Source organism: Xanthomonas cannabis (genome assembly GCF_040616535.1).
Lineage (GTDB): Bacteria > Pseudomonadota > Gammaproteobacteria > Xanthomonadales > Xanthomonadaceae > Xanthomonas > Xanthomonas cannabis.
On sequence record NZ_CP136580.1, the window covers coordinates 57,672 to 519,044 of the forward strand.

A 461,373-nucleotide genomic window follows, 5' to 3' on the forward strand; every position below is an offset into this window, starting at 1 on the left:
CACGCCTTTCCACTGGTGGCAGGCTGGTCGCTGGCAGCAGGTGGTGGGGTGGGCACGGCCCACGCGCGTGCAGTTCGCCCAGCTCGCCCCACGCCTGGCCTCGCCTTGCGACGTGCCCGATCACGAGCTGTTGCCGCAGCGCTATCCCGGCGTGCAGACCGTGCAATTCCGTGCGGCGCTGGAAGTGGCGTTCCTGCAGCGCTGTCTGGCTGTTGTCGCATGGTTACGCCGCTGCGGCCTGCCGTTGCCGATGCAGCGCCTGGCCGAGGTGTTCGCGCACGCCGCGCGTTGGTTCGACCGCTTCGGCACCGACCTGGGCGGCATGCGCGTGGAGCTGCGCGGTACCGGACAGGCCACGGCCGCGCAGGGTGCTGCGCGGCCACTGCAGCTGCAATGGGACCTCACCGCGCCCATGCTGCATGGGCCGGAAATTCCGTGCTTCGCGGCGGTGTTGCTGGTTCGCAAACTTGCCGCTGGCCAGCCGCTGCCGATCGGCGCGCATGCCTGCATGGGGCTGCTGACGCTGGGCGACTTCGAGCAGGAGTTTGCTGCGTGGCAGATGGCCACCGAGGTGTCGGAGGCGGATGAGGGCATCTAGTGCAACACCGTATGTGGTGTCTGCCAGCGTCGGCACGTGATCGATCATGTGCATCATCAACCTGTGCGCGTGCGTTGGAGTGCCTGTGCTGCCAGCGCGGAGTGGGGGCGGGGCGGGGAAGCACCGCAGCTCCCACACCGCAATACGTCGACGGACGTGCTTGGATCGAGAATGTTGGCCACTGTAGACAAGCGAGATTGCGCACCCTCACCCCAACTCCTCTCCCGGTGGGAGAGGGGCTAAACGGCATCGCTGCATGCCGCGCATCAAACTTCCCGCACCGTCCGGAATGCATCCATGTCGGCAAACGTACAGAAATGGAAGTGCGGGACGGTGATCGGGCCGGCTGCCGCGAGTCGCTTGAGCCAGTCGCCCACTGCAGCACGGTAGTCCGCTTGCTCCGCGGCATCGAGCGTCTCGCACAGGTAGGCGAGCGAGATATGGAACTGGAAGTTGGTGTAGTCCGGGCGCTGCAGCCGGGTCAGGGTCATCAACGCCTGGCGCGCGGTCTCCAACCGTTGCGCGGTGTGCGCGTCCGCAGGGTGCAGCGGGATGAGCAGGTTATCGTTGGCGCCGGTCTTTGCCGTTGCCGGGTTGACCACAAAGCTGCACGCACCCAGCGGCGCGGCGGTGCGTTGCGCCAGCCGTGACAGAAACGCCGCATTGACCTCGCTCAGCGCCATGTCGCGACCCATATCACCCGGCCAGGGCCCGCGCGCGCGGTCGATCTCGTTGACGCCGCCCAGCAAGGTCACGTGATAACTGCTCGGCGGCAGCAACGCAAACTTGTTGGCGAAGCGGTGCGCGGGCAGCTCGCGGTAGATGTCCAGCACGCGGTTGAAGCTGTCATAGCCATCGCCCTGCTGCGCCAGATGCCCCAGGAAGGTATTGCCGGCAAACGGCATCGGCCGTCTGTTACGCAGGAATTTGCGGCCCACATCCGGCGGTGACGAAGTCTTGGCCAATGCGGGCACGGCGGTTGCCAATGCCGCGGTGCCGGCAGCGGCTGCCATCAGGCGACGGCGGCTGAGGCGGGTGTCCATGAGTGACGGCATGCGCAGTCCTGATTCTTGGGGCAAATCCACGGGTTATGCAAAAAGCGGTGTTGCGCGCGGTACGTCTGCCTGCGGGCGATGCTGTGTGGAGCGGCTTGCACAGCACCGCCACGGGATTGTCGTGCGCGCATCCTTCCGCACTGCAGGCGGCGGTCCGGCATTGCAGGTGGCGATCACGTGCACACGGCCGCTGTGCACACTCGACGTGCACGCCGCCAAGCGCACGCCGATCACAGCACATGGATATGACAACAGGGCGCCTATCGCACTGACAACGTGCTCGGCTTCGCGAGCGCGGCCATGTGTTCGGAGTGCACCGGTTGCAGCGGCACGACCCACCTGGATGCCGACCCCATCGTCTTCGATGCGGCCATGCAACGGCATGGCACAGCGCGCGGCACATTGCAGCTCGTGCGATAGAGCCCAGCGCGCCGTCGCGTGGACGCCTGCATCGAGCCCATCAACGACATCACTTCACGGTCCTGCGCCTCAACCACCCAGGCGTTGCATCGGCTCGATCACGGCACGCAGGCAGAGCGGTGCCTCATCGCGGTGTGGCATCGATGCCTACACCGCATCCATCAACGGAATCACCTCGCGGTCCTGCGCCTCGACCGCCACCAGGCGTTGCATCAGCAGCGAGAGCGTCACCACGTCCTGGTGGTTGTGGTCGGCCACGCGGCGCAGGTTGCGCGCGCTGCCGCCGCGCAGGTAGCTCAGCCAGGCGGCCGGGGCTTCGGAGCCGGGCAGGTCGTCCTCGCGCACCACGCGCAGCAGCTGCCGCTCGATGGTGGCCAGCTTGCAGTTCTCCCAGGTGCCGCGATAACGGCGGCGGGTGGGGAACAACAGGTCCACATGGTCCAACGCAGAAATCGGGTCGCCGCGCCGCGCCAGGCGGTAGCGTGTCTTCAGCAATGGTGCGTCATAGCAGCGGCCGTTGTAGCTGGACAGCACCGTGCGCGGTGTCAGCCAGGTGCGGAACAGGTCGAGCATGGCGCTTTCGGCGGCCATGGTGGACATCATCAGCTGGCGCACGCGCAGTCCGCTGCCTTGCATGGCATCGGTGCACCACTGCGCCACGCCGATCATGAAGGCGCGCGTGCCGGTGCCGCCGGCCAGGCCGGTGGTTTCGGTGTCGAAGAACAGCAGGTCCAGCGGGTCGACCGCATCGTCGCGTTTGGCGAACGCCAGCGAGAGCGCCTCGCACGGAATGGCCTGCGGCAGAAACGCTTCGATCAGATGCAGGCCGGGGGCGATCTCGGTTCCCGGCAGGTGGCGGTCGTTCGATGGCGCGCGCACGGGTGTCTGCGCCGACACCGCACGCTCGCGCAGGCCGATCATCTTGCGCAGGCCGGCAATGTCGGCGCGTCGCTGCGGCGGCAGTGCCGGCGCCATGGGTGTTGCCGGTGGTGTCGTTGCGCTACGCGCCATTGGCCAATGGCGTGCGACCTCCGTATCCACCGCGGTGATGGCATCGGCATCGGCAGCCGATGGCAACGCCGGCTTGTGGCGCACATCGTGCTCCACCCACGCAAACACCGATGCGTCACGCGCAGGCGGTGCGGTAGCGAGTGACTGCAAGGCGCGGCGCGTGGGCGCCGGTGCGGTGCGCACATCGTGCGGGACAGCCGCCGCGGCGTCATGAGATGTAGCGGCTGTATCGCGCGACGGCAAGCGTGCAGCGGGTGACGCGGTGCCGGACACCGCTGCCCGCTGCGCACGTGTCGGCATCACCGCATCGTCCTTGCGCGATGCAGGCGTCAGCCCGCCGACCTGGCGGCGCAGCAGGCGCAGACGTTCTGCGCTGATGGCCGGAGCATCACCGGGCGCAGGCGGCATGCCCTGCGTGGCCGCGCCGGAGGCTGGCTGCGTCACCTCAGCGACAAGTGCGGCCTCCACTTCCTTCGCATTTAATGCCACTGCAGCTTGCAGTGCATCGCCTTCAGCATCCGCCGCAGGCGCACGCACATCCGCATGCCCGGCCTGCCGGCGCAGCAACCGCAGCCGGTCCGCACTCACACTCATGCAAGCACGTCCAGCGCCAGGTCGTCGTCAATCTGCGTGGCATGCCGCAGCGGTGCATCGGGATCGAACAACAACGCCAACACCGTCAGTGCCAGCGACTTCGGCGATTCCCCCTTGCCTTCCTCGTGCGCGGCCAGCACCGGGCCCACGCAGGCCGGGCAACCGGCGCTGCAATCGCAACGCCGCACCAACTCGTCCGCGCGCTGCAGCAACTCGGCCTGGCGCAGCCACAGCGGCTCGCTCAGGCCAACGCCACCGGGGAAGTTGTCGTACAGGTACACCGTGGGCACGAACGCCTGCTGCAATTCCACCGTGGCCGCGTCGCCTTCTTCCACGCCGCGCAGCTGCCCGCGCCCGGTCTGGTCGGCCACCGCAAACCACGCGCCGTCTCCGTTGCCCACGGCCTTTTGCAGGTCGCGCGCATCGGCCATCACCGCCACCGTGGCCACCACGTGCAACGCGTAAGCCGCGCCCAAAAATCCATCCAGTGCATCCTGCTTGGACGCGAACGCCTTGCCTAAGGTCGCCTGCGGCAACTGCCACCACACTGCGGTGGTGTGCAATTCCTGGTCGGGCAGGTTCACCGGCCCGTAGCCGATGTTTTCGTGCGTGTAATAGCGGATCTTCTTGTAGCCGGACACGCGTCGCACCACATGCACTTCGCCATGGTGGGAATCGCCGCGCCCGGCCACGCCACCGTCGAAGCGGTCCAGCACCTTCAATTTGGTGTAGTCGATGCTGTCGGTGTAGTAGTCCACATGCGTGCGCGTCACGTAGGCCTTGCGGCCTTCCCAATCCAGCCGCTCCACCTGGTACGGCGTGCTCTGCACCATGTGGATGGCGCCTTCGTACAAGGTGAGCGCAGCGGCGGAATAATCCACCTCGGCGATGATCTGCTGCTTGCCGTCGGTCTTGTCCACTACCACGAAGTTGCCGTCGGCCACCGAGCGCAGGCTCACCGCGTTGGCCGGGTAGCTGTCGGCGATCCATTCCCAGCGGTCGCCTTCCTGGTGGATCACCTCGCTTTCGGCCAGTGCTTCCAGAAACACCAGCGGGTCGATCGGCCCGAACGGCTCGCTGGCAATGAACGGCAATTCGAACGCCGCGCAACGAATGTGGTCGAACAGGATCAGCGGCTGGTCCGGCGCAGTGCGCGCATGTTCGGGCGAGGCATCGGCGAAGAAATCCGGGTGCCGCACCACGTACTGGTCCAGCGGTTGCGAACTGGCCACCAGCACGCCCAGCGCCGGTTGCTGGCGACGCCCGGCGCGGCCGAAGCGCTGCCATGTCGCCGCCACGCTGCCGGGGTAGCCATTGAGGATCACTACGTCCAGTGCACCGATATCCACGCCCAGCTCCAGCGCAGAGGTGGAAATGATGCCGTCGATGGTGCCGGCGCGCATCGCACGCTCCACCTCGCGGCGTTCGGTGGGCAGGTAGCCACCGCGGTAGGCGCGGATGCGTGCCGGCTTGCGCGGGTCGTGGTCGAAGATGTCCTTCAGATACTTGGTCAGCACTTCCACCATCAAACGCGTCTGCGCGAACACCAGCGTCTTCAGCCCGCTCTTGATCGCGATGCGCGCAATGCGGTTGCTCTGCGAACGCGCCGACGCACGCAGGCCCAGGTCCGCATTGACCACCGGCGGGTTCCACAGCAACACATGCTTGTCACCGGTGGGCGCGCCGGATTCGGTGATGGCATGCACCTGCTCTTCGATCAAGGCCTGCGCGTGCGCATGCGGGTTGCCGATGGTGGCCGAGCACAGGATGAACTGCGGGCTGGCGCCATAGAACGCGCAGATGCGCTTGAGCCGGCGCAGCACGTTGGTGACATGGCTGCCGAACACGCCGCGGTAGGTGTGGATCTCGTCGATCACCACATAGCGCAGGTTCTCGAAGAACTGCGCCCACTTGGTGTGATGCGGCAGGATCGCCTGGTGCAGCATGTCCGGGTTGCTCACCACGATGTCGCCATGCAACCGGATCGCCTGCCGCGCGTCGCCGGGCGTGTCGCCGTCGAAGGTGAAGGCCTTCACCCCCAACTCGCCGGCGCGGTTCAACTCCAGCAGCTCGGCCACCTGGTCCTGCGCCAGCGCCTTGGTCGGGAACAGGTACAGCGCCTTGGCGCCGCTGGTCATCGCCGCGCTCACCACCGGCAGCGTGTAGCACAGCGACTTGCCCGAAGCGGTGGGCGTCACGATCGCCACATGCTCGCCGCGCTGGGTGGCCGCCCACGCATCGGCCTGGTGGCTGTAGAGCTGGCTGATGCCGCGCGCGTGCAGGGCATCGGCCAGCGCACTGGGCACATCGTCGGGGATGGGCGCGTAGCTTCCCTCGCGCCCGGGAATGGTGAAGCTGCCGGTGATGCGGTCGTGGTAGCGGCGCTCCAGGCGCTCGGTGAGCAGTGCGCCGTCGCGGCTGGGGCGGCCGTCGGTGGTGGCCAGCGCGCGTTCGGCGGTTTCGGTGCGGCGGGCCAGGACATGGGCCATTGCGGTCAGCATCCAAAGCATTGCAGGGAAACAGAACAGCGTCTCAGAAAGTGAGACGCCGGAGCAACGCCCGTCAGCCCGTGTAGCTGATCGCTTCATACGCGCAGCGCCTAGGTGCAACGGGCTGCGGAAATGGGCATTGCACCGATGGTGGCGCCGGGTGCGGCATCCCTACGCTGCGCATGTCCCTCGCGTGGCGGCGGACACCTCTTCCTCTTATGGAGTCAGCGCATGGTCAGTGACCAGTTCTTGCAGGACAACCGTTTCAGCAACAAGGCCTCGACGGCCCAGAATGTCTATATCAAGGATGTCACCAATCAATTGAAGGATGCCGAAGGTTTGCACGCGCATCTGAAGGTGACATTCACCAACGTGCAACGCACCGATTTTGAGATCCACGGCACCATCCGTAGTGCCGCCGACGCCGAGGCGCTCGGCCAGCGCAAGGGCGACGACGGCACCGTCGGGCGCGCGCTGTGGATCTATGCCGACGGCACGTTCCGCACCTCGGTCGACGCCGCGTTCTGGGAGGACGAGGCAGAAGTCACGCTGTCCCAACTCAAGTGCTGTGCGCGCGAACTCAAGGCGCAGGTGAGCGAGTGGGAAGGGCAATTGGAGCGCGAAGGCGCAGTGAGCCACCCCTCGGGTGCGGACAACAAGCGCGCCATCGACACGCTCTACGCTACCGGCAAGTGATCGTGGCGGCGGCAGGCCTGAGCGCCTGCCGCTTCAGCGCCCACAACGGGTGCTACGCGCGTGCCAGCCTGGCGCGGCCGCCTGCCAGGGGTGCGTAGCACGCAAGCATTCATGCGTGCACCGTCCGACAACGCTGACCTGATCGTCGCCGCCAACGCGTATCCTTGTGTTCCCCCCTCGCGCAGCGACGCCGTCCCTTACGCGTCGAAGATGCTCCGTGTCCGTACCTGCTCCCGCCCCGCCCCCACATTACAAGACCCCCGCCGCCCGCCGCGCCGATGTGATCGTGCATGCGGCCGGCCTGTTCCTGGCCATTGTTGGCGGCACCTGGATGGTGTGGCGTGCGCACGCCAGCCAGACCATGGTGGTGGCCACCTGCGTGTATGCGCTGGGCCTGCTGGTGATGTTTGCCTGCTCGGCGGCCTACAACTTCGCCCCGCCGCAGCGCCAGCCGATGCTGCGCAAGTTCGACCACGCCGGCATCTTCGTGATGATTGCCGGCTCGTACACACCATTCTTCCTGGTCGCGCTCGATGGCACCTGGCGCTGGACCATGATCTTGAGCGTCTGGTGCGTGGCCTTGTTCGGCGTGGTCGCCAAGCTGTGCCTGCCCGGTATCGCCAAGGGGTTCTGGGTGGCGATCTACCTGCTGCTGGGCTGGGCCGGCATCGTGGTGATCAACCAGATGATTGCCGGCCTGGACAGCGCCGTGCTCTGGCTCATCGTGGCGGGCGGCGCGTTCTACACCGTGGGCGTGGCGTTCTACGTGCGCAAGGCGATGGTCTACAACCGCGCCATCTGGCACGCCCACGTGCTGGGCGGCGCGCTGTCGCACTGGTATGCCATCTGGTTGTGCCTGCAGCCGCTGGGCGGGGTGTAGCGCGCTGTCGATGTCGTTACGCCGTCGCGTATGCCCCTAGCTCAGTAGCATCGACACGTCATGGATCTATTGATCGCCTGACGACGTCGGCTTCCAATCAGAGCGCGCAGGTACGAGGGCAAGGATCAGCACATCGTCGCCGTCGCGTGTGTATATCAAGAGATATCTGCCGTCCTGGCAGGTGTACAAACGCGTTCCCGGCAGTGGCCCAGAGTGATAGGTGGCGGCACTATCCAGCGCGTCGCCCTCGGTTTCGATCCGGTCGTCCTGTTCACATGCGGCGACATAAATCTGCGGGTCGGAGATCTCGATCGCGCGCGCCAATGCTGAGGCGAGCAATGCGGTGCGCGCATCCAGCGCGCTCTGCTTCCAGGCCACGCTCACGCACGCGTGCCCTTTGCAGCCAGGGCTGCCTCAAGCGCCGCACGTTGTTGCGTTTTAAGCGTCTCCATCTGCTGCCTGGCCTGCGCGCTGGAGAGCGCGGGGCGGGGGTCGGCCAGGGCATGCTCGGTCTGGGTGCGTAGCGACACCGCATAGCGTGCATCCAACTCCTTGACCTTCATCGCCTCGGAGCGGTCAGGCCGGCGCTTCGCATTGCCGCCCTCTGCGTCCCACTGCGCAGCGTCCACGTGAAGCACGTCCAAGGGCATGCCCATCTCGCGCAATACCTTCAACGCACTTTCGAAGCTGCCAAACCGGCGCGGCGCATTCGCCTTTGTGGCCAGCACACGGGTCTGGTTATGGGTCTGCAACCGCACGATCCAGGCACCGGCTTCCCCGATGACTGATGCCTGCCTGACCGCACTGGCGCCGACCAGGGCGCGTGCGGTTGCCAGCTTGACCAGATTCGTCACGGCACTATCCAATTAATGATTAGGTGGCAGCCACTTTACCATTGATCAGGGACGCCACTTAAGGGTTGTCAGTCAGGCTCACGCCCTACAACGTGGTCTTCAACACCGCCTCCGGCGCAATGCGGTCGGAGAGCACGATTACCGAATGCAGCGTGCCCCGGCCCTGTACGTTGTACTCGAAGCCCACCGGCGTGCCGCCGTGGCTGAACACCTCCCAGGCGCGGTGTGGCCGGTCGCCGTGCGGCGGTGTCCGGCTAGACGTTTTTCGTAGCCCGCAGCCGCGCGGCGTGCCGCGGCCGTACTCACCTCACCGCGTCGGCAGCCGCACGCGGATGCCGTCCGTGGCAAAGCACGCTGCCGCCGGTGCACGCTGCTGCACCCACATATTGCCCATCATCCGGTCCAGCCCGCGGTCCAGGCCGGTCACCAGCCCCGCACCGGGGGTAAAGGTCAGCTCGCCGAAATAGACCTGCCCGTGCTGGATGTACCAGTCCACCCGCACGTAATCGAAGTCGCTTGCCAGCTGCTTGCTCAGCTCCAGCGCCTGTTCCAGCAGCGCCGGCGTGCACGGGGGCGCGCGCCCGTCGTCGCGGATGCGGTGGAAGGCCTCGTGCAGGTTGCCGACAAAGAAGGTCATGCCCAGCTTCGGCGTATCGAAGCGCCCATAGATCACCTGCAACACGTACTGAAAACTGCCGTCCGCCTGCCGGAACATGTGGAACTTGTAGTCCACCGGCACCTGCTGCGCATCGCCGATGTATTGCTCCACCAGGATGCGCGGCGGAATATCGCGGTAATGGATCTCGCGCACCTTGTCGGAGAAGTCGGTGCGCAGCCATTGGTCGCAGCGTTCGATGATGCGGCGCTTGTGCTGCGCATCCGGCTCATCGCGCACCACCTCCACCATCGCCGCGCCGTGGTTGGCCTTGATCACGGTCTGCCGCCACTGCGGCAGGCGCAGCAGCTCCTGCGGGTCGGTGGTGTCCAGCAGCAGCGGGATCAGGTGCGCCTCGCCGATCCTGGCCGCCACATACGGGCGCACCGCAAACTTGTCTGCCAGCCGCCGGTACAGCGGGTAATCGCCATGCACGCACTTGCGGTAGAGCACCTTCTCGTTGAAGCAGGTGGGGTTGTACAGGTTGGGCAGCCGCCCGAAGGTATTCAGGAAATACAGCCGGTCCTGATGCCGCCACGGCAGTGTCCTGACCAAGCGGCGCGCGCCTTTGCGCAGCAGCCGTTTGAGGTTGGGGCTGTTTGGCTGCGGCACCGGTGCCGGCGGCAAACGTACCGGCCGGTTGTCGGTAAACGGGGTTTCCAACGCAGGCAACAGCGTGGCCCAGCCCCGGCCGGCACTGCCCGGCGCGCCCATCGGCTGCGCCTGCAGCCCCATTCTGTGATCGGTCATGACAGCTCCCTCTTCCGGTCCATAAGTGCGGTATGCGTCACATTAAAATGTGACGGAACGCACGGTATATCTAATAGGTGAGACGAGGGTGGCAAAACGTCCCAACCGGCCCGATTACGCAAAGAACCCGGCGCTTTACGCCTAATCGGGCCGGTTCGGGCCGGTGGTCGGCAGCAATGGCGGCGCAGCGCAGCACCCGGCACGCAAGGCGCGCGCCGCCCGGTGGCAGTGAATGCAGGGGCTGTCCGGCAAACCGGGCGCATCGGGCAGGGCCGCACGCACAGGCAGCGGCCGCTTGCATGCGCGGCAGCAGCAGGCGGGTGTTCAATAGAGGCAGCAGGCAGCCCCTGCCCGGCAACGCATAAACCAGGCACGGCCCGAACAAGGCGGCCCGTTCGCCAGAGGGGGCAGGCCGCGCCGGCCGGCAACGCAGGGGCCGGCCTCGCCCATGGCGCCGGCCCAGCGCAGGCGTACCCTACGGCCTCAGCCGCCGACCACAGGGAGCCTGCCCACCATGACGATCACCATCACCGCCTTCGAGCGCTCGCCCGATGGTGGCCAAGGCCTCGTGCGCGACACCCGCCTGCGCTGGGCGCTGGAAGAAGTGGGCCAACCGTACGAAGTACGCCTGCTGCCGTTCCGCGCGCTCAAGCAACCCGCGCACCTGGCCATCCACCCGTTCGGCCAGATCCCCACCTTCGAGCACGGCGAGCTGGCGCTGTTCGAAACCGGCGCCATCGTGCTGCATATCGCCCAGCGCTACCCCGGCCTGCTACCGCACGACGACAACGCCCGTGCGCGCGCCATCGCCTGGATGTTTGCCGCACTCAACACCGTCGAGCCGCCCATGCTGGAGCTGGGCAACGCCCTGCTGCTGGAAGCCGACAAACCCTGGATGGCAGAGCGCCTGCCGCTGCTGCACAAGCGCATCCAGCGCCGCCTGCAGCACCTGGGCGACTACCTGGGCAGCAACCCCTGGCTGGAAGGCGAGTTCAGTGCCGGCGACCTGCTCATGATCTCGGTGCTAATCCGCATCAAGCTCACCGGCCTGCTGGACGGCTATCCCAACCTGCAGGACTACGTCACCCGCGGCGAACAGCGCCCGGCCTACCAACGCGCATTTGCGGCGCAGTGGGCCATCAATGGCGCGGATGCATGAGACTTGCCGCCCAGGCCAGGAGCAGGCCGGGGAACGCGAAGGACGCGCGCTGCGGCACCACGCTGTTTTTCAGCAACCGCACATACGGCAAGGATCGCCGACAGCGGCGTTTGCCCAAGACGCCCGATTCGGTGGAATGGTTTCGCGTTGGGGCAGGGAAGGATCCCTACCTGCACCGGTTGAACAGGCACCATGAAAATCGTTGCGCCGCAGCCACTTCAGTGTGTACGTAGCGCGCGCTGACGATGAAACATCTCGCGCGACACACCTGCAGTGCCGATCGATCACCCAACCGTGTTGAGCTGCGGAATCTTCGCGAATTCTTCTGCAATGAAATCCATGAACACAATCGCCCGCTTGGGCACCAGCCGGTTGGCGGCGTAGACGATCTGCATCGGTGCCGGCGGTGGGGCGAAGTCGTCCAGCACGGTCTGCAGCTCGCCCGAGGCCAGGCCGTCTTCGTAGAGCCAGGTCGGGCCCTGGCCGATGCCAAGCCCGGCGGTAACCGCCGCGCGCGTGGCTTCGGGCGAGTTGACCCGGAACCTGCCCGACACCGGCACATCGGTGTCCTTGAAACGCCAGCTCGTCCCGGTGGCGAGCAAGGTGTACAGCACGCAGTCGTGGTGGCGCAGGTCGTCGGGCACGGTCGGCACTCCGCGCTTGCCCAGGTACGCACGGCTGGCCACCATCACCCGTTTAAACGCGCCGATCCGCCGTGCGCGCAATGCGCTGCTGTCCAGATGACCAATACGGATCGCCAGCTCCGCGCCTTCGTCGAGCAGATTGACGTAGCGGTCGCTGATCTGCAGATCCAGCTCCAGTGACGGAAACCGCTGCAAAAATGCCGGCACCAGCGGCAACACGAAGGTGTGCGACAGCGCCGTAGGGCAGGCCACCCGCAACAACCCGGAGGGCTGCACGTCATCGCGCAGCGACATTTCAGACTCGCCCACCGCATCCAGGATGCGGCGCACCTCCGCGTAATAACGCTCGCCCTCCGGGGTGAGCACCAGCTTGCGGGTGGAGCGGTTGAGCAGCCGCGTTTGAAGATGCTCTTCCAGCGCCGCCACGTGGCGGCTGACGTTGGGCTGCCCCAGCCCCAGGTCGCGCCCGGCTGCGGAAAAGCTGCCGGTTTCCACAGCGCGGGCAAAGCAGTTCATCAACAGAAAACGGTCCATGCCTGCCTTCGACTCATGCGTGGGAAGCATGAAAGTTATGCGGTCGCAGGATCTTATCGCAGATCAAGCATGGGGCAATGATGCGCTTACCGAAGGCCCGCCAATGTGGTCGGCCTCCCTCACCAGGAGCAACGCATGTCCCGTCTAGCAGGCAAACGCACCCTTATCACCGGCGGCACCAGTGGTATTGGTCTGGAAACCGCCAGGCAGTTCCTCGCCGAAGGCGCCCGCGTCATCGTCACCGGTGTCAACCCGGACTCCATCACCAAGGCCAAGAACGTTCTTGGTTCCGAAGTGCCGGTGCTGCGTGCCGATTCGGCCAGCGTCGCCGCCCAGCAGGAACTGGCGCGGGCCATCGCGGAACACTACGGCCAGCTCGATGTGGCCTTCCTCAATGCCGGCGTCTCGGTCTGGCTTCCGATCGAGGACTGGACCGAGCAGGCCTTCGACGCCTCCTTCGCCATCAACGTCAAAGGCCCGTACTTTCTGCTGCAGGCGCTGTTGCCGGTGTTAGCCAACCCGTCGTCGGTGGTGCTCAACACCTCGGTCAACGCCCACGCCGGCGTGGCCCGTTCGTCGGTGTACGGTGCCACCAAGTCGGCCTTGTTGAACATGGCCAAGACCTTGTCGAGCGAGTTGCTCGATCGCGGCATCCGCCTCAACGCGGTCAGCCCAGGCCCGGTGGAAACCCCGCTGTACGACAAGCTCGGCATCCCCGATGCCTACCGCGCGCAGGTCAACCAGGACATCGCGGCCACCATTCCGATGGGCCGCTTCGGCACCCCGGAAGAAGTCGCCAAGGCGGTGCTGTACCTGGCCTCGGACGAATCCCGCTGGACGGTGGGGTCGGAGATCGTGGTCGACGGCGGCCGCCTGCTCAACGGCTGACCATGGCCGCCGTCCTTGCGGCACCGGCAGTGAGGGCGCGCAGCGCCGCTCCTGCCGGCAATGCCAGCGTTGACCGCCCGCCTGCGCAACCGGCCGGTGCGCGGGCGCAGGCCCGGCGAAGCGCCCTGCGCGCTGGCACGCACGCAAGGCCCGGCGTCCATTCCGCTGCATGCACGGCGGTCTGCGCGCGCTGCGTAGCCCTGCGCGTCCTTCTGCCATGGATGACGTGCGAATCCATGGCCCTGCGCACGGCCGCCCCTGTAACACCCCTCTCAATGCGACCCAGATAACCCATGTCTACTTCCCTGACCCTGATCAGCCACCCGCTGTGTCCCTTCGTGCAACGCGCGGCGATCGTGCTGCTGGAAAACGCTGCGCCGTTCGAGCGCATCAACGTCGACCTGTCGGCCAAGCCGGACTGGTTCCTGGCGCTGTCGCCCACCGGCAAGGTGCCGCTGCTGCGCATCGGCCAGCCGGACGGTAGCGTGGCCACCGTGTTCGAAAGCGTGGTGATCTGCGACTACCTCAACGACATCAGCGGCAAACCCAGCCTGTATCCCAACGACCCGCTGCAACGCGCGCAGCAGCGTTCTTGGATCGAGTTCGCAACGCCCACCTTTGCCGATGGCTGGCAGTTCCTCAACGCTAGCGACCAGGCTACCGCCGACGCTGCGCGCGCCGCGTTCCGCAGCAAGCTGCAAAAGATCGAGGACGTGCTGGGCGAAGGTCCTTACTTCGCCGGCCCCACATTCGGCATGGTCGATGTGGTGTTCGCGCCGCTGCTGCGCTATTTCGACCTGCTGCAGGCGGACATCTCCGCGCCGATCTTCCACGACTTACCGCGTGTGCGCGCATGGCGTACGGCCTTGGCTGCACGGCAGAGCGTGATTTCGGCGGTGGGACCGGATTACGCCAGCCGCTTCCAGCAGCATTTGCAGCGATACGGTGCCCTTCTGGCGCAGTCGATGAGCGTGCCGGCATTGTCAACGGCCGACGCCAGCGCGTAGGGCTGAGTGCGTTAAGGGCCTCGGTCAGTTCCACACATTGTCTCTCCCCCGTACGTGCAGCAGCGACGGGGGACTCCATCCGGGTAGCGTTCTTCTCAGTGGTGTCGTTCATGTGCGCGACCGTGAGGTTATGCGCAAGATATCTCTGGCTACTCTCGATAAACCAAGGCGATCCCGTCAACGACGTCGATCATTCGCTGCACGCCGTCGAGGATGCCGGGCAACGTGCCCCGCTCCCCTTCACCACGTGCCCGCCGTGCATCACAAAATCCACCCGCTCCAGGCGCCGCACGTCCTCGAGCGGCGATGCTGACACGGCAATGATGTCGGCGGCCTTGCCCGCCTCCACCGTACCGATGCGGTTGGACTGGCCCAGCAGATCGGCAGCGGCGACAGTGGCGGTGCGGATGGCTTGTGCCGGACTCATGCCCACTTGCTCAACCAGCAGCGCAAACTCCTTGGCGTTGTCACCGTGTTTCGAAACCCCGCTGTCGGTGCCGAACGCAAACTTCACGCCAGCGCGAAACGCGCGGCGGTGGCTGTCGACCATCGCCGCAGCAACCGCTTCTGCCTTCGGGATGGCCGACGCCGGTAGCGCACCGGCACGCGCCTGCGCCACCACCGTAACGGACGCCATTTCGGTCGGCACCAGATAGGCGCCGGTGCGCTTGAACAGCGCAATCGCCTCCTCGTCCAGGAAGCTGCCGTGTTCGATGGAATCGGCCCCGGCGGCCAGCGCGCCCTTGGTGCCTTCCACAGCATGACTGTGCGCTGCCACCTTGCGACCAAGCCCATGCGCCGTGTCGACGATCGCCTTCATTTCGTCTGCGGTGAACGCGCGGCCCAGCCCACCGGAGACGTCTGATAGCACCCCACCGGTGGCGGCGAACTTGATGACCAGCGCGCCCAGCCCGACCTGCCGCCGTACCGCACGCGTGCAATCGGCGGGGCCGTCGCAAATATTCTCGGCAGTCTCGGCGATGGCGTGAGCATAGGGCTCGGCCAGCCCATTCCTGGGGTCGCCGTGGCCGCCGGTCGTGGAGATGGCGGCGCCGGCATTCACGATCGTCGGCCCGTCGACATCGCCGCGCTCGATCGCGTCGCGCAAGGCGCGGATGCCGTGTGGATCGTCATGCAGATCGCGCACCGTGGTGAACCCCGCCATCAACGTCGCGTGGGCATTGCCCGCCCCGTAGAGAACCTCGTCGGCTGGCTCGGCACTGAGCGCCTTCAGCCGCGAGCTCAACGGGTCGCCGCCGATGCCGAGCAGGTGCACGTGCGCGTCGATCAAGCCGGGCAGGACAAACCGGTCCTTCAGGTCGATCAGCGTCGCGCCGCCCTCCGGCGAGACAAAGCCATCGCGAACCTCGGCGATCTTGTCGTTGCGCACGATGATCGTCGACGCCCCGCGCGGCGCCTGTCCTGGAACCGCCAGCAAGCGCCCTGCGTGGATGTAGGTGGTCTTGGGCACAGCAGGCGGCTGGTTCTGAGCAGCGGCCGGCAAGGACATGGCAAACGCCAGCGCCACAGCGATCAACGTCTTCATACGATTCTCTGCCCTTTCTCGGGGGGGGGCGCTACACCGGCTCGTTGCTGGCGCTGGCGCACTGGATGATGGAATCCTTCAATCACAACACCGGCTGCGCTCGGCCATCGCCATCATTGACGGCGTGCCCGGCACAGCGCTGCCTGCCGACGAACTGCAACGTCGTGAAACGAAGAGCGCGCATCGTGCGCCGTTGGCTTCAGCAGCACCGCTACGCCTGAAGCGCTATCACTGGCTATATCGATGCAGCGCTTGAACCCCATGGTTTCCAGACATCTCCAGGCCATGGAGATGCCAATTCTGAGGTACCCATGAGCAGTAAGCGGTATGGTCGCAACCGCACCTGCTTGATGGAACGCCGTGCAAGGCCGCGGCCAACCTGCTCGATCGGCAGGGTGCGTGACTGAGCCAGACCCGGCCTGGCCGAGCGATTGCACTTTCACCTGCACGCATGAGGGCTGGACATACCTGGCTATGGTGATCGATCTTTTCCTAGGTAGGTTGTCGTGTGCGATAAAATTCAAGATATTTATCTGAAAAATCAGGAGGTCAATAATGGATATTAACAAAGCACTAGAAAAGTCTGTCGGACTAATACCAGTTGCGTTAAAGATAGCTTCTGTAGCTGGAAAATCTCTAACCGAATCAATTTCATATGATTTTCGTAAAGCACACAATGAGTATTGCTCTGCTTTAATAAAGAAATACTGTAGGGCTAGAACATTTTTCGTAAGAGATGAGCCGCAATACCTCGACGATTTTTACGTGCCTTCAACTATCAGTACGAGGCGCGATAAGTACTACCCAAGAGCTGATCTCGCGACGCTAGATGCGGTAACAGGAAAAAGAACAATAATAACCGGCACAGGGGGCTCCGGTAAAACAATTTTCATGAGGCACCTGCTTTTAAATTCAATAGAGACCGGGTGCGGGTATCCTGTATTTATTGAGTTAAGAAGCCTTGGTCAAGACGAATATAGCGACATAGAGGGAGTTGTTGTGAGGTTCATGGCAGAGCATGGGTTTCCTCTAGACAAAAAATTTGCAGCAAAGTCAATAGCCGACGGATTGCTCATAATTATACTTGATGGTTTCGACGAAGTGCCGTCTTTATACAGAAAAAAATTAGAAAAAAGCATTAAAAAGATGGCCTCTAATTGCAATTCCAGAATAATAATTTCGTCTCGACCTGATATGGTATTGGAAGGCTGGGACGATTTTACCACTGCCAAAATAGCACCGCTCAGCATGGATGATGCTTGCGAGCTGGTTGAGAAGATTAGGTATGAGGGTGAGGTGGAAGTAAAGCAGCGATTTATCTATAGCTTACGTAACGGGTTATTTGAGTCACACCAGTATTTTCTATCCAATCCCTTGCTGTTATCGATAATGCTGTTAACTTATGGGGATTCAGCTGACATACCAACTAAGTTTGCTTCATTTTACGAGCAGGCATTTACTGCTCTTTTTCAAAAGCACGACGCATTGAAATCCGGCTATAGGCGAGAACGTAAAAGTAGCCTCGATCTTTATGCCTTTGCCAGATTGTTTTCGGCTTTCTGCGCGGTAACTTATAAAAATAAAAATATTCGATTTTCTTCATTAGCCGCAGTGGATTTTGCTAACAAAGCGAAAATTATTGCGGGTATGCCGACCGTAAAATCTGATGAATTTATAGATGACGCGAAACAGGTTGTGTGCCTATTAATCGAGGATGGACTCGATCTCACATTTGTTCATCGTTCGTTCCAAGAATACTTTGTTGCGCGATTTGTGAATGATGCAAATGAAAATACGCGAAAGGCATACATTAAGTCGATGTCTGACGATGGCAGCGTTACTTCTGAAAATGTATTAACTTTGCTTTATGAAATTTCTCCTCACCATGTTGAAGAAGATTATTTAATACCTGGATTGAGTTCTTTGTTCGGCAATGAAAAAAACAGAAAGATTACAAAAAAAACTTGGAGATCAATTTATAAATTAATGTTCAAGGAGGTGCAATTTAGTGACGATGGCGTGCGGTCGTATGTGCTGAATAAAACGAGTGTGTTCGCTTTGGTCTTATTTATGAAAAAGTTATTCAAAGGTAATCCCATATTGGAGCGAGTCGGAGATGAAAAAAATTCGGCACTGGCCATAGATCTGGAATCAGTTGATGTCAGTAAACTTCCGCTGAGGTCTCCTGTCTGGAACATCATTGCTCAAGTGCCAGGCGAATTTGGTTTGGATCTATTTGAACTAATTCGTGGAGAGTTAATACTAATGGAAGCTAGAACTAAGGCTAGGCGAGACGCCATTAATGATGTACTGCGATTTTAGAATTATCTCTGCCGTAATCGCTGATTTGAGTAAGTGATCGGAAAATGGGGAAGTCAAGTCAACAAGAAAAAGCCTCAACAAGGGGGGGCAGAGACAAGTTGGGGTCAGGTCCAATCTGACCCTGGCAACGACTATGAAGATGAGCTCAATTTTGCAAATTATTTAGCTGTCAGCATGATTTGCGGCTCCAGAAGGGCAAATTCGACCGTCATCTTCCTTACAAGATCGATAACGGACCGCGCTGTTGCTGCTCCTGTGAGCGCTCATGCTCCAAGCGTTGATTGACCGTTTCCAGCTGCGCAAAGCTTTCTTGCGATGGGCGTTGCGCGGCCTTTACCGTCAGCATATGCGTTGTCAGCTCGCTCGGTCTTGCGGCTCGCCTTGCACTGCAAACAGTGTTTGTGCAGCAGTTACATCCTTAGCCCTTTCGTTAAGCAATAGGTGCCCGATCGAGGACACCCATTGTCGTTGGCCGGCGTCAGCAGACTAGCCGCCATCCGCTCATTGGTTGCATCGAACGTGCGTCCGACGGCTGCATTCAGCTGCTCCACGTTGCCACGAATCTGTCGATGCATTGCATGGTCCGGATGCCGCGCATCGGAAGAGGGGAGATCAGGAAGAAGGGGGGCTACAGGCATTTATCTCACTACGCTCCCTGGTACTGCCAGCGTCGCGCTCACTGCGGCAGCGCACCTGCGCGCATGCGCTTTGTGCTTTCACTGCGAGAGAGCCCAAAGCTTCTTGCTGGTACTGGGGGAAATAAGGGGCGCTGGACCCAGTTGACACGTTAGGAATCGCATAGCACTCTCAACCACAGGAGCCTAGAAACTCCTCACACAGCGGTACCCACCTCCGTCAAACCGGTGGGTTTTTTGTGCCTGCATTCTTCGCAGGTGCAACCGACGCAATGCCTGCGTCGGGAGGGCGGCTAATACAACACCCGCAAGGGGAATACGCCCGCCGGCTGTGTGCGGTTTCTAGCCTCCCGACATCCCGTTGCGTTGTGCAACGGGGCCTGTTCGTCAAGGAGGGCTTTGCCATGCGTCGATCCCCATCCCGTTCCACGCCTGCGCGCAAAAAGCGCGCCACCGCGTCGCCGCCCACCGAGATCGAGTGGCGCACCCTCGACCCTTCGATCCCGCCACGGGTGTACGCCGAGCGCACGCCCATCCCCGACCCGCGCCCCGACCCGGACGCACCAAGCCGTCCCGGCCATCCCCGTGCGCCACACCGCTGCACCGTCGGATACGGCTACTATCCTGCCAGCAACCAACGCATTCCCACGCTGCGCCTGCGCGGCCGCTGGCTGGAGCAGCTGGGGTTCACCATCGGCAGCAAGCTCGATATCCGCCTGCGCGATGGCGAGTTGGTCGTGAGCGTGGCCCCCGCCGATTGATCCTTATGCCGTACACGCGCGCACCAGCGTGGCGGCCTGCCGCAGGAAAATTCGCATGGTGACTGACAGCGGTGGAAGCCGCACCACTCAACCCCGGCCTTACCAGACCTGCGCACGCTCCTGATCGGTGCGCACCATCGCGTCGCCCGCCTTGCACGAAAACGCCTTGGCATACTGCGGCATGTTGGACGGCCCGGCATTGACGCGTACCACGCTGGGCGGATGCGGGTCGGAATTGAGCGCCTTCACCTGCGCCTCTTCCCGGCGGGCGTTGCGATACAGCCGGGCCCAGTTGACGAAGAAGCGCTGCTCTGGCGTATAGCCGTCAACGGCTGCCGCGCGCTCGGGATGTTTCTGTAGATCCAGTATCAGCGCGTCGTAGGCGATGTTGACACCGGTGAAGTCGGCAATGCTCTCGCCAAGGACCAGCTGACCGTTGACGTGCAGGTCCGGCTTGTTCTTGAGTGGTACGTAGCGACTGACCTGTTGCTTGATCTTGTCGGTACGTGCAGTGAATGCGGCAACATCTGCCGGGGCCCACCAATTGCGTGTGGCGCCAACGGCATCGAACTGCCTGCCCTGGTCATCGAAGGCATGGCTGATCTCGTGACCGATCATGCCCCCGATGCCGCCATAGTTGAGGCCATCGTCGGCGGTGGCGCTGAACAATGGCGGCTGCAGGATCACGGCGGGAAAGTAGATGCTGTTCTCACTGGGGTTGTAGAAGGCGTTGACCGTTTGCGGCGCCACCTCACCCCAGCTCATGCGGTCGACCGGCTTGCCGATCCTGGCCATGTCGGCGCGATGATTGAATGCAGCCGCACGCTCGATATTGCCAAGGTAGGCGCCCTCTTCCAGCTGCAAGCCCGACCAGTCCCGCCAGCTGTCCGGGTAGCCGATCTTCGGGACAATGTTGGCCAGCTTGTCCAAGGCCGTGGCCTTGGTCGCAGCGCTCAGCCAGTCGGCGTGTTCGATGCGTCGCTTCATTGCGGCGCGCAGGTTCTCCACCAGCTCGAGCGCGCCCTGCTTGGAGGCCGGCGAAAACTTCCTGGCCACATAGAGCTGGCCCATCGCCTCTGCGACCGACCCGTTCAAGGCATTGATCACCTGCTTCCAGCGCGGCATCTGCGCCTGCTGGCCATCCAGCGTCTTTGCATGGAAGGCGAAATGATTTTCGACGAAAGGCTTGCTCAGGGACGGCGCCGCATCATCGATGGTACGGAAACGCAGATACGCCTTCCATTGCGCCACCGGCGCGGTGTGCAGCTGCTGGTCGAACGCCTTGAAGAACGCGAGCTGGGACAGCGCAAGGCCTTTTTCGCCATTGACACCCTGCGCCGCCATGAAGCTGTTCCACGCAAAGTGCGGGGTCAATGCGTTGGCTTGCGCGGTAGTGAGCCATTGATACATTTTGTCCGGGTCGCGCTGCTCGGCAGGCGGCAGCAACGCGGCCGCCAGGCGGCTTTCCAGCTGAAGAACCTGCTTTGCCTGCGCGGCCGCCTGCTCGGCCGGGGTGCCAGCCAAGACAAACGACTGCGCGATATACGCAAGATACGCGGTGCGGATGCCGGCGTACTGCGCATCGGCGTAATAGTCTTTTGAAGGGAGCGTCATGCCTTCGACAAACGCATAGCCAACCATCTTTGACACCGTCTGCGCGTCGGGCTGGGCCATGAACTGGAACAGCACATTGGCGCCCTCGGCGTGGCGTTGGGTGATGAAGCGGGCAACGTCGCGCTCATCCTTCAAGGCATCGATGGCGGCCAGCCGTTGCTGGATCGGTGTTACGCCCAGGCGGTCGATGCTCGCGGTGTCCATGCCCGATGCATAAAAGGCCCTGACCAGCTGCTCGATCGAGCCGGGTGCCGGGTGCGACTGCAGCAAGGCCTCGGCAATGTCGTACTGATCGCGATAGCTGGCGTTGTAAACGTCATACGAGGTGCCGATACCGGTCTGGTCATCGGGGATGGCCTTCGCCAGCGCCTTGCCGTTGGCAAATGCATTCAGATCCTGGCAGGCGTCGGCCTTCATACCCAGCTCGCCGATATCCAGCGCCGGTGTCGCTGCCTTGGCCGTTGCGGCAGGTGCTGCTGGTGTGGCCGTAGGCGCCCGGTTGTCGCTCTGCTGACATCCAGCCAACGCAATGAAGGTCGCCAACACAAGGATCTTTTTGCTCAAAAGAGTCATGGCCGCCACGGGAGGGGGAGATGTCCTGCAGCTTAGTTGACCCGTTCGCACAGACCGGCGCCGGCTGAGCAAAGTTGAGGATTGCACCGGCCTGCCCAGGCGCGGATGTGCGGGAAAGCGAAGCGACGCGCGCAAAGGTAAACAATGGGTCAGCATCCACTGCTGCGCCGGGCTGCAATGTTGACGGCGTTGATACTCGATTTGAGCCAGTCTCACTACGACGGTCGGGTTGCCCGCAGTGACGCCATTGGCCGTGGTCAGCGACTTGACAGGCATGGCGGCGTGCCGCATCTGTGTGCTCCACCACTAGCGAAGCCACGCAGGATGTCTTTGCCCGACGGCGTCAAACAGCCGCTGCTCATGTTCGTGCTGGTACTGCTAGTGCTCTGCCTGGCAAGTTACTTCGGCGGCAAAGGCATGTTCGGCTATGTGCTCTCAGCGCTGGCTGCCTCGATCATCACCTTTCGGTGGTCAGATCGAGACGCAATGCCACGTTGGCTCTACTGGGCTCTTCTGCTACCCATTGTCGTTTTGATTGCGGCAGTTGCTTACTTTTTTTTGGCAGTTCGCGATGCCTGAAGACGTCTCCGGGCAAGCGGCTTGTTGGGAGGGCAACCGAGGCTCAGTGACCTGGCCGCCCCGACAGCGCTGCCACCCACCTGCCGTCCCGGCCCCCGCGCACCGCTGCACCGTTGGATACGGCTACTATCCTGCCAGCAACCAACGCATTCCCACGCTGCGCGTGCGCGGCCGCTGGCTGGCGCAGCTGGGGTTCACCATCGGCAGCAAGCTCGATATCCGCCTGCGCGATGGCGAGTTGGTCGTGAGCGTGGCCCCCGCCGATTGATCCTTACGCCGTGCATGCGCACACCGCCATGCCGGCCTGCCGCAGGAGAGTTCGCATGGTGAACGACAGCATGACCCTGGCCGTCAATACACACCGCGGGGCCTTTGCATGGGCCGCCGTGCCAGCCCGGCGGGTGTTGGGTGATGCGGCTTGGCCGCCTGGGCGTGCCGCCCCGTGGCCACCCGGGACTGCGCGCGTGGCACGCATGGGGCCCGCCGGCGGCACGCCGGTGCATGTCTACGCACTGGGCCGCCGCGCCGCGCGCTGGTGTGTGCGCGAGGAGCGTGCGCCGGCCAGGGAGCGATTCGATCGGGCGATTGCGGTGCTGCGTGGCGAGCTGCTCACCTACATGCGCCGCCGCGTGCGCGACGCGGACACCGCCGCCGACCTCACCCAGGACACCTTGCTGCGCCTGCTGGCCTACCGCGACGCCCCGGACATCCAGAACCTTGCGCTGCTGATGTACCGCATTGCGCACAACACGGTGCTGGAGCATTGGCGCACGCGCCATCGCCGGCATGCGCGCCAGCATGTGCCGCTGGAGGCGGTGGAGCCGCTGGCAGTGGGCGGCGCATCTGTAGAGCAGGCCGTGGCCGCGCACCGCGCCCTGCAGCAGCTGCACCGCTACACCCTGCCCGCGCTGCCGCCCAAGTGCCGGCAGGCCTTCATGCTCAACCGCTTCGACGGCCTCAGCTACCCCGAGGTGGCGGCGGTGATGGGCATCTCGGTCAAGATGGTGGAAAAACACATCAGCCGTGCGCTGTCCGCCTGCCGCGCGGCTGTGGGTGAGTGATGCCGGCACACTGCGCCGCCGACCATTGGGGCGCATTCCGCCGTGCGGTGGTACCACGCAGTGACGCCTGTCAGGCGTGAGGAAACAGACGCCAAGGCACCGCCGCTGACAGCGCCGGCGAGATGGAACCTGCGGCACTCTCCGCCAACGCATCGCGCAGTGGATCGGTGCTGCCGCCGGCGCTGCCGTTCGGCATGGCGTCTAGCCGCCGGCGCGCTATTGGGCGATGAGATCGAAGGTGTTGCCATCCGGGTCGGTGAGGGTCGCGTAGCGGATTTGCGGCAATGCAACGGTGTGCACCAGCGTTGCCCCAAGCGCAACCAGGCGCTCGGTTTCGCTGTCCAGATCAGGCGTCCTCAGATCGACATGGACGCGGTTGCGTTGGGTCGGCACGTGGTCGATCTTTTGAAACTGGAACAACGGCAGGTCCGGCGACGCGGCCAGCTGCACCACCGTGCCGTAGTCGTTGGCAACAGGGGTCTTCAGGGCGCGTGACCACCAGGCGGCCAGTGCCTGCGGGTGGGCGGTGTCGATGGTGACTGCGTGGATCTTCATGCAGGTGTCCTTGTCATGGGGTTCGGTCAGCGGGCGCTGTCGATGAGGGAGCCGCCGTCGGGCGTGAGGCTCGACCCGGTAATGAACTGGCTGTCGGCGCTGGCCAGAAACAGCACGACCGGGGCAATGTCTTCTTCCGGCGAGCCGTAGCGGCCCAGCGGATTGGTGGGCGCCGGGACGTTGGCCTCTGGCCCCCACGTTTGCGCAACCGGAAGGATGGTGTTCACCGTGATCTTGTCCGCGCCCCATTCGCGGGCGGCAGTGCGGGTGAGGGCGCGGATGGCTTCCTTGGCCATGTTGTAGGGGCCGTAGCCCGCCATCCCGACCACGCCGGCCATCGAGCCGAAATTGATGATGCGGCCGGCGCCGCTTGCCTTGAGGTAGGGGTAGGCCGCCTGCATCGCGCGCAGGTATGCCACAGGGCCAAGATCAAGGTTGCGCTGCAACTGCTCCACCGACAGTTCAAGGATCGAGGAGAACGGCACGCTCGGGTCGAAGGCGTTGTTGACCAGGATGTCGATGCCGCCGTAGGTGGCGGCCACCGTGTCGATGGCTGCGGTGAGCTGAGCGGCCTCGCCGATGTCGCAGACAATGCCAAGTGCCGTGCCGCCTGCAGCAGTGATGTCGGCAACGACTGCATCCACGTTTGCGGGGGTGCGCGAGAGCACGGCGACCTTTGCGCCTTCTGCGGCGAACAGCGTGGCGGTTGCCCGGCCAATACCGCGTCCTGCACCGGTGACGATGGCCACCTTACCGTTGAGTCGGGACATGATGTTCTCCTTCGGGGATCAGGGTGTGCTCAGGGATGCCGCGACGGCGGCGGCATACGGTGATGCGGGGTGGCGTGCGGCATTCTGGGTAGTGAACGAGGCCACCAGCACCACAAGCCCCAGTGCCGCCGGAATGGCGCCCTTGGGGGTGCGCGCGCCCAGCTGGGCCATGCCGGACAAGAGCAGGTGATAGAACATGCCGGCGTAGGCCAGCTCGCTCAGCACGAGGTTGACGCGCGACAGGATCACCAGTGGGCCGAGCAGTTTGATGGCGATCATGAAAGGCACCAGCAGCGGTGCCGAATACCCCAGCGCTGCCTGCGCCTTGCGCACGACATCGCCTTTTGCCAGATACACGGCGGCAGAGGTCAGATAGAGCGCCGACAGCAACGCGGTGCTGATCCAGTATGTGTAGAGGGTATTCATGCGGTTCTGCGGTGCGACAGGTGGTTGCCAGGTGCGCGCAGAATGTCGTCTAAGATGACGCTTGAAAAGTAGGATGAATATCAGGCGCTTAGTATGAAAAAGCAGACCAATGCAGCGGGCGCAATCAATATGCACGAAGAAATGCGCCGTGCCTTTGCACTGTTGTCGGGTAAATGGAAACTGGAAATCATGTGGCTGCTCAATCAGCGGGTGTATCGCTTTGGCGAGTTACGCAAGGCGATTCCCACCATTACCCAGCACATGCTCACCGCGCAATTGCGCGAGCTGGAAGCCGATGGCCTGGTGTTGCGCACCGTGTATGCCGAAGTGCCGCCGCGCGTTGAGTACGCAATCACGCCAAAGGCGCGTGGGCTCGGGCCGACGATGGAGGCGCTGGCGGCATGGTGGCAGGAACACGGCACCACCATTGCCAAGCGCCCGACCACACGCGGGCGCAAGCCGCGCGCGTAGGGTGTGCTGGACGGAGCGGCTGCTGTTTACCTGGCTGCTCGCTGTTGCCATGCAGCTGCACCCGCCCCTCATCCGGCCCTGCGGGCCACCTTCTCCCCCGTGGGGAGAAGGGAATTGCCCGACATGGATAGTGTGAAACACCAACGCCCCGACTTGATCGGGGCGTTGGTATGTCCTTATTGCGGTATCGCAGCTGCCATCTACCGCAGACGATTCCCGCTAAAAGGGCTTCCAGTCAGTGGCAGCCTCACCATGCGTTTGTTCAGCAGCAGTGCCGGACATGGGACCGTAGCAGTAACCGTTTGCACGCTTACAACAACGCGCTTAATTACACCACGCGTTCCTGCGGCGCAGCGCTTACTTGGAAGCGTCGCGCACCTTGTCGGCCACTTCGCCGGCCTTGGCCTGCACCTTGCCGACGTTCTTTTCGGCGGCGCCTTCCAGCTCGGTGCTCTTGTCGCCGGTAACGCGGCCGATGGCTTCCTTGACCGAGCCCTTGACCTGCTTGGCGGTACCTTCGATACGGTTCTTATCCATGGGATGTCTCTCGTAAGTTTGGGAACCGGTCCAGTCTGTGCGGGCCGGTGTGAGCATGGTGTGCGCTTGCGCCCGGAGGGCCAAGTTGCGAATGCACTAACCGCGTTAGTGCATTCGTGCCAGCCGCACGCAGTTACTTCTTGCGCGTGGCGGGTTTGGCGCTGCGGCCGGCAAAACCGCGTTCGCGGGCCCATACGATGGCTTCGCCGCGGCTGTGCACGTCGATCTTGGAATACAGCGCCGCCACGTGATTGCGCACCGTATTGGGCGAAACACCGAGTTCCTGTGCGATTTCCTTGTCGGCCAGGCCTTCGGCGATGAGCCCGAGCACGTCGCGCTCGCGGCCGGTGAGTTCGGCGATGCCGCAGCCGGTGGTCTGGCTGGGGCGGTTGGCGCGGCGCACGTTGGCGAGCTTTTCCAGCAGGGTCTGGCTGAACCACGAGGCATCCTGCATCACCGCTTCGATGGCGGTGACCAGTTCCATCTCGGTGCGTTTGCGGTCGGTGATGTCCATCAGCGACAGCAGGTAACACTGCACGCCGTGGATGCTTACGGTTTCTGCGGAAATCAGGCAGTCGAGCTGTTCGCCGTCCTTGCGCGCAATGGCGTATTCCACATTGAGCATGCTGCCGCTTTCCTGCAACGCGCGATAGAACTGCTGATACGCCTGGCGGCTGGGAAACAGGCCGATCTCATCGATGGGCCGGCCGACGATGTCTTCGGTGGCGTACTGGGTGATCTGCGACACCGCGTCGTTGATTTCCACAATCTGCAAGGTTTCGGCATTGCACATCAGCGTGGGCACCGGGGTGATGCGAAACGCCTTGGCGAAGCGCTCTTCGCTCTGGCGCAGCGCCACTTCGGCGCGCCGGCGTGGTTCCAGGTCCATGAAGGTAAACAGCATGCAGGCTTCTTCGCCGATTTCGATCGGCTGGCCTGCCACCACCACCAGTTTGGTGGTGCCGTCGGGCAGGCTGAGCTCGGCCTGCATCTGCGGAATGGTGGCGCCCTCATTGAGCCGCTCCAGCGCCAGCTCGCGGCGGTCGGCCATTTCCATCACATCCACTTCGAACACGCTCTTGCCCACCACCGCTTCGCGCGTGTAGCCGGTCATTTCCAAAAAGCCCTGGTTGGCCTTGATATAGCGCTTGTCCTCGAGCCGGCAGATGCAGGCCGGCGCGGGGTTGGCGTTGAAGGTGCGTTCGAAGCGCTGCTCGGCACTTGCCCAATCGCTGGCATCGGCCACGATCAGCACCAGGCAATCCGGTGCGCCTTGAGCGTCGGTGAGCACCAGGCTGCGCACGCGGTGCACCCATTGCGCGTCGGTGTCTGCGCGAAACACCTCCACCACCACGTCGTTGAAGACCTCGCCGGCGATGACGCGGTCGATGGGGTAGTTGCCGGCGCTCAGGCGATGGTTATTGCGATAACGCAGCTGGAAACGCGCGCGGTAGTCGCTCACCGTGGCGCCCAGATCCGCCACCTCGGTTGCACCATGCATCGCCAAGGCTGCTTCGTTGGCCCAGGTGATCGACTGGTCTGGCTCGATCAGGATCACCCCTTCGCTCAGGCCGGTGATGATCTGCTGCAACTGGCGGCGATTGGTGGAACTGGGCGGGCTGCTTGGCGGCACCGCTTCACTGGCTGACGACATGGGTTTACCTCAGGCAAACAACGGCGATGAAAACCAACAGTGGCGGCACACGGTAGCGGCTGCCTGACGCGAATGCACTAGCTGTACTGGTGCATTCGGCTCAGGCAGCGCGGGGGCGCGGCTTACACACTGGCCGCCCTTTCCAACCGCAGTGAGACATTCCATGGCACAGGTCGTCCGCCATTCCTCGCTGGCCCCCAGGATGTCCTGGGGCGCCGTGCTCGCCGGCTGCACGTTCGCGCTGGTGACCTATCTGACGCTGAGCGTGCTGGGCACTGCCATTGGCGCATCCAGCATCGACCCGCTGCGTGAGGCCAACCCGGTCAGCGGGCTGGGCACCGGCGCCGGCATCTGGCTGGCGTTGAGCACCTTGATCTCGATCGCGGTGGGCGCGTTTGTCGCCGGCCGCCTGGCCACCGTGCGTGGCGGCCTGCATGGCCTGCTCAGCTGGGCAGTGACCTCGCTGATCACCACCTGGCTGGTGGCCGCACTGGCCAGCAGCGCGGTGGGCGCGGTATCGGGCGTGGTCGGCAAGGGCCTGTCGCTGACCGGCCAAGGCATTGCCGCTGCCGCCCCGGCGCTGGGCAATGGCGTGCAGGAAGAACTGAAGCAGCAGGGTATCGAACTGGATTGGGGCGACCTGCGCGGCCAGCTGGACACGGTGCTGCGCCAGACCGGCAAGGCCGAGCTGGACCCCGAGCGCCTGAAGAACCAGGCCGAACACGTGAGCAACGACGGCAAGGCCACCGCCAGCGACGTGGCGCAGACCCCGCAGGCGGCGTCGGATGAACTGGCCGCCTGGTTCGACCGCGTGCGTGCCCAGGCCAGGCCGGCCATCGACGCCGCCGACCGCGATGCGTTGGTCAACCTGATCGTGGCGCGCACCGGTAAATCGCGCGCAGAGGCCGAGCAGATTGCCGACAACTATGCGCAGAGCTACCAGAAGGCGGTGGCGCAGTACGAAGCGCTCAAGCGCACTGCCGAGCGGAAGGCCCGCCAGGCCGGTGATGCGGCGGCCCGTGGTGTCTCGCGCGCTGCCTGGAGCACCCTGGTGTTGCTGCTGCTGGGCGCCGGCATTGCCTTCGCCGCCGGTCGTGCCGGCCGCCGCACCGACCCCGTGCTGGAGGTGTAAGCCATTGCGTGCGGCGACGGTGGGGACCGTCGCCGCTGCGCGGAGGTGATCGTCAACGCGTCACCGTGACATGCGCGGCGTTCGCAAGGAGTGGGACTGAGCAAGGCACTGGGGCAACCCTTCCCGGTGATGGATACCGGGACTCGCTCGGCACCGGGCCATTCTGGGGTGGCCCGGTGTTCTTTTATCCGGGAGTTATGCACTTGCAGGTGTGCAGTGCGTGCGCTTGCTTCGAGCAGCTTTTAGGACGTGCGCTAGCCATCGGCCACTCTGGATGCTAAACGCGCTGTGCCTTCACCTGCTCATCGTGTTGCTGCGTAACAGGTTGCTGGCCTTGCAAGGCCAGCGTGCGCTGTTCCATCAGCGCCAGCTCCCGAAACGAGGCGTCGACCGGCGTAGCGATCGCCTGCGCTGCGGGCATCTGCGCACGCAGGTGCGCGGGGTCGCTGAGTTCACCCTGGACGATGAAGACGTGCTGTGCCTGATTGGCGTGTTTGCCTTGCTCGCTCAGCATCACATGGTCGACGCGCTGCAGGCCATTGGCCACCGCCAGATTGGTCAGGCTTGCCGTCATGCAAGCGGTCTTCTCGTTGGACTCGGTTCCGACCTGATTGCCCAGCGCTGCGACGCCTGCCTGGCATTGTTGATGCAGCGCGTAACGGGGATGGCCAGGCTGGTCCGGCGTCGGCGCATTGTCTGTTGGGCCAGCCGCCCCGAAGAAGCCAGATGTACGCGGCGCCGCAGGCACAACCGCGGGTGTCTGCAGATATGGCTGGATGGCCTCTTTGGGTGACAGACCATGCTGTCCTACGTTTACCTGATCACTCCAGGCAAGCTTTCCCTCATGATCCATGAGGATCAACTTGCCTTCTTTCAGTGCGTCACCTACCAGCTGCGCAAGCTGCTCTTTGGACGCGCCGGGGTGGGCTGCGGCGATACCTCTACCGACCTGGTTGTTGTACAGATCCATCGCCTCGCGGTTTGCAGGATTACCCGGCATTCCTTCGTGCGCGGTGGCAAACGACTGCGCCCATTCGTTGCCGAATTCCTTGGCGAGTAGCGCATTCCAGTAGGTATGGCGAAAGGCATCGCGGTGCCCGTCATTGAATTGCCACTCTGTGGCGCGCTCCTTTGGAATATCGTCGGGCACCGGTTGGTCCGGGACATGCCGCTTGCTCTCGCGAAACGCAAGGTCTTGGGTTTCTTTGAGTTCTGACAGTCCCTGGAGGCCCCTGCTCCAGGTCATCTCGTCTATGAGCTTTCCTTCGGTCCTGGTGATCTTGATCGAAGGCGAAAACGGGATATCCACCATCCCCGCCAATCGGGGGTGATAGTGAATCACCTGGTCGTCTTGCACCTGGAACTGGCTACGAATCCGATCCAAATCAGGTTTGTCCGACATCCTTGTGCTCCTGGTTAACCTTGGACGGTGTGGCGGCTGATGACTTTCCCGTCCTGGTATTGAATATCGTACTCCTGTGTATCGCCTGCGAAGGGTGAGATGCCAAGGTAGTACGCATCCGTCGAGGTGGTTTCACCATTCTCGGTGTAGTCAGGCTGACCCAACAGCGCAATAACGTCTTCCCTGCGCATCCCCACATGGATGACCTGTTCTAGCGCTTCCGTCATGTAAATGCGCTTGTTCTCTTCAAGGCCGACGCCGCGTTGCGATTTCCACACGGTTGCATCGAAGTCTTGTGTCGTTTGCATGGTGCACGCCGTCAATGGTGTGAGGAATAAAAGGACCGCGAGCGCAATAACGCGCGCCGATTGGACATGCGTGTGCGGTGAGTGCATTTTCCATCCAAGATGTTTGGCAAATGCCAGCCCGTGGAGGTTGCCAGATGCATCGTCAGGATTCCATTCGCGCATTTCGATCGCTCACAGGCCGTGGGTCGCAGCAGAGTGGGAATGCGCAGGGCGGTTGGTCGATACGCAACTGAATCGGCAGATGCTGGCTGTTTCGGTAAAGCCGCTACAGCTGCATCGCAGCAACTCACTCCACGCTCGCAGCCACCAACCGTTGCCAGAGTGCGGCGTTGGCGTCGCTGTCCGGTTCCAGGGTGGCCAGGACGTCGAGGGCATGGTCTTCGTGCTCGGCGCCGTGGCGGGCGAGCATGGCCAGCGCGGCGGCGAGGCGGCCGTAACGCAGGGCGCGGCCCAACGGGCTGGCGAGCAGGGTGGTGTCGTGCTCGGGGCGTTGTTCGTCCAGGGCGGTGCCCAGCGCTGCCGGCAGGTCCCAGGTGGTGGCGATGGTCTTGGCCACCGCCGCGGTGTGGCGTTCGACCAGGGCGGCGGCGATCTCCAGGCTGTAGGGCAGGCCCGGGCGTTCGGCGTAGGTATCGCGCAGCACCCGCAGGATCACCACCGCGCCCAGGCCCTGCAGCAGGCCGGCCAGCTGTGCCGACAAGGTGTCCCCGCCCCGTTCGCGCACGTAGGCGGCCGCGGCGGCGGCGGTGCGCAGGGCGTAGTCCCACACCGCTGCGGGCAGGCGCGCGTGGAGGCCACCGTCCAGGCTCAGCACCGGCTGCATGACGGCCGCGGCAACGAGCTGGCGCACGCCTTCGGTGCCGATGTGCACCACTGCCCGCTCCAGGCTTTCCAGCGGGCCGCCCTGCGGGCGATACAGCGCGCTGTTGGCGATGCGCAGCAGGTTGGCGGCCAATGCCGGGTCTTGCGCGATGATGGCGGCAATGCCGCGGCCGGACGCGTCGGGGTCGTTGACCGCACGCATCAGCTGCGGCAACAGGTGTGGGCGACGCGGCAACAGCTGCGGACGCAGATCGACATGCGCCAGTGCGTTTCCGACGGCCTCCAGCACCGCCAGCTGGGCGGGGTCACCGGGCAGGCTGGCATCGGCCAGCGACGGGTTGGCCATCACTGCGGCATACATGCGCCGCAGCAGCGGCCGCATCGGTGGCGGGTCGGTTGGTGAGGAGTGCGCCACGCCGTGCGTTGGCTGCGGCAGGGGGGCGGGCTGGCTGTGGGAGGAAGCCACGGCGGGTGTGGCGGCCGCCGCTGTATTGGCCGGCCGCGTGGTGGGCGCGTCCGCGGCAGCCGGCGCGGGCGGGCGTTGGCGCATGTGCATCCACACCAGGGCACCGACGATCATCGCGACAGCGATCAGTCCGGCAGCAAGCAGCACCACGGTCACAAGCATCATAGGCAGTCGTCTGATCAGTGCTGCGACTATCCGCGATGGCGGGCATGGCGGCAATGCGCAGCGCGGCCACCGGGCGCGCTGCGCCACGGCGGCGCTTGCCAGCGGCGCTGGCGACGCACGGCCTGCCGCGCCGCTGGCGTACCGGTGCAGGCAGGCGCTGCATTGCACCGGGCATGGTGCATGCCGTTGCCGTGCGGCACTGACACAGCGCGTGGCGCCGACGATTGGTCACCCGCACCCGCACCCGCCCCGCACCCGCGGCGCGTGCGTTGTCTGGAGTGTCGGCATCGCCGGCGCATGCCCGCGTGGCCGAACAACAGCCCGTTGGCCGAGCGCGGCAGTGGTGAAGCGCATAACGGTCGACATGCCGCGCTGGCGTTTAGCGTGCGTGCATGCAGTCACCGCTGCCTGCACTGCCGCCTTGGCCGCCACAACTGCGCGCTGGTCAAGCGCTGCAAGGCACGCGTATTTTTGACCGCAGTGCAGCAATGAGCGAGGTGTCTTCAAGCTGACCGCGGCACTGCACGTGGCGCTAACGCACCGCCCCCCACCATGCGTCACCAGCTGTGCAGTTCTAGAGCATCTAGGCAGCTTAAAGGGTGCAGGCATCCGCAGTTGGACCACCTTCGACAGACACCGTGCAGCGTGCGGTGTCTGTTTTCATTTGTGCGGCCGTGCATGACGCGGCATGCCGCAGGAACCCATCGGCGCAGGCGCCGACCCACGCCACCGTGGTGCGCGGTGGTGACAACAGGAGTCTCCCACCGGCCGTACGACGCGCGATGGAAGATGCCCTGGGCCGAGCTGGCGTGTGACCCCTGGGGCAGAGGGTCGATGGAACGTCATACCCCGGCACGGGGTGGCGGACCACAATCGGCGCCAGACACCGTGCGCCTTGCTGCGGTCGCCGGGTTACAGGATGCCCTGCTTCCACAACCGCACGATGCTGGCCGGGGCGTGTTCTTCGGGAATCCGCAGCGGCTCGCTGGCGCCGTCCCAGACGATGCTGAAATAGCGGCGGTCGCCACCACCGGCCTGCGGGCGCGGCAAGGCGTGCTCCAGGCATTGGTCCAGCAGCGTGCGCAGCTGCTGCCGCTGGGCTTCGTCCATCTCATCCATCACCAACCGGCGCTCGCGGCGCATGGCCGGGAAGGCGACCACGCCGCCCTCGCGGGCAAGCCGCAGGGTGACGCCTGCGTCCACCGGTGGGCGTTGTGGGCTCATGCGCGCACGCCCATGGCGCGCCAGGCCTGTTGCACCGCACGCGCCTGGGGGCTGCCAGTGCTATCGGCAGTGGCCGCAGTACCTTCGTTGCGTATCAGCGTACCGGTCAGGGTGCTGCCTTGCCGGGCATCGGAGACCCACCGTTGCATCGCAGGGGTGGCCCAGCGCGTTGGCGCCGCTGCCGCGTCGGGTGGCGCCAGCAGCCCCGGCGCATGGTGCTGGCGCCGCGTTGCGGTGACCTGACGCGACAGCAGCGCACAGCGGCGGGCGTGCTGCCTGGGCCCCACGGTCGGGCAGGTAGGGCGGCAGGACGCCGGCACGGCGCGGCGAGACGAACGCGGACGTAAGCGACCTCCACAGTCAGCAGCGCCCGCGACTATGCGCGGGCCGGCTTTAGAAAATCGTTAGCCCGCCCCGCCTGGAACGCGCGCACCGGGTGGCGCCATGCCCGGCATTCAGTCCAGCTGCGACAGCGCCTGCTGGATCGGGGTCTGCCCGTCGATGAAGCCCACCGTCTTGCCGATGCTGGCCGGGGTGGCGAGTGCGGTGACGATCACCTGGGCCACGTTGGCGCGCGACGCACCGCCGTCGGCGTCGCTGCCGGGGTCGCGGGTGATGCGGCCGGAGGGTGGATCCTGGGTGAGCCGGCCGGGGCCCAGCACCGTCCAGTCCAATGCGGTGCTGCGCAGATGCGCATCGGCCGCGGCCTTGGCTTGCGCATAGGCGAAGAACCCGTCGTCCGGGCCGATGCCGTGTTCCAGCCCGGCCCCGAGATACGACACCATCACATAGCGCCGCACGCGTGCCTGCTCGGCCGCGTGCATCGAGCGGATCGCCGCATCGCGGTCCACGGCATAGGTGCGCGCTGCATCGCCGCCGCCGGCACCGGCCGACCACACCACCGCGTCATGCCCGGCCAGCTGCGCGGCGATGGCCGCGGTGTCCGCATGTTCGATGTCGAACACCACTGGCGTGGCGCCATCGGCGATGACATCGCCTTCGTGCTCGGGGTTGCGGAACACCGCAGTCACCTGATGCCCGCCGCGCACCAGCAGCGGCGTGAGCAAACGCGCGACCTTGCCATGACCGCCGATCACCAGAATACGGGACATATCACCTCCAACAGTGCGCGCCGCACCGGCGCGGAAGGGCGTCATCCTCGCCAACGCGGCGCTAAGGCGGTGTCAGTACAGGCGAAGGCGGAGGCGAGCAATGCGCGCCAGCCAGCGGGTTTTCGCTGGGTCGAAGAACACGCTGGCCACCTGAAGCGCTCTATCACCCAGCGATTGCCGCAGCAGAACCAGGTCTTGCCAAGGGATTGCGATGCCAACGCCTGAGATGCCATACGCCACACGATGCATGTGACTGATCGTGGTCGCGCAGGTGCAGTGACGGGCCTGACGCGTGGCGACACACAGGCTGCGCGTCTTTGAACGGTCAAACGCCTGTGCGGTTGCACACAATGCGTGCGCGTGTTCGGCAATTCAGCGCGAAAGGTCTATCGATCCCGTGTACGGCCAGGCATTGCCTGGCTGGCCTGGTGGTGGTCCCACAGCTGCATCACCTGCGCAATCGCCGCCTCCATTGCCTTGAAGCGCATGCCGTCCCGGGCGAGCGTCGAAAGTCCAAGCAGGAAGCTGTCGAAAACGCAGCTCAAGGCAGCTGCATCGACGTGAGATGCCAGTTCTCCACTGGCAATTGCGCGGTCCACGCAGGCGCGGATGCCTGCGCGCGACCGTGCGCGCGAGCGTGTCAGCGGGGCGCAGAGTGCTGCCAGCTCCGGTGATGGCGCGCTCATGACCCCCAACGCCACCATGCAGCCCTTCGGGTGCCCGCGCTCGCACTGCATCTTGGCCGAGCGCCGCAGGGCCAGCTCCAGCGCCTGCCTTGGCGCCAGCGCGTCATCCCACAGGCATTCGGTGACCTGCGCATAGGTCGCCAGATAGCGCTCCATGCATTCGGTGTAGAGCGCTTCCTTGGAGCCGAATGCCGCGTAGAAGCTGGGCGCGGTGATGCCGCCACCGATGGCAGCCTTGAGCTGGCTCAACGACGTCGATTCGTAGCCCTGTTCCCAGAACAGCTGAAGTGCTTCGTCGACCGCGACATCGCGGTCGAAGGTCCGTGGTCTGCCCATCTGTGGCATAACGCCCTCCGCTTGACATAAATACTATTTGATACATATGTCATTGACAACAGGATGTGCCCGGCCTAGATTTATATCGATCGGTACATATGTTGCGACCCGGCGCATTGAAGCACTCACTGCCCGGGCGTTGCGGAATTACCTGGATCAGTGGCTTATGACGAAGGACATCGTGTGAACTCTCAGAACTCCCCCGCGACCAGCGCGACAGCAGCTGCTCCCTTACCCATCGCCGCCCTGCTGGCATTGGCGATGACCGGCTTCATCTGCATCGTCACCGAGACATTGCCGGCGGGCCTGCTTCCGCAGATCTCCCAGGGCCTGGGCGTCACCCCCGCGCTGGCCGGGCAGACCGTGACCGCCTACGCAGTGGGCTCGCTGCTGGCGGCCATCCCGCTGACCATCGCCACCCAGCAGTGGCGGCGGCGCAACGTGCTGCTGCTGACCATCGTCGGGTTCCTGCTGTTCAACTCGGTCACGGCGCTGTCGACCAATTACGGGCTGACCCTGGTGGCGCGGTTCTTCGCCGGTGCGGCGGCCGGCCTGGCGTGGAGCCTGCTTGCCGGGTATGCCCGGCGCATGGTCCAACCGGAGCAGCAGGGCAAAGCGATGGCGATTGCGATGGTGGGCACGCCCATTGCGTTGTCGCTTGGCGTGCCGCTGGGCACCTGGATGGGCGGCGTGGTCGGCTGGCAGGCCGCGTTTGCCGCCATGTCGGCGCTGACCATCGCGCTGATCGTCTGGGTGCTGCTCAAGGTGCCCGACTACCCCGGGCAGGCGGCAACGCAGCGTGTGCCGTTACGCACCGTGCTTGCCACGCCGGGCGTACGCCCCGTGCTCGCCACGGTGATGGCGTGGATGCTGGCGCACAACATCCTTTACACCTATGTCGCGCCATTCGCCGCACGGGCAGGCCTGGGCGATCGCGTCGACGCGTTGCTGCTGATCTTCGGCATCGCTGCGCTGGCGGGTATTGGCGTGGCAGGCAAGCTGGTGGAACGGCATCTGCGCAGCACCGTGCTGGCGTCGTTGGCGATGTTCCTTGCGGTCTCGGTGGTGCTGGCGCTGCTGCAGACAGCCCAACCGGTCGTGTATGTCTGCGTCGCGGCATGGGGCCTGACCTTCGGCGGCGCCGCGACTTTGCTGCAAACCGCACTTGCCGATAGCGCAGGCGATGGTGCCGATGTGGCGCTCTCGCTCAATGTGGTGGCCTGGAACAGCGTCATCGCCGCGGGTGGCGTGGTGGGCGGTGTGTTGCTGGAGCACTGGGGCGCACAGAGCTTTCCGGCCGCCATGGCGGTGGTGCTGGCAGGTGGATTCTTGATCGCGTGGTCGGCCCGAACACACGGGTTTGCTGCAGGCGTGCGCTCGCCGGTGCCGGGGCATTAGCTGCCAGGCCGCAGACATCACGCGTGTCTGTGCGCGTGGACACAGGCGGATGATCGATGGCGCGCAGCGCCGGTGCAGTACAGATAAAAATCCATCGTCCGCGTCAGCACTGCAGCCTGCCGTGCAACAGCGCCAGATGTCGCAGACGCGTGGCACTCGAAGGCCCACATCTGGGACACTCATGCGCCAGAGTCTGCGAGCGTTTGTGATGCCTACGTCCACCGAGTTACGTCCACGCGTTGGCTGTGGCGCCTTCATCCAGCGTGCCGATGGCCGCCTGCTGCTGGTGTTGCGCGGGCGCGCGCCGGAGCAGGGGCACTGGGGGCTGCCCGGCGGCAAGGTGGACTGGATGGAGACCGTGGAAGCCACCGTGGTGCGCGAGGTGCTGGAAGAAACCGGCCTGCAGGTGCACCCGCAGCGGGTGCTGTGCGTGGTCAGCCACTTCGAGCCGGACATGGACCCGCCGCAGCACTGGGTGGCGCCGGTGTATCTGGCCAGCATCGATGGCAGCGAACAGGCGCAGTTGTGCGAGCCGCAGGTGCTGCTGGACATCGGCTGGTTTGCGCTCGATGCGCTGCCCACGCCGCTGACCCGCTCGGCGGTGCAGGCGGTGCGGCAGGTGCGGGCCGAGCAGGCTGCGCCGGTCGACTGAGTCGCGTTGCCACAGCGGGACGCTAGCCAGACTTGGCGCAAGGCTGGGGCGGAATCGGGAATCGGGAATCGGGAATCGGGAATCGGGAATCGAAGAGAGGCTTGCGACTCAGGCATTGTGATGCGTGCGCGGCTGGCGGGTGTTGGCATCACCCACGACAGGCACACTGGCGCCAGTGTGCCGCATTGGCCCTGCGTGTCAGCGGCCTACAGCGCGCGGCATATCCACGCGGCGACGCTGTGTGGCAGCCGGCGTGATGCGTTCGAACAGCGCCGTTACTGGCACGTGCGGCGCTGTTGCACGGTGTGGCGACACGTTCTTCTCGCTGGCTTCGCTAGGCTCCGGGCTTGTTTTTGCAGTGAGTGGCCCATGCCTTCTTCCGACCTTCGCGCCTTTGCCGTCCGTGTGATCATCGTGCTGGCCCTGGTGGCGTGCGCGTGGATGCTGTGGACGTTGTCGGACCTGTTGCTGATGGTCTTCGGCGCGATCGTGGTGGCGGTGTTGCTGCGGGCGTTGGCCAGCTGGGTGACGCGCCACACGCGCGTGCCGGACGGGTGGGCGCTGGCCCTGGTGGTGGTGGTGCTGACGGTGGGATTTATCGCACTGCTGTGGCTGTTCGGCTCGCAGCTGGCCTCGGAAGTGGGAGCCTTGCAACGCACGTTGCCGCAGGCGTGGACGCGCTTCCACGATTGGGTGGCGGCCGGGCCCCTGGGGCCGACACTGGAAGAACTCACCCGCCAGGCGCCGGCACGCGTGTCCAACCTGGCCCCACGCGCCGGTGCGTTTGCGCTCAGCATCACCGGCGGTGTGGCCAACCTGTTCCTGGTGCTGGCCGGCGCGGTGTATCTGGCCGCGCAGCCGCAGCTGTACCGGCGCGGGGTCTTGCTGCTGCTGCCGGCGCACGCGCGCGCCACCACCGACGAAGCACTGCAGGCCAGCGGCACCGCGCTGCGGCTGTGGTTGCGCGGCCAGCTGATGGCGATGGCGGTGGTGGGCGTGCTCACCGGGCTGGGGCTGTGGGCATTGGGCATCCCCGGTGCGTTGGCGCTGGGCATCGTTGCCGGCCTGCTGGATTTCGTGCCGATCGTCGGGCCGATCGTGGCGGCGATTCCGGCCATCCTGCTCGGGTTTACGGTCAGCCCGCAGATGGCGCTGGCCACCGCGGGCCTGTTCGTGGTGGTGCAGCAGATCGAAGGCAACCTGCTGCTGCCGCTGATTCAGCAACGCACGGTGGATCTGCCGCCGGTGCTGCTGCTGTTTTCGCTGTTCGGCATCGGCATCCTGCTGGGGCCGGCCGGCGTGTTGCTGGCCGCGCCGCTGACGGTGGTGGCGTTTGTGCTGGTCAAGCGCCTGTATGTGCAGGAGGCGCTCGGCACGCCCACCTCCATTCCCGGGCAAACACCGCACTGAACGGCGCACGCCGGCCGCAGGGTGCACGCCCAACGCAGGCCGCTGAGCGAGCGGCCTGACGGCATCGCTGGACACCGCGTGTGGCTCGCCGGGCAAACGCGCTGCGAGGCCATCCCGTCTGCCGGGCGCGTATGGGCGTGCAGCCACCACCGCAGCGGACCGCCGTGGCAACGCCGACAGATCCGGCACAGTGCCGCCCCATGCCCCACCGGTATGCTCGACGGCTGATCACGCCTGGGAGGGCATTGCATGACACGACCGTGCTGGACGACACGTGGGTTGATGGCGCTGATCGGCGCCGCCTGTGCACTGAGTGCCACCGCCGCAGAACGCGCGGCGACGTCGGCGGCCCCGGCGGCGGAGGGTACGCGCCAGGTGGCGCCCTTCGCCTTGCCGGTGTCCGAGTACCTCAGCCCTGCCGCGCGTGCGCATGTACAGGCCGAGGTGGCGCGTGCGGACCCCCTGGCCAAGGCCGACAACGCCACCTTGCTGCAGCAGCTGCCGCGCATTCGCGCCGATACCGAGCGCTGGGCCGAAGGCGTGGTTGCGCAGCTGCGCACGCGCTATGCGGTGGAGGTGACGCGCGAGCGCTGGAACGAGGTGCCGGTGTTGCGGGTGGAGCCACGCACACGCACGCCCGAACAGGCCCGGCGCCTGCTGATCGAGCTGCATGGCGGCGGATTCATCATGGGCAGTGCGCAATCGTTCGGGTTGATGGAGGCCATCCCGGTGGCAGCGATGACCGGCATGACGGTCATCGCAGTGGATTACCGGATGGGCCCGGAGCACCGCTTCCCGGCGGCCAGCGAAGATGTGGCCGCGGTGTATCGCGCCGCGCTCCAGCGCTATGCGCCCGAGCGTATCGGCCTGTTCGGCTGCTCGGCCGGCGGTGTGCTCACCGGTGAGTCGCTGGCGTGGTTTGCCAAGGAGCGCCTGCCGATGCCGGCGGCAGCGGGCATGTTCTGCGCGGCCGGCGATGCGCGCTACCGGGGCGATTCGCGCTATGTGGCCGCTGCGGTCAACGATGCCTTGCTGCCCGACGCGGCGGGCAGTTGCCGATCATGGAAGACCTGTATTACGGCGAGGGCGTGGACTTCCACGACCCATTGGTGTCGCCGGTGTTCTCCGATGCGGTGTTGCGGCAGTTCCCGCCCACCTTGCTGATCACCGCCACACGCGCGGCAGAGCTGAGCACGGCCGCGTACACGCACTCGCGCTTGATCGACCTGGGGCGCGAATCGGACCTGCATGTCTGGGACGGCCTGGGCCACGGGTTCCATTTCACCGAGACCTTGCCGGAAAGCCAGCAGGCCCTGCGCGTGATGGCGCGCTTTTTCAGCCGCCATCTGGGATTGCCGCCGCCGCCATTGGCAGCGCCACTAACGCCGCGCTGACGCTGGCTAGGCACCTTGCTTACATCTGCTGACCTAGGTTGAGGCCGACTGGGTGCGGCACACGCCGCACCGATCATCGAAACAGGAGAAATCGGATGAGTCTGCAAATTCCTCAGGGTGCCTTGGTCGTGGTAGCCGACGGCGGCGAAGCGCGTTGGTTCACCAATACCGGCAACGAAGCCAAGGTCGTGCTGCGCCAGCACGCGCGCACCGACGTGCAGAACGTCGACGACGATGGCCCGGCCGGCAAGGCACCGCAGGATCTCACCGAGGCGGACCTGGACGAGATGACGTTTGCCAAGCAGCTGTCCAAGGCCTTGAACGATGGGGCATTGAAGCAGGAGTACACGCACCTGGTGCTGGTGGCCGACCCGACCACGCTGGGCCGCGTGCGCCCCCTGCTGCACAAGGAAACCCAGCAGCGGCTGGTTGGCGACCTGGCCAAGGACCTGACCAACCTGCCGCTGGAAGACATCCAGCGCGCGCTGTCGTAAGCGGCAGGCGCAGCGCCTGCCGCCGGCGCCCGGCACCTGATGTACGCCGCGTACACTCCGGTACCCGGGCGCCGGTACGTCACAGGTGCGCCTGCGCGTAATGATGTGTTCTCACTCAGCGTCACGGAGACAGTGCAGATGGGGTTTGTTCGCGACTACGCCACGCAGGCACCGGAGCGCAGCGACATCGATGCGCATCGCGGTGTGCAGGTGCTGGAATTCGGTACCGATTGGTGCGGGCATTGCATTGCCGCACAACCGCTGCTGCAGAAACTGCTGGGTGGCTATGAGGCGATCGAGTACCGCAAGGTCGAAGATGGAAAAGGGCGCCCGCTGGGCCGCTCGTTCCGCGTCAAGCTCTGGCCCACCGTGATCCTGTTGCGCGATGGCGAAGAAGTCGCCCGCGCGGTCCGCCCGCAAACGCGCGAGGACCTGCAGCCGCTGTTGTCGGCACTCGACCTCGGCTGATTGCTGGCCTCGGCTAATTGCCATAGGGGCGCACCGGGGCGCGAAGGGCATCACCGATACCGCCGTCGCGGCCGGGTGCGCTCCTACATGCGCGTGCGTAGCGGTGTGCGTGTGGACCGTCTGCAAAACCCCGCAAAAACGCCCCAAATCCAGCGCCATATGCAGTCGCGTCTGCAGCGATCTGCACGCTGGTGTAACATGGCGCACTGATCAAGCCCTTGGGCATACGCCCATCTCGTTGGTCATCTGTCCCGCAGCGCCGCTGAGTTGACGCGGCCGTCCGGGAATGCCTCCGGCCACTCCAGTGCATGTGCCTGTGCCGTGTATGCGTGATGTGCCGTGTCCTGTGCAGGTGCCGGGACGTGCGGGCAGCGGTGGCCGCAAGCCAGTCTGGAGACCAAGCTCATGCACGACACGCGCGCGATCCGTTCGCATTTCGGTTGGTTCAAACGCCGCCGCCAGCTGCACCTCGACGAGGTCACCGTGGTGGACCGCAGCATGCTGCGCAGGGCGGTCGGCGCCGCCGCGCTGGGCAATGCGATGGAGTGGTTCGACTTCGGCGTGTACGGCTACCTGGCGGTGACGTTGGGCCAGGTGTTCTTTCCGGCGAGCAATCCCACGGCGCAGCTGATCGCCACCTTTGCCACCTTCACCGTCGCGTTTCTGGTGCGGCCGATCGGGGGCATGGTGTTCGGCCCGCTGGGCGACCGCTACGGGCGGCAGAAGGTGCTGGCGGCCACGATGATCCTGATGGCGCTGGGTACCTTCAGCATCGGCCTGATTCCGTCCTACGACCGCATCGGCCTGTGGGCACCGGCCCTGCTGTTGCTGGCGCGCTTGCTGCAGGGGTTTTCCACCGGCGGCGAATACGGCGGCGCGGCGACCTTCATTGCCGAATACGCCACCGACCGTAACCGCGGCCTGATGGGCAGCTGGCTGGAATTCGGCACCCTGGGCGGCTATATCGCCGGCGCCGCCACCGTGACCGCGTTGCACATGAGCGTGACCCCGGCGCAAATGCTGGACTGGGGCTGGCGCGTGCCGTTCCTGATCGCCGGGCCGCTGGGTCTGCTGGGCCTGTACATGCGCATGAAACTGGAAGAAACCCCGGCCTTTCGCGCCTACACCGAGCAATCGGAACAGCGCGAGCGCGAAACTGCCGGCCAGGGCCTGATGACCTTGCTGCGCCTGCACTGGCCGCAGCTGCTCAAGTGCGTGGGGCTGGTGCTGGTGTTCAACGTCACCGACTACATGCTGCTGACCTACATGCCCAGCTACCTCAGCGTCACGATGGGTTACGCCGAGAGCAAGGGCCTGCTGCTGATCATCCTGGTGATGCTGGTGATGATGCCGCTCAATATCGTCGGCGGCCTGTTCAGCGACAAGCTGGGCCGGCGCCCGATGATCATCGGCGCCTGCATTGCGTTGTTTGCGCTGGCCATCCCGTGCCTGTTGCTGATCGGCAGCGGCCACGATGGATTGATCTTCGCCGGGCTGATGCTGCTGGGCCTGGCGCTGGTGTGCTTCACCAGTTCGATGCCGTCCACGCTGCCGGCGCTGTTCTACACCCCAGTGCGCTACAGCGCGTTGTCGATCGCCTTCAACGTCTCGGTGTCGTTGTTCGGCGGGACCACGCCGCTGGTGACCGCCTGGCTGGTGGAACGCACCGGCGACCCGCTGGTGCCGGCGTATTACCTGATGGGTGCAGCGGCGATCGGCCTGGTGACCATGCTGTTCGTGCGCGAGACCGCCGGCCTGCCGCTGCGGGGTTCGCCGCCGGCGGTGGCCAGCGATGCCGAAGCGCGCGCGTTGCTGCAGTCCGACAGCCCGGTGACGGTGGATGCGCAGTTGCCGGTGCCCGCGGCACCGTCACTGGGCCAGCCGCGCACGGCCTAGCGGCACGGCGCGCGACTAGCGCGCGGGGCTGCGGGGGGCGGGCACGTCCGGATAGGGCGTGCCTTCCCCGGTTTCGACGTAGCGCTTGAGGCTGCTGCCCAGGAAATACTGCCAGCCCTGCGAGCAGGCGTCGAAGCACGGCGACTCGCGGTACCCTGACTGCACGAACTCCACCCGCGTGCCCTGGCTGGTGGAGATCAGATCGAAGCGCATCACCGTGCCTTCCCAGGCCAGGGTGTCGAGCATGTTGGAGCGCTCGCAGTGCCAGCACACCAGCCGGTGGTCGGCGCCGTCGTCGATGCGCAGCTCCACCTGCCAGCCGTGCCCGCTCCAGTCCAGGCACACGCGGCCGTCCACCAGCCGCACCTCACGGGTCCACCAGCGGGCCAGCTGGGTGGGCTCGGACAGCGCGGCGGACACCACTTCCGGCGCGGCGGCAATCACGATGCTGTGGCGGATCTCACGGTTCATCTGGTGGGCATTGCCTGCGTGGACGCCGATGATCGCGCATTTTGCCGGCATCTGCAGCGGTAACCGAGTTTGCGCACGCCGCTCGTCCGACGCTCACGCGGGGCTGGGTACCATCGGCCCAGGCCCCCTACGAGCGAGAGCAGGCATGACGACGCTTCCGATACCGGTGATGGACGCTGCCGCGCAGCGCGACCTGGCCACCGCCCACGCCTTGCTGGAAAACCCCGGTGTGGCGGCCCAACTGGCCAACGCCCTGGGCGCGCCGATCGAGAGCCTGATCACCAAGCGGCTGCCCAGGATGGTGACACGCAGCATCGACGGGGTGACCCGCCGCGCGCTGCAGGTGGCGATGAAGTCGGCGCTCCTGAGCCTGCGTGGCAAGACCAAGCCCCTGCAGCCGGCGTCCACCACGCGCCACACCATGGCGGTGGCGGTGGCCGGCGGCGCTGGCGGGTTTTTCGGCCTGCCGGGGTTGATGGTGGAGCTGCCGCTGACCACCACCGTGATGCTGCGCTCCATTGCCGACATCGCGCATGCCGAAGGCGAATCGCTGCAGGACCCGGAGACCGCGCTGGCCTGCCTGGAAGTGCTGGCGCACGGCGGCCGCAGCGTGGTGGATGACGGCGCCGAGTCGGGCTATTTCGCGGTGCGTGCAGCGATGGCGCAGCAGCTCAGCGCCGCCGCCCGCCACGTGGCCGCGCACGGTTTTGCCAGCAAGGGCGCACCGGCGCTGGTGTCGCTGGTCGCGCGCGTGGCTGCCAAGTTCTCGGTCAACGTGGGCGAAAAACTCGCCGTGCAGGCGGTGCCCCTGGTCGGCGCGGTCAGCGGTGCCACGCTCAACACGGTGTTCATGCGCCACTTCCAGGCGATGGCGCGCGGCCATTTCATCGTGCGCCGGCTGGAACGGCAGTTCGGCGAAGAGGCAGTGCGGCGCGCCTACGAGGCGTTGCCTGCGGCGCGGTGAGGTGTGGCGCGGTGAGGTGTGGCGCGGTGATCGACCAGGCTGGGCGTGCCTGGTCGATCCTCTGCCCATGGACACAATCTGTCGCAGGCTTGAGTCAGATTGGTTGCGGCGTGCAGAGTGCCCGTGCGGTGGCAGAGCCGACAAATTGGTTGTTCGCATTACTCACCATGACCGTGGCGTTGATGAAGGCACTGGTGCGTGGGCAGTAGAAAGAACAATCGGAACTGTTGGTGCAGTTTCTGGGAAAGATGGCGCCTGCAGTGTTGCTGAAACTCCAGGCGTATTTGAACGGCTGGGGGGACCCCGGGCTGTCTACTCCCGCCCAACAGTAATCGCTGCCTGTGCAATCAAGCAGTACCGTTGACGCTTGCGCGTGAGCGCTGGGCGCGGAGGCTAGGCTAGCAACAGCCAATAAAATACTTGCGGTGCAAAAAGTAACGGCCTTGTTCATGCAGATGTCCTCGTGAGTAGATCCCCCTCGCCGATAGTGGCGCGATGGGTAGCCAAGAGATGGGATGGATGTCCACATTTCGTCTACGGGGCAGGGAAGAAAGCCTGATCGTCAAGCTGGTCACTTGACCTCGCATCTCGCCACATAATTGGGACTTCAAAGGTCTTAAGCACGATGAATAAACCGTTCTCCCCCGCCTCCGCGCGCAACCGCGATCCGATTCTCCAGGTGCTGCAGCAGCACTTCGCCGACCGCCGGCACGTGCTGGAAATCGGTGCAGGCACCGGCCAGCACGCCGTGCACTTTGCCGCGGCGATGCCGTGGTTGCAGTGGCAGGCCAGCGACCATGCCGATCATTTGCCAGGCATGCAGCAGTGGCTGGAGGAGGCAGGGTTACCAAACACGCCGGCGCCGATTGCGCTGCAGGCCGTGCCGAGCCCGTCGCCCGGGCTCGCGCCATCCCCGCCATTGCCGGTGCTGCCGGATGGCGGGCATGGCTACGATGCGGTCTACAGCGCCAACACGCTGCACATCATGGGCTGGCCGCAGGTGCAGGCACTGTTCGCGGGCCTGCCGGCCGTGATGGCGCCGGATGCGGTGCTGGCGATCTATGGCCCGTTCAACCGCGATGGGCGATTCACCAGCGACAGCAATCGCGCCTTCGATGCGATGCTGCGCGAACGCGACCCAGCCTCGGGCATTCGCGATGCCGACGCGGTGGATGCGTTGGCAACGGCGGCCGGGTTGCAGTTGATCGACGACGTGGCATTGCCGGCGAACAATCATTGCCGGGTGTGGCGACGCGGGTAGCCTCCGCCGCGTCGGGAGGAGCGATGCAAAGCCCGGTCGATCTCCGAGCAAAGGCCATGCATCGGCGCCACGAACGCGTCATCGACACGCCAGGAAAGCCCCAGCCCCTCGCGGTGTCGTGCAGGCCTCGAGGTGCTCGAACACACGACGCTGTCGACCACATGCTCCCTTCTCCCTCCGGGAGAAGGTGCTCGAAGGGCGGATGAGGGTTCGGGCGAAGCCTGCAGTGCGTGCCAACCAGGCTTCGCCCGTACCTTCACCCCAATTCCCGCTCCGCGCCCGGCCCGCGCTGGCAGCGCAGGCGCTCCAACGCACACGCGCCAATGCCGCGCAAGCGATGCTCGCCCCAAGTGACGGCCGTGAACGCCTCGCACTGCACCCCTTCCTGCCGGCGATGTGCGGCGCACGCAGCAAACGGCATCGGTGCTGAGCTGTGCATTGAACCGACCCAGGCCCGCAGCGACACAGCGACCGCGCGCGCCCAGGCGCGCGGGAAGCCGGCGCGCACCGGCTACGCGCGCGGTGACGCCTACCCCTGCCTGCCCGCAGGCATCGGGCGATCCGCACGCCACCGCTCCAGCCACCACAGCAGCGCGGCGGCCACTACAAACCCCAGCCACCACGGCCAGCGGGGGCCGGGCTGCGGTGCGGGCTGCGCCTGGCGGGTGGCATTGCTGGGGGTGACCAGCGCCAGGGTGGCGTCGCGTTGCGTGTTGGCAGACAGCGCGGGGGCGTCGGCGGGGGCACGGATGTAAAGGGCACCACCGCGTTGCGCGTCCTGCCAGCGATACCAGCCGGTGTGCTCTGGCCAGAGGCCGGCGCAGGCGGCCGGTCCGGTGGCCGGGTCCGGTGGCAACGGGGCAGTGGTGCCGTCGGGCGCCTGCAACTGCGCTGCGCTGCCCAGGTTGCACACGCCGATGCGCTGGTTGCGCCAGCCGGTGCGGGTGGCCAGGCGTGGTGCGGGGTGGGCGCGGGCCAGGGGCGAGAGCGTCTGGCTCCACAGCGCGGCGTGCAGTGCGGGCTGGCCCTGCAGCACCAGGCGGTAGCTGTCGGTGAGGGTGATCAGGCCGATCCGTCCGCGCCCATGCGCACGCCACCACGCCGATGGCGCGCCGTTGGCGGTGCGCAGCACGGCGATGGCGTCGTCTGCATCGGGGACCAGGGTGCGACGTTCCAGCACGGGTAATGCCGGCACTGCGCTACCGTCGGTCCCTGTAGCGGGTTGCTGCGCCATCGCCGCGGCAGGCTGCGGCCCAAGGGCAGCCGCCATCTGCACCGGCGCGCTGGCGTCATCGCCACGCAGCGGCAGACCAAGCTCGGCAATGGCGCTGCGTTGTACGGCATCCAGTGGGCCGGTCAGGCGCAGCAGCAGGCCGAGGCCGCGCTCGACCGCGGCGCGCAGCGTCATGCGTTGCGCGCGCGACAGCGCGGCCAGGGCACGTTCGTCGATGACCAGCAGGTCGGTGCGGTCCAGCGTGGCGGCGTCCAGCACCCGTGGGGCGTCGCCCAACTGCGCGCCGCCGCCGGTGGCGATCTGGGTGTGCAGCTGCAGGCCGGCGTCGTGTGCCCAGCGGCGCAGGTACTTGAGCTCCGGCTGCGGCGCGCCGGCAAGGATCCACAGGGCGGCGGCAGGCGTATCGACGGCCGACACCGGCACATCGGCCCGGTCGCGCGGGCGCCCGTCCGGGCCGAGCACGCGCACCACGAAGACGCTGTCGCCGGCGGCGCGTACGCTGCCGGTGAGCCGGAAGCGTCCGGCGCTGTCGGGGGCGACCAGGTCCACGCGGCGGCCGGCCGGGTCCAGCAGTTCAACGGTGGCTGCAGGCAGGCCGGTGATCCGGCCGGCGATGGCCACGTCGTCACCCGGCGCCGCCAGCGGCGGGGTGACCAGCTCGGTCAGGCCCGGGGTGGGGGGCGGCGCGCTGTAGTGCAGCGGCCAGCCACGTGCCGCGTCGCGATCGCGCGCGGGCAGGCCGGCGCCAACGATGCGCAGCCCGGTGGTGCCGGGATGGCGGCGCAATGCGGTGGCCAGATCGGGCATGCGCTCGGCGTTGCGCAGGCCGGGCGGTGCTTCGGGCAGCGCGATGAGACGGTCGCCGGGCGCCAGCGCGAGCGAGGCCATGCCGGCGCCGGCGGTGGCCACCACCAGGGGGCCGCTGCGGCCGGGAAGCGGCGGCGGGAGCAGCGTGCAGTACAGCAGCGCGGCACACAGCGGTTGCAGGGCGAGCAGGGCGGCCTTGCGCCAGCCGGCGATGCGCGCAGCGCGCAGGCGCCACCACGCCAGCAGCGTGATCAGGGCCAGCAGGACCATGACGGGCCAGGCGGGCATCAGCGGCGCTCCTGTGCGTGCAAGGCATCCAGATATCGCTGGCCGCCGGCATCGGGGGCCGCGCGCGGCTGCACGGCGGCCGGTGGGCGCACCAGCACCGGCCAGAGCAGCGCGCGGAGGTGCTGCCGGCAACGGGCGCAGTCGGGCGTGGCACGCAGGGTCTCGACGGCGGCGGCCAGATCCAGCGGCGCATCGAGCTGGCGCTCGTGGGCGGCCAGCCAGCGCGCGAAGGCATCCAGCGCGGCGGCATCGTGCATGGGTGCGGCCTCGCCCAAGGCCTGCCAAAGCGCCATCGGTTGCGGGTCGGGGCGGGTGCGCGCATCCAGCGCATCGGGGCCGGGGCCGATGCCATCGCGCTTGCCGCTCATGCGCCGGCTGGGGTCGATCGGCGGCAGCTGCGTGCCGACCCGCGCCAGGTAGATGCGCTCGGCCTGCTGCACCTGCTTGATGAAGCCCAGCGCCTTGTTGGCGAAGGGCAGGGCACGCTCGGGGTGGCCCTGGCGTAGCTCGCCTTCGGACTGCCACATCTGGTCCAGCGCAGCGCGCAGCAGGGCGCGGGTCTGCGGGTCGAGCAGGGTGGCGGCCTCGGCGTGATCGTGGGTATGGCCGTACTCGGCCAGCACGTTCTCCGCCTGGCCGAAGCTGCTGCGTTCGGGCCGGCCGTTGCCGCCGCCGTGGTCGTGGTCGTGGTCGTCCAGCGCGGCGGCGCCGGGTTCGGCGGTGCTGGCCTTGTCGTGATCGTCGTGGTCATGCCCGGCGTGCGCATGGGTGTCTGCAGCAGCGGCGGGCGCGCTTGGCGCGTCGGCGGTGGGCATGTCGGCAGTGGGCAGATCGTCGGCGGGGGCGTCGCTGGTGGGTGGCGCGTCGGCGGTCGGCGGACCTTGCGGCGCGCCTTCGCTCTCTTCGCCCAGGAACTGGCCGTAGCGCAGCCGCAGCAGGCGCTGGTCCACGCCGATGGCGTCGGAGCGCTTGAGGAACGTGGCCGCGTCCAGGCGCGGCTGTTCCTTCAGCAGGGCCTCGGCGTCGATGATGATCTGGCGCTGGCTGCGGAAGTAGGCCGGCAGGGTCTGCTTGACGCTGGCCTCCAGGCTGGTGGCCATGGTCTGCTCCGGCGGCGGCCAGCGCAGGATCACGCTGGCGCTGCGGCCTTCCTGCGGGCCGGGCTGGCGGGTGTCGTGGACGATGAGTTGCGCGATCAGGTCGTCGCCAGCCGCCATGCCCAGGGCCTGCGGCTGCAGCGTGGTGGCGAAGCTGCGGCGGGTGGCCGGGCCGCTGCCGGTGAGCGTGCGGCGCTGGGTGGTGAAGGTGATGTTTTCGCCGCTGCCCTGGGCCAGGGTGAGCCGCAGCTCGGCGCTGGCGGCCACGGCGTAATCGTCGCTGGCTTCGAAGCGCAACGCCCAGCTGCCATTGGCTGGCGTCCACAGCACCAGGCTCTGCTCGGGCGCGAGCACACGCACCTGCGGTGGGCGATCGGGCAGCACGTCCAGCCGATGCAGCTGGCGGTCGGCCGGGGCGTTGTCGATCAGGATGCGATACAGGCTGGGGCGTTCGGCGATCCAGTGGCCTTGCCAGTGGTCGCTGCCGCCTTGCCGGGCAAGCGGGATCAGGCGGCCGTCGCTGAGCCGCAGCGCCACGCTGCGTGGCGCCGGGCTGACCTGCAGTTGCCAGTCAAGCCGGGTGCCGGCGGGCACCCGCGCATCCAGCCCAGGCAGGCGTGCCGCCGGCAGACCGGTGTACGCGGGCGGGCTGCTGCGCAGCAGCGCCTGACGCAACGCCGGGGCGCCGCGATCGGCACGCGCCGCGGCCACGCGGTCGCTGCCTGCGGCAGGCGGATGCGGGCGCGGCGGCCACAGCAGGAGCGTGCCGCAGGCGATCAGCCCCAGCAGGCTCCATGGCCAGGCGCGCCGCCACGGCCAGGCCGGGCGCAGGTCGCGCGGGGAGCTGCGCAGGCGTTGCTCCAGCCGCTGGCGCTGCAGCGCCTGCAGCGGGTTCAGCTGCGCGGCGGGCGCGAACAGCAGGTCGCTGCTGTCGTCCAGATCCGGCTCGCGGTCCAGCCGGCGGATCAGCCAGGCCTGGTCGAGCCGACGCACCTCCAGCGCTGCCACGCCGAGCACTGCCAGCAGGCCCAGGAGCAGCAGCGGAATCACCGCTGCCGGCGCACCGGCCCGCCACGCCAGTACCGCCGGCACCGCCGCCAGCGGCAGCCCGAACAGCAGCACACCTGCGGCCTGGCGCCGCCGTGCCGCCCGCCACGCCTGCTGCAGTGCCGGCGTGCTCATGCGGCGTTGGCCCGGCGCGGCGAGGTGGCGAGCCAGCGTTCGAGCGCGAACAGCAGCAGCACCAGGCCGATCAGCCACGGCGCCAGCGGCCATGGCGGTGTGGTCAGCCGGATGGCGGCGCCGCGCTGCGGCTGCTGGGTCTGTGCGGGCGCGCGCTGCGGCAGTAGTGGCGGCTGCAGCGCGGCGCGCAGGCGACTGGGGAAGTCGGCCTCCAGTACGGCGGGCAGCTGCTGCGGCTGCAGCGGCGCCACCCAGCGCAGCACGCGGCCACGGCCGAGTGTTGCGCCCTCGATCAGCGGCGGCCCCTGTGCATCGGGCAACGGCTGCAGCGGGGCGGCCAGTGCAGGCGGGGCCGGGCTGCGCGCCTCCAGCAGCAGGTGCCCGCCGTCCGCGACCCAGGCCATCACCGCCGCCGGCGGCGTGCTGTGCGACAGCCACGCCACCACCATGCCGGGCGCCCAGCGGGCCGGAGCCGCCGCCGCGGGCGTCGCGACCGGCAATGCGCCCGGCAACGCCCAGGCCGCATGCACGGCGCGCAGGTAACGCAGGGCTGGTGCATCCTCGTCGTCGGCCACCACCTGCAGGCGCAGCGGCGCACCTGTGGCAGGGCCGGCAGTCGGCGACTGACCGGGCAACACCCGCCACTGCAGCACCCGCGACACCTGCACCCGCTGCGCATCCAGCGCGCCCCACAGCGTGGGCACGATCACGTACAGCGGCGCCTCGGCCGGCAGGCTGGCATCGAACTCGCGCAGCAGGCTGGCGACCGGTTGCGGCGTGCCGCTGCCGGATGCGCCGGCAGCGGCGGCAACCGGCGGAAAGTCCGGCGCCAGCCAGTGCCAATGCGCATCGTTGGGAAGCGGCAGGGCGCGCGCGGCGGCCAGGTCAACGCCCGGGCTCACCACGATGCGCGGGCGGACATCCGGTGGCGCGCGCCGTGCCGGTTCGGCCAGCAGCACGGCCAGGACGGCCAGCAGCAGCAAGCGCACCAGCAGCAACGGCAGCTCGTCCAGGCGCACGCGATGACGCGGGCGCGGCAGTGCGCGCAACCAGCGCAGCGCGGCAAAGTCGGTGGGCCGGTGCTCGCTCCGCCGCGCCAGATGGATCAGCAGCGGCATCAGCAGGGCCGCCAATGCGGCCAGCCCGGCGGGGAAGAGCAGCAGCAGGTTCACCGCCACGCTCCGGCGTTGCCGCAACACGGCCGTGCCGCGGCTGCGCTGCAAGAGCGTGGACGGTGCCGCTGCGCGGCGGGGGTGCCGGCCGCTGACCGGCTGGCCGCCAACCACGCCCGCCGCACGGCGCGCTGCGCCCGCACGCTCATCGCGTCATGCCCCGGGCAAACACCTGGCGCAGGGTGGCGTCGGGCGGTGCATCCAGATAGTGCACGGCATGCGCGATGCCGGCGGCCTGCCAGCGTGCCTGACGCGCGCGCTGGGCGGCCGCAAAGCGCTGCAGGTAGTCGGCGCGCATCGCCGCGCCATCGCCGAGCAGCTCCTCGCCGGTTTCCGGGTCGCGGAAGCGGTGGCCGCCATCGAACGGGAAATCGCGCTCATCGCAGGTCAGCACCTGCAGCTGCACCACGTCGCGGCGGGCGGCGGCGAATTTTTCCAGTGCGCTGGCCAGTTCTTCATCGAAGCCGTCGCCGATGGACAGCAGCAGGTCGTGTGCGGCGATGCGTTCCCATAACGGACGCACCGCATCCAGCCCCGGCCAGCGGCCACCGGCGCGCAGGCCGTGCAAGGCCAGCCACAGCCGGTCGCGCTGGCGGCTGCCGACACCGGCCGGCACCGCCACCAGGCCGCCGCCATGCAAGGCATACAGCCCGACGCGATCGCCCTGCTGCAGCGCCACCTCTGCCGCACAGGCGGCCAGCGTGGCCATCGTGTGCAGGCGGGTGTCGTCCGGGCGCGCGCTGTCGGCCTGCCCGGCCGATGCGGTGGCATCGAGCAGCAGCCACACGGTGAGCGGGCTTTCGCGCTCGGCTTCGCGCACGAAAAAGCGGTCAGAGCGTGCGTACAGCTTCCAATCGATCTGGCGCAGCGCATCACCCGGTTCGTAAGCGCGGTATTGGGCGAATTCCAGACCGGCGCCGCGGCTGCGGCTGGCGTGCTGGCCGATGCCGTGGCCGCCCTGGGCCTGACGCGCCCGCAGCTGCAGGCCGCGCAGGCGGCTGCGCACGTCGGCTGGAATCAGCGCCGGCAACGGGGCGTGCATGTCGTTGCGCTCAGCCCGGGTACGGCACGGCATGCAGCAGCGCGGCGACCACATCGTCGGCGCTGCGCTGTTCGGCCTCGGCGGCAAACGACAGCAGCAGGCGATGGCGCATCACCGGTGCTGCCAGCGCCAGCACATCCTCGCGGGTGGCAGCCAGGCGCCCGTGCAGCAGGGCACGGGCCTTGGACGCCAGCACCAGCGATTGCCCGGCGCGCGGGCCGGCGCCCCACTTGACCCACTGCCGCACCGCGTCGCCGGCCTGCGGGCCGGGCCGGCTGGCACGCACCAGGCGGTTGATCCAGGTCAGCAGCTCCGCGCCCACATGCACATCGCGCACCTGTCGCTGCAGCGCCTGCACACTGGCCGCGTCCATCACCTTGGGCACCTGCGCGCTGGCGCTGCCGGTGGTCTGGCTGAGGATGTCGCGCTCTTCCTGCTCGCTGGGGTAATCCACCCGCACGTGCAGCAAAAAACGATCCAGCTGCGCTTCCGGCAACGGGTAGGTGCCGGCCTGTTCGATCGGGTTCTGCGTGGCCAGCACGAAGAACGGCGACGGCAACGCATAGGTGGTGCCGGCATAACTGACGGTGCGCTCGCTCATCGCCTCCAGCAGCGCGGCCTGGGTCTTGGGCGGAGTGCGATTGAGCTCGTCGGCCAGCAGCAGGTTGGTGAAGATCGGGCCCTGCTGGAAACGGAAATGCCGATGTCCGGTGCCATGGTCTTCTTCCAGCAACTCGGTGCCCAGGATGTCGCTGGGCATCAGGTCGGGGGTGAATTGCACGCGGCGGAATTGCAGTTCCAATGCCTGGCCCAGCGAGCGCACCAGCAGCGTCTTGCCCAGGCCTGGCGCGCCTTCCAGCAGGCAATGGCCGCCGGCCAGCAGGCCGATCAACAGTTGCTCCACCACCGCGTCCTGCCCGACCACGGCCTGGGCCAGCGCGGCACGCAGTGCGCCAAGTTGCGAGAGCTGGGCGCTGAGGGTGTCTTCGTTGGGGGAAGTCATGGGAAACGTCTCGTTATGTGGCTGCTGGTGTAGGAGCGCGATGGCGCGCGATGCGGCGTTATCGATACGGCATCGCGCGCAAGCGCGCTCCTGCAAAGGCGTACGCGGCTGGCGTATGCGACGGCGGATGGCTGGCGGTGGATGTCATGCCTCAAAAATCTCCCTCGATTCCTGTAGGAGCGCGCTTGCGCGCGATGCGGCGTTACCGATAAAGCCTCATCGCGCGCAAGCGCGCTCCTACGGATCGATGTCAGTTGGTCAACGCATACATCACGATGTTGACGCCGAAGCGGGTGTTGTCTTCGGCCAGGAAACGCTTGTTGCGCCAGTCGTAATCCCATTCGCAGCCGTAATCCTTGTTGCTGTACAGCACTCCCAGCCGGCCGTCGATGCTGATGCCCTTGAGGTAATCGTGCACCAGGTCATCGCCCCAGCCATTGAGCTCGAAGCTGGTGGCCGGCGGGCCATCGGGGAACTTGAAGAACGCGCTGTAGAGGCGATGCGACTTGGGCAACTTCTGCAGTGCGGTCTTACCGAAGATGGAGGCCATCTGCGCTTCGAACGAGGTGGCGAACAGGCCATCGATATCGTGATTGCAGTCGTCCACGAACACGAAGCCGCCATTGCGCACGTAGTGCTCGAAATTGCGCCGCTCGGCCGGATTGAACTCCACCAGCTTGTGCCCGGACAGATAGCAGAACGGCGCCTGCAGCATGCGCGGGTCGGCAAGATCCAGCACATGTTCCTCCGGGTCCACGCGCAATTGCGTGTAATCGATCAATGAGGTGATCAGGTTGGACGGCATGCGCGCATCCACGTCCCAATCGCCGGAGTCGTAGCGCAGCCGGGTGAACCAGAAATCGTAACTACCGGCCGCACGCGCGCGCTGCGGCAGCGCCAACGTGGCGACGCTACCGAGCAGCAGACCGAGAAAGTGGCGGCGCGGTGTCGGCGACGGCAGGGGACCGGGAACCGGAAGCGCTGGTGAACACTCAGGTTGAGCGGAGCAGCTCTTGCTCTCCCATTCCCGATTCCCCACTCCCAATTCCCGGCTCTTACTCACACCGCGTCCGACAGCGAGGTAAACGTAAAATCGCGCAGCCGCATCGGCGGAATCATCATCACGAAGCTGGATTCGTCGCCAGCCACGCGCACCGGCTTGCCGAGTTCGTCGATGTTGTTGAGCATGATCACCGGCGATTCGTTGAAGCGGAAATTCTTCACCGGATACTTGATCTGTCCGTTCTCGATGTAGAACGTGCCATCGCGAGTGAGCCCGGTGAGCAGCACGGTCTGCGGGTCGACCATGCGGATGTACCAGGTACGTGTGACCAGGATGCCTTTCTCGGTACCGCGCACCAGCTCGGCGATGTTCTTGTCGCCACCGGCCATCAACAGGTTGCCCGGCTCGCCGACCGCACGCTTGCCGTTCTTCTGCGCCCAGAAACGCGAATACTGCAGGTTGGCAATCTTGCCGTTTTCCACGATGGCCATCTTCTCGCGCGGCAGGCCTTCTTCATCCCACGGCAGCACCGCCGCGCGCGCATCCCACGGGTCGGCGGTGATGTTCACACGCGGGTCGTAGACCTGCTCGCCGAGCTTGTTGCCGCCGCCCTTCTTGGACAGGAAGCTGCGGCCTTCATCGGCGCGGCGTGCGTCGAAGAAATTCATCATGAAGGAGATCAGCCCGGCCGCCGCGGCCGGCTCCAGGATCACTGTGTACTTGCCCGGTTCCAGTGCCTTGGCCTCGGACGAATCGCTGGCCTTGCGCATCGCAATGCGGATGTCCTGCTCGGCCTTGAAGTCGGCGGCATCCTTCAGGTTGCGGCCCACCCAACCCGAGCCGCGGCCATCCTCGGTGCGCACCGTGCAGGTGTAGTCGAAGCGTGCGCCGCGCTGGTAACCGAAGTTGCCCTTGCTGTTGGCGAACGCGGTGAAGCTCTGGCCATCTTCGAGAAAGCCGGCGGCGATCAAGCCTTTGCCTTTGCACGGTGCGATCGAATCGGCGGCCACCTGCGCGCGGAACGCCGGGTCCACCGCTGCCGTGGACTCGCTGAAGGTGGGGCTGGGTTTGTAGGTCTGCTTGTCGACCGCCGGCATGAACTCCGGGTTTTCCGGTGCCAGCCGCGCCAGGTCTTCGGCACGGCGCACCACACGTTCCAGCGAGGCGTCGTCGAACTCGTTGATGGTGGCGATGCCCACGCGCTTGCCAAACGCCACCTGCACCTGCAGGTCGGTGTTGTCGACGATGCCGCTGGTGGACACGTTGTTGAGCGCAAAACGGATGTTGCCGTCGATCGAGCCGGTGAGCGTTGCGGTGCACTCGTCGGCCTTGGACAGCTTGATGACCTTGTCCAGAATGGCCTTGGCCTGCGCTTCGGTAAGGATGCTCATGTGGGTTTCTCCTGTCAGCCGAGCGAGCGGGCGGTGTTGATGACGTTGATGCCGTCGAAACGGGCGGTGGACGACCCATGCGAGACGGCCGAGGACTGGCTCGGCTGGCCCTTGCCGTCAAAGAAGGAACCACCCAGGCGGTAGTCGCGTTGATCGGCCACGGCGCTGCAGGCGTTCCAGAATTCCGGGGTACGGATCTGGTAGGCCACGTCTTCGAGCATGCGGGTGATCGCGCCGTTCTTGATTTCGTAGAACAGCTGGCCACCGAACTGCGCGTTGTAGCGCTGCTGGTCGATGGAGAACGAGCCATCGCCGATGATGTAGATGCCGTTTTCCACGTTCTTGATCAAGTCGCTCACGCTCAGCGGCGTCTTGCCGGCGGCCAGCGAGACATTGGCCATGCGCTGGAACTGCACGCTCGACCACGAGTCGGCATAGCAGCAGCCATCGGAGGCGGTCTTGCCCAGGATATGCGCCTGATCGCGGATGGCCTGGTAGTCCACCAGCTTGCCGTCGCGGATCAGATCCCACTGCTTGGTCTTGACGCCTTCATCGTCGTACCCGACCGCGCCCAGGCTGCCGGGCTGGGTCTTGTCGGCGAGAATGTGCACCTTGTCGCTGCCGTACTGGAAACCGGCCTTGAGTTTGTCCAGCGTGGCAAAACTGGTGCCGGCGAAGTTGGCTTCGTAGCCGAGCACACGGTCCAGCTCCAGCGGGTGGCCGACCGATTCGTGGATGGTGAGCCAGGTGTGCGAGGGGTCCAGCACCAGGTCGTACTTGCCCGGCTTCACCGACGGTGCCTTGAGCTTTTCCTGCGCCTGTTTGGCGGCAGCAATCGCATCTTCCTTCATGTCGTAGGACAGGCCGTAATTCACCACGCCGTTGGGCGAGACGAACTTGCCGGACGCGGCGCCATCGAGATATTCGTAGCCCAGGCCCATCGGCGCAGACAGCCCGTCGCGGGTGCGGAACTTGCCGCTGGCCTTGTCGATGGCGGTCACGCTCATCGGCGCCCAGATACGGTGCACGTCCTGGTCGATGTAGGAGCCGTCGGTGCTGGCGAAATACTTCTGTTCGTTGACCACGAACAGCATCGAATTGACGAAGTTGGCGCCGGCGGCAGTGGCGGCGGCGTTGACGCCGAGCAGCAGGTCCACCTTGTCCTTGATCGGCACTTCCATCGCGTTCTTCTTGATCGGCGTCTTCCAGCTGACTTCGCCAACGCCCGGCGTCGGCGCCAGCTGCACCGGCGTGCCTTGCACCTTGGCGTTGGCCTTGGCAATCGCCGCCGCCTGCGCGGCGGCCTTGGCCACGCCCTGCTCGGTGAGCTCGTTGGTGGCGGCAAAGCCCCATGCACCGCCGACGATCACGCGGACGCCGGCCCCGATGGACTCGGTGTTGACCACGTTCTGCACCTTGTCTTCGCGGGTGATCACGAACTGGCGCAGATAGCGGCCAATGCGCACGTCGCAATAGCTCGCTCCGGCCTGACGCGCAGCGTTCAAGCCGGCGTCGGCCAGGCGCTTCTTGCGGCCCACATCGAAGGGTGTCAACAACTGCTCGGCGGCGATCGCCTTGCCGAAATAGGCCGGCACGATCAGCCCGCCCATGGTCAGCCCGGTGAGGGCCAGGAAATCACGTCGCTGCACGGGCAACTCCCCAATAGTCCCGCGCGGCGCGCAGGTGGTGTGGTGATGCGTGGAGCGCTCCACGCGGCATCGCCGATTCTTGCCGGGCGATGATTGCTGCGTCAAATGACTTTCGGCAGGGGTCAGTGATCAGGTGGAATACCGGCATGCATCGCGTGGTGCGGCTTGGCCGCCTGCGAACGTGGCGAGCGCCGCTGGAGGAACGTAGACCGCGCGATCGTTTTGCCACGCAGGTCAGTCGACTCTTCGCAGGCCGGATCAACCGCCACGTTGCTGCAAGGACCGCTCACGATGCTCTTGCGCAGCGCCTCAAAAAGAAACCAGCAACATGGCATTTTCGATTTTCAACAAAACCACCAACCAACTGTCTGGCGTGGTGTCCTCGCCTCGACAAGGCTTCAATAGAAAAAAAGATCGCGATACGCACGATGCAGTCGTTGCCATCTGATTGCTCAATACTGACAGATCAGGCGGAGAGCGGATCATCTGCGTCTTTGCTGCAGGGCCCTTGCCCGCCCACCATCGCAGGACACGCCGCAAGTACATCCCTGTAGGCTCCGTGGCGGCATCCATGCCGCCAAGGGTCCCGCGACGGTGAGCGGGCAAGGACCAGTGGAGTTGGTCGGTACGCAACGTTTTCAACAAGCACCCGGTAGCGGTCTGGCGCGGTGCCATCTGTTCTTCAATAAACCACCAGCCAACTGTCTGGTGCGGTGTCCTTACCGATTGCGGGACCGTGTGGCGGCATGGATGCCGCCACCGAGCCTCCATGGACGGATTCACGGCGTGTCCCGCGAGCGGTGAGGGCACCGCGCCCTCGATCAGGCTTGAAGCTTGAAGATCACCAAGCGCTCGCGATAAGCACGATGCAGGCGTTGCTATCTGATTGCTTGATCCGGGCAGCAACGGCGCAGAGCGTATGGTCTGCGGATTTGCTGCAGGGCCCTTGCCCGCCCACCATCGCAGGACACGCTGCAAGTACGTCCCTGTAAGCTCCGTGGCGGCATCCATGCCGCCAAGGGTCCCGCGACGGTGGGCGGGCAAGGACCAGTGGAGATGGTCGGCGCGCACAGGTTTCAACAAGCAGTCTGCAAGCTGTCGACGCGACATTTTTTTCAACAAAACCACAGCCAACACTCGTTGATGGTAGCGCTCTACCTACTTCCACGTAACACAGCTTTACCAAAGACACTGCCAACCGCTTGCTCGCAGCCCTCACCCCAACGAGCGCGCGGTGTTGATCACGTTGATGCCGTCAAAGCGTGCGGTGGATGACCCATGCGAGACCGCAGAGACCTGGCTCGGTTGGCCCTTGCCATCGAAGAACGAGCCGCCCAGGCGGAAATCGCGTTGGTCGCATACCGCGCTGCAGGCATTCCAGAACTCCGGCGTTCGAATCTGGTAGGCACCGTCTTCCACCAACCGCGTGACCTGGCCATTTTCGATTTCGTAGAACAGTTGCCCGCCGAACTGCGCGTTGTAGCGCTGCTGATCGATCGAGTACGAACCGCGCCCGTGAATGTACAAGCCGCGCTCGACGTTCTTGATCATCTCGGCAACGCCAAGCGGTTGCTTGCCTGCCGCCAGCGAGACATTGGGCATGCGCTGGAATTGCACGTTGGACCACGAGTCGGCGTAACTGCAGCCATCGGAGGCCGTCTTGCCGAGCAGGTGCGCCTGATCGCGCGTGCACTGGTAGTCGACCAGGATACCGTCGCGCACCAGATCCCACTGTTTGGTCTTGACGCCTTCATCGTCGTACCCCACCGCGCCCAGGCTACCCGGCTGGGTGCGGTCGGCGACGAAGGTCACCGCATCGCTGCCCCAACGGAACTTGGCATCGCGCTTGTCCAGCGTAGCGAAGCTGGTACCGGCGTAATTGGCCTCGTAACCCAGCACGCGGTCGAGCTCCAGTGGGTGGCCCACCGATTCGTGGATGGTGAGGAACAGATTGCTCGGGTCGATCACCAGATCGTACTTGCCGGCCTTCACCGACGGCGCGGTGAGTTTGGCGCGCGCCTGCTTTGCCGCGGCAATCGCATCTTCGCGCGCGTCGTAGCTGTGGCCGTAGCCGATCAGCCCGCCTGGCAGTTGATGCTTCTGGCTGGCATCGCCATCAAGGTATTCGTAGCCCATGCCCATCGGCGAAGACAGCCCGTCGCGGGTGCGGAACTTGCCGCTGGCCTTGTCCACTGCGGTAACAGTGAAAGGGAGCCACAAACGATGCACGTCCTGGTCGATGTAGGAGCCATCGCTGCTGGCGAAATATTTTTGCTCATTGATGGCGAACAGGCGCGAGGCCACAAAGGTGGCACCAGCGTTGAGCGCCGCGGCGTTGACGTCCATCAACAGCGCCACCTTGTCCTGCAGCGGAACCTCCATGGCGTTCTTCCTGATCGGTGTCTTCCAGCTGACCTGCCCTGCCGGCGTCACCGGCGCCAGTTGCACCGGCGTGCCGCCCAAGCGCGCATTCGCCTTGGCAATGGCCACCGCCTGCCGCGTAGCCGTGGCCACGCTGTCGCTGGTCAACGTGTTGGTGGCCGCAAAGCCCCAGGCGCCATCGGCCAGCACGCGCACCCCCACGCCACTGGATTCGGCGTTGACCACGTTCTCTACCTGCGTCTCGCGGGTGATCACGAACTGGCGCAGATAGCGCCCCACGCGCACATCGCAGTAGCTGGCACCGGCGGCCTTGGCGGTGGTGAGCGCGGTGTCGGACAAGCGCCGGTTGCGGGCCGCATCGTTTGGCGCCAGCAGCTGCTCGGCAGCGATCAGGCGCGTATGCGGCAGCAGCAGCCCGGCAGCACCGATGCCGGACAGGGTGAGGAAGGTACGACGGTCCACGGGTGGTCTCTCCGATCGATGCCTGTGGGGGAAATTCCACACGCCACTGCCCGAGACTTACCGCGCACGCCGGATTGGTCAAGTGCCGACTACCGCACGTTTCGTGTCGCGTGCGCGCCTGCGGCAGAACATCGGTCGCCAAAACCGAACCCGAGTGCTGGTGGCAACAGCGCAGCATCGCTAGTCTGCGCGGCTGCAATCGATACGTCGATGCGGCCCTCGCCGCGGCGACCCACCGCGCCGCCGCCACTCACTCACCCAGCTCCAGGGACCCATCCGATGATCACCACCTCCCGCCTTGCCGTCGTGGCAATGGCACTTGCAGTGTGCATGCCTACTTCGCTGGCGCTCGCGGCCGATTGGTATGTCTCGCCTACCGGCTCGGACAGCAATGCCGGCACGCGGGCCGCGCCCTTTGCCAGCGTGATGGCGGCGCAGGCCGCTGCGGCCAGCGGCGACACCGTGTACCTGCGCGGCGGCACCTATCGCCCCACCAACGCGAATGTCAGCGTGAGCGAGCGCACCTACGCCATCGTCAATGACATTACCAAGGACGGCATCGGCTACGTCAATGCCGCCAACGAGCGCCCGGTGTTCGACTTTTCCGCAGTGACGCCGGCAGATCGCCGAGTGGCGGCATTCCGCGTCCGCGCCAGCAACTGCGTGTTTCGCGGCTTCGAGGTGATCGGCGTGCGCATCACCATCGCCGACCGCCTGACCCAGTCTGAAGCCTTTCGCGTGCAGGGCGGCAACGGCAATCGCTTCGAGCGGCTGGCCATCCACGATGGGCAGGCGATCGGCTGGTATCTGGTGGCGGGCAGCAACAACCAGGTGCGCAACGTCGATGCGTACAACAACAAGGGGCTCAACACGTTCTCCTACGGCAACATCGATGGCTTCGGTGTGCATCCCGGCGCCGCCGGCAGCGTGGGCAACCGCATCGAGGGCAGCCGTGCCTGGAACAATAGCGACGACGGGTTCGATCTGATCAATGCCTGGGAAGCGGTCACGCTGGAGCACAACTGGGCGTTCCGCAACGGCCTGGATACCGATGGCACGCCGCTGGGCGACGGCAACGGTTTCAAGGCCGGCGGTTTTGGACGCAACGGCAGTGTCTACCCGCAACCGGTGCCGCGCCACCGCATTGCGTTCAATCTGGCGGTCGGCAACCGCACCAATGGCTTTTATGCCAATCACCAGATCGGTGGGCAGGACTGGATCAGCAACACCGCCATCGGCAATGGGCGCGCCAACTTCGACATGCTATCCACCCTGGCGGACAATCGCACCGACGTGGCTGGCTACGATCACACCCTGGCCAACAACCTGGGCTACGGCACGCGCACCGAGATCGCCAACCTGGGCGCCGCCACGGCCAACGAGATCGGGCGCAACTCCTTCAGCATTCCGCTGGTGGCGATTGCGCGTGACTTCATCAGCCTGGATGAGCGCCAACTCACCCGTCCGCGCCAGGCCAACGGCGATCTTCCGGTGACCACCTTTGCCACGCTTGCGCCCGGCAGCGCGTTGATCGATGCCGGTGCCGACAGCGGTGCGGCATTCAACGGGCGTGCGCCGGACCTGGGAGCCTTCGAATCGCTGTAGCGATGGCGCAGGCGATTTCGCGGCGACGATTCGGGTCTTCCGGCGCGTCGACGCAACGGAGGGACGGGCCAGCCCGGGCCCTGTCTGCCTGGCAGGCAGGGCCCGGGCGGCGGTGCTAGGGCTTTACCTGCTTGGGTGCATGCCCGAAATACGCCTTGAATGCGCGGCTGAAACCGGCTTCGGACTGATAGCCCACCCGGCGCGCGGCATCGCCCACGCCGACATTGCCGGAGCGGATCAGATCGTCGGCCACGCTCAACCGCCACAGTGCGATGTAGCGCATCGGCGGCTCGCCGGTGACCTGCACGAACTGTTGCGCCAGCAGCGAACGCGACAGGCCGGCATGCCGGGCCAGCTGCTCCACGCTCCAGCGGCGATACGGATCGGCATGGATGGCGTGCAAGGCCAGACCGACGCGCTCGCCGGCCGCGCTGGTGAGCCAGCGCGATTGCTGTGGATGCAATTCGGCCCAGCTGCGCAGTGCGCGGATCACCAGCAGATCGATGATGCGCGAGACCATCAGCTGCGCACCTGGCCGCACCTCGTGCGCTTCGGCCATCAAGAAATGCGAGAGCAGGCGCAACCATTCGGGCACGCGTCCGGCATCGCCCGGGATATGGATCAGCGTCGGCAGTGCCCGCATGATCGGCGGCAACGGCAGGCGCTCGTAGCGAAAGATGCCGCCGATGACGCTGGCCATCGCCGCGCCCTCGCCGTGACGGATCTTCAGGCGCGCCGGGTCGAACCGGTCGGCTGCGAAAAAATCCTCGGCACTGCGTGCCGGGCGGTGCGCTTGCGACAGCGTGTGGCCACGGCCATGTGGCAGCACGACCAGATCGCCGGTCTGCAGCTGCAGTGATGCACCGTCATCTGCAGTGATCCATAGCGAGCCCGCCTCGACAAAATGCAGATGCGATGGCCCGGCCGGCACCCGTGCGTGCACGCCCGCCGCCAGCTCGGCGCTGTACACGCCATCACCCTGCAGGCGGATCAAGGTGAGCAGTTGCGACAGGATGTCGGCGCGCACGGGCTGGGCATCGCCCGCCGCCTGCGGCGCTGGAGGATCGGTCATGGAAGGCGGTGTCCGGGTCATGGTGTCGCGCGGTGTGCAAGCGGAACCTTAGTGCATTCCGACAGAGCTGAGGTGCCCCATGAAACGTACGACCTGCATTCCCATCGCCGCGCTGCTGTTGTGCGCGCTGTGCTCCGCCACCGTGCAGGCGCTGCCGGCGCCGCGCCCCACCATCGTGCTGGTGCACGGCGCCTGGGAAACCGCTGCGATCTGGCGCCCGGTCGCCGGCCAGCTGCGTGCGCACGGCTACCGCGTCATCGCGGTGAATCTGCCCGGCCGCCCTGGCGCCTCGCAGGCAGCGGAAGCAATCAGCCTGGCGGCGTATCGCGATACGGTACTGGCCGCGATCAAGGACGAGACGGCACCGGTGGTGCTGGTCGGGCATAGCTTTGGCGGCGTGACCGTGACCAATGTGGCCGAAGCCGCGCCGGCCAGGATCAAGACACTGGTGTACCTGGCCGCGTTCGTGCCGCAGGACGGCCGCACGCTGCTGGCGCTTGCACAGGCCGACACCGGCAGCCAGTTGCCGCCGCATCTCGCGTTGGACAAGAGCAGGGGCGTCATGTCGGTGGAAACGTCGGCACGCGCGGAGGTGTTCGCCAACGATGCCACGGCCGCGCAACGCGCCGAGGTGCCGGCCATGCTGGTGGACGAGCCCGTGCAGCCGATGATGACGCCGGTGCAGCTGACTTCGGCGCGCTCCGGCAGCGTGGATCGGGTGTATATCCGCACCCTGCAGGACAAGGCGCTCAGCCCTGGTTTTCAGTCGCAGATGATTGCCGCCGCACCGATGCGGATGACCATCGATCTGGACACCGGACACTCGCCCTTTCTCACTGCACCGGCGGCGCTGGTGGCGGCGATCGAACAGGTGGCGCAATGAGCCCGCAGATCGAATGAAGAGCGGCTAACAAAACGTAGCGAGCGGTCGTCAGGTGGGTGCGGTCGGCGCGCAGGAACCGGAGTGTACGAGTGGTACATGAGGATTCCGAGCACCGACCGCGCCCGCCTGGCGGCCGCGCAGTAGGTTTGTTAGCTGCTCGAAGTGTGGTGGTGGCTACCGCAGTGCTATGCCTGTGCCTTCCGCTGGTGTTTTCCGCACTGTATGCGCGCCAGGTCGGTGCCAAGGCGTTGATCGGCAATCGCGAGGGCATTGCCGAACCGGACGGGGCCGCGGGGCGTGCGCAGCGTGCGCATCGCAATCTGCTGGAAAACTTCCTGCCGTTTGCCGCAGTCGCGCTCGCTGCCATGCAGCTGCAGGTGTCCGGAACCATCACAGTCATCGCATCGTTGGTGTTTTTGGGCGCGCGCATCGTGCATGCCGTTTGCTATCTTTTCGGCATTCCCGGTTTGCGCACACTCGCCTATCACCTGGGCCTGTGGGCGACGCTGGCCTACGCATCGCAGTTGTTCTTGTGAGGTTCCCGATGCACGCCAGACACACCGCAGACACGTCGTCGGCAATGTCCCCGCCGGTACGCACCACGGTAGTGACACCCGCTGCAACCGAGCCTGCCGGTGCGCGCAAGGCCGCCGGGCGCGTGCTTGCGCTGTCGCTACTGGTCGGGGCGCTGGCGCATGTGCAGGCCGTTTCCGCTGCCGGGCGCGACAGCTTCAGCGTGACCATCAAACCGTTGACCGGGCAGGACGGGACCGTCACGGGGCTGGCGGTCACCGAGCAGATCACGCGTGCAGACGCGCGCAGGCCGCTGAGTTTGATGCTGCCCTCGGCCTTGCCGGCCGTGCCGCATAACGCAGACGCCATCAGCGAGCTGCATGTCAGCGACGCCGGTGGCGAGGTCGCGCTGTCGATCGCCGAAGGCGCAGCGGTGGATGGCTTCGACATGCGCCGCTGGAGTACCGAGCGGCCGGTCGGTCCGCAGGTGACGGTGCGCTACCGCGCCGCCTTGGTGCCTGCAAATAGCGGTGGTCCGCCCTTTGGCATGAAGGCGGCCGGGCTGGGTGTGGCAGGCAGCTCCAAGAGTTTCGTGCTGCTGCCCGAACAGCTGGACAGCGACGCCAGCACGCTGATGTGGGATCTGTCGGAACTGGCGCCCGGCTCCATCGGTGTCGCCAGCGGCGGCGTCGGCACGGTGCGGGTGCTGGGCCCGGCAACGGTCATGGGCGATCTGTGGCTGCTGGCCGGGCCGGCCGTGGTGGCCCAGGCGCAGGACGATGCCGTGTTCAACGCCTACACGATCGGCCAACCGCCCTTCGATGCCGCAGCCACCATGGCGTGGGCACGGCGCGCGTACGACGTGCTGGCAACCGGGTTTGGCTACATCGACGCGCCGCCGCGCTACGACCTGTTGATCCGCGCGTTGCCGGTGGCATCGTACGAAACCGGCACCGCACGCCTGGCAGGCGGTAGCAGCCTGATCACGGTGGGCAACGTGTTTTCGCCAGGCCAGGATCTGCACAGCGTGCAGAGCACCATCTTTCACGAGATGGGGCACCAATGGGTGGGCCAGCTCACCAATGCCGTGGAGCCCTGGTATGCGGAAGGGGTCAACGTGTTCGTGCAGGCGACCTTGCCATGCGCGGCCGGCCTGCTTCCACACGCGGCCTGCGCCAACACCATCAACGAATGGGCGCAGCAGTACTACGCCAGGCCGGCGCGGCACTGGTCGCTGCAACGCATCGATGCGGCCGGCTTTGCGCAGGAATCCATCCGGCGTATCCCGTATGCGCGCGGCATGTTGTACTTCGCCAGTGTCGATGCCGCCTTGCGTGCACGCTCGGCCGGCAAACGCGGCTTGCTGGACGCACTGCGACCGCTCTACGTCGCACGGCACGCCGGCAAAGCGTTCGAACGCAGCGATATCGAAGCGCTGCTGCGCCGCGAACTGGGCGATGCCGAAGTCACCCGCTTCCGCCAGGTCGTGATCGACGGCACCCAACTGATCGTGCCGCCTTCCAATGCCTTTGGCCCCTGCCTGCAGCGCCAACCACGCCGCCAGATCAGCGAAGGGAAAACAGTGGAAGGCTATGTGTGGGAGCCGGTATCCAGCGGCGCACGCACAGCCGCGTGCCAATGATGCAGATCGCAAGTCAGGCATCCAACTACTGATCAATCGCGCTCCTTCTGCGCCGAGCACATTCTCCTGCGTGCTCGGCGCGGTAGCGCAGCGACTCAGGTCACCCCATCACTTCTTGGAATCGGTGGGACGCTCCAGCTGATAGACCGCCTCACCCAAATCTTCCAGCTTGCCGGCAATGATGGCTTGCGCATCATGGACACCGCGGTTGTAGAAATACGCGCCGACTTCCCCGGCAAAAAAATCGAGCAGGAACTCGGCATCGAACCGCCCGATCTCCTGCCTGAGTTCTTCGGTGAAATACAGCTGGATCTTGCGGGTGATCGCGGCACGTTCGGCGTCGGTGAATTTGATGTCGGTCATGGGTCTATCACTGTGTGAGCGGCCAGCGAGACGGCCGATCTGTCTGTAACGTATGTCGGGAGTGCAGCCTCAAAGCGAATCAGCCTGGCGCTTTGCGGCCGGTGACCAAGCGTAGCAAAGCAGACCGCTATCGCATGTCGGGGCGAATTCCAATGCGATTCGTCGATAGGGCGTCCTGTGGGTTGGCGCGTCTTCTATCGCTCTTGCGCCTAGAATCGTCCTCCGCGTGCTGCGGTTACCTGATAGCCGTCACTTGTCTGATGCGCTGATAAATGCAGCTTGCAAGCGCCGCCCAAAGTGCCGGGCAAGCGACAAATGAGGCCAATGAGGCTAAAGAGTCGAATGGCCTTGAAGAATCGTGCATCAGGCGCATGAGTAGACAGAGGCTTGCCACAATTGCTGCTCCAGCGACTGCCGCAACATAGGGATGTGCATGCTTCAGGCCAGGAACAAAGTGCAGCGTTGGGACGCCCAAAATAAGAAAGAAAGGTGAGCCAATGCCGAATGCGAAAAAACAGTAGTAAAGAAAAAATGTAGGTGCCGCTTCACCGCTGCCCGACATTGCCACAATAAGAGCAATGAGGACGCCGCTCAGAATCGTTGCGGCGACGCATGAAAATAGCACCGAACCCAAAATGACCACGCTCACTTTTATTAAGCGTGCGGTTGCGAGCAGTGCGTCTCTCACGCGGGTTTCCTCGAAGAAAAAATGATGTGCGCGCTCAGCAAGCGGGTTCTCCGATGAGGAGGCGATCGGCAGGAGGCAGGCGGAAGGTCAGCGCTTGCTTGATGCACAGCTGTTCGCCGGCCCTGCGAACCGGGAGATCGCCATGCGTCGCTCCACATCGCGCGCGTGCACCAGGTCCCTGGGGTCTTCGGTTACTTCAGCCGGCATCCCCGCCGATGCAGTCTTGGCGTGCCCGGTAAAAAGACACCCGCAATACGCGGGCGTCTTTGGGTGACACATGACTGCTGGTTTTTCAGGGTAGGCTCGTCGTCTTACGCCTTATCCGCCTCCAGGTGATATCGCGTCGCCTCAGCCACCTCATTCTTCGAGCCCAAAAATACCGGCACGCGCTGATGCAACTGTGTCGGTTGAATATCGAGAATGCGCTCGCGGCCGGTGGTCGCGGCACCGCCGGCCTGTTCCACCAGCATGCTCATCGGGTTGGCTTCGTACATCAGGCGCAACTTGCCGGGCTTGGACGCGTCCTTCTTGTCCCACGGATAGATGAAGATGCCGCCGCGGGTGAGGATGCGGTGCACGTCGGCCACCATGCTGGCGATCCAGCGCATGTTGAAGTCCTTGCCGCGCGCGCCGTCCTTGCCGGCCAGCAGGTCGCCCGCATAGGCCTGCATCGCCGGTTCCCAGTGGCGCTGGTTGGACATGTTGATGGCGTATTCGGCGGTGTCGTCGGGCACGCGCATGTTGGCCTGGGTCAGCAGGAAGCTGCCTTCCTCGCGCTCCAGGGTGAAGGCGTGGGTGCCGTGGCCGAGCGTTAGCACCAGCATGGTGCTGGGGCCATAGATGCAGTAGCCGGCGGCGACCTGTTGGGTGCCGGGCTGCAGGAAGTGTTCGTCGCCGGGCTTTTCGGTGCCCTTGGGCGCGCGCAGTACCGAGAAGATGGTGCCGACCGAGACGTTGACGTCGATGTTGGAGCTGCCATCGAGCGGGTCGAACAGCAGCAGGAAATCGCCGCTGGGATACTGGTCGGGCACCGGCTGGCTGTGGTCCATTTCTTCGGACGCACACGCGGCCAGATGGCCGCCCCAGGCATTGGCTTCGAGCAGGATGTCGTTGCTCAGCACATCGAGCTTTTTCTGTGCCTCGCCCTGCACGTTGCCGGTACCGGCATCGCCGAGCACGCCGCCCAGGGCGCCCTTGCTCACGGCAATGGAGATGCGCTTGCAGGCGCGCGAGACGATGGTGATCAGCTGGCGCAGTTCCGCATCGATACGGCCGGCGTGTTGTTCTTCGATCAGGAAGCGGGTCAGCGAGGGACGCGACATGGAGCGGGCAGCCTGTTGTAGGAAGTGGGCCGCCATTGTCGCCATTGCGCCGTTAGATTTCGATCACTTGCTGCGCGGTTTGTAGCGTGGTTGATCGAATCTGTGCGAATGGCGCCGGTGATGGCGATGCTTGCCCCCATCCGCCCTTCGGGCACCTTCCCCCGCGGGCGGGGGAAGGGAGCGGCGTCTGCGGGCACAAGAAAACCGGGAGGCTGGCGCGCTCCCGGTCTGCAGTACGTCGATGCGGCTGCGCGCCGCGTCGGGGCCGCTTACACCCGGCTGACGGTCGCCACGGCCTGGGCCACGTAGTCCAGGTTGCGCTGGCTCAGGGCGGCCACGCAGATGCGGCCAGTGCCCACGGCGTAGATCGCAAACTCGTCGCGCAGGCGGTCCACCTGGGTCTTGGTCAGGCCCGAGTACGAGAACATGCCGGCCTGGCGCTGGATGAAGTCGAACTCCGGCGCGCCCAGCGTGGCCAGTTTGTCTACCAGCCCTGCGCGCAGGGCGTGGATACGCTCGCGCATTTCGGTCAATTCCTGCTCCCACAGATCGCGCAGCTCCGGGCTGGTCAGCACGCCGGCAACGAGTGCGGCGCCGTGCGTGGACGGGCTGGAGTAGATCGTGCGGATGATGCGCTTGACCTGCGACTGCACGGCCTTGGCTTCGGCGGCGGTGGCCGAGACCACCGACAGCGCGCCCACGCGCTCGCCATACAGCGAGAACGACTTCGAATATGAGCTGGCGACCACGTAGCTGTCGATGCCTTCGGCGGCCAGCTGGCGCACCGCATAGGCGTCGGCCTCGATGCCCTTGTCGAAGCCCTGGTAGGCAATGTCGACGAACGGGAACAGGTTACGTTCCTTCAATAGCCCGGCCACCTGCTTCCACTGCTCGCGGGTCAGGTCGGCACCGGTGGGGTTATGGCAGCACGCGTGCAGCAGCACCACCGTGCCCGGCTCCAGCTTGGCCAGGTCGGCGAGCATGCCGTCGAAGTTCAGGCCATGGCTGGCGGCATCGAAATAGGTGTAATCCACTACCTCGAAGCCGGCCGCGCCGAACACCGCGCGGTGGTTTTCCCAGCTGGGGTTGCTGATGGCGATGGTGGCCGTGGGCAGCAGCTTCTTGAGCAGGTCTGCGCCAACGCGCAATGCGCCGCTGCCGCCGACGGTCTGCGAGGTCGCCACGCGCCCGGACGCCACCAGCGCCGACTCGGCGCCGAACAGCAGTGCCTGGGTGGCCTTGTCATACGCGGCCAGGCCGTCGATGGGCAGGTAGCCGCGCGGTTTGGCCTCCTGCGCAAGCTGCTGCTCGATCTTGTGCACGGCGCGCAACAGCGGGATGCGCCCGTTTTCGTCGTAATAGATGCCCACGCCCAGGTTGACCTTGTTGGGGCGGCTGTCGGCGTTGTAGGCCTCGGTCAGGCCCAGGATGGGGTCGCCTGGAACCTGTTCCACGTTTGCAAAGAAGGACACGGCATGACTCGCTGAAGGACGAAAAAGTGGGGTACTTCCGGGGTGCTCGGCCGCGGCTGGGCCAAACCACTTCATCGTAGCAGCCCATGGCCGGCGTAGCATGCTTCGTTCCGTACGCAACGATGCGGCCACAGTACGGATAAGGGACACTATCCCCATGCCCAGACTCACCTTGTTGGCCGCCGCGTGCGGCCTGTTCGCCACGAGCGCCGCGCCGCTCGTCCTGGCCGCCGATCCGGCGCCTTTGCAGGTCCTTCCCGCCGTGCAGGTGGACGCCGCCCGTGTGCACGGGGTGGACGACTTCGACCTGCCGGCCTCGTTCACCGTGGTGTCGGCCGACGACGACAATCGCCGCGGCGTGCAGGTATCCGAGCTGCTGGACGGCATCCCCGGGCTGGTGGCACGCGACCGCCAGAACTACGCGCAGGACACCCAGCTGTCGATCCGCGGCTTCGGCGCGCGCTCAACCTTCGGCGTGCGCGGCGTGCGGCTGCTGGTGGATGGCATCCCGGCCAGCATGCCCGACGGCCAGGGCCAGCTCTCGCATTTCAACGTGCTGGGCGCGCAGCGGGTGGAAGTGCTGCGCGGGCCGTTTTCGGCGTTGTATGGCAATTCCTCCGGCGGCGTGCTGCAGCTGTGGAGCGCCGATGGTGCCCCCAACGACCCGTGGCGGCTGCGCGCCACCTATGGCAGCAATGCCACCGTCAATGTGGGCGCGCAATTGCTCGGCCAGCAGGGCGCGGTGCACTACAACCTGGCGGCCAATCATTTCGACACCGATGGCTTCCGCGACCATAGCCGCGCCAGGCGCGAATCGGTCAATGCCAAGCTCGGGTTCGATCTGGCCGAGGGCAGCCGGCTGGACCTGGTGCTCAATTATCTGGACGCACCGGATGCGCAGGACCCGCTCGGCCTGACCCGCGCCCAGTTCAACGCCGACCCGGCGCAGGCCACGTCGGTGGCCACCCAGTTCAACACCCGCAAATCGGTGCGTCAGTCGCAGGCCGGGGCGATCTTCACCCAGCAATTCGACAACCAGACGCTGCGCCTGATGGGCTATGGCGGCCAGCGCAGTGTGGAGCAGTTTCTGGCGATCCCGGTGGCGGTGCAGCGCAACCCGCTGCATTCGGGCGGCGTGATCGATCTGGACAGCAATTACGAAGGCGCCGATGCGCGCTGGGCCTGGCAGGGCGAAGCGCTCGGCCGGCCATTGCAGCTGACTGTCGGCGCCAATGTCGATCGCCAGCGGCAGCACCGCACCGGTTACGAAAACTTCGTCGGCGACACGCTGGGCGTCAAGGGCGCATTGCGCCGCAACCAGCGCGATCAGGTGGAAAACGTCGACCAGTTCGCGCAGCTGTGGTGGCAGTGGAGCGAGCGCTGGTCCGCGCTGCTGGGCGTGCGCCATAGCCAGGTGCGCTTCGATTCGGACGACCACTACATCGTCGGGCGCAATCCCGACGACAGTGGCCAACGCGATTACTCGGCCACCACGCCAGTGGCCGGCATCGTGTTCCGTGCCGACGAAGATCTGCGTTTTTATGCTTCAGTCGGGCGCGGCTTCGAAACGCCCACCTTCAACGAGCTGGGCTACCGCAACGATGGCGGCGCCGGCCTGGCGCTGGACCTGGGCGCGGCGACCAGCCGCAACTACGAGGTGGGCAGCAAGTGGCGCACGCAAAGCGGCGCGGCGTTGCAAGTGGCACTGTTCCGTGCCGACACCGACGACGAACTGGCGGTGGCCAGCAACACCAACGGCCGCAGCACCTTCCGCAACATCGGCGCCACCCGTCGCCAGGGTGCGGAGCTGAGTTGGCAGCAGCCAATTGGCGACACCCAGCAGCTGCAGCTGGCCTACACCTTTGTCGACGCCACCGTGCGCGATGGTTACCTCACCTGTGCCAGCAGCGGCTGCGCGGTGCCCACCGCGCCGGTGGCCAGCGGGTCGCGCCTGCCAGGCGTGCCGCGTCAGCAGCTATTTGCGCGCTGGCAATGGCAGTCCATGCAATGGCAGTTCGCCGCCGAAACGGTGGCCTCCGGCGCCACCGTGGTCAACGACCTGGCCACCGAGCGCGCACCCGGCTATGCCTTGGTCAACCTGGAAGCCTCGCGCCGCTGGACTACCACGTATGGCGCCGTGCGCACCTTCGCGCGCATCGACAACGCGCTGGACCGCCAATACGTCGGCTCGGTGATCGTCAACGACGGCAATGGGCGCTACTACGAACCCGGCCCGGACCGCACCTACACGGTGGGGCTGCAGTGGGATTTTGGTGGGTGAGCAGGCAACCGACGCCCCGCACAACAACGCGCACCCTGGCGTTACAGGAGCGCCCCCGGGCGCGATGAAGCCTTCCCGATAGCACATACCACCCTGCCATACCGCACCACCATGATCGTCATCGACCACGCCCCTGCCGACTGGTTCCTCTTATCCGAAGGCGACCGCTATTGGCTGGATATCAACTGCTCGATCTCAGCCACCGGTTTTTCGATCCTGCTGTTGTTGAACGCAACCGAGCGTGCCGCCGTGTTGGCAGACACGCAGGCTGCGTGCGCAACGTTGGCCGCCCAGGTCCAGGCCCGGCCACATGACTACGTCGCACGCAATGACAGCGCGGCAGACGGCAAGCGTGTGCTTGCCGCAGTGCAGGCCTGGCGTGCGGAAGGAAGCATGGCGGCCGCAGGTCGCGCTGTAGCGCCGCGCGAAGGGTAATCGCCGTCGGTGGGCTGCCGGCTTGGTCGCCGTGTGCGCGTTCGCGTCGATCTGCGCGCTGCCGGGCAGCATCCTGATCGAGTCCGCACAGGTCGGCTGAGGCCGGAAACTGCCGAAGTGGCATGCTAACTTCTGACACTCATTCACGGCATGGAGTGCGGCGATGAGGATCTGGAAACGAAAGATGATGGCTTCGGCGATATCGGCCGGCCTGCTGGTCTGCAGCGCAGCGTGGGCAGACCATGTGGATATGCGCATCGTGCGCGACTATCCAGCCGGCTCCCCCGCCATCGCAAAAATACACGCCTGGCTGCAGCAGCAATCCAGACTGAGTACGCAGCCCAGGCAAACACCGCCGCCGGCCGATGCCGCCGCGTTAGGCCCCGTGCGCATCAGCACTGCTCTGTTCGATCGTCCGTTGAGCACGCGTGCCGATACCGCGACTAACACGGCCCCGCTGCCGGTGCGTGGCCAGCCGCGCGACGAGATCAGCATCGACGCCTGCAATGCCGGCCAACGCTATCGCTGGGTCTACGCCTGGGCGCAGGCCGGTGCCAGCGCTGCATGGCAGCTGCGCTCGTACCGGCAGCAAACGGTAGCCGACTGCCAGGTGCCAGCGGAGGAGCCCGTGTCCATCGAAACAGCCGCAAGGCACGACGCTGTTGGGGGGGGCTGACAAGCCGTAGCGCGTCAGGGGCAGACCAGCCTGACCATGAGCAGGTAATAACACCTAGCGAGCAGTCGTCAGGCGGTGTGGACGGCGCACAGGAACCGAAGCGTATGCGTGGTACACGCCGATTCCGCGCACCGGACGCGCGCCTGTGCCGTCGTTTACCCGCTGCTGTAAAGCAAATGAGCTGCGAGGCAGGAGTTGTCCGTGCCGATGACAGGCACTGGCTGTGCATGCTCGCCGTGCAGCCGTGCAGCCGTGCAGCCGTGCAGCCGTTTTTGTCGCCGCGCTCGAATGCGTCAACGCCGCCTGCCGGCGTAGACGCTTTGCTGCACAGGAGAAATAAGCGACGACACTAAGGGGCGCGGCGTAAGGCAACTTCACTCGACTGCCATCCGAATCAGATCAATGACGCGCTGCAACGTTTTTCAGCGCCATGATTCATGTAACTCCTGGTTTTAGGATGACGCGGCGCAACAACACAGCACATGACATTGCGCTAGCAAGTTGACGGGTATACACGTTCGCATCTGACCGCTCTTTCCAGGAGACCACGATGAACGCGCAACCCGCCACCAAGCCGCTCAGCACCGACCCGCAATCGATCTTCAAGCCGCGTTACGACAACTTCATCGGTGGCAAGTGGGTGGCGCCGAACAACGGCCAGTACTTCGACAACGCCACGCCGATCACTGGCAAGGTGTTTACCTCCATTGCGCGTTCCACCGCGCCGGACATCGAGGCCGCACTCGATGCCGCGCATGCCGCGAAAGATGCCTGGGGCAAGACTTCCACCACCGAGCGCGCCAACGTGCTGCTCAAGATCGCCGACCGCATCGAGCAGAATCTGGAACTGCTCGCCTACGCCGAGACCTGGGACAACGGCAAGCCGGTGCGCGAAACGCTCAATGCCGACGTGCCGCTGTGCGTGGACCACTTCCGTTATTTTGCCGGCGCCATCCGCGCGCAGGAAGGCGGCATTTCCGAGATCGACAGCGACACCATCGCCTATCACTTCCACGAGCCGCTGGGCGTGGTGGGGCAGATCATTCCGTGGAACTTCCCGCTGTTGATGGCCTGCTGGAAACTCGCACCGGCGCTGGCCGCCGGCAACTGCGTGGTGATGAAACCGGCCGAGCAGACACCCGCCTCGATCCTGGTGTTGATGGAAGTCATCGGCGACCTGCTGCCGCCCGGCGTGCTCAACGTGGTCAACGGTTTTGGACTGGAAGCCGGCAAGCCGCTGGCCAGCAACCCGCGCATCGCCAAGATCGCCTTCACCGGCGAAACCACCACCGGCCGGCTGATCATGCAATACGCCAGCCAGAACCTGATTCCGGTGACGCTGGAGCTGGGCGGCAAGTCGCCCAACATCTTCTTTGCCGATGTCATGGCCGAAGACGACGATTTTCTCGACAAGGCGGTGGAAGGCTTTGTCATGTTCGCCTTCAACCAGGGCGAAGTGTGCACCTGCCCGTCGCGCGCGCTGATCCAGGAATCCATCTACGACAAGTTCATGGACAAGGCGCTCAAGCGAGTGGCGGCGATCAAGCAGGGCAACCCGCTCGACCCCAACACCATGGTGGGTGCGCAGGCCTCCAGCGAGCAGCTGGAAAAGATCCTGTCCTACATCGACATCGGCAAGCAGGAAGGTGCCGACGTGTTGATCGGTGGCGAACGCAATACGCTCGATGGCGAGCTGGCCGAGGGCTTCTACGTGAAGCCGACCGTGTTCAAAGGCCACAACGCGATGCGCGTTTTCCAGGAAGAGATCTTCGGCCCGGTGGTGTCGGTGACCACCTTCAAGGATGAAGCCGAAGCGCTGGCGATCGCCAACGACACGCTGTACGGCCTGGGCGCCGGCGTGTGGAGCCGCGACGCCTCGCGGCTGTACCGCATGGGCCGCGCAATCCAGGCCGGCCGCGTGTGGACCAACTGCTATCACGCCTATCCGGCGCACGCTGCGTTCGGCGGCTACAAGCAGTCGGGCATCGGGCGCGAGAATCACAAGATGATGCTCGACCATTACCAGCAGACCAAGAACCTGCTGGTGAGTTATTCGCCAAAGGCGCTGGGGTTCTTCTGATCGCATCCCGCCGCGTCGTCCGGCAAGGGCCGGTGCGGTAGCGGCGGTCCGTGCACATTGCCTGCGTGGGGGGCGCTTACGCCCTCGATGGAGGGCGTGCGGGTCGGGCCATTTGACTTCGATCAAGGCCACGCCTGGGCAAGGCGCCTAAGGTGGCTGCAATCTCGGTGCGGAGCGTGGCGATGGACATGACAATGCAGGCGGCAGTGGTGCGGCAGTTCGGGGCGCCGTTGGTGATCGAGGAGGTGGCGGTGCCGCGGCCGCAGGCCGGCGATCTGCTGGTGAAGATCCAGGCCTGCGGGGTCTGCCATACCGATCTGCATGCCGCGCAGGGCGACTGGCCGGTGAAGCCGAACCCGCCGTTCATCCCCGGACACGAGGGGGTGGGGTACGTGGCTGCGGTGGGCGCGGGCGTGCGCCACATCAAGGAGGGCGACCGGGTCGGCATTCCGTGGCTGTATTCGGCGTGCGGGCATTGCACGCATTGCCTGGGCGGCTGGGAGACGCTGTGCGAGGCGCAGCAGAACAGCGGCTATTCGGTCAACGGCGGCTTTGCCGGCTACGCCCTGGCCAATGCCGAGTATGTCGGGCACCTGCCCGCCGAGCTGGGCTTTGTCGAGGTTGCGCCGATCCTGTGTGCGGGAGTCACCGTGTACAAGGGACTGAAGATGACCGATACCAAGCCGGGGCAGTGGGTGGTGATTTCCGGCATTGGCGGACTGGGCCACCTGGCGGTGCAGTACGCCTGTGCGATGGGCCTGCAGGTGGCCGCGGTGGATGTGGACGATGCCAAGCTGGCGCTGGCACGGCGTCTTGGCGCGACGGTGACGGTCAATGCACGCACCACCGACCCGGTGGCGTTCGTGAAACAGCACATCGGCGGCGCCCATGGCGCGCTGGTCACCGCAGTCTCGCCGAAGGCGTTCGAGCAGGCCATCGGCATGGTGCGGCGCGGCGGTACGGTCGCGCTCAATGGCTTGCCGCCGGGCGACTTTCCGCTGGATATCTTCGGCATGGTGCTCAATGGCATCACCGTGCGGGGTTCCATCGTCGGCACGCGCCTGGACCTGCAGGAATCGCTGGAGTTTGCGGCGCACGGCAAGGTGGCGGCCACGGTGTCGACCGACCGGCTGGAGAACATCAACGCTGTCTTCGCGCGCATGCACGCCGGGACGATCGAGGGGCGTATCGTGCTCGACATGGCGGCCTGAGGTGGCCGTAGGAGACAGCCGATGCACCACACCACTCCGCGCGTCGAGGTGCCGCCACAGGTGATGGCCACCCTGGCGGCGTCGCAGTTGATCGACACGCTGCGCGCGCGGCACGGCGATGTGCTGTTCCATCAGTCCGGCGGCTGCTGCGATGGGTCTTCGCCGATGTGCTTTGCGGTGGGCGAGTTCATCGTGGGCGACCGCGATGTCCTGCTGGGCGAAATTGCCGGCGCACCGTTCTATATCAGCGCGCCGCAATTCGCCTACTGGAAGCACACCCAGCTGATCATCGATGTGGTGCCAGGGCGCGGCGGCATGTTTTCGCTGGAGAACAGCGAGGGAGTGCGCTTCCTGGTGCGGTCGCGTCTGTTCAGCGATGAGGAAATGGCGCAGCTGCAGGCGGCCGGGCGCGTGTGAGGATGGGCGTGTGGATCGTCACCACGGTATTGGTGTGACGATTAGGCGGTCGTTTCCGCCGATGTTTCGACCAGCGCCTGTTGCCTCACCTCTCCGATGAGAGAAAGCCGGCACTACTGGTCGCGTTGCGCTGCCCACGGACAGGTGTCACGTCACCTCCGGGTACGCCAGCTCCAGGTTGCGCCACGTCACGCGCGCCCTGCGCCTTGATGCCCTGCGCCACGGCCGGTGCTGCGCGTGCCGGGCGCACACACCCGGCCATGACGGCGAGCCGTTACGGCGCAGTGCCGGGCTTCTTGGCCGGGGTGGCGTCGTCGGCCGGAATCAGCGTCTCGGGTGCGTCGCCGGCACCGCGGTCTTCATGATGCTCGGCATCGCGCTTGCCGTGCTGTTCGCCCGGGTGAGCGGGTTGGTCGCGCAAGGGGTCACGGGACATGCGGGGTCCTGGTTTCGATGAGGGGCGCCAGTTCACCGCGCGCGCAGTGAAGGTCACGCAAATCGCAGACCATGCGGATTTCTCACGCATGGATCACGTCAGCGGCGTTACTGATGTGACCCCCCAATGCCGCACCGTGGAGCAGACCATGCGCCCCCTGGACCGTCGTCCCGATCGTCGCCTGTTCAGTACGTCTGCCGACCCCACGTTGCCCAAGCGAACGCATCGCGCGTCGGCTGTGGTGGACGCCGATGGCGTGGCGCAGGACTTCCGGTGTTACAGCCGTGCCGACTATCACCGCCGCCGCCGACGCGGCGGGCCGACCTGGGACGATCTCGCGCCGGCCTACGCGTTTGCGCGCGTCACCCACGCCGCAGACTGGCCGCGTGGCGCCGATGCGCAGTGCGAGCAGGCATTGGCTGCGCACTGGGACAGCATGCGCGGCGGCTCGCGTCTGGATTGGCCGCACGTGCGCGCCATCGTCGAAGACGCGTGGCTGGCGCTGGACCACATTCCCGATGCTGCCGTCCATGGAGTGGCGCACTGATGGCTCGACCAATCTGGACCGGAACATTATCGTTTGGCCTGCTCAATGTGCCGGTGTCGCTGATGTCGGGCGAGCGCAAGGTGGACCTGCACTTTCGCATGCTGGATTCGCGCGACAAGAAGCCGATCCGCTTCGAGCGCGTCAATGCCGACACCGGCGATGAAGTGCCATGGAAGGAGATCGTCAAGGCATTCGAATACGACAAGGGCAGCTACGTCATTGTCGAAGAGCAGGACATCCGTTCGGCCGCACCGGAAAGCCACGAGACCGTGGAGGTGGAAACCTTCGTCGACGCGTCCGATATCGACCCACGCTATTTCGAAAAGCCCTACATCCTGGTGCCGGGCAAGAAGGCGGAAAAGGGCTATGTGCTGCTGCGGGAAACCTTGCGCGACACCGGCAAGGTCGGCATCGCCAAGGTGGTCATCCGCACCCGTGAATATCTGGCTGCCGTCATGCCGCAGGGCGATGCATTGATCCTGTTGCTGCTGCGCTACCAGCAGGAGGTGGTGGACCCGCAGGACTTCAAGCTGCCGGCCGGCGCGGTGGGCGAGTACCGCATCACCCCCAAGGAGCAGGAGATGGCCAGGCAGCTGATCGAGTCGATGTCCGGCACCTGGCAGCCGGAGGACTATCACGACGAGTTCCGCGGCAAGCTGGAGCAGATCCTGCGCAAACGCATCAAGGAAAAGGCCGGCACCACGCAGGTGGACATCGAGCCCACCCAGCACGAAGACGCCACCACCAACGTGGTGGACTTCATGTCCTTGCTGCAGAAGAGCCTGCAGGCCAACACGCGCACGCCGGCAAAGAAGACCGGCACGGGAGCGGCGGAACAGGCGCCGGCCAAGAAGGCCGCCACCAAGAAGGTGGCCAAGAAGGCCGCCAAGAAAACCGCGACAAAGGCCACCAAGAAGACCGCCGCCAAGGCTGCGCCGCGGCGCAAGGCCGGCTAAGCGATGGGCCTGCGCGATTACACGGCCAAGCGCCGCTTCGACCAGACTCCGGAGCCGGCGGCAGATGCGCCGGTGCCTGCCAGCGCCCAGCCGATCTTTGTGGTGCAGCTCCACCACGCCAGTGCACGCCACTACGATTTCCGTCTGGAGGCCGATGGCGTGCTCAAGAGCTGGGCGGTGCCCAAGGGGCCGTCGCTGCGGGCCGGAGAAAAGCGCCTGGCCGTGCAGGTGGAAGATCACCCGCTGTCCTACGCCGGCTTCGAAGGCGACATCCCGCAAGGCCAGTACGGCGGCGGGCATGTGCAGATCTTCGACCATGGCCACTGGCACTGCGATGGCGACGTGCTTGCTGCACTGGATGCGGGCAAGCTGGAATTCACCTTGCAGGGCGAGCACCTGCAGGGCGGGTTTGCGCTGGTGCGCACGCGCATGCGCGGCGGCAAGCCGCAGTGGCTGCTGTTCAAGCGCACCGATGCGTTTGCGGCGGATCTGGATGCCGATGCCATCGTGGAACGGGCCGGCGACAGCGCTGCCGTCGCACCTGGCAGGCGCGCCAAGGCCAGCCGTGCACAGCGGCACCCGGCCAGGGCGGTGGCACAGCAAGCGCCCCGGCCCGCACGCAAGCAGGCACCCTCGCCGCGCGCTGGCGCGGCGGCCGATGCCGCATGGCGCCGCCGCGCGCTGGCGCTGGATGGCGCACGCGACGGCGCATGCCCCACCGGCCTGGTCGCGCAGCTGACCTTGCTGCGCGACCAGGCGCCGGATGGCGAGGCGTGGCTGCACGAGATCAAATGGGACGGCTATCGATTGCTTGCCGATCTGGTCGACGGCAGCGTGCAGCTGCGCTCGCGCAACGACCAGGCGTGGACGGAGCGCTTTCCCGAGGTAGTCACCGCGTTGCAGGCGCTGCCGGTGCGCGATGCGCGGCTGGATGGCGAACTGGTGGTGCTGGACGCGCACGGGCGCAGCGATTTCTCTGCACTGCAGCGGGCCATCGATGGCAGTGCCCGCCAACCGCTGCGCTATCTTGCGTTCGACCTGCTCGGCGTGGCCGAGGTGGACCTGCGCGACACGCCGCTGCTGCAACGCAAGCAGCTGCTGCGCGCGCTGCTCGGTGAGAAGCCGGGCACCTTGGCCTACAGCGAGCATGTCATCGGGCGCGGCCCCGAAGTGTTTACGGCCAGCGCGGGCAAGGGCTGGGAGGGCATCGTGAGCAAGCGTGCCGACGCTGTGTACCGCGGCGGGCGCAGTGCCGACTGGGTCAAGACCAAGCACGAAGACAGCGACGACTTTGTGGTGGTGGGGTACACCGACCCCAAGGGCGCACGCAGCGGCTTTGGCGCCTTGCTGCTGGCACAGCCGGACGGCGACACGTTGCGCTACGTCGGCCGGGTGGGCACCGGTTTCGACGGCGCGCTACTCGGGCAAATCGCCGCGCAGCTGCAGGCCTTGCAGAGCGACACCGCCACGCTGGAGCTGCCTGCGCACATCCCCGGCCGCCCGCGCGATGTGCATTGGGTGCGCCCGCAGCTGATCGCCGAGATCGCATTCCGCGGCTGGGCCAAGCAGGGCTTGCTGCGGCAGGCCGCCTTCAAGCGTCTGCGCGAGGACAAACCGATGACCGATCTGGGCGGCGACCGCGCAGCGCCGGGCACGCCTGCGGCCGGCAAGCGCGCGACCCCGGCAAAAACACGCACCGCCACCCGAAAGACCGTGACCAAGACGGTTGCAAAGACGGTGAGCAAGGTGGCCACCAGGACCGCGCAAAAACGCGCGGGCAAGCGCGCCCCGGCAGCTGGCGCGAGGTCTTCCAGCGTGGCTGCGTCGGCGGTGTCCACCTCATCGGCCACCCTGTCCGTGGACGCGGTGAGCATCACCCATCCCGAGCGCGTGGTCTTTCCCGCATCGGGCATCAGCAAGGGCGATGTGGCGGCGTACTACCGTGCGGTGGCGTCGCTGGTGGTGCCGGAGGTGGCGCGTCGGCCGCTGTCGTTGTTGCGCTGCCCGGACGGCGTGGGCGGCGACTGCTTCTTCCAGAAGCACCAGGGCCGCCAGTTGGGCGCGCACATCAAGGCGATTCCGCTCGAACAGAAGAGCGGCACCGAGGACTATCTGTATATCGAAGACGCCGCCGGACTGCTCGAGCTGGTGCAGATGAATACCCTCGAGCTACACCCCTGGGGCGCACGGGTCGACGACCCGGAGCGCCCGGACCGCCTGGTGTTCGACCTGGATCCGGGCGATGCCGTCGCCTGGCCGGAGGTGGTGGCCGCCGCTCGCGAGATCCGCGCCAAGCTGCGCGCCGTGGGGCTGGAAAGCGCGGTGCGCCTGTCCGGCGGCAAGGGGCTGCATGTGGTGGTGCCCATCGTGCCCGACGCGAGCTGGGACCGGGCGCGCGACTTCTGCGAGGCGTTCGCGCAGGTCCTGGCCACGCAGGCACCGGAACGCTACGTGGCCACCATGAGCAAGGCCAAGCGCCACGGCGTGATCTTTGTGGATTGGTTGCGCAACGGGCGCGGCAATACCAGCGTGTGTTCGTGGTCACTGCGTGCGCGCGAAAAGGCCACCGTCGCGGTACCGCTGCGCTGGGAAGAACTCGGCAAGATCAGCGGCCCGGACGCCTTCCCGATGGACAAGGCCATACAGCGCGCCAAGCGTCAACGCGCAGATCCTTGGCAATCGGTGCTGGCGTTGCAGCAATACTTGCCCACCGCCGACGACAACCACTAAGAGCCGTCGACGGGACGACTGCGCAGCCACCGGGTGGGCAAGGGTCCTGCAGCAAGGCCGCAGATCGTCCGCTCTGCTACCAACGAATCCCGAATCCCGAATCCCGAATCCCGTCAAGGCGAGACCGCGTTCTCCCGCGTCACCCGGCTCAACGCATCGCCGCTGATCTCGGCAATCGAATGGGTGCCGGTCAGGGTCATCGCCACGCGCATTTCCTTTTCGATCAAGCTCAGCAGGTTCTCCACGCCAGCCTGGCCACCGGCCGCCAGCGCATAGACGAACGCGCGGCCCAGCAACACCGCATCGGCACCGAGCGCGAGCATGCGCACCACGTCCAGCCCGCTGCGGATGCCCGAGTCGGCCAGGATCTTGAGCTGCCCCTTCACTGCATCGGCAATCGCTGGCAACGCGCGCGCGCTAGACAGCACACCGTCCAGCTGGCGCCCGCCATGGTTGGAGACCACGATGCCATCGGCGCCGAAGCGCACTGCGTCGCGTGCGTCGTCCGGGTCCAGGATGCCCTTGATCACCATCGGCCCGGTCCAGAACTCGCGGATCCATTCCAGGTCCTTCCACGAGATGGAGGGGTCGAAATTGGCCGCCAGCCAGCCGATGTAGTCCTGCAGGCCGGTCGGGCTGCCGCGGTAGGCGGAAATATTGCCTAAATCATGCGGTTTGCCGAGCAGGCCCACATCCCACGCCCAGCGCGGGTGCGTCACCGCCTGCAGCATGCGCCGCAGCGACGCATTGGGCCCGCTCATGCCCGAGTGCGCATCGCGGTAGCGCGCGCCGGGCGTGGGCATGTCCACGGTGAACACCAGCGTGGTCACCCCGGCGGCCTTGGCGCGCTCCAGCGCGTTGCGCATGAAGCCGCGGTCCTTGAGCACGTACAGCTGGAACCACATCGGCCGGCTGATGGCCGGCGCCACTTCTTCGATCGGGCACACCGACACCGTGGACAAGGTGAACGGAATCCCGCGCGCCGCCGCGGCGCGCGCGGCCTGCACTTCGCCGCGCCGCGCGTACATGCCGGTCAGCCCCACCGGTGCCAGCGCCACCGGCATGGCCAGGGTTTCGCCGAACAGCTCGGTGCTCAGGCTCAGGTCCGACATATTGCGCAGCACCCGCTGGCGCAGCGCGATATCGGCCAGGTCGGAAACATTGCGTCGCAGCGTGTGCTCGGCGTACGCCCCACCATCGATGTAATGGAACAGGAAGGGCGGCAAACGCGCCTGCGCGGCGGCACGGTAGTCGGAAGCGGCGGAAATGATCATCGAAGACGGACAGCGGCGGCGGGGGAGCCCCGGAGTGTAAGGCGATCGGTGCGGCGCAGGGACGGGGCTGCAGTAGTGGCCGGCGCAAGTGCGAGGGTTGCGAGCCGTCTGGCAAGCAGCATGTGATCGCTGCACGCCAGCGTTCCGCTCACCACACCAGCGGCAGCAACCGCCGGCTCTGCGCCGCATACGCCGGGTAGGCCACCGGAAACGCGCGCTGCAACGCGGCTTCTTCGACGCGGATGCGGTGCAGGAAGACCAGGGTCACCGGCACCACGATCGCCGCCACCGACAACGCGTTGCCCATGCCCAGGGCCAGCCCGTAAAAGGCCAGCAGTGCGCCGGTGTAGGACGGATGCCGTAGCCAGCGATACGGGCCGCGGCGCACCAGCTGGTGATCCGGCTGGATGGTCACATCCACCGTGAACCAGCGTGCCAGCACCTGGATGGCCCACACGCGCAACGCCAGCCCGCTGCCGATCAAGGCGCAGCCGGCCCATTGCAGCGATGCATCCCAGCCCTGCGGCCAATGCGCCAGGCCGCTGTAGGCCAGCACCACTGCAACCGCCACCGCCGCAGACAGCACCCGCCATAGGTGCTTCAAGGTGCCCTGGTCGTGCGCGCCACCATCGCTGGCGCGGCGGCGACGGCTGAGCAGCAGCTCATAGCCGCCCCAGGCCAGGTTGAGGACGAGAAACAGACTGGAAGCAGACATGGCGTAACTCCGTGGCGATGGGGTGGGTTGGTGATGCCAGTGTGCGCACGCGCTGCATCGACCACAGGGGCCGCAGGTCATCGATCCCACCTGCCGGAAGTCACTTTCTGCAGGCACAGCATTGCCGAGCGGCCGCAGGGCGGTCAGCATCGCCGCATGCATTCGTCCTTCTCCCATCTATTGCACCCCCTGCGTTTGGCCGGTGGGTTCACCATTGCCGCAGTGGCGCTGTCGTTCATGCCCGACGCCTCGCCCCACGGCGTCTGGCGTTGGGGCCTGCTGGCCGGCTTTACCGCGTTGTTTGTATTGCATACCGTGCTGCCGCAGGCGCTTGCGTTACGGACTGTGGCAACGCTGTTGCAGGCGGTCCTGGCATTGTTGCTGGTCTGGATGGAGCCGCGTGCCGGCACGGCTCCGGTATTGCTGGTGATGCTGGTGGCGCAGGCAGGGATGACCTGGCCGCCGTCGCGCGTGCTGCTGTTGGCACTGGTGTTGAACGCGGGCATGTACGCGTTGTTGGTGCAGGCCGGGTTCGAGCGGGCGTTGTTGATCGTCAGCATCTACGCCGGCTTCCAGGCCTTTGCCGCGCTCACTGCGCACTATGCGCGCAGTGCCGAGCGCGCACGCGACGCGCTGGCCTACGTCAATGCCGACCTGCTGGCCACCCGCGCGCTGCTGGCCGACAGCGCCCGCGATGCCGAGCGCCTGCGCCTGGCGCGCGAGCTGCACGACGTGGCCGGGCACAAGCTCACCGCCATGCGCATCAACCTGCGCCTGCTCGGTGCCGACCCGGCCTTGGGGCAGCGCGACGACATCCGGGTGCTGGAACAGCTCTCGGCGGAACTGCTGGCGGACATCCGCAACGTGGTGCAGTCCATGCGCGACGACCAGGGCCTGGACCTGCAGACCGCGCTGCGCGCGCTGGCCGCCCCGTTCCCGCGCCCGGCGCTGCGGCTGCAGATCGATGCCGACGTGCGCGTCACCGACGCGCGCGTGGCCGAGCTGCTGCTGCGGCTGGTGCAGGAGGCGCTGACCAACGCCGTGCGGCATGCCGATGCCGACGAGGTGGCCGTGCATCTGCACTATCGGGATGCCCAGCTGCACGTGGACATCTGCGACGACGGCCGCCGCGCCGAGCGCATCCGCGAAGGCAATGGCATCACCGGCATGCGCGAGCGGCTGGCCGCCCTGCACGGCCATCTCGACCTTGGCCGCACCCCCAATGGCGGCATGCACCTGACTGCGAGACTTCCGCAATGAGTTCACTTCGAATCGCCCTGGCCGACGACCAGATCCTGGTCCGCGCCGGCCTGCGCGCGCTGTTGCAACAGCAGGGCGTGGCCGTGGTCTGCGAGGCCGACGACGGGCAGGGCCTGCTGGATGCGCTGGCCACCCACACGGTGGACGTGGTGCTCAGCGACATCCGCATGCCTGGCATCGATGGCATCCAGGCGCTGGAGCAGCTGCGCGCCCGCGGCGACCGCACCCCCGTGCTGCTGTTCACCACCTTCGACGACAGCGACCTGCTGCTGCGCGCCAGCGACGCCGGCGCACAGGGTTTCCTGCTCAAGGACGCCGCCCCGGAAGACCTGCGCGACGCCATCGCCCGCGTCGCCGCCGGCGACACCCTGCTGCAGCCGGTCAGCACCGACCCGGTGCGCGCCCGCTACCAGTTCCGCGACCAGCAGGCCCCACGCGAGACCTTCAGCGAACGCGAGGTGGCCATCCTGCGCCTGCTGGCCGGCGGCTACTCCAACAAGGAGATCGCCCGCACCCTGTTCCTGGCCGAAGGCACGGTGAAGAACTACGTCTCCACCATCCTGGAAAAACTCGGCACCCGCGACCGTACGCGCGCAGTGTTGAAGGCGATTACGTTGCGGGTGATCTGATTGCCGGGATTCGGGATTCGGGATTCGGGAATTGGGAATTGGGAATTGGGAATCGTAAGCCCCTCTCCCGGCGGGGCGAGAAGGCACCGCTTGCGCGCCACTGGCGCGCGTGCCTTGGAGCGCCCGCGCCGCAAGCGCGGGCCGGGGCGCGGAGCGGGGGTTGGGGTGAGGGTACGGGGGCGAAGCCACTCGTGGTTTAGCAAGCAAACGAAGCTCGCTCTGTGTATCAAGTCTATGTACCTGTTCTATAGAGGATTTTGCTCGTCCGTCAGACATGGACAGCAACCGTAAGGTTGCCGTCAGGTCAGCCGCGACGCCGTGCACGAGTGTCGCCCGGCGGCTCGAAAGCCGCCCGGAAACGCGCCGCGCTCCGGTCTGCTGCGGAGTCCGTCATGCGCCACCCCCTCCCTATTGTCCTGCGCGCCGTTCTGCTCGCCCTGGTGGCCTGGGCGGGCCCCACCCAGGCCGAATTGCCTGCACCCTGGGTCCAGGCCGCTTTGCTGACCGAGCCGTCGGCCGTTGACCCTGTGCTGAGGATGGTTGTCGGGCCAGGCGCGCCGCAGCTGCAACGCGCCTCTGCCCGTATATGCGATAGGCATCCATGCGTTTGGCCCGGCCCCGGCGCGCCTGCGGACTGGCTGTGACCGTCCCGCTCGGGCGAGCACCTATCCGCACACAAGCAGTGGCGCCAGCACTGCCGGGGACGCCTTGAGCGATGCCCCAAAAACCTAGCGAGCAGTCGTCAGGTGGGTGCGGCCGGCGCACAGGCATCGCAATGGACGCGTGGTGCATGCTGCGCCGAGCGCCGGCCGCGCCCGCCTGATGGTGAGCGCAGTCGTCTTGTTATCTGCCCTTATTGATTGGCGGTACTTCCTGCGGGTTGATCTTCGGGTCGTTGCCGACCTGGGGATCGCAACTGAACCAGACTTTGTTGCCCTTCTTGTCCGTGCGGGTTGGGTCTTCGACGATGATGGTCAGAAAGATCAACGTGGGGACGCTGTTGGCGTTGACGACTTCGACGCTGCGGCCGTCAGGGGCGATGACGGGGTCACCGATTTGTTTGAATGCATCGGTCGTCAGCAGGCTCTTGATGATGAAATGCTTCGGAACAACGTCTTCGTCGAAGTGATACGTCAACGTCGAGACACCGTCGTCCTTGTCGACAATCAGCAGGTCCGGAGCAAAGCTGTAGAAATATTCGCCAGCGCCTGTATTTCCTCCAAATCCCACCCGCGCCACCGTGAGCTTGATACTGAAATCCGTCATGACTTGTCCTGTTCCTTGAGAGGCGGGCCGTAGAAGGAGACAAACCCCGGGTGGCGGTAGCCCGCCTGGTACAGCCACCCGAGCTGTTGCGTAACGGCAGAGCGCTGGCCCAGATGCACGTGGGCGCGAATCCAGGGGTCGAGCAGGTTCTTGTCGCGGCTGTTGCCGCCATCCTCGCCGAGCAGCGTCACCACGCGCCGCCATGCTGCACGCGCGCCCTCGTGATTGCCGGTTGCCGCGCGGTGTTCGCCCTGCCAGACCAGTGCCAGGGCCAACGTCGAGATGGCCGACAGATCGTCGGGTTTGGCGCGATGCACCGCATCCACGCGCGCAACGATTCGATCGAGATCGCCTGCGTTGGCAGTGTGGATGCGGTGCAGGCGCATCTCGATGATGGCATCCAGCAACTGCCAGTCGGGCAGCGGCTGCGACTGTTGCAGCAGGCGGGTCATGGTGTGATGCGCCTGGCCAAGCTGCTGCCTGGCTTGATCGGAATGCCCATCCAACGCAGCGATCCAGCCGGCCTGCGCGTAGGCATGCCCCAGATCGCTGCGCCAGGTCTGGTTGTCCGGCTGCAGTGCGACCAACGGCTGCAGCATGCGCACGCTGTCCTGTGCGTCGCGTTGCGCCTGTAGCAGGTGGCCTTGCACCAACGCCAGATTGGAGACGCGGATCAGCGACACCGCCAGACGCCGTTGCCAGGCATGGGCATCCGGATCTGTCTCCACCAGCACGCGTAGCATCGCGATCTGGTCGCGGTAGCCCTGCTCGGCAGGCGCCAACAAGCCCTGGTTCTCCTGCGCCAGGCTCAGCCCCGACAAGCTGTCGATCAACTCGTAGCGCAGCGATGCGTTGTCCGGACTCCGTGCGATCAGTACACGCTTGAGCGCAATGTCGCGCGCAAAAAAACCGATTGCCGTCCAGGCATCGCCCTGCGCCATGGCCAGCATGCCGAGATTGTTGAGTGCGTACGACAGCTCCAGCTGCCAGCGAGGGTTATCCGGGGCGGTGCGCACCAGCCATTCACTGGTGGCCAGGTAGTGCGACCAATGCGTCCTCGCCAACGGAAACTGTTTGGCGCGATAGGCCATGCTCCCCAGCCAGAACGCCGCCTGCCCCATTTCCGCACGTGCCTCCAGCACGTCGGGCGCACGCAGACGCGCCTGTTCGGCGGTGGCGGCGGCACGCGTGAAAGCGGCCTGCGCCTCTTTCAGCTTGCCCTGATTCATCAACACCTCGCCGATGGTGCGCAGGGCGCGGGCGTGGTTGATCAGGTCGCCGGTGTGCATGCTCGCGCTAGGCAGATCTTCCAGATACCGCAGCGAACGGCTGCCCACGCTATCGAGCAATGTCAGGTTGCCCACGGTGCGCAACCGCTCGGCCAAGTCGCCCAGCATGTAGCCCACCAGCTGCTGCGCCTGGTCGCGGCGCTGTTCGGCCACCTGCTGGGCCTGGCGTGCCTGCCAGCCGAGCAGCAGCGAGGCGCTGGCCAGCACCACCAGCAATGCGGCGGCGGCGGCGTACAGGCCGCGGCGCTGGTGTTGCGCGCGTTCGCAGGCGCGCAGAAACGCCAGCTCCGACGCATCCAGGTCCTGCGGCATGCGCCGCGCCGCTTCGCGCGCTTCGCTCAGCGGGCGGCCGCTGTTGAGCAGGTGGTCGGTGCGGCGGCCTTCGGCGGCCCAGCGTTGCGCGGCCAGGTGCAGGCGTTTGCGTGCCTGCAGCAGGCGGCGGTTTTCATGGATCCACTCGGCCGCGCGCGGCCATTGCCGCAACACCGCTTCGTGCGTGACCGCAAAGCCCGGCTCGCCGGCCACCAGTTCGCTGACGAACAGCCGCGCATGCACGAACGCATCGACCAACACGCGTGCGCCGCTGCCGTGAGGCAATGCGGCCCACAGCGCACGCCGCGCGGTCACCGCATCGCTGTCGGGGTGGATCACGCTCAGCAACGTCAGCACCTCGCCGAGCGCGGCCTGCGCATCGGCCGGCAGTGCGCCGAAGGTGTGCTCGGCATGATGCGCCAGCGCGCCTTCCAGCCCGCCCAGGGCGCGGTACGCCGCAAAGGTCAGCAGGCCATCGGCGCTGCGTTGCGCGTGCAAGGCCTGCAGCAGGTGTTGCAGCAGCGGCAAGGCATCGGGCTGGCGCGCGGTGGCATCGCGCAGCACATCGTCCAGGTGGCTGGCACTATCGTGGTCTTCTTCGAAGCGCAGCCCCGCCATCGCGGCCGGCACGCGGATGATCTGGCCGATCTCGCCATCGAGTGGCGGCAACAGATCCACATGCCCGTCGCCGCGTTTGAGCTCGATGATGGCCGGCAATGCATCGATCAGGCGCGGATAGAAATCGCTGCGGGTGCCCATCAGCACGGCCACGTGCGCGCTGGCGCACAGTGCCTGCAAGGCCGTGGCCAGCGCAGCGCGATCGGCGTCGGTGATGCCGGGTGTGGCCACCATCGCTTCGGCGTGGTCGATCACCAGCAGCAGATGCCGCTGGCTCGGCACGCTGTCGCGCGCCGGGGCGCAGCGGCGCATGGCTTCCTCGATGGCCGCATGCAGCGGGGCGGGCTGCTGCAGCCACCCGGGCAGGTGTGCCGCCTGTGCCGGCGAGAACACCGCACGGTCGCCCGGCGCCCATTCGCCCAGTGCGCGCGCGAGCGTGTCCAGCACGTCGCCGCCGCGGCACTGCGCCAGGTTGCAATACGCCACCGCCACCGCTTCCAGCCCATCCAGCCCGCCGGGCTGGCACAGCAACGGCACCACGCCTGCCCGCAGCAACGAGGTCTTGCCGCAGCCGCTGGCGCCGCTCACCAGCACCAGCCCGCGCCGGCTGTGCAACTGCGCACGCACTGCGGCCGCCACCTGCGCAATGGCATGGCTACGCCCGAAAAACACCTGCGCATGTGCCGGGTCGAAGGCCTGCAGCCCCACGTACGGGCTGCCGTGGGCCCAGTGCTGGCTGCCCAGCACCGCGCCGCGATAATCCTGCGGAAACACCACCGTGGGCAGCAGGCGATAGCCGCGTTTGCGGATGGTTTCGATAAAATGCGGCTGGCGGCTGTCGTCGCCCAACTTGCGGCGCAGCTGGGCGATGGTCTTGTGCACCGGGTTGTCGCCGTAGAAGCTGCCGTGCCACACCTCGATCAGCAACTGCTCGGCACTGACCACTTCGCCGGCGCGCTCGGCCAGGGCGATCAGCACTTCCATCATGCGCGGTTCCAGCGTGATGGTCCGCCCGTCGTCGATCAGCGCCAGGCGCTCGGGTTCGACCAGCAACGGGCCCAGGCGGAACCGCGGAACGGAGCCCAGCTGCGTGACGCGCTCGCTACGAAGGGACATGCACTCGGACACCGGTCGCACAACTGGAAGGGGCCTTGACGATCGCCAACAGGCGCGGCCAGGCACGGCACGGCAGGGCCGAAAATACCACAGCCGTGACGGCCGCAATTGCCCAACGTCGCGCTTTATGCACTCTGCGTGCACGCAGCGCGCCGCCGGTGTGGCGCGGTCGGTGAAAGCGGCCAGAAGCCCCTGGCACCGCCGCCACGCGCGTCTCCATACAGCAGCGTGTGTTGTGCATCAGGCTGTTTCGCGCGCGTCACACGCACTAAGATGCCGCCAGCATCTTGCTGACCAGGAGTCCACGTTGATCATCCATCCCAAAGTGCGCGGTTTCATCTGCACCACCACGCATCCGCTTGGCTGCGAGCGCAATGTGCTCGAGCAGATCGCCGCCACGCGCGCGCGCGGCGTGCGTCACGACGGCCCAAAGAAGGTGCTGGTGATCGGCGCGTCCAGCGGTTACGGCCTGGCCTCGCGCATCACCGCCGCATTCGGCTTCGGCGCGGACACGCTGGGCGTGTTCTTCGAAAAGCCCGGCACCGCCACCAAGGCCGGTACCGCCGGCTGGTACAACTCGGCCGCGTTCGACAAGCATGCCAAGGCCGCCGGGCTGTATAGCAAGTCGATCAATGGCGATGCGTTCTCGGATGCGGCGCGCGAGAAGGTGATCGAGCTGATCAAGACCGAAATGGGCGGGCAGGTCGACCTGGTGGTGTATTCGCTGGCCTCGCCGGTGCGCAAGCTGCCGGGCAGCGGTGAAGTCAAGCGCTCGGCGCTCAAGCCGATCGGCAACACCTACACCGCCACCGCCATCGACACCAACAAGGACAGCATCATCCAGGCCTCGATCGAGCCGGCCAGCGCGCAGGAGATCGAGGACACCATCACCGTGATGGGCGGGCAGGATTGGGAACTGTGGATCGACGCGCTGGACGGCGCCGGCGTGCTCGCCGACGGCGCACGCAGCGTGGCCTTCAGCTACATCGGCACCGAGATCACCTGGCCGATCTACTGGCATGGCGCACTGGGCAAGGCCAAGGTGGATCTGGACCACACCGCGCAGCGCTTGAACGCGCGCCTGGCCCAGCGTGGCGGCGGCGCCAATGTGGCGGTGCTCAAGTCGGTGGTCACCCAGGCCAGCGCGGCCATCCCGGTGATGCCGCTGTACATCTCCATGGTCTACAAGATCATGAAGGAAAAGGGCCTGCACGAAGGCACCATCGAACAGCTCGACCGCCTGTTCCGCGAGCGCCTGTACCGCGAAGACGGCCAGCCGGCCGAGGTGGACGACGAGAACCGCCTGCGCCTGGACGACTGGGAACTGCGCGACGACGTGCAGGACGCCTGCAAGGCGCTGTGGCCGCAGGTCACCACCGAGAACCTGTTCCAGCTCACCGACTACGCCGGTTACAAGCACGAATTCCTCAAGCTGTTCGGCTTCGAACGCGACGATGTGGACTACGACGCCGATGTGGCGACGGATGTGACGTTCGATTGCATCGAGTTGGGGTGAGGAATCGGGAATCGGGAATGGGGAATCGCAAGAGCGTGGTTCCCTGATTCTTTGGCTTTCCGGGCGCATAGCGCGATAAAGAACGGCCGGCAGTGATGTCGGCTGTTTTTTTATTGGGGCCGGCAGTGGTGGTTGGCTCCGCGGCGCGATGTGGTATCGACGCGCGCTGATATGAGGCGCTGCTGCAGTGTTTGCGTCGCGGCGTCCGGTGAGTTGGTCGACGAACCTGTAACGCCGTCATTGGGTCAACGCGGCAGATGGCGCAACGTCGAGCGGCCGTACCCTCATCCGCCCTTCGGGCAGCTTCTCCCCCATAAAGGGGGACAATGTCCCGAGGGGAGAAGGATCGGTCCAGGTGCTCTGCGCAATCTCAAGCGCGGCACGCCGGCAGTGTGGGCGCGCACCACAACGCCGCCGCTCCAATCCTAACGATCACTCCCCAATCCCTGCACCCAATGGACAAACTCATCGCCCATCTCGTCCTGGCCTTTCTCGTCAGCATTGTCTGCGCAGCGCTGTTGCGCTTTGTGCGGCTGCATGGTGCTTTAAAGGCACTCGCCAATCTCGCAATCACCACGGCCGTGGTGTGCGCCGTGGTGATGCAGGACGGCTCGGCACCGCCGTGGCAGAACGCGCTGTTGATCGCCGCGTGTTTCAGCGTGCCGGCATCGCTCTGTGTGGTGCTGGTGAGTGCCGCAACGGCATGGGTCATCAACAAACGCCCCGAACGCCGTTAAGCGCTTTGCGGCGATTTGAAGGGGCAGCGGCGTACACCCCAGCGTGGCCTGACCGCCAAGCTGCAGCTTGATGAGCCGTTTCCAGCCGGATCACCCTGCGGAGCGATCAGTCTGTCCTACATCTCAACAAAGTCCGGGCCGGAGCGGTACTGCAAGGCGACGAGCAAACCGAAAGCCAGCGCCCTCACGCTCTTCCGATTCCCGATTCCCGATTCCCGATTCTCCACTCCCGATTCACCGCCGCACATCAAACCGCGCATCCCCCACGCACGCCTGCACCTCGGCCACCGACAACGGATTGAAATCGCCGGGGATCGAATGCTTCAAACAGCCAGCGGCCAGGCCGAAGCGCACCGTGTCCTCCAGCGGCCAGCCCTCGATCAAACCGTGCAGCACGCCGGCCGCAAACGCGTCGCCACCGCCGATGCGGTCGATGATGGGGGTCAGTTCCTCGCTGGGCGCGCGCGCCACCGCGCCTTCGCGCGGCACCAGCATCGCGCCCAGGCTGTGGTGGTCCACGTTGTGCGCCACGCGCTGGGTGCAGGCCATCAACTGCAGCTGCGGGAAGGCCGCAAACGCCTGCTGCGCGGCTGCCTCCACGCGCGCCTCCAGGGTGTCCTGCGGGAACTCGCCGCCCAGCACCACACCGATGTCGCGGTAATCGGCAAACACCACATCCGCACATTCGAAGAGCTGGTGCAGGATGCCGCGCGCATCGCCCTGCCAGCGCTGCCACAACTTGGGCCGGTAGTTGCCGTCGAACGACACCTTGACGCCGGCCGCACGTGCGGCGCGTGCCGCCGCCAGCGTGGCCTGTGCCACGTCCGCGCCCAGCGCCGGGCTCACCCCGGACAGATGCAGCCACTGCACGCCCTCCAGCAGCGCAGGCCAGTCGTAGGCATCGGCCGGTGCCAGCGCAAACGCCGAGTCGGCGCGGTCGTAGACCACCTCGCTGGGGCGGTGGATCGCACCGGTGGTCAAGAAGTACAGGCCCATGCGGCCGTCCACCCGCCGCACGTGGCGCGTGTCCACGTCGTGGCGGCGCAGCTCGCCCAGCACCGCCGCGCCCAGCGGGTTGTCCGCCACCGTGCTGACCATGGCCACCTCATGGCCGAAATGCGCCAGCGAGACGCCGACATTGGCCTCCGCACCACCGCAGTGCACGTCCAGCCGAGGCTGCTGCAACAGCAGCGCGTGGCCAGGCGCCCCCAGGCGCAGCAACAACTCTCCAAAACACAGGATGCGGGTTCGACTCATGCGGCAATACCTCGGCTGTGTGGTGCGTCACGGGGTGGGGGACCCGCAGCGCGTTACGATGACCATCGGTGTCATTCTAGCCCTCCCGGAACACGGCGGGTGAGACCCACTATGCGACACGGCGTGACGGCTTGCGCCCCATTTAGGCGAAATCCGGACGCATTTCTGCTGCGCTGCAAGATGTTGAACGACGATTCAGCTGGTAACGTCGTTTTGACCAGCGGTGTCATTGCCGCTCACACCCCCGCATTTCACATTGTTCATGGACCCTTGGGAGGGGAGGACATGCAATTTCGGACCACCAGCCGGAAGACACCGGTTACCTTGCTGGCACTGTCGATCGGCCTGGCGCTGAGCGGCCACGCCGCCGCACAAGACGCCGCCGCCCCACCTGCCGAGCCCGCCGTGGACCTGGACACCGTCACGGTGACCGGCTACCGCGCCAGCGTGGAAAAGGCCCTGGACATCAAGCGTGGCGAAGCCGGCGTGGTCGATGCCATCGTCGCCGAGGACATCGGCAAGTTTCCCGACCTCAACCTGGCCGAATCGCTGCAGCGCATCCCCGGCGTGGTGATCACCCGTGAGGCCGGCGAAGGCCGCGCCATTTCGGTGCGTGGCCTGGGCCCGGAGTTCACCCGCGTGCGCATCAACGGCATGGAAGCGCTCACCACCGTGGGCGCCGGCGACCAGAGCGGCGGCACCAACCGCGGCCGCGGCTTCGACTTCAACGTGTTCGCCTCGGACCTGTTCTCGCAGCTGATCGCGCGCAAGACCGCCTCGGCCGACGTGGAAGAAGGCTCGCTGGGCGCCACCGTCGACCTGCGCACCGCGCGTCCGTTCGACTACAACGGCTTCACCTTCGCCGCCAGCAGCCAGGCGGCCTATAACGCCATGGCCGAGAAGGCCAACCCGCGCGTGGCCGGGTTGATCGCCAACACCTGGGCCGACAACACCTTCGGCGCCTTGCTGTCGGTGGCCTACACCGAGCGCGAGGTGCTGGAAGAAGGCGCCAACACCGGCCGCTGGGCCAATGGCCCCAGCAATGGCGGGTTCAGCGCCACCTCGCCGTTCGCCGCCGCGCGCTCGGCCGATGTCTACCACCCGCGCTTCCCGCGCTACACCCAGCAGATCCACGACCAGCAGCGTCTGGGCGTCACCGGCTCGCTGCAGTGGAAGCCGTCCGATCGCACCACGCTGTCGCTGGATGCGCTGTATTCCAAGATCGACGCCAAGCGCGACGAGCACTACATCGAGGCGATCTCCTTCAGCCGCGGCGGCAATGCGCGCCCCGTGCTCGTCGGCAAGCCGGCCACCGTCGTGCGCAACGGCGAGATCCGCAACAACGCGCTGGTCTATGGCGAATTCGACAACGTCGACATCCGCTCGGAAAACCGCCACGACGAGTGGAACACCGAGTTCAAGCAGATCAGCTTCGATGTGGAGCACCGCTTCAACGATGCCTTCAGCGTCAATGCCCGCGTTGGTACCTCGCGCTCTGCGCACGAGAACCCGGTGCAGACCACCATCATCATGGACAAGTACGACGTCGACGGGTACAGCTACGACTACCGTGGCAACAGCCGCGCGCCGGTGCTGAACTACGGCATCGACCCGACCAACCCCAATGGTTGGGAGCTGGCCGAAATCCGCCTGCGTCCGCAGTCGGTGGACAACGACTTCGACACCGGCCAGATCGACTTCAACTGGAACATCAGCCCCGGCTTCCGCCTCAAGGGCGGCGTGCTGGCCAAGAACTACAGCTTCAGCACCGTCGAACTGCGCCGCGCCAACGAACTGGCCGTGCCCACCTTCGCCAATGGCACGCGCATCGTGCCGGCCGACCTCAACGAACAGGCCGGGCTCAAGGGCATCAACGGCAGCCCGGCGGCGTGGGTGGTGCCCAACCTGGATGCGGTGGCCAACCAGTTCGGCATCTACAGCAACAGCGGCACCTTCGCCGTGGCCCCGCGCGTCAACAACAGCCGCAGCGTGGAAGAAAAAGACCGCGGCGTGTGGTTGATGGGCGAGTTCTCCACCGACCTGGGCTCCATTCCGCTGTCGGGTAACTTCGGCGTGCGCTACGTGGAGACCGAGCAGGAATCCACCGGCTTTGCGCTGATCAACAACGCACCGGCGCTGACCACGGTGGGCCGCAAGTACAGCAACACGCTGCCCTCGTTCAACCTGGTGGCCGAGCTGGCTCCGGACCTGTTGCTGCGTCTTGGCGCCGCCAAGGTGATGTCGCGTCCCGGCCTGGGCAGCCTTACCCCCGGCGTAACCGTGGCAGTGGCCGGCGGTGCGCGCACCGTGGCCGGCGGCAACCCGGACCTGGACCCGATCGAAGCCACCAACGTCGACCTCGGCCTGGAGTGGTACTTCAACGAAGGCGCCATGCTCGGCGTCGGCGTGTTCTACAAGGACATCGAGAGCTTCATCCAGACCGCGCGCGAAGTGCGTCCGTATTCCAGCAGCGGCCTGCCGGCCGAATTGCTGGAAGGCACCGGCGCCACCGTCAACGACGACTTCGCCTTCAGCATCCCGCTCAACACCCCGGGCGGCGAACTGAAGGGCGTGGAAGCCAACTACACCCAGCCCTTCACCTTCCTGCCGGGCAAGTGGGCCAACCTGGGCGTGCAGCTCAACTACACCTGGGTCGATTCGCAGATCCAGTACCTGGCCAGCAGCGGCGCGCCGGTGATGAAGAACGACCTGCTCGGCCTGTCGCGCTCGTCGTGGAACGCCACGCTGTTCTACGAAGGCGACATGTTCGCCGGCCGCGTCTCGGCCACCAACCGCGACGACTACCTCACCCAGGCACCGGGTGCGGAAGCCGGCTTCAACGTCGACGGCGTGCACGGCATGACCGGCACCACCATGCTCGACGCCTCGCTGCGCTACAAGATCAGCAAGCAGCTGGAGCTGAGCCTGGAAGGCATCAACCTCACCAACGAAGCCTCCGACGAGTGGGTGTCGTCGCCGCGCACCGGCCAGTTGCCGCTGCAATACGCCGAAACCGGCCGGCAGTACCTGCTGGGCCTGCGCTACAAGTTCTGAGTGTCGCCCGCCCGCTGCGCACATGCGCAGCGGGCCTCTTTCAACGCCTGATCGCGCTTGCGTCTGCGCCCACCCGAGGTGGGCGTCTGCAACGCGGTGGGCGTGCTCTTTCTAGCCGCTGCCGCACCACGCGCACGCTATCGCATGAGGCCTGCCGTGTCGCCGGCGGCGCACCTCGATTCGACGCCGCGGGCCTGTGGGGAGGCTGCATGCGTCTTTGCAGCAGTGCCACCGGAGTGAGTGCATCATGCAAGTCCGTTCGCGTCGTTCCGCCGCATTGGCGGCCGCCCGCCTGCCCACCGCGCGTCTGTCGGTGGCCATTGTCCTGGCACTGCACGCAGCCGCAGCCGTGGCGCAGACCGCCCCCGCGCCGACCACCGATGCGGTGGATCTGGACCGCGTGCAGGTCAAGGCCACCTACCGCGAAAGCCTGCAGCAATCGCTGGATGCCAAGCGCTACAGCGTGGAGCAGGTGGATGCCATCTACGCCGAAGACATCGGCAAGTTTCCGGATCTGAACCTGGCCGAATCGATGCAGCGCATCGCCGGTGTCTCCATCGACCGCGAAGGCGGCGAGGGCAAGCAGATCTCCGTGCGTGGCCTGGGTTCGGACTTCACCCGCGTGCGCATCAACGGCCTGGAAGCCTTAGCCACCGCCGGCAGCGGCAGCGATGGCGTCAACCGCAGCCGCGGCTTCGACTTCAATACCTTTGCCTCCGAACTCTTCAGCCGCGTCACCATCAGCAAGACCCAGTCGGCGCAGATGGACGAAGGCTCATTGGGCGCCACGGTCGACCTGCGCGGCTCGCGCCCGTTCGATTTCGACGGCTTCGAAGCGGCCGCATCAACGCAGTACGGCTACAACGATCTCTCGCGGGAAAAAGATCCGCGTTTCTCCGGTTTGATCAGCAATATCTGGGCCGATGGCCGCGTCGGCGCGTTGATGTCGGTGTCGTATAGCGAGCGCCACCTGCGCGAAGAAGGCTACAACCCGGTGCGCTGGGAGCACGGCAACTACCGCAACTCCAACCAGAGCACCGCCACCAACAACGGCACTTACGGCTTCTGTTCGCCGGTGGGCTACAACCCGCAGACCCCGCGCAACCCGCTGGCCAATGAAACGCGCGCTGGCGTCGGTTCGCAGGCCAACCAGGACCGCAACAACGGCTGGGGCAGCTACGGCATCAGCGCCACCAATTGCGGCACCGGCATCCCGCGCCCGGCCAACACGCCGGAGAACATCCAGGCCTACGAAACCGCCACCAACGCCTGGATTCCGCGCTACCCGCGCTACATCCGCACCGATCATGAAATCAAGCGGCTGGGCGTCACCGGCGCACTGCAATTCAAGGTCAGCGACGACACGCTGCTGAACTTCGACATGCTGTATTCCAAGCTGGACAAGGACCAGCGCGAAGATTCGGTCGGCGCCAACCTGCACCGCACCGCCAACTTCGGCGGCAAGACCCAGATCGCCGTGCGCGAGGCGCAGGTGGACGACCAGAACCGCCTCACCTACGGCGTGTTCGACAACGTCGATTTCCGCACCGAGTCCAGCAACATCGAAGAATCCACCGAGTTCAAGCAATTCAGCCTGGACCTGCAGCACCGCTTCAACGACCAGGTGCGCGTCAACGCATTGGTCGGCCACTCGACCTCGGACTACGAACGCCCCGAGTTTTCGATGGTGAGTTTCGACAACACCAATCTGGACGGCTTCGTGCTCGACCGCCGCAATGGGGGCGACTACCCCAGCATGAGCTTCCCGTTCGACGCGGGTAACCCCAACAACTGGCAGTGGCTGGGCTATGGCGCGGTACCGGTCAACAGCAACGGCACCGCGCGCGGCACCAACATCAGCGAAGTGCGGCTCAACCCGCAGACGGTGGGCAACACCTTCGACACCGCCAAGGTGGATCTGGAATTCAACATCAGCCCCACCTTCACCTTTCGCACCGGCCTGGCCTACAAGAACTACGACATGGACACGTCGGAGTCGCGCAACATCTCTTACGGGCGACTGGCGCAAGCGTTGCCGGCCGGCGTGGGCGTGGGTGACCTGAGTACCAATCTGGACGGCTTCGGCCGCAGCTTGAACGGCAGCTTCCCCACCACCTGGGTGATCCCGGATTTCCAGAAGGTCGCCGACCTGCTCAACATCAATTGCAACTGCGATACCGGCGTGCCCGGTGGCGACTACCGCCTGGCCGATGTCGGCCACTTCGGCTCGTCCAACAACAATTTCGCGGTCAACGAAAAGAGCCTGGGCACCTACCTGCAGCTGGACTTCAACACCGACCTGTGGGGCCGCGCGCTGCGCGGCAACCTAGGCGTGCGCTATGTGCAGACGCAGATTGCCGCCAGTGGCTATGCGCCGTGCACGGCGACTGCTGCCGGCGCCATCTCGCCCAACTGCGAATCGTTCTTCGGCGTGGCCAGCGCCACTGCCGCAGCCGGCGAGCGCCTGCTGGTGCCCACCACCGTCAACCATAACTACCGCGATGTGCTGCCGTCGTTGAACCTGTCGTGGGATGTCAGCGACGAAGTGGTGCTGCGCTTCGGCGCGGCCAAGACCATGGCGCGCCCCACGCTGGCGTACCTGTCGCCCAGCGTCAGCGGCGGCCCCACCCAGTTCTTCGACGACGGGCGCTTCTTCTCGATCAACCTGGGCAACCCCAAGCTCGACCCGTTCCGCTCCACCAACTACGACCTCAGCGCCGAATGGTATTTCCGCGAAGGCTCGCTGTTGTCGGCGGCGGTGTTCTACAAGGACATCGACAGCTACGTGCAGCGCACCCGCGTGCTCAGCACCTGGGAAGCGATGGGCTATTCGCTGGATCTGCTGCCTGCAGGCTTTACGCCGGACACCATCTTCAATGTGCAGAGCTACTTCAACACCCCCGGCGGCCCGCTCAAGGGCTTCGAGCTGACCTACCAGCAGGCCTTCGACTTCCTGCCCGGCTTCTGGCGCAACTTCGGCATCCAGCTCAACTACACCCAGGTCGATTCCAAGATCAATTACCTGTTCAGTACCGCCGGCAACAGCAACAGCAACACCAGCATCACCACCACCGCCACCGAGCGCGACCTGCTCAACCTCTCGCCGCAGTCCTACAACGCCACCGTCTATTACGACGACGGCCGCTTCAGTGCGCGCGTGTCCACCAGCTACCGCGATGGCTACATCAACAACATCCTGGCTCAGGAAGACGTCTACGACCTGGACGGACGTCGCCTGGCCACCGCCGATGTCACCGGCAAATACAGCGTTGAAAACGTCGACTTCAACATGTCCTACAAGCTCAACGACCACATCTCGCTGACCTTCGAGGCGATCAACCTGCTCGACACCCCCGACCGCCGCTACGTCGATTCCACGCTGGAACTGCCCGACAAGTACACCGTGACCGGGCGTCAGTACTACATCGGCGCGCGCTACAAGTTCTGACAGGAGCAACGCATGCAACCGCATCGCAGGAACGTGTTACGCACCTTCGTCGCCACCGCCGTGCTGGCCGGGATGTCGCTGGGCAGCAGCGTCGCCTTTGCCGCCGACCCGGTCTACACCGTGGCCAAGCAGGGCAGCGCCGGCTACCGCACCGTGCAGGCCGCCATCGACGCCGCCGTGCAGGGCGGCAAGCGCGCGCAGATCAACATCGGCGCCGGTACCTACCAGGAACTGATCGTGGTGCCGTCCAACGCACCGGCGCTCAAGCTCACCGGCGCCGGCGCCACCCAGACCGTCATCACCTACGACAACTACGCTTCGCGCATCAATCCGGCCACCGGTGCCGAATACGGCACCTCCGGATCGTCCAGCGTCATCATCGCCGGCAACGACTTCACTGCAGAAAAACTGAGCTTCGGCAATCACGCCGGCCCGGTTGGCCAGGCGGTGGCGGTGCGCGTGGATGGCGACCGCGCCGCGTTCCGCAACGTGCGCTTTCTCGGCTACCAAGACACGCTCTATCTGCGTGGCGCCAAGCTGTCGTATTTCCTCGACTGCTATGTCGAAGGCACCGTGGATTTTGTCTTTGGCGCCGGCACCGCCCTGTTCGAGAATGTGCAGCTGCATTCGCTGGGCGATGGCTATCTCACCGCCGCCTCCACCCCGCAGGAGGCCGCGCGCGGCTTCGTGTTCCGCAATGCCCGCGTCACCGCCGCCAGCGGCGTCAGCCGCGTGCACCTGGGCCGCCCGTGGCGCCCGTATGCCAGCGTCAGCTTCATCAGCAGCCAGCTCGGCGCGCACATCCTGCCCGAAGGCTGGAACAACTGGGGCAACGCCGCCAACGAGGCCACCGCCCGCTACAGCGAATACCAGAGCAGCGGCGCCGGCGCCAACCCCTCGCGCCGCGTGAAATGGTCGCGCCAGCTCACCGCTGCCCAGGCCGCCGCGCAAGACCGCACCGCCATCCTCGGCACCTGGAGGCCGTTCTGATGATCAAGTTCTCAACCTTCGCGTTGACCGGCGCGCTGCTGCTGGCCCCGCTCTCGGCCATGGCCGACACCATCGCCGACAACATGCTGCTGCTGCAGACCGCCTCCGGTGGCTGGTCCAAGCAGTACAAGGGTGTGGCGGTGGATTACACGCGTACCTTCACCGCCGCAGAAATTGCCGAACTGCAGCAGCCCGGCCGCAAGGACGATGCCACCATCGACAACAAGGCCACCACCTACGAAATCACGTACCTGTCCACCGCCTTCAAGAACGAAAAGAACGCCAAGTACATCGCCGCCGCCCGCCGCGGCGTGGACTACCTGCTCAAGGCGCAATACGCCAATGGCGGCTGGCCGCAGTTCTACCCGGACCTGTCGTCCTACCACCACCAGATCACCTACAACGACGACGCCATGGTGCGCGTGCTCAACCTGTTGCAGGACATCGGCGAGGGCAAGGGCGACACCGGCGCGCAGCTGCGTGGCAGCCATGGCGCCAAATCCACCCAGGCCGTGGCCAAGGGCCTGGAATGCGTGCTCGCCACCCAGGTCAAGATCGGCGGTACGCTCACCATCTGGGGCGCGCAATACGATGAAGTCACTCTCAAGCCGGCCAAGGCGCGCGCGTATGAGCTGGCCTCGCTGGCCTCCAGCGAGTCGGTGAGCATCGTGCGTTTCCTGATGCGCCAGCCCAACCCGTCCGCGCAGATCAAGACCTCGGTCGAGGCCGCTGCGCGCTGGTTCGACACCCACCGCATGCGCGACCTGGCCACCAAGAAGATCGACGACCCCACCCAGGAAACCGGCAAGGACGTGATCCTCGTCGCGCAACCGGGCGCCTCCTTGTGGGCGCGCTTCTACGACCTGCAGAATCAACGCCCGCTGTATGCCAACCGCGATGGCGTTGCATTGACCGACTACATGAAAGTGCCCAACGAACGCCGCGTCGGCTACGCCTGGCACGGCACCTGGCCGGACAAGCTGCTGAAGGAAGACATCCCCAAGTGGCGTATTGCCAACGGTCTGTAACAGTGAGAGCGGCCAACAGAACACCTGCGCAGCCGCCAAGCGTGTGCGGCCGGTGCTCGGAATCGGCATGTACCACTCGTACACTCCGGTTCTGAGCGCGCCGTCCGCACCCACCTGACGACTGCTCGCTACGTTCTGTTAGCCGCTCTCCCCCGCCGCACGGCACCCCCGCGCGGCGACGTCTTTTGAAGTGAGGTAAGCGTGCTGAAGCTTTTGATGGGTGTGGTGTGTCTGATCGCGTTGCCGGCAAACGCGGCATCTGTTGGGGCACCGGAACTGCTGTTCCGCGTGTCCGCCGATCGCAGCCTGGATGCGGATGTCGCCCGCGGCGACGGCGTGCCCAACTTCCGCGACAAGATCGCCCTGGTGCCCACCGGCAAACGCGGCAACGCCATCGAATGGGCCGACGACGGCGTGCTGTCGTGGAATGCCCCCGGCAACCTCTACACCCAGCGCGGCACGCTCGGCTTCTTCTGGCGTTCGCGCTACCCGGTGGGCGAAGCACCGTTCGTGATCTTCCGCGTCGGCTACGCCGACCACACCAGCTGGGACATGGCCTGGCTGCGCATCGACTGGAACGGCCACGGCTTCGATGCCTTCGTCACCGACGCCAACCTCGCGCGCACCCGCGTCTCGTTCAAGCTCGACAAACTTCCCAGCGCCAGCGACTGGACCCACATTGCGTTTGCCTGGGATGAAACACAGGGCGTGCGCCTGTATGTGGACGGCAAGGAAGCCGCACGCGTGGACTGCGGTGCGCCTTGCGCCAACGGCGGCGCGCTCGATTACGACGCCGCGCTGGATCAGTTCGGCCTGGCTGGCCGCGTGATGTCGCCGCACCAGGTGCAGAGCCGCTACAACTTCCTGCGCGGCAGCGACTTCGACGAGATCCGCATCTACGACCGCATGCTCGACGGCGCAGGCGCCAGCGCGCTCGCACGTCTGCAGGAACCCACCACCGCCGTCCCCGCCACCAGCGACGCGCAGCACACCGCCTTCCTGCACCGCTACGGTTGGGACAACGGCCACACACCGCCCCCGCTCACCGCACCGGTCACCCGCATCCGCAAGGTGGAATTCACCGACGCGCGCGACCTCAAGCAATGGATGTGGAAGGCCACCGACGGCATTGCCGAAACCACCTGGCCCGGCGTCTACAACCGCTCGCGCCTCCCGGGCCGCAACGACTACTTCCAGCTGCCCGACTGGAACACCTATGTCGAAGGCGGCAAGGCGCTGGACCTCACCCTGCCGGACGAGCCGGTCAACCGCATCGAACTGCGCGGCGCCGCCTACGGCCAGGCCAGCTACACCGCGCCCGCTGCCGCCGGTGCCACCACCGCGCAGGCGCAACCGCTGTTCGCACGCGCACAAGGCGTGGTGCGCAGCGTGGACCAGTTCCCCGAGCGCCGCGGCGGCACGCTGCGCTTTGCCAACACCGCGCAGGAAACCCCCATCCAGGAAATCTGGGCCTACAACGTGCAACCGGGCGATGTGCCCAAGGGCAGCGCGCAACTCAGCTACACCGTGCGCAGCGACATCCAGCCCGACTACGACAACCTCGCCGAACTGCGCGGCGTCATTGCCGGCCGCTACCCGCCGGGCGAGCGCCAGACCGTTATCGCGCTGCCCACCAAGGCGCCAGCGCGCAAGCGCCCCAGCGACAAGGCCGCGGCAAGCGCGCAGCCCATCGTGCACATCCTGGTGCCGTCCAGCCTTGGCGATCCGCCGCCGGACCAGGCGCTGATGCGCAGCTGGTCCTACGGCTGGGAGAACATGCACGACGGCCTGGACGGCATCGCCATCACCTTGCCGGCGCTCAACCTGCCGGCCACCCACAACGGCAGCATCCCGCTCAACATCCGCATCAAAGACCCCATCTGGCCGGCACGCGACATGATCGATGTCTCGGTGGCCGTCGCCCCCGGCCAGGCGCGCACGCTGTGGCTGGACCTGCGCGACAGAATCCTCAGCAACGACAGCCTGATGCTCAGCATCGCCGCCGCCGCACCCGGCTTTAACGCCAACGCGCTCGACGGCACCCAACTGCAACTGGTGTTCAAACCACGCGCCGAGGCCATCAAAGAGCACGTCGCCGACCGCTTCAACCAGGTCAAGGACAACTGGGGCTTTCTGGTGGAAGAACACACCACCTCCAAGCGCCAGCTGCTCTACAAGCGCCTGGACGCCGACATCACCGACCTGCTGCGCGTCGACCCGGACCACGCGCTTGGCCGCGAATACTGGAACGACATCAGCTACGCCAACCAGGGCGAGTTGCCTGTCGAGATGCCCAGCGTGCCCAAGGGCGTGCCGGCCTGGGCGTTCTGGCAGCTGCAAGACCTCAGCGCCACCCGCCGCTATATCCGCTGGTGGATCGAGCAGCGACAGGTAGCCTACGGCGATTTCGGCGGCGGCATCTCGGATGATTCGGACCTGGTGCAGCAATGGCCCGGCGTCGCGTTGATGGGCGTGGACCCAGACATGCTCAACGCCTCCATGCTGGCGCTGTCCGATGCCAACTACCGCAACGGCATGTTCACCAACGGCCTGTCCACCATCGAAACCGACGAGCTGCATGCGTATGAGGAGGGCATCAACCTCAACAGCGCCCTGCTGTACCTCAACTGGGGCGACCCGCGCACCGTCGAGCGCCTGATGGAGACCGTCAAAGCCTTCGATAATGTCATCCAGGTCAACCCACAAGGCCACCTGCTGTTTGCCAGCAACTGGTTCGGCGGCCGCAAGGTCTACCGCGAGCCCAACTGGCAATGGCAAAAACCGTACTCCTTCCCCATCGTGCACCCGGCCATCCTGCTAGGCGGCTATAACGCCGACCCCAACAGCCGCCGCATCGTCACCGGCCTGGCAGACGGCTATCTCGCCCACGCCTACACCAACGCCAAGGGCAACTGGGCGCTGCCCAACGAGATCAACTGGCAAACCGGCAAAACCCGCGGCGGCGAACTGTTCGAAGGCAGCGGCGGCGCCGACACCTTGCACACCTTCTGGGCCGCCTACCGCTTCACCGGCGATGCGCGTTATCTCAAGCCAATCGACTACCGCGTCGCCAACAGCGGCCCGAATGGTTTATCGCTGCTCAACGAAAACTTCCTCGACGTCATGGGCAAGCGCAGCGACTGGAGCGGCAAGCTCATCGATGCCGCAAACAAAGACGACGGCAGCGCCCCGGACTTCCCGCACCATGTGGCCTGGGAGCAAACCGGCAATCTCGAGTATCTCGCCGCCATTTACCGCAGCGAGGCACGCGAGAAACTGCAGAACTTCTACATGAACACCGAAGGCCACTGGTGGAGCGACCGCGTGGAATCCCCCACGGTCAACCTGCAACGCGCCCGCCTGGGCGGCGTGGCGCTCAAGCGCAACCAGACCTACCCCGGGCACACCGTGAGCTGGCGCTTCGCCGATCCAGAGGCCGCAACCCAGGTCGCCATCGCCATCCCTGCACCGCAGCAAGACCGCTTCACCGTCATTGCCTACAACACTTCCAGCAAGACTCAGCGCGCCAGCATGACCGGCTGGAACGTCGCCCCAGGCCAATGGCGCATCATCCAGGGCGTGAGTAAAGGCAATGACGGCAAGCTCGACAGCAACGCCAAGACGCAAGAGGTCGCTTTCGAAAAAAGCGCGGCCATCGACATCGACTTCCCCGCCGGCCGCACCACCGTCCTGCAGCTCGAACGCATCGCCGCCACCACCCCGGTCGAACTGCGCCCGGACTTGGGCATTGGCCACGGCGATGTGCGCGTGACTGCAGACGCCATCGAAGTGACCGTGCATAGCATCGGCCATGCCGATGCACCGGCCGGGTTTGTGGTGTTGGAGGATGCGCGTGGGAAGGAGCTGGCGCGGGCGCAGTTTTCGGCACTTGCAGCGCCACGCAATCTGCAGCCAATCACAACGCAGGTACGCGTGCCACTAACCAACGCGGCAAATCTAAAAACCGCGCACCTGCGTGTGGTGACCGAAGGCAACGTCCCAGAGATTACCGACCTCAACAATAATCTTGCTCTACCCACCCCTGCCAAGCCGGCAACCACAAAAAACAGCCAATAACCCAACACACCAATCCCTTCTCCCGCACGCGGGAGAAGGTGCCCGCAGGGCGGATGAGGGCAAAGCCGATAAAGCCAACGATCAATCGCCCAAGCGCATTGACGCAACCCAAAAACTCGGCGAGGATCAGAGCGCGCGGCATGTAATGCAGCCGCAAAGCCACACATTTCTTCAGGGGGAAGAAACAATGTTGAGCAAGGCATGGAGCATCGCGGCACTGACTATGGCCGCACTGGGGATGGGGCATAACACCTGGCGTCAGAGAGGGACATAGCTGAAAAGCGGTGAGCTTCCGACGCTCGTAGCAATTGACCACGGTAAGCGAGTCGACGGGGATCGTGTTACGCCGCGCTTAGGCGGCCGAATGGTAGTTAGGCCCGCTATGGCAGACGATTATCTCGCTGGAGCAACGTACTTGATGCAGGCGGGGGCGTTTCGCTCCTGCATCAGCACACTCATCGAGGAGATGGACAAAACGCCCGATGGCATGCCTGCTAAATTTGCTTGCCTTCCTGCGTACTTTTTGGCCTCTCACGACATGGAATTGCTGCTCAAGGCGGCCTTGCTCAAGCGTGGCACTCCCTTGAAGCAACTCAAGGTGCCTGACGTAAGGCACAACTTGGAAAAGCTTGCTGAGCTGCTTTCCGGCCACGTCAATATAAGTGATACAACTTTGCGCCTCATCAGCGCACTTTCCCCGCAGCACAAGCAACATTTCCTTCGTTACGGCGGACCAGCCACGCTACCGCATCCACGATGGCTGCTCGAAGGTCTAGACGAGATCTTGCAGTTATGCCCGGTCTCTGGCGGCGGGCCTAGCAATTCATTCAAGCCGAAGCCGCTTTGCGGATCGGTTTAATTCAGGCATTAAGGCGCACTACATGACATCAACGCAGTCCATGGATGAAGTACACGCCAACTACGTGACTTTGATAGGCGACGAGCTTGGTACGGCTTTCGCTACGCTTCATCGCAAGCTGATTGAACTACATATGGTGTGGAAACAGTACCAGCAGCTATTCGGTTCGGATCAAGAGACAGTGGAGCTTTTGAACCGCACCGCCGCACTATTTTTCAAAATCATTCAAGACGAAATGTGGGATAGCGTTTTGCTCGGCATATCTAGGATGACTGATCCGCCTGAGACCCGCGGCAAGAAGAATTTAACCATTCACTCATTGCCCGCTTTGATTGAGGATCCCTCGCTAAAGCTTGAACTGGAGACTCTGTGCGAGGCAGCTCTTGAGCAGGCGGCTTTCGCAAGAGAGCACCGAAACAAACGCATCGCTCATCAAGATCACGGGTACGCCACCAATCGATCAGCACACGCTCTCAGCGGTATCAGCCGAGAGCGCGTAAAGTCCATGCTTGCAGCTATTGGCAAGGTAATGAATCGCCTGAATCTGCACTTCAAAGACAGCACTACCCTCTACGAGGAATTCCTTGATGACAGCGGCGCCAGAGTGCTTGTCTCAAAGCTGCGCAAGTTTGAGCGTCTTAAAGCTACGCCGGGTGCGCCATAAAAATTCATTCAAGCAGAACCCGCTTCGCGGCTCGGCTTAATTCAAGCGCTAGACATTCACCCACTTCAACGGAGATTTCAACTTGGCTGCGATAAATCTCAAAGACACAGAACAGCTGACATACGATAACGTTGCCAAACTTATCGGCTCCGTCACAGATGACAGACACTGGCAGTTGCGTGTGACCAAAGATGGAGTTGCATACCTCTCCGAGATTGTTGGTGCCGACGATATTGGCGACCTGACTTTTCGCATGGAGACCTGGTGTGCCGGAAACGGCTATGTCGGTCCTCAGGCTGCTCTGGATGAGACCTGGGTGAACAGAGTTCTCAAAGACCTCCAACAGAACTGGCCGAGGCCAGAGAGCAGCTACATCGACTTCTAGGCCTAAAAGTTCATTCAAGCCGAACCTGCTTCGCGGGCCGGCTTAATTGAGGCGTTAGGCCTCGCGACAGGAGTCATCTAGTGCCACAGATATCGCTGACAGATTTTGTTGATGTTGTTTCGAAAGCCGGACGCCCAAAGGCCACTAAGGTGCGACAGGTTAAAGAGCGCCCCGAGTACGAGCCAGCCTTCGACTTCTATAAGGCTCTTCGAGAACATGTCGTTGAGAATCACCGCAAGAACGGCGGCAAAGCGGCAGTCTCGGATGTTATGAAGTCGTTGACAGACCCAAAAAAGATCAAGAGCTATCCTGAAATTCTGAACGCATACAAGAAATGGTGGGGGCGCAAAGACCTGATGTGGTTCAATCCCCCGCGTGATGTCTATTCAGCTGGTGGATTCGACATCATATTGAATCCCGAACTTGGTCTGGTCGTAAATGGCGAACGACACATCATTAAGATGTACTTAAAAAGCGATGCTTTGACCACATTTAAAACAGAACTGATCATTGATTTGCTCGAACACCAACTTCGGTCGAAGGTAGCGCCGACTGACAACTTTTCCGTACTTGATGTCCGTCGCTCAAAGTTGTTCTCAAATGGACCGCACGCTCCAGCTTCTCTGCCAATCGTTAACGCCGAGATTGCTTACATATCAAGCATATGGCAGCAGTGAGGCCTAAAATTTCATTCAAGCCGACGCAGCTTCGGGACCCGACTCATGAGATGTTAGGCCTCTCATGCTTGATCCAAGCAACTGCCAAGAGGTCTGGAGTGGATGGCCCACATGGGCAATAAAAGCCACATGGGCAATAAAAGAAGAGGACTAGGTGCAATTAATAAGTCAACCTGACTCCTTTTCCCCAAGCAGGACTGCCGTTGGAGTCCGTCGTTGGCAGGAGTATGTCTGCTCTAACCCGTACGGCCGCCCTTGACGTCAGAAATTCCGTGAAGGCCCCCCACTTTAACATAGGTTTTCAGGCCCTTCGAGGTGCGCCGGCTGCCCCGACAGTGTGCACAGACCAATTGCGCACCCGGGGATATACCATTGTGTCAATTTGTTCAGCTTCAACAATCCAAGTTCAAGGTTGACTAATGAGCGTAGTGGACTCGCGTTACGATAAGTTGCGTCCTCAGAGGGAGATTCTTCAAGACGAAGTGGTCCTAGCACAGGCGTGGAAGAAGACACATACATTCATCCGTCGGTACAACTGGTACGCCGACGTTCTGGAACTGGATGCCTCCGCGATTTGCCTCTCGAGCAACTTGGCGACTTGGTCACAAGACCTTGCATCAGGTGAATACAAGACTTCCCCAGCCTGGCTCGTTCCCGCTCCAAAAAACGGCCTTTGGTGTTTCAAAAGTGAGGGCGATGGGGGATGGCAGCCGCGGGTCGCACCAGATGAAGCGCCGCCAGTTTTGCGCCCTCTTGCTCATATCGGTGTACGCGAGCAGACCGTTTCCACGGCCGTCATGTTGTGCCTTGCCGATTGCATAGAGACGGCGCAAGGCGACACCTCGCTTTCGGCAGAACGTGCCGTCGAGAACAAGGTGTTTAGTTACGGAAACAGGCTGTTTTGCAATTGGTCGAAGAACAACACCCTGGCTTCGTTTCCTTGGGGTAACTCCAACACTTATAGCCGGTACTTCCAGGATTATCAGAAGTACGTCGAGCGCCCTCTCACATCCGCAAAAGCGGTGGATGTTGACGAAAATGAGTCGGTATTCGTCGCCACTCTCGACCTCAGCGCATTCTTCGACAAGATCAACATAAAGCTCCTCATTGATAAACTGAGAGATGAGTATCAGAAGTTCTATGAAGAGACTTACGATGACGTTAAGCCCGCAGATGATGAGTTCTGGGAAACGGCGGAGAGAGCCCTAAGTTTTGAGTGGCGTGAAAAAGATCAGCAACTAGGCGGGCTCTTCCGCGATAACAAACTTCCGAGCGGCCTACCACAAGGCTTGGTTTCGAGCGGATTCTTTGCCAATGCCTACTTGCTGAGCTTTGATCGCGCAGTAGGCGGCTTCGTTGACAAGCGTCCAGCGAGGAGAAGCTTTCGTGTCCATGACTACTGCAGATATGTTGACGACATAAAGCTGGTCGTTTCGGTAGACAAAGACGGAGACACGCCGCACGACCTTGCAGAGCTTGGCCAGGAAATTTGCAACTGGGTCCAGTCTCTTTTGAGTAAGCACACCACGCCAGATGGTAAACCTGACGGTTACTTACGTCTGAACGCAAAGAAGACTCAGCTCGAAACGGTCACGGAGTTGGGCACCGAATCTGGCACAGGTGCACGGATGAAAACGCTGCAGCACCAGCTCAGTGGTCCGTTCGATCTGGATTCGCTTCGCACTGCTGAAGCCGGCCTCAATGGTCTGCTTGCGCTCGCCGAGTTGGGATTGCAGGAAGAAACGACTTCAACGAAGGGAAATCTGAGGCTGGCAACTGTGGCATCGCTGAAGCGTGAGGTGCGCGATGACACCCTTACTCGGTTCTCGGCATACCGGTTGATGCGGTCTCTTCGACAGCGGCGAAGTATGACGGACCTGACTGAAGTGAAGGATGGAGAAAGCGCGACGGACGCCCTGCTTCATGACTATCAAGCGGCAGCGCGCCGTTTGACCTCAGCGTGGGCTATGAACCCGTCACTTGTTCAGGTTCTTCGATACGCTCTTGACCTTTGGCCAAGCACCGAGCTACTCACGCCAATCGAGGAAGCGTTGCTTAGCAAAGTAGCTCAGAAGGGGGATGGAGCAGCCCGGGGACGTAGGGTCGCGTTCTATGTTCTTGCAGACCTATTCAAAGCTGGAGCCACTGAGACAGGAAGAGAAGCCGAGAAGGATTCTGCCTTCCAAGTCGCCGATGTAGCCAGCTACCGAGCCCAATTGGCAACACTCGCAACTAAAGTGATGAAGATGGCTGGGGTTCCCTGGTACGTTCTTCAGCAAGCAAGCCTGCTGCTTGCTTCCTTGAACAAGTCTGCCCCGTTGCCCGAGACGGGTGAAGAGCTGAAGTATCACAGGGCACTACAGGCGTTTGGCAAAGGCAGACTTTCGGATGAATCCATTGCCTTTGAAGAAGAGGTCGTCATATCTCTGGTGGGGTACCAGCTCACCAAAGATAAAGCTCAGTATGTGCGTTGGTTTATTCGGCTTGGTGAGGCGCGGCATAAGCAGATTTCCAAAGCTTGGCCAATCGTGGCCGAGACGGCGCCGGAACTCGCTGACCACTTGCTTACGTCTAGCAGACCTGCGATGGCAGACCTGGTTGCGAAAGCACCTCGATACTTAACCCACTTCGCCGCGAACCGCTGGTCGGACGGCGACGCACCACTCATCACAGGAAAGTGGCTCCGACTCCTGACTGTCATCACTCACCCCTCAGCACTGTTCAGTCAAGAGAACGCTCTGCTCAAGCTGGCTCAGGCGCTGAGCAAGTCATCGGACGTTCGCAACTTTGCCCCGGAGCTGCTGACGCCGTTAAATGTGCAAGTGAAGTCAGCGGACTGGACTCAACTAAACAATCCGAGTCTTGCTGACCTTGAGGCTCGCGCGGTCGAAACGCTGAAAACCACAAACGGAACATACGACACCCCGCTCTGGTGCGATGAGGACGACGCTTGGATGTACGCGTTCGGCCGTTTGTTGCGGGCTGCGGCCACGGGAGAGCCGGACTTCACTGCGCGGCACTGGCTCACAAGTGAAGATGCAGGGCGTTACAGCGGCCTGAAGAGCACCTGGCACAAGCGCCGCCTTGGCATGCTTCATACGGCTGAGGGTCTTAGGGGCACAACGGCAGCCATAACACCCTGGTTTTCCGATTTGCTACTGCACCTCCTTCGGTGGCCTGGAGTCACTGAACGGAAAGGTGTGCAAGTGGCATCCATTCAAACACGGAAGGACTTCAGCGACGTAATAGAAGAGCGCTTGGAATTCCAGAAATCGCTGTATGGGGCGAGCAGCCGTCTCCCCATCTATCGATATCCAGTCGAATGGCCACTCGACCGTGAGCGTGGCCTGAGGGTGGCCATGGTGCAAGGATTAATGCCGTTGCACGCCGACTTCAGTAACGGACTGGAGGGTTTGAACGAGGTCGGCTTCCGCGAGAAGCATCGCAATCACACAGCTGCGCTTCTGCACCTGGCCAACAAACATCTAGTGGCTCGGGACTACGTGCTGGGGACAAGCGACAAACCCCATTTCGACTTGGTGGTGTTCCCAGAGCTTTGCATCCATGTGGATGACCAAGATTTGATGCGGGCATTCTCGGACGCCACTGGCGCAATGTTGTTCTACGGCCTTCTCGGAGCAAAAGAACCCGCAACTGGTGACCCTATCAACACTGCACGGTGGCTCGTCCCGCAACGCCGAGCCGGCCGACGCGCGTGGGTTCAAGTAGACCAGGGCAAGCTAAACTTGGTTCCCGAAGAAGCAACGCTCGGCATTAAGTCGTGGCGGCCTTACCAAGTTGTCGTGGAACTTGTCGACCCCAGTGACTCAGAAAAGAAGCCTTACCGACTAACTGGTTCTATCTGCTACGACGCCACCGATATTTCCTTAGCCGCGGACCTGCGGGACGAAAGTCACATGTATGTGGTCGCGGCGATGAACAAGGATGTTAAAACGTTCGACGGAATGGTGGCTGCTCTACGATACCACATGTACCAGCATATCCTCATTGCAAACATCGGAGAGTTTGGAGGCTCTACCGCGCAAGCTCCATATGACAAGGAATATCAGCGCCTGATTTCCCACTCCCATGGCGGCAATCAGTTAGCGGTTTCCGTATTCGACATACGTATGGAGGACTTCGGCCCACCGCTGGAAGCAGCGAAGCCAGGAATCAAAAAGATAAAAGAGGTCTCCGAACGTATAGGTAAAGCACCTCCAGCTGGGCTCGCGCGGGAGTAAACCCAAATTTTGCCGGCCGGGGCGCTTCAAATGCCTCGCTGGTTCACGCGCTTCGACGGTGCCTGCGTGCTTTAGCGCTGCTCGCTGTAGCGGTCCACTAGGTATAGCGTGCTGTCGCGGGTCATCCAAGTGAACTTTGAGGTCGCCCTTGAAAAACCGGAGTGCGTAGCCTGATCTTCAAGCGGCGGATATGTGCTGCGCCGCCAACCAGGGTTGTTCGAACTGCATCTGACTAAGGTATCCCAGGGTAATAAGGGGTCAGAGTGACTTTCTTGCCTCATCTGAAATGGCGAGGACTCTGTGGCTTTTGATCAGCGCTTTGCCACCCCAAGCAGTTGACATCCCAACAAACCCGCAGCAATCTCTACCACAAGGAGCGTAGAAACTCCTCACAGAGCGGTACCCACCTCCGTCAAACCGGTGGGTTTTTTGTGCCTGCAGATTCTTGCGGGGGCAACCGACGCGATGCCTGCGTCGGGAGGGCGGCTAATACAACACCCTTCGGGGAAATACGCCCGCCGGCTCTGTGCGGTTTCTAACCTCCCGACATCCCGTCGCCATCCGGCGGCGGGGCCCGTTCGTCAAGGAGGGCTTTGCCATGCGTCGATCAACGTCCCATCCCACATCAGCACGCAAGCGCACCAAGGTGCCGCCGCCTACCGAGATCGTCTGGCGCACCCTCGACCCCACGCTCAAGCCACCGCCGTACCTTGAGCGCACGCCAATCCCCGAGCCCCGCACCGAACGCCGCCCCCCACGCCCAGGCCATCCACGTGCCCCCCAACACTGCACCGTGGGCTACGGCTACTACCCCGCCACCCACCAACGCATCCCCACGCTACGCCTACGCGGCCGCTGGCTGGAACAACTCGGCTTCACCATCGGCAGCAAACTCAACATAACCATGCGCAACGGCGAGCTGGTCGTCAGCATGGCACCTACGGACTAACGCGCGGTACCGCCTTCGCATTTCTTGGGTTGTGGGCTAAGACGCAAGTGGTGGTTGGGGCTGCGACTTCATACCATGCGATGAGGCGCAGTAATGACGGTCCTGTTGCTGCTCTCGCTTCACGATTGCTGCTGTTGCTGCGGCGGTTCTCCAATGCGCCTGCAGCTGACTCAGTGACTGCTCCACAGGTCACGCGAGGGCGTCGCCTGTTTTCATGTGCGCTATCAAGTTGGCGGGGCTGTCCAGCGCTCCTTGAATAATAATTACGTCTTGCCCTGCCGCACACGACGTTTCTCCGCACTCAGCACGATGTGATCGATGCTTGGCAGCCCGTTCTCTGTGGCTAGATACACGCTACTGGCTGCCAGTCGGGCACTTCGGCGCCGTCACGTATCGCTGCGTTGCGGGGCAAGCTAGGTGTTGTGAGCTGTGGCACACTCAGTGCAAGCGGCAGTGCTGGGAGCATAGTTGTAACACCCATTTTTGCGGCGACCCACTTCCTAACAAGTCATTCGAGCCAAATCTTCACTCTGCAATTTGGCTTAATTCATACGTCCGGTGTTATGAAACTTATTGAGATCTTACCCTTGGCTGGTGTCGGCCTTGTAAAGCTCGGCATGTCCCGAGCCGAAGTTCATGCTGTCATGGGGGCGCCTCCAACTAGCTTCAGAAAAGTTCCTACGTCTGCCTATCCCACAGACGCATGGCACCGTGGGTTCCACGTTTTCTATGGGGGCATCGAGCCGAGCGTGGAGTTCATAGAGCTGTCCGCGAATTCCGGATTTGAGGTTCTGTGCCTCGGCCAACATGTATTTAGCACGCCAGCATCGAGGCTCGTCGAGAAATTCCTTGCAGTTACTCCTTTCGATCCTTTTGATGAAGAGTTGGGGTACAGCTACGTGTTTCCGGCACTTGAGCTTGCGGTGTGGCGTCCGGATATGGAAGAGCCGCAGGGAAAATATTTTTCCACGGTGGGCATCGGGTGCGTTGGCTATTTTTCACGGAGAATTCCCAATAACCGGTCAGGTACACTTAAAAAGTCAACCTGACCCTGAGGTTTCCCCAGGTTTCTTCCTGCGAGATCAAGCACTTGGCGCGCCGGGATGTGGAAGAAGTTGCGCGCATGGGGCACGCTTCAAGGTGACTAAGCCAGTGAAGAGTGCCGACCATGCGCGCCAGCGAAGTATTGCAGAAGTGCCTGTCTAACTCACTCTCCGGGATGCATGCATTACGCCAGCGCGCCTTGCTGCGCGCCGTTGAAGCGCTAGTGCACGGAGGCCGGCTGACGTTGATCGACATTGCACGTGCGTGGCCTGGCGCGACGCGGGTACGTGCGCCTCTCAAGGCATGCGATCGTCTGCTGTGCAATCGCACGTTGTACGCCGAGCGATCCATGATCGAGCGAGACATGGCGCATTGGCTGCTGCGCGGGGCGCAGCCGGTGATCGTGATCGATTGGAGCGATCTGAAGCCGGACAAGTCGTGGTGCCTGCTGCGCGCCGCCGTGCCGGTCGGTGGGCGCACGCTCACGTTGCTGGACATGGTGGTTGCTGGGAAACAGCAAGGCTCGCCTGGTGCGGAGAAGCATTTTTTGCAACAACTCCGCGCACTGATTCCAGACGCTGTGCGTCCGATCCTGGTCACTGACGCCGGATTTCGCACGCCATGGTTTCGCGCGGTGTCGGCGATGGGCTGGGATTGGGTCGGGCGCCTGCGCGGTCGCACGCAGGTCAAACCGCAAGACGTTCCCGATGATGCAACGCAATGGATCGATAGCCGACGCCTGCATGCGCTAGCGTCCAACTGTGCACACGAATTGCCACCGATGCAGGCCAATCGCAGCGATCCGCTCGATTGCCGCCTGGTGCTCTACGCCAAGACACCGCAGGGACGGCAGCAACACAATCGACGCTCACCCGCCAAGGTCTCGCGCGCATCATCGAGTTTGAAAGCAGCAGCGCGTGAGCGCGAGCCATGGCTGATTGTTGCCTCCCCGCAGTTACAAGCACCCAGCGCGAAGCAATTGGTCAACCTGTATGCACGACGGATGCAGATCGAGCTGGCATTCCGGGACCTGAAGTCACATCGCTACGGCCAAGCCATGGAAGACAGCTTGACCCGACGCGGTGAGCGGCTGCAGATCCGTTGTTGCTCAATACGCTAGCCACCTTCGCCAGTTGGCTGGCAGGACTGGGCTGCGAAGCCACCGGTATTGCCCAGTGGATATCGCCACGCAACAGCACACGCAAGCTCTACTCAACACTGCGCGTCGGCCGCGAGGCGTTGGTCAGACGCTGGCCGATGGAACCTGTCTCACGCTGGCTAGAACGCTTGCGCTCACTGCCCGACGCAGTGCGTGAGCAGATGACGCTGGTGCTGTAAAAACGTGGGGATACCTAAGAACCCGACCCCGTTCCCAGTTCACTACGCTGTTGCATGCACGCACAGAGATCGGGCGCTGGCGACGCGAATAAAACGATGAGCGACCCAAAAGAGCAATTGGCGACATGACGCCCTCAGCGCATGCGCACCGGCTGACCAACACCCATGTCATCAATCCCGGACTCTCAACCCGCCTTCTACTCAGGGTGGGGGACGTCGTCAGTACGGCATCTCTCGCTCGAAGCTGTACGAGCTCTTTCCGGCGCGGCTTCCGGGAAGACGATAAGTGGTCGCAAGCGAACGCTAGAACAACAAGCTAGTGCAAAAGTTGTGACCGAGCTTGCCAGCGACTAATCTCCATCTTAATCGGCGGGGTGCTACTCGCTAAAGGGAGAACTGATTTGCAACCTCGTGTCTTTATATCCTACAGCTGGTCGTCACTTGGTCACCAAGAGCGAGTTCGGCAATGGGCCGAGCAGTTGGTCGGAGATGGGGTAGACGTAGTGCTTGACCTCTGGAGCTTCAAAGAGGGTGACGACAAGTTTGTTTTTATGGAGTCGATGGTTGTTGATCAGACGATAACCAACGTTCTAATATTTTCTGACGAAAGATACTCTGAGAAGGCTGACGCAAGAGAGGCAGGGGTTGGCGCGGAATCGCAAATTATTTCTCGCAGGGTCTACGACGCGGTTACACATTCCAAGTTTATTCCCATCGTTTGCGAGATGGATGATAACGGCGAGCCATATCTTCCTGAGTTTCTAAAATCACGAAAGTGGATAAATTTCTCAAGTTTGGAGCATGCAAATAGTAACTGGGAGCAGCTAATACGCTGTCTATATGGCCAGCCGATGCATGAGAAACCGCCAATAGGAAAGCCGCCAGCTTATCTTTTTATGAGTGCAGCGAGTCCGGCGGTACCGCCTCTATCTAAATTTTCTTCGCTGAAGAATGCCATGCAGCAGCAACGGCCAGGCATTAAGGGTTATAGGCAGTCATTTCTTGAGTCAATTTATGACTATGTCGATGGGATAAGGACAAAGGAAGTTATTGCTGATGACGATGTGGCGCAGCGTGTTCTTGCTGATTGCCGGAACCTCAAGTTTGCGCGCGATCAATTGCTAGATTGGGTAATGCTTGAGTCCGAGTATACCTCTGGTGATGTTTTCGAAGAAAATATAATGTCGATGCTGGAGATGTTGCTAGAGCTTAAGTCTCCTCCTGTAGGGTTAAGTTCTTATAATGACTCGTGGTTTGAGGCTCATTCCGTATTCACATATGAAACGTTCCTCTATGTTGTCGCTGCGTTGCTAAAAGCTGGTGCATACGACCAAGTGAGAAGTGTTTTGACCAATAGTTATTTGGTGCCTCAGTCGTTATATAACGATTCGGGTCGAATGCGTGGATTTGATGCTTTTTATGCATCTTCTACGCATCTCCAGGTATTAGCGGGCGAGGGTCGCCGTCTAAGAGCTCCTGCGGCAGAGCTTATTAAGCAACAGGCCGATCGCCAAGACATAAAGTTCGCAGACGTCATTGAGGCTGACTTAATTTTGCTCCTGATGTCATTTCTGAACGAAAACTCCCGATGGTACCCGCAGACAGCGTTATACCTGCAGCGTTACCACCCACCAACTTTCTTTATTCGCGCATCTCAGCACCGTAATTTTTTAAAGCTTGCGAAAGTGACTGGAGTTAATTCTGCTGATGAATTGAGGGCGAAAGTAAAGGCCGGGCATGTACGTACCGGTATCAAGGAGTGGAGGGATTTCTCTATGATGCATGATCCGGCGTTCTGGGATGCCATGAATATGGATGCCCTGGATACGATGGCATAGTTTATTGGGACAAAAATGACGGGGTCAAGTTAATTTAAAAAAAAGCAAGTCTCATCGCTGCAATTGCGAAGCGCAGAATAATTCTGTCGTCAACCAACGAGACCCTAGAGGGAGTAAGACATGTGAGCCGATCGATAATCGCCTTTTTTGCCTTCAGTTTCCTGCTTGCCACGTGGCCATTGCATGGTCAGAACATCACAGAAAAAGCCAAGCAGACAGTAGTTGCCAGCGTCGCGTTACCCCAAGAACTTGATCGAGTACTTCGCGACTATGAGCGCGCATGGCGTGAGAGCGACGCAAGCGCGCTTGCTGCACTATTTGCGGAAGATGGTTTTTTGCTGCAGAGCGATTGTCCTCCGATCCAGGGCAGGGCAGCTATTCAAGTGGCTTATGAAGGTAGCAGCGGAGGTCCGCTACGTTTGCGCTCACTCGGGTTTTCCGCCGAAGGTAATGTCGCCTACATCATAGGTGCGTACGGCTACGGAGACGCACCCGGCGACATAGGAAAGTTCACCCTCACGCTGCATCGGGATTCCGGCAAGCGCTGGTTGATCTTCTCGGACATGGATAATCTCAATGCTTCGTCCAAGCGGTAGTCCGCTGCATGGTGTGAAGCGAGCAAGAACAGGGGCGATCTGCAGGTTCTTCGTAGTGGCCGCACTCAAAAATCATCGTCACTTCGTAGCTCGAAGCAGTTGACATCCCAACGAACCCACAGCAATCTCTACCACAAGGAGCGTAGAAACTCCTAAGACAGCGGTACCCACCTCCGAAATCCCGGTGGGTTTTTTGTGCCTGCAGCTTCCTGCTGGCGCAGCCGACGCGTTGCCTGCGTCGGGAGGGCGGCTAATACAACACCCTTCGGGGAAATACGCCCGCCGTCTGTCTTCGGTTTCTAACCTCCCGACATCCCGTCGCCAGCCGGCGGCGGGGCCTGTTCGTCAAGGAGGGCTTTGCCATGCGTCGATCCACGTCCCGTCCCACATCAGCACGCAAGCGCACCAAGGTGCCGCCGCCCACCGAGGTCGTCTGGCGCACCCTCGACCCCACACTCAAGCCACCGCCGTACCTTGAGCGCACGCCCATCCCCGAGCCCCGCACCGAACGCCGCCCCCCACGCCCAGGCCACCCGCGTGCCCCGCAACACTGCACCGTGGGCTACGGCTACTACCCCGCCAGCCACCAACGCATCCCTACGCTACGCCTACGCGGCCGCTGGCTTGAACAACTCGGCTTCACCATCGGCAGCAAATTCAACATAACCATGCGCAACGGCGAGCTAGTCGTCAGCGTGGTACCCACGGACTAACCAGGCACCGCGCACACGACTCACGCACCCGCACGTCCCGCATCAAGCGCAACGCGCCGATTGCCACATCGTGCGCGTTCACCGCTGCCCGCGTAGAGGAGCACGAAGATGTAGCACCCCGCCGTTGTCTTGCATCTCACGCTGGACCAACTCGACCGTCTGCTACGCAGCCTCATCGCGCACGGCGACGTCATCGCCATGAGCGCAGCGGATCGCCTGCATGCGCAGACCCTCCCAACGCTGGGCCAAGCCGTCTTCGATGCCGCCAATGCCCTGCGCGAGATGCTTGAGCAGCCGACGGAGGAAAAGCAGGGCAGGCGTATCTGCAGGCCGAAGAAGGCGGCTAGGTTGGTTTGAAACTGGTGAGAGTCCCCGTTTGCCTTCGAGTGTTGGTATTTCTCAGCTTTCAGTTGCTTACATCGCAACGCCACATGTCTTTTGGTGTAACGGACGGTCGCTGCGAATATGTGGCCACAACACATGGCGATGGGCGACTGGACTGCTACAAAGGCGGGATTTTTCAGAGATTTGCAGCTAGTGACGGCCGTTAGCACCTCGGTGAGGAGTGTGGCGTGCCGCGCTTAGGCGGTTCAAACTGCTTAGGCACTATTTTAGATGCCGCCAGGCCTTCATCCTCAACCGCATCTACGGCCTCGCCTACTCGCAAGCGGCCGCAGCCATGGGCAGCTCGATCAAGATGGTGGAAAAGCAAATCAGCCGCGCCTTGGCGGCGTGCCGTGCTGCTGCGTGCTTGAAGCCGGTCAACAAGGCTTGACGAAGACAATTTCCCCGGGAGATGATAACGACGACTTTTTAGCTGCGGCATCTTGATGCCGTCTGCAGCATCGCCAGCTGCCAAAATTTGAAGGAATAGGACATGGAAGTTCTGAAGCCCCTGCGGCTGCGTCGTTACGCTTGCGCGTTGTTGCTGACCACTGTCTGCGGAGTCTACGCACAGGAGATCAAGCAAGAGTGGACACTTGCTGCCAAGCATCCAGAAATTCCAACGACAACTATTGGCGCTTTCGACAATCAACATCGTGCAATTGAGGCCATGGCGCAGATCGCTGGTCCCAGCGATGCAGAGTATGCGTATCGTTTAGCTACGCACGTGAAAGAAACAAAAACAAACGAAGACCAGACAGTCACACTTACATACTGGCTTGGTAATGATCAGCCCTCCGATCCCGAATGGACGTTCTCTGCAGTAGATGGCTCTTACGCAACTGAAGCTGAGATGGTTGCACGTCTTCAGTCCTTCTATGGTGAATTGAATGAATGTGGCAAGGTTTCGCTGAAACCTGCAAGCGAATGGACGCCGTATTCGGCTGAGTTCGAGGGCCGTTACGAGTCAAGAAACTTTGACATCACATCGAATGTAATTCTTTACGACGGAACGTGTTTCCCCATAGAGCACGCTGGGATCGGTAATCGCACCCGCAGGCTATTATGTCCCGTGTATACAAACTGGAATGATGATTATCAGGCCTGTGTAAATCTGGAGATATTTGCCTATTTGACCGGGCCCTCCTTGGAGGACACGTGTTCGGTTGGTAACCCTTGCGACGTAAAGACTGGGGAAAAGTCGCAGCCTGAACAGGACTTCGATCTTGGATGGATACGTCTCGTTCGAACGTTTCGGTCCTCGCAGGTTGGAAGGCGATCCAACCTTGGGGCTGGTTGGTTCAACTCACATGAGATCAGCGTTTCTGTGAGCGGTTCTTACGCAACACTTGCTGAAGGAAACGGGCTCCAACGTAATTTCAAATCGGTCGGAAATTCTTTTATTGCTTCTGATGGCTCTGGGGATCGGCTTGAGAAAATAGCCAACGGGTGGAGGATTTTTAGGTCGGCTGCGGTTTCAGACTTCGATGCCGCAGGCGCGTTGAATTTAGTGTCGAACGAGGACGGAACTTACCTTCGATACGCGTACGATAGATCCTCGAGATTGGAGTCGATTACGCATTCGACTGGTCGCAAGTTGGTGTTTCATTACTTTGACTCGTCTCGTTATGCCCAGCTGGTTCGAGTCAGCCTGGACGGCGTGCCATTAGCTACATATTCGTATTCCACTACATTTCCAGACTCTGCATTGCTGGAGAGCGTGACCTATGCGGACGGCCGGGTCAGGTCGTATCTGTATGAAGACGCCAATTTTTACCGTTACCTGACTGGCGTAGTTGCGGAAGATGGAGTGCGTTACAGCACATTCGCCTACAACGCTACGGGGCGTGTTGTGTCGAGCCAGCATCACGACGGCGCAGACGGTGTGACGCTTGATTACACCGATGGCGCCACCGTGGTGACCGATGCGTTGGGAAAACAGACGACATATACGCTGAGCCAGCGTTCCGCAGGTCCTAGAAAAATAGATGACGTCACCGACAGTGCAGGCACCCTCAGCAGCGACTATTTGGACGCAAGTGTTGATTTTCGTCGGCGCCTGAGAGCTTCTACCGATCGTGCCGGAGTTGTCACGCAGCACGCCTATGCCGAACTTACGGATGCTGGCGTGCCAGTCAATGTGCATACGGTCACCGAGGCGGCTGGTTTACCCAGTCAGCGAATCACAAGTACGCGCACCGCTGTCGACAGCAATCGATTGATTTCAGTTCAATCAAGTGACAAGCAAGTAGGCTATGTCCGAAATGCGCGACTGCAGCCGCAGCAAGTCATCACGACCGACGTCGCAAGTGGTCAGACCAGAGTTCTCAGTATGAACTACTGCGAGGCAGCCGACGTGGCTGCCGGTAGCGACTGTTCGCTGATCGGTTTGCTGAAGTCAGTGGATGGCCCGCGCACGGATATCGACGACCGTACGACCTACAACTACTACCCCATCGATGCCGCTGGGTGCCAGACCGGCACCGGACCGTGCCTGTACCGTAAGGGCGACCTCAAGCAGACCATCAACGCCCGCGGCCAGATCCGGGAGAATCTGAGCTATGACGCAGCGGGCCGCGTTCTTTCTGCCGTTGACGAAAACGGGGTGCTGACTGATTACAGCTACCATCCGCGTGGTTGGTTGGCATCGACCACGGTGCATGGCGCTGCTTCTGCGCAGAATCGCGTCACCACGTTCGAGTATTGGCCCACCGGCTTGGTCAAGCGCATCACCCAACCCGATGGCAGCTACGCCACGTTTGTCTACGACCAGGCCCAACGCCTCACCGATGTCACCGATACGCTGGGCAACACTCTCCATTACGTGCTCGATAAGGCTGGCAATCGTCTGGAAGAGCAGACCAAGGACGCGCAGGGTGCGCTCAAGCGCAGCTTGAGCCGTATTTACAATCAATTGGGCCAACTGGAAACGCAGGCGGACGCGGCCGCAAATCCCACCGACTATGCGTACGATGCAAACGGCAACCTGCGCTTGATCACCGACGCATTTGGCCGTAGCACCCTGCAGGAGCACGATCCGCTCGGTCGGCTTGCGCGCACGTTGCAGGATGTCGATGGCATCAAGGCCGAAACCAACGTGGGTTATGACACGCAGGATCGCCCGTTGCAGGTCAAGGACCCCAAACGTCTGGACACGCGCTACACGTACAACGGCTTTGGCGACACCCTGAAACTGACCAGCCCGGACACTGGCGTCACCAGCTATACCTACGACAGCGCCGGCAACCGCGCCACCCAGACCGATGCACGCGGTGTCACGGCCACCTACGCCTACGATGCGCTCAACCGTGTCCTGAGCATCAGCTACCCAACCGCCGCCTTCAATGTCAGCTATACCTATGACGTCACGCAGAGCGTGTGCGCCAGCGGTGAGACGTTCACCGTCGGGCGCCTGGCCAGGCTCCAGGATGGCAGCGGTACCACCCAGTACTGCTACAACCGCTTCGGCGAGGTGATGCGCAAGGTGCAGACGGTCAATGGCAAGGTGTTGGTGTTGCGCTACGACTACACACCTGGCGGCCGCCTGCGGTCGATGGTCTACCCGGACGGCACCACGGTCGATTATGTCCGCAACGCGCAAGGCCAGACGACCGAGGTTGGGGTGACTGCACAGGGCGGCAGCCGCCAACGTCTGCTGAGCGGAGCGACCTACAACCCGTTTGGGCCATCCTCCGGCTGGACCTATGGCAACGGCCGCAAGCTGGCGCGCATGTACGATCTTGACTACCGCCCCCGCAGCATCCAAGACACCCGCGCAGGCGGCTTGGAAATCGGCTTCGGGTTCGATGCCGTTGGCGACCTCACCGCTCTGACCCCGGCCGGCAACCCGACACCGGACTTGCGACTGGACTACGACGCCTTGGGCCGGCTCACCGCGCTCAAGGATGGCGCCGCCAATACCGCGATCGATGGCTACGGCTACGATGCCACCGGCAATCGCCTGAGTGCCAAGGTCGGCGGCGCCACCCAGGCCTACACCTATCCGACGACCAACCACCGCCTGAGCGCAGTCGCAGGCGTGGCACGCACCTACGACAAGATGGGCAACACCCTCACCATCGGCGGCAAGGCACGCGAGTACCTGTACGACACCACGGGCCGCATGACCCAGGCCAAGCGCGCAGGCGTCGCGGTCATGAACTACCGCTACAACGGCCGCGGAGAGCAGGTACGCCGTTATCTGGGCACCACCAACACCTATACGCTCTACGACGAGGCCGGCCACTGGCTCGGCGACTACGACACCAACGGTGCACCCAAGCAACAAGCAATCTGGCTGGACGACCTGCCGGTGGGCCTGCTGGCCAACGGTGGTCAATTGCACTACATCGAACCCGACCACCTAGGCAGCCCGCGTGTGGTCGTGGATGCCGCCCGCGACGTCGCCGTATGGAGCTGGAGCCTGAAAGGCGAAGCCTTCGGCAACACCGCACCCAACCAGGATCCGGATGGAGACGGCGCCGCGATGGTGTTCGACATGCGGTTCCCAGGGCAGCGGTTTGATACCGCGAGCGGATTCAATCAGAACTACTTCCGCGATTACGATGCGGCCACTGGTCGGTACGGGCAGAGTGATCCGATCGGCTTAAGAGCAGGAGTTGGTACATACGTTTATGTTGAAGGAAGCCCAGTTAGCCACCTAGATCCTTCTGGTCTTTGTGAAGATAAACCAAAGGAAGACTGTCTTGATGCTGCTCTAAGTACTTACTCTATGGAAGAGTCAGTTAATTCGATTGTGGGATTTGGCGCCGGTTCCGCAATCTTTGGTGGGTCGGCGCAAGTGGTCAATAAGTCAGCAATTAAGCCGCGTGGTGGGGTGGCAGGTGGAGGTCCCAGCGGGCGTTACACGAGTTACTCCAGACGCTACCTGGGAAATGGGGTCGGGAGAACTATTGGCAGACTCGGAATAGGAACAGTAGTTAAGAGGGCAGGTATTATTGGAGCAGGGATTGGTGCAATAACAGAGCACGTTGAAGCATTGAATGCTTTTGTAAAATGTCGAGGTGCTCAGTGATCGACTATTCTGCTAGAAATATCGGAGTTGAGTTGCTGCGGAAGCTTGAAAAAAACCGACTTTCCTCAAGTGAATTTGAGGGAAATTGGCCGAAAAAAACTGAGGATAATGCGGTTAGGTCGATCGGATACTGGATATGGACTTTATTTGACGACGAACATGAGTGTATTATTGAAATAAAAGAAAATTCAGAAGAAAAATCCATTCTGAAAAACTCAATTGAGTTTTTAAGTTCAGATCGAATTTTTCATCCCAAGGTGCTTGGCAAATATGAAAAAATGAAAAAAATTATTTTTGAGGGTACAGAATGGTTGGGATGCGAATTACCTTGGCATAAGAAGTGGCCTTTTCCTGAGTAGATAATCCATTCAGAACTGTGGAGGGGCCTACTGTGGAGGGGCCTTGGGAAGATGAATTGGCATCGATCCAATCGATACCTCACTACTCTGACGCCGGCCGGCAACCCAACACCAGAACTTCTTCTGGACTACGACGCGCTGGGCCGGCTCACCGCGCTCAAGGATGGCGCTACCGAGGCGGTGATCGAAGGCTATAGCTACGATGGCACCGGCAATCGCCTGAGTGCAAAGGTCGGCGGCGCCACCCAGGCTTACACCTATCCGACGACCAACCACCACCTGAGCGCAGTCGCGGGAGTGGCGCGCACCTACGACAAGATGGGCAACACCCTCACCATCGGCGGCAAGGCACGCGAGTACCTGTACGACACCACGGGCCGCATGACCCGGGCCAAGCGCGCAGGCGTCTCAGTCATGAACTACCGCTACAACGGCCGCGGCGAGCAGGTACGCCGTTATTTGAGCACCACCAACAGCTATACGCTTTACGACGAGGCGGGCCATTGCCTCGGCGACTACGACACCAACGGCGCGCTCAAGCAACAAGCGATCTGGCTGGACGACCTGCCGGTGGGCCTGCTGGTTAACGGTGGTCAATTGCACTACATCAAGCCCGACCACCACGGTAGCCCCCGTGTGGTAGTCGATGCCGCCCGCGACGTTGCCGTGTGGAACTGGAGCCTGAAATGCGAAGCCTTCGGCAACACAATGCCCAACCAGGATCCGGATGGATTGCACTGCTTTGCAAAACGAGGTTCATAATGGGTGTCTGGGGCAATGATTGCTAACAATTTAAGGCTTGCAATTATTCTTATGGTCTCCTTATCTGCTTGTGCTGCTCCTGGCCAAGGCATGAAAGCTAAGAGGACGAAGGAGGTCGGCGACGCTATAGTCCATTCAATCGAAGCTTATCGCCTCGAGAAGGCTGCTTATCCCAAATCGATTGATGAGCTTGACAATTATAAACAAGTCATGATCGATGTTAGTTCCGAAGATATAAAGTTATTCTTTTCCTCAAATTCATCTGACCATTACGAGTTGATAATCAAGTATTTCGGTCCAGGAAGTAACTTATGTGTCCATCGATCTGCAGACGCCGAAAACGTCTGGGATTGTACCGGTAGCTACTGATGGCAAGCATCGGGATCATCTTGCGAGCGGGAACAGGGTTAGGTTCACTTAAGCTACCTCACTTGTTCCCTGCGGTCTCCCAACGACTAACCCACGAACGACTGCCGGTGGTCGCGAATAAAGTCATCGAACGTATGCGGTGGCATTCCGGTGAGCCGCTCGATCTCGAAGGTGGGGTCGATATCGTGATGGCCTGCCACCACGTCCGCGAACTGCACCGTGAGCCCCTTGGCCATCCAGGGCGAGTTGCCCGTAGCACGCATCAGCACGCGGAACGCCGGTGAGGGCAGGTTGAGATAACGCACCTTGCGGCCAATGCCCTGCGATAGGCGCGCTGTTGCCGCCTGCATATCCAGTGTCTCCGGCCCGGTGAGGAAATAGGTTGCGCCTGCGTGGCCTTCTTCTGTCAGCACCCTCGCGGCCACGCGCGCGATGTCGCGTGTGTCGATCCAGGACACGCTGCCGCGGCCGGCCGCCATCGGGAACACGCCCTTGGCAATCGGATCCTTGAACCACAGAAAGTTCTGCATGTACGCGGTGGGCTTGAGGATGGTCCACGTGATGCCTGACGCACGCAGGTGGTGGTCGATGAGCGCATGCGATTTCGCCCACGGCACCGGTGAGCGCACGTTGCAATCCGATGCCGAGACTTTCACGATCCGGCCGATGTCGGCGCGCTTGGCCGCGTCAATCGCGGCCGTCTCCTGCGCCACCTGCCCGGGTGTGGGCGGGGTAATGAGAAACAGCGTGTCGCACCCCTGCATCGCGCGTTGCAGCGTGTCGGGTGTGTCGAAGTCGCCCAGCACGGCGTCGATGCCCTTGCGTTGCAGGTCATCCACCTGCTGTTGCTTGCGGCACATTGCGCGGAACGGTGTGCCTGCTTCTTTTAAAAGCCTGCACAGCTCGCCGCCGATACCACCCGTGGCACCTGACACCAGAATCAGGCTGCGTTACTCCTGCGGTTTGACGGTGGAACTGGAAGCGCTGGACGCATCGCCCAGCCACTCGGAGATGACAGTGCTCATCTCCTCAAGCGTGCGGATGGCATCGCAGATGCGCTCGAGGCCGATCCTGTCGGCAATCGCCTGGTCGACGGGCGCAACCGCGTTCTCGGCACCGGCCACGGCTTTACTGCCTGCCCGGGTGAGCGCTACGAGCTTGGCGCGAAGGTGAAGTGGATTCGGCTGGAACTCCACCAGCCCCTGCTCGGCAAGCACATCGACGATGCGTTGCACCGCCTGCCGGGAGAGGCCCATGTTGCGCGCGATCGAGGCGGCGGGAAGCGGGGCAGGTGCGTACCGCAGCGCGGCCAGCACCTGCCACCACGCACTGGTGAGCCCGAGATGGGCAACCAATTCGTTGCCCGCGCTCACCAAGCGGCCGTTGGCCGCGAACACGGCTAGCGCTAGCGCGCGTACGTGTGCTTTGTCTGTCTGCATGCCATCGCTGCCATTCAAGTTGACAGCATGTTGTCAACCAAATGGTGAGCGGTATGTGATGCAGTTTTGCAGCAGCGTGTAAGGCGCCGCGGGATCGCAATAAGTGAACGTAGCGCCGGGGAGCCGGCGATGGTTGAAGTGTCACCGCACAGAGGGGCTGCCTGTCATTGGCCCTGGCCTGACTCAAGCCAATTGGAAGACGCCCGCTTCTCCGGTTCCTGGGTCGTACGCCACCAATGCTTCTTCAAGCGCGTTGGCGCTGCACACGCGTTCTCCGTCACTGCTCCAGATAGCAGACTGGCCCGCACCGATGAAGGTGTCGGCGGCGCCCACACAGTTGGCCATCACCACGGCCATGGAATGTTTCTTCGCAATCATCGGGTAATGCCCATAGGCCGATGCGACGCCCCGCTCAGACTTCGCCACGCTTGCCAGATAGACGTGAGCGCCTAATGCAGCTGCATGTTCGGCATGGCTGGCCTGCAGTGATTCATAGCAAATGGCGGGCGCCAGGACATGATCTGCCTGCGTGAGCACAAGCTGCTCGGCGCCTGGGGTGAAAAAAGGCAATTCGTCGAGGTGGAGATGCTGCTTCGAATAGGTACTGCGTTTTAGCCCCGGCTGGAAACAGACCATGCTGATTTCCGTGCCGTTCGCTCCCCTGGTGGGCGCGCCCACGGCGATGAGCATGCCGTACCGGTCACTGGACACCTGAAACGCGTTAAAGCGCTTGTCCGCCGGGTCCACCGCCAGCGCCTCTGCCAGCCCCGGCTCGTAACCGGTAAGGGAAAGCTCGGGGAACAGCAGCACGTCGGCCCCTTTGCTCGCAGCGAAGCGAATGACATCCAGGTGTCTGCCAATGTTCCTTTCGACCTCACCCGGTGCCGAACGAATTTGTGCAGCGATGAGCTTCATTGCTGGTCTCGCGCCCATGGATTGAGCACCAAGCTTAGTCCTGCTTGCCTGGGCACAGCCGCGCTTGTTTGATTTTCGTCAATTCGGCCGACACATGAAATTCGCAGGGGGGGTGCTTGACTGCATGGGTCAAGAATCGTTGCGGAGTTGCGCATGAGTGCAGTCACGGTAGGCAGGGTCGACCAGGCGTTGAGCGGGCGGGCATCAGTGCAGCAGGCGGCGGCGCAGCATGCGTCACTGCTGCTCGCATCGGTCCGAGCCGGTGGAGGGCCGGCGCGTTGGCAGCGAGCGCTTGCAGCGACATGGAGCGGCGGGTGCCGCGTGACGTCCACCCTGACGGTGCGTTCGCGCGCCGTTGCTTGCTGAGGGGCGGTCATGCGGATCTGTGTACTCAACGAAACGACCCCGAGCGCCACCGGGCTGGAGCAGCGCTGCGTAGCGGCGCGTGAGGCCGGGTGCGACTACGTGGTGATGGCTGCGCCGTTCGAGCGTGACGCGGATGGCCGGCTGGTCGAGCCGGCTAGTGCTGCCGATGCGCAGCACGGCCCGTTGCGTGATGCGGCGCAGGCCGCGCATCGCGCCGGGGTGAAGCTGCTGATCGATCTGCGGCTGGATGAAGTGGGCGGGGCCAGCGCGGTGGTGCGCGATAACCCGCAGTGGTTCCGCGCACGCAGTACGGCGGTGCCGGACCCGCGCCAGCCGCGCGCCACGCCGGAAGTGGCCGAGGCGCGCTTCAGCTATGCGCAAGAGGGCGCTGCGCTGGTGGAGTGGTGGAGCGCACGCTTGCTGGAGTGGGCCGGGCAGGGTGTAGCCGGGTTTCGTCTATTGCAGCCGCAGCAGGTGCCGGCGCAGCGTTGGCGCGAGCTGATCGCCCGCGTGCATGCGCAGGCTCCGGAAGTGGTGTTTGCGGCGTGGACGCCCGGGTTGGGGCTGGAGGCGCTGCAGCAGCTGTCCGGTGCCGGGTTCGATGCGGCGTTCTCGTCGCTGGCATGGTGGGATGGTCGCGGCAGTTGGTTCTTCGATGAAGACACCGCGCTGCGTGCATTGGCGTCGCAGGTGATTGCCGTGCTGGATGCACCCGATGGCAAGCGTGCCGCCGCGCCCGAGCAGCACTGGCAGCTGGCGCTGGCTCTGGGTAGCGCCTGGTTGCTGGACGATGCGCATCTGGACGCGTTGCCGCTGTCGATCCGTGCCACCGATGGTTTGCCCACCAGCAATGCGGGCATGCGGTTGCGGCCGCTGCTGCGCGAATCCACCGGCTTGACCGCGGTGGCAGTGGAGCCGCTGGGCGGCTTGCCCTCCTTGTTATTGATCAATGGCGATACGCGGCATGTGGTGCCGGTGCCGGCCTCGGATCTGTTGCGCTTGCTTGGCGACGCGGAAGCGCTGGTGGCCGAAGACGGCCGCACCTTGTCCGGCGCGACGCTCGATGCGCTGGAGCCGGGCGAGGTGCGCGTGTATCGCAGCGTGCCGGCGCGCCATGTGCTGGCGGTGCCCCGCATGCGCCCGCGTGCGCAGACCGCCGCCACCTGGCCGCGGGTGTGCATCGAGTCGGTGACGCCGTCGGTGGACAACGGCCGTTTCCCGGTCAAGCGCACGGTGGGCGACCGCATCTGTGTGGAAGTCGATGCGTTCTGCGACGGGCACGACCGCATCGCCGTGGCGGTGCTGTGGCGCCCGGCCGATGCCAAGACCTGGTCCAGTGCACCAATGCGTGCACTGGGTAACGACCGCTGGCGTGCGGAGTTCCCGCTGGAGCGCATCGGCACCTATGAGTTCCGTGTGGAAGGCTGGCGCGATGTGTTCGCCACCCTGCATGCGGATCTGGAAAAGAAGCGCGCGGCCAATACGGTGCTGCCGGTGGACGTGCAGGAAGCCGTCGCCGTGGTGCAGGCCGCGCATGCGCGTAGCAATGGCGCGCTGGCCGAGCGCCTGCAGGCGGTGCTTACCCGTATCGGCGCGCAGAGCGAGCCGTTGCAGCAGCTGGCCATCGTGCTGGAGCCGGATACCGCACAGGCGATGGCGCTGGCCGACGACAAGCCGTTTCGCTCCGAGACGCCGGTGACCTACCGGGTGGAATCGGAGCGCCGCGCGGCGCACTTTGCCAGCTGGTACGAATTGTTTCCGCGTTCGCAAAGCGGCGACCCGCAGCGGCACGGCACCTTCGACGATGTGATCAAGCGGCTGGCACACATCCGCGCGATGAACTTCGATGTGCTGTACATGCCGCCGATCCATCCGATCGGCTTGAACAACCGCAAGGGCCGCAACAACTCGGTTACCGCGGTCGAGGGCGAACCAGGAAGCCCGTATGCGATTGGTGCCAGCGATGGCGGGCACACCGAGGTGCATGCCGAACTCGGTGGGCTGGAGGGCTTCCGTCGCCTGATCCAGGCCGCGCGTGCACATGGACTGGAGGTGGCGCTGGATTTCGCGATCCAGTGCGCGCCCGACCACCCGTGGTTGAAGGAGCACAAGGACTGGTTCACCTGGCGCGCGGATGGGTCGATCCCGTATGCGGAGAACCCGCCGAAGAAATACCAGGACATCGTCAACGTCGACTTCTACGCCAGCGGCGCGGTGCCGGACCTGTGGAATACGCTGCGCGATGCGGTGCTGTTCTGGGTCAACGAAGGCGTCACCCTGTTCCGCGTGGACAACCCGCACACCAAGCCGTTCCCGTTCTGGGAGTGGTTGATTGCCGATGTGCGCGGGCGTCGCCCGGACGTGGTGTTCCTGTCGGAGGCCTTCACCCGGCCGAAGATGATGTACCGACTGGCCAAGTGCGGCTTTTCGCAGTCCTACACCTACTTTACCTGGCGCAACCACAAGCACGAGCTGCAGGAGTACGTGGAAGAGTTGAACGAAGGCGTGCCGCGCGAATGCTTCCGCCCGCATTTCTTCGTCAACACGCCGGACATCAACCCCACGTTCCTGCAAAACAGCGGGCGCAACGGGCATCTGATCCGCGCCGCGCTGGCGACCACCTTGTCGGGGCTGTGGGGCATGTACCAGGGCTTCGAATTGTGCGAGGCCACGCCGCTGGCGCCGGGCAAGGAAGAGTATCTGGATTCGGAAAAATTCCAGCTACGCGCCTGGCCCGAGCGTGCGCCCGGCGACATCGTCGATGAGATCACCCGCTTCAACCAGCTGCGCCGCATGCATCCGGAGCTGCAGTCGCACCTGGGCACGCGCTTCTATCAGGCGCACAACGATCAGGTGCTGTACTACGGCAAGTTCCTGGATGCCGGCTACCTGTCGCGCAGCCGCAGCATGGTGCTGGTGGCGGTCAACCTGGACCCGCATGCCGGGCAGGATGCGGATATCGAAATCCCGCTGTGGGAGCTGGGCTTGCCCGATCACGCTACCGTGGCCGTAGAAGATCTGTGGGACGGGCATCGGTTTGAGTGGCACGGCAAGTACCAACACATCCGTCTAGAGGCAACGCGACCGTTCGCGTTATGGCGCATCCGCGCAGGAGAGGTCGCATGAATGCAGTTGCAGCGTTACAAGCCGATGCCGAGCAGTCGTCGGTGGTTGCCGATCAGCTTTGGTACAAGGACGCCATCATTTACCAGGTGCACGTCAAGTCGTTCTTCGACTCCAACGACGATGGCATCGGCGATTTTCCGGGGCTGATTTCCAAGCTGGACTACATTGCCGAACTCGGCGTGGACACCATCTGGCTGCTGCCGTTCTACCCCAGCCCGCGCCGCGATGACGGCTACGACATTGCCGAATACATGGCGGTGCATCCGGACTACGGCAGCATCGAAGATTTCGAGCAGCTGGTGGCGCAGGCACATGCACGCGGCATCCGCATCGTCACCGAGCTGGTGATCAACCACACCTCCGACCAGCACCCGTGGTTCCAGCGTGCACGCAATGCGCCGGCCGGCTCGCCGGAGCGCGACTTCTATGTGTGGTCGGACACCGACCAGGAATACGAAGGCACGCGCATCATCTTCTGCGACACCGAAAAGTCCAACTGGACCTGGGACCCGGTGGCCGGGCAGTACTTCTGGCACCGCTTCTATTCGCATCAGCCGGACCTGAACTTCGACAACCCCGCAGTGCTGGAAGCGGTGCTGGAAGTGATGCGCTTCTGGCTGGACCGCGGTGTGGATGGCCTGCGTCTGGATGCAGTGCCGTACCTGATCGAGCGCTCCGGTACCTCCAACGAGAACCTGCCGGAAACCCACGCGATCCTGCGCAAGATCCGCGCCACGCTGGATGCCGAATACCCCGACCGCATGCTGCTGGCCGAGGCCAACATGTGGCCGGAAGACACCCAGCAGTATTTCGGCCAAAACGCCGACGAATGCCATATGGCGTTCCACTTCCCGCTGATGCCGCGCATGTACATGGCGATCGCGCGCGAAGACCGCTTCCCGATTACCGACATCATGCGCCAGACCCCGGAGATTCCGGAGAGCTGCCAGTGGGCGATCTTCCTGCGTAACCACGACGAGCTGACGCTGGAAATGGTCACCGATTCGGAGCGCGACTATCTGTGGCAGACCTATGCCGCCGACCGCCGCGCGCGTATCAACCTGGGCATCCGCCGCCGCCTGGCGCCGCTGCTGGAGCGCGACCGACGTCGCATCGAGCTGATGACTTCGTTGCTGCTGACCATGCCCGGCACGCCGGTGCTGTATTACGGCGACGAGATCGGCATGGGCGACAACATCCATCTGGGCGACCGCGATGGCGTGCGCACGCCGATGCAGTGGTCGATCGACCGCAACGGTGGTTTCTCGCGCGCCGATCCCGCGCAGCTGGTGCTGCCGCCGGTGATGGACCCGCTGTACGGCTTCCAGGCGGTGAATGTGGAGGCGCAGATCCGCGACCAGCATTCGCTGCTCACCTGGACCCGCCGCGTGCTCAGCGTGCGCAAGCGCTACCAGGCCTTCGGGCGTGGCAGCCTGCGCTTCCTGTACCCGGGCAACCGCCGCATGCTGGCCTACTTGCGCTGCTATCAGGACGAGACCGTGCTGTGCGTGGCCAACCTCTCGCACACGCTGCAGGCGGTGGAGCTGGACCTGTCCGAATTCGAGGGCCGCGTGCCGGTGGACATCATCGGCGGCGGCAGCTTCCCGCCGATCGGCCGGCTGACCTACCTGCTCACCGTGCCGCCGTTCGGTTTCTACGCGTTCCAGTTGGTCAGTGAAGGCACTTTGCCGGACTGGCATGTGCCCAGCCCGGTGCCGTTGCCGGATTACCGCACGCTGGTGCTGCGGAGCGACACCGATGAGAGCAACGCCTTGCTGCCGCATCTGCCCACGCTGGAAGGCGAGATCCTGCCGGCCTGGTTGTCGGCGCGGCGCTGGTTCTCGGCCAAGGATCAGGCATTGAAGAATGTGCGCATCTCGCGCCGCACACCGTTGCCGGGCGATGAGCCGATGAGCCTGCTGGAACTCGACGCAGAGCTGGAAGATGGCCGCCACGAGCGCTACATGCTGCCGATCGGCATCGTGTGGGAGCGCGACCACCCCAGCACGCTCGCCGAGCAGCTGGCACTGGCGCGCGTGCGCCAGGGCCGCGAGGTGGGCTATCTCACCGATGCGTTCGCACTCAAGCCGATGGTGCGCGGCGTGATCGATGCGCTGCGCAGCAATGCGGTGCTGGACGTACGCGATGGCGACGATGCCGCGCAGCAGGGCCAGGTGCGCTTCGAAGCGACGCCGGCCCTGGCCAAGCTGGAGATCCCTGCCGACCCGGACATCCGCTGGTTGTCGGCCGAACAGAGCAACAGCTCGCTGGTGGTGGCCGACAAGGCGGTGTTCAAGCTGCTGCGGCATGTGGCCGACGGGGCGAACCCGGAGATCGAGATCGGCCGTCGCCTGACCGAGATGGGCTACGCCAATGCTGCGCCGTTGCTGGGCAGCGTCAGCCGGATCGACGCGCAGGGCACCGTCACCACCATCGCCTTGTTGCAGGGCTTCATCCGCAACCAGGGCGATGCCTGGCGCTGGACGCTGGATCATCTGGCGCGCAGCTTCGACGAGTACGCCACCGCGCAGACCGACGAAGCACGCGCCGAGGCCATTGCCGGTTACGACGCCTTCGCCGCGGTGGTCGGCAAGCGCCTGGCCGAGCTGCACGAAGCCTTGTCGCGTGCCAGCGACGATGCCGACTTCGCCCCGCAGCGCATCGACCTGCCCGCCGCCAACGATGTGGTGGCCGGCGTGGCGCGGCAGGTCGAAGAGATGTGGGACACGGTCAATGCACGTCTGGCAGGCACCGACGACGCCATCGAGTGCGAGGCGCTGGAAGCGGTGCTCGCCGAGCGCCCGCAACTGGACAGCTTGTTGGCCAAGGCGCCCGGCGTGCTGGCCGATTCGTTGCTGACCCGTGTGCATGGCGACTTCCACCTGGGCCAGATCCTGGTGGCCTTCGACGATGTGGTGTTGATCGATTTCGAAGGCGAGCCGGCCAAGCCGTTGGCCGAACGTCGTGCCAAGGCCAGCCCGCTACGCGATGTGGCCGGCTTCCTGCGCTCGCTCGACTACGCCAGCGAAGTCTCGGCACGTGGCGAAGAAGGCACGGCCGCGCGCGCAGGTGTCGGTGTGGACACGCATCTGGACGAATTCCTGGTGCAATTCCGCCGCCGCTCCACACAAGCCTTCCTGGACGCTTACCATGCCGTGCTCGACGCCAGCGCCCACCCGTGGATCGCGCCGGCGGCGTTCAACGCGGCCACCTTGCTGTTCCTGGTGGAGAAGGCCTGCTACGAGGTGCGTTACGAAGCGGCCAATCGCCCGGGTTGGTTGATGGTGCCGATCGAAGGCTTGCGACGCATCCTGCAACGTGCACGCGCCGGTGCAGGAGACACATGATGAATGGAGTAATGACAGCAGTGACCAATCGATGGGACCCCGGCGTGGTACGCGCGCTGGCCGAATCACGCCACGGCGACGCCTTTGCCGTGTTGGGCGCGCATCCGACCGACACCGGGCGCGTGTTGCGCACCTATCTGCCGGGCGCCAACCAGGTGAGCGCCGTGCTCGACGACGGCCAGACGATCGCCCTGGAGCCCGGCCCGGAACCGGGCCTGTTTGCCGGCGACCTGCCGGCGCAGGGCAGTTACCGGCTGCGCATCGGCTGGCCCGGTGGCGAGCAGGAAACGGCCGATCCTTACGCATTCGGCCCGCAGCTCAGCGACTTCGACCTGCACCTGATCAGCGAAGGCCACCATCTGCAGCTGGCCGACGCATTGGGCGCCAACGTGGTCGAGGTGGATGGCGTACGCGGCACGCGCTTTGCGGTGTGGGCACCCAATGCCTCGCGCGTGGCGGTGGTGGGCGACTTCAATAGCTGGGATGCGCGCCGTCACCCGATGCGGCTGCGGCATCAGTCTGGCGTGTGGGAGCTGTTCGTGCCCGACGTTGGCCCCGGTGCGCACTACAAGTACCAGCTGCGTGGCCCGCATGGGCACGAATTGCCGGCCAAGGCCGACCCGGTGGCGCGGCGTGCGGAACTGGCGCCCGGCACCGCCTCGATCGTGGCCGACCCGGCGCCGTTCCAGTGGAGCGACGACGGCTGGATGGCCACGCGTGCGCGCCGCCAGGCGCATGACGCACCGATGAGCATCTACGAGATCCATGCCGGTTCCTGGCTGCGCGAAGAAGGCGTGGACCTGGACTGGGATGGCCTGGCCGACCGCTTGATTCCGTACGTGGCCGACATGGGCTTCACCCATGTCGAGTTGATGCCGGTGACCGAGCATCCATTCGGTGGCTCGTGGGGCTATCAACCGCTGGGCCTGTTTGCACCGACTGCGCGTTTCGGCTCGCCGGACGGCTTTGCCCGCTTCGTCGACCGCTGCCACCGCGAAGGCATCGGCGTGCTGGTGGACTGGGTGCCGGCGCACTTTCCCACCGACGCGCATGGCCTGGCGCATTTCGACGGCACCGCGCTGTACGAACACGCCGACCCGCGCGAAGGCTTCCACCGCGACTGGAATACGCTGATCTACAACCACGGTCGCCGCGAGGTGTCCGGGTTCCTGATCGCCAGTGCGCTGGAGTTCTTGCAGCGTTACCACGTGGACGGGCTGCGCGTGGATGCGGTGGCCTCGATGCTGTACCGCGACTACAGCCGCAATGCCGGCGAGTGGGTGCCCAACATCCATGGCGGGCGCGAGAACTACGAAACCATCGCCTTCCTGCGCCGGCTCAACGAAGTGGTGCGCGAGCACACCCCGGGCGCGGTGATGATTGCCGAAGAATCCACCGCATTCCCCGGTGTCACCGCCGATGTGGCGCACGGTGGCCTGGGTTTCCACTACAAGTGGAACATGGGCTGGATGCACGACACCTTGCATTACGCCGGCCTGGACCCGATCTATCGCCGCTACCACCATGGCGAGCTGACCTTCAGCATGGTCTATGCGTATTCGGAGCGCTTCGTGCTGCCGATCTCGCACGATGAAGTGGTGCACGGCAAGGGCTCGTTGCTGGGCCGTATGCCGGGCGACGAGTGGCAGCGCTTTGCCAACCTGCGTGCGTATCTGGGCTATATGTTCACGCACCCGGGGCGCAAGTTGCTGTTCATGGGCTGCGAGTTCGGCCAACCCACCGAGTGGAACCACGACGCCAGCATTCCGTGGCACCTGCTCGACGACCCGCGCCACCGCGGGGTGCAGACCCTGGTGCGCGATCTCAACCGGTTGTACGCGGAATATCCCGCACTGCATGCGCACGACGACGACCCGGCCGGGTTCGCCTGGGTGGTGGGCGACGATGCCGCCAACAGCGTGCTGGCATTCCTGCGCAAGGGCAAACGCGGCGATGCGCCGGTCCTGGTGGTCATCAACTTCACCCCGGTGGTGCAGCACGGCTACCGCATCGGCGTGCCACAAGGCGGCCAGTGGCGTGAGGTGTTCAATAGCGACGCCGGCATCTACGGTGGTGCGAACCTGGGCAATGGCGGCATCGTGACGGCAGAGCAGCAGTCCATGCACGGCCATGCGCAGTCGCTGCCGTTGCTGTTGCCGCCGCTTGGCGCCATCGTGCTGACGCCGCACGGCTGATGCGTCACGCACACCGCCGGACAGCTGGTCCGGCGGTGTGCCACCTGTTAGATTGCGCGCCGTAGAGTGGCTGACACCCTGCCGCGCATGCCCACCGGGCCGCGCTGCAGGATTGCCAGCTTTCTCAGGCAGCCCGGGAAGGGCTGCCGGGCACAGCCGCCGCCATGCCTTCCGTCGATCCTCTTGCGGGAGTGGTGTGCGTGGGCGTTTTGATCGCTGTAGTGAGTTTTCCGCGGGTTGCGGCCGTTCGCTTCGTTGTAAGCGGGCATGGCCATGCGCAGACAGGTGTGCGGACGGCGGTGTCGCCGCAAGCGAGGGCGCAACCTCGCCGCACGCATCGTGCCCAGCGTGGTGTGCTGCCTTCGTCCACCTCGATGCAGGCTGGCGCATGAGCGCGCTGATGACCGCACTCTATCTGCTTGCCGCTGTCGCCTCGGCGTTGGCGTTTTATCTGGCAACCACGCATCAACGTCTGCTGCTGCAGCGACGCCCCTCGGCGCGCGTGTTGCGCGTCGGTGGCTGCGTGTTGCTGGCATTGTCACTGGCCTGCGCCATCCATGCGCTGGGCGTGTGGGCCGGCATCTTCGCTGCCGTAACGGCGCTGATGCTGGCGGCAGTGGCGCTGCCGGTGCTGGATGTCGGGCGGCCGGTGCGCGCACAACGCAGGCAGGCACGCCATGTGGGCTAAATGGCTGAGCGCGGTGGTCTTGGGCTTGCCGCTTGCGGTGGGCGTGGTCGGCCTGTGCGCCTTGCTGCTGCCGGGGCCGCAACAGCGCTACACCCTGGTGTGGCTGCTGCTGATGTTTCCGGTCTGGATCGGCGCGATGGCGTCGCCGTTCGTGTTCCGGCGGGCATTGCATGCCTGGATCGTGCTCGGCGGGCTGACGCTGCTGTGCTACCTCGCACTCGCCGCGATCAAGGCACTGGGCTGGACGGAGCTGAGCGCATGAAAGCATCGACCTTGCGCGCATTCCTGTCCGTACACAGCTGGATGGGGTTGCTGGCCGGCATGGCCTTGTTCATTGCCTTCTATGCCGGTGCCATCACCGTGTTCACGCATCAGCTCAGCGAGTGGCAGAGTGCACCAGCGGTCACCGAAACGGCGCCTGCCGATCCGGTGACTGCGGCGCAGTCCTTGCTGGACACGGTCATCGCCACGCACCCGCAGGTGGCCGATTCGTTCTTGCTGCTGTTGCCGGGCGAACACGGGCCGATTGCGCGGCTGTATTGGTATGGCGCGCAGGCAGATGCCAGCGGCGGTATGCGCCAGTATCAGGCGGGGCCCGATGGCGGCTTGCTGGAGTTGCCGCAGCGCGTAGGCTTTGCGGATTTTCTCTACGACCTGCACTTCACCGCCGGCCTGCCGCGTGTGCTCGGCACCTATCTGTTCGGGGTGGTGAGCGTGTTGTACGGGCTGGCGCTGGTCAGCGGCGTGGTGCTGTACGCGCCGGTGTTCTTCAAGGACCTGTTCGCGCTGCGCGTGGGCGCCAACGTCAAGCGGCTGTGGCAGGACGCGCACAATCTGGTGGGCATGCTGTCGTTGCCATTCCATGTGATCTTTGCCTGGTCCGGCGCGGTGCTGTGCCTGGGCGTGCTGCTGCTGGCGCCATTCCAGTTCCTGGTGTTCGACGGCAAGCTGATGCAGATCCTGGAGCCGGATTTCGAACTGGCACCGCATGTGGCGCCGGCCAAGCGTGCAGCGCCGTTGCTGCCGGTGGCGGTGCTGCTGGACAAGGCGGTGACAGCCAGCCCCGGCTTCGTGCCGGAAAGCCTGGCGTACCACGATGCCGGCGATGCCCATGCGCGGGTGGAGGTCTACGGCCATCACGACCAGCGCCGGCTCAACACCTTGGGTGGCGTGGCACTGGATGCCAGCACCGGGCAGGTGTTGCGCGTGCTGGAGCCGGCCACGATGTCGCCCGGCACCGCCGCGTTGCGCGGGTTGCAGGCGCTGCACTTCGGCAACTTCGGGCATGTGGCGGTGCAGTGGCTTTACTTCCTGCTCGGCCTCGGCGGCGCGTTCCTGTTCTACAGCGGCAACCTGTTGTGGATCGAAACACGGCGCAAGCGCCGCGCCATTGCGCAGCCGCGTCGCACACATGCGATGGCACGGCTCACCGTCGGTGTCTGCCTGGGCAGTGTGGCCGGCATCTCGGCGCTGTTTATCGCTGCGCGGTACCTGCCGCAGGGCCAGGAGCGCTATGTCTATTACACAGTATTCACCGCAACGCTGCTGTGGGCCCTGGTCCGCCCCACCGCACGCGGTGCATATGAGCTCTTGCTGGCCTGCGCCAGGTTGACGGCGCTGATTCCGCTGGCCAGCTGCATTGGCGCACACGGCGCGACCGCGCCGTGGCAGAGCGCGACCGTGCTCGGTATCGATCTGGTTGCGCTGCTGATGGCCTGGGCCTATTGGCGCATGGCGCTTGCGAGCAAACGCCGTGGCATGCAGGGCGATCCCAATAGCGTATGGGCATGGCCGGCGCGCGGGGTCGCTTAGGAGCGGCGAACAGATGACTGCGTGCATCGCCAGGCGGGCGCGGTCTCTGCCCGATGTGGCGTATACGGCGTGTGCGCGGTGGTCCAAGCGTGGTGACCGTACCCATCTGACGACCGCTCGCTACGCTTTTTGGCCACGCTACGCCGCGGGTGATTGCCGGCGCAGGCATGGAGTAGTGAATGTGTATACCTGCACGGCGTTGAGCTGCGGCGTGCGACCTCTGCACGCGCTGGCCTCACGTCCGGCGCACTTGCAGTGCGTAGCATGTGCCGCTTCTGTCTGCGCAAGAGGACGCCATGCCCGCCCGCACACGCATCGGCCTGATCTCCGACACCCATGGATTGTTGCGACCCGAAGCAGTGGCCGCGCTCGTGGGAAGCGATGCGATCATCCATGCCGGCGACGTCGGCAAGCCGGAGATTCTCGCCGCGTTGCAAGCGCTGGCGCCGCTGCATGTCATTGCCGGCAATATCGACAACAAGCCCTGGGCAGCGGGCTTGCCGCAGAGGCTGGATGTGCTGATCGCTGGCGTACGCATCCATGTGCTGCACGATCTGAAAACGTTGGCGCCGGGCGTTGCAGCAGACGTCATCGTCAGCGGGCATTCGCACAAGCCGGCGATCCAGACGCGCGACGGCGTGTTGTACGTCAATCCAGGCAGCGCCGGGCCACGTCGCTTCAGTCTGCCGATCAGCGTGGCCACGTTGTGGCTGGGCGATGGGGCGCCACGCGCACAGGTGCATGAGTTGGCAGTGGGCTGAGTTCGCTGACCTGGCATGCACATGCGCGGGGCCATCCTCGTGGGCCACGTTGTTGCAAGGAATCCCGATGAATACACGTCGCCAATTTCTTTCCGCTGCTGCTGCGGGCACTGCGGCATTGGCCGCTGCACCGCTGCTGGCACAGGCTTCTGCGCCTGGCAGTGTGATGCCGACGCGCGGCAAAACCGCTGCGAACGCATTGCCGACCAATCCCGTCGTCAAGGGCGCACGCTACCGGCCGCGCAGTCGCCTGGGCTTTGGCGGTGTGGCGATCGGTAATGGCTTTGCGCCCACCAGCGACGCTCAAAGCGAGCAGACGCTGGCCGCGGTGTGGGAGTCGGGGGTGCGTTATTTCGATACCTCGCCTTGGTATGGGCTGGGCCTGTCGGAGCGACGCACCGGCCATCACCTGCACAATCACGCGGCCGATGATTATGTGGTGTCGACTAAGGTCGGGCGCTTGCTCACTGCCACCGACAAACCGCCCAAGACGATGTGGGTGCAGCCCTCGCCATTCGACTATCGCTACGACTACAGCGCGGCAGGTGTGCGGCGTTCGATCGAAGACAGTCTGCAGCGTTTGGGCGTGTCCCAGATCGACATCGCCTATATCCACGACCTGTCGCCGGAGAACGAAAAAGACCTAGGCATGCCGTGGGAGCAGCGTTTTGCCGAAGCAGTGAAGGGCGCGATGCCGGAGCTGACCAGGATGCGCAAGGAGGGTCTGATCAAGGCCTGGGGGTTTGGCGTCAATCGCCCGGAGCCTGCGTTGCGCGCAATCGAAGAGGCCGACCCGGATATCTTCCTGCTGGCCTGCCAGTACTCGCTGCTCGATCATGCGCAGGCCTTGCATGACACCTTCCCGAAGATCGCCAAACACGGCGCCTCGGTGGTGGTCGGTGCGCCATTGCTGGCCGGGTATCTGGCCGGCCGTGAGCGTTATCTGTACGACGGCACGGTGCCGGAATGGGCGCCGGCCAAGCGACAGAAAGCGCTGGCCGTTTGCGAGCGGCATGGCGTGGATCTGCGTACCGTGGCGTTGCAATTTGCCGCGGCGCCGCAGGTGGTGTCGTCGGTGATTCCTGGCGCGCGCACGGCCGAGCAGGCAATCGCCAATGCGGCATCGATGCGCGTGGCGATTCCGGCGGCGGTGTGGGAAGAACTCAAGCGCGAAGGCGTGATCGAGGCGGATGCGCCGGTGCCTGTTGTGCGTTGAAGGACGACGCTTGGAGCATCTAATCAAACATTGCGTAGCCGCTGGGCCGGCGCGGTCGGTGCTGTGCGATGCGTCCAACAAAACGCAGCCACGCTGCGTTTCCTTCTCCCACCGGGACATTGTCCTCCTTCATGGAGGAGAAGGTGCCCCGGAGGGGGCGGATGAGGGTACGGAACAAGCGACCACGTCCCCGATAGCAGTCGATTGCACCAACCCCGCCCTGCACGCTGGGAACGACTTCAGCGTCATTGCGCGCAGCGAACTCCCGGCCGTGCCAAGCGCAGTGCCGTCAACGCATCACGGAATCAACAGCGGCCGCAAGGCCGGCACTTGCCTTGCCAATTCGTCGGCGACGATCGCCGCAAAGACATCTGCGCCCTCGGGGCCAAGATGCGTGTAGTCGAACGCAAGTTTGGCCTGGCCCATCGGTTCCGCACTGGCATTGTCCTGTGCAGTGGCAGCCGCGCTGGCCGCAGTCACGCTGGCGCCCTCAGGCACTTTCGATGATGACGATGACGATGACGATGACGACGGCAGCGTCTGCGCCGGTGTCTTGCCGATGGTGGTGCCCGCTTGCGCAGCGATCACTTGCTCCGGGTCGGCCGGCCGCTGCGCAAGCCGCATTGCCAGCACCGGGCCCATGCCCTGCACCAATGTGCGGCTGCGTGCGTGCAGGTCGACTACCGGCACCTGCAACTCGCGCGCAACCGCACGTGTGGCCTGCGCCCATGGCGCCAGGTCGTCCAGCAGTTGGCCGCGCTCGAACTGCCGCCGCGTCAACGGCGTCACCAGCACCGGAACCGCACCCGCGGCACGCGCCTCGGCCACATAGCGGCGCAGGTTGGCCGGGAATTCTGTCGCCAGGTCGGTGGAGCGCCCCGGCTTACCGGGCTGGTCGTTATGACCAAACTGGATCAGCACCACCACCTGCCGGTAGCCACCGCTGCGCAACTCCTTGAGTGCGATGTCCCACGACCCTTCCGCACGATAGTTGGAGGTACTGCGGCCGCCGCGCGCCAGATTGAGGCAGCTCAAAAACGAGGTCACATGCTGCGCGCAGAAACTCGGCCCCCAACCACCCTGCACGGCGGTGGTGGAATCGCCCACCAGCACGATCTTGCTGGCGGCAAACGAAACTGTCGCGGCAGGTGCGTTGTTTTTTGAGGGATCGGTGGTGGATGCCGGGGACGCCAGCGGCGTGTCGACCAACGCGGCAGCGGCGGCATCGGCGAACGGAAGGCAGGCAGCTGCCAGTGCAGCCAGCAGCAGCGATAAAGCAACAGACTCATGACGCATGCATCACCTCAAGATCGAATCAACACTGCTGCAGGGTCGAATAAGCGCGGCTGCGCAGCGCAGCTGGGGCGCAGCCGCTGCCTGAACTGGCATGTATCAGGGGCTGCTTGTGTTTCCACGCAGAACGCCTTCATGCGAGTGGCGACCATCCGGCACGTCCGTTGTTGTTCCAAAACAGAATGGTCAGAACGTACCGCGCTGGATGAAGGGGGCCTGCTGGTATAGCCGCCGTTCGCCGCCGCGCGGGTCGTTGGCCAGCCGGCTCGGCACGTCGAACAGCAGCGTCTCGCGCCGTTGCAGCGAATACGGCTTCCAGTGCGGTGCGCCGCGGTGGTTCGGGTCGCCATGCCGCGCGAACGCGATCAGCGCATCGCTCATCTGATCGGCCATGCGTTGCGCATCAATGCTGTTGCCGGTGCGCGAGCCGGGTTGGGCGATTGTGTCGAACACCAGCGGAATATCCAGCGTGTGGAAGGCGCCGAACTTGCCGCCCTCCAGCGGCGAGCCCCAATCCAGTTGATAGACCCAGGTGGGCGCGCCCTGACGCGCACGCGCTTCGGCTTCTTCGATCGCGCCACGCCACGAGCGGCCGGCGGTAGTCGCGGCAAAGAACACCTGCGAAGGCGAGTACTGCGGATACAGCCGCCTGTATTCGGCAATCACCACCTGCGGCAATAGGTCCACGTACTGCTGCGCTTCCAGCTTGGCCGGCAACTCATCCCAGCTCAGCGCAAAGTTTTTTGCATCGTTGCCGAGAAAGCCGCGCGTCTCATCGCGGGTATTGCCGATCACCATCGGAATGCGCGCCGATTGCAGCGGCGCGGTCGGCCAGAACGGATGCACCGGCACGTTGCGCGCATCCAGGACCGGGCCGAAATACAGCGCGCTGTTTTCCACCCGCGACGGGTCGCGCACCTGTGCGGCGGCCAGCAGGTCCGCCACCGGCACAGTGCGCAGCCGCGCCAGATCGCCTGGCGCAATCTTCAATGCGTCCAGCAGCAGCTGCGCGCGCTGGGTGGCCGCGCGCGGGCCTGCCACGGTGACCTGCTGCCCGCTCATGGTCCAGGCGCGATGGAACAGCCCGCGCGCGGCCGGCATTGCCATCAGCGTGGCGATCTTGGCGCCGCCGCCAGATTGGCCGAATACGGTGACATTGCCGGCATCGCCACCGAATTCGGCCGCATGCTGGCGCACCCAGTGCAGCGCCTGGATCAGGTCCAGCTGCCCGGCATTGCCCGAATCGGCGAAGCTCGCATCGCCCAGCTGCGCCAGCGACAGGTAGCCGAACAGGTTGAGCCGGTGATTGACCGTGACCACCACCACATCGCCGCGCGTGCACAGGCGCACGCCGTCGTAGAGCGGGTCGCTGCCGGAACCGGTGGTGTAGCCGCCGCCGTGGAGATAGACCAGCACCGGCCGCTTGCCGCCATCGCGCAGGCCGGGCGTCCACACGTTGAGGAACAGGCAGTCCTCGCTGGTGGGCTCGCTGGCCTTGGGTTGTGGCGCCGCAGCGCCGAAGCCGGTGGCATCGCGCACGTCCTGCCACGGCGTTTCCTGCAACGGCGCCTGGAAGCGCCGCGCCGCGGTATCGCCGCCATACGCGATGCCCTTGAATACACAGATGCCCTGGTCGCGATAGCCGCGCACCGCACCGCCACGCACGCGTGCGAGCGGGGCGCTGTCATCGCGTGGCGGCGGCGCCGCGGCACCGGCGAAACCCGGCAGCGCGACGGCGGCACTGGCGAGCAATCCACTGCGCAACAGCGTGCGTCGGCGCACGTCGGGCATGGACGGCGCTGTCATCGCGCCGCGTCCTTTGCAGATGCATCTGCTGGTACCGAGCCCGGTGCCTGTGCCGCTGCAGCTGTCTGCGCCTTGGTCACATGCGCAATCCATGCCTGCGCCAGCTGCGGCCATGCGGCCAGCGTCAGCCCGCTGATACGGCCGCTGCCGAAGCCATGGCCGCCCTGCGGGAAGACATGCAGCTCGCTCGGCACGCCGGCGCGCAGCAGCGCGTCGTACATCAGCAGGCTGTTGCGTACCGACACCACGGTGTCGTCCTGCGCATGCAGCAAAAATGTCGGCGGGGTGCGCGCATCCACGTGCAACTGCGGGGAATACGCGCTGACCTGCGCCGCGCTGGGCGCCTTGCCGAGCAGGCGTTCGCGCGAGCCCATGTGCGCGTTGGCGCTGTCCATGTCGATGACCGGGTAGACCAGCAGCTGGAAATCCGGCCGCGCGTTCAGCGCATCGGCCGCATCCACCGGTGGATATACCTGCGCGGCGTAGCGCGTGCCCAGGCTGGCGGCAACGTGGCCGCCGGCCGAAAAGCCCATCACCCCCACGCGCTGCGTATCGATGCCGTAGCGCGCCGCGTTGGCGCGGATCAGCCGCAGCGCACGTTGCGCATCGGCCAGCGGCACGTCGGCACCGTTGGGGTGGCCTTCGCCCGGCAAGCGGTAGCGCAGCACGAACAAGGTGATGCCGGCCTGGTCGACGAAGCTGGGCACCAGCGCGCTGCCTTCGTTGTCCAGCACGATGCGTTGATAGCCGCCGCCGGGGGTGACCAGTAGCGCGGTGCCGTTGGGCCGCCTGGGGCGGTAGACCACCAGGTATGGGTCGCTGATGTTCTGGATGTAACGGTCGGGCAGGGCGGCATCGCTGCTGCGGTCGACAATGCGCTGCGGCTGCGGCAACGCGGTGTCTCCCGGTGCCAGTGCGCGCGGCCACAGGCCGATGCGGCTGGCTTGTTCGGCTGCGGTGTCGGCGCTGGCCACCTCCGCCGACCACGCCGGGGTAGCAACCAGGGCGAGCGCGCCCAGGGCCACCGTCATTGTTCGGCGCAACGCGTGCAAAAGCCCGCTGCCCCTGCGTTTGCGACATGTCTGTTGCATCCACCCCTCCCAGGGCCAGTTCGTTATCGCGGTCACAATGCCGCACTGCACATTGCCAATGACACCGGTTTACCATATACAGCACACCGTGCCGCTGTCGATTGGCAGTGCAATAAAACACCTATCAGGGAGACACCCTTGAGCAACGACGCCGCCACCCCGCCAACGTCCACATCCGCGTTGTCCGACATCGCCCAACGCTTTGTGGAGGCCCGCCGCGCCGGGGCTTCACTGCCCGACTTTCCCGGGCAAATCCCGGACGATCTGGTCACTGCGTACCAGGTGCAGGACATCGCCATCAGCCAGTGGCATGACCAGGTGGTGGGCTGGAAGGTGGGCTACATCGCCGCAGAGCGCCGCGATGCCTCCGGCGACGAACGGCTGCTGGGCCCGATCTTCTCTCAGAAGCTCTGGAATGCTACCGGTGGAACAACCGAGTTCCCGATCTATGTCGGCGGCTTCGGCGCGGTGGAAGCCGAGTACGTGCTGCGGCTGGAGGCCGATGCTCCCAGCGGCAAGACGCACTACACCGCCGACGAGGCCGCCGCATTGCCGGCGCGGCTGTTCATCGGCGTGGAAATCGCCAGCAGCCCGCTGGCGACCATCAACAAGCTGGGCCCGCGGGTGGTGATCTCCGACTTCGGCAACAACAACGGCCTGATCCTGGGGCCGGAAGTGACCGATTGGCTGGACCGCGAAGAGACTGCGCTGACTGCCGAAACCCTGATCGACGACCAGGTGGTCGGCACCGGCGGTGCCACCACGCTTCCCGGCGGGTTGCGTGCGGCGTACGCATTTGCGCTCAGCCGTTCGGCCCAGCGCGGGCGCCCGCTCAAGCGCGGTGATCTCATTGCCACTGGCAATGCCACCGGTATCCACGACATCGAAGTGGGACAGCATGCCCTGATTCGCTTCGCCGGCATCGGCGACATTTCCTGTACGGCTGTGTCCGCCAACTAGGTGCGGGCCCCGTGACCAGACGCTTGGGAGGGCGCCAATGATCACACGCAGACATTTTCTCGGTGCCGGGCTCGGCGCCGCCGCCGCTGCCCCGTGGCTGGGCGCCGGCGCCACCACGCCAATTCCCGGTGGGCAGCTGCTCACCGCCACCGATGTGCACGTGGGCGATTACCCCACCGTGGAAGCGGTGCGCTGGTTCGGCAAGCAGCTCGAGGCACGCACCAACGGCCGGCTCAAGCTGCGCCAGTACCACTCCGGCCAGCTGGGCCGCGAGTCCGAGGCGATCGACATGGCGCGCTTCGGTGCCATCGACATCACCCGCGTGTATTCGGGCGCGTTGAACAACACCTTTCCGCTCACCCAGGCGCTGTGCCTGCCGTACGTATTCGACTCGGTGCCGCATCTGCGCCGTGCCATCGACGGCCATGTCGGCGACAGCGTGTTGCGCAGCTTCGAGCAGCGCGATCTGGTGGGTCTCGCCATCTACGATTCGGGCGCGCGCTGCTTCTACAACACCAAGCATCCGCTGCACCGCCCGGAAGATCTCAAGGGCCTGAAGCTGCGTGTGGCTTCGTCGGATATCTTTCTCAAGCTGATGCGCATGCTGGGCGCCAACCCCACGCCGATGTCGCTGGGCGAGACGTTTTCGGCGATGGAAACGCACATGATCGACGGTGCGGAAAACAACATGCGCAGCTTCCAGTCCAGCCGGCATTTCGAAGCCGCGCATTACTGGTCGCAAAGCGAGCATTCCTACGCGCCGGACATCCTGGTGATGTCGCGCGCCAGCTTCGAATCGCTGAGCCCGGCCGACCGCGGCCTGGTGGTGGAACTGGCGCGCGCCTCGGTGCCGGTGATGCGCAACTTGTGGGATGCGTCGGAAACGGTGGCGCGCAAGCAGGTGATCGACTACGGCGTAAAGCTCAACCAGGTCGACATGCCGGCCTTCCGCGCCGCCTCCGCCCCGCTGCTGGCCGAATACCGCAAGCAGCCGGAGATCGAAGCGCTGTACCGCCGCATCCGCGATTTTGCATAGAGGTGACCCGATGACCGAACCCGAGACTCTCGCCGTCCCGGTCGCGCCGTTGCAGCGCGCGCTGGACCGCGTTTCCGATATCGCCGTTGGCGTGGCGTCGCTGGCGCTGCTGGGCCTGGTGGTCGTGCAGGGCTGGCAGGTGTTTACCCGCTACGTGCTCAACGACTCGCCCAGCTGGACCGAGCCGGTGACCTTGCTGTTGCTGAGCACCGCACTGAGCCTGGGCGCTGCCGCCGGCGTGCACACAAACCGCCATTTCGGCTTCTACCTGCTGGGCGAACACGTGCCGCCGCTGGTGCGCAAACTGTTCGAAGTGATCCGCCCGCTGATGATCATGTCCATCGGCGCGGTGCTGGCGTGGTGGAGCGCGGCGCTGCTGCTCGATGGCCTGGATATCAAGATGGCCGGCGCGCAGATGCCGCAGAGCATCAACTACCTGCCGCTGTCGATCGGCGGTGCGCTGATGGTGCTGTTCGCGTTGTTCAAGTTGTGGCGTGTGCTGCGCCCGGTCCATGTTGGAGGAGTGCGCTGATGGGCATCGCCATGTTGTTGGGAACCTTTGTGGTGCTGCTGCTGATCGGCGTGCCGGTGGCGTATGCGCTGGGTGCGGCCGCGCTGGCCACGCTGCTGTATCTGGACCTGCCCACGGTGGTGCTGGTGCAGCAGATTTCCGCCGGCAGCGGCTCGGCGTCGTTGATTGCCATTCCGCTGTTTATCTTCGCCGGCGAGCTGATGTTGCGCGGTGGCATTTCCGAACGCCTGATCGCGTTGGCGTCGTCGTTGGTGGGGCGCGTGCGTGGCGGCCTGGGCCAGGTCAGCGTGCTGTCGTCGTTGTTCTTCGGCGGCGTGTCCGGTTCTGCCATCGCCGACGTCTCGGCCGTTGGCGGCACCATGATTCCGCAGATGATCAAGCGCGGTTACGACCGCGATTACGCGGTGAACGTCAGCATGACCGCCGCACTGGTGGCCTTGCTGGTGCCGCCCTCGCATAACCTGATCCTGTTTTCGGCCGCGGCCGGCGGCGGCCTGTCGATTGCCGATCTGTTCGCGGCCGGCATCTTCCCCGCGTTGTTGATGACTGCAGCGATGATGGTCACCGGCTATGCGGTGGCGCGCCATCGCGGCTACGGCACCGAGCCGTTCCCGGGCTGGCGTGCGGTGGCATTGCGCCTGTTCGGTGCATTGCCGGGCCTGGGCCTGGTGGCGCTGATCTTCATCGGTATTCGCGCCGGCATCTTTACCGCGGTGGAGAGTGCGGCGATCGCGGTGGTGTACGCGCTGATCGTCACCGCGCTGCTGTATCGGCAGCTGCGCTGGGCCGAGTTCTTCGCGGCTGTCACGCATGCCGCGCGCACCACCGGCGTGATCCTGTTCGTGATCGCCACCGCGGCGGTGTTCGGTTGGTTGCTGGCCTATCTGCAGGTACCTGCCGCCGCGGTGAAGTTCCTGCAGGCCATCGCCGACAGCAAGAACATGGTGCTGTTGATGATCGTGGTGATGCTGTTGCTGCTGGGCATGTTCATGGACCTGGCGCCGAAGATCCTGATCTGCACGCCGATCTTCCTGCCGGTGGTCAAGGCCTATGGCATCGACCCGATCCACTTCGGTCTGGTAATGGTGCTGGCCGGCGGTATCGGCCTGATCACCCCGCCGATCGGCTCGGTGCTGTTCATCGGCACTTCCATCGGCCAGATCACCATCGCGCAAAGCATGCGCACCATCTGGCCGTTCTGGCTGGCGGCGCTGTGCGTGCTGTTGATCGTGGCGTTTTTCCCCGAATTGTCGCTGTGGTTGCCACGCGCCTTGCGCGCATGAGGACCTGAGCGACGGTGTGCCTGGCAGGCGCGGATCGGTACGGCAATCGGGCCGTATACCCGCCTGCCAGGCACGCGCGATGCCTTGCGTGGGTTGGGCATCGCTGCTGGCGGGAGGGTTCCGCCTCATCCGGTTAACCGGTGGCATTGCCCGCCGGCAACCGTATCGCCCCGCACTGCGGGGACCAGGAGAAAGCATGCGTATGCGTATCACCTCACCCCGTCTGCGTTGGCTGCTGGCTGGCGGACTGTTGCTGTGCACCGGGCTGAGCGCCGCGGCCGACTGGAAGCGCGGCATCGAGCATCAGCGCATTGCCGACCAGGGCAACGGCACCTTCCTCAACCCGGTGCTGGCCGGCGACCATCCTGACCCGTCCGTGCTCAAGGACGGCGACGATTACTACCTCACGCTGTCCTCGTTCGATGCCTACCCGGGCCTGCCGATCTGGCATTCGCGCGATCTGGTCAACTGGCAGCCGCTGGGCCATGCCATTACCCAGAATGTCGGTGCGATCTGGGCACCGGATCTGATCAAGCACGGCAAGCGCTATTACATCTACTTCCCGGCCCGGCGTGGCGACCAGGGCGAGCGCAGCAACTTCGTGGTGTGGGCCGACGACATCAAGGGCCCGTGGAGCGCGCCGATCGATATCGGCCTGGGCAGGTACATCGACCCCGGCCATGCAGTGGGCGAAGACGGCAAGCGCTATCTGTTCCTGAGCGGCGGCGATTATGTGCAGCTCTCCGACGACGGCCTCAAGGTGGTCGGCACGCCCAAGCACGTGTACGACGGCTGGAAATACCCGGAAAGCTGGGACGTGGAAGGCTACGCCCAGGAAGGCCCCAAGATCACCCGCCACAACGGCTGGTACTACATGACCACCGCCGTGGGCGGCACCGCCGGCCCGCCGACCGGGCATATGGTGATCACCGCGCGCTCGCGCTCCATCCACGGGCCCTGGCAGAACGCGCCCAACAACCCGATCACCCGCACCAAGAGCGCCGACGAGCCGTGGTGGTCGCGTGGCCACGCCACCCTGGTGGAAGGCACCGACAAGCGCTGGTGGATGCTTTACCACGGCTACGAACACGGCTTCTGGACGCTGGGCCGGCAGGCGCTGCTGGACCCGATCGAATGGACCCCGGACGGCTGGTTCGTCGCCAAGGGCGGCGACCTGGGCACCCCGCTGAAAAAACCCAGCGGCCAGGCGCTGCAACACGGCCTGGCGCTGTCGGACGACTTCCGTGCCGCCACGCTCGGCCCGCAGTGGGCGTTTTTCAACCCGGCCGCCGATGAGGCCAAGCGCCTGCAGGTGGGCGATGGCGTGCTGCGCCTGCAGGGCAAGGGCAACGCCCCGCGCAATGCCTCGCCGCTGACGGTGATCGCCACCGACCCCGCCTACCAGTTCGAGGTGCAGATGACGGTGGCGCCGGGCGGGCAGGGCGGGGCGCTGCTGTTCTACAGCGACAAGCTCTACGCCGGCGTGGGCAGCAATGGCGAAAACTTCGTCATGCACCGCTACGGCGAAGAACGCCCCGGCACGCTGGCGCCCAGTGCTACCGGTGGCACCTTGTGGCTACGGGTCACCAACAACCGCCACATCGTCACCATCCACAGCAGCACCGACGGCAAGGCGTGGACCAAGTACCCGGTGCAGATGGAGGTGTCCGGCTACCACCACAACGTGGCCGGCAAGTTCCTGGCCTTGAAGCCGGCGCTGTATGCCGCAGGCCCCGGCCAGGTGGAGTTCCGCAACTTCCGCTACCGCGCCCTGGACTGACCGTTCTGCATCGTCGGGCATGCCGCGGCGAGGCCTGCCGCGACAGGCCCTGCATGGCGGGCCTGCGCTCTCGGCAGGCTGCGCTCAGGTCTGCCGGCCCTGTGGCCGGTAGAATCCAATCAACTTCAACGGTTGACCGCTATGCCCGCCCGCAAGATGCCTGAAGAGGGAATGCCCGGCCTGCCGAAGGGCAAGGTAGCCACGATCAACGACATCGCCCGCATGTCGGGCGTGTCCAAGAAGACCGTGTCGCGGATCATCAACAACTCGCCGCTGGTGCGGCAGGACACCCGCGAGAAGGTCGAGGCGCTGATGCGTGAGGTGGGCTACGCGCCCGACCCGCTGGCGCGCGGGCTGGCGTTCCGGCGCTCGTTTCTGATCGGCATGGTCTACGATAACCCCACCGCCCAGTACATCGTGGACATGCAGTACGGCGCGCTGGACGCGCTGCGCGGCTCCAGCTTCGAGCTGGTGGTGCACCCCTGCGACAGCCGCAGCCCCGGCTACATCGAGGGCGTGCGTCGCTTTGCGCAGGCGCAGAAGCTGCACGGGGTGATCCTGGTGCCACGCGCCTCCGAAGACCAGGCGCTGGCCGACATGCTGGCCGAAATCGGCTGCCGCTACACCCGCATCGCCTCGATCGCGCTGGACGCCACCTCGCAGACGGTGATCACCCACGACCGCGACGGTGCGGCCGAAGCGGCCGATTACCTGCTCTCGCTCGGCCACCGCGACATCGCCCTGGTCACCGGCCCCAGCGCCTACCGCTCCTCGATCGAACGCACCTCGGGCTTTGCCGACGCACTGACCCGGCGCGGCATCGAACTGCCGCCCGAGCGCATCGTGGAAGCCGGCTACACCTTCGAATCCGGCGTGGCCGCGGCCGAAAAGCTGCTGCTGGGCAAGAAGCGCCCCACCGCCATCTTCACCGGTAACGACGAAATGGCCGCCGGTATCTACAAGGTCGCCCTGCGCGCCGGCATCAGCATCCCGCGCCAGCTCTCGGTGATCGGCTACGACGACAGCTCGCTGGCCTCGCGCCTGTGGCCACCGCTCACCTCGGTGCGCCGCCACACCCGCGACACCGGCCGCACCGCCGCCGCCATGCTGATCCAGCCGGACAACGCCCCGCAACTGCCCACCGCCAGCGTGCGCCCGCACCTGATCGTGCGCGACTCCTGCCAACCGCCGGAAGATTGAGCGCCCCGAGCCGCGACCCCACGCGGTACGGGCCTTCCGCTCCTTGCGGGACGGCGCGCCCGTCAAGGTGACAACTGCAGCCCCGCACGGCGGCCCCCATCCGCCCTTCGGGCACCTTCCCCCGCAGGCGGGGGAAGGCAGTCCACCGATCGCTGCGACAAAGCCCCTCTCCCTGCAGGAGAAGCGCTCTAAGCCCCTCTCCCGCCGGCGGGAGAGGGGTTGGGGTGAGGGCAAGGCGGCAGACAGCCATCCAAAAAAGCCAAGCCGCGAGCCTTGGTAGCAGGTCCACATACGCCTCTACCCGACCACCAGGCTGCGCACCCAACACCATCCGCAGCCTCGCACCCTCATCCGGCGCTACGCGCCACCTTCTCCCGACGGGAGAAGGGGTTCCCATTCCGCCACAGCTCCATCTTGCACTGCGCAATGACACCGGTTAACCAGAGCCGGTAGACTACCCCGGTGCAAGCCCTCTTTCCCCCCGCTTGCCCCGGAGATCGCGCATGTCCCTGTACTGCAAGACCCACTACGCCACGCACCCGGACGCCATCAAAGGCGCCAGCAACGACGACCTGCGCGAGCTGTATCTGCTCGACGGCCTGTTCGTCGACGGTGCGGTGACCCTCAAATACACCCACTACGAGCGCTTCGTGCTCGGTGGCGCCGCACCGCTGGGCACCGCAGTGGAGCTGCCCAAGCAGACCGAGCCGGCATCGGCCGCCGGTCACGCATTTCTGGAGCGCCGCGAGCTGGGCGTGATCAACGTCGGCGCGGGCGCCGGCACCGTGACCGTGGACGGCACCGCCTACACGCTGGGGCCGAAGGACGGCCTGTACGTGGCGATGGGCAGTACCGATGTCAGCTTCGCCTCGGACGATGCCGCCAACCCGGCCAAGTTCTACCTGGCCTCGACACCGGCGCATGCGCGCTTCGAGACCAAGCAGCTGTCGATCAAGGATGCGGTGGCACTGGACCGGGGCGCGCTGGAAACCAGCAACGAGCGCACCATCTACCAGTACATCGTGCCGGCCACCTGCCAGTCCTCGCAGTTGCTGCTGGGGCTGACCGTGCTCAAGCCGGGCAGCGTCTGGAACACTATGCCGCCGCATCTGCACGACCGCCGCAGCGAGGTGTATTTCTATTTCGACCTCGGCGCCAACGACCGCGTCTACCACTTCATGGGCGAGCCCGACGCGCAGCGCCACATCGTGATCCAGAACAACGAAGCGGTGGTGTCGCCGCCGTGGTCCATCCACATGGGCGCCGGCACCAGCAATTACGCCTTCATCTGGGCGATGGGCGGCGAAAACCTGGATTACACCGACATGCACGTGCTGGACATCTGCCAGCTCAAGTAAGCCCGCGTTTCAGCAAGGCCGGCACCACAGCGTCGCCTCGATCGCGCTAGGCGCCGGCAGCGTCAGCGCCCTCCATCCGGCGCTGGCACTGCACCCGTTTGAACAATGCAATCGGCCGCGCATCGCGCGGTTCACTCATCACATCACGGCACATCCAGCAGGAGCGACAAGGTAATGAGCAATCCGTTCAGTCTCGAAGGCAAGGTCGCACTGGTCACCGGTGCCAATACGGGCTTGGGCCAGGGCATCGCGCTGGCACTGGCGCAGGCCGGCGCCGACATCGCTGCCGCCGGCATCCAGGCGCCCACCGAGACCGAACAGAAGGTCAAGGCGCTGGGCCGTCGCTTCCTCGCCATCGAAGCCAACCTGATCAGCATCGAACCGGTGCAACGCATCGTCGACGAGACCATCGCCGGGCTGGGCGGGCTGGACATCCTGGTCAACAACGCTGGCCTGATCCGCCGCACCGACGCGGTCGATTTCAGCGAGCAGGATTGGGACGACGTGCTCAACGTCAACCTGAAGTCGGCGTTCTTCATGGCGCAGGCCGCCGGCCGCCACTTCATCGCCCAGGGCCGCGGCAAGATCATCAACATCGCCTCGATGCTGTCGTTCCAGGGCGGTATCCGTGTCCCGTCCTACACCGCCAGCAAGTCCGGCATTGCCGGCATCACCCGCCTGCTCGCCAACGAATGGGCCAGCAAGGGCGTGACCACCAATGCCATTGCGCCGGGCTACATGGCCACCGACAACACCGCGCAGCTGCGTGCCGACCAGGATCGCAACAAGGCCATCCTCGATCGCATCCCGGCCGCGCGCTGGGGCGAGCCGTCCGACCTTGGCGGCACCGCGGTGTTCCTGGCCAGCAGCGCCTCGGATTACGTCAACGGCGCCATCATCCCGGTCGACGGCGGCTGGCTGGCACGCTGATCCAGATCGCACGGCGGCGGCGCGCACCGTCCAGCGCGCGCCGCCGCCGCCCCTGGTGTTGCCGCGATGTGGTGTCCTTCTCCCGCCTGCGGGAGAAGGTGCCCGAAGGGCGGATGAGGGCAGCCCTCGCCCGCAACCGCGATCAACGGCGCGCAACGTATTGGTCACGTCTTGGTTATCTCTAGCGCCAACGCCCCGGACGGGCAGCGCAACCGAAAACACCTCGCGGCGGCACCATCGCCTTCATCTTTTTTCGAACCACTCTTTCCCAACCAATCGGAGCATTCCCATGAAAATCGCACTCATGAATGAGTTTAGCCAGGCCGCCAAGAACCCGGTGATCCTGCAGCAGCTCAACGACGTCGCCAGCGAGCAGGGCCACAGCGTGTTCAACGTCGGCATGGACGGCGACAACGATCACCGCCTGACCTACATCCACCTGGGCATCGTCGCCAGCCTGCTGTTGAACTCCAAGGCCGTGGACTTCGTGGTCGCCGGCTGCGGCACCGGCCAGGGCGCCATGATGTCGCTCAACGCGCACCCGGGCGTGTTCTGCGGCTACTGCATCGAGCCGACCGATGCCTACCTGTTCGCCCAGGTCAACAACGGCAACGCGCTGTCGCTGGCATTCGCCAAGGGCTACGGCTGGGGCGCGGAAATCAACGTGCGCTACATCTTCGAAAAGGCCTTCAGCGGCGAGCGCGGCCTGGGCTACCCGGCCGAACGTCGCGAATCGCAGGCCGCCAATGCCGGCATCCTGACCCAGGTCAAGCAGGCCACCGCCAAGTCGTACCTCGACGGCCTGCGCACCATCGACCCGGAGCTGATCAAGCAGGCCATCGGCGGCGAGCGTTTCCAGCAGTGCCTCTTCGACAACGCCCAGGATGCGGAAATCCGCAACTTCGTCGCCGGTGTACTGGGCAAGCCCGAAGCCGCAGCTGCCGCCGCGTAACTAGCAAACGCGCTTGAGCCCCTCTCCCGCCGGGGCGAGAAGGTACCGCTTGCGCGCCGTTGGCGCGCGTACCTTGGAGCGTCCGCGCTGCTAGCGCGGGCAGGGGCGCGGAGCGGGGGTTGGGGTGAGGGTATGGCGGAAGACGGTTGCCTCAAACGGATAAAGACTTGAGACGACAGTAAGGCGGTCCAGCATTTTCAGTAGGCCCGCACCCTCATCCGCCCTCCGGGCACCTTCTCCCAAAGGGAGAAGGAACAGCGTCGTGTACTTGGCATTTCCCCGGAGCCCACCATGCGTCTGCTGCTGTTCGCATCGCTGCTGCTCTTTGCAAGCATTGCCCACACCGCACCCCACCACATCTTCATCGCCGGCGATTCCACCGCCGCCGATTACGGCCCGGAGCGCGCGCCGCAAGCCGGCTGGGGCCAACTGCTGCAGGAGTGGTTCGACCCGGCGCAGTGGCAGGTGCACAACCACGCCAAGGGCGGCCGCAGCACGCGCAGTTTTATCGCCGAAGGCCGCCTGGATGCCATCGCAAAAGAATTGCAACGCGGCGACATCCTGCTGATCCAGTTCGGCCACAACGACGCCAAGCGCGAAGATCCCACGCGCTACACCGATCCCACCACCGACTACGTGCAGTTCCTGCGCCGCTATATCGCCACCGCACGCGACACCGGCGCCACCCCGATCCTGATCACCCCGGCCGCACGTCTGCTCTACGACTTCGGCGCGCTGCTCGACACGCACGGCCGCTACACCCTGGCGATGCAGCAACTGGCCGCCGAAGAACGCGTGGCCCTGATCGATCTCAACGCCAGTTCCAGCGACTGGATCCGCGCACTCGGCGAACAGGCCGCCAAACCGTATTTCCTGTTCGTGCCCGAACAACACAAGGCAGACGGCACCCACTTCAGCCGCGCCGGTGCCACCGCCATCGCCTGCCTGGTCGTGCACGGCTGGGTGCAACTGCAGCCCGAGCTCAAGACGCAACTACGCCGCGATGCCGACTGCGGCGCAGCACCCGACACCGCCGCCCAACGCGCCACACAGGTGTATCCCTCGCTGGTGCTGCACGAACGCGATCTCGCCCGCGAACAACCCGGCCCCCACGGCGGCGCCGGCCCCACCACGGCCTACCCGTTCTTCGCAGACGCGCCGGAGCTGAAGTTCGTGCTGCGCAAGCGCGTGCTGCACAAGGGCGCCGGCATCGGCCTGCACCTGCACGACAAGGACGAGATCTATTACATCGTCAGCGGCCGCGGCTTGTACGCGCTGGATGGCAAGCAGTACGACGTCAGCGCCGGCGACGCGCTACTGACGCGGCCTGGCAGCACGCATGCCTTGCAGCAGATCGGTGAGGAACCGCTGGTGCTGCTGTTGGCCTACACGCAGATACCGAAAAAATAACCGGCGTAAAGCCGACCAGGTGACGTCATCGGTCGACGACTCCACGCGCGCGTTGAGCGGTGTGTTGAACCAGCCAGGCGTACCACGGCGATCGGCAAGCTGCAGGTCCACAGCCGGCGATGCAGTACCTGCATGCAGTAGGCAGCACGGGCAAAGCCCTCAGGCCTTGTCCACGCCGTAATGCGTCAGGCCCAGGCGCGCCAGGTCGCCGAGGCGGCGGTAATACACCTCTTCCCACCCCTGCACGCGCTGGCGGTCGGCCTCGTTCATGGCGTCGAGGATGTCTTCGATGCTCAGCAGGTCCGGGTCTTCCTCCAGCCGTTCGAACACCGCGCCCAGCCCTTCGATGGCCTGCCGCGTCTGCGCTGCGCCCATGGCCGCAAGGCCGCGCAGTGCGTCGCTGCGGGTGGCCGCATCCCAGCGGTCGAAATAGCGCGCATAGCCGCTTTCGCTCATGTCCGCATCCAGCCGGGCCAGTGCGATCAGCTCACGTTCGCCCGGCGTCAGCGCGTCCAGGCGTCCACGCAGCGTGGCCAGTTTTGCCTGCGCGCGTGCAGCACGCCGGCGCCACAGCAGCTCGGGCATGTGGAGCAGGCCTTCGGGCGTGGGTGGTGCGATCGCCGGCCAGTTCACCCCGAAGCCGTCGTCGGTGAGTTGCCATTGCGCACGCTGCGGCGGTGTCGCCTTGAGCAACAGGCGATGGGCCTGGATGGGCTCATCGATGCGGATGCCGTTGGCCAGGGTGAACAGCAGGCGGGTGTCGTCCAGCTCCAAGCGCCGGATACGCAGATGCGTCAGGTCCATTGAGCGAAGGCGGTGTGGGGAGGCTTGACCTTAGTCCGCGGTGGCAGCGGTGTCGAGTCGGTGTGCTTCACATCGCAGCGTCACCAGCATGCATCGCCTCACGCCGCCGCAGTGGGCAGCACATGATTTCAGCCGGTGCCTCACACGTCGCCGTCGCGGCTCCAGCCCTCGCCGGTGCCGCGCTGGAACGCCAGATCGCTTGCCAGCACGTCGCCGGCCGGCACCTGCGCCTGCTGGGCGAGATCGGCGTAGATCGGGGTGAAGTCGGGCGCGGTGGCGTCCATCAGCTGCGCAAAGCTGTCGATGACGAAATAGGTCTTCTGGAAGCTGTCGATGCGGTAGCGGGTGCGCATGATGCGCTGCAGATCAAAGCCAATACGGTTGGGTGCAGCCGACTCCAGCGAGTACAGCGACTCGCCCTTGGACGAGACGATGCCGGCGCCGTAGATCCGCAGCCCCTGCGCAGTCTTGATCAGGCCGAACTCCACCGTGTACCAGTACAGCCGCGTCAGGTTCTGCAGCGCGTCCGCGCCGATGCCATGCGCCTTGACCCCGCCACGGCCATAGGCCTGCATGAAGTCGGCAAACAGCGGGTTCATCAGCAGCGGCACGTGCCCGAACAGGTCATGGAAGAGATCCGGTTCGGCGATGTAGTCGATCTGGTCGGGCCGGCGGATCCACCACGTCACCGGGAAGCGCTTGTTGGCCAGGTGATCGAAGAAATCCAGCTCCGGCAGTAGGCCTTCCACCCCCACCAGCGTCCAGCCCGTCGCCGCCTGCAGCACGGCATTGAGCGCATCGAAGCGTGGAATCTGCCGATCGTCCATGCCCATCGCGTCCTGCGCCTGCAGGAACTCATCGCAGGCGCGGCCCACCAGCAACTCGCGCTGGCGGCGATAAAGCGTGCCCCAGGTGGCATGGTCGTCGCTGCTGTACCCGTCCCACGGCTGATTGACCACTGCGGTTGTGTAGACCGGCACGTAGCCCTTGTCGGTGAGCTGGTTTTCGACGCGGCGCGGGGCAGTGTTCATGCGGTAGAAATCCCATGGCGGCAGCGGTTCACCTTATCCGGATCGCGACGCAAGAGGCTTGCGAACCTTGCGTGCCGCGACCGGTTGCGCGCAAGATTCGTGCGTCTGAATCTGCTGCTGCGCAACATATGGATCAGCCAATCGCCCTGGACCGCACCGATCTGCGGTTGCTTGCCCTATTGCAGACGCAGGGGCGTACCAGCAATGCCGAGCTCGCCATGCAGGTGAACCTGTCGGCCTCGGCCTGCCTACGCCGCACGCAGCGACTGGAGGCCGCCGGCATCATCGCCGGCTACGGTGCGCGGCTGGATGCCCGCGCGCTGGGGCTGGGCCTGCAGGCCTTCGTGCGGGTGCAGCTGGAACAGCATGGCCAGGCCGATATCGACCGGTTCGCCGATGGGGTGCGCGGTTGGGACGAGGTGGTGGCGTGCTGGGCCCTGACCGGCGACATGGATTATCTGCTGCAGGTGCAGGTACGCGACCTGGAGCATTTTTCGCGGTTCCTGCTGGATCGCCTGCTCAATGCCACCGGCGTGTCGGACGTCAACTCCAGTTTCGTGCTGCGCACGGTCAAGGCGCCGGAAGGGCTGCCGCTGTCGCATCTGGGCTGAGCGGGCGCGCTGCATGGGCAGGTGGCTGGCGGGCCCTCCACGTTGTTCCCAAAGTGCTGCGCGCCGCGCTGGCCACGTTCGCGCGCGTGCGTGGCTGCGATGGGGAGCCGTCCTTCGTCGTCATCCATACCACCGGTGTCGCCCATGGCGGCATCTTCCGGCAGCGTGAGCGTGTTACCAGCACGCGCGCTGCCACCGACACGCGCGCAGCCACCGACGGCGCCCGTGACCTGGCCGGTGCGTCGCCGTCTTCACCACGCCGCGGCGTGTCGTGTTGATGCACGACGCGCGTTGCCGAGCCATCGACGTGACGGCTCGCCACGACCAAGCGACCCCAACCGCGCCACACTTGTCGCACAAACGATAACGATTTACATTTGCGTAACGTCTGGCCGGTCCGGCCATGTCCTCTCGTCGATCCGCCAGCCTTTGCCAGGCCAGCCAGCCATCGCCTGAGCAGGACGCTGACACATGACTGCCTCCCTGCTGCCACGCCACGGCGTGCGCCCACGATCGATGAGAGACCGATGCCTGCATTGCCCCATTCCCTGACCACGCTGTCTGTCGCCCTGCTGTGCGCGCTGAGCTTGCCGGCCCCGGTGCACGCGGCCGACCTGGCCGATGCCAAGACGCTCGACCAGGTCAACGTCAACGGCACGGTGAGCCGCGCGCAACCGGCCACCACCACGCGCCTGCCGCTCACGCTGCAGGAAACCCCGCAGTCGGTGAGCGTGATCGGGTTGCAGCGGCTGGAAGACGAATCGCTGTTCAGCATCGACGATGTGATGCGTAACGTTACGGGCGTCAACGTGTCGTTCTACGACACCCAGCGCCCGCTGTACTTTGCGCGCGGCTTCCAGATCACCGATTTTCAGGTCGACGGCCTGCCGACCTATAGCGGGGCGACCAATCAGGAATACGACACGGTCTTCTACGACCGCATCGAAGTGATCCGCGGCGCCAATGGCCTGCTCACCGGCGCGGGCATTCCTTCGGCCACGGTGAACCTGCTGCGCAAGCGCCCGGGCAAGGACTTCGATGCGTCGTTTGCGGTGAGCGCGGGCACCTGGGATTTCCGCCGCATGCAGGCCGACGTCAATGCACCGCTGACCGAAGACGGGCGTTTTCGCAGCCGTGTGGTGGCCGCCTGGCAGGACCGCGATTACTACTACGACCGCTACCACGACAACAAGATGTCGGGCATGGCGGTGCTGGAGGGCGACCTGACCGACAGCACCACGCTCACCGTGGGCTACCAGCGCCAGGACAACAGCCCGGTCGGCTCGACCTGGGGCACGGTGCCATTCTTCGCCGCCGACGGATCGTTGGCCAATCTGCCGCGCTCCACCAACATGGCACCGGAGTGGACGCGCTGGCAGCGCGAAACCAGCACCGCCTTCGCCAACCTGGAACAGCGCTTTGGCGAGGACTGGCTGCTGCGCGTCAACTACGCCCATACCAAGGGGCAGGTGCAGAACATGCGCGTCTACGGCACCGGCTATCCGGCGGCCGATGGCAGCGGCATTTTCCTGCGCACAGCGGCCGGCGAAACCGAGGATGTCCGCGACAGCGTGGACGTGTACCTGTCGGGCGGGTTTTCGCTGTTTGGCCGCCAGCACGATGTGGTCGTCGGCGGCAGCTGGCAGGATCTGCAGTCCACCGCATATCCCACCGTGCAGACCTATCCGGATGACTGGGCCACCTGCATCAGCCCGACCGGGGCGCGCGAGCGCTGCTATTTCATTCCGGACATTCGCAACTGGAACGGCGACATTTCCGAGGTGACCTACGCGCGCAACGGCCGGCGCAATGAAGCACGCACCACGCAACGTGGCGTGTACGCCTCCACCCGCTTCCGTCTGGCCGAGCCGCTGTCGCTGATCGCCGGCGCACGCCTGAGCACCTGGCAGACCCGCACCCAGGCCTTCAGCGCCAGTGGCAGCTATACCGGCACCAGCGGCCGCTACAAGGTGAGCGACGAAGTCACCCCGTATGTGGGGCTGGTCTACGACATCGTGCCCGACGTCTCGGTCTACGCCAGCTACACCGAGATCTTCAATCCGCAGAACTACCGCGACAAGGACAACAACCTGCTCGCGCCGGTGGAAGGCTCCAATCTGGAAGCCGGCATCAAGGCGCAATTGCTCGACGGCCGCGCGATGGCCACCGCCGCCGTGTTCGAAGCCAAGCAGGACAATTTCGCGGTGCGCGACATGACCCAACCGGAAGGCGCATTGCCCGATGGCACCTCTGCCTTCATCGGCGTGGACGGCACCAAGAGCCGTGGCTGGGAAGTGGATTTCAACGGTGAGATTCTGCCGGGCTGGACGGTCAACGGCGGCTACACGCACGTCAAGGTCACGCGGGCGCCGACCGATGCGATCTACGCCAATCTGCCGGAGGATTATCTGCAGCTGTCCACCCAGGTGCGCCTGCCCGGCGCCTGGGACCGCCTGAGCATCGGCGGTGGCATCAGCTGGCAGAGCGCGGTGCGCGGCTTCAATATCGAACGCCCCATCGGCGACGGCAGCGGCGCCACCACGCCGGTCACCGTGGTGCAGAACCCCTACGCGCTGGTGCATTTCAACGCCAACTACCGCATCAGCGATCAATGGACCGCCACGCTGGCGGTGCGCAACGCCTTCGACAAGACCTACTGGGCGAATCTGGATTATCAGAACTACGGCGAGCCGCGGTTCGTCAGCGTGTCATTGCGTTGGCGGTATTGAGGTCGATGGCGATGCATGAGCCTGAGTGAGATACGGGGGCCGGGTGGCGCGCACGCCGTGCGATGCGCGCGTCGCGGTCATCGGGACGGCAGCGCGACCAGGCCCGCTCCTACCAAAGCAGTGCAGTGACCAGGCCGTTGTAGGAGCGGCCCCGGCCGCGATGCCGTCCCGATAACGCCTGGCCCTCGAGCGCCCACGACATCACTCAGGCCCCCGGTCCGCCTCAAGCACGCAATCTGCGCGGAGGAGCGCGTTCACGCGCGGCGGGACATCACCAGTCACGTTCCCTCGACTGGCAGCACCGGTGATGTTCCCTGGCGCGCAAGCGCGCCGTAACCGCGAGGCCTGCGCATACGCCGTTGTAGGAGCGGCCCAGGCCGCGATGCCGTCCCGATAACGCCTGGCCCTCGAGCGCCCACGACATCACTCAGGCCCGCGGTCCGCCTCAAGCACGCTAATCTGCACGGAGGAGCGCGTTTACGCGCGGCGGGAATCACCAGTCACGTTCCCTCGACTGGGCACCACCAGTGACGTTCCCTGGCGCGCAAGCGCGCCGTAACCACGAGGCCTGCGTATACGCCGTTGTAGGAGCGGCCCAGGCCGCGATGCCGTCCCGATGACGCCTGGCCCCCGAGCGCCCAAGACATCCAGCAGCCCCACACTCCGCAGCTACACGCGACTCTCAGCGCGCGACGGGCATCACCGGCAACTCCTCGCGCACTCGCGTGCCCTGGCAACAGCCGCTTCCGGCAGCCGATCCCATCCAGCTCAGCGCGGCCGCGTCACGGTGCCACGCAGGCCTCGTCCTTGCCGCGTAGTTTTTCCCAGCGCGAGCGTTGTTCCAGGCAGCGCTCGTAGGCCTGCTGCCTTGCTGCCCTGGCCTGATCGGCCGCCGTGCGCGTGGCACTGCTGCGCGCGGCCTGCAGCTGCGCAATCTTGGCGCGAATCTGCGGCATCACCGCCATGGCGGCGCGTTCGCCTTCCAGGATCGCAGCGCTGCGCTGGTTGAAATTGGCCGAGCCGATATCGTTGACCTTGGGGCGCACCACCACGTCCGCGCGCTTGAGTTCGGCCTCGCCCAGGCGCTGGCCCATGATCGAGATGGACTGGTTCACCGTGCCCAGCAGGTCGCCCGGATTCTTGCCGCTGGCCTTGCTGGAGATATCCACCGCCACCACGAACTCCGCGCCGAGCTGGCGTGCGGCATCCACCGGCACCGGGCTCACCACGCCGCCATCGACAAAGTGGGACTGCCCGATGGTCACCGGCTCGAACACGCCGGGAATACTGCTGGACGCCCGCACCGCCTGGCCGGCATTGCCGCGCACGAACACGGTGCGCTCGCCATCTTCCAGGCGCGTGGCGACGGCGGCAAACGGCTTGCGTAACTTTTCGATCGGCTTGCCGCCCAACTGGTCGTTGACGTAGTCCTGCAGCTTCTGGCCCTGTACCAGGCCGCCGGAAAACAGCCGCACGTCGCGGATGCTGGTCTGGTCCAGCGCCACCGCCTTTTCCTGCATGTCGAAGGCCGTCATGCCGCTGGCATACAGCGCGCCGACCACGCTGCCGGCACTGGTGCCGGACACCACCACCGGGGCAAACCCGTTGGCTTCGAGCATCTTGATCACGCCGATATGCGCAAAGCCCTTGACGGCGCCACCGCCAAGCGCGATCCCGATCTTGACCGGCTTGGCTGCCGTCGCCGACGGCGGCTGCACCACCGGCGCGGGCAGGGCCGGGCGTGGCTCGCCACCGCAGGCCGAGAGCAGACCGAGCAGGGACAACAGGGCAAGCGAGCGGGGGCGGCGAAGCGCAGTCATGGCGAAAACGTCGATGGGAAAGGCGAGGGAGAATACACGCGCGCTGCCACTGCTGCTGCAGTGATTGGCGAGGGTGGAGCTAATTCAAAACGGCATCATCTGCAGGCCTTGCATTCCCTTCTCCCACCGGGAGAAGGTGCCCCGTAGGGGCGGATGAGGGTACGCGCGAAGTGTCATGCATCCATTCCGAAGAGTGGCTTCGCCCCGTACCCTCACCCCAACCCCTCTCCCGCAGGAGAGGGGCTTTGATTCCCTTCTCCCGCCGGGACATTGTCCCCCGTCATGGGGGAGAAGGTGCCCCGCGGGGGCGGATGAGGGTGCGCCTCAGGCACCTGCCAGGGCCTGGAGTGACAAACGCGTCGCCACGCGCCTTGAGAAGTGACACGACGATTGCTTCGCCCCGCACCCTCACTCGCTAAATCACCACCACGCCAACCCGCCGCAGCACCCACTCAGAACCGGTTATCCCCATCCAGCAGCCGGCCCAATCCGCCCAGCACCGAGCCTTCGCCGCGTTGCTGGCCGCCGGCTTGCGGAGCGGCCTGCAGCATGCGGCCAGCCATGCGCGAGAACGGCAGCGATTGCAGCCAGACCTTGCCCGGGCCGGTGAGGGTGGCCAGGAACACGCCTTCGCCACCGAAGAACATGCTCTTCAACCCGGCCACGCGGCGCACGTCCATGTCCACGCCGGCGTGATAGGCCACCACGCAGCCGGTGTCCACGTCGATACGCTCGCCAGGGCCAAGCTCACGTTCGACAACCGTGCCGCCGGCATGCACGAACACCCAGCCGTCGCCTTCGAGCTTTTGCATGATAAAACCCTCGCCGCCGAACAGGCCGGTGAGGATCTTGCGCTGGAAGGCGATGCCCAGCGACACGCCGCGCGCGCCGGCCAGGAAGCTGTCTTTCTGGCAGATCAGCTGGCCGCCATGCTCGGACAAGCGCAGCGCCAGTACCGTGCCCGGGTAGGGCGCGGCGAATGCGACCTTGGCCTTGCCGCTGCCGGCGTGGGTGAACACGGTGGTGAACATGCTCTCGCCGGTGACCACGCGCTTGCCGGCCGACAGCAGCTTGCCCATCAGCCCGCCACCGCCGCTCTGGCCGGCATGCGAGCCGTCGCCGAACACGGTGTCCATCTGCACTGCCGAGTCCTTGTACATCAGCGCACCGGCCTCGGCGATGGCGCTCTCGCCCGGGTCCAGTTCCACTTCGACGAACTGCATGTCGTTGCCGACGATGCGGTAGTCGATCTCATCGGCGCGGCCGGCCGCGCCGGTCAGCGGTGGCGGCGCACTGCCGCCGCCCTGCAGTTCGGCCAGCTGACGGGCCGGAGTCCAGCCATCGAGCCCATCGCGCCAGGCCAGTGCGTCGGGTTGGCGCTGCGCGTATACGCGGGCATTGGCAGCGTCGAGCGGGCCGATGCGTTCGGCCTGTCCGGGAACATGGAAATACCACTGGGCCATCGGGACGACTCCTGTCTGTAGGTGCGGCGAGTCTAAGCGCAACCGCAGCGGCGGCGTCCCGTGTCCAAGGTCATGCGCTGGGTGCAGGTGGGCACGGTGGCGGGGCGTCCCACGCGCAGCACCGTGCATCGCAGGGCATGCAGCACATCCGCGCCACACACACGCGCATCGGCGTGCGACGGTGCGATGCGAGCCAAGGACCAGCGCGCGCCAGCACGGACCGACATCGCAGCAAGACACGTTCACGCGCTTGCAACCTGGCAAGCCACCGTAGCCATCGGAAAAAGCGCGGATTGCAGCCGCGTCGGCTATCCACGCCGCACATGCGTGGCTACGCACACACCGCAGATCCGCATCGGTGCCCGATTGCGTCTGACAGGCAGGCGCGCAGGATCACCCTGCAGCTCTCACTCCCCAACGCTCGCCCAATAGCGCTCGCCATCGCGATGCACGCGTACCGGGCCATCGAATACCGCCGACAGGCTGGCATCGGTCAGCACGGCATCGCGCGCGCCGTCGGCCACCACCTTGCCCGCGCGCAACAGGATCACCCGCGCGATCTCCGGCACGATCTCTTCGATGTGGTGGGTCACCAGCACCAGGGTGATGCCCTGGCGGGCGAGATGACGCATCGTGTCCAGCAGGTGCTGGCGCGCCACCAGATCCAGGCCGGTGGAGGGCTCGTCCAGCAACAGGGCGCGCGGGCGGTTGACCAGGGCGCGTGCGATCAGCACCCGGCGGGTTTCGCCGGCCGACAGCTCGGCAAACGGGCGGTCCAGCAACGGCAACGCCTGCGCCAACGCCAGTGCTTCGCGGGCACGGGCGCGCATGCCGTCGTCGATCTCCCGATGCGGTGGCACCACATAGCTGGCGAAGAATCCGGACAGCACCGCGCTCTCCACATCCAGCCCCGGCATGTCGGCCAGGTTGACGCTCAGATCGCTGGTGACGATGCCCAGCTGCGAGCGCAACCGGTCCACCTGCCAGCGCGTCTGCCCCAGCACCTTGACCGAGGCCTGTCCGTCGCCGCGTGCCAGCGGATACAGCTCGCGGGTGATGAGTTTGATGAAGGACGATTTGCCGCAGCCGTTGGGTCCCAGGATGGCGGTGTGCTGGCCCAGCGCGATGCGCAATTGCAATGCATGCAACACGCGAACCTGGCCGCGCATCACACTCGCCTGGTCGAGTTCGATCAACGCCGGCGCGTCGGCGGGTGCAGCGGCAACATCGGTAACAACAGTCATACGGAAGGCATCAGGCAGTAGGGAAGACAGACGTGTGAACCGCTTTAGGAATGTAGGGGTGACCCTACGCTTGCGAAGGGTGAAGTTTGCCGCGATCGCCCCCATCATGTCTGCATCGACCAACGAGATGCGCCGCCGTGGACCTGCCGATGTTGTCCGACCCGATCATCGACTTCCTGACCGCCGGCGTGGCCGGGCTGGGCGTGTGGGGCATGCTCGCAGTGCTGCTGGTGTTCACCCAGCTCACCATCTTCTCGGTGACCTTGTACCTGCATCGCAGCCAGGCCCACCGCGGCGTGGATTTCCATCCGGTGGTGGCGCATTTCTTCCGCTTCTGGACCTGGCTCACCACCTCGATGATCACCCGCGAGTGGGTGGCGATCCATCGCAAGCATCACGCCAAGGTGGAGACCGAAGAAGACCCGCACAGCCCGCAGACCAAGGGCATCTCGCAGGTGTTCTGGCGCGGCGTGGAGCTATACCGCGAGGCGCGCGCGCAGCGTGCCGACATCGAGCAGTACGGCAAGGGCGCACCCACCGACTGGATCGAGCGGCACCTGTACACCCCGCATGCCAATGCCGGCCCGGTCGCCTTGCTGGTGCTCAACACGGTGCTGTTCGGTCTGCCGGGCATCGCGCTGTGGGCGATCCAGATGGCGTGGATTCCGTTCTGGGCCGCCGGGGTGGTCAACGGCCTGGGCCATTGGTGGGGCTATCGCAATTTCGAATCCGCCGACACCTCCACCAACCTCACCCCGTGGGCGTTGTGGATCGGTGGCGAAGAACTGCACAACAACCACCATGCCTTCCCGAGTTCGGCGCGCTTTTCGATGCGGCGTTGGGAACTGGATATCGGCTGGATCGCCATCCGTGGATTGCAGGCCGTGGGGCTGGCCAAGGTGTTGCGCGTGGCGCCGTCGCTGGATATCCGCCCCAATATCGCCGTGCCCGATGCCGATACGCTCAAGGCGCTGTTGTCGCATCGCTTCCAGGCCATGACCGACTACCAGCGCAATGTGCTCAAGCCGGCGTTGCGCGAGGAGGCCGCCGCCACCGGCGCCAAGCTGCGCGAGCTGTTGCCGCGACGCTTGCGCAAGGGCCTGGTCGATGACGGGCGCTGGCTCAAGCCGGACGCGCGCGCGCAATTGCAGGCCTGGGTGGCACAACGCCCGCGCATGCGCACCCTGGTCGAGTACCGCGCACGGCTCAGTGCGGTGCTGGAGGCCCGCAGCCACGATGCATCCGAGCGCCTGAAGCAGTTGCAGCAGTGGTGCCACGAGGCCGAAGCCAGTGGCAATGCAGCGCTGCAAGCCTATGCGGCGCGGCTCAAGGGTTATGCGCTGAGTGGGCCGTAAGCCCGGCGTCACGCGTATTGCCGTGAGTGCGCGTGCGTTGCATCGTCTGGCGCCGCCTGCGCTGCCGATGGCCTGCGTTGTACTGGCCTGCCTTGTACTGGCGTGGGTGCCCGCAGCGCATGCCCAGGTGCAGGACAGCCAGGAATATCTCAAGCGCATGGACAGCGATGGCGATGGCCGGGTCAGCCGCGATGAATATGTAGCCTGGATGAGTTACGCCTTCGATCAGCGCGATGCCGATCACGACGGCGTGCTGCAGGGCGAAGAGTTGCCCGGCCGCCGCGGCAAGCCGATTACCCGCACGGCGCACCGCGCCAGCCTGATCGAGCGATTTGCGCGGCAGGATGCCAATGGCGACGGCTATCTGAGCGCACGCGAGCTGCTGGCGCCGCCCCGCTGATGCCTACCTTCGCGCCCGGCTGACGTCGGCTTGGGCAAGCTCGAGCGCATGTTCACTCTCGATCAGGTCAGCCGGCATTACGGCCAGTCCATTGCGCTCGACAACGTCACGCTGACTGTTGCACGCGGTGCGACCACGGCGTTGATCGGGCCGAGCGGCGCCGGCAAGTCCACCGTCCTGCGCATGCTGGTCGGGCTGGAATGGCCCGACAGCGGCAGCGTCACCTTCGATGGAACGCCGCTGGCGCGTGCCGGCCTGCAGGCGCAGCGCCAGCGTATCGGTTATGTCATCCAGGAAGGTGGCCTGTTTCCGCACATGGACGCGCGCAGCAATGTGGTGTTGCTGGCACGGACCCTGGGCTGGCCGCGCGAGCGCATCCAGGCGCGGCTGGAGAGTCTGTGCACGCTCTGCCAGCTGCCGCCGGCATTGCTGGCACGCTACCCGGCCGAACTCTCCGGTGGTCAGCGGCAACGCGTTGGCCTGATCCGTGCCCTGATGCTGGACCCGCCGGCGCTGCTGCTGGACGAGCCGCTGGGCGCCCTGGACCCCATCGTGCGGTACGACCTGCAGGCGCAGATGCGCGAACTATTCGCCCAGCTTGGCAAGACCGTGGTGCTGGTCACCCACGACGTCGCCGAAGCCGCGTATCTGGCAGACACGTTGGTGCTGATGCGCGCCGGCCGCGTGGTGCAGCAGGGCAGTGCGCAGGCCTTGCTCGCGCAGCCGGCCGAGCCGTTCGTGCAGCGCTTTCTCAGCGCGCAGCGCAGCATCGGCGACGCGGCATGATCGCGCGCGTGCTTGCCATGGTGATGTTGCTGATCTGCAGCAGCGGCGCGTCGGCCGCCGGGGTGACGGTGGGCTCGAAGAATTTCACCGAGGCGGTGATCCTGGGCGAGATCGCCACCGCTGCCGGCAAGCGCGCTGGCGTGGACGTGCAGCACCGCGCCCAGCTCGGTGGCACCCGCATCCTGTGGCGCGCGCTGGAAACCGGGCAGATCGACGTCTACGCCGAATACACCGGCACCCTGGCGCAGGAACTGCTGCAGCTGCCCACCGCCAGCCAGGCCGAACTGCGTGCGGCGCTGGATGCACGTGGCCTGGCGATGACGCAATCGCTGGGTTTCGAGAACAACTATGCATTCGGCATGCAGCGCGAGCGGGCACGCGCGCTGGGCATCGCCACCTTGTCCGATCTGGCCCGTCATCCAGCCCTGAAGATCGGCCTGAGCAACGAATTCATGCAGCGCGCCGACGGCTGGCCCGGCGTGCGTGCGGCGTACGCCTTGCCGCAGACCGCCACCGGGCTGGATCACGATCTGGCTTATCGCGCACTGCAGAGCGCAGCGATCGAGGTCACCGATCTGTACAGCACCGATGCGGAGATTCCGTATTACCGGCTGCAGGTGCTGCGCGACGACCGCCATTACTTCCCGGAGTACCAGGCGGTCTTTCTGTATCGCAAGGATCTGGCACAGCGCGCACCGGCAATGCTCAAGGCGCTGCAGGGCCTGCAGGGGCGTATCGACGAAGCCACCATGCAGCGGCTCAACGCACAGGTGAAGCTGGAGCGCCAAGGCGAGGCGGCGGTTGCGGCGCAGTGGCTGGGCGTGGCGCCGGCCACGCAAGCCGATTCGCGTTTCAGTCGATTGTTGCGTCACACGCGCGACCATCTGGCATTGGTCGGCGTTTCGCTGGGCTTGGCGCTGCTGATCGCCTTGCCGCTGGGCGTGCTGGCCGCACGGCGGCCGCGTCTGGGCCAGTGGGTGCTGTCGTTGACCGGCGTGCTGCAGACGCTGCCGTCATTGGCCGTGTTCGTGTTCATGATCCCGCTGTTCGGCATCGGCGCGAAACCGGCGATTGCGGCGTTGTTTCTGTATAGCCTGCTGCCGATCGTGCGCAACACCTACGCCGGGCTGACCTCGATCCCACGCGAGCTGCGCCAGACCGCCGAAGCGATCGGCGTGCCTGCGTGGACGCGCCTGTGGCGGGTGGAGTTGCCGCTGGCGCGCCGCACGATCGTGGCCGGCATCCAGACCGCCGCGGTGATCAACGTGGGCACCGCCACGCTGGGTGCCTTGATCGGTGCCGGTGGCTATGGCCAGCCGATCCTCACCGGCATCCGTCTGGACGACATCGGCCTGATTCTGGAAGGCGCGATCCCTGCGGCGGTGCTTGCGCTGATCGTGCAGGCGCTGTTCGAGGGGCTGGAACGCTGGGTCACCCCGCGTGGTTTGCGCATCAGCCGTGCCTGAACGTGTAGGAGCGGACCCGGCCGCGACGGGGCGTTACCGATACACGGCTTTATCCCGTTAATGCCTGACAACGCTCGGTAACGCCCGTCGCGGCCGGGTCCGCTCCTACAGGCGCGGCTTCATGCCTCTGGCAGCGCTGCGATGAGACCTGACAGCGCCTCACCGGTGACGCTCAGGTGCGGTGCGATACGCAGGCGTCCGTGCCGCTGCGTGCAGATCGCCCCGCGTTCGCCAACGGTCGTTGCCACGGCCTCCAGCCGGTGTGCCGGCGGCTGCAGGGCGGTCAGGTGCGGCGCATGCGCGGGCGTGGACCAGCTGCCCAGACCGCGTGCCTGCAGGGCCGCGTCCCACTGCGCGGTGAGCGCGCCAAGCGCCGCGGCGATTCGCGCAGGTTGCCAGGCAAGCACTTGCTGCAAGGCGGCGGTGGCCATCGCGATCCTCAACGGGTCGGCCACCCCGCCGGCATCGAAGCGACGTGCTCCCTCGCGGTAGTGCGGTGCCTGCGCGATGGGGAATTCCCAACTGCTGCCGGCATCGCGGCCGATCCAGTGCTCCTCGATCGGCACCCCATCGACGCGCCACGGCGCTGCCACCCACAGCCACGCCAGACCCATCGGCCCCAGCAGCCACTTGTGGCCGACGCTGACCACGAACGCCGGCCGCCAGCGCGGCAGATCGGTCGGCAACACGCCCAGGCTCTGGCTGACGTCCAGCACCAGCGCCGCACCGCGTGCATGCACCGCCGCGCTGATGCGGTCCAGGTCCAGTTGCCGTCCGTCCAGCCAGTACGCATGCGGCAGGCTCGCGATGCGCAGCGCCGGTGTGCGCTCGATGGTCTGCAGCACCGCCTCGCTCAGGTCGGCGCCGCTGTTGGTCGGCACCGCCACGAGGTGCGCACCGACCTCGCTGCACCGCCGCTGCCAGATCAGCAGGTTGGACGGAAACTGCCCGTCCAGCACCAGCACCGCTTCACCGCGCTGCAACGGCAGATTGCGTGCGGCCGTTGCCAGCCCATGCGCGGCCGATGGCAGCATCGCCACCGCGTCGGCATCGCCATCGAACACTTGCGCAGCCAACCCACGCAGCTGCTCGATGTCCCGCACCCACGTATCAAACGGCAACCGCCACGGCGTGGCCATCGCCTCGACGGCCTCATGGGCAATGCCCTGCACCGCACGCAGCAGTGGCCCGCGAGAGGCAGCGTCCAGATAGATGACCTCATCGGGCAGCGCAAACGCCTGTTGGCGGTGCGCCCAATCGAAGGGGGCGGGGAACGAACTGGACAGCGAAGACGTCGGCATGCCAACAGCTTACCGCTGGCTGCCATGCCGCCGACACGGCGCGTTCACGGGCGCTGACCAAGCATACGGCGATGTCTGCAACCTCACCCCTGCTGGTCGATCGCCAGCAACAGCAGTTGTCCCTGCTGGAACGCTATGCGCAGACTCGCGCGTTGAGCGATCGCCTTGCCGCACCGTTGAGCGCCGAAGATGCGATGGTGCAGAGCATGCCCGATGCCAGCCCCAGCAAATGGCATCTGGCCCATACCACCTGGTTCTTCGAACGCTTCGTGCTGCAGGCCGACCCGGCGTATCGCGTGTTCGACCCGGCATGGGATTTCCTGTTCAACAGCTACTACCAGAGCGTTGGCCCGATGCACGTGCGCGCGCGTCGCGGCGTGTTGTCACGCCCGTCGCTGCAGCAGGTGCGCGACTACCGTGCGGCCGTCGACGGGCACATGCAGCAACGCCTGCAGGAGGGACGGCTGGACGCGCAGGCCTGCACCATCGTGCAGTTGGGCATCCAGCACGAGCAGCAGCATCAGGAATTGCTGCTGACCGACATCAAGCACGCGCTCTGGAGCAACCCGCTGCAGCCGGCCTACCGCAATGCGCCGGCACCGCCTGCCGCCATTGCCAGTGCGCTGCGCTGGCACGCGCGCGACGAGCAGATCATCGAGATCGGCGCTGCCGCATGGCCGCACTGCGACAGCTTTGCCTACGACAACGAATCGCCGCGTCACCGCGTGCTGGTGGGCGCGCATGCGCTGGCGCATCGGGTCGTGACCAACGCCGAATTCCAGGAATTCATCGACGCCGGTGGCTACCGCAGTGCCGGCGCATGGCTCAGCGATGGCTGGGCCATGGTGCAGGCGCAAGGCTGGCAGCACCCGCTGTACTGGGACGCGGACGGGCGCGAGTTCACCCTGGATGGCTGGCGCGTGCGCGATCCGCATGCGCCGGTCTGTCATCTGAGCCTGTTCGAAGCCGATGCCTTCGCGCGCTGGGCCGGCGCGCGCCTTCCCACCGAAGCCGAATGGGAACAGGCCGCGACCGGCGTGCCGGTGCAGGGCAATTTTGTCGACGGTGATGCGCTGCACCCACGGGGCGCCGAAGCCGTGGATACCGGGTTGCAGCAACTGTTCGGCGATGTCTGGGAATGGACCGGCAGCGCGTATCTGCCGTATCCGGGCTTTGCGCCGTGGCCTGGTTCGCTGGGCGAATACAACGGCAAGTTCATGAACGCCCAATGGGTGTTGCGCGGCGGCAGTTGTGCCACGCCGGCAAGCCATATGCGCGCCAGTTACCGCAACTTCTTCCCCTCCGATGCGCGCTGGCAATTTGCCGGCGTGCGCCTTGCCAAGGATCTGCCTTGAACGCCGCCGCCCATGCCATGCAACGCGCCCATGCCGCGCTGACCGATCTGCGCCCGCAGCCGGACGACATCACTGCCGATGCCCTGGCCGGTCTGTCGCAGACGCCCAAGACGCTGCCGTCGAAGTATTTTTACGACGCCCGCGGGTCGGAGCTGTTCGAAGCCATCACCCGGCAGCCGGAGTATTACCTCACCAGCACCGAGCTGGGCCTGCTGGAGGCCAGCATGGCCTCGATCGCGCAGGCAATCGGCCCCGGTGTGCATGTGGTGGAATACGGCAGTGGTAGCGGGCGCAAGACCGAGCTGCTGCTGCAGGGCCTGCGCGATGTGGTGGCCTACACGCCGCTGGAAATCTCGCGCACCGCGCTGCTGGACAGCACCGCGCGGCTGGCCCAGCAGTTTCCACAGATCCAGATGCTGCCGGTCTGCACCGACTTCACCAAGCCGCTGCGTCTGCCTGACGCACAGCGCCCGGCGCGTCGCCACGTGGTGTTCTTCCCCGGCTCGACGCTGGGCAATTTCACCGACACTGCGGCGGTTGCGTTGATGGATGCCATGCGCCAGACCATGGGCAGCGACGGCTGCGCACTGATCGGCATCGACCTGGACAAGGACGCCAGCCTGATCGAAGCCGCCTACAACGATGCGGCCGGGGTCACCGCCGAATTCACCTTGAACCTGCTGGCGCGCCTCAACCGCGAGATCGGCAGCGACTTCGATCTGGGCGGCTTTCGCCACCATGCGGTGTATGCGCGCGAGCGCGGCCGCATCGAAACCTTCCTGATCAGCCAACGCGCGCAACGCGTGCAGGTCGGCGGCCAGGACATCGCGTTTGCCGAGGGCGAGGCGATGCAGGTCGAATACAGCTACAAATACACCGACGCGCGCTTTGCCGAGCTGGCCGCCGCGGCGGGGCTCAAGGTCACGCACGGCTGGAACGACGCCAAGGACTGGTTCGGCCTGCGCCTGCTGCGTCCCCTGTAATGACGCGGTGCAGGCGTGCAACCGCCCGATGACGCACAGATTGCCGCGCTGATTCGGCACTTGCTCACGCAACGGCAGCCCGAGCAATCGATCTGCCCATCAGAGGTTGCGCGCGCACTGAGCGATGATGCGTCTGTGTGGCGCACCCTGATGCCGCAGGTGCGCGCGGTAGCGGCGGCGGCCGCAGAGGCCGGCGTCGTCCGTGTCACCCAGCAAGGCAGAACCGTGCAGCTGCCCGGCGTACGCGGGCCGATCCGCTTGATGCGCGGGCTGCAATTTGAATGAGGTCCCATTGATTGGATGCGCCAGCTGCCGTGTGTAACGGTATTAAACCAATTAGTCCTGCTGCAACAGCTTGCGCATACGGCTGCATGCGTTGGCGATTTCCTCCACCAGAGCATCCAGGATCGGGTGCGTGACGTCTTCTCGCGCAAGCGAGGCAAGGAGTTCTTGCGCTCGATCGGGCATGTCGCTAACGGCCCCGCGCATCCATGCAAGGCAATCAGATGCATCCAGGCGCAATGTGCTGGCGACCTGTATCCAGTCGCTTGGACGGATGTCCCACCAGCGATAATGGCTGCCCATCTTCATTGCCAGTTTGATCCGACGTCGCTGCAGCTGGGGATACGGCAGAGCGCTGGAAATGTCGTATAGCGGCGCCAGGCGAACCTGCCTACCCTCGCCGAGCAGCAGTGAATAGTTTTTCGCATGCGCATCGGTGCCGCCGATCAGGTAATTGAAGACCAGGGCCTGGAACAAGGTTTCGACGTCTTGCCGCGGTTGCGATGAGTGCGTCCACAATAGCTGCGACATCGCCTCCACTCCAGGGCCGCCCTGGTTCTGATACTTGATGTGCGGCATCACTCCCAGCGCCTGGCAGATATCTTCCTGGTGGATGCGCAGCAGTGTTCCTTCGATATGGAGACGGTCGTAGCGCTCGACGCAAATGGCGGTCTCCTCGCCGAAGCGCAGCGCCTGGCAGGCCGCAGTCGGTAGCCCGATGCTGCGCGCCAAGCGTAGGCAGAACAGTTCGTTCTCGACGAACCCGTCGTATTCGCCGCTAGGCGGTTTGAGGATGTGTGTGGTCGGGATGCGTCCGGCCGGGATGGCCCACTGCCGACCATCGTGCAGCAAGGCAATCTTCGCCTGCGCGCCGGCCAGGCTGAACTGACCGACGTCATCGACCTGACGTGCTGCGCCAACGTCGCGACGCAGTCTGCGCAGGCGCGTTTCCAGTTCGGCATCCGTCAGAACTTCGATGCTATCGCTGGCGCCGGACAGCACGTCCTCGAGCCGGTCTTCGGTTATGAATTGCACCGCGCCGGCACAGTCCTCACCGACGTGCGACAACAGGGCGAGTGGGTTGCGCGGCGAAACCTGAAATCTGGATGCCCAGCTTTGCAATGTAGTTTCGTTGTCAGGCAGCAAGCCCCACAACACCGCACCAACGGCCGCAGTTGGGTGATCTTCCCGGCTGAGGGGAAGATTCAATGAAAGCGGTAGCGCGTTCTTCGATTGTTGCCAATCGCGTGTGTAGGCAAATAGCGGGCGGCCATGCGCGTCGGAGCTCAGATGACCGATCACTTGGTCTCCAATCAACGTCAATAGCCTCATTGATCGTCCTTCTTCTTCGAGGCGGACGTGATGGCGGATTTTTTTGCCGTATTACCGACCTTCGGTTCATCGAGCACCGAAAACTGCTTTTTCAAGACCCCGTGTGCAGGATGCCGCTTCTGGAATGTATCGATAGTCGAGTACGAGGTTTTGAATGCTTGTTGCGACAGGGCTGAGAACGACCTGGGAGTGGCGCTGTTCGATGGATGAGAAATGCCGGTGCCTGACGGCAGGTTGCCGCGGTTACGTTCAAGGATTGCATCAAGATTGATCGATGCGGCGGGGATGGGATTGAGCATCTCGCGCTCCTGCGCCTGAACGGAGTCCGGGCTCAGCGCTAGCTGCAATCCCAGAACGCGCAGCGCCCTTAGGATCAATTGCAGCTCGGCGCGCGGCTTGCCCTTCTCGATGTCGACGATCCACTGTCGGCTCACACCGATCTCCCTGGCAAGGCGAGCCTGATCCCAGCCAAGGTACTTGCGCCTTGCGCGAACGACGTTGCCTATATCGGAAGGGGTGCGCACGGTCTCCATGAAGACAAATGTAAGCGATCGACGACACTGACGCAATGTCGGCGATCGCTTACATTTAAGCTGAAATCAGACGGCGCCTGCTTGGAGTCACCGAACGGTGACATAGGAGAAATGTCATCGTTCGGTGATATCAAGCCGCCTGCACCACATGTAACACCTTAGGATTACGCCACTGCGCCAGCAGCGCGGCTTCACGCGCCTTGGCTTCCTGCAGGTGCGCATGCTTGACGTGGCCATAGCCGCGAATGTGTTCTGGAATGCTGGCGATCTGCGCTGCAAGACCGACGTTATCGGCATCCAGCCGCTCCAGCAGCATGTCGATGGTTGCGCTGTAATCGGCAATCAGCCGACGCTCGCCACGTCGTTCTTCGCTGTAGCCGAACACGTCGAACTTGCCGCCACGCAGGAACTTCAATCGTGCCAGCAGCTTGAAGGCGGTGAACATCCATGGCCCGTATTCGCGCTTGAGCAGGTTTCCGTTGGCATCCTTCTTGGCCAGCAACGGCGGCGCCAGGTGAAAGCGCAGCGTGTAGTCGCCTTCGAACTGCTGTTGCAGCCGGCGCTGGAAATCGCCGCGCGTGTACAGTCGCGCCACTTCGTACTCGTCCTTGTAGGCCATCAGCTTGAATGCGTAGCGCGCCACCGCTTCGGTCAAGGCGCTGCTGCCCGGCGCACGTTGGGTTTCGTGCGTGCGCACGCGCTCCACCAACGTGCGATAGCGCTGTGCATAGGCAGCGTCCTGATAGTCGGTGAGGAATGCGACGCGGCGCGCGATGGCCTCGTCCAGCGATTGCGCCAGCTGCTCGTCATCGAGCGGATGTGCCGGTGCATCGGCACCGCCATGCAGCGTGCTGCCATCGGTCTGCGCCAGTGCACGCGGTGCGCTGGCACCGCTGAGATCGTGTTCTTCCCAACTGCCCGGTGCGCGTGCGGCCGGCGTGTCGCCGTGCAGGTGCGCAGGTGCGTCCGTGGTGCCCAGGCCTGCTGCACGACGCACGGCCGGCAGATCCACCGCCGCCAGCCGGCCCCACGCAAAGGCCTGCTGGTTCATCGCAACGGCCGCGCCATTGAGTTCGATCGCGCGCATCAGCGCCGCATGCGACAACGGCACCAGCCCGTGTTGCCACGCGTAGCCCAGCACGAACAGGTTGCTGGCGATCGCATCGCCCAGCAGCGCAGTGGCCAGTTGCGTGGCATCCAGCAACAACGGCTCCTGCCCGCCAAGCGCAGTGCGCACGCCGGCGATGATCTCGGCGGCCGGAAATTGCAGATCCGGCTGCGTGGTGAAGCTGCCCGGCATCGCTTCGTAGGTGTTGAGCACCACCTGGGTGCGCCCATCGCGCACCTTGGACAGCGCCCAATAATCGTTGACCACCACCATGTCGCAGCCCAGCACCAGGTCGGCTTCGCCCGCAGCGATACGCACGGCATGGATGTCGGCGGGGGTGCGTGCAATGCGGATATGCGTGGTGACCGCGCCGCCCTTTTGCGCCAGGCCGGTCTGGTCCAGCACGGTGGCGCCCTTGCCTTCCAGATGCCCGGCCATGCCCAGCAGTGCGCCGATGGTGACCACCCCGGTGCCACCGACGCCGGTGATCAGGATGTTCCAGGGCCGCTCCAGCGTGGTGCGTTGTGGTGGCGAGGGCAGGCTGTCCAGCAGCGCGCTGGCATCGCGCTGTTTGCCCTTGCGCGGCGCACCGCCATGCACGGTGACAAAGCTCGGGCAAAAGCCCGACACGCAGGAATAGTCCTTGTTGCAGTTGGACTGGTCGATCTCGCGCTTGCGCCCGAATTCGGTGTCCTTCGGCAGCACCGACACGCAAAAACTCTTCTCGCCACAATCGCCGCAGCCTTCGCACACCAGCGAATTGATCATGACGCGCTTGGGCGGGTCGATCAGCTTGCCGCGCTTGCGGCGGCGGCGTTTTTCGGTGGCGCAGGTCTGGTCGAAGATCAGGATCGACACACCCTTGACCGTGCGCAGATGCTGCTGCACCGCATCCAGTTCGCCACGATCGTGAAACGCGACCTCGGCAGGAAACAGATCGCGCCGCCGCGTCCACTTGCCGATATCGTCGCTGACGATGGCGATCTCGTGGATGCCTTCGGCGCGCAGCTGATGCGCGATGTCCGGCACGGTGAGCGTGCCGTCCACCGGCTGGCCACCGGTCATGGCCACCGCGTCGTTGTAGAGGATCTTGTAGGTGATGTTGACGCCGGTGGCCACCGACTGCCTGATCGCCAGCGAGCCGCTGTGGAAATACGTGCCATCGCCCAGGTTCTGGAACACGTGCGGCGTGTCGGTGAACGGCGCCTGCCCCGACCAGGTCACGCCTTCGCCGCCCATGTGGGTGAAGGTGTCGGTGGCACGATTCATCCACGTCACCATGTAATGGCAACCGATGCCGCCGAGCGCGCGCGAGCCTTCCGGCACCACCGTGGAGGTGTTGTGCGGGCAGCCGGAGCAGTAATGCGGCACGCGCGGGAACTGCGCGCGCGGCAAGGCCATCTCCGCTTCCTTGGTCTCCATCCAGCGCAGCCGCTGTTCGATCGCGTCGGCGAATGTGCTCGACGGCAAGCCGAACCGCTGGATACGTCTGCCGATCACCGCGGCAATCGTGGCCGGGGTCAACTCGCCGGTGGACGGCAGGATCCACGCGCCCTGCTCGTCGTACTTGCCGACGATGCTCGGCCGCGCCCCTGCACTGGCCGGCCAGTTGTAGAACAGCTCCTTCATCTGGCGCTCGATGAAGGCCTTTTTCTCTTCCACCACCACGATGTCTTCGAGCCCGCGCGCAAACGCGCTGATGCCCACCGGCTCCAGCGGCCAGGTCATGCCGACCTTGTACACGCGGATGCCGATCTGCGCGCAGGCCTGCGCATCCAGGCCCAGGTATTCCAGCGCCTGCAGCACGTCCAGGTAGCTCTTGCCGGTGGTGACGATACCCAGCCGCGCGCGTGGCGAATCCAGCACGATGCGGTCGATCCGGTTGGCCCGCGCAAAGGCCTGCGCCGCGGCCACCGCATAGCGGTGCAGGCGCATTTCCTGATCCACCGGCGGGTCCGGCCAGCGGATGCTCAACCCGCCCGGCGGCAGCGCAAAGTCCTCCGGCAGCACGATCGTGCGTGCGAATGGGGCCACGTCCACCGAGGCGGACGATTCCACCGTTTCGGCAATCGTCTTGAAGCCGATCCAGCGCCCGGTGTAGCGGCTCATCGCCCAGCCCAGCAGACCCATGTCCAGGATGTCCTGCACCCCGGCCGGGTTGAGGATGGGCATCATCGCGCTGACGAACTCGTCTTCCGAGCCATGCGGCAGGGTCGAGCTGCGGCAGGCGTGGTCGTCGGCGGCCAGCGCCAGCACGCCGCCAAAGGGCGAGGTGCCGGCGGCATTGCCGTGCTTGAACACGTCGCCGCTGCGGTCCACGCCCGGGCCCTTGCCGTACCACATGCCGTAGACGCCCTGCACCTTGGCGCCGGGGAACAGGTTGGTCTGCTGGGTGCCCCACACCATGGTGGCGGCCAGGTCCTCGTTCAGGCCGGGGGTGAAGGTCACCCGGGCCGCGTCCAGATGCTTGCGCGCGCGCCACAGCTCCAGGTCCAGCCCGCCCAAGGGGCTGCCGCGGTAGCCGCTGATGAAGCCGGCGGTGTCCAGGCCGGCAGCCTCGTCGCGCAGGCGCTGCAGCAACGGCAGCCGCACCAGCGCCTGCACGCCGGACAGATAGATGCGCCCGTCGGTGCGCGTGTATTTGTGGTCCAGCGTGTAGTCCGCATCCACCCGGCCGAGCTCCGGCGTATTGGCAGAGTCGGGAGAAGAAAGTGCAGCGGTACTGGTCATGGCGTGCCCGGAAAGGGTGGCTGGGACCCGGTGCAGGTCATCTGAAACCAGATGATCCGCCCGACGGATTCCAAAACGGCGGCGCAAAGTGTAACAGTCAGCTTTCACGCGCCCGTCCGCATGCGGATGCGCAGCCGTCGCGCTGCGGTTAGGATGGGGACGGGAAGGGGTCGTTTGCTGTCAGGGGAAAACACAGTGAAAAGGAAATACGCATGGGCCGCCTTGGCCCTGCTCGGGGGCGTGTGGTCGTTGGCGCAGGCACAGAGCCTGCCCAAGCCCAAGGAGTTCTATTTCGACGAAGACCGCAGCACCACCAAGGCGGTGGTCGCGGTGCAGGGGCAGGGCGATGCCGTGGTCGACCGCCTGGCCGCAATGGTGCAACGTGACGCACGCGCGGCCGAACCGCGCGCCCAGCTGGCCTCGCTGGCCTATGCGGGCGGGCGCACGCAACTGGGTGATGAGCTATACCAGGGCGCGCTGGCACTGGTGTCCAACGGCAGCCAGCAATACCGCGCGATTACCTGGAATTACGGCTGGGACCTGCTGCGCGCCGACAAGCCCGACAAGGCGCTGCAGCAGTGGGCCAACCTGGCCAATGGCCGCCCGGCCACGCCGGAGTGGCTGCCCGTGACGGCCGCGCTGGCCCTGTGGCGCGCCGGGCGCAAGCAGGAGGCTACCGAGTGGTATGCCGCCGCCGTGCGCACCTGGCCCGATCGCTGGAGCAGTACCGCCAGCTACGCCAGCCTGCTGCCGGACTGGCGCGAGGCAGAGCGCGCCACCCTGGCCGAGGTCTTCGCGGCCTGGCAGGCCAACCCGCCCGCGTTCCCGTAAGCGCTTCGCGCCGCTGCGGGAGTGCCGCGCAGCGGGCCGTGCACCGGGCCGATTTGCTGCAGGGCCCTTGCCCGCGCACCATCGCGGGACACGCTGCAAGTACGTCCATGTGAGCTCTGGCGCGGCATCCATGCCGCTCAAGGTCCCGCGACGGTGGGCGGGCAAGGGCCAGTCGAGATGGTCGGTCTGCAAGGATCTCAATAGCGACTGGAAAGTTGGCGATGCGGTGTCTTTGCTCTTCAACAAAACCACCAGCCAACTGTCTGGCGTGGTGTCCTCGCCGATTGCGGGACCGTGTGGCGGCATGGATGCCGCCACCGAGACTACAGGGACGTACTTGCGGCGTGTCCCGCGAGCGGTGAGGGCACCGCGCCCTCGACGCTGCGGCATTGCTGCACTTCCCTTGCCCGCCCGCCTCGCGGGACACGCCGCAAGTACGTCACGTCAGGGCTCATGCGGGATGCCGACTTCGGGATAGACCAGATGACCGAATTGCGTGCCGCGCCTCGCGTCAGCGCGCCCCACGCCAGCGTTCTGCCGACGCCCGCGCTGCGTCATGCGATCCTGTGCCTCTGTTTCCATTGGACCTGACCCTGCATGGCGGTGGATGCCTTTGCGTTGATCCTGGCGATGCTGGGCCTTGGCTTGCTGTTCGCCCGTCTGCGGGTGCTGCCCGACAACAGCGCCGACGTGCTCAATCGCGTTGTGTTGTACATCTGCCTGCCCGCCTCGGTGCTGACCTACGTGCCGCGCCTGCACCTGGACGCCTCGCTGGGCGGGGTGATCGCCACGCCGTGGCTGCTCACCGCGATCATCGTGCCGCTGCTGTGGGCTTGCAGCCGCCTGCTGCGACTGGGCCGTGCCGACTACGCCGCGTTGCTGATGTGCGTGGTGTTCACCAATTCCAGTTTCATCGGGTTTCCGATGGTGCGCGCATTGCTTGGCGATCAGGCCTTGCCGTATGCGGTGGTCTACGACCAGTTCGGCACCTTCGTGCTGCTGTCCACCTTCGGGCTGTACGTGCTGGCGCGCTACAGCGGCGACACCCCGCCGACCGCCAGGACCATCCTGACCCGGGTGCTGAAGTTCCCGCCGCTGTGGGCGCTGCTGTTCGCGCTGACGTTGATGCCCGAGCAGCCGCCGGCCTGGATCGGCTCCGGGCTCAAGAGCCTGGCCGATGCCATGCTGCCGCTGGTCATGCTGGCGGTCGGCTTCTCGCTGCAGTTGCGTCTGCCTGCCGACGAACTCAAGCCACTGGCGGTCGGCCTGGTGTTCAAGCTGGCGGTGATGCCGGTCCTGGCGCTGCCGTTGTCCTGGGCGCTGGGCCTGCGCGGCCTGCTGCTGCAGACCAATGTGCTCGAATCGGCCATGCCCACCATGATCACCGCCGCCGCGTTGGCCATCTCGCATCGCCTGGCCCCCAGGCTGGCGGCGGCGATGGTGGGCTACAGCATCCTGCTGTCGTTGCTTACGCTGCCCGCGTGGGCCTGGTTGCTGGCGCAGCTGGTGGCTTGATGCGGTTCAACCCTTATGAAATGCTGATCTCAACAACGTGCACCATCACATGGACGGGAGCAACACATGTACGGATATCGCGTGATCGGCAGTACGCTGCTTTGGATTGGTAGCGTCTGCATGGCACATGCCGCCTCGGTGCCGTCCTCCAATTTACCGGCTCCGGCAAATGACCCCGTCGTGGATCACTGGGCGCAGCAGGTCGGCCAGACCATGCAGGCACGCCTGCGCAGCATGGCGGCCAGCGGTGATCCCAGGCAGCTGTATCTGGCCGGTCTGTTGTGGGCCGATTCCGAGCACGACGACACCGCGCCCGCCGCGGAGGGAGGCTACGCGCCCATCCAGCGCGTCTGGCTGCAGCGCGCCCTGGACGCGCGGCCGCGCGACCCGATGGTGGCGCGGATGGAAGCAGTCGGTTGCGCGCCCGGATTGCGCTGCGATCCAGACGCAGCGCTTGCCTTCCTGGAGCAGGCCGATGCCGGCAATGCGGATGTACACCTGCGGGCCTACGCCGCTGCAATGCGTCGTGGCGATCAGCCGGGTGCCGAACGCGCCTGGCAGGCCGCGGTGCAGGCGGATCATTTCGACAGCGGCGCGCTGGAACTTGGCAAGGCCCTGCATCCCACCTACGACGGCGTGCAATGGCCATCGCTGACCTCGGTCAGCTTGCGCTCGCAACTCGACGCGCAAGGCCTGCCTTCCACCGGCGCGGGCATGGCCGCGATGTTCGTGATGGGCGCCTGGTCTGCACATGCACTTCCCGTGTTAGGCGATGTGGTGCGCCGCTGCACTTCCAATGTCGCGACGCCCGCATTGCGCGACGAATGCATGGCAGTGTTCAACAGCGTGGCCAATGACGAGTCCACCATGCTGACGGCCATGGTCGGCGCCAGGCGCATGGCCGCATTGAGCAGCGGTGCCGACGCCACGCGCTGGCAGGCGCGGCTGCGAGAGCTGGAGTGGCTGCAGCAGCAATACCAACGCCGCGCGCCCACGGCCACCGACCAAGCCATCGATCTGGACGCCCTCCTGTCGCAAGGCGAGGTGCCTGCATTGCGCGCGCTGGTGCAGCGTCAAGGCCTTGCAACGCAGCCGCCTGCGCAGTGGCAGCCGAGCGCAGCGGTCCAGTAGTCCAGATAACCTGCTGGCCGCCGTATGCCTGCGTCGGCTACCTTGCCGGCGAGCGATGCTGCGTTGCGACACCTCCCGCCGTTCGACGTTTAACGCCTTTCGACTACTTCCTCACCCAGCTGCGGTGTACGCTGCCGGCTTGCTCCCGGAAGCGAGGCGTGCATGAAGACAGTCCTGGTGGCCGCCTCCAAAGGCGGCGTCGGCAAGACCACGATCGCCACCAATCTGGCCGCACACGCGGCGTTGCAGGGCCAGCGTACCGTGCTGGCAGATGCCGATCCGCAAGGTTCGTCCACCCGCTGGGCGCAGCGTCGCGCCAGTCTCGAAAGTGCGGTGCTGCCGATCGATGCCACCAAGCGCCGTAACTGGCAGGCCGCGGTGCCCGATGGCACCGACCAGCTGATCATCGATGCCCCGGCCGGCGCCATGGCCGACGACCTGAGCGGTTTCCTGGACCATGTCGACGCCATCGTGGTGCCGGTGCTGTCCTCGGCGCTGGACATCGAAGCGGTTGTGGGCTTTCTCAATACGCTCGCCAAGGTGCCGCGCGTGCATCAGCGCAAGCTGCCGGTGGGCCTGGTGCTCAACCGTGCACGTCCCTGGACCCAGACCTCGCAGCAGGCCGCCGAGATGATCGGCACCTGGCCCTATCCGCTGGTGACCCAATTGCGCGACACCCAGGCCTATGTGGTCATGGCCGGGCTGGGGCGCAGCTTGTTCGATTACCGCTCGGCGCAGGTGCGCGACCATCAACAGGACTGGGAGCCGCTGTTGAAGTGGCTCAAGAAGTCCTAACCGGAAAGTTCCCATGCGCGAATTGATCTTGTTGCGACACGCCCACGCCGAACCGGCCGACACCGGCCAGGCCGATTTCGACCGCCCGTTGTCGCCGCACGGCATCGCCGAGGCCGAATCGGCCGGGCGCTGGCTGCGCGAGCAGCGGTTGGTGCCCGACCGGGTGCTGTGTTCGCCGGCGCGGCGTGCCCGCGAGACCCTGGAAGCGGTCCTCGAGCTCACCGGCTATATCGAACAACGGCTGGACGAACGCATCTACGAGGCCACGCCCGGCACCCTGGCCAGCCTGGTGGACGAACATCGCGAGGCCGAGCGGCTGCTGCTGGTGGGCCACAACCCGGGCCTGGAGCGGTTGGCCGCGTTGATGCACAGTGGGCAGACCGGCGATTACCGCGGCATGCCGACCGCCTCGATCGCCCTGCTGGCCCTGCCGCTGGATGCCACCATCGAGCCGGGCATCGCCCGCCTGACCGCCTTCTGGTGGCCTTGATCCGTGACATCGTCGCTGCGCTGGTTCGCCTGGCTCGCGCTCTGGGTCGCGCTGCCCTGCCTTGCACAGCAGAAGGTGCACACCATCGACCCGGCGCAGTCGCGCTTCGGGTTCGAGATCAAGACCCGCTTCGGGATGAAGATCGAGGGCTTTTTCCCACGGTTTCGCGGTGAACTGGTGGAGTTGCCGGACCGGCGACTGCAGGTGCGCTTCCGCCTGGACGCCACCCAGGTGGAGATTCCCGGCAAGGACCGCTACACCAGCTGGATGCGCGGCGAGGATTTCTTCAACGTGGCGCGTTACCCGGTGGTGGAATTCGAGTCGCTCCCCTATGCCGAAGAGGTGGTCAACCAGGGCGGCGACATCACCGGCAACCTGACCATCCGCGGAATCACCCACATCGAGACCCTGCATGTGGCGCCAGCTGAATGCGCACGGCCGGGCTATGATTGCGACGTGATCAGCCGAGGTACGGTCCTGCGTGGACGTTACGGAATGAATGCGTGGCAGATGGCCCTGGGCGACAGGGTGACGTTCATTCTGCGTGGGCGGCTGCAGGAGGCGCGGCGCCCGTGAGGTTCCTGTTGAGGGTCTTGGTGCTGGCAACCCTGTTGCTCGGCACCGGATGCGCCGGCCTGTCGCAAACCGAACGCAACCGCGCGGCCGGTGTTGCCGCTGGCGCGCGCAGCACGGTGGTGGATTGCACCCAGGCCAACCGTTGCGCCCAGCCTTCGCCCTTGCGCGCGCTGGGCGGGCAGGCCATCACCGCCTCCACGCCGGCCGCGCCACGGCATTACGCCACCATCCTCGACCATGGCGAGGAATCGCTGGTGGCGCGGCTTAACCTGATCCGCAGCGCCACCCGCAGCATCGACCTGCAGACCTATATCTTCGACAAGGACGACAGCGCGCGCATGGTGCTGGACGCGCTGACCGACGCCGCCCGCCGCGGCGTCAAGGTGCGCATCCTGATCGACCAGCTGTCGGCGATCGCCGATTTGCAGATCCTGGGCGCACTCGCCAGCAGCCACGACAACCTGCAACTGCGCATCTACAACCCCACCTTCGGCAAGGTCAAGCTCAACTACTTCGACTATGCCGGCAGCGTGCTGTGCTGTTTCCGTCGCTTCAACCAGCGCATGCACAACAAGCTGCTGGTGGTGGACGACGTGCTCGGCGTGGTCGGCGGGCGCAATTACCAGGACGACTATTACGACTGGGACAGCGAGTACAACTTCCGCGACCGCGACGTGATTCTCGCCGGGCCGGAAGTGCGCGCGATGGCGGCCAATTTCGATGCGTTCTGGCGCGCGCGGCGCAGCATTCCGGCCGAGCGCCTGAACGATGTCGGCCGGCTGTTGCTGGAGCAGGGCGCCCCGCAGATGCCGCCGGCACAGTTCCGGCGCCCGGAGCGGGTGGCGCGGGTCGATCGCGAGGCAGGCGACGCGCAGTTCATACGCGACGCCTTCGTGACCCCGGCCATGCCGGTGCAGCGCGTGCTGTACGTGGCCGACCTTCCGCAAAAGCACCGCAAGGAACATGGCGCAAAGGCGGTGTCCACCGCGCCGGAGCTCGATGGCCTGATCGCCAATGCGCAGCAGGAAGTACTGCTGCAGACGCCGTACCTGGTGTTGTCCGACGAGGCCCAGGCCATCTTCCGCGATCTGCGCAAACGCCCGCAGCCGCCGCGCGTCGTGGTGTCGAGCAATAGCCTGGCCGCCACCGACAACCCCATCGTGTACGCGCTCTCGTACAAGTTCAAACGGCGCAACCTGCGCGAGCTGGGCTTCAACGTGTACGAGTTCAAGCCATTCCCGCTGGATGCGCCGGTGGACTACGCCAACCTGGTGCCGGATCCGCTCAACCCCACCTCCGAGATCAACGAGGACAGCCGCGACAACCGCGACAACCGGTTGATCGGCGGCAGCGCGGCCGGCAATGCGATGCGGGGCAGCAGCGGCGGGGACGGGCGCACAGGTGCCGGAAGCGTGATTCGCGGCAGCAGTGGGGGTGGCCGTGCACCCGGCGGCAGCGAAGTCGATCGCCGCGTGTTGCGCACCGAAACGCGGCCTTCGTTCCTGGGCACCCGCGCGGTCAACAAACCGCTGCCGGTGACCCGCGCCGGTGCGCGCATGGGGCTGCACGCCAAATCGCTGGTGGTGGACCGCCGCATCGGGGTGATCGGCACGCACAACTTCGATCCGCGCAGCGAGAACTACAACACCGAGGCCGCGGTCGTCATCGACGATGTGCGCTTTGCGCAGGCGCTGGCGGCCAGCATCGAGCGCGACATGAGCCCGGAGAATGCCTGGACGGTGGCTCCGCGCGAAAAACCGCCGCTGTTCAGCGGATTGAACTACAGCGTGGGCAAGGTGTCGGAAGCCTTGCCGGTGCTGGATTTCTGGCCCTGGCGTTATGCGACCAACTACGAGTTCCAGCCCGGCCCGGGCTGCCCGTTCCCGCTCAAGCGACAGGACCCGCAGTTCCGGCAGTGCTATGTGGCGGTGGGCGATTTCCCCGAGGTCAACGTCGGGCCGAAATGGCTGCTGGTACGCATGCTGACCGCGTTCGGTGCGGGCCTGGTGCCGATTCTCTGATCGCTGCAGCGTGCTGGCCTGGGCCGGCGTGCAGACGGCGCGTGGTGGGGGCATCGTGCCGTGGCGCGCCGCTGCAATGGCACGTTGCGCGGAAATAGGCCGCGCCGCCAACCCGCCGAAAGTCGCTGGCGCAATTCGGCCCGCAGATAGCCGAAAGGCAGTTGCATCAGACCCCAGCGCCGCCGATGCTGTCCCGATTCCCGATTCCCGATTCCCGATTCCCGATTCCCTGCCCATGACCTTCCGCGCTCCCGTCGACCTCGTTGCCCTCAACGCCTCCAGCAAAGACACCCTGATCGACCATCTGGGCATCGTGTTCACCGAAGCCGGTGACGATTGGTTGCGCGCCACCATGCCGGTGGACACGCGCACCAGGCAGCCGTACGGCCTGCTGCACGGCGGCGCATCGGTGGTGCTGGCCGAAACCCTGGGCAGCAGCGCCGGCAATCTGTGCGTGGATATGACCACGCAGATGTGCGTGGGGCTGGAAATCAACGCCAACCATCTGCGCGCGGCCACCGACGGCCTGGTCACCGGCACCGCGCGCGCAGTGCATGTGGGGCGCAGCACCCAGGTCTGGGACATCGTCATCGAGAACCCGGCCGGCAAACGGGTCTGCGTGTCGCGCCTGACGCTGGCCGTGGTGGCACGCAGCAATGGCTGAGTACGTCCGGCAACGGCATGGGTGGAACAGCGCCATCCGCTGCCGGCGCTGCGCCGCGCCCAGGCTGCTGTCACAATCGTCGTGCTCCCTTTCCCTGTCACCGGTCCCGTTGGTCGAATGAGCGAGTCATCCCTGGACGCCACGCGCGAGGCTGGCGGCGCGTCGCGTTGGTTCCGGTACCTGTATCGGGTGCCGTTGCTGCTGCTGCACCTGTGCATCGGCCTGCCGATCACCATGCTGTGCGTGGTGGCCCCGCCGCTGGCGCGCATCCGCACCGGCCCTGCAGACACCCTGGACGAGCGGATGATCCGCTGGTGGCAGGGCAACCTGATGCGCATCTTCGGCTTCCGGCTGCGCCGCTTCGGCACGCCGCTGTCCGGCGCGACCCTGTTCGTGGCCAACCACGTCAGCTGGGTCGACATCTCGATGCTGCACAGCCAGCGCGTGATGGGCTTTGTAGCCAAGCGCGAAATCGCCGGCTGGCCGCTGGTGGGCTGGCTGGCGACCAAGGGCCAGACCATCTTCCATCAGCGCGGCAATACCGAATCGCTGGGCGGGGTGCTGCTGGAAATGCTGCAGCGCCTGCGCAGCGGCAAGCCGGTGGGCGTGTTCCCGGAAGGGCGCACCCGCGGCGGCACCGAAGTCGGCCCGTTCCATGCGCGCATCTTTCAGGCAGCGGTGGAGGCCGGCGTGCCGGTGCAGCCGGTGGCGCTGCGCTACGGCGTGCGCGGCAGTGCGCAGGCGGTGGTGGCCTTCGGTGAGCGCGAGAGTTTCTTCGCCAATATCGTGCGCCTGCTCGGCGAGCCGTCGCGGCTGGCCGAGGTGCATTTCCTTGAGCCAATCGCCGCATTCGATCTCGAAGGACGTCGTCGCTTGGCCGATACCTCGCGGCAACGCATCATCGCCGCGATGGAGTCCTGAGCCGACCATGCACGCACGCATCTTCCTTGCGGCCAGCGTCCTGCTGCCGGGCCCGATGCGCGCATGAACGCCTCCGACTTCCAGCCGCCGCGCTGGCTGCGTAACCCGCACGTGCAGTCGGTGCTGGGCAGCAGCGCCTTGCGTCGCCTGCGCAGCCGCCAGTTGCTCAGCGCCAGCGGCGCAGTCACCCGCGAACATATTCTCGATGGCGGCGACGGCGTGCGCCTGCAGGGCTGGATGAGCGTGCCGCCCGGCGATGCGCCGGTGCGCGGCACCGTGCTGCTGCTGCACGGCTGGGAGGGCAGCGCCGATTCCAATTACATGCGGCTGACCGCCGCGCGTTTGCTCGGCCTGGGCTACCAGGTGTTCCGGCTGAATTTCCGCGACCACGGCGGCACCCATCACCTCAACGTGGACCTGTTCCACTCCGATCGCATCGACGAGGTGGTCAACGCCGCGGGCGATCTGTGGCGGCGCTTTCCTGCGCCGCAGCTGCTGGCGGCCGGGTATTCGCTGGGCGGCAACTTCGCGCTGCGGCTGGCGTTGCGCGCACCGGCCGCCGGCCTGCCGCTGGCACGCGTGGCGGCGGTGTGCCCGTTGCTGGACCCGGCGGCCACCATGACCCAGCTGGAAAAGGGCCCGCAGTTCTACGACTGGTATTTCCGCCGCAAATGGCGCGAATCGCTGCTGCGCAAGCGCAAGCTGTTTCCGGACCAGCACGGGTACGACGATGCCACCCTGGCATTGGACATGCGCGAGCTGATGGCCTGGCTGGCCGTGCAGCACACCGGCCACGGGTCGCTGGAAGCGTATTTCAACAGCTATTCGATTGCCGGCGCGCGCCTGGCCGGCCTGCAGGTGCCCTCGGACATCCTGATGGCCGAAGACGACCCGGTGATTCCGTTCGAGGATTTCGCCGCCTGGCAGTTGCCCGAGCATGCGCACCTGGAAATCGCGCGCTGGGGCGGGCATTGCGGGTTTCTGGAAAATGCCCGTGGCGACGGCTTCGCCGAACGCTGGGTGGCCGAGCGGCTGGCCGCTGCCAGGTAGGTCGGCGGCGCAGCGCGCATCGTTACAATAGCGGTTTGTCCTGGACACCCCGCCGCCATGCAAGACGCCATTCTTCAAGCCCTGCGCCGCAATGCGGCCGACGATGCGGTGGCGCTGGCCCGCGAGTGGGCGATCAGCGCGCCCGACAGCGCCGCCGCACACCGCTGGCTCGGGCTGGCCCTGCAGCAGCAGGGCCAGCCGGCACTGGCGCTGACCAGCATCGACACCGCGTTGGCCCTCACACCGGAAGACGCCGACCTGCACCTGCTGCGCGCCGGCCTGCTGCTGGCTGCACGCGACCTGTCCGCCGCAGACGCCGCCTTGTCGCGCAGCACCGCGCTGGACCCGAACCAGTTCAACGCTTACGTGATGCAGGCGCACCTGGCCGTGGCACGCGACGATCTGGACGAGGCCGAGCGGCTCAGCCGCACTGCCGCGCGATTGGCGCCGGAGCATCCGCAGCTGCTCGCGGTCGATGGCGTGGTGGAGATGCGCCGCGGCCAGAGCGACCGCGCGCTGGCGCTGCTGACCCGCGCCGCCGAGCAACTGCCGGACGACCCGCGGGTGATGTTCGCGCTGGGCTTTGCATATCTGCAGAAGGAGCATTTTGCATTTGCCGAGCGCGCCTTCGAGCGCGTGGTCGAACTCAATCCGCCGGGCACCGCGCTGCGCGCCTTCATCGCCCAGCTGGCCCAGCGCCAGGGTCGTCTGGACGATGCGCTGACCGCGATGCAGGCCGTGCTGGCGCAACCCGATGGCGACCTGCCGGCCATGCGCCGACTGGCGGGCGAGATGGAATTGCAGGCCGGCCGCCCCGACCAGGCCGTTGCGCACCTGCGCCTGGCGCTGGCCCACTGGCCGGCCGACCGCCGCACCTTGCACGCGCTGCTCACCGCCTGGGAACGGCTGGGCGCGACGGACGATGCGCGCGACACGCTGGACGCGGCACTGGCCACCTCGGCCACGGCGCACGACCTGTGGCTGGCGCGCCTGGCGGTGGAGCCGGTCGGCGGGCCGCAGGCGCAGGCCGTGATCGAACGCTGGCTGCTGGCCATGCCCGAGCACCTGCCGGCACTGGAAGCACTGATGCGCGTGCACGACATGCAGGGTCATGCCGACGAAGCGGAAATGGTGGCGCGTCAGATCGTGGCGGTGGAACCGGGCCGCATCAGCGGCGAGCAGCGCATCGTCGAGGCCTTGCTGGAACGCGACCCGCCGGCGGCGATCGCCTGCGTCGAATCGCTGATCGAGTCGTTGCCGCCGCCACAGCAGACCGTGCTGCGGCCGTGGCTGGGCAATGTGCAGGACCGCGCCGGTCAGCCCGACGCCGCGCTGGCCACCTGGATGCAGTTCCATCGCGAACAGGCCCAGCACCGGCTGCCGTTGCCGCCGCAGGCCGCCAGGCAGCCGATGCAATGGCCTGCGCTGGGCAGCATTCCGGACAGCGTCACCGCGCGCCCGCTGTTCGTGTGGGGCACGCCCGGCTCGCATGTCGAACGCCTGATCGCGGTGATGGACGCCGCCACTCCGCTGGTGCGCGGCGATCGCTACGGCACCACCCCGCCGTCCGATGCGCTGCAGAGCTACCGCACGGTCGAGCAACTGGCGTCCGGCGAGCTGGCGCCGATGGCGCTGGTGGAAGGCTGGAAAGCGCAGCTGTCGCGTCGCGGCATCGACGACGGCAACGTCATCGACTGGCTGCTGTGGTGGGACAACACCCTGCTCACCGCGCTGCGCCCGCACCTGCCCGAAGGCCGGCTGGCGATCGCGCTGCGCGACCCGCGCGACATGCTGCTGGACTGGCTCTCGACTGGCGCGCCGGCACCGCTGGCGCTGCAGTCGCCGCAGCAGGCCACCGACTGGTTGCTGGCCGCGCTGGAACAACTGGCGGTGTTGCACGAGCGCGATCTCTACCCGCACCGGATCATCCGGCTCGACGGCATCGAAAGCGACCCGCAGGGAATTTCCGACGCGCTGGAGCAGGCCTTCGGGCTGCGCTTCCCGCTGGTCGAACCACGCGGCCCCGCCCGCCTGGCCTCCGGCCGCTGGCGCAACTACCGCAGCGTGCTCGGCGCCCAGTTCGACCTGCTGACGTTGATCGCCGTACGCTTCGGATATCCGCAGGACTGACGCGCGGCCTGCCGCATATCCCGCAAGCGCGACGCCGTCGTAGGAGCGGACCCGGCCGCGACAAGGCGTTACCGATACCGGTGAAGCCCGTCGCGGCCAGGTCCGCTCCTACGGAGATCCAGAGACCCGGACGGCGCGGCGCGCATGGACGCCGATGGCGTTCACGCGTGCCTGCAATCCATGCCCGGAGATGCCCGATGCGCAAGGCTGTTGTAGGAGCGGACCCGGCCGCGACAAGGCGTTATCGATACCGGTGACGCCCGTCGCGGCCAGGTCCGCTCCTACGGAGATCCAGAGACCCGGACGACGCGGCGCGCGTGGACGCCGATGGCGTTCACGCGTGCCTGCAATCCATGCCCGGAGATCCCGATGCGCAAGGCTGTTGTAGGAGCGGACCCGGCCGCGACAAGGCGTTACCGGTACCGGTGAAGCCCGTCGCGGCCAAGTCCGCTCCTACGGAGATCCAGAGACCCGGACGGCGCGGAGCGTGGACGCCGATGACGTTCACGCGTGCCTGCGATCCGTGCCCGGGGATAGTGCAGCTTGCTGTTTGGCATGTTGCTCGCCTTGGTTGGCGCATCGCGCGCTCCACTCTCGCTGCGCTCTGCCGCACGCTGAATTGGCTGACAACACGCGCACACCAAACGCGCCTGCTGTGCCACACAAGGTTCCACTGCGACGGCTTCCGTTGCGGTGCCAATCCAGGCAGGCTGGGTGCTTGGATCCACGGAGACTTTGCATGCGTCTGACCAGCACCAGCATCGAAAACGGCAAGCCTATCGCAGTGGAATTCGCCGCCGGTACCCCGGACGGCTTCGCGCCCAACCGCAACCCGCATCTGGCCTGGAGCGATGTCCCGCAAGGCACGCAATCGTTCGCGCTGCTGTGCCTGGATCCGGATGTGCCCACCGTGCCGGAGACCGTCGGCCGCGACGATATCCAAATCCCGGTGGACCAGCCACGCACCGATTTCGTGCATTGGGCCATGGCCGATATCCCCGCCGACGTGCATGAAATTGCGGCAGGCAGTTGCAGCGACGGTTTCGTGGCCAAGGGCAAGCAGCAGCCGGCCGGCCCGGCCGGTGCGCGCCAGGGCCTGAATTCGTACACGCAGTGGTTTGCCGGCAATCCCGACATGGCCGGCAATTATCTGGGCTACGACGGACCGTACCCGCCGTTCAACGACCTGCGCGTGCACCGCTATTTCTTCCGCGTGTTCGCGCTGGACGTGGCCAAGCTCAGCCTGCCCGAGCCCTTCACGACCGCCGATGTGCTGTCGGCCATCCAGGGCCACGTACTCGCCGAAGCCGCGCTGCATGGCACCTACACACTGAATCCTGCCCTGCGCTGAGAGACCGGTTCACGCGCCCCGCACGACCAAGCGCGCGGGGTACGCGCAACGGCTGGCTGGATCGGTCACCGCGACCGACCGGCGCACCGACACGCCGCACGCTCAATCCTGCATGGCATTCGCAATCAGGCGGCCATCGCGGCCGCGTTGGTTCCGGTTCGTTTCTGCTTGCCTGGTCAGTCAGCCGAAGCGAACGACCATTGATCCCGGCTGCAGTCTCCCGCTTGTGCCGGATCGGCATCGCCTGCGCAGGCCGCCGACCGCATTGCCGGTCACATAACGCTTGGCAATGAATTCGAGAGTGGCGGCCCAACCATAGATTCCCCGACTCCCGATCCCGATCCCCATTCCCCATTCCCCATTCCCCATTCCCCATTCCCGATTCCCAATTCCCAATTCCCGATTCCCGATTCCCAATTCCCAATTCCCAATTCCCAATTCCCGAACCTACCCACTGGCCTCGATCATCTGATCCAGCACATACACCGGGGCACCATCCGTGCCGGGATACCGGGTGACGCGCAGCAAGGTGCGGATGCCCGCTTCGTGGTCGAAGCCCTCGATCCGGCCATCGAAGGGGCGCCAGGGTTCGGTCGCGGGCTGGCCGTCGGCCGTCTGCTCGCGCAGCTGCAGACATGCGCGCGACGGGTCGGCGGGGCACGGCACGGTTTCGGCGGCCACCTCGAGCAACAGTGTCTGTCCGGGCCCGCCGTAGCGGGTGGCGGCCGTGGGCGTGCTGCCGAACAGCAGGCGGGTGCCATCGCTGCGGGTCAGGGCCAGCTGCGGCGTGGCCTGCGCACTGTCCATCGTCACCGCAAAACGGCCGGACAACAGGTCGCTGGCAGCACGTTCCTGCGCCATCTTGCGCGGTTGCGCGCACAGGCGTTTGCTCGAAACCACCCGGCCGATCTGCAGCTGCGTCCCGGCCACGCTGTAGCTGGCGCCCAGGGCGTTGCAGGTCTGGCTGACGTGGATGCGCTGGTCGCTGAAGTCCAGTTGCAGCGGTGCGCTACCGGCAACGAACAAGCTGCGTAACGCGGTGCCATGGGCGTCGCTGGCCTGCACCAGTTGCCAGTGCCTGGCCTGCAATGCCGCGCGCAAGGGGGCGTTATCGGCCAACGGCGCAGCGGCGGCGGTCGCGCCGGGCCCGGCACCGCCAGGATCCTGCGCATCGGGCAGCGCACCCGAACCGCAGGCCGTCACGCCCGCCGCCAGCAGGGCTGGGGCGAAGAACACGGCACGCATGGGCGGCTCCCGGTGGGCAAGGCCTCAGTGATACCGCCGGCGTGGCGCCAGGGCAATGACGGGCGTCACTGCCCGTGCAGTTGCCCTGCCTCGCTGCTCAAGCAGCGGGAGGCAGGGAGTTGCCCTGCCTCGCTGCTCAAGCAGCGGCAGGCAGGGTCACGGCCGTGGCGGGTCAGGCCGCGACCGGCAACCACAGCAGCAGGGCGGCGCCGAGCACGATGCGGTACACCGCAAACACCGTGAAGCGGTGCTTCTTGATGTAGCCCAGCAGCCACTTCACCACCACAAAGCCGGTGAGGGTGGCCGCCACGAAGGCCACTGCCACATCGGTCCAGTTTTCGCTGCCGACGCCGCCTTCCTTGTACATCTCCAGCAGTGCATAACCGCTGGCCGCGAACATGGTCGGGATGCCCACCATGAACACGAAATCCGCCGCCGCCGAGCGCTTGCTCAGGCCCAGCAACATCGCCAGGAAGATCGCCGAGGCCGAGCGCGAGGTACCGGGAAACACGCCGGCCACCACCTGTGCCAGGCCGACGGCAATCGCCACCTTCCAGGTCACCACGTCGCGCTCGGGCAACTTGCCGGCAAAGTGCTCGGCCACCAGCATCCAGACACCGCCGATCAACAACGCCCAGGCCACCGGGTGCACGGTTTCCGGCAGCTGCCAGCCGGCCTTGCGCACGATCAGCCCCACCACCGCCGTGACCAGGAAGGCCACGCCGATCTTGAGCACATAGTCGCGGTTGGCGCGCTCGCCCAGGCCGGTGGCCAGGGTCCACAGCTTCTGTCGCAGCGCCAGGCAGATGGCCAGGATGGCGCCGGCCTGGATGACGATATTGAAGAAGTCAGAACGGCGTCCGAGCCATTGTTCGGCGATCAACAGGTGGCCGGTGCTGGAGATCGGCAGGAATTCGGTGAGGCCTTCGAGAATGCCCAACAGCAGGGCGGAAATCAGATCGGACATCGGACTGGAGGGGAGGGTTGGGGGAGGCGTCAGGATAGTGCATTGCGGCATGCACCATATTGGTGCAGAGTGGATCCGGTTAGCACCTTTCCGGTGCTAAAGCCAACGTGGCGGTCTCAAGTGATGCAAGCAAAATCAACGACTTGTGAAAATCCGCGATTTGGCACGGTCCCTGCTGTATTCCCGTCCACGAGCCACTTCACTCCAATCCGAGGTTTCTTCCGATGTCCGTGGAAAACGTTGAAAAGCTGATCAAGGACAACAAGGTCGAGTTTGTCGACCTGCGCTTCGTCGATATGCGTGGTGTACAGCAGCACATCACCTTTCCGGCCAACATCATCGAGCCGGCGCTGTTTGAAGAAGGCAAGATGTTCGACGGCAGTTCGATCGCGGGTTGGAAGGGCATCAACGAGTCAGACATGGTGTTGCTGCCCGACGCCGGCACCGCGTATCTGGATCCGTTCTTCGCCGATCCGACCATCGTGCTGACCTGCGACATCCTCGACCCGGCCACCATGCAGAGCTATGAGCGCGACCCGCGCGGCATCGCCAAGCGCGCCGAGGCCTACCTCAAGTCCTCCGGCACCGCCGACCAGGCGTTCTTCGGCCCGGAACCGGAATTCTTCATCTTCGATTCGGTGCGCTTTGCCAACGACATGGGCCACACCTTCTTCCAGGTGGGCTCGGAAGAGGCCGCCTGGAACACCGGCGCCAAGTACGACGGCGGCAACAGCGGCTACCGCCCGGGCGTGAAGGGCGGCTACTTCCCGGTGCCGCCGACCGACACCCTGCACGACCTGCGCGCGGAAATGATCAAGACGCTGGAACAGGTCGGCATCGAGACCGAAGTGCACCACCACGAGGTGGCGACTGCCGGCCAGTGCGAGATCGGCACCAAGTTCAGCTCGCTGGTGCAGAAGGCCGACGAACTGCTGACCATGAAGTACATCATCAAGAACGTCGCCTACCGCAACGGCAAGACCGCGACCTTCATGCCCAAGCCGATCGTCGGCGACAACGGCTCGGGCATGCACGTGCACCAGTCGTTGACCAAGGGCGGCACCAACCTGTTCGCCGGCGACGGCTACGGCGGCCTGTCGCAGATGGCGCTGTGGTACATCGGCGGCATCTTCAAGCACGCCCGCGCCATCAATGCGTTCTCCAACTCCGGCACCAACAGCTACAAGCGCCTGGTACCTGGCTTCGAAGCACCGGTGATGCTGGCCTATTCGGCGCGTAACCGTTCGGCCTCGTGCCGCATTCCGTGGGTCACCAACCCCAAGGCGCGCCGCATCGAAATGCGCTTCCCCGATCCGTTGCAGTCCGGCTACCTGACCTTCACCGCGCTGATGATGGCCGGCCTGGACGGCATCAAGAACCAGATCGACCCGGGTGCACCGAGCGACAAGGACCTGTATGACCTGCCGCCGGAAGAAGAGAAGCTGATCCCGCAGGTGTGCTCCAGCCTGGATCAGGCCCTGGAAGCGCTGGACAAGGACCGCGATTTCCTCAAGGCCGGCGGCGTGATGAGCGACGACTTCATCGACGGCTACATCGCGCTGAAGATGCAGGAAGTGACCAAGTTCCGTGCGGCAACGCATCCGCTGGAATACCAGCTGTACTACGGCAACTGAGTTCCACCGCGGTGATGGCGGAGGCCCCCCCTCCCACCTCCGCCATCGCCGCACATGTTTGACGCTCCACGGCACCGGCCGTGGAGTGAGGGGAACGAGAGAGCACACAGTTCGCGGCGCGCGGGCCTGACCTCTCCCACGCGGCAGATGCATCGCATCGGCCGAGGTCTGCGCGATCTGCGAACGATTGGATGCCGGGGTTGGCATCCAGGTGACTGACACCGCCGGGCGGCGCAATGCCGGCCGGTTCCTTCCACCTTTCGGGGTATGCGCATGAAATTGATCACCGCCATCATCCGGCCGTTCAAGCTCGACGAGGTCCGCGAGGCCCTGTCTGCCGCTGGCGTGTCGGGTATCACCGTCACCGAGGTCAAGGGCTTCGGGCGCCAGAAAGGCCACACCGAGCTGTATCGCGGCGCCGAGTATGTCGTGGACTTCCTGCCCAAGATCAAGATCGAGACGGTGGTGACCGACGACCGGCTCGATGCCGTGGTCGAAGCGATCCAGAACGCGGCCGGCACCGGCAAGATCGGCGACGGCAAGATCTTCGTCACCGCGATCGAGCAAGTGGTGCGTATCCGCACCGGCGAAATCGGCGCCGATGCCCTCTGAGTCCACCACCTCCGGAGTTCGTATGAAGACAGCTCTTTTTGCCGGGTGGAAAGCCCGGTTCTACAGCGTGTGCATGCTGATGCTGTTCAGCGCGCTGGTGGTGGGCGGCATGGGCAGCGCGCAGGCGCAGTCCACCCCGCAGGTCACCCCGCTCCCGACCGAGCCGGTCACCACAGAACCGCTGCCGTCCGCGCAGCCGGCCGCCGCGCCGGTGGCTGCGGCCGAGGCCGCACCGGTGGTGGACAAGGGCGACGTCGCCTGGATGCTGACCTCCACGCTGCTGGTGCTGCTGATGGTGGTGCCGGGCCTGGCGCTGTTCTACGGCGGCATGGTGCGCGCCAAGAACGTGCTCTCGGTGCTGATCCAGGTGGCCACGGTGTTCTCGCTGCTGACCATCCTGTGGGTGATCTACGGCTACAGCCTGGCGTTCTCCGGTGAAGGCGCGTGGATCGGCAACCTGGACAAGGCGCTGCTCAAGGGCGTCACCATCGAGACCCTGTCGGCCACCTTCACCAAGGGCGTGAGCCTGCCGGAATACGTGTTCGTGGCCTTCCAGGCCACCTTCGCCGGCATCACCGGTGCGCTGATCGTCGGCGCCTTTGCCGAACGCGCCAAGTTCGCCGCGGTGCTGCTGTTCTCGGTGATCTGGTTCACCTTCGGCTACCTGCCGCTGGCGCACATGGTCTGGGCCACCGGTGGCTACCTGTTTGGCCTGGGCGCGCTGGATTTTGCCGGCGGCACCGTGGTGCACATCAATGCCGGTATCGCCGGCCTGGTGGGCGCCTACTTCGTCGGCAAGCGTGCCGGGCTGGGGCGTGAGGCGATCAAGCCGCACAACGTGACCCTGACCTTCGTCGGTGCCTCGCTGCTGTGGGTGGGCTGGTTCGGCTTCAATGCCGGCTCCAACCTGGAGGCCAATGCCGGTGCGGCGCTGGCCTTCCTCAACACCTTGCTGGCCACTGCCGCGGCCATCCTGGGCTGGTCGTTGACCGAGAAGATCATCAAGGGCAAGTCCTCCGCCCTGGGCGTGGCGTCGGGCATGGTCGCCGGCCTGGTCGGGATCACCCCGGCCTGCGGCACCGTGGGTCCGTTCGGCGCCATCGTGATTGGCCTGGCGGCCGGCGTGCTGTGCGTGTGGGGCGTCACCGGTCTGAAGCGCCTGCTGGGCGCCGACGACAGCCTGGACGTGTTCGGCGTGCATGGCCTGGGCGGCATCATCGGCGCGATCCTGACCGGCGTGTTCTCGGCGGCCTCGCTGGGCGGCCAGAAGGGTGGCGATTACGACATCGTGCACCAGGTCGGCATCCAGGCCCTGGGCGTGGGCATCACCGTGGTGTGGATCGGCGTGGTGTCGGTGGTGGGCTTTGTGGTCGCCAAGCTGGTGTTCGGCCTGCGCGTCACCGAAGAAGCCGAGCGCGAGGGGTTGGACATCACCTCGCACGGCGAAGCCGCCTACGAGTCCTGAGCATGGCCACCCGCGGCTCCCTGGCCGCGGGTGGCGTAACGACCCGGCCGGCGCTGCCGTGCCGGGGACGGTTTCTCCCGCGGCCCGTGCTGGCGCGGATCCACTACCGAGGTGCCTGCATGACCAGCCCCCCGCCCGTCACTGTCGGCGCGGATGCGCGTCGGGTCGGTGCACGCCACCACCGTCGGACCCCGGATGTCCTGATGCACGCTTCGTTCGGCGCGCCACACGCGCACGCCGGCGCTGCTTGCACTAAATTGGTGCAATGCTGATGACGACCCCCACACCGTCGCTCGACAGCCTGGGCACGCCGGTGGCCTGGGCCGACCGCGAGGGCCGCGTGCTGGGTGTCAACCCGGCCTTTGCGCGCTGGCTCGGCGTCAGCGCCCGGCGCCTGGTCGACCAGCCGCTGGCCGCGCTGGAAGTGCAGGGCGATGCGCTCGCGCGCTTCCTGCTCAACGACGAGCGCGACGTGCTGCGCCTGCATCGCCTGGCCCTGGGCCTGCCCAACGACGCGCCACGCTTTGCCGAAGGCTGGCTGTCGCGGCTGGACGACGGCGGCTGGCTGCTGGAAACCCACCCGGTCGACGAATTCCCCGCGCTGGACCCCACGCATGCCTTGCCCAACGCCTTGAGCGCCGCGCTCAAGGGGCTGGCGCACGAACTGCGCAACCCGCTGGCGGGCCTGAAGGGCGCAGCGCAGCTGCTGGCCCGCCGCTCGGCCGGCCGCGACGAGGACGAGCGCGAGCTGATCGAGTTGATCGGCACCGAGATCGAACGCCTCAACACCTTGCTCGAGCGCCTGCTCTCACCCTCGCCGCTGCGCCCGCACGAGGGCCTCAACATCCATGTGGTGCTCGAACGCGTGCTACGCCTTGCCGAGGCCGAAGGCGGCTGGTCGGTGCAGGTGCAGCGCGACTACGACCCCAGCATTCCGGACATCCTCGGCGATGTGGACCGCCTGACCCAGGCGGTGTGGAACCTGGTACGCAATGCCTTCCAGGCCGGCGCCACCCGGGTGACCCTGCGCACCCGCGTCGAACACGGCCAGCGCATCCGCGACCGCGTGCATGCGATGTCGCTACGGCTGGAAATCATCGACGACGGCGGCGGAGTGCCCGAAGAGCTGGCCGAGCACCTGTTCCTGCCGCTGGTCAGCGGTCGTGCCGAAGGCAGCGGGCTGGGCCTGGCGCTGGCCCAGCAGGTCTCGCGCGAACACCACGGCACGCTGACCTACCGCTCGCGTCCGGGCCATACCGTTTTCACCCTGCTGCTGCCCGAGCTGGCCGGCGATCACGACAAGGAGCACCTGCATGGCTGAGGCCGCCGCCGCATCCCACCATATCTGGGTGGTCGACGACGACCGTTCGGTCCGATTCGTGCTGTCCACCGCGCTGCGCGATGCCGGCTATGCCGTCGATGGTTTCGACAGCGCTGCCGCTGCATTGCAGGCGCTGGCGATGCGGCCCACCCCGGACCTGTTGTTCACCGACGTGCGCATGCCCGGCGAAGACGGCCTGACCCTGCTGGACAAGCTCAAGGCCAAGCACCCGCAGCTGCCGGTGATCGTGATGTCGGCGTACACCGATGTCGCCAGCACTGCCGGTGCCTTCCGCGGCGGGGCGCATGAATTCCTGTCCAAGCCGTTCGACCTGGACGACGCCGTCGCGCTGGCCGCACGCGCCTTGCCCGACGCCGATGCCGGTGTCGACGAGATCATCGGCGCGCCGCTGGCCGAGGGCTCGGCCGCATTGATCGGCGACACCCCGGCCATGCGCGCGCTGTTCCGCGCCATCGGCCGGCTGGCGCAAGCTCCGTTGTCGGTGCTGATCAACGGCGAAACCGGCACCGGCAAGGAGTTGGTCGCACGCGCGCTGCACAACGAATCGCCGCGCGCGCGCAAACCGTTCGTGGCGCTCAATACCGCCGCCATTCCCGCCGAACTGCTGGAAAGCGAGTTGTTCGGCCACGAAACCGGCGCCTTTACCGGCGCCACCAAGCGCCACATCGGCCGCTTCGAACAAGCCGATGGCGGCACCTTGTTCCTGGACGAAATCGGCGACATGCCGCTGCCGCTGCAGACGCGCCTGCTGCGCGTACTGGCAGAGAACGAGTTCTTCCGCGTCGGCGGGCGCGAGTTGATCCGCGTGGACGTGCGCGTGATCGCCGCCACCCACCAGGATCTGGAGGCGCTGGTCGAACAGGGCCGTTTCCGTGCCGACCTGCTGCACCGTCTGGACGTGGTGCGCCTGCAGCTGCCGCCGCTGCGCGAGCGTCGCGGCGACATCGCGCAACTGGCGGAAAACTTCCTGGCCATGGCCGGACGCAAGCTCGACATGCTGCCCAAGCGGTTGTCGTCGGCCGCGCTGGAGGACCTGCGCCAGTATGACTGGCCCGGCAACGTACGCGAACTGGAAAACGTGTGCTGGCGCCTGGCTGCCCTGGCCACCGCCGACATCATCGATGTGGTCGACGTGGACGCCGCCCTGTCGCGCGGCCGTCAGCGGGCCGGCCGCAGCGATGGCCAATGGGACGACATGCTGTCCAGTTGGGCCGCGCAACGCCTGAGCGAAGGCGCCCAGGGCCTGCATGCCGAAGCCCGCGAACGCCTGGACAAGACCTTGCTGGAAGCCGCCCTGCAACTCACCCAGGGCCGTCGCGCCGAAGCCGCCGCCCGCCTGGGTCTGGGCCGCAACACCGTAACCCGCAAGCTCGGGCCGGGGCGCAAGCGCCGCTGATCAGCCCGCACGCGGCGTTGAGCCCCTCTCCCGCCTGCGGGAGAGGGGTTGGGGTGAGGGGCGCTTTTTGCGCATATCCCGGCTCGCGACACCAGCCCCGTAAACTCCCGGGCTGCCCCAGCGCATTTCATGACACGTGAACATGCGCCCGCATAGGTTTCCAGCCTGATCAGGAGAACAGCTCGATGCGTTACCGGTCGCCCACGATCGTTGCCCTCACCGCGCTGGCGCTTGCCGCCTGCAGCAGCACGCCACCGCCGCCAAAGACACCTCCACCGCCGGTGGCGAGGGTAGTGCCCACCCGTCCGGTGCAACAGGCCGAAGCGGTGCTGGCATCGGCCTCGGGCAGCCTGGTCAGCGGTCGCGTTGTGCTGGTGCCTGCATTGCAGGGCATTCGCGTGACCGGAACCGTCGGTGGCCTGCGCCCCGGCGGCGTGGCCGGCTTCCATGTGCACGAGCGTGGCGATTGCAGCGCCGCCGATGCCAGCAGCGCGGGCGCGCATTTCAATCCGGCGGGTGCGCCACACGGGCGCGCTGGCAGCAATCCCCACCACGCCGGCGACATGGACAACCTGCGCGCCGATGCCGAAGGCGTTGCGCACCTGGACATGATCGTTTCGGGCATCACCCTGGGCGATGCCGCGCCCAGCGATGTGGTCGGCAAGTCGCTCATCGTGCATGCCGATCCCGACGACTATCGCAGCCAGCCCAGCGGCAACGCCGGCGCACGCCTGGCCTGCGGCGTCATTCGCGTCACCCAGTGGCGCACACCCCCTTCGCAGCCCTGAGTTGGGGCATCCATGGCCGCCTGCGCGGCCCCTACAGGAGTTTTCCATGCGCATTCTTCCCACCACGCTGTTTCTGGCAACCGCCCTGGCATTGACCGCATGCAAGCGCGAGGAGCCCGCGCCGGCCGATCCCGCCCCCGCACCGCAGGCCGGCACGCCGGCTGAAGCGGCGCATGGTGGCGAGCATGCCGCCTCCATGGTCACCGAAGCGGCGGCCACCACCACGGCCACCGCCGAGCTCAAGCCGACCAAGGGCAATGACGTCAAAGGCACGGTGACCTTCAAGACGGTCGACGGCGCGCTGCGCGTTACCGGCCAGCTGAGCGGCCTCAAGCCCAACACCGAGCACGGCTTCCACATCCACGAAAAGGGCGACTGCAGCGCCCCGGACGGCAGCAGCGCAGGCGGCCATTTCAACCCGGCCCAGTCCGACCACGGCAACGTCAGTGCCGACCCGCACCACGGCGGCGACATGCCCAACATCAAAGCCGACGCGCAGGGTAATGCCAGTATCGACGGCCCGGTCTCGAGCAACGTCAATCTCGGCAAGGCCGACCAGTTCGACATCGCCGGACACGCCGTGATCGTGCATGCCGATGCCGACGACTACAAAACCCAGCCCACCGGCAATGCCGGCGGCCGCTTGGCCTGCGGCGTGATCACCACCGACAACGCACAGGCGGCGACTAAATAAATGGCGGTATGGCGCACCAGTGGCCACACATCCTCATCGATGGACGCGGCTGCGTAATGCAGCTACGTCCCTTGAGGATGGAGCCCGAGTGAGATGGCTGAGGCGTCGGTGGGCGTCGCCATGCTGTCATCCTCTGTGCAGCGAGTGGCGATGGACGTGCATATGCGAGCGCATGCGAGCGGCAGCCGCCTAACTGCTGGTTCGCCACAGCAACGATCAGTAATTGGTCCAGAGCCCCGGAGTGGCTAGTTCCAGCAGGTGCGCATCGGGATCGCGGAAGTAGATGCTCTGTCCGCCTCCGGGCCATTGCATGCGGCCTTCGATCGGCACCGCGCACTCACATAGATGTTCTTCCCAGCCGGCCAGCGCGTCGGTGGCGATCGCAAAGGCGTAATGCGTACGCCCGCTACCGTCGTGCGGCGGAATGGTGCCACCAGGCAGGCTGACCGTGGTTGCCGTGCTGCCCTGCAGGAACAGCAGCAACACCTGTGCTGGTGCGATTGCATAGGCAGCCATGCGCGTATCGCGATGCATGGGCTGCAGCCCCAGCACACGGGCATAGAACGCACACGCGCGCTCCAGGTCGGCCACATACACGCCGGTTTCCAGCACACCCTGCAACGCGGGCGGCGACGAAACCTGCGCCTGCGTCACGCCGCCAGTGCCTGGTGCGGATCCTGGCCCGGCTCGACATGCACGTACAGCACCGGCAACCCATGCGCTTCCAGCACGGCCGCCATTTGCCGCTGGCGCGAGAGGAATTGCTCGTAGACGCCGCGCAGGCGTTCGCAATGCTCGCGGTCGTGTGCGTAGTAATCGCACCAGCCGGCTGGGTCGAACAGCGCGATGCGCACCTCGCCGCCGACATAGCGCAGCACCGGCTCCGGCGCCTGCTCCAGCCATTCTTCGCTGGTTGGCGCGAGCAGGGCAACTTCGATCAGCGGCCACAGCGGCGCCAGGCCCTGGTTGTCGTACTGCATCGAAATCATCGCCGCCAGGTCGTGCGCGGTGAGGTAGCGCGCGTGTTCGATGCGCGCACCGAAGCTCTCCTGCGCCAGCAGCGCAGTGTCGGCCTGCGCCATGCCCTGAGCCAGCAGCACTTCTTCCATCGCCTCGGCGACGCTGGCCACGGTGTGCGCATCGCCGGTCAGCAGGAAGGGCAGCACGCGCAGGCCGCCACCGGTGAGCTGGGCATCGGCCTGGAACGGCAACGGAATCTCGCCCTGCGCATCGGCGCCGAAGGCCAGCACGCGCGGGCCCTGGTCGCGTCCGGGCGCACGCGCCTGCAGTTCTTCCAGGCGGCGATGCAACGGCCAGCCGGGCCGCAGGACCTCGGCCGGGTCGAAATGCGCCATCGCCACGCTCAGTTCCAGATCGCGGATCTCCGGGATCCATTGCGCCAGGTCGCGGCCGATGCGCTCGGCCAGCATGCCAGCCTGTTCGGGCGGCAGGGCGCCGCGCTCGGGGGCGCTTCCGCCGGTCAATTCCAGCGCCAGCACACCCATGGCGGTCACGCCGTGTTCGGTCTTGCTCATGATTCGCGGTTGGCCCATCACGGGGTCGAAGCTACACTGCGGCCATTATGCCTGCCGGCCCTGTGCAGGCCATGTCCCCGAGTCCTCCATGCCAGGTCAACCGATGCCCGCAGCCCGTCCCGTCGCCATCCTGGGCGGCGTTCGTATCCCGTTCTGTCGTCAGAACACCGCTTATGCGGACGTGGGCAACCTGGGCATGTCGGTGCGCACCCTGGGCGCGCTGGTCGAGCGCTTCGGGCTGCACGGGCAGCAATTGGGCGAAGTGGCGATGGGGGCGGTGATCAAGCACTCCTCGGACTGGAACCTGGCCCGCGAGGCCGCGCTGTCGTCGGGCCTGTCGCCGCTGACGCCGGGCATCACCCTGCAGCGCGCCTGCGGCACCAGCCTGGACTCGGTGATCACCATCGCCAACAAGATTGCGCTGGGGCAGATCGATTCGGGCATCGGTGGCGGTTCGGACACGACCTCTGAAGTGCCGATCGTCTACGGCAAGAAGCTGCGCGCGCGGCTGCTTGCCGCCAACCGCGCCAAGGCCACCGGCGACAAGCTCAAGGCGCTGCTGCGCGGATTCAAGCTGGGCGAGCTCAAGCCAGAATTCCCCGGCGTGGCCGAGCCGCGCACCGGCAAGAGCATGGGCGACCACTGCGAAGACATGGCCAAGGAATGGAACATCTCGCGCGATTCGCAGGACGAGTGGGCGGTGGCCTCGCACCACAAGCTGGCCGCAGCGTATGAGCGCGGTTTCTTCGATTCGCTGATCGCTCCGTTCCGCGGCGTCTCGCGCGACAACATCCTGCGCGCCGACACCTCGCTGGAAAAACTCGCCACCCTGCGCCCGGCCTTCGACAAGACCTCCGGCCGCGGCACGCTCACCGCCGCCAATTCCACTCCGCTCACCGATGGCGCCGCCGCCGTGCTGCTGTCCAGCGAAGCCTGGGCGCTGGCGCACGGCCACACCCCGATGGCCTACCTGCGCGACGCGCAGGTGTCGGCGGTGGATTTCGTGCATGGCGAAGGCCTGCTGATGGCGCCCACCATCGCGGTGCCGCAGATGCTGGCGCGCCAGGGCCTGACCCTGCAGGACTTCGATATCTACGAAATCCACGAAGCCTTCGCCGCGCAGGTGCTGTGCACGTTGCGCGCCTGGGAGAGCGAGGATTACTGCCGCAACCGGCTGGGCCTGGATGCGCCGCTGGGCCGCATCGACCCGGACAAGATCAATCCGCTGGGCTCGTCGCTGGCCACCGGCCACCCGTTCGCCGCCACTGGCGCCCGGGTGGTGGCCACCGCCGCCAAGCAACTGGAAGAACGCGGCGGTGGACGCGCGCTGATCTCGATCTGCACTGCCGGCGGCATGGGCGTGGTGGCGATCGTCGAGCGCTAGGCTGCTGCGCAGCGCGGAATTGGGCATTCGGGATTCGGGATTGGGGATTCGCAAAGGCGAAACCCGCTCTTGCGAATCCCCAATCCCTAATCCCGAATCCCGAATCCCCAACCTGCAAGGACGCATGGATGTCGAACGATGCAAAGCACCCGTCACCCAGCCTGTACCTGCCGCCGGTGGACGGCGATGTCTGGCGCGAGGGCGATGTGCTGGTCTGCACGCCGGGCGCGACGCTGCCGCCGCGGTGCGTCAAGTGCAATGCGCCGGCCGATATACCGCCGCGCCGCTACATCTTTCACTGGCATCACCCGGTGATCTACGCCGCGCTGTTGCTCGGCGTGCTGCCGTATCTGATCCTGGCGATCGCGCTGCGCAAGCGCAGCGCCCATGTGCTCATCCTGTGCGAGCAACACGAGCGTCGCCGCGTCCGCTATGTCGCGGTGGCGGTGGCCTCGGTGCTGGCGCTGCTGGTGTGTGGGCTATCGCTGGATGGCCCGTCCCGCTGGCTGATCGGCGCCGGCGTGATGGCCGTGATGTTGCTTGTCGCTCGCCTGGGGTCGCGCGTGTTGTCGCCGACGCGGGTCGGTCACACGCAGGCGCGCTATCTCGGCGCCTGCGATGCATTCCTGGACGATCTGCCACCGCCGCCGTGGGTGTCGCGCGGACGCTGACACTGCGCAGCGCTGTCTATCTGCCGCGACGGCCCAGCGCCGTCATATCCACGGCCTGAGCCCGTGTCACAGAATCCGGTCGTCCGGTGGGGGCGCAAACGGGTCGGCCGCAGGCGTTGGCCCCACCGACACGATCGGACCGCGCAACGACTGCTGCGGCATGCCTTGCTGCACCGGCTCGCCGCGTGCGGCGCGCAAGGCATTGGCGTAGCAATGCTGGGCGGAGAGCAGGTCGCCGGCAGCCGCAAAGCCATGCCCGAGCTCCTCCCACGCATCGGCGCCGGCGCCGGTGGCGATGGCACGGTGCAGGAACTCTTCGGCCTGCGACCACTGCTGCTGATGGCGTGCCAGGCGTGCCAGCGTCAACAGTAAGCCCGGGTTGTCCGGGTACTGGGTGAGCCAGCGCTGTGCACTGGCCCGGCGCGAATCGTACTTTTCCAGCGGCAGTACGCCGTACAGGCGCACCAGCGACTCGTCCCACTGCGCATCCAGTGCCTGTTCCAGACTGTGCACGGCGGCGTCATCCCAGTGCAGCACCGCTGCCCGTTGCGCATACGCCCCGACCACGGCGGGATAGGTGCGCAGCGGCTTGGGCAAGGCTTCCCAGCGCTCGGCCAGCGCATTGGCATCGCCGGCCTGCAACAGGGTCTGTTCGGCCAGCGTGGCTTCCAGCGCGCCGTAGGCCTCCGGTGCCAGCACCGCCTGCTGACGCAGGGCGCCGAGCTGGCCGTAGGCCTCATCGGCACGGCCGATCTGGGTCAGCGCATGCGTGCGCAGCAACAGCCCGCGCGCCGGCAGCGGCTGCGCATTGGCGGCATCGAGTGCATTGATCGCTTCCACCGGGCGTTGCCGCGCCAGATGCCGTTCGCCCTGCAACAGCGCATGCGCGGTGGGGTCGCGCTCGGCCAACTGCTGCGCAAGCGCATTGGCCGAGGCCTCGTCACCGCGTGCATCGGCCACACGTACTGCGCTCGCCAGCGCAATCCCGCTGACTTCATCGTCTTCGCTGGCAGTGACCAGCAAACGTTCGGCGCGTTGCCACTGGCCGTGGTCGGCGGCGCGCAGGCCTTCGATCAGGCGTGCGCGGCCTTTCTTGCGGCGGTACTTGCCCCACACCCGGAACGGCAGGCTGATCAACGTCCACAACAGCCACAGCACCAGCAGCGCGATGATCAGGATCAGCACCGCCTGCGGCATCGCGGCGCGGTAGTCGTTGCCACCGACGCTGACCACGACATTGCCCAGGTCGTAACTGTTTTGGTGCGACAGCCACTGCGCACCGAGCACGCCCAGTGCCACGGCCACCAGCAGGATCAAGACGGTACGCAACACTTTCATTGGGTGGATCTCCCTTCACGCATGGCCTGCAGTTGCAGCAGGGTGGTGCCCAGTTCCGGCAGGCGCGGACGCAGTGGCGCTTGTTGCAACGTGCGCAGGCGCGCGAGCACCCGCGCACGTTGTGGCGACTCCGGCCACAGCCGGGTGGTCCAGGTGTCCACGCGGCGCAGCGCGTGTGCAAAGCCGTCCGCATCGCCGCGTTCTGCGGCCGCACGGGCCAGGCTGAGTTCGATCTGCAGCGCATCGCCGGCGGCATGGCGGTCGCTGCGGGTCAGCGGGGCATCGCCGCGGCTGGGCCGGATATCCACCAGCGGGGCGAGCACCTTCTGCCACCATGGTCTGGCCGCGTCGCCGGCCTGTGCGGACTGCTCGGGCAGGCGCTGCAGATCGGCGGCGATGCGGTCCAGCGTCTGTCCCACCTGCGCCTGCGGGCCGGCGCCGAGGCGGTCCAGGGCATCGCGCTCCTGCACCAGGGCCTGGCGCAGGTTGAGATAGCCCGGATCGTCGATGCCATTGAGCGCGCCATTGGCCAGCGCGTAGGCGCGCCGTGCGCCGTCGGCATCGCCGGCGATGCTGAGCCGTTGCTGGCCGAGCCGCAGCAGCAGCTCCACTTCATCCAGCCGCAATGCCTGCGCGCCGTGACGATTGGGGTCGGCCAGCTTCTGCACGGTGTCTTCGAGCAAGGCGCTACGCTGGCTCAGGCCCAGCATTTCGTCGCGCAGCACGCGGTTGGTCGCTGCCGCATCCTGCAGCCGCTCGTTGGCCAGACGTTGATCACGTCGCAGCGTTTCCAGCAACTGCTGCGTGCCATCCCAGCGCTGCTGCTGTGCCTGCGCCGCCTGCAGCTGCGCTGTTTGATAGCTCTGCCATGCGCGCCAGCCCAGAAACAGCGCCACGCCCACGGCGACCACCGCCACTGCAAGCAGCAGCCAGGCCAGCGGAAAGCGTCGCGGGGAAGCGGAGACTTCGGTCATTCGGACATCCTCGGGCGGTCACAACAGGCGCAGGCGCCGCAGTCATCCCACACAGCATGGCGTGCGCCGGCAGACGCCCGCAAGCTGTGCTTGAGTTCGCAGTTCAGCAAGGTCGCGACGATGTCACGACGGCAGCTGCCGCAGCGGCCAACTGCACCGGCAGTGGGCCCTCGGCACGCGCCACGCGGGTGAAACCGGCGGCCTGCGCTGACGCCAGCATGCGATCGCTGGACGCCACCACCGGCTGCTGCCGCCATGCCTGGGCCAACGCATTCGGAAGTTGCTGCAGCACCAATGCCAGCGCCTCGGCACTGCTCAGGGCCAGGACGCTGCGCGGCATTGCGGCGGCCAGTGCCTTTACCTGCCCGGTGCGCAAGGGCAGCGCGAGGCGTTGGTAGACATCGGCGCGCAGGATGCGCGCGCCGCAGTGTTCCAGCGCGGGGGCAAGCATGCCGCGCCCGCCCGGTGCGGTGACCAGCCCCACCGATGACAGGGGCGGCTGGAACAGCGGCAGGGCGAGCAGGCCTTCGCTGTCCATGCGGGACGGGCGCACCACCTCGTCGATACCGCAGGCATGCAGGGCGCGCGCGGTGCCGTCGCCCACGCTGACCCACTGTGCCTGCGGCGGTCGCTGCAAGGGCGCAAGCCGCTGTGCTGCCTGGACTGCGGCCGGGCTGGTAAACACCACGATCGGTGCCCGCAGCGCCTGGTGCAGGGCAGTGCGTGCCTGGTCGGTGTCATTCGGCGTCAGCCGCCACGGCGACAGGGCAAGGACGCGGGCGCCATGGCGCGCGGCGGCACGTCGCAGCGGGCCGTGTTCACCGCTGGGCCGCAGCGAGATCAAGGTCCAGGCAGCAGTGGCAGGGGCAGGGCGGGTCATGGGGCGATTATGCGAGAGCTGCCTGGCCGCCGTGCGGGTGCAGCGCGACGGCGATGTCGCGCTCGGCGATTCGTCGCCCTGCCTGTCACTCCAGGACGTACCCGGGCCCAGCTTGGCCCGGATCATTTCCGAGACTTGACGCGCATTTCCACCCCTCTTGCAAATGCGCCCGATCGCGCCACGATCCGCCACGACAATCGAGCTGGAGCGGCGCGTGATCAAGTCCTACCTCATCAACATGCAGCGCAGCGGCGACCGTCTGCAGGCGATGTCGGCGCAGTTCCAGGCGCTGGGCCTGCCGTTCGAGCGTCTTCCGGCCGTCGATGGCGCCACCTTGAGCCCGGAGCAGATCGCCGATTTCGTGCGCGAGCGCCCGCTCGAGGGATCCGGCGATGCGTACAGCGCCGGCCCCCGGAGATGGACCGCCTCCAATATCGGCTGCTTTTTGAGCCACCACGCCGCGTGGCGTATTGCGGCCGAGTCCGACGATGCCTACACCGCCATCTTCGAAGACGACATGCATCTGTCCGATGCGCTGCCGGCGCTGTTGCGCAGCACCGACTGGCTCCCGCCAGGCAACAGCATCGTGCGGCTGGAGCCGTCCTACAACCGGATCAAGCTCGATGCCAAGGTCGCCGACGTCGCCGGGCGCCAGCTGCGCCTGGTGCGTCCATCGCCCCACCAGCATTGCTGGCCGGTGTGCGCCGGTGCGTTGATCATCAGCCGCGATGCGGCGCGCCTGCTGCTGGCGGCGCAGGCGCGCTGGCACACCATGGCCGACATCTTCCTGTTCGGCTGGAACGAATCGCCGGTGGCGCAGCAGCTATCCACCTACCAGCTGTCGCCGGCGGCCTGCATCCAGGACAAGTTCTTCCACGCAGCGCCGGAGCAGATCGTGTTCACCAGCACCATCGACGCACCGCTGACCCAGGCGCAGAAGCAACGCAGCGCGCACTGGAAGGCCAAGGCGACGGCCCTGTTGCGCGTGGCGCAGGGCTATCGCAAGGTGGGGTTCGCACCCTGAAACACCGCTGCAGCACGCGTGCGCATTGCCGATAGCGGAGCCGTCGCGCATGCGCACGGAGCGCGCGTGCGGGGCACACGTGCGTGTGCAGTGCGTGGTGTCCGCCGGCGATTGGCGCGGGCAAGCGCTCCTATTCGATGCGGCATCGGCGACACGACGCGCACCGCAATGCTGCACGCGTTCACCATGCGGTACCGCATGTCATCGAACAGCACAAGACGCTTGCCGGACATTGCGGCATGATGCCGCCCTTCGCCGTCTTCCTGCCTTTCCGATGACTCCTTCGTGCACGCTCGTTTCCGCCCTGCAGTCGCTGCAGCAGCAGTTCATCGCCATGCCGCCGGTGCTGTCGATGGGCATTGCCGTCGACGGGCTGCACGACGGCGCGCTGCGCCTGCGCGCGCCGCTGCAGGCCAACGTCAACGACAAGGCCAATGCGTTCGGCGGCAGCCTGGCCTCGTTGATGACCCTGGCCAGCTGGGGGTGGCTGACGCTGCAACTGCAACTGGCCGGGCACGAAGCCGACGTGTATGTCGCCGACAGCCAGCTGCGCTACGTCGCGCCGGTCTACGAGGACCTGGTGGCCAATGCCGAGCCGGCCGAGCTGGGCGGCTGGGATGCGTTTCTGTCCACCTTCCGGCAGCGCGGCAAGGCGCGTATCGGCATGCGCGCGCAGATCGCGCTGGGGTCCGGTGCGGCAGCGGCCACGCTGAGCGGGCGCTTCGTGGCGTTTCCAAAACGGTAGGATGCGGGCTGGATGGAAGGGGGATTACGCATGCGTGCAGTCATTGGAGCACTCGTCCTGCTGGGGCTGGCGACACTGAGCGGGGTGGCCAGCGCGGGCAGCCGCGCCCAGGCGCGCGCGCTGGAAACCACCCAGGCCGCCTACACGGCGGCAGTGCGCTGGAGCGATTTCGATGCTGCGCAGGGTTTTGTCGAACCAACCTATGCCCAGGCGCATCCGCTCAGCGACCTGGAACGTTCGCGCTACGAGCAGGTGCAGATTTCCGGTTACCGCGAGCTGCGCGTGGGCGAAGACGCCAATGGCGACCTGCGCCGCGAGGTCGAACTGCGCGTGATCAACCGCAATACCCAGGCCGAGCGGTTGGTGCGCAGCATCGAGCTGTGGCGCTGGGACGCCGAGCACAAACGCTGGTGGCTGGCCAGCGGCCTGCCCGACCTGTGGAAGGGCCAATAGCCCGGCCCTGCCTGCGCTGGCCGTCGCGTGCGCCAGCTGTGCGACAATTCCCGCCCGCTTGACTGACCCTGACCCCGTGAATTTTGAAGAGCTGCAGGCCTTTGTCGGCCGCAACCCCATGTTGTCGCTGGCCCTGGTGGGCCTGACCATCGCCCTGATCGTCACCGAGGTCGCGCGCCTGTTCCGTGGGTACCGCGCACTCAAGCCGGCCGAGCTGACCCGCCTGATCAACAGCGAAGACGCGCTGGTGATCGACCTGTCGCCTACCGCCGATTTCGAAAAAGGCCATATCGCCGGCAGCCGCAACGTGGCGCTGGCCAAGTTCGACCCGGCCAGCAAGCTGCTGGCCAATGCCAAGGCGTCTCCCGTGGTGGTGGTCTGCCGCAGCGGCAACACCTCTGCAGGTGCGGCCAAGACGCTGAAGAAAGCCGGCTTCGAGAAGGTGTACTGGCTCGAAGGTGGCATTGCTGCCTGGCAGATGGCCGAGCTGCCACTGATCAAGGGCCGCTGACCCGCCTTGTGCGGTCCCCCGCAAGCCCCCATTGCTGGCATGAGAGACTTGCACTTTCACGTCTGCATCACTCAACGCTGCATCCACCGAACCGTTTCTGGAGTTAGGAATGTCCGACGAAATCCTCAACGGCGCCGCTGCGCCGGCCGACGCCGCTGCTGGCCCTGCCTTCACCATCGAAAAGATTTACGTCAAGGACGTGTCCTTCGAATCGCCGAATGCACCGGCTGTCTTCAATGACGCCAACCAGCCCGAGCTGCAGCTGAACCTCAATCAGAAGGTGCAGCGCCTCAACGACAACGCCTTCGAAGTCGTGCTGGCCGTGACCCTGACCTGCACCGCCGGTGGCAAGACCGCCTACGTGGCCGAAGTGCAGCAGGCCGGCGTGTTCGGTCTGGTCGGCCTGGAGCCGCAGGCGATCGACGTGCTGCTCGGCACGCAGTGCCCGAACATCCTGTTCCCGTACGTGCGCACCCTGGTCAGCGACCTGATCCAGGCCGGCGGCTTCCCGCCTTTCTACCTGCAGCCGATCAACTTCGAAGCGCTGTACGCAGAAACCCTGCGTCAGCGTCAGGGCGAAGGCACCTCGCTGGCCGATTCCGAGCCGGCTGGCAACGCCTAAGCACTGTCTGCGCCGATGAGCGAGTCGACCCGGAAAATCGCCGTGCTCGGCGCCGGCTCCTGGGGCACGGCGTTGGCTGCGCTGCTCGCCAGGCACGGTCATCCGACCGTGCTGTGGGGACGCGATGCGGCGATGGTGGACACCATCAACCGCACCCACGAGAACGCGCGTTACCTGCCGGGCATTCCACTGCCCGGCAGCCTGCGTGCCACCACCGACCTGCAGGCAGCGATTGCCGATGCCGCCTGGATCCTGGTGGTGGTGCCTTCGCATGCCTTCACCGAAACCATCCGGCTGATTGCACCGCTGCGTCCGGCCAACGCCGGCGTGGCGTGGGCAACCAAGGGCTTCGAGCCCGGGTCCGGGCGGTTTCTGCATGAAGTGGCGCGCGATCTGCTCGGCCCGGCCGTTCCGCTGGCCGTGGTGACCGGGCCGTCCTTCGCCAAGGAAGTCACGCTCGGCCTGCCGACCGCCATCACCGTGCACGGCGACGATGCCGCGTTTGCACAGGTCGTGGCCGATGCCATGCATGGCCCCACCTTCCGCGCCTATACCGGCGATGACATGGTGGGCGCCGAGCTCGGCGGCGCAATGAAGAACGTGCTGGCCGTGGCGACCGGTGTGGCCGATGGCATGCAGCTTGGCCTCAATGCGCGTGCCGGCCTGATCACCCGTGGCTTGAACGAGATGTTGCGGTTGGCTGCGGCGATCGGCGCGCGTCCGGAGACCTTGATGGGCTTGGCTGGCCTGGGCGATCTGGTGCTCACCTGCACCGGCGATCTATCGCGCAACCGGCGGCTCGGATTGGCGTTGGGGCGTGGGCAGAGCTTGACCGATGCAATCCGCGAGATCGGCCAGGTGGTCGAGTCGGTGCAGACCGCCGACGAGGTGATGCGGCAAGCCGAGCAGCATGGCATCGAACTGCCGATCTCCAATGCGGTGCGCGCCGTCCTGCACGGCGAAATCACGCCGGAGGCCGGCTTGAAAGGCCTGCTGGCACGCGAGCGCAAGCCCGAGTACCCGCACACCTTGTTTACCTGAGTGACCCAGCGCGCCGCGTGCGCTGCGCAGAATGCAAAAGCCCGGCACTGCCGGGCTTTTTGCTGTAACCGACCATGGCGATGGCGATGGCGATGGCGATGGCGATGGCGCTGCGATCGCGATATGCACGCGGTGCGTTGCCCGAACGCCACGCCGAATGCGGCGTCTGACGCCAACCGCTCCTGGCTTCACCGATCGCACAAAAGAAAGAAGCCCGGTCGGGGGACCGGGCTTCCGATGCAGCGCGGGAGAGAGTCGCGCTGCAGTCAAACGTGCGGCTTACCAGCTGAAGCGCGGGCCGACCGACCATTCCTTGTTGCCGTCGCCATCCATACGGATGTCGCCGTTGATGCCCCAGTTCTGGTTCAACTTCACCTGGGCGCCGAGGCGGCCGTAGAAGTTGTCGCCGATGTCGATGCCGCGCTTCTTGGAGAAGTCTTCGTAGCCAGCCAGGGCATAGACTTCGAGGTGCTCGCCAAAGGCGTTACGCAGGCCGGCTTCCACGCTGTAGCCGTCGAAGCTGATGTTCGGGGTGTCCAGGTCCAGCTTGCGGTAGGCAACGCGCGCAACGAAGTCGGTGCTGGTGGCGATCTCGTGGTTGTAGCCCACGCCCACGCCCCACTGCTGGAAGTCGGAGTTGGAGCTTTCGAACACGTTGTCGTTGTCGTCAGCGTTCTGCTTGCTGTAGTCGCCGAACACGTGGAAGTTCGGAGCAACGGCGTAAGAGGCCTTCAGGCCCCAACCGTCGGCGTCGCGACCTTCGGTCGGCGTGCGCACGTAGTCGCCTTCGACGAAGTTGTAGGAGAGATTTTCAGCAGCGGAGGCCGCAAACGGCAGGGCTGCGAGGAGGCCGAGGGCCAGCAGTGAGTTCTTCATGATCGATACCTGTACTTATGGTTTGGGCCGGCGCTGAGGCGGATGCCGTTCGCTGCCGAGATGTAAATTCTCCGTTATTCGATGGAACGCGACATGAATTCTGGACTGACCAGTGAATGAATCATCGCGCCAGATTCAGCTGCGCTTTCTTGTGGCGCTCAGGCGATGCGCGTAGCGCACGCGTGAAGCGTGACGGCATGACGGTTATGCGGCGCAAATGTGAGATGCGTGTGCAGAAATGCAAAATCCCCCGCAATTCCCGCTGCTTTCGCATGTCAGCACATTGTACTGACATCGCCGCTGGGAGCATTGCACGCTCCTGGATGAGTGCGGAGCTACATCGTGGCGAAGAAGAAGACGTTGGCGCGGTTTCTGGCCGAGACACTGCAGAGCGCGGGGGTGGAGCGGATCTGGGGTGTGACCGGCGACAGCCTCAACGGCCTGACCGACGCGCTGCGCGAGATGCAGACCATCGAGTGGATGCACGTGCGCCATGAAGAAGTCGCCGCATTTGCCGCAGGCGCCGAAGCGGCGGTCACCGGCGAATTGGCGGTGTGCGCGGGAAGCTGCGGGCCGGGCAATCTGCACTTAATCAATGGCTTGTTCGATTGTCACCGCAGCCGCCAGCCGGTGCTGGCGATCGCTGCGCACATTCCGTCCTCGGAGATCGGCCTGAACTATTTTCAGGAAACCCATCCGCAGGAGCTGTTTCGCGAGTGCAGCCACTTCGTGGAGTTGGTGACCAACCCGGCGCAGTTGCCGGAGGTGCTGCACCGGGCGATGCGCTCGGCCATCCTGCAGCAGGGCGTGGCCGTGGTGGTGATTCCCGGCGATATCGCCTTGCTGGAAGTGGACAAGAATCTGTCCAGCGCATGGCCGGCGCTGCGTGCGCCACGTGTGCTGCCCGCCGCGCAAGACGTGCAACAGCTGGCCGAGTTGCTGCAGCAGAGCAAGGCGGTCACCTTGTTGTGCGGCAGCGGCTGTGCCGGCGCGCACGATGCGGTGGTGGCACTGGCCGATACGCTGGGCGCGCCCATCGTGCACGCGCTGCGCGGCAAGGAATACGTGGAATGGGACAACCCGTTCGATGTGGGCATGACCGGCTTGATCGGCTTCAGTTCCGGCTACCACGCAATGCTCAATTGCGACACCTTGCTCATGCTGGGCACGGACTTTCCGTACCGGCAGTTCTATCCGAAGGACGCCACCATCGTGCAGGTGGACCGCGACCCGAGCGCGCTCGGGCGGCGTACGCCGTTGCAGCTGGGCATTGCGGCGGATGTCGGCGAAACCATCGTCGCGTTGCTGCCGCAGCTGCAGCGCCGCGAAGAGCGCGGGTTCCTTGAAAAATCGCTTGCGCACTACCGCAAGGCGCGCGAAGGCCTGGACGATCTGGCAGTGCCGGCCGACCCAGGCGAGCCGCTGCACCCGCAGTTCGTAACCCGGCTGATCAGCCAGATTGCCGATCAGGATGCGGTGTTCACCTGCGATGTCGGCACGCCGACGGTGTGGGCGGCACGTTATCTGCGCATGAACGGCAAGCGGCGCCTGCTGGGTTCCTTCAACCACGGCTCGATGGCCAACGCGATGCCGCAGGCGCTGGGCGCACAGGCGGCATTCCCGGGGCGCCAGGTGATCTCACTGTCCGGCGATGGCGGCTTTGCGATGCTGATGGGCGATTTCATTTCATTGGCGCAGTTGAATCTGCCGGTGAAGATCGTCGTGTTCAACAACGCGTCGCTGGGATTTGTGGCGATGGAGATGAAGGCGGCTGGGTATCTGGATACCGGCACCGAGCTGCGTAATCCGGACTTTGCCGCGATGAGCAACGCGATGGGCATCCTAGGCATTCGTGTCGATGAATCGGCGCAGCTGGAACGTGCATTGCGACAGGCCTTTGCGCATGCTGGTCCGGCGCTGGTGGATGTGCGCATCGCCACCCAGGAACTGGCGGTGCCGCCGGCAATCAAGCTCGAACAGGCCAAGGGCATGGGGCTGTACCTGCTCAAGGCGGTGATGAGCGGGCGTGGCGATGAGGTGATCGAACTGGTCAAGACCAACCTGCGTTAATTCAGTTGCACTCGCGCACACTGGCCGCCCTCTTCAGGTCGCTTCGTCCATGCCCCGTTCGCTGCTACGGCAACTGTTGCTGATCTGGGTGGTGATCGTGGCCGCGTGTCTGGGCGTGGCCACGATGCTGTACGGCTTGTATCGGCAGACCGAAGGAGTGCGGCTGGAGGAAGCGCGGCAGCAATTGAGCGGGCAATGCGCGCGCATCGTGCAGCGCTATGTCGGGGCGAGCGAGGCGGCGCGTACCGGCGACGATGGCGTGGGCCTGGCTGCGGTGGTGGTGCATCTGGTGCTGGCCGATGCGCCAGGTGTGGAAGGTGGCGTCTGGGACCTGCACAAGGGCTTCGTTGCCTACGCGTACCCCACCTACGACGGAAGCGACCACAAGACCGACATTCCTGCTGCGGAATGGACCACCATCGTCAACACCGCGCGGCAGAGCGTGAGCGAGGACAAGCCGGTGCACTACCGCCGCGACGGCAGCCGCGAGGTCCTGTTGATCAGCGCCTGTCCGTTGGCATCGAACAGTGCGGCATGGACGATGATGCGGGTGCCGGCCAGCAAGGCCGATGCGTGGCGGCCGCTGGTCGTCGGCATGCTGTTGATCTTCGCGATGGTGGCGGTGTCGGCCATTGCGCTGGGCGTGGTGGTGCGGCGCTGGCGCCAGCGCCTGCAGCGCATCGAGCACGCGCTGGCTGCCGACACCGAGACGCCGCAGATCCCGCCAACCGGTACGCCGGAACTGGATCGGCTGGGCGCGGCGGTCAATGACTATGCGCAACGCACGGCACAGGCGCTGGTGCAGACGCGCAGGTTGGCCGACGAACTGTCGCGGCACGAGCGCCTGGCCGCGCTGGGCCGGATGACCGCCACGGTGGCGCACGAGATTCGCAACCCCATCGCCACGATGCGGCTGGCGGTGGAGAACGAGATCGCCCAGCGCGAGGCCACCCCCGACTCGGCGGCCCATGCCGAGGTGATGCTGGCGCAGATCCGGCGCCTGGACGGGGTGGTCGAGAGCCTGCTCGGCATGGTGCAGCCGATCCGCCTGCACCTGGAGACGGTGGTGGTGCAGGACTGGCTGGCCACGCTGCTGGAGCCGAGTCCGTTGCCGCCGGGCACGCCGCCGCCCCGCTTGCTGCTGCCGGCTGCGCCGCTGCACTGGACCCTGGACCCGCAGCAACTGGGGCGCGCGGTGCACAACCTGCTGCGCAATGCCGGGCAGCACGCCGATCCGGGCAGTGCGATCACGCTGCAGGCAGCAGCGGTGGAAGGGACGCTGCAGCTGCAGGTCTCCAACCACGGTGCTGCAATCGCCGAACCGATCGCCACGCAGTTGTTCGAACCATTCGTCAGTGGCCGTAGCGACGGCAATGGCCTGGGGCTGGCGCTGGTGCGCGAGATCGCGCGCGCGCATGGCGGGCAGGTGCGCTACGCGCATGCCGACGGGCTGACCCATTTCATCCTGGAGCTGTCATGGCGCGCATCCTGATCATCGACGACGATGCCGCGTTTCGCATGACCCTGCAGGCCACCTTGCGCTCGCTCGGGCACGCGGTGGTCAGCGCCGAGAACGGGCCGGACGGGCTGGCCCGGCTGAGCGAGGGCGGGATCGACATGGCGTTCGTGGATTTCCGCATGCCGGGCATGGACGGCATCGCGGTGCTGCGTGCGCGCCAGGACGATGCGCAGGCGCGTCAGGTGCCGCTGGTGATGCTCACTGCCCATGTGTCCAGCGGCAACACCATCGAGGCGATGACGCTGGGCGCCTTCGATCACCTGGTCAAGCCGGTGGGCCGCGCCGACATTGTCGAGGTGGTGCAACGTGCGCTGCTCAGTCGCGCCGATGCGCAGGCTGCGGCAACTGAAACGCCACGTGCGTCAGACGAGGACGACGACGCGCTGGTGGGACACAGCCCGGCGATGCGCACGGTGCACAAGCGCATCGGGCTGGCGGCGGCGTCCGAGTTGTCGGTGTTGATCACCGGGGAAACCGGTACCGGCAAGGAGCTGGCCGCACGCGCCCTGCATCGCGCCAGCCCACGTGCCAACGCGCCGTTCGTTGCGGTCAACTGCGCGGCCATTCCGCTGGAGCTGATGGAGAGCGAGTTGTTTGGCCATCGCAAGGGTGCGTTTTCCGGCGCCGGCAGTGACCGTCTGGGGCTGATTCGCGAGGCCGACGGCGGCACGCTGTTCCTGGACGAGATTGGCGACATGCCACTGCCGATGCAGGCCAAGCTGCTGCGGTTTCTGCAGGAAGGCGAGGTGACGCCGTTGGGTGGCAGCGGCCCGCAGAACGTGGATGTGCGCGTGCTGGCCGCCACCCATCGCGACCTGGCGGCCTGCGTGGCCGATGGACGCTTTCGCAGCGATCTGCGGTACCGGCTCAACGTGGTGCCGATCGAACTGCCGCCGTTGCGCGAGCGTGGCCAGGACATCCTGCTGCTGGCCAGGCACTTCCTCGGCGCCAGCGCAGCGCGCGCGCAGCGCCTGTCGCCTGCCGCGCAAGAGCGCCTGCTCGCGCACAGCTGGCCCGGCAACGTGCGCGAACTGCGCAACGTCATGCAACGCAGCCAGGTGCTGGTGCGCGGAGCCAGCATCGATGCGGCCGATCTGGACGAGGCACTGGCCGAGATCAGCGAGCCGCCGCCCGCCATCGTGCCGGAGCCGACCGGAACCCTGCCGGAGGCCGTCGCACGGCTGGAGAAACAGATGATCCAGTCCGCCCTGGCGCAGAGCCGGGGCAACCGTGCCGAGGCCGCGCGGCGGCTCGGAATCCACCGGCAACTGCTCTATCGCAAGCTGGAGGAATACGGCCTGTGACGCGCGCGCGGAGTGATCGCAGACAGCCGGCAGGTGTCCCCGAAGCGGACATGGTGGATGAAATGCAGACGTCTCCGCAGCGCAATCTGACTGCACAATTCCATTAAAAAACAATGACTTAAAAGTTGGCATGATTGCTGCTCTGCTTGTCGGCACGCGGCTCCTTTCCGCCGCGCTGGAGACATCCCCATGATGCGTCAGACCGTTCTTGCAATTGCCCTGGCCTGCACCATCGGCGCCGCCGCCGCCCAGGTTGCCGCCCCGCCACCGCCGCCGGCCCCCAATGGCCCGGTCGGCAGCCCGCCGGTCCCGCCGACCCCCGTCGCCGCCACGCCGGTCAGCGTGAGCGGTACCGTCGAGCGCTTCCTGCTCAACCCCAATGGCGAAGTCGACGGACTGTGGCTGCGCGACGGCACCCAGGTCGGGTTTCCACCGCATCTGTCCACCGAGGTGAAGGCGGCTGTGCGTAGCGGCGACAACGTGGTCGTGCAGGGCTTCCGCCTGGGAAACCTGCCCGTGCTGCGGGTCAGCTCGATCCGCTCCGGCCGGAGCGGCCGCGAGGTGGTCGACCGCCCACCCGCCTTCGGTGCGCCGCCACCGCCGCCGCCGACCCCGGGCCAGCTCACCCCGCTGCAGTCCGACGGCACGATCCAGCGCCTGGTGTATGGGCCGGCCGGCGAGGTCCATGGGGCGCTGGTCAGCGATGGCACGGTAGTGCGGATGCCGCCGCATCTGGCGCTGCAGTTCACCGACCTGCTGCGCGTGGGCGCACCACTGAGCGCCAACGGATTCGGCGTGGCCACTCCGGACGGTCGTGCGATCGAGGCCACCCAGGTGGGGCGCGACCGCGCCTCGCTGCGTGCGTTGTTCAGCGCGCCGCGTCCGGATGGCCCGCTGCCGCCACCGCCGCCGGGCGCTCCGGTTCCGCCGGCCGGCCGTTGAGCCGGACTGCACATTTCGTGTGCGTTGTTCCCTCCGTTGGCCGCGCCGAGCGCGTGGCCAACGGCTTGACCGGCGTTGCCGGTTTCTTCTTCGGAGTATTCCATGCATTGGGTCGACCCTGATTTCCTGCCCGCCACCCACGGCACCCTGGCGCGTTTCCTGCTCAATCCCAAGGCCGATATCGACGGCCTGCTGCTCACCGACGGCACCGAGGTGCACACGCCGCCGCATCTGTCGGCTGCGCTGCTGAAGGCGCTCAAGCCGGGCAGCACGCTCACCGTGCGTGGCCTCAAGCCGCGCGACGTGGACATGCTGGTGGCGCTGGCGATCGATCCGGATGGCGGCAAACGCATCCTCGACGAAGGCCCGCATGGGCCGCATGCCAAACCCAAGCCCAAGCCGCCCGGCAAGCCGCCCAAGCCGGAGGTCACCCGGCACAGCGGCACCATCACCCGGCTGCTGCACGGCCCGCACGGGCAGGTGCACGGCGTGCTGCTAGACGATGCGGTCACGGTGCGGTTTCCACCGCATGCCGGTGGCGACTTCGCCAGACAGCTGGTGGTCGGCAAGCCGCTGGTGGCCGAAGGCGAGACCAAGGCCACGCCGCATGGTGTGCTGATCCATGCCCATGCCTTGGGTGGCAAGGCGGCGACGCTGAAGCAGATTGCGCATCCGCCGCACGGCCCTGCGCACAAACCCAAGCCCAAGCCCAAACACTAGGAGCCGGACATGCAGCCACCGCGTGCGGTTGAGATGCGTGTCCTGCGGTGTGCCCTGCGTGTCTGTGCATGCGCTGGCAGTGCATCCGGCAGCGGAGCACTGCCATGCCGATGACCAGGGCCAGGCCGCGCGGCACACGTGCGCTGGAAGCACTGCACTTCAGCGTGGCCGATGTGCAGGACGGGCTGGGACCCTTCCTCAGCGTGTTCCTGCAATCCAAGGGCTGGTCGGTGGCGGCGATCGGCACGGTGATGAGCATGGGCGGCATGGCCGGCATGCTCGCCACCACGCCGGCCGGCGCGCTGGTCGATGCGACCCGGCGCAAGCGCGCCGTGGTGGTCATCGGCTGTCTGGCGATCCTGCTTGCCACCGCGCTCATCTGGCTGCGCCCGACCTCGACGGGCGTGGCTGCCGCGCAGATCGCCTCGGCCTTGGCGGCGGCCGGCATCGGCCCGGCGCTGACCGGCATCACGCTGGGCCTGGTACATGCGCGCGGCTTCGACCATCAGCTGGCGCGCAATCAGGTGGCCAACCACGCCGGCAACATGCTGGCGGCGGTATTGGCCGGCTGGTTGGGCTGGCGCTACGGTTTTGCTGCGGTGTTCCTGCTGACTGCGGTCTTCGGCGTTCTGGCACTGGTAGCGGTGCTGGCGATTCCAGCCGCAGCGATCGACCACCGCGCAGCACGCGGTCTGGCATCCAGCGATGGCGGCGATGCGCTCAGTGGCTGGCGCGTGTTGCTGACCTGCCGCCCGCTGGCGCTGCTGGCGGTCACGCTGGGGCTGTTCCATCTGGGCAATGCGGCGATGCTGCCGTTGTACGGCATGGCGATCGTGGCGGCGCATGCCGGCGACCCGAGTGCGCTGACCGCCACCACCATCGTGGTGGCTCAGGCCACGATGATTGTCGTTGCACTGTTGGCGATGCGCTGGATTCGGGTACATGGGCACTGGTGGGTGCTGCTGGTGGCCTTCATGGCGTTGCCATTGCGCGCGCTGGTGGCGGCCTCGGTGATCCATGGCTGGGGCGTATTCCCGGTGCAGATCCTCGATGGGCTGGGCGCCGGCCTGCAAAGCGTGGTGGTACCGGCGCTGGTGGCGCGGTTGTTGCAAGGCACCGGGCGCGTGAATGTCGGCCAGGGTGCGGTGATGACGGTGCAGGGCGTGGGCGCGGCGCTGAGCCCGGCGTTCGGGGGTTGGCTGGCGCATGCCTTCGGCTACCGCATCGCGTTTCTGGCATTGGGCGCGATCGCGTTGCTGGCCGTGGCGTTGTGGGCCGGTTGCCGCGGCATGTTGCAGACGGCGACGTCGGTACAGGCGCAGACAGTGTTGTGATCGGCGCGGCGTGCGCGCAAGGACGCGCCGATTGACCGACAGCCATTGCAGCTTGTGCTTTGGTTACTGCACTGCGCTGGCGAGGATGGCCAGGTGTGGTTTGACCGGAACCGCGTCTTGTCGTCTCAGGACGCGCCGCGGGCGTGCAGATGATGTGGCATGCCTCATCGTTCCCGCCAGGGCCGGTCGATGGGTGCCTCTCGCCGTCGACCGGGCAGCCAGCACGGTTGGCGAGTCTTCGTTTGGATATCCATGCGCGTCATTGAAGATCCCACCGTGCACGTGGCCCGGCGCATGGGCCGCGGGTGCGTCGGCGCGGATGGTTGCGCGCAATCTGCGGCTACTGGCCGCCAGCGAAATTCCACTGCCGCCAGGCTTCGAACACCATCACCGCAACGGTGTTGGACAGATTGAGGCTGCGGTTGTCCGGGCGCATCGGCAGGCGTAGCCGGTGCTGCGGCGGGATCGACTCCAGCACCTCGGCCGGCAGGCCGCGCGTTTCCGGGCCGAACAGAAAAGCATCGCCATCGGCGAACTGCGGAGTGTCATAGCGCACCGTGCTGCGGGTACTCAGCGCGAAGACACGCTTGGGACCGATGGCCGCCAATGCGGCCGGCAGATCGGCATGCACCTGCAACGGTGCGTATTCGTGATAGTCCAGGCCGGCGCGCTTGAGCTGCTTGTCGCTGAGGTCGAAGCCCAGCGGCTCGATCAGGTGCAGGCGCGCGCCGGTGTTGGCGCACAAGCGAATCACATTGCCCGTGTTGGGCGGAATTTCCGGTTGAAACAGGATGACATCAAGGACGGGTGCTGGCATGCGCGCAAGTGTAGCTGCGCGCGTGCTCAAAGGCCGACGGTGGCGCTGACCAGCGCTTCCAGTTCGGCGGGCGAGGGCTGCAGCTGCGGCACCGGCAGGTTGACGATGACCTGGCCCATCAGCGCACCGACGACTGCAGCCGCCTGGCCAACGCCGGTCTGGGTGGTGGCGGTGGCGCTGCGGACCACCAGTTCCGCGCGCTGGTCGGCCGAGGGGCGGACCTGCACCGCAGCCAGGGTGACGATGCGCGGGCCAGCCTGTTCGGCGGCCAATTCAGCCAGCTGTTCGGCGGAGGGGCGCACCTGCACGGCGGCCAGGGTGCGGATGTCGCTGCTGCGTTCCAGGGCCTGCTGGGCAATCTGGTCGGCGGCCGGGCGGACCTGGACGGTGTCCAGGGTGGTCAGCTTGGCCGCCTGGGCGGCACCGGCCAGGCTGGCGCCGGCAAACAGGGCGGCGGAAAGGGCGATGCGCAGGGTCTGGGTCTTCATGGCGAGGTCTCTTAGTGTGGTTAATCAGTGGTGTGGTAGTAAGGTAGTACACCGTTTCAGTGCGTGCAAGGACTTTTTCGTCGTTCGACTAAGTGTTCAGCTAAAAGTCAGCTTCAAGATTAGGCATCTGGGCGTGTATGTAGCTGAGCAAGCCGCATGCCACCCGGGAGTCATTGTTTTTCATGGTGTTTTTTGCAGTCACAGGTGTCCGTGTCCGGACACCCGGACGCAACGGTGGGCAGCGGACGGCGCTGCGTCTGCGGGAACGCGGTCGTCTCGCCACGGTCGGGTGCGCTGAATGGGGGCGTGTGCTGGGCGCGCAGCGCGCACGAAGCCGCCGGCCAAGTGCGGCACAATCCGGCTTTGCCCACAGGTTGATGACGTATGCGCGTGCTGATGTTGTCTGTTCTGGTTGCCACCACCACGGCGGCGTGCACCTGGGTACCGATCGAACAAAGCGGCAAGAGCGTGCAGGTCCTGCCCGCAGGCCCTGTGCCCGCTGGCTGTCAGCAGCAGGGCGAGGTGGTGGTGACGGTCAAGAGCAAGGTCGGCTTCTACAACCGCAACCCGTTGCGGGTGCAGGAGGAACTGGAAACCCTGGCGCGCAACGAGGCACCGGGCGCCAACGCCAACGCGGTGCAGGCGCAAGGCCAGCCGGCCGAGGGAAGCCAGCGTTTCAGCGCCTTCCGCTGCCCGCCGCGCTGAACCGTTGGGCTGGGGCGCCGTCCATTCAAATGTAAAGATGCGGTAAAACCAGCCAGCAGCTAGACTAACGCCCCCTCGCCTGACGCCATGGCGCTACTTCGATGCTCTTCCAGAATGTCTCCATCGCGGGACTGGCGCATATTGATGCGCCGCATACGCTGACTTCCAAGGAAATCAACGAGCGCCTGCAACCGACCTACGACCGCCTCGGGATCAAGACCGACGTGTTGGGCGACGTTGCCGGTATCCATGCACGGCGCTTGTGGGACCAGGATGTGCAGGCCTCCGACGCCGCCACCCAGGCCGCGCGCAAGGCGCTGGTCGATGCCGGCATCGGCATCGAGAAGATCGGCCTGCTGGTCAACACCTCGGTGAGCCGCGACTACCTGGAGCCGTCCACCGCCTCCATCGTGTCCGGCAACCTGGGCGTGGGCGACCACTGCGTCACCTTCGACGTGGCCAATGCCTGTCTTGCCTTCATCAACGGCATGGACATCGCCGCGCGCATGCTCGAGCGCGGCGAGATCGACTACGCGCTGGTCGTCGATGGCGAAACCGCCAACCTGGTCTATGAAAAGACCCTGGAGCGGATGACCTCGCCGGATGTCACCGAAGAGGAGTTCCGCAACGAACTGGCCGCCCTGACCCTGGGCTGCGGTGCCGCTGCCATGGTGATGGCGCGCAGCGAGCTGGTACCGGATGCCCCGCGCTACAAGGGCGGCGTGACCCGCTCGGCCACCGAATGGAACAAGCTGTGCCGGGGCAACCTGGACCGGATGGTCACCGATACCCGCCTGTTGCTGATCGAAGGCATCAAGCTGGCACAGAAGACCTTCCTGGCTGCCAAGCAGGTGCTGGGTTGGGCGGTGGACGAAGTGGACCAGTTCGTCATCCACCAGGTCAGCCGCCCGCACACCGCCTCGTTCGTGAAGTCGTTCGGTATCGATCCGGCCAAGGTCATGACCATCTTCGGCGAGCACGGCAACATCGGTCCGGCCTCGGTGCCGATCGTGCTGAGCAAGCTCAAGGAGCTCGGCCGCCTCAAGAAGGGCGACCGCATCGCGCTGATGGGTATTGGCTCCGGGCTGAACTGCTCGATGGCGGAAGTGGTCTGGTGACTACCCTGGTGGGGACGCGTTAAAAAAAATGGATTTTTAGAACGCGTCCCTGCATCATGTTCGTTCTCGCGACATGAGCCCGTGACATGGACGACACGCCAGCCTTCGACCCGACCAAGCCGCACAACGCGCTTGCGCCGCTGCCGCCGGCGGGAGATATCGAAACACGGAGCCTGCTCAAGGCGTGCATCGTTGCCCGCACCGCCCTGGCCGAGTTGAAGCAGGCCACCGCGCTATTGCCCAACCCGGCTGTGTTGATCAATACGATTCCGATCCTGGAGGCGCAGGCCAGCTCGGAGATCGAAAACATCGTCACGACCACTGACGATTTATTTCGTTACGCAGACGATCAGGAGCGTGCCCAGAATCCCGCGACCAAAGAAGCGCTGCGTTACCGCAGTGCGTTGTACGAGGGATTTCAATCGCTCCAGCAGCGGCCGCTGTGTACCGATACTGCCGTCGTGGTGTGCAGCCGCATCAAAGCGGCGCAGATGCAGATCCGTCGGGTGCCGGGTACCGCGTTGGCCAACGACCAGATTCAGCAGATCATCTACACCCCGCCGGTGGGCGAAACGCTGCTGCGCGACAAACTCGCGAACTGGGAGCGTTTCATCCACGAACACACCGATGTCGATCCGTTGATTCGGATGGCGGTTGCGCATTACCAGTTCGAAGCGATCCACCCGTTTACCGATGGCAACGGTCGCACCGGGCGGGTGCTGAATCTGCTGATGTTGATCGAACAGGGATTGCTCGATGTGCCGGTGCTGTACCTGTCGCGCTACATCATTCGCCATCGCAGCGATTATTACCGCCTGCTGCTGGACGTGACCCGGCATGGGCACTGGGCCGAATGGATTCATTACATGCTTGCTGCCGTTGCAGAGACTGCTGCGTGGACAACCGAAAAAATCCAGGCGATCCGCGGCCTGGAGGCGCAGGCGCGCGATCATGTCCGCAGCCTCGCACCCAAGGCGTACAGCCGCGAGCTCGTCGATGTGATCTTCAATCAGCCGTATTGCCGCATTCAAAATGTCGTGGACATGGTGGGGGTCACGCGCCAGACCGCCGCGCGTCATCTAAAGGAGCTGGTGGCGATTGGTGTGCTCAAGGAACAGCGCTTGGGCAAGGAAAAGCTGTTCCTGCATCCGGCATTCCTGCAATTGCTCTCCGCTGACGGTCATCAACTGCCACCTTACCGGACAGGTCCGCGGGCAATGTCATGACATCCATGACTTCTGCAATTGCATGCATCGGTGCTGCCGCCTGATATGGCCCAGCATGTCATCACTGCTGGAGTCTGTTCTGCATCGCCCAGGCGTAGGCCTGCCCCTTTCGCGCTTCTCGAAACACACCGGATCCCTTCGGCATGAACTACCCAGGCTATTCCTTCACTCCCAAGCGCCTTGAGGTGCGTCCCGGCGTTGCGATGTCGTACCTGGACGAAGGTCCGCGCGATGGCGAGGTCGTGATCATGCTGCACGGCAACCCGTCGTGGAGTTATCTCTGGCGCAACCTGGTGAGTGGCTTGTCCGATCGCTACCGCTGCATCGTGCCCGACCACATCGGCATGGGGCTGTCCGACAAGCCCGATGATGCGCCCGACGCGCAGCCGCGTTACGCGTACACGCTGCAATCGCGCGTGGACGATCTGGACACGCTGTTGCGGCATCTGGGCATCACCGGTCCGGTCACGTTGGCGGTGCATGATTGGGGCGGCATGATCGGCTTCGGCTGGGCGCTGTCGCACCACGCGCAAGTCAAACGGCTGGTGATCACCAACACCGCAGCGTTCCCGTTGCCGCCGGAAAAGCAGATGCCCTGGCAGATTGCGATGGGGCGCCATTGGCGGCCGGGCGAATGGTTCATCCGCACCTTCAATGCGTTTTCGTCCGGCGCATCCTGGTTTGGGGTGTCGCGCCGCATGCCGGCCGCCGTGCGGCGTGCCTATGTCGCGCCGTACAACAACTGGCGCAACCGCATCTCCACCATCCGCTTCATGCAGGACATCCCGCTGTCGCCCGCCGACAAGGGCTGGTCGTTGCTGGAGCGCTCGGCGCAGGCGTTGCCCTCGTTCGCCGATCGCCCGGCCTTCATCGCCTGGGGCTTGCGCGACATCTGCTTCGACAAGCATTTCCTGGCCGGCTTTCGCAAGGCGTTGCCGAACGCCGAGGTGACTGCATTCGAGGATGCCAACCACTACGTGCTGGAAGACAAGCACGAGGTGCTGGTACCGGCGATCCGCGCATTTTTGGAGCGCAATCCGCTGTAACGCCTTGCCGCCGGCATTGGATCGCACGTGCTCGATAGCTGCGAGCGATACCAAGCAAATGCGAGGCGACACAGCGGACCGGTGGTGCAGGCGATGCGTCGGCCGTCTTCAGGGATGCACTGCGTGCGTGTTTCGCTGCGCGTTACAGCGTCGGCAACGGGTTGCGTTGCGCATCGTCCACGCCAGCCCAGTCGGCCTCGGTCAACGCATGCAGGCCATGCGCCAGGCGCGATTTATCGCACTGCGCACTGCGCTGCCCGAATTCCAGCGAGGCCGGGACGGCGGCGCAGGACGACGGGCGCCGGTCGTGGATACTGCAACGGCTGTACCGGCCGATGTCGGCGTCCAGGGCGATGCAGCGCGGTTGCGATTGCGAGGTGCCGCGCATCACCCGCTCGTGCGTGCGCAATGCGTCGGTCAGTTCGATCGGCACCCTGCCGCCCAACGCGGGATCGGCTTCGCTCCAGTGGAAACTGACGCGGAAAAAGGCGCAGCAGGCGCCGCAGGTAAGGCAGGGGTGTGCCATGGAAGCCGGGCCTGGCGCGGCGAAATCACGTGGAGAGCGCGGCATTCTGACCGAACCACGCCGCGATACAAGTGGCACGGCCGCGCGCCGGTTAGCGATTCATCTGCTTAGCTCGAACTGGCACGTGTGTGCGCAACGCGGAGCGGCTCGCGCGAACACTGCGCGGCATCGCTGCGCCCCAGGTGACGCGCAGTCACCTCACCAGCCGCAGCCGCGCTGCGGGCACGCCCCAGCGCAGCGACGTGCGCGATCAACGGCCGGCACCGTCGGCGCATGGGTGATAATGCGGCAATGACTACTCTTTGCAATATCGCCGCTACCCTGCCGCTGCTGGCGCGCGAGCGCCCCGACCAGATCGCCATCCGTTGCCCGGGCCGCCGTGCCGCCAACGGATTTGCCGCCTACGATGTGACCTTGAGCTATGCCGAGCTGGACACGCGCAGCGATGCGATCGCCGCTGGCCTGGCCTTGCACGGCATCGGCCGTGGCGTGCGTGCGGTAGTGATGGTGCGGCCGTCGCCAGAATTCTTCCTGCTGATGTTTGCCTTGTTCAAGGCCGGCGCGGTGCCGGTGCTGGTGGATCCGGGCATCGACAAGCGTGCGCTCAAGCAATGCCTGGACGAAGCGCAGCCGCAGGCATTCATCGGCATTCCGCTTGCGCAGCTGGCGCGTCGTCTGTTGCGGTGGGCGCGCTCGGCGAAACGGATCGTCAGCGTCGGCGGCCGTTACGGTTGGGGTGGGGTGACATTGGCGCGCGTGGAGCGCGATGGCGCCGGCGCTGGAAGTCAGCTGGCCGACACTGCGCCGGACGATGTGGCCGCGATCCTGTTCACCAGCGGCTCGACCGGCGTGCCCAAGGGCGTGGTGTACCGGCACCGGCATTTTGTCGGGCAGATCGAATTGCTGCGCAACGCGTTCGGCATGCAGCCCGGCGGTGTGGATCTGCCGACGTTTCCGCCGTTCGCCCTGTTCGACCCGGCCCTGGGGCTGACCTCGGTGATCCCGGACATGGACCCGACCCGCCCGGCCACCGCCGACCCGCGCAAGCTGCACGATGCCATTGCGCGCTTCGGTGTCACCCAGTTGTTCGGTTCGCCTGCGCTGATGCGGGTGTTGGCCGACCATGGCCAGCCGCTGCCCAACGTACGCCTGGCCACCTCGGCCGGTGCGCCGGTGCCGCCGGATGTGGTGGCCACGATCCGTGCGCTGCTACCAGCCGATGCGCAGTTCTGGACCCCGTACGGCGCCACCGAATGCCTGCCGGTGGCCGCGATCGAGGGACGTACGCTGGATGCCACGCGCGCGGCCACCGAGGCCGGCGCCGGTACCTGCGTGGGCCAGGTGGTCGCACCCAACGAGGTGCGCATCATCGCCATCGACGATGCGGCCATTGCCGAGTGGAGTGGTGCGCGCGTGCTGGCCACGGGCGAGGTCGGCGAAATCACTGTCGCCGGCCCCACCACCACCGACACCTATTTCAATCGCGATGCGGCCACACGCATCGCCAAGATCCGCGAGCGCCGCAGCGATGGCAGCGAGCGCATCGTGCACCGCATGGGCGATGTCGGCTATTTCGATGCCGACGGCCGCTTGTGGTTCTGCGGGCGCAAGACCCACCGCGTGGAAACGGCCACCGGCCCGCTGTACACCGAACAGGTGGAGCCGGTCTTCAACGTGCATCCGCAGGTGCGTCGCACTGCGCTGGTGGGCGTGGGCGCACCCGGGCAACAACAGCCCGTGCTGTGCGTGGAATTGCAGCCGGGCGTACCGGCGTCGGCATTTGCGCAGGTACAAACCGACTTGCGCGCGCTGGGCGCGGCGCACCCGCATACCGCGGGCATCGCGCGTTTCCTGCGCCATTCCGGCTTTCCGGTGGACATCCGCCACAACGCCAAGATCGGCCGCGAAACGTTGGCAGTCTGGGCGGCGCAGCAGCGTGCGTAATCGGCTGCTGCGTGACACCGCTGCGTCGGCGTGTAGCGCCACGCGCGCGGGTAGTCGTTCTTCTTTACGTTCTTGCAATGGAGGTGGTGCGTGCGGATTCTGGTGACCGGTGGTGGCGGTTTTCTCGGTCAGGCCTTGTGCCGCGGGTTGCGTGCGCGTGGGCACGAAGTGGTGAGCTTCCAGCGCGGCGATTACCCCGTGCTGCAGACACTGGGCGTGGGCCAGATCCGCGGCGACCTGGCCGACCCGCAGGCGGTGCGGCATGCCTTCGCCGGCATCGATGCGGTGTTTCATAACGCCGCCAAGGCCGGTGCGTGGGGCAGTTACGACAGCTATCACCAGGCCAACGTGGTGGGCACGCAGAACGTGATCGATGCCTGCCGCGCCAACGGCGTGCCACGGTTGATCTACACCTCCACGCCCAGCGTGACCCATCGCGCCACCAATCCGGTGGAAGGCCTGGGCGCCGACGAAGTGCCGTATGGCGAAGACCTGCGCGCTGCGTATGCGGCAACCAAGGCGATTGCCGAGCGTGCGGTGCTGGCAGCCAACGATGCGCAACTGGCAACCGTCGCCTTGCGTCCGCGGCTGATCTGGGGGCCGGGCGACAATCACTTGCTGCCGCGCCTGGCAGCGCGCGCACGCGCCGGCCGCCTGCGCATGGTGGGCGATGGCAGCAATCTGGTGGACAGCACGTACATCGACAATGCTGCGCAGGCGCATTTCGATGCGTTCGATCACCTCGCGCCGGACGCTGCCTGCGCAGGCAAGGCGTACTTCATTTCCAACGGCGAACCCTTGCCGATGCGCGAGTTGCTCAATCGCCTGCTGGCGGCGGTGGATGCACCGGCAGTGACGCGCTCGCTGTCGTTCAAGACCGCGTACCGGATCGGCGCGGTGTGTGAAACGCTATGGCCACTGTTGCGCCTGCCAGGCGAGGTGCCGTTGACGCGCTTTCTGGTGGAGCAGCTGTGCACGCCGCACTGGTACAGCATGGAGCCGGCGCGCCGCGATTTCGGCTATGTGCCGCGCATCAGCATCGAAGAAGGGCTCAATCGGCTGCGATCCTCATCTTCCAACGACATCGCCATCACCCGATAAAGACCGGCACATCCACAAGATACGCCTGCGCCGATTCGGCACGACAACTTTTGGAACCATTGCCATGCTGCATTACGCCATCATCTTCTTCGTCATCGCCATCATCGCTGCTGTCCTGGGCTTCAGTGGTATCGCCGGTGCGGCGACCAACATCGCCTGGATCCTGTTCGTGGTGTTCCTGATCCTGGCAGTGATCTCGATGTTCCGTCGCGGCAAGGTATAACGCCTAAACGCGATACGTCACGGCAGCGGCGCTGCCGATCGGCGCTCACATGGCCCGCTTCCGCAAGGAGGCGGGCCATGTGCGTTTTGGGCTGCGCGATGCAGTGCGCTGCGTTACAGCCGCTTTTCCAGGTAGCGCACCTGTTTGCCGCTGGCCAGTACCGCCTCGCCGATCGGCACGAACCCCAGCTGCTCATGCAGTGCCAGCGAGGCCGGATTGGGCGGTTCGATATTCACCTCGCACACCAATCGCAGGTGCGCTGCGGCGCGCGCCTTGCGGATGAGGTCGCCATACAGCTGCATGGCAAGGCCGCGCCGCCGCGCATGTGCGGCGATCACGATGCGGTCGACATAGACGAAGCGCGCAAAGCGCTCGGCCAGCCACGCGAAGTTGGCGTTGGCATAGGCGGCATCCTGATCCAGCGCAATCAACAGGCCGTCGGCCGGCGCAACGACGCGCGCATGCCAGGCTCTGCGCAACAGCGCAGTCAGCCCGTCGGCATCGAGCAACGACAACTCGGTGGCATGTGCATTGTTGAGCGCAAGCAAGGCCGGTGCGTCGCACGGTTGCAGCGCGCGCAGGGGAGCGGCGGTCATGGGTGCGTGGGTAGCGCGCTGCGCAGCAACTGGTCGTCGGCATGCCGCTGCAATGCCAGGTCGATCAATTGCGTGATCAGGCTTGTGTAGTCCAGTCCACTTGCCTGCCAGAGTTTGGGATACATGCTGATGCGGGTGAATCCGGGCAGCGTGTTGACCTCGTTGATCACGATGCGCCCGTCCGCGTCCAGAAAGACATCCACCCGTGCCATGCCGGCACAGTCCAGTGCCTGATAGGCCTGCACGGCGACCTGCTGGATGCGCTGTTGCGTCTGTGCGTCGATCGCGGCGGGGATCACGATGTCGGCGCCATGGGCGCTGATGTATTTGGTCTGGTACGAATAGAACGCGTCGTGCACCACCACCTCGCCGCAGACACTGGCTTGCGGGGTGGCATTGCCGAGCACGGCGCATTCGATTTCGCGTCCGGCAATGGCCGCTTCCACCAGCACCTTGTGGTCGTATGCCAACGCCAGGGCAAGCGCATCGGCGAAGTCCGCTGCGCTGCGCACCCGGCTGACGCCGACCGAAGAACCCTGGTTGGCCGGTTTGACGAACAACGGCAGCCCGAACCGCGCGATCAGCGCATCCACATCGGCGTGCGCGGCTGTGTGGCGGTTGAAGCACACGAACGGCGCCACTTCCAGGCCGGCATCGCGCAGCACGCGCTTGGCCATGTCCTTGTCCATTGCCAGCGCCGAGCCCAGCACGCCGGAGCCGACGAAGGGCAGGTTGGCCATGCGCAACAATCCCTGCAGCGAGCCGTCCTCGCCCAGGGTGCCGTGCACGATCGGAAACACCACATCGATCTGCGCCAGCGCCTGCTCCGACTCCACCGGGCGCAGCTGCGCCTGCTTGGCGCCGGGCAGCACCGCCACTGCGTGACCGCTGCGGTGCAAGGCGATCCGGCTCGGGTCGTCTGCATCGCGCAGAAAGCCGTCCTGCGCGCTCAGATGCCATTGGCCCTGCTTGTCGATGCCGATCAGCACCGGCTCGAAGCGCTGCGGGTCCAGCGCCTCCAGGACGTTGCGTGCCGACTGCAGCGAGACCTCGTGCTCGGCCGATTTGCCGCCGAAGATGAGACCGACCCGGATCTTGCGCATTGCCTGCTCCTGCCAACTGTTCGAGAAGGGCGCCAGCATGCCCGTGACCGGCCGGCCGAAGGAAGTCGGCAGATCGCGTGCGGCCGGCAATCCGCACGGACGCTGCACTGCTCGCCGCAGGGCGCGATGGTCGCGATGGGCCTCCCGCCCAGCGCAGCGAGTGCAGCCTACCCACGCGCCGCCGCGCAGCGCCGGCAGGCCAGGCCCTCCAGGCAGCGACCGCTGCATCGATCGCTCCACCGCCAAGCAAGCGCGTGCCATGGCCAGCGCGGCGGCTTCGGTGCGCAGCGCCCCGCCATCGTCAGCCAGCTGCGACATGCAGGGACGGTAGAATGCGGGCATGCCCGGATCACTCTTCAATTCCCTCAAGCCGCTCGCCGGCCAGGCCCTGCAGGCCGCGCTCAATCGCGCGCTGGCGCTGGACCCGGATACCCGCGACGCCCTGTTGCCGCTGGAAGGCCAGCGCATTGCGCTGACCCTGGACGCGCCCGCGCTGGCCCTGCAGATCCGCGTGCACGAGCGCCGGTTGCTGGTCGGCCCGGTCGACCCGGCGCAGGAGCCGGATCTGGCGGTGCGCAGCAGCCTGGCCGGCTTGCTCGGGCAATTGCCGCTGCTGGCCAATGCACGGCGCAGCGGCCCGCCGGCCGGCCGGCTCAAGGTCTCCGGCGACGCCGAGCTGGCGCGCCAGCTGCAGCAGCTGGCCGGGCGCTTCGACCCGGACTGGCAACTGCCCTTCGTGGCGGTGTTCGGGCAGATCCTGGGCGTGCAGATCGCCGGCGCAGTACGTGCAGCGCTGCAGCAGGCGCGCCGCAGCGCATCGGACCTGGCCCATAGCGCGGCCGAATTCGTCACCGAGGAATCGCGCGACGTGGTGCCGCGTGCCGAGCTCGATGCCTTCTACGACGACGTGGACGAGCTGCGCGACGGCGTCGAACGGCTGGCCGCACGCGTGGCACGGCTGCGCGCGGCCGGAGGTGCCGCATGAAGGCGCTGTTGCGGGCGAGCCGCATCGGCCGGGTGATCCTGCGCTACCGCCTGGACGACCTGCTGCAGGGCAGCGCCGCCGAGCGCTGGCTGCGCCTGGCCAAGCCGTTCGTGCCGCGTGCCAGCGCCGAGATCGCCGCGCAGTCGCGCGGTGCGCGGCTGCGGCTGGCGTTGCAGGAACTGGGCCCGATCTTCGTCAAGTTCGGGCAGATCCTGTCGACCCGGCGCGATCTGATTCCGGCCGATGTGGCCGAAGAACTCACCCTGCTGCAGGACCGGGTCAAGCCGTTCGACGGCGAGGCCGCACGCCTGATCGTGGAAGGCGCGCTCGGCCTGCCGGTCAGTGTGGCGTTCGCCTCCTTCGACACCGTGCCGCTGGCTTCGGCCTCGATTGCGCAGGTGCATGCGGCCACCTTGCCGCCGGATGCCAACGGCGTGCGCCGCGCCGTGGTGGTCAAGGTGCTGCGCCCGGACATCGAGCGCCAGATCGATGCCGACATCGCGCTGCTGCATTCGCTGGCTACGCTGGTCGAACGCACCCACCCGCGCGCCGACAAGATCCGTCCGCGCGAGGTGGTGGCCGAGATCGAAGGCACCTTGTCGGCCGAACTCGACCTGCAGCGCGAAGGCGCCAATGCCAGCGTGCTGCGCCGGTTCTGGGAGGGCTCGGACGATCTGTACGTGCCGGAAGTGATCTGGTCGCATACCGCCGAACGCGCGCTCACGCTGGAGCGGGTGTACGGCATTCCCTCCGATGACATCGTCAAGCTCGATGCCGCCGGCATCGACCGCAAGGCGCTCGCGGCTAAGGGCGTGCGCGTGTTCTACACGCAGGTGTTCCGCGACAACTTCTTCCACGCCGATGCGCACGCCGGCAACATCTGGGTCGATTCGGACCCGGAGCGCCGCCTCAACCCACGCTTCATCGCGCTGGATTTCGGCATCATGGGTCAGCTCTCGCAGGAAGATCAGTACTACCTGGCCGAGAACTTCATGGCGATCTTCCACAAGGATTACCGCCGTATGGCCGAGCTGCACGTGGAGGCGGGCTGGATGCCGTCGAACGTGCGCATCGACGAGTTGGAGGCGGCCGCGCGCTCGGTGTGCGAGCCGTACTTCACCCGGCCGTTGTCGGAAATCTCGCTGGCGCAGGTGCTGATCAAACTGTTCCGCGTGGCGCAGCGCTACGAGCTGACCCTGCAGCCGCAATTGATCCTGCTGCAAAAGACGCTGCTCAATATCGAAGGCGTGGGCCGGCAACTCGATCCCAAGCTGGACATCTGGGCAGTGGCGCGGCCGGTGCTGGAGCGCATCCTGCGCGAGCGCTACAGCCCGCGCCGGGTGCTGGGTGAGTTGAGCAAGCGCCTGCCGGAAATCATGACGCACGCACCGGACATGCCGCGCCTGGTGCATAGCTGGTTGAAGCAGCAGGTGGAAGGGCGGCATCAACTGGAGATCCGCTCGGCCGAGCTGCGCGCGCTGGATGCGAGCCTGCGCAAGTTGCAGACCCGCGTGGTCACCGCCATCACCGGCAGCGGGCTGCTGGTGGTCGCCGCGGTGCTGTACGGCCTGCACCCGGATGGCTGGTACCTGGGCACGGTGCCGGTGTGGAGCTGGATCAGCGGCGGCGCCGGCTCGGCCGCCCTGCTGGTGGCGTGGCTGCGCCGTTAGGCAAGGGGCTGCGCCAGGGCGCTCATCCGTCGGATGTCGGCGGTGCGGTGGTGGTGTGCCAGGTGTGCGGCGGTCTTGCCGCCACACCGGCAGCGGGCAAGGAGTAAGGGCGTGGCGAGCGATCTGCAGGCATTGAAGGACGAGCTGGCGCGCTTTGGCAGCGCCAACGACGCGCGCGAGTCCGCGCGCGACCGGCGCATGCTCAACATCACTCCGGACACCGGTGCCTTGCTGGCCGTGCTGGTGCGTGCCACCGGCGCGCGCCGCGTTCTCGAAATCGGCACCTCCAACGGCTATTCGATGGTGTGGCTGGCCGAGGCGGCTGCGGCGATCGGTGGGCATGTCACCACCGTGGAGCTTGCCGCCGACAAGGTGGCCCTGGCGCAGGCCACACTCGCACGCAGTGGCTTGGCGGCGTCGGTGGATGTGGTGCACGGCGACGGCGGCGCGTGGCTGACGCAGGCAGCCAGCGCCAGCGTCGATCTGGTCTTCCTGGATTCGGCGCGCGACACGTATGTGCGCTGGTGGCCGGCACTGCGCCGCGTGCTGCGCCATGGTGGCCTGCTGGTGGTCGACAATGCGCTGTCGCACGCCGACGAACTGGCGCCGTTCACCGCGCTGCTGGCTGCCGATCCGGCGATCACCTGCAGCGTGGTGCCGGTGGGCAACGGCGAATTGCTGGCGGTGTGCGGCGCGGCCTGAGTGTGCACCGCTGGCCTGCCACGGCCTCACGCCCAGGGCGCGCGCTGGAGGGAGCCACACGCTCTGCCGGTGCCGCCAGTGTGTGTTCAACGGCGGAGCGGCGCTGCGACGCGATGGCATGCCGCGGCCACGGCGCGGATAATCCGCCGGTGAGCACATCCCCCAAGCATCTGCAGATTCTCTACCAGGACGCTGTCCTGGCCGTCGTCGACAAACCCGCGGGCCTGATGGTCCACGACAGCAAGCTTGCGCGCGGGGAGGACGACTTCCTGGCTGACCGCCTGCGCGAGCAGTTGGGCAAGCCGATCTTTCTGGTGCACCGGCTCGATCGCGCCACCAGCGGCTGCCTGCTGCTGGCGTTCGACCGCGACAGCGCCAGCGCGCTGGGCAAGGCCCTGATGGCGGGCGAGGTAGATAAAAATTATCTGACCGTCTGCCGCGGCTGGCCGGCCGAGGAGCGCTTCATCGTCGATCACGATCTGGATGGCGGCCCCGGCAAACCGGTCAAGAAGCCGGCGGTGACGCATTTCCAGCGTCTGGCCACCGGCGAGCTGGAGATCCCGTCCACCGGCTTTGCCACCTCACGCTATGCGTTGTTGCGCTGTCAGCCGCAGACCGGCCGCTTCCGGCAGATCCGCCGGCACATGAAGCACCTGTCGCATCACATGATCGGCGACACCAGCCATGGCGATGGCCGCCACAACCGCAGCTTCCGCATGCTCGGCATCCACCGCATGTTGCTGCACGCCGAACAGCTTGAATTCCCGCATCCGGCCGACGGCAGGCGCATCAGCATCACCGCGCCGCTGGATGCGGAATTCACCAAGGCGTGTGCGTTGTTCGGCTGGGACGTGGCGCAATTGCAGGCGATGCCACTCGCACAGTGATGCGGGGGTGCCCAGCGGTCTGTCGATGCCGCAGTGGCGATCGGCAACGCGTCCGGCGAACCGTACCCTCACCCCAATCCCGCACCGCGCCCCGGCCCGCGCTAGCAGCGCGGGCGCTCCAAGGCACGCGCGCCGATGGCGCACAAGCGCTGCCTTCTCGCCCCCGTAGGAGATGGGCTTATATGCGCGAGCCGTTGTCGTCCACAGCGCAGGCGCGGCCGCGCGAGCCAGCGCTTCCCTTCTCCCCGCCGGGAGAAGGTGCCCCGCAGGGGCGGATGAGGGTACGGGCGAAGCCTCGCGCAGTTGAACAACCCGAGGGCTTCGCCCCGTACCCTCACCCCAACCCCCGCTGCGCGCCCCGGCCCGCGCAAGCAGCACGGGCGCTCCAAGGCACGCGCGCCGATGGCGCGCAAGCGCTGCCTTCTCGCCCCCGTAGGGAGAGGGGCTAGAGCTGCGCTCTTACGAATCCCCAATCCCCACTCCCGAATCCCCGCCTCTCAGCGCCTCTTCGCCGGCGCCGGCTCGTTGACGATCTTCTCCAGATCCTTCTGCAGATCGGCAAACAGCGGCAGCATCTTCTGCTGGATGGCGCCCATCAGGTTCTGGGTCAGGGCCGGGGTCTTGTCGAGCAGGCTCTGGCCGGCCGAGCTCTCGTAGAACTCGGCCATGGCCAGCACGTCCTCGCGCGAGAACGAGCGCTTGTAGATGTCCACATACATCGGGCGCAGCTCCGACCACGACAGGGCTTTGCGCACGGTCTGGCGGGTGCGCTCCTGGATGCGTTGCAGCTGCGCCTGCTGGTCGCCGCTGAGCTGGCGCTGCGCGGTGAGCTGGGCGAACTGCTGCTGCTGCATCGCTTCGATCTGCGGCAGCATGGTGTCCAGCATGGTCTGCGCGCGCGAGGCGGCCAGCAGACGGTTGACGTCGGCATCGCTGGGCGCCTGCGCCAGCGCGGCAGGGGCCGCCACGGCCAGCACGCCGAGCAGCAGCACCCGGCGGGCAAGGCCGCGTGCGGCAGCAAGCGAAAAGAAAGGTGTCATCGAAGCATCCTGCAAGCGGGGAACCGGCGGCAGCATACGGGAAGCCGGCGTTCGCGCGCGCGTCCACGCTGCTGCCGATACAATCGGCGCGTATGGCCAGCGACCCGATCCAGATCACCCCCAGCCTGACGATTCCGCCCAGCGAGCTCGTCGAACGCTTCGTGCGCGCCAGCGGCGCGGGCGGGCAGAACGTCAACAAGGTGTCCACTGCGGTGGAGCTGCGGTTCGACGTGGCCGGGTCGCCGTCGCTGCCCGAGCCGTTGCGGGCGCGGCTGCTGTCGCGGCGCGACCGCCGCATGACCGCCGAGGGCGTGCTGGTGATCGATGCGCAGCGCTTCCGCACCCAGGACCGCAACCGCGACGATGCGCGCGAGCGGCTGGCCGAGATCATCAGCGCGTGCCTGTCGGTGCCCAAGCGCCGGGTCGCCACCAAACCGAGTCATGGTGCCAAGCTGCGGCGGCTGGATGCCAAGCGTGAGCGCAGTCAGATCAAGCGTGGACGCTCTGCGTCCCACTGGGAGTAAGCGTGAGTCAACCCGACCCGTCGTTGCCACCGGTAACACAGGCCAACATCCTGCTGCAGCCATCCCCGCCCAGAATGCCGCGTGCGCACGGCCGTTTCGGCCGCTGGCTGGGCCGTACCGCCCTGCGCCTGACCGGCTGGCGCCTGCTCGGGCGGCTGCCCGACGAGCCCAAGCTGGTGATGATCGTGGCGCCGCACTCGTCCAACTGGGACGGCTTCCTGGGCTTTGCCGCCAAGTTCGCGCTCGGCTTCGAGGTGCGCGTGCTGGGCAAGGCGCAGCTGTTCTGGTGGCCGCTGGGCCCGCTGCTGCGCAAGCTCGGCGGCATCCCGCTGGACCGCAGCTCGCCGCAGGGCACCATCGGCCAGGCGGTGCGGCTGATCCGAAACTCCGAACAGATGTGGTACGTGATCACCCCCGAAGGCACGCGCAAGCGCGTCGAACACTGGAAGGCCGGTTTCTGGAAGATCGCCTCCGATGCCAAGGTGCCGATCCTGCCGGTGTACTTCGATTACCCCAGCAAGACCGTGGGCATCGGCGAGCCGTTCTGGACCGGTAACGACATGGCCGCCGACATCGCCGCGATTCGCACCTGGTACCGGCCGTGGCGCGGCAAGCATCGCGATACGTTGTAGCTAGCGTGGTGTGCATGTGCCGATGTGCCTTGCCCAGAGGTGCTGGACCAGACATAAGAGCAGCGGACAAGTGAGGGCTCTTGTATGAGGCCGCTTCTTCCTTCGTGACTCAATGGCGCTACCTACCCAGACAAAAGGCCGAGGGTTCAAACGCGTAATGGGGGACAGATTGTTCGAAGTTCTGGAATCCGTGCGGGATGAGGCATCGTTCGTGCGCTTTGCTGAGCTCCTGGCGGCCGATCGTCGTTCGGCAGATTCTCTTGCAGTGACTGTCGATGGGTTTCGGGGAGAATGGGCTAATCAGTCAATTGCCGACTTTCTGGAGGCAGCGTCCGCGTGGGCGACCAGCTCATCTTTCGGCGAGCTGCCTGGACCCAAGCCAAGCAATCCTTGGCACGCGTTTGCCCTATTTCTATGGGCTGGGCGCGGTTATGAGTAACGCAGCTAATGCTTCATTCAAGCCGACAGCGTTTCGTGTTGCTGCCTTACCCAGGGCGTATTCGATAGGGCAGGGAAGCGTGCATGAGACGAGACTGGCTTGCTCATGGCACCTTGCGCAGTGCCAGTGTCGCCATTCACTGCCATGAAGGTTTGAGGAAACATCATGATCGCTTCGTCCACCCGCGCGTTATTGCTGTCCTTGCTGCTGTGTACCGGCCCGACGCTCGCAGCCACGCCGATGCTGGTCATCCACGGCGGCGCGGGCGTGGAGAAATCCAGCCTCTCGCCTGACGAACAAACCCAGGCACGTGAGGCGATGCAGCGCGCGCTGCGCGCCGGGCATGAGGTGTTGAATGGTGGCGGCAGCGCGGTGGATGCGGTGGCCGCCACCATCACCGTGCTGGAGGATGCACCGCAGTTCAACGCCGGTCGCGGTGCGGTGTTCACCCACGACGGCAAGAACGAACTGGATGCGGCGATCATGGACGGTGCCAGCGGCAAGGCCGGTGCGATCGCCGGCGTGCACACGGTCAAGAATCCGATCCAGCTGGCGCGCAGCGTCATGGACCGCTCCAGGCACGTGATGCTGGTCGGCGAGGGCGCCGAACAGTTCGCGCGCGAGCAGGGCATCACCCTGGTGGACCCGAGCTACTTCCGCACCGACAAGCGCTGGCAGCAACTGCAGAAAGCGCTCAAGGCCGAAGCCGGCGACCGCCAGGCCCAGGCCGCGCTGGAGCTGGAAACGGCCAAGCACTTCGGCACCGTCGGCGCGCTGGCGCTGGATCGCGAGGGCCATCTGGCTGCCGGCACCTCCACCGGCGGGATGACCAACAAACGCTATGGCCGCGTGGGCGATGCGCCCATCATCGGCGCCGGCACCTATGCCAACAGCCAATGCGCGGTGTCGGGTACCGGCTGGGGCGAGTTCTACATCCGCGCCGTGGCCGCCTACGACATCTGCGCACGCATGAAATACGCCGGCCAGTCGTTGCAACAGGCGGCCCAGACGGTGATCGATCAGCAGATCCCCGCCGCCGGTGGCGACGGCGGCGCCATTGCGCTGGACGCGCAGGGCAACGTGGCGTTTCCGTTCAATACCGAAGGCATGTACCGCGGCTGGATCGGCGCCGACGGCAGCCCGCATGTGGCGATCTTCAAGGACGAGACGCTTTGAGGGAGCACCGCGCGCCGGCACGGTGCGTTGGCTGTCCCGCAGCGCTACCACCGTCGGAACGGTACCGATGGCCAGCTTTCGCTCCTGTCGCCGCATACCACCGCCACTTGCCTGGCTCGCCGCCTCGTCCTTCTCCCGCACGCGGGAGAAGGTGCCCGAAGGGCGGATGAGGGCCACGCACCCTCGGCCGCCTCTGTCCGCACATCGCCATTCATTAATTCCCCAGCCAACGGCACATGCCGGCGCCGCCCAAACCCGCTAGCGTGGCCGGCTGCACTACCACTCAGGAATCACACGCCATGTCGCGTACCGTCGTTCTGGCCGCTGCCATCACCCTGGCGCTGGCCGCTTGTTCTGGAAAAGAGCCATCCGGTAAGGAGTCCACCACCGTGCCCGAGAAGACCGCCACCGCCCCGGCTGCGGACGCTGCATCGAACCCGTTGCTGACCGCCAGCACGCTGCCGTTCCAGGCGCCGCCATTCGACAAGATCAAGGACAGCGATTATCTGCCGGCCTTCGAAGAAGGCATGCGCCTGCATCTGGCCGAGGTGCGCAAGATTGCCGACAACAGCGAGCCGCCCACCTTCGACAACACCATCGAAGCACTGGAGCGCAGCGGCGAGACGCTGACGCGCGTGTCGCGCATCTTCTTTGGCCTGGTGCAGGCCGATACCAGCGATGCGCGCCAGAAGATCCAGGAAGAGATCGCGCCCAAGCTAGCCGCGCACGAAGACGAGATCAACCTCGATCCCAAGCTGTTTGCGCGCGTCAAGACCATCTACGACCAACGCGACACGCTGGGCCTGGATCCGGAACAAAAGCGCCTGGTCGAGCGCGACTACGAAAACCTGGTACGCGCCGGTGCGCAGCTCTCGGATGCCGACAAGGACAGCCTGCGCAAGCTCAACGTGGAAGAAACCACGCTCTCCACGCAATTCCATACCCGCCTGGTGGCCGCCTCGGCTGCCGCTGCGGTGGTGGTGGACGACAAGGCCAAGCTCGATGGCCTGAGCGAAGGCGACATTGCCGCCGCCGCCGAAGCGGCCAAGGCGCGCAAGCTCGATGGCAAGTATCTGCTCACCCTGCAGAACACCACCCAGCAACCGGTGCTGGCGTCGCTGAAGAATCGCGAGCTGCGCGCCGAAGTGTTGAAGGCGTCCGAAACGCGTGCGGAAAAGGGCGATGCCAACGACACCCGCCAGACCATCCAGCGCCTGGCGCAGTTGCGCGCGCAAAAGGCCAAGCTGCTCGGGTTCGACAGCTATGCGGCCTACAGTCTTGGCGACCAGATGGCCAAGACCCCGGCCGCCGCGCTGAAATTGCTGACCGACACCGTGCCGGCTGCCACCGCCAAGGCGCGCCGCGAAGTGGGCGAGATGCAGAAGGTGATCGATTCTCAGAAGGGCGGCTTCAAGCTCGCCGCCTCCGATTGGGACTTCTACGCCGAGCAGGTGCGCAAGGCCAAGTACGACCTGGACGAGTCGCAGATCAAGCCGTACTTCGAGCTGGACAACGTGCTGCAGAACGGCGTGTTTTATGCCGCCACGCAGTTGTACGGCATCACCTTCAAGCAGCGCACCGATATCCCGACCTACCACGCCGACATGAAGGTGTATGAAGTCTTCGATGCCGATGGCACCTCGATGGCGCTGTTCTACACCGACTACTTCAAGCGCGACAGCAAGTCCGGTGGCGCATGGATGGACGTGCTGGTCGAACAGGACGGCCTCACCGGCGCCAAGCCGGTGGTCTACAACGTGTGCAACTTCACCAAGCCCGCAGCCGGCCAGCCGGCGTTGCTGAGCTTCGACGACGTCACCACGCTGTTCCACGAGTTCGGCCACGCGCTGCATGGCATGTTCTCCAAGGTGAAGTACCCCTCGATCGCCGGCACCAGCACCTCGCGCGATTTTGTGGAATTTCCCTCGCAGTTCAACGAACACTGGGCCTCGGACCCGGCCGTCTTCGCCAACTACGCCAAGCACTACCAGACCGGTGCGGCGATGCCGGCCGAGCTGGTGGAGAAGATCAAGAAAGCCAAGACCTTCAACAGCGGCTATGCCACCACCGAGTACCTGTCGGCTGCGCTGCTGGATCTGGCCTGGCATACCCAGCCGGCCGATGCCCCACTGCAGGACGTGAGCAAGTTCGAAGCCGATGCGCTCAAGCGCTTCAAGGTGGACCTGGCCGAAGTGCCGCCGCGTTACCGCAGCACGTACTTCGACCACATCTGGGGCGGCGGTTATTCCGCCGGTTACTACGCCTACTTCTGGTCGGAAGTGCTCGATGACGATGCGTTCGAATGGTTCAAGGAAAACGGTGGCCTGACCCGCAAGAACGGCGACACCTTCCGCGCCAAGATTCTTTCGCGCGGCAACACCGTCGATCTGGCCACGCTATACCGCGATTTCCGCGGCAAGGACCCCAGCGTCAAGGCGCTGCTGGAAAACCGTGGCTTGACCGAGTGAGTGATCGAAACAGGTGGTTGCACGGGTGATGTGCAGCCAGCATCGAAGCGGGATGGCCATGTGCCATCCCGTTTTCGTTTGCGCGGGCCGCAACACATCGCAGTTGCTGCTGCTGAGCAAGCAGATCAACGGAGCCATGCCTTTCGTCACTTCCGTGCGCCCGCCACCCACGCGCATTGTCGGGGAGAGCCAACGCGGCTCCCCCTGATCGGACAGGTCTGCCATGAACCCATCACATCCCGCACGCTCCCGTGTGCAGCGCGCCGCACAGTGGTCGCGCAAGGAACTGTTGCCACTGCTCGTCATGCTGGTGCTGTTGACCGCCGCGCGCTCCTCGTTCGCCAATCACTACCAGGTGCCCACCGGCTCGATGCAGCCCACCTTGCAGCCGGGCGACCGGGTGGTGGTGGACATGCACGCCTATGGCTGGCGCGTGCCGCTGAGCAACCGCATCGTTGTCAATGGCGAGCAACCGCAGCGCGGCGAGGTGGTGGTGTTCGATTCGCCGCGCGATGGCACGCGCCTGATCAAGCGCGTGGTGGCGGTGGCCGGCGACCGTGTCGACCTACGCGATGGCCATCTGTCGATCAACGGACAGCCGTTGCAGAGCGATGGCGACGGTGCGCACGAACGCTTTGGTGCGCGTGTGGCGCAGCTCGAACTGGATGCCGGTGGCGGCCCGGACCTGCACGCGGTACAGGTGCCGGCCGGCAAGCTGCTGGTGATGGGCGACCATCGCGGCAACAGCCTGGATGGGCGCTATTTCGGCTTTGTCGATGCCGCGGCGGTGTATGGCAAGGCGGTGGCGGTGTATTACCGGCGCGGTGACGGGCTGGAGTGGATCCGGCTGTAAGCCGCGCCCGATTGCTTCCCCGTCGCTGCATGCAAGCAGGCACGCGTACCGAAGGCGCAGACCACGGCTCGGCCTGGGCTCAGAACGCCACACCCGCCAGCGTGCAGGAGGTCTCCCACAGGCGCGCAGCCACGTGGCGGTCGTGGGCCTGGCGGGCGATCCTTGCCGGGGCAGGGTCGCCTTTGAGCTCGAACAGGCCGTCCGGGCCGTAATACCCGCCGCCCTGTGCCTGTGGCGCGGTGGCGGCATATAACGTGGGCAGTGCGCCGGCCGCGGCCGAGTGGCTGAGATAAGGCCCCAGCAAGGCGGTTGCCGTGCCAAGCGCCGTACGGCGGCCACCGGCGGCCGGCCCGTTGGCGATCAATGCGGTCCGTGCAACGCCGGGATGTGCGGCGATTGCGCGCAGCCCCCAGCCCTGCGCATCGCTGCGCCGCTGCAGCTCCATGCTGAGCATCAGCATCGCCAGTTTGGACTGGCCATAAGCCTTCCAGGGGCGATAAGGGCGCTCGGTCTGCAGGTCGTCGAAATCGATGCGGGCCTGACGGTGGGCCAGACTCGACAGGTTGACCACACGCGGCGCTGCGGCCGCACGCAACAGCGGCAGCAGCTGCGCGGTGAGCGCGAAGTGCCCGAGATAATTGCTGCCGAACTGCAGCTCCATGCCGTCGGCGGTGGTCTGCCGCTGCGGCGGGGCCATCACCCCGGCGTTGTTGATCAACAGATCCACCCGCTGCTGGTGCGCGGCAAGCCGATCGGCAAACGCGCGCACCGATGCCAGTTGTGCAAGGTCCAGGGTTTCAACGCGCACCGCGGCGTCGGGATGCGCGGCCAGCAGTGCCTGCCGGGCGGCCTCGCCCTTGGCGGCATTGCGCGCGGTCAGCACCAGGCTGGCGCCGGCACCGGCCAGGGCCAGTGCGGTTTCATGGCCCAGCCCACCTGGGCTGGCACCGGTAATCACGGCCACCCGTGCCCGCTGCGGTGGCAGGTTGGCCAGCGTCCAACGGCTCACCGCGCCACCGCCAGGCTGTCGGGCAGCGCGCGCCACCAGCGTTCGCCGGTGGCCGGGCGGCGCAGGTCCACGCGCTCGCCCATGTGGGGGGTGGCCAGCGGTACCTGCGCGTCCGCGGCCAGGGCGACGATGCGCTCGAACGGCTCGGTCCACACGTGCAGGGCCAGATCGAAGGTGCCGTTGTGGATCGGCAACAAGGTGCGGCCGCCTACGTCCAGAAACGCCTGCAGGCTCTGCTCCGGTTGCATGTGCACGTCTGGCCACATGTGGTCGTAGGCGCCGTTTTCGATCAGCGCCACATCGAACGGCCCCAGCCGCTGGCCGATTGCCTTGAAGTGCGGGCCGTAGCCGCCGTCGCCGCTGAAGAACACGCGCAGGTCGTCCTGCTGGATTGCCCACGAGCACCACAGCGTGCGATCGCGGTCGAACAGGCCGCGCCCGGAAAAGTGCCGCGACGGCGTGGCAGTGAGCGTAACGCCGTCGATCTGCACCGACTGCCACCAGTCCAGCTGGCGCACCTTGGCCGGATCCACGCCCCAGCGCACCAGCAGGTCGCCCACGCCCAGCGGCGCCACGAACACGCCGACGCGGTCGGCCAGCGCGGCAATGGTGGCCCGGTCCAGATGGTCGTAATGGTTGTGCGACAGGATCACGCCGGCCAGGGGCGGCAGGTCGTCCAGGGCAATCGGCGGGGCATGGAAGCGCTTTGGGCCGGCAAACGCAAATGGCGAGGCGCGCCGGGAGAACACCGGGTCGGTCAGCCACAGGCCGCTCCCCAGCTTCATCAACACCGTGGAGTGACCGAGCCGGAACAGGCTGCGGTCCGGCGCGTTGTGCAGGTCCGTGGCGGTCAACGGCACAATCGGCAATGCCTGCGACGGCACCGTGCGCGCCGGCTTGTTGAACAGCACCTGCCACAGTAGCCGCAGGCCTCCCAACACGCCGGGAGTGCTCAAGGTGGTGGGTAGCGCGTTGCGGAACCGCCCATGACGAAACTGCGGCGAGGAGGCGTATGGCAGTGGCAGGGATTGGGTGGGCACGACGGTATCCGGCGTTGGGGTGGTGTATCGGGATATTGGAAACACAAATTACACTACACAGTGTAGTTTTATTTTGGGGAATGTAAACCGCCCGGTGTAACATTGCGCCATGTCCAGTTCATCCGATTCGGCGCCAGCGCCGCAGCGGCTCACCGACCGCAAGCGTCACGCCATCCTGGAAGCGGCCAGTGTCGAGTTCCGCCAGCATGGCTTCGAAGCCACCAGCATGGACCGCGTGGCCGCTTCCGCAGGCGTGTCCAAGCGCACCGTCTATAACCACTTCCCCAGCAAGGACGTCTTGTTTGGCGAGATCCTGCGCGGCTTGTGGCAGCGCAGCGCCGAGGCGGTAAGCCTGGCCTATCGCCCCGACCAAGCATTGCGCACGCAGTTGACGCAATTGCTGCAGCAGAAATTACGCCTGCTCGATGACGCGGCATTTATCGATCTGTCGCGCGTGGCGATTGCCGAAGGTATCCACTCGCCCGAGCGCGCACGCGCGCTGCTGGCCCAACTGGGCAGCAAGGAAGAGGGCACCACCACCTGGCTGCGCGCCGCACTGGCCGATGGCCGCCTGGCGCCGGTGGACCCGGACTTCGCCTCGCAGCAATTGCAGGCGCTGGTCAAGGGATTTGCGTTCTGGCCGCAGCTTGCGCTGGGGCAGCCGCCGCTGACGCCGGCCCAGCAGGTGCAGGTCGTCGAATCGTCGGTGGAGATGTTTCTGGGGCTTTACGGGCGCGGATGAGCGGCCGGGGGCGAACCGGCACCGGCGATCGACGGACATTGGGCCGGCAACGCTGCAGCGCAGGTTGCCGGCGTAGGGTGGCCGGATGCAGAAGCTTTCACCGCACCACGTGGCTTGGGCCGGAGCATGCCCGGCAGGCCAGTCACGCCTCGGCCAGCTCCTGCGTCCACACCGCCAGCGCGTACCCGTCAGGGTCGGTGAAGTGGAAACGCCGCCCGCCCGGGAATGCGAACACCGGGCGGGTGATGGTGCCGCCAGCGGCTTCGATGCGTGCCTGCGACGCCGCCAGATCGTCGGAGGCCAGAACCACCAGTGCGCCACCCGGCTGCGGAGTTCCGTGGAAGAAGCCGCCGCTCAGGCGGCCATCGCGGAATTCGCAATAGTCCGGTCCGTAGTCCTGAAACGTCCAGTCGAACGCTGCAGCGTAGAAGGCCTTGGCGGTGGCGATGGAGGCCACGGCAAATTCCAGATAGTCGATACGGTGATGCTGTGCGCTGTGTTGCATGGCGATGTCCTCGCGGTCGGTGGCTGCACAGCGTGCCCTGCGCAGCGACCCGGCGGCTTGGCGAAAACGGCCATCACCGTGCGTGTTGCTGCACCAGCTCACGCGGACTCAGCTGGGCAAGCAGGCGCGCATCGCGCACCAGATGCGGTGCATCGCCATACCCGGCCTCCAGCGCGGCGGCGGTCAGCGTGGGCTGGCTGGCTGCCAGCCGCAGGAAACGCTGCAGCCGCAAGATCCGCTCCAGCGTCTTGGGGCCATAGCCGAATGCTGCGTGACAGCGCCGCCGCAGCTGCCGCTCGCTGATCTCCAGGCTTGCACACAACGCCGGCAGGCGCGGCGCTGCAGGCCCGGCCAGCTGGGCGAAGGTGAAGGCCATCTGTTGGTCCACGGCCACCGCGCGGTGACGACACAGCGCATGCAAGGTCTGCAGCACATCGCTGCCATCGCACAGCTTCTGTTGCCAGTCGCCTGCATCGCGGCCCCACAGCGCATCCAGTGCCACGCGCTGGTCGGCAATATGGTGCAGCGGAATGCCCAGCACACCGGCAGCCGCGCCTGCAGTCAATCGCACGCCGGTGAGCACGGTGCCGGCGGCTACGCAGGCCATGGTCGCGACATGGTCGGGGCCGGCGACGAACAGTGCAGCGCCATCCCAGATCAGGTCGACGCAGCCGTCCGGTAACACCCGCACCGGCGCATTGGCCGCACCTTGCCGGTGGCGCCAGCTGCAACGCAGCTGGGTACGCAACTCGGGCGGAGGTGGGAGCTGCGTATAGCGGAACCGGATTTTTGAGGACATGGCGGAAGTCTGTGGACAACCCGTCAACGCGCCTGGCGGAAGAACTGTGCTGTGAAGCGGATGCCGCCGATGCGGCAATCGCGCAGCGCAATCCTCCTTGCCACCCGCGTTACCGGTGGTGGCAAGGGTGTTTCACGTCCTGCCGGTGCGATCGCGTGCGAGCAGCGCGGTGTCGACGCACAGCTCGCATGACTGCCTGTGCGCGCTGATGCAACGTCGGCAAGTGCAGCGGCAGACAACACGTCAGTGACCCGAACGGTTCGCTTGCATGCCGTCGGCCGAGGCCGCATGGCGCCGGCCATGAAACCAGGCCACCATCGGCGAGGTCATCACCGTGGTCACCAGCGTCATGCCGAACAACAGCGTGAACAGGTCCGGGCCGATCACGCCGCTGTCCAGGCCGATCTTGATCACCACCAGTTCCATCAGGCCACGTGCATTCATCAGCGAGCCGACGGTGAGACTATCGCGCCAATCGTGCCCGCTCAGCCGCGCGCCCAGCGTGCAGCCGGCCAGTTTGCCGGTCACCGCCACGCCGATCACCAGCACGAAACCGGCAATGCCGGCGCCGGCAAACGCACTGGGGCTGGTGGCCTGGCCGGCGACGGCAAACAGCACCGGCATCAGCAAGGTGATCGCCAGCGGTTCGATGCGTCCGGCCAGATGCTCCAGCAAACGGTCGTCGCGCGGCAGGCAGATGCCGAACACGAATGCACCGAAGATCGCATGCAAACCGATCCATTCGGCCACCGCCGCGCAGCCCAGCAGGCCGATCAACACCCACACCAGCGCAGTGGGGGCATAGCGGCCATCGCTCGCCCGCGGCCGCAGCAGTCGCGCATACGCTGGCTTGAGCACACCGAACACCAGCGCGATCAAGACCAGCGCACCGGCCGCAGTAAATGCCACGCCACCGTGCGCAGTGTTGCCGGTGAGCGTGAGCACGATCGCCAGGAAGATCCATACCGTGGCGTCGTCGATGACCGCCGCGCCCAGTGCCAGACGGCCGGCCGGCGTGCGGGTCATGTTGCGATCCTTGAGGATGCGCGCCAGCACCGGAAATGCAGTGACCGACATGGCTGCCGCAATGAACAGCGCAAACGGCCAGAAGCCGACGCCGTGCGGCGCAAAGCGCGGAAACAGCCACGGCGCAGCGGCCAGGCCCAGTGCCAGCGGCAACACGATGCCCGACACACCAACCAGCACCGACGCGCGCACCTGTGCCTTGGTGCCTTCCGGCGCACGCAGCTCCACGCCGACGACGAACATGAAAAGCACCACCCCCAGATTGGCCAGCCCCGACAACGGTGGCAGGCTCTTGGCGGCGAACAGCGCGCCATGCAGCTCCGGCAGCCACGCGCCGAAGGCGATCGGGCCCAGCAGCAGGCCGGCCGCCATCTCGCCAATGACCGGCGGCTGCCCGACCCGTTGCAATAGCGCACCACACAGGCGCGCCGCCCCCAGAATCACTGCCAACTGCACCAGCAACAACGTGGTCGGATTCATTGCGTCAACGTTCCATTGGTTGAGTCGGCTCGATGTGCGGGTCGAGCGCGCTGTATGCGGTCCGTCGTCCCCTGGACAGACCACGCGCTCGTGCGCTGCATGCTGCAGCGCAGTCGCCGAGTGTATGCGGACGTCGTTGCGTCGTGCATCGCGCGATCACGCATCGCGCGCAATGTCGCCTGGAACGGCGTGCAGGAGCCACACACCGTGCATCGCCGTCCTGTCGCGTTTGCTGGATTTGTTGCACAGCACACGGCGCCTGCGCAATCGACACAGGGCACGTGGCAACCTCGACCGCGACGCACACTCACGTAGCGGGGCGCGCCAGCAAATTCAGGTGATCGCGTGGCATCGATCACCTGACGGCTCAGCGCTCCGAGTCGCCGCTCTCGTCATAGCCGCGCGGCGTAAACAGATCCGGCTGGATCAGTTCGATGAAGGCGCGTGCCTGCGGCGACAGATACTTGCCCTTGCGCACCACCACGCCGTAGCTGCGGGTAGGGAAAAAATCCTTGAGCGAGCGCGTGGCCAGTTTGTCGCGATCGGCATCGGTGACGCAGATGGCGGTCACGATGGAAATGCCCATGCCCATCGCCACGTACTGCTTGATCACCTCCCAGCCGCCCACTTCCAGCGCCACGGTATAGGGCACCCGGGCCTGTTGAAAGATCAGGTCGACCAGGCGGTAGGTCACCTGCCGCCGCGGCGGCAGGATCAACGGATACGGCGACAGATCCTGCAACGACACCGTGGGCTTGTGCGCCAGGGGATGGTCGGGCGGGGTGATCAACAGCTGCTCGAAGCGGTACACCGGTGCGTAGTTGAGGTCGGCCGGCACGTCCAGCATCGAACCGACCGCCAGATCCACCGCATCCTCGCGCAGCAGGTCGGTGCCGTCGGCGCTGATCGCGTTGTGCAGGGTCAGCCGCACATCCGGATGACGCGCACGGAAGTTTTCCACGATGCGCGGCAGCAAGTACAGGATGGTGGAACTGTTGGCGGCGATGGTCAGCTCGCCCGCATCCAGCCCGCGCACCTTCTCGCGGAAGCTCGCCTCCAGCCCGTCCAGGCTTTCCACCAGCGGCAGCGCCATGTCGTACAGCAGTTGTCCCTCGCGGCTGGGCGCCAGCCGCCGCCCGGAGCGCTCGAACAAGGGCACCCCTAGGTCGCGTTCCAGTGCCTGCAGTTGCAGGGTCACCGCCGGCTGACTGACGTACAGCGCCTCAGCAGCCCGTGAGACCGAGCCCAGTCGCACGGTCTGGCAGAACGCCCGCAGCGGCTTGAGCCGATCGGATTTGTAGGAAAATCGCGGGGTTGGCGCCATATCGATGAGCGATCATCGCTAGATATAAGTCAAGCTTATTTACAGCATTGATAAAACTGCTTTGTCAAATAGTCCGTTGGCGCGCACGGTGCAGGTCCTGACGCACAAGGACCTCCCCATGTCTGCCACCGCTTTCGCTCCACGTTCTACCGACCGCGCCACGCCAGGTCTGTCGCTGACCACCCAGGTCGCCGGGCAGGCAGAACTGCTGCCGCCAGCGGCGCTGGCGCTGCTGGTCTCGCTGCACCGCGCGATCGAGCCCGGCCGTCAGCAGCGTCTGGCCCAGCGGCGCGCCCGCCAGGCCGCCTTCGACGCCGGCCAGCTGCCGGATTTCCGCGCCGACACCCGGGCCATCCGCGAGAGTGACTGGCGCGTTGCGCCGTTGCCGGCGGCATTGCAGGACCGCCGCGTCGAAATCACCGGCCCCACCGACCCGAAGATGGTCATCAACGCGCTCAACTCCGGCGCCAAGGTGTTCATGGCCGACTTCGAGGACTCCACCGCACCGACCTGGCGCAACCTGCTCGCCGGCCAGCGCACCCTAGCGGCCGCCGTGCGCGGCGATCTCAGCTTCCAGGCCCCCAGCGGCAAGCACTACGCACTGCGCCCGGAAGCCGAACGAGCGGTGCTGATCGTGCGCCCGCGCGGCTGGCACCTGGACGAAAAGCATGTCCACATCGACGGGCAGCCGCTGGCCGGCGGCCTGTTCGATGCGGCCCTGTTCGCCTTCCACAACGGCCGCGCGCTGCTGGCCAGGGACCGCGGCCCGTATCTGTATCTGCCCAAGCTGCAGGGCATGGAAGAAGCCGCACTGTGGGAAACGGCGCTGTCGCATATCGAAGCGATGCTGGGCCTGCCGCATGGGCAGATCAAGGTGACCGTGCTGATCGAAACGCTGCCGGCGGTGTTCGAGATGGACGAGATTCTGCACGCACTGCGCGAGCGCATCGTGGGCCTGAATTGCGGGCGCTGGGATTACATTTTTTCGTATCTGAAAACCTTCCGCGCGCACCGCGACCGCGTCCTGCCCGAACGCGGCCAGGTCACCATGACCCAGCCATTCTTGAAGGCGTATTCGGAGCTGTTGATCAAGACCTGCCATCGCCGCGGCGCGCATGCAATGGGCGGCATGGCCGCGCAGATCCCGATCAATCACGACGAAGCCGCCAACGAACAGGCCATGGCGCGTGTGCGTGCCGACAAGCTGCGCGAAGTCAGCGCCGGCCACGACGGCACCTGGGTGGCGCATCCGGCGCTGATCCCGGTGGCGATGAAACTGTTCGACGAGCACATGCCCACCGCGCATCAGCAGCATGTGCTGCGTAACGACGTGCAGGTGACGCGCGACATGCTGATCGCCCCGTCCCCGGGCACCATCACCCGCGCCGGTTTCGAAGGCAATGTCGAAGTCTGCGTGCGTTATCTGGCTGCGTGGCTGGACGGCAATGGCTGTGTGCCGATCCACAACCTGATGGAAGATGCCGCCACCGCCGAAATCAGCCGCGCGCAACTGTGGCAGTGGCTGCATCACGGCCAGCATCTGGATGATGGCACCGCCATCGATCAGCACCTGCTGCAGGCCACCTTGCGTGCGCTGCCGGCCCGGTTGGGCGCTACCACCACGTTGCCTGGCGCCGCCCGCATCGATGAGGCGATCGCCTTGCTGCAGGAGCTGAGCGTTGCCGATGCACTGGCCGACTTCCTCACCGTGCCGGCGTACCGCCTGATCGATTGATCGCTGCCGCGGCACCGCACCGCGTATCGCCGCAGCTCCTGCCTCACCGCAGCACACCGCCCGTTGCGCGCCACCGCGCAACGACGGCCTTGCCTTGCCGCGTGCGCCGTCGGGCACGCCTCTTCCCTGTTCCATCCGTCGTCCCCCTCAGGAGAACGCAAGATGAGCACCACACTGCAAAGCGCCGAACAACTGCAGCAGGACTGGGCCAGCAATCCGCGCTGGACAGGCATCACCCGCAACTACACCGCCGCCGACGTGGTGCGCCTGCGCGGCACCGTGCATGTCGAGCACTCGCTGGCGCGGCTGGGCGCTGAAAAACTATGGACGTCCCTGCATGCCACCCCGTTCGTCAACGCGCTGGGCGCCTTGACCGGCAATCAGGCAATGCAGCAGGTCAAGGCGGGCCTGAAGGCGATCTACCTGAGCGGTTGGCAGGTGGCGGCCGATGCCAACCTGGCCGGGCAGATGTATCCGGATCAGTCGCTGTACCCGGCCGATTCGGTGCCGGCGGTGGTCAAGCGCATCAACAACACCTTGCTGCGTGCAGATCAGCTGCATCACGCCGAAGGCAACGATGACATCGACTTCCTGCAGCCGATCGTGGCCGATGCCGAAGCCGGTTTCGGCGGCGTGCTCAATGCCTTCGAACTGATGAAGGCGATGATCGAAGCCGGCGCCGCTGGCGTGCACTTCGAAGACCAGCTGGCCTCGGTCAAGAAGTGCGGCCACATGGGCGGCAAGGTGCTGGTGCCCACGCGTGAGGCGATCGAAAAGTTGAACGCCGCGCGCCTGGCCGCCGACGTGCTGGGCGTGCCGACGCTGCTGATCGCGCGCACCGATGCCGAAGCAGCCGACCTGCTCACCAGCGACGTGGACGCCAACGATCAGCCGTTCACCACCGGGCAGCGCACGGTCGAAGGTTTCTTCAAGACCCGCAACGGCCTGGACCAGGCGATCAGCCGCGGCCTGGCCTACGCGCCCTATGCCGATTTGATCTGGTGCGAAACCGGCAAGCCGGACCTGGCGTTTGCGCGCGCCTTCGCGCAAGCCATCCATGCCAAGTACCCGGGCAAGTTGCTGGCCTACAACTGCTCGCCCAGTTTCAATTGGAAGAAGCACCTGGACGATGCCACCATCGCCAGATTCCAGACCGAGCTGGCCAGCTACGGCTACAAGTTCCAGTTCATCACCCTGGCCGGGTTCCATGCGTTGAACCACAGCATGTTCCAGCTGGCGCACGGTTACGCCCGCAGGCAGATGAGTGCGTTTGTCGACTTGCAGCAGGCCGAATTCGAAGCGGCCGACCGGGGCTTCACCGCGGTCAAGCATCAGCGCGAAGTCGGCACGGGTTATTTCGACGCAGTGACGCAGGCGATTCAGCAGGGCCAGTCGTCCACCACCGCGCTGCGCGGCTCTACTGAAGAAGAACAGTTTCACGGCGACAAGGCCGCCTAGCCTGCAGCGGGCGGCCAGACATTCGCCACCCCGGGAGGGGGAGGGGCCCGGAAAACCGGGCCCCTTTTTTGACTGCAATACCCGTCATTTCGTCTCTTCGCCTGTGAGAAAGAGTGTGACCTGGTACTGAACAAAGGGGTCCTGTAGGATTTGTCCATGGGCTAACGTTGTAGGCCGGCCTAAGGAAACTGGATGACTTGCCACAACTCCACAGGCGCAGTCGAGCCGACGGGAAGCGTTGCCAAAACGCTTTCGGACGGGCTGCACGCGTCGATGACTGCCGAGGAACTTGCATTTTTCGCGCGTTTTGGCCGGCTGCGCGACCTTGCCGCGGGCCAGGCGCTGTTCGAGCGCGGCGCGATCGGCACGCAGATGTTCATCGTGGTCAGTGGCCAGATCGACTTGGATTTCGGCGAAGACCTGATGCTGAAGCATCTGGGCCCGGGCGAGTTTTTTGGCGAGCTCGGCCTGCTGATAGGCGACCATGCGCGTAGCGCGGGCGCCAGTGCGTCGATGGACAGCCGCCTGATCGAACTGGCACACGACGATTTCCAGCGCCTGGTCGACCACGACCCGTCGATGGTGGCGCACTTTCTGCGCCGTTCCATCGTGCGTGTGGTCAATAACGAGCAATTGCTGATCCGCCAGCTGCGCCGCCGCAACCATGACCTGGAAGCGGCGCTGGACAACCTCTACGTCACCTCGCACCAGCTCAACCATACTGAAGAGCTCAGCCGCACCGACGAGCTGACCGGGTTGCACAATCGCCGCGGCCTGGCGCTGTATCTGCAGGAGTGCCGCCGCGCCGGCAACGTGCCCGGCGTTGGCCTGATCCTGATCGATTGCGACCGCTTCAAGCGCATCAACGACGAATTCGGTCATCTGGCCGGCGACCGCGTGTTGCAGAACGTGGCGCACGCATTGCGGTCGGTCATCGCCGAAGGCGATCTGGCCTGCCGGCTCGGCGGCGACGAATTCTGCGTGCTGGTGGCGCAAGGCACGCGCGAGCTGGTGCACCACATCGGCGAATGCATCGTGCGCGCGGTGGAAGCGCGGCTGTGCAACGGACCGAGCGAACAAGGCTGCTCGGTCAGCGTCGGCTTGTGCATGATCGATGCGGATGCGGCCTGGAACGATTGGTACACCCTTGCCGACAGCGCCCTGTACGAAGCCAAACGGCAGGGCGGCAACGTGCTGGCCATGCACGATGCGATCGCATCGGCGATCTCGCCGCCGCCCGGTACCACGCCCGATTCGGGCCATCGTTAAGTCATGAGCGCCCGCAACGCACGCAAGGACGCGTCGTCGGAGGCTATCCAGGCACCACGTCTGCGCACCTTGCTGTTGACCGATCTCTGCGACTCGACCGCGCTGGTCGAACGCATCGGCGACAACGCCGCCGCCGCCCTGTTCCGCGAACACGACCGCCTGGTGGTCAAGCTGCAGCAGCACTGGCGCGGCCGCCTGATCGATCGTTCCGACGGGCTGTTGTTGTTGTTCGATCGCCCTATCGACGGCCTGGGCTTCGCGCTGGATTACGCGCGCGGGCTCAAGGCCATGAGCGATGCCCATGCCCAGCCGCTGTGCGCGCGGCAAGGGTTGCACGTGGGCGAGGTGCTGACCTGGCGCAACAGCGACGAGGCGGTGAGCATCGGCGCCAAACCGCTGGAGGTCGAAGGCCTGGCCAAACCGACTGCCGCACGCCTGATGTCGATGGCACGCCCGGGACAGATCCTGATCTCGGCAGTCGCCGAATCGCTCACCCACCGCGCTGCGCGCGAACTGGGTGACCGCGTCGAACGCATCCTGTGGAAATCCCACGGCCGCTGGCGCTTCAAAGGCGTCCCCACGCCGATGGAAATCTACGAAGTCGGCGAAATCGGCCTGACCCCGTTACGCGCCCCGAAGAACTCCACCAAAGCCTGGCGCGATGTCCCGCTATGGCGGCGGCCGGCGGCGTTGGTGGCAGAAGTCGGCGTTGTGCTGGCAGTAGGAATTGCGGTGTGGTTTTTCGTTCGCCCACAACCGGCCATTGCGTTTGCGAAACGCGACTGGGTGGTGGTAGGTGATTTGACCAATCTGACCGGTGACGGGCTGATGGATGGCTCGTTGGATCAAGCGTTTCGCATCAGTCTTGAGCAATCCCGTTACGTGAACGTGCTTGGCGACGATCGTGTGCTGAAAGCTCTGGAAATGATGCGTAAAGATCCAACGATAAATCGCCTGGATCGTGCAACCGCATCGGAAGTTGCAGTTCGTCTGGGAGTCAAAGCGGTATTGCTGCCATCTATCGCGTCGGTCGGGGGGCGGACACGCTTTGCGGTCGAGGTTGTAGAGCCACAGAGCCAGCAGACGTTGGCAGTCAGCACGGCCTTCGGCTCGGGATCGAGCGTACTGGCTGCCGTCGATCAGGTAGCTCAGGACTTGCGTGATCGCTTGGGCGAAGATGCGAAAAGCATCCAGCAACAAAGCCACCCGCTTCCTGAAGTGACAACGTCCAGCCTGGATGCGCTGCGCGCCTATGCTCTCGGGCAAAGACGATATGCTCGAGGGGATTATGAAAATGCGTTAGGTTTTTATCGCAAGGCAACCGATATCGATCCACAATTTGCGTTGGCTTGGCTTGGTCAGACCCGGGCGTACTTCGCCAAAGTTGACTACGCTAATGCATTGGCGGTCTTGGCCCGTGCGAAGGTATTGATTGCCAGACTTCCGGCCAGAGAAGCGATGTATGTGGAAAATTGGGACACTCAGATAGTCAATCCGCCTGCAGCTACCGATGGGTGGATCAGGATGGCAGAGCTGTACCCTGACTACGCTCCGGCTTCGCACAATGCGGCGATAGGGCTTTACGCGGCCAATCGCTTCAGTGACGCCTTGCCGTACGCCAAGCGAGTTGCAGACAGCAAGGTGGATCTTACGAGTATCGGTCTGGATCAGTATGGCCGGATCTTGTTGGCGCTTGGAGATTTTGAAACCGCCGACTACGTGCTCGGTAGGGCAGTCAAATCCGGATGGAGCGGTGCATTGCGACGCCAAGCATCGGTTGCTGCTGCAAAGAAAGACTTTGCCAAGGCATGGCAACTACTCGCTCGCGTGCCGGAGAGTAACTATCACGCGGACATCGAGCGCACGTCGGTCGCCCTCGATTCCAATGATGTCTTCACTGCCGTTGTGCGGTCAGAGTCAGGTCTAAGGAACGGCCCCGCTCAATCGGGTGCAGACCAACGGATCTACTATGTACCGGCTGCAACAGCAAAACTGATGAGTGGAAACGCGGCTGCCGCAATCTCTTACGCACGCCAGGGCGCTAAAGGGGCCCTGGACGCGTTAGACCATGAGAGCGCTGCCGATGCGATTGACGATATGGCGATTGCACTTGCAGCCGCCTTGGTCGCGCAGCAGGCAGGGGATCAAACGGTGGCGACAATGACGCTGAAGCGTTTGGAGACAGGTGGCCCAGCCAAGGACAATCGTCTCATCAGCGAACTGGAGGCGATCGTGCGCGCAGAAAGGCGACGCGTGACTGGCAAACCCCTAGAGGCTTTGTTGCTGCTTGAACCCTTTCTCGATACACAATCGCGCATTCAGACCCGTGCCGCTGCGATGCGAGCTGCAGCGGACGCTGGAAATCAATCAATGTCGCGCGAGCACGCATCGTGGCTACGCGCTCGCCGCGGGATGGCTTATGCGGAAGCTGAGTGCGGCTATTGTCTACAGCCACTGAACGTGGTCGCTGTCGATGCGGCTACGGATCAGTTTGATGGGTCATGATAGACACACGGCAACGATCAACGCATGCCCGAACATGTGAGGCGCGCGGTGACTTGGGTGGTGTTGTGAGGGCGATGAGACCTAGATATAACCTGCCGGAGCAATGCTGCTGCGCTTGCGAGCGCCCGACGTCCACGATGCAGCATCCGTGCCGCGACTCGCTTAGAGTTGACCACGCGAGGGCCGGCCTTGGCACTACACTGTTTCAGTCCGTGCTTGGATAGTAGCGCTTATTGCCTGTGTACCGATTCCATTGCCAAACAGGTGCTGGATAAAATTACCTGAGTGTCCTGGTGCCACCGAAACCGGCTTCGAGCATCGGAACAGTTTGACTTGTGCCACTGGTCAGCATTGCGTTGATTTCGTCGCGTGCAGCGGCAATGGTCCGCTTGTCTGCTAGTTCAACTGCACCGCAATCATTGACGAAATTCTTCAGGTCATCGGGATCTTCTGCGATATGCCCCGCCCGCGCCAGGGCTGCAATAGGGTTCTTTACAAATAGTTCTCTGAACGCATCGTCCTGAGACAGCAGCTGGACCAGGGCGTTGGCGACAGCTGGATCTAATTTCAACATTGGCATGACGCTTGAAGATCCGAAGAATGAAATCGGCTATCGGCCGAGCTCGCGCGGGCTTTAGCGCCAATGATGAAAAAACTTAAGTTGTACCTAAAACCGACGATAGTGTCTTGCGTACAGACACGCGCGAGGTATACGTGAGCAGGAGGAAGGGCGGATGCAGGTAAGGCGCTGTAGCGTGGTGATGCTGGAGCCTCGCGAGACTGTGGAATTCGAATTGCGAGCGCTTCTCACAGGTGGCAATGGATTGCGTCGCCAGATGGTGTGGTTCGCCTTAGCCCCTCATTTGGAAGAGGCGCTGAAGGTTACACCGTGTGAATTGAAATTGCTGGGCGTGCTTAGCCCAACCGAATGGGTCGACAGCGCATCGCTCGATGTGCACGTTTCAGTCATCCAAAGCCTGTTGAAGGCGGGTTTGGCGTTGGAGCGTGCCGACGAAACGAGTCCATCTGCTCTGCGTGATGCACGCTTACGTGCCGCGCACTGGCATCCACTTGGTGCCACTCTGCATGCCTTCACCCGCTGGGATGGCGTGGATGCTGTAAAAAATATGCGCGATTCCGGAACGGAAACAGCACTGCAGATGCGGGAGGTGCTCGGTATACCCCCGCCGGAGTTCACGGCTTTGGCCGAGGATGTGCAGCTTTTTGAGCTGCCACACTCCAGCGCTACGGAGTTTGACGTTTTGCTGAGCCGTCGCGTGACGTGTCGAAACTTTGATACTGCCCAGGCCCTGACCCTGGAGCAGTTTTCACATGTGATGCAGCGCGTGTTCGCAACCCAGGCCCAAATGCGCGTCGGCGCTGATCTGGTTTTTCTCAAGAAAAGTGTGCCTTCAGGCGGAGGCCTGCATCCAATTGATGCCTACGTTATCGTTCAGGATGTGGAGGGCGTCGATCCCGGGCTCTATCACTATCGATCAGACACACACGCGTTGGCCGCTGTTCCTGATGCAAAAAAGCTCACACGGGACTTCGTGATGGAATGTGTTGGTCAGCAACATTGGTTTGCCGACGCACATGTACTGATCGCCCTCGTCCCCCGTTTCGATCGCACCTTCTGGAAGTACCGTCAGCATGCAAAGGGATACCGGGTGGTAGCAATGGAGGCTGGGCATCTCTCTCAGACGCTCTATCTTGCCGCAACAGATCTCGGCTTGGGCGCTTTCATCACTGGTGCTATCAACGAGAAGCATTTGGAACGGGCTTTTTCGCTGGATCCTACCGTACAAGGCGTAATGGCCATTTGTGGTTTTGGCCTGCGTGGAAAGCGGATGGAAACCGCCGAGCTGGATCCGGAAGGCGTGATATGGCGACTTCCGGAGGTGGGAGCTCAACACTACCAAGACAATTGACGAAGATGTGGCGGCTTCGGTCGGCTTTTCCATCGAAGAAGATAGTCTCCGGGAGCCATCCTCTGCTCGGTGACTACGGGTGCGCTACTGACTTTTCAAGTGATGCAGCGATAGTCTTGCACGATGACGTCTGATGCCAATGCGTTACAAGGCTGCAAGAGCGACGTTTTAAAGACACATACGGCATCTTCTAATTGGTAAGTGTTACGAAGAAGGCCGGCGTAATCCTTGCCGGCCTCTTTCGGATCGGATGTCAGTGCAGCTTAGGTTTGCTGCACTCCTATAGCGTTGCGCCCTACTGCCGAATCGCCTGCGTATGTGTCTTCAACGCATCGGGCAGGCCGTTGATCTTGTCTGCTCCCTCCGGGACGGTGATGCTGGAGCCGTCGAAGTCTGCGCCGATCGGTTGCGCGCGGCCGCCCAGGCACTGGCTCAGGAAACCTTCGGTAACCGCGCTGAATGCCTTGATATTTTCTGGACGCTGGAAGCCGTGGCCTTCGTCGGGGAACAACACGTAGGTCACCGGAATGTTCTTGGCCTTCATCGCGTTGACGATCTGGTCGCTCTCGGCCTGCTTGACGCGCGGGTCGTTGGCGCCCTGGCCGATCAACAACGGCTTGCTGATCTTGTCGACATGCGTGAGCGGTGAGCGCTCGGTCAGCCATTGCTTGCCTGCGGTGGTAGCCGGGTCGCCCATGCGCTTGGTGAACTGCTTGTACTGGCCTGCCCAATACGGCGGTATGGTGCCGAGCAGCGTGTTGAGGTTGACGGGACCGACCAGATCCACACCGCATTTGAAGACATCGGGGGTGAAGGTCAGGCCAACCAGCGTGGCGTAGCCACCATAGCTGACCCCAAGGATGGCGACTTGGTCGGGCGTAGTCACACCCTGCTTGACCGCCCATTGCACGCCATCCAAAAGATCGTCGTGCATCTTAGCTGCCCATTCGCCATTACCGGCATTGATGAAGGCCTTGCCGAAGCCGGTGGAGCCGCGGAAATTGACCGAAAGCACTGCGTAGCCGCGATTGGCCATCCATTGCTGGAACCTGCCATAGCCGTAGCTGTCGCGTGCCCACGGGCCACCATGCACGAACAGCACCAGCGGTACCGGCTTGTCGGCCTTTCCGTCGTGATTGGCGTCGGCTTCAGCGGGCAGGGTGAGGTAGCTGACCAACTTGAGGCCGTCGCGTGCAGTCAGTTCCTGCGGCCACATCGGTACCAGCGGCTTGCCCTCCAGCGCAGGCCGTGCGGAGAACAGCTTGGTCAGCTTGCCGCCATCGGCGCGATCGTAGCGGTAGTAAGTCAGTGGCGTTTCTGCTGCCGAATAGCCGACGATCCAGATGCGGTCGTCGAGCGTACGTGCGGCAACGCTGGCATCGCCTGCGCCCAGGGATTTGAGTTTCTGCAGGTCTGCCGCAATGCCGGTATCCAACGCCTTCCACTCTTCGCGCAGGTAGTCGGTCGATACCGCCTGCACCACGCCGGTCCTGGGGTCGTTCAAGGTGGCACCGACGTCGGCGCGCGGGCTTTCGAACAACAGTGTGCGTGCGTTGCTGGCGGTGTCGATGGCGTACAGGGCGGCGGTATCGCGATTGCGCGAATCCTGCATGTAGAGCGTCTTGCCGTCGTCGGTCAGCCCGTCGGGCAAGGTGTTGGTGACATCTTCGAATGGAATGCGGTCCACAGGCTTCCAGCCCTTGCCATCGGGCACCAGCAGTTCCCGGCCGGCGTCGTCGGTGGCACGCGTGGCGTAACGCAGCTGGAAGTTTCCATCCAGCAGATAGGAGTCCAGGCTGTCGGTGTTCTTCTGCACCAGGGTGCGCTTGCCCGAGGCCAGCTCCACCCGGTACAGGTCGTGCCACTTGGCGTCGCGGTCGTTCATGCCGACCATGATGGTGTCCGGATGCTGCGCGCTGACGCGGTACACCTCGGCATTGGTCTTCTTGAACGGGGTCAGGTCCTTGCTGCTGCCATCGGTCAGGTTGACCGAGAACAGATGGAAGTCTTCATCGCCGCCGGTGTCGCGCAGATACAGCAGCGTGTTGGATTGGTAGGTCCAGAAATAGGAGCGGATGCCGCGCGCAGTGTCCTTGGTGATGGCGCGCGCCTGGTCCGGTGCATCCACTGGCGCCACCCAGACATTGAGTACGCCATCCAGCGGTGCGACCCAACTGAGATACTTGCCGTCCGGGCTGATGCTGACATTGGCGCGCTCGGGATTGCCGAACAGCGCCTCGCGGGTGATCAGTTCAGGGGGCGCCGTGGGCGCTGCCGCTGCGGCGGATGCTGGCGGCGTGGCCTTGTCGGGTGCGGGAGCGGTCTTGTCGCTGCAGGCAGACAGCGCCAGCAGCATGCTGGAAGCAAGGAGCAAACGTTGCATGAAGCCTCCGGTGGGTAGACGGCCAGTGCGGCCGAGTGCCCACGCTAGGGGCAGCGCCTGCGCCAGCGGACGTGCCGTTGGTCACGCGCCCATGCGGCACTACGCAGATGCGGACACAAATTCCACCAGGGCGACACCGTCGGCCACCAGATCGCCCTCGGCCACCAGGTAGGCCTTGACCATGCCGTCGCCGGGCGCGTGCAGGGTGTGCTCCATCTTCATCGCTTCCAGCACCACCAGCGCCTGCCCGCGGGTGACCGGCTGGCCCACCGCCGCCGCCAGCGACACGATGCGCCCGGGCATCGGTGCCGTCAGGCCGCCGGCCTCGTGCGCGGGCTGGTCCGCATTCTCCAGCGCATCGTGGTGGCGGAACATCGCGCGCTGCGTGGAGCCGATCACGGTCACCGTATTGCCGTCGCGCAGAAGCTGCGCACGCCACTGCCGGCCATCCATGTCCACGCGTACGTCATGGTCGTGGGAGTGGTGGCGCAGGCGATGCGTCTGGCCGGCATGAGTGACCTGCCAGCCATCGGTGAGCCGACGCACGCCCAGCGTGCGATGTTCGCCCGCTGCCTCCAGCTGCACGCTGCGCGCCGCATGTGCGCCGATTCGCCAGCCGTCGGCGGTCTGCCACGGCGAGAACGGATCGGCAGGATCCGGCGCAGGCTGCAGCGCTGCCTCGGCGATCGTGACCGCAGCCAGGCACCACCAGGCATTCTCGGGGACGGTGGCGTCGGCAAACAGCGCAGCGTGTTCGCGCTCGATCAGCCCGGTATCCAGATCGGCCGATGCGAACGCGTGGGTGCGGATCAGGCGTGCCAGAAATGCGCTATTGGTGGTGACGCCTACCGCATGAACCTGTGCCAGCGCAGCCTGCATGCGTGCCAGTGCCGCAGGGCGGTCGACATCCCAGACGATGAGCTTGGCGATCATCGGGTCGTAGTAGGGGCTGATGCTGTCGCCTTGCTCCACGCCCGCATCGATGCGCACGTGCGCGCTGGTGGCAGGCAACTGCAGCTGGCGCAAGGTGCCCGTGGAGGGCAGGAAGCCGCGCTCGGCATCTTCGGCATACAGGCGCGCTTCCAGCGCATGCCCGTGGATGCGCAACTCGTGCTGGCGGCGCGGCAGCGGTGCGCCTGCGGCAACCTGCAATTGCCACTCGACCAGATCGGTGCAGGTGATCAATTCCGTCACCGGGTGCTCCACCTGCAGCCGGGTGTTCATTTCCATGAAATAGAAATCGCCCTCCGGCCCGGCGATGAATTCCACCGTTCCCGCGCCCACGTAACCCACGGCGCGTGCGGCATCGACCGCTGCCTTGCCCATCGCTGCGCGGCGCTCCTCGGTCATGCCGGGCGCGGGCGCTTCTTCCAATACCTTCTGATGGCGGCGCTGTACCGAGCAGTCGCGCTCGAACAGGTACACCACCTCGCCATGGGTATCGCCGAAGACCTGGATCTCGATATGGCGCGGGCGCTCGACATATTTTTCCACCAGCACATGGGCATTGCCGAACGCCGACTGCGCTTCGCGCTGGCAGCTGGCCAATGCATCCTCGAATGCGGCGCTGGCATCGACCCGGCGCATGCCCTTGCCACCACCACCGGCGCTGGCCTTGATCAGCACCGGGTAGCCAATCGCATCGGCCTGCGCACGCAGGAACGCCGGTGCCTGTTCGTCGCCGTGGTAGCCCGGCGTCAGCGGCACGCCGGCGCGTTGCATCAATGCCTTGGCCGCGCTCTTGTCGCCCATCGCGCGGATCGCTGCAGCCGGGGGCCCGATGAACACGATGCCGGCCTGCGCGCAGGCGTCGGCAAAGACCGCGTTTTCCGAGAGGAATCCGTAGCCCGGGTGGATCGCCTGCGCACTGGTGAGGCGCGCTGCCTCCAGGATCGCCTCGCCACGCAGATAACTCTGCTGCGCAGGCGCCGGACCCAGATGCACCGCTTCATCGGCCAGGCGCACATGCCGCGCATCACGATCGGCATCCGAATACACGGCCACCGTGGCGATGCCGAGCGTGCGACAGGTGGCGATCACCCGGCAGGCGATCTCGCCGCGATTGGCGATCAGGATCTTGTCGAAGGGGCGTTGCGCTGCGGTGGCGACGGGGTCGTGCTGTGTCATCGGGTCGGTCTCTGCACATCGCCATCGTGGCGGTGGTCGCGCGCATGAGCGCAGGTGGATGTCGTGCTGCGCTCAGCCATTGCGATGTCTGTGTTCCAAGCTGCCGGCAGGGGTTGCGCTGTGTTTGACCGCAGCGCACGTAGACGCACACGATGGCACATGCAACGCTGGCCAACGGTCGTGCTCACATGCGGAACACGCCAAAGCGCGTGGGTTCGATCGGCGCGTTCAGGGCTGCCGACAAGCCCAGGCCCAGTACGCGCCGGGTATCGGCCGGGTCGATGATGCCGTCGTCCCACAGGCGTGCGCTGGCGTAGTAGGGGTGGCCTTGCTGTTCGAACTGCGCGCGGATCGGCGCCTTGAACGCGTCTTCTTCTTCGCCCGACCATGTCCCGCCCTTGGCCTCGATGCCGTCGCGGCGCACCGTCGCCAACACGCTGGCGGCCTGCTCGCCGCCCATGACGCCAATGCGCGCGTTCGGCCACATCCACAGAAAGTTCGGCGAATACGCGCGGCCGCACATGCCGTAGTTTCCGGCACCGAACGAGCCGCCGATCACCACGGTGAACTTGGGTACCTTGGCGCAGGCCACCGCCATCACCAGCTTGGCGCCGTCCTTGGCGATGCCACCGTGTTCGTACTTGCGCCCGACCATGAAGCCGGTGATGTTCTGCAGGAACACCAGCGGAATGCCGCGTTGTGTGCACAGCTCGATGAAGTGCGCGCCCTTGAGCGCGGACTCGGAAAACAGGATGCCGTTGTTGGCGATGATGCCCACCGGGTAGCCATGCAGATGCGCAAAGCCGGTCACCAGGGTGCTGCCATAGCGCGGCTTGAATTCGTCCAGGCGTGAGTCGTCGACGATGCGTGCGATCACGTCGCGCACGTCGAACGGCTTGCGCGTGTCGGCAGGAATCACGCCATACAGCTCGTCGGCGGCATACCGCGGCGGCACCGGCGTTTGCAGTGCCAGGGAAGCAGGCGGTTTGCGCCAGTTGAGCTGCGCGATGATGGCGCGGACGCGTGCCAGTGCCTGCAGATCGTTGTCGGCAAAATGATCGGCCACCCCGGAGATGCGCGTATGCACATCGGCACCACCAAGCGCTTCGGCAGTGACTTCTTCGCCGGTGGCCGCTTTCACCAACGGCGGGCCGCCGAGAAAGATGGTGCCCTGCTCGCGCACGATCACCGTCTCATCGCTCATTGCCGGCACGTACGCACCGCCGGCCGTACAGGAGCCCATCACGCAGGCGATCTGCGGAATGCCGTGGGCCGACAGGTTGGCCTGGTTGTAGAAGATGCGCCCGAAGTGGTCGCGATCGGGGAATACTTCATCCTGCAGCGGCAAGAACGCGCCGCCGGAATCGACCAGATAGATGCATGGCAAGCGGTTCTGCTGCGCGATGTCCTGCGCGCGCAGATGCTTCTTCACCGTCATCGGGTAGTAGGTGCCGCCCTTGACGGTGGCATCGTTGGCCACGATCACGCATTCAACGCCAGACACGCGGCCGATACCGGCCACCACGCCGGCACACGGCACCTGGTCGTCGTACATGCCGTGCGCGGCGAGCGGTGCGATCTCCAGCAGGGCGCTGCCCGGATCCAGCAGCGCATCGATCCGGTCGCGTACCAGCAGCTTGCCCCGTGCGGTGTGCTTTGCCCGCGCCGCCTCGTTGCCGCCAAGCGCGGTCTGCGCCAGGGTGCGGCGCAAATCATCGACCACCACGCGCGTTGCCGCCGCGTTGGCCTGGAAACTCTCGCCACTGATCTGCAGCTGGCTGGTGATCACGCTCATGAGGGCTCCGTCAGGCGGTGCGTTCGAACAGTTCGCGGCCGATCAGCATGCGCCGGATCTCCGAGGTCCCCGCGCCAATCTCGTACAACTTGGCGTCGCGCCACAAGCGTCCGGTGGGGTAGTCGTTGATGTAGCCATTGCCGCCCAGCACCTGGATCGCCTGGCCGGTCAGCCAGGTGGCCTTCTCGGCGGCATACAGGATGGCGCCGGCCGCGTCCTGGCGCGTGGTGCGCCCGGCATCGCAAGCACGTGCCACCGCATAGACATACGCGCGGCAGGCATTGAGCCCGACGTACATGTCGGCCAGCTTGGCCCGCATCAACTGGAAGGTGCCGATCGGCTCGCCAAACTGCTTACGCTCATGCACGTAGGGCAGCACCACGTCCATCGCCGCCGCCATGAGGCCCAGTGGGCCACCGGCCAACACAACGCGTTCGAAATCCAGCCCGGACATCAGCACGCGTACGCCACCGTTGAGGGTGCCGAGCACGTTCTCGGCCGGCACTTCGCAATCGGTGAACACCAGCTCGCAGGTGTTGGAGCCGCGCATGCCCAGCTTGTCGAGCTTCTGCGCGGTGGAAAAGCCCGGCATGCCCTTTTCGACGATGAAGGCGGTGATGCCGCGCGCGCCGGCGTCCGGGTCGGTCTTGGCGTAGACCACCAGCACGTCGGCGTCGGGACCGTTGGTGATCCACATCTTGCTGCCGTTGAGCACGTAGCGGTCGCCGCGCGCGTCCGCTCGCAGCTTCATCGACACCACGTCCGAGCCGGAGCCGGCCTCGCTCATCGCCAGCGCGCCCACATGCTCGCCCGTGCACAGCTTGGGCAGATAACGCTGCTTCTGCCCGGGCGTTGCGTTCTTGCGCAGCTGGTTGAGGCACAGGTTGGAATGCGCGCCGTACGACAGGCCGATGGCCCCCCCGGCCCGCGAGATCTCTTCCATCGCCACCACATGCGCCAGGTAGCCCATGCCGCTGCCGCCGTATTCTTCTTCCACAGTCAGCCCCAGCAGGCCTTGCTCACCGAACAGGCGCCACAGTTGCGACGGAAAGACATTGTCGTGATCGGCCGCCGCGGCGAGCGGGGCGATATGGTGGCTGGCGAACGCCGCAACGCTTTCGCGCAGCAGATCGATCTCTTCGCCAAGCTCGAAATTCAAGGACGGCACATGCATGGAGCAACTCCACAGGGATCGGGACGTGCCGGGTGGGGGCGGGCGGGCCGCGCGGCGTAAGCAGGCAGCCTAGCGGTCCCCGGCAAAAAAGTGAACTAAAATTCAACTATTGAACCCAGAATCACACCATGGCTTATCGACGCTCCGCCCTGATGGAAGAACGCCTGGCCGGCAACCGCGAACGCATCCTGCACGCGGCCCGCGCGCTGATCGCCGAGGGCGGCTACCGCAACGCCCCGATCACCGCGGTGGCGGCAGCCGCTGGCGTATCAACCGGGCAGATTTATCGGCATTTCCCGTCCAAGGCCGAGCTTTTCGTTGAAGTTTTAAATGCGGCGGTGCAGCGTGAGATGACCATCCTGCGCGCCATTGCCGCCACCGATGCCAGTGCGGCCGAGCGCCTGCGCACCGCCATCGCCACTTTCGTGCGACGCGCGCTGGCCGGTCCGGCGCTGGCATACGCGTTCATCGCCGAGCCGGTGGAAGGCGAAGTGGATGCCGAGCGCATCCGCGGCCGTCGCCTGTTCGGCGAGGTGTTCCGGCAGTTGTTGGCCGAAGGCGTGGCCGCCGGAGAATTTCCCGAACAGTCACTGGATGCCGCAGCAGCCTGCATCGTGGGCGCCTTCACCGAGGCCCTGGTCGGGCCGATCGCGCCCAGTCGCGGCGACCCGCAGCAAGGCGAACAGCTGGTGGAAGCGATCAGCGGCTTCTGCCTGCGTGCGGTAGGGGCGACCAGGAAGGTCTGACACCGCGCTGACCGTGCATCCCGTCGTGCTGGATGGATGCTGATTGCTGTGCATATACTGTGCACGTCACCTGCCCGAGCACACCCATGGTCGCCGTCCTCAATCCCCTCTCCCTGACCGAGCGGTTGCGCGCGCCCGACCGCACCATTCTTTCGCCGGCAGCCATGGCCGGCCTGCTGGAACTGTCGCAGCAGGAGCTGGCCGAGCTGGCCGGCGTGCATCGCAACAGCCTGCGCGTGCATCCGGAAAGCCCGCGCGTGCAGGAGGTGTTGCGCAATCTCTCGCGGCTGCTGGTGGCGATGGCGCAGATCCAGCCGGACGAACACCAGGTGGTGTTCCATCTGAAAAACACCCCGATCCCCGTCTTCGAGTTCGCCACCCTGCTGGAGGTGGTCAAGCAGGGACGCACCGACGATGCGTTGACCTATCTGCGTACCGTCGCCTCGGGGGCCGCCGGTTGAAGCTGAGCGCTCCGGCGCACTGCACGCTGTATCGCGCCTTCACTCCGCGCTGGGCCGCCGAACCGCTGAGTGGTGCCGGTGCGGCGCGCTCGGGCGGGCGCTTCAATCGTTTCGGTCAGCCGGCGCTGTACCTGTCGCTGCAACTGGACACGGCGGCGGCCGAATACGCACAGGCCGCCCCGTTCCTGCCGCCGTTCACGCTGGTCAGCTACGCGGCCGAGTTGCCGGCGCTGGCCGATTTGCGCCTGCTCGATGCCAGCTGGGACGCGCTCTGGGCCGACTGGACCGACGACTGGCGCAAGGCCCTGGTCACCAAGGTCGAGCCGGTGAGCTGGGTGCTTGGCGACCTGCTGCGTGAGGCGCAGATTCCCGGGGTGATCTTTCCCAGCCTGGCAGCGCCGGACGGGATCAACGTGGTGCTGTTCCTGGACATGCTGCAGCCCGAGCAGGTGCTGCGGGTGCTCGACGATGGCCGGCTGCCACGCGATGGCCGCAGCTGGGGCGATCCTCCGCCATGATCCGCCGCGGTCTCAGCCCATCAGCAGGTGCGCGGCGCCAGCCAGCACCGGCACGGCGATGGCGGCCGGCAGCACCGCGCCACGCCGATAGGGCAGCAGCCACAGTGCCAGCACCGCCGCGGTGGCAGTCAGCGTTCCCAGCCACAGCACCGGGCCGATGCCCCACCCCTGCGCGCGGACCGCCAGGCCAAAGGCGAGCAGCAGCAACAGCCAGCCGATGCTGCGCAACTGCCGCGTGCGCGCAGTGCCCAGGCTGCGGCCACGCAGCTCGTGCTGGTGTTTTTCCATCGCCAGGCACAGCGCCGCGAAGCCGGAAAAATTCAACGCCAGCAACAGCATCACGCTCATGCACTTTCCTGCAGCGGTACGCTGTTTTGCGCCGGGGCGGCGACCGTGGCACGCGCACGTCGGGCAGCCGCGGATTGCGGCGCTTTCCAGTGCTGCAAGCGCCAGCCGGCAATGCCCAGGCAGATACCCAGGCCCAGGCAGACCAGATCGACGCCGGCCAGCATCCATTGGCCGGACGGCAGCGTCACGCCCAGATGCACATCGGTGGTGATTGCGTTGAGCAGCGGCACCAGCGCAAACAGGGCGCCGCCCAGGTACAGCTGCCAGCTCCACATTGCGCGGCGCGGCCAGACGAACGCAGCCAACAACGCGCTGGCCCAGGCGGCAAAGAACAGGTTCGCTTCCATCGCTGCGCGCGCTTCCAGCGCCACCGGCAACAACCGGTTTGCCCAGAAGAAGCTGGCAAAGGCGATCGGCAGCCCGGCCACGGTGCCGATGTTGAGCGCGTCCACCAGGCGCAATCCAAACCCGATGCGTCCAGCCTTCAGGTGCTTGGGGCGTTCCTTCACCGCCCACATCACCACGCCGCTGGCCACCATCAGGCAGCCAAGCAGGCCGGAAGCAAAAAACAGCACCCGCAGCCACGGACTGGCAAAGTGCGCGATGTGCAGCCCCACCATCACCCCGCGCGTTTCGCTCGCGCCGCCGGGCACGCCGCTGCGCTGCAGGCGCGTGCCGGTGAGGCCGTCGTACAGGATGGAGGGCGCGGTGCTGGACAGCTGCGCGGCCAGTTGGCTGACGCCGACTGCCGCATGCGCATCGTTGGGCAGCGACACCGCCACGTTGCCGATCTCGCCCCCGCGCAGGTCGCTGCGGGCGCGCACCACAAACTGTTCCAGCGGCAGCATGTGCGCCGGCGTGCCGGCCGCCTGCCGGGTGTCGGCCACGCGGTTGGCCGACTCGTCGTAAAAGCGCATCTCGTCGCTGGCGTAGCGTGCCTTGATGCCCCACGGCAGGTACATGAACATCAAGGTCACGATGCCGGTATAGGTGATCATCGCGTGGTATGGCAGCGCGGTCACTGCGCTGACGTTATGGAAGTCCAGCCACGAGCGCAGGCCCTTGCCCGGGCGGAACGTGAAAAAGTCCTTGAAGATCTTCTTGTGCGTGATCACGCCGCTGATGATGGCCACCAGCATGAACATCGCGCAGAACCCGACGATGTAGCGTGCCCACATCACCGGCAGGTAATGCAGGTCGAAGTGCAGCCGGTAGAAGAAGTCGCCGCCCAGCGTGTCGCGCGCGGCGATCTCCTTGCCGGTGGCCGGGTCGATGATGGCGTTGCCGTACATCTCGCGGCGGCTGGCCGGTTTGCCGTCGGCCGGCGCCGGGTTCTGCCAGTACATGCTGACCACCGGCGTCCGCGCGTCCGGCAAGGTGATGTTCCAGCTCACTGCGTCTGCTGCATGTGTCTGCAGATACTGCTCGGCGCTGCGGACGGCGGCCTCGCTGCTCACCGTGGTGGTGGGCAGTTCCGGGCGCATCCAGCGGCTGATTTCATCGCGGTAGTAACTGGCGGTGCCGCCCATGAAGATCAGTAGCAGCACCCAGCCGACCAGCAGGCCGGTCCAGGTATGCAGCCATGCCATCGACTGGCGAAACCCCTGCTTCATGCCGCTCCCCGCTGCAGCCAGGCCGCCAGCGCGAACATCAGCGCCGCCGGGACCGCGATTCCCGCCCAGGCCCGCCACACGCTGGCGGTGGCAAATGCCCACAGCGGCGCGCAGGCGCATACCACGATGCCGACCAGCATGCTGGTCAACACCGCTTCACTGCGCGGCATCGGCAGGACCAGGGCCAGCAACAGGTTGGTGGCGCTGGCCAGCGCATAACCGCCAACAATCGCGGCCAACGTGCGCGCCAGCACGCCCAGCCACGGGCGCCTGAACCAGGGAAGCGACAGGTGTGGGGCGCTGGACATCAGGCAAGCGTTGGAGGTGGCCGGTTCATTCGGCGACGAAGGTCAGCGTGCTGATGTGGTGCACCAGCGTCACCTGCTTGCCGGCGATCTCGCGCTTGACCGGCTCCTTGTTGTTCACTACCAGGATGTGGCGACCGGGGCGCAGCTTGGGCAGGGTGACCTGGCCCTTGGCGTCGGAGGTCAGCGTCTTCTGCCACTTCTGCGGGTCGATCACGGTGACCTCGGCCTTGGGCAGCGGCTTGTTGCGATACAGCACCGTGAGCGTGCTGCCGTTGGCGGTGGTGGGCACCAGTTCCAGATCCAGCTTGGCCGACGGGGTCGCGCGGCCGGCACGGGCGTAATAGCTCACGGTCTCGAAGCCGCCGGCTTCACCCTTCCACGGCTCGAACACGCCGTCGTCGCTCAACCAGGCATCGCCCGCGCCAGACAGAGGTGCAGTCAGGAACTCGCTGCCGCGTTGCAGTGCACCGGCCTTGCCGGCAGTACCGAACACGGTCGGCTTGACCACGCGCTTGATCTCGTCCTGGCCGTGATCGAGCGTTTCCTGCGCCGGCTCGCCGAAGAAGATGCGCACCGGGCCGCTGCCATCGCGTTCGATCCAGATTTCGTGGGCCTGGGCGGACAGACTGAGGCTGGCCAAGGCCAGGCAGGACAGCAGGAAGGATTTCATCGGGGCGACTCCTGGTAACGGGACCGGGCGAGGCGGCAGGCGCGTCCCCGTGGATTGATGGGAATGATACGCAATTCCGTCGGACCAGACCAACGCGCCATGCGGCATTGCGGCAATTTGCTGGCAGGCGCGAGCGTGCCCGTGCGCAGGAACCATCTCCGGGTGGGGCAGGCTGCACATTGGCTGCAATCACTGTCACGCACGCTGGTCAGACTGGCAGGAACTGTGCTCTATACTCCGGCGCTAGCAGAGGTCTTCGACCAACAGCCAGGGGTGAGCGCGTGCGGAATTACGACCTCGAGTTCCTGAAAAAATTCTCGATGGTGATCGGATTACTGGTAGTGATCACCCTGGGCCTGATCGCCCTGGCAGCGTATTTGCAACGGGCCATTCCCGACGAGGTCTCGCCGACTGCCGCCAAACGCGTGCAGCAGCGCATCGCGCCGGCCGGCGCGGTCTATGCCGGTACCACCGGTGCGGCAGCGCAGGCAGCCGCCCAGGCGGCAGCGCTGGCCAAGGCCTCATCGCAGTCGGCCTACGGTGGTACCACCGACGGCAAGACCATCTTCGACAACCTGTGCACCGCCTGCCACACCACCGGCGTAGGCAAGGCGCCGACGCTGGACCACTCGCACTGGGATGCTCGTATTGCCCAAGGCAAGGACACCTTGTACAAGCACGCGATCGAGGGCTACACCGGCCCGGATGGCGGCATCATGCCGCCCAAGGGCGGCAACCCGGCGCTGACCGAAGAACAGGTGCGTGCAACGGTGGACTGGATGCTGGGCAATCTGAAGTAAGGTCGCTGTGGGGCATCGCGGGGCGTGGTGTGCCGTTGTCGGCCCTGCACCGCCAATCGCCAGCGTTGTCCCTTGCTTGATCGGATGCGTCGCCTGCAGACCCTGGTGCGGGCAAGCGCAGCGGAGTGTCGATGCAGCACACTGGTCGCATCGCGTGTCCCGTAAAGAACACGCCTGGCGGCACTTCACTGCGGTTTGTTAGCCTGTTCCCGCGCTTCACCCCTCGCGCCGCCTTCCGGGCGGCGTTTGCGTTTGATCCATCCCATCTGGAGTCGTTCGATGTCGCATCGCCCGCTGCTTGTGCTCGGTCTGGCCGGTCTATTGGCGCCACTGCTTTGCAGCGCTGCAGACGGTGCCGCGCAGCGGCTCTCGATTGCCGACGTGCAGGGCGAGGACACCCGCAGCCCGTACGATGGCCGGGCGGTCGAGGTGGAAGGCATCGTCACGGCTGACACGCGGGCGGGCCTGGCCGGCCTGTTCGTGCAGCAGCCGGGCGTCGAGCCGCGGCGCTCGCATGGGCTGTTCGTCACCGGTGCGGGCAATGCCGAGGTCGCGGTGGGCGACCGCGTGCGCATCGTCGGCACGGTGCGCGAGGTCTCGGCAGGTGGCGAAGCGAGTCTGACCACGCTGGAGGCCAGCAGTATCGAGCGGCTTGCCAGCGGCCAGCCGGTGCCGGTGCGCATGCTCAGCGGGCCACCGGCCAACTGGGAAGCGCTGGAAGGCGAGCACGTGCGCATCGCCGCGCTGACGCTCAACGGCAGCGATCGCCTGGACGCCGACGGCGAGCTGGTCGCCGCGTTCGGTGGGCGGCTGTGGCAGCCGAGCGAAGTGGCGGCGGCCGGCACCCCGGCCTTCGCCCAGGTGGAGGCCGATAACGCGCGTCGCCGCGTGTTGCTGGACGATGTCCGCAACGGGCGCAGCCCCAAGCAGGTGTCCTACCTGCCGGCCGATGCGGCGTTGCGCAGCGGCAGCCTGCTCAAATCGGTCGATGGCATCGTCGATCAACGCTACGACGGCCGGTACCGCATCCAGGTGCTCACGCCGCTGGCCGTGCCGGCCATGCCCACCGCGGCGGCGCCGCAGGTAGGTGGCGACCTGCGCATCGCCTCGTTCAACCTGGAGAATTTCTTCAACGGCAATGGCCGCGGTGGCGGCTTTCCGACCAAGCGCGGCGCACGCACGCACGAACAGTTCCAGGCGCAGCTGGCCAAGCTGGTCGCCACCATCGTGCCCTTGCGCGCCGACGTGGCCGCGCTGATGGAGCTGGAAAACGACGGCAGCGGCGCCGATACGGCCGTGGCGCAACTGGTGGCTGCGCTCAACGCCGCCGGCAAGGACAAGGACTGGCAGTTCGTCGATACCGGCAGCGGTCCGGGCGATGACGCGATCCGGGTCGGCATCGTGTATCGCAGCTCGCAGGTGACCCCGGTGGGCAAGCCGGCCACGCTGACCGGCGGGCCGTTCGAGAACCACAGCCGCGTGCCGCTGGCGCAGGCGTTCCGCAGCACGCGCGGGGCGACCTTCGTGGTGGTCGCCAATCACTTCAAATCCAAGGGCTGCGGCTCCGCCAGCGGCGCCGATGCCGACCAGCAGGACGGCCAGGCCTGCTGGAACGCCACCCGCACCGAATCGGCCAAACGCCTGCATCAATGGCTGCAGACCGACCCCACCGGCGCGCAGACCAGGCTGGCCGTGCTGCTGGGCGACTTCAACGCCTACGCGATGGAAACGCCGATGCGCAGCCTGCGCGCCAGCGGTTGGCAGGACGCGTTTGCGGTAGCCGGGGTGAAACAGCCTTACAGCTACGTCTACGACGGCATGAGCGGACGCCTGGACCACGCGTTGCTCAGCCCGGCCATGGCCAAGCAGCTGCGCGGCGCGGTTGAATGGCACATCAATGCCGATGCGATGGACGAGGCCGGCTATGCCAAGCGCAATCTGCCCGGCCCATGGCGCAGCTCCGATCACGACCCGGTATTGCTGGGCTTCTCGCTGTAGCGCAGGGCGGGGATCGATGTGGCGCGGTGATCGCTCCTGCCGCTAGCGCGCGCAGTTTCCGTGTCGGCGCCGCAGCCGCAGATTCACCAGGTGGGTGCTTGCCAGCAGCAGGCTGCCGACGACGGTGATCGGTGTTTCCCAGGCGCCGCCGGCCAGGCCGCTCGCGCCGAGCACCAGCCCGGTCAGCCCGCAGATCGCCAACACCCACACCAGTGGCGGCAGCGCGTGCCGGCGGTGGGTGCTCCACAACGCGTAGCCGCTGAGCGGTACCGCCGCCGTGGCAAACACCACATGCACCCATTCGGCCCGGCTCCAGGCTCCCAGCAGTGGCAGCGCGGCGGCCAACAGCGGCAGGGCAAGGCAATGCAGCAGGCACAGCCCGGACAAGGCGATGGCCGAGCTGTCCAGCAGGGAAGCGGTGGCGCGCATCTACGGTGTCCTGTCGGCAAAGTGTTATATAGTAACACTTCATCTCAGCCAGGCCGTCAGGATGTCCCTGTCCCCCAAGCGTGATTCGCGTCTGCCCGTCACCGTGCTGTCCGGCTTCCTGGGCGCCGGCAAGACCACCTTGCTCAATCGCATCCTGCATAACCGCGAGGGCCTGCGTGTGGCGGTGATCGTCAACGACATGAGCGAGATCAACATCGATGCGCAGCTGGTACGCGACGGCGGCGCGGCCCTGCGGCGCACCGAAGAGACGCTGGTGGAATTCAGCAATGGCTGCATCTGCTGCACCCTGCGCGACGATCTGCTGCAGGAAGTGCGGCGGTTGGCCGAACACGGCGGCTACGACTACCTGCTGATCGAATCGACCGGCATCGCCGAGCCCATGCCGGTGGCGGCCACCTTTGCGGTACGCGACGCCGACGGCTTCAGCCTGTCGGATATCGCCCGTCTGGACACCATGGTGACCGTGGTGGATGGCAGCCGTTTTCTGCAGGACTTCGGCTCGGCCGCCACCCTGGCCGAACTGGGGCAGCAGGCCGGCCCGGACGACACGCGCGGGCTGGTGCAATTGCTCGGCGAGCAGGTGGAGTTCGCCGACGTGCTGGTGATCAGCAAGTGCGACCGCATCGACCCGGCGCAGTTGCAGCGCCTGCGTGCGGTGCTGCGTGCGCTCAATCGCGAGGCGGCGATCGTGGATGCGGCCCATGGCAATGTGCCCTTGCAGCAGCTGCTCGATACCCGGCGCTTCGACTTCACCCGCGCGCAGCTGGCACCGGGCTGGATGCAGGAACTGCGCGGCCAGCACACGCCGGAAACCGAGCAGTACGGCATCAGCAGTTTCGTGTATCGCGCACGTCGGCCGTTCCACCCGCAGCGCTTTGCGCGCATGGTCGGCAGCGGTCTGCCGCAGGTGATTCGCAGCAAGGGATTCTTCTGGCTGGCCAGCCGTATGGACTGGGTGGGCGAATTGTCCAGCGTCGGTGGCGCCACCCAGACCACTGCGGCGGGCTTCTGGTTTGCCGCACGCCATCGCGTGGATGCGCAGGCGATCGGCCAGCCACAGCAAACCAGCATCACCCCGCTGCCCTACACCGATATCGGCTGGCAGCGGCAACAGACGCACTGCTGGAGCGCGCCGCTGCCGCAACTGCACGAAGTGGGGGACCCCAACGAATATGCCGCCATGCAGCGGCTCTGGCACCCGCTGTGGGGCGATCGCCGCCAGGAGCTGGCGGTGATCGGCGTGGACATGGATGCACCGCGCACACGCGCGGCGCTGGATGCCTGCCTGCTCAGCGACCAGGAGCTGCGCCAGGGTCCGGCACACTGGCAGCTGCTGGATGACCCGTTTCCGCACTGGGAGCGCTAAGCCCGGCGTGCTGACGCATGACGCGCACGGCCGTCGTGCACGTCATAAGGCCACGACGCGCTGCGTCAGCGTGATCCCCACGCGATCAGTGCGATCGCCACCACCGCCAATGCCAGGCCCACGCGGGTCCAGCGTGTGGTGCGTTCGCCAAAGGCCAGCATGCCGACCAGCGCGCCGAGCACCACCACACCGATGTTCATTGCCGCAAACACCGTGGCAGGGCTATGCGCCAGGTGTTGATGCGCACGCACGTAGAACAGGATGTTGCCGAAGTTGAGCACGCCCAGCAGCAAGCCGGCGGCGATGCTGGGCAGGTGCAGGCGATGACCACGTCGCACGCGCAACACCTGCGCGCACAGCAGCAGCGCAAAGGCGAGGGCAAAGCACAGCGTCAATGCAGTGAGCGAGGGCGTGCCCGACAGCGCGATGGTCTTGAGCAACACATCGATCAGCGCAAAACCGGCCCAGACGCCCAGTAGCCACGGCCACGCGCGTGCCTGCACCAGCGGTTCCGACACAGGCTCGACCGCAGGCGCTGCGCGCGGGCGCTGCACGATGCCGACGATGGCCAACACGCCGATGCCCAGGCCTGCCAGTTTCCAGACCCCGGCGTGCTCGCCGAATACCGTGAATGCGGCTGCAAGCGACAGCAGCAACGACAGCCGCTGGGCCACATCGGTACGCACGATTCCGGCCACCCGCACCGAGCGCGCCAACACCAGGAAAATGCCTGGCAACGCGACTGCCAGCCCTAGCAGCGCGAGCCACGGCGTGCCGGGTGCATGCAGGCTGGCAAACGACGGTTCGAGCAGTCCCACGGCCAGCACGCTGGCGGTGGCGTAGTTCCAGGTGATGGCCTGAAAGACGTCGATGTCGCGACGCGGTGCGAGCTTCAACAACACCGACACCAGGACACTGCAAATGACGGCAAACAACAGAAAATGCATGGGCAACGCAACGAAGTGTGCAGGCAGGGCGATGAACGCGGCCAGCGGGGCGGCTATTATGAGGCCATGTCCAATCCCCCATTCCCCACCGAATCCGCAGCGCTGACGCTGGGCGGGCCTGTCGGTCCGCTCGATGTCGCGGTGGATCTGCCCGACGCGGACGTGGCCATGCAACCGGTCACCGCCATCGTCTGCCACCCGCTCTCCACCGAGGGCGGCAGCATGCACAACAAGGTCGTCACCATGGCCGCACGCGCGCTGCGCGAGCTCGGCATCACCGTGGTGCGTTTCAATTTCCGCAGCGTCGGTACTTCAGCCGGTGTGTTCGATCATGGCGATGGCGAGCAGGACGACCTGCGCGCAGTGGCCGAGTGGGTACGCGCGCAGCGGCCGGACGACACGCTGTGGCTGGCCGGTTTCAGCTTCGGCGCGTATGTGTCGTTGCGCGCCGCCGGAGCGCTGGCGCCGCAGGCGTTGATCTCGATCGCACCGCCGGCGGGGCGCTGGGATTTCAGTGACATGCAGCCGCCGGCGCAGTGGCTGGTGATCCAGGGCGATGCCGACGAAATCGTCGACCCGCAGGCGGTGTACGACTGGCTGGACACGCTGGAGCAGCAGCCCGAGCTGGTGCGCATGCCCGACACCAGCCACTTCTTCCACCGCAAATTGATCGACCTGCGCGGTGCGATCCAGCATGGTGTCCGGCGCTGGCTGCCGGCCGCCGTCTGACCGCGGCATGGACCACGCGTATCGCCTGGCGATGCGCCGTTGAGCGGGCAGGGCAGCAGCCGGTCCGCGGAGAACGCAATGAGTGAGATGACCCCGTCGCAGCGCTACGCCGCCGGCGTACAACGTGGCGACTGGCGCGCCGACCCTGCCCAGCAGGCGGCCCTGGCGGAACTGGACCGTATCCACGAGGCGCTGGTGGACAGCGCGCAGGATGGTTGGCTGGACCGGCTTTCGGCCTTCTGGAAGAAACCCGAGCCGGTGCGCGGCCTGTATTTCTGGGGCGGAGTCGGCCGCGGCAAGACGTTTCTGGTCGATCTGTTCTACGACGGCCTGCCGATCAAGCAGAAGTACCGTACCCATTTCCACCGCTTCATGCGCGGCGTGCACGAGCAGCTACGCGAGCACGCCGGGCAAAGCGATCCACTGGCCAAGATTGCCCAGCAATGGCGCGAAAACCTGCGCGTGCTGGTGCTGGACGAATTCTTCGTCACCGACATCGGCGATGCGATGTTGCTGGCGCGCCTGCTCGAGCGCCTGTTCGCCGAAGGCGTGACGCTGGTGACTACCTCCAACACCGCGCCGGAAAATCTCTATGCCAATGGATTGCAGCGCGACAGCTTCATGCCGGCGATCGGGTTGCTGCAGAAGTTCTGCGTAGAGCTCTATGCAGAAGGCACCGAGGATTACCGCATGCGCGCACTGACGCGCTCGCCGGTGTACCGCGCGCCGCTGGACGCGCAGGCCGACGACTGGCTTGCGCAACGTTGGGGCGAGTTGAGCGGCAATGCCGAGGCGCGCGCGGGCAATATCGAAATCGAATCGCGCAAAATCCCGGTGCGCGCGCGTGGCAAGAGCATCGCCTGGTTCGACTTTGCCGCACTGTGCGAAGGCCCGCGCGGACCCAGCGACTACATCGAGATCGCGCGCGAATTCACCACCGTGTTGCTTGGCGGCATCCCGCACTTCGACCGCATCAATGAAGACGCCGCGCGTCGCTTCGTCAACCTGATCGACGAGTTGTACGACCGCCACGTCAATCTGGTCTGCACCGCGCAGGACGCGCCGCCAGACCTGTACAGCGGCCAGCGCCTGGCCGGCGCATTCGAGCGCACCGCTTCGCGCCTGATCGAGATGCAGAGCGCGGACTACCTGGCAACGGCGCATCGGGCGTGAGTTGATGGCGTGACAAGCGCAGGCCACAGGAGCGTTGCGCCGGTTGCGTCGCTGCCAGGCTCTTGCCGCTGCCGGCGTCACAGCCGGCAGGTCTTACACCAGGGACGATGCCTCCCTTCGAGTGAAGCGCTCTGAGGGCAGCGGTAAGGTCGCGCAGCCGATGGCCGGCGATGCGCTCTCGATTATTTATCGCTCGGAGGGGTTGTCGCCGCGGGACTGGGCAAATCGTGGTTGTGGTGACCGCCTGCATAAAATCGCTTGCTATTGAGTAGCGCGCTATGTAAAGTGCAGCCCATGGACACCGCCACCGCCCAGACAGACGCACTGCTGCAGCTCGACAACCAGCTGTGCTTTGCGCTGTATTCGGCCAATCTGGCGATGCACAAGCTCTACCGCGGGCTGCTGAAGGGGCTGGACCTGACCTATCCGCAGTACCTGGTGATGCTGGTGCTGTGGCAGACAGACAGCCGCAGCGTGTCGGAGATCGGCGAGCGCCTGCACCTGGATTCGGCCACGCTGACGCCGCTGCTCAAGCGGCTGCAGGCCGCCGGTCTGGTGACGCGCACGCGCGCTGCCGTCGACGAGCGCCAAGTCATCATTGCGCTGACCGATGCCGGCCGCGCGCTGCGCAGCAAGGCCGGTGGCGTGCCAGAGCAGGTACTGTGTGCGTCGTCCTGCTCGTTGGATGAACTGGTCCAGCTCAAGCAGGATCTGGAAAAGCTACGCGCCAGCCTGGGCGTGGGATAAGGCGGGTCGTCGCGCCCTGCTACCGTCTGATACATCGCACCCTATTAAATAGTTACCGATTCACTCACCGCGCATTGCGCTCATCAGGAGAACCACCATGGCCTCACCCGAAAAGATCCTCTACACCGCCCACGCCACCGCAACCGGCGGTCGCGAAGGCCGTGCGGTGTCCTCGGACAGCGCGCTCGACGCCAAGCTGTCCACCCCGCGTGAGCTCGGCGGCGCCGGCGGCGACGGTACCAACCCGGAACAGCTGTTCGCCGCCGGCTACGCCGCCTGCTTCATCGGCGCGATGAAGGCCGTGGCCGCGCAGGACAAGCTCAAGCTGCCGGGTGAAGTGAGCATCGACAGCAGCGTCGGCATCGGCCAGATCCCGGGCGGCTTCGGTATCGCCGTCGAACTGCGCGTGGCCGTGCCGGGCATGGACAAGGCCGAGCTGCAGACGCTGGTCGACAAGGCCCATCAGGTCTGCCCTTACTCCAACGCCACCCGCGGCAACATCGACGTCACCCTGACCCTGGCCTGAGATCGGCCGACGCCGTGCGGCAGACGCATGGCGATGTCAGCAGCGGCCCGGCGCATGCGTCGGGCCGCTGCATTGACGGGGCCGGGTGTTGCCAGGGCTTGGCACACGGCACACTGCAGCAATGACACTGCATCTCCCCCCGGCTTCGGCCGGCAGCGTCGGCGCATGAGCGTCGATCGCCCCACACTGTTGCTGCTGCCAGGTCTGCTCAACGATGCCGAGCTGTGGCATGCGCAACGCGAGGCGCTGGCCGACGTCGCCGATTGCGTGGTCGGCGATCTCACCGGCGCCGACAGCATGCGCGCGCTGGCACTGCAATTGCTCGCGCAGTTGCCGCCGCGTTGCGCGGTGGCGGGTTTTTCGCTGGGTGGCTACGTGGCGCAGGAATTGCTGCGCGTGGCGCCCGAGCGGGTGGAGCGCCTGGCCTTGCTGGATACCTCCGCACGCGCCGACACGCCCGAACGCCTTGCGCAGCGACGCGCGCAGGAAGCCAACGTGCTTGGCGGCAAGAGCTTTCATGGCTTTGGCGAGCGTTTGCTGCGCCACTACGTGCATCCCTCGCGCTGGCACGACCAGGCGCTGCTCGCGCGCGTGCGCGGCATGACCGGGCGGTTGGGCGTGGATGTGTTCGTGCGACAGAACCGCCTGGAGCGGCAGGACGGACGCGACCTGTTGCGCGCCTACCCTGGGCCGGTGCTGGTGATGTGCGGGGAAGACGATGCGATCACCCCGCCAGCCCTGCACGAAGAGATGGCCGCACTCGCTCCACAGGCACAGCTGGTGCGGCTGCCCACGTGCGGGCATCTGTCGCCACTGGAACAACCGCAGGCGGTGTCGCAGGCGCTGCGGAACTGGCTGGCGCGCTAGCTGCTGCGTGCAGCGCGCTTCAATCGCTCAGCCGGTACCTGCGGACTGTGGCCTGCGCAAACCTCATGTGACATGGGCGCTGCGGCACCCCGGCAGCAATATGATCGGCGCTCGGAACACCGCCTCTTGCCGACCTCACACTTCAGCGAACGACGGTTGCCACCACGCTGCCGGATACGGCGGCGTCTTCGTCCTGCGGAGGGGTGTTGAGCTCGAGCATCTGCAGGCGTTGCCCGTCGATGCGGTACTCAAGCGCCTGCTGGATGGCGTATAGCGCCTGTGCCTGCACACAGACCGCTTGCGCCTGTGCCTCCAATGCCTGACTGCGCTGCTGCATGGTCCGCTCCAGCTGCGCATCCAGCGCCGCGCCACGGCGTTCCAGCTGTCCTGCGCGGCCGGTCATCACCGTCCACAGCACGCCGCGGGTGAGGCTGCTGGCCAGATCTTCGGCCGCAGCGTCGACGCTGGCCTGGAAGCGCGCATCGAACAGCTGCTGCTCCCAACGCCCACGTCCCAGGCTGCCATCGACCTGGGCCAGCGCGCCGGTGCGCAGCTGCTCGACCTTGCGCTGCTGGCGCGCGCTACCGGACAGCACATGCACCACACCGCCCAGCGCATCGAAGGTGATGTCGACCACCGAATGGGCAATGCCCGTCACCGCCGGCATCAGCGCGCGGGTGCGTTGTTCGAGTTCGCGCAAGCGCTGCGCATCCGCTGCACTGACCGGCGCCGGCTGGCGGTCCACGTTGAGCTCGCCACCGTGGAAGAAGATTTCGCGCGGGGCGCCCTGTTTGCGGCGCAGCCAGATCCCGCCGCCATCGGCCAGCACGTCGTAGGAGGTGCCGACCTCGCATTGCCGCGAGGACAGAGCCGGCCTGGCCGTCTCGGCCCGCACAGCGCAGCTCGCCAGCAGCAGGATGGGCAGGAGGGCAAGGCGCATGAGGATGGCCGCTGTAGGGGACTGCAGCATCAAGCAGCGCCACGCAGGCTGCATGGGCAGGAAGTCAGGGTGCCGGTACGCCGGCTGGTGGTCGCCGGAAAGCGTGAACCGGGTCGAGCATCGGCGCGCTGACGGTTTTCCAACGGCGGGATCACTTGATTCTCACGGCGGATGGTGTGAATTATGTTGCACAGCAGCATCGGAGCTCCGCAATGCTCGACTCACGTATCGAAAAGGTTGACCTGGCGTTGACCGAGATCGCCCAGGACCCATCGGAAAAGGTGGCGCTGTGGCAATGGGCGTGCCGGGAGATGCTGCACGAGACGCTGATCGGCATGCACCAGCTGTCGCACCTGGCCGGCATCGCCCGCCATGTCGCCAACGACTGGCGCGCTCCGGTGGACGTGATTGCGCCGGCAAAGCCCTACCTGGCGGCGTCGGCCTTGGCTGACCGCCGGCTGCCGCAGGTACTGGACGGCCTGGGCAGCACCCAGGACGATGACGACCGGGCCAACCTGTGGCGGCTGCGCTACGCCAGCCTGATCGCCTCGACACTGCAAGGCATGCAGGCATTGGCCGAGAAGCACCGGATCGATCGTCAGGCCATGGCAATGGGCCAGTTGAACTAGGCAACGGCCACGCCACTGTCCATGGTCGACAAAGGGCGCGGATGTGCGCACCCAAATATCAGCCTCGAGCAAAGACCTCGCCTGCCGCCTGCCTCGTAGGCGCGCCCCGAGCGTCAGGGCATTACCGACCGATTCCCATCCAATCGCGCAGCACCGCAACGCCGTTGTAGGAGCGCGCCAGATGGCGACGGGCAGGATCGCGTGACAGCGCAATCGCGCGCAAGCGCGCTCCTACGATTTCGGTCATCTCTGGTGCCTCATGCCAGCATGTTGCAGGTGCCGCCAGGCATCGCGCACGATCCAGCGCGCCTGATCCCACGGTACGGATAGCGTCGATCGGGAGCAGCAGTCCGCATCCTGCAACGCGCGACACAACTGCGCTTCGGATACCTGCGGATAGGCCAGATAGATGGCGTCGCCCCGCGTCGGTACGCGGGCATCGTCGTCAAACGCGTAACCACCCAGATACCCGTTGGCATGGAGATCGCGCCAGTACGCGATCTCCGCGTCACGTCGGCAGGAGTGCGGGTCAGAACGGATGCGGCAGGCATGGGCAGGGCTCGGTCAGCGAGACTGCTCCCCCTGTCGCCGAACCGTAGCAGTGCGTCGCAAGCCCACCAGCGCGCGACGACGAGCGAACGTCGCGCGCTGCACCCGCACCGCATCAGCCAAGGCGGATACGCACTGCCGGATCAGTCCCAGTCCGGCGCAATGGCGTGCGGGTTGGCCAAGCGCTGGCCACGGTCGAGTGCGGCAATCTCGCCCATGTCCTGCTCGCTCAAACGCAGCGCCTGCGCCTTGAGATTGCTCTCCAGGTTCGCCCGCTTGGTCGACGAGGGAATCACCGAGTATCCCTGTTGCAATGCCCAGGCCAGGGTTACCTGTGCCGGGGTGGCGCCGTGGCGGGCGGCAATTGCCTGGATCACCGGATCCTTCAGTACCTCGCCCACGGCCAGCGTCATGTAGGAGGTGACGTGGATGCCCTGTTCGCGCAGGAAGGTGGTCAGCGCGCGATTCTGCAGGTACGGGTGTACCTCGATCTGGTTGGTGGCGATCGCCTCGGCGCCCAGGATCTCGATTGCCTGCTTGACCAGCGCGATGGTGAAGTTGGAGACGCCGATCGCCCGCGTCAGACCCTGCGCCTTGGCCTGCGCCAATGCTTCCAGGTACTCGCGCATCGGCACCTGGTCCTTGGGCGAGGGCCAGTGGATCAGGGTAAGGTCGACATGGTCGGTGCCCAGCTTGCGCAGGCTTTCCTGCAGGCTTGGCACCAGTGCGTCGCGGTCGAATTTGTCGACCCAGATCTTGGTGGTCAGATACAGCTGATCGCGCGCGATGCCGGATGCGGCGATCGCCTCGCCCACCTGTGCTTCGTTGTCGTAGATCTGTGCGGTATCGACCGCGCGGTATCCCAACTCAAGCGCATTGCGCACCGAGTCGATGACAACCTGGTCCTTGAGACGGAAGGTGCCGAGGCCGAATGCGGGGACAGTCATTGTGTTCCTTTGGGGATGGGGAATGGGGAATCGCAAAAGCGTGAGTCCTGCGCGGCTCTGCGAGTTGGTTAGTCGAGGGCGACGACGGCTTTTCCGAAATTCTTGCCGCGCAAGACGTCGATCAGGCCTTGCGGAGCGCTGTCCAGGCCGTGCAGGACGTGCTCGCGGTACTGGATGCGGTCTTCGCGCAGCCACTGGCCCATTTCGCGCAGGAAAGCCGGCATCAGGCGGATGAAGTCGTGCTGGATGAAGCCGCGCACCGTGAGGCGCTTGCGCAGCACCTGGCCCATGAACTCGGGCAGGCGATCCGGGCCAGGCAGCGCTTGCCCACGGTTGTTGTAGGTGGCAATCACGCCGCAGACCGGGACGCGCGCAAAGTCGTTGAGCTGCGGCAGCACCGCGTCGAAGACCTTGCCGCCGACGTTCTCGAAATAGATGTCGATGCCGTCCGGTGTGGCGGCACGCAATTGCTCTGCAAAGTCGTCGGCGCGATGGTCCAGCGCCACATCCACCTTCAGCGACTCGTGCAGGTAACGCACCTTGTCTTCGCCGCCGGCAATGGCCACCACACGTAGCCCCTGCAGGCGCGCCAGCTGCGCCACCGTGGCGCCGACCGGGCCACTGGCCGCTGCCACCACCAGGGTCTCGCCGGCCTGCGGCTTGCCGATTTCATGCAGGCCGGCGTAGGCGGTAAAGCCGGGCATGCCGTAGACACCGAGTGCGGTGCTCAGCGGCAGGCTGTCGTCCTTGGGCAGCTTGCGCAAGGGCGTGGTCGGGGTGAGCAGGCTATGGGTCTGCCAGCCGCCGCCGAGCACGAGCAGGTCGCCGGGGTGATAGTCGGCATGGTGCGACTCGATGACTTCGCCGATGGTGCCGCCTTCCATCACCGCATCGATCGCAACGGGTGCGGCGTACGAGGGGCCTTCATCCATGCGGCCGCGCATGTAAGGGTCCAGCGACAGGAAGCGGTTGCGCACCAGGATCTGGTCGTGCCCGGTGGGCGGCAGACTGGCCTCTTCGATGCGGAAGTTGTCGGCCGTGGGTTCGCCGTGCGGGCGCGAGGCCAGCACGATGCGGCGGTTGGTGATCGATGTCATGCGGGAGATCCTCGCAGCGGGGCCGCAGGTGCGCGGCCAAAGGAGCACAGCCGCACGGGCGGCTGCGCGAGGGAATGAGCAGGCGTGCGCTGGTGCGCGGGGTCAGGACACAGCCGGTTCCGGCGCGCTTGCACTGTCCAGCTGCGCAATCTGGTCGGCATTCAACGACAGCTGTGCTGCGGCCAGTACATCGTGCAGCTGGGTCACGCTGGTGGCGCTGACGATTGGCGCGGTCAAGCCCGGGCGCGCAATCAACCAGGCCAGCGCGATCTGCGCCGGGGTGGCATTGTGGGTGACTGCCAGGTCGTCCAGGGCCTGCAGGATGCGCAGCCCGCGTGGATTGACGTACTGCTTGACCACCGAGGCGCCGCGCGCGCTGCTCTTGCCGGCGTCCTCGGTGCTGCGGTACTTGCCGGTGAGAAAGCCGCTGGCCAGCGAGTAGTAACTGATCACGCCCAGCTCGCGTTCGCGCGCCAGCGGCTCCAGTTCGGCTTCATAGCCGGCGCGGTCGTAGAGGTTGTATTCGGGTTGCAGGCTTTCATAGCGCGGCAGCGTGTATTGCTCGGAGATATCCAGCGCATCGCGCAGACGCGCGGCGGTGTAATTGGACGCGCCGATCGCGCGTACCTTGCCTTGTTCGATCAAGCGGCCGAACGCGGCCAGCGTGGCTTCCAGCGGAATCGATTCGTCGTCTTCGTGGGCCTGGTACAGATCGATCACATCGGTCTGCAGGCGCGTGAGCGAGTCTTCCACGGCGGCGGCGATGTTGTCCGGCGACAGGCCGGGATGCTCGCTCCACTTGGCCACCTTGGTGGCGATCAGCACTTTGTCACGCTTGCCACTGCGTGCAAGCCAGCGCCCGATGATGGTTTCCGATTCGCCGCCACAATTGCCCGGCACCCAGCCCGAGTACGCATCGGCGGTATCGATCAGATTGAAACCGGCATCGACAAAGGCGTCCAGCAACGCAAACGAAGTCGCCTCATCGGCGCTCCAGCCAAAGACGTTGCCGCCGAAGACGATGGGTTGAACCTGCAGGCCGGAGCGGCCCAGTGCGCGGGGGTGAGTCATCGTGGAGGCTCCTGATTCGAACTCCCCACAGGATAGTCATGCGCACCGATCGTGCGTGTGACACCAACGTGGATTCAGCGTTCCGTCGATCGTGTCCATCGACTCACAGGATGTGAACAAGTCGCTCACGGCCTGCGCTGCGAACCGTTGCTGCGCGTGGCGAGGCGGGCTGATGGCAGGCTCCGGGCCGCATGCTAGGCTCGCGCTACTTTTTACCCGGAAGAGGGCGCTGCGATGATCCGCAACAAGCTGGCCTGTGCATGTGTGATGAGTGTCCTGGTGGCGATGAGCGCGCCGCTGGCGCTGGCGATGAAGCCGGCCGACAGCGCGAGCCTGCCTGCGCCCGATGCCGCGTTGCAGGCGGCCATCAATGGCAACTGGCGCGACCGCGTCTATGTGCAGCGCGATCAATACCGCCATCCGGGCCAGACCCTGGCGTTCTTCGGCATCAAGTCCACCCAGACCGTCATCGAGATCACCCCCGGTGGCGGCTGGTATTCGGAGATCCTGGCGCCCTACCTGCGCGAAAAGGGCAAGTACGTGGCAGCGGTGGTCGACCCGGCCTCTGCTGCGGAAGGCCGCGCACGTGACTACGCCCAGCGTGCGCGCGACGAGCTGGAAAAGAAGTTCCAGGCCAAGCCCGACCTGTACGGCAAGCCGTCGTTCGTGTCGTATGTGCCGAAGTCGCCTTCGTTCGGCGTGGACAACTCGGCCGATCTGGTACTGACCTTCCGCAACGTGCATAACTGGCGCATGGCCGGCAATGCCGAGGCGATGTTTGCCGGCTTCTACAAGGTGCTCAAGCCCGGTGGCGTGCTCGGCGTGGTCGAGCATCGCGCCAAGACCGACGTGCCGGCCGACGACAAGAGCGGCTACGTGGGACAGGCGCAGGTGATCGCGATGGCCGAAGCGGCCGGCTTCAAGCTGGCCGGCAAGAGCGAGCTCAACGCCAATCCGCGCGACACCAAGGATTATCCGGGCGGCGTGTGGACGCTGCCGCCAAGCAACAACCACGACGCGGCCGACGACGCCAAGTACAAGGCGATCGGCGAGAGCGACCGCATGACGCTGAAGTTCGTCAAGCAGTAGCGCGTGTCTGCATGCCGGCGCCAGGTGCGGCCGGCATGCAGCGTTTGAAGCGTCTGCCGCGGTGACGTGCCCGGCGTTTCGGCGTGCATGTCGTCTTCTGCACGCAGGCAATGCCTCTGACGCCAGCGTTCAAGACCGGCGGCGAGCGCTGGCCAAGCGACGCCGCCGACCGTTGCATGCGCGTTACGCTCGATGGAATTTCCTGCTTTTTGTGCTGCAGTCCAGCGATCGCGATGGCGGCGCCCAGCCCGATCACGCACCATGGCCGTGCCCGGCGATGGCCGTGTGCAGCGTTCCTTCCGCAACAGGTCTGTCCATGTTGGTGCTGTTGAACAAACCCTATGGCGTGTTGTCGCAATTCAGCGACCGTTCGCAGCCACCCAAGCGCACGCTGGCCGAGTTCGGATTGCCGGCAGACGTGTATGCGGCAGGTCGACTGGATCACGACAGCGAAGGACTGTTGCTGCTCACCGACGATGGCGCGCTGGCGCATCGGCTCACCGACCCGCGCCACAAACAGCCCAAGACCTATTGGGTGCAGGTGGAAGGCGAGCCGCAGCAGGCGCAATTGCAGGCACTGCGCGAAGGGGTGCTGCTCAACGATGGCCCGACCCGGCCAGCGCAGGTTCGCCGGCTCGACCCCGCACCTGTCCTTTGGCCGCGCGATCCGCCGGTACGCGTGCGCAAGACGGTGCCCGATGCATGGTTGGAGCTGCAGATCAGCGAAGGCCGCAACCGTCAGGTGCGCCGCATGACCGCAGCGGTCGGGTTGCCGACCCTGCGTCTGGTGCGGGCGGCGATCGGGCAGTGGACCCTGGACACACTGGCGCCCGGGCAATGGTGGGTGGAAGACGCGTCACCGGCACGGCCGCGTCGCAACGCGCGCTGATGGCATTGCGTCGGGTCAGACAAGGGCACGGCCGTGACGGCAGGCATCGGTCCCATCGGCTACCCCGTTTGCCATCGCGATCGTGAAGCGCATCGATGCGGTGGATGAGGCAGCGGGAACGCCCAGATCCCGCAGCGAGCCAGCGCGGGAACACGCCACAAATGACGACGCCACGGCGGCAAGCCGTGGCGTCGGGCACTGCATGGGTCATCGCCGGATCGGCGAGACGATGGCTTATTCGATGCCGTCGCTCGGGGTCACGGCAGCGCGGCGCTGGTAAGCAGCGCGGCGTGCATTGGCGTTGCTGGCATGTTCGCGATCGAGGCGATGCACGTTGCCACCCAGCACCTGCTGGTCGCGCTGGCGCTTGCGGTACACCGCATAGCCGATCAGGCCCAGGCCGGCGACGGCAGCCGCTACGGTGACGGCGGGGTTGCGCTTGACCAGCTTGGTGGCGACCTTGCCACCGGTGCGCACGGCGCCCAGTGCCGCGCCGGTCTTCAGCCATTCGCTGGCGCCCGGGCCGAAATGACGCAGGCTGCTGCCGGCATGGCGGGCCTGGTCGCCGGCATTGGAGGCGGCGTGACGCAGGTGGTCGCCCGCGTTGCCTGCCAGTTCCAGGGCACGCTCCAGGGCGCGTTCGGTGATCACGGTCAGCTTGCTCATTGGAGGCGTTTCCTTTCTGAGTACGTGGCCGCAGTGTGTGGGCTGGTCCGTATAGACAGCGTTAGCGGGATCGGGCGTCGTTTGGCTTGCGGTTAGGAAGGACGCGACACGCCGCTGCGACCGATGCTTATCCCGGAAGCGACGAAGGTCTGAACTTGACCGGTGTCGACGATGGACGTCCCTTCTCCCCTCGGGACACTGTCTTCCTCGATGGGGAGAAGGTGCGCCGAAGGGGGCTAAGGGTACGGGCGAAGCCTGGGGGTTTGGATGAGTGAGGGGCGTCGCCCCGTACCCTCACCCCAACCCTTCTCCCGACGGGAGAGGGGCTCAGGTGCCACGTGGTTTTGCTCTGTGTGTTGCAGCGGCGGTCCAGGGGTCGTCCGGCCAAGGATGCCGCGGATACCGCCCTTTCATCTCTTTCTTGACGTCCGGGTAGGTGTTGGCCCAGAAGCTCTTCAGGTCCTGGGTCACCTGCAGTGGGCGGCCGCCGGGCGAGAGCAGGTGCAGGGTCAGCGGGATACGGCCGTCGGCGATGCGCGGGGTTTCGGCCAGGCCGAACAGTTCCTGCAGCTTGACCGCCAGCACCGGCGGCAATGGCTGCTGGGCGTGGTCGAGGGTGTAGCTGATCTGCCGCTCCATGCCCGATGGCACGCTGATGCGGGTAGGGGCGTGACGGTCGATACCCTGGCGGCGCTCCCACGGCAGTGCGGCCTTGAGTGCTTCGCCCAGGCTGGCCTCGTCCAGCGCGTCGAGCCTGGTTTTCCCCACAAACGCCGGGCGTAGCCAGGTGTCCAGCGTGTCCAGCAACGTGGTGTCAGAGAGATCGGGCAAGGCGAGCTCCGGCATCCAGACGCGCAGCGACTGCACGCGTGCGCGCCACTGCTGCAGGTTGTCAGTCCATGGCAATGCGTCCAGACCGAGTTGACGTACCGCGGCGGTGAGCGCGCCGGCCGCCTGTGCCGGGTCGACGCGGCCGGCCGGGCGGCTGTCGAGCACGATACGGTCGAAACTGGATTGGCGGCGCGCGACCAAGGCGCGTTTGTCGGCGTCCCACTGCACCACGTCCTGCTGCACGAAGCGCTCGGGCAGGCTGCGGCGCAGATAGCCTTCGTCCACCGGCGCGGCACGCAGCAACAGGGCGTCCTTGGCTTCGTAGCGCAGCTCGCTGGCGACCAGCCACGGTTCGCCGCGCAGATCGCTGTGGTCGAACAGGCGCGCGCTGCGGCCGTTGGCCAGCAGGTAGCGCAGCGGGTCGGCGGGGTGGCGCGCGGCGATGCGGTCCGGGAAGGCATGGGAGAGCAGATCGCCGAGTGCGTGCGCCTCCACGCTGGATGGCGGGGCGCTGTCGCAGCGCAGCCGGCGTCGCCATTGTTTGGCGGCGCTGTCGATGGCAGCCAGGCCACCGCGATTGGCGTCGGACCCGGTACGGCCCTGACGAAACGCGGCCAGGGCACGCCAGCGCGCTGCCAATCCATCGCCGCCCTGACGCAGCGGGTCGCGCGCCTCCAGCAGCGCGGCCAGATCGCAGGCCAGGGCCAGGCGGGGCGCATCATCGGCCTGCGCCAGCATCGCTGCCAGCCGCGGATGCGTGCCCAGCGCGAGCATGCGCCGGCCCAGGGCGGTCACGCCGCCGGAGGCGCCGAGCGCACCCAGCCGTTGCAGCAGTTCGCGCGCGGCGGCCAGCGCGCCGGTGGGTGGGGCATCGACAAAGCGCAGCGCATCGCTGCCCCAGGCGGCCAGCTCCAGCGCCAGGCCGGCCAGCTCCACCTGGGTGATCTCGGCGCGGCGCTGCGGTTCCAGCCGCTGCGACTGCGGCCACAGCCGGTAGGCCCAGCCGCTAGCCACGCGTCCGGCACGCCCGGCGCGCTGGTCGGCCGAGGCCTGCGAAATGGTGGCCACGTCCAGCCGTGAGAACCCGCTGTTGGGGTCGTAGTGCGGCTCGCGCGCCTGGCCGCTGTCGATCACCACGCGCACGCCCGGCAGCGTCACCGATGACTCGGCCACGTTGGTGGCCAGCACCACGCGCCGGCGCCCCTGCGGGTCGGGTTGCAGGACCTGCGTCTGCGCCTCCACCGACAATTCGCCGTGCAACGGCAACACCTGCACGGCCGGGTCCAGCGCTTCCTGCAAGGCGCCGTGCACACGCGTGATTTCGCGCTGGCCGGGCAGGAACACCAGCACATCGCCGGGATGGGTGGCCAGTGCATGCTCCACCGCGCGCCGGGTCTGCGGTACCAGCGCTTCGTCGCGTCGCGCAGGGAAATGCGCAATGTCCACCGGAAAACTGCGCCCGGCGCTGCTCAGCCGCGGGGCCTCCAGAAAGCCGGCCAGCCGCTCGCCATCCAGCGTGGCCGACATCGCCACGATGCGCAGGTCGTCGCGCAGCTGCGCCTGGACATCCAGTGCCAGCGCCAGACCCAGGTCGCCGGCCAGATGGCGCTCGTGGAACTCGTCGAACAGCAGTGCGCCCACGTGTTCCAGCATGGGGTCGTCCTGGATCATCCGGGTCAGGATGCCCTCGGTGACCACTTCAATACGGGTACGCGCGGAGGTCTTGTTCTCGAAGCGGATGCGGTAGCCCACGGTCTCGCCGACCGGCTCGCCGAGCTGGCGCGCCATGAATTGCGCCGCGCTGCGCGCCGCCACGCGGCGCGGTTCCAGCATCACGATGGTACGCCCGGCTAGCCATGGCGCGTCCAGCAGCGCCAGCGGTACCTGGGTGGTCTTGCCGGCGCCGGGCGGCGCTTCCAGGACCAGCCGTGGATGGGCGGCGAGGCTGTCGCGAATCTGCGGCAACAACGGAGAGATCGGAAAGGCGGGGTCGGTCATGCGCGGGAAGGATACGGGGCCGCCACAGATGCCGCGATGGTCGGGCGGACGGGTGAAGCCTGTCGGGGAATCCGGAAGTGCTCACCTCTTTGGGCATTCAAGGCAGATTCTGGTGCCGGGCGCTGCTTCAGACCGGTCGTACACCTGTCGATAACCGGAGCAATCCCCACTCTGGATGTCGCATGTCTGTTGCCACCCCGAAATTCGTCAGCCTGCAAAGCAAGCTGCTCGGCGCGCTCGCGCGGGGTCTGTTGATCATCCTGTTGTGTGCCCTCGGTGGTTTGGGCACGGCGTGGCTGAGCCTGTCGGGCAAGGTGCCGCCCGAGGTGGCGCAGGCCTCCACCAGCGAGGAGATCACCCGTGATTTCCGCCTGCAGGTGCAGGAGTGGAAGAATGTCCTGATCCGCGGGCGCGACCCGGCGCAGCTGGACAAGCACCTGGATGCCTTCCGCGAGCAGGGCAGGAAAGTGCAGGCAGGCACCGAGGCGCTGGCCAAGGCAACCTTGGACCCGCAGGTGCGTACGCTGGCGCAGGACTTTGCCCAGGCGCATCTGGGCCTGCAGCGCCACTACGAAGCAGCGCTGGGCAGGTTTGCCGAAGCCGGCTACGACACCCAGGTAGGCGACCAGTTGGTCAAGGGCCAGGACCGCGCGCCCAGCCAGACGCTCGAAGCGCTGGTCAATCGCAGCAAGACCCTGGCTGACGCCGCGGTGCTGGCCAGCTCGCAATCGGCACAGCACAAGCTGGTCTATTCGGCAGTCGCCACGGTGGGCGCCGCGCTGTGTCTGGTGGCGGTATTGGGCTGGTGGATACGGCGCTCGATCGTTCGCCCGATCGAAACGGTTGCGCACGCGGCACGCCTGGTGGCGGCCGGCGACCTGTCGGCACGCGCGGCGGTCGGCAATCGTGACGAGATCGGGTTGCTGGGACAGGCAATGGGGCAGGTGGTCACCACGCTCATCGATGTCTCAAGCGCACAGGCGGACATGGCCCAGCGTCATGAAGCCGGGCAGATGAGTTACCGCATGGACGCGCAGGCATTTCCTGGCGCGTATGGCCGCATGGTGGACGACACCAACGGACTGATCGGCGCGCAGGTGGGGTTGATCGGCACCATGCTGCAGGTGATGCAGCATTACGCGGTGGGTGACATGTCGGTGGACATGCCGCGCCTGCCGGGCGAAAAGGCGCAGATCACCGAGGCGATGGACACCACCAAACGCAATCTGGCCGCGATCAACGGCGAAATCCGTGGCCTGGTCAGTGCGGCGGCGGCCGGCGACTTTGCCACCCGTGGTAACACCGACGCCTATCAATTCGAGTTCCGCGGCATGGTCGAGGGCCTCAATGGCCTGATGCACAACGTGGACCAGAATCTGGCCGAGCTGTCGCAGCTGCTCAAGGCAATTGCCGATGGCGACCTGACTGCGCGCATGCACGGCAACCAGCAAGGCGTCTTTGAGCGCATGCGTGACGATGCCAACGCCACCGTGCAGCGCCTGACCGATATCGTCGGGGATATCACGCTGGCCGCACAGACCATTCGCACCGCGTCCGCCGAAATCGCCGCCGGCAACAACGATCTGGCGCAGCGTACCGAACAGCAGGCGGCCAATCTGGAAGAAACCGCTGCATCGATGGAAGAGCTCACCTCCACCGTGCGGCAGAATGCCGACACGGCGCAGCAGGCCAGCCGCGGTGCGCAGGCGGCTGCCGAGATTGCCAGCCGCGGCGGAGACATGGTGGCCAGCGTGGTCGGCACCATGGGCGAAATCGAAGGGTCGTCCAGGAAGATTGCCGACATCATCAGTGTCATCGACGGCATCGCCTTCCAGACCAATATTCTGGCCTTGAACGCTGCGGTGGAAGCGGCGCGTGCCGGCGAGCAGGGGCGCGGCTTTGCGGTGGTTGCATCCGAGGTGCGCGCGCTGGCACAGCGTTCAGCCGGCGCCGCCAAGGAGGTCAAGCAGCTGATCGATGCATCGGTGGACAGCGTCGAGCGTGGCAGCGCACGCGTAAGTCAGGCCGGGCGAACGATGCAGGACATCGTGCAATCGGTGCAGCAGGTCACCACGCTCATTGCCGAGATCTCCGCCGCATCGCGCGAACAGTCCGCCGGCATCGAACAGGTGGCGCGCACCGTCAATGACATGGACGAAACCACCCAGCGCAATGCCGCACTGGTGGAAGAAGCTTCGGCCGCCGCGCGGGCGATGGAAGAGCAGGCGGTGGAGCTGAGCGAAGCGGTCTCGGTGTTCCGTCTGGATGCCCACAAGCCGCGTCTGGCGGCGGCTGCATAGCAGCCGACTCGGAATCGTAGCCCGTGCATGCTGGCCGGCTCGCACGGGTGCTTGCCGCGCCGGGGGTGCCGGGCGCATCCGCACCTTCCGGCCTGGCGCCTGCTGAAGCACGTGTGCGGCGGTTGATCGCGCTCGCGTCGAGTGCAGGCATCTCCAGGGCGTCTGTCTGGAGCGCGCCACCCTATCTGCTTCGAACCGAAGGCCCGGACTGACCTCGCCAAGCAGGCCCTGCACAGATTCCCCAAGTGCGGCACAGGCCGATGTGGTGTCTGCGCAGTCGGCGGACACCGGCGGGTCATTGCCATCGTGAGCGCACGCCTGCGGCATGGAACGTTTCAGCGGACGCCTCGCGCGCGAGCGCGCTCCTACGAGGAGCGGCGCTTTGGGGCGGTGGTGACGTTCAACCGGCTTCGCGGACCCGGGCGGTCAGGCCCTTGAGGAAGGCGCGCAGCAGTTGGTCGCCACAGGGGCGGAAATTCTTGTGGCCGGGCTGGCGGAACAGTGCGGAGAGTTCCGGCTTGGACAGCGGGAAGCCGGCGCTGGCGAAGATGGCGTGCATGTCGACGTCCTTCAGTTCGAAGGCCACGCGCAGCTTCTTCAACACCAGGTTGTTGCCGACGCGGGCTTCCAGCGGGCGTGCCGGTTGGGTCTCGTCGCGGCCGCGGAAGCGCAGCACCAGGCCGTCGAGAAAGCGCGCCAGCATCGCATCGGTGCAGGGCTCGAAACCGGGCTCGTCTTCCTTCTTCAGCCAGGCCTGTACCTGCGGCTTGTCGAGCGCGAACCCGGGGTCGGCCAGGTGGGTGATCTCCACCACCTTGTCGTCGCTGAGGTCGAGCATGTAGCGGATGCTGCGCAGTACATCGTTGTGGATCATGACCGTTCCGGTGCCCCGGCCTGTCGCCGGAAAGGCATCATTCTACGGGGCCATGGCGGAACGGGGCGTGTGTCGTGCCGAACGGTTGCGACGCCGGTGCCGCCTAGGCTGCCAAGATGTTGCAGGCAGGTGTCAGGGCGGCTGCATAGATCGCGCAGTGGCAGTCGAATGCTCTGTAGTGATCCACGGTGCCTGAGGCAGCGTGCGCGTACCAGGCAGGCTGCGGCGCGGGGCGGCCTGTCGTTTTCCGCCGGGATGAGGCCGTCGCCGGGACCGGTGAGCCTGGGTCGCTGTGGCAGTCGCCCCAGCTCTCGCGCCAGCGGCTTTCAGCTGCCGCGGTAAGTGGAATATCCGTACGGCGAGAGCAGCAGCGGCACGTGGTAGTGGCCGTCGTCGGCAATGCCGAAGGCGATGGGTACCTGCTCCAGGAACGGCGGGTCGGTCAGGGCAACGCCGGCCGCACGCCAGTATATGGCGACCTCGAATTCCAGCCGATAGCGGCCGGGCGGCAGCGTGAGGGCGGCCAGTTCCGGGCAGCGCCCGTCCTGGTTGGTGACACCGTCGAAGTGCAACGTATCGCCTGCGAACAGGCGCAGCGGCACGCCGTAAGCGGGGCGGCCGCTGGCGGTGTCCAGCACATGCGTGGACAGCGTGCTCATGCCACCGCCTGGGTGGGCTGCGGCCATTGGCCGACGAACTCGGGTTGGTCATAGGCCAGATAGGTCTCGACGATGGCCTGGCGGTCGTCCAGAAACAGCTGGTCGGCCACCGCGCGGGCCAGCCGCGGCAGGGCGACCTTGAGCCCGGACAATGCCGCGGCCGAGGGGCCGTGGTTGATCAGCGCCGAATAGTTGAAGGCGAACAGCCCATGCAGCAGCGCGGCGTCGTCGGGCGTGCGTGGCAGCAGTTCGAAGCCCGGCCCCAGGTAGGGGTGCGCGTCCAGCACTGGGTTGGCCTGGCCCGGCGGTGGTTGGTAGCGATCGCCCCAGCAGGCGATACGCCCGGACAGCGCGGCCAGCTCGGGGCGCAGCTGCGGGTCGGTGACCAGGCCGGTGGCCACCGCCAGAAAATCGAAGCGGTGTTCGCCCTGCGGCGTGCGCACGACGATCTCGCCATCGCGCTCGGCCACCTCCAGCCACGGCGCACCCAGATGCAGTGCGAAGCCGGCGTGTGCGCAGGCGCGTTGGAAGGTGTCGTTGGTCGGCGGTTGGTTGTGCGCGAAAAAGCTGGCCATCATGCGGTACTTGTCCGCGTCGGGGAGGATGAGAAAGCGCGGGATGATGCCGGCCTGTTCCATGTGGCGGAACGGATTGATGCGCGGCAATTCGCTGCGGCGCACGAATACCTCGGCGCTGGCGACGCCTTGATCCAGCGCAAAGCACGCATTGTCGAAGGCCGAGGCGCCGCCACCCAGGATGCCCACGCGCTTGCCGGCCAGCGCGGCAAAGTCGATGTGGCCGGAGGTGTGCGCGTAGCGGTGCGCGGGCAGGGCGCGGCTGATCCAGTCCGGCACCATCCACTGGCCGCCGCCCTGGATGCCGGTGGCCAGGATCAGCTTGCGCGTCAGCAGTGGCGCGCCCATCGCCAGATGCAGGCGATGGATGCCGGGGGCGACGTCCGGTTCGACACGCGCCAGTTGCGTGGCATTGCGCACCGGCAGGCGTAGCACCGCGCGGTACCAGCGCAGGTAGTCCATCCAGCGGCCGCGTGGAATCTTGTCCAGGGTGTCCCATGCGGCGCTGCCGTGCTGCGCCTCCCACCAGGCGCGGAAGATGAGCGACGGCACGCCCAGGTCGATCGAGGTGATGTGCTTGGGCGTGCGCAGGGTTTGCATGCGCGCATAGGTCACCCACGGGCCTTCCTGCCCCGCCGGGTTTTCGTCGATCACCAGCACGTTGTGCACGCGCTCGCGTTGCAGCGCGAACGCCGCGCCCAGGCCGCTCTGGCCGGCGCCGACGATCACCACATCAAAGACATGCCCGGCTGGATGCACGCGCGGTGCCACCCAGGCGTCGCCGCCGTGGGCAAGGCGCTGCAGGTCGCGGGCGAGTTCGCGTTCGAGTTGGGCCAGGCTCATGGCAATGCCTCCAGGCGCAGGTGCACGATCTTGCCGATCTCGGCAATGGCGGTGGCGATCTCTGTGTTGCGCGGCGCATCCAGGCGCCGCTCCAGCGCGGCCAGGATGCCGGCCTTGTCGTGCAGCCGCACGCAGATCACGAAAGGGAAACCGAAGCGGTGGCGATAGGCCTGATTGAGCGCGTGGAAGCGCTTGAACTCGTCTTCGCTGAGACGGTCCAGCCCGGCCGCGGCCTGCTCTGCGGCCGATGCGGCAGTGAGCGTGCGGTCGATCGCCGCCTTGCCGGCCAGTTCGGGGTGCGCGCGAATCAGCGCCAGCTGGTCGTCCGGCGACGCGTCCAGCACCACCTGCATCAGCCCGCGATACACATTGGCGAACGGACGCCGCCGTGCGGCGCGTTCGACCACCCACGGCGAATGCTCGAACAACTCGCGGTAGCGCGCCACGAAGGTGGCATCGTCCAGCACGCCGTCGTCCACCACGCTCATGCGTGCGTGCCCTGCAGCGAGACATGCGCGACCACCACCTTCCAGCCATCGGCAAAGCGCACCCAGCCCTGGCTTTGCCGCCCGCGTGCACTGCTGCCCTCACGGATGAATTCTGCATGCGTGGTAGCGAAGTCATGGCCGAAGCCGTGTACCTGCACATGCACGAGCTGACGCTGCGGCGAGCCACCACGGCCGATGCGGAACGCGCGGATCGCCTCGATGCCGTACAACACCTCGCCCACGCCGTAGCGCACCGTGCTGGGCGCTGCATGGAACAGCGCATCCATCGCCGTGATGTCGTCGCGCATCAGGGCGTCCTCGTAGGCGTGAAAGGCCGCGGTCACTTGCGCGATCACCTCGGGCAGATCGATCTCGGACACGGCAATGCTCATGCCGGGTGCACCTGCAACCAGTGGCGCGCGATATCGATGCGGCGCGCCACCCAGGCGTCGCCACTGGCCAGCACGTGATCGACAAAGCGCGCCAGGGCTGCCGCGCGCGCCGGCTTGCCGACGATACGGCCGTGCAAGCCGACCGAGAGCATGCGCCCGCCCTCGCTGTGCAATTGTTCGAAGCCGTCGCGCAGATAGCGGAAGAACGGCTCGCCATCGGCAAAGCCGTTATAGGCGACGAATTTCATGTCGTTTGCATCCAGCGTGTACGGCACGATCAATTGCGTGCGGCCATGGCGTGCGTCGTAGTAGGGCACATCGTCCGCGTAGCTGTCGGCGTCATAGACAAAGCCACCTTCTTCGGCGATCAGGCGCGCGGTATTGGGGCTGGTGCGGCCCTGGTACCAGCCCAGCGGGCGGCTGCCGGTCACCTGTGTGTGCAGTGCGATGGCCTGCGCGATATGCGCGCGCTCGGTGGCTTCATCGACATGCTGGTAGTCGATCCAGCGCAACCCGTGGCTGGCGATTTCCCAGTCTGCGGCCTGCATCGCGGCCACCGCCTCGGGGTTGCTGGCCAACGCGTTGGCCACGCCAAATACCGTGACCGGTACGCCGCGCGCGGTGAACAGCCGGTGCAGCCGCCAGAAGCCGGCGCGGCTGCCGTATTCGTACAGGCTTTCCATGGCCATGGCGCGTGCGCCCGGCTGCGACTGCGCGCCCACCATTTCCGACAAAAACGCCTCGGAGCCGGTATCGCCGTTGAGCACGCAGTTTTCTGCGCCCTCTTCGTAATTGATGACGAACTGCACGGCGACGCGTGCGCCACCGGGCCACTGCGCCGCCGGCGGTGTGGCGCCATAGCCGACCAGCGCGCGAGCGGCGTTCACGCCGCCGGCTCCGCATGCCAGGCCGCCAATGCGGCGTCCACGGCCAGGCCGGGGGTGCAGGCGTAGCCTTCGGCGCGCAGCACCGCTTCCAATGCGGCCAGGGTGATCAGCACCTTGTGCTTCATCGCGTTGTAGCCCATCGCGCCGATGCGCCAGATCTTGCCTTGCAACGGGCCGAACGCGGTGCCGATTTCGATCTCGAAATCCTCGCGCATGCGCCGGCGCACCGCGTCGTTGTCGATGCCGGGCGGGATCACCACGCCGGTGACGTTGGTCATGCGGTGCGCATCGTCGCCGAAGACCGCAAGGCCCATCGCGCGCACGCCGGCGCTCACCGCGCGGCCGGCGGCGGCGTGGCGGGCAAAGCGTGCGGGCAGGCCTTCCTGCAATGCCACGCGTGCGCATTCGCGTGCGCCGTAGAGCATGGTGGTGGCTTCGGTGTGGTGGTTGAGGCGCTTGTCCGACCAGTAATCCATGATCATGGCCAGGTCGAAATAATTGGAGGCGATGCGCGGCCCATTGCCGTTGACGATGTCATCGCGCGCGATGCCGCGCTCCACATGGCGGCGCGCAAAGATGGCCTCCGCGGCGCGCTCGGACACGGTGATCGGCGCCGAGCCCGAGGGCCCGCCCAGGCATTTCTGCAGGCCGCCGGTGACCACGTCCACGCCCCAGCGGTCGCTGGCGATGTCCATGCCGCCGAGGGTGGCCGTGGCATCCACGTAACTCAGTGTGCCGGCCGCCCGGCACAATGCGCCCAGGCCGTCGAGCGGCTGCGCCATGGTGGTGGAGGTGTCGCCGTGCACGGTGGCCACCAGCTTGGGTGCTACCCGTGCGATTGCCTCGGCAATGGCGTCCAGCGGCACCACCTCGCCCCAGGGCGCATCCACGCTGTGCACGTCGGCACCGAGGCGCTGCAGGATTTCGGTCAGCAGCAAACCGAAGCGGCCGAAGTTGATCACCAGCACGCGGTCGCCCGCACTGACCAGCGACACCAGCGCCGCCTCGATACCGGCACGCGCGGTGCCATCGACCAAGAAGGTCCAGCGATTCCCGGTGCCGAACAATGGCCGGTACAGCGCCATCACTTCGTTCATGTAGGTGGTCATTTCCGGGTCGAACTGGCCCAGCAGATCGGCCGCCATCGCGCGCAGCACGCGCGGATGCGCATTGACCGGGCCCGGGCCCATCAGCAGCCGCTGCGGGGGATCGAGTTCGCCGAAGGTGTGCAGATGGCGCAGATCAGGTGACAAAGGGATCTCCCAGGTGTTCGATGAAATGGCGCATCGTCGCCAGCGCGAGCTCGGCATCGGCCGGGTCGACGTGTTCGTCCGGATGATGGCTGATGCCGCCGGCGCAGCGCACGAACAGCATCGCGGTGGGGCACAGCGCGGCCATCGTCATCGCATCGTGGCCGGCGCCGGAGACCAGTTGCCGCGGTGCGATGCCCTGCGCGGCAACCGCATGTTCGAGGCGCGTGATCAGTGCCGGGGCGCATGGGCTGGCGGCCAGTGTCTGTAGCGGCTCGATAGCGATGGCGATGCCGCGCTGCGTGCCGATCTGCGCGAGCGCGTGTTCGATTTCGCGCACGGCCGCGTCGCGGGTGGCATCGCTGCCGGCGCGCACGTCCAGCGTGCAGTCCACCCGGCCCGGCACCACATTGATGGCGCCGGGTGCGACCTGCAGTTTGCCGACGGTGGCGACCAGATCGCTGCTGCCGGCGCGCACGATGCGCTCGATCGCCAGCAAGGCGTCGGCCGCCGCGCTCAAGGCATCGCGACGCAAGGTCATGGTGGTGGTGCCGGCATGCCCGGCGCGGCCATCGAAGCGCAGCGCGAAGCGGCGCTGTGCGGCGATGGCGGTGACGATGCCTACCGGCAGCGCTTCTGCTTCCAGCACCGGGCCCTGTTCGATGTGGGTTTCCAGATACGCCAGCACGCTGCCCGGCGTACGGGCGGCATGACGGATCTGCGCGATATCCAGGCCCCAGTCGGCCAGCGCGGCGGCCACGTCGATGCCGCTGGCATCGCTGACCGCCAGCGCGGCGGGGTCCAGCGTGCCGGCCACCGCGCGGCTGCAGAACATGGAGGCGGGAAAGCGCGAGCCTTCTTCGTCGCCGAACGCGATCACCTCGATGGCGAACGGCAGGCGGCGCGCCTGTGCGTGCAGGGCGGCGACGCATTCGATGCCGAGCAGGATGCCCAGCGGGCCGTCGTAGCGGCCGGCATCGCGCACGCTGTCCAGATGGCTGCCGATCAGCAGGGCAGGTGCCTCGGGATGCGCGGCCTCGTAACGTCCGACCAGGTTGGCCGCCGCGTCCAAGCGCACCTGCATGCCCGCTTCGCGCATCCACGTGCTGACCTGGGTGACGGCGGCGCGGTGCGCCGGGCTGAGCCAGGCACGGAACAGGCCATCGGGCGTATCGCTGTAGGGCGCACCACCCAGCTGGTCGCAACGCGCAACCGCACGCGCGCCGCCGGGGCGGGCAGGGTCGGTGGCGGGCGGGGCGGTGGGAACGGCAGCAAGCATCGACAGGACCGAGGGGGGGCTGCGGGACGCGCGCGGCGATCCGGAAGCGGGCAGGGGGTGACGCTTCGACTATAGGGAGCCGTTGCTGTCGCCATCAAAGAGTTTTTTCGCTGGTTCGCGCTGCAAAAAATGCAACACGCGGCGATGCTGTCGCCAGCCAGCCAGCCAGCCAGCCAGCCAGCCAGCCAGCCAGCCAGCCAGCCTGGATGCGGTCGGTAGGCAGTCGGCCCCATCGCGCGCAGTGGCCGGCAGTGGCCGGCGCGGCCGCGGTGGCTCGAAGGCGGGGCCAATGCGCGCGCTGCATGACGCCATGGGTCACACGCATTTCCCGGCATCGTCACGACGGCCGTCGACCGCGCAACGGTACCGCCGAAGGCGGCGATGCGGATGTGTGCCGGCACCCCGAGAAGTGGACGGCGCCACCCGCGTTGCGCGTGCGGCGCCCCTCGAGCAGCGGCGAGACCTGCTGCAGGCGCGCCTGGCTGGGTGCGCGGCACTCAGGGCGATAGCACCGTCCGGGTGCACGCTTCCCTGGCAAGAAAGCCAACTACTGACGCGGCGCTTGCAGTCACCACGCCCAACGCGACGTCTTACGCGTGTGCCAAAACGGCCATTACGCCGCCCGCACCCGGCTGCGATGCCGCGTGCTCGGCCAGTGTCAGAACGTCAGGTTCCAGGCCGCATACACGCCACGCCCGTCGGCCGGGGTAAAGCCGGAGATGCCGCTGTCGAAAAAGCCATACACGTACAGCTTGTCGGTGACGTTCTTGATCTGTAGCGACAGCTCGTTGCGCGGGTTGACCTGCCAGGTGGCGCTGACATTGCCGATCACATAGCCGCCGTAACGCCCCAGCGTGTTGGCGCGGTCGATGTAGTAATCGCCCTGCCCGTTGCCCCACAGGCTGAACTTGAGGCGGTCGCTGGCCTGGTAGTCCACGCCGCCGGTGAGCAGCCAGTTGGGGACGTTTTCCACTTCCTTGCCACGCGTGTCCGGCGCGCTGGGGTCGGCCACCACGATCTGCGCCTTCTGCCGCGAGTAGGCCAGCCATGCGCGCCAGCGCTCGCTCGGCTGCAGGTTGAGTTGCGCGTCCCAGCCGCGGCGCAGGGTGCGGCCGACATTGCTGACCTCATCCACCGCCACCGCACCATTGACGCCGATCACGCGCGCCACCTCGCCGGACGCGCGCTGCTCCCAGTACGCCAGGCGTGCGTCGGCCCAGGACCAGGGCTGGAACTTCAGGCCGCTCTCCCAGCCGTCGTTGATCGAGGGGCGCAGGTTGCGGGCCTGGGTGCGGTAGGCGCCGTTGCCGCCACCGATCTGCCAGGTGCGGCCCCAGTTGGCGTACGCGGTGGCGCGATCGCTCAGGCGATAGGCGGCGCTGAACTTGGGCTGCAGGATGCTGCCGAAATCGTAGGTCGAAAACCGCGCGCCGCTGAGCGCATCCAGAAAGCTGCCGCGCACCTGGTCGATGCGGTAGGCCGGCACCAGCTTCAGCCGCTCGGTCGGGCGCATCACCACTTGCAGATAGGCGCCGCGGGTATCCAGGCTGTAATCCCAATCGCGCAATGGGCGCACCCGCTCGCGCTCCACGGTGCGATAGCGTTGCGACACGTTGTCCTGCCACTGCGCGTCCACGCCGGCTTCCAGCGCAAATTCGCTGAAGCCCGCCAGCTCCGGCCGCCAGGTGGTGCCGGCAATGACGCCGTGGTGGGTCTCGTTGGTCACCCGCTCCTGTTGCGGATTGCGTTCGACAAAGCGCACGAAGCGCTCGTTCTGGTAGCGGTTGACGTAGGTCTTGGCGGTCCAGCTCCAGTCCTCGCCTAGCGTGCCGTCGGCATGCAGCACGGTCTGGATCAGCTGACGCTCGCTCTGGTCGGTATTGGAAAATGCCGGCGAGCTGCGCGGCGCCTGCTGCGCCTGCTGGAAGGTGAGAAAGCCCGCTTCCTGCGCAGTGGCGTGATAGAAGCGCGTGCTCAGGCCGGCGCGCCAGCGGGCGTCCGGGTCGGTGTACAACCATTTGGCGGCGAAGTTGCGCTTGATCGCCAGCGCATGGTCGCGATAGCCCTCCGAACTGCGCCAGCCGACAAAATAATTCTGGCTCCAGCCGCCCTGCTCGAACCCCTTGGCGGCCTGCACGTCGTAGGTGCCGAAGCTGCCGGTGGCGAGGCTGAGCGTGCCGTCGTTGCCGCCGCTGCGGGTGACCACGTTGACGTCGCCGGCGATGGCGTTGAGCCCGTAGCGCGGGTCATTGGTGCCGCGCACGATCTCGATCGCCTCGATGTCCAGCGGCGAGATCATGTCCATGTACGGCATGCCGCCGAGGTTGTCGTTGCCGGGCACGCCGTCGATCAGCAGCTTGACCGCGTTGACGCGGCCTTCGGCATTGAAGCCGCGGAACGAGAACCGCCCGGCTTCGGTGCCGACCTTGAACTGGGTGACCTGCACGCCGGGTGCGCGCGCGAACAGCTCCCAGCTGAAATCCACCTTCTGGTTTTGCAGCAGGTCGGCGCCCAGCACGTCCACCGACGAAAACACGCTGTGCGCGGCGAGCGTGCCGTTGGAGACGGCCGTTGCCTGCACCTTGCCCAGGGTCAGCACCGAGTCGTCCTGCGGCGCGTCGGCGGCATGGGCGCCCTGCGCGCAGGTCAGACCCATCGCCAGTGCGGCGGTGAGGCGATGAAGCGTGGTGGACATCGAAAAACTCCGTGCGGCCTTGCGCAGGCCGTTGCAGCGAATGAGAAGGCGCAGACAGCACCGGCAGCGGCCGGGCCGTGCGTGAGGCATGGCGGCGCGATCGATACGACGAGCGCGCGGCGAGAGGAGGCGTCAGCCGATCGCCGGTAGCGGCGGTCCGCGCACCGGGTGCGCAGCGCGCATGCGTGTCATGGGCCAGGCTGGGTGCGGCGGCCAGGCAAGCACGCGGCGGTGCACGGTCGGCAGCAGGCATAGCAGCGCCGTCGCCAGCAGGAGCAACGCGCGCGCTGCCAGCTGGCATGCCTCGCACGTGGAGGTGTCTTCCGTACCGGTCTGGTCGGACCGCTCGCCGCTGCGGGCCGGCGTCGATACGTCCGCCTCGCCATCGGCATCGGCCACGCGGGTGACGTGGTGTGGGCTGCCAGTGCCGGAGACGTGCGTGGGCAACGCCCGCGCGTCTACCGGCCATGGCCCGGGCGTCGCCGAGGCCGCCTGCGTCAGCCGTGGATGACCCAGCACCGGCAACACCACCAGCAGCAACGTCGCCAGAACGGCGAGGCTGCGGAACAGGCGCGATAGCGGGGTGGATGACATCGTTACACTATAACAAGTGTGATGGCCGTGCGCTGCAGGTACGTGTGCGCGTCCTCAGGCAGGGCCCTCCCAGGCAGAGCCGCTGCATCGCGGATGGGCCAGGACGCCATGCGCCGCGATGGTGGTCGCGATCAGCGCCCCGGCATGCAGCCAAGCACCGGGCGGCATGCTGCCAGGCCGATCCCTTGATCGGCGCCACCCGCAACTGGTGCCCGCCTGTTGCTGGGCCGTCGCTGGTGGCCGCTGCGGGCGACCGTCTTCAGGCCTGACCGTGCGGGCGCGTCATCAGGCATCGTTCGGAGGTGCCAGCTCCTGCCGCAACGCGTCCACGCAGTCGTCCACGAAGCTTCGCACCTTCGATGAGCCACGGCGTCCTTCGAGGTAGACCACATGCACCGGCTCCGGCGCGACTTCGAAGGCGTCGAGCACGCTGACCAATTGGCCGCTGCGCAGATGATCGCGGACCTGGTACGACGGCACCTGCGTGAGTCCCCAGCCCTGCACGGCGGCCTCGATGGCGCCATTGCAGCCGTTGACGCTGAGTCGCGAGTCGGCATCGACCAGGTGGGCGTGCCCGTCCACGCAAAACGGCCACGGTGCCGGGCGCTCGGCCGCGGAGATCGAGATGGTTGCATGCTGCGGCAACGCGTCCGGATGCTGCGGGATGCCATGCGCATCGAGGTACTGCGGTGATGCGCAGACCATGCGGCGTACGCCGCCGACCGGGATGGCGGTCAACGACGAATCGGGCAGCGCACCAATGCGCACCGCCACGTCGATGCCTTCGTCCAGCATCGGCACAACACGGTCGAGCAGGATGGCGCGCACGTGTATCAGCGGGTACCGGGCCAGATAGCGCGTTACCACCGGCATCACATGCATGGCACCAAACAGGTGCGGCGCCGTGATCGTGAGCAGGCCGCTGGGATGCGTGTGCAGGCCGGCAGCACGGCGCTCCACCTCATCGAGCTCGGTCAGCAGGCGCCGGCAATCGTTGGCGTATTGATGTCCGGCATCGGTGAGACGCATGTTGCGGGTGCTGCGCACCACCAGCAGCACGCCAAGGCGCTGCTCCAGCTGCGCGATGCTACGTGTCACCGTGGCGGTGGAAATCCCCAGGCGCCGCGCGACCGCGGCAAAGCTCGCCTGCTCGGCGAGGGCTGCAAACAGCGTCATTTCCTGGATGCGATCCACCGCGGACTCGGCAATTGGCGTTCACCACAGCGTAGCAGCGTCCTGGTGCCGTCGCGGTCCACCTGCAGCACCAGGGCGCCGCGTGTTGTCATCGATGCAGCATTACGAGCGCCGCAATGGTCAATTGCGCTGCCTGGGTGTTCTGCTGCTGCGCGCCGATGCCTAGCATGGCTCTCACTTCATCCGCGTTTGATTGTGTCATCGCTCGATCAGAGCCATCAGCCGCGTCCCTTGCCGACAACGCCCCGGCAGTGCCCGCGTCCACCGGGCTGCTGGTCGCATGGGCCGTGACCGCTGCCTCGGTGGGCGCTGGCATTCCAAACGTGGCAACGGCCAGACAACCACAGACAGTGAAAGGAGACATCATGTTTCATGACCACACGCGTGTGAGCTACAAGACCCAGCAGGTCGGGGACGTCGAGGTGTTCTACCGCGAGGCGGGGCGCAAGGATGCGCCGGTGTTGCTGCTGTTGCACGGGTTTCCCAGTGCCAGCCACGTGTTCCGCGACCTGATGCCGCTGCTCGCACAGCACTATCGCCTGATCGCGCCGGATTTGCCTGGCTTCGGCAATACCAAGGCGCCACCGCGCGGGCAGTTCGATTACACGTTCGAGAACCTCTACAACGTCATCGAAGGGTTCACTGAAGCCTTGGCACTCGCCAGCTACAGCGTGTACGTGTTCGATTACGGCGCGCCGGTCGGCTTTCGCCTGGCTGCTGCAAACCCGCACAAGGTGAGCGCCATCATCAGCCAGAACGGCAATGCCTATGTGGAGGGCATCAGCGATCAATGGGGTGCGTGGCAGGCGTACTGGCGCGAGCCGAGCGCCGCCAATCGTCAGGCATGCCGTGCCTCCTTATCGCCGCAGGCCATTCGCGACTGGCTGTACGGCACCGGCGCCGATCCGGGCAAACTCTCTCCCGATGGCTACACGCTGGATATCGGATACATGGCACGAGAGGGTGCCGAAGAGATCCAGCTCGATCTGATCCTGGACTACCGCAGCAACGTGGCGGCCTATCCTGCCTTCCACGCGTATTTCCGTCAGCATCAGCCAGCCTTTCTGGCAGTGTGGGGCAAGCACGATCCTGCCTTCATTCCGGCCGGTGCACAGGCCTATCGCAAAGACCTGCCGAACGCCGAAATCCATCTGCTGGACGCAGGCCACTTCGCGCTGGAAACGCATGCGCCGGAGATTGCGCAGTACCTCCACGATTTCCTGTCACGCACGCTCACGGCATCGTCGTAACGCGGGCAGCTGAGTGGGCACTGCGGGCGTGGCGACAGCGCTGGTGCTGGCCAGCCTTGTGCGGATCTGCCGATGCAGTGCGGCATGTGCAACGGCACTGACATCAACGCGGGTGGGAGTGATCTTTGCCGGCAGATGCTGCCCGGCCCGGCGCGCTCCGGCCCCGCGTGGTGCGTGATGCGCTTGCGGCCCTATTTCCGCAAGCGCATCACGCAAACATGCCACGCACCACGTCGGCGTTGCTTTGCCCATCGGGGTTGCCCACCGTGCTGTCGGAGGCGAGGTTCCAGCAACTCAGATGCGCCAGCGCGTTGACCAGCGGATAGGACAGATGCAGCTGGGTGACCGTGCCATAGAGGGGGAAATCGTCCACGCTTTGCAGATCCAGCTCGATCTGGGTTTCATCCGGCAATTGTTTCCACCATGCACGCACCAGATCGTTGTACACCCACAGTATCTCGACCGACTGCTGCGCAGGCACGTTGAACCAGTCGTTCTCCAGCACGCGCAAGCGCTGCCGCACCAGTAACGCGCCGCCGGATTTTTTGGCTGCCAGCAAGCCCTGCTTCAATGCATCGAATGCGGTGGTATCGAACACCTGGTTGTGCCGGAACATGCCGTTGGCGCCCTCGCACAATTGCTCGTTGGCATACGCCGGGTAGCTGCGGGTTTTCTCGCAGAACGGCTGCAGCCCGAACAGCGGCGGCAGGTCGTCGGCAACCACGGTTTCGCCCGATTCCGGATCGATGTTCACCCCTTGGTCCGAGTTGACGAACACCAGCAGGCGCGTGAAGCCACGTGCGAGCAGCGGCATGATGCCCAGGTTTTCCAGGTTGCCGCCGTCGGCGAAGCGGTAACTCTCCGTCGATTGATCACGATCACCGACGGGCCAGTACCGGTAACGCGGCACCAGCCCATTGATCTCGGGAAACCTCTCTTCGAAGTCTTCGGCCGGCGCCATGCTGCTGCACCCGGCGATGTCGTTGAGGCTGAAGGCACGCTGGGGCACGCGGGCGGTGACCATGCCGGCACCGTGGTCGGCGGTGTAGTCGCTGCCCATCGCAAACGACTCGATGAGACCACCACCAATGACACCGAGTTGGTCAGGCTGGTCGAAGAACCCGCGGATACCGAGAAACCAGTTGGCTTCGAACGGCAGCAGATCCGCGCTCACGCCATCGTTGATGAAGACGGCGGTGTTGAAGATCGGTAGCGGCCGCCCGTCTCGCAAGGTGTAGAAGTCGTCTGCGGTCAACTGGGGATTGCGCTGCAGCGGGCCTTGCGCCAGGTACGTCGCCGTGCCGGTGAAATAATGCGGATCGATGCCGGTGGCATCGGGCTTCCACAAACCGTAGTCCTTCAGCACCAGCTTGCCGATGACCGCTTGCCACATATCCGATGGGACGTAGCGTTTGCTCAGCCGGTACTCGGCCAGTTCATTGAGGATCGGCAGCGTGCCAAGCCGATACGGCACCTGGCCGAGATTGTTTGGCGCCATCTGCGCCAGCACGTCCAAGCCCAGTTGCGAAGGATCCAGCACCACCGGGCCCAGGAATTCATCGTCGCTGATGGCCTTCGGCAGGTAGCTGTACAACACATTGGCCCAGGTCCCGCCGGAGACCGATGAAATCGCGCTGACCTTGTCGAGCAGCCCCAGGTAGCGCAGCCCCCGCAGCTGCCCCAGCGCACACGACAGGGCACGGCTGCCGCCACCGGAAAGGCAGATGCCGACGCCACTTGCCGATGCCGGGGCCGGTGGCGTGTCCAGTACATCGATTGCCACGGTGAATGTCGCCACGGTGTCCCTTCCCCTTCGCACGTCGCCGTTGACGGCGCAGTCGCAAGCCTAGCGCTCAAGGTTCCGTTGCCACGCGACGTTGCGCACAAATTGCGGCGATTTTGCTCGCTCACAAAGATCAGCACTGCGTCAGGGGATGCGCGGGAATGGTCATCGCGCGTCGCACTTCACGCTGTCGGTCGGACTCAACCAGACGCCATGCCTGCGACGCCAGGCATGACGGCAGGCCGCAACGCCGCACCGGCCATCGTAGTGACGATGACTTCGGCGCATGGACGCACCCTGGACGGGGCGCTGCGACGGCGCAACCCGGCGATCCTGCAAGCCCAGGACGAGCGATGCATCATGGCATCAGCGTCAGCCAGCGCTAATCCGCAGAAAGCGATCCCAGGGTGAAGCCGGACACAGCGTTGACCTTGCCACGCCAGAGCACGCCACGGTTGCTCGGCAGCGGCTGGCCGGCGGGTGAAAAGCAGCGCGCATCGATCAGGTGGATGAACTGCGGCGGTGCGCTGCTTTGCTGCGCATCGTCCTCGCTGTCGTAGATGCTGGCGTGGCTGGCAAACGCGCGGCGGATCTCCTCCCTTTCTTCGGCATCGCCGGGGTAGGCGGCAGAAAATTCCTGCGCAAATGCCTCGAAATACTGCTTCCCGCTGACCAGCTGGCCGGACACGATGATGCCATCGACAAACAGCGTAATGCCGAACTGCGCATCCGAGGAGTTGGCAATACCGACCAGCTTCTGCAGATACCAGTCCACGCTCTGGCCGTCGAACGCCAGCTTGACGTCTTCCAGGCTGGGTTGATGTTGCTCTTGGTCTGTCATACAGCTCTCCTTGGTAAAAGATGTAACCGGTGTGTACACATTAAGTGCGGCGAAGAGCCTGCTCATCGCTGCGCATGCCCAAGAAAGCCAGTGCGTCCTGTCCAGTGATGGGCATGGTTGAGTCCGCCACCGTCGCCTTGGCGAGCATGCGCAGAGTCTATGACAAGTTCACCTGGCCGGGCTGCCTTGGCACTTACTATTGTTCCAGGGCGCTAGCTAGTACTGCTGGGTAAGTTCTCTCTTGCGCGCGCAAGCGGCATGCGCATTGCAATTTCAGAAGCAGCAGGTCGTCTTTGATTATTCCGAAGCAATCTTGATCAGTGGTCGCAGCTGAATTCGCCAGTGATGGTCTTGCCTGCGGTCCACATGGAAGTCTTTTTGCCAACTCCCTTGAGAGTAAAGGATGGCAGCAGCTGTGGATTACCGGGGTTGCGATAAATTAGGTTGATTGTCCTGGTCTTTTCCTCGAACTCAATGACGTGGTAGGAACCGCTCGGCAAGCTTTTCGCGCCATCCGATCCGGGTGGGTGAACCAGAATTTGCTGGATTTTTCCGTAGCCAAGAAACTCAAGGTCATTGGCTGGATTTTCGCTTTGGCTAGTGAACGTGCACATGGTGCTGCTGGCAGTAGCAGGCGCCGCGATCAAAACGAACAGGATTGAAATTGCACAGGTAGCTCTCATGAGTCTTGTGTCTTGATCAGTTAGCCGAATGAAGTGTTGTGGGTTAGATGAGGTCAATATCGTCTCGAGGGCCGGTGCAATGCTTTACGGAAAGCGCGCTCATACTCTCGAGTAGGACGGCATAAAGACGCCTAAAATCGAAGTCCTTGGGTTTTCGCTTGGCAAGCGCGATGCCTGAGACAGCATCCAGGAGTGTCCGTTTGAAAAGTTCCAATTGCAACGCGGCGGTCAGATGTTTGAAGTCATTCCAGTCCAGTTGGCCGACAGTGATGAATGACTTGCGCTTGGTCTGTAACTCATGTAACCCTTGGTTGCTTCAAAATTTAATCCTTCCGCAACATCCGTTAGCTCAAAGCCAAAATAGAACGTATCGACAGACAAGCCAAAACTCTCTTCTGCCAGAGAATCTTTGATGTGGGATTCAATATTGTCGAGTTGCAGCCACCAAGCGCCCTTGGACATATCGAAAGTCCATCTAGAATCATCGGCACACTTGACCGTCCAGCTTGTCGAAATGAGCAGGCTGAATTTCACAGCAGCCTGGAAGCCGCGTCGCAATAGGCCACAATGTGATGGGTGGCCATCCCCTTTGTGTACAGGGGTCTCTGCTGTTTAGTGTCTATGCCCAATGGTGCGTCCGTCGGCGAAACGTGGGTCTCATGGTGTAGCGCTTCCCTGACTAACTAGCGTGACGCTAGCATGAAGTTGCTGCAGGAAGTTTATTCAAAGTACCCAACTATCACCAGCCAGCCACCGCACCATCCGAGCGCGGATCACTTGCCCCACTGAGTACGCCATCGACCTCGCGCACCAGCGCGCCGGCATGTCCCATGACCGAGGTATAGGCGGGCAACAGCTCCACCGCATGCCCGGCGTCGCGGAGTGCTTGCACCACTGCCGGATCGAAGCGGTCTTCCAGCTTCAGCGAAGTGCTGGCTTCGCCCCAGGTGCGGCCGAGCAGCCAGCGCGGTGCGGTGATGGCCTGTTGCAGCGGCATGCCGTAGCGGGCGTAGCGCGAGAACACGGCGGCCTGTGTTTGTGGCTGGCCTTCGCCGCCCATGGTGCCGTAGGCCATGATGCGGCCATCGTCGAAAGTGGCCAACGCCGGATTGAGGGTGTGGAAGGGTTTGCGGCCGGGGGCCAGGGCGTTCCAGCCGTCCGGTGCCAGACGGAAGCTGCAGCCGCGGTTTTGCCAGGTGATGCCGGTGCGCGGCAGCACCAGGCCGGAGCCGAATTCGAAATAGGTGGACTGGATGCAGCTGACCGCGCGGCCGTCTGCGTCGATGGCGCCGAACCACACGGTGTCGCCGGCTTGCGAGAGGTGCGGCCAGGGCAATGCAGTGGTCATGTCGATGCGCGCGGCGAGCGCATCGAGGGCGGCGGTATCGTCCAGCAGCGCCTGTGGGTCGAGCGACATCCAGGCGGGGTCGCCGACATGCGCGTCGCGGATCAGGAAGGCCTGTTTGCTGGCTTCGATCAGGCCGTGCAGGTGCGCGTAGCTGTCGGGGTGTTCGACATGCAGGCGGTCGAACAAGGCAAGGATCAGCAGCGAGGCCAGGCCTTGCGTGGGCGGTGCGTGGTTGTAGAGGCGCGCGCCGTGGATGGCGACCGAGAGCGGCACGCTGGCGTCGGCCTGATGCTGTGCCAGGTCGTGCGCGCGTAGCGGGCTGCCGAGCGCCTGCAGGTCGGCAGCGATGTCGTCGGCGAGTGCGCCGCGATAGAAACTCTCCAGGCCGTGGTCGGCCAACCGCTGCAGGGTGTGTGCGAGCTGCGGTTGCTGCAGCAGCGCGCCTTCGCGCAGGGGCGCGCCGTGCGGTTCGAAGATGCTGGCGTAGGCACCGGGTTGCACACGCAGTTCGGCGCTCTTGCCGGCAGCGATCTGGGCACCGCCCAAGGTCACCGGTACGCCGTCGCTGGCGTGGTGGATGGCCTCCTGCAACAGGCGTTGCAGCGGCAAGCTGCCGCCCGCGTGGTGCAGGGCCAGCGCCCAGCCGGAGACGGTGCCGGCCACGGTATTGGCTGCGCCGGGGCCGCGCCACGGGATGCTGCTGTGGCCCCGATAGAAATCCAGCGTGGCCGCCTGTGCCGCGCGGCCGCAGGCGTCGATGGCGTGCACGCGGCCATCGGGTTCGTGGATGAGCCAGAAGCCATCGCCGCCGATGCCGGTCATGTGTGGGTACACCACCGCCAGACAGGCGGCGGTGGCCACGGCGGCTTCGATGGCATTGCCGCCGTCGCGCAACACATCGCGCCCGGCCTGCGCCGCGAGGTGGTGCGGGGCCACCACCATGCCGCGGCGCGCGCGCAGGGTATGCAGCATCAGCGTGTCTCCGGCGGCGGACTGAAGGCGAGCAGGCCATCGCGTTCAAGCTGCGCGGCGAGCGCGAACAGGCGGTCTTCGCGGCCGGGCGCGGCAATCAGCTGCACGCCCAGCGGCAGCCGCCCGGGCCGCGGCAACGGTGCGGCCAGCACCGGGCAGGCGGCCAGCCCCAGCGGTTGGGTGAAGATGCCCAGATTGGCGCGTGCCGATACCGGCAGGCCGTCGATCTGGATGGTGTCCTGGTCGATACGCGGTGCCACGCACGGCGTAGTCGGCGCGATGAGCACATCCACATCGTCCCATAGCGCATGCATGGCGCCGGCAAACCAGCGGGCGAAGCGGTGCGCGTCGGCCACGGCGCTGGCGGGCAGCTGCAGGCCGGCCAGCAGGCGATCGCGCGTGGCGGGGTCGAACTGCGCGGCGTGCGTGGCCAGTGCGTTGCGGTGCCGGTGTCCGCCTTCGGCAGCGGTGAGGACGAAGGCGGCTGCGCGTGCGCGCTCGGCCTCCGGCAGTTCGATCGAGGCACTGCTGTTGCAGGCGGCCAGCACTGCCGCCAGCGCGGAATCGAGGTCTGGATCCAGATTGCGCTGAAACCAGCCGCCCAGGCGTGCGATGCGCAGCTTGCCGGTAGTGGCCGCGGGCAGCGCATGCCCGCGCATCACCTCATAAACAAGACGCAGATCGGCCACCGAGGTTGCGAACGGGCCGACCACATCCAATGCATCCACAAACGGAAACACGCCATCCAGCGGCAGCGCGCCATGCGTCGGGCGCAGGCCGTAGACACCGCAGAGCGCGGCGGGCACGCGGATGGAGCCATTGGTGTCCGAGCCGAGCGCGAACGGCACCAGCCCGGCGGCCACTGCCGCGGCCGAGCCGCCCGACGAGCCGCCGGCCAGATGCTGGTGGTCATGCGGGTTGGCAGTGGTGCCGTAGTGCGCGTTGACGGTGGCAAAGCCGTAAGCGAATTCGTCCATGTTGGCCGTACCGATCAGCACCGCGCCGGCATCGCTGAGCCGCTGCACCACGGCCGCATCGCGGGCAGCGGGCGGGTAGTGCGCGCGAACCGCAGCACCGGCGGTGGTGACCTGCCCGGCGACATCGAACAGATCCTTGACCACGAACGGCATGCCAGCCAATGCGCCGCCGTCGCTGCCCCCGGCCAGTGCAGCCTGCACGCGCGCGGCATCGGCGGCGGCGCGCGCCGGCAGCAGGCGGGTGATCGCGCACAGGTTGTCGTTGACCTGGTTGATGCGCGTCAGCGTCTGCGTTGCCAGCCGCGCGGCCAGCGTGGGCTGGCTGCGTGTGCTGCTGACGATGGCCGCGATCTGGCCGCGTGGGCCGCTTCCATCACGCGCGGCAGTAGTGGGCGCGTTGAAGGTGGCCAGCAGCTGCGCATGGCTGCGCAGCACTTCGGTATTGCGATCGACGCCGGCCTGCCACTGCGCTGGGAGTTGCATGGGTCACCTTGGGTTGCTGGAGTGGTGCGGGTGCTGGTCTGGCCCCACTCCCGCCGGGGCGAGAAGGCGCGACCTGCGCGCCACTGGCGCGCGTGCATTGGAGCGCCCGCGTCGCAAACGCGGGCTGGGGCGCGGAGCGGGGATTGCGGTGAGGGTGCCCCGGGAGGTGGAGGTGTGTCGGCTGCTCATTGAGCCGGCTCGTTTTCGTCCTCAAGTGGCCTCCCGTTTACCGGCTGGCGTGCCCTCATCCGCCCTTCGGGCACCTTCTCCCGGTGGGAGAAGGGGGAGCGGCAATCCGACTGCTGGCGGCTGCGGCGCAGTGAGGCGGTCGACCAACAACTGCTCGAATGCCTGCACATCCACCGCATGCACCACGCGTTGCGCCTGCTCGCCCAGGCCCGGCTGGTAGCCCGGTGCCCACGACAGGATGTCGCCATACCCGGCATCGAAGGCGGTATTGGTGTCGACATACAGCGTCTCCACCTGCGTGGCCAGCTCCGGCTGCAGCCACACCGCCGTGGCCAGTTCATCCCACATCGGAAAGCCAGGCTCGCGCCGGCGCAACGCATGCCCAATGGTGGTGTCGGCCGCGCTCATGCGCGCCAGCAACTCAGGCGTCAGTTCGGTGGCGGTGGAGGGGTCGACCGGCACCATGGTGATCTGGCGCCACGGTGCGCGCATGACGATGCTGGCGGCCTCCGGGTCCCAGCGGATATTGAATTCACGGCGGGGCGAGTTGACGAATTCGCGCGCGAATTGCCGAGCGCTCACGCTGTCGCGCTGCTGCCGCGGATTGAGGCTGCCGCCCATGTACACCAGCTCGCGCGCGAGCGTGGCAAACGCCGGGTCCAGCGATTGGGCCAGGGCCAGATTGGTCAACGGGCCGGTGGCAATGATGCTCACTTCGCCCGGGTACTGGCGCACCATGCGCAGCATGAACAACGCGGCCGGCTCGTCGCTGGGGCGCACCACGCCGGGATTGCCCAGCGGCAGGTCCGGCACCACGTCGTGCGCGTGATAGCGCGGTGCACTTTGCACGGTGTCGCCCTCCACCCAGTGCTTGGTCCACGCACCTTTCCACAGCAGCTTGCCGTACAGCGCTTCCCAGCGTTCGGTGGCCGCTTCGCTGTTGAGCAGCGGATGCACCGGGCCGGGCAGCACCGGAATCTGCGGATGGCCGGCCAGTTCCAGCAGCCGGCAGGTGTGCGCCAGCACTTCATCGCGCCAGATGTTGCCGCTGACCGCGCTGATGCCCAGCACCTCGACCTCGGGCGATTGCAACAGCAGCAGCTGCGCAGGCGTGAAGCCGTCGATATCGTCTTCGAGAATGACGCGGCGTTTGGATGGGGCGGTGTGTGGGGAAGTCATTGCGCGTTGGTCGTGTGGGTTGAGTGCATTGCAGCGGAGAGGGAGCAGGAAGTCGCCTGTGTAGGAGCGCGCTTGCGCGCGGATGGCGTTGCCGGTAACGCTTCATCGCGCGCGAGCGCGCTCCTACCTGTCATGCGCCAGCGTGTTGTTGCCCCAACAGCATGCGTTCGTACTGCGCCAGGTCGGCGTCCAGCTGCCATTGCAGCCGTGCCTTCTCGCTGCCCTGGCGAAATGCCTGGCACGCGGCGTCGTCGGTTTCGCTCTGCAAGGCAGTGGCGCAGGCCGGGGCAGCTGCACCATCCGCATTCCACAGGCTGGCGCCGGGCAGGAAGCTGTAGGTCAGGCCATTGCGTGCCAGCTGCTTGAGCGTTGGGTAGTCGATGCCTTGCTCCTGCATGGCGCGTTGATATTCATGGGTCATGTCTGCGCGCGAGACGCCGGCATCGTCGGTGGACAGCACCACCGGGACGCCGGCGTGCAGATACATCGACAACGGGTGCGCGGCGCCCTTGATGCCAAGAATCACATCGTTGCTGGTGAGGTTGATCTCCACCGCCACCTGCTTGCTGCGCATCTGTTGCAGCAGCGCCTGGGCATCGTCTTCGTAGGGCAGGTCCACGCCGTGCCCGATCCGGCGCGCGCCAACCTCCACCGCCTGGCGGATGTGCGTGCGCAAGTGCGCAGGCGGCACCAGCCCCAGCGTCAGCTCGCCGGCATGCAGGGACAGCGGCACGCCCGGGTAGTGCGCGGCAAAGAAGCGGAACATCGCCATATGCCGGGTGTAATCGGCCACTGCCACCGGGTTGTCTTCGGGCGCGACGATGTTCACTGCAACCGCGCGACTGCCACCGGCGGCGATCAGCGCATGGGCCAGTGCCATCTGCCCGAACACCATCGGCTGCGGCAGCACGCGCAACACATACGGCACGTAGCGGTAGGCGACCCTGCAGCCGGGACGGGCATCGGCCTGGTCGCAGCGCAGCACGCGGCGGACCTGCGTGTCGGTGGCGGCCAGCTCGCGTTGCGCGGCCTGCACCAGTGCCGGCAAAGCATCCTGCAGGGCGCGTAGGTTCGCAGCATCGTCATCGCCGTTCCACGGCAGCGCCTGCATGCGCTTGGCGGCCTGGTCCATCTGCGGCGGGTTGGCGATGATCTCCACGTACGGCACACGGTCGCGGGCGGCCTGGTCGAGCACCGCGGCCACGGTGTCGGCCACGTGCGCGCGTACCACCGCGTCGAACTTGCCGAAGGTGCCGAAGAACTGGCCATGCCCGGTGGGTTGCGCGGGGCTGGGGACGAACTTGCGCATCGACAGCGCATCGACCACCCGCCCGTACAACGCCGCATCGCGTGTGGCCAGGCCGCTGGCCGGCTGCTGCCCCTTGCCGCACGGCGGGGCCCGCAGGCTCAGGTCGTCCAGCTGCACGCAGGCACCATCGTCACTGGCCCATTGCAGATAGTCCTCGGCATAGACAGAGCCGGACAAATGATTGTGCAGGTCGCCGCCCTTGGGCATGGCCTGCAACAACGCGCGCAGCTGCGCAGGTTGCGAGGCAGCGGCCTGGAACAGCTGCGCCACCTGCGTCTGGCGTTGTTGCGCCGGTGTTTGCGCGGGGCGTGCGAGCGCTACGCTCGGCAGCACCACGCATAACGACAGGAGTAGATAACGAAGAAGACGGGGCATGCGGTGGGCTCTGAGAAAAAGGGGGCGGCGCCGTGGCGCTGCAGTGCGTGATGCAAGGTGCCGCGTCTTGCGTGGCCAGAAAAATGGCGGTACACGCGGCGCGGCAGCGGCCTCATTCCAGCGCATGGCGCAGTACGAACAGGCCGGCGATGGCCCAGGTGGCCGGATGCACGGCGCGCCAGCGGCCGCTGCCGAGCTTGAGCACCGCATAGGTGATGAACCCAAGGGCCAGGCCGGTGGCGATGGAGTAGGTGAGCGGCATGGCGAGCATGCAGATGGCCGCCGGCAAGGCTTCGCTGACATCGTCCCACGGGATCTGCGTGCATTCGCGCAGCATCACCGAGGCCAGATAGATCAGCGCCGGTGCGGTGGCGTAGGCCGGCACCATGGCGGCCAGCGGCGAGAACAGCAACGCGAGCAGAAACAATGCCGCAACCACCAGTGCGGTCAGGCCGGTGCGCCCGCCCAGCTGCACGCCGGCCGCGCTTTCCACGTAGGCGGTGGTGCTGGAGGTGCCGAGGAGCGAGCCGGCCAGGATGGCAGTGCTGTCGGCCAGCAGGGCGCGGTCGAACTGGCGGCGTTGGGCCCCGGTACGCAGCAGGCCGGCGCGCTGCGCCACGCCCATCAAGGTGCCGGTGGCATCGAACATTTCCACCAGCACGAACACCAGCACCACATGCAGCACGGCGGTGAGCGCGCCGCTGCCACCGTGGCCGTGCAGCGCACCGGCGATATCCAGCTGCAGCAAGGTCGGCGCCAGGCTGGGCGGCAGCGACAGCACGCCCTGGTAGTGCACCAGGCCCAGGGCCAGTGCCGCGGCGGTGACCGCCAGGATGCCGAGCAGCATCGCGCCCCGCATACGGCGGACGTCCAGCACCCCGATCAGCAGCAGCCCTGCCAGCGCCAGCAGCGGCTCGGGCCGGTGCAGGTCGCCCAAGGTCACCAGCGTCTGCGGATGCGCCACCACCAGCCCGGCCTTCTGCAGGCCGATCAATGCCAGAAACAGGCCGATGCCGGCAGCGATCGCGCTGCGCAAGGTCGGCGGGATGCCATCCACCAGCCAGCGCCGCGCGCCAGTGACGGTGAGCAGCAGGAACACGCAGCCTGAAACAAACACCAGCCCCAGCGTCTGTTGCCAGCTGTAGCCCAGCGTGCCCACCACGGTGAAGGCAAAGAACGCATTCAAGCCCATGCCCGGCGCCATGCCGATGGGGTAATTGGCCAGCACGCCCATCAGCAGCGAGCCCAGTGCGGCGGCCAGGCAGGTCGCCACGAACACCGCGCCGTGGTCCATGCCGGTGGTGGCCAGGATGTCGGGGTTGACGAAGACGATGTAGGCCATCGTCAGGAACGTGGTGGCACCGGCCAGCACTTCCGTGCGCGGGGTGCTGGCATTGGCAGCAAGGGCGAATCCGGGCCAGCGCATCAGCGTGCGCCCTCGGCAGGCCACAGGGTGACGAACGAACAGGCAACCATCAGCAGACTCTCTTCGATGCAGGGACAACCCGTGCAGGCACCTCGCGCGGGCCGCTCATCTTGCACTGCGCGTGCCGGTTTGCCACCTTGCGTGGTCGGCAGCGTAGCCGGACCTGCCCATGTCGGCAGACATCTGCGGCAGCCACTCGCGCTTGCGCTGCCGGTCGACGTGCAGGGTGGCCCTGGCCCGCAGGCCGGTCACGCACTCACAGATCCAGCACCAGGCGCGGCGAGCGGCTGCGCGAGCAGCACAGGGTGATCTGCGCATTGCTGGCGCGTTCGCTGTCGCTGAGCACGCTGTCGCGGTGATACGGTGTGCCGGCGACCACGCCGGTCAGGCAGGCGCCGCACATGCCCTGCTCGCACGACAACGGCACCTCGATGCCGGCATTCAGCAGCGCGCTGGCAATGCTGCAATCGGCCGGCACCTGTACCACACGGCCGCTGGCAGCCAGCTCCACTTCGAAGGCGTGATCGGCATCGTGTGCAAGCCCCGGGTCGGCGGCGGCAAAGTGCTCGCGGTGCACCTGCGCCGCGCGCCAGCCATGGGTCTTGGCAAGCTGCGTGAAGTGGTCCATGAACGCCGCCGGCCCGCACAGATACAGTTGGTCGTGCGCGCGCGCCTGTCCGAGTTCCTCGGGCACATGCACGCGCGGGCTTTGCCCGCCATCGCTCAGGTGCATCTGCACCTGGCCGTGCAGAAAGCCTTGCTGCAGGCGCTGCGAAAACGCCACATCGGTATGCCGGCGCACGTAGTAATGCAGCACGAAGGGCTCGCCGCGCGCTTCCAGCGCTTCGGCCATCGACAGCAGCGGGGTGATGCCGATGCCGGCGGCCAGCAGCACGTGCCGCTCGCCCGCATGCAGCGGGAACAGGTTGCGCGGGCTGGAAATCTGCAGGCGGTCGCCGGTGCTGAGCTGCTCGCACAGGTGCCGTGAGCCGCCGCGCGAGGCGTCGGCCAACTTGACGCACAACAGATAGTGATCGCGCACATGCGGTGCGCTGGCGATCGAATACTGGCGGATCATGCCGTCCGGCAGATGCAGGTCTACATGCGCGCCGGCCTCGAAGGCGGGCAGTTCGGCGTCGATCGGCTCCAATCGGATCGCGCGCTGGCGATGGCCCTGGTCGATGACCGCGGCAACGCGCACTTCATGCAGACTCATGGCGTGCTCCTTGGCGGTCAACGCAGGAAGAAGTCGCTGTAGCCCTGGCCGCGCAGGCCACGGCGATAGGCGATGGAACTGCGGTCGGCCGGGATGTGCACTTCCAGCAGCGGGTCCAGCGGCAGGTATTCCGGCCGCTGCGCTTCCACCATGGCGCGGTCTTCTTCGAATACGCGCAGGTTGAAGGCATGCACGTCTTCCACCGGCAGATGGGTGTCGAAGTTGCGCGCGATCGGGACCAGCAGGCGGGTCTTGTGCTTTGACACCGGGCTGGCCGCGTTCATGATCACCAGCCGCTTGCCCGGCACCGGAAAATGGATGGTGAGCGTGGCGGTAAACGGCAGATGCACTTCGAAGTGCCGCAGCCATTGGAAGTCGGGGTCCACGTCCGGCAGCGGCATGTCCACCGAATAATTGGCCACGCTGCTGAGGTAATCGGCGTTGAAGCCGGTTGGTGTTTCGGTGGTGGTGTAGGCCGGTACTTCGCGCTTGTCCGGCTGGGCGAAGGTGGCGGTGTGCACGAAGGCGAAATGCGCCACGTCGATGAAGCCTTCCAGCTGGCGTGCGGCGCTGCCGCCGATGTCGAAGGCCGGGCACACGATCTGCTGGAAGCCGTCTTCGTCCCAGCCCGGCATCGGCGGAATCTGTATTTCCGCATCGCTCACTCCGGCCGGTTTGGACAGGCACACCCAGATCAGCCCGTAGCGCTCGGCCACCGCGTAGGTGTGCAGGCGCATCTTGGCCGGGATGTTCTGGCTGGGGCTGGCCGGGATGTGGTTGCAGCGCCCACCGCTGCCGAAGCGCAGCCCGTGATAGGCGCACACCACGCCGCCGCCATCGGCCGTGCCCATGCTCAGCGGCACGCCGCGGTGCGGGCAGACATCGCGCGCGGCCACCAGTTCTTCGCCCAGCCGGTACAGCACCAGCGGCTCGTCCAGCAGGGTGGCCTTGAACGGTGCTTCGCACACCTCGCTGCTCAGCGCCACCGCATGCCAGTGCTGGGCCAGGCGCTGCCAGTCGGCGGCCTCGAAGGTGCAATGCAGCGGCAGGGCGGGGACGGCGACATCCATGGGGCGGTCTCTGGCATGAGGCGGGAGCGGTGCCGGATTGACTCTAGGAAGCCGGGGGTGTGTGATCAAACATCGTTTTTCCGCCAAGCCATTGCAAAAAATGCAACGCCAACCGAGCCATGCCGCATGCTGACCTTCTCCCGCTTCACCCGTTACTTCATCGAAGTGGCCCGCTGCGGCAGCATCCGCAAGGCCTCCGAGGTGCTGCACGTGTCGGCCTCGGCGATCGACCGGCAGATTCTCAAGGCCGAGGAAGAGCTGGGCGCGCAGTTGTTCGAGCGCCTGCCCGGCCGGCTGCGGCTCACGGCTGCCGGCGAGCTGTTGCTGGTGGACGTGCGCGGCTGGGAGAAGGCTTATGCCCGTACCCTGGAGCGCTTCGACGAGCTCAAGGGGCTGCGCCGCGGGCATGTGGAGATCGCCATGATCGACGCGCTCAGCGAAGGCGTGGTGCCGGCGGCAGTGGCCGCGCTGGTGCAGGAGTACCCGGGCATCACCTTCAACCTGTCCACCGCGCGCAACCAGCGGGTGATGGAAATGGTGACCTCGGCAGATGTGGATATCGGCCTGCTGCTGGACCCGGTGAGCAGCGTGGACCTGGAAGTGCGCGCGTTTGCCGATATCCCGCTCGGCATTGCGATGCCGGTAGGCCACCCGCTCAGCACCCGCACCGAGCTGCAGCTGAGCGAGACGCTGGAGCATCGCCTGCTGCTGCCGGCCGCGCCGTTGATCGTCGGCGAGCATGCCAAGGTGCTCTACCAGCGCCAGCACATCGACGTGAAGCGGCTCACCCATTGCAACGATGTGCGCACCCTGCGCGGCCTGGTGCGCGCCGGTGCCGGCGTGGGCCTGATGTCGTGGCTGGATGCCGCCCCGGATGTGGCCGACGGACGCCTGGCCTTCGTGCCGTTCCGCCAGCACCTGACCAAACCGATGACGCTGGCGCTGTGCGTGGCCCCGCAACGGCAGCTCTCGCGCTCGGCGCAGCTGGCGATCCAGGCGCTGGCGGCAAAGATCGATGCGATGGCGGTGCCTGCGATGGGGTGAGTGCGTTGCGCAAGCGGCCCTCACCCCTGCCCCTCTCCCGCAGGCGGGAGAGGGGAGAGGCGTGCGTTCGTGCGGCCTAGGCGGTGCCTGTGATGGGGTGAGTGTGTTGCGCACGCGGCTCTCATCCCTGGCCCTCTCCCGCAGGCGGGCGAGGGAAAGGCCGTGCGTTCGTGCGGCGAGGCGGTGGCTGTGGCGGGTGAGTGTGTTGCGCAAGCGGCTCTCACTCCTGCCCCTCTCCCGCAGGCGGGAGAGGGGAAAGGCCGTGCGTTCGTGCGGCCGAGGCGGTGCCTGTGATGGGGTGAGTGTGTTGCGCACGCGGCCCTCACCCCTGGCCCTCTCCCGCAGGCGGGAGAGGGGAAAGGCTGTGCGTTCGTGCGGCCGAGGTGGCGCCGGTGGTGGGGTGAGTGCGTTGCGCACGCGGCCCTCACCGATGCCCCTCTCCCGCAGGCGGGAGAGGGGAAAGGCCGTGCGTTCGTGCAGGCCGATGGCATGCAGGTACCACTGGCCGCATGCCGATCCCATTGCGGACCTCCCTTCTCCCGCCTGCGGGAGAAGGTGCCCGCAGGGCGGATGAGGGCAATGCGCACCCAGTGAGGGCAACGTCCACCCAGTACAATCACACCTGCTCTTTCAGGCGACACCGCAGCATGCAGTTGATCGATATCGGCGCCAACCTCACCCACGACTCCTTCGACCGCGACCGCGATGCCGTACTGCAACGCGCGCGCGATGCCGGTGTGACGCAGTTGGTGATCACCGGTGCCAGCCGCGAGCATTCGCCATTGGCCCTGCAACTGGCGCAACAACACCCCGGATTCCTCTACGCCACCGCCGGCGTGCACCCGCATCACGCAGTGGAATTCACCGCCGAATGCGAAGTGGAAATGTGCACCCTGCAGGCACATCCGCAGGTGGTGGCGGTGGGCGAGTGCGGGCTGGATTACTTCCGCGATTTCGCACCGCGCCCGGCCCAGCACAAGGCCTTCGAACGCCAGCTGCAACTGGCCGCCGACAACGGCAAGCCGCTGTTCCTGCATCAGCGCGATGCGCATGACGACTTCCTGTCGATCATGCGCAGCTTCGACGGCAAGCTGGGTGCGGCGGTGGTGCATTGCTTCACCGGCACGCGCGAGGAACTCTTTGCCTATCTGGACCGCGACTACTACATCGGCATCACCGGTTGGCTATGCGATGAGCGCCGTGGCGCGCACTTGCGCGAGCTGGTGCGCAACATCCCGGCCAACCGGTTGATGATCGAAACCGACGCGCCCTACCTGCTGCCGCGCACGCTCAAGCCCCTGCCCAAGGACCGTCGCAACGAGCCGATGTATCTGGCGCATATCGTGGAAGAACTGGCGCGCGACCGCGGCGAAGCAGTGGCCGTGACCGCCGCCAACAGCACTGCGGCGGCACGCGCGTTTTTCCGGTTGCCGGCGCCGGCCAGCGCTGCATGAGTGGGGCAGCGCGGCGGCTCACGCCGCCAGCAATTCCCATCCTTGCGCATCGCGCAGGCGCAGACCCGGTTGCGGCGTGTCCACGCTGATGCGCAGGCCGTCGGCCCAGGGCAGCTGCCGTTGTTGCGGAAACCACCGCCGGCGCTGGTCGACCACGATCAACAAGCCGTGGTCATCGCCCAATGCGGCAAAGCCCTCCACGGGTGGAGCGAATGGCTGCAGGCCAAAGTGATGCGCAACGCTGCGCGTCACCACCTCGACATTGTCGCTGGGTAACCCGATTTCGCTCAGGCACAGCAGCTCTTCGCCGTGGAACTGGCCGGTGCCGGCCGGAGCATCCTGCAAGGCATCGCGTGCGATCAACTCCAGCACCGCGCCATCGGGGCCGGCGAAATACACCGACTGCGATTGCCACGGGCCGTCCAGAGCGAAATGCCGGCGACCTTGCGAATCGCCCAGCAGGCTGGCGCGCGCGCCGATCCAGTGCGCAGCGGCCTCGAAGCGCGATGGGGCCACGTTGAAGGCCAGGTGCACGCTGCCCACCGGTTGCTGGGCCTGCACGCATTCCAGCGTGCTCCACCCGATACGCACGGTATTGCCGTGCGACGGTTGCTGCAGCACATCGCGGTAAAACCGCAGGGTGAGGTCGGGATCCAGGCAGGGCAACACAAGGTGACGGAGATGCATGGCACTCAAGATCGGTGAGGGGCCTGCATTGGACAACCTCAATCGCAGTTGAGGTCAAGCCATGCTGCGCCGGTCGGCAGCCAGGTGCGGCACCGATGCGGTCGTCCAGCGCGACGCGTGCGTCCGATGCGCTGCATCGCCAGAGCCGACGACGCCTCAGATCAGCTCCGCCAGCGCCCATAAATGGCGCACCAGTGGCGCGCTGTCCAACGCGCCGGGTGCCACCGCCAACGCCAGCCGCGCCAGCGGCATGCGGCCTTCGATATCCAGGTAGCGCACGCCGGGGCGCTGCAGCTGTGCGGTGGAGGCGGGCACCACCGACACGCCCAGTTCGGCGGCGACCAGATTGATGATCGACGACATCTGCGGCGCTTCCTGGGTGATGCGCAAGGTCACCCCGGATTCGCGGCAGGCGGCCAGGATTTCGTCGTACAGGCTGGATCCGAAGCTGCGCGGAAACAGGATGAACGGCTCGCCGGCCAGCGCCGCCAACGGGGCGCTGGCGCGCGCGGCCAACGGATGCGCCGCCGGCACCGCGATCTTCATCGGCTCGTCGGCAAAGCGCAGCAACTGCAGGTCGGGCGGGGTGCTCAGCCCGTAGCGCACGAACGCCGCATCCAGGCGGCCATCGGCCAGGCCCACCAGCAGGCTGGCGGTGTTGGTTTCTTCCAGCAGCAGCTCGACCTGCGGCCATTGCCGGCGGAAATCGCGGATCAGCCGCGGCACCACCGGGCTGAACGCGGCCGAGGCGGTAAACCCCATGCGCAGCCGGCCGGACTCTCCGCGCGCCACGCGCCGGGCGGTGTCGGCGGCGCGCTCCACGTCGGCCAGCACGCGGCGCACTTCGCCCAGGAAGGCCTCGCCGGCCGGGGTCAGCTCTGCGCCGCTGTGGGTGCGGCGGAACAGCGGCGTGCCCAGCTCACGTTCCAGCGTCTGGATCTGCTGGCTCAGCGGCGGCTGGCCGATGCCTACCCGTGCCGCAGCGCGGGTGAAGTTCCCTTCCTCGGCAACCGCCAGGAAATAACGCAGGTGACGCAGTTCCATGGGCATCTTTTTTATATATGGAAGCTGCCAGAATCATATATTGGACAGGGGGTGGTGGCAGGCGAATACTCGCCGTCCCTGGTCTCCAGTGCGCTCCCGTGTCTTCCTCCGATCGCAGTTCCGGCACGTCCGGCCCATCGCCCGGCGCCGACGCCGGCCCGCCCGCAACGCTGCGCATCCGCCTGGCGCTGTTCCTGGCCGGCTTTGCCACCTTCTCGCTGCTCTACAGCGTGCAGCCGGTGCTGCCCGAATTCGCACGCGCCTTCGGCGTGGATGCGGCGGTGGCCTCGCTGCCGCTGTCGCTGGCCACCGGCGGGCTGGCGGTGGCGATCTTCTGCGCTGGCGCGGTGTCGGAAAACCTGGGCCGGCGCGGGCTGATGTTCGCCTCCATCGCGCTGGCAGCCGTGCTCAACCTGGTGGCCGCGTTCCTGCCGCACTGGGGCGCGCTGGTGGTGGTACGCACCTTGTCGGGTATTGCGTTGGGCGGTGTGCCGGCGGTGGCGATGGTGTACCTGGGCGAAGAACTTCCGGCCAACAAGCTGGGGGCGGCCACCGGCCTGTATGTGGCCGGCAATGCCTTCGGTGGCATGACCGGGCGCATCGCGATGAGCGTGCTGACCGACCACACCGACTGGCGCACCGCATTGGCGCTGCTGAGCGTGGTCGACCTGCTGTGCGCTGTCGCGTTCGTGTGGCTGCTGCCGCCCTCCCGCCACTTCGTGCGCCGGCATGGCGTCAACCTGCAGTTTCATCTGCGCGCCTGGGCCGGGCATCTGCGCGACCGCAACCTGCCGTGGCTGTTTGCGTTGCCGTTCCTGCTGATGGGTGTCTTTGTCAGCCTCTACAACTACGCCGGCTTTCGCCTGGGCGGGCCGGAATTCGGCCTGAGCCAGAGCCAGATCGGCATGATCTTCAGTGCGTACGTGTTCGGTATCGTCAGCTCGTCGGTGGCCGGTGCGGCGTCGGACTGGTTCGGGCGTGGCCCGGTGGTCAGCGCCGGCATCGTGCTATGCGTGCTGGGCGTGGCGCTGACCCTGGTGCATGTGCTGGCGCTGGTGGTGGCCGGCATCGTGTTGTTGACCATCGGCTTTTTCATTGCGCATTCGGCGGCCAGCGCGTGGGTGAGCCGGCTCGGTGGCGCGCATCGCAGCCATGCTGCGTCTCTGTATCTGCTGGCGTATTACGCCGGCTCCAGCGTGGTCGGCGCGCTGGGCGGCTGGTTCTGGCAGCACGGCGGCTGGTCTGGCCTGGTCGGCATGTGCCTGACGCTGCTCGCACTGGCCTTTGCCGCCGCACACGTCCTGCGCCAACGCGCGGACGACGCGCGACCCTACGGGCGCTTTGCGCCGCATCCTGCGCGAGGTGAGTGATGCAGGCCGAGCGACTCGATCATCTGCTATTGGCCGTGGACGCAGCTTGCGCGTTCTACGCACGCGTGCTCGGCATGCAGGTGATCAGCGTCGGCGAGAGACGCGTGCACCAGGGTCGGCCAACGCACATCATCCCGACGGCGGTGTGCGCTTGCGGTGCGTTCGTTGCGGCGTGGCCGGCGCTGACGGATCTTGCGACAGGGTGGCCAGCAAGCGCGCGCGTCGGCGTTCCAGGTCGGCCAGCTGGCGTTCGATCAGCTGCAGCCGTTGCCGATGCGCCGGCAGGGTTTCCGGGCACAGCGGCGCGCCTTCCACCAGCCGCATGCAATCGGGAAACCGGCGGATGTCGTCCAGGCTGAAGCCGGTGCCGATCAGGCGTTGAATCTGGCGTACCTGCGTCACGCAGCTGGCCGCAAACAGCCGATAGCCATTGGCGCTGCGCGACGACGTCAGCAGGCCCTGGGCATCGTAGTGGCGGAGCGAGCGCACACTGACGCCGGTGCGCTGCGCCAGCGCGCCGATGCGCATGTCAGCGGTGGAAGAGGTGCCCATCTGCCAAGCATACGTGGCACGCAGCGCTTGACCCTCACATTGGTGTGAGGCCCGACGATGCCGTCTTCCCTGTTCTGCAAGGCATCTCCATGTCCATTCGACCCGCTTCACCTGCCGGTGCCCGCTGGTGGCAGCGCACGCTGGCCAGCCTGCTGCTGTGTGTCTGCGCGATCGCGTCAGCAAGCCCATCTGCAACCGCCAACTCGAGCAGCTACCAGGTCACTGCTCCAGATGGCGTGGCCCTGGCCGTGCAGGAGCATGGCGCCGCCGACGGCCAGGCGATCGTGTTCGTGCACGGCCTGCTGGGCAGCCGCATCAACTGGGATGCACAGCTGGCCGACCCGCAACTGCAGGGCTACCGGCTGATCAGCTACGACCTGCGCGGCCACGGGTTGTCCGGCAAACCGACCGCGGCATCGGCGTATCGGGACGGCGCGCGCTGGGCCGACGATCTGGCAGCGGTGCTCAAGGCCACGGATGTCCGCAATGCGGTGCTGGTGGGGTGGTCGCTGGGTGGCGCGGTGATCAGCAACTATCTGAGCCGCTACGGCGACCGTGGCCTGGCGGGCGTGGTGTACGTCGATGGCGTGATCGAACTGCGCGCGCAGCAGCTGGGGGCGCATCCGGCAATCTATCGCGACCTGGTTTCCGACGACCTGCGCACGCATCTGCAGGCGGTCCAGGACTTCCTGCGGCTGTGCTTCGCCACCCAACCGCCTGCGCCGGTGTTCGACACCCTGCTGGCCAATGCAGCGCTGGCCTCGTGGGACATGCAGCGTGCGGTGCAGGGCATGTCCATCGACATCGCCGGCCTGCAGCGCACCCGCCTGCCCATGCTGCTGCTGTACGGTGGCCGCGATGCGCTGGTGCTCAGCGAACCGGCACTGGCACGTGCGCGCCAGTTGCAGCCGCGCGCACAGATCCACCTGTATCAGGACGCCGGCCACGCCCCGTTTCTGGAAGACAGCCCGCGCTTCAACCAGGATCTGCTGCAGTTCGTGCAGCAGGCGGGCGTTGCGCACTGAGTATTGCGCCCACCCGCGCCGTGAGCGTGCCGACGAGAGGATGCATGGTTGCGAAGGCTGTCCCAGCGGTCAGTAGCCGGCAGGGCGCTGCCTGACCACCGGCACCGCCCGCCGCGCCGGTCCGGCGGGCGCGTCTTCTCGTGATGGCGCAGCATGCGCTGCGCGCTCGCTTGGAATCGACCAGCGCAGCCCCAGATCTATGAGCGCGCGCACGCACCAGGCGCGGCCGTTGGCGTGCATCCGCCGCCGTCGGTGTTGCGTAGTACGTGCTGGGCCGCGCCGGGTGGCAACGCGCCATGCCACTGCATCTTTGCTGCCATCGAGCAGTGGGGCGGGGGCGGTCCGGTAGCGCCTGCAGGGCGGTCGTAACGTGATCCCATGGCTATTGGAGGTGTTCGATGACCGCTGTTCCCGCCCACGACAACGACGCGCTGCAGGCGTTCATCGAGCGCCACCAGCGCCTGTTCGTGCTCAGTGGTGCCGGCTGCAGCACCGATTCGGGCATCCCGGACTACCGCGATCTGCAAGGCGGCTGGAAGCGTCCGCAACCGGTGACCTTTCAGGCCTTCATGGGCGAGCTCTCCACGCGCCAGCGCTACTGGGCGCGCAGCCTGATCGGCTGGCCGCGCTTCGGGCAGGCCAGACCCAACGCCACCCATCACGCGCTGGCCGCACTGGAGGCGCGCGGGCAGCTGGAACTGTTGCTGACCCAGAACGTGGACCGCCTGCATCAGGCGGCTGGCAGCCAGGCGGTGATCGACCTGCATGGCCGGCTGGACGTGGTGCGTTGCATGGGCTGCGAACGCCGCATGCCGCGGACCGACTTCCAGGTCCTGCTGGAGCAGGCCAACCCCGGCTGGGCCACGTTGGAGGCCGCACAGGCACCCGATGGCGACGCGGATCTGGACGATGTGGCCTTCGACACCTTCGTGGTGCCGCCGTGCCTGGTCTGCGGCGGCGTGCTCAAGCCGGACGTGGTGTTCTTTGGCGAGAACGTGCCGCGCGAGCGGGTGGAGCGCGCCTTTGCGCATCTGCAGGCCGCCGATGCGGTGCTGGTGGTGGGCTCGTCGCTGATGGTGTATTCGGGCTTTCGCTTCGTGCAGGCCGCCGCGCGCAACGGCCTGCCGATCGCCGCGCTCAATTTCGGGCGCACCCGCGCCGACGATCTGCTCACCTTGAAAGTGGAGCAGTCGTGCGCGCAGGCGCTGGCCTTCCTGCATCAGCCGCCGGACCCGCTGCGCAGCGCGCAGGCCAGGTACGACAATGCGCGCTCTGCATGACGCTGTGATCCATTGCAGCGGTTGTGTCGCAGCGCCGGGCGCAGTGCAATGGGCGCCCCCACGCTGCGTCTGGATGCTGCCTTGAGCCAGTTGTTCACCCCCATCGCCTTCGGCCCGCTCGCGCTCGCCAACCGCATCGTCATCGCGCCGATGTGCCAGTACTCCGCGCAGGACGGCCGTGCCGGCGATTGGCATCGCATCCATCTGGGCACCTTGTCGCAATCCGGTGCCGGCCTGTTGATTCTGGAAGCGGCCGCGGTGCTGCCGGAAGGGCGGATCAGTTACGCCGATCTGGGCCTGTACGACGACGCCACCGAGCAGGCGCTGGACGCGGTGCTGCAGTCGGTGCGCCGCTGGTCGCCGATGCCGGTCGGCATCCAGCTGGCACATGCCGGCCGCAAGGCGTCCACCGATCTGCCCTGGAAGGGCGGCGAGGCCATCGCCCCCGATCACGCGCATGGCTGGCAGACGGTGTCTGCCTCGGCCGTGCCGTTCAAGGCCGGCCAACCGGCGCCGCAGGCATTGGACGAGGCCGGCATCGACGCGGTGGTTGCCGCCTTCGTGGACGCGGCCACACGCGCCGAACGCCTGGGCCTGGACCTGATCGAGTTGCATGCCGCACACGGCTACCTGATGCATCAGTTCCTGTCGCCGCTGAGCAACCAGCGCAGCGATGCCTATGGCGGATCGCTGGAAAACCGCATGCGGTTGACGCTGCGCATCTTCGACGCCGTGCGTGCGGCGGTGTCCGCGCGCATCGCCGTCGGTGTGCGCATTTCGGCCACCGATTGGGTGGACGGTGGCTGGGATCTGCAACAAAGCATCGCCTTGTCGAAGGCGCTGGATGCACGCGGTGCGCACTACATCCATGTCTCCAGCGGCGGCCTGGACCCGCGTCAGCAGATTCCGGTGCAGGCCGGCTATCAGATTCCGTTCGCGGAGCAGATCAAGGCGCAGGTCGCCACGCCGGTGATCGGCGTAGGCCTGATCACCGAACCGGCGCAGGCCGAAGCGATTGTGCGCGACGGCCAGGCCGATGCCATCGCGCTGGCGCGTGGCATCCTGTACGACCCGCGCTGGCCGTGGCATGCCGCCGCCGCGCTGGGTGCCTCGGTCACGCCTGCGCCGCAATACCTGCGCTGCGAACCGCGCGATGCGCGTGGCGTGTTCGGCAATTGATCCGCACCATCAACGCCATTCCGAACAAGGACAACGCATGCCGATAGGGTTTCTGGGGCTGGGCACGATGGGCCTGCCGATGGCGCACAACCTGCTGCGCGGCGGCTTTGCGTTGAGCGTGTGGAACCGCTCGCCGGAACGCGCGCAGTCGCTGCGCGAGGCCGGTGCCACCGTCGTGGACGCGCCGCTGGCTGCGGCGCATGGCCCGCTGCTGTTTTCGATGCTGGCCGACGATTATGCGGTGCGCCAGACCGTGCTGGACGGTGGCGTGCTGGATGCGCTGCCGGCCGGCAGCGTGCACGTCAACATGGCCACCATCTCGGTGGCGCTGGCACACGAGTTGACCGCCCTGCACGCCGAGCGCGGGGTGGCTTATGTGGCCGCGCCGGTACTCGGCCGTGTCGATGTCGCTGCAGCAGGCAAGCTCAACATCCTGGCTGCCGGCGATGATGCCGCGCTGGCCCGCGTGCAGCCGATGTTCGATGTGCTGGGGCAACAGACCTGGCACATCGGCAGCGCGCCCGAGCAGGCCAATGCCGTCAAACTGGCCGCCAACTTCTGCCTGGCCAGCGCCATCGGCGCCATGGCCGAAGCCAGTGCACTGGCACGCGGCCACGGCGTGGACGCCACCCAGTTCCTGGGCATGCTCACCAGCACCTTGTTCGCCGCGCCCGCGTATCAGGGCTACGGCAAGTTGATCATGCAACGCCAGTACACGCCGGCGGGCTTCACCGCCACGCTGGGTCGCAAGGATGTGGATCTGGCCATCCAGGCCGGTGCCGACAGGCAGGTGCCGATGCCGCTGGGCGAACTGCTGCGCGCCAACCTGGACGAGGCCATCGCCCATGGCGACGGCAACGCCGATTGGGCAGTGCTGGCGGAAGTTGCCGCACGTCGGGCGGGGCAGGCGTAGCGCGGGCGACAACGCACTGGCGGCGGCATGCGTACTGCTTGCGAGGTGAGTTGGTTCAAGAAACGTAGGGCGCTGCTGCAGGCGCACCTTCAATGCAACGAACATCATGGCCGGGCGCAATGACGCGTCTGCATCTGCACAGCATTGCGGCCAAGCAGCGGGCGCGGCAGACGTCAACGCCGCTGCACCGCACGTCAGAGCGCCGCCACACCGTCATGCCGCGCTCCGGGTGTTGGCTGGCTTGAGGCAATCTGCGCAAGCGGCTAAGGTGCCTGCTCGATTCGGCCAGGCACCGCGCTGCGGGATGCGCAACGCGGTCCGGCCACCACCAGCGCCTTCACGGAGAATGCGATGCGATACCTGCACAACAGGCCCGGTTCCACCGCGTGCCCTTCGCGCGCAGCAGCCTGTGCCGGTGACGCGCAATGACCACCCCGCCGGTCGTCAGCCAGGGCCAGGTCGGCCCGGACCATCCCGAGCATCCGGACCATTATCTGTTCGCGCAGATTCGTGAAGCGGTGGGTGTGCTCGATGCCGAATTGAACAAGCCCACCGACGCGGCCAGCGAGCGCATGGCCGCGCGCTTGTTGCCGCTGGCAAAACAGCATGGCTTCGACCAGGTGGACCACGTGGTGCTCAGCCGTCATCTGGGCGAGGTCGGCGAAAACGTGTTCCTGGTGCGCGGTGATCTGGGCGACCCGGCGCATCTGCGCGCGCACATCACCACCCAGGACGCGATGGACACCTCGGTAGAAGACTCGCTCGCGCAGCTGGATGAAATCAATCGTCGCCTGATGCTGCGCCTGCCGCCGCGCTGAGCGGCACGCGCGATCTCCAGCCCGGGCCGGGGCGATGGTGTGACCGCCACCTTGCCAATCGATAGGCTGCTGCTCGTGTCACGCCAGCGGCGCCGCGGCGACCAGCACCGTCGTTCGCGGTGCAGCGTCATCGGTGCTATCGCCTCGCTCGCACCATGCAACAGTTACCGACGCAAGCACTGCGCCAGCGGCGTCATGCATTGGCTATCATTGCGCCGATGCGCTCCGACTACATCCTTACCCTGTCCTGCCCCGATCGCACCGGTATCGTGTACCGCGTCACCGGGCTGCTGTTCGATCTGGCCTGCAATATTCTCGACGCCCAGCAATTTGGCGATGACGAGAGCGGCCGCTTCTTCCTGCGCGTGCATTTCGACAAGCCGCCGGGCACGGATATCGCCAGCCTCGAGCAACGGTTTGCCGTGTTGGCCAACGAATTTCAGATGACGTGGCAGTTGCACGATGCGCGTCGGCGCGCGCGGCTGCTGGTGCTGGTGAGCAAGCAGGGCCATTGCCTCAACGATCTGCTGTTCCGCATGCATAGCCGGCAATTACCAGTAGACATCGCGGCGGTCGTCTCCAACCACACCGACTTCGCGCCGCTGGCGGCGTCCTACGGCATCGCCTTTCATCATCTGCCGGTCAGCGCCGACACGCGTGCCGCACAGGAAGCGCAACTGCTCGCGTTGGTGGATGATCTGCACATCGATCTGGTGGTGCTGGCGCGCTACATGCAGATCCTCTCGCCCGGTCTGTGCCGCGCGCTGGCCGGGCGCGCCATCAACATCCATCACAGCTTCCTGCCCAGCTTCAAGGGCGCCCAGCCGTATCACCAGGCGCACGCGCGCGGGGTCAAGATCATCGGTGCCACTGCGCACTACGTCACCGAAGACCTGGACGAAGGCCCGATCATCGAACAGGACGTCGCCCGCGTCGACCATGCCATGACGCCACGCGACCTGGTGCGCCTGGGCAGCGATACCGAATCGCTGGTGCTCGCCCGCGCGGTGCGTCGCCATGTCGAGCATCGCATCGTGCTCAACGGACATCGCACGGTGGTGTTTCGCTAGCGGCCAGGCCGCATTCCCGTCACCACGGGCCGGTTGCGTCGACGCAATCGGTTCGCATCATGCGCGCTTGCGCATGCCGGCCGTGGCGTCACAGCGCTTCTGCCGCCGCACTATGCGCGCGCGCATAGTGCGAGGGTGCACTGCCGGTGTGACGAGTGAAGGCTACGCTGAAGCTGCTGGCCGAGCCGTAACCCACCCGCTGCGCCGCCTGCGCAACGCCAAGCCCGTGTTCTGACAGCAGTGTCTTTGCCAGCGCCATGCGCCATGCCAGCAGATATTCCATCGGCGCCATGCCCATCGCACGATTGAAGCGCGTGAAGAACGAGGATCGCGACAGCGCCGCTTCGCTGGCGAGCGCCTCGACCGTCCACGCATGCGCCGGTGCAGCGTGCAGTGCGCGCATCGCCGCTGCCAGGCGCACATCGGAGAGTGCGCGCACCAGCCCTGGCGTTGTGTCGCTCGCTGTCAGCGAGCGCAAGGCTTCGATCAACAGCACTTCCAGTAGCCGCGCAAGCACCTCCGCGCGTGCGGGTCGGGTTGCGCGTGCCTCTTCGCCCACCAGATTCACCAACGTGGCAAGGCGTGGCTCACCACGCACATGCACCAGCCGCGGCAGCAGCGACACCAGTAGCGCGGCATCGGGCGAGCCGAAGCTGCAATGGCCAATCACGACACGAAGATCTACCGGGCCGTCCTGCGCACCGATACGGAAACTGCCATCGCCCATATCGGTCGGCACCGTGTGGGCGTGCCCGGCCGACGCCAGCACGCTGGACAGCGTGATGGCGAGCATGGCAGGTGCCAAAACGAAGTCGCCCGCTTCAAGAACGCGTACCTCGCCATCCTCAAGCGCCAGCCGGCACGATCCGTCGATCACCGCGCAGTAAAACGGGCCTGGCGCATCGGAGCGGCATACCGACCACGCACCAGCACCAACCACAAGCTTGGAAAACCGTGCCGCCGGCCGGAGCAGCAGTACAACCTCGGCAAGCGGGTCAAGCATCGTTGGACTCTGGCAAATGGATCAAATACTTTCAGATATCGAAAGTATGGTTCTTGAAGCCTAACGTACATCTCTCGTCACGTCACCGAGGGTGCTTCATGCAAACCGTACTCATCACTGGCTGCTCGTCGGGCTTTGGCCTGGCAACCGCCACCTATTTCCTGGAGCGCGACTGGCGCGTGGTCGCCACCATGCGCACGCCACGCGATGACCTGTTTCCGGCGTCGCCCCGGTTGAAGGTATTGCAGCTCGATGTCACCGATACCGACAGCATCCAGGCCGCGGTTGCTGCGGCAGGCACGATCGACGTCCTCGTCAATAACGCAGGCTTCGGTGCGCCCATGCCGCTGGAACTTGCAAGCCTGCAGTCGGTACGCGAGCTGTTCGAAACCAACACCTTCGGTACGCTTGCAGTGACGCAGGCACTCTTGCCCCAGATGCGTGCGCGCCGTGCCGGGGTCATCGTCAATGTGTCGTCGAGCGCAACGCTCAAGCCGCTTCCGCTGATCGGTGCCTACCGCGCAGCCAAGGCCGCGGTGAACGCGCTGAGCGAATCGCTGGCCACCGAGCTGGAGGACTTCGGCATTCGCGTGCGGGTCGTCTCGCCAGGCTCGTGCGGAGAGACGGCATTCCGTGCCACCGCTCGCACCGGTCTGCGTGGTCTCGACAACGCGGTCTATGGACCGTTTATGCAGCAGACAATGGCACGCATGAGCGCGTCCACTGGCCCGGGAACCCAGTCGATCGATGTTGCCGAAGCGATCTGGCGCGCAGCCACCGACCTGGACGCGCCGATGTTCATCCCTGCAGGCGCAGATGCAGAACTATGGGCATCCGAAGCGGCTCGGATCAGCCAATAAGACTGCTCGAACGCTGCACCGCACGCTAGCGGCTAAGTGTGTCGAACATGCGGCGCCTCGCCGATGGTGAGGCACACCGTGGATCCGTCCGTGGAGTTGCGTTGGCGGCATCCGTGCCGCCAACGGTTCCGCAATGGTCAGCACATCGCAGCAGGCCGTTTGCTGGTGTCTTTATCGAGAGGCATGCATGCCGGCCATCTCGATTTCAGGCAGCGATTGTTCGTGGCCCGCTCTGTTTGTAGCAACGCACCGGCGCTCCCATGCATGCCGCAATGGCCGACACGCGCGCCGGCCATCTTCGTGCGTACCGCGAACACTGCACTACCTGGCCGCATTCGCATTCATCACCGCATTGCGGTTGGCATCCAGATACTGCGCCGGATCGCGCATACCGGTGGTGTGGCATTGGCCGGTGGTGTGGCCACGGTTGACGCCGCCGGGCAGCTGCGCATTGACCTGCTCCACGGTGCCGTCTTCCGGGTCATTCAACACCAGGTCCGAGGCCGCATTGCAGTAGTCGTTGGTATACCAGTTGGTCTTGGCAAACGAGGTGGTGTAGTAGTTGACCTTGGCGCGCGCATCGGCGGGAATGCCGGCCAGCCAGGCCTTGGCGCCGTCGTAGGTCATGTCCGCATTGGTGCCGCAGCCCACGCCGAACCACGACCCCACCGCGGCCAGGACGCCGGACAGATTGGTGCCCTGGTACGGCGTGCCCACCGACTGCATCACGCGGCCGCCGCTGGCGTTATCCAGTCCGCTCCAGTAGTAGGTGTACAGGTGCAGCGCGGCCATGCCGCCCTGGCTGTGCGCCACCGTGGAAAACGACGACCACTGGCTGGCGAACTGCGCAATGCGCTGTGCGAACTGGTCGTTGCTGCGGTTCTGCTTGGCGTCCAGGAACGTGGACGCATTGGTGAACTGCGCCTGTGGCCACACGCCGTTGGAGCAGTAGCCGTGCACCAGCACCAGCTGCGAGCCGGCCGCCTGCGGCTGCGCCATCGCGGCGGCACTGGCCAGCGCAGTCGGGCGCGGGCCCATGCGCATGCTTTCGTCGATGCCGCCGGTGGCCCGCGCGATGCTGGCGCGCCGCAATGCGGGCAGCTGCAACGGCAAAGTGCCGGCCTGCACCAACGGGATGTAATGGTCCGGGTCTTCGATGCGCAGCCCACGCAGCGAGAACGGTGCGCGCGCGCCCGCACGTGCGATCCAGCGCTCGTCCAGGCTCAGCGGCAGCTGCCCCTGCTGCGGCGTGAGCATGCCGCCGATCCACGCCACCGGCACGTCCTTGCCCTTGGCATCGGTGCCCCAGACCTGGCCGAACACGCGATAGTGCGACGGTGCATTGCCGCGTGCCGCCACCGGCAATGCCAGTGTCAGCCGGGTACCGTCGGTCGCGCGTGCGCTGAGCGCATTGCCCAGCAAGCGCAGCGAGGTATCCAGCACCGGCATCACGTGCTCGCTGGTCCGCACGAACGGCTGCCCGGCCTGATCGTGGCCGCGCACGATGACCTGCGCAATCCAGGTGCCCTCGCGGCCTGGCTGGAAGCTCCCGCCATACACGCCGTCGCCGGCAGCGCCATCGTTGTGTGCGCCGTCGTCGGCCATCGGCAGGACCCGCACCGCGCCTTGCGGATCGATCACCCGCAGGCTGGCGTCGTCGATCTGCCCCGCCTGGCCGGCGAGCAAGGTGGTGCCACGTGCATCGCTGCCGCTGAGCATCGCATTGAGCGTCAGCGACTTGCCCACCAGCTGCTGGCGGTCACGCGGGTACGATGCCAGCTGCGTGCGTGCATCGCCTTCCATCAGCACATACCCGCGCTGCGCCACCGGCGAGGCCGATTGCAGGGTCAGCGACCAGTTGCCGTTCTGTGCAGATTCCACCGCGTAGCGCATGCCGCTGGCGCCGCTCTCGGCGGTGCCCAGCAATGTGCGCTGTGCCTGCACCTGCGGCGCGGCAGCGGCGCGTGCGCCGGCAACACGTGGTGCCGCCACGGCGGCATCCCAGGCCTGCTCGCCGGCCAGCACCATGAAACGCAGGCGGCCGTTTTCCACCGGCAGCGTGCCCTGCCAGCGTGCGGCGTTACCGGCCGGCGCCAGCTCCACCGGCAACAGGGCGCTCTTGGACAGGATCGCCGACTCGGCCGGATCGGGCGCGCGCATCTGCGCGAATTCCTCCGGTGGGCCGGCAAGCAGTTTGGGTTGCAGCTCGGCCGCCGCCAGCGGCAGCGAGACCAGCGACAGGGTGCACATCACGGACAACAACGAGGGCTTGGGCATGGCGACATCTCTCCTTGGACGTTGCGGATGCAATGCCATCGCGCGCAGCAACGGCATCGGATGCAGCGCCCCCTCGCCGCGACTCGCCGATGGTTATACCCCGCGCGTATGACAAGCCTGCTGTGCGCTGCAACACCTCACGCGTGCAGCAGAAAAACACCAGAATCAAATAGTACGTTCTGTGATTCCGGTCGCGGACACGCCCACGTTCGCCCTGTTTTTGCCGATCGATCTGCCGCCCAGGGCGGCTGCTGAGCGCCGAACCGGCGAGCGTGCGCGGCACCGGTGGGCGGGCACCATCTGTTTAGGTCGTCGGCAGATCGGTGGCCGCGGCAAGCGCCGTGCAGGAGCGGTAGTGCTCGGCCCACGCGAGCGACCGTGCGATGCCGCCGAACGGAAACATGTGCAGGCGCACATCGCCGTGCGCTGGCGTCAGACCTGCCGCGAGGCGATCGACAAAGTGGTCCGGCCCTGCGGTCCCCAACAGCTTGCCGAGCGAGATGCCGTACTTGGACAGCATCGCTGCGCTCGCGCCCACACCGCAGCGTGCGGCATAGCGCGCAAGCACCGCAACGCCGGCAGGACCAGGCACGCCCACGCGTACCGGAGCTTCGATGCCATGCGCGCGCAGCGCGTTCAACCAGGTCAGCACCAGGTCGGCATCGAACGCGAACTGGGTGACGATCAGGGGCGCCATGCCGCGCTCGGCGATGCTGCGACACTTGCGTTGCAGCACCGCCCATCGATCGTCTGCATGCATGGCCGGATGTCCTTCCGGATGTCCCGCCACGGCAATGGTCTTGATGCCTGCGCGCTCGAATACGCCTGTCGTGATCAGCGCCAGGCTGTCCGGAAACGGCCCGAGCGGTAACGACGGATCGCCTGCAACCACCAGGCAGTGCGCAACGCCGGCGTCATCGACGGCGCGCCCGACAAAGGCCTGCAGCGCGTCCCGTGAGGCGATGCGACGCGCGGACAGGTGGGGCATGGGCGCAAAGCCAAGCCCGCGCACCCGCTGTGCGGCAGCCAACCGCGTCGCGTCGTCCTGGCCGGGCAGCGACGGGATGGCAATGAGGGTGCCAGGCACGATCCGCGGTGCCACCGCAGACAACGCGGCAATGTCGTGTGCGCCCACCTCCAGCGAATAGGCATCGGTCAGTGTGCTGGCGGGCCTGGGCGTGGCTGGATGCATCAACAGGCGTTCCGTTCTTTGATGGAGTGGCGCAGGCATGTCCGCACTGATGACCGAAGGCCGGGCATCGGCATGGCCTTCATCAACGCACCAGAGTGCGGCGCGCTGCAGCAACGCAGCACATCGCGGCGTAGCCGCCGGGCGACCCAGGTGGCGTGCACAGGCCAGTGGCGCGCATCAGGTGGCCGCCGGTGCGTCAGCGGTGGCATTGGCAGGCTGGCGCGCCAGTTCGATAAAGGCGCGCAGATAGTCGACGGTGATATCGGCCTCGCGTGCGCCCAGGTAGATCTGCTTGGGGATGCCGCGCGCACCCAGCCGCACCGGCACCACCTCCATCCTGGCCGCGTACTCCTCCACCAGCCAGCGCGGCATGGCGGCCACGCCGCGGCCGCTGGCCACCATCTGCATCATGATGTCGGTGGTTTCGATGGCCTTGTGGCGCCGTGGCGTGACACCGGCCGGCAGCAGGAACTGGCTGTAGATGTCCAGCCGCTCCAGGTCCACCGGGTAGCTGATGAGCACCTCGCGGGTCAGCTGCTGTGGCTTGACGTAGGCCGCCGATGCCAAGGCATGACCCTTGGCCACGACCAGCACCTGCTCGTAGTCGAACACCGGCTCGAACCGCAGCCCCGGTTTGAACAACGGGTCCGGCGTGACCAGCAGATCGATCTCGTAGCCGAACAGCGCGCCGATGCCGCCGAACTGGAACTTCTGCTTCACATCCACATCCACGTCCGGCCAGGTGGCCAGATACGGCGCCACCAGCTTGAGCAGCCACTGGTAGCACGGATGGCACTCCATGCCGATACGCAGCGCACCGCGTTCGCCCTGCGCAAACTGCCCCAGGCGCTCTTCGGCCAGATCCAGCTGCGGCAGCACCCGGTTCGCCACCGCCAGCAGGTACTGGCCGGCCTGGGTCAGGCGCAGGCTGCGCCCTTCGCGCAGCCAGATGTCGGTGCCCAACTGCTGCTCCAGCTTTTTCATGCTGTGGCTCAGCGCCGACTGGGTCAGGTTCAACACGCCCGCCGCAGCGGTCAACGACCCTTGCTGCTCGACCTGCTGGACGATGGTGAGATGGATGCGCTCAAGCATTCAGATGATCCGAATTCATGGATTGTTGAAATAACACCATTTTACTTCATTGAATGCGACCCCTAGCATCGGGATCGTCGTCGCTCGCCCGCTTCGGAACCCGCCCGCAGCCAGATGTCTGCACAGGCGGGCCCCCTCCGACGGCGCCACGCGCCTCCCACTGCTCAGGTCACCCCCCATGACTGCACACCCGCCACATCCGCTCCGCGTCGTTGCCGTCTCCGGTGGCCTGCAACGCCCCTCCAAGGCCGCTGCCCTGGCGCAACACCTGATGGCCCTGATCGGCGAAGCGGTGCCGTGCGAACAGCATCTGGTCGAACTCGGCGCCCTGGCACCGCACTTTGCCGGCGCGCTGTGGCGCTCGCAGTTGCATGACACGGTAGAGCAGGAACTTGCCGCCGTGGAGCAGGCCGACGTGCTGGTGGTGGCCACACCGGTGTATCGCGGCTCGTTTACCGGGCTGTTCAAGCATTTCTTCGATTTCATCCATCAGGATGCCCTGGTCGACACCCCGGTGCTGCTGGCGGCCACCGGCGGCAGCGAACGCCATGCGCTGGTGATCGACCACCAACTGCGGCCGCTTTTCAGTTTCTTCCAGGCACGCACGTTGCCGCTGGGCGTCTACGCCACCGACCGCGACTTTCTGGATTACCGCGTGCACAACGAGGCGCTGGCCGAGCGCGCCAGCCTGGCGGTGCAGCGCGCACTGCCACTGATCGCACTGACGCGGCCCGCAAGCCCCGGCGCCGCAACCACGGTGGCCGCCGCCTGAGCCTGAGCGGCATCCGCTCCACGGCGGTCATCTGCGGCAGGAGCCATTGGTGCCCGCCCGCACATCCGCAGGCCGGGAACGCATTCATCCGACACCCACCGCTGCGCCGCAGAGCGCGCGTCTCATCCAACGAATCAAGGCGTCAGTTGCAATGACTCAGCAATTCACCTTCACCATCAAGAGCCTCCGCTTCGACGAGGACTATCAACCCGCGGCCAACACGCGCAACACCACCAACTTCGCCAACCTGGCCAGAGGCGAGCGTCGTCGGGAGAACCTGCGCAACACATTGGCGATGATCAACAACCGCTTCAACGACCTGGCGCACTGGGACAACCCCACGCGTGACCGCTATGGCGTCGCGCTGGAGATCATCTCTGCCGAGATGCACATCGACAGCAACGCAGCGGGCGATGCGTTTCCGTTGATCGAAATCTTGAAGCCCACCATCGTCGACCAACACACCGGCGCGCATATCGACGGCATTGCGGGCAACAATTTTTCGTCCTACGTGCGCGACTACGATTTCAGCATCCTGCTGCCCGCACACAATCAGGACGCCACCGGCTTCGCCATCCCGGAGGACTTCGGCAGCCTGCACGGCACGCTGTTCAAGCAGTTCCTGCACTCGGATGCCTACACCGCGCGCTTCGACAAGCCACCGGTCATCTGCATCAGCGTCTCCAGCAGCAGGACCTACCACCGCACCGGAAACCAGCACCCCATCCTGGGTATTGAATACAGCCAGGACGAGGGCTCGTTGACGGACCGGTATTTCGCGAAAATGGGCCTGAAAGTGCGCTATTTCATGCCGCCCGGCAGCGTCGCGCCCTTGGCGTTCTATTTTGTCGGCGACCTGCTGAGCGACTACGGCAACCTGGAGCTGATCGGCACCATCAGCACCATGGAAACCTTCCAGAAGATCTACCGGCCGGAAATCTACAACGCCAATTCCGCGGCGGGGGCGATCTATCAGCCCAGCCTGAAACACCAGGATTATTCGTCCACCCAGATCGTCTACGACCGCGAAGAGCGCAGCCGCCTCGCCGTGACCCAGGGCAGGTTCACCCAAGAGCACTTCATCCGGCCCTACGGCAACCTGCTCGCGCAATGGGCCTCCCGCCACGCCTCCTGATCACCACGCCTACAAGACACCAACATCATGACGAAGCTGCTCCCCACCTCAACCGCCGGTAGCCTGCCCAAGCCGTCCTGGCTTGCGCAGCCGGAGACACTCTGGTCGCCCTGGAAACTGCAGGACGCCGCACTGATCGAAGGCAAGCAGGACGCCTTGCGCCTGTCGCTGCAGGAACAGCAACACGCCGGCATCGACATCGTGAGCGACGGCGAACAGACCCGCCAGCATTTCGTCACCACCTTCATCGAACACCTCAGCGGTGTCGATTTCGAAAAGCGCGAAACGGTCAGGATTCGCGACCGCTACGACGCGAGCGTACCGACCGTGGTTGGCGCGGTGAGCCGGCCCAAATCCGTGTTCGTGGACGATGCCAAATTCCTGCGCCAGCAAACCCGTCAGCCCATCAAGTGGGCGCTGCCGGGCCCCATGACCATGATCGACACGCTCTTTGACGCACACTACAAGAGCCGCGAAAAGCTCGCCTGGGAATTTGCCAAGATCCTCAACCAGGAGGCCAGGGAACTGGAAGCGGCCGGCGTGGACATCATCCAGTTCGACGAGCCGGCCTTCAACGTGTTCTTCGACGAGGTCAACGACTGGGGCGTCGCCACCCTGGAGCGTGCGGTGGAAGGGCTCACCTGCGAGACTGCCGTGCACATCTGTTACGGCTACGGCATCAAGGCCAATACCGACTGGAAGCAGACCCTGGGCTCGGAGTGGCGCCAGTACGAAGAGTCGTTCCCCAAGCTTCAGACATCCTCGCTCGACATCATTTCGCTGGAGTGCCACAACTCGCACGTGCCGATCGATCTGATCGAACTGGTGCGCGGCAAGAAGGTGATGGTCGGCGCCATCGACGTGGCAAGCACCACGATCGAGACGCCGCAGGAAGTGGCCGAGACCTTGCGCAAGGCGCTGCGGTTCGTCGATGCCGACAAGCTCTACCCGTCCACCAACTGCGGCATGGCGCCGCTCGCCCGGCATGTCGCACGCGGCAAACTCAGTGCGCTTAGCGCAGGCGCGCAGATCGTGCGCGGAGAGTTGTCGGCTTAAGGACCAGCGGCACAAGAAAGCCCCCCGCAAGCGGGGGCTTTTTCGTTTTCCATCGAGTTGCAGGGATCAATAATTGACCTGCAACTGCAGCCGCAGCAGATCGCCCTCCACCACCGGGTACGGCGCGGTGGTGACGTCGGTGCGCTTCATCTTCGAATAGGCAAACACCAGCTCCAGCGCGTCCATCGGCTGCCACTCGATACCGGCTTCCACTTCGTCCAGGCGCATGCGCGGGGCGTTGGTATCGAACTTGGAGCCGCCACGGTAGGTCTGCCATTTGAGGTAGGGCAGCAAGGTGCCGTAGTTGCCATCGTGCTTGTACATCGCCTGCACGTAGCCGCCGCTCAGCGAGCGGGTGCGGATGCGGCGCTGTTCCACATCCAGTTCCGGGCCGCGTCCCACCGTCCACTCGGCCTGCAGGCCGAACGGCTGCGGATAATAAATGATGTGTGCGGCCACGCGCTGGTCGGTGTAGCCGTTGGGGTCGGTGATGGCCGGAGTGAAGTTGCGCCCGCCGATGTTCACTGCCGCCGCGGTCGGCACAAAGCGCCCGCTGTACGCATCGGCGCCCACTTCCAGGTACTGCCCGTTGGCGAACTTGAACGGGTAGGTGGCATGCACCACCGCATGCATGCTGTCGTTACGCTCGGCGCGGTTGGCGCCCTGGCCGTTGTATACGCCCGCACCCAACACGCCATAGTCGCCCGAGCCCTTCAGACCGGATTTGACCAGGTCCTGGAAGCGGCCCTTGGCCACGGTGGGGCTGTAATAGAACACCGCACCGATATCGCGTTCGTCGCGCAGGCCGGAGTTGAGCGCATCGGCGCGGTCCAGGGTGAGGCGGTTCTGGCTGGACTGCAGGTTTTCCCAGCCGTACGGCATCTTCGACTGGCCCACACGCACGCGGTACTCGCGCTTCTTGTCGAAGAAGATGTCGGCGTAGGCATCGCGCAGCTGCGCGAAGTTGGTGGTGTTGGTGCCCGCCGGCGTGCTCGCAAAGTCCGGCTGGAAATACAGCGAAACATGCTCGTTGAGATCGCCGCTCAACACCAGGCGCGCGCGCCGGATGCCCAGGCTCTGGTCGTTGCCGATGAAGCGGTCGCCCGGCGCGCGCAGGTCCTGCGCATCGCCGCCAATGCCCTGGTTGTAGCGGATCTGGGTGTAGCCACGCAGGCTGAGCTTGTCGTACCACTTCTTGCCGGCATCGCTGGCCTTGGCCGGTGCGGGCGCCGGGACCGGGGCGGGGGCAGCCTGGGCAACGGCGGTATCGGCCGGTGTGGTGGCGCCCGGCGCGGGCGGCAGTGGCTGTGCGGGGGCGGCGGGCATCGCCGACGCCGGCAGCTTGCCGTTCTCGTCCACCTGCACGAACTTGCCCAGCTTGTCGCGGCCCGGCGCCGGCTCGGCGAAGATCTGCTTGGTCTTGCGGTCCACGTACAGCTCCAGCTCGGCGGCCAGCGTGCTGCCGCTGGCGGTGGCGCTGAGCGCGCACAGGACGGTGGCGAGATTGCGTTTTTTCATTGGTCCGGCTCGTGCAAGGGGAAACGGGTCGGCGGCTGCGTCGCGCCGGCGCTGCCCGAAAGGCGCTGCGCAGCATGGAAGCGCCTGCCAGGGCGCCGGTCGTCCTGACGTAGCGGCAAGGGCAGTAGTTATATTTAGATTTGATGTCAGTTTGGTGACATCGGCAGGCCGGCCCATCGCGGCCCTTGTGTCACCGTCGTGTCGGAGCGATGGCAGTTATGCGACCGGCGTGAGACGAGCCCAGCTGCGCGCGGGTTGCCGGGGCCGGGCCGGGCGGTGCACGCGAGCCCGCCGGAACGGCATGAGAGCGAGCGCGCATGGTCAGACGATGTCGTAGGCATGGCTACGCGGTGCCGCGTGCAGAACGCGCCGGGGCAGCTGGTGGGACGAGGGAGGGCGCCTGCGCCGTCATCGCGCAGCGGCGAGCAGGGCCAGCAGAGAAGCGCGACATCGGTACGGTGCTGCCGCCCTGCGCAACGCCACAATTGCAGCACGCCTGTTTTCCGGGCTGTGCATTCGCCCGCAACCTTCAGATAACCAGTGCCGCTTCGGCATGATCACAGCAAGATGTTGCCGGACAAGACGCGCACGGGCGTGCACTGGATGCCCGACGACCGGGGGAAGCCAGCTGCAGGTAGTGAAGACCACGCAGCTCGCCGTGATCGCGAACGATCACGGCGAATGCCATCGAAACAGAGCAAGCCACTGCGTGTCGAGACCGTCGGCAACGCAGTGGCCGCCAACGCGACTCAGCGTGCGGCCAGCGCCGCCGCCACTGCGTCGCGCAGCGGGGTGGTGGGGCGGCCGATCAGCCCGCTCAGGGTGCGGCTGTCGTCGAACAGGCTGCCACCGCGTGAGGACGCAGAGCACTGCGCCAGCACCTGGGCGAAGCCGGCCGGCAGGCCGATCTGCACCAGCGCCGCCGCGTAATCGGCTTCCGGCAGGTCGTGGTAGGCCACCGGCTTGCCCGACTGCTGCGCCACTTCGGCGGCGTACTCGGCCATGCTGAAGGCGGTATCGCCGGCCAGCTCGTACACCTGCCCGGCCTGCGGCGCCTCCGAGGCCAGCACCGCTGCCGCTGCCGCCGCATAGTCGGCACGCGTGGCGGCGCTGATCCTGCCCTCGCCGGAGCTGCCGATCACCGCGCCGTGCTCCACTTCAGCCGCGATCGAGCCGGTGTAGTTCTCGGTGTACCAGCCGTTGCGCAGCAGCACATGCGGCACGCCGCTCTCGCGCAGCAGCGCTTCGGTGGCCACGTGCTCGTCGGCCAGCGACAGCGTGCTGGTCTCGGCATGCAACACGCTGGTGTAGGCGAGCAGCTCCACCCCGGCGCGCTTGGCCGCCTCGATCACGTTGCGATGCTGCGGCACGCGCGCGCCCACCGCGTTGGACGACACCAGCAACACCCGGCCAACGCCGGCAAAGGCCGCATCCAGGCTCTGCGGGTCTGCATAGTCGGCCCGACGCACCGCGATGTCGCGTTTTGCGAACTCGGCAAGTGACGCGGTATCGCGGGCCGTTGCTACGATGCGGCTGGCGGGCACGCGTTCAAGCAGCGCTTCGACAACCAACGCACCCAGCTGCCCGCTGGCGCCGGTGACAAGAATCAGGGGGGATGCAGATGCCATGGTGTGCTCCGATAGGGTTGTATAAGAGATTTGGTCTACTATTTAGACCGTGTTGTCCGCCAGCATAGTGTCAGCGCCGCCCGGGCCTCCGCAAGGAGGCAGTTTTCCTCCTCCTGGTTACTGAGAGATACCCCCGTGAATGCGATTGCCTTGTTCCCGCCGCCGCCTTCTCTTGAAGGTCCCTTCGACGCTACCAAGTGCCCCGTGCGCGATGTGCTCGACCAGATCGGTGACAAGTGGACCTTGCTGATCCTGTTGACGCTGATCCCCGGGCCGTCGCGTTTCAGCGCCATCCAGCGCGCCGTGCCGGACATCTCCAAGCGCATGCTGACCCAGACCCTGCGCAACCTCGAGCGCAACGGCATGATCACCCGCAAGGTCTACGCCACCAAACCGCCCAGCGTGGAATATGCGCTGTCCAAGCTGGGCATCGCACTGCTCGGCCCGGTCTCGCAATTGCTCAACTGGGCCGGCGAACACCACGCCAGCATCCGCGCCGCCCGCGAGCGCTTCGACCGCGCGCAACAGGCGCTCGTGGCAATGGACCCCGAAGAAGCGATGGCATAGGCGCAGCCGTGTCTGGGGTGGAGCGCGCACGCAGGGACGCCTCAAGTGCACAGGTGCGCGCTACGCGCCCGGTCGATTGCCGCTCGCCGGGCTGACAGCGCGACAACCACTGGGCTGGTGCGCTGGATAGGCGGCCCGGCGACCGATGAGCTTGCGCTGGGCAGCCTCCGCTACATCTTGCAAGTTTCCGATGCCGCTTTCCCAGCCCGTTGATCAAAGCTGGTCAGCGCGTGAGGGCATCGTGTCACCAGCGATCACTCCGCTGTCCGATGCCCGTCGCCGCAAAACGTGAAGGCGCGCTCACAAATACCCGTTTTGGCTAAACGCAGTGCTGAGTGCAAATAGTGCCGGCAGCTCATAGAAGCCTTGTCCCGCAACAAAAACGTCTTTGGCTATCGCCGCCATCGTAAATTTCGATCGCAAGCCGCCTCAAGCGCAGCAGGTCGCATCCGATAAGGGCTCACCTTCTCTCGCGAACCCCGCGCCATGCCCTTGTTCGGCAGCATCTCTCCTGCATCGCGCCGCACCCTGGGCGCCGCCCTGCTTGCGCTGTGGTGTGGCTGGATCGTGGTGGCGTGGACAACGCCACGCGCGCACGCAGGTGATCTGGTCAGCGCCTGGGCGCAGGTCCAGGCCAGCCTGCCAGCGGCCCAGCCGGCGCCGATGCTGATCGGCGTCGCAGGTGCCTGCACCTGCGCGGATCTTGCAAGCGATCGCGCCTGGGCCATGCTCAGCAGCGCAGTGCGCGCCCGCGGCGGCCAGGTGCGCCTGCTCGACAGCCCCGCACTGCGCGGTAGCGGCTATTCGGTGTGGTTGCTCGGCGCTGACGGCCAACCGCGCTACGCCGGCCCGGCCGATGGCGGCGCCGTGTGCGGCACGGCCGGTGCGGCGGATTGGTCGCGCTGGCTTCCCAACGTACTGGCGCGCACCCCGAGTGCCGCGTTGGCTTTCCCTTGTCCATGTGCCGTGGAGTCGCTGTCATGATGGAACTGCCCGCATCGGCGCCGCCGAGCTCCAACTACGCCACGCGCCTGGCGATCAAGGCCGACCGTCTGTTTCTGTGGCTTGCCGCGCTGCAGAGCGCCGGCTCGCTGGCGCTGGCATGGAGCCAGGGCCAATGGACCACGTTCCTGGCAGTGACGCTGCCCAGCCTGGTGCTGATGGCCTGGCAAGTGCACGCCAACCCCGGCACGCGCCTGACCCGCATCACCAGTGCGCTGGTGCTGATGGCCCTGGTCGCGGCCACCATCCAGCAAGCGCATGGCCTGGTGGAAATGCACTTCGGCGTCTTCGTGATCCTGGCGCTGCTGCTCTATTACCGCGACTGGCTGCCAGTGGTGGTCGCCGCCTGCGCCATCGCCGTGCATCACCTGGCGTTCTATTGGCTGCAATCGCGCGGCATGCCGGTGCAGGCGTTCACCATGGGCAGCGGCTTCGGCATCGTGGTGTTGCACGCCGGCTATGTGATCGTGGAAACCGCCTTCGTCTGCGTCATGGCGGTCCAGTTGCGGCGCCAGGTCGATGCGCTTGATCACGAAGCCGAAGCGCTGGCCGAACTGGCCGACACGCTGGCAGCCGGCGCCACCTTGCCACCGGCGATCCTGCGGCAGACCTTCCGCAGCGGATCGCTGGCGCAGGCATTGGTGCGCATGAGCGTGCAGGTGGAAGAGCGCACCGCACAGCAACAGCACCTGCTGCTGGAAAACCGACGCATCCGTCTGGCGCTGGATGCATCGGCCATGGCCGTGGCCATCGTCGACGGGCAGGGCACCGCCATCTACCGCAATCAATCGTTCCAGCAACTGAGCACGCAAGTCGACAGCAACGTACTGCACACCGCGCTCGCCGATGCCGTGCAGTTGCGGCATGACGCCGGCACCAGCAGAACGCGCGCGCTGGCTGCGTTGCAGCTGCAGGAAAACATCACCCCCGTCCGCGATCACGACGGCGCCTCGCTGGGCGTGGTGGTGGAATGGCAAGACCGCACCCAGGAGCTGGCGCTGGAAGAACAGCTGGCCACCGTCATTGCACACGCCACGCGTGGCGAGCTCTGCGCCCGTCTGCAGGGGCACGCCAAGGGCGGCACGCTCGGCCAATTGGCCGATGGCGTCAATCAATTTCTCACCATCACCGACGACAGCCTGCGGGACATGCGCCAGATGCTGGCCGCGATGTCGCGCGGCGATCTCTCGCAACGCATCGATCGCCAGTGCGAAGGCGTGTTCGAACAGATGAAGCGCGATGCCAATGCCACCGCCGACGAACTCGCCCGCATCATTGCGCAGATCCGTAGCTCCAGTACCGCCATCAATCACGCCGCCGGCCACATCCTCACCCGCAACGATGCGCTGGAACAGCAAGTGCAGCGCCATTCGGCCACCTTGGGTCGCACTGCCACCCAGGTGCAGGCCGTGCTCGGCACCATGCAGCAGCACACCGCACAGGCCGCAGACGCCGACAAACTCACCGCCGCCGCATCCGAGGCCGCGCGCAGCGGTGGCGACACCATGCACCAGGCGATGGGCACCATGCAGCAGATGGAGCAGGCCTCGCTTCGCATCCAGGACATCGTCTCGGTCATCGACGGCATCGCCTTCCAGACCAATATCCTGGCTCTGAATGCCGCCGTCGAAGCCGCACGCGCTGGCGAAGAAGGCCGCGGCTTTGCGGTCGTTGCCAGCGAAGTGCGCGCGCTGGCGCTACGCTCGTCCACCGCGGCCAGCCAGATCAAGACACTCATCGGCGAATCGGTCACGCAGATGCAAGCCGGTGTACAACAAGTCCGCCACGCAGGCGAGGGCATGCAGCACATCGTCGCCACCATCGGCCAGGTCAGCAGCACGCTCAGCAAGATCGCGGCGGCCTCGCAACAGGAAGCCGGCAGCATCGCACAGGTGCATCACACCCTTACCGGCGTTGATACCGACATGCGCGACGGCGTCACCCGCATGCAGGACGCCAGCGCCGCCGCACGCGCCATGGGCGACCATGCCGCGCAGCTGCAAGATGCGGTGAGTGCGTTTGTGGCGGATGGCTTCGATGGCCGCGCTGCTGTCGTGCAGAGGCTACGCGTTGCCTGATCAACGCTGGCCTCTCGTTGGCGCGCGATAGTGCCGCGGCTGATCTTGCCCGATCGCCGGTGCTGACGCCGGCCTTTCCAGCACCGATCGATGCAACCAGCAATTTCGGCCGGCCGGTCCACAGAAGCGATCCAGTAGTAGCTGCCAGCGCCTACAGCAGGCGAGCCCGCAACGCAGATGCTGCAGCGCAGGCCTGATGCCGACGCCTGCCGATTACTTGCGCAACTCTCGCAGCTTGCCAGTGAACCAGGATTGGCTGGATACCGGCGCAGCGTTCCCGCAACGTACCTGATACGGCGTGCCCGACATGCTGCTCTTGGTGGCGGCAAGTTCGATGAATGACTCGGTGGAAGTCACCAGTCCCTTCTTCTGCAGGTACGCGTACTTGCGTTGCAAATGTTCGCTGGCTTTCGGCGCCGCGTACCACACCCCATTGCGCGAGAACTCGCAGTTCGATTGCGCCAGGACCTTGAAAAGCTGACTAACCTCACGCGTGGTGGCCGGTGAAATATCTTGCGCCGACGCAGAGGTACCAAGCAGCAGTGCAATCAGAAGGAATTTAGCGTTCATCGTTCGATCTTAGCGCGAAGCAAGCACCCCACAGTAGGCGTGCGGACCGGCTGAAGCGGCATGGCTCAGCCCACTGGCGCTAAACAGGCTCAGGGACGTAGCGCAACAGCGTTGAACCCTCAAAATAATTTCCGTAGTACTCATTCGGCCGCAGCCCCGGGTTCGCCTCAAAATCGATGTAAGGCTTGGAACAATGCGGGCAGCGAAACGGATTGAGGTAGGCGTAGCTGGACCCGTCCGGCGCCAAGGGCAGTGCCTGTTCCAGCGCAGCAAGCGCCTGGGCATCGGGCTCGGACAGCGCTGCGGGGCTGCCGGGCAACTGGCTGTCGACGGTGATGGTGTAGCTGCCGGACCCGGAATAGAAGTAACCCGCCTCGCTGAAGCCGGCATGGTAGGAGCGGATCAGGAACTAGCGCTTGCAGTGCTCGCACTCGCAGGAAAGCAGCACGTTGCTGCTGGTGACAAGTCCGCTGAAATGCAGCCCCCTCGCAAACAGCCCCTTGCCTGCAAGGGCAGCGTTGGAAATGGCCGCACCCGGCAGGAAGAACGGCTGAAACCGGATCCCCACTGCCTTGCCCGTGGCAAACGCATCGGGGTCGAGCTGCTCGGTCTGGGAAATGACGCAGTCCGCCTGGCAACCCAGGTTGGCGTGCACCCGAATGGAAAAGTGGAACCACCCAGATGCGGCACCGAGTTCATGTCGGTGCACGTCTCCTGTCGAATCGACAAACTCCAGGATGCTATCGGCTTCCAACCACACACACGGTTTGATCTCGCATGGAAGATCGCTTTGGCTGATCCGACACAGCTCGCGTCCATTGGCTTGAACACTCAATAATGCAGCGGCTTTCTTCTTGAAGATGGAGAACATGCTGTCCTTGGCGATATGGCGTGAGGGAAAGAGTGGTGGGCAAGATCCGGACAAACTGAAATGTCAGCGCGGCTCAGGTCGAATGACCATTCAATGCAGCCACCGCAGCCGGAATGTGCTGGGTTACACCACGCACCGTGAATGCTATCGATTTCTCAGGGCGTAGCGGCGAGTGTGCATGATGCGGGACATGTGCGACATGTGCGACAAACGCAACATCCTCGATGTGCTCAATGTGACGCTGTACGTCTGCGTTACGTGCACGGCACGCCTGGTTAATCCGTAGGTACCACACTGACCACCAGCTCGCCGTTGCGCAGGCGGATCTGCACCTTGCTGCCGATGGCAAAGCCCAGTTGTTCCAGCCAACGTCCGCGCAAGCGCAGGGTGGGGATGCGGTGGTTGCTGGCCGGGTAGTAGCCGTAGCCGATGGTGCAGTGGTGCGGGGCGCGTGGATGCCCTGGCCGCGGCGTGCGTGGCTCGCCGCGTGGCTCGGGGATCGGCGCGCGCTCGGCGTACACCCGTGGCGGGATCGAAGGATCGAGCGTGCGCCAGCCGATCTCGGTAGGCGGCGGCACCGTGGCGCGCTTGCGCCCCGACGTAGGACGGGGTGGGGATGGGGATCGACGCATGGCAAAGCCCTCCTTGACCAACAGGCCCCGCCGCCGGGTGGCGACGGGATGTCGGGAGGTTAGAAACCGCGAACAGTCGGCGGGCGTATTTCCCCGAGGGGTCTTGTATTAGCCGCCCTCCCGACGCAGAGCATCGCGTCGGCTGCCCCCGCAAGAATCTGCAGGCACAAAAAACCCACCGGTTTGACGGAGGTGGGTACCGCTGTTCGAGGAGTTTCTACGCTCCTTGAGGTAGAGATTGCTGCGGGTTTGTTGGGATGTCAACTGCCCGGCGGCCGGGCCTCGATAAACTTAGGCCTCACCAAGGGTTGTCCCGGTGTCGATTCCTCGCATTTCCGTACTAACTAAAACTAGAGGTCTGCGGTTGAAACCATCCAAAGCGACAGAGCCTCAGAGACAAGCCAGCGCTACTCGGTCATCAGGGCATCAGGTGCCTGGCCTGACAGGTCTACTCTCAGCTCTCGCCAAGTAATCTTCATGTGCGCCCTCACGCCTCAATAAGCCATTCCGCAAGGTGGGTCTGGCTTGAACGAATTATTAGCCTCCAGCGCGACGGACCAGTGCTGATGGATCACGCCGATGATGGAACACCGCAACGACAAGAAACTCATCACCGTGAACCCGATAAACCAGTGAGAACGGAAACCTGCGCAACAAAACCCGCCGACAGTTACCGGCAACAGCCTCGAACGTCTCTGGGCTTCTTACAGCTGCGGCCACAGCAGCATCCAAAGCCCGAGCAAATTCCAAGCCAAGTCCAGCAGCGCGAGACTCATACCAGGCCTGCGCCTCAAGAGCCTCAGTCCTGGCTTGAGGCCGAAATAAGACACGCATTAGTGATTGCGCTGGAAAAGCTCAGCGCGGACCTGATCCCAGGGCACCGCAGTCGCCGGATCCAGGTCATGCTCTTGCAACCGAGCCTGCACTGCCTGGAGCTGGGCAGGTGTCAACGTCGCAGACTCCGGACTCTCAGCAGCAATACTGTCCCAAATGTCTTCCGCAAGCTGGATACGCTCGGCTATGGAGAGCTTGAGGAAATCGGGTCTGGGCTTGCTCATAGGGGCAGTATAGACCGATGCACTTCTGGGAGCTAACGCATGAGTCAAGCCATGCCGCGAAGCGGCATCGGCTTGACTGAAATGTTAGGGCCCACTAGACGACGGGCTAGCAAGCCGAAAGTTAAGCCGCACGCCAAGGCCACGGGGAGAGGTTGAAGGAAGTCCCCGTAGAGCATCCAGGCGGGGAAGGCGCCATAGTAGCGCCATGGATTGGATATGCGAATAACGCAGATTGCCAACAGCTAGGCAGTGGGAATAAAAGCGCATGTGGCTGAATTTGGAATCTTGCGAATACTCAAGCCACCCAACGTGAGTATTGGCAGAAGACTTGTGAAGGATACACCTGAAAGGCCAATCCAAAGAATGGTGTCTGGAGTCGTTATGTTCCAGCGGGATGGCCAATAAGCAAAGTACGTGCCGAGCGACAGGGCCGCGGCTATGATCCAGGCGCCTCCCATGCAAAGTCCGAATCGCAGCATACGTTTCATGTAGGCCCTAACGCTTGAATTAAGCCGCGCCGCGAAGCGGCGTCAGTTTGAAGGAATTGTTAGATCGCACCCTTCGTGGATGCGATCTTTAGAAGCAATAGCACAACTATTACCACCGCAAATAAAATCGCATTAGTCTTTACGCGCTTTGCCGTTATCGCGGCCCGCTTGATCTTGTTTGCTTTCCCTTCGGTGATCCGTGCGAACTGAGCAAGTTCGGCGACGCTCTCTTGGGTATATGCATCAGAAACGATCTTGGCCACATCGGGTGGCAATGACGGGATGTACTTGTCAAGGAACTCTTCCTGAGGCCGATAGGCTGCTGCTAGGTCGCCACCCGCAGCCGCAGCATGGTTTATCGCCGCCCAGTGCTTTCTGGCAATCTCACGTACGAGCTCAGGGTCGTTTGGATCTATCACCATGTTCACGAGTAAGCCTCCGTGCAGTCTAACGCTTGAATTAAGCCGAGTTGCGAAGCAACTTCGGCTTGAATGAGTTGTTAGGCAGTGAGTGGCCGCAGAAGTTGGACGTTGCAACCCTGCTCCCCAGTACTGCCGCCTGCCCCGAGTGTGCCACAGCTTGCGGGATGGGGCTTGCCCAGCTACGCCGCGGTGCGTGATGCGACCGAAGCCAAGTGCAACGAGCGCAGCGCGGCAACAACGTACGAGGGCGAAGCACCGAACTTACCGCAACCAACAACGGTGATGACTGCTGTCCGGAGCCAACCGCATGCACGCCTGCGAACTCACCGAAGCGTCAACCAACAACGCATTTGCTCCACCAGGGCCTAACGCGTGAATTAAGCCGAGTTGCGAAGCAGCTTCGGCTTGAATGAGTTGTCAGGCAGTGAGTGGCCGCAAAAGTTAGATGTTGCAACTTTGCTCCCCAGCACTGCCGCCTGAGCCGAGTGTACCACAGGTTGTGAGATGGAGCTTACCCAGTGTGCAGCGACGCATAGTGCCACCGAAGCCAAGTGCAGTGAGCGCAGCGCGCCCCCAACGAAGGAACCGAAGCACCGGACTCACCGCACCCGTAACGGCGGTGACTGCCGCCCGCAGCCGACCGCATGCGTGCCAGTCGACTCACCGAAGCTGCAACCACCGACGCGTTTGCTCCATCACCGCCTAACGGCCGAGTTAAGCCGTGCCGCGAAGCGGTATCGGCTTGAACGAATTGTTAGGCGGCATGCGCGAGGTAGTGAAGGATGTATCCCGAATACACGAGTGAGCCAGCCGCCAGCTCTGCTTTGAAGCAATCGTTGAGAGCAGCCTCAGTACGGAAGCCGTACTCTGGAAGCTTTTGCCCAGCAAAGCTTGCCAGTCGCCAAAGGTCAAAGCCATGGGTCTCTCCGTGCTCACCGAAGTCGAAGTCTACCGCCCCACTGGGCAGTTTGACCGAACAGCCGTAGCCATGTTTGAAATACGGAACGTCGCCTGTGAGCGTGCCGCGTTGAGGAATGCCGTTAGCTGCCCAGTCTCTATTTGTGGCGGGTAGGTCTATACCCGAATTGCGCATGAGTTCAACTGATACGCCCAGGGTTTCCTAGACATCTCATGGCCATGGAAAATGGTCGATTCGGAGGTGTCTATGAGCAGCAAGCGGTATACGGATGAGTTCAAGATCGAGGCGGTCCGGCAAGTGACTGATCGTGGGTTCAAGGTGGCAGAAGTCGCCGAGCGGCTGGGTGTCACGACGCACAGCCTGTACGCCTGGTTGCGCAAGTTCGGCAAGCCCGGCGTGGTACAGCGCGCCGAGGTGGACCAGAGCGCCGAGGTTCGGCGCCTGAAGGCCGAGTTGCGTCGAGTGACCGAGGAGCGCGACATCCTAAAAAAGGCCGCCGCGTACTTTGCCAAGGGGTAAAGGCAAAGTACGCCTTCATGCAAGCCCACTGCGGGGAGTTCAGGGTGTGTGCGATGTGCCGGGTGTTGCGGGTGAACCGGGCTGGATACTACGCGTGGCTAAAGGCGCCCGACAGTGAGCGTGCCAAGGAAGATGATCGGTTGCTTGGACTAATCAAGCACCACTGGCTGGCCAGCGGCAGTGTGTATGGGCATCGCAAGATCGCCAAGGACCTACGCGATCTGGGTGAGCGTTGCAGTCGCCATCGTGTGCATCGATTGATGCGCGCCGCGGGATTGCGTGCCCAGGTAGGCTATGGTCGCAAACCGCGCTTCCATGGCGGAATGCCGTGCAAGGCGGCGGCCAACCTGCTGGACCGACAGTTCGACGTGACTGAGCCGGACATGGCCTGGGCGAGTGATTTCACCTTCATTCGCACGCACGAAGGCTGGATGTACCTGGCTGTGGTGATCGATCTGTTTTCCAGGCAGGTCGTCGGCTGGGCGATGCGCGATCGGGCCGACACCGAGTTGGTCGTGCAGGCCTTGTTGTCTGCGGTGTGGCGGCGCAAACCCAACGCTGGTTGCCTGGTTCACTCGGACCAAGGGTCTGTCTACACCAGCGATGACTGGCAGAGTTTCCTGGCGTCCCATGGCTTGGTGTGCAGCATGAGTCGGCGTGGCAACTGCCACGACAACGCACCCGTGGAGAGCTTCTTCGGCCTGCTCAAACGCGAGCGGATCAGGCGACGGATTTATCCCACTAAGGACGCCGCACGCGCCGAGGTATTCGACTACATCGAGATGTTCTACAACCCCAACCGCCGCCACGGTTCAACTGGTGACCTGTCCCCTGTAGAGTTTGAACGGCGCTATGCGCAACGAGGGTCTTGAGTGTCTACGGAACTCTGGGTGTATCACTTCATGATTCTCTCGCTCGTCGGGCGAGAGAGCTCATCGAGCTTGGCGGTGGTTAGTGGATAAAGTTCAGTAGCCATGTTGCTTGCTGTGGGCCCTAACAACTATTGGACCGCCGAAATGCGGTGTTGCACGGAGTATCTTCGATCGTTGGCGCTTTGTGAACGGGGGAAATCCTAGCCGGGGTCACGGGATAGCACGATAGCAAGCGGCCGCGACCATGCGGATGCTTTCAGTGTTATCCAGCAAGGACGCAGGCGTATGAGATACACCCCTAACAACAATGGCGTACCAGCACCTCCACCGCTTCGGCTACTCGATCAGGTGCGTGACAGTCTACGGGGTCGGCATTACAGCCTACGCACCGAGCAGGCGTATATCAGTTGGATACGGCGCTTCATTCTGGCCAGCGGCAAGCGCCATCCGGCCCAGATGGGGCAGGCGGAAGTCGAGGCGTTCCTGACGCGGCTGGCCACTGATGGCCGGGTGTCTGCGGGCACCCAGAACCAGGCGTTGGCGGCGCTGTTGTTTCTTTACCGCGAAGTGCTGCGCATCGAGCTGCCGTGGATGGAAAACCTGGTGCGCGCCAAGCGGCCCAGGCGCATTCCGGTAGTGCTTTCGTGCGAGGAGGTGGCACGTCTGCTGGCGGTGCTGGAGGGGCGGTGCTGGCTGATGGCCAGCCTGCTGTACGGCAGCGGGATGCGGTTGATGGAATGCCTGCGCCTGCGCATCAAGGACGTGGATGCCGCGCGTGGCGAGATCGTGGTGCGCGATGGCAAGGGCGGCAAGGACCGACGGGTGCCGTTTCCGCACAGCCTGCTGGAGGCGCTACAGCGGCAACGCGAACGCGCACTGTTGGTGCATGCGGCGGATCTGGCGGCCGGTGTCGGTCGGGTATTCTTGCCGCACGCGTTGGCGCGCAAGTATCTCCATGCCGACGCTGAGCCGGGGTGGCAATATCTGTTCCCGTCTGCGCGCCGGTCGCGGGATCCGCGCAGCGGCCGGCCTGGCCGGCACCATGTCTCTGAAGAAATTCTGCAGCGTGAGGTGCAGTCGGCACGGCAGCAGGCTGGCATCGTCAAGCCGGCGGCATGCCACACATTGCGGCATTCGTTCGCCACCCATCTGCTGGAGGCCGGCCACGATATCCGCACCGTGCAGGAACTGCTGGGGCACAAGGACGTGTGCACCACGCAGATCTACACGCATGTGCTGGGACGCGGTGCGTCGGCGGTTCGCAGTCCGTTGGATGGGCTCGGCAGTGGTGAGGCGTGAGCTGCCGCGTTACTGATGCAGCGGATGGCCGCTTGCTGCCAAGCAAGCCGCCATGATTGCGCCAGAGACACGCTTTTCAGACTCGATTGTGCGCGAGGACGGCAGCCAGTTGCTGCACTGGCCGAGCGCGACCCACCCCACGTTGCGCGCATTCGCAGACGGGCGCGAATGCATCCGTGAGGCACGACGTATCACTCCTGCACAACCGCGCTGTGCGGCCATCTGACGCCTGTTCGATCTATCGTAGCGGCCAGCCTCAACCGTCCAACAACGCCTTATCCCGCACCGCGCCCTTATCCGCACTGGTCGCCAGCAACGCATACGCCTTCAACGCTGTGGTGACCTTGCGTGGACGCACTTCCACCGGCTTCCAGCCCTTGGCATCCTGCTCGGCACGACGGCTGGCGAGTTCTTCGTCGGACACCAGCAGGTTGATCGAACGGTTAGGAATGTCGATCAGGATCTTGTCGCCATCACGCACCAGGCCGATGGCGCCGCCTGCGGCGGCTTCCGGCGAGGCGTGGCCGATCGACAGGCCCGAGGTGCCGCCGGAGAAGCGGCCATCGGTGAGCAGGGCGCATTGCTTGCCCAGGCCCTTGGATTTGAGATAGCTGGTGGGGTAGAGCATTTCCTGCATGCCGGGGCCGCCCTTGGGGCCTTCGTAGCGGATCACCACGATGTCGCCGGCTTTCACTTCGTCGGCAAGGATGGCCTTGACCGCCGAATCCTGGCTCTCAAAGACGCGGGCATTGCCTTCGAAGACGTGGATGGATTCATCCACGCCTGCGGTCTTCACCACGCAGCCGTCGCGGGCGATGTTGCCGTACAGCACGGCCAGGCCGCCCTCCTGCGAAAACGCATGCGCGACATCGCGAATGCAGCCGTCGCTGCGATCGGTATCCAACGTGTCCCAACGTGTGGCCTGGCTGAAGGCAATCTGCGTGGGAATACCGGCCGGGCCGGCCTTGTAGAACGTGTGCACCTTTTCATCGTCGGTCTGGGTGACGTCCCACTGCGCGATGGCATCGGCCAGCGTACGTGCGTGCACGGTGGCTGCGTTGGTATGCAGCAGCCCGCCACGCGCCAGCTCGCCGAGAATGGCCATGATGCCGCCGGCGCGATGCACGTCTTCGATGTGGTACTTGGGTGTATTCGGGGCGACCTTGCACAGCTGCGGCACGCGCTTGGACAAACGGTCGATATCCTGCATGCCGAATGCCACCTCGCCTTCCTGCGCGGCGGCGAGCAGATGCAGGATGGTGTTGGTCGAGCCGCCCATGGCGATATCCAGCGTCATCGCATTTTCGAAGGCCTCGAACGTGGCGATGCCGCGCGGCAGGGCGGTGGGGTCTTCGGCGCCGTACCAGCGGTGACACAACTCCACCGCCACGCGCCCGGCGCGCAGGAACAATTGTTCGCGGTCCGCGTGCGTGGCGACAACCGTGCCGTTGCCCGGCAGCGACAGGCCCAGCGCTTCGGTCAGGCAGTTCATCGAGTTGGCGGTGAACATGCCCGAGCAGGAGCCGCAGGTGGGGCAGGCGCTGCGTTCGAACTCGGCCACCTTTTCATCGGAGGCGCTGTCGTCGGCGGCGATCACCATCGCGTCGATCAAATCGAGCTTGTGCTCGGCCAGCTTGGTCTTGCCGGCTTCCATCGGGCCGCCGGAGACGAACACGGTGGGGATATTGAGCCGCAGCGCGGCCATCAACATGCCGGGGGTGATCTTGTCGCAGTTGGAAATGCACACCAGCGCGTCGGCGCAATGCGCGTTGACCATGTATTCCACCGAGTCGGCAATGATCTCGCGGCTGGGCAGCGAATACAGCATGCCGTCGTGGCCCATGGCGATGCCATCGTCCACGGCAATGGTGTCGAACTCCTTGGCCACGCCGCCGACGCGTTCGATCTCGCGCGCGACCAACTGGCCAAGATCCTTCAGGTGCACATGCCCGGGCACGAACTGGGTGAACGAGTTGGCGATGGCGATGATGGGCTTGTGGAAGTCGCCATCGCGCATGCCGGTGGCGCGCCACAGTGCGCGGGCGCCGGCCATGTTGCGGCCGTGGGTGGAGGTCTTGGAGCGGTACTCGGGCATGGCGAATTCGACGGCTAGTCAGCGAGCGATGGCTGGCAATTAGACCGCACGGCGACTGTTGCTGCTGCAACCGTCACCGCCAAGCGGGGGCGCAACAGGTCCAGGCGCAAGGCATTGCAGGCGCGTGGTTGCGTGCGCGAGCGGCACTCGCATGCACCGCACCGTTGGCGGGCGGTCGTTGTGTCTGCCTGCCTCCGCCTGCAACGCGGGCACGTAGCTGTCATGTAATGCGATGTAAACGTATGCGCCGTTTCATGCAGTGACAGCCTGCGAACCGGGTCGCAGACGCGACCGCGCCGCGTCCGCACCATGGCGCCAGGCCGGTGCGCATAGGGGAGCAGCACCGCCATGGATCCCACCACGGCACCGCAGGAGGCGCCCATGTCCGACCATCCACATCCCCGCCGTCGCTCCAGCGCGGCGTGCTCGCATCCTCCCGAACAGACGCTGGCAGCAGCCGGTGGCATCACCCGGCGCCGTGTTCTGCAAGGCGTCACCGGCGCCGCAGTGCTGGCATCGGTGGGGTGGGGCGGCAGCGCCGCTGCGCAGAGCGCCACCTTGCCCTTCGCCGGCCTGAACCTGTCCGGGCTGGCGTCCAACAGCTATGTGGACAATGCCGAGATCGGCACCCACTACCGCGCCATCACCGCACAGCACGTGGCCGCGGCCGGGGCCTGCCCGTTGTTCCGGTTGCCGACCACGGCGGCACGCTTCACGCGCGGGCAGGGCCTGTCGTTGAACGAAACCTACTGCGCGCAGGTGCAGGCGGCGCTCGACAACATCGCCGCGCGCGGCAAACGCGCGATTGTGGAATTGCACGACTACATGCGCTTGCCGCAGCGGGTGGCGGCCAAGGCGGGCTACCGGCGCGATGCCAGCGGTGCCATCATTGATGCGCGCGGCAACCGCATCGACGATCTGGTCGACCCCGCACTCTGGGCCGACACCTATCCGCTGCGCAGCTTTGGCTACCAGGGCTACTTCGATCGCCGCGACGGGCTGCTCAAGCTCTACGAGTACCGGGTGATCGGCACGCCGGGCTGCACGCTCTACAACGAGGCCGGCCTGCCCGACCTGTGGGCACGTATCGTCAATCGGTTCAGGCAGCATCCGGCCGTGTTCGGCTGGGGCGTGATGAACGAGCCTTACCAGGGCAAGGAACTCAATGCCGATGGCAGTGTGTTGTCGATGGCGGCGCACTGGCAGAAGACCGCCACTGCGTGCTGCAAGACCATCGTCGATCGCGACCGCGAGCACTTCGTGTTCGTGTGCGGCAATGGCTATGCCAGCGCGCGGCGCTGGCAGCAGGATTCGATGGGCCTGTTCGACATCCCCGACCCCTACGCGCGCATCGTCTACGAAGCGCACAACTACCTGGACAGCAACGGGGCGGGCGGCGGCAACTGGATCGGGCCTGGCGGGCGCGACGAGGTGATCCGGCCGGACACCGGCATCGAGATGGTGACGCCCTTCATCGACGCGTTGCGGCATGCCGGCAAGCGCGGCTACCTCGGCGAGCACGGCTACCCGGCCGGCAATCGCAGCGCGGAGGTCGCCACCACGCGCATGCTGGCCCATCTGCAGGCGAACAATATCCCCAGCACGCAATGGTGCTTCGGCCCCGGCTGGCCGGATGACGACGTGCTCGGCATGAGCCGCGACGTGGGCGCGGACATCCAGGCCAAGGGCAACCTGGCCGCGGTGCAGGCGTTCTTTGGCGTGCGCGTGTCCAGCTATATCCCGCCACGCTAGCCGCCGACGATGACCGGCCGCCGCCGGACCATGGGCGGCGGTTTACACTGCACCAATGCCCATGGACATTCCGTGCCGCGCCGGCTGCGCGGCGTGCTGTATTGCGCCGTCGATCAGTTCGGCGATCCCCGGCATGCCGCACGGCAAGCCGGCGGGCGTGCCGTGCGTGCAGCTGGACGGGCAGGGCCGATGCCGGCTGTTCGGGTTGCCGACGCGGCCGTTGGTGTGTGGCAGCCTGCGTCCTTCCGCGGAGATGTGTGGGAGCTCGCGCGCCCAGGCATTGGCCACCCTCACCGCGCTGGAGCACGCCACGCGGCCCTGAGCCGCGTTCTGCAGGCACAGGCACGTGAGGCACGCGCACGACGCCGCCTCGCATCGCGTCCAGGCCTCGGCCGGCAACAGGCATCCTTCGCCAGCGCGGTCTCTTGATCTACGCGCATGTGGGCCATCGTGCCGTGCGCGGATGCGATGCATGCGCTCGGAAGCCCAGGCATCGGCCGGCCGCTCGATTCACCCGCTCGCCTTGCGCGTGGGTAACTGCTGCGGCAATGCTCGGGCGCTCACGCGTTCGTGCCATCACCACGCGTGCGATGGCGTCTGACGACTGGTGCGGCGTGCTCAGTGGGCGGCGGGCGTGCCCAGATACTGATCCTTGAGCCGCACATAATGCTGGGCGGAGTAATGCAGGCTTTCGATCTCCTTGTCGCTGAGCGTGCGTGCCGGACGCGCAGGATTGCCCAACCACAATTCGGCTTCGCCGACGACTTTGCCCGGGCCGACCACCGCACCGGCACCGACAAAGCCATAGCGCTTGACGGTGGCGCCATCGAGCACGCACGCGCCCATGCCGATCAGGCACAGGTCTTCGATGGTGCAGGCATGCAGGATGGTGCCGTGGCCCACGGTGACGTCTTCGCCGATCACGGTCGGGTAGCCGGCCTTGTTGAAGGGGCTGTGGTGGCTGACGTGGATGATGGTGCCGTCCTGCACGTTGGTGCGCGCGCCGATCTGCACATGATTGACGTCGCCGCGGATCACCGTGCCCGGCCACACCGACACGTCATCGCCCAGGCTCACCTTGCCGATGATGGTGCAGGCCGGGTCGATGTAGACGCGCGCGCCCAGCTGAGGGGTGTGGTCCAGAAATGGGCGAATCGGGGTCACGGCACTCTCCGGCAGGTCAGTGTGCCACCGACTGCAGCACCGCAGCATGATACCTGCGCGGCGTTGCTGGCTGCCGCAGGCATGACCCGGGCGACAGCGGGCATGGGTGGATGAGCAGCCTGTTGTGTTGTGCAGGCAAGCGCGGACTGCGACCGTGAGGATAAGCGCCTCTGGATGTGGGATGTCGCACGCATCGGCCGGTGGCACTTGGCGCGCGGTTGACCGACAGGCCCGGTGGCCTTGGTCATCGCACCGCGACATCGAACGTGCGCGGTGATGTTGCCCGTGCTGCGATGAGTCGCACGACGCGTGTGCTGTTGCACGTCACCAGGTGACTGGTGGCCAAGACTGCCTGCAGCAGCCATCCCGGCGCATGCGCATGCGCATCGCACGACGGCGCGCATGAATCGCCGCGCCTTTGCCGCCGGCATCGACGCACCACGCGACAAGCCAGGGCGCTGCGGCCAGGGGCATCGATGTCGGCATGCAGGGTGCGGCATGCGTGCGCATGCCGTTGGCGCACCCGGTTCACCGGCCGAACGTGTGGCTGGGCAAGCGAAGCGGCGGCCCGCCGCGTCCGATTAGCGCACAGCCGTGCGCTGGCCCGGCTTGAACAGTGCGTGCGATGGGCCTAGCGTGCGTGCAGTCATCGCACTGCCGTGTTCGCCAGGCATTGCCTCGCCCGCGCGCACGGCAGTGTGCCCGTCCACGGCGATGCCATGCCGCGGTCGTGCACACGTGATCGGTACCGGCCCTTCCATGCACAGGACATGCCCATGCTCCAACGCACCCCAGACGCTGCGCCCTTCTTACTGGAGCGCATGACGCCCTTCCAGTGGCGGGCGGTGGCGGTGTGCGTGTTGTTGACCATGCTCGATGGCTTCGACGTGATGGCCATGGCCTTCACCGCGCCGCATGTCTCGGCCGACTGGCAGTTGTCGGGCAAGCTGCTGGGGGCGTTGTTCAGTGCCGGGCTGGTCGGCATGGCGGTGGGCTCGCTGCTGCTGGCGCCGCTGGCAGACCGCATCGGGCGCCGTGCGCTCACCCTGATCTGCCTGGCCATTCTCACGGTGGGCATGGGCGCGTCCGCCCTGGCCGGCAATGCCTGGCAACTGGGCGCATTGCGGGCGTTCACCGGGTTGGGCATTGGCGGCATGCTGGCCTGCGTGGCGGTGACCGCGGCCGAATACTCCACTGCACGCTGGCGTAGCACCGCCACCGTGCTGCAGGCGACCGGCTACCCGGTGGGCGCGACGCTGGGTGGGGCGATTGCGGCGCTGTTGCTGCAGCAGTGGTCGTGGCCGGCGGTGTTCTGGCTGGGCGCGCTCGGGTCGCTGCTGTGCGTGCCGCTGGTGGTGCTGTTTTTGCCGGAGTCGCTGGAATTTCTGATCGCCCGTCGCCCGCCCGGGGCGCTCGCGCGCTTCAACGCCGTGCTGGCGCGCATGGCAATGCCGCCGCATGCGCAGTTGCCGCCGCTGCCGGTGCAGACCGATGCGCAGACGCATGGCTATGCGGCGTTGTTTGTCGGGGCGCTACGGCGGCAATCACTGCTGATCGCACTGGCTTTTTTCCTGCTGATGTTCTCGTTCTACTTCGTGCTCAGCTGGACTCCCAAGCTGTTGGTGAATGCCGGGCTGTCGGCCGCGCAGGGTGTCACTGGCGGGGTATTGTTGAACCTGGGCGGCATTGTCGGCGGCAGCCTGTTCGGTTGGCTGGCCCTGCGCGCGCGGCTGTCGTGGCTGACGGCCGGTGCCCTGCTGCTGGTAGCGGCGGCCATGGTCGCGTTCGGGCTGAGCAGCACGGTGCTGCGCTGGGCCTTTGCCACCGCGTTGCTGACCGGCGCCGCCATGACCGCGGCGATGGGCGGGCTGTATGCGGTAGCGCCGGTGGTCTTCCCGGCGGCGGTGCGCTCCACCGGCATGGGCTGGGCGATCGGCGTGGGGCGCGTCGGCGCGATCCTGTCGCCGCTCTGCGCGGGCGTGTTGCTGGACGCCGGATGGTCGCCGGTGCGGTTGTATCTGGCTTGCGCGGTGCCGCTGCTGTTTGCCGCGGCCGCGGTGCTGGCAATGCGCCTGCCGGATCGCTGAATCGCTCAGCCGAGCGCGGCTGGCCGCTGCCTCGCACGTGGTGGCCGGTGGTCAAAGAAATCGAGCCGGTTGCCGATAACCACGAAGACCGCCAAGCCCGCGGCGGCCTCTTCCGTGACCCTCGTGCAGACCAGCGCCGGCATGCTCAGAACCATCGACTCCGACCAACTCCGTCCCGGCATGTATGTGTGCAAGCTGCTGGGCGCGTGGGTGCATCATCCGTTCTGGAAGACGTCGTTCCTGGTCGATTCGCAGGACGTGGACAAGATCCACGGCAGCCGGATCGAGCAGTTGGTGATCGACACCGCGCGCGGGCTCGACGTGGACACCGGCGCATCCACGCCCGCACCCGGGGCGACTGACACGCCATCGCCGCCGCCCGTGCCGGAGCCACCGGAGCCGGCGTCCAGCACGCGCGGTGTGCGTACCAACAGCGTCACCGCGCAGGTCGGCATCGAGGCCGAAGTGGTGCGCGCACGCAAGATCTTCGAAGACGGCCGCGACACGGTGGAGGCGATGTTCCGCGACGTGCGGCTGGGGCGCACCGTCGACACCGAGGCGGCGATGCCGCTGGTGGAGGCCATCAACGATTCGGTGCTGCGTCATCCGCAGGCCCTGATCAGCGTGGCGCGGCTCAAGACCGCCGACGATTACACCTACCTGCACTCGATGGCGGTGGCCGGCCTGATGAGCGGGCTGGCGCGTCAGCTCGGTTTGCCCGAGCCGCAGGTCGTGGAAGCGGCGATGGGCGGCCTGCTGCATGACATGGGCAAGGCGGTGACGCCGCTGGACATTCTCAACAAGCCCGGCCGGCTCACCAACGACGAAATGGACATCATGCGCCAGCATCCGCTGGACGGGCATCGGTTGCTGGTGGCCGGTGGCGTGCAGAACGCGGTGGTGCTGGAAATTGCGCTGCACCATCACGAAAAGATGGATGGCAGCGGCTACCCGAACCGTCTGGCCGGCGAAGAGATCTCGCTGATGTCGCGGATGGGCGCGGTGTGCGATGTCTACGACGCCATCAGCTCCGACCGCCCGTACAAGCGCGGCTGGGATCCGGCCGAATCGCTCAAGCAGATGGCGTCATGGAAAGGCCACTTCGACCCGGTGATCTTCCAGGCCTTCGTGCGCCGGCTGGGGATCTATCCGGTGGGTTCGCTGGTGCGTCTGGAATCGCAGAAGCTGGCCGTGGTGATCGAACAGACGCCCGACGCGCTGCTCAAGCCCAAGGTACGCGTGTTCTATTCGGCCAGGCTGCGCAGCCATGTGCTGGTGCAGGACATCGACCTGTCGCGCCCCGACTGCCAGGACCGCATCGCGCAGATGGAAAGCCCGGGCGACTGGGGCTTCCGCGAGCTGGAAAAACTCTGGCTGCCGTAAGCGGGCGGCGTCATCTGCTGACCGGGCAACGCCCGCGGCTCTGAGCGTGCGTGTGCGCCGTCGGCGCCTGCATCGGGCGCCGGCGTGGCCCGGTACAGGCAGCAGCGTGTCGCACCGCCTCGCGCACCGGCTGGCCTTCATCCAGTCCGCGAGCTAGCGGACGCGACCATGCTGCGGTGCAGCTTGGCAATGTAGTTATGATCCATAACTATTCCGGAACGCAATCACATGCCGACCGGATCTCATGTCCATTCCGTGCCTGGATCACCGCCGTCCCCCGCGCGCCGCAGCACCGCTGCCGCGCAGCCGGGCACGCGCGTGCAAGGCGGCAGCGGCCGCTACGCAGGCAGGCACCTGCACAGCGCAAGCGAAGGTGGGCGGCATGTCCACATCGGTACGGCCGGCCGCGTCTACAATGCGGTGCACGCCGGGGATCGGCGTTGCGGACCGGGCGCCTGCGGCGTCCCGTGCCGCCCGCTGCCTTTGTCGCGAGAACCGTCATGTCCGCTACCGCCGCCGTTGCACCGTTGCCCGATGCCGTCACCACGGTGGACCAGGCGCGCCTGTTGCGGCTGCTGGGCTACCGCATCACCCGCACCGAGCTGCTGGTCCGGCGGATGTTTCAGGACTGCGTGGCGGCCTTCGATCTGAAGCCGGTCGACTTTTCGCTGCTGATGCTGGTGGACGGCAACCCGGGCATCAACCAGCGCCAGATCGGCGATGTGCTGCATGTGTCGCCGCCCAACCTGGCCATCGTGGTGGCGCGCCTGGTCAAGCGCCGCCTGTTGCGGCAGGTGCGCGGGCGCCAGGACCGGCGCATGCAGCATCTGTCGCTGACGCCGGCCGGCGTCACCCTGCTGACCGATGCCGAAGCCGAGGTGCTGCGCATGGAGCGGCAGCTCAGTGCCGTGCTCGGCACCAGCGAGGCGCCGTTGCTGCGCGCGCTCGATCGCCTGGACCGGCTCGACTCGCCGTAAGCCGCGCGCTGCAGGCCAGCGCCTGGCAGCGTCCTCCTTCGCACAACCTGTTTGCACGTGCTGTCTACAGCGCGGCGATGCCGCCTGCCTGACGCGTGCCGTCTGGCACGTCCTGTTGTTTCCTCCCAACGCTGGAGATGTCCGCAGTGATTCGAACAACGGTGGTGCGTGGCGCAGGTCGACGGGTGTCGTGGACGCTTTGCGCCGCACTTGGCGCGGTGGGGGTGTGTACCGGCGGTGCGGCGCTGGCGCAGGGCGTCCCGCAAAGCGCGACGCTGACCAACGGCCTCAATACCGGCGGCACCAGCTTCCTGGACGGTTTCACCCGCACCACGCCCGGCTGGGCGGTGGTCACCTATCTGCGCCAGACCTCGCTGGATGCGGTCAAGGACGCGCAGGGCGACGATGTGCCGGTGTTCGCCAACCCGCGCATCGACTCGACCCTGCTGCTGACCCAGATCGCCTATGTCACGCCGTATAAGCTCTTTGGTGGCGCGCTCGGCATCAACACGCTGATACCGCTGATCAACCTGGACGCCTCGTTCGGCCGCAACAGCATCGCCACCCTGCGCGACAACGGCGCCGGCGTGGGCGATCTGACCTTCGGGCCGTACCTGCAGATGCTGCCGGTGATGCGCGACGGGCGGCCGGTGTTTTCGCAGCGTTTCGAAATCGATGCGGTGGCACCGGTTGGCAAGTTCGACCGCGACCGCGATCTGAATCAGGGTGCCGGGTATTGGTCGCTGGTGCCGAACTACGCCTTCACCGTGCTGCCCACGCCCAACTGGGAAATCAGCGCGCGCCTCAACTACGTCTACAACTTCCGCAGCGAGCGCCGGCCCAATCTGCCCGACGGATTCGACTTCCGTAACGGGCAGGCCGGCGATGCGGGCTGGATCAACTTCGCCACGTCCTGGGAAGTGGCGCCGGATGTGCGGCTGGGCGTCAACGCCTATTACCTGACCCAGTTCCGCGACAACCGCACCAATGGCCAGCGCGTGCCCGACAGCCGGCAACGCATCTTCTATGCCGGCCCGGGCGGCGCGTGGCGGCTGGATGCCAGCAACATGCTGTTTGCCAATCTTTACCTGCCGGTGGAGGTCAGGAACGCGGCCTCCGGCAACAACCTCAACCTGCAGTACGTCCATGTGTTCTAGCGCCGGCACGGCTGGCTCCTACGGAGGGTGGCAATGAATTTGCAGAACAAGACGATCGTGGTGACCGGTGTGGCCTCGGGCATCGGCGCAGAGGTCGCACGCCTGGCACGGTTTCATGGCGCCACGGTGATCGGTGTCGATCGCACGCCGGTGCAGATGACGCTGCACGGCTTTTATCAGGCCGATCTGGGCGACCCGGCGTCGATCGATGCGCTGGTGCGCGCACTGCCCGAGCGCATCGATGCGCTGGCCAATGTGGCCGGTGTGCCGGGCACCGCGCCGCTGGATGCGGTGGCGCGCGTCAACTACCTGGGCCTGCGTCATCTGAGCCATGCGCTGTTGCCGCGCATCGTGTCCGGCGGCGCCATCATCAACGTCGCCTCGATCCTGGGCGCAGACTGGCCGCAGCGGCTGGACCTGCACAAGCAGCTGGCCGCCACCGACAGTTTCGAGGCTGGCAGCGCCTGGCTGGCTGCGCACCCGGTGGCGCACGACACCTGCTATCAATACTTCAAGGAAGCCCTGATCGTGTGGACTTTGCTGCAATCGCGGCCGTGGTTCGCCGAGCGTGGCATTCGCGTCAACAACGTCTCGCCGGGGCCGGTATTCACGCCGATCCTGGGCGATTTCGCTGCGATGCTGGGCGAGGAGCGCGTCAAGGAAGATGCCAAGCGCATGACGCGCCCGGCGTATGCCGACGAAGTGGCCGACGCCATCGTGTTCCTTGCATCCGATGCCGCGCGCTGGATCAACGGCATTACCCTGCCGGTCGATGGCGGCCTGGCATCCACCACCCTGTAAATCACCCCCACTGTTTTCAGCAGGAGGCTAGACCATGAATGCTCTTCCCAGCGCAGCGGTCGCTGCAAACGACACCCCCGCGTGGCACGGCTGCATCTTCAACGGCGAGTGGGTGCCCGGCAACGGCGGCGCCCTGCCGATCTATGAGCCGGCCACCGGCGGCCTGCTGCACGAGGTGAGCAAGGCCGACCTGGCCGACGTCGAGGCCGCCGTGGCGCAAGCCAAGCAGGCGCAGCGCGCATGGGCGGCGACCTCGCCGCGCGAGCGCGCGGCGATCTTCCATCGTGCCGCCCAGGTGATGCAGGCGCGCAGCGCGGAAGCCGCGCTGCTGATCGCACGCGAAACCGGCGGCATCCTGCCCAAGGCGCAGCGCGAGGTGGATGAGGCGGTGGTGTTCTACCAACAGGCGGCCGGCCTGCCGTTGCAGGCGGTGGGGCAGGTGCTGCCCACCGCCGCCGGCCAGCTCAGTCTTGCGCGCCATCTGCCGCTGGGCGTGATCGCGGTGATCTCGCCGTTCAACTTCCCGCTGATCCTGTCGCTGCGTTCGGTGGCGCCGGCACTGGCGATGGGCAATGCGGTGATCCTCAAGCCCGATCCGCGCACGCCGTACACCGGCGGGGTGATCATCGCGCAGGTGCTCGAAGAAGCCGGCCTGCCCAAGGGGTTGCTGCACGTGCTGCACGGCGATGCGCAGATCGGCCAGGCGCTGGTGGAATCGCCTGAGATTCCGATGATTGCCTTCACCGGCTCCACCGCCGCCGGTCGCCGCATCGGCGAACTCGCCGGACGGCATCTGAAAAAGGTCGCACTGGAGCTGGGCGGCAACAATGCGGTGATCGTGCTGGACGATGCGGACCTGGACAGGGCCGCTTCGGCCATCGCGTTCGGTTCCTACCTGCACCAAGGCCAGATCTGCATGGCCACCGGCCGGGTGCTGGTGCAGCGCAGCGTGGCGCAGGCGCTGACCCAGCGGCTGGCGGAAAAGGCGCGGCACCTGCCGGTGGGCGACCCGGTCAGCGGCACCGTGGCGCTCGGGCCCATCATCGACCAGCGCCAGTTGCAGCGGGTGATCGACATCGTCACCGACAGTGTCGCTGCCGGCGCCGTGGTGGAAGCCGGCGCCACCAACGAAGGGCTGTTTTACGCGGCGACCGTGCTGTCCAACGTGCGCCCCGGCATGCGTGTGTTCGACGAGGAAGTGTTCGGGCCGGTGATCAACATCGCGGTGTTCGATACCGATGAAGAAGCTGCCGAGATGGCCAACCATGGCGAGTACGGGTTGGCGGCCGGCATCATGTCGGCCTCGGTGTCGCGTGCGATGGCCCTGGGCGAGCGCCTGCATCCGGGCCTGCTGCATATCAACGACCAGACCGTGGTGGATGAGGTGATCAACCCGTTTGGCGGTACCGGCGCTTCCGGCAATGGCACTAGCGTCGGTGGCCCTGCCGATTGGGAGCAGTACACCCATTGGCAGTGGCTGACGATCAAGAACGAGGTGCCGCAGTACCCGTTTTGATCGTATGCGCCGGCATCGGCGTGCCCGGTGCCGATGCAAGCCGGGGTGCGACATGGCCGCCTGCTGTCGCCATGGCGGCCAACGCGGCTGCGGCGCACCTGCGCGTGTGGCGTGGCTGCGCGCTTACGCGCTCGCGCGAAACTGCGTGGGTGAGCATCCCGCGTGCCGTACGAAATAGCGGCTGAAGTAGGCAGCGTCGAAAAATCCAAGCGCTGCGGCGATCTGCTGCACGCTCAGGCTGGTGTAGCGCAGGCTGCGGCGCGCTTCCAGCATGACCCTGCGCTGCAGCAGCTCCAGCGCCGAGGCATTGGCCAACCGGCGGCACAAGGCCGTGAGATGCCCCGGCGTCAGTCCCAGCTGACCGGCGTAGCGGGAGATCGGCCAATGTGCGCGGTAATGCTGGTCGATCAAGGCCTGGTAGGCGCGCAGATGGCGCAAGCCGGGGTCGCCCTGCGCTGCGGTTTCCGCCGCCGCGTGCAGGCCCTGCAGCGCGGCACGTGCAGTCCAGATCACCAGGTGGGCCGCCGCCGCCTGTAGCGCCGCTTCGTGCCCCGGGCGCTGATGCGCGTGGTCGTTGGCGATGCTGGCGAACAAGGCATCGAGCAGGCGCCGCGCCTGGGCTGCCTGCAGTACGGCCGGTGCCGCCAGGCCCGGTTGCAGCAGCGGTGCTGCGCCCAGTGCGTTGCGCACCAGTGGCATGCACAGGGTGATGATGTGGCCACGCACGCGCGGGTCGAACGCAAAGCCGTGGACGCAGAGCGGCGGCAGCCACACCACGCAGGCGCCACGCAGGCGCTGGGTTCGTCCATCCAGCTGCAACGTGGCGGGCCCGCGTTGCACGTAGAGCAACTGCGCCAGGTCCTGGTGCCGGTGCGGGGTGATATGCCAGTCATGCAGCCGGCTGCGTGCGGCGATCGATTCCCAATGCAGCAGTTCCGGCGCGTGCGCGTGCCGTTCGCCATACAGGCCGAACGCGGGCACAGCAGTGGATGCATCGGTCTGGCGCGCGCGTGTGGGCATCGTCGAAAAGTCCAAGCACTGCGCGTAATCATCCCTTCAATGCCCGCGTTTGGCTACCGACACTGCCGGCCAGGTCATTGAAAACAGGAGCGCCCCATGCGGACGCAGGTTGCGATCATCGGTGCCGGCCCGTCCGGCCTGTTGCTGGGCCAGCTGCTGCTGCGCGCCGGTATCGATACGCTCATCGTGGAACGGCAGGCGCCCGACCACGTGCTGGGGCGTATCCGTGCCGGCGTGCTGGAGCAGGGCAGCGTGGACTTGCTGCAATACGCTGGCGTGGGAAAGCGCGTGCAACGCGAAGGCTTGCCGCATCATGGCTTCGAGCTGTCGCTGGACGGCCGGCGCGAACGCATCGATCTGCTGCACAGCTGTGGTCGCGCGGTCACCGTGTATGGTCAGACCGAGGTCACCGCCGATCTGATGCAGGGACGTCAGCGCAGCGGTGCGCCCACCTACTACAACGCAGACCAGGTCAGCCTGCACGCGCTGGACAGCCCTGCGCCGCGCGTGGAATTCATGCATCACGGTACCCGCCTGCAGGTGGACTGCGACTACATCGTCGGCTGCGATGGATTTCATGGCGTCAGTCGCGCCAGCATTCCCGCCGAGCGCCAGGGCGTGTTCGAGCGCGTGTATCCCTTCGGCTGGCTGGGCGTGCTGGCCGACACGCCGCCGGTGCACGATGAGCTGATCTATGCGCGGCACCGGCTGGGGTTTGCCTTGTGTTCAATGCGCTCGCCCACGCGCAGCCGCTACTACGTGCAGGTGCCGGCCGACGCGCGCGTGGACGCCTGGAGCGACCAGGCATTCTGGGATGCATTGCGCGCACGTCTGCCGGACGCGTTGGCCACGCGCCTGGTCACCGGTCCGTCGATCGAGAAGAGCATTGCGCCGCTGCGCAGTTTCGTGGCCGAACCGATGCAATACGGCCGCCTGTTCCTGGCCGGCGATGCGGCGCATATCGTGCCGCCGACCGGCGCCAAGGGACTGAATCTGGCATTGGCCGATGTCGGCCTGCTTGCGCAGCTGTTCGCGCGCTGGAAGGCCTCCGGCGATGCCGGTGTGTTGCAGCAGTATTCGGCGCTGGCATTGCAGCGGGTGTGGAAGGCCGAGCGATTTTCCTGGTGGATGACCACGCTGCTGCATACCTTCGACGATGAAGACGCCTTCACCGCACGCATCCGCACCGCCGAGCTGGACTATCTGCTCGGCAGCGCGGCAGGGCGCACGACCATTGCAGAAAACTACGCCGGGCTGCCACTGGTCGATCCGGTCAGCGCCTGACACCGCAACCCTGAAGGTAATTCTTTGATTACCAGCAATTGCAGAAGTGTCCTGGTGCACTTTCGGGTGGCTAGCGAGGTAACGGATCTGCTCGGTAGGGTGGCCCGGACGCGTGGCGGTCGCTGTCCGAGCACGCACGCGTCAAATCCAATCGTGCGCCGTATGCCGAGTCCCCCGCACGCGCAAGGCCCCTTCCACCCGAGGAGATCCCCATGAAAAAGACCCTGTTTTCTCGCGCTTTGTTACTGATCATGCTGATTGCGCCGATGGCGGCGTTCGCGCAGACCGCGGTGACCGAAAACACCAACCACCAGAAGATGCTGATCGGCTCCAACTGGCTGGAAACGGCCAACAAGCGCCTGGTCTACGATTTCTGGCGCATCGTGTTCGAAGCCGGCCAGGTGGATTACGCCCCGTTTTACATGGACAAGAACTACATCCAGCACAACCCGAATGTGGCCAACGGGCGCGATGCGTTCATCAGGTTCCTGACCGCGTTCGTTCCCAAGAGCCCGGTACAGGAGCGGGTGCAGTTGCCGCTGGTGGCCATCACTGCCGATGGTGATCTGGTGACGCTGGTGTCGGTGCGCACGCTGCCGGATCCGCGTGATCCGAGCAAGACCTATACCACCACCTGGTTCGACATGTTCCGGATCGAGAAGGGCCTGATCAAGGAACATTGGGATCCGGATACCATCGCCGGCCGCGCCAATACCGGCGGCCAGTAAGAGCAGCTAGCAAAACCACTGCGCGGCCGCCAGGCGGGCGCGGTCGGTGCTCGGAATCCTCATGTACCACTCGTACACTGCGGTTCCTCCGCGCCGTCCGTACCCACCTGACGACCGCTCGCTACGTGTTGTTAGCAGCTCTAAGTCGGTGCCTGATCGCCGGCCTGCAGGCTGCAGGCCGGCGATCTGCGTTTCAGGGATGCATGACCCGCGCGTCGGGTAAACGCAGGCAGCGTCTGCGCAGGTGAATCACTCAGCCGATGCGGAAACCCATCGTCGCTTCCACTGCCTGCTGCCAGCCGGCATACAACTGTTCGCGCTTGTCCTCGGCCATCGCCGGCTCGAAGCGACGATCCACCGCCCACTGCTTGGCGATCTCTTCGCGGCTGCTCCAGAACCCGGTCGCAAGCCCGGCCAGATACGCCGCACCCAGTGCCGTGGTTTCAGCCACTTCCGGCCGCAGCACCGGCACGTTGAGGATGTCGCTCTGGAACTGCGCCATGAAGTCGTTGGCGATGGCGCCACCGTCGGCGCGCAGCTCCTTCAGTTCGATGCCTGAGTCACTCTGCATCGCGGTGAGCACGTCGCGGGTCTGGTAGGCCATGGATTCGACCGCCGCACGCACGAAGTGTTCCTTGCTGGTGCCACGGGTCAGGCCGAACACCGCACCGCGAATGTCGCTGCGCCAGTACGGCGCGCCCAGGCCCACGAACGCCGGCACGATGTAGACGCCATCGTTGTCGCCGGCGCGTTCGGCATAGGCCTGCGAGTCGCTGGCCTTGCCCAGCATGCGCAGGCCGTCACGCAACCACTGCACCACCGAGCCGGCGACGAAGATGGCCCCTTCCAATGCGTATTCGACCTTGCCGTCGACGCCCCAGGCGATGGTGGTCAACAGGCCGGCCTTGGACGCCACCGCCTTGTCACCGGTGTTCATCAGCATGAAACAGCCGGTGCCATAGGTGTTCTTCGCCATGCCCGGCTCGAAACACGCCTGGCCGAACAACGCGGCCTGCTGGTCGCCGGCAATGCCGGCGATGGGCACCTGTTCGCCGTAGAAATACTGGGTCTGGGTCATGCCGTAGACTTCGCTGGACGAGCGCACCTCCGGCAGCATTTCCTTCGGCACGTCGAGCATCGCCAGCAGCTCGGCGTCCCATTCCAGCGTGTGGATGTTGAACATCATGGTGCGCGAGGCGTTGGTGTAATCGGTGACGTGTACCTTGCCGCCGGTGAGGTTCCAGATCAGCCAGCTGTCGATGGTGCCGAAGGCCAGCTCGCCGTTGCGGGCGCGCTCGCGCGCACCTTCGACGTGGTCGAGGATCCACTTGACCTTGGTGCCGGAAAAATACGCATCGATCAGCAGGCCGGTCTTGTCGCGCACCATCTGCTCGTGCCCGGCCTCCTTGAGCTGGGTGCAGATGTCCTTGGTCTGCCGCGACTGCCACACGATGGCGTTGTAGATCGGCTGGCCGGTGGCCTTGTCCCACACCACCGCGGTCTCGCGCTGATTGGTGATGCCGATCCCGGCAATCGAGCGCGCGTCGATCTGCGCGTTGTTGAGCAGCTCGGTGATGGTGGTGTAGACGCTGGTCATGATCTCGCGCGGGTTGTGTTCCACCCAGCCCGGCTGCGGGAAGATCTGGCCGAACTCGCGCTGCGCCACGCCGGCCACCTTGCCCTGGCGATCGAACAACATCGCGCGCGAGCTGGTGGTGCCTTGATCGATCGCAAGGACGTACTGCTTTTCCATCAGGGATTCCTCAAACGGTGCCGGCGGTTGCGCACGGCGAGAGTGGTTGGTGCGGCCCCCGCGAGCTGCGCAGCCGCGCGTCGATCCGCCGCTGCACGCAGGTCGTTGGGGCCGCAGGGCCTGCGTGCCGTGATCAGCGCGGGTCGTGCGGGGTTGGCTCGCCCTGCAGATGGCGCACGCGCGCCGGCAGGAAGGGCAGGATCAGCCACTGATACGCCAGTGCGCCGATCGGCCCGCCGATGAGCGGCCCCACGATGGGGATCCACCAGTAATTGTCCTTGGCCGGCAACGCCGCCTCGCCCCATCCGGCGAAATACGCAAACAGGCGTGGGCCAAAATCGCGCGCCGGATTCATCGCCCATGCTTCCAGGTAGCCCATCGATGCGCCCAGCGTTGCCACCAGCAGGCCGATCATCAACGCCCCGGAATTGGCGCCCGGCGCCGCTTCGTTGAAGCGCTCGGTAATGGCGAAGATGCCGAAGATCAGGAACGCGGTGATGATGATCTGGTCGACCAGCGCATGCATCGGCGTGACCGCCAGACCGGGTGCGGTGAAGAACACCCCGGCGGCACCGCCGGCTTCGCGGGTGAGTTGCTGCACCTGGTTGTAATGGTCGATCACCGGCCCGTACAGCTGGTAGACGATGGCCGCACCCAGGAACGCACCGATGACCTGGGCGATCCAGTACGGCACGACCTTCTTCCAGGAGAAATCACGGAACAACGCCAGCGCCAGCGTCACCGCCGGGTTGGCGTGGGTGCCGGACACCGAACCGGTGACATAGATGGCCAGCGTGACCGCCAAACCCCAGGCGATGCACACGCCCCAATAGGCGTTCTGATACGGGCTGGGGTCGTAGAGCACATACATCGCCGCGACCGAATCGCCCAGCGCGATGATGATGAACATCGCCACCGCTTCGGAGATCAACTCACCCACGAGCTGACGGTTCATGCGGGCAGTCCCGGATGCTGGTCACGGCTGCGGGCAGGGTGCTGCGACGCGCGCGCTGGCGCGCCGGGGAATCGGGTGGTGCTCATCAGGGGTGCCCTCCACGTGGCTCGGGGTGATGCCGGCAATGCGCCAGGATACGTTGCCGGACGACCCGTCCTCGCCGGCAACGCGTGTGTTCAGACGGTTGCGACGTCGCGTTGCTGCAGTGCGTGCGTCTGCAGATAGTCTTCCAGCCGCTGGCGGCCGGCCGCATCGATGCGCAGGCCGAGTTTGCTGCGCCGCCACAGGATATCGTCGGCGGTCAGTGCCCATTCGTGCTGCTGCAGGTAATCCACCTCGGCCTGGTACAGGTCCGCGCCGAAGTGCGTGCCCAGACCGGCCAGGTCCTGCGCATCGCCCAACAGCTGGTCTGCACAGGTGCCGTAGTTGCGCACCAGCCGCTGCGCGGTGGCCGCCGGCAACCAGGGCCGCGCGTTGCGCATGCGCTCCAGCAGGCTAGCGATGTCGCGCTGCTCACCGCCGGGCAAGGCTTCGCCGCGTGCAGTCCATGCCGGCTTGCGCGCGCCCAGCGCATGGGTGAGCCGGTCGACCGCTTCTTCGGCGAGCTTGCGGTAGGTGGTGAGCTTGCCGCCGAACACGTTGAGCAACGGTGCACCGTCGTTGACCACTTCGAGTTGATAGTCGCGGGTCACTTCGGCGGCGTTGTCTTCGGCGTCGTCCAGCAGCGGGCGCACGCCGCTGTAGTTCCACACCACATCCGCGGGGCTGATCTGCTGCTGGAAGTACAGGTTCACCGCATCGCACAGATACTGCACTTCGGCCGCATCGATCTTTGGCGCGGCCGGATCTGCCTCGTAATCGACATCGGTGGTGCCGATCAGGGTGAAGTCGTGTTCGTACGGAATGGCGAACACGATGCGCCGGTCCGGTTGCTGGAAGATGTACGCGTGGTCGTGATCGAACAACTTGGGCACCACGATGTGGCTGCCCTTGACCAGACGCAGCGCGTGCTGGTGCGGCACCGCGGCGACCTTGTCCAGGAACGACACCGCCCACGGGCCGGCGGCATTGGCCAGCGCGCGCGCCTGCACGGTGCGGCGGCGGCCCTGGCGGTCTTCGAGTTCGGCGTACCAGAACCCGGCATCACGCCAGGCACCGACACAGCGGGTACGGGTATGGATCCTGGCGCCGCGCCTGGCGGCATCCATCGCATTGAGCACCACCAACCGTGCGTCCTGCACCCAGGCATCGGAATACACGAAGCCGGTGCGCAAGGATTCCTGCAGCGGCGCGCCAACCGGATGCGTGCGCAAGGAGAGCCGGCGCGAGCGCGGCAGGCTGCGCTTGCTGCCGCCCAGGTGGTCGTACAGGAACAGGCCGGCACGGATCATCCAGGCCGGGCGCAGATGCGGCTGATGCGGCAACAGGAAGCGCAGCGGCCAGATGATGTGCGGGGCCAGCCGCAGCAGCACCTCGCGCTCGGCCAGCGCCTTGCCGACCAGCGCGAACTCGTACTGTTCCAGGTATCGCAGGCCGCCGTGGATGAGCTTGGTGCTGGCGCTGCTGGTATGCGCGGCCAGATCGTCCTGTTCGCACAGGCACACCGACAGGCCGCGGCCGGCCGCATCACGGGCAATGCCGACCCCATTGATGCCACCGCCTACCACCAGAAGATCGTACGTCTCGCCCATCGGTGCCTCCGTCCGGATTCGCCGCTGAGCGAACCCAAGTTGTCATGTTCGAACATATTCGAACATCACACCTTGCGGGAGCGTGAAGAGCTGGAAGAGCACTTCGGCCGTGAGCTGCTGTATCAATACCTATCGAAGCCGGGCTTGCGATTACGTGCAGCTATCGGTAGCGCCCTGCACTCGGGTCGGAAGTTCAAAAAGGTACACAAACGAACATCCGGCTCAGCCGGGCTCCGGCGCATCCGCCAGATGCACGCGAGTGCCGGCCTCGGCCAGCACTGCAGCCAGCTCCTGCGGCGGCGGTCGGTCGGTGAACCAGTCGTGCACCTGGGCGATCGCGCCCAGCCGCACCATCGCATTGCGGCCGAACTTGCTGTGGTCGGCCGCCAGTAATACCTGCCGCGAGTGCTCGATGATGGCCTGGGCCACGCGTACTTCCTGGTAATCGAAATCCAGCAGGGTGCCGTCCAGGTCGATGCCGGAAATGCCGATCACCCCGAAATCCACCTTGAACTGGCGGATCAGCTCCACCGTGGCCTCGCCGGTCACGCCCTGGTCGCGTCCGCGCACCACGCCGCCGGCCACGATCACCTCGAAGCTGGGATTAGCGCTGAGCATCACCGCCACGTTGAGGTTGTTGGTGATCACGCGCAGGCCGCGATGCTGCAGCAACGCACGCGCCACTTCCTCGTTGGTGGTGCCGAGGTTGATGAACAGCGAGGCATCGTCGGGAATGAAGCGCGCCACCTGCGCGGCGATGTGCTGCTTTTCGCGCGCCTGCAGCGCCTTGCGCGCGGTGTAGGCCAGGTTCTCCACGCTCGACGGCATGCTGACGCCACCGTGATACCGGCGCAGCACGCCGGCATCGCACAGCAAGGTCAGATCGCGGCGGATGGTCTGCGGCGTGACTTCAAAGCGCGTTGCCAGCCCTTCGACGTCGGCAAAGCCCTGCTGCCGTACCAATGCCACCAATTGCTCCTGGCGCGGGTTCAAGGCCGGCGCCGGGACAGTCCTGTAGTGAGTCGACTCCATGCGCAGATGATCGCGCATGCGCGTGAGGATGCAAGCACGACGGCTGCGCGGCGGTGCGCAGCGCGACGCGGCCAGTCATGCAGCCGTGCGGGCCTGTCTGGTCCCGCACGGACGCGCGCATGCCACCGCCACAGCGCGCCCGCATGCCAGCGAGGTGACGATAGCGGCGTGCTCAGCCCAGCTCGCCGCGGTAGCCGGTATCGATGCTGATGCTGCCGCCCACCGCGCGCGACACGCAGGCGCAGAGCTTGCGGTTTTCGCGGCGTTGTTCGTCGCTGAAGAACACGTCGCGGTGGTCGATGTCGGCCGCGCTGTCGAGCACGTCCACCGCACACAGGCCGCATTCGCCGCGGCGGCATTCGGCAATGAGCTCCACGCCGGCATCGGCCAGCGCATCGAGCATGGATTCGTTTTCGGCCACCGGCACTTCCAGTCCCAGCCCGGGCAGCTTGACCACGAACGCCTGCGCCGGCACCCGGCCGCTGTTGCCGAAGGTCTCGAAGTGCAGCCGCGCGCGTGGCCGGCCGGCGGCGTGCCAGTGCTGGCGTACCGCCTCCAGCATGCCCAGCGGCCCGCACACATAGACCTCGGCATTGGGCGACAGCCGCGCCAGCTCGGCGGCAAGATCGGGCGGACCGGCATTGTCGTCGCAGTGCAGTTGCAGGCGCTCACCAAGCTGTGTTTCCAGCTCGTCCACATATGCCATGGCGCGGCGCGAGCGGCCGACGTAAAGCAGGCGGAACGCCTGGTGCCGCTGCGCTAGCCGCTGCGCCATGCCCAGGATGGGCGTGATGCCGATCCCGCCGGCGATCAACAGGATCTCCTCGCCCAATTCGTCCAGCGCGAAGTTGTTGCTGGGGGGCGACATCTCCACTACATCGCCGGGCTGCAGCGTCCACATGTGTCGCGAGCCGCCGCGGCTGTCGGGCATCTGCCGCACCGCGATGCGGTAGTACCCATCCTTGCGCGGCTCGCCCACCAGCGAATACGAGCGCACATCGCTGCGCCCCTGCAGATGCACGCGGAAATCCACATGACTGCCCACCTCGAAACTGCGCGCGGCCGGGCCTGGGTCGAGCACGATTTCGCGCACGCCCTCGCAGGCATCGGTAATGCTGACGACGTGGGCGCGGTGCCACTGGGTGTCTTTACGCATGGGGTACTCCGGGCAGAAGGCCAGGCCGGGCGGTGCCGGCGTTGGAGGCATGGGCACGGCCGATCAGGGCGCCACCGCGCACCTGGCTGACCGCGGCAGGGGTTTGCAGGATGTGGCGCAGATTGCGGTGCGCCAGGCGTGCGTGCTCGCGCATCAGCGCCTCGGCGCGGCCGCCCTGACGGTGCTCGATGGCGGCAATCACTTCGCGATGCTGGTCCTGCGCCAGGGTGAGGATGAGGCGTGCATCGGCATCGCTGGTCTGCGCCATGACCAGCCCGTTGGGCGAGGCGAACGGCAGCTGCACCACGCGGGTCAGGGCGCGTTCGAGCACGTCGCTGCCGGCCATGGCGATCAACAGCGCGTGGAACTGCGCATTGGCCTCCACATACGCGCTGAAGTCGACGGTCTCCAGCGGCGCGCCGATGATGGCGTCGATCTGCGTCAGCAGGGTGCGCGCCTGGGCCAGTTGCGTCGCGGGCACGCCGCGCTCGGCGGCGATCCGCGCGGCCAGGCCTTCGAGCGTGCCGCGCAGTTCGATGGCGTCGTGCACGTCGCGCTCGCTGAAGGCCTGTGCCGCATAGCCGCCGCCCGGCAGGGCGTTGGCCAGGCCTTCTTCGCACAGGCGCTGCAAGGCCGCGCGCACCGGAGTACGCGACATGCCCAGCCGTTGCACCACGGCCAGCTCGGACAGCCGCGTCCCCGCCGGCAGGGTACCGTCGAGTATCAGTTCGCGCAGCGACAGCAGCGCGCGCGTGGTCTGCGCGGCACTGCTATGGAAGGGCGTGGTCGGTGGCATGGTGGTCTCCTGCGCAATGCGCTCAGCCCACCATGCGCAGCGACAAATCCTGCGCGCGCTGCTCCTGTGCGATCAGGCGGTCGATCACCCGCCGCGCCCACATGCCGCCGGCATCCACGTTGAGGTTGTAGAAGGTGTGATCCGGGTGCGCGTCGATCGCGCGTTGCTGCGCTTCCAGCACCGCCTCGTCTTCGCCGAATACCCCGGTGACACCGGCGCGGGTCAGCGTGGTCAACGACTGATCGTGCAGCGCGTAGTTGCGCATGAACGCCCAGAAGTAGTGGCAGGTGGTGTCGGTCTCGGGGGTGATGGTGTTGAGCACGTAGCCGTTGACGCCCTGGCTGCGGTCGCCTTCCGGTGCGCCGGTGCCGGCGATGGCCACGCCGACATCGATGGCGATGGTGCCGGGTGCTTCGAAACGGATGATCTGCCAGCGATCGACCTTGCCGTGGTAATCCAGGTGACGGGCGATCTGGCTGGCCCAGAACGGTGGCGGGTCGATGTTGTGCATCCAGCGCGACACCACCACCGAGCGGTCGCCGTGCACCACATCGAACGGCGCTTCGGCGATTTCGTCCTGGCCGATGCTGGAGCCGTGCACGAAGGTCTCGTGGGTCAGGTCCATCAGGTTGTCCAGCACCAGCCGGTAATCGCACTTGGCGTAGATGGTGCGGCCATCGCCGGCCCAGGCCGGGTCATGCGCCCAGTGCAGGTCGGGAATCAACGCGGTGTCGGCCTTGGCCGGGTCGCCCGGCCAGATCCACACGTAGCGGTGCTTCTCGGCCACCGGAAAACTGCGGACGCAGGCCGACGGGTTGATGGTTTCCTGCGACGGCATGTGCACGCAGCGGCCCTGGGTGTTGTAGACCAGGCCGTGATACCCGCACACCACGTCATCGCCGCGCAGCTTGCCCATCGACAGCGGCACCAGGCGATGCCAGCACGCGTCTTCGAGCGCGATCACCGCCCCGGCGGTGCTGCGATAGAGCACCACCTCCAGGTTGCAGACCTTGCGCGGGCTCAGGGCGTGCTTGATTTCGTGGTCCCAGGCGACGGCGTACCACGCGTTGAGGGGAAACAGCGGCTTGGACTGGGACATGACCGTGACTCCTGGGGTTTGTATACAACCTGGGATCGAATCGGCGCCGATGCGCCGGCCGGCAACCAGTGGACGCCCATTGCGACGCTGGCGTCCGCTTGCGAGCGAAGTTATGTATACACCGGAGACAATGTGGGCGCGTTACAGGCCCATCGAAAACGTGCGATTATCGAATTAATTCGTCGATAATCGCATTGACCCCGCCCGCTGGCCGGCTCTACCGTGGCAGCACGTTCGCAGCCCGGGGTCGTGCCATGGTCGAAATCGTTTCACTGAACCATGCGGTGTCGCAGCTGATCGCCGATGGCGACTGCGTGGCGATGGAAGGCTTCACCCACCTGATCCCGCACGCGGCCGGGCACGAGGTGATCCGCCAGCGCAAGCGCGACCTGCGTTTGGTGCGCATGACGCCGGACCTGATCTACGACCAGCTGATCGGCGCAGGCTGCGCATCGGCGTTGCGGTTTTCCTGGGGTGGCAATCCAGGCGTGGGTTCGCTGCACCGGCTGCGCGATGCGGTCGAGCATGCCTGGCCGCAGCCGTTGCACCTGCGCGAGCACAGCCACGCCGACATGGCCAACGCGTACGTCGCCGGCGCCTCGGGGCTGCCGTTTGCGGTGCTGCGCGGGTACGTGGGCTCGGACCTGCCGCGCGTCAACGACAGCATCAAATTCCTGCAATGCCCGTATACGGGCGAAACGCTGGCCGCGACGCCGGCAGTGAACCCGGATGTCACCGTGATCCATGCCCAGCAGGCCGACCGCCGCGGCAACGTGCTGCTGTGGGGCATCCTGGGCGTGCAGAAGGAAGCCGCGCTGGCCGCGCGCAAGGTGATCGTGACGGTGGAAGAGATCGTCGACACCCTGGAGGCGCCGCCCAATGCCTGCATCCTGCCGCGCTGGGTGGTGGACGCGGTCTGCCACGTGCCCGGCGGCGCGGCGCCGTCCTACGCGCACGGCTATTACGCGCGCGACAACCGGTTCTATCTGGGCTGGGACGCGATCGCACGCGACCGTGCCCGCTTCCAGGCCTGGATCCAGACCCACATTCTCGATACCGAGGACTTCACCGCCTTCCAGCGTGTGTATGCGCACGCGCAGCAGCAGGTGGCCGCATGAGCGACTACACCACCAACGAGATGATGACCGTGGCGGCTGCGCGCCGCCTGCCGGATGGGGCGGTGTGTTTCGTCGGCATCGGCCTGCCGTCCACCGCAGCCAATCTGGCCCGGCTCACGCATGCGCCGGATGTCACCCTGATCTACGAATCCGGCCCCATCGGCGCCCGCCCGGATGTGCTGCCGCTGTCGATCGGCGACGGCGAGCTGGCCGAGACCGCCGACACCGTGGTGTCCACACCGGAGATCTTTCGCTACTGGTTGCAGGGCGGCCGCGTGGACGTGGGCTTTCTGGGCGCGGCGCAGATCGACCGCCACGCCAACCTCAACACCACGGTGATCGGCGATTACGCCGCCCCCAGGACGCGCTTGCCCGGCGCCGGCGGTGCGCCGGAGATCGCGGCCAGTGCCAGGCAGGTGTTCATCATCATGCGGCAATCCAGGCGCAGCTTCGTGGCGGCGCTGGACTTCATCACCACGGTCGGGCATCTGGACGGTGGCGATGCACGCGCCCGTGCCGGCCTGCCCGGCGCCGGCCCCACCGTGGTCGTCACCGACCTGTGCGTGATGGAGCCCGATCCGGTGACCCGCGAGCTCACCGTCACCTCGTTGCACCCGGGCATCGCGCCCGAGCAGGTCAGCGCCGCCACCGGCTGGCCGATCCGCTTTGCCGCCGATCTGGTGCAGACCAGCCCGCCCAGCGCAGACGAACTGCAGGCATTGCGCGCGCTGCAGGCACGCACCGACGCCGCGCATGGCACCCAATCGGCCGGAGCCGACGCATGAGCGAGGTCTATCTGATCGATGGCATCCGCACGCCGATCGGCCGCTACGGCGGTGCGCTGTCCAGCGTGCGTGCCGACGACCTGGGCGCGGTGCCGATCGCCGCGTTGCTGGCGCGCCAGCCGCAGCTGGACCCGGCCGCCATCGACGATGTCTACCTGGGCTGCGCCAACCAGGCCGGCGAAGACAACCGCAATGTCGCGCGCATGAGCCTGTTGCTGGCGGGGCTGCCGAGTTCGGTGCCGGGCTGCACCCTCAATCGGCTGTGCGGCTCGGGGCTGGAGGCGGTCGGCACCGCGGCACGCGGCATCCGCGCGCAGGAGCTGGGGCTGGCCATTGCCGGCGGGGTCGAATCGATGTCGCGTGCGCCCTGGGTCATGGGCAAGGCCGAAAGCGCGTTTGCGCGCACCCAGCAGCTGGAAGACACCACCATGGGCTGGCGCTTCATCAACCCGCGCCTGCAGGCGGCCTACGGCACCGAGCTGATGGGCGAAACCGCCGAAAACGTGGCGCAGCGCCATGCCATCGCACGCGCGGACCAGGACGCCTTCGCCCTGCGCAGCCAGCAACGCGCGGCGGCGGCGCAGGCGGCCGGGTTCTTCGATGGCGAGATCACCTCGGTGCCGGTGGCTGCGCGCAAGGGCGGCGAGGCCAGCACCGTCGAATACGACGAAGCGCCGCGGCCGAACACCACCGCCGAGATACTGGCCAAGCTCAAGCCGGTGTTCCGCCAGCCCGGCAGCGTGACCGCCGGCAATGCCTCGGGCATCAACGATGGTGCGGCCGCCTTGCTGCTGGCCTCCGCACAGGCCGTGCAGACCCATCGGCTGACCCCGCGCGCCCGCGTGCTGGGCTTTGCGTCGGCAGGCGTGGAGCCGGCGTACATGGGCATCGGCCCGGTGCCGGCCACCCAACGCCTGCTCGCCCGCCTGAACCTGCAGATCGACCACTTCGATGCGATCGAGTTCAACGAAGCCTTCGCTGCGCAGGCACTGGCCTGCACGCGGGCATTCGGGCTGGACGACGATGCGGCCCGGGTCAACGCCAATGGCGGCGCCATCGCCCTGGGCCATCCGCTCGGCATGAGCGGTGCGCGGCTGGCGCTTACCCTGCTGCGGCAGCTGGAGGCCAGCAACGGGCGGCTCGGCCTGGCCAGCATGTGCATCGGGGTGGGGCAGGGTGTTGCCCTGGCCATCGAGCGTCTCTAGGCCATCGATGGCAACCGACCGCGCCACCACCGCACACCCACACCGCTTGAACGCGCCGCACCGCGGCCGACGGAGATCTCACGATGCGCGATGCCACCCTTGAGACGCCACCCGCCGATCCGCTGCTCGGCTACCGCCGCACCCGTCCGGGCACCCAGCCGGCCTACCTGCATCCGGCATACGCCTCCACGGCCCTGCGTGGCCCGCTGCAGGCAGCGATCGAGATTCCGGCCACGCTGTCGGAAGTCACCGGCCCGCGCATGGACCGCCTCACCCTGGGAGAGCATGCCGCCGATCTCACCGCAGGATTCGATGGCCAGCCGCTGGGCGAGCGCATCATCGTGTCCGGCCGCGTCCTGGACGAAAACGGCAAGCCGGTGCGCAACAGCGTGGTGGAAGTCTGGCAATGCAATGCCGCCGGCCGCTACCAGCACGAAGGCGATCGCCACGACGCACCGCTGGACCCCAACTTCCGCGGCACCGGCCAGGTGCTGACCGACGATCACGGCCGCTATGCATTCAAGACCATCAAGCCGGGCGCGTATCCGTGGCGCAACCACTACAACGCCTGGCGGCCGGCGCACATCCATTTTTCGTTGCATGGCGACGGCATCGGGCAGCGCCTGATCACCCAGATGTATTTTCCCGGCGACCCGCTGCTGGCGCACGACCCCATCTACAACTGCGTCGACGATGCGCAGGCACGCGAGCGCATGGTGTCCCGTTTCGACTGGGAAAACGCCATCAGCGAATACGCGCTGGCCTACCGTTTCGACATCGTGCTGCGCGGTCGCAAACAAACGGTCTGGGAGTAAGCCGATGAGCCTGCACGCCACCCCGTCGCAAACCGTGGGCCCGTACTACCGGCTCGGGCTGGAGCCGCTGTATCGCGACCAGCTTGCACCCGGGCACGTCGCCGGCACGCCCGTGCAGATCAGCGGTAGCGTCTTCGATGGCGCCGGCGTTCCAGTCGCCGACGCGGTGCTGGAGCTGTGGCAAGCCGATGCCGCCGGCATCTACGCGCATGCCGCCGATGCCCGTCATGCGGCGCACGACCCCGGCTTCGACGGCTGGGGTCGCGTGCCCACCGATGCGCAGGGGCGTTTTGCATTCACCACCATCAAGCCGGGCGCCGTGGCCGGGCCGGATGGCCGGCAGCAGGCCGCGCACCTGACCGTACTGGTGTTCATGCGCGGCTTGCTGCGTGGCGCCTCGACACGGTTGTACTTCGCCGACGACCCGCAGCTGGGCACTGATCCCATCCTGGCCCTGGTGCCGGCGCAACGGCGTGCCAGCCTGCTGGCCCAGCCGCGCGGCGGCGGTGCCTACGCCTGGGACATCCACATGCAGGGCGATGCGGAAACCGTGTTCTTCCGTTACTGACGCGCCCGCTGCCTGCGCGATGTCGTCGGTGCGATGGCGGGATGCCGGCGGTTCGCCGGGTGGTGCTTGCCCAGCACGGTGCCTGCGTGAACGGCATGTACGTCGTCACTTGCGTGCACCGCCTTCGCCAGCACGCGCAGAAGCGCCCGGCGGCGCGCGCATCAACACAGCGGCGCGCTGCATCACCGGTGTCGCTACCGGCGGCGGCGCGGCTCGCATTGCCCTAACGTCTAGTTGGCACCCCCTTGCTTCGGTGCCATGCTGCCGTCACGCCAAGAGAGGCAATGCATGAGCGCGACGTCGTTTCTGTTGGGATCCTTGTTTGGCGAGCCGGCGTGCGATGCCTTGTTCAATGATGCGGCGCGCGTGCAGGCAATGCTCCACTTCGAGTCCGCGCTTGCGCGCGCGCAGGCGCAGTGCGGTGTGATTCCTGCCGACGCGGCCGCGTCCATCGCAGCCGCCTGCGATGTGCAGCACTACGACATCGCCACCCTGGCGCAGGCCACCGCGCTGGCCGGCAACCCCGCCATTCCATTGGTCAAGGCGTTGACCGCGCGCGTCGCCACGCAGGATGCCGCCGCCGCGCGCTGGGTGCACTGGGGCGCCACCAGCCAGGACGTCATCGATACCGGCATGGTGTTGCAACTGCGCGCCGCGCTCGATCTGCTGCTGCCGCGCCTGCAGGGCCTGTGTGGCGACCTGGCTGCACTGGCTGCCCGTGAGCGCGACACCGGCCTGCCCGGGCGCACCTTGTTGCAGCAGGCGGTGCCGGTGACCTTCGGGCTCAAGGTGGCCGGCTGGCTGGATGCGCTGCAGCGCGCGCAGCAACGCCTGCAGGCATTGCAGGACGATGCGCTGGTGCTGCAGTTCGGCGGCGCCGCCGGTACCCTGGCCTCGCTGCAGCAGCGCGGGCTGGACGTGGCCCAGGCGCTGGCCGCCACGCTGGCGCTGCCGCTGCCGGCCTTGCCATGGCACACCGCGCGCGACCGCATCGTCGAGGTCGGCTGCGCGTTCGCCCTGCTGGCCGGCACGCTCGGCAAGATCGGTGGCGATGTGGTGCTGCTGATGCAGTCGGAAGTCGGCGAAGCCTTCGAGCCGTCTGCTGCCGGCAAGGGGGGCTCGTCGGCGATGCCGCACAAGCGCAACCCGGTCTCCAGCGTGGCAGCGGTGGCCGCCGCCACGCGCGTGCCCGGGCTGGTGGCCACCTTGTTCAGCGCGATGGCGCAGCCGCACGAGCGCGCGGCCGGGCAATGGCATGCCGAATGGGACACCGTGCCGCAGATCGTCTGCCTCACCGCCGGCAGCCTGGCGCAGATGCAGGCCTGCCTGCGCGACCTGGAGCTGGACCGCGTGCGCATGCGGGCGCATCTGGACAGCCATGGCGGCGTGCTCTACGCCGAGGCGGCGGTGTTCGCGCTGGCCCCGCAGCTGGGCAAGCCGCAGGCCCACGCGCTGGTCGAACAGGCGGTGGCGCGCGCGCAGGCGCAGCAGCGGCATCTGCGCGAGGTGCTGGGCGAGGACGCACAGGTGAGCGCGGTGCTCACGCACGCGCAACTGCAGGCGGTGTTCGATACCGACAGCTGGCGCGGCATGTCCTCGGTCTGGATCGATCGCGTGCTGGCCGGTTCTTCTTCCCGCTGACGGTGCTCCGATGGCTTATCTCCAGTTGCCCACCCATCGCCTGCACTACCGCCTGGACGGTACCGAAGGACGCCCCTGGCTCACCTTCTGCAATTCGCTCGGCACCGACCTGCACATGTGGGACGTGCAGATCGACGCCTTCGCCCCGCACTACCGCATCCTGCGCTACGACCGCCGCGGCCACGGGTATTCGGACACGCCCGCCGGCCCGTACAGCGTGGCCGACCTGGGCCAGGACGTGCTGGCGCTGTGGGACGCGCTGGGGATAGAGCGTAGCGACTTCTGCGGCCTGTCCATCGGTGGCCTCACCGGGCAGTGGCTGGGCCTGCACGCGGCGCAGCGGCTGCGGCGGCTGGTGCTCTGCGCCACCGCGCAGAAGATCGGCAGCACCGCCACCTGGGAAACCCGCATCGAGCAGGTGCGCAGCGAAGGCCTGCCGATGCTGATCGATGCCACCTTGCAGCGCTGGTTCACGCCGGGCTTCGCCCTCAGCCATGCGCAGCGTTTGGACATGATCGCGGCCGCGTTCGTGTCCACCTCGCCGGCAGGCTACATCGCGTGTTGCCAGGCGGTGGCCGAGGCGGATTTCCGCGGCGCGCTGGACGGGCTCACCCTGCCGCTGCTGGCCCTGGCCGGCGACGACGACCCGGTTTGCCCGCCGCCGAATCTGCGCGAGATCGCCTACGCCGCGCCCGATGGTCATTACGCCCAGGTGCCCGGGCGACACATCTGCAACCTGGAATCGCCGGCTGCGTTCAATGACGCGGTGCTGGGCTTTCTCCAGGCCGATTGATCCTTCCCCCAACGAGGCCCCTCATGCACGAAGACGAGCGTTACCAGGCCGGCTTGCGCGAACGCCGACGCGTCCTGGGCGATGCCCATGTCGACCGCTCGCTGGCCGCACGCACCGAGCTGACCAGCGAGTTCCAGGACCTGATCACCCGCTACGCCTGGGGCACCATCTGGACCCGCGACGGCCTGCCTGCGCATACCCGCTCGCTGATCACCCTGTCGATGATGGTCGCACTGGGCCACGACGAAGAATTCAAGCTGCACGTGCGCGCGGCGCGCAACAATGGCGTCACGCCCGAGCAGATCAAGGAAGTGCTGCTGCAGGCGGCCATCTACTGCGGCGTGCCGGCGGCCAACCACGCCTTTGCGCTGGCAACGCCGATCCTGCAGGAACAGGCTGCCGAGCGCTGAGGTGCGGCATCACTGCCTCGCGCACACCCCGCGCTGCCTGCCGATGTCAGTGCGCCCATCACGAGACATAGCATGACGTTCCGACCCGCCTGCCTGTTGCTGCTCCTGCTGGTCTCGCTGGCCGCGCCTGCCCAACCGCAGCCCGGACCGGGCACCCGGCTGACCCAGGTGCGCGCCGACGATGGACAGTCACTGGCCGTGTGGTCGCGCGTGCCCGCGCAGCCGCGTGGCACGGTGCTGCTGGTGCATGGCCGCACCTGGAGTGCGCTGCCCAATTTCGACCTGCAGGTGCCGGGCGAAGCGCCCGATGCGCGCTCGGTGCTTGCCGCGCTGGCGCAGGCGGGGTTCGCGGCCTATGCGGTGGATCTGCGTGGCTATGGCGGCAGTGCGCGCGACCGCAGCGGCTGGAACACGCCCACGCGCGCGGTGGACGACGTGCAGCAGGTCCTGGCCTGGATCGCCCGGCAGCATCCGGGGCTGCCGCCGCCGGCGCTGATCGGTTATTCCAACGGTGCGCGGGTGGCGCTGCTGCTTGGCCAGCAGCAACCGCAGGCGGTGTCGGCGCTGGTGCTGTATGGCTTCCCGGACGATGTCGATGCGCCAGCGGCCGCCACGCCGTCGCCGGCCCGGCCGCTGCGGGAACCCACCACCGCTGCCGCAGCCGGCGAAGATTTCATTACCGCCGGCGCCGCGCCGGCCCGCGTGCGGGACGCCTACGTGGCGCAAGCGCTGGCCGCCGACCCGGTCCGTACCGATTGGCGGGCGATGGAGCAGTTCGCGTTCCGGCCCGAGCAGGTCAGCAGCTTGCCGGTGTTGTTGCTGCGTGGCGTCGACGACCCCATCGCCACGCAGGCCGACAATGCCCATGTCTACGCGCGCCTGCGCAGCGCAGATCGCAGCTGGGTCACCTTGCCGCATGCCGATCATGTGGCGCATGTCGAAGACAGCCACGCGGCCTGGGTGGATGCGGTGGTGGGCTTCCTGCGCAGGCCGCGGTGAGCCTGCGTGGCGTGCGTGCGGGGCAGCGGTCCTGCGTGCGCACCGGCCATGCGCAACGTCACCGGCTTGCAGCGCCTGCGCCGGCACACCACCGGCTGTCTTCAGCTCAGCAACGCACCCAAGCGCTGCGCGGCCTGTTTCAGAGGGTCCAGCCATTGCGTCTGCATGGTCTGCAGGCTGACGCGCCCGGCCTGGGCGCCGATGTTGAGCGCGGCGATCACCTCGCCGCGCAGATTGCGCACCGGCACCGCGATCGAGCGCAGCCCGATCTCCAGCTCCTGGTCGGTCAGGCACATGCCTTCGCGGCGCGCGCGCGCCAGCACCTCGAGCAGGGCCGAGGCCTGGGTCACCGTGCGATCGGTGCGCGGGCGCAGCGTGGTGCGTTCCAGGTAGGCCTGCAAGGTGTCGCCGGGCAGGGCCGCCAGCAGCACCCGCCCCATCGAGGTGCAATACGCCGGCAACCGGGTGCCCGGGCGCAGCCCGATCGACATGATGCGCACCGTTTCCGCGCGTGCCACGTACAGCAGATCGTCGCCATCCAGCACGCCCAGCGAGCAGGATTCGTGCAACTGATCGCGCAGCGCGTCCAGCACCGGCTGCGCTGCGGCGGTCATCGACGACGACGCGGCATACGCACCGCCGATCCCCAGCACGCGCGGCAACAGGACGTAGCCACGGCCCTGCTCGCCGACATAGCCCAGCCTGGCCAGCGTGTGCAGCACACGCCGCACCGCCGCGCGCGAGATGCCGGTCTCCAGGCTGATCTGCGACATGGTCACTTCGCGCGCGTGCTGGGCGAACACGCTCAGCACCACCAGCCCGCGCCCCAGCGAGGTCATGAAGTCCGGGTCGCCCTGGGCAGCGGCGATCTGCTGCATCAACTCGTGCGGCAGACCGCGCTCGCTACCGGCCGCGGCCACGGCGGCGGGGCGTTTGCGGCGGCTGGTGGCAGGCTCGGGCATTGGGTCGCGTACGTGACAGGTCCTGTGCATGGTAAGCGCTTGCGCCAATGCATGCCCTCGGTCGCAGTGTGCGCTCCGGCATGTAAGCGCTTCACCCTGCTTGCCGCATAATCGGTGCTGACTTGTTTCGGATCGGTCCCCTTCGTCCATGAAAACCCCCACGGGCCTGCAGCCGCTGATCGACGACGGTGTCATCGACGAAGTGTTGCGGCCACTGAAGAGCGGCAAGGAAGCATCCGTCTACGTGGTCAGCGCCGGCGACGACATACTGTGCGCCAAGGTCTACAAGGACATGGCCCAGCGCAGCTTTCAGGCACGCGTGCAATACCAGGAGGGCCGCAAGGTGCGCGGCAGCCGCCAGGCACGCGCGATGGGCAAGGCCACCAAGTTCGGCCGCAAGGAAGCCGAGACCGCCTGGAAGAACACCGAAGCCGATGCGCTCTACCAGCTGGTGGATGCCGGTGTGCACGTGCCCAAGCCGCGCGGTTACTTCCACGGCGTGCTGCTGATGGACCTGGTCACCGACGACGCCGGCCACAGCGCACCACGCCTGGGCGAAGTGGAGCTGGAGCCGGAACAGGCACGCGCCTTCCATGCCAGCCTGATCGGCGATGTGGTCAAGATGCTGTCGCTGGGCCTGGTGCATGGCGATCTGTCCGAATACAACGTGCTGGTCTCGCCCGACGGCCCGGTGGTGATCGATTTCCCGCAGGTGGTCAGTGCCGCGGGCAACAACGCCGCGCGCGACATGCTGCTGCGCGACGTGCACAACCTGCGCGATTGCCTGGGCCGCTTTGCGCCGGAGTTGCTGGACACGCACTACGGCGAGGAGATGTGGGCGCTGTTCGAGAAAGGCGAGTTGCGCCCGGATAGCGCGCTCACCGGCCGCTTCAAGTTCGACACCAAGCGCGCCGACGTGCGCGCCATCCGCGCTTCGATCGAAGACGCACGCCAGGAAAACCTGATCCGCCAGCAAGGCCGCGAAGCCGCTGCCGAAGACGACTGAGCACACTGCTCAGGCGTCTGAGCATCCTGCATCTTGGGCGGTAGGCGGCTTGCCGGATCGGGCAGGGTGGTGCCCAACTGCAGCTGTCTGTACGCGTTGCACCTGCACCGCAGCGCGTTTGGCCAATCCGGTGGATCTGCAAGTACCGCCGAAGCGGGCGTTTGGCGCACCGTTGCAGACCTCACCCGCAGCGCACCGTTGCCGTCACTGCCGCTGTAGCAGTGACGGCCACGCATCGGTGTTGGGCGCATGGCCGCCATGCCGAACAGATTCTGTCCGGCCGCGGATTCGCAGACGTCGCGTGCATCGCGCAGGGGCGCGATGCGATGCAGCAAACACCGTCATGCGACAGGCCAGGCCGCGGTGAGAGCCCTCGTAAACAGTGGCGTTGGCGGGTGCCTGGACTGTTTCGCATGCTTGGTTATGCAAATGAATGGTGATGGCTCATAACAATCTGGCAAGCTCTGCACATCGCCCGCGCGTAATGGAGTCGCCATGTCCTTCGATCCAGATGTCGTCCGCCTGTTTGCACAGTTGCAGCAGAGCGGCGCGCCGCCGATGGAGGCGCTGCCGTTGCCGGAGGCGCGCGCAATGATGCGTGGCATGAGCGCGCAGCTCGGCTTTCCGGTGCTGCCGATGCAGGTACGCGACCTGCGCGCCGCCACTGCCGCCGGCGACGTGCCGCTGCGCCTGTACCGGCCGCCCGGCCTGAGCGACGATCCGGCGCCGACCTGTCTGTTCGTGCACGGTGGTGCCGGGGTGGTGGGCGATCTGGAGTCGCACGACGATGTGTGCCGGCAGTTGGCGGCGCGTGCCGGTTGCCAGGTGCTGGCAGTGGATTACCGCCTCGCCCCGGAACACCCGGCTCCGGCGGGCGTGGAAGATGTCATCGCCACCTTGCACTGGTTGGCGGCGCATCCGCAGCAGGTGGGTGCGGATCTGCGGCGGCTGGCGGTGGCCGGCGACAGCATGGGCGGCGCCATGGCCGCCGTCGTGGCACTGGTCGCACGCGATGCCGGCATTGCCCTGCGCTGCCAGTTGCTGCTTTACCCGCTGACCGATGCGCGCGAAGGCAGCGCAGAACATGCCTCACGCTCGACCAATGCCGACATTCCGCCATTGACTCGCGAGGCGGTGCGATTCTTCAACCAGCACCTCTTCAAGGATCCGGCAGTCATGCACGACTGGCGGATTTCGCCATTGCTGGCACCTGAGGTGGCAGGCGTTGCACCGGCGCTGATTGTGCTGGCCGAGCTGGACATCCTGCATGACGAGGGCGCGCGCTATGCCGACCGCCTGCGTGCGGCCGGCGTGGAGGTTACGGTGCATCGCTTCCCCGGCATGATCCACGGCTTCATCACCATGGGTGGCGTCATCCAGGCGGCCGAGACCACCGTGGAGCTCTGTGCCCAGACGCTGCGCAGACAGCTGTTGCCGGAGTAAGCGCGGCTGATGAAACACCTGCGCTTGCCGGCATGCGCAGCGCGCGCGTCGCGGCGCGCTGCTGCATCGGCCACGACGCGTCAGAAGTTGAAACGGAAGGTTGTCATCAGCACGTGGTTCTCGCGGTCCACTGCCGATGTGTTGACGAACTGGTTCAGATAGCCCACGTCCACGTTGGCGATGGCGTTGAACTTCCAGTTGATGCCAACGAATACACGGTTCTGGTCGATGCCGCGCCGTGCACCCCATTGCGTCTGATCGAGGTTGACGAACAACTCGTTGAACAGTACCCAGGACAGCTGCGGACTGAAGCCGCTCGGGCGCGTGGCGCGGATCATCTGCCGCACGCGGTAGCCCTCATCGCTGAAGTCTTCGCGATGGCGCTGTTCCAGACGGGTGCGGCTGGTAATGGTGATGTCGGCAATCGGGTCGAACTGGTATTGAAATTGCCCCCACCAACGATTTTCGCGATTGGACGGCTGGCCTGCCGGGTGGCTGATGATGGTGTCGTACCCCATCCAGACACTGGCCTTGGGATTGAGCCGATAAAACACGGCCGGGCGCAGGATCAACTGGTCGAACTGCTCGCCTTCCTCGCGCCAGCGCGGATGGACATCCATGCTCCAGTACAGGTTTTCAACCGGTAACTTGCCCTGCGCGTAGATACTCAGCCAATACCGGCCGTCTTCTTCCGTATTGGCGTGGGCCGAACTTACCGTGGCCAGCATCACCAGTAGCACAGGGCAGGCGATGCGAAACGTCGCGGTGATTAACGTGCTAAATGCGTTCATTTAGTTAAAATGTGTCGTCGTTGGCAAATCATAGCAATATCTTTTCTGTTCCCATGGACCGTCTGGTCGGCAGATACTCCCGTTTTTCGCCTGCTTCTTCGTTATTCGGGAGAGTCCATCGCATTGCCAGCTATGACACCGGTATGCCGGTCTGTGGGCTGCCGTCGGCGCGCGGAGACAAGGGCCGTTTCATGCCTCGATCCGTGTCGATGCTGCATGACGGCCGCCAATCCGTAGATGACGGCGGTCGTGCAACACATTGCAGTAGATAAACCAATCGCGTGGCGATCTGACGCGTCAGGCGTCCCACCAACGTCCCCGCGGCGACCGCACGATGATGCGGAAGCCCGTTGCTCAGGCATGCCGAGGCATGTGGATTACTGCGCGTATGGCCGCCGCGGACTGGGTGATGTGCATGCGCGCGGGTACGACACCCGGCAGCCGGCTCTACACCCATCAGGTACGGAAGAAGCATGGCAGACGCAGCATTTGCTCGCCGGCCGCACAGGTCATGCAGGGGGGCTGCCCACCATCCTTCCCTCAGGCGTCATGCTCCGCTTGTGGGCGGATCTTCACTGCCGCTCGGCGCCCCGCACGTTTGCCTGGGAAGTCCAGCAATCGCTGCCACCGTCACCGCGGTCGCCCGGGCCGATCACGCCACCTGGCTGCGCCGCGCACGCTCCAGATGCACCAGCAGCAGCGAGATGGCCGCCGGCGTCATGCCCGGGATGCGTTGCGCCTGGCCAATGTGTTGCGGGCGCACGCGCTCGAGTTTCTGCTGTACTTCGATCGACAGCCCGCGTACGCCGGCATAGTCGAAACCTTCCGGAATGGGCGTGTTCTCCTGGCGTTGCTGGCGCGCGATGTCGTCGCGCTGGCGGTCCAGGTAGCCGGCGTACTTGACGCTGATTTCCACCTGTTCGGCGACCTGCGCATCGTTCACGCCCGGCCCCAGTGCAGGCACGCGCATCAGACTGGCGTAGTTGAGTTCCGGGCGCTTGATCAGATCCAGCACATTGGTTTCGCGGCTCAGCGACACACCCAGCGTCTGCGTCACCTCGCGCCCCAGGGCATTGCCCGGGGTGGCCCACAGCGCGGACAGCCGCGCGCTCTCGCGCTGCACGGCGTCCTGCTTGGCCGAAAAGCGCGCCCAGCGCGCGTCATCGACCAGCCCCATGCTGCGGCCAACGCCGGTCAGGCGCGTATCGGCATTGTCTTCGCGCAACTGCAACCGGTATTCGGCGCGGCTGGTGAACATGCGATACGGTTCGGTGGTGCCGTGGGTGATCAGATCGTCCACCAGCACACCCAGGTAAGCCTCGTCGCGGCGCGGCGACCACGCCGGCAGGCCATGCACGTGGCGCGCGGCATTGAGCCCGGCCAGCAGGCCTTGCGCGGCCGCTTCTTCGTAGCCGGTGGTGCCGTTGATCTGCCCGGCGAAGAACAGTCCGCCCACCGCCTTGGTTTCCAGCGAGGCCTTGAGCCCGCGCGGGTCGAAGAAGTCGTATTCGATGGCGTAGCCGGGGCGGGTGATGTGCGCGTTCGCAAAACCGTGGATCGAGCGCACCAGCGCCAGCTGCACATCGAATGGCAGCGAGGTGGAAATGCCGTTGGGATAGATCTCGGTCACCTCCAGACCTTCGGGCTCGACGAAGATCTGGTGGCTGGTCTTCTCGGCGAAGCGCACCACCTTGTCTTCGATCGACGGGCAGTAGCGCGGGCCGATGCCTTCGATCTGGCCCGAGTACAGCGGCGAGCGATGCAGTGCGCTGCGGATGATGTCGTGGGTCTGCTCGGTGGTCTGGGTGATCCAGCAGCTGACCTGACGCGGATGGTCGCTGCGCTGGCCCATGAACGACATCACCGGTAGCGGGTCGTCGCCGGGTTGTTCGGTCATCACACCGTAGTCGAGCGTGCGCCCATCGATGCGTGGCGGGGTCCCGGTCTTGAGGCGGTCGATCGCGAACGGGCGCTCGCGCAGCCGTGCGGCCAGCGTGGTGGCCGGCGGGTCGCCCATGCGCCCCGCCGCGTATTGGGTTTCGCCGACATGGATCTTGCCGGCCAAGAACGTGCCGGCGGTCAGCACCACCGACGGCGCCTCGAAGCGCAGTCCGGTCTGGGTGATGACCCCGCGCACGCTGTCGGCTTCGGTCGCGCCGTTGTGGATGATCAGATCATCTACCGCCGCCTGGAACACGGTCAGGTTGGACTGCGCTTCGACCATGCGGCGGATCGCGTTGCGATACAGGTTGCGGTCGGCCTGGCAGCGGGTGGCGCGCACCGCCGGCCCCTTGGAGGCATTGAGCGTGCGCCACTGGATGCCGGCCAGATCGGCCGCGTGCGCCATGGCCCCGCCCAGTGCATCGATCTCCTTGACCAGATGGCCCTTGCCGATCCCGCCGATGGCCGGGTTGCAGCTCATCGCGCCCACGGTTTCGATGTTGTGGGTCAGCAGCAAGGTGCGCGCACCGGTACGCGCGGAGGCCAGCGCGGCCTCGGTGCCGGCATGGCCGCCGCCGATCACGATGACGTCGTAGCGATAGAAAGAGTCGGACATGGGCGTGGGAACCAGGAGCAGAAGGAAGTTGGCGGCCGCGAAAGTATCGGCTGAAGGGCGAGCGAGGTCACTCGACGGGTAAAAGTGTGACGTAAGCCACATTTTAAAATACTGACCCTCAAGTTGGCATGTTTCGTGCGGATATCCCTACTGCACCCGTCGCGGCATTGCGACATGGGCGCAAAGGCTGGAATTGGAACAGGGGCCAGCCGCGCGTGCGACGGGGTAGCGTAAGGGTCGGTAGTCGGGGGACTGCCGACCCTTATTTTTTTCTGCGTCGGTGGGTGCTGACAGAGGATCCAGGCATGCAGCGTCATCTCGAGCCGCCAAGCCAATGCCAAAAACATAAAGCCCCGGCATGCCGGGGCTTTATGCATTGGAGGCGCCGATATCCGACAGGGCCGGAACAGGGGGGATCCAGATTTCCCTGTCGGACATCGACATAAGTCGGTCAGTGGGCCGGGCCGGGTCAGAAGATGACGTGGCGGGTCACACAGAGCACCTAGCTTGCGACCAAGTGCCGGCTGAACGCAAGCCCCCAATATTGCCATTTGTGGGGCCTGTCGCAGTCAGCTTGTCACGGAATCTGCTCGCGCGTGTTGCGTGGCGCGGTCTGCCGCTGGATTTCGCGGATCACGCGCGGCGGTGCGCCAATGCGGGCCGGGGGCCGTGACGACGGGGCGCCGGTTGCCGGCGGGCGATTGGGTTGCTGCGGGCGCGGCCCGTTCGGACGGGGACCGTTGTTGAACGAGCCATTGGGACGCGGCGGACGGTACTGCGGGCGACGATCATTGGGGCGGTAGTAATACCCGCCGCCACGATAGACCGGGTAGACCGGGTAGTCGTACAGCCCGATACCGCCCGCGCCATACGGCACGCCGTATGGGCCGCCATAAGGACCGCCGTAGTAGGGCGAGTATCCCGGCGGATAGCGATACTGCACGGCGGGCGCGCCACGGTAGTAGCCGCCTGACCCGCCTCCGGTGTAGTCGTAGGTCGCACAGCCGCCCAGGGCTAGGAGCCCGGCGGCGAAGATCAGACGGAATTTCATGGATGGTGCCCTCCTGCAACCATGATGGCACTTTCGAGCCGATGCATTGAATCGGTCCTTAACTGTGCCGCAATGTGGCGCTTTGTCATCGATCCAGCATGCGCGGGCGGTGTGCGTGCGAGCCGTGAAGAGCAGGGCGATACGTTAATCTTGCAGGCATGATCGACACGGTTCCTCTCGTCCATTCCGATGTCCTGCAGGCCGCCGCGCGCATTGCCCCGCACTGCGCGCCGACACCGTTGCTGACCTCGCACAGCCTGGATGCGCTCTGTGGCGCGCAGCTGTTCTTCAAGGCCGAGCATCTGCAGCGTGGCGGCGCATTCAAGTTTCGTGGGGCCTGCAACGCGGTGTGGTCGCTGCCGGACGCGCTGGCCCCGCGTGGCGTGGTGACCCATTCGTCCGGCAACCACGGCGCGGCGCTGGCCCTGGCGGCGCGTACCCGCGGCATCGGCTGCCATGTGGTGGTGCCCGAGGGCGCGGTGGCCGCCAAATTGGCCAATATTTCCCGGCATGGCGCCACGCTGTGGCGCTGTGCGCCGACCATCGCCGCGCGCGAGCAGCTGTGTGCCCAGGTGCAGGCCAGTGTCGGGGCGACTCTCGTGCATCCGTACACCGATCCGGCGGTGATCGCCGGGCAGGGCACGGCCACGTTGGAGTTGCTGCACCAGAGCGGTGGGCTGGATGTGGTGCTGGCGCCGGTCGGTGGCGGCGGGCTGGCTGCCGGGGCGGCCCTGGCGCTGCAGGCCGCCCCCGGATGCGCGCTGGTGCTGGCCGAGCCCAGCGGGGCGGCCGACACCGCACGCTCGCTGGCGGCCGGGCAGCGCCTGGTCGACTTCATCCCCGACACCGTCTGCGATGGTCTGCGCGGCACCCTGGGCACGCCGAATTTCGCGCTGCTGCAGGCCGCTGGCGCGCAGGTGATCACCGTGGACGATGCCGCCGTGGTGCAGGCGATGCGGCTGATCTGGCAGGTGCTCAAGCAGGTAGTGGAGCCGTCGTCGGCGATCACGCTGGCGGCGCTGCTGGCCGACCCGGCGCGGTTTGCCGGCAAGCGGGTGGGGGTGATCCTGTCCGGCGGCAACGTCGACCTGGACGCAGTGCCCTGGGCCGCCGCGTGAGCAGGCGTCGGCGCGGGCTCGGCCTGTGGGGCTGGGGCTGGCGGTTATGCATGCTGGCGGTGATCTGGCTGGTGGCAGTGGCCGGGTGGATCGTGTGGGTGGGCGACCGCGACCAGGCCGCACCGGCCGATGTGATCATCGTGCTGGGTGCAGCCGCCTACGACGCACGTCCCTCACCGGTGTTCGAAGAACGCATCCGGCATGCGCTGGACCTGTACGCCCAAGGGTATGCACCGCGCCTGTTGTTTACCGGCGGCTTCGGCAACGGCGCGCGCTTTGCCGAGTCGCAGGTGGCGCGCCGTTACGCGCTGCGTCACGGCGTGCCGCCGGACGCGATCGTGATCGAGACGGTCTCGCGCACCACCCGGCAGAACCTGGAACAGGCCCGCGTGCTGATGGCCCGCCATGGCATGCACCGGGCCATCATCGTCAGCGACCCGCTGCACATGGCGCGCGCGCTGCGGCTCAGTCAGGAACTGGGCGTGGACGCGCTGGCCTCGTCCACGCCCAGCACACGCTTTCGCAGCTTCCACACCAGCTGGCGATTTTTGCTGCAGGAGGTCTATTACTTCCACCGCGACCTGGTGGTGCAAGGTCCGTGACCGCAGGCCTATGATGCGGCTTTCCCAGCGGCAGGTTCGAGCATGAGCGAGAGCAATCGACAACGCGCCACCGGCCTGGTCCAGGCCTATTACGAAGCATTCAACCGCGGCGATTGGGACGGCATGTTGGCGTTTTTGGCCGACGATGTCGCGCATGACCTCAACCAGGGCCCACGCGAGATCGGACGTGCGGACTTTGCCGCCTTCCTGCAGCGCATGAACGACAGTTACCGCGAGCAGCTGCGCGATGTCGTGATCACCGCCAGCGACGACGGCACGCGCGTGGGGGCCGAATACGTGGTGCACGGGGTCTACCACACCACCGACGAAGGCCTGCCGGACGCCAACGGGCAGACCTACGTACTGCCGGGCGGGGCCTTTTTCGAGGTGCGCGAGGGCAAGATCACCCGCGTCACCAACTACTACAACCTGCAGGAGTGGATCGCGCAGGTGTCGCGCTGAGTGCCGACTAGCGCTGCGTAGGAGCGCGCTTGCGCGCGATGCGGCATTCCCGGTAACGCCTCATCGCGCGCAAGCACGCTCCTACGCGGGTGGTCCGGTATTACAGCAACACGATCCCGACCACCACCAGGATGAAGATGCTCCACTTGAGTACCTGGTAGAGCGGATTGTTGCGTTCCTTCAGCGCCTTGGCCTTCAGCCGCGCGGCGTAGAAATACCGGAACACGCGGTTGATGCCGCCGGTCTTGTCGCCTTCCTGATTGGGTGAGGCACCGGCCGAGAGCAGGCTGCGGCCGACGAAGCGGTTCACGGCCGCCGCCCAGCGCCAGCGCATCGGGCGCTCGATGTCGCAGAACAGGATGATGCGGTCCTGGTCGGTGTCGTTGCGCGCGTAGTGGATATAGGTCTCGTCGAACATGGTCCACTCGCCATCGCGCCAGCTGTGGCGCTGGCCGTCGACGTCGATGAAGCAGCGGTCGTCGTTGGGCGTGGCCAGGCCAAGGTGCAACCGCATGGAGCCGGCGAACGGGTCGCGGTGCGGGCGCAGTTCGCTGCCCGGCGGCAGCTCGGCGAACATCGCCGCCTTGACCGTGGGGATGGATTTGAGCAACGCGGTGGTCTGCGGGCACAGCTCGGCTGCAGACGGGTGCGCAGTGCCGTACCACTTCAGATAGAAGCGCTTCCAGCCGCGGCGGAAAAACGAATTGAAGCCGATGTCGGTATAACCGTCGGCGGCGCGGATCTTCTGCATCTGCTGCAGCGCCACCGCTTCATCGCGGATCACCGGCCAGTGGGCGCGCAGCGGCGCCAGCTCGGGAAACTCCTTGCCCGGGTCGATGAACGGCGTGGTCGGCACGCGCGAACACAGATACATCAGCGTGTTGATCGGCGCCATGAAAGTGGAATGGTCCAGCAGCTGCCGGCTGAGCCGGTGCCGCACGCGACCGCGGTAATGGATGTACAGCGCCGATGCGATGAACAGCGCGATGAGGAGCCACTTCAACATGGGGAACGCCAATGGGGGCGGGGGGCCGCAACAGAGGGGAAGGCCGCCGGCGGGCAACGCCGGGCAGGGGAAGCCTTTAGCGGATGAATTCTACCGGGTGTGGCGGCTGCGCCCGGCCACTGCACAGCGGCGCCGGCGCAATACTGTGTGTCACCGGAACCGGCGCACGGGCGCGACCACTGTGCACTGCCTCAATCGCGGCGGCGGCGGATCGGAATCGAGGCCACCGGCACGCTGGCGACGTCATGCCCCTGTTCGCGGATGGGCGCGCCGGGCGCCGGAGCCCAGGCGTGTGCATAGATCACTTCCCAGGAGCTGGGCAGGGTGCCGTCGGGCCGGCGCAGCGGTTCGTAGGCGGCACTGGCGGCGGCAAAGCGGCCGCGTCCGGTCAGCGTGGCGCGGCGATTGCTGAGCGCGTTGGTGGCGCCCATCGCCCGCAGCTCGCGCATCAGGGCGGGCAGGTCGTTGTAGGTGAGCGTGAACAGGTCGCGGTCCAGCACCGGGTCGCGGAAGCCGGACATCAGCAGGGCATCGCCGAACTGCGCGATCGGCGGGAAGCGGCTAACGTGCGGGGCGGGGTCGGCCTGGGCGAAGGCATCGCGCAGCTCGATCAGGGTCTCCGGGCCGAAGGTCGAGCACAGCAGCAGGCCGCCCGGCCGCAGGGCGCGGCGGAAGCCGGCAAACACCGCCGGCAGGTCTTCCACCCATTGCAGGCACAGATTGCTGAAGATCACATCCACGCTGCCATCGGCGACGGGGAGTGCGCGCGCATCGGCGCAGACCTGCGCAAACGGCTTCCACCACCCGGCTGCCTTGCGCGCCTGGCGCAGCATCGGCATGGCCTGGTCGAGCGCGATCACCTGTGCCTTGGGCCAGCGTTTCTTGATCGCAGCGCTGGCATGGCCGGGGCCGGCGCCGACATCCAGCACCACCTTGGGCACCTGCTCGCCCAGGTAGTCGAGCGATTCGAGTAGGCGCGTTTCCACTTCGCGCTGCAGCGCGGCGGCGGCGGCATAACTGCTGGCGGCACGCGCAAACGCGCGCCGGACGTGGCGGGGGTCGAAAGTGCTGTTCATTGCGGCGCTATTGTCGCCTCTGGGCGAGGCGGAGGGAATCGATGGATGGAGCCGGGCGCGGCGCTAGAACGTGCCCGGATAACTGCCGCCATCGATGAGCAGGTTCTGCCCGGTGATGTAGCCGGCCTGCGCGGCGCACAGGAATGCGCAGGCCGCGCCGAATTCGTCCGGCTCGCCAAAACGCGCCGCCGGGATACCCGCACGCTTGCGCTCGGCGACTTCTTCGAGCGTGCGGCCCTGCTGCTGCGCGATGGTGGCGAAGTTGCTCCGCAGGCGGTCGGTGGCGAACTGGCCGGGCAGCAGGTTGTTGATGGTGACGTTGTCGGCCACGGTGCTGCGCGCCAGCCCGGCAACGAAGCCGGTGAGGCCGGCACGTGCGCCGTTGGACAGGCCCAGGATGTCGATCGGCGCCTTCACCGCACTGGAGGTGATATTGACGATGCGGCCGAAGCGGCGCGCACGCATGCCATCGACGGTGGCACGGATCAGTTCGATCGGGGCAAGCATGTTGGCGTCCAGCGCGCGTAGCCAATCTTCGCGTTCCCAGTGGCGGAAATCGCCCGGCGGCGGGCCGCCGGCGTTGTTGATCAGGATGTCCACCTGCGGGCAGGCGGCGAGCGCGGCGCTGCGTCCCTGCGGCGTTGCGATATCGGCGACCACGCTGCGCACCTCGCCAGCGCCAGGAACTGCGCGCAATGCCTCGGCCGCATGCTCCAGCGCGTCGCGGCCGCGCGCGACGATGACCACGTTGGCGCCTTCGCCGGCCAGGGCACGTGCACAACCCAGCCCCAGTCCCTTGCTGGCGGCGCAGACCAGGGCCCAGCGGCCGGCGATTCCAAGATCCATGCGGTATGTCCTCGATCAGCGATGTTGCATGATCGGCGATCCGCTCACGGCACGGACGCAACGAAGCGTTGCAGTGCCTCGCTCACTTGATCGACGTGACCGAGAAAGGGGGCGTGGCCGCCGCCGGCAATGGTGAGCGCCTGCGCATGCGGGGTGAGCGCAGCGGCGGCATGCATGCCGGCGGCAGGCACCAGGCGATCGCGCTGGCCGGCGATCCACAGGCTGGGACGTGCAAGCTGCGGCAAGGCGCGGCGCAGGTCGGTGCGTTCGAGCAGGGTGAGCCCCTGCTGCAAGGCCTCGGGCGCCGGTTCGCCGCGTGCGGTGAGCGTTTCGCGCAGGCTGCGCAGTTCGCTGCGTGCATGCGCCGAGCCGAGCGTGTCCAGCGCCAGAAACCGCTCCAGTGTGCCGCGGTAATCGCGCGTCAACTCTTTGCCGAATTGCACGAACACGTCGCGCTCGACTGCGTCCGGCCAGTCGCTGCCCCGCACGAAACGCGGCGTGGCCGCGATCATCGCCAGCCCGCGCACCTGCGGTTGGGTGGCGGCGGCATGCAGCGCAAACAGCCCGCCCAGCGACCAGCCCAGCCACACCGCAGGCGGGGTGGCGGCGGCAATGGCCGCAACCACATACGGCAAGGCCAGTGGCGTGCTGTTGTCGCGACTGAAGCCGTGCCCGGGCAGGTCGACCAGATGCAATTGATAGTGCGGTGACAGGCGCTCGACCAGCGGCGCAAACACCCCGCCGTGCAGTGCCCAACCGTGCAGGAGAACCAGCGCAGGCCCATGGCCGATGACATCGATATGCATGGGCGTATTGTCGCCGATTGTTGCGTGCCGATACGCGTTGATCGCGGCGCGGTGGTGCTGCGACAGGGCTCAGAAATACTGGATGGTGGTGGTCTTGTCGCCGATTGCAGTTTGCCGATCGACGCTTGGGTATTCAGGTACGGCGCTGCTGCTGCGCGTCGGCGTCAGTGCGAGACGGCTGCACGCAGCGCGCCGATCTTCGGGGCCAGCAACGCCCACTGCGCGCGCGCGTAGCCGCGCCAGCACCAACGCGCCGGCCAGCGCCAGCGCCGTGCACGCCGCGCCTGGATCGTGGCCGCCAACCACTCGGGATCGAATCGGTTCCACACGCCGGCCACGCTGCGCAGATTGCCGATCAGGACCGGATGCACCTCGTGCAACAGCATCGTGCGTAACTGTTCCAGGGTGAATGGTGAGACGGCTAAAACGTGCGCAATGCTGTTGTCGTCGCGACTGTCGGTGTCCAGATACAGCAGCGACAAGGCTTCCCATACGCGGCGCTGCGCCGCCGAGGCTGTGTGGGGTGTCGCCGGCGGCATGTCAGTGAAAAGAGGCCATCAATGGCGAACACGCAAACGCTGCATCACCGGTGCGATGCATGCTGGGCCGGTTGCAACGGAGAATCGGCGCGCGCTTGCCGCCCGCCGCGCGCGCCTGGTGCAGGCGATGCATTGGTCGGGTAACCGCTGCTGCTTCCAGCGCAGGCCATGCAGGAACTGCGGCTCGCCTCAGGCAGAGGCACGCAGCGGTTGCCGGCTGACCACGTCGCGCGCCTGCACGATCGCCTCGATCAGCGCCTGCACCTGCTGCGGGGTATGCAGGGCCGACAGGGTCACCCGCAGGCGTGCCTTGCCCTCGGGCACCGTGGGTGGGCGGATTGCGCCGACCATGAACCCCGCCTGCTCAAGGGCGGCCGACATCGCCATCACCGTGGCTTCTTCGCCGCACAGCAGTGGCTGGATCGGGGTATCGGAGGCCATCAGTTCGAACCCATGCCGGCGCGCGCCATCGCGGAAGCTGCCGATCAGTTCGACCAGGCGCGCACGCCGCCAGTCGTCGCGACGCGCCAGGCGCACTGCGGCCAGGGTCGCGGCGACCTGCGCCGGCGGCAGGGCCGTGGTGTAGATGTAGGGGCGCGCGGTTTCGGCCAGGTGACGGATGAGTGCCTCCTCGCCGACCACCACGGCGCCATAGCCGCCCAGCGCCTTGCCCAGCGTCACCAGCTGCAGCGGCACTTCGGCCACGCCCAGCCCGGCATCGGCCACGCAGCCGCGCCCCTGCGGGCCCAGCACGCCAACTCCGTGCGCATCATCGACGTAGAACAAGGCCTCCTGCATGCGTGCCACCAGGCTCAACGCGCGCAGCGGCGCCACATCGCCATCCATGCTGAAGACGCCGTCGCTGGCCAGCATCGCCGCGCCTTCGGGGGCACCCTTGAGCTGGCGCATCGCGCCTTCCACATCCAGGTGCGGATAGCGCCGCAGCCGGCAGCCGGCCAGGCGCGTGGCATCGAGCAGGCTGGCGTGATTGAGCCGGTCCTGCACGCAGACATCGTCTTCTTCGCTGAGCAAGGCCTGTTGCACGGCCAGGTTGGCGATGAAGCCGCTGCCGAACAGCAGCGCCGACGGATACCCCAGCCACTGCGCGATTTCGCGCTCCAGCGTCTCGTGTGCGGTGTGGTGGCCGCAGATCAGGTGCGAGGCGGTGGCGCCGGCACCATCGCGCGCGGCCGCGTCCTGCAAGGCGGCCACCACTTCGAACTGCTGCGCCAGGCCCAGATAGTCGTTGGAGCAGAACCCGGTCAGCCAGCGGCCATCGATCTCCAGGCGCACGCCATCGCGGCGACCGACCTGGCGGCGTACCCGTACCCGTTCCTGGGCGAGGCGCAACTTGCGCAGCGACGAAATCCGTTCGTGCAGATCGGGGCGAGCCATGGGGAGTCGACATCGAAAAAGGTCCGCTAGCGTAGCGTGCCGCGGTCACCTCGCCCAGTCGACACCGACAGCCGGTGCGGTGTGGTGGCCCGGGGGCGTCGGGGTGCTGGCAGGCACGTACAAGCTCGTCGGCGGTTGCCGGAGGCCTCGCGCGTTATGGCGGTCTGTGGCCGCTCAGGGTCCACGACCACGGCAATTGCGAACCGGCAGGGCGCAGCGCGATGGGGTGATCGAGTGCGTCGCGCTGTCCGCGGCGCGTTTCTGCCACGGTCCGGATGATCGGGTGGTAGTGCTTGTAACCGGCTCCGGGCATGCGCTGGCTGAGGGCCGGTGCTGCATCCGGTGCCATCGCGGATTGGCGATGGCCCGATCAGGCGCTGCCGCAGGATCGGCTGCAGGCAGGCGCTGTCTCCAACGCAACGCCTGCCGTAGAGCCCGGCCCATCGCCGCAGGACGGCCCAAGCGCGGTGCGGGCTCATCCCACGATGCGGCGCTGCGCGGTCATGCCGCGCGTTCGCAGGCCTGGCCGCAGGTGATGTCCGCATGCACGGTGCCCGGGTGGTCGTGGTCGGCGGCATCGACAGTGATCTGCATCGGGCGCAGGCCCAGGCGCTGGAACAGGGCCTGGTCGCGTTCGGTATCCGGGTTGCCGGTGGTGAGCAGTTTTTCGCCGTAGAAGATCGAGTTGGCGCCGGCCAGGAAACACAGCGCCTGCAGCTCGTCGCTCATCGCTTCGCGGCCGGCGGACAGGCGCACCATCGATTTGGGCATGGTGATGCGGGCCACGGCGATCATCCGCACGAACTCAAACGGATCCAGTTGCTGGGTACCATGCAGCGGCGTGCCGGCGACCTGCACCAGCTGGTTGATCGGCACCGAATCCGGGTGCGCCGGCAGCGTGGCCAGTGCCAGCAGCAGGCCGATGCGCTGGTCGCGGGTTTCGCCCATGCCGACGATGCCGCCGCAGCAGGTCTTCAGGCCCACGTCGCGCACATGCTCCAGGGTGTTGAGCCGGTCCTGGTATTGGCGGGTGTGGATGATCGAGTCGTAGTAATCCGGCGCGGTGTCCAGATTGTGGTTGTAGTAGTCCAGCCCGGCGTCTTTCAGCGCGCGCGCCTGGCCGGCGTCGAGCATGCCGAGCGTGGCGCAGGTCTCCAGGCCCATGGCCTTGACCTCGCGGATCATCGCGGCCACCTTGGGGATGTCGCGCTCCTTGGGCGAGCGCCAGGCCGCGCCCATGCAGAAGCGCGAGGCGCCGGCCGCCTTGGCCTGGCGCGCCTTGGCCACGACCTCTTCGGTCTCCATCAGCTTCTGTGCGGTCACGCCGGTGTCGTAGCGCTGCGCCTGCGGGCAGTACGCGCAATCTTCCGGGCAGCCGCCGGTCTTGACCGACAACAGCGTGGAGACCTGCACCTGCGCCGGATCGAAATGCGCGCGGTGCACGCTGGCGGCGTGATGCAGCAACTCGGGGAACGGCAGATCGAACAGCGCCTGCAGCTCTTTGCGATCCCAGTCATGGCGGACGACAACAGACATCGGAGTTTCCTGACAGTCAGCGGCTTGGAAGCCAGGCAGTCTGGTGAGCATGGAAGAGGCTGTCAACTTCAATGGGGTGGGGTCGGTTTACAGGTGGCCGCAGCGGGTGTTGCGGTTTCTGCTGCCGAGCCTGTGCCTGGTCTGTGCCGAGGCGGGAGTGGCCGACTGCGATCTATGCCCGTCGTGCCGCGCCGCGCTGCCCGAGCACGGCCACGCCTGCCTGTGCTGCGCCAGCCCGCTGTTCGCGTCCGATGGTGTGGCGTTGTGCGGGCAGTGCCTGCAGCAACCCCCGCCGCTGCAGCGCGTGCATGCCTGCTTTACCTACCGCTGGCCGGTGGATGGCCTGCTGCGGCGCTTCAAGTTTCACCAGGACCTGGCGGCGGGGCGTCTGCTCAGCGAGCTGATGGCCAGGCGCTGCGCCAGCCTGCCGCGGCCGCAGGCGTTGGTGCCGGTGAGCCTGCACCGCCAGCGCTTGCGTCAGCGTGGTTACGACCAGGCGCTTGAGTTGGCCAGGCCGCTGGGCCGCGCGCTACGACTGCCGTGTCTGCCGTTGCTGCGGCGGGTGCGTGCAACTGCGCCGCAATCCGAGCTGGACGCAATCGAGCGGCAGCGCAATGTGCGCGACGCATTCGTGGCGCGTGGCGCGCTACCGGCGCACGTGGCGCTGGTGGACGACGTGATGACCACCGGCGCCACGCTGCATGCGGCGGCCAGGGCCTTGCGGCGCGCAGGCGTGCAGCGGGTGGATGCATGGGTGTGCGCGCGGGTGCCGTGATGGGTGTTCTGTTTGACATGGCTTTGGAAGAAAAGCGCAAAGACACGTCAGTGGGGTGCTGCAGGCGTTGCGTGGTTCCGTACCCTCATCCCAACCCCTCTCCCGCAGGAGAGGGGCTTGCTGCCTGCGGAATGGTGCTCTGCGGCGCAGGCTTTACGTTGGATCGGCCAACGCTTGTCTTGAGCGAAGCACATCATTCAAAGGGCCCTTGTCTGTCGAACGCTGCCGCCTGCCAATCCCAGATTCCAGATTCCAGATTCCAGATTCCAGATCCCCGGACCCCGATTCCCGATTCCCGATTCCCAATTCCCAATTCCCAATTCCCGCTGCTAACGTGCTGCCACCGCGATCGCGATTCCGAGGAAGATCGCCAGGCCCACCCAGTTGTTGTGCAGGAAGGCGCGGAAGCACGGGCCGCGTTCGCGGTGGCGGGCAATGCGGAATTCGTAGACCACCAGCAGCGCCGCCATGCCAAGGCCTGCCCAGTAGGCAGCGCCGAGCGCGGCACGCAGGCCAACCGCCGCCAGGGTGGCGAACATCAGCGCATACAGCACGCTCTGCGCCAGCAGGTCATAGCGGCCGAACAGGATGGCGGTGGACTTGCTGCCCATGCGGATGTCGTCGTCGCGGTCGACCATGGCGTACCACGTGTCGTAGGCGGTGGCCCACAGGATATTGGCCGCATAGAGCAGCCAGCCCAGCAACGGCACGCTGCCCTGGACGGCCGCAAAGCCCATCGGAATGCCCCAGCCGAACGCCATGCCCAGGTAGACCTGCGGCAGGTGGGTATGGCGTTTGAGATAGGGATAGCTCGCAGCCAGAAACACACCCGGCACGCTCAGCGCCACGGTCAGCCAGTTGAGGCTGAGCACCAGTGCGAACGCCACCAGCATGAGCGCCACGAACACCCACAACGCCTCACGTCCGGACACCGCACCGGTGGCCAGTGGGCGGGTCTTGGTACGCTCGACATGCGGGTCCAGCCAACGGTCGGCGTAGTCGTTGATGACGCAGCCGGCCGAGCGGGTCAGCCAGACCCCGGCGGTGAACACGAACAACGTCCACAACGGCGGCAGGCCGTCCGCGGCCAGCCAGAGTGCCCACCAGGTGGGCCACAGCAGCAGCAGGCTGCCGATCGGGCGGTCGCCACGCACCAGCTTCCAGTACTGCCCCAACCGTTCGGACCACGTCAGCGCGGGCGCTGCCGCTGCCTGTTCAACCCCATGCTCGCTCATGTCGCAAAGGGTAGCAGCGCACCCCGGCCCCGGCCATGCGGAGATTGGCGCGCCGCGCATTGCGCATAGCAGCGGGCATCAGGTGGGCAGGTGGGTAGGGGGACAGGGGAAATTGGGGAACAGCAGGAACAGCAGGAGCAGGGAAACAGGAGGAGCAGGGAACCGGACGGGCTTGGGTTGGGTGTGCATGACCTCGGACAAGCACGACAAATGGCAGTGGGGCATGCGGGCGCCCAGCGCTGGCGGGTGGAGGCCATCGCGTGGCTGGCCTGGAGCGAGCTGCATCCGCTGCCGAGGCCGGTTCACGTGGTCGCCGGCGTCGGCTCACCCAAGCGCCTTGCCGGGAACTGCCGGACATCGCGCGGCTGGCGCCGGTCTGGCATAATGCCCGGCCAGGCGCTCGTAGCTCAGCCGGATAGAGTAGTGGCTTCCGAAGCCATTGGTCGGGGGTTCGAATCCCTCCGGGCGCACCAGATGAACCCTCCGGGGACATCCAAGAAGGTCCAAAACCCCTGAGAAATCGGGGGTTTTTGTTTCCTGCACGTCCACCCGGCCCACCCGGCCACCCTGATCGCTGACCTCCAGCCTGATCGGGCACGGAGGAGCGTCGGCCCTGCTGCGTAAAGATGCCGTGCGGTCCGGGCCTGCCTAGCGGTGCGGGCGGGCGCTTGCGTTGGCGTAGCGTCGTCGCCCTGATCGGGGTCTGATGCGGTCAGAGCAGGCCGGCCCTTGAGCCGCCGCGTCAGATCCGTCGATGCTCAAGCGAACCGCGTGTTCAAGGTTGCTGCGGATGAACGGCATGGCTGCGCCGCTTCGTGAGATTTCCTTGGCATTGAAGTCGCGCGGGTCTTCAGCGTGCAATCCGATGGAGCAAACATGCACCAGCACCTGTCTCGCTGATCTGGCCAGACCAGTCTGTCGTGCTCAACGCGTCGGTACAGCAGCAGCGCGACGCACAGCGGCAGCACATTAGCGAGCACGTGTCAGCACGATGTCTTTATCGGGTCTGATCAAGAAGGTGTCGACCCGGCCTGGATCAATCAGCTTGAACTGGCCGCGAACTGCTCACGCTATTGCACAGCCACGTGGGACATGTCCTTCGCTTGGTACCCAGGCACGCTGACGCATGACAGAGCGACTGAGCCTGAAACGATCACTTGGCACATGAGTAACGATTTTCTCGCGTCGCAACGCGTTCACATCTTCACGCTGCGCCTGCGGAGCGCGCTGCCGTTGCAATAGGTGTTATCTCTCGGTTCGATTGATGGGAGCACCACCAGACACGGCCCGCACGCCTGCCCGCGAATTGCTTGAGCATCGAATACTGAATCGGTTTCGGGTCGCCGCAGCGGAGCTATGCCTTTTTACCAGGCAAGGTATTCAGCCGCTCAATAGCGAGTCGATATAGACGGAGCACAGGCATTGCACACGCGGTGCATGCCTGCCTCTTTCCATATTTCTGGTCGAACCTACTGATGAACACGTTCTTGCAGCGCTACAACGTTGGCCGCCGACTGGGGATGGCCTTCGGTATTCTCATTCTGTTGTCGGGTTTGCTGGTGGCCACGGGCCTGAGCACCATGGCCAGCGCCCGTACCGAGATGGACACCATCGTCAAGGTCAACGTCGCCAAGATGCAGCTGAGCAACGCCATGCGCGATGCCAACTCCAATATCTTCATTGCGCTTGGAACGCTGGCGATGGTGACGTCTGACGAGTTGAATGAGCAGGCTGCTCAAACCGTCAAGGAACAACGTCAGCGCTACGCAGATGAGCGAAAGGCGTTGGAGACGTATCCTGCGACCGATGCCGGCCTCAAGCTCCGCGCCGAAATCGATGCCGCTCGCGAGGTTTCGCGTGTTTTGAATGATCAGGTCATCGTGCTCGCGTCGGCGAACAAGAACGATGAGGCGCAGCTGTTTCTGAGCGAGAAGGCGCGCCCGGCGATGCTCGTCTGGCAGGCCAAGATCGCCGAGAATGTGAAGCTGCAGGAAAAGCAGACCGCGCAATCCTACGACGATGCGGTTGCCGCGATGAACCGGGGCAAGACCCTGCTGATCATCGGTGGCGTGGCGGTGGTGCTCATCAGCAGCCTGCTCGCCTTCACCATCACCCGCAGCTTGACGCTGCCCCTGAGCCGGGCCACGCGTGCCGCCGAGGCGATTGCAGGCGGCAATCTGGATAACGATGTGGACACGCAGGCCAAGGATGAAAGCGGGCGCCTGCTCAACGCGATGAGCAAGATGCAACTGCAGCTGCAGAACCTGCTCGCTGCGCAGGCCGACATGGCAAAACGTCACGACGACGGGCAGACCAGTTTCCGCATCGACGCATCGGCGTTTCCGGGCAATTACGGGCGTATGGCGCACGACACCAATGACCTGGTGGCCTCGCACATTGCGGTCACGGCGAAGCTTGCGCAGATCATGGGGCGCTATGCGATCGGCGACCTCAGCCAAGACATGGACAAGCTGCCCGGCGAGAAGGCCGTGCTCACCGATACCATGGTGCAGGTCAAGCAGAACCTTGGCGCGATGAATACCGAGATCAAGCATCTCGCGCTGGCCGCTGCCGATGGCGATTTCACTGCCCGCGGCGATGCGGACCGTTTTCAATATGACTTCCGCGTCATGGTGGAGAGCCTCAACACCTTGATGTCCACCGCCGACGGCAACCTGCAGTCGCTGTCCGGTCTGTTGCAGTCCATTGCCGCAGGTGACCTCACCGCGCGCATGAGCGGCGAGTTCCGTGGCGTCTTCGCACAGATGCGCGACGATGCCAACGCCACTGCCACGCAGCTTGCCGAGATTGTCACCGGCATCAAGACCTCTGCCATTTCGATCAAGGGCGCGGCCAGCGAGATCGCTGCGGGCAACCAGGATCTGTCGCAGCGCACCGAGCAGCAGGCGGCCAACCTGGAAGAAACCGCCGCCTCGATGGAAGAGCTCACCTCGACGGTCAGGCAGAATGCCGAGGGCGCGCGTCAGGCCAATCAGCTCGCCATCGGTGCCGCCAGCGTCGCCGCACAGGGTGGGCAGGTGGTCAGCAAGGTGGTCGAGACCATGGCAGGAATCGAGGCTTCGTCCAAGAAGATCGCCGACATCATTTCCGTCATCGATGGCATCGCGTTCCAGACCAATATCCTGGCCTTGAACGCGGCAGTGGAAGCCGCACGTGCAGGCGACCAGGGGCGCGGTTTTGCGGTGGTGGCAAGCGAGGTGCGCACGCTCGCGCAGCGCTCCTCCGGCGCTGCCAAGGAAATCAAGAGTTTGATCGATGACTCGGTACAGCGTGTCGCCGAGGGCTCGGCGCTGGTGCATAGTGCCGGCACGACGATGACCGAAGTGGTTGCCAGCGTGCAGCGCGTCACCGACATCATGGGCGAGATCTCCGCTGCGTCGCAGGAACAGTCGGCAGGGATCGAGCAGGTCAATCAGACGGTCACCCAGATGGACGAGACCACGCAGCAGAACGCCGCGTTGGTGGAAGAGGCAACGGCAGCGGCGCGCTCGCTGGAAGAGCAGGCCGTCCATCTCACCGACGCTGTCGCGGTATTCAAGACCGATGCCGCCGGTGGTGCGGCCGTCACCGCGCTGCTGTCCAGCCTTTCGGTTGCAAAGACGGCAAAGCCGAAGCCAGCCGTCGTTGGCCGTAGCACCCCTGCGACGCCGCGGCCGGCACTGGCTGCGGTCAGCAACGAAACCAGTTGGCAGGAGTTCTGAGACTTACCCGCCCGCGTGCGGCGCCCACCCGGCGCCGTGGCGCAATGCGCGTGGTTGACCGGGCGGGCGATATCGCCAGTACGGCAGTCGTCGTCGCCGACCATCGCACCGTGCGTCGTCGGGATGCGTGGGTGCGTCATCACTGCGCGCCCACCATCACAGCCAGGAGGTTTGCAGACGTTAATGGCCATGCCGGACTGCGCCCACGCAGCGATCGCCATCTTCAGCCATGGCCTCTGCCATTCCACGCGCTGCCGGTGCCTGGAGATCCATCTCTTCAAAAGAACGTGCCAGATAGCTGAAGCACCACCTGTGACCGCGCTGTCACGGGTTATGCGCCGCAGGCAGTCCACACTGCACCGCGTCCGCGGCGCATCACCGCGCGACGCCGCTCGGTCATCGCTTTGCACACGTCGCGACGTTGTGGCTTGAGCCTTGTCGACCCGCAAGAACCTGCGTCGGGCCGCTGACATCCGGTATGCAGTCGCGCACCGCGCGGTGCACCTTGCGAACTCATCTGCACGGCGCGTGGACGAGCGCCTCGTCACCATGGAGTTCTTGTGACCGAGGTGGTGCATGGCAAAGCCGACGCTGTTTTTTCTGCACGCCCTCGGGGGCAGCCGCCAGGAATGGAATGCTGTCATCCAGCACCTGGGGGAGCGTTTTGAGTGCGTGGCATTGGACATACCCGGCTTCGGCGATGCGGAGCCGCTGGACGATGCACGTGTGGGCGCACAGGTGGCCTGGTTCGTGGACCAGGTCATCGAGCGCCAGCCCACGCGCTGGTGTGTCATCGGGCACAGCATGGGCGGGAAGATCGCCACGCTGGCCGCGGCGCAGGCGCGCGACGGCGTTGCCGGTCTTGCCGGACTCGCCGGTGTCGTGCTCGTCGCCGCATCGCCTCCCGCGCCGGAGCCCATGGATGAAGTGCGGCGACAGACCATGCTTGGCTGGTTCGAGAACGGGCGCCCTACGCAGGCCGAGGCGGAGCAGTTCGTCGATGACAACTGCGCGCTGCCGCTTCCGCCAGCACTCAGACAATGCGCGGTCGACGACGTGCTGCGTACCAGCGCCAACGCCTGGTTGGCCTGGCTGACCCATGGCAGCCGGGAAGACTGCCGTGAGCCGGCCGGTTGCATTAACGTTCCGGCGTTGATCGTGGCCGGTGGCGAAGACGGCGACCTCGGCGAACCCGCGCAAAGACGGCTGAACCTGTCGCACTATGCGCATGCCCGTTGTGTGGTTGTCGACGGCGCAGCCCATCAGATCCCGTATGAGCGTCCGCAGGAGCTGGCGCAGCACATCGCTGCCCATGTGGAGCACTGCGTGCAGCAGTGCCTGCCTGAAGAATTTGTGGCCTTGCTCAATGCCAGCCGGGTGGCACCGCGGATGCGCAAGGTGCTGCTCGCGCGCCATGCGGGCCCGCCGGCGGCGGCCACAGGCATCCTGCGCCCGAATCAGCTTGAGATCCTGACCGCGGTGGTCGCGCGCGTGCTGGATGGCGCGCGCGACGCACGGCAGATCGCACGGCGCATCGATGTGCAGCTTGCCCAGGGCCCAGGTGACGGGTGGCGGCACGCCGACCTGCCGGCCGATGCCGCAGCGCTGCCACTGGGCCTGGAGGCGCTCGATGCCCTGGCGAACGGCTTTGTCGGGTTGGCCGCCGAGGACCAGGACCGCTGGCTGCACAGCATTACCGCTTGCGCAGCGGGCGACACGTCGGCCTATGGCCTGGATGCCGCCCAGCTCGCCCACTGGTTCGAGGATGTGCGTGCCGAGGCGATCCGCACCTGGACCAGCCTTCCCGCCACGCTGGCGCTGCTGGGCTACGATGGATTTGCCGTGGGTGGTGCGGGCCTGGACAGCCCGGGCTATGAACTCACCACCGCCAACCGGCACGAGCAGTGGCAGCTGTGCGCACCGGGTGCCCGGTGAGGCCCGAGTGCAGCACCGACATCGTCGATGCGGTGGTGATCGGCAGCGGTGCCGGAGGCGGCCCGGTGGCGGCAAGGCTGGCGCAGGCCGGGGTCTCGGTGGTGGTGCTGGAGGCGGGCGCCGCGTTCACCCCTGACGCGCATCTTCCCGACGAGCTCACCACCGGCATCTACTGGATGGACGAGCGGTTGAGCGGCGGGCAGACCCCCACCGCGTTCGGGCCGAACAACTCAGGGTCCGGCCTGGGCGGCTCGACGCTGCACTGGGGCGCGTTCTGTCCGCGGCCGGATGCACGCGATCTCGCGCTGCGCACGCAGACCGGTGAGGGCGCCGATTGGCCGATCGCGTCTCCGGAGCTGCTGTCGTATGTCCGCCGGGTCGAGGAGTTCATCGGCGTTTCCGGGCCCGCGCATTATCCGTGGGACCCGGACCGGAGCTATCGCTATCAGCCGGCACAACGCAATGCGCCGGCTGAGGCGATGGCGCGCGGCTGCCGCGCGCTGGGTGTGACGGCGACCGATGCGCCTGCGGCGTTGGTGACCACGCCACATCATCAGCCGCACTGGGGCCGGCGAGCGGCCTGCAACAACTGCGGCGCGTGTCATCAGGGATGCAGCAACGGCGCCAAGGTGAGTGTCGATACCACCTGGCTCCCGTTGGCCGCAGCCCATGGCGCCCAGCTGCGTGCCGACAGTCGGGTGATCGACATCGAGCGCGATGCGCGTGGAACGATCAGTGGGGTGGTCTATCAGCAACATGGGCGGAGCCTGCGCCAACGCTGCCGTGCCGTGTTCCTGTGCGCCGGCGGCGTGGAGACGCCCCGCCTGCTGCTGAATCTGGAGCTGGCCAACTCCAGCGGGCAGGTCGGGCGCAATTTCATGGCGCACGTGGCCACGCAGGTGTGGGGGGAGTTCGATGCGCAGATGCGCATGAACCGCGGCTACCCGTCGTCGCTGATCACCGAAGACATGCTGCGTCCGCCCGGTGCCGATTTCATCGGCGGCTACCTGGTGCAGAGCCTGGGCGTCCAGCCGGTGACGCTGGCCAACACGCTGGCGCGCGGCGCAGGAATGTGGGGCAACACCTTGATGACCACCCTGCAGCGCTACAACCACCTGGCCGGCATCGGCATCAACGGCGAGTGCCTGCCGTACGACCGCAACCGGCTGACCTTGTCCGACGAGCGCGATGCTTTCGGCCATCGCAAGGCGCGGATCGACTTCAGCTATGGCCCCAACGAGCAGGCACTGGATGCGCATGCGCGGCGCTTCCTGCAGGCGGTGTGGGAGGCTGCAGGAGCCCGCAGCATCTTCGCCGCGGCCCGCTCCGCGCACACCCTGGGCACCTGCAGGATGGGCCGTGACCGGCAGACGGCCGTGGTCGACCCGGACGGCCGCTCGTTCGATATCCCCAACCTCTACCTCTGTGACAACTCGGTGTTTCCCAGCGCCTTGGCCGCCAATCCGGCCCTGACCCAGATGGCACTGGGCCTGCGCACGGCCGAACGGTTTCTTGCGCGCTAGTGACGCGTACACCACACCCTCTTTCAACTACCAGGAGCTCACCATGGATCTCGGAATAGCCGGTCGCGTCGCCCTCGTCAGTGGCGGCGATTCGGGAATGGGCAAGGAGACTGTACGCCAGCTCCTCGCCGCCGGCGCACGCGTGGCCATCACCGATCTCCCGGGCGGCACGCTGGCGCAGGCGAAGGCGGAGCTGTCGGACCTGGGGCAGATCATCGCCATCGAGGGAGACGTCACCCGCGAGCACGACGTCACCGCGCTCTGGGCACAGGTGCGGGAACAACTGGGCGACCCGGACATCTACGTCAACGCCGCCGGTGTCACCGGTGCAACCGGCGACTTCTTGGAGGTCGACGATGCGGGCTGGCTCGAGACGCTGGACATCAACCTGATGGGCGCGGTGCGCATGTGTCGCCAGGCCATCCCCGCCATGCGGCGCAAGCAGTGGGGCCGGATCGTGTTGTTCGCGTCCGAGGACGCCGTGCAGCCCTATGTGGACGAGCTGCCGTACTGCGCCTCGAAGGCGGCCATTCTCAGCCTGTCCAAGGGGCTGTCCAAGGCCTATGGCGGCGACAATGTGCTGGTCAATACGGTGTCGCCGGCCTTCATCGCAACGCCGATGACCGACAAGATGATGGAAAAACGCGCGCGCGAGAACGGCACCACGTTCGAGCAGGCGGTTGCATCGTTCCTGGACGAAGAGCGGCCCGGAATGGTGCTCAAGCGCCGCGGCCGCCCCGAAGAAGTGGCATCGGTGGTCGCGTTCCTGTGTTCGGAGCGCGCCAGTTTCATCAACGGCGCCGGCGTGCGCGTGGATTCGGGTTCGGTCTTCACGATTGCCGGGTGAGCTGACCGGCAGCGCGGTGGTGCGTGCAGTTGTGTGGACGTGGTGCATCACACACTGCCTGCGTGATCGCAACGGACGGATGTCTCACCAATGCATGCCTGCGTCACGTTGCGGTGCATGTGGATCGATCCGATAGCCGGCGCTGGAAGCAGACCAATGTGCATGCAGGCTCACACACGGTTGACTGATGAGCTTCTAGATTCGGCCGATGCTTCCTTCAGTCACCGCGCTTGATCACGCACGTCATGAGAGCCGAAGGCAGCACCGCGGCAGTCTTTCGTCGCGTGTGCTGGACCATGTGCGCGCGGTTCCCGATCTGCCCTGGCCGGGCGCTGGGCAGACCCGTGCGCGCTGGCGCGCATTGAGCGCACTGGGAGCCGAGAGCCTGCCATTGGCAAAAGTGCTGGAAGCGCATTACGACGCGCTTGCCATCCTGTCCGAGGCGGGCGAGCCGGCGCCACCGGCCGGCACCCTTTGGGCGGTGTGGGCAGCGGGCGGCCCGGACGATACCGTGACCTACGACCACCGTTTGGGTGCGTTGTCCGGCACCAAGCCGTGGTGCAGTGCGGACGATGTGGTGACTCACGCCCTGGTGACCGTCACGGATGGTGACAAACGCCCCCTTGCCGCCGTGGCTCTGGGTGCGGGCAGTTTCGAGCTGGATGCCGGCCAGTGGCACGGCCCGGGCATGGTGGGTATTCCAACCGGGATCGGCCATTTCGCCAGTGCGCCTGCCCGCCTGGTGGCCGATGCCGACTTCTATCTGCAGCGGCCCGGGTTCTGGCACGGCGGTGCCGGCATCGCGGCTTGCTGGTATGGCGCGGCGACGGCCATCGCCGAGCAGGTGCGGCGTTCTTCCCGGATCGTGGGCAATCCGTTTGCTGCAGTGCATGTGGCGGTCATCGATGAGCAGCTCCATGTCGCCAGACTTGCGCTGTGCGAGCTGGCCGCGCAGATCGACGGTGCGCCGGGCACCGACCATCGTTACGCGGTGACGCGCCTGCGCTGCCTGATGGACCGCGTGTGCCGCGATGTGCTGGAACGCGCGGCCCTGGCGCTTGGCCCGGTGTCGCTGTGCTGTGACGCCGAGCATGCACAACGCTGCGCAGACCTGGCCGCGTTTATCCGCCAGTGTCACGCAGAGAAGGACGAGCAATGGCTGGGAGAACAGCTGCATGCCTGCGAGCACACCCCATGGGCTCTCTGAGGGGCGGGCACATTGAAGGGCAGGGCATCAGCGAAGCACGCTGGCTTGCCTCGCGCACACTGGCGACATTGCCGCGCATCCGTCTGGACCAACTCATTGGCAGCGCTGCAAGGCTGGTCGTGGTTTCCCCGCATCCTGATGACGAGGTGCTGGGATGCGGCGGGCTGCTGGCCATGGCCGCAGCCGACGGGATGGACATCGTGATCGTTTCGGTGACCGACGGAGAGGCTGCCTATCCTGGCGAGGTGGCGTGGCCGCCGCCACGGCTTGCAGCGGCGCGGCGCCAGGAGCTGCATGAGGCGCTGGCCTGTCTCGGCATCGATCCGGCAAACGTGGTGCGCATCGAGGTTGGCGATGGGCAGGTGCGGGCGCACGGCGACGTGCTGGCTGCCCGACTCGCTGCATTGATCCGGCCAACGGATGCGGTCTTTGTGACCTATGCAGGTGATGGGCATCCGGATCATGAAGCCTGCGCCGATGCGGCGATCAGCGTGGCGGCCGCGTGTGGCGCACGGCTTGTTCAATACCCGGTGTGGGCATGGCACTGGGACGACCCGGAGAACAGCACCATGCTGGCATCGGCCACGCGCCTTGCACTGACCGACACCGCGCGTGCAGCCAAGGCGCGGGCGCTTGCCGCGTTCGAGACACAGACCGGCGAGGTCGTTCCCCGGTTAGCCGATCCCATCCTGCCGGACTGGGCGTTGGCCCGTTTCCGGCGAGATTTCGAGGTCTATATCGCATGAACGCCCAGACCATCGCGGATTACTTCGACGGCATCTACCAACGCCCGGACCCATTCGGCTACGGCACGCGCTGGTACGAATCGCGAAAGCGCGACATCCTGCTGTCCACCCTGCCGAGGGCGCAGTTCGCACGCGGCTGGGAGCTGGGCTGCTCCAATGGCGAGTCCACGCGCGGGCTTGCGGCGCGCTGTGACAGCCTGCTGGCAACGGACATGTCTGCGGGCGCGGTGGCGCAAGCCAGGCAGCGCGTGGGCGAACGCAGCAACGTGGAGATCCTGCAGGCATGCCACCCGCAGCAGTGGCCCGTGGGCAGTTTCGATCTGATCGTGCTGAGCGAGATCGGCTACTACCTGGAGCCACAGGAACTCGATGACCTGATCACGCGGGCCCAGCGCTCGCTGACTGCGGAGGGGCTGTTCGTTGCCTGCCATTGGAAGCATCCATTCGATCAGGCCCGCCAGGATGGTGTGTCGGTGCATTCCTGCATCGCACGTCTGCTCACGCTTGCGCTGGCCTACCGTTACGAGGACAACGACTTCCTGCTCGAAGCGTGGGCGGTGCAGCCGGTATCGGTTGCCCAGCAGGAAGGCCTGCGATGATCGCCGTGCTCATTCCCGCCCATAACGAGGCCGACGATATCGTCGGATGCCTGACCGCGGTCTTTGTCGCCGCTTCGCATCCGGATCTGCGCGAACCTGTGGATGTCATCGTGGCAGTGGACCGATGCACCGATGCGACCGCGAAGATCGCATCGCTGATGGGGGCCAGGGTGGTCGATGTGGCCAGCCCGTGGGGCGTGGGCGTGGCGCGCGCCGCGGCCGCTGCTGCGGCGATCGACCTCGGTGCCGATTGGCTCGCCATGACAGATGCCGACTCGCGCGTTCCCGCTGACTGGCTGATCGAACAGCGCCGCATAGGTGCCGGGGTCTTCTGCGGGATCGTGGAAGTGGCCGACTGGTCGGGCTATGCGGACGAGGTCCGCAGCGCCTTCGAACAGACCCAGCCCAGGGGCGAAGGCCACGGGCGGATCCATGGCGCCAATCTGGGCGTCAGCGCCGAGCTGTATCGACGCTGTGGTGGCTTCCCCTCGCTGGCTTGCAGTGAGGACGTGGCACTGGTGCACGCGCTGCAGCGCATCGGTGCCCCAATCCGCTGGTCCCCGCGTGCTGTGGTCATCACCAGCGCGCGTCGGCAGGCGCGTGCGACCGGTGGGTTTTCGGACTTCCTGAAACAGCTGGAGGCGTGCCCGCCAGTGGAAGCACACGCGGTGGCCGTCCCTACGGTGTGACCAGGTTTGCGTCTCGTCCACTCGCAAGCGCATCGATAGCAGGATTCCTGGCGCAGGTCGCGGCGCTACGGCAAGCGACTAGCGTCCACCCTGAAATCGAAAGCTGAAGCGGGCCGTCGATGCGGACTCTCCAACGATGGGCGCAGGCGTGGCAGTCACCAGGGTCAGCATGCCGTCGGCCACGGGGACCGGGATGCCCAGCGTGAGATCAAGCTGCTTCGACCAGCCGCCGCCCATCACCGTGGCCCTGACGATCAGCCGCCCGGCGTGGATGCACTGAACATCGGCCGGGCAGCGGCTGTCTTCGATCACCCGGTCGGGACGTACCTTGGGTCCATCGACCGCCGCAATGTCGCCCAGACGCACGGGGCCTTCGATCGGCGCATCGGCGGGGGCACCCGTCGCTGCACACCCGGCAAGCGAGACGGCCCAGAGCATGATGGGTACCAGAGTGCGCAGGAGCGGGCCAGTTGTGTGGCGTTGACGCATGATCATTCGGTTCCAGATTCGATCCTGCCGGGTACCTGCCGCATTGCCCGGCTGGCGCGATGGCATCGGTTTCGGAGCGGGCCACGTGACTTCAGGGCGTGAGTCGCGCATTGCTCGGCATCACAACGCAGCTGCGGGCCACGGGCCGCGAGGGGCTGCTCGATCAATTCAGACGCGCGACGCCAGTACGGTTCTCCAGCTGCTACAGCAGGCTATTACTGAAAAGCGTTCGTGCCGGCTCGACATTGCAGCGACGACCAGACACAGCCCCTTCATGCAATCGGTGTGCTTGGGCGACCCTGCCGAGTGGCTCCTGCATCCGTGAAGCGCCCCGACGCCATGCATTCAACGTAGGCGCCGGGGCGGCCAGGCCCTGGACCAAGGCGGCGCGGTGAAGCGCCCGCCGTTACAGCAGCTCAGAGGCTATCCGGCGCCGGTGCTGTGGCCTTGGCGTGCTGCTTGCCGCGTGCATGCTCGATCGCCGTGCGCAGCTTGCGGGCAGCGCCGGTCACGGCCGAAGCCGTGGTCTCGGCGCTGTTGGTGGCCGCAATCGGCGGCAGGCCGGCGACGTGGGCTTCGATGCTGCAGGTTCGATCCGCTGCGCCGCCGCGCTGGCCGTTTTCGTCGCGCAAATGCACGTCGACGCGGGTGATGTCGTTGGCAAAATGCGCCAGCTGGGCGGTGCAGGTCTTCTCGACATGCTGCACGACAGAGGGGTCATGCGGCACGTGCTTGTCGGTCTGGATCTGAATCTGCATAGATGTCTCCTTCGCGGTCATCCGCTGCGTCTGCCGTAGCGGTAGCTTGATTCTGCGGCAGCGCGGTGTTGCCGCAAGGTGACAAACCGCCGCATGTTCATGCACGGGTTGGCTGTGGCTTGCGGCTGAGGCCGGCTGGTGCAGCGCATGAGATTCGGAGGGATGGCCTGGTGCACGCGCACGACCCGCTGGCAGGTGAACCACTGTTGCGAAGCAGCAGCCCTGTGCTGAAGCACTTGCGTCTGGGTCGTTATGTAGTCGGCAGCCGAGCGGTGCGTTGCATGAATCGTCCCCGCGGTGACGCTCGGCGCGACCGAGGTGGTGGCTTAAGATGCCCGCACCGCGCGGTGCTGCGCCTGTCCGATACCTGCCTGTGTCCGAGCTTCGATCCGCCCTGAGTGCCCGTTCGCGCGTGTTGCGGCATGTGTTGGTGTGCTGTGCGCTGTGGCTGGTCTGCGCCGGCGCGGTGCTCGCGCAGGACGAAGACGCGCTGCTGGAGACGGCACAGAAACAGTTGGACGGCACGCAGAAGGTGCTGGATCAAGCGGATGTCGGATTGGAAAAGGCAGACGACGAACAGCTGCGCACGCTGATCGACCAGGTGACGGCGGCGCAACGACAGGTACAGGATCTGGCGCGTCAGCTGGATCCGCCGCTCAAGCAGGTGAGCTCTCAGCTTGCGGGGCTGGGTGAGGCGCAGAACGGCGAAGCCACCGATCTCAAGAAACAGCGCGCATCATTGAAGAAAGAACAGAGCGCGCTGGATGCGGAATTCAAGCGGGCCAATCTGCTGGAGTCAAAAGCCCGCGACCTCGCTGATCGCCTCGAGCAGAAGCGCGCTCAACTGTTCAGCGTGCAGATGACCACCCGCGTTGCCTCGCCCTTGTCGCCGGCGCTCTGGAACGACATTGCGCAACACTGGCCGGACGACCGCACGCGGCTGCAGCGCCTCTACGACGAGGCCGCCCAGCTGCTGCGTACCGGCATCGCCGCCAACGGCGTCGGCGGCCTGGTGACCGGTGGACTGATTGCACTGCTGCTGGCGTTTCCGCTGCGGATGTTTCTGCGACACCTGGGGCGGCGCTATGCAGCCTCGCGTGCGCCCGGCGGTCGCTTGCGGCGCTCCGGGCTGGCGTTGTGGTTTCTGTTGGTCGGCATGCTGAGCCTGGGCATGGCGGCATGGGTGCTGGCCGAAACCGTGCGTTCGATGGCCCAGGTGCCGGCCGACCTGGACGAGCTGCTCGGTGCATTCGTCATCATCAGCTTCGTTGCGGCCTTCGTGGGGTCGCTCAGCGCCAGCTTGTTGATGAAACATCAGCCGACCTGGCGGCTGTTCCCGCTGGATGACGCCACCGTCGATCGCCTGCGCGTGCATTGCCTGGCCACCGCTGCGGTGATCTGGTTCAGCGGCATGGCGATCAAGCTCAACGAGGTGGTGCAAACCAGCAGCGCGGCCACCACCGCCACCGACGCGGTGGCGGCATTGGTGTACGCCGGGCTGATCCTGTCTGCGCTGGCCGGGCTGAGCCTGTCGCTGCGCGCGCGTGCGGCCAGCGCCGGGGCGGCCAGTGCCGACAGCACCGAGCCACCACCGGTGGTCTCGCGGGGGGGCGGGGTCATCGTGCTGATCCGTCTGCTCGGGCATGTGGCGGTCATCGTGGCCCTGCTGTCAGCGCTGTTCGGCTATCTCAACCTCGGCTTGTTCATCGCGCGACAGATCATCTGGATCACCTTGATCTGCAGCTTGCTGGGGTTGCTGGTGGTCTTTGCCGACGACCTGTTGAGCTGGGTCTTCAAGCCGGACGGGCGCTTCAATCGTGCGCTGTCGCATGCCTCCGGCGTCGGCAGCGGGCGGCTGGTGCAACTGGGCCTGTTGCTGTCGGCCCTGGTGCGCGTGGTGCTGATCCTGCTGGGCATCGCCGCACTGGTGACGCCGTACGGCGCCAATCTCTCTGCCGTGACCGGCTGGGCCGAGAACGTGTCGCACGGTATCCAGATCGGCAAGGAACTCACCATCACGCCGGCGGCAGTGGTGCGCGCGCTGCTGGTGTTTGTGCTGGGGCTGGGCGTGGTGCATGTAGTGCAGCAGTGGTTGCTCAACACCTACCTGCCCAAGACCGAACTGGATGCCGGGGCGCGCAATTCGATCAGCACCGTGGCGCGTTATCTGGGTTGGCTGGTGGTCGTGGTGTGGGGCCTGACCGCGTTGGGCCTGGATCTGAAGCGGCTGGCGCTGGTGTTGAGCGCGTTGTCAGTGGGTATCGGTTTCGGTCTGCAGGCGATCACGCAGAACTTCGTGTCGGGCCTGATCCTGCTCGCCGAGCGGCCGGTCAAGATCGGCGACTGGGTGCGCATCGGCGATCAGGAAGGCGACGTGCGACGGATCAGCGTGCGTGCGACCGAGATCCAGGTGGGCGACCGCTCCACGTTGATCGTGCCCAACTCGGAGCTGATCACCAAGAGTGTGCGCAACATGACGTTGTCCAACCCGATGGGACGGGTGCAGCTGCAGTTCTCGGTGCCGTTGGAAACCGACGTGGCGAAGGTGCGCGAGATGTTGCTGGCGCTGTTCGCCGAGCATGCCAAGGTGCTGGCCGAGCCCGCGCCATCGGTGTTCATCGATTCGCTGGCGGGCGGTCACGTCAACTTCAATTCGTTCGCCTACGTCAGTAGTCCGCGCGACTCGTATGGGGTGCGCAGCGAGTTGTTCTTCGCCCTGTTGCAGCGGATGGAGGCGGTGGGTATTGCACTGCAGTCGCCGCAGGAAATCCGCTTCAGTCGCGCAGGTGCAGCGGCGGCGCGTGTTGCAGGGGATGGCACGCCTGTCTCGGAAAACTGAGCCGTGCGCCCCGCGTGGCCACGTTGCAGTCACTCGTTGCTGCAATGCTGTGCCGAGGCGGCCGTACCTGGCCTTCGCCGCCGCTGAATCCACGCTCAAGTCGAAGACGTGCAGCGGCTCGACTCAGGACCGGTCCGCCACCGGGGTGTCCTTGACCAAGGCCAGATCGTCCACGCTGACGTCTTCGGTGTAGTCCAGCCAGGCGCGAATTTCCAGGTCTTCCACCGCATGTTCCAGACCGACCGGCATGCGGATGCGTCCGGCGGCGTCGGGTACCACCCACTGCTGGGCCAGCACCACCTTGCGTTCGGACGACACCGCTTCGACCCAGAACGCGCGGGTAGGGCGACGCTTGGCATAGAGCTCCAGCATGTAACTGCCGGCATCGGTCTTGCGTGCGGCCTGGGTGAGCATGATGGGCTGACGCACACGGGGGCGCGGGCCTTGCTGCGTTGCCTCCAACGGCGCATCGACGGCGATGCCGCGGGTCAGGTCCGGGTCGCGGTACAACTTCATGTTCTGCTGGCGATCGACCACCAGCGCGCACCAGTCGCCGTCGGCCGAGCCGTCTTCGAACGCAGTGCAGCGGTCCACGTAGGCCAGCGTGCCATCGGAGTGGCTGCGGTCGAACTGGCGCGAGGTGTTTTCCAGATACACCGTTTTCAGCTCGGTGTCCTGGTCGTATTCCAGCAGCACCGGCGGGCGCACCTGCTGCACGCCCACCACCACATCGCCATTGCCGTTGACGCGCAGCATGCGCGTGCTGCGCCCCGTCCAGAGCGTGCGGGCGTAGGCAAGATAACGGGGATACTCCTTGCCGCTGTCGCGACTGGCGGCCACGCTGGCGCTGGGCGGCGCATCGCTGGCGAGCAGCGAGCGGCCGAACCCCAGCGTGCGCATGCCCGGTTCCAGCAACTGCAGCAGCGTGGCGCCCGAATCGAGCGTGCTGCCCGCACGCGTGACCACCTGCTGCGGCGCGATGCCCTTGCCGAGGAACAACAGCAGGTTCTCGCGCTTCTGGTGTGCAAGCACGTCGCTGAGATCGTTCGGCATGGCCAGGTGATCGGAGGCGATCACGATGATGGTGTTGTTGGCATAGCGGCTGTTGCGGATGCGCGCGACCAGCTCGCCGATCAGGCGGTCGCTGCATTTGATGGCGTGCAGCAGGCCGATGTCGCCCAGCGCGCTGTCGTAGTGCTGGCCCCTGCAGGCCAGCGGCAGGTGGCCGGCCGGGTGATGGGTGTCCATGGTCAGGGTGGTCAGCATGAATGGCTGGCCTGCGCGCGACAGCGTCTGAAAGCTTTCCCAGGCATCGTCCAGCAGCACGTCGTCGTGCACGCCCCAGGCCGAAAAGTGCTGGGGCGCCACGCCCTTGTCGCGGAAATGGTGAACGTCGTGCACCACGTCGAAGCCATGGCTGGACAGAAAACTGCCCTTGCCGGCGAAGCTGGCATCGGCACCGCCCACGTAATGGTTGCGGTAGCCCTGGTCCTTGAGATAGTCGCCCAGGCAGCGTGCTTCGGGCAGGAACAGGCCCATGCGGTCCATGCTGTTTTCATCGCCGGGCGCGGTGGTGAGTGGCACCCCGCACATCGAGGCCACCATGCCGGCGATGGTCCAGCCGCTGCCTTCGGCGGAGGTGAGGTTGCGCACATCCACCGCCTCGCTGGCGAGCGCGCGCAGGTTGGGCGTCAGGCCGGGAAACACCGATTCGTCGAAGTAGGTGCGCTCCAGGCTTTCGCCATAGATCCAGACGATGTTCTTGCGCTTTTGCAGCGGTTGCTGCGGGACCTGGTATTCCGGCACCACGGTGGCGTAATCGACCGGACGCCACTGGTAGTACAGGCGCTTGCCGTCGCGATACAACGGGCTGACCGCGATGCTGACCAGCAGCATCGCCACGAATCCGCCGAATACCGCCGCGCCACCGCGGGGGCGCCGGAAGCGGCGCACCCTGACCAGCAGCAGTGGGCTGAGCGAGAGCAGCAGCATGCCGACGAAGACGGCGATATAGCCGGAAAAATCGCTGACGCCGGCGCCATCCATGTCTGCACGCAAGTGATAGAGCGTTGCGGCGTTGATGCCGTCGCCGCTGAGCCGGTCGATCAGTCCCCAGGCGCTGAGCAGCAGCAGAAACAGCGATAGCAGGCCAGCCTTGAGCCACGCCAGACGCGGCGAGGCGACCAACAACCACAGCAACAGCAACAACGAGAACAACAACATCCAGTGCATGCGCAGCGTCCGTGGGGGAATGATGCGAGCGCGTACCGGACGCCTTGCTCGCCATGTCCGGTGTCATCTGCAATGTGACACCTGGATGACGGACTATGCCGCGCTGAAGCTGACTGAAATGTTTGCTGAAGCCCAGCGGCCGCCGCAACGCGGCACTGCGCGCGCGCCGACGATCATGTGGTCGCCGTCGCGCTCGCTGGCGGGTGGCAGTCTTTGTATTCCGCACCCGGCGTGCTTCCCGCGCCTGGGTGACATATGGATGCCGCCACATCGCCCGGCCCACGTTGCGCGGCGGTCTTGGCAGGCGAAGCGGGGTGAAGCCCTTGTCGCGCCCAGGTGCGCTCCTACGCGGGGGTGTGGGTTGCGTGTGGCGCTAGCGGTGCCCGCGTTCTTCGCGTGCACGCACGCGGCGGTCGAACAGCAGTGCACTGAGCACGATGCCAAGGCCCAGCACCACGCCGAGCAGGAACAGCACCATCGCAATGGCCGGATAGCCCCACAGCTTGAAGCCGGTCTCGATGCGCATCATCTGGGCCGAGGCCATGATCAGCGCGGCGGTGACGATGCCGGCCGCCACGCGGTTGGCGATCTTCTGCAGGCTTTCCATCAGATGCGACTCTTCCAGCCCGGTCACGCGCATCTGCAGCCGATTCTCTGCGGCCAGCGACAGGATCTCGGACATGCGGCGCGGCCCTTCGCGCACCAGATGCTGCAGTTCCATTGCCTCGCTGGCCAGGTTGGCCGCCGACAAGGATTTCTTCAGGCGCGCGCGCATCACGTGCTGCAGGTGGCGCTCGACGATGCGGCGGGTGTCCAGCGTGGGCGACAGCGCGCGGCACACCCCTTCCAGGTTCAACAAGGTCTTGCCGAGCAGGCTCAGCTCCGGCGGCGTACGCAGGCCGGTGGAGGTGGCGATCCGCACCAGATCCAGCACCACGCGGCCCTCGGAGGTGGTGTCGTGCGCAGCGTAGCGCGCGATCATCTGCCCGGTTTCGCGCTGATAACGGTCTTCGTCGTAGTCCTCCAGGCGCGTGCTGAGCGCAATGGTCTCTTCGGCGACTTCTTCGCCACGCCCGTCGACGGCGGCAAACAACAGCTTGAGCAGGCGCTCGCGCAGGCGGGGTGGCACGTGCGCCACCATGCCCAGGTCGAAGATGGCCAGGCGCCCGTCCTGCAGCACGCGCAGGTTGCCCGGGTGCGGGTCGGCATGGATTTCGCCATGCACGAACATCTGGTCCAGATACCCCTTCACCAGCTCGGCGGCCAGGTTGTCCATCGGCTGCTCGGTGCGGCGCAGGCCGGAGATCTTGTCCACGCGCACGCCTTCGGCCAGCTGCATGGTCAGCACCTTGCGGCTGCTTAGGTCCCAGATCGGCCGCGGCACCCACAACAACGGGAACGGCTCCAGGTGCTTGCCAAAGCGCACCAGGGTCTCGGCTTCGTCCTCGTAATTGAGCTCGGCGCGCAGGGTCTTGCCGAATTCGCCCAGCCAGTCGGCAAAGCGCACGCGCCGGCCGATGCCGGTCAGCCGGTCGGCGGCGGTGGCAAAGCTCTTGAGCACGTCCAGGTCCGAGCGCACCTGCGCGGCGACTTCGGGCTTTTGCACCTTGATTGCGACCGGGGTGCCGTCGCGCAACGCGGCGCGGTGCACCTGTGCCAGCGACGCGCAGCCCAGCGGCACCGGGTCGAAGTGCGAGAAGGCCTTGTTGACCGACACGCCGAGTTCTTCCTCGATGATCTGGCGGATGCGCTCCACCGGCACCGAGCTGGTGTTCTCCTGCATGCGTTCCAGCGCGGTGGCAAACTCCGGCGGCACGATGTCCGGGCGCGTGGACAGCATCTGGCCCAGTTTGACGAAGGTGGGGCCGAGCGATTCCAGGTCCGAGACGAACTGGTCCGGGGTGCCTTCGGCAGGCACTTCGTACTCGTTGATGGCACCCGGGTCCAGGTTCATGCCGGCAAACACACCCGACCCGCGATAGCGCAGCAACAGACGCAGGATCTGCGTGCGCCGGCTCATGCCGCCCACCACGGCGTGTTCGGCCGGGGTCGCGGCAGAGGCCGGTGTGCGGTGCGGGTCGTTGGGACTCAAGGCCATCTCCGGTGCGTCATGCAAGCGGCGAGTGTGGCCAGCGCCGGGTCGTCAGGCGGTGAATCCGGGCCCGCCCGCAGCCGTGGTGCGCGCGCTGCCGGCGGCCGCCGCAGGATGCGCCTGCGATGCAGACCACTGCCGGCATCGGCCGCGCAACGGCGCGCAACGATCGCGCAATGGTCTGCCATCACCCCACGCGCGGGCGGGATCGGCGAGAATTCACGCCCACCCACGCACGACCACCCCCAAGGACCTCCGCATGGCCGGTGCCAGCCTGTTCACCCTGCTCGACGACATCGCCACGTTGCTGGACGACGTTTCCATCCTGACCAAGGTCGCGGCCAAGAAGACCGCCGGCGTGCTGGGCGACGATCTGGCGCTCAACGCGCAGCAGGTGACCGGGGTCACCGCCGACCGCGAGCTGCCGGTGGTGTGGGCGGTGGCCAAGGGCTCGCTGGTCAACAAGGTGATCCTGGTGCCTGCAGCGCTGGCGATCAGCGCGCTGGAGGCCTGGCTGCGCGGGCGCGGCTACAACATTCCGCTGGTGATGCCGCTGATGATGATCGGCGGTGCCTATCTGTGCTTCGAAGGCGTGGAGAAGCTGGCGCACAAGTTCCTGCATGACGAAGAGGAAGAAGCGCAGCGGCATGCCGAGCGCACCCGCGCCCTGGCCGATGAGCAGGTCGATGTGGTGGCGCTGGAAAAGGACAAGGTCAAGGGCGCGATCCGCACCGACTTCATCCTGTCGGCCGAGATCATCGTGCTGTCGCTGGGGGTGGTGGCGGGCGTGTCGTTCGGGCAGCAGGTAGCGGTGCTGGTGGCGATCGCGCTGGCGATGACCATCGGTGTGTACGGCCTGGTGGCGGCGATCGTGAAGCTGGACGACCTCGGCCTGTACCTGACCGGCAAGGGCGCGGCACTGGCCGCGTTCGGTCGCGGCATCCTGGTGGCCGCACCGTGGCTGATGAAGTTCCTGTCGGTGGCCGGCACGCTGGCGATGTTCCTGGTCGGCGGCGGCATCCTGGTGCACAACATCCCGGTGCTGCATCACCTGGTCGTGGACCTGGCCACGTCGGCCGGTGGCCTGGGCTGGCTGGTCGAAGCGCTGGGCAACATGCTGGTCGGCGTGGTCGCCGGCGCGGTGGTGCTGGCGGCAGTCACCGGGTTCCAGAAGCTGCGTGGGACCCCGGCGGCCCATTGATGCCTGGCGCCGGCGTCGGTCGGGCGCCGCAGCGGCGTCCTGACCAATGCCGTATCGCCCGGGCCGGCCTGGTCACCGCGCCGGGGATTCGCACTTGAACGCGCCCGGCCTGCCTCGCCAGCGATGCACACGCCGGGCGCTGAGCATCAGTCGGCGCTGATCACCCGGTTCTTGCCCGCGGCCTTGGCGTCGTACATGGCGCGGTCCGCGCGGCGGACCAGGTCGTCCTGGGTTTCGTCGGTATGCCGCAGCGCCACGCCGGCGCTGAAGCTGACAAAGATCCGCACGTCCTCGTGCAGCAGCGAGCGTTGGGCCAGGGCGCGCTGCAGGCGGATGACCGCCGCGCTGGCTTCGAAGATGGTGGAGTCCGGCAACAGCAACACGAATTCCTCGCCCCCGAACCGGGCCACGGCGTCGGTCGTGCGCAACACCGCCTTGGCCACGTCCACGGTGTGGCGTAGCGCGGCATCGCCACCAGCGTGGCCGTGGGCCTCGTTGAGCCGGCGGAAGTCGTCCAGGTCCAGCAGCGCCACGCACAGCGGCTGCCCGCCACGTTGGGTGCGGGCGGCCTCGCGCTGGAACAGTTCTTCGAAACCGCGCCGGTTGAGCGCCCCGGTGAGCTGGTCCTCGCGCACCAGCCCGGCGACGGCATTGAGCTCCTGTTCGAGCGAGGCGATGCGCTGTTCGGCGTCTTCCACCTGGCGACGTGCCGACAGCAGCTCGTCGCGTGCGGCCAGCGCCTGCGCCTGGACGCCGGCGGTGTCCTGCAGCACGTCCTGCAACAGGCGATTGAGGTCCGGAATGCTGCGAGCGTCGCCGATCGCCTGCGAATAGCCGGCAACGCGGTCGTGATATTCGCCGGTGCTGGTGGCCATGCCGTCGAGCCGGTCGACGAAGGACACCATCATCTCGCGCATGGCGGTCTTGGAATCGGCAATGCCCTGCTTGAGCAGGCCCTGCTTGTAGATCACCGCGCGCAGGGTGCCGCGCGCCTGCTCGATCGACTCCCCGTCCAGCGGGCCGGCCAGCAGCTGCCGTACCACCGAGATCTGGCCTTGCAACCAGCTACGATCGTCCAGGAGTTCGCCGACGTTCTCCAGCAAGAGGTCGAATAACCCGAGCAACAGGTTCTGTTGTTCGCTGGCATCCTCGGCGCGCAGGCCGATCTGGTGGCTGAGCTCGCGCAGGCGCTGCTCCAGCGTGATCAGCTCGTGTCCGGGGCGCCAATGGCGTAGCGCCGAAGCCAGCGTCTGCGCTTCCTCGGCCAGCTCCGGGCTGCGTTGCAGCAGGGTGGCCAGGGCATTGCCCAATGCGTGCCGGAGCAGGTCGCGCAGCTGTTCGGCTTCGGTGCGGCCTTCGGCCAGCGAATCGCCGATGTCGATGGTACGGATGTACTTGTCGATCAACTGCCGCAGCGTGCGGCCGTAGCCCAGCCAGTCGCCGGCCGCATAGGCCGCACTCAGGCGCACGCCCATGTCGCCGAGCTCGCCGTGCAGGCTGGCAATGCCTTCGGCAAACGCCAGCAGCAGGGCCTCGGGATGCGCGGCATGCGAGAACAGCCGGATCAGCATGGCGGTGGCGGCTGCCGGGTCGGGGGCGCCCGACTTGGCCTTGGCAGGCACCAACTGATGGGCTGCCAGCCCATGCCCGCCATGCGTGCTGCCGCGCACGCTGGGAAGCGCGGCGGCCGCGCGCGCGCTGTCCGTGCCGCCCCACGGCAACAGACGGCGCAGCCCGCCACGCGGGCGGCTTGGAAGTTCAGGCTGGTCAGCCATGCCAGGTCTCGAAGGTCGACGTGCTATGGCGGGTTATCGGCCCGCGCGCGGGTCGCTTGAGCGGGCTCGGGCCCTGTCGCGGCTCGATTGATCACCCGTTCGGTCAGGAATCGCGAGCGCATCACGGCTTTGGCTGCGCATGGGCTGGCGCGCATGAAGCGGTTACGCGGATGACGGCGAACGCGGCCATACGCTCCCGCATTCGGTGCGTTGCAGTGCAGATGCACCGATGCGGGGATGTCATCGCCCTGCAATGCATCGCTTATGCCGGCAGACATGCGCAACCGTGCGTAACGGAATGTGGGCTGTCGCAGAAAAGTCAGCACATGTTCACGCATATTTTATTTGGACGGGGTGTAGATTCGTCACCAAGGACGACGTGGAGTACGCGCGTCGGCCCCGCTCCTCATTCGCAGCAGGTCGTCTGGCCGGATCGGCAGACGATGGTTTTCGCTTCGCCGTTTTCCGTCTCCACCCACTTTACGACGGACGTTTAGATGGTTGCCATGATGCCGCTTCACGCCACTACTGCACGCTTGGATCGCAGCACCTTGCTCCCCACCCTGAAGAAGAGCGGGCGGCCGCGCGATGCGCGCGGGCGATTCATCCGTCATCACGAGCGTCTGCCGGTGTCCCTGGCCGATACCCGTGGTGCGCTGTTCGTGGTGTCGGAGATGGCGGACTTCATCAAGGCCGGTGGCTTGGGCGACGTGGCGGCCGCGCTGCCGCGCGCGCTGCGTCACCGCTACGACGTGCGCGTGCTGATCCCCGGTTACCGCGCGGTGCTCGAGCGCGCCGGCAAGGTCGAGATCGTGGGCCGCGTGCTGGCGCATGCCGCGCTGCCGGCCTGCGACATCGGCCGCATCGTGCAGTCCGACGGGCTGCCCATCTACATCCTGCTGTCCAAGGAACTGTTCGAACGCGATGGCTCGCCGTATGTGAGCACCAGCGGCTCGGAGTTCGAAGACAACGCCATCCGCTTCGCCACCCTGTCGCATGCCGCCGCGCAGATCGCTGCCGGCCATGCCGGCCTGGGCTGGAAGCCGCGCCTGCTGCATCTGAACGACTGGCCGTGTGCGCTGGCGGCCGGTTATGTGCGCTGGTCCGGCGGCACCACGCCCTGCCTGCTGACCATCCATAACCTGGCCTACCAGGGGCTGGTGCCGTATTCGATGGCTGCCGCGCTGGGCATCCCGGCCGAGCGTGTGGCCGAGCTGGAGTTCTATGGGCAGATGTCGTTCCTGCGCGGGGGCATCGTCAATGCCGACCACGTCAATACGGTCAGCGTCAGCTACGCCAAGCAGATCACCGGCCCGGCCCAGGGCTGCGGGCTGGACCGGCTGCTGGCCGGCCGCGCTGCCAAGGGCGCACTGACCGGCATCGTCAACGGCATCGACGCCAGCTGGGACCCGCGGACCGACGCTCACCTGGATTCGCATTTCAGCGTGAACCAGTGGCAGGGCCGCCAGGCCAATGCGGCCCAGGTGCGCAAGGCGTTTGGCCTGCGCGAGAGCACCGGCCCGCTGTTTGCGGTGGTCTCGCGGCTGGTGCACCAGAAGGGCCTGGACCTGATCTGCGAGGTGGCCCCGCAGATCGTGGCGGCCGGCGGCCAGATCGCGGTGATCGGTGGTGGCGAGCCGGAGATCGAACACCAGGTGGCCGAGCTGACCCGCCGGTATCCCGGCCAGGTCGGTGCCTTCATCGGTTTTGAAGAAGGCTTGGCGCGGCGCATGTTTGCCGGTGCCGACTTCCTGCTGATGCCGTCGCGCTTCGAGCCGTGCGGCCTGAGCCAGATGTACGCGCAGCGCTTCGGCTGCCTGCCGATCGCCCATGCCACCGGCGGGCTGATCGACACCGTGGACGATGGCGTGACCGGCTTCCTGTTCCAGCACGCCAGCGTGGAGGCCCTGCGCCGCTGCCTGGAGCGCGCGTTCCGCACCTTCCGCCTGCCCAGCCTGCTGTCGGCGATGCGCCGCGCGGCGATGCTGCGGCCCAGCGGCTGGGATGTGGCCGGCAAGAAATATCTTTCCCTCTACGAACACACCGCTGCAACCGCGCCTGCGCTTGCGACGGTGTCATGAGCGAACGGCAGGGCGTGCAGGGGCAACAGACGGAAGACGGTGTGACCACGGAAGGAATGTCTGACGTCATGCACGCCTTGCAGGCCCTGGCCGACGGTGCGCCGGCCGATGCGTTTGCCGTGCTGGGCCCGCACCTGCAGGCCGATGCCCGCCGCCGGGTCCGTGTGCTGGCACCGGGCGCCGAGGCGATGGGCCTGATCGATCCGCGTGGCAAATTGCTCGCACGCATGCAGCCGGGCGCGTTCGACGGCGTGTTCGAAGGCGAGCTGGCAGTCGAGGGGCCGTACCGGCTGCGCATCGTCTGGCCGGAGGCGGTGCAGGAGATCGAAGACCCGTACGCGTTTGGCCCGACCCTGGACGAATCGATGCTGCTGCAGATCGCCGCCGGCGACGGGCAGGCGCTGCGCGGCGCATTGGGCGCCCGGCACCTGCAGTGCGGCGATGTGCCCGGAGTGCGCTTTGCGGTGTGGGCGCCGCACGCACAGCGCGTGGCCGTGGTGGGCGACTTCAACGGCTGGGACGCGCGGCGGCATCCCATGCGGCAGCGGATCGGCGGCTTCTGGGAAGTGTTCCTGCCGCGCGTGGACGCCGGTGCCCGCTACAAATATGCGATTACCGCTGCCGATGGCCGGGTCCTGCTCAAGGCCGATCCGGTCGCGCGCCAGAGCGAGCTGCCGCCGGCCACCGCCTCGGTGGTGCCGGGTACCGCCGCGTTTGCGTGGACCGATGCCGACTGGATGGGCAAGCGCCATGCGCAGGCGCTGCCGGCGCCGCTGTCCATCTACGAGGTGCACGCTGCGTCGTGGCGCCGCGATGGGCACAACCAGCCGCTGGACTGGCCCACCCTGGCCGCGCAGCTGATCCCGTACGTGCAGGAGCTGGGCTTCACCCATATCGAGCTGCTGCCGATCACCGAACACCCGTTCGGGGGCTCCTGGGGCTATCAACCGCTGGGGCTGTATGCACCCACTGCGCGTCATGGCAGCCCGGACGGCTTTGCGCAGTTCGTCGATGCCTGCCACCGCGCCGGCATCGGCGTGATCCTGGACTGGGTCAGCGCGCATTTTCCCGATGACGCCCACGGCCTGGCCCAATTCGATGGCGCCGCGCTGTACGAGCATGCCGACCCGCGCGAAGGCGTGCACCGCGACTGGAACACGCTGATCTACAACTACGGCCGGCCCGAAGTGACCGCCTATTTGCTGGGCAGCGCGCTGGAGTGGGTCGACCACTACCATCTGGACGGCCTGCGCGTGGATGCGGTGGCCTCGATGCTGTATCGCGACTACGGCCGTGCCGAAGGCGAATGGGTGCCCAACGCCCATGGCGGCCGCGAGAACCTGGAGGCGGTGACGTTCCTGCGCCAGCTCAACCGCGAGATCGCCGCGCGCCATCCCGGCGTGCTGACCATCGCCGAAGAATCCACCGCCTGGCCCGGTGTGACCGCGCCGACCAGCGACGGCGGGCTGGGGTTCACCCACAAGTGGAACATGGGCTGGATGCACGACACGCTGAGCTACATGCAGCGCGATCCGGCCGACCGTGCGCAGCACCACAGCCAGCTCACCTTCGGCCTGGTGTACGCCTTCGACGAACGCTTCGTCCTGCCGTTGTCGCACGACGAAGTGGTGCATGGCAGCGGCGGCCTGCTCGGGCAGATGCCCGGCGACGACTGGCGCCGCTTCGCCAACCTGCGCGCCTACCTGGCGCTGATGTGGGCGCACCCCGGCGACAAACTGGTGTTCATGGGCGCCGAATTCGGCCAGTGGGCGGACTGGAACCACGATCAGTCGCTGGACTGGCATCTGCTCGAGGGTGCGCCACATCGCGGCGTGCAGCGATTGGTGGGCGACCTCAACGCCGCCTTGCGCCGGGTGCCTGCACTGTACCGCAGCACCCATCGCACCGATGGCTTCGACTGGAGCGTGGCCGATGACGCACGCAACAGCGTGCTCGCCTTCATCCGTCACGACCCCGACGGCGGTGCGCCGCCCCTGCTGGCAGTGAGCAACCTCACTCCGCAGCCGCTTCACGACTATCGCGTGGGGGTGCCGCGTGCCGGCCTCTGGCGCGAGATCCTCAACACCGACAGTGCCCATTACGGCGGCAGCAACCTCGGCAACAGCGGTCGTCTGGCGACCGAGCCGATGGGCATGCATGGGCATGCGCAATCCCTGCGCCTGACCCTGCCGCCGCTGGCCACGCTCTATCTGCAAGCGGAGAAATAACGATGAACCAGCGCAACGACACCACCCCGGCCTGGGGCGCATGGCCAGCGGGTGAGGGACAGGTGCGCTTCGCGCTCTGGGCACCGGACGCCACGCGCGTGGAGGTGGTCTTCGACGATGGCACCCGCCACGCGCTGCAGGCCGGAGCGGACGGCTTTTTCACCGCCACGTTCGCCTGCGCGGCGGATGCGCGGTATCGCTACAGCGTGGACGGCGGCGAGCCGGTGCCGGACCCGGCCTCGCGCTGGCAGCCCGAAGGCGTGCATGGCCCCAGCGCGGTCCAGCCCACCGACGGCTACGCCTGGCAGAACACCCAGTGGCAGGGACGGCCATGGGACGAGGCAGTGATCTACGAACTGCACGTGGGGACCTGCGGTGGTTATGCCGGAGTGCAGGCGCAGTTGCCGCACCTGGCGGCGATGGGCATCACCGCCATCGAGCTGATGCCATTGAGCGCGTTTCCAGGTGCGCATAACTGGGGCTACGACGGCGTGCTGCCGTATGCGCCGGCCGATGCCTACGGCACCCCGGACGCGCTCAAGGCGCTGATCGATGCCGCGCACGGACACGGCCTGATGGTGTTGCTGGATGTGGTCTACAACCACTTTGGCCCGGACGGCAATTACCTGCACAGTTATGCCGGCCCGTTCTTCAACGAAGACAAGCCCACGCCGTGGGGTGCCGCGATCGACTTCCGCAAGCCGCCGGTGCAGCGCTACTTTCTCGACAACGCACTGATGTGGCTGCACGAATACCGCTTCGACGGGCTACGCCTGGATGCGGTGCATGCGATCACCCCGAATGCGTTCCTGGACACCTTGCGCGAGACCGTGGAGACCAGCCTGCCGGCCGGGCGTCACGTGCACCTGGTGCTGGAAAACGAGGCCAACCAGGCCTCGCAGCTGCAACGCGGCTACACCGCGCAGTGGGACGACGACTTCCACAACGCCCTGCATGTGCTGCTGACCGACGAAGAGGAAGGCTATTACGCCGCATTCGCCGACAAGCCGACCGAGCATCTGGCGCGTGTGCTGGGCGAAGGCTTTGCCTACCAGGGTGAGCCCGACCCGCGTGGGCATGTGCGCGGCGAGCCCAGCGGTGCATTGCCGCCGCATAAATTTGTGGTGTTTGCGCAGAACCACGACCAGATCGGCAACCGTGCCCGCGGCGAACGGCTGAGCGTGCTGGTGGCGCCCAAGCGCTTGCGTGCCGCATTGGCGCTGACCGCGTTGACGCCGATGATCCCGCTGTTCTTCATGGGCGAGCCGTGGGGCGCGACGCAGCCGTTCCTGTTCTTCACCGACTTCGGCCCGCCGCTGGACGATGCGGTGCGCGAAGGCCGCCGCAAGGAGTTTGCGCACTTTGCCGCGTTTGCCGACGAGGCGCAGCGCGCCACCATTCCCGACCCCAACAGCCATGCCACGTTCGAAGCGTCGCGATCGCCGATCGACGATGCCGCGCACGGCGATGGTGCGCGCTGGACGGCGTGGTTCACCGCGTTGCTGGGCGTGCGGCGTCAGTGGCTGGTACCGGGACTGGCCGAAGCGCGCGCGCTGCGCGCCAGCGTGCTGACCGAGGGCGCGCTGACCGCGACCTGGGAGTTGCCGGATGGACTGTGGCATATCGCCTTCAACGTCGGTGCCGCCGCAGTGCCGTTGCCACCACTGCGCGGACGCGTGGCGTATGCCGAGAATGTCGATGCCGATGCGCAGCAGTTGCCGGTCGACGGCTTCATCGCCTGGCACGAGGACCGCACATGAGCACGAACCCCTTGCACACCCTGGCCGCCGCGGCCGGAGTGATGGTGGATTGGGTGGATGCCAGCGACCAGCCGCGGCAGGTGTCCGAGGCATCGGTACAGGCGGTGCTCACCGCGCTGGACCTGCCTGCCGCCACCGCCAGTCAGCGCGAAGACAGCCTGCGCCGCTGCAAGGCGCAGGCCGACGAAGTGGCGCCGCTGCTCACCGTGCAGGTGGGCGAACCGCTGGCGTTACGGGTGGCCGCCAACGCCAGCGGCCGCTGGACCGATGAGGCGGGTGCCAGCGAAGACGCGCGTGCCGACGCACAAGGGCAGCTGCGCGCACCGAAGCGCTTCGGTTACTGGACGCTGCAGATCGGCGGGTTGACCCAGCAGGTGGCCGTCGCCCCGCAACGCTGCTTCAGCGTGGCCGATGCCTGCGGCCAGCCCGCGCCGCGTGCCTGGGGCATGGCGTTGCAGGTCTACTCGGCCTGCAGTCTCGATGACGGCGGGATCGGCGATGCTGCCGGCACCGTGGAATGGTTGCGGCATGCCGCACTGGCTGGCGCCGATGCGCTGGCGCTGAGTCCGGTGCATGCCTCGCGCCCGGTTACCGGCGGCTACAGCCCGTATTCGCCCAGCGACCGGCGCTTTTTCGACCCGCTGCATGCCGCGCCGGTACGCGTGCTGGGCGAACTGGCGCTGCAGGCGATCAACGAGGTCGACGGCTTGCGCCAGCGTTTCGACACGCTGCACGCCAATGGCTTGATCGACTGGCCGGCCTCGGCCCAGGCCAAGTGGGAACTGCTGCGCCACCTGCATACGCGGGTGGCGCCGGACCACCCCGATCTGCTCGCGTTCCGCAACGCGGGGGGGCAGGCACTGGAGGGTTTCGCACGCTTCGCCGCGCAGGACTTTGGCGACAACGACCCGCAACTGCATGTGTTCACCCAGTGGCTGGCCGCGCGCAGTTGGTCGGATGCGCAACGCGAGGCGCACGAGCGCGGCATGAAGATCGGCCTGATCGCCGATCTGGCGGTGGGCTTCGATCCCAACGGCGCCGAAGCTGCGGCCGCTGCAGACACCGTCTTGCGTGGCCTGGTGCTGGGCGCGCCGCCGGATGCCTTCAATGCCGATGGCCAGCATTGGGGCATCGGTGCGTATTCGCCCACGGCGCTGCGGCGCAGCGGCTTTGCGCCCTACATCGCGCTGTTGCGCGCGGTGCTGCGCGACCGCGGCGGTATCCGCATCGATCATATTCTTGGCCTGATGCGGCTGTGGGTGGTGCCCGATGGCGCCGGCTCCAACGAAGGCGCGTATCTGGCCTACCCCCTGCACGATCTGCTCAATCTGCTCGCGCTGGAATCGTGGCGGCATCGCGCGATTGTCATCGGCGAAGACCTGGGCGTGGTGCCGCCGGGCATCCGCGAAGAACTCTCGCGCCGCGGCGTCATGGGCATCGATGTATTGATGTTCACCCGCGACGAAGACGGCGCGTTTGTCGCGCCGGCGTTGTGGCGGCCCGATGCCATCGCCACCACCACCACGCACGATCTGCCCACGCTCACCGGCTGGCGTGCAGGTCGCGACATCGCCTGGCGGCGCAAGCTGGAGTTGATCGCGCCTGCGCAGGCAGACGGCGACGCCAAAGACCGCAGCAAGGATGTCGCGCGGCTGGATGCGGCGGTCGAACACGCCGGCTTGGCCGCTGCGGGCGACCCACTGCTGGGCGCGCTCCGCTTCACCGCCACCAGCGTGTCGCCCCTGGCCTTGCTGCCGGTGGAAGACGCGCTGGCGCTGGAAGAACAACCCAATCTGCCGGGTACCGTCGAGGTCCATCCCAACTGGCGTCGACGCCTGCCCGATCCCTTGCCGCATGCGCGCCTGAGCACGGCGCTGCAGGGCTTTGCCGAGGCGCGTCGCGTCGCGGCCGTTACGGAACCGCACCCATGATCGACCTTCGCGCCACCGCCCGCCTGCAGTTGCATGCCGGCTTCACCCTGCACGACGCGCTTGCGCAGGTGCCGTACTACGCAGGTCTTGGCATCAGCCATCTGTATCTGTCGCCGATCGGCACTGCGGTGCCGGGCTCCACGCACGGCTACGACAATATCGACCCGACCGTGGTCAATCCCGAGCTCGGTGGCGAAGACGCGTTGATCGCGCTCTCGCAAGCCGCGCGCGAACACGGCATGGGCCTGATCGCCGACATCGTGCCCAACCACATGGCCACGCACGCGCAAAACGCCTGGTGGTGGGATGTATTGCGCAACGGCCGCAGCGCCAAGCATGCCGACTGGTTCGACATCGACTGGCGCGCTCCGGGCCGCGACGGCAAGTTGTGGCTGGCGGTGCTGGACCGCCCGTATGCCACCGCGCTGGCCGAAGGTCTGATCACCCTGGTGATCGAAGACGATGGCAGCCCCGCGCTGGCGCATTACGACCAGCGCTATCCGATCCGGGCGCAGACGCTGGAGGTGCCGGAAAAAGCGGCACGCGCGCAGTGGCTGCGCGACTACAACGATGGCGCCAAGCGCGGCGATGGCCGCCTGCACAAGTTGATCGAACGCCAACCGTATCGCCTGAACTGGTGGCGTGTGGGCAACGACATGCTCAACTACCGCCGCTTCTTCGACATCACCTCGCTGGTGGCGTTGCGGGTGGAACTGCCGGCCGTGTTCGACGCGGTGCATGCGCTGCCGCTGCGACTGGTGGCCGAAGGCCATCTGGATGGCCTGCGCATCGATCACGTGGACGGGCTCACCGATCCCACCGGGTATGTGCGTAAGCTGCGCAGCCGGCTGGATGCGGCCGGGCGTACGCGCGGGCTCAAGCCCGGCACGCTGGGGCTGTATCTGGAAAAGATCCTCGCCCCCGGCGAGCACCTGCCGGCCGACTGGCCCTGCGACGGCACCACCGGCTACGACTTCATGGACCAGGTCGGCGGCGTGCTGCACGACCCAGCCGGCTTCAAGCCGCTGGCGCGTGCCTGGCAGCGGGTGAGCGGACGCAGCGGCGATTTCGCGCAGGAAGAGCGCGCTGCACGCGACGAGATGCTGCGCGGCCCGCTGCAGACAGAATTCAATCGCGCGGTCGGTGCGCTGTCGGCCCTGGCGCGGCTGGACCCGCCCACGCGCGAGTTCAGCCCGCAGATGCTGGCGCGCGGTTTATGCGTGCTGCTGCGCTGGTTCCCGGTGTACCGCACCTACGCCGGTGCCAAGGGCATCGTCGGCAGCGAGGCAGAGCGGCTGCGTGCCACCGCTGCGCAGGCGCGCGAGGGCATGCCCGAATCGATCGTGGCGGCCGTGGATGCGATCGAGCGCTGGCTGCTCGACGATAACGGTGCCGACCGTGCGCAGATCGCGCTGCGACGCATCCTGCGCCGGCGTGTGGAGCAGCTGTCTGCGCCGCTCAATGCCAAGGCGGTGGAAGACACCGCGTTCTACCGGCATGGCGTGCTGCTCTCGCGTAACGAGGTGGGCAGCCATCCGACCCATTTCGCCAACGAGGCCGCCGAGTTCCACGCGCAGAATGCCGAGCGTGCCAAGCATTACCCGCGCGCGCTGTTGGCCACCGCCACGCACGATCACAAGCGTGGCGAAGACCTGCGAATGCGGCTGGCGGTGCTGTCCGAACAGCCGCGGTGGTGGGTCGAGCAGAGCGCCCAGTTCGATGCCCTGGCCGAAGCGCTGGAATCGCCCGCGCTGGCCGGGGGCGACCAGCAGATGCTGTGGCAGACCCTGGTGGCCGCATGGCCGATCGGGTTGGGCGCCGACCAGGCCGAGCCGCTGGCCGAGTATGCCGAGCGCGTGGCGCAGTGGCTGCTCAAGGCGGTACGCGAAGCCAAGCTGCATACCAGCTGGACCGACGGTTCGGCCGCCTACGAACAGGCCGTGCAGGCCACCGTGGAGCAGGTGCTGACCAGCCGCGCCGGGTTGCCGCTGCGCCGCGCCTTGTTGCGCGCAAGCAACCACATCGCCGCGGCCGGCGCGCGCAATGCGCTGGTGCAAACCACGCTGCGTCTGACCGTGCCCGGCGTGCCCGATCTGTACCAGGGCACCGAAGGCTGGGATCTGTCGCTGGTGGACCCGGACAACCGCCGCCCGGTCGATTACGCCCAGCGCCAGCAGTGGCTGGAGCAGGCGCGCGAGTTCAATGGCCTGCTGCGCGGCTGGCGCGATGGCGCGGTCAAGGCGCGGCTCACCGCGCTGCTGTTGCAGCTGCGTGGCGAACATCCGGCGCTGTTTGCGAAGGGCGACTATCAGCCGTTGAACGTGGCGGTCAGTGGCGATGCGCAGGTGCTGGCATTCCGTCGTCAGTACCGTGGGCAGGCGCTGGTGGTCGCGGTGACCCGGTTGGGCGCCGGTGATCAACACGAGGGCGATCTGCCGTTGCTGGTGCCGCCGGCGACCTGGGGTCAGGCGTCGTTGGCATTGGCCGAGGGCACATACCGTAATGTGCTCGATGGCAGCACGCTGCAGCCGCAACGCGGCCGCGTGGCACTGTCCACGCTGTTTGCACGCTCGCCAGTGGCAGTGTTGTTGACCCCCCAGTAATCGACATCGAGAGAAACGTACGCAATGAACGACATGGAACGGCAGGCGCGGCTTCGCCAGTTGGCACAGGAGATCTGGGAGGCGGAAGGCCGTCCCGATGGGCATGCGGACCGCCACTGGGCCATGGCCGAGCGGCTGGTGGATGCCGAAGAACGCGCCGCCGAGCAGGCCGCCGAGTCTGCGGCCACGCCCATCGCTGCACGCCAGTAACGTGGTCCCGGGCACCTTGCACGGGCGCCGTATGGCGCGCCGTGCGGGTGGACCCGCCGGCACCCGCAATCGCACACCGTCTTGAGTTCACCGTTCTAAGGAGTCACCGATGGCCACTCGCAAGTTCACCCAGCGCTCGCGTATCCGCGAAGGCCGTCCCAACCCGCTCGGCGCCACCTGGGATGGCCTGGGTGTCAATTTCGCGCTGTATTCGCGCAATGCCACTCGCGTGGAGCTGTGCCTGTTCGACGAGCGTGGCCGCGAGCAGGAGCGTATCGCACTGCCCGAATACACCGACGAGGTCTGGCACGGCTACCTGCCCGACGCCCGCCCCGGGCAGTTGTACGGCTACCGTGTGCACGGCCCTTATGCCCCCGACGCGGGGCATCGCTTCAACCACAACAAATTGCTGCTGGACCCCTACGCCAAGCAGATCGTCGGCGAACTCAAATGGGCGCCGCATCTGTTCGGTTACACCATCGGCCACCGCGACAAGGACCTGAGCTTCGATCGCCGTGACAGCGCGGCATTCATGCCCAAATCCGCGGTGATCGACCCGGCGTTCACCTGGGGCCAGGACCGCCCGCCGCAGACACCCTGGAACCGCACGGTAATCTATGAAGCGCACGTGCGCGGCCTGAGCATGCTGCATCCAGCGGTGCCGCTGGACGAACGCGGTACCTTCTCGGCCTTGAAGACCGACGAGCTCATCGACCACATCAGCTCACTCGGTGTGACCGCGGTGGAACTGCTGCCGGTGCACGCCTTCGTCGACGATCAATACCTGCTGGAAAAAGGCCTGCGCAACTACTGGGGCTACAACACGCTGGGCTTCTTTGCGCCGCAGGCACGTTACATGTCCACGCGTACCGTGGCCGAGTTCAAGCAGATGGTGGCGCGCCTACATCATGCCGGGCTGGAGGTGCTGCTGGACGTGGTCTACAACCACACCGCCGAGGGCAACGAGCTGGGGCCCACGCTCTCGTTCAAGGGCATCGACAATGCCAGCTATTACCGCCTGGCCGACGATCGCCGCTTCTACATCAACGACACCGGCACCGGTAACACCTTCGACCTGACCAATGTCGGCGCGCTGCGCATGGTGATGGATTCGCTGCGGTACTGGGTGCAGGAAATGCACGTGGACGGCTTCCGCTTCGACCTGGCCAGCATCCTCGGCCGCGAACGCTATGGTTTCGATCCCTCCGGCAGCTTCCTGGACGCGGTGCGCCAGGACCCGGTGCTGAGCCAGACCAAGTTGATCGCCGAGCCGTGGGATATCGGCCCGGGCGGATATCAGGTGGGCAATTTTCCGCCCGGCTGGGTGGAATGGAACGACAAATTCCGCGACAACGTGCGTGCGTTCTGGCGCGGCGACGGCGGCCAGCTGGCCGAGCTGGCCACGCGCCTCACCGGCTCTGCAGACCTGTTCAACCACAGCGGCCGCCGCCCGACCGCCTCGGTCAACTTCGTCACCGCGCACGACGGCTTCACCCTGCGCGATCTGGTGAGCTACGAAGGCAAGCACAACATGGCCAACGGCGAGGACGGCCGTGACGGCAGCGACCACAACATCTCCGCCAACTACGGCGTGGAAGGCGACACCAACGACCCGGCGATCAAGCAGCTGCGCCGGCAGCAGATGCGCAACCTGCTGGCCACCTTGCTGCTGTCGCAAGGCACGCCGATGCTGCTGGCCGGCGATGAGTTCGGGCACAGCCAGAACGGCAACAACAATGCGTATTGCCAGGACAACGAGTTGACCTGGATCGACTGGACCGCCGCCACCAAGGCCGCAGCGGCCGATCAGGCCGCCTTCGTGCGCCGCCTGATCCGCATCCGTCAGCGTTACCCGCTGCTGCATCGCGCACGCTTTTTCGACGGCAAATTCGACGAAGCGCTGGGTCTGAAGGATCTCACCTGGCTGGCGCCCAACGGTACCGAGATGGACGAAGCCGCCTGGCACGATCCCGAGGCACGCGCGCTGATGCTGCGCCTGGACGGTCGCTCGCCGACCACCGGCCTGCGCGAGATCGCCGCCAACGTGACCTTGCTGATGTTGATCAATGCCGCCTCCACCAGCGTGGCGTTCACCCTGCCATCGATGCACGACGAGCATTGGCGCGTGCTGGTGGACACCGCGCGCCACGGCGGCCGCGTGGTGGCCGGTGGCAGCGAATGGAAGGCGCCGGCGCACTCGCTGACACTGCTGGCGGTGGAACGCGACCGCATCATCAGCAGTGCGCGCATCGTTTCCGAAGGTGCGCGCTGATGGCGAGGACGGCCTGATGGATGTCTTGTTGGCAGGGGCGACCGGCCTGGTCGGCAAACAGGTGTTGCAGCAATTGCTGGCCGACGCGCGCTGCACGGGCGTGGTGGCGATCACGCGGCGGCCGCTCACGCAGATTCACCCCAAGCTGCGCAATCAGGTGATCGACTTCGAACGGCTCGATCACTGGACGGCACCGCGCATGGAAGCGGCCATCTGCGCCCTGGGCAGCACCATGAAACAAGCCGGCTCGCGCGAGGCGTTCTACCGCATCGACCACGATTACCCGATGGCCATCGCGCGCGCAGCCTGTGCGCAAGGCACCTCGGTCTTCGTGCTGAACTCGGCGGCCGGCGCCAATGCGCAATCGCGCATCTTCTACAGCCGCGTCAAGGGCGAACTGGAACGCGATCTGCGCGACATCGGCTTTCCCTCGCTGACTTTCGTGCGCCCCGGCCTGATCGGCGGCGAACGCGAGGAGCGCCGTACCGGCGAACATTTCGGCAGCCTGGTGCTGGGCGCGCTCGGCCCGATCCTGCCGCGCCGCTTCCGGATCAATCCGGCCGAAAGGATTGCTGCGGCGATGGTGGCTGCAGCGCTGGCCCCGGCGCGTGGCGAGCATTGTGTTGAGGCGGCGGAGTTGGTGGGTTAGCGCTAGGCGTCTGCCTAGATAAGGCTAACGCTAAGAGGACAATAGTCTCGCCAGACTCGTAGTCCTAGCAAATCTCAACTAGTCCGTTTGGAAAAATCGGGTGCTTTGCTGAGATGCAGCGGAGCCCTGGTTCCTGATAACCTTGCGTTGTCCGCGACAGGTTCGCCAAAAGGAAACGGCTATGGATTTATTGATGAAAGGGACTTTGGTTTTGTTGGTTGGCGCATTGTGCAGTTGCACCGCGCCTGCAGGCAGCGGTGAAAAAGAGCCGCAAGCGTCAACAGCGCCTTTAGCAGCTGCGAGTTCAGCAAAAATTCGAGAGATCCTGGTGGTGACCAAGGGAAGTGGGGCCACACTCCAGAACCGGTCCGAGCCAGTGGGTCCTGACTCACCGATTTCAGTCACAGTGTCAGTCACCCATTCTGGGTCCGACGTGCCATCTATTTCACTTCGGTTGATCGATCTAAAGAATGGTCAGGTGCTAGGTGAGAAGGTTCAACCGCTGGCCGCTAATAGTGATTCGGTGCACTTCGAGTTCAAGCCTGCTCAGCCTTGGTCGGAGGGTCGCCATTTGTTGGAAGCGCGGCTTGGTAAAACTGGAAAAGTAGTTCAGCGCGAGTTTGACGTAGTGCAGAGCCAACCTGCTGCTGCCGAAGTCGACGCTAAATCTTAATGGGCGTCGTTTGATAGGTCTTCCAGTGCATGCAGGAATGCGTGTAAATCCTGTTGTTCTTCCGCAGTTAGCGAGATGGGTGTGCCACGCGCAAGACTGCGGTAATAGATCTCGCGCTGGATGGCCTCTTCAAGGTTGCGTACGCTGCCATCGTGCATATAGGGTGGCGTGCGGGTGACATTGCGTAGCGTTGGTGTTCGGTAGGCCGCGAGATCGCTGCCTTGGCCGCTGATTGCAAATCGTCCCAAGGCGGCCATTTCCGGGTCTGACAACACCAGCTCGGCGACCGGGACACCCTGCTCGCGCTTGGTTCTAAAGGACTCAATGGTGTTGCCTACCTGCCCAGCCATCCGATCCATTCCGACGTTGGAATGATGAAATCGGTTGTCCGTGAAAGCGGCCGGTGTGCCGTTCAAAGTGTGGCATGAAGAACACTCGGCTTTCCCACGGAACACATTCAGGCCGCGGCGCTCTGCCGTCGTCATTGCAGGAGTGTTTCCCGCGACAAAAGCGTCATATCGGCTGCGACCAGTGGTCACAGAAGTCAGGTAGGCCAAGATGGCACTGGAGATGCGTTCCTGATTGATATGTTCGTCGCCGAACGCGGCTTTAAACCGTGCTCGGTAGTCCAGTCGCTGTGACACCACCTTGATCACCACACTCATACCCGGTTGAGCCATTTCGGCCTGATTGGTGAAGGCCGCCACCGCTGCTTGGTCCAGTCGCTCCTCTCGACCATCCCAGAAAAAGTGAGTGAAGTAAGGAAGGTCCAGCAAGCTCGGTACGTTCCGGGTACCGGTGCGCGTGCCATAGACAGTGGGAACCGCGACGTCTTGGGCAAACGCTTTGCTGGGGTCATGGCATGAGCTACAGGCCAGGGTCCGATCTGCACTGAGAGTTGTGTCTCGGAACAAAGTCTCACCCAAGTCTGCCTTGGCTTGATGAGCTTTCCCTTGGTCCAGATTCAATCCGGCCAGCCACCTTGCCCCTAGCAAGAGCAGGACGATGGCCAGGAAGATAGAGATGGGGACCTTTCGCGACATTTTTCTTGCTTTCAAAGATTGAACAGAGTATGAATATCAACCATAAAAATCTAGACCCGGGCTAACTGCCCGATGGACCAAAGGAAGCCTCATGGATGGGCGATTGACCTCGCATTGCGAGCAAGCAACGGACGTGCGTCAGTCTAAGAGGGCTTCACTTGGCTTCTGGCGCGCAGGCAAAGTATTCCTGCTAGCGCTATTGATGCTTTTGTCCATGGTGTCTTCAGCCACCAACTATGTCTATGACAGCAGCGGCAAATTGGTTGCGGTCAGTGACGATGTGGGGTCAAGTGCTCGATACATCTACGACAGCATAGGCAATCTACTTTCCGTAGATCGATTCCCTGCAGGTCAGTTGGCAATCTTCACCTTCAGTCCGGGACGTGGCGCTCCAGGCACGACCGTCAAGATCAAGGGTCAGGGCTTCAGTACGACTGCCACACAAAATGCGGTTAAGTTCAATGGTGTTGTCGCCACGACGGTAGCTGCGACCGTCAACGAGATAACCGCCACTGTTCCTGCTGGCGCTACCACGGGGCCCATTTCAGTGGCGGTCGGCACGGGCGTAGCCACAAGTCCGGTAAATTTCGTCGTTGATGCCGCTGCGGCAGTTCCGACGATCACATCCGTTGCTCCTACTTTGGTGGCAGTTGGCGAGCAGGTTGCGATTGCGGGTAAACAGTTGTTGCCTGTGATAGGGCAAACCTCGACGTTGCTCAACGGACGGGCGGTCGCTACATCAAGTTCGTCTAACACGCAGATCGTTTTCCCAGTTCCGGCCAAGGTCGGCAGCGGCAAGGTAACGATTATTACGCCCTACGGTTCGGCCACCAGCAGTCAGGACGTGGTAGTGGCCCCCACAGGTGTTGAAATCGCAAATATCGAGTCTGTGAAGCGGCTAACGCTCAATGCTGCCGCGCAGACCTTGGCAGTCAACGCAACTGGGAAGGCAGTTGCTGTGCTGTATGACGCCGCTGTGGGAGATTTTCCAAGTCTGCAGTTCAGTAGCCTTGGGGCAGTGACCATCGACTACACTGCGTATGGTCCAGCAAACGCTAGCATCGCTTCTGGCTCGGTTTCTGCGACAAGTCCCACTGTCCATTTGCCTAGAGTTTCGGTTGGCGGAACTTATTTGCTGCTATTACGTCCGGTCAGCGCGCCTGCCACTTGGAAGCTGGCTTTGGAAAAAGCGCCTCTGCTATCTACTAATGGTGCTCAGTTGTCGCAGGCGTTGTCTGCCACCGCACAAAGTAAGCGAATTTTGTTTACCACGACGGCAGGTCAAAACCTTGGTTTGGGATTTAGTGATCTGGTCGCACCTAATGCTTCATACATGTATCTGCAGGTCTACAAACCTGATGGTAGCTATGCTGCCTATCAGTATTGCTATGTGAGCGGCAATGGCTGCCAGACGAACTTGGTTGACACAGTAGCCGGCACCTATAGCGTGATCGTCGATGCGCCTTATAACGGCGACCGGACGATGAGTTTCAAGAGCACGTTGTCGACGGATGTAACCGGGACATTGGTAGCGGACAAGGTGCAGACGTTGACCTTGGGTCGTCGCGGTCAGAACGGACGCTTGAGCTTTGCGGGTACAGCAGGTCAGACGGTGGCATTGCAGGTGGCGGGCCAGACGACGGTGCCGGCGGACCGCCTGACGTACTACACCGTGTATAGACCTGATGGAGCGGTGCTGAACTCGATGACTGCCGGATCCAATGGGACCTCAGCGAATACGCTGAATCTGCCCAACCTGCCGACAACGGGAACCTATACGGTCTATGTCGATCCCAACCAGGGCGAGACGCTTAGCACGCAGTTGACGTTGGCAACAGGGGTGACTGGCGGACAGGTGGCCAATGGTGCCAGTGGCAGCTTTGCCACCAATATTCCTCAGCAGAGCGTGTATTTGACCTTTACCGCCACGGCCGGACAGAACCTGGGTTTGGGGCTTAGTGACTTGGTGACACCTAACGCAACAGGCTATGCGTACTTGACGGTCAACAAACCTGACGGCACCACACTGGGCGGTCAGTACTGCTACGCAAGCAACAATGGGTGCCAGACCAATTTGATCAACCTAGAGTCGGGTACTTACAGCGTGGTGATTACGCCGCCGTACGACGGCGACCGGACGATGAGTTTCAAGAGCACGTTGTCGACGGATGTAACCGGGACATTGGTAGCGGACAAGGTGCAGACGTTGACCTTGGGTCGTCGCGGTCAGAACGGACGCTTGAGCTTTGCGGGTACAGCAGGTCAGACGGTGGCATTGCAGGTGGCGGGCCAGACGACGGTGCCGGCGGACCGCCTGACGTACTACACCGTGTATAGACCTGATGGAGCGGTGCTGAACTCGATGACTGCCGGATCCAATGGGACCTCAGCGAATACGCTGAATCTGCCCAACCTGCCGACAACGGGAACCTATACGGTCTATGTCGATCCCAACCAGGGCGAGACGCTTAGCACGCAGTTGACGTTGGCAACAGGGGTGACTGGCGGACAGGTGGCCAATGGTGCCAGTGGCAGCTTTGCCACCAATATTCCTCAGCAGAGCGTGTATTTGACCTTTACCGCCACGGCCGGACAGAACCTGGGTTTGGGGCTTAGTGACTTGGTGACACCTAACGCAACAGGCTATGCGTACTTGACGGTCAACAAACCTGACGGCACCACACTGGGCGGTCAGTACTGCTACGCAAGCAACAATGGGTGCCAGACCAATTTGATCAACCTAGAGTCGGGTACTTACAGCGTGGTGATTACGCCGCCGTACGACGGCGACCGGACGATGAGTTTCAAGAGCACGTTGTCGACGGATGTAACCGGGACATTGGTAGCGGACAAGGTGCAGACGTTGACCTTGGGTCGTCGCGGTCAGAACGGACGCTTGAGCTTTGCGGGTACAGCAGGTCAGACGGTGGCATTGCAGGTGGCGGGCCAGACGACGGTGCCGGCGGACCGCCTGACGTACTACACCGTGTATAGACCTGATGGAGCGGTGCTGAACTCGATGACTGCCGGATCCAATGGGACCTCAGCGAATACGCTGAATCTGCCCAACCTGCCGACAACGGGAACCTATACGGTCTATGTCGATCCCAACCAGGGCGAGACGCTTAGCACGCAGTTGACGTTGGCAACAGGGGTGACTGGCGGACAGGTGGCCAATGGTGCCAGTGGCAGCTTTGCCACCAATATTCCTCAGCAGAGCGTGTATTTGACCTTTACCGCCACGGCCGGACAGAACCTGGGTTTGGGGCTTAGTGACTTGGTGACACCTAACGCAACAGGCTATGCGTACTTGACGGTCAACAAACCTGACGGCACCACACTGGGCGGTCAGTACTGCTACGCAAGCAACAATGGGTGCCAGACCAATTTGATCAACCTAGAGTCGGGTACTTACAGCGTGGTGATTACGCCGCCGTACGACGGCGACCGGACGATGAGTTTCAAGAGCACGTTGTCGACGGATGTAACCGGGACATTGGTAGCGGACAAGGTGCAGACGTTGACCTTGGGTCGTCGCGGTCAGAACGGACGCTTGAGCTTTGCGGGTACAGCAGGTCAGACGGTGGCATTGCAGGTGGCGGGCCAGACGACGGTGCCGGCGGACCGCCTGACGTACTACACCGTGTATAGACCTGATGGAGCGGTGCTGAACTCGATGACTGCCGGATCCAATGGGACCTCAGCGAATACGCTGAATCTGCCCAACCTGCCGACAACGGGAACCTATACGGTCTATGTCGATCCCAACCAGGGCGAGACGCTTAGCACGCAGTTGACGTTGGCAACAGGGGTGACTGGCGGACAGGTGGCCAATGGTGCCAGTGGCAGCTTTGCCACCAATATTCCTCAGCAGAGCGTGTATTTGACCTTTACCGCCACGGCCGGACAGAACCTGGGTTTGGGGCTTAGTGACTTGGTGACACCTAACGCAACAGGCTATGCGTACTTGACGGTCAACAAACCTGACGGCACCACACTGGGCGGTCAGTACTGCTACGCAAGCAACAATGGGTGCCAGACCAATTTGATCAACCTAGAGTCGGGTACTTACAGCGTGGTGATTACGCCGCCGTACGACGGCGACCGGACGATGAGTTTCAAGAGCACGTTGTCGACGGATGTAACCGGGACATTGGTAGCGGACAAGGTGCAGACGTTGACCTTGGGTCGTCGCGGTCAGAACGGACGCTTGAGCTTTGCGGGTACAGCGGGTCAGACGGTGGCATTGCAGGTGGCGGGCCAGACGACGGTGCCGGCGGACCGCCTGACGTACTACACCGTGTATAGACCTGATGGAGCGGTGCTGAACTCGATGACTGCCGGATCCAATGGGACCTCAGCGAATACGCTGAATCTGCCCAACCTGCCGACAACGGGAACCTATACGGTCTATGTCGATCCCAACCAGGGCGAGACGCTTAGCACGCAGTTGACGTTGGCAACAGGGGTGACTGGCGGACAGGTGGCCAATGGTGCCAGTGGCAGCTTTGCCACCAATATTCCTCAGCAGAGCGTGTATTTGACCTTTACCGCCACGGCCGGACAGAACCTGGGTTTGGGGCTTAGTGACTTGGTGACACCTAACGCAACAGGCTATGCGTACTTGACGGTCAACAAACCTGACGGCACCACACTGGGCGGTCAGTACTGCTACGCAAGCAACAATGGGTGCCAGACCAATTTGATCAACCTAGAGTCGGGTACTTACAGCGTGGTGATTACGCCGCCGTACGACGGCGACCGGACGATGAGTTTCAAGAGCACGTTGTCGACGGATGTAACCGGGACATTGGTAGCGGACAAGGTGCAGACGTTGACCTTGGGTCGTCGCGGTCAGAACGGACGCTTGAGCTTTGCGGGTACAGCGGGTCAGACGGTGGCATTGCAGGTGGCGGGCCAGACGACGGTGCCGGCGGACCGCCTGACGTACTACACCGTGTATAGACCTGATGGAGCGGTGCTGAACTCGATGACTGCCGGATCCAATGGGACCTCAGCGAATACGCTGAATCTGCCCAACCTGCCGACAACGGGAACCTATACGGTCTATGTCGATCCCAACCAGGGCGAGACGCTTAGCACGCAGTTGACGTTGGCAACAGGGGTGACTGGCGGACAGGTGGCCAATGGTGCCAGTGGCAGCTTTGCCACCAATATTCCTCAGCAGAGCGTGTATTTGACCTTTACCGCCACGGCCGGACAGAACCTGGGTTTGGGGCTTAGTGACTTGGTGACACCTAACGCAACAGGCTATGCGTACTTGACGGTCAACAAACCTGACGGCACCACACTGGGCGGTCAGTACTGCTACGCAAGCAACAATGGGTGCCAGACCAATTTGATCAACCTAGAGTCGGGTACTTACAGCGTGGTGATTACGCCGCCGTACGACGGCGACCGGACGATGAGTTTCAAGAGCACGTTGTCGACGGATGTAACCGGGACATTGGTAGCGGACAAGGTGCAGACGTTGACCTTGGGTCGTCGCGGTCAGAACGGACGCTTGAGCTTTGCGGGTACAGCAGGTCAGACGGTGGCATTGCAGGTGGCGGGCCAGACGACGGTGCCGGCGGACCGCCTGACGTATTACACGGTGTATAAGCCAGACGGAACGGCGTTGAATTCTGCTGCCCCGACCTCGGCTACGACGTTGAATCTGCCGAACTTGCCGATGACAGGGACCTATACGGTATTTGTGGACCCGTACTACGGCGAGACGCTGAGTGCGCAGCTGACGCTCACCTCTTCGAAATGACTGTACTACGCGATTCCAAGGATGCCGAAATGGAAGCTGGCAACAAGACACTGAAGCATTGGCTCTGGAGCACCAGCCTGGGCATGCTTGCTGCTTTATCGAGCACTGGCTCGGCCAGTTGGGCTCAGTCACCGAACTTGGCGGGCACTCCCGCGACAAGCGCGAATGCATCTGCGACAGGCTATGCATCAGTGGCTCAACGGATTTCGCTTGGCGACGACCAGGCGCTACGTCTGGAAGCGTCTGGTACCTCCATAGTCTTGATGAAACAGGCCAAGCAACAGCGAGTTCGCTCCTGGACGCTTCCTGAGCAACGCATAGGCGCCAGTCTGACACGTCTAGCCGATGGACAAGTGCTGATCTGGGGCGGTGCAAGCGCACGAGGCGCACTGCGTGCAGGCGGATATTTGATCGATCCCGAGCAAGATAGGTTGCAGCCCATTGCACTGGCAGGTGTGAGTCCACGTGCGCAACATAGCGCGACGGTGTTGACAGATGGTCAGCTGCTGCTGGCGGGCGGTCTAGGGAGTTCCGGTCAAGCTCAACTCTGGAATCCCCAGACCCAGCATGTGGTGACCTTCGCCATGCCTGCCAGGACTGGCCAGGTCGCTACCCTGCAGGCCGATGGCCAGGTACGCCTGTCTGGAGGGATGGGAGCAAGTGCCGGTGCACGTACCGATCTGTTGTTCGACCCGGTGACTCAGACGTTTGTTACAGCTAACCCTCACTGGGCAGCATCGGCGGATACCGCGCTGGCTGCATCGCTTCCAGCGACAGGGGAGACCCAAGCCTACCCCGACACTCGTATCGCACTGCGTTTTACGCGACCGGTGCGAGGCGCGGATGTCAAGGACACGACAGTGTCGGTGATGGGTCCAGGGGGATTGGTGGACACGCGCGTATCAGTAGCGGAAGGCGGCCGGCTCGTTTTCATCCAGCCCAGGACCACACTCTTTCCGGACACCAGCTACACGGTGATGGCGCAGGGACTGCACGGTCTGGATGGCAAAGGTGTGCCGCTATCTGTTGTCGAGTTCAAGACCCGTGCGCTTGAAGTTACTGTCGATGCGAAAACCGCGACCACCAAGGACATAGGCAACGCAGGTGCAGACATCCCGAAGAATCCGGCGTTGATGGGATGCGGCACTGACCATCCATCACCCTGCAAGCAGTCGTCCTCGTTGACTGAAGGCGCCTGGCAGCCGGGCCAGGACAGTACCGATTCGCGTTGGCGTGTCCAGGGTGCGCAACCTGAAGCGTTGCCGGTTAGTGCTCTTGAAGTCGCTGCCATGGCCCGTGGGCTAACCAGCGTCAGCGGTCAAGTGCTGCTGGTCAATGGTCGGCCTCTTGCAGGCGTGGAGATCAGCAGCGGATTGAGCAAGGCACGCACAGACCCAACGGGACGATTTGTGCTCACGGGTATCGCAACAGGGCGGCAAGAGCTCTATGTCGATGGCACGTCAGCCAATATTGCCGGGCGGGAGTACGGCCAATTCGTCGTTGGTGTGGATCTCAAGGCCGGTGAGCTCACCCGTTTGCCTTACACCATGTACGTGCCGCAGATCAGTGCACGCGATAAAACAAACATTGCCTCACCATTGAAGCGGGACGTGGTGGTCACCCATCCTGACATCCCTGGTCTGCAGATCCATATCCCGGCCGGTACCGTGATTCGCGATCGCAAGGGTAATTTGGTCAATGAGTTGGCGATCGTTCCCACGCCCGTTAATCGTGCTCCGTTTCCGGTACCCGCCAACTATCCGATGTACTTCACGCTTGAGCCAGGCGGCGCGCTGATCCAGGGCTTAACGCCGCAAGCCGCACAAGGCGTCAAAGTGCTGTACCCCAATTACGATAAGTTGCCGACAGGTACGCGAGCCAATTTCTGGATCTACGAGCCAGCTGAGGGGTGGCGGGTTTACGGCAAGGGGCGAGTTACCTCCGATGGCACACGTATCGCGCCAGAGGCCGGGGTAGGCCTGTATCAGGCCATGGGGGCGAGTTACAGCGTAGATACCAATAACCCGCCTCCGGAGCCTGACAAGCCACCAGTCAGCGACGGATGTAATTGCGATGCCGGGGGCGCGGGCGCCACGGCAGGTGATCCGATCGATCTTTATACGGGAGAATTTTCCTATGAGGAGACCGATGCTGTGGTTGGAGGTCTCTCCCCTATCGCGATTACCCGCTTCTACCGACCGCGCGAAATCATAAAGCGCGACTTTGGCATCGGCACCGCTGCGGGTTTCCGTCACACCTTGTATTCGCCGACCGGCGATTACAATCAGCTACACCTGGTGCTGCCAAGTGGTGCGCCGATAATTTTCAGCCGGACATCGGGCAGTGGACTAACAGGTCAATGGTCGCAGTCCGGCTCTCTTTCAGAGTATGCGGGTTCTACTATCACGCAGGGTACTCCATCAGGGCACGGTTACCTGCTCGCCTTGCGCGATGGCAGCAAGATGTATTTCAACCAGTACTCTCCAAATCAGCTCGAATGGACGACCGATCGGTTTGGTAACCGGGTCGACTATGTTTACGATGCCGGACTGGTCTCACGCATCGTGTCGGCGAATGGTCGTTATCTAGCGATCACCTACGACAGCAGTAATCGGATCAGCAGCGTCAAGGACCCATTGGGAAGTAGCTGGTCCTATGCATATAACTCTGACGGGTATCTCAGTAAGGTCACGCGGCCCGACGAGACTACACGTAGCTTCACCTATAAGGTGCGTGAAAAAACGTTGATGATTCCAGCCCAGGTGCGTTTGCAAGGAATCTTTGATGGCAAGAATCAGCGCGTGTTATGGAATGAGTTCGAAGACGACATCGGACTCGGATCATGGACCGGCCGTGTAGTCAAGCAGACGCAGGCAGACGGCGGGGTATTGACCATCGACTACGCCCATGTGGAAGGAAATACGCTCGGTAGATTGATCACCAAGCCTGACGGCAGCAAGCGCCGTGTGACATTTGATCCAGCTACCCTTTATCCGAAAACCGACACTGCTGCCTATGGCACGAACCTCGCTCAGACCATTACGTACGAGCGCGGTGCCGGCGGGCAGATCACGGCCCAAATCGATCCACTCGGGCGGCTTACCGAATATTCATACGATGGTAGTGGTCGTAAGACGCAGATCAAAGTGATGGCAGGGACCACAGAGGCGCGCACGACGACCTTGGCTTATAACGCCGATGGGGATCTTGCATCGATTAACGACCCGCTCAACCACAAGACCAGTTTTGGTTACACCGCCCGTTGTCTGACATCGGTGACCAACCCACTGGGCAAAGTTACCAAAGCAACCTGCAACGCCGCAGGGCAGCGACTCACATTGACCGATGCGCTGAATCACACCACCAACTTTATTTGGACTGGGGAAGACCTGACTCAGATCAGCGATGCACTCGGTCGCAATGTGCACTTCCGGTATGACGTGCTGGGCCGGATGATTGCCGCTCAGGACGTGCAGGGCAATCTTTCGCGAATGGAGTACGACGGACTGGGTCGGGCAGTGAAATCCATCGATCCGTTAGGCAATACTGTGCAAACCGGGTTCGACGCCAACGGTAACGTGGCCGCAATCTTGTTGCCGCATGGCAACGGCGTGACATATACCTACGACCAACGCGATCGTCGCGTAACACGTACAGACGCACTAGGCCAGGTGGAGCGCTGGACCTACGACAAGATGGATCGAGTAAAAACCTACACGGACCGGCGCAAGCGGGTCACGACCTATGCGTATGACACCTTGGGTCGGCCGACCACGACCACCTTCCCCAGCATGGGCGGCACGCTGATCGCCAGCTACGACGCGGGTAACCGCATGGTGGCGCTGGCGGACAGTTTGTCCGGGACCTTGGGCTGGGACTATGACAATTTCGATCAGGTCGTTGCGGCCAACACTTCGCAAGGGACAATCACGTACGGCTATGACGCGGCGGGGCGTCGCACGAAGATGCAGGCCGCCACGCAGGCAGAGGTTGTATACAGTTACGACAATGCCGACCGCCTGAAGGACATCACCCAAGGCGCCGAAAAAGTGATCTTCGCCTACGACAACGCCAATCGCCTCACTACCCAGACCCTGCCCAACCAGGTGCAGACGGTCTATACCTACAACAACGCCGATCAGGTCACCGGCATGGCCTGGGGCAAGGCCGGGCAGCCAGCGTTAGGTAGCCTGGGTTACGGCTACAACACGGTCGGTCAATTGGTGGCCCAAACTGGCACCCATGCGCCGCAGACCCTTCCGGCCGCCAGCAGTGGTAATAGCTTTGATGATAACAACCGGCAGACCGCAGCGAATAACGTTGCGCTGAGCTACGACGACAGCGGCAACCTGCTCTCGGACGGTAGTCGCACCTACGTCTGGGACGACCGCGATCGGCTGAGCCAGATCCAGCAAGGCGGCACGACGATTGCCAGCTTCAGCTATGACGCGCTAGGGCGGCGTACGGCCAAGACCGAAGGTGGTACGAGCACGCAGTACTTGTACGACGGTCTGGATACGGTGCAGGAGACACAAGG

At 65.7% G+C, this 461,373-nt stretch carries 382 protein-coding genes, 1 tRNA gene, 5 other RNA genes and 6 pseudogenes (2 of these 394 running past the window's edge); 226 read left to right on the top strand and 168 right to left on the bottom strand.

The genetic code is table 11. The features are described from left to right. A protein-coding gene (locus RZV17_RS00230) for a saccharopine dehydrogenase NADP-binding domain-containing protein (RefSeq protein WP_355606176.1) crosses the window boundary here: on the top strand, positions 1-598 show its 3' portion. 545 nt of this gene lie to the left of the window's left edge; the window shows 598 of its 1,143 coding nt (coding positions 546-1,143); its start codon lies off the left edge, out of view; the stop codon is at positions 596-598. A 266-nt stretch (positions 599-864) separates the two neighbouring features. Here RZV17_RS00230 and RZV17_RS00235 read toward each other — a convergent pair whose 3' ends face one another. The 3 genes from RZV17_RS00235 to RZV17_RS00245 form a co-directional block, all read right to left on the bottom strand. Further along, positions 865-1,653 (bottom strand): DUF1868 domain-containing protein, encoded by a 789-nt coding sequence (locus RZV17_RS00235; protein ID WP_355606179.1) that lies wholly within the window; start codon positions 1,651-1,653, stop codon positions 865-867. 567 nt (positions 1,654-2,220) lie between these two features. Continuing rightward, the gene (locus tag RZV17_RS00240; protein ID WP_355606182.1) at positions 2,221-3,678 is read right to left on the bottom strand and encodes a ribonuclease H-like domain-containing protein; all 1,458 of its coding nucleotides are present in this window, start codon (positions 3,676-3,678) and stop codon (positions 2,221-2,223) included. Beyond that, positions 3,675-6,167 carry a DEAD/DEAH box helicase gene (locus RZV17_RS00245; protein WP_355606185.1) on the bottom strand — a complete coding sequence of 831 codons (2,493 nt, stop codon included), beginning with the start codon at positions 6,165-6,167 and terminating at the stop codon, positions 3,675-3,677. Before RZV17_RS00245 ends, RZV17_RS00240 begins: the two co-directional genes overlap by 4 nt. Before the next feature lie 132 nt (positions 6,168-6,299). On the opposite strand from RZV17_RS00245, the gene RZV17_RS00250 reads away from it, so the two are divergent. Both RZV17_RS00250 and RZV17_RS00255 read left to right on the top strand, forming a co-directional pair. Beyond that, on the top strand, positions 6,300-6,863 hold the full coding sequence (locus tag RZV17_RS00250) for a hypothetical protein (RefSeq protein ID WP_139015268.1): 564 nt from the start codon (positions 6,300-6,302) through the stop codon (positions 6,861-6,863). 217 nt (positions 6,864-7,080) lie between these two features. Continuing rightward, complete coding sequence (locus RZV17_RS00255; protein ID WP_355606189.1) at positions 7,081-7,743, top strand: hemolysin III family protein; 663 nt, start codon at positions 7,081-7,083, stop codon at positions 7,741-7,743. A gap of 66 nt (positions 7,744-7,809) precedes the next feature. Here the strand turns inward: RZV17_RS00255 and RZV17_RS00260 are convergent, their stop codons facing one another. The 4 genes from RZV17_RS00260 to RZV17_RS00275 form a co-directional block, all read right to left on the bottom strand. Beyond that, positions 7,810-8,127: a plasmid stabilization protein gene (locus RZV17_RS00260; RefSeq protein ID WP_184368461.1), complete on the bottom strand. Its 318-nt coding sequence runs from the start codon at positions 8,125-8,127 to the stop codon at positions 7,810-7,812. Next, positions 8,124-8,597, bottom strand: coding sequence for a hypothetical protein (locus tag RZV17_RS00265; RefSeq protein WP_244875171.1), 474 nt, complete (start codon positions 8,595-8,597; stop codon positions 8,124-8,126). The genes RZV17_RS00260 and RZV17_RS00265 overlap by 4 nt, the downstream gene beginning before the upstream one ends. Positions 8,598-8,682: 85 nt before the next feature. After that, positions 8,683-8,808, bottom strand: coding sequence for a hypothetical protein (locus tag RZV17_RS00270; protein WP_255404427.1), 126 nt, complete (start codon positions 8,806-8,808; stop codon positions 8,683-8,685). 96 nt (positions 8,809-8,904) lie between these two features. Then, positions 8,905-9,987: an ATP-grasp fold amidoligase family protein gene (locus tag RZV17_RS00275; protein ID WP_355609551.1), complete on the bottom strand. Its 1,083-nt coding sequence runs from the start codon at positions 9,985-9,987 to the stop codon at positions 8,905-8,907. A gap of 529 nt (positions 9,988-10,516) precedes the next feature. Here RZV17_RS00275 and RZV17_RS00280 point away from each other — a divergent pair. Further along, positions 10,517-11,161 (top strand): glutathione S-transferase family protein, encoded by a 645-nt coding sequence (locus tag RZV17_RS00280; RefSeq protein WP_166749943.1) that lies wholly within the window; start codon positions 10,517-10,519, stop codon positions 11,159-11,161. A gap of 284 nt (positions 11,162-11,445) precedes the next feature. Here the strand turns inward: RZV17_RS00280 and RZV17_RS00285 are convergent, their stop codons facing one another. Continuing rightward, a complete protein-coding gene (locus RZV17_RS00285) occupies positions 11,446-12,339 on the bottom strand; it encodes a LysR family transcriptional regulator (RefSeq protein ID WP_355606194.1) in 894 nt (297 codons plus the stop codon). A gap of 135 nt (positions 12,340-12,474) precedes the next feature. Between RZV17_RS00285 and RZV17_RS00290 the strand changes: the two genes are divergently transcribed. Together RZV17_RS00290 and RZV17_RS00295 are read left to right on the top strand one after the other, a co-directional pair. Further along, a complete protein-coding gene (locus tag RZV17_RS00290; protein WP_355606197.1) occupies positions 12,475-13,227 on the top strand; it encodes an SDR family oxidoreductase in 753 nt (250 codons plus the stop codon). A gap of 293 nt (positions 13,228-13,520) precedes the next feature. Then, positions 13,521-14,234, top strand: a complete 714-nt coding sequence (locus tag RZV17_RS00295) for a glutathione S-transferase family protein (RefSeq protein ID WP_047696055.1) — start codon at positions 13,521-13,523, stop codon at positions 14,232-14,234. A gap of 190 nt (positions 14,235-14,424) precedes the next feature. Here RZV17_RS00295 and RZV17_RS00300 read toward each other — a convergent pair whose 3' ends face one another. Beyond that, positions 14,425-15,780: an amidohydrolase family protein gene (locus RZV17_RS00300; protein WP_355606201.1), complete on the bottom strand. Its 1,356-nt coding sequence runs from the start codon at positions 15,778-15,780 to the stop codon at positions 14,425-14,427. A 555-nt stretch (positions 15,781-16,335) separates the two neighbouring features. Between RZV17_RS00300 and RZV17_RS00305 the strand changes: the two genes are divergently transcribed. After that, complete coding sequence (locus RZV17_RS00305; protein ID WP_355606204.1) at positions 16,336-18,102, top strand: NACHT domain-containing protein; 1,767 nt, start codon at positions 16,336-16,338, stop codon at positions 18,100-18,102. Positions 18,103-18,512: 410 nt separating this feature from the next. Here RZV17_RS00305 and RZV17_RS00310 read toward each other — a convergent pair whose 3' ends face one another. After that, entirely contained in the window at positions 18,513-18,740 is a 228-nt protein-coding gene (locus RZV17_RS00310; RefSeq protein WP_355606207.1) for an XVIPCD domain-containing protein, read from the bottom strand. Between the two features lie 401 nt (positions 18,741-19,141). Here RZV17_RS00310 and RZV17_RS00315 point away from each other — a divergent pair, with 401 nt between their 5' ends. After that, positions 19,142-19,498, top strand: coding sequence for a SymE family type I addiction module toxin (locus RZV17_RS00315; RefSeq protein ID WP_355606211.1), 357 nt, complete (start codon positions 19,142-19,144; stop codon positions 19,496-19,498). A 99-nt stretch (positions 19,499-19,597) separates the two neighbouring features. On the opposite strand, the gene RZV17_RS00320 is transcribed toward RZV17_RS00315, so the two are convergent. Further along, complete coding sequence (locus tag RZV17_RS00320) at positions 19,598-21,976, bottom strand: M13 family metallopeptidase (protein ID WP_355606214.1); 2,379 nt, start codon at positions 21,974-21,976, stop codon at positions 19,598-19,600. 33 nt (positions 21,977-22,009) lie between these two features. Here RZV17_RS00320 and RZV17_RS00325 point away from each other — a divergent pair, with 33 nt between their 5' ends. The 3 genes and pseudogenes from RZV17_RS00325 to RZV17_RS00335 all read left to right on the top strand — a co-directional run bounded on the left by RZV17_RS00325 (position 22,010) and on the right by RZV17_RS00335 (position 23,325). Continuing rightward, positions 22,010-22,264 carry a hypothetical protein gene (locus RZV17_RS00325; RefSeq protein ID WP_355606217.1) on the top strand — a complete coding sequence of 85 codons (255 nt, stop codon included), beginning with the start codon at positions 22,010-22,012 and terminating at the stop codon, positions 22,262-22,264. 103 nt (positions 22,265-22,367) lie between these two features. Further along, a pseudogene (locus tag RZV17_RS00330) lies at positions 22,368-22,532 on the top strand (SymE family type I addiction module toxin); the annotation flags it as partial. A gap of 205 nt (positions 22,533-22,737) precedes the next feature. After that, positions 22,738-23,325: an RNA polymerase sigma factor gene (locus RZV17_RS00335; RefSeq protein WP_355609554.1), complete on the top strand. Its 588-nt coding sequence runs from the start codon at positions 22,738-22,740 to the stop codon at positions 23,323-23,325. Between the two features lie 216 nt (positions 23,326-23,541). Here the strand turns inward: RZV17_RS00335 and RZV17_RS00340 are convergent, their stop codons facing one another. Genes RZV17_RS00340 through RZV17_RS00350 form a run of 3 tightly spaced genes read right to left on the bottom strand, consistent with a single transcriptional unit; the run spans position 23,542 to position 25,076 of the window. Continuing rightward, positions 23,542-23,880 carry a VOC family protein gene (locus RZV17_RS00340; RefSeq protein WP_184384328.1) on the bottom strand — a complete coding sequence of 113 codons (339 nt, stop codon included), beginning with the start codon at positions 23,878-23,880 and terminating at the stop codon, positions 23,542-23,544. A gap of 26 nt (positions 23,881-23,906) precedes the next feature. Beyond that, entirely contained in the window at positions 23,907-24,650 is a 744-nt protein-coding gene (locus RZV17_RS00345; protein WP_355606220.1) for an SDR family oxidoreductase, read from the bottom strand. 18 nt (positions 24,651-24,668) lie between these two features. Continuing rightward, positions 24,669-25,076 (bottom strand): hypothetical protein, encoded by a 408-nt coding sequence (locus RZV17_RS00350; RefSeq protein WP_166749926.1) that lies wholly within the window; start codon positions 25,074-25,076, stop codon positions 24,669-24,671. A gap of 93 nt (positions 25,077-25,169) precedes the next feature. Between RZV17_RS00350 and RZV17_RS00355 the strand changes: the two genes are divergently transcribed. Beyond that, positions 25,170-25,547, top strand: a complete 378-nt coding sequence (locus tag RZV17_RS00355; RefSeq protein ID WP_355606224.1) for a helix-turn-helix domain-containing protein — start codon at positions 25,170-25,172, stop codon at positions 25,545-25,547. A 357-nt stretch (positions 25,548-25,904) separates the two neighbouring features. On the opposite strand, the gene RZV17_RS00360 is transcribed toward RZV17_RS00355, so the two are convergent. After that, the gene (locus RZV17_RS00360; RefSeq protein ID WP_047693228.1) at positions 25,905-26,084 is read right to left on the bottom strand and encodes a CsbD family protein; all 180 of its coding nucleotides are present in this window, start codon (positions 26,082-26,084) and stop codon (positions 25,905-25,907) included. A 133-nt stretch (positions 26,085-26,217) separates the two neighbouring features. After that, positions 26,218-27,738, bottom strand: a complete 1,521-nt coding sequence (locus RZV17_RS00365) for a helix-turn-helix transcriptional regulator (protein WP_355606227.1) — start codon at positions 27,736-27,738, stop codon at positions 26,218-26,220. A gap of 163 nt (positions 27,739-27,901) precedes the next feature. Here RZV17_RS00365 and RZV17_RS00370 point away from each other — a divergent pair, with 163 nt between their 5' ends. Further along, positions 27,902-28,870, top strand: a complete 969-nt coding sequence (locus RZV17_RS00370) for a hypothetical protein (RefSeq protein ID WP_355606230.1) — start codon at positions 27,902-27,904, stop codon at positions 28,868-28,870. 277 nt (positions 28,871-29,147) lie between these two features. Here RZV17_RS00370 and RZV17_RS00375 read toward each other — a convergent pair whose 3' ends face one another. The 6 genes from RZV17_RS00375 to RZV17_RS00400 form a co-directional block, all read right to left on the bottom strand. After that, positions 29,148-30,272, bottom strand: coding sequence for an XVIPCD domain-containing protein (locus RZV17_RS00375; protein ID WP_355606233.1), 1,125 nt, complete (start codon positions 30,270-30,272; stop codon positions 29,148-29,150). Positions 30,273-30,286: 14 nt separating this feature from the next. Continuing rightward, positions 30,287-30,742, bottom strand: coding sequence for a hypothetical protein (locus RZV17_RS00380; RefSeq protein WP_355606236.1), 456 nt, complete (start codon positions 30,740-30,742; stop codon positions 30,287-30,289). 124 nt (positions 30,743-30,866) lie between these two features. Next, positions 30,867-32,033 carry an HDOD domain-containing protein gene (locus RZV17_RS00385; RefSeq protein ID WP_355606239.1) on the bottom strand — a complete coding sequence of 389 codons (1,167 nt, stop codon included), beginning with the start codon at positions 32,031-32,033 and terminating at the stop codon, positions 30,867-30,869. 912 nt (positions 32,034-32,945) lie between these two features. After that, a complete protein-coding gene (locus RZV17_RS00390; protein WP_355606242.1) occupies positions 32,946-33,257 on the bottom strand; it encodes a protealysin inhibitor emfourin in 312 nt (103 codons plus the stop codon). Between the two features lie 455 nt (positions 33,258-33,712). Continuing rightward, entirely contained in the window at positions 33,713-34,369 is a 657-nt protein-coding gene (locus RZV17_RS00395) for an SDR family oxidoreductase (RefSeq protein WP_355606245.1), read from the bottom strand. 386 nt (positions 34,370-34,755) lie between these two features. Then, a complete protein-coding gene (locus tag RZV17_RS00400) occupies positions 34,756-35,391 on the bottom strand; it encodes a TetR/AcrR family transcriptional regulator (RefSeq protein WP_355606248.1) in 636 nt (211 codons plus the stop codon). 261 nt (positions 35,392-35,652) lie between these two features. Between RZV17_RS00400 and RZV17_RS00405 the strand changes: the two genes are divergently transcribed. From RZV17_RS00405 to proP, 7 genes and pseudogenes are all read left to right on the top strand, one after another. Beyond that, complete coding sequence (locus RZV17_RS00405; protein ID WP_355606251.1) at positions 35,653-36,789, top strand: MFS transporter; 1,137 nt, start codon at positions 35,653-35,655, stop codon at positions 36,787-36,789. A gap of 181 nt (positions 36,790-36,970) precedes the next feature. After that, the gene (locus tag RZV17_RS00410; protein WP_047693248.1) at positions 36,971-37,441 is read left to right on the top strand and encodes an NUDIX domain-containing protein; all 471 of its coding nucleotides are present in this window, start codon (positions 36,971-36,973) and stop codon (positions 37,439-37,441) included. Positions 37,442-37,810: 369 nt separating this feature from the next. After that, positions 37,811-38,851: an AI-2E family transporter gene (locus RZV17_RS00415; RefSeq protein ID WP_355606254.1), complete on the top strand. Its 1,041-nt coding sequence runs from the start codon at positions 37,811-37,813 to the stop codon at positions 38,849-38,851. A gap of 249 nt (positions 38,852-39,100) precedes the next feature. After that, a pseudogene (locus tag RZV17_RS00420) lies at positions 39,101-40,245 on the top strand (alpha/beta hydrolase). Positions 40,246-40,340: 95 nt separating this feature from the next. Beyond that, positions 40,341-40,739, top strand: coding sequence for a host attachment family protein (locus RZV17_RS00425; protein ID WP_039406470.1), 399 nt, complete (start codon positions 40,341-40,343; stop codon positions 40,737-40,739). Positions 40,740-40,877: 138 nt separating this feature from the next. Then, positions 40,878-41,207 (top strand): thioredoxin family protein, encoded by a 330-nt coding sequence (locus RZV17_RS00430; RefSeq protein WP_123137600.1) that lies wholly within the window; start codon positions 40,878-40,880, stop codon positions 41,205-41,207. 405 nt (positions 41,208-41,612) lie between these two features. Further along, positions 41,613-43,103, top strand: coding sequence for a glycine betaine/L-proline transporter ProP (gene proP, locus RZV17_RS00435; RefSeq protein WP_355606258.1), 1,491 nt, complete (start codon positions 41,613-41,615; stop codon positions 43,101-43,103). Between the two features lie 15 nt (positions 43,104-43,118). Here proP and RZV17_RS00440 read toward each other — a convergent pair whose 3' ends face one another. After that, positions 43,119-43,574 carry an SRPBCC domain-containing protein gene (locus RZV17_RS00440; protein ID WP_179453295.1) on the bottom strand — a complete coding sequence of 152 codons (456 nt, stop codon included), beginning with the start codon at positions 43,572-43,574 and terminating at the stop codon, positions 43,119-43,121. A 145-nt stretch (positions 43,575-43,719) separates the two neighbouring features. On the opposite strand from RZV17_RS00440, the gene RZV17_RS00445 reads away from it, so the two are divergent. After that, positions 43,720-44,538 (top strand): EcsC family protein, encoded by an 819-nt coding sequence (locus tag RZV17_RS00445; protein WP_355606262.1) that lies wholly within the window; start codon positions 43,720-43,722, stop codon positions 44,536-44,538. A 94-nt stretch (positions 44,539-44,632) separates the two neighbouring features. Here RZV17_RS00445 and RZV17_RS00450 read toward each other — a convergent pair whose 3' ends face one another. Beyond that, the gene (locus RZV17_RS00450; protein WP_355606265.1) at positions 44,633-44,989 is read right to left on the bottom strand and encodes a hypothetical protein; all 357 of its coding nucleotides are present in this window, start codon (positions 44,987-44,989) and stop codon (positions 44,633-44,635) included. Between the two features lie 174 nt (positions 44,990-45,163). Between RZV17_RS00450 and RZV17_RS00455 the strand changes: the two genes are divergently transcribed. Then, positions 45,164-45,799, top strand: a complete 636-nt coding sequence (locus tag RZV17_RS00455) for a DUF938 domain-containing protein (protein ID WP_355606268.1) — start codon at positions 45,164-45,166, stop codon at positions 45,797-45,799. A 529-nt stretch (positions 45,800-46,328) separates the two neighbouring features. Here RZV17_RS00455 and RZV17_RS00460 read toward each other — a convergent pair. The 9 genes from RZV17_RS00460 to RZV17_RS00500 form a co-directional block, all read right to left on the bottom strand. After that, on the bottom strand, positions 46,329-48,128 hold the full coding sequence (locus tag RZV17_RS00460; RefSeq protein WP_355606271.1) for a carboxypeptidase regulatory-like domain-containing protein: 1,800 nt from the start codon (positions 48,126-48,128) through the stop codon (positions 46,329-46,331). Then, positions 48,128-50,407: a hypothetical protein gene (locus tag RZV17_RS00465; protein WP_355606274.1), complete on the bottom strand. Its 2,280-nt coding sequence runs from the start codon at positions 50,405-50,407 to the stop codon at positions 48,128-48,130. The genes RZV17_RS00460 and RZV17_RS00465 overlap by 1 nt, the downstream gene beginning before the upstream one ends. Continuing rightward, positions 50,404-51,579 carry a BatA domain-containing protein gene (locus RZV17_RS00470; RefSeq protein ID WP_355606277.1) on the bottom strand — a complete coding sequence of 392 codons (1,176 nt, stop codon included), beginning with the start codon at positions 51,577-51,579 and terminating at the stop codon, positions 50,404-50,406. The genes RZV17_RS00465 and RZV17_RS00470 overlap by 4 nt, the downstream gene beginning before the upstream one ends. A gap of 145 nt (positions 51,580-51,724) precedes the next feature. Beyond that, the gene (locus tag RZV17_RS00475) at positions 51,725-52,621 is read right to left on the bottom strand and encodes a DUF58 domain-containing protein (protein ID WP_355606280.1); all 897 of its coding nucleotides are present in this window, start codon (positions 52,619-52,621) and stop codon (positions 51,725-51,727) included. A 10-nt stretch (positions 52,622-52,631) separates the two neighbouring features. After that, positions 52,632-53,624, bottom strand: a complete 993-nt coding sequence (locus RZV17_RS00480) for a MoxR family ATPase (protein WP_047693257.1) — start codon at positions 53,622-53,624, stop codon at positions 52,632-52,634. A 250-nt stretch (positions 53,625-53,874) separates the two neighbouring features. After that, a complete protein-coding gene (locus RZV17_RS00485) occupies positions 53,875-54,687 on the bottom strand; it encodes a DUF4159 domain-containing protein (RefSeq protein ID WP_355606284.1) in 813 nt (270 codons plus the stop codon). Then, on the bottom strand, positions 54,684-56,018 hold the full coding sequence (locus RZV17_RS00490; RefSeq protein ID WP_047693260.1) for a TldD/PmbA family protein: 1,335 nt from the start codon (positions 56,016-56,018) through the stop codon (positions 54,684-54,686). The genes RZV17_RS00485 and RZV17_RS00490 overlap by 4 nt, the downstream gene beginning before the upstream one ends. 14 nt (positions 56,019-56,032) lie before the next feature. Then, a complete protein-coding gene (locus tag RZV17_RS00495; protein ID WP_166744761.1) occupies positions 56,033-57,667 on the bottom strand; it encodes a TldD/PmbA family protein in 1,635 nt (544 codons plus the stop codon). Positions 57,668-58,882: 1,215 nt separating this feature from the next. Next, on the bottom strand, positions 58,883-60,511 hold the full coding sequence (locus RZV17_RS00500; RefSeq protein WP_166751572.1) for a TldD/PmbA family protein: 1,629 nt from the start codon (positions 60,509-60,511) through the stop codon (positions 58,883-58,885). 330 nt (positions 60,512-60,841) lie between these two features. Between RZV17_RS00500 and RZV17_RS00505 the strand changes: the two genes are divergently transcribed. Beyond that, complete coding sequence (locus RZV17_RS00505) at positions 60,842-62,116, top strand: pectate lyase (RefSeq protein ID WP_355606289.1); 1,275 nt, start codon at positions 60,842-60,844, stop codon at positions 62,114-62,116. A 115-nt stretch (positions 62,117-62,231) separates the two neighbouring features. On the opposite strand, the gene RZV17_RS00510 is transcribed toward RZV17_RS00505, so the two are convergent. Further along, positions 62,232-63,188, bottom strand: a complete 957-nt coding sequence (locus RZV17_RS00510) for an AraC family transcriptional regulator (protein WP_355606292.1) — start codon at positions 63,186-63,188, stop codon at positions 62,232-62,234. 79 nt (positions 63,189-63,267) lie between these two features. Here RZV17_RS00510 and RZV17_RS00515 point away from each other — a divergent pair, with 79 nt between their 5' ends. Further along, positions 63,268-64,071 (top strand): alpha/beta fold hydrolase, encoded by an 804-nt coding sequence (locus RZV17_RS00515; protein ID WP_355606295.1) that lies wholly within the window; start codon positions 63,268-63,270, stop codon positions 64,069-64,071. A gap of 22 nt (positions 64,072-64,093) precedes the next feature. Here the strand turns inward: RZV17_RS00515 and RZV17_RS00520 are convergent. Next, positions 64,094-64,169: non-coding RNA, sX9 sRNA (locus RZV17_RS00520), on the bottom strand. Between the two features lie 72 nt (positions 64,170-64,241). On the opposite strand from RZV17_RS00520, the gene RZV17_RS00525 reads away from it, so the two are divergent. Both RZV17_RS00525 and RZV17_RS00530 read left to right on the top strand, forming a co-directional pair. Further along, entirely contained in the window at positions 64,242-64,607 is a 366-nt protein-coding gene (locus RZV17_RS00525; RefSeq protein WP_355606298.1) for an MAPEG family protein, read from the top strand. A 44-nt stretch (positions 64,608-64,651) separates the two neighbouring features. Next, positions 64,652-66,226 (top strand): hypothetical protein, encoded by a 1,575-nt coding sequence (locus RZV17_RS00530; RefSeq protein WP_355606301.1) that lies wholly within the window; start codon positions 64,652-64,654, stop codon positions 66,224-66,226. 108 nt (positions 66,227-66,334) lie between these two features. Here the strand turns inward: RZV17_RS00530 and RZV17_RS00535 are convergent, their stop codons facing one another. The 4 genes from RZV17_RS00535 to RZV17_RS00550 all read right to left on the bottom strand — a co-directional run bounded on the left by RZV17_RS00535 (position 66,335) and on the right by RZV17_RS00550 (position 70,071). After that, positions 66,335-66,589, bottom strand: a complete 255-nt coding sequence (locus RZV17_RS00535; protein WP_184384285.1) for a DUF2164 domain-containing protein — start codon at positions 66,587-66,589, stop codon at positions 66,335-66,337. Between the two features lie 235 nt (positions 66,590-66,824). Then, a complete protein-coding gene (locus tag RZV17_RS00540) occupies positions 66,825-67,277 on the bottom strand; it encodes a hypothetical protein (protein WP_355606305.1) in 453 nt (150 codons plus the stop codon). A gap of 311 nt (positions 67,278-67,588) precedes the next feature. Further along, positions 67,589-68,599 (bottom strand): class 1 fructose-bisphosphatase, encoded by a 1,011-nt coding sequence (locus tag RZV17_RS00545; protein WP_355606308.1) that lies wholly within the window; start codon positions 68,597-68,599, stop codon positions 67,589-67,591. Between the two features lie 269 nt (positions 68,600-68,868). After that, positions 68,869-70,071 carry an amino acid aminotransferase gene (locus RZV17_RS00550; protein WP_047693270.1) on the bottom strand — a complete coding sequence of 401 codons (1,203 nt, stop codon included), beginning with the start codon at positions 70,069-70,071 and terminating at the stop codon, positions 68,869-68,871. 157 nt (positions 70,072-70,228) lie between these two features. Here RZV17_RS00550 and RZV17_RS00555 point away from each other — a divergent pair, with 157 nt between their 5' ends. The 3 genes from RZV17_RS00555 to RZV17_RS00565 all read left to right on the top strand — a co-directional run bounded on the left by RZV17_RS00555 (position 70,229) and on the right by RZV17_RS00565 (position 73,463). Continuing rightward, the gene (locus tag RZV17_RS00555) at positions 70,229-72,352 is read left to right on the top strand and encodes a TonB-dependent receptor (protein WP_355606310.1); all 2,124 of its coding nucleotides are present in this window, start codon (positions 70,229-70,231) and stop codon (positions 72,350-72,352) included. A 111-nt stretch (positions 72,353-72,463) separates the two neighbouring features. After that, positions 72,464-72,787: a hypothetical protein gene (locus RZV17_RS00560; RefSeq protein ID WP_047693272.1), complete on the top strand. Its 324-nt coding sequence runs from the start codon at positions 72,464-72,466 to the stop codon at positions 72,785-72,787. A gap of 187 nt (positions 72,788-72,974) precedes the next feature. After that, on the top strand, positions 72,975-73,463 hold the full coding sequence (locus RZV17_RS00565) for a hypothetical protein (RefSeq protein ID WP_139015158.1): 489 nt from the start codon (positions 72,975-72,977) through the stop codon (positions 73,461-73,463). Between the two features lie 42 nt (positions 73,464-73,505). Here the strand turns inward: RZV17_RS00565 and RZV17_RS00570 are convergent. After that, positions 73,506-73,580: non-coding RNA, sX9 sRNA (locus RZV17_RS00570), on the bottom strand. 433 nt (positions 73,581-74,013) lie between these two features. Here RZV17_RS00570 and adh point away from each other — a divergent pair. The 3 genes from adh to RZV17_RS00585 all read left to right on the top strand — a co-directional run bounded on the left by adh (position 74,014) and on the right by RZV17_RS00585 (position 77,171). Then, on the top strand, positions 74,014-75,543 hold the full coding sequence (adh, locus tag RZV17_RS00575; RefSeq protein WP_355606313.1) for an aldehyde dehydrogenase: 1,530 nt from the start codon (positions 74,014-74,016) through the stop codon (positions 75,541-75,543). 182 nt (positions 75,544-75,725) lie between these two features. Further along, a complete protein-coding gene (gene adhP / locus RZV17_RS00580) occupies positions 75,726-76,754 on the top strand; it encodes an alcohol dehydrogenase AdhP (RefSeq protein WP_039406924.1) in 1,029 nt (342 codons plus the stop codon). A 21-nt stretch (positions 76,755-76,775) separates the two neighbouring features. After that, complete coding sequence (locus RZV17_RS00585; protein ID WP_355606317.1) at positions 76,776-77,171, top strand: DUF779 domain-containing protein; 396 nt, start codon at positions 76,776-76,778, stop codon at positions 77,169-77,171. 274 nt (positions 77,172-77,445) lie between these two features. Here RZV17_RS00585 and RZV17_RS00590 read toward each other — a convergent pair whose 3' ends face one another. Beyond that, positions 77,446-77,607 (bottom strand): hypothetical protein, encoded by a 162-nt coding sequence (locus RZV17_RS00590; protein WP_166743438.1) that lies wholly within the window; start codon positions 77,605-77,607, stop codon positions 77,446-77,448. 148 nt (positions 77,608-77,755) lie between these two features. On the opposite strand from RZV17_RS00590, the gene RZV17_RS00595 reads away from it, so the two are divergent. Genes RZV17_RS00595 through ligD form a run of 3 tightly spaced genes read left to right on the top strand, consistent with a single transcriptional unit; the run spans position 77,756 to position 81,840 of the window. Beyond that, positions 77,756-78,154 (top strand): hypothetical protein, encoded by a 399-nt coding sequence (locus RZV17_RS00595; RefSeq protein WP_326520499.1) that lies wholly within the window; start codon positions 77,756-77,758, stop codon positions 78,152-78,154. Then, a complete protein-coding gene (locus tag RZV17_RS00600; RefSeq protein WP_047693278.1) occupies positions 78,154-79,110 on the top strand; it encodes a Ku protein in 957 nt (318 codons plus the stop codon). Before RZV17_RS00595 ends, RZV17_RS00600 begins: the two co-directional genes overlap by 1 nt. 3 nt (positions 79,111-79,113) lie before the next feature. Then, positions 79,114-81,840: a DNA ligase D gene (gene ligD, locus RZV17_RS00605; RefSeq protein WP_355606322.1), complete on the top strand. Its 2,727-nt coding sequence runs from the start codon at positions 79,114-79,116 to the stop codon at positions 81,838-81,840. Positions 81,841-81,953: 113 nt separating this feature from the next. On the opposite strand, the gene lldD is transcribed toward ligD, so the two are convergent. After that, positions 81,954-83,114: an FMN-dependent L-lactate dehydrogenase LldD gene (gene lldD / locus RZV17_RS00610; protein WP_104580295.1), complete on the bottom strand. Its 1,161-nt coding sequence runs from the start codon at positions 83,112-83,114 to the stop codon at positions 81,954-81,956. Positions 83,115-83,262: 148 nt separating this feature from the next. Next, positions 83,263-83,829, bottom strand: a complete 567-nt coding sequence (locus RZV17_RS00615; RefSeq protein ID WP_047693282.1) for an isoprenylcysteine carboxylmethyltransferase family protein — start codon at positions 83,827-83,829, stop codon at positions 83,263-83,265. A 33-nt stretch (positions 83,830-83,862) separates the two neighbouring features. Between RZV17_RS00615 and RZV17_RS00620 the strand changes: the two genes are divergently transcribed. Both RZV17_RS00620 and RZV17_RS00625 read left to right on the top strand, forming a co-directional pair. After that, entirely contained in the window at positions 83,863-85,089 is a 1,227-nt protein-coding gene (locus RZV17_RS00620; RefSeq protein WP_355609077.1) for a sensor histidine kinase, read from the top strand. Beyond that, positions 85,086-85,718, top strand: a complete 633-nt coding sequence (locus RZV17_RS00625) for a response regulator transcription factor (protein ID WP_184442607.1) — start codon at positions 85,086-85,088, stop codon at positions 85,716-85,718. The genes RZV17_RS00620 and RZV17_RS00625 overlap by 4 nt, the downstream gene beginning before the upstream one ends. Before the next feature lie 717 nt (positions 85,719-86,435). On the opposite strand, the gene RZV17_RS00630 is transcribed toward RZV17_RS00625, so the two are convergent. From RZV17_RS00630 to RZV17_RS00640, 3 genes are all read right to left on the bottom strand, one after another. Then, positions 86,436-86,510, bottom strand: a non-coding RNA gene (locus RZV17_RS00630) — sX9 sRNA. A gap of 51 nt (positions 86,511-86,561) precedes the next feature. Continuing rightward, positions 86,562-86,984 carry a hypothetical protein gene (locus RZV17_RS00635; RefSeq protein ID WP_104580293.1) on the bottom strand — a complete coding sequence of 141 codons (423 nt, stop codon included), beginning with the start codon at positions 86,982-86,984 and terminating at the stop codon, positions 86,562-86,564. Beyond that, positions 86,981-90,319: a winged helix-turn-helix domain-containing protein gene (locus RZV17_RS00640; RefSeq protein ID WP_355606328.1), complete on the bottom strand. Its 3,339-nt coding sequence runs from the start codon at positions 90,317-90,319 to the stop codon at positions 86,981-86,983. Before RZV17_RS00640 ends, RZV17_RS00635 begins: the two co-directional genes overlap by 4 nt. Positions 90,320-90,626: 307 nt before the next feature. Here RZV17_RS00640 and fabV point away from each other — a divergent pair, with 307 nt between their 5' ends. Together fabV and RZV17_RS00650 are read left to right on the top strand one after the other, a co-directional pair. Beyond that, positions 90,627-91,835 (top strand): enoyl-ACP reductase FabV, encoded by a 1,209-nt coding sequence (gene fabV / locus RZV17_RS00645; RefSeq protein ID WP_355606331.1) that lies wholly within the window; start codon positions 90,627-90,629, stop codon positions 91,833-91,835. A gap of 455 nt (positions 91,836-92,290) precedes the next feature. Further along, positions 92,291-92,572, top strand: coding sequence for a hypothetical protein (locus RZV17_RS00650; protein ID WP_355606334.1), 282 nt, complete (start codon positions 92,291-92,293; stop codon positions 92,570-92,572). 234 nt (positions 92,573-92,806) lie between these two features. On the opposite strand, the gene RZV17_RS00655 is transcribed toward RZV17_RS00650, so the two are convergent. Continuing rightward, the gene (locus RZV17_RS00655; RefSeq protein WP_179453318.1) at positions 92,807-93,829 is read right to left on the bottom strand and encodes a sugar kinase; all 1,023 of its coding nucleotides are present in this window, start codon (positions 93,827-93,829) and stop codon (positions 92,807-92,809) included. A 285-nt stretch (positions 93,830-94,114) separates the two neighbouring features. On the opposite strand from RZV17_RS00655, the gene RZV17_RS00660 reads away from it, so the two are divergent. The 8 genes from RZV17_RS00660 (at position 94,115) to RZV17_RS00695 (ending at position 107,949) form a co-directional block, all read left to right on the top strand. Beyond that, a complete protein-coding gene (locus tag RZV17_RS00660; protein ID WP_047697536.1) occupies positions 94,115-96,883 on the top strand; it encodes a TonB-dependent receptor in 2,769 nt (922 codons plus the stop codon). Positions 96,884-97,130: 247 nt separating this feature from the next. Further along, entirely contained in the window at positions 97,131-100,331 is a 3,201-nt protein-coding gene (locus RZV17_RS00665) for a TonB-dependent receptor (protein ID WP_355606339.1), read from the top strand. A 12-nt stretch (positions 100,332-100,343) separates the two neighbouring features. After that, the gene (locus RZV17_RS00670) at positions 100,344-101,321 is read left to right on the top strand and encodes a pectinesterase family protein (RefSeq protein WP_355606342.1); all 978 of its coding nucleotides are present in this window, start codon (positions 100,344-100,346) and stop codon (positions 101,319-101,321) included. Further along, positions 101,321-102,349: a pectate lyase gene (gene pelA, locus RZV17_RS00675; protein WP_355606345.1), complete on the top strand. Its 1,029-nt coding sequence runs from the start codon at positions 101,321-101,323 to the stop codon at positions 102,347-102,349. Before RZV17_RS00670 ends, pelA begins: the two co-directional genes overlap by 1 nt. A gap of 67 nt (positions 102,350-102,416) precedes the next feature. Beyond that, positions 102,417-102,493, top strand: a non-coding RNA gene (locus RZV17_RS00680) — sX9 sRNA. Between the two features lie 72 nt (positions 102,494-102,565). Then, positions 102,566-106,426 (top strand): LamG-like jellyroll fold domain-containing protein, encoded by a 3,861-nt coding sequence (locus RZV17_RS00685; RefSeq protein ID WP_355609079.1) that lies wholly within the window; start codon positions 102,566-102,568, stop codon positions 106,424-106,426. A gap of 382 nt (positions 106,427-106,808) precedes the next feature. After that, the gene (locus RZV17_RS00690; RefSeq protein WP_355606348.1) at positions 106,809-107,285 is read left to right on the top strand and encodes a hypothetical protein; all 477 of its coding nucleotides are present in this window, start codon (positions 106,809-106,811) and stop codon (positions 107,283-107,285) included. Between the two features lie 22 nt (positions 107,286-107,307). Beyond that, positions 107,308-107,949 (top strand): hypothetical protein, encoded by a 642-nt coding sequence (locus RZV17_RS00695; protein WP_355606351.1) that lies wholly within the window; start codon positions 107,308-107,310, stop codon positions 107,947-107,949. A 4-nt stretch (positions 107,950-107,953) separates the two neighbouring features. Here the strand turns inward: RZV17_RS00695 and RZV17_RS00700 are convergent, their stop codons facing one another. Beyond that, complete coding sequence (locus tag RZV17_RS00700) at positions 107,954-108,352, bottom strand: hypothetical protein (RefSeq protein WP_355606354.1); 399 nt, start codon at positions 108,350-108,352, stop codon at positions 107,954-107,956. A gap of 62 nt (positions 108,353-108,414) precedes the next feature. Between RZV17_RS00700 and RZV17_RS00705 the strand changes: the two genes are divergently transcribed. The 3 genes from RZV17_RS00705 (at position 108,415) to RZV17_RS00715 (ending at position 114,201) form a co-directional block, all read left to right on the top strand. Beyond that, complete coding sequence (locus RZV17_RS00705) at positions 108,415-109,011, top strand: hypothetical protein (RefSeq protein ID WP_355606357.1); 597 nt, start codon at positions 108,415-108,417, stop codon at positions 109,009-109,011. A gap of 419 nt (positions 109,012-109,430) precedes the next feature. Continuing rightward, positions 109,431-113,252 carry an RNA-directed DNA polymerase gene (locus tag RZV17_RS00710; protein WP_355606360.1) on the top strand — a complete coding sequence of 1,274 codons (3,822 nt, stop codon included), beginning with the start codon at positions 109,431-109,433 and terminating at the stop codon, positions 113,250-113,252. A gap of 598 nt (positions 113,253-113,850) precedes the next feature. Next, complete coding sequence (locus RZV17_RS00715; protein ID WP_355606363.1) at positions 113,851-114,201, top strand: SymE family type I addiction module toxin; 351 nt, start codon at positions 113,851-113,853, stop codon at positions 114,199-114,201. A gap of 263 nt (positions 114,202-114,464) precedes the next feature. On the opposite strand, the gene RZV17_RS00720 is transcribed toward RZV17_RS00715, so the two are convergent. Further along, positions 114,465-114,554, bottom strand: a complete 90-nt coding sequence (locus tag RZV17_RS00720; protein ID WP_326520498.1) for a hypothetical protein — start codon at positions 114,552-114,554, stop codon at positions 114,465-114,467. Between the two features lie 210 nt (positions 114,555-114,764). Between RZV17_RS00720 and RZV17_RS00725 the strand changes: the two genes are divergently transcribed. From RZV17_RS00725 to RZV17_RS00775, 11 genes and pseudogenes are all read left to right on the top strand, one after another. Continuing rightward, positions 114,765-115,250, top strand: coding sequence for a hypothetical protein (locus RZV17_RS00725; protein WP_081422448.1), 486 nt, complete (start codon positions 114,765-114,767; stop codon positions 115,248-115,250). A gap of 119 nt (positions 115,251-115,369) precedes the next feature. Then, positions 115,370-116,583 (top strand): annotated as a pseudogene (locus RZV17_RS00730) (IS4 family transposase). Then, positions 116,580-116,768: pseudogene (locus RZV17_RS00735) on the top strand (integrase core domain-containing protein); the annotation flags it as partial. The pseudogenes RZV17_RS00730 and RZV17_RS00735, both read left to right, overlap by 4 nt. Before the next feature lie 216 nt (positions 116,769-116,984). Further along, a complete protein-coding gene (locus RZV17_RS00740; RefSeq protein WP_355606367.1) occupies positions 116,985-118,421 on the top strand; it encodes an SEFIR domain-containing protein in 1,437 nt (478 codons plus the stop codon). Between the two features lie 179 nt (positions 118,422-118,600). Then, positions 118,601-119,017 (top strand): nuclear transport factor 2 family protein, encoded by a 417-nt coding sequence (locus RZV17_RS00745; protein ID WP_355609082.1) that lies wholly within the window; start codon positions 118,601-118,603, stop codon positions 119,015-119,017. Positions 119,018-119,379: 362 nt separating this feature from the next. Continuing rightward, entirely contained in the window at positions 119,380-119,730 is a 351-nt protein-coding gene (locus RZV17_RS00750) for a SymE family type I addiction module toxin (RefSeq protein WP_355606370.1), read from the top strand. Positions 119,731-119,859: 129 nt separating this feature from the next. After that, positions 119,860-120,087: a hypothetical protein gene (locus tag RZV17_RS00755; RefSeq protein ID WP_355606373.1), complete on the top strand. Its 228-nt coding sequence runs from the start codon at positions 119,860-119,862 to the stop codon at positions 120,085-120,087. A gap of 208 nt (positions 120,088-120,295) precedes the next feature. After that, positions 120,296-120,505: a sigma factor-like helix-turn-helix DNA-binding protein gene (locus tag RZV17_RS00760; RefSeq protein ID WP_355606376.1), complete on the top strand. Its 210-nt coding sequence runs from the start codon at positions 120,296-120,298 to the stop codon at positions 120,503-120,505. Positions 120,506-120,607: 102 nt separating this feature from the next. Continuing rightward, entirely contained in the window at positions 120,608-125,149 is a 4,542-nt protein-coding gene (locus tag RZV17_RS00765) for an RHS repeat-associated core domain-containing protein (protein ID WP_355606379.1), read from the top strand. Further along, complete coding sequence (locus tag RZV17_RS00770) at positions 125,146-125,508, top strand: hypothetical protein (RefSeq protein ID WP_355606382.1); 363 nt, start codon at positions 125,146-125,148, stop codon at positions 125,506-125,508. The genes RZV17_RS00765 and RZV17_RS00770 overlap by 4 nt, the downstream gene beginning before the upstream one ends. A gap of 78 nt (positions 125,509-125,586) precedes the next feature. Then, positions 125,587-126,240: pseudogene (locus RZV17_RS00775) on the top strand (RHS repeat protein); the annotation flags it as partial. 485 nt (positions 126,241-126,725) lie between these two features. Here RZV17_RS00775 and RZV17_RS00780 read toward each other — a convergent pair. The 3 genes from RZV17_RS00780 to RZV17_RS00790 form a co-directional block, all read right to left on the bottom strand. Further along, complete coding sequence (locus tag RZV17_RS00780) at positions 126,726-127,541, bottom strand: SDR family oxidoreductase (protein ID WP_355609085.1); 816 nt, start codon at positions 127,539-127,541, stop codon at positions 126,726-126,728. Positions 127,542-127,589: 48 nt separating this feature from the next. Continuing rightward, entirely contained in the window at positions 127,590-128,078 is a 489-nt protein-coding gene (locus tag RZV17_RS00785) for a helix-turn-helix domain-containing protein (protein ID WP_355606385.1), read from the bottom strand. Positions 128,079-128,261: 183 nt separating this feature from the next. After that, positions 128,262-128,993: a carbon-nitrogen hydrolase family protein gene (locus tag RZV17_RS00790; RefSeq protein ID WP_355606388.1), complete on the bottom strand. Its 732-nt coding sequence runs from the start codon at positions 128,991-128,993 to the stop codon at positions 128,262-128,264. Positions 128,994-129,368: 375 nt separating this feature from the next. On the opposite strand from RZV17_RS00790, the gene RZV17_RS00795 reads away from it, so the two are divergent. The 8 genes from RZV17_RS00795 (at position 129,369) to RZV17_RS00830 (ending at position 142,504) form a co-directional block, all read left to right on the top strand. Then, a complete protein-coding gene (locus RZV17_RS00795) occupies positions 129,369-132,485 on the top strand; it encodes a maltotransferase domain-containing protein (protein ID WP_355606391.1) in 3,117 nt (1,038 codons plus the stop codon). Then, entirely contained in the window at positions 132,482-135,832 is a 3,351-nt protein-coding gene (treS, locus tag RZV17_RS00800) for a maltose alpha-D-glucosyltransferase (protein WP_355606394.1), read from the top strand. Before RZV17_RS00795 ends, treS begins: the two co-directional genes overlap by 4 nt. Positions 135,833-135,843: 11 nt before the next feature. Next, complete coding sequence (gene glgB / locus RZV17_RS00805; RefSeq protein WP_355606397.1) at positions 135,844-138,027, top strand: 1,4-alpha-glucan branching protein GlgB; 2,184 nt, start codon at positions 135,844-135,846, stop codon at positions 138,025-138,027. A gap of 388 nt (positions 138,028-138,415) precedes the next feature. Further along, positions 138,416-138,715: a hypothetical protein gene (locus RZV17_RS00810; RefSeq protein WP_355606400.1), complete on the top strand. Its 300-nt coding sequence runs from the start codon at positions 138,416-138,418 to the stop codon at positions 138,713-138,715. After that, positions 138,705-138,977 carry a hypothetical protein gene (locus RZV17_RS00815; RefSeq protein ID WP_355606401.1) on the top strand — a complete coding sequence of 91 codons (273 nt, stop codon included), beginning with the start codon at positions 138,705-138,707 and terminating at the stop codon, positions 138,975-138,977. Before RZV17_RS00810 ends, RZV17_RS00815 begins: the two co-directional genes overlap by 11 nt. Next, entirely contained in the window at positions 138,974-140,527 is a 1,554-nt protein-coding gene (locus RZV17_RS00820) for a PepSY-associated TM helix domain-containing protein (RefSeq protein WP_355606402.1), read from the top strand. Before RZV17_RS00815 ends, RZV17_RS00820 begins: the two co-directional genes overlap by 4 nt. 296 nt (positions 140,528-140,823) lie before the next feature. Next, complete coding sequence (locus RZV17_RS00825; protein WP_228313243.1) at positions 140,824-141,288, top strand: metallophosphoesterase; 465 nt, start codon at positions 140,824-140,826, stop codon at positions 141,286-141,288. Positions 141,289-141,355: 67 nt separating this feature from the next. Beyond that, positions 141,356-142,504 carry an aldo/keto reductase gene (locus RZV17_RS00830; RefSeq protein ID WP_179453342.1) on the top strand — a complete coding sequence of 383 codons (1,149 nt, stop codon included), beginning with the start codon at positions 141,356-141,358 and terminating at the stop codon, positions 142,502-142,504. Positions 142,505-142,801: 297 nt separating this feature from the next. On the opposite strand, the gene RZV17_RS00835 is transcribed toward RZV17_RS00830, so the two are convergent. From RZV17_RS00835 to RZV17_RS00845, 3 genes are all read right to left on the bottom strand, one after another. Next, complete coding sequence (locus tag RZV17_RS00835; protein WP_355606407.1) at positions 142,802-143,800, bottom strand: rhamnogalacturonan acetylesterase; 999 nt, start codon at positions 143,798-143,800, stop codon at positions 142,802-142,804. Positions 143,801-143,983: 183 nt separating this feature from the next. Continuing rightward, entirely contained in the window at positions 143,984-145,603 is a 1,620-nt protein-coding gene (locus RZV17_RS00840) for a carboxylesterase/lipase family protein (protein WP_355606410.1), read from the bottom strand. Beyond that, complete coding sequence (locus RZV17_RS00845; RefSeq protein WP_355606413.1) at positions 145,600-146,694, bottom strand: alpha/beta hydrolase; 1,095 nt, start codon at positions 146,692-146,694, stop codon at positions 145,600-145,602. The genes RZV17_RS00840 and RZV17_RS00845 overlap by 4 nt, the downstream gene beginning before the upstream one ends. Positions 146,695-146,832: 138 nt before the next feature. On the opposite strand from RZV17_RS00845, the gene RZV17_RS00850 reads away from it, so the two are divergent. The 10 genes from RZV17_RS00850 (at position 146,833) to RZV17_RS00895 (ending at position 158,135) form a co-directional block, all read left to right on the top strand. Then, positions 146,833-147,654: a 2-keto-4-pentenoate hydratase gene (locus RZV17_RS00850; RefSeq protein ID WP_039407037.1), complete on the top strand. Its 822-nt coding sequence runs from the start codon at positions 146,833-146,835 to the stop codon at positions 147,652-147,654. Positions 147,655-147,691: 37 nt separating this feature from the next. Then, entirely contained in the window at positions 147,692-148,690 is a 999-nt protein-coding gene (locus tag RZV17_RS00855; RefSeq protein ID WP_104580263.1) for a TRAP transporter substrate-binding protein, read from the top strand. Between the two features lie 10 nt (positions 148,691-148,700). After that, positions 148,701-149,222, top strand: a complete 522-nt coding sequence (locus RZV17_RS00860; protein WP_047695039.1) for a TRAP transporter small permease — start codon at positions 148,701-148,703, stop codon at positions 149,220-149,222. Further along, on the top strand, positions 149,222-150,505 hold the full coding sequence (locus RZV17_RS00865) for a TRAP transporter large permease (protein ID WP_047695038.1): 1,284 nt from the start codon (positions 149,222-149,224) through the stop codon (positions 150,503-150,505). The genes RZV17_RS00860 and RZV17_RS00865 overlap by 1 nt, the downstream gene beginning before the upstream one ends. Positions 150,506-150,701: 196 nt before the next feature. Continuing rightward, a complete protein-coding gene (locus RZV17_RS00870; protein WP_355606417.1) occupies positions 150,702-152,285 on the top strand; it encodes a family 43 glycosylhydrolase in 1,584 nt (527 codons plus the stop codon). A gap of 141 nt (positions 152,286-152,426) precedes the next feature. After that, complete coding sequence (locus RZV17_RS00875) at positions 152,427-153,485, top strand: LacI family DNA-binding transcriptional regulator (RefSeq protein WP_029218312.1); 1,059 nt, start codon at positions 152,427-152,429, stop codon at positions 153,483-153,485. A gap of 503 nt (positions 153,486-153,988) precedes the next feature. Then, entirely contained in the window at positions 153,989-154,843 is an 855-nt protein-coding gene (gene kduI, locus RZV17_RS00880) for a 5-dehydro-4-deoxy-D-glucuronate isomerase (RefSeq protein ID WP_047695036.1), read from the top strand. Between the two features lie 174 nt (positions 154,844-155,017). Next, positions 155,018-155,773 (top strand): 2-dehydro-3-deoxy-D-gluconate 5-dehydrogenase KduD, encoded by a 756-nt coding sequence (kduD, locus tag RZV17_RS00885; protein WP_039407056.1) that lies wholly within the window; start codon positions 155,018-155,020, stop codon positions 155,771-155,773. 289 nt (positions 155,774-156,062) lie between these two features. Beyond that, positions 156,063-156,725 carry an RpiB/LacA/LacB family sugar-phosphate isomerase gene (locus RZV17_RS00890; protein ID WP_355606421.1) on the top strand — a complete coding sequence of 221 codons (663 nt, stop codon included), beginning with the start codon at positions 156,063-156,065 and terminating at the stop codon, positions 156,723-156,725. A 291-nt stretch (positions 156,726-157,016) separates the two neighbouring features. Then, complete coding sequence (locus RZV17_RS00895; protein ID WP_123137587.1) at positions 157,017-158,135, top strand: GDSL-type esterase/lipase family protein; 1,119 nt, start codon at positions 157,017-157,019, stop codon at positions 158,133-158,135. Positions 158,136-158,294: 159 nt separating this feature from the next. On the opposite strand, the gene RZV17_RS00900 is transcribed toward RZV17_RS00895, so the two are convergent. Both RZV17_RS00900 and phhA read right to left on the bottom strand, forming a co-directional pair. Then, positions 158,295-158,939, bottom strand: coding sequence for a DUF4375 domain-containing protein (locus RZV17_RS00900; protein WP_039407065.1), 645 nt, complete (start codon positions 158,937-158,939; stop codon positions 158,295-158,297). Between the two features lie 140 nt (positions 158,940-159,079). Then, positions 159,080-159,970, bottom strand: coding sequence for a phenylalanine 4-monooxygenase (gene phhA, locus RZV17_RS00905; protein WP_355606426.1), 891 nt, complete (start codon positions 159,968-159,970; stop codon positions 159,080-159,082). 128 nt (positions 159,971-160,098) lie between these two features. On the opposite strand from phhA, the gene RZV17_RS00910 reads away from it, so the two are divergent. Continuing rightward, positions 160,099-160,581, top strand: coding sequence for an Lrp/AsnC family transcriptional regulator (locus RZV17_RS00910; protein WP_039566292.1), 483 nt, complete (start codon positions 160,099-160,101; stop codon positions 160,579-160,581). A gap of 527 nt (positions 160,582-161,108) precedes the next feature. Then, the gene (locus tag RZV17_RS00915; RefSeq protein ID WP_047695028.1) at positions 161,109-163,310 is read left to right on the top strand and encodes a TonB-dependent siderophore receptor; all 2,202 of its coding nucleotides are present in this window, start codon (positions 161,109-161,111) and stop codon (positions 163,308-163,310) included. Positions 163,311-164,092: 782 nt separating this feature from the next. On the opposite strand, the gene RZV17_RS00920 is transcribed toward RZV17_RS00915, so the two are convergent. The 3 genes from RZV17_RS00920 to RZV17_RS00930 all read right to left on the bottom strand — a co-directional run bounded on the left by RZV17_RS00920 (position 164,093) and on the right by RZV17_RS00930 (position 167,837). Next, positions 164,093-165,130 carry a patatin-like phospholipase family protein gene (locus RZV17_RS00920; protein ID WP_355606429.1) on the bottom strand — a complete coding sequence of 346 codons (1,038 nt, stop codon included), beginning with the start codon at positions 165,128-165,130 and terminating at the stop codon, positions 164,093-164,095. Positions 165,131-165,582: 452 nt separating this feature from the next. Further along, on the bottom strand, positions 165,583-166,593 hold the full coding sequence (locus RZV17_RS00925; protein ID WP_047695922.1) for a TIGR00266 family protein: 1,011 nt from the start codon (positions 166,591-166,593) through the stop codon (positions 165,583-165,585). Positions 166,594-167,000: 407 nt separating this feature from the next. Continuing rightward, complete coding sequence (locus RZV17_RS00930) at positions 167,001-167,837, bottom strand: ABC transporter ATP-binding protein (protein WP_047695925.1); 837 nt, start codon at positions 167,835-167,837, stop codon at positions 167,001-167,003. Positions 167,838-167,986: 149 nt separating this feature from the next. Between RZV17_RS00930 and RZV17_RS00935 the strand changes: the two genes are divergently transcribed. The 4 genes from RZV17_RS00935 to RZV17_RS00950 all read left to right on the top strand — a co-directional run bounded on the left by RZV17_RS00935 (position 167,987) and on the right by RZV17_RS00950 (position 171,844). Next, positions 167,987-169,192 carry a fatty acid desaturase gene (locus RZV17_RS00935; protein ID WP_166751857.1) on the top strand — a complete coding sequence of 402 codons (1,206 nt, stop codon included), beginning with the start codon at positions 167,987-167,989 and terminating at the stop codon, positions 169,190-169,192. 67 nt (positions 169,193-169,259) lie between these two features. After that, complete coding sequence (locus RZV17_RS00940; RefSeq protein WP_166743796.1) at positions 169,260-169,592, top strand: EF-hand domain-containing protein; 333 nt, start codon at positions 169,260-169,262, stop codon at positions 169,590-169,592. A 48-nt stretch (positions 169,593-169,640) separates the two neighbouring features. Beyond that, positions 169,641-170,378 (top strand): ATP-binding cassette domain-containing protein, encoded by a 738-nt coding sequence (locus RZV17_RS00945; RefSeq protein ID WP_355606434.1) that lies wholly within the window; start codon positions 169,641-169,643, stop codon positions 170,376-170,378. Further along, positions 170,375-171,844: a glycine betaine ABC transporter substrate-binding protein gene (locus RZV17_RS00950; RefSeq protein ID WP_355606437.1), complete on the top strand. Its 1,470-nt coding sequence runs from the start codon at positions 170,375-170,377 to the stop codon at positions 171,842-171,844. Before RZV17_RS00945 ends, RZV17_RS00950 begins: the two co-directional genes overlap by 4 nt. Positions 171,845-171,963: 119 nt before the next feature. Here the strand turns inward: RZV17_RS00950 and RZV17_RS00955 are convergent, their stop codons facing one another. After that, positions 171,964-173,145, bottom strand: coding sequence for an aminotransferase class V-fold PLP-dependent enzyme (locus RZV17_RS00955; RefSeq protein ID WP_355606439.1), 1,182 nt, complete (start codon positions 173,143-173,145; stop codon positions 171,964-171,966). Positions 173,146-173,216: 71 nt separating this feature from the next. Here RZV17_RS00955 and egtB point away from each other — a divergent pair, with 71 nt between their 5' ends. The 3 genes from egtB to RZV17_RS00970 are packed head-to-tail and all read left to right on the top strand — an operon-like array spanning position 173,217 to position 175,768. Next, positions 173,217-174,500 (top strand): ergothioneine biosynthesis protein EgtB, encoded by a 1,284-nt coding sequence (egtB, locus tag RZV17_RS00960; protein WP_355606442.1) that lies wholly within the window; start codon positions 173,217-173,219, stop codon positions 174,498-174,500. Continuing rightward, entirely contained in the window at positions 174,497-175,483 is a 987-nt protein-coding gene (egtD, locus tag RZV17_RS00965) for an L-histidine N(alpha)-methyltransferase (RefSeq protein ID WP_355606445.1), read from the top strand. The genes egtB and egtD overlap by 4 nt, the downstream gene beginning before the upstream one ends. A gap of 15 nt (positions 175,484-175,498) precedes the next feature. Beyond that, on the top strand, positions 175,499-175,768 hold the full coding sequence (locus tag RZV17_RS00970) for a DUF3253 domain-containing protein (protein ID WP_355606448.1): 270 nt from the start codon (positions 175,499-175,501) through the stop codon (positions 175,766-175,768). A 51-nt stretch (positions 175,769-175,819) separates the two neighbouring features. Here the strand turns inward: RZV17_RS00970 and RZV17_RS00975 are convergent, their stop codons facing one another. From RZV17_RS00975 to RZV17_RS00985, 3 genes are all read right to left on the bottom strand, one after another. Then, a complete protein-coding gene (locus RZV17_RS00975; RefSeq protein ID WP_166751626.1) occupies positions 175,820-177,097 on the bottom strand; it encodes a type II toxin-antitoxin system HipA family toxin in 1,278 nt (425 codons plus the stop codon). After that, complete coding sequence (locus RZV17_RS00980) at positions 177,094-177,630, bottom strand: helix-turn-helix transcriptional regulator (RefSeq protein WP_355606452.1); 537 nt, start codon at positions 177,628-177,630, stop codon at positions 177,094-177,096. Before RZV17_RS00980 ends, RZV17_RS00975 begins: the two co-directional genes overlap by 4 nt. Before the next feature lie 130 nt (positions 177,631-177,760). Then, the gene (locus tag RZV17_RS00985) at positions 177,761-181,468 is read right to left on the bottom strand and encodes an indolepyruvate ferredoxin oxidoreductase family protein (protein WP_355606455.1); all 3,708 of its coding nucleotides are present in this window, start codon (positions 181,466-181,468) and stop codon (positions 177,761-177,763) included. A 195-nt stretch (positions 181,469-181,663) separates the two neighbouring features. Here RZV17_RS00985 and RZV17_RS00990 point away from each other — a divergent pair, with 195 nt between their 5' ends. The 12 genes from RZV17_RS00990 (at position 181,664) to RZV17_RS01045 (ending at position 194,943) form a co-directional block, all read left to right on the top strand. Further along, the gene (locus tag RZV17_RS00990; protein ID WP_179453360.1) at positions 181,664-182,299 is read left to right on the top strand and encodes a M48 family metallopeptidase; all 636 of its coding nucleotides are present in this window, start codon (positions 181,664-181,666) and stop codon (positions 182,297-182,299) included. Positions 182,300-182,896: 597 nt separating this feature from the next. Further along, positions 182,897-183,814 (top strand): AEC family transporter, encoded by a 918-nt coding sequence (locus tag RZV17_RS00995; protein ID WP_047695559.1) that lies wholly within the window; start codon positions 182,897-182,899, stop codon positions 183,812-183,814. 180 nt (positions 183,815-183,994) lie between these two features. After that, positions 183,995-184,945: a hypothetical protein gene (locus RZV17_RS01000; RefSeq protein WP_355606458.1), complete on the top strand. Its 951-nt coding sequence runs from the start codon at positions 183,995-183,997 to the stop codon at positions 184,943-184,945. 162 nt (positions 184,946-185,107) lie between these two features. Continuing rightward, complete coding sequence (locus RZV17_RS01005; RefSeq protein WP_005992682.1) at positions 185,108-185,740, top strand: ParA family protein; 633 nt, start codon at positions 185,108-185,110, stop codon at positions 185,738-185,740. A 13-nt stretch (positions 185,741-185,753) separates the two neighbouring features. Next, on the top strand, positions 185,754-186,230 hold the full coding sequence (locus tag RZV17_RS01010; RefSeq protein ID WP_005992684.1) for a histidine phosphatase family protein: 477 nt from the start codon (positions 185,754-185,756) through the stop codon (positions 186,228-186,230). Between the two features lie 3 nt (positions 186,231-186,233). Beyond that, positions 186,234-186,806 (top strand): YceI family protein, encoded by a 573-nt coding sequence (locus RZV17_RS01015; RefSeq protein WP_104580248.1) that lies wholly within the window; start codon positions 186,234-186,236, stop codon positions 186,804-186,806. Continuing rightward, the gene (locus RZV17_RS01020) at positions 186,803-188,827 is read left to right on the top strand and encodes a phospholipase D family protein (RefSeq protein ID WP_355606462.1); all 2,025 of its coding nucleotides are present in this window, start codon (positions 186,803-186,805) and stop codon (positions 188,825-188,827) included. The genes RZV17_RS01015 and RZV17_RS01020 overlap by 4 nt, the downstream gene beginning before the upstream one ends. Positions 188,828-189,062: 235 nt before the next feature. Then, positions 189,063-189,491 carry a hotdog fold thioesterase gene (locus tag RZV17_RS01025; RefSeq protein WP_355606465.1) on the top strand — a complete coding sequence of 143 codons (429 nt, stop codon included), beginning with the start codon at positions 189,063-189,065 and terminating at the stop codon, positions 189,489-189,491. Between the two features lie 21 nt (positions 189,492-189,512). Further along, positions 189,513-190,412: a lysophospholipid acyltransferase family protein gene (locus RZV17_RS01030; RefSeq protein ID WP_179453363.1), complete on the top strand. Its 900-nt coding sequence runs from the start codon at positions 189,513-189,515 to the stop codon at positions 190,410-190,412. A 63-nt stretch (positions 190,413-190,475) separates the two neighbouring features. Continuing rightward, the gene (locus RZV17_RS01035; RefSeq protein ID WP_355606469.1) at positions 190,476-191,462 is read left to right on the top strand and encodes an alpha/beta fold hydrolase; all 987 of its coding nucleotides are present in this window, start codon (positions 190,476-190,478) and stop codon (positions 191,460-191,462) included. A gap of 57 nt (positions 191,463-191,519) precedes the next feature. Next, a complete protein-coding gene (locus RZV17_RS01040; protein ID WP_047695553.1) occupies positions 191,520-193,592 on the top strand; it encodes a tetratricopeptide repeat protein in 2,073 nt (690 codons plus the stop codon). Positions 193,593-194,331: 739 nt separating this feature from the next. Then, positions 194,332-194,943: a YbhB/YbcL family Raf kinase inhibitor-like protein gene (locus RZV17_RS01045; protein ID WP_355606473.1), complete on the top strand. Its 612-nt coding sequence runs from the start codon at positions 194,332-194,334 to the stop codon at positions 194,941-194,943. Between the two features lie 447 nt (positions 194,944-195,390). Here the strand turns inward: RZV17_RS01045 and RZV17_RS01050 are convergent, their stop codons facing one another. Both RZV17_RS01050 and RZV17_RS01055 read right to left on the bottom strand, forming a co-directional pair. Further along, positions 195,391-196,188, bottom strand: coding sequence for an META and DUF4377 domain-containing protein (locus RZV17_RS01050; protein ID WP_184384246.1), 798 nt, complete (start codon positions 196,186-196,188; stop codon positions 195,391-195,393). A gap of 172 nt (positions 196,189-196,360) precedes the next feature. Then, the gene (locus RZV17_RS01055; RefSeq protein ID WP_039415041.1) at positions 196,361-197,155 is read right to left on the bottom strand and encodes an undecaprenyl-diphosphate phosphatase; all 795 of its coding nucleotides are present in this window, start codon (positions 197,153-197,155) and stop codon (positions 196,361-196,363) included. 224 nt (positions 197,156-197,379) lie between these two features. On the opposite strand from RZV17_RS01055, the gene glnA reads away from it, so the two are divergent. The 7 genes from glnA (at position 197,380) to RZV17_RS01090 (ending at position 205,086) form a co-directional block, all read left to right on the top strand. Then, positions 197,380-198,789 carry a type I glutamate--ammonia ligase gene (glnA, locus tag RZV17_RS01060; protein WP_047695550.1) on the top strand — a complete coding sequence of 470 codons (1,410 nt, stop codon included), beginning with the start codon at positions 197,380-197,382 and terminating at the stop codon, positions 198,787-198,789. A 273-nt stretch (positions 198,790-199,062) separates the two neighbouring features. After that, positions 199,063-199,401, top strand: coding sequence for a P-II family nitrogen regulator (locus RZV17_RS01065; protein WP_002808480.1), 339 nt, complete (start codon positions 199,063-199,065; stop codon positions 199,399-199,401). Positions 199,402-199,423: 22 nt separating this feature from the next. Further along, positions 199,424-200,866 carry an ammonium transporter gene (locus RZV17_RS01070; RefSeq protein ID WP_047695549.1) on the top strand — a complete coding sequence of 481 codons (1,443 nt, stop codon included), beginning with the start codon at positions 199,424-199,426 and terminating at the stop codon, positions 200,864-200,866. A 265-nt stretch (positions 200,867-201,131) separates the two neighbouring features. Next, entirely contained in the window at positions 201,132-202,187 is a 1,056-nt protein-coding gene (locus RZV17_RS01075; RefSeq protein WP_039565894.1) for a nitrogen regulation protein NR(II), read from the top strand. Continuing rightward, complete coding sequence (gene ntrC, locus RZV17_RS01080) at positions 202,180-203,604, top strand: nitrogen regulation protein NR(I) (RefSeq protein WP_355606478.1); 1,425 nt, start codon at positions 202,180-202,182, stop codon at positions 203,602-203,604. Before RZV17_RS01075 ends, ntrC begins: the two co-directional genes overlap by 8 nt. Before the next feature lie 185 nt (positions 203,605-203,789). Further along, complete coding sequence (locus RZV17_RS01085) at positions 203,790-204,392, top strand: superoxide dismutase family protein (RefSeq protein ID WP_166751636.1); 603 nt, start codon at positions 203,790-203,792, stop codon at positions 204,390-204,392. A gap of 46 nt (positions 204,393-204,438) precedes the next feature. Continuing rightward, positions 204,439-205,086 carry a superoxide dismutase family protein gene (locus RZV17_RS01090; protein ID WP_047695547.1) on the top strand — a complete coding sequence of 216 codons (648 nt, stop codon included), beginning with the start codon at positions 204,439-204,441 and terminating at the stop codon, positions 205,084-205,086. A gap of 216 nt (positions 205,087-205,302) precedes the next feature. On the opposite strand, the gene RZV17_RS01095 is transcribed toward RZV17_RS01090, so the two are convergent. Together RZV17_RS01095 and RZV17_RS01100 are read right to left on the bottom strand one after the other, a co-directional pair. Further along, on the bottom strand, positions 205,303-205,740 hold the full coding sequence (locus tag RZV17_RS01095) for a VOC family protein (RefSeq protein WP_355606483.1): 438 nt from the start codon (positions 205,738-205,740) through the stop codon (positions 205,303-205,305). Next, positions 205,737-206,621: a hypothetical protein gene (locus tag RZV17_RS01100; protein WP_355606486.1), complete on the bottom strand. Its 885-nt coding sequence runs from the start codon at positions 206,619-206,621 to the stop codon at positions 205,737-205,739. Before RZV17_RS01100 ends, RZV17_RS01095 begins: the two co-directional genes overlap by 4 nt. An 88-nt stretch (positions 206,622-206,709) precedes the next feature. On the opposite strand from RZV17_RS01100, the gene RZV17_RS01105 reads away from it, so the two are divergent. Continuing rightward, entirely contained in the window at positions 206,710-208,005 is a 1,296-nt protein-coding gene (locus RZV17_RS01105; protein WP_047695544.1) for an acetyl-CoA C-acetyltransferase, read from the top strand. Between the two features lie 128 nt (positions 208,006-208,133). Next, positions 208,134-208,676, top strand: coding sequence for a hypothetical protein (locus RZV17_RS01110; RefSeq protein ID WP_047695543.1), 543 nt, complete (start codon positions 208,134-208,136; stop codon positions 208,674-208,676). Between the two features lie 66 nt (positions 208,677-208,742). Here the strand turns inward: RZV17_RS01110 and RZV17_RS01115 are convergent, their stop codons facing one another. The 3 genes from RZV17_RS01115 to RZV17_RS01125 form a co-directional block, all read right to left on the bottom strand. Beyond that, complete coding sequence (locus RZV17_RS01115; RefSeq protein WP_355606490.1) at positions 208,743-210,014, bottom strand: heme biosynthesis HemY N-terminal domain-containing protein; 1,272 nt, start codon at positions 210,012-210,014, stop codon at positions 208,743-208,745. Beyond that, entirely contained in the window at positions 210,011-210,988 is a 978-nt protein-coding gene (locus RZV17_RS01120) for a uroporphyrinogen-III C-methyltransferase (RefSeq protein ID WP_355606493.1), read from the bottom strand. The genes RZV17_RS01115 and RZV17_RS01120 overlap by 4 nt, the downstream gene beginning before the upstream one ends. Before the next feature lie 103 nt (positions 210,989-211,091). After that, positions 211,092-211,868, bottom strand: coding sequence for a uroporphyrinogen-III synthase (locus RZV17_RS01125; protein WP_355606496.1), 777 nt, complete (start codon positions 211,866-211,868; stop codon positions 211,092-211,094). A 214-nt stretch (positions 211,869-212,082) separates the two neighbouring features. On the opposite strand from RZV17_RS01125, the gene RZV17_RS01130 reads away from it, so the two are divergent. From RZV17_RS01130 to RZV17_RS01155, 6 genes are all read left to right on the top strand, one after another. Then, a complete protein-coding gene (locus RZV17_RS01130) occupies positions 212,083-212,892 on the top strand; it encodes a glycosyltransferase family 25 protein (RefSeq protein WP_184388551.1) in 810 nt (269 codons plus the stop codon). Positions 212,893-213,166: 274 nt separating this feature from the next. After that, positions 213,167-213,637 carry a YiiD C-terminal domain-containing protein gene (locus RZV17_RS01135; RefSeq protein ID WP_355606499.1) on the top strand — a complete coding sequence of 157 codons (471 nt, stop codon included), beginning with the start codon at positions 213,167-213,169 and terminating at the stop codon, positions 213,635-213,637. Positions 213,638-213,667: 30 nt separating this feature from the next. Then, positions 213,668-214,090, top strand: a complete 423-nt coding sequence (locus RZV17_RS01140; RefSeq protein ID WP_104580234.1) for a hypothetical protein — start codon at positions 213,668-213,670, stop codon at positions 214,088-214,090. 76 nt (positions 214,091-214,166) lie between these two features. Further along, the gene (locus RZV17_RS01145) at positions 214,167-214,601 is read left to right on the top strand and encodes a rhodanese-like domain-containing protein (RefSeq protein WP_005992735.1); all 435 of its coding nucleotides are present in this window, start codon (positions 214,167-214,169) and stop codon (positions 214,599-214,601) included. Between the two features lie 109 nt (positions 214,602-214,710). After that, positions 214,711-215,223 (top strand): protein-export chaperone SecB, encoded by a 513-nt coding sequence (gene secB, locus RZV17_RS01150; protein WP_039565876.1) that lies wholly within the window; start codon positions 214,711-214,713, stop codon positions 215,221-215,223. A gap of 15 nt (positions 215,224-215,238) precedes the next feature. Beyond that, a complete protein-coding gene (locus RZV17_RS01155; protein WP_184368718.1) occupies positions 215,239-216,264 on the top strand; it encodes an NAD(P)H-dependent glycerol-3-phosphate dehydrogenase in 1,026 nt (341 codons plus the stop codon). 279 nt (positions 216,265-216,543) lie between these two features. Here the strand turns inward: RZV17_RS01155 and RZV17_RS01160 are convergent, their stop codons facing one another. Beyond that, positions 216,544-217,140 (bottom strand): diffusible signal factor-reguated Ax21 faimly virulence factor, encoded by a 597-nt coding sequence (locus RZV17_RS01160; protein WP_355606503.1) that lies wholly within the window; start codon positions 217,138-217,140, stop codon positions 216,544-216,546. A gap of 360 nt (positions 217,141-217,500) precedes the next feature. Here RZV17_RS01160 and poxB point away from each other — a divergent pair, with 360 nt between their 5' ends. The 6 genes from poxB to RZV17_RS01190 all read left to right on the top strand — a co-directional run bounded on the left by poxB (position 217,501) and on the right by RZV17_RS01190 (position 225,029). Further along, complete coding sequence (gene poxB / locus RZV17_RS01165; protein ID WP_355609090.1) at positions 217,501-219,210, top strand: ubiquinone-dependent pyruvate dehydrogenase; 1,710 nt, start codon at positions 217,501-217,503, stop codon at positions 219,208-219,210. 49 nt (positions 219,211-219,259) lie between these two features. Beyond that, entirely contained in the window at positions 219,260-220,702 is a 1,443-nt protein-coding gene (locus RZV17_RS01170; RefSeq protein ID WP_355606506.1) for a HAMP domain-containing sensor histidine kinase, read from the top strand. Beyond that, on the top strand, positions 220,687-222,033 hold the full coding sequence (locus RZV17_RS01175) for a sigma-54 dependent transcriptional regulator (RefSeq protein ID WP_355606509.1): 1,347 nt from the start codon (positions 220,687-220,689) through the stop codon (positions 222,031-222,033). Before RZV17_RS01170 ends, RZV17_RS01175 begins: the two co-directional genes overlap by 16 nt. A 189-nt stretch (positions 222,034-222,222) precedes the next feature. Further along, a complete protein-coding gene (locus tag RZV17_RS01180) occupies positions 222,223-222,975 on the top strand; it encodes a hypothetical protein (protein WP_104580230.1) in 753 nt (250 codons plus the stop codon). 102 nt (positions 222,976-223,077) lie between these two features. Next, positions 223,078-223,695 carry a hypothetical protein gene (locus tag RZV17_RS01185; RefSeq protein WP_047694412.1) on the top strand — a complete coding sequence of 206 codons (618 nt, stop codon included), beginning with the start codon at positions 223,078-223,080 and terminating at the stop codon, positions 223,693-223,695. A 104-nt stretch (positions 223,696-223,799) separates the two neighbouring features. Further along, positions 223,800-225,029: an MFS transporter gene (locus RZV17_RS01190; RefSeq protein WP_179453376.1), complete on the top strand. Its 1,230-nt coding sequence runs from the start codon at positions 223,800-223,802 to the stop codon at positions 225,027-225,029. A 340-nt stretch (positions 225,030-225,369) separates the two neighbouring features. On the opposite strand, the gene RZV17_RS01195 is transcribed toward RZV17_RS01190, so the two are convergent. Beyond that, positions 225,370-225,846: a tRNA (cytidine(34)-2'-O)-methyltransferase gene (locus RZV17_RS01195; RefSeq protein WP_039406870.1), complete on the bottom strand. Its 477-nt coding sequence runs from the start codon at positions 225,844-225,846 to the stop codon at positions 225,370-225,372. Between the two features lie 26 nt (positions 225,847-225,872). After that, positions 225,873-226,334, bottom strand: coding sequence for a hypothetical protein (locus RZV17_RS01200; RefSeq protein WP_355606513.1), 462 nt, complete (start codon positions 226,332-226,334; stop codon positions 225,873-225,875). Positions 226,335-226,718: 384 nt separating this feature from the next. Between RZV17_RS01200 and RZV17_RS01205 the strand changes: the two genes are divergently transcribed. The 4 genes from RZV17_RS01205 to RZV17_RS01220 all read left to right on the top strand — a co-directional run bounded on the left by RZV17_RS01205 (position 226,719) and on the right by RZV17_RS01220 (position 230,429). Next, entirely contained in the window at positions 226,719-227,039 is a 321-nt protein-coding gene (locus tag RZV17_RS01205) for a DUF4156 domain-containing protein (protein WP_039406865.1), read from the top strand. Between the two features lie 101 nt (positions 227,040-227,140). Further along, a complete protein-coding gene (locus tag RZV17_RS01210; protein ID WP_039406862.1) occupies positions 227,141-228,157 on the top strand; it encodes a 3-oxoacyl-ACP synthase III in 1,017 nt (338 codons plus the stop codon). Between the two features lie 86 nt (positions 228,158-228,243). Further along, positions 228,244-229,383, top strand: coding sequence for a protein adenylyltransferase Fic (fic, locus tag RZV17_RS01215; RefSeq protein ID WP_047694414.1), 1,140 nt, complete (start codon positions 228,244-228,246; stop codon positions 229,381-229,383). A 143-nt stretch (positions 229,384-229,526) separates the two neighbouring features. Then, positions 229,527-230,429 carry an alpha/beta fold hydrolase gene (locus RZV17_RS01220; RefSeq protein ID WP_355606518.1) on the top strand — a complete coding sequence of 301 codons (903 nt, stop codon included), beginning with the start codon at positions 229,527-229,529 and terminating at the stop codon, positions 230,427-230,429. A 142-nt stretch (positions 230,430-230,571) separates the two neighbouring features. On the opposite strand, the gene RZV17_RS01225 is transcribed toward RZV17_RS01220, so the two are convergent. Beyond that, positions 230,572-230,955, bottom strand: coding sequence for a YkgJ family cysteine cluster protein (locus RZV17_RS01225; protein ID WP_039406853.1), 384 nt, complete (start codon positions 230,953-230,955; stop codon positions 230,572-230,574). Between the two features lie 291 nt (positions 230,956-231,246). On the opposite strand from RZV17_RS01225, the gene oleC reads away from it, so the two are divergent. The 3 genes from oleC to RZV17_RS01240 all read left to right on the top strand — a co-directional run bounded on the left by oleC (position 231,247) and on the right by RZV17_RS01240 (position 234,223). Continuing rightward, positions 231,247-232,899, top strand: a complete 1,653-nt coding sequence (oleC, locus tag RZV17_RS01230) for an olefin beta-lactone synthetase (RefSeq protein WP_355606521.1) — start codon at positions 231,247-231,249, stop codon at positions 232,897-232,899. Between the two features lie 90 nt (positions 232,900-232,989). Continuing rightward, entirely contained in the window at positions 232,990-234,000 is a 1,011-nt protein-coding gene (oleD, locus tag RZV17_RS01235) for a 2-alkyl-3-oxoalkanoate reductase (RefSeq protein ID WP_355606524.1), read from the top strand. Positions 234,001-234,064: 64 nt separating this feature from the next. After that, positions 234,065-234,223: a DUF1328 domain-containing protein gene (locus RZV17_RS01240; RefSeq protein ID WP_003468167.1), complete on the top strand. Its 159-nt coding sequence runs from the start codon at positions 234,065-234,067 to the stop codon at positions 234,221-234,223. 113 nt (positions 234,224-234,336) lie between these two features. Here RZV17_RS01240 and RZV17_RS01245 read toward each other — a convergent pair whose 3' ends face one another. Then, positions 234,337-234,819, bottom strand: a complete 483-nt coding sequence (locus RZV17_RS01245; RefSeq protein ID WP_104580223.1) for a GNAT family N-acetyltransferase — start codon at positions 234,817-234,819, stop codon at positions 234,337-234,339. Beyond that, on the bottom strand, positions 234,816-235,922 hold the full coding sequence (gene ddlA / locus RZV17_RS01250) for a D-alanine--D-alanine ligase (RefSeq protein ID WP_355606527.1): 1,107 nt from the start codon (positions 235,920-235,922) through the stop codon (positions 234,816-234,818). Before ddlA ends, RZV17_RS01245 begins: the two co-directional genes overlap by 4 nt. Positions 235,923-236,262: 340 nt before the next feature. Between ddlA and RZV17_RS01255 the strand changes: the two genes are divergently transcribed. The 4 genes from RZV17_RS01255 (at position 236,263) to RZV17_RS01270 (ending at position 240,166) form a co-directional block, all read left to right on the top strand. Then, positions 236,263-236,907 (top strand): SCP2 sterol-binding domain-containing protein, encoded by a 645-nt coding sequence (locus RZV17_RS01255; RefSeq protein WP_355606530.1) that lies wholly within the window; start codon positions 236,263-236,265, stop codon positions 236,905-236,907. Continuing rightward, positions 236,904-238,577, top strand: coding sequence for a ubiquinone biosynthesis regulatory protein kinase UbiB (gene ubiB / locus RZV17_RS01260; protein ID WP_047694421.1), 1,674 nt, complete (start codon positions 236,904-236,906; stop codon positions 238,575-238,577). Before RZV17_RS01255 ends, ubiB begins: the two co-directional genes overlap by 4 nt. A 111-nt stretch (positions 238,578-238,688) precedes the next feature. Next, on the top strand, positions 238,689-239,279 hold the full coding sequence (locus RZV17_RS01265) for a class I SAM-dependent methyltransferase (protein WP_355606534.1): 591 nt from the start codon (positions 238,689-238,691) through the stop codon (positions 239,277-239,279). A gap of 113 nt (positions 239,280-239,392) precedes the next feature. Further along, a complete protein-coding gene (locus RZV17_RS01270) occupies positions 239,393-240,166 on the top strand; it encodes a pseudouridine synthase (RefSeq protein WP_184440807.1) in 774 nt (257 codons plus the stop codon). Positions 240,167-240,663: 497 nt separating this feature from the next. Here RZV17_RS01270 and RZV17_RS01275 read toward each other — a convergent pair whose 3' ends face one another. Next, positions 240,664-241,242, bottom strand: coding sequence for a DUF2059 domain-containing protein (locus RZV17_RS01275; protein ID WP_355606538.1), 579 nt, complete (start codon positions 241,240-241,242; stop codon positions 240,664-240,666). A 56-nt stretch (positions 241,243-241,298) separates the two neighbouring features. Here RZV17_RS01275 and arfB point away from each other — a divergent pair, with 56 nt between their 5' ends. From arfB to lepB, 5 genes are all read left to right on the top strand, one after another. After that, positions 241,299-241,730, top strand: a complete 432-nt coding sequence (gene arfB / locus RZV17_RS01280) for an alternative ribosome rescue aminoacyl-tRNA hydrolase ArfB (protein ID WP_047694425.1) — start codon at positions 241,299-241,301, stop codon at positions 241,728-241,730. 2 nt (positions 241,731-241,732) lie between these two features. After that, a complete protein-coding gene (locus RZV17_RS01285; RefSeq protein ID WP_039406796.1) occupies positions 241,733-242,362 on the top strand; it encodes a lysophosphatidylcholine acyltransferase in 630 nt (209 codons plus the stop codon). 604 nt (positions 242,363-242,966) lie between these two features. Continuing rightward, positions 242,967-243,977: an isoaspartyl peptidase/L-asparaginase gene (locus RZV17_RS01290; protein ID WP_355606541.1), complete on the top strand. Its 1,011-nt coding sequence runs from the start codon at positions 242,967-242,969 to the stop codon at positions 243,975-243,977. A gap of 299 nt (positions 243,978-244,276) precedes the next feature. Next, entirely contained in the window at positions 244,277-246,445 is a 2,169-nt protein-coding gene (gene dcp, locus RZV17_RS01295; protein ID WP_355606544.1) for a peptidyl-dipeptidase Dcp, read from the top strand. 223 nt (positions 246,446-246,668) lie between these two features. Then, entirely contained in the window at positions 246,669-247,298 is a 630-nt protein-coding gene (gene lepB / locus RZV17_RS01300) for a signal peptidase I (protein WP_184368756.1), read from the top strand. Positions 247,299-247,377: 79 nt separating this feature from the next. Here lepB and RZV17_RS01305 read toward each other — a convergent pair whose 3' ends face one another. Beyond that, positions 247,378-248,307, bottom strand: a complete 930-nt coding sequence (locus RZV17_RS01305; RefSeq protein WP_184368759.1) for an oxidoreductase — start codon at positions 248,305-248,307, stop codon at positions 247,378-247,380. Beyond that, positions 248,304-249,347, bottom strand: a complete 1,044-nt coding sequence (locus RZV17_RS01310; protein WP_355606548.1) for an MBL fold metallo-hydrolase — start codon at positions 249,345-249,347, stop codon at positions 248,304-248,306. The genes RZV17_RS01305 and RZV17_RS01310 overlap by 4 nt, the downstream gene beginning before the upstream one ends. A gap of 109 nt (positions 249,348-249,456) precedes the next feature. Here RZV17_RS01310 and RZV17_RS01315 point away from each other — a divergent pair, with 109 nt between their 5' ends. Beyond that, positions 249,457-250,089: a TetR/AcrR family transcriptional regulator gene (locus tag RZV17_RS01315; RefSeq protein ID WP_355606551.1), complete on the top strand. Its 633-nt coding sequence runs from the start codon at positions 249,457-249,459 to the stop codon at positions 250,087-250,089. A 142-nt stretch (positions 250,090-250,231) separates the two neighbouring features. Here the strand turns inward: RZV17_RS01315 and RZV17_RS01320 are convergent, their stop codons facing one another. The 4 genes from RZV17_RS01320 to RZV17_RS01335 all read right to left on the bottom strand — a co-directional run bounded on the left by RZV17_RS01320 (position 250,232) and on the right by RZV17_RS01335 (position 254,223). Then, positions 250,232-250,594 carry a VOC family protein gene (locus RZV17_RS01320; protein WP_166743531.1) on the bottom strand — a complete coding sequence of 121 codons (363 nt, stop codon included), beginning with the start codon at positions 250,592-250,594 and terminating at the stop codon, positions 250,232-250,234. Between the two features lie 73 nt (positions 250,595-250,667). Further along, positions 250,668-251,393 (bottom strand): helix-turn-helix domain-containing protein, encoded by a 726-nt coding sequence (locus RZV17_RS01325; RefSeq protein WP_355606555.1) that lies wholly within the window; start codon positions 251,391-251,393, stop codon positions 250,668-250,670. A 243-nt stretch (positions 251,394-251,636) separates the two neighbouring features. After that, positions 251,637-252,899, bottom strand: a complete 1,263-nt coding sequence (locus RZV17_RS01330) for a cation:proton antiporter (protein WP_355606558.1) — start codon at positions 252,897-252,899, stop codon at positions 251,637-251,639. 367 nt (positions 252,900-253,266) lie between these two features. Further along, positions 253,267-254,223, bottom strand: a complete 957-nt coding sequence (locus RZV17_RS01335; RefSeq protein ID WP_039406770.1) for a LysR family transcriptional regulator — start codon at positions 254,221-254,223, stop codon at positions 253,267-253,269. A 118-nt stretch (positions 254,224-254,341) separates the two neighbouring features. On the opposite strand from RZV17_RS01335, the gene aceB reads away from it, so the two are divergent. From aceB to RZV17_RS01355, 4 genes are all read left to right on the top strand, one after another. Then, positions 254,342-255,958, top strand: coding sequence for a malate synthase A (aceB, locus tag RZV17_RS01340; RefSeq protein WP_355606561.1), 1,617 nt, complete (start codon positions 254,342-254,344; stop codon positions 255,956-255,958). 162 nt (positions 255,959-256,120) lie between these two features. Further along, the gene (aceA, locus tag RZV17_RS01345; RefSeq protein ID WP_047694435.1) at positions 256,121-257,416 is read left to right on the top strand and encodes an isocitrate lyase; all 1,296 of its coding nucleotides are present in this window, start codon (positions 256,121-256,123) and stop codon (positions 257,414-257,416) included. A 192-nt stretch (positions 257,417-257,608) separates the two neighbouring features. Beyond that, the gene (locus tag RZV17_RS01350; protein WP_039406762.1) at positions 257,609-258,685 is read left to right on the top strand and encodes a diguanylate cyclase; all 1,077 of its coding nucleotides are present in this window, start codon (positions 257,609-257,611) and stop codon (positions 258,683-258,685) included. Between the two features lie 3 nt (positions 258,686-258,688). Continuing rightward, positions 258,689-261,190 carry a putative peptide modification system cyclase gene (locus RZV17_RS01355; protein ID WP_184368777.1) on the top strand — a complete coding sequence of 834 codons (2,502 nt, stop codon included), beginning with the start codon at positions 258,689-258,691 and terminating at the stop codon, positions 261,188-261,190. A 277-nt stretch (positions 261,191-261,467) separates the two neighbouring features. Here the strand turns inward: RZV17_RS01355 and RZV17_RS01360 are convergent, their stop codons facing one another. Next, positions 261,468-261,764 carry an NHLP-related RiPP peptide gene (locus RZV17_RS01360; RefSeq protein ID WP_355609093.1) on the bottom strand — a complete coding sequence of 99 codons (297 nt, stop codon included), beginning with the start codon at positions 261,762-261,764 and terminating at the stop codon, positions 261,468-261,470. 160 nt (positions 261,765-261,924) lie between these two features. Between RZV17_RS01360 and RZV17_RS01365 the strand changes: the two genes are divergently transcribed. Then, a complete protein-coding gene (locus RZV17_RS01365) occupies positions 261,925-263,121 on the top strand; it encodes a putative peptide maturation dehydrogenase (RefSeq protein ID WP_184368780.1) in 1,197 nt (398 codons plus the stop codon). Between the two features lie 295 nt (positions 263,122-263,416). Here RZV17_RS01365 and RZV17_RS01370 read toward each other — a convergent pair whose 3' ends face one another. From RZV17_RS01370 to RZV17_RS01385, 4 genes are all read right to left on the bottom strand, one after another. Further along, entirely contained in the window at positions 263,417-265,504 is a 2,088-nt protein-coding gene (locus RZV17_RS01370) for a S9 family peptidase (RefSeq protein WP_355606567.1), read from the bottom strand. 99 nt (positions 265,505-265,603) lie between these two features. Next, positions 265,604-267,631, bottom strand: coding sequence for an acetyl/propionyl/methylcrotonyl-CoA carboxylase subunit alpha (locus tag RZV17_RS01375; RefSeq protein ID WP_355606570.1), 2,028 nt, complete (start codon positions 267,629-267,631; stop codon positions 265,604-265,606). Positions 267,632-267,815: 184 nt separating this feature from the next. Beyond that, the gene (locus RZV17_RS01380) at positions 267,816-269,426 is read right to left on the bottom strand and encodes a carboxyl transferase domain-containing protein (protein WP_355606573.1); all 1,611 of its coding nucleotides are present in this window, start codon (positions 269,424-269,426) and stop codon (positions 267,816-267,818) included. Positions 269,427-269,436: 10 nt separating this feature from the next. Further along, the gene (locus tag RZV17_RS01385) at positions 269,437-270,600 is read right to left on the bottom strand and encodes an isovaleryl-CoA dehydrogenase (protein WP_355606577.1); all 1,164 of its coding nucleotides are present in this window, start codon (positions 270,598-270,600) and stop codon (positions 269,437-269,439) included. A gap of 128 nt (positions 270,601-270,728) precedes the next feature. Here RZV17_RS01385 and RZV17_RS01390 point away from each other — a divergent pair, with 128 nt between their 5' ends. From RZV17_RS01390 to RZV17_RS01400, 3 genes are all read left to right on the top strand, one after another. Then, positions 270,729-271,346: a TetR/AcrR family transcriptional regulator gene (locus RZV17_RS01390; RefSeq protein ID WP_355606580.1), complete on the top strand. Its 618-nt coding sequence runs from the start codon at positions 270,729-270,731 to the stop codon at positions 271,344-271,346. An 86-nt stretch (positions 271,347-271,432) separates the two neighbouring features. Then, complete coding sequence (locus tag RZV17_RS01395) at positions 271,433-271,807, top strand: hypothetical protein (RefSeq protein ID WP_039406735.1); 375 nt, start codon at positions 271,433-271,435, stop codon at positions 271,805-271,807. Then, the gene (locus RZV17_RS01400) at positions 271,804-272,325 is read left to right on the top strand and encodes an RES family NAD+ phosphorylase (RefSeq protein ID WP_104580206.1); all 522 of its coding nucleotides are present in this window, start codon (positions 271,804-271,806) and stop codon (positions 272,323-272,325) included. Before RZV17_RS01395 ends, RZV17_RS01400 begins: the two co-directional genes overlap by 4 nt. A 12-nt stretch (positions 272,326-272,337) precedes the next feature. Here RZV17_RS01400 and RZV17_RS01405 read toward each other — a convergent pair whose 3' ends face one another. From RZV17_RS01405 to RZV17_RS01420, 4 genes are read right to left on the bottom strand one after another with little or no spacing between them, the layout of a single operon-like run. Further along, positions 272,338-272,673 (bottom strand): DUF3325 domain-containing protein, encoded by a 336-nt coding sequence (locus RZV17_RS01405; protein ID WP_355606582.1) that lies wholly within the window; start codon positions 272,671-272,673, stop codon positions 272,338-272,340. Next, the gene (locus tag RZV17_RS01410) at positions 272,670-274,286 is read right to left on the bottom strand and encodes a PepSY-associated TM helix domain-containing protein (RefSeq protein ID WP_355606585.1); all 1,617 of its coding nucleotides are present in this window, start codon (positions 274,284-274,286) and stop codon (positions 272,670-272,672) included. The genes RZV17_RS01405 and RZV17_RS01410 overlap by 4 nt, the downstream gene beginning before the upstream one ends. Further along, positions 274,283-274,594, bottom strand: a complete 312-nt coding sequence (locus RZV17_RS01415; protein WP_047694447.1) for a DUF3649 domain-containing protein — start codon at positions 274,592-274,594, stop codon at positions 274,283-274,285. The genes RZV17_RS01410 and RZV17_RS01415 overlap by 4 nt, the downstream gene beginning before the upstream one ends. A 25-nt stretch (positions 274,595-274,619) precedes the next feature. Then, on the bottom strand, positions 274,620-275,264 hold the full coding sequence (locus RZV17_RS01420; RefSeq protein ID WP_355606588.1) for a DUF4198 domain-containing protein: 645 nt from the start codon (positions 275,262-275,264) through the stop codon (positions 274,620-274,622). 281 nt (positions 275,265-275,545) lie between these two features. Between RZV17_RS01420 and RZV17_RS01425 the strand changes: the two genes are divergently transcribed. Both RZV17_RS01425 and RZV17_RS01430 read left to right on the top strand, forming a co-directional pair. Further along, entirely contained in the window at positions 275,546-276,064 is a 519-nt protein-coding gene (locus tag RZV17_RS01425) for a cytochrome c5 family protein (RefSeq protein ID WP_039412147.1), read from the top strand. A gap of 279 nt (positions 276,065-276,343) precedes the next feature. Further along, positions 276,344-278,062, top strand: a complete 1,719-nt coding sequence (locus RZV17_RS01430) for an ExeM/NucH family extracellular endonuclease (RefSeq protein ID WP_355606591.1) — start codon at positions 276,344-276,346, stop codon at positions 278,060-278,062. Positions 278,063-278,104: 42 nt separating this feature from the next. Here the strand turns inward: RZV17_RS01430 and RZV17_RS01435 are convergent, their stop codons facing one another. Beyond that, on the bottom strand, positions 278,105-278,491 hold the full coding sequence (locus RZV17_RS01435; RefSeq protein WP_355606594.1) for a MerC domain-containing protein: 387 nt from the start codon (positions 278,489-278,491) through the stop codon (positions 278,105-278,107). Between the two features lie 61 nt (positions 278,492-278,552). On the opposite strand from RZV17_RS01435, the gene RZV17_RS01440 reads away from it, so the two are divergent. Next, positions 278,553-279,878, top strand: a complete 1,326-nt coding sequence (locus RZV17_RS01440) for a GTP-binding protein (RefSeq protein WP_355606597.1) — start codon at positions 278,553-278,555, stop codon at positions 279,876-279,878. A 65-nt stretch (positions 279,879-279,943) separates the two neighbouring features. On the opposite strand, the gene RZV17_RS01445 is transcribed toward RZV17_RS01440, so the two are convergent. Further along, positions 279,944-280,825, bottom strand: coding sequence for an EamA/RhaT family transporter (locus RZV17_RS01445; RefSeq protein WP_355606600.1), 882 nt, complete (start codon positions 280,823-280,825; stop codon positions 279,944-279,946). A gap of 66 nt (positions 280,826-280,891) precedes the next feature. Between RZV17_RS01445 and RZV17_RS01450 the strand changes: the two genes are divergently transcribed. The 5 genes from RZV17_RS01450 (at position 280,892) to RZV17_RS01470 (ending at position 284,867) form a co-directional block, all read left to right on the top strand. Further along, entirely contained in the window at positions 280,892-281,554 is a 663-nt protein-coding gene (locus RZV17_RS01450) for a CocE/NonD family hydrolase (protein ID WP_184553531.1), read from the top strand. 78 nt (positions 281,555-281,632) lie between these two features. Next, the gene (gene zapE / locus RZV17_RS01455) at positions 281,633-282,727 is read left to right on the top strand and encodes a cell division protein ZapE (RefSeq protein ID WP_179453411.1); all 1,095 of its coding nucleotides are present in this window, start codon (positions 281,633-281,635) and stop codon (positions 282,725-282,727) included. A gap of 294 nt (positions 282,728-283,021) precedes the next feature. Continuing rightward, the gene (locus RZV17_RS01460) at positions 283,022-283,474 is read left to right on the top strand and encodes a MarR family transcriptional regulator (RefSeq protein ID WP_355606605.1); all 453 of its coding nucleotides are present in this window, start codon (positions 283,022-283,024) and stop codon (positions 283,472-283,474) included. A gap of 97 nt (positions 283,475-283,571) precedes the next feature. Next, positions 283,572-284,000, top strand: coding sequence for an organic hydroperoxide resistance protein (locus RZV17_RS01465; protein ID WP_104580196.1), 429 nt, complete (start codon positions 283,572-283,574; stop codon positions 283,998-284,000). Between the two features lie 165 nt (positions 284,001-284,165). Next, the gene (locus RZV17_RS01470; protein WP_228313317.1) at positions 284,166-284,867 is read left to right on the top strand and encodes an alpha/beta fold hydrolase; all 702 of its coding nucleotides are present in this window, start codon (positions 284,166-284,168) and stop codon (positions 284,865-284,867) included. A gap of 142 nt (positions 284,868-285,009) precedes the next feature. Here RZV17_RS01470 and RZV17_RS01475 read toward each other — a convergent pair whose 3' ends face one another. After that, complete coding sequence (locus tag RZV17_RS01475; protein WP_355606608.1) at positions 285,010-285,807, bottom strand: DUF2884 family protein; 798 nt, start codon at positions 285,805-285,807, stop codon at positions 285,010-285,012. 212 nt (positions 285,808-286,019) lie between these two features. On the opposite strand from RZV17_RS01475, the gene RZV17_RS01480 reads away from it, so the two are divergent. Next, positions 286,020-286,436, top strand: coding sequence for a hypothetical protein (locus RZV17_RS01480; protein ID WP_047694459.1), 417 nt, complete (start codon positions 286,020-286,022; stop codon positions 286,434-286,436). A gap of 692 nt (positions 286,437-287,128) precedes the next feature. On the opposite strand, the gene dkgB is transcribed toward RZV17_RS01480, so the two are convergent. The 3 genes from dkgB to RZV17_RS01495 form a co-directional block, all read right to left on the bottom strand. Further along, positions 287,129-287,932, bottom strand: a complete 804-nt coding sequence (gene dkgB, locus RZV17_RS01485; RefSeq protein WP_039412116.1) for a 2,5-didehydrogluconate reductase DkgB — start codon at positions 287,930-287,932, stop codon at positions 287,129-287,131. A gap of 68 nt (positions 287,933-288,000) precedes the next feature. Then, complete coding sequence (locus RZV17_RS01490; RefSeq protein ID WP_355606612.1) at positions 288,001-289,029, bottom strand: NADP-dependent oxidoreductase; 1,029 nt, start codon at positions 289,027-289,029, stop codon at positions 288,001-288,003. Positions 289,030-289,131: 102 nt separating this feature from the next. Further along, positions 289,132-290,100, bottom strand: coding sequence for an aldo/keto reductase (locus RZV17_RS01495; protein WP_355606615.1), 969 nt, complete (start codon positions 290,098-290,100; stop codon positions 289,132-289,134). A gap of 234 nt (positions 290,101-290,334) precedes the next feature. On the opposite strand from RZV17_RS01495, the gene RZV17_RS01500 reads away from it, so the two are divergent. Next, positions 290,335-291,189 carry a class I SAM-dependent methyltransferase gene (locus RZV17_RS01500; protein ID WP_184388630.1) on the top strand — a complete coding sequence of 285 codons (855 nt, stop codon included), beginning with the start codon at positions 290,335-290,337 and terminating at the stop codon, positions 291,187-291,189. 316 nt (positions 291,190-291,505) lie between these two features. Beyond that, the gene (locus RZV17_RS01505) at positions 291,506-292,078 is read left to right on the top strand and encodes a pseudouridine synthase (protein ID WP_355606618.1); all 573 of its coding nucleotides are present in this window, start codon (positions 291,506-291,508) and stop codon (positions 292,076-292,078) included. 234 nt (positions 292,079-292,312) lie between these two features. Here the strand turns inward: RZV17_RS01505 and RZV17_RS01510 are convergent, their stop codons facing one another. Together RZV17_RS01510 and hrpB are read right to left on the bottom strand one after the other, a co-directional pair. Continuing rightward, positions 292,313-292,744, bottom strand: a complete 432-nt coding sequence (locus RZV17_RS01510) for a hypothetical protein (RefSeq protein ID WP_039413958.1) — start codon at positions 292,742-292,744, stop codon at positions 292,313-292,315. Between the two features lie 327 nt (positions 292,745-293,071). Next, positions 293,072-295,573, bottom strand: coding sequence for an ATP-dependent helicase HrpB (gene hrpB, locus RZV17_RS01515; RefSeq protein ID WP_355606621.1), 2,502 nt, complete (start codon positions 295,571-295,573; stop codon positions 293,072-293,074). Positions 295,574-295,755: 182 nt separating this feature from the next. Here hrpB and RZV17_RS01520 point away from each other — a divergent pair, with 182 nt between their 5' ends. After that, positions 295,756-297,873 (top strand): methyl-accepting chemotaxis protein, encoded by a 2,118-nt coding sequence (locus RZV17_RS01520; protein WP_355606624.1) that lies wholly within the window; start codon positions 295,756-295,758, stop codon positions 297,871-297,873. 400 nt (positions 297,874-298,273) lie between these two features. Here the strand turns inward: RZV17_RS01520 and RZV17_RS01525 are convergent, their stop codons facing one another. The 11 genes from RZV17_RS01525 to RZV17_RS01575 form a co-directional block, all read right to left on the bottom strand. After that, a complete protein-coding gene (locus RZV17_RS01525; RefSeq protein WP_355606627.1) occupies positions 298,274-298,747 on the bottom strand; it encodes a DUF1456 family protein in 474 nt (157 codons plus the stop codon). A 326-nt stretch (positions 298,748-299,073) separates the two neighbouring features. Continuing rightward, positions 299,074-299,433 carry a hydroxyisourate hydrolase gene (gene uraH / locus RZV17_RS01530; RefSeq protein ID WP_355606630.1) on the bottom strand — a complete coding sequence of 120 codons (360 nt, stop codon included), beginning with the start codon at positions 299,431-299,433 and terminating at the stop codon, positions 299,074-299,076. After that, positions 299,403-300,824, bottom strand: a complete 1,422-nt coding sequence (gene hpyO, locus RZV17_RS01535) for an FAD-dependent urate hydroxylase HpyO (protein WP_355606633.1) — start codon at positions 300,822-300,824, stop codon at positions 299,403-299,405. Before hpyO ends, uraH begins: the two co-directional genes overlap by 31 nt. After that, on the bottom strand, positions 300,821-301,312 hold the full coding sequence (uraD, locus tag RZV17_RS01540) for a 2-oxo-4-hydroxy-4-carboxy-5-ureidoimidazoline decarboxylase (RefSeq protein ID WP_355606636.1): 492 nt from the start codon (positions 301,310-301,312) through the stop codon (positions 300,821-300,823). Before uraD ends, hpyO begins: the two co-directional genes overlap by 4 nt. Then, positions 301,309-301,704 carry an oxalurate catabolism protein HpxZ gene (hpxZ, locus tag RZV17_RS01545; protein WP_355606639.1) on the bottom strand — a complete coding sequence of 132 codons (396 nt, stop codon included), beginning with the start codon at positions 301,702-301,704 and terminating at the stop codon, positions 301,309-301,311. Before hpxZ ends, uraD begins: the two co-directional genes overlap by 4 nt. Further along, positions 301,701-302,591, bottom strand: a complete 891-nt coding sequence (gene puuE, locus RZV17_RS01550; protein WP_355606642.1) for an allantoinase PuuE — start codon at positions 302,589-302,591, stop codon at positions 301,701-301,703. The genes hpxZ and puuE overlap by 4 nt, the downstream gene beginning before the upstream one ends. After that, positions 302,588-303,844 carry an alanine--glyoxylate aminotransferase family protein gene (locus tag RZV17_RS01555; RefSeq protein WP_355606645.1) on the bottom strand — a complete coding sequence of 419 codons (1,257 nt, stop codon included), beginning with the start codon at positions 303,842-303,844 and terminating at the stop codon, positions 302,588-302,590. Before RZV17_RS01555 ends, puuE begins: the two co-directional genes overlap by 4 nt. Beyond that, positions 303,834-305,120: an allantoate amidohydrolase gene (locus tag RZV17_RS01560; protein ID WP_355606648.1), complete on the bottom strand. Its 1,287-nt coding sequence runs from the start codon at positions 305,118-305,120 to the stop codon at positions 303,834-303,836. The genes RZV17_RS01555 and RZV17_RS01560 overlap by 11 nt, the downstream gene beginning before the upstream one ends. 658 nt (positions 305,121-305,778) lie before the next feature. Continuing rightward, a complete protein-coding gene (locus tag RZV17_RS01565) occupies positions 305,779-307,776 on the bottom strand; it encodes a TonB-dependent receptor (protein ID WP_166750055.1) in 1,998 nt (665 codons plus the stop codon). A 171-nt stretch (positions 307,777-307,947) separates the two neighbouring features. Then, positions 307,948-308,409, bottom strand: coding sequence for a hypothetical protein (locus RZV17_RS01570; protein ID WP_355606651.1), 462 nt, complete (start codon positions 308,407-308,409; stop codon positions 307,948-307,950). 285 nt (positions 308,410-308,694) lie between these two features. Then, on the bottom strand, positions 308,695-309,585 hold the full coding sequence (locus tag RZV17_RS01575) for a LysR family transcriptional regulator (protein WP_355606654.1): 891 nt from the start codon (positions 309,583-309,585) through the stop codon (positions 308,695-308,697). Positions 309,586-309,968: 383 nt separating this feature from the next. Between RZV17_RS01575 and RZV17_RS01580 the strand changes: the two genes are divergently transcribed. Further along, entirely contained in the window at positions 309,969-310,853 is an 885-nt protein-coding gene (locus RZV17_RS01580) for an alpha/beta hydrolase (protein WP_355606657.1), read from the top strand. Between the two features lie 208 nt (positions 310,854-311,061). Here RZV17_RS01580 and RZV17_RS01585 read toward each other — a convergent pair whose 3' ends face one another. The 11 genes from RZV17_RS01585 to RZV17_RS01635 all read right to left on the bottom strand — a co-directional run bounded on the left by RZV17_RS01585 (position 311,062) and on the right by RZV17_RS01635 (position 324,704). Next, entirely contained in the window at positions 311,062-312,651 is a 1,590-nt protein-coding gene (locus RZV17_RS01585) for a hypothetical protein (protein WP_355606660.1), read from the bottom strand. 367 nt (positions 312,652-313,018) lie between these two features. Continuing rightward, positions 313,019-313,477 (bottom strand): gas vesicle accessory protein GvpU, encoded by a 459-nt coding sequence (gene gvpU, locus RZV17_RS01590; protein WP_039411978.1) that lies wholly within the window; start codon positions 313,475-313,477, stop codon positions 313,019-313,021. A gap of 317 nt (positions 313,478-313,794) precedes the next feature. Continuing rightward, positions 313,795-314,160, bottom strand: a complete 366-nt coding sequence (locus tag RZV17_RS01595; protein ID WP_355606664.1) for a hypothetical protein — start codon at positions 314,158-314,160, stop codon at positions 313,795-313,797. A gap of 228 nt (positions 314,161-314,388) precedes the next feature. Then, positions 314,389-314,694 (bottom strand): hypothetical protein, encoded by a 306-nt coding sequence (locus RZV17_RS01600; RefSeq protein ID WP_355606667.1) that lies wholly within the window; start codon positions 314,692-314,694, stop codon positions 314,389-314,391. 205 nt (positions 314,695-314,899) lie between these two features. Next, a complete protein-coding gene (gene ggt / locus RZV17_RS01605) occupies positions 314,900-316,480 on the bottom strand; it encodes a gamma-glutamyltransferase (protein WP_123137561.1) in 1,581 nt (526 codons plus the stop codon). Further along, entirely contained in the window at positions 316,480-317,940 is a 1,461-nt protein-coding gene (locus tag RZV17_RS01610) for an AtzE family amidohydrolase (RefSeq protein ID WP_355606671.1), read from the bottom strand. The genes ggt and RZV17_RS01610 overlap by 1 nt, the downstream gene beginning before the upstream one ends. Before the next feature lie 210 nt (positions 317,941-318,150). Next, positions 318,151-319,308: a nucleoside hydrolase gene (locus RZV17_RS01615; RefSeq protein ID WP_355606674.1), complete on the bottom strand. Its 1,158-nt coding sequence runs from the start codon at positions 319,306-319,308 to the stop codon at positions 318,151-318,153. A 130-nt stretch (positions 319,309-319,438) separates the two neighbouring features. Next, positions 319,439-320,992 carry an adenosine deaminase gene (locus RZV17_RS01620; RefSeq protein WP_355606677.1) on the bottom strand — a complete coding sequence of 518 codons (1,554 nt, stop codon included), beginning with the start codon at positions 320,990-320,992 and terminating at the stop codon, positions 319,439-319,441. A gap of 112 nt (positions 320,993-321,104) precedes the next feature. Further along, complete coding sequence (locus tag RZV17_RS01625) at positions 321,105-322,418, bottom strand: NCS2 family permease (protein WP_355606680.1); 1,314 nt, start codon at positions 322,416-322,418, stop codon at positions 321,105-321,107. A 256-nt stretch (positions 322,419-322,674) separates the two neighbouring features. Next, entirely contained in the window at positions 322,675-323,634 is a 960-nt protein-coding gene (locus RZV17_RS01630) for a PDR/VanB family oxidoreductase (protein WP_355606683.1), read from the bottom strand. Between the two features lie 17 nt (positions 323,635-323,651). Further along, on the bottom strand, positions 323,652-324,704 hold the full coding sequence (locus tag RZV17_RS01635) for an aromatic ring-hydroxylating dioxygenase subunit alpha (RefSeq protein ID WP_355606686.1): 1,053 nt from the start codon (positions 324,702-324,704) through the stop codon (positions 323,652-323,654). Positions 324,705-324,830: 126 nt separating this feature from the next. On the opposite strand from RZV17_RS01635, the gene RZV17_RS01640 reads away from it, so the two are divergent. Continuing rightward, positions 324,831-325,748 (top strand): LysR family transcriptional regulator, encoded by a 918-nt coding sequence (locus RZV17_RS01640; protein WP_184440894.1) that lies wholly within the window; start codon positions 324,831-324,833, stop codon positions 325,746-325,748. Positions 325,749-326,395: 647 nt separating this feature from the next. Continuing rightward, positions 326,396-327,202: a TatD family hydrolase gene (locus RZV17_RS01645; protein ID WP_355606690.1), complete on the top strand. Its 807-nt coding sequence runs from the start codon at positions 326,396-326,398 to the stop codon at positions 327,200-327,202. 18 nt (positions 327,203-327,220) lie between these two features. On the opposite strand, the gene RZV17_RS01650 is transcribed toward RZV17_RS01645, so the two are convergent. Further along, the gene (locus RZV17_RS01650) at positions 327,221-327,889 is read right to left on the bottom strand and encodes a hypothetical protein (protein ID WP_355606693.1); all 669 of its coding nucleotides are present in this window, start codon (positions 327,887-327,889) and stop codon (positions 327,221-327,223) included. A gap of 156 nt (positions 327,890-328,045) precedes the next feature. Further along, the gene (locus RZV17_RS01655; protein WP_039566088.1) at positions 328,046-328,933 is read right to left on the bottom strand and encodes a LysR family transcriptional regulator; all 888 of its coding nucleotides are present in this window, start codon (positions 328,931-328,933) and stop codon (positions 328,046-328,048) included. Positions 328,934-329,031: 98 nt separating this feature from the next. On the opposite strand from RZV17_RS01655, the gene RZV17_RS01660 reads away from it, so the two are divergent. Beyond that, positions 329,032-330,303 carry an MFS transporter gene (locus RZV17_RS01660; protein WP_355606697.1) on the top strand — a complete coding sequence of 424 codons (1,272 nt, stop codon included), beginning with the start codon at positions 329,032-329,034 and terminating at the stop codon, positions 330,301-330,303. Beyond that, positions 330,303-330,407: pseudogene (locus RZV17_RS01665) on the top strand (VOC family protein); the annotation flags it as partial. The gene RZV17_RS01660 and the pseudogene RZV17_RS01665, both read left to right, overlap by 1 nt. A gap of 25 nt (positions 330,408-330,432) precedes the next feature. On the opposite strand, the gene RZV17_RS01670 reads toward RZV17_RS01665, so the two are convergent. Beyond that, on the bottom strand, positions 330,433-330,855 hold the full coding sequence (locus RZV17_RS01670) for a MerR family transcriptional regulator (RefSeq protein WP_355606700.1): 423 nt from the start codon (positions 330,853-330,855) through the stop codon (positions 330,433-330,435). 89 nt (positions 330,856-330,944) lie between these two features. On the opposite strand from RZV17_RS01670, the gene RZV17_RS01675 reads away from it, so the two are divergent. From RZV17_RS01675 to purU, 6 genes are all read left to right on the top strand, one after another. Continuing rightward, positions 330,945-331,880, top strand: a complete 936-nt coding sequence (locus RZV17_RS01675; RefSeq protein WP_355606703.1) for an alpha/beta hydrolase — start codon at positions 330,945-330,947, stop codon at positions 331,878-331,880. A gap of 398 nt (positions 331,881-332,278) precedes the next feature. Beyond that, a complete protein-coding gene (locus RZV17_RS01680; protein WP_355606706.1) occupies positions 332,279-333,160 on the top strand; it encodes an NAD-dependent protein deacetylase in 882 nt (293 codons plus the stop codon). Between the two features lie 48 nt (positions 333,161-333,208). Continuing rightward, the gene (locus RZV17_RS01685) at positions 333,209-334,339 is read left to right on the top strand and encodes an NADH:flavin oxidoreductase/NADH oxidase (protein WP_355606709.1); all 1,131 of its coding nucleotides are present in this window, start codon (positions 333,209-333,211) and stop codon (positions 334,337-334,339) included. Between the two features lie 37 nt (positions 334,340-334,376). Further along, positions 334,377-335,252 carry an NAD(P)-dependent oxidoreductase gene (locus tag RZV17_RS01690; protein ID WP_179453445.1) on the top strand — a complete coding sequence of 292 codons (876 nt, stop codon included), beginning with the start codon at positions 334,377-334,379 and terminating at the stop codon, positions 335,250-335,252. A 425-nt stretch (positions 335,253-335,677) separates the two neighbouring features. Next, a complete protein-coding gene (locus RZV17_RS01695; protein ID WP_039411022.1) occupies positions 335,678-336,070 on the top strand; it encodes an XVIPCD domain-containing protein in 393 nt (130 codons plus the stop codon). A gap of 218 nt (positions 336,071-336,288) precedes the next feature. Beyond that, positions 336,289-337,140, top strand: coding sequence for a formyltetrahydrofolate deformylase (gene purU, locus RZV17_RS01700; RefSeq protein WP_166750052.1), 852 nt, complete (start codon positions 336,289-336,291; stop codon positions 337,138-337,140). 88 nt (positions 337,141-337,228) lie between these two features. Here purU and RZV17_RS01705 read toward each other — a convergent pair whose 3' ends face one another. Then, complete coding sequence (locus tag RZV17_RS01705) at positions 337,229-338,143, bottom strand: AraC family transcriptional regulator (protein ID WP_355606714.1); 915 nt, start codon at positions 338,141-338,143, stop codon at positions 337,229-337,231. Positions 338,144-338,241: 98 nt separating this feature from the next. On the opposite strand from RZV17_RS01705, the gene RZV17_RS01710 reads away from it, so the two are divergent. Then, positions 338,242-339,003 (top strand): SDR family oxidoreductase, encoded by a 762-nt coding sequence (locus RZV17_RS01710; protein WP_355609098.1) that lies wholly within the window; start codon positions 338,242-338,244, stop codon positions 339,001-339,003. Between the two features lie 321 nt (positions 339,004-339,324). Here the strand turns inward: RZV17_RS01710 and RZV17_RS01715 are convergent, their stop codons facing one another. From RZV17_RS01715 to RZV17_RS01725, 3 genes are all read right to left on the bottom strand, one after another. Next, positions 339,325-341,280, bottom strand: a complete 1,956-nt coding sequence (locus tag RZV17_RS01715) for a choice-of-anchor X domain-containing protein (RefSeq protein WP_355606717.1) — start codon at positions 341,278-341,280, stop codon at positions 339,325-339,327. A gap of 304 nt (positions 341,281-341,584) precedes the next feature. After that, the gene (locus RZV17_RS01720; protein ID WP_355609101.1) at positions 341,585-342,475 is read right to left on the bottom strand and encodes a methylenetetrahydrofolate reductase; all 891 of its coding nucleotides are present in this window, start codon (positions 342,473-342,475) and stop codon (positions 341,585-341,587) included. Between the two features lie 174 nt (positions 342,476-342,649). Next, positions 342,650-343,564: a LysR family transcriptional regulator gene (locus RZV17_RS01725; protein WP_047694523.1), complete on the bottom strand. Its 915-nt coding sequence runs from the start codon at positions 343,562-343,564 to the stop codon at positions 342,650-342,652. 178 nt (positions 343,565-343,742) lie between these two features. Between RZV17_RS01725 and msuE the strand changes: the two genes are divergently transcribed. The 3 genes from msuE to RZV17_RS01740 all read left to right on the top strand — a co-directional run bounded on the left by msuE (position 343,743) and on the right by RZV17_RS01740 (position 346,527). Beyond that, entirely contained in the window at positions 343,743-344,336 is a 594-nt protein-coding gene (msuE, locus tag RZV17_RS01730; RefSeq protein ID WP_184368898.1) for an FMN reductase, read from the top strand. A gap of 151 nt (positions 344,337-344,487) precedes the next feature. Then, entirely contained in the window at positions 344,488-345,471 is a 984-nt protein-coding gene (locus RZV17_RS01735) for a DUF1852 domain-containing protein (protein ID WP_355606720.1), read from the top strand. 27 nt (positions 345,472-345,498) lie between these two features. Further along, entirely contained in the window at positions 345,499-346,527 is a 1,029-nt protein-coding gene (locus RZV17_RS01740) for a methionine synthase (RefSeq protein ID WP_355606723.1), read from the top strand. A gap of 66 nt (positions 346,528-346,593) precedes the next feature. On the opposite strand, the gene RZV17_RS01745 is transcribed toward RZV17_RS01740, so the two are convergent. After that, positions 346,594-348,045: an OprO/OprP family phosphate-selective porin gene (locus tag RZV17_RS01745; protein ID WP_355606726.1), complete on the bottom strand. Its 1,452-nt coding sequence runs from the start codon at positions 348,043-348,045 to the stop codon at positions 346,594-346,596. Positions 348,046-348,794: 749 nt separating this feature from the next. Further along, positions 348,795-349,673 (bottom strand): SDR family oxidoreductase, encoded by an 879-nt coding sequence (locus RZV17_RS01750; RefSeq protein WP_355606729.1) that lies wholly within the window; start codon positions 349,671-349,673, stop codon positions 348,795-348,797. A gap of 135 nt (positions 349,674-349,808) precedes the next feature. Between RZV17_RS01750 and RZV17_RS01755 the strand changes: the two genes are divergently transcribed. The 3 genes from RZV17_RS01755 to RZV17_RS01765 all read left to right on the top strand — a co-directional run bounded on the left by RZV17_RS01755 (position 349,809) and on the right by RZV17_RS01765 (position 353,320). Continuing rightward, entirely contained in the window at positions 349,809-350,240 is a 432-nt protein-coding gene (locus tag RZV17_RS01755) for a helix-turn-helix domain-containing protein (RefSeq protein WP_228313349.1), read from the top strand. Positions 350,241-350,726: 486 nt separating this feature from the next. Continuing rightward, positions 350,727-351,224, top strand: a complete 498-nt coding sequence (locus RZV17_RS01760; protein WP_355606734.1) for a hypothetical protein — start codon at positions 350,727-350,729, stop codon at positions 351,222-351,224. Next, a complete protein-coding gene (locus RZV17_RS01765) occupies positions 351,221-353,320 on the top strand; it encodes a methyl-accepting chemotaxis protein (protein WP_355606737.1) in 2,100 nt (699 codons plus the stop codon). Before RZV17_RS01760 ends, RZV17_RS01765 begins: the two co-directional genes overlap by 4 nt. 213 nt (positions 353,321-353,533) lie before the next feature. On the opposite strand, the gene RZV17_RS01770 is transcribed toward RZV17_RS01765, so the two are convergent. The 8 genes from RZV17_RS01770 to RZV17_RS01805 all read right to left on the bottom strand — a co-directional run bounded on the left by RZV17_RS01770 (position 353,534) and on the right by RZV17_RS01805 (position 358,454). Then, the gene (locus RZV17_RS01770) at positions 353,534-353,890 is read right to left on the bottom strand and encodes a YfeK family protein (RefSeq protein WP_355606740.1); all 357 of its coding nucleotides are present in this window, start codon (positions 353,888-353,890) and stop codon (positions 353,534-353,536) included. A gap of 79 nt (positions 353,891-353,969) precedes the next feature. After that, entirely contained in the window at positions 353,970-354,209 is a 240-nt protein-coding gene (locus RZV17_RS01775; protein WP_355606743.1) for a hypothetical protein, read from the bottom strand. Positions 354,210-354,299: 90 nt separating this feature from the next. Beyond that, positions 354,300-354,761: a hypothetical protein gene (locus tag RZV17_RS01780; RefSeq protein WP_355606746.1), complete on the bottom strand. Its 462-nt coding sequence runs from the start codon at positions 354,759-354,761 to the stop codon at positions 354,300-354,302. Between the two features lie 275 nt (positions 354,762-355,036). After that, a complete protein-coding gene (locus RZV17_RS01785) occupies positions 355,037-355,393 on the bottom strand; it encodes a SymE family type I addiction module toxin (protein WP_355606749.1) in 357 nt (118 codons plus the stop codon). Positions 355,394-355,930: 537 nt separating this feature from the next. Further along, positions 355,931-356,227 carry a type II toxin-antitoxin system RelE/ParE family toxin gene (locus RZV17_RS01790; RefSeq protein ID WP_355606752.1) on the bottom strand — a complete coding sequence of 99 codons (297 nt, stop codon included), beginning with the start codon at positions 356,225-356,227 and terminating at the stop codon, positions 355,931-355,933. Further along, positions 356,227-356,451 carry an addiction module protein gene (locus RZV17_RS01795; RefSeq protein ID WP_047695526.1) on the bottom strand — a complete coding sequence of 75 codons (225 nt, stop codon included), beginning with the start codon at positions 356,449-356,451 and terminating at the stop codon, positions 356,227-356,229. The genes RZV17_RS01790 and RZV17_RS01795 overlap by 1 nt, the downstream gene beginning before the upstream one ends. A 547-nt stretch (positions 356,452-356,998) precedes the next feature. After that, on the bottom strand, positions 356,999-357,367 hold the full coding sequence (locus tag RZV17_RS01800) for a hypothetical protein (protein WP_355606756.1): 369 nt from the start codon (positions 357,365-357,367) through the stop codon (positions 356,999-357,001). Between the two features lie 748 nt (positions 357,368-358,115). Beyond that, complete coding sequence (locus RZV17_RS01805; protein ID WP_355606759.1) at positions 358,116-358,454, bottom strand: hypothetical protein; 339 nt, start codon at positions 358,452-358,454, stop codon at positions 358,116-358,118. A gap of 72 nt (positions 358,455-358,526) precedes the next feature. Between RZV17_RS01805 and RZV17_RS01810 the strand changes: the two genes are divergently transcribed. Beyond that, positions 358,527-359,671 (top strand): IS3 family transposase gene (locus RZV17_RS01810; protein ID WP_184440652.1). Its coding sequence is split into 2 segments (ribosomal slippage): positions 358,527-358,764 and positions 358,764-359,671, totalling 1,146 coding nucleotides; the frame shifts between segments, so codons are not numbered across the junction. A 285-nt stretch (positions 359,672-359,956) separates the two neighbouring features. Beyond that, positions 359,957-360,970 carry an integron integrase gene (locus RZV17_RS01815; protein ID WP_355606763.1) on the top strand — a complete coding sequence of 338 codons (1,014 nt, stop codon included), beginning with the start codon at positions 359,957-359,959 and terminating at the stop codon, positions 360,968-360,970. 256 nt (positions 360,971-361,226) lie between these two features. On the opposite strand, the gene ilvD is transcribed toward RZV17_RS01815, so the two are convergent. Then, positions 361,227-363,065: a dihydroxy-acid dehydratase gene (gene ilvD / locus RZV17_RS01820; protein ID WP_355606766.1), complete on the bottom strand. Its 1,839-nt coding sequence runs from the start codon at positions 363,063-363,065 to the stop codon at positions 361,227-361,229. Between the two features lie 381 nt (positions 363,066-363,446). Between ilvD and RZV17_RS01825 the strand changes: the two genes are divergently transcribed. Together RZV17_RS01825 and RZV17_RS01830 are read left to right on the top strand one after the other, a co-directional pair. Continuing rightward, positions 363,447-364,817, top strand: a complete 1,371-nt coding sequence (locus tag RZV17_RS01825; RefSeq protein WP_355606769.1) for a cellulase family glycosylhydrolase — start codon at positions 363,447-363,449, stop codon at positions 364,815-364,817. Between the two features lie 55 nt (positions 364,818-364,872). Beyond that, complete coding sequence (locus RZV17_RS01830) at positions 364,873-365,139, top strand: YkgJ family cysteine cluster protein (protein ID WP_052077060.1); 267 nt, start codon at positions 364,873-364,875, stop codon at positions 365,137-365,139. 296 nt (positions 365,140-365,435) lie between these two features. Here the strand turns inward: RZV17_RS01830 and RZV17_RS01835 are convergent, their stop codons facing one another. Beyond that, on the bottom strand, positions 365,436-365,981 hold the full coding sequence (locus tag RZV17_RS01835; RefSeq protein WP_039408784.1) for a gamma carbonic anhydrase family protein: 546 nt from the start codon (positions 365,979-365,981) through the stop codon (positions 365,436-365,438). A 776-nt stretch (positions 365,982-366,757) separates the two neighbouring features. On the opposite strand from RZV17_RS01835, the gene RZV17_RS01840 reads away from it, so the two are divergent. The 6 genes from RZV17_RS01840 (at position 366,758) to RZV17_RS01865 (ending at position 373,902) form a co-directional block, all read left to right on the top strand. Beyond that, positions 366,758-368,068 carry an MFS transporter gene (locus RZV17_RS01840; protein WP_355606772.1) on the top strand — a complete coding sequence of 437 codons (1,311 nt, stop codon included), beginning with the start codon at positions 366,758-366,760 and terminating at the stop codon, positions 368,066-368,068. Positions 368,069-368,209: 141 nt separating this feature from the next. Further along, a complete protein-coding gene (locus RZV17_RS01845; RefSeq protein ID WP_123137573.1) occupies positions 368,210-369,451 on the top strand; it encodes an HD-GYP domain-containing protein in 1,242 nt (413 codons plus the stop codon). 500 nt (positions 369,452-369,951) lie between these two features. Continuing rightward, a complete protein-coding gene (locus tag RZV17_RS01850) occupies positions 369,952-370,428 on the top strand; it encodes a MarR family winged helix-turn-helix transcriptional regulator (protein WP_039408776.1) in 477 nt (158 codons plus the stop codon). A 137-nt stretch (positions 370,429-370,565) separates the two neighbouring features. After that, a complete protein-coding gene (locus RZV17_RS01855; protein WP_184368925.1) occupies positions 370,566-371,585 on the top strand; it encodes a transporter in 1,020 nt (339 codons plus the stop codon). Between the two features lie 33 nt (positions 371,586-371,618). After that, positions 371,619-372,386, top strand: a complete 768-nt coding sequence (locus RZV17_RS01860) for a coniferyl-alcohol dehydrogenase (RefSeq protein WP_104579367.1) — start codon at positions 371,619-371,621, stop codon at positions 372,384-372,386. A gap of 34 nt (positions 372,387-372,420) precedes the next feature. Further along, positions 372,421-373,902 carry a benzaldehyde dehydrogenase gene (locus tag RZV17_RS01865; RefSeq protein WP_104579366.1) on the top strand — a complete coding sequence of 494 codons (1,482 nt, stop codon included), beginning with the start codon at positions 372,421-372,423 and terminating at the stop codon, positions 373,900-373,902. 123 nt (positions 373,903-374,025) lie between these two features. Here RZV17_RS01865 and RZV17_RS01870 read toward each other — a convergent pair whose 3' ends face one another. Further along, on the bottom strand, positions 374,026-374,922 hold the full coding sequence (locus tag RZV17_RS01870) for a helix-turn-helix domain-containing protein (RefSeq protein WP_355606779.1): 897 nt from the start codon (positions 374,920-374,922) through the stop codon (positions 374,026-374,028). 96 nt (positions 374,923-375,018) lie between these two features. Here RZV17_RS01870 and pobA point away from each other — a divergent pair, with 96 nt between their 5' ends. The 3 genes from pobA (at position 375,019) to RZV17_RS01885 (ending at position 377,071) form a co-directional block, all read left to right on the top strand. After that, positions 375,019-376,206: a 4-hydroxybenzoate 3-monooxygenase gene (gene pobA / locus RZV17_RS01875; RefSeq protein ID WP_355606782.1), complete on the top strand. Its 1,188-nt coding sequence runs from the start codon at positions 375,019-375,021 to the stop codon at positions 376,204-376,206. 212 nt (positions 376,207-376,418) lie between these two features. Next, on the top strand, positions 376,419-376,934 hold the full coding sequence (locus RZV17_RS01880) for a nuclear transport factor 2 family protein (protein WP_184374585.1): 516 nt from the start codon (positions 376,419-376,421) through the stop codon (positions 376,932-376,934). Between the two features lie 61 nt (positions 376,935-376,995). Then, positions 376,996-377,071, top strand: a non-coding RNA gene (locus RZV17_RS01885) — sX9 sRNA. Positions 377,072-377,187: 116 nt separating this feature from the next. Here RZV17_RS01885 and glpK read toward each other — a convergent pair. From glpK to RZV17_RS01920, 7 genes are all read right to left on the bottom strand, one after another. Next, complete coding sequence (gene glpK, locus RZV17_RS01890; protein WP_039408760.1) at positions 377,188-378,687, bottom strand: glycerol kinase GlpK; 1,500 nt, start codon at positions 378,685-378,687, stop codon at positions 377,188-377,190. Positions 378,688-378,820: 133 nt separating this feature from the next. Continuing rightward, positions 378,821-379,642, bottom strand: a complete 822-nt coding sequence (locus tag RZV17_RS01895) for an MIP/aquaporin family protein (protein ID WP_039408757.1) — start codon at positions 379,640-379,642, stop codon at positions 378,821-378,823. Between the two features lie 176 nt (positions 379,643-379,818). Then, positions 379,819-381,333: a glycerol-3-phosphate dehydrogenase gene (gene glpD, locus RZV17_RS01900; protein WP_047695514.1), complete on the bottom strand. Its 1,515-nt coding sequence runs from the start codon at positions 381,331-381,333 to the stop codon at positions 379,819-379,821. A 222-nt stretch (positions 381,334-381,555) separates the two neighbouring features. Continuing rightward, complete coding sequence (locus RZV17_RS01905; RefSeq protein WP_047695513.1) at positions 381,556-382,383, bottom strand: DeoR/GlpR family DNA-binding transcription regulator; 828 nt, start codon at positions 382,381-382,383, stop codon at positions 381,556-381,558. Between the two features lie 154 nt (positions 382,384-382,537). Then, a complete protein-coding gene (locus RZV17_RS01910) occupies positions 382,538-383,521 on the bottom strand; it encodes a PDR/VanB family oxidoreductase (protein ID WP_355606788.1) in 984 nt (327 codons plus the stop codon). After that, entirely contained in the window at positions 383,514-384,317 is an 804-nt protein-coding gene (locus tag RZV17_RS01915; protein WP_355606791.1) for a GntR family transcriptional regulator, read from the bottom strand. The genes RZV17_RS01910 and RZV17_RS01915 overlap by 8 nt, the downstream gene beginning before the upstream one ends. Before the next feature lie 22 nt (positions 384,318-384,339). Then, positions 384,340-385,416, bottom strand: a complete 1,077-nt coding sequence (locus tag RZV17_RS01920) for an aromatic ring-hydroxylating dioxygenase subunit alpha (RefSeq protein ID WP_039408740.1) — start codon at positions 385,414-385,416, stop codon at positions 384,340-384,342. Positions 385,417-385,670: 254 nt separating this feature from the next. Here RZV17_RS01920 and RZV17_RS01925 point away from each other — a divergent pair, with 254 nt between their 5' ends. The 9 genes from RZV17_RS01925 (at position 385,671) to RZV17_RS01965 (ending at position 393,750) form a co-directional block, all read left to right on the top strand. Next, entirely contained in the window at positions 385,671-386,534 is an 864-nt protein-coding gene (locus RZV17_RS01925; protein ID WP_104579359.1) for a CoA transferase subunit A, read from the top strand. Further along, positions 386,531-387,319 carry a CoA-transferase subunit beta gene (locus RZV17_RS01930; RefSeq protein ID WP_039408733.1) on the top strand — a complete coding sequence of 263 codons (789 nt, stop codon included), beginning with the start codon at positions 386,531-386,533 and terminating at the stop codon, positions 387,317-387,319. Before RZV17_RS01925 ends, RZV17_RS01930 begins: the two co-directional genes overlap by 4 nt. Beyond that, positions 387,316-388,524 (top strand): 3-oxoadipyl-CoA thiolase, encoded by a 1,209-nt coding sequence (gene pcaF, locus RZV17_RS01935; RefSeq protein ID WP_355606795.1) that lies wholly within the window; start codon positions 387,316-387,318, stop codon positions 388,522-388,524. Before RZV17_RS01930 ends, pcaF begins: the two co-directional genes overlap by 4 nt. Positions 388,525-388,607: 83 nt before the next feature. Beyond that, positions 388,608-389,339 (top strand): protocatechuate 3,4-dioxygenase subunit beta, encoded by a 732-nt coding sequence (gene pcaH / locus RZV17_RS01940; RefSeq protein WP_104579356.1) that lies wholly within the window; start codon positions 388,608-388,610, stop codon positions 389,337-389,339. Between the two features lie 4 nt (positions 389,340-389,343). Beyond that, positions 389,344-389,907 (top strand): protocatechuate 3,4-dioxygenase subunit alpha, encoded by a 564-nt coding sequence (gene pcaG, locus RZV17_RS01945; protein ID WP_166749748.1) that lies wholly within the window; start codon positions 389,344-389,346, stop codon positions 389,905-389,907. 288 nt (positions 389,908-390,195) lie between these two features. Beyond that, positions 390,196-391,548, top strand: coding sequence for a 3-carboxy-cis,cis-muconate cycloisomerase (locus RZV17_RS01950; RefSeq protein ID WP_355606799.1), 1,353 nt, complete (start codon positions 390,196-390,198; stop codon positions 391,546-391,548). Between the two features lie 10 nt (positions 391,549-391,558). Further along, entirely contained in the window at positions 391,559-392,341 is a 783-nt protein-coding gene (gene pcaD, locus RZV17_RS01955; protein WP_039565815.1) for a 3-oxoadipate enol-lactonase, read from the top strand. Between the two features lie 23 nt (positions 392,342-392,364). Continuing rightward, positions 392,365-392,751 (top strand): 4-carboxymuconolactone decarboxylase, encoded by a 387-nt coding sequence (pcaC, locus tag RZV17_RS01960; protein WP_039408723.1) that lies wholly within the window; start codon positions 392,365-392,367, stop codon positions 392,749-392,751. Positions 392,752-392,823: 72 nt separating this feature from the next. Next, positions 392,824-393,750, top strand: a complete 927-nt coding sequence (locus RZV17_RS01965; protein ID WP_355606803.1) for an alpha/beta fold hydrolase — start codon at positions 392,824-392,826, stop codon at positions 393,748-393,750. Positions 393,751-393,851: 101 nt separating this feature from the next. Here the strand turns inward: RZV17_RS01965 and RZV17_RS01970 are convergent, their stop codons facing one another. Next, positions 393,852-394,712: an IclR family transcriptional regulator C-terminal domain-containing protein gene (locus RZV17_RS01970; protein WP_047695501.1), complete on the bottom strand. Its 861-nt coding sequence runs from the start codon at positions 394,710-394,712 to the stop codon at positions 393,852-393,854. 148 nt (positions 394,713-394,860) lie between these two features. Between RZV17_RS01970 and RZV17_RS01975 the strand changes: the two genes are divergently transcribed. Both RZV17_RS01975 and RZV17_RS01980 read left to right on the top strand, forming a co-directional pair. Continuing rightward, positions 394,861-395,718 (top strand): PA4780 family RIO1-like protein kinase, encoded by an 858-nt coding sequence (locus RZV17_RS01975; protein WP_047695500.1) that lies wholly within the window; start codon positions 394,861-394,863, stop codon positions 395,716-395,718. 495 nt (positions 395,719-396,213) lie between these two features. Beyond that, positions 396,214-397,161, top strand: coding sequence for an alpha/beta hydrolase (locus tag RZV17_RS01980; protein WP_047695499.1), 948 nt, complete (start codon positions 396,214-396,216; stop codon positions 397,159-397,161). 80 nt (positions 397,162-397,241) lie between these two features. Here the strand turns inward: RZV17_RS01980 and RZV17_RS01985 are convergent, their stop codons facing one another. The 3 genes from RZV17_RS01985 to RZV17_RS01995 form a co-directional block, all read right to left on the bottom strand. Beyond that, positions 397,242-397,952: a DUF2490 domain-containing protein gene (locus RZV17_RS01985; RefSeq protein WP_104579353.1), complete on the bottom strand. Its 711-nt coding sequence runs from the start codon at positions 397,950-397,952 to the stop codon at positions 397,242-397,244. 652 nt (positions 397,953-398,604) lie between these two features. Next, positions 398,605-400,509, bottom strand: coding sequence for a tRNA uridine-5-carboxymethylaminomethyl(34) synthesis enzyme MnmG (mnmG, locus tag RZV17_RS01990; RefSeq protein ID WP_355606808.1), 1,905 nt, complete (start codon positions 400,507-400,509; stop codon positions 398,605-398,607). Positions 400,510-401,086: 577 nt separating this feature from the next. Next, a complete protein-coding gene (locus tag RZV17_RS01995) occupies positions 401,087-401,560 on the bottom strand; it encodes a hypothetical protein (RefSeq protein ID WP_166743612.1) in 474 nt (157 codons plus the stop codon). Between the two features lie 158 nt (positions 401,561-401,718). Here RZV17_RS01995 and RZV17_RS02000 point away from each other — a divergent pair, with 158 nt between their 5' ends. From RZV17_RS02000 to RZV17_RS02010, 3 genes are read left to right on the top strand one after another with little or no spacing between them, the layout of a single operon-like run. Next, entirely contained in the window at positions 401,719-402,678 is a 960-nt protein-coding gene (locus tag RZV17_RS02000) for a pyridoxal-phosphate dependent enzyme (RefSeq protein WP_166743613.1), read from the top strand. After that, positions 402,663-403,280: a YdcF family protein gene (locus RZV17_RS02005; RefSeq protein ID WP_123137571.1), complete on the top strand. Its 618-nt coding sequence runs from the start codon at positions 402,663-402,665 to the stop codon at positions 403,278-403,280. Before RZV17_RS02000 ends, RZV17_RS02005 begins: the two co-directional genes overlap by 16 nt. Positions 403,281-403,322: 42 nt before the next feature. Next, positions 403,323-403,742: a nuclear transport factor 2 family protein gene (locus RZV17_RS02010; protein WP_166749741.1), complete on the top strand. Its 420-nt coding sequence runs from the start codon at positions 403,323-403,325 to the stop codon at positions 403,740-403,742. 100 nt (positions 403,743-403,842) lie between these two features. Here the strand turns inward: RZV17_RS02010 and lpxO are convergent, their stop codons facing one another. The 7 genes from lpxO to bioB form a co-directional block, all read right to left on the bottom strand. Further along, positions 403,843-404,748 (bottom strand): lipid A hydroxylase LpxO, encoded by a 906-nt coding sequence (gene lpxO / locus RZV17_RS02015; RefSeq protein ID WP_039415240.1) that lies wholly within the window; start codon positions 404,746-404,748, stop codon positions 403,843-403,845. 191 nt (positions 404,749-404,939) lie between these two features. Then, on the bottom strand, positions 404,940-405,824 hold the full coding sequence (bioC, locus tag RZV17_RS02020; RefSeq protein WP_039415232.1) for a malonyl-ACP O-methyltransferase BioC: 885 nt from the start codon (positions 405,822-405,824) through the stop codon (positions 404,940-404,942). 63 nt (positions 405,825-405,887) lie between these two features. Further along, complete coding sequence (locus RZV17_RS02025) at positions 405,888-406,670, bottom strand: SDR family oxidoreductase (RefSeq protein ID WP_355606814.1); 783 nt, start codon at positions 406,668-406,670, stop codon at positions 405,888-405,890. A gap of 44 nt (positions 406,671-406,714) precedes the next feature. Continuing rightward, a complete protein-coding gene (bioH, locus tag RZV17_RS02030; protein ID WP_355606817.1) occupies positions 406,715-407,476 on the bottom strand; it encodes a pimeloyl-ACP methyl ester esterase BioH in 762 nt (253 codons plus the stop codon). Positions 407,477-407,640: 164 nt separating this feature from the next. Beyond that, positions 407,641-408,015: a hypothetical protein gene (locus tag RZV17_RS02035; protein WP_355606820.1), complete on the bottom strand. Its 375-nt coding sequence runs from the start codon at positions 408,013-408,015 to the stop codon at positions 407,641-407,643. A 189-nt stretch (positions 408,016-408,204) separates the two neighbouring features. Further along, the gene (gene bioF, locus RZV17_RS02040; protein ID WP_184440981.1) at positions 408,205-409,410 is read right to left on the bottom strand and encodes an 8-amino-7-oxononanoate synthase; all 1,206 of its coding nucleotides are present in this window, start codon (positions 409,408-409,410) and stop codon (positions 408,205-408,207) included. A 501-nt stretch (positions 409,411-409,911) separates the two neighbouring features. Further along, positions 409,912-410,946 carry a biotin synthase BioB gene (gene bioB, locus RZV17_RS02045; protein WP_104579345.1) on the bottom strand — a complete coding sequence of 345 codons (1,035 nt, stop codon included), beginning with the start codon at positions 410,944-410,946 and terminating at the stop codon, positions 409,912-409,914. Positions 410,947-410,995: 49 nt separating this feature from the next. Between bioB and RZV17_RS02050 the strand changes: the two genes are divergently transcribed. After that, positions 410,996-411,721 (top strand): ComF family protein, encoded by a 726-nt coding sequence (locus RZV17_RS02050; RefSeq protein WP_184374591.1) that lies wholly within the window; start codon positions 410,996-410,998, stop codon positions 411,719-411,721. A gap of 329 nt (positions 411,722-412,050) precedes the next feature. Here RZV17_RS02050 and ubiA read toward each other — a convergent pair whose 3' ends face one another. After that, a complete protein-coding gene (ubiA, locus tag RZV17_RS02055; protein WP_355606825.1) occupies positions 412,051-412,956 on the bottom strand; it encodes a 4-hydroxybenzoate octaprenyltransferase in 906 nt (301 codons plus the stop codon). Between the two features lie 396 nt (positions 412,957-413,352). Here ubiA and RZV17_RS02060 point away from each other — a divergent pair. The 9 genes from RZV17_RS02060 (at position 413,353) to RZV17_RS02100 (ending at position 424,224) form a co-directional block, all read left to right on the top strand. After that, positions 413,353-413,429, top strand: a tRNA-Arg gene (locus tag RZV17_RS02060). 1,002 nt (positions 413,430-414,431) lie between these two features. Beyond that, positions 414,432-416,678, top strand: a complete 2,247-nt coding sequence (locus RZV17_RS02065) for a methyl-accepting chemotaxis protein (RefSeq protein ID WP_355606828.1) — start codon at positions 414,432-414,434, stop codon at positions 416,676-416,678. 576 nt (positions 416,679-417,254) lie between these two features. After that, positions 417,255-418,613 carry an alpha/beta fold hydrolase gene (locus RZV17_RS02070; RefSeq protein WP_355606831.1) on the top strand — a complete coding sequence of 453 codons (1,359 nt, stop codon included), beginning with the start codon at positions 417,255-417,257 and terminating at the stop codon, positions 418,611-418,613. Between the two features lie 38 nt (positions 418,614-418,651). Then, positions 418,652-420,136, top strand: coding sequence for a GMC family oxidoreductase (locus tag RZV17_RS02075; protein WP_355609104.1), 1,485 nt, complete (start codon positions 418,652-418,654; stop codon positions 420,134-420,136). A 43-nt stretch (positions 420,137-420,179) separates the two neighbouring features. Then, positions 420,180-420,983 (top strand): SDR family oxidoreductase, encoded by an 804-nt coding sequence (locus RZV17_RS02080; protein ID WP_355606834.1) that lies wholly within the window; start codon positions 420,180-420,182, stop codon positions 420,981-420,983. A 688-nt stretch (positions 420,984-421,671) separates the two neighbouring features. After that, positions 421,672-422,190 carry a hypothetical protein gene (locus tag RZV17_RS02085; RefSeq protein WP_047695532.1) on the top strand — a complete coding sequence of 173 codons (519 nt, stop codon included), beginning with the start codon at positions 421,672-421,674 and terminating at the stop codon, positions 422,188-422,190. Beyond that, entirely contained in the window at positions 422,178-422,936 is a 759-nt protein-coding gene (locus RZV17_RS02090; RefSeq protein ID WP_355609107.1) for a PIG-L family deacetylase, read from the top strand. Before RZV17_RS02085 ends, RZV17_RS02090 begins: the two co-directional genes overlap by 13 nt. Next, the gene (locus tag RZV17_RS02095) at positions 422,933-423,535 is read left to right on the top strand and encodes a class I SAM-dependent methyltransferase (RefSeq protein WP_355606837.1); all 603 of its coding nucleotides are present in this window, start codon (positions 422,933-422,935) and stop codon (positions 423,533-423,535) included. Before RZV17_RS02090 ends, RZV17_RS02095 begins: the two co-directional genes overlap by 4 nt. Further along, a complete protein-coding gene (locus RZV17_RS02100; RefSeq protein ID WP_355606840.1) occupies positions 423,532-424,224 on the top strand; it encodes a glycosyltransferase in 693 nt (230 codons plus the stop codon). The genes RZV17_RS02095 and RZV17_RS02100 overlap by 4 nt, the downstream gene beginning before the upstream one ends. Before the next feature lie 78 nt (positions 424,225-424,302). On the opposite strand, the gene RZV17_RS02105 is transcribed toward RZV17_RS02100, so the two are convergent. Together RZV17_RS02105 and RZV17_RS02110 are read right to left on the bottom strand one after the other, a co-directional pair. Continuing rightward, positions 424,303-424,713: a hypothetical protein gene (locus RZV17_RS02105; RefSeq protein WP_184374718.1), complete on the bottom strand. Its 411-nt coding sequence runs from the start codon at positions 424,711-424,713 to the stop codon at positions 424,303-424,305. A 416-nt stretch (positions 424,714-425,129) separates the two neighbouring features. Beyond that, positions 425,130-425,471 carry an HPF/RaiA family ribosome-associated protein gene (locus tag RZV17_RS02110; RefSeq protein ID WP_039406034.1) on the bottom strand — a complete coding sequence of 114 codons (342 nt, stop codon included), beginning with the start codon at positions 425,469-425,471 and terminating at the stop codon, positions 425,130-425,132. 415 nt (positions 425,472-425,886) lie between these two features. On the opposite strand from RZV17_RS02110, the gene RZV17_RS02115 reads away from it, so the two are divergent. Next, positions 425,887-428,310 carry a DUF3772 domain-containing protein gene (locus tag RZV17_RS02115; protein WP_355609111.1) on the top strand — a complete coding sequence of 808 codons (2,424 nt, stop codon included), beginning with the start codon at positions 425,887-425,889 and terminating at the stop codon, positions 428,308-428,310. A gap of 123 nt (positions 428,311-428,433) precedes the next feature. Here the strand turns inward: RZV17_RS02115 and RZV17_RS02120 are convergent, their stop codons facing one another. Next, positions 428,434-430,542: a phosphoglycerol transferase I gene (locus RZV17_RS02120; RefSeq protein ID WP_355606843.1), complete on the bottom strand. Its 2,109-nt coding sequence runs from the start codon at positions 430,540-430,542 to the stop codon at positions 428,434-428,436. Between the two features lie 373 nt (positions 430,543-430,915). Further along, a complete protein-coding gene (locus RZV17_RS02125) occupies positions 430,916-432,640 on the bottom strand; it encodes an AarF/ABC1/UbiB kinase family protein (RefSeq protein WP_166749732.1) in 1,725 nt (574 codons plus the stop codon). Positions 432,641-432,893: 253 nt separating this feature from the next. Between RZV17_RS02125 and RZV17_RS02130 the strand changes: the two genes are divergently transcribed. Beyond that, entirely contained in the window at positions 432,894-433,835 is a 942-nt protein-coding gene (locus RZV17_RS02130; protein WP_355606846.1) for a DUF808 domain-containing protein, read from the top strand. A gap of 146 nt (positions 433,836-433,981) precedes the next feature. Here RZV17_RS02130 and RZV17_RS02135 read toward each other — a convergent pair whose 3' ends face one another. Beyond that, entirely contained in the window at positions 433,982-435,610 is a 1,629-nt protein-coding gene (locus RZV17_RS02135) for a GGDEF domain-containing protein (RefSeq protein WP_355606849.1), read from the bottom strand. A 497-nt stretch (positions 435,611-436,107) separates the two neighbouring features. On the opposite strand from RZV17_RS02135, the gene glgA reads away from it, so the two are divergent. The 9 genes from glgA (at position 436,108) to RZV17_RS02180 (ending at position 450,017) form a co-directional block, all read left to right on the top strand. Then, positions 436,108-437,691 (top strand): glycogen synthase GlgA, encoded by a 1,584-nt coding sequence (gene glgA, locus RZV17_RS02140; protein WP_047695476.1) that lies wholly within the window; start codon positions 436,108-436,110, stop codon positions 437,689-437,691. Then, on the top strand, positions 437,688-439,919 hold the full coding sequence (locus RZV17_RS02145; RefSeq protein WP_355606852.1) for a 1,4-alpha-glucan branching enzyme: 2,232 nt from the start codon (positions 437,688-437,690) through the stop codon (positions 439,917-439,919). Before glgA ends, RZV17_RS02145 begins: the two co-directional genes overlap by 4 nt. A 2-nt stretch (positions 439,920-439,921) precedes the next feature. Then, positions 439,922-441,679, top strand: coding sequence for a malto-oligosyltrehalose trehalohydrolase (gene treZ / locus RZV17_RS02150; protein WP_355606855.1), 1,758 nt, complete (start codon positions 439,922-439,924; stop codon positions 441,677-441,679). Next, the gene (locus tag RZV17_RS02155; protein WP_355606858.1) at positions 441,676-443,610 is read left to right on the top strand and encodes a 4-alpha-glucanotransferase; all 1,935 of its coding nucleotides are present in this window, start codon (positions 441,676-441,678) and stop codon (positions 443,608-443,610) included. Before treZ ends, RZV17_RS02155 begins: the two co-directional genes overlap by 4 nt. Beyond that, positions 443,607-446,213 carry a malto-oligosyltrehalose synthase gene (gene treY, locus RZV17_RS02160; RefSeq protein WP_355606861.1) on the top strand — a complete coding sequence of 869 codons (2,607 nt, stop codon included), beginning with the start codon at positions 443,607-443,609 and terminating at the stop codon, positions 446,211-446,213. The genes RZV17_RS02155 and treY overlap by 4 nt, the downstream gene beginning before the upstream one ends. A 24-nt stretch (positions 446,214-446,237) precedes the next feature. Next, positions 446,238-446,423, top strand: coding sequence for a DUF2934 domain-containing protein (locus RZV17_RS02165; RefSeq protein WP_047695471.1), 186 nt, complete (start codon positions 446,238-446,240; stop codon positions 446,421-446,423). 109 nt (positions 446,424-446,532) lie between these two features. Next, the gene (gene glgX / locus RZV17_RS02170) at positions 446,533-448,695 is read left to right on the top strand and encodes a glycogen debranching protein GlgX (protein ID WP_047695470.1); all 2,163 of its coding nucleotides are present in this window, start codon (positions 446,533-446,535) and stop codon (positions 448,693-448,695) included. Positions 448,696-448,711: 16 nt separating this feature from the next. Then, a complete protein-coding gene (locus tag RZV17_RS02175; protein ID WP_355606864.1) occupies positions 448,712-449,344 on the top strand; it encodes an NAD(P)H-binding protein in 633 nt (210 codons plus the stop codon). A gap of 181 nt (positions 449,345-449,525) precedes the next feature. Next, on the top strand, positions 449,526-450,017 hold the full coding sequence (locus RZV17_RS02180; protein ID WP_139015227.1) for a hypothetical protein: 492 nt from the start codon (positions 449,526-449,528) through the stop codon (positions 450,015-450,017). Here RZV17_RS02180 and RZV17_RS02185 read toward each other — a convergent pair. Next, positions 450,014-451,060 carry a cytochrome-c peroxidase gene (locus tag RZV17_RS02185; RefSeq protein ID WP_047695469.1) on the bottom strand — a complete coding sequence of 349 codons (1,047 nt, stop codon included), beginning with the start codon at positions 451,058-451,060 and terminating at the stop codon, positions 450,014-450,016. The genes RZV17_RS02180 and RZV17_RS02185 overlap by 4 nt on opposite strands. Before the next feature lie 91 nt (positions 451,061-451,151). Here RZV17_RS02185 and RZV17_RS02190 point away from each other — a divergent pair, with 91 nt between their 5' ends. After that, entirely contained in the window at positions 451,152-456,836 is a 5,685-nt protein-coding gene (locus RZV17_RS02190; RefSeq protein ID WP_355606869.1) for an IPT/TIG domain-containing protein, read from the top strand. Between the two features lie 29 nt (positions 456,837-456,865). Then, on the top strand, positions 456,866-461,373 hold the 5' portion of the coding sequence (locus tag RZV17_RS02195; RefSeq protein ID WP_355606872.1) for an RHS repeat-associated core domain-containing protein. The gene runs 805 nt beyond the window's last position; 4,508 of the gene's 5,313 nt are visible here — the first part of the coding sequence; it begins with the start codon at positions 456,866-456,868; its stop codon lies off the right edge, out of view.

What these genes read in the sequence shown, in the direction of transcription:
- RZV17_RS01975 (WP_047695500.1), top strand. Translation starts at nt 394,861, where the DNA reads ATGAAAACCCCCACGGGCCTGCAGCCGCTGATCGACGACGGTGTCATC.
- RZV17_RS00765 (WP_355606379.1), top strand. Translation starts at nt 120,608, where the DNA reads ATGGAAGTTCTGAAGCCCCTGCGGCTGCGTCGTTACGCTTGCGCGTTG.
- RZV17_RS00825 (WP_228313243.1), top strand. Translation starts at nt 140,824, where the DNA reads ATGCCCGCCCGCACACGCATCGGCCTGATCTCCGACACCCATGGATTG.
- RZV17_RS01895 (WP_039408757.1), bottom strand. Translation starts at nt 379,642, where the DNA reads ATGAACCGTCAGCTCGTGGGTGAGTTGATCTCCGAAGCGGTGGCGATG.
- RZV17_RS00785 (WP_355606385.1), bottom strand. Translation starts at nt 128,078, where the DNA reads ATGCAGACAGACAAAGCACACGTACGCGCGCTAGCGCTAGCCGTGTTC.
- RZV17_RS01240 (WP_003468167.1), top strand. Translation starts at nt 234,065, where the DNA reads ATGCTGCATTACGCCATCATCTTCTTCGTCATCGCCATCATCGCTGCT.
- RZV17_RS01245 (WP_104580223.1), bottom strand. Translation starts at nt 234,819, where the DNA reads ATGACCGCCGCTCCCCTGCGCGCGCTGCAACCGTGCGACGCACCGGCC.
- RZV17_RS01200 (WP_355606513.1), bottom strand. Translation starts at nt 226,334, where the DNA reads ATGAAGACCCAGACCCTGCGCATCGCCCTTTCCGCCGCCCTGTTTGCC.
- RZV17_RS01040 (WP_047695553.1), top strand. Translation starts at nt 191,520, where the DNA reads ATGCAAGACGCCATTCTTCAAGCCCTGCGCCGCAATGCGGCCGACGAT.
- RZV17_RS00945 (WP_355606434.1), top strand. Translation starts at nt 169,641, where the DNA reads ATGTTCACTCTCGATCAGGTCAGCCGGCATTACGGCCAGTCCATTGCG.
- pcaH (WP_104579356.1), top strand. Translation starts at nt 388,608, where the DNA reads ATGCGCGATGCCACCCTTGAGACGCCACCCGCCGATCCGCTGCTCGGC.
- RZV17_RS00240 (WP_355606182.1), bottom strand. Translation starts at nt 3,678, where the DNA reads ATGAGTGTGAGTGCGGACCGGCTGCGGTTGCTGCGCCGGCAGGCCGGG.
- RZV17_RS00835 (WP_355606407.1), bottom strand. Translation starts at nt 143,800, where the DNA reads ATGCGTCATGAGTCTGTTGCTTTATCGCTGCTGCTGGCTGCACTGGCA.
- RZV17_RS00690 (WP_355606348.1), top strand. Translation starts at nt 106,809, where the DNA reads ATGGCAGACGATTATCTCGCTGGAGCAACGTACTTGATGCAGGCGGGG.
- RZV17_RS01620 (WP_355606677.1), bottom strand. Translation starts at nt 320,992, where the DNA reads ATGCCCCGTCTTCTTCGTTATCTACTCCTGTCGTTATGCGTGGTGCTG.
- RZV17_RS01395 (WP_039406735.1), top strand. Translation starts at nt 271,433, where the DNA reads ATGGTCGCCGTCCTCAATCCCCTCTCCCTGACCGAGCGGTTGCGCGCG.
- RZV17_RS01880 (WP_184374585.1), top strand. Translation starts at nt 376,419, where the DNA reads ATGAAAAAGACCCTGTTTTCTCGCGCTTTGTTACTGATCATGCTGATT.
- adh (WP_355606313.1), top strand. Translation starts at nt 74,014, where the DNA reads ATGAACGCGCAACCCGCCACCAAGCCGCTCAGCACCGACCCGCAATCG.
- RZV17_RS01705 (WP_355606714.1), bottom strand. Translation starts at nt 338,143, where the DNA reads ATGCTTGACCCGCTTGCCGAGGTTGTACTGCTGCTCCGGCCGGCGGCA.
- dcp (WP_355606544.1), top strand. Translation starts at nt 244,277, where the DNA reads ATGTCGCGTACCGTCGTTCTGGCCGCTGCCATCACCCTGGCGCTGGCC.
- secB (WP_039565876.1), top strand. Translation starts at nt 214,711, where the DNA reads ATGTCCGACGAAATCCTCAACGGCGCCGCTGCGCCGGCCGACGCCGCT.
- RZV17_RS00665 (WP_355606339.1), top strand. Translation starts at nt 97,131, where the DNA reads ATGCAAGTCCGTTCGCGTCGTTCCGCCGCATTGGCGGCCGCCCGCCTG.
- RZV17_RS01255 (WP_355606530.1), top strand. Translation starts at nt 236,263, where the DNA reads ATGCCCGGATCACTCTTCAATTCCCTCAAGCCGCTCGCCGGCCAGGCC.
- RZV17_RS01420 (WP_355606588.1), bottom strand. Translation starts at nt 275,264, where the DNA reads ATGAAATCCTTCCTGCTGTCCTGCCTGGCCTTGGCCAGCCTCAGTCTG.
- RZV17_RS00555 (WP_355606310.1), top strand. Translation starts at nt 70,229, where the DNA reads ATGCCCAGACTCACCTTGTTGGCCGCCGCGTGCGGCCTGTTCGCCACG.
- RZV17_RS00895 (WP_123137587.1), top strand. Translation starts at nt 157,017, where the DNA reads ATGCGTCTGCTGCTGTTCGCATCGCTGCTGCTCTTTGCAAGCATTGCC.
- RZV17_RS01320 (WP_166743531.1), bottom strand. Translation starts at nt 250,594, where the DNA reads ATGCAACACAGCGCACAGCATCACCGTATCGACTATCTGGAATTTGCC.
- RZV17_RS01645 (WP_355606690.1), top strand. Translation starts at nt 326,396, where the DNA reads ATGCAGTTGATCGATATCGGCGCCAACCTCACCCACGACTCCTTCGAC.
- RZV17_RS01390 (WP_355606580.1), top strand. Translation starts at nt 270,729, where the DNA reads ATGGCTTATCGACGCTCCGCCCTGATGGAAGAACGCCTGGCCGGCAAC.
- RZV17_RS01475 (WP_355606608.1), bottom strand. Translation starts at nt 285,807, where the DNA reads ATGCGCCTTGCCCTCCTGCCCATCCTGCTGCTGGCGAGCTGCGCTGTG.
- RZV17_RS01220 (WP_355606518.1), top strand. Translation starts at nt 229,527, where the DNA reads ATGAACTACCCAGGCTATTCCTTCACTCCCAAGCGCCTTGAGGTGCGT.
- RZV17_RS00860 (WP_047695039.1), top strand. Translation starts at nt 148,701, where the DNA reads ATGACCGAACCCGAGACTCTCGCCGTCCCGGTCGCGCCGTTGCAGCGC.
- RZV17_RS00940 (WP_166743796.1), top strand. Translation starts at nt 169,260, where the DNA reads ATGGCCTGCGTTGTACTGGCCTGCCTTGTACTGGCGTGGGTGCCCGCA.
- RZV17_RS01405 (WP_355606582.1), bottom strand. Translation starts at nt 272,673, where the DNA reads ATGAGCGTGATGCTGTTGCTGGCGTTGAATTTTTCCGGCTTCGCGGCG.
- RZV17_RS00320 (WP_355606214.1), bottom strand. Translation starts at nt 21,976, where the DNA reads ATGCGGCACGCCGCCATGCCTGTCAAGTCGCTGACCACGGCCAATGGC.
- pcaF (WP_355606795.1), top strand. Translation starts at nt 387,316, where the DNA reads ATGAGCGAGGTCTATCTGATCGATGGCATCCGCACGCCGATCGGCCGC.
- RZV17_RS02095 (WP_355606837.1), top strand. Translation starts at nt 422,933, where the DNA reads ATGAACGCCCAGACCATCGCGGATTACTTCGACGGCATCTACCAACGC.
- RZV17_RS01985 (WP_104579353.1), bottom strand. Translation starts at nt 397,952, where the DNA reads ATGAACGCATTTAGCACGTTAATCACCGCGACGTTTCGCATCGCCTGC.
- RZV17_RS01765 (WP_355606737.1), top strand. Translation starts at nt 351,221, where the DNA reads ATGATGGAACTGCCCGCATCGGCGCCGCCGAGCTCCAACTACGCCACG.
- RZV17_RS01175 (WP_355606509.1), top strand. Translation starts at nt 220,687, where the DNA reads ATGGCGCGCATCCTGATCATCGACGACGATGCCGCGTTTCGCATGACC.
- RZV17_RS01210 (WP_039406862.1), top strand. Translation starts at nt 227,141, where the DNA reads ATGCTCTTCCAGAATGTCTCCATCGCGGGACTGGCGCATATTGATGCG.
- RZV17_RS01655 (WP_039566088.1), bottom strand. Translation starts at nt 328,933, where the DNA reads ATGGAACTGCGTCACCTGCGTTATTTCCTGGCGGTTGCCGAGGAAGGG.
- RZV17_RS01155 (WP_184368718.1), top strand. Translation starts at nt 215,239, where the DNA reads ATGAGCGAGTCGACCCGGAAAATCGCCGTGCTCGGCGCCGGCTCCTGG.
- RZV17_RS00285 (WP_355606194.1), bottom strand. Translation starts at nt 12,339, where the DNA reads ATGGACCGTTTTCTGTTGATGAACTGCTTTGCCCGCGCTGTGGAAACC.
- RZV17_RS00625 (WP_184442607.1), top strand. Translation starts at nt 85,086, where the DNA reads ATGAGTTCACTTCGAATCGCCCTGGCCGACGACCAGATCCTGGTCCGC.
- RZV17_RS01010 (WP_005992684.1), top strand. Translation starts at nt 185,754, where the DNA reads ATGCGCGAATTGATCTTGTTGCGACACGCCCACGCCGAACCGGCCGAC.
- dkgB (WP_039412116.1), bottom strand. Translation starts at nt 287,932, where the DNA reads ATGACTGTCCCCGCATTCGGCCTCGGCACCTTCCGTCTCAAGGACCAG.
- RZV17_RS00510 (WP_355606292.1), bottom strand. Translation starts at nt 63,188, where the DNA reads ATGACCGATCCTCCAGCGCCGCAGGCGGCGGGCGATGCCCAGCCCGTG.
- RZV17_RS01790 (WP_355606752.1), bottom strand. Translation starts at nt 356,227, where the DNA reads ATGCGTGTCTTATTTCGGCCTCAAGCCAGGACTGAGGCTCTTGAGGCG.
- RZV17_RS00715 (WP_355606363.1), top strand. Translation starts at nt 113,851, where the DNA reads ATGCGTCGATCAACGTCCCATCCCACATCAGCACGCAAGCGCACCAAG.
- RZV17_RS01850 (WP_039408776.1), top strand. Translation starts at nt 369,952, where the DNA reads ATGTCCGCTACCGCCGCCGTTGCACCGTTGCCCGATGCCGTCACCACG.
- RZV17_RS01760 (WP_355606734.1), top strand. Translation starts at nt 350,727, where the DNA reads ATGCCCTTGTTCGGCAGCATCTCTCCTGCATCGCGCCGCACCCTGGGC.
- ggt (WP_123137561.1), bottom strand. Translation starts at nt 316,480, where the DNA reads ATGCTGCATACCCTGCGCGCGCGCCGCGGCATGGTGGTGGCCCCGCAC.
- RZV17_RS02120 (WP_355606843.1), bottom strand. Translation starts at nt 430,542, where the DNA reads ATGCACTGGATGTTGTTGTTCTCGTTGTTGCTGTTGCTGTGGTTGTTG.
- RZV17_RS01270 (WP_184440807.1), top strand. Translation starts at nt 239,393, where the DNA reads ATGGCATGCCGCGGCCACGGCGCGGATAATCCGCCGGTGAGCACATCC.
- bioB (WP_104579345.1), bottom strand. Translation starts at nt 410,946, where the DNA reads ATGTCTGTTGTCGTCCGCCATGACTGGGATCGCAAAGAGCTGCAGGCG.
- RZV17_RS02100 (WP_355606840.1), top strand. Translation starts at nt 423,532, where the DNA reads ATGATCGCCGTGCTCATTCCCGCCCATAACGAGGCCGACGATATCGTC.
- RZV17_RS00365 (WP_355606227.1), bottom strand. Translation starts at nt 27,738, where the DNA reads ATGTCGTCAGCCAGTGAAGCGGTGCCGCCAAGCAGCCCGCCCAGTTCC.
- RZV17_RS01170 (WP_355606506.1), top strand. Translation starts at nt 219,260, where the DNA reads ATGCCCCGTTCGCTGCTACGGCAACTGTTGCTGATCTGGGTGGTGATC.
- treZ (WP_355606855.1), top strand. Translation starts at nt 439,922, where the DNA reads ATGAACCAGCGCAACGACACCACCCCGGCCTGGGGCGCATGGCCAGCG.
- RZV17_RS01905 (WP_047695513.1), bottom strand. Translation starts at nt 382,383, where the DNA reads ATGCGCGATCATCTGCGCATGGAGTCGACTCACTACAGGACTGTCCCG.
- RZV17_RS00405 (WP_355606251.1), top strand. Translation starts at nt 35,653, where the DNA reads ATGACCGGCTTCATCTGCATCGTCACCGAGACATTGCCGGCGGGCCTG.
- RZV17_RS02145 (WP_355606852.1), top strand. Translation starts at nt 437,688, where the DNA reads ATGAGCGAACGGCAGGGCGTGCAGGGGCAACAGACGGAAGACGGTGTG.
- RZV17_RS02110 (WP_039406034.1), bottom strand. Translation starts at nt 425,471, where the DNA reads ATGCAGATTCAGATCCAGACCGACAAGCACGTGCCGCATGACCCCTCT.
- RZV17_RS01460 (WP_355606605.1), top strand. Translation starts at nt 283,022, where the DNA reads ATGGACACCGCCACCGCCCAGACAGACGCACTGCTGCAGCTCGACAAC.
- RZV17_RS02130 (WP_355606846.1), top strand. Translation starts at nt 432,894, where the DNA reads ATGGCCGGTGCCAGCCTGTTCACCCTGCTCGACGACATCGCCACGTTG.
- RZV17_RS00600 (WP_047693278.1), top strand. Translation starts at nt 78,154, where the DNA reads ATGGCTCGACCAATCTGGACCGGAACATTATCGTTTGGCCTGCTCAAT.
- RZV17_RS01205 (WP_039406865.1), top strand. Translation starts at nt 226,719, where the DNA reads ATGCGCGTGCTGATGTTGTCTGTTCTGGTTGCCACCACCACGGCGGCG.
- RZV17_RS00355 (WP_355606224.1), top strand. Translation starts at nt 25,170, where the DNA reads ATGAAAAAGCAGACCAATGCAGCGGGCGCAATCAATATGCACGAAGAA.
- RZV17_RS01870 (WP_355606779.1), bottom strand. Translation starts at nt 374,922, where the DNA reads ATGCCCACACGCGCGCGCCAGACCGATGCATCCACTGCTGTGCCCGCG.
- RZV17_RS00750 (WP_355606370.1), top strand. Translation starts at nt 119,380, where the DNA reads ATGCGTCGATCCACGTCCCGTCCCACATCAGCACGCAAGCGCACCAAG.
- RZV17_RS01505 (WP_355606618.1), top strand. Translation starts at nt 291,506, where the DNA reads ATGTTGGTGCTGTTGAACAAACCCTATGGCGTGTTGTCGCAATTCAGC.
- RZV17_RS02155 (WP_355606858.1), top strand. Translation starts at nt 441,676, where the DNA reads ATGAGCACGAACCCCTTGCACACCCTGGCCGCCGCGGCCGGAGTGATG.
- RZV17_RS01995 (WP_166743612.1), bottom strand. Translation starts at nt 401,560, where the DNA reads ATGAAATTCCGTCTGATCTTCGCCGCCGGGCTCCTAGCCCTGGGCGGC.
- purU (WP_166750052.1), top strand. Translation starts at nt 336,289, where the DNA reads ATGCGCTCCGACTACATCCTTACCCTGTCCTGCCCCGATCGCACCGGT.
- RZV17_RS00590 (WP_166743438.1), bottom strand. Translation starts at nt 77,607, where the DNA reads ATGTCCCGTGACCCCTTGCGCGACCAACCCGCTCACCCGGGCGAACAG.
- RZV17_RS01330 (WP_355606558.1), bottom strand. Translation starts at nt 252,899, where the DNA reads ATGAATCCGACCACGTTGTTGCTGGTGCAGTTGGCAGTGATTCTGGGG.
- RZV17_RS00845 (WP_355606413.1), bottom strand. Translation starts at nt 146,694, where the DNA reads ATGCAACAGACATGTCGCAAACGCAGGGGCAGCGGGCTTTTGCACGCG.
- RZV17_RS01490 (WP_355606612.1), bottom strand. Translation starts at nt 289,029, where the DNA reads ATGACATCGATCACCAACCGCCGCATCGTGCTGGCCTCGCGCCCGCAC.
- RZV17_RS02080 (WP_355606834.1), top strand. Translation starts at nt 420,180, where the DNA reads ATGGATCTCGGAATAGCCGGTCGCGTCGCCCTCGTCAGTGGCGGCGAT.
- ubiA (WP_355606825.1), bottom strand. Translation starts at nt 412,956, where the DNA reads ATGAGCGAGCATGGGGTTGAACAGGCAGCGGCAGCGCCCGCGCTGACG.
- RZV17_RS02090 (WP_355609107.1), top strand. Translation starts at nt 422,178, where the DNA reads ATGGGCTCTCTGAGGGGCGGGCACATTGAAGGGCAGGGCATCAGCGAA.
- RZV17_RS01045 (WP_355606473.1), top strand. Translation starts at nt 194,332, where the DNA reads ATGCGTCTGACCAGCACCAGCATCGAAAACGGCAAGCCTATCGCAGTG.
- RZV17_RS02175 (WP_355606864.1), top strand. Translation starts at nt 448,712, where the DNA reads ATGGATGTCTTGTTGGCAGGGGCGACCGGCCTGGTCGGCAAACAGGTG.
- RZV17_RS01565 (WP_166750055.1), bottom strand. Translation starts at nt 307,776, where the DNA reads ATGGGTCTGACCTGCGCGCAGGGCGCCCATGCCGCCGACGCGCCGCAG.
- RZV17_RS01710 (WP_355609098.1), top strand. Translation starts at nt 338,242, where the DNA reads ATGCAAACCGTACTCATCACTGGCTGCTCGTCGGGCTTTGGCCTGGCA.
- RZV17_RS01740 (WP_355606723.1), top strand. Translation starts at nt 345,499, where the DNA reads ATGACGAAGCTGCTCCCCACCTCAACCGCCGGTAGCCTGCCCAAGCCG.
- RZV17_RS00855 (WP_104580263.1), top strand. Translation starts at nt 147,692, where the DNA reads ATGATCACACGCAGACATTTTCTCGGTGCCGGGCTCGGCGCCGCCGCC.
- aceB (WP_355606561.1), top strand. Translation starts at nt 254,342, where the DNA reads ATGTCTGCCACCGCTTTCGCTCCACGTTCTACCGACCGCGCCACGCCA.
- RZV17_RS01350 (WP_039406762.1), top strand. Translation starts at nt 257,609, where the DNA reads ATGACTTGCCACAACTCCACAGGCGCAGTCGAGCCGACGGGAAGCGTT.
- RZV17_RS01795 (WP_047695526.1), bottom strand. Translation starts at nt 356,451, where the DNA reads ATGAGCAAGCCCAGACCCGATTTCCTCAAGCTCTCCATAGCCGAGCGT.
- RZV17_RS01950 (WP_355606799.1), top strand. Translation starts at nt 390,196, where the DNA reads ATGAGCGCGACGTCGTTTCTGTTGGGATCCTTGTTTGGCGAGCCGGCG.
- RZV17_RS02105 (WP_184374718.1), bottom strand. Translation starts at nt 424,713, where the DNA reads ATGCGTCAACGCCACACAACTGGCCCGCTCCTGCGCACTCTGGTACCC.
- RZV17_RS00380 (WP_355606236.1), bottom strand. Translation starts at nt 30,742, where the DNA reads ATGCGCGAATGGAATCCTGACGATGCATCTGGCAACCTCCACGGGCTG.
- RZV17_RS00560 (WP_047693272.1), top strand. Translation starts at nt 72,464, where the DNA reads ATGATCGTCATCGACCACGCCCCTGCCGACTGGTTCCTCTTATCCGAA.
- RZV17_RS01190 (WP_179453376.1), top strand. Translation starts at nt 223,800, where the DNA reads ATGCCGATGACCAGGGCCAGGCCGCGCGGCACACGTGCGCTGGAAGCA.
- RZV17_RS01920 (WP_039408740.1), bottom strand. Translation starts at nt 385,416, where the DNA reads ATGTCCCAGTCCAAGCCGCTGTTTCCCCTCAACGCGTGGTACGCCGTC.
- pcaD (WP_039565815.1), top strand. Translation starts at nt 391,559, where the DNA reads ATGGCTTATCTCCAGTTGCCCACCCATCGCCTGCACTACCGCCTGGAC.
- RZV17_RS00335 (WP_355609554.1), top strand. Translation starts at nt 22,738, where the DNA reads ATGGGGCCCGCCGGCGGCACGCCGGTGCATGTCTACGCACTGGGCCGC.
- RZV17_RS01140 (WP_104580234.1), top strand. Translation starts at nt 213,668, where the DNA reads ATGCGTGCAGTCATTGGAGCACTCGTCCTGCTGGGGCTGGCGACACTG.
- ubiB (WP_047694421.1), top strand. Translation starts at nt 236,904, where the DNA reads ATGAAGGCGCTGTTGCGGGCGAGCCGCATCGGCCGGGTGATCCTGCGC.
- RZV17_RS00975 (WP_166751626.1), bottom strand. Translation starts at nt 177,097, where the DNA reads ATGAGGCTATTGACGTTGATTGGAGACCAAGTGATCGGTCATCTGAGC.
- RZV17_RS01380 (WP_355606573.1), bottom strand. Translation starts at nt 269,426, where the DNA reads ATGAGCGTGATCACCAGCCAGCTGCAGATCAGTGGCGAGAGTTTCCAG.
- RZV17_RS02065 (WP_355606828.1), top strand. Translation starts at nt 414,432, where the DNA reads ATGAACACGTTCTTGCAGCGCTACAACGTTGGCCGCCGACTGGGGATG.
- RZV17_RS02085 (WP_047695532.1), top strand. Translation starts at nt 421,672, where the DNA reads ATGGTGGGTATTCCAACCGGGATCGGCCATTTCGCCAGTGCGCCTGCC.
- RZV17_RS00725 (WP_081422448.1), top strand. Translation starts at nt 114,765, where the DNA reads ATGAAACTTATTGAGATCTTACCCTTGGCTGGTGTCGGCCTTGTAAAG.
- RZV17_RS00340 (WP_184384328.1), bottom strand. Translation starts at nt 23,880, where the DNA reads ATGAAGATCCACGCAGTCACCATCGACACCGCCCACCCGCAGGCACTG.
- RZV17_RS00950 (WP_355606437.1), top strand. Translation starts at nt 170,375, where the DNA reads ATGATCGCGCGCGTGCTTGCCATGGTGATGTTGCTGATCTGCAGCAGC.
- RZV17_RS02165 (WP_047695471.1), top strand. Translation starts at nt 446,238, where the DNA reads ATGAACGACATGGAACGGCAGGCGCGGCTTCGCCAGTTGGCACAGGAG.
- hpxZ (WP_355606639.1), bottom strand. Translation starts at nt 301,704, where the DNA reads ATGAGCATTGCCGTGTCCGAGATCGATCTGCCCGAGGTGATCGCGCAA.
- RZV17_RS00910 (WP_039566292.1), top strand. Translation starts at nt 160,099, where the DNA reads ATGGATCAGCCAATCGCCCTGGACCGCACCGATCTGCGGTTGCTTGCC.
- adhP (WP_039406924.1), top strand. Translation starts at nt 75,726, where the DNA reads ATGGACATGACAATGCAGGCGGCAGTGGTGCGGCAGTTCGGGGCGCCG.
- RZV17_RS00455 (WP_355606268.1), top strand. Translation starts at nt 45,164, where the DNA reads ATGAATAAACCGTTCTCCCCCGCCTCCGCGCGCAACCGCGATCCGATT.
- RZV17_RS00360 (WP_047693228.1), bottom strand. Translation starts at nt 26,084, where the DNA reads ATGGATAAGAACCGTATCGAAGGTACCGCCAAGCAGGTCAAGGGCTCG.
- RZV17_RS01385 (WP_355606577.1), bottom strand. Translation starts at nt 270,600, where the DNA reads ATGCATGTGCCGTCCTTGAATTTCGAGCTTGGCGAAGAGATCGATCTG.
- RZV17_RS01025 (WP_355606465.1), top strand. Translation starts at nt 189,063, where the DNA reads ATGACCTTCCGCGCTCCCGTCGACCTCGTTGCCCTCAACGCCTCCAGC.
- RZV17_RS01610 (WP_355606671.1), bottom strand. Translation starts at nt 317,940, where the DNA reads ATGCAACTCCCAGCGCAGTGGCAGGCCGGCGTCGATCGCAATACCGAA.
- RZV17_RS01495 (WP_355606615.1), bottom strand. Translation starts at nt 290,100, where the DNA reads ATGACTCACCCCCGCGCACTGGGCCGCTCCGGCCTGCAGGTTCAACCC.
- RZV17_RS00450 (WP_355606265.1), bottom strand. Translation starts at nt 44,989, where the DNA reads ATGAACAAGGCCGTTACTTTTTGCACCGCAAGTATTTTATTGGCTGTT.
- aceA (WP_047694435.1), top strand. Translation starts at nt 256,121, where the DNA reads ATGAGCACCACACTGCAAAGCGCCGAACAACTGCAGCAGGACTGGGCC.
- RZV17_RS00810 (WP_355606400.1), top strand. Translation starts at nt 138,416, where the DNA reads ATGAGCGCGCTGATGACCGCACTCTATCTGCTTGCCGCTGTCGCCTCG.
- RZV17_RS00565 (WP_139015158.1), top strand. Translation starts at nt 72,975, where the DNA reads ATGGCTTCGGCGATATCGGCCGGCCTGCTGGTCTGCAGCGCAGCGTGG.
- RZV17_RS01745 (WP_355606726.1), bottom strand. Translation starts at nt 348,045, where the DNA reads ATGAAAAAACGCAATCTCGCCACCGTCCTGTGCGCGCTCAGCGCCACC.
- RZV17_RS00620 (WP_355609077.1), top strand. Translation starts at nt 83,863, where the DNA reads ATGCCAGTGTGCGCACGCGCTGCATCGACCACAGGGGCCGCAGGTCAT.
- RZV17_RS01780 (WP_355606746.1), bottom strand. Translation starts at nt 354,761, where the DNA reads ATGTTCTCCATCTTCAAGAAGAAAGCCGCTGCATTATTGAGTGTTCAA.
- RZV17_RS01035 (WP_355606469.1), top strand. Translation starts at nt 190,476, where the DNA reads ATGAACGCCTCCGACTTCCAGCCGCCGCGCTGGCTGCGTAACCCGCAC.
- RZV17_RS01470 (WP_228313317.1), top strand. Translation starts at nt 284,166, where the DNA reads ATGAGCGTCGATCGCCCCACACTGTTGCTGCTGCCAGGTCTGCTCAAC.
- RZV17_RS01575 (WP_355606654.1), bottom strand. Translation starts at nt 309,585, where the DNA reads ATGACGCTGTTTGCAGCCCTCGCCGAGCAGGCGAGCTTTGCCGCGGTC.
- egtB (WP_355606442.1), top strand. Translation starts at nt 173,217, where the DNA reads ATGTCTGCAACCTCACCCCTGCTGGTCGATCGCCAGCAACAGCAGTTG.
- glgX (WP_047695470.1), top strand. Translation starts at nt 446,533, where the DNA reads ATGGCCACTCGCAAGTTCACCCAGCGCTCGCGTATCCGCGAAGGCCGT.
- RZV17_RS01415 (WP_047694447.1), bottom strand. Translation starts at nt 274,594, where the DNA reads ATGTCCAGCGCCCCACACCTGTCGCTTCCCTGGTTCAGGCGCCCGTGG.
- RZV17_RS01930 (WP_039408733.1), top strand. Translation starts at nt 386,531, where the DNA reads ATGAGCGACTACACCACCAACGAGATGATGACCGTGGCGGCTGCGCGC.
- RZV17_RS01915 (WP_355606791.1), bottom strand. Translation starts at nt 384,317, where the DNA reads ATGCCACCGACCACGCCCTTCCATAGCAGTGCCGCGCAGACCACGCGC.
- pcaC (WP_039408723.1), top strand. Translation starts at nt 392,365, where the DNA reads ATGCACGAAGACGAGCGTTACCAGGCCGGCTTGCGCGAACGCCGACGC.
- RZV17_RS01070 (WP_047695549.1), top strand. Translation starts at nt 199,424, where the DNA reads ATGAAGACAGCTCTTTTTGCCGGGTGGAAAGCCCGGTTCTACAGCGTG.
- RZV17_RS01180 (WP_104580230.1), top strand. Translation starts at nt 222,223, where the DNA reads ATGATGCGTCAGACCGTTCTTGCAATTGCCCTGGCCTGCACCATCGGC.
- RZV17_RS01050 (WP_184384246.1), bottom strand. Translation starts at nt 196,188, where the DNA reads ATGCGTGCCGTGTTCTTCGCCCCAGCCCTGCTGGCGGCGGGCGTGACG.
- RZV17_RS00440 (WP_179453295.1), bottom strand. Translation starts at nt 43,574, where the DNA reads ATGAACCGTGAGATCCGCCACAGCATCGTGATTGCCGCCGCGCCGGAA.
- RZV17_RS01360 (WP_355609093.1), bottom strand. Translation starts at nt 261,764, where the DNA reads ATGTTGAAATTAGATCCAGCTGTCGCCAACGCCCTGGTCCAGCTGCTG.
- RZV17_RS02185 (WP_047695469.1), bottom strand. Translation starts at nt 451,060, where the DNA reads ATGTCGCGAAAGGTCCCCATCTCTATCTTCCTGGCCATCGTCCTGCTC.
- phhA (WP_355606426.1), bottom strand. Translation starts at nt 159,970, where the DNA reads ATGAACACTGCCCCGCGCCGCGTCGAAAACCAGCTCACCGACAAGGGC.
- RZV17_RS01735 (WP_355606720.1), top strand. Translation starts at nt 344,488, where the DNA reads ATGACTCAGCAATTCACCTTCACCATCAAGAGCCTCCGCTTCGACGAG.
- RZV17_RS01640 (WP_184440894.1), top strand. Translation starts at nt 324,831, where the DNA reads ATGCTGACCTTCTCCCGCTTCACCCGTTACTTCATCGAAGTGGCCCGC.
- ntrC (WP_355606478.1), top strand. Translation starts at nt 202,180, where the DNA reads ATGGCTGAGGCCGCCGCCGCATCCCACCATATCTGGGTGGTCGACGAC.
- kduD (WP_039407056.1), top strand. Translation starts at nt 155,018, where the DNA reads ATGAGCAATCCGTTCAGTCTCGAAGGCAAGGTCGCACTGGTCACCGGT.
- ilvD (WP_355606766.1), bottom strand. Translation starts at nt 363,065, where the DNA reads ATGCCCGAGTACCGCTCCAAGACCTCCACCCACGGCCGCAACATGGCC.
- RZV17_RS01110 (WP_047695543.1), top strand. Translation starts at nt 208,134, where the DNA reads ATGTCGAACGATGCAAAGCACCCGTCACCCAGCCTGTACCTGCCGCCG.
- RZV17_RS00640 (WP_355606328.1), bottom strand. Translation starts at nt 90,319, where the DNA reads ATGTCCCTTCGTAGCGAGCGCGTCACGCAGCTGGGCTCCGTTCCGCGG.
- RZV17_RS01335 (WP_039406770.1), bottom strand. Translation starts at nt 254,223, where the DNA reads ATGGCGCCAACCCCGCGATTTTCCTACAAATCCGATCGGCTCAAGCCG.
- RZV17_RS01435 (WP_355606594.1), bottom strand. Translation starts at nt 278,491, where the DNA reads ATGCGCGCCACCGCTTCCCTGCTGGACAGCTCGGCCATCGCCTTGTCC.
- RZV17_RS02010 (WP_166749741.1), top strand. Translation starts at nt 403,323, where the DNA reads ATGAGCGAGAGCAATCGACAACGCGCCACCGGCCTGGTCCAGGCCTAT.
- RZV17_RS01650 (WP_355606693.1), bottom strand. Translation starts at nt 327,889, where the DNA reads ATGCATCTCCGTCACCTTGTGTTGCCCTGCCTGGATCCCGACCTCACC.
- mnmG (WP_355606808.1), bottom strand. Translation starts at nt 400,509, where the DNA reads ATGTCCGACTCTTTCTATCGCTACGACGTCATCGTGATCGGCGGCGGC.
- RZV17_RS00490 (WP_047693260.1), bottom strand. Translation starts at nt 56,018, where the DNA reads ATGAGCATCCTTACCGAAGCGCAGGCCAAGGCCATTCTGGACAAGGTC.
- RZV17_RS00350 (WP_166749926.1), bottom strand. Translation starts at nt 25,076, where the DNA reads ATGAATACCCTCTACACATACTGGATCAGCACCGCGTTGCTGTCGGCG.
- RZV17_RS00480 (WP_047693257.1), bottom strand. Translation starts at nt 53,624, where the DNA reads ATGACTTCCCCCAACGAAGACACCCTCAGCGCCCAGCTCTCGCAACTT.
- RZV17_RS00410 (WP_047693248.1), top strand. Translation starts at nt 36,971, where the DNA reads ATGCGCCAGAGTCTGCGAGCGTTTGTGATGCCTACGTCCACCGAGTTA.
- glgA (WP_047695476.1), top strand. Translation starts at nt 436,108, where the DNA reads ATGGTTGCCATGATGCCGCTTCACGCCACTACTGCACGCTTGGATCGC.
- RZV17_RS01675 (WP_355606703.1), top strand. Translation starts at nt 330,945, where the DNA reads ATGTCCATTCGACCCGCTTCACCTGCCGGTGCCCGCTGGTGGCAGCGC.
- RZV17_RS00995 (WP_047695559.1), top strand. Translation starts at nt 182,897, where the DNA reads ATGGCGGTGGATGCCTTTGCGTTGATCCTGGCGATGCTGGGCCTTGGC.
- kduI (WP_047695036.1), top strand. Translation starts at nt 153,989, where the DNA reads ATGTCCCTGTACTGCAAGACCCACTACGCCACGCACCCGGACGCCATC.
- RZV17_RS01005 (WP_005992682.1), top strand. Translation starts at nt 185,108, where the DNA reads ATGAAGACAGTCCTGGTGGCCGCCTCCAAAGGCGGCGTCGGCAAGACC.
- RZV17_RS00315 (WP_355606211.1), top strand. Translation starts at nt 19,142, where the DNA reads ATGCGTCGATCCCCATCCCGTTCCACGCCTGCGCGCAAAAAGCGCGCC.
- RZV17_RS01055 (WP_039415041.1), bottom strand. Translation starts at nt 197,155, where the DNA reads ATGTCCGATCTGATTTCCGCCCTGCTGTTGGGCATTCTCGAAGGCCTC.
- RZV17_RS01135 (WP_355606499.1), top strand. Translation starts at nt 213,167, where the DNA reads ATGACTCCTTCGTGCACGCTCGTTTCCGCCCTGCAGTCGCTGCAGCAG.
- RZV17_RS01860 (WP_104579367.1), top strand. Translation starts at nt 371,619, where the DNA reads ATGAATTTGCAGAACAAGACGATCGTGGTGACCGGTGTGGCCTCGGGC.
- RZV17_RS01525 (WP_355606627.1), bottom strand. Translation starts at nt 298,747, where the DNA reads ATGATCCACAACGATGTACTGCGCAGCATCCGCTACATGCTCGACCTC.
- RZV17_RS00900 (WP_039407065.1), bottom strand. Translation starts at nt 158,939, where the DNA reads ATGGACCTGACGCATCTGCGTATCCGGCGCTTGGAGCTGGACGACACC.
- bioF (WP_184440981.1), bottom strand. Translation starts at nt 409,410, where the DNA reads ATGGCTCGCCCCGATCTGCACGAACGGATTTCGTCGCTGCGCAAGTTG.
- RZV17_RS01275 (WP_355606538.1), bottom strand. Translation starts at nt 241,242, where the DNA reads ATGCTGCCGCCGGTTCCCCGCTTGCAGGATGCTTCGATGACACCTTTC.
- RZV17_RS00505 (WP_355606289.1), top strand. Translation starts at nt 60,842, where the DNA reads ATGCCTACTTCGCTGGCGCTCGCGGCCGATTGGTATGTCTCGCCTACC.
- RZV17_RS01105 (WP_047695544.1), top strand. Translation starts at nt 206,710, where the DNA reads ATGCCAGGTCAACCGATGCCCGCAGCCCGTCCCGTCGCCATCCTGGGC.
- RZV17_RS00815 (WP_355606401.1), top strand. Translation starts at nt 138,705, where the DNA reads ATGTGGGCTAAATGGCTGAGCGCGGTGGTCTTGGGCTTGCCGCTTGCG.
- RZV17_RS00925 (WP_047695922.1), bottom strand. Translation starts at nt 166,593, where the DNA reads ATGGCCCAGTGGTATTTCCATGTTCCCGGACAGGCCGAACGCATCGGC.
- RZV17_RS01855 (WP_184368925.1), top strand. Translation starts at nt 370,566, where the DNA reads ATGTCCGCAGTGATTCGAACAACGGTGGTGCGTGGCGCAGGTCGACGG.
- RZV17_RS01315 (WP_355606551.1), top strand. Translation starts at nt 249,457, where the DNA reads ATGTCCAGTTCATCCGATTCGGCGCCAGCGCCGCAGCGGCTCACCGAC.
- RZV17_RS01910 (WP_355606788.1), bottom strand. Translation starts at nt 383,521, where the DNA reads ATGCGTAAAGACACCCAGTGGCACCGCGCCCACGTCGTCAGCATTACC.
- RZV17_RS00820 (WP_355606402.1), top strand. Translation starts at nt 138,974, where the DNA reads ATGAAAGCATCGACCTTGCGCGCATTCCTGTCCGTACACAGCTGGATG.
- RZV17_RS01840 (WP_355606772.1), top strand. Translation starts at nt 366,758, where the DNA reads ATGCTCCAACGCACCCCAGACGCTGCGCCCTTCTTACTGGAGCGCATG.
- RZV17_RS01970 (WP_047695501.1), bottom strand. Translation starts at nt 394,712, where the DNA reads ATGCCCGAGCCTGCCACCAGCCGCCGCAAACGCCCCGCCGCCGTGGCC.
- RZV17_RS01090 (WP_047695547.1), top strand. Translation starts at nt 204,439, where the DNA reads ATGCGCATTCTTCCCACCACGCTGTTTCTGGCAACCGCCCTGGCATTG.
- RZV17_RS02125 (WP_166749732.1), bottom strand. Translation starts at nt 432,640, where the DNA reads ATGGCCTTGAGTCCCAACGACCCGCACCGCACACCGGCCTCTGCCGCG.
- RZV17_RS01630 (WP_355606683.1), bottom strand. Translation starts at nt 323,634, where the DNA reads ATGAGTCTGCATGAAGTGCGCGTTGCCGCGGTCATCGACCAGGGCCAT.
- RZV17_RS00530 (WP_355606301.1), top strand. Translation starts at nt 64,652, where the DNA reads ATGTCCCCGCCGGTACGCACCACGGTAGTGACACCCGCTGCAACCGAG.
- uraH (WP_355606630.1), bottom strand. Translation starts at nt 299,433, where the DNA reads ATGGCCGCAGCCCACCCAGGCGGTGGCATGAGCACGCTGTCCACGCAT.
- lldD (WP_104580295.1), bottom strand. Translation starts at nt 83,114, where the DNA reads ATGATCATTTCCGCCGCTTCCGACTACCGTGCCGCCGCGCAGGCGCGT.
- RZV17_RS02135 (WP_355606849.1), bottom strand. Translation starts at nt 435,610, where the DNA reads ATGGCTGACCAGCCTGAACTTCCAAGCCGCCCGCGTGGCGGGCTGCGC.
- RZV17_RS00535 (WP_184384285.1), bottom strand. Translation starts at nt 66,589, where the DNA reads ATGACCGACATCAAATTCACCGACGCCGAACGTGCCGCGATCACCCGC.
- glpD (WP_047695514.1), bottom strand. Translation starts at nt 381,333, where the DNA reads ATGGGCGAGACGTACGATCTTCTGGTGGTAGGCGGTGGCATCAATGGG.
- glnA (WP_047695550.1), top strand. Translation starts at nt 197,380, where the DNA reads ATGTCCGTGGAAAACGTTGAAAAGCTGATCAAGGACAACAAGGTCGAG.
- RZV17_RS01365 (WP_184368780.1), top strand. Translation starts at nt 261,925, where the DNA reads ATGCAGGTAAGGCGCTGTAGCGTGGTGATGCTGGAGCCTCGCGAGACT.
- RZV17_RS01830 (WP_052077060.1), top strand. Translation starts at nt 364,873, where the DNA reads ATGCCCATGGACATTCCGTGCCGCGCCGGCTGCGCGGCGTGCTGTATT.
- RZV17_RS01625 (WP_355606680.1), bottom strand. Translation starts at nt 322,418, where the DNA reads ATGCGCTGGCCCGGATTCGCCCTTGCTGCCAATGCCAGCACCCCGCGC.
- RZV17_RS01845 (WP_123137573.1), top strand. Translation starts at nt 368,210, where the DNA reads ATGCTCAGAACCATCGACTCCGACCAACTCCGTCCCGGCATGTATGTG.
- RZV17_RS01805 (WP_355606759.1), bottom strand. Translation starts at nt 358,454, where the DNA reads ATGCGCAATTCGGGTATAGACCTACCCGCCACAAATAGAGACTGGGCA.
- bioH (WP_355606817.1), bottom strand. Translation starts at nt 407,476, where the DNA reads ATGCATATCGATGTCATCGGCCATGGGCCTGCGCTGGTTCTCCTGCAC.
- RZV17_RS01075 (WP_039565894.1), top strand. Translation starts at nt 201,132, where the DNA reads ATGCTGATGACGACCCCCACACCGTCGCTCGACAGCCTGGGCACGCCG.
- RZV17_RS00985 (WP_355606455.1), bottom strand. Translation starts at nt 181,468, where the DNA reads ATGACCAGTACCGCTGCACTTTCTTCTCCCGACTCTGCCAATACGCCG.
- ddlA (WP_355606527.1), bottom strand. Translation starts at nt 235,922, where the DNA reads ATGCGCAAGATCCGGGTCGGTCTCATCTTCGGCGGCAAATCGGCCGAG.
- RZV17_RS01690 (WP_179453445.1), top strand. Translation starts at nt 334,377, where the DNA reads ATGCCGATAGGGTTTCTGGGGCTGGGCACGATGGGCCTGCCGATGGCG.
- RZV17_RS00390 (WP_355606242.1), bottom strand. Translation starts at nt 33,257, where the DNA reads ATGAGCCCACAACGCCCACCGGTGGACGCAGGCGTCACCCTGCGGCTT.
- RZV17_RS01225 (WP_039406853.1), bottom strand. Translation starts at nt 230,955, where the DNA reads ATGGCACACCCCTGCCTTACCTGCGGCGCCTGCTGCGCCTTTTTCCGC.
- RZV17_RS00345 (WP_355606220.1), bottom strand. Translation starts at nt 24,650, where the DNA reads ATGTCCCGACTCAACGGTAAGGTGGCCATCGTCACCGGTGCAGGACGC.
- RZV17_RS00915 (WP_047695028.1), top strand. Translation starts at nt 161,109, where the DNA reads ATGCCTGCATTGCCCCATTCCCTGACCACGCTGTCTGTCGCCCTGCTG.
- RZV17_RS01770 (WP_355606740.1), bottom strand. Translation starts at nt 353,890, where the DNA reads ATGAACGCTAAATTCCTTCTGATTGCACTGCTGCTTGGTACCTCTGCG.
- RZV17_RS01185 (WP_047694412.1), top strand. Translation starts at nt 223,078, where the DNA reads ATGCATTGGGTCGACCCTGATTTCCTGCCCGCCACCCACGGCACCCTG.
- RZV17_RS00980 (WP_355606452.1), bottom strand. Translation starts at nt 177,630, where the DNA reads ATGGAGACCGTGCGCACCCCTTCCGATATAGGCAACGTCGTTCGCGCA.
- RZV17_RS00935 (WP_166751857.1), top strand. Translation starts at nt 167,987, where the DNA reads ATGTTGTCCGACCCGATCATCGACTTCCTGACCGCCGGCGTGGCCGGG.
- RZV17_RS00430 (WP_123137600.1), top strand. Translation starts at nt 40,878, where the DNA reads ATGGGGTTTGTTCGCGACTACGCCACGCAGGCACCGGAGCGCAGCGAC.
- RZV17_RS00295 (WP_047696055.1), top strand. Translation starts at nt 13,521, where the DNA reads ATGTCTACTTCCCTGACCCTGATCAGCCACCCGCTGTGTCCCTTCGTG.
- RZV17_RS01430 (WP_355606591.1), top strand. Translation starts at nt 276,344, where the DNA reads ATGTCGCATCGCCCGCTGCTTGTGCTCGGTCTGGCCGGTCTATTGGCG.
- RZV17_RS00400 (WP_355606248.1), bottom strand. Translation starts at nt 35,391, where the DNA reads ATGGGCAGACCACGGACCTTCGACCGCGATGTCGCGGTCGACGAAGCA.
- RZV17_RS02000 (WP_166743613.1), top strand. Translation starts at nt 401,719, where the DNA reads ATGATCGACACGGTTCCTCTCGTCCATTCCGATGTCCTGCAGGCCGCC.
- RZV17_RS00310 (WP_355606207.1), bottom strand. Translation starts at nt 18,740, where the DNA reads ATGCCTGTAGCCCCCCTTCTTCCTGATCTCCCCTCTTCCGATGCGCGG.
- RZV17_RS02035 (WP_355606820.1), bottom strand. Translation starts at nt 408,015, where the DNA reads ATGCCGCCGGCGACACCCCACACAGCCTCGGCGGCGCAGCGCCGCGTA.
- RZV17_RS01750 (WP_355606729.1), bottom strand. Translation starts at nt 349,673, where the DNA reads ATGGCATCTGCATCCCCCCTGATTCTTGTCACCGGCGCCAGCGGGCAG.
- RZV17_RS01375 (WP_355606570.1), bottom strand. Translation starts at nt 267,631, where the DNA reads ATGACACAGCACGACCCCGTCGCCACCGCAGCGCAACGCCCCTTCGAC.
- RZV17_RS00305 (WP_355606204.1), top strand. Translation starts at nt 16,336, where the DNA reads ATGGATATTAACAAAGCACTAGAAAAGTCTGTCGGACTAATACCAGTT.
- glpK (WP_039408760.1), bottom strand. Translation starts at nt 378,687, where the DNA reads ATGGAAAAGCAGTACGTCCTTGCGATCGATCAAGGCACCACCAGCTCG.
- RZV17_RS00250 (WP_139015268.1), top strand. Translation starts at nt 6,300, where the DNA reads ATGGGCATTGCACCGATGGTGGCGCCGGGTGCGGCATCCCTACGCTGC.
- RZV17_RS00920 (WP_355606429.1), bottom strand. Translation starts at nt 165,130, where the DNA reads ATGACTGCGCTTCGCCGCCCCCGCTCGCTTGCCCTGTTGTCCCTGCTC.
- RZV17_RS00795 (WP_355606391.1), top strand. Translation starts at nt 129,369, where the DNA reads ATGCGGATCTGTGTACTCAACGAAACGACCCCGAGCGCCACCGGGCTG.
- RZV17_RS01785 (WP_355606749.1), bottom strand. Translation starts at nt 355,393, where the DNA reads ATGCGTCGATCCCCATCCCCACCCCGTCCTACGTCGGGGCGCAAGCGC.
- RZV17_RS00930 (WP_047695925.1), bottom strand. Translation starts at nt 167,837, where the DNA reads ATGACTGTTGTTACCGATGTTGCCGCTGCACCCGCCGACGCGCCGGCG.
- gvpU (WP_039411978.1), bottom strand. Translation starts at nt 313,477, where the DNA reads ATGACAGACCAAGAGCAACATCAACCCAGCCTGGAAGACGTCAAGCTG.
- RZV17_RS00670 (WP_355606342.1), top strand. Translation starts at nt 100,344, where the DNA reads ATGCAACCGCATCGCAGGAACGTGTTACGCACCTTCGTCGCCACCGCC.
- RZV17_RS01085 (WP_166751636.1), top strand. Translation starts at nt 203,790, where the DNA reads ATGCGTTACCGGTCGCCCACGATCGTTGCCCTCACCGCGCTGGCGCTT.
- RZV17_RS00890 (WP_355606421.1), top strand. Translation starts at nt 156,063, where the DNA reads ATGAAAATCGCACTCATGAATGAGTTTAGCCAGGCCGCCAAGAACCCG.
- RZV17_RS01715 (WP_355606717.1), bottom strand. Translation starts at nt 341,280, where the DNA reads ATGCCCAAGCCCTCGTTGTTGTCCGTGATGTGCACCCTGTCGCTGGTC.
- RZV17_RS01965 (WP_355606803.1), top strand. Translation starts at nt 392,824, where the DNA reads ATGACGTTCCGACCCGCCTGCCTGTTGCTGCTCCTGCTGGTCTCGCTG.
- RZV17_RS00615 (WP_047693282.1), bottom strand. Translation starts at nt 83,829, where the DNA reads ATGTCTGCTTCCAGTCTGTTTCTCGTCCTCAACCTGGCCTGGGGCGGC.
- RZV17_RS00245 (WP_355606185.1), bottom strand. Translation starts at nt 6,167, where the DNA reads ATGGCCCATGTCCTGGCCCGCCGCACCGAAACCGCCGAACGCGCGCTG.
- RZV17_RS01680 (WP_355606706.1), top strand. Translation starts at nt 332,279, where the DNA reads ATGACCGCTGTTCCCGCCCACGACAACGACGCGCTGCAGGCGTTCATC.
- pobA (WP_355606782.1), top strand. Translation starts at nt 375,019, where the DNA reads ATGCGGACGCAGGTTGCGATCATCGGTGCCGGCCCGTCCGGCCTGTTG.
- RZV17_RS00660 (WP_047697536.1), top strand. Translation starts at nt 94,115, where the DNA reads ATGCAATTTCGGACCACCAGCCGGAAGACACCGGTTACCTTGCTGGCA.
- RZV17_RS00635 (WP_104580293.1), bottom strand. Translation starts at nt 86,984, where the DNA reads ATGACGGATTTCAGTATCAAGCTCACGGTGGCGCGGGTGGGATTTGGA.
- RZV17_RS00370 (WP_355606230.1), top strand. Translation starts at nt 27,902, where the DNA reads ATGGCACAGGTCGTCCGCCATTCCTCGCTGGCCCCCAGGATGTCCTGG.
- treS (WP_355606394.1), top strand. Translation starts at nt 132,482, where the DNA reads ATGAATGCAGTTGCAGCGTTACAAGCCGATGCCGAGCAGTCGTCGGTG.
- proP (WP_355606258.1), top strand. Translation starts at nt 41,613, where the DNA reads ATGCACGACACGCGCGCGATCCGTTCGCATTTCGGTTGGTTCAAACGC.
- RZV17_RS00655 (WP_179453318.1), bottom strand. Translation starts at nt 93,829, where the DNA reads ATGAGTCGAACCCGCATCCTGTGTTTTGGAGAGTTGTTGCTGCGCCTG.
- RZV17_RS00545 (WP_355606308.1), bottom strand. Translation starts at nt 68,599, where the DNA reads ATGTCGCGTCCCTCGCTGACCCGCTTCCTGATCGAAGAACAACACGCC.
- RZV17_RS00585 (WP_355606317.1), top strand. Translation starts at nt 76,776, where the DNA reads ATGCACCACACCACTCCGCGCGTCGAGGTGCCGCCACAGGTGATGGCC.
- RZV17_RS02070 (WP_355606831.1), top strand. Translation starts at nt 417,255, where the DNA reads ATGGCAAAGCCGACGCTGTTTTTTCTGCACGCCCTCGGGGGCAGCCGC.
- RZV17_RS01815 (WP_355606763.1), top strand. Translation starts at nt 359,957, where the DNA reads ATGAGATACACCCCTAACAACAATGGCGTACCAGCACCTCCACCGCTT.
- RZV17_RS01445 (WP_355606600.1), bottom strand. Translation starts at nt 280,825, where the DNA reads ATGCATTTTCTGTTGTTTGCCGTCATTTGCAGTGTCCTGGTGTCGGTG.
- RZV17_RS02025 (WP_355606814.1), bottom strand. Translation starts at nt 406,670, where the DNA reads ATGGATCTTGGAATCGCCGGCCGCTGGGCCCTGGTCTGCGCCGCCAGC.
- RZV17_RS00425 (WP_039406470.1), top strand. Translation starts at nt 40,341, where the DNA reads ATGAGTCTGCAAATTCCTCAGGGTGCCTTGGTCGTGGTAGCCGACGGC.
- RZV17_RS00395 (WP_355606245.1), bottom strand. Translation starts at nt 34,369, where the DNA reads ATGTCCCGTATTCTGGTGATCGGCGGTCATGGCAAGGTCGCGCGTTTG.
- RZV17_RS01465 (WP_104580196.1), top strand. Translation starts at nt 283,572, where the DNA reads ATGGCCTCACCCGAAAAGATCCTCTACACCGCCCACGCCACCGCAACC.
- lepB (WP_184368756.1), top strand. Translation starts at nt 246,669, where the DNA reads ATGAACCCATCACATCCCGCACGCTCCCGTGTGCAGCGCGCCGCACAG.
- RZV17_RS01290 (WP_355606541.1), top strand. Translation starts at nt 242,967, where the DNA reads ATGATCGCTTCGTCCACCCGCGCGTTATTGCTGTCCTTGCTGCTGTGT.
- RZV17_RS02180 (WP_139015227.1), top strand. Translation starts at nt 449,526, where the DNA reads ATGGATTTATTGATGAAAGGGACTTTGGTTTTGTTGGTTGGCGCATTG.
- RZV17_RS01725 (WP_047694523.1), bottom strand. Translation starts at nt 343,564, where the DNA reads ATGCTTGAGCGCATCCATCTCACCATCGTCCAGCAGGTCGAGCAGCAA.
- RZV17_RS01410 (WP_355606585.1), bottom strand. Translation starts at nt 274,286, where the DNA reads ATGAAGCAGGGGTTTCGCCAGTCGATGGCATGGCTGCATACCTGGACC.
- RZV17_RS01510 (WP_039413958.1), bottom strand. Translation starts at nt 292,744, where the DNA reads ATGAGCAAGCTGACCGTGATCACCGAACGCGCCCTGGAGCGTGCCCTG.
- RZV17_RS00275 (WP_355609551.1), bottom strand. Translation starts at nt 9,987, where the DNA reads ATGGGGCTGCAGGCGCAGCCGATGGGCGCGCCGGGCAGTGCCGGCCGG.
- RZV17_RS00955 (WP_355606439.1), bottom strand. Translation starts at nt 173,145, where the DNA reads ATGCCGACGTCTTCGCTGTCCAGTTCGTTCCCCGCCCCCTTCGATTGG.
- RZV17_RS01570 (WP_355606651.1), bottom strand. Translation starts at nt 308,409, where the DNA reads ATGTCATCCACCCCGCTATCGCGCCTGTTCCGCAGCCTCGCCGTTCTG.
- RZV17_RS00695 (WP_355606351.1), top strand. Translation starts at nt 107,308, where the DNA reads ATGACATCAACGCAGTCCATGGATGAAGTACACGCCAACTACGTGACT.
- zapE (WP_179453411.1), top strand. Translation starts at nt 281,633, where the DNA reads ATGAGTGAGATGACCCCGTCGCAGCGCTACGCCGCCGGCGTACAACGT.
- pcaG (WP_166749748.1), top strand. Translation starts at nt 389,344, where the DNA reads ATGAGCCTGCACGCCACCCCGTCGCAAACCGTGGGCCCGTACTACCGG.
- msuE (WP_184368898.1), top strand. Translation starts at nt 343,743, where the DNA reads ATGACTGCACACCCGCCACATCCGCTCCGCGTCGTTGCCGTCTCCGGT.
- RZV17_RS01125 (WP_355606496.1), bottom strand. Translation starts at nt 211,868, where the DNA reads ATGACCCGCCCTGCCCCTGCCACTGCTGCCTGGACCTTGATCTCGCTG.
- RZV17_RS00710 (WP_355606360.1), top strand. Translation starts at nt 109,431, where the DNA reads ATGAGCGTAGTGGACTCGCGTTACGATAAGTTGCGTCCTCAGAGGGAG.
- RZV17_RS01825 (WP_355606769.1), top strand. Translation starts at nt 363,447, where the DNA reads ATGTCCGACCATCCACATCCCCGCCGTCGCTCCAGCGCGGCGTGCTCG.
- RZV17_RS00475 (WP_355606280.1), bottom strand. Translation starts at nt 52,621, where the DNA reads ATGCACGCCCCGTTGCCGGCGCTGATTCCAGCCGACGTGCGCAGCCGC.
- RZV17_RS00515 (WP_355606295.1), top strand. Translation starts at nt 63,268, where the DNA reads ATGAAACGTACGACCTGCATTCCCATCGCCGCGCTGCTGTTGTGCGCG.
- RZV17_RS00830 (WP_179453342.1), top strand. Translation starts at nt 141,356, where the DNA reads ATGAATACACGTCGCCAATTTCTTTCCGCTGCTGCTGCGGGCACTGCG.
- RZV17_RS00685 (WP_355609079.1), top strand. Translation starts at nt 102,566, where the DNA reads ATGGGTGTGGTGTGTCTGATCGCGTTGCCGGCAAACGCGGCATCTGTT.
- RZV17_RS00300 (WP_355606201.1), bottom strand. Translation starts at nt 15,780, where the DNA reads ATGAAGACGTTGATCGCTGTGGCGCTGGCGTTTGCCATGTCCTTGCCG.
- pelA (WP_355606345.1), top strand. Translation starts at nt 101,321, where the DNA reads ATGATCAAGTTCTCAACCTTCGCGTTGACCGGCGCGCTGCTGCTGGCC.
- RZV17_RS01560 (WP_355606648.1), bottom strand. Translation starts at nt 305,120, where the DNA reads ATGCTTGCTGCCGTTCCCACCGCCCCGCCCGCCACCGACCCTGCCCGC.
- RZV17_RS01635 (WP_355606686.1), bottom strand. Translation starts at nt 324,704, where the DNA reads ATGGATGTCGCCGTCCCCGCCCTGCCGCTGCATTGCACCTTCGAGGCC.
- RZV17_RS00290 (WP_355606197.1), top strand. Translation starts at nt 12,475, where the DNA reads ATGTCCCGTCTAGCAGGCAAACGCACCCTTATCACCGGCGGCACCAGT.
- bioC (WP_039415232.1), bottom strand. Translation starts at nt 405,824, where the DNA reads ATGAACAGCACTTTCGACCCCCGCCACGTCCGGCGCGCGTTTGCGCGT.
- RZV17_RS00280 (WP_166749943.1), top strand. Translation starts at nt 10,517, where the DNA reads ATGACGATCACCATCACCGCCTTCGAGCGCTCGCCCGATGGTGGCCAA.
- RZV17_RS01500 (WP_184388630.1), top strand. Translation starts at nt 290,335, where the DNA reads ATGATCCGCAACAAGCTGGCCTGTGCATGTGTGATGAGTGTCCTGGTG.
- RZV17_RS02050 (WP_184374591.1), top strand. Translation starts at nt 410,996, where the DNA reads ATGGAAGAGGCTGTCAACTTCAATGGGGTGGGGTCGGTTTACAGGTGG.
- hrpB (WP_355606621.1), bottom strand. Translation starts at nt 295,573, where the DNA reads ATGACCGACCCCGCCTTTCCGATCTCTCCGTTGTTGCCGCAGATTCGC.
- glgB (WP_355606397.1), top strand. Translation starts at nt 135,844, where the DNA reads ATGACAGCAGTGACCAATCGATGGGACCCCGGCGTGGTACGCGCGCTG.
- hpyO (WP_355606633.1), bottom strand. Translation starts at nt 300,824, where the DNA reads ATGAGCCTGGCCCAACTCGAACGCGAACTCGCCCGCGACCTGCAGCGC.
- RZV17_RS01450 (WP_184553531.1), top strand. Translation starts at nt 280,892, where the DNA reads ATGTCCAATCCCCCATTCCCCACCGAATCCGCAGCGCTGACGCTGGGC.
- RZV17_RS00840 (WP_355606410.1), bottom strand. Translation starts at nt 145,603, where the DNA reads ATGACAGCGCCGTCCATGCCCGACGTGCGCCGACGCACGCTGTTGCGC.
- oleC (WP_355606521.1), top strand. Translation starts at nt 231,247, where the DNA reads ATGACTACTCTTTGCAATATCGCCGCTACCCTGCCGCTGCTGGCGCGC.
- RZV17_RS01195 (WP_039406870.1), bottom strand. Translation starts at nt 225,846, where the DNA reads ATGCCAGCACCCGTCCTTGATGTCATCCTGTTTCAACCGGAAATTCCG.
- treY (WP_355606861.1), top strand. Translation starts at nt 443,607, where the DNA reads ATGATCGACCTTCGCGCCACCGCCCGCCTGCAGTTGCATGCCGGCTTC.
- RZV17_RS01370 (WP_355606567.1), bottom strand. Translation starts at nt 265,504, where the DNA reads ATGCAACGTTTGCTCCTTGCTTCCAGCATGCTGCTGGCGCTGTCTGCC.
- RZV17_RS01100 (WP_355606486.1), bottom strand. Translation starts at nt 206,621, where the DNA reads ATGAGCAAGACCGAACACGGCGTGACCGCCATGGGTGTGCTGGCGCTG.
- RZV17_RS01325 (WP_355606555.1), bottom strand. Translation starts at nt 251,393, where the DNA reads ATGTCCTCAAAAATCCGGTTCCGCTATACGCAGCTCCCACCTCCGCCC.
- RZV17_RS01115 (WP_355606490.1), bottom strand. Translation starts at nt 210,014, where the DNA reads ATGAAAGTGTTGCGTACCGTCTTGATCCTGCTGGTGGCCGTGGCACTG.
- RZV17_RS00790 (WP_355606388.1), bottom strand. Translation starts at nt 128,993, where the DNA reads ATGAAGCTCATCGCTGCACAAATTCGTTCGGCACCGGGTGAGGTCGAA.
- RZV17_RS01480 (WP_047694459.1), top strand. Translation starts at nt 286,020, where the DNA reads ATGCTCGACTCACGTATCGAAAAGGTTGACCTGGCGTTGACCGAGATC.
- RZV17_RS01615 (WP_355606674.1), bottom strand. Translation starts at nt 319,308, where the DNA reads ATGACTTCCCCACACACCGCCCCATCCAAACGCCGCGTCATTCTCGAA.
- RZV17_RS01670 (WP_355606700.1), bottom strand. Translation starts at nt 330,855, where the DNA reads ATGGGCACCTCTTCCACCGCTGACATGCGCATCGGCGCGCTGGCGCAG.
- RZV17_RS01980 (WP_047695499.1), top strand. Translation starts at nt 396,214, where the DNA reads ATGTCCTTCGATCCAGATGTCGTCCGCCTGTTTGCACAGTTGCAGCAG.
- RZV17_RS01580 (WP_355606657.1), top strand. Translation starts at nt 309,969, where the DNA reads ATGTTTCATGACCACACGCGTGTGAGCTACAAGACCCAGCAGGTCGGG.
- RZV17_RS00235 (WP_355606179.1), bottom strand. Translation starts at nt 1,653, where the DNA reads ATGCCGTCACTCATGGACACCCGCCTCAGCCGCCGTCGCCTGATGGCA.
- RZV17_RS00595 (WP_326520499.1), top strand. Translation starts at nt 77,756, where the DNA reads ATGCGCCCCCTGGACCGTCGTCCCGATCGTCGCCTGTTCAGTACGTCT.
- RZV17_RS01695 (WP_039411022.1), top strand. Translation starts at nt 335,678, where the DNA reads ATGACCACCCCGCCGGTCGTCAGCCAGGGCCAGGTCGGCCCGGACCAT.
- RZV17_RS00865 (WP_047695038.1), top strand. Translation starts at nt 149,222, where the DNA reads ATGGGCATCGCCATGTTGTTGGGAACCTTTGTGGTGCTGCTGCTGATC.
- RZV17_RS00385 (WP_355606239.1), bottom strand. Translation starts at nt 32,033, where the DNA reads ATGATGCTTGTGACCGTGGTGCTGCTTGCTGCCGGACTGATCGCTGTC.
- RZV17_RS01355 (WP_184368777.1), top strand. Translation starts at nt 258,689, where the DNA reads ATGAGCGCCCGCAACGCACGCAAGGACGCGTCGTCGGAGGCTATCCAG.
- RZV17_RS01440 (WP_355606597.1), top strand. Translation starts at nt 278,553, where the DNA reads ATGTCCCTGTCCCCCAAGCGTGATTCGCGTCTGCCCGTCACCGTGCTG.
- RZV17_RS01685 (WP_355606709.1), top strand. Translation starts at nt 333,209, where the DNA reads ATGGGCGCCCCCACGCTGCGTCTGGATGCTGCCTTGAGCCAGTTGTTC.
- RZV17_RS00445 (WP_355606262.1), top strand. Translation starts at nt 43,720, where the DNA reads ATGACGACGCTTCCGATACCGGTGATGGACGCTGCCGCGCAGCGCGAC.
- uraD (WP_355606636.1), bottom strand. Translation starts at nt 301,312, where the DNA reads ATGAGCGTGGTGGACGACGGCGTGCTGGACGATGCCACCTTCGTGGCG.
- RZV17_RS00375 (WP_355606233.1), bottom strand. Translation starts at nt 30,272, where the DNA reads ATGTCGGACAAACCTGATTTGGATCGGATTCGTAGCCAGTTCCAGGTG.
- RZV17_RS00415 (WP_355606254.1), top strand. Translation starts at nt 37,811, where the DNA reads ATGCCTTCTTCCGACCTTCGCGCCTTTGCCGTCCGTGTGATCATCGTG.
- RZV17_RS01520 (WP_355606624.1), top strand. Translation starts at nt 295,756, where the DNA reads ATGTCTGTTGCCACCCCGAAATTCGTCAGCCTGCAAAGCAAGCTGCTC.
- RZV17_RS01865 (WP_104579366.1), top strand. Translation starts at nt 372,421, where the DNA reads ATGAATGCTCTTCCCAGCGCAGCGGTCGCTGCAAACGACACCCCCGCG.
- RZV17_RS01595 (WP_355606664.1), bottom strand. Translation starts at nt 314,160, where the DNA reads ATGAGAGCTACCTGTGCAATTTCAATCCTGTTCGTTTTGATCGCGGCG.
- lpxO (WP_039415240.1), bottom strand. Translation starts at nt 404,748, where the DNA reads ATGTTGAAGTGGCTCCTCATCGCGCTGTTCATCGCATCGGCGCTGTAC.
- RZV17_RS02190 (WP_355606869.1), top strand. Translation starts at nt 451,152, where the DNA reads ATGGATGGGCGATTGACCTCGCATTGCGAGCAAGCAACGGACGTGCGT.
- RZV17_RS01065 (WP_002808480.1), top strand. Translation starts at nt 199,063, where the DNA reads ATGAAATTGATCACCGCCATCATCCGGCCGTTCAAGCTCGACGAGGTC.
- RZV17_RS00325 (WP_355606217.1), top strand. Translation starts at nt 22,010, where the DNA reads ATGTCTTTGCCCGACGGCGTCAAACAGCCGCTGCTCATGTTCGTGCTG.
- RZV17_RS00870 (WP_355606417.1), top strand. Translation starts at nt 150,702, where the DNA reads ATGCGTATGCGTATCACCTCACCCCGTCTGCGTTGGCTGCTGGCTGGC.
- ligD (WP_355606322.1), top strand. Translation starts at nt 79,114, where the DNA reads ATGGGCCTGCGCGATTACACGGCCAAGCGCCGCTTCGACCAGACTCCG.
- fic (WP_047694414.1), top strand. Translation starts at nt 228,244, where the DNA reads ATGGACGACACGCCAGCCTTCGACCCGACCAAGCCGCACAACGCGCTT.
- arfB (WP_047694425.1), top strand. Translation starts at nt 241,299, where the DNA reads ATGGCCAGCGACCCGATCCAGATCACCCCCAGCCTGACGATTCCGCCC.
- RZV17_RS01160 (WP_355606503.1), bottom strand. Translation starts at nt 217,140, where the DNA reads ATGAAGAACTCACTGCTGGCCCTCGGCCTCCTCGCAGCCCTGCCGTTT.
- RZV17_RS01925 (WP_104579359.1), top strand. Translation starts at nt 385,671, where the DNA reads ATGGTCGAAATCGTTTCACTGAACCATGCGGTGTCGCAGCTGATCGCC.
- RZV17_RS00875 (WP_029218312.1), top strand. Translation starts at nt 152,427, where the DNA reads ATGCCCGCCCGCAAGATGCCTGAAGAGGGAATGCCCGGCCTGCCGAAG.
- RZV17_RS00650 (WP_355606334.1), top strand. Translation starts at nt 92,291, where the DNA reads ATGGACAAACTCATCGCCCATCTCGTCCTGGCCTTTCTCGTCAGCATT.
- RZV17_RS01120 (WP_355606493.1), bottom strand. Translation starts at nt 210,988, where the DNA reads ATGACCGAAGTCTCCGCTTCCCCGCGACGCTTTCCGCTGGCCTGGCTG.
- RZV17_RS00460 (WP_355606271.1), bottom strand. Translation starts at nt 48,128, where the DNA reads ATGCCCGCCTGGCCCGTCATGGTCCTGCTGGCCCTGATCACGCTGCTG.
- RZV17_RS00465 (WP_355606274.1), bottom strand. Translation starts at nt 50,407, where the DNA reads ATGAGCACGCCGGCACTGCAGCAGGCGTGGCGGGCGGCACGGCGGCGC.